This window comes from Planctomycetaceae bacterium (assembly GCA_041398785.1).
In the GTDB taxonomy this organism is placed as follows: domain Bacteria; phylum Planctomycetota; class Planctomycetia; order Planctomycetales; family Planctomycetaceae; genus JAWKUA01.
In genome coordinates, this window is sequence record JAWKUA010000002.1 from 115,343 (window position 1) to 501,950 (window position 386,608).

Below are 386,608 nucleotides of genomic sequence, written 5' to 3' on the forward strand. Positions count from 1 at the left end.
TGACAGAAATCCGCCAAACTCCGCCAGAGACTCCGTCGCCGGCTCAGCCGATGTCCCGCCGCCGGATTGAATTTCACGACTTCCGCCTGGACATTGACGACGCGCAGTTGCTGCGCGCAGGCAAGCGAGTCGCACTGACTCCCAAGGCCTTCGACGTACTGGCTCATCTGGTGAAGAACGCCGGACGACTCGTTTCAAAGGAGGAGTTGCTGAATTCTTTGTGGGACGATGTGCTGGTGTCCGATGCGTCGCTGGTTGTGTGCATCCGCGAAATTCGAAAGGCACTGGGTGACCAGGCCCGGTCGCCGCGGTTCATTGAGACCGCTCACCGGCGAGGTTACCGGTTCATCGCAGAAGTCAGTGAGTCGGGGGCCGTCGCTTCCAACGATCGGCCGGATTCCCGTTCCGCCGCAGCCGAAGCGCCGACGGCAGAAACCGACACTCGACAATCCGATACTACACGGCGCCTGTTGCCAGCAGCTTCCGAGTACGTCACGGCCGAACCGCTTCCGTCGCACGATGTCGTGGCGGCGAACTCGCGTCGTTCCACAATCGTTGGCCGCGACGAAGAGTTCGCGGAACTTGAGCAGGCGTTCCGGACTGCCGTCACCGGTCGTCGGCAAACGGTGTTCATTGCCGGAGAAGCGGGAGCCGGCAAGACGTCGCTGATCGCCGAATTCGTCGATCAGCACGCCGGAAAGTCCGTCCGGATCGCGGAAGGCCAGTGCTTTGAACAGTTCGGCGAATGCGAGCCCTATCTGCCGGTGCTCGAAGCGCTCATGCAACTCACACGGCACAGTGACGGTGCACAGGTGATCGATGCGATCGTGCGGCACGCTCCCACGTGGCTGGAACAGATGCCGTCGCTCCGGGATCGGCAGCCGACCAGCCACCCGACAAAGGAAGCACTTGGTTCCAGCGCGACACGAATGCTGCGGGAAATGGCGGAGACTCTGGAAGCACTCACAGCCGAAACGCCGCTGATTCTGGTCCTCGAAGATCTGCACTGGAGCGATTACTCGACGCTGGACCTGGTGTCCTGCCTGGCGCGGCGGCGGCAACCCGCGAAGCTGCTGTTGGTGGGAACCTATCGTCCCATCGAAATCATTCTGCGAAACCACGCGCTGAAGCCGGTGAAACAGGAACTGCTGACAAAGCAGATGTGTTCCGAAATCCCGCTGACGTCGATTTCCGTCGAAGCCGTGTCGGAATATCTGACGCGACGGTTTCCGGAACTTGACGCGACCAGGGAAATCGCGGCCCGCATCCATCAGCGAACCGACGGCCATCCGCTGTTTGTTGTTGAACTGGCCGGGTTTCTCGCCGCGCGCGACGCGCTGGTTCCTGAGAAAGCCGAATTGACCGGCGCGCCGCTGCCGGACACGATCCGGGCAATGATCGACACACAGATCGATCTCATCGATGACGCACAGCGAAGACTTCTGGAAGCCGGCAGTGTGGCGGGCGTGGAATTTTCCGCGGCGACAATTGCCCAGGTGCTGGAAACCGACATCGCAGCCACCGAAGACCAGCTTGATTCTCTGGTGGAACGGCAGCAGTTGCTGCAACCCGTCGACGACGAAGCGCAGGCGGGATCGCCGTCCGCGAAGTATCGGTTTCGACACGTGATGTACCAGGAATCGCTGTATCACCGCTTACCGGCGAGTCGCCGCGCGCGGCTGCATCGTCGGCTTGCGGAAAACCTGGAACGGCAGCACACCGAACCTCCGCCCGAACGGACTGCTGAACTGGCGACTCACTTCGAACGAGGCCATGTGCCGGATCGAGCCGTCCAATACCTTCGGATCGCGGCCGATCGAGCTGCGCGGCGCTTTGCGAACCGCGAAGCCGCCGAATATCTCAGCCGGGCCATCGACCTGACCGGGCGGGACAATGCACTCAGCAATCTGCGGTTGCCGCTGTTCGAACAGCGCGGGCTGATCCATCGGTCCGGCAACAACATCGCCGCCGCAGCGACGGACTTTGAAGCCATGGCCCGAGAAGCCCGGCGGCAGGGAAAGGTCACGGACCAGGCCAACGCTCAATTCTATCTGGCAAGCGTGTTCTCGTGGGTTGACCGCCAGAAATGTCTGGACGCGGCGGCGCGGGCAAATCGACTTGCCGAAGGACTCGACGACGAACTGCACCGCAAACACCTGCGGGGCTGGTCGGCGTATTGGAATCTGCTGTGGGAAGGCTGGACTCCGGAAGACGCCGCCGCATCGGCGGCCGCCGTCCTGTCAGCTCGCGAACACGGCAACCACGAACTGCTGTGCCTGCATCTGGGTCGAGCCACCTGTTTTCATCTGGTGCTTTCCGATTTCGACAGCGCCTGCAGCTCCGCCGAGGAAGCGATGCAGCTTGCAACAGAAATCGGTGATGCCTCGGAATTCCTGGTTTCAACGATCTTCCGGGCTTGGTCGTGCCTCTATGACGGACGCTGGTCGGAGATGTCTCGCCTGTTGTGGGATGGTCTGCAGATCGCGGAAACCAACGGCCATGACCGGTACGCCCTGTTGCTGCGGATGCAGATGGCTCAGTTGTGCAACGAGGCGGGCAACTTCAGTCACGCCGCTCAACTTGCCGAACGCTCGTTTCGCGAAGCGCGCCAACTGGATCTCGGTTACGGCCAGCTCGTCAGCCCGATACTTCTGGGCGTCGCGTACCTGGGCCAGCAGCGGGCCGACGAGGCTCTGAAGCTGTTCGAAGACATTGCCGCACGGCTGGAAAATGAACGGCTGCTGATGGACTGGATCTGGAAAATGCCGCTGCACTACGCGACCGCTCAGTGCCACCTGAAACTCGGCAACCTGGACGCCGCGCGCGAACTCGCGGCGAACCTTCAGCAGGCCGCGGCGTTCCCGCGCGGACTGACTCACGAAGCGCTGTCGCATCAACTGCTGTGCGAGGCTTCTCTTTGCGACGGCGACACCAGGGCAGCTCAGGCACACATCGCACCGGCACTGGACATCGTGCGCACGGCGCACCTGCCTTTGGCCGAATGGCGCGTACTGCAGACCGCCGCGGATGCTTTCCAGAAGAACAGCCGGCGTTCAACAGTGTTTGCAAAAGACAGCCGCAGCGCCTTCGCCAGGTTGATCAGCGGGCTGGATGAAACTCTGCCCGCCATCAGTGCGAACATCGCCGAACACCGCGCGCACGGCCTTTGATCGCTGTTACGATGTCGCAGAGACCGCGCAACCGAACCGGACGTGTCAGCACCGGCGGTGATCGTCCTCGCCTGCTACGTCAGCAGAGCCAGTTCGACGTTGAGCCCCGGGCCGAACCCCAGCAGCACGCACGGCAGTTCTGCCTGTTGTTGCCGCAACAGTTCCACAATGAACAGAATCGTCGGCGACGACATGTTGCCGCACCGCTGGAGGATTTCCACGGACGGTGCCAGGTGTTCGTCCGTCAGACGCAGAGCCTCCGCCACAGCCGCCAGGATTCGCGGCCCGCCCGGATGCACGGCCCAACTGGCGATGTCGTCGACAACCAGGCCGGCAGGCTGCAGAAAATCTCGCATGACGATTGGAAGTGTCCGCATGATGACTGCGGGCACTTCCGGTGACAGAGTCATTTCGAATCCGGCATCGCCGATTCTCCATGTCATCATGTCGGTTGTCTCAGGGATCAGAAACGAGCCGCTGGCCGTCAGCCGGCCCGGAACACGCTTCGTCACTTCGGCATCGGCGGACTGTTCGCAGCCGCGGCAGACAACGGCTGCGGCTCCATCGGCGAACAAGGAATTCGCCACCAGCTTCTGCGGATTCCAGCCATACTGATGGTGCAAAGAACAGAGTTCCACAGCACACACCAGAATCGTCGCGTTCCGGTCACCGGCGAATGCGGCTGCGATGCGCAGAGCGTTCAGTGATGCGTGGCAGCCCATGAATCCGACGTGCGTCCGGGCCGTCGCTGGCGGCAGTCCCAGCGCGTTGATCAGATGCAGATCCACACCCGGCGCGCTGAAACCGCTGCACGATGCGGTGATCAGGTGAGTTAACGCCGCCGGATCAATCCGCGATTGCTGCAGTGCCGCGGACGCCGCTCGGACAGCCAGATCTGGCGCTTCGGATTCGTAACGCCGCATGCGCTCCGCCGTACCGGGGCCGCGATCATCCGGATCGGCAGCGCTCCGATAGAAGCGTTCCGCTGTGGCTTCGCCGTCGTCAGAGGATTCCAGCAGGACACTGTGCCGGTAGCGAATTCCGGCACGCCGATACAGCGCTTCGACAACTGCTGCGGGATTGCCGCTGTCCGTGGCATCCGGATGCACACAAGTCGCAGCAAACATCGCTGCAGCCGACTGCGAGATCCGATGCGGCGGCAGGGCCGTGCCGAGTCCCAGAATTTGCAGTGATGTCATTCCCAGGTATCCGAAACGGAAGACGGCAGGTTGATTCGCCGCACAATGTGCTGAGGAATCGACGGCAGAGCACGACATGTCGTCATGACGGTGGGCAGCAGCCAGCCGCGATGCAGAATCATCGACAGCATGCGGCACCAGGTTTGATCGCGCCGCGCTGCGCGTCGACATATCGCTGACCAGCGCTGCTCCAGGGACGGCGACCAGTCGCTTCGATGTGCCCTGTCGGACAGCAGCGAGACAACATCCACGGCCGACTGAATCGCCCAGGCCATACCTTCACCGGTAAATGGTTCGACGTATCCCGTGGCGTCTCCCAGCAACAGAATCCGGAAGTCGGCACAGCGGCGAGCGGATCGTGTCAGCGGAATCGTGCCGCGAATATGTGCCTGTGACAGCAGTGCCGGAACCGGAACTCCTGCCGATCGCAGCAACTCTGCCAGGCAGTCGCGCGAAGAGCGCCCGTCGCGCAGCAGTTTCGGTTCCACGGCGGCCGCAAGATTCAACTGCCCCTGTTCTGTTTGAACGAGACCGACGTAGCCTCCGCGCCCAACCGCCATCAGAATTTCACCCGGCGGCAACCAGTCGTCAGCCGGCGTGCGATCAAAGCGCGCCCCGAGTCCGATGCGGGATCCCTGCCGCGGCATTGCGGAAAACTGCGGAAGGTGACGGACACTGGGATGGCCAAGTCCGTCGCACACCAACACAACCCTGGCAAGAATCTGCGACGAAACAGAAGGAAGCAACTGCCGCGGCATTTCGCCGGCGAAACTCACTGCAGCATTCTTCTGTAGTTCGACAACACGGAACACGCTGCGATCGATTCCCGAACGTTCAGATCGCATGAATCTCCCGTCAGCTTCGTGATCGTTCGACTCAACGGCGCTGGCATCCGCGCCGACGTCGGCGCCGACCGTGGCGGTGACTCCGTCGCAGAGTCGAACCCCCGCCTGCACCGCTTCCTGAGTCAGCCAGCCATCGAGCAGCGATCGTGAAACGGAAATTCCGGGCGGCATGTCGACACGCAGGTGACGCCGGCCACTGCGAATCATCAAATGGTCGGTGGACTCGCCGTTCAGCTGCTTCAGACCGTCTGCCAGCCCCAGTCGCTCCAGCAACTGCACTGCGCGAAAACTCAGGCATCCTCCGCAGACTTTGTGGCGCGGCAGTCGCTGCTTTTCCACCAGCAGAACCGACCAGCCGCGTCGCGCTGCCAGCAGTGACGCCACGGCTCCGGCAACGCCCGCGCCGATCACCACGACATCAAACGTCTCGCCGGACGCCGGCAGCGGCGCTGTCTTTGTGGCGGTTGGTTCAGACATGTGTTCTTCCGGCAGCGGCTTTCCACTTCAGCAGGAACCGCTGAGGCCAGTGGCGCTGAATCGTGGTGCCGTCCATGCCCGCCTGTTCGGCAATTCGAGTCGCTTCGTCACACGTAAACGCGCCTTCCACGGACATGGGACCATCTGCATGAACGACCGGAGATCGTGACAACAGCCGGCAACCCGCCCACGCAAGCCAGTACCCGATGCGCGATCGGCAAAGGTCGTCAACCAGCACCAGAGCCGTGGCGCTGTATTTCATGATCTGCATCAAATGCACGGCCTGCTGCTGATCGAGGTGATGCAGAAAGAGACTGCACATCACGACGTCATGCTGGTCGCCGGGCAGATCGCCTTCGAACACATTGCACTGATGGAACCGCACATTCCGGAGTCCGGCGTCCGACGCGCTTCGGCTGGCAACGGCCACTGCGGTGCTGCTGATGTCACAGCCATCGATCCGGACATCAATTCCGTGCAGACAAAATCGCCGGCCAAGACGCACGACAAGGTCGCCGCCTCCGGAAGCGATGTCGAGCACAGTAAGCTGCCGATGCTCGCAGACTGCGGCGGTCGTCGCCGGCAGCATGGCCGCCCACAGCACAGACTCAATTCGGCTGAACCAGTTGATTCGCCGCAGTCCGCGTAATGCCTGCTGGTGTGATCCAGGATCGATGGAAGGGTCATCCATCAGTTCATTTTGTCGAATCCGAATCGACAGGTCCGGCGTCATTCGTTTCTCCAGGTCGTCAGTTGTGCCGGTCGTTTCCGTCGGCGGCCAATGGTGACACATTTTCTGCCAGTCGCTGCGGCAATTGGTCGTCCGGCGCTCACGTTTTTCACAAACGGTCAACAGTTCGATCACACGGGAATGCCGCCTGGATTCGACGACGCACACTTGACCGAACGACCGCGAACAGCGTGCATGCATGCGACGCGCGCCAAATGACGTTTTTTTGCCGTCGACTTCATCGCACAAAGGCACATTGTGTGCCGGAACAGACCAAACTTGATGAGAATTCACTCATCTTGATACAACGAAAGTTTCATCTGTCCACGGATGAAACCGCTGGCTAATCTTCGCGCGGTCGGCGCGATTCTGACATGCCTGTTCACGCGAGAATCAGCGATATCAACCGTACGCGCCGGCACGCTATTTCCGCTCGAAAGGGAATTCCATGTGCTCACTTTCAATACCCGGAACAGTCCTTTGCACCACCGTCACGCTGTTGACGCTGGTCGTGGAATCGCCGGACAGCCGAAGCGCCGACAGCTCGCGTCCCGCAGCAACGAATGGTGCTTCGTCGGGCATCTCAATCACCGACAGCGGAACACGGCGGGCTTCCGCGACTGCCGTGAAGACATCGTCGGAACAGAGTCCTTCAAAGATCAGCCTTCAGGACGGCGAACCGACGCGGGCACCCGGTGAAGTCAGCACGCAGCACAGCCGTGTCTATGTGAAAGTCGGCAAGACCGGACTGGGCCACGATCACGGCGTGGAAGGACGGCTTCGCAGCGGAGTACTCCACCTGGGAGCCACCCAGGACGCGGGAGAATTCGTGTTCGACATGAGTACCTTCGACGCCGACGGCAATCGCGCTCGCGGGTTCGTCGGACTCGATGGAAGCACCGACACATCGACGCGACAGCAGGTCAACGAAAACATGCATGGGCCCGATGTGCTGAATATCCGCCGGTTTCCAACGGCCACCTACACGATCAAATCGGCAAAGCTGCTGGATCGCAACAGCCGGCGCGGCCTGCCGATGTATGAACTCAACGGTGAGTTCTCGCTGCACGGAACGTCACGCCCGCTGATGATCATCGTTGATGTCGAAACCAAAGACGGCATGTGTCACGTGCGAGGCAGCTTCAACATGCTGCAGACTCAGTTCGGCATCACTCCATTCAGCAAGGCGTTTGGCGCCGTGGGTGTTGCCGACAAACTGACAGTGTATGGGGATCTCTGGGTCGGTTCGGAATCAGCGACGGCTTCGCGCGGCACGTCGCGTCAATAAGAATTCGGTCCGGAGCAAAGCAGCTCGCGGCAGCAATCAGTTTCCTGCCAACGAAAGCCAGAAACGGAGTCGGTCACAGTGATTTCCTGTGCAGATATTCGCGGCGACGTCATTCGGCGTCACTACGACATTTCAACGCTGTTCTATCGGTTGCTTTGGGGACGTCATATTCACCACGGACTGTGGGAACAGGATGACACGTCGGCGCGAGTGACTCCGGCGCAGGCGGCTCAACAGTTGACTGAAGAGCTGGCGCGGCTGGTCGGCATTCAGGAAGCAGACCGAGTGATCGATGTCGGCTGCGGCATGGGAGGTTCGTCGATTCATCTGGCGCGGGCACATCGCTGCCAGGTCACAGGAATCACGATCAGTCCGTTCCAGCGACACTGGGCGACATGGTCCTCTCGGCTGGCGGGAACACGGCAGCGCACTCAGTTCCTGTGTCAGGACGCAGAACATGTCCGGCTGGCGGATCAGTCAGCCGATATCGTGTGGAGCATCGAGTGTACGGAGCACCTGTTCGGCAAACCGGAATTCTTCCGCCGCGCGGCCGGGTGGCTTCGTCCCGGAGGGCGGATGGCGATCTGTGCCTGGCTTGCCGCCGACGACCCGCTGACACGCTCGCAGGAACAACAGGTTTACGATGTGTGCGAAGGATTCTTCTGCCCGTCGCTGGGATCCGCGCAGGACTATTCGAACTGGATGACCGCAGCGGGACTGCAGATGAAGCATGTCGCGGACTGGACTGTGCGAGTTCGCCGCACGTGGGAAATCTGCCGTGACCGGATCAATCGTTTCGGAATTCGTCGCATGGCGTCATGGATCGACCCCGGACAAATCATCTTTCTCGATCGGTTTCAAACGCTGCTGGATGCTTACAACTCCGGCGCGATGAAGTATGGATGCTTCATTGCGGAGAAGCCTGAATGAGCAGTACGGCAATCGCCGACATTGCCTCGCATGAGTCGGGTGAAACAAAAGGTTTCGGTCACATCGCCACGGACGGTCGGCGTCTTGCAGGCCTGGCGTTCGGTGTCGGCACACAGGCCCTGTTTCTTGTCACCGTCGTCGGGCTGTGGTCTTTTCTGCGCTACGGCGTGGCCGGGGAACGGTCCGGCTGGCTGCTGACCGACATTCTTCTGGCGCTGCAGTTTGTCGTGCCGCACAGCATTCTGTTGCATCCGCGGACGCGGCGAGCGATGAAAGCCTGGGTCTCCGCCGAATTCCACGGGGCTGTGTTCTGTGTGGGTACCTGCCTTAGCCTGCTGTTGATCTTCCGCTGCTGGCGCGGTTCCGGAGACGTGTTGTGGGAATTCTCAGGCACCGCCGCGACGGCGATAGTGTGGGCATTCGGTCTGTCGTGGGCGGCCTTGCTGTACAGCATCAGTCTGACGGGACTGGGATACCAGACCGGCTGGACTCAATGGCTGTACTGGTATCGTCAACAGCGAATGCCGCGACGCGATTTTTATGCTCGCGGAGCGTATCGACTGCTGCGGCATCCCGTGTACCTCAGCTTTCTGGGACTGATCTGGTTTACTCCCGTGATGACCACGGATCATGCCGTGCTGACGGGACTCTGGAGCGTGTACATCGCCGTCGGAAGCGTGCTGAAGGACCGCAGGCTTCTCCATTATCTGGGCGCAGATTACGCTGATTACATGACTCGCGTGCCTGGTTACCCGCTGATTCCGTTTGGCCCGCTGTCACGACAGCGTTCTCCGGTCGGAACGTCCCGATGCAGCAACTGATTGCCCGCGCACGACTCGTCGCCCTGTACGTGATCCTGATCGCTCCGTTTGTCATCTGGGGAGCGATTCACGCTCTGGAATCCAGCAACAATTCGCCGATTGACTGGGTGGGACCGGAATTTCCCGAACGGCAGCACTACGACGCGTTTGTCGGCCTGTTTGGTCACGGTGACGCGGTGATCGCCAGTTGGCCCGGCTGCGTTGTGACGGACTCACGGCTGGACAAACTTATGTCCACGCTGCGGAATTCACGCGCGTTTCTGAATGCCGACGGTGTCAGTTCCTTCGAGTCGGTCGTCTGCGGACGCGAAGTTCTGCTGCAGATGTCTCGCCCGCAGACTTCCGGCGACTTCGCTCAGCAGCCGGCATCTCGCTCGGAAGACAGTCTCGACAACGAAGACAGCGCCGCGGGCTCCGGCGGCCTGGCGGAACGCAGACGGTTTCAGCCTCAGGAAGCGATCAAGCGGCTGCAGGGAACTCTGATTGGCGCTGACGGCGAGACGACGTGCGTGATCTGCACGTTTACTCCGGCAGGCCTGCGCGATCGAGCGGTCGTCGTCCACCGGATCCGACGAGCCATTGAGCTGGTGTGCGAGACTTCGGACGAGGACATTCACCTGGCCGGCCCGGTCATCGACGGACTCACCGTCGATGAAGCCAGCCACCGTTCGCTGACGCGCTACGCCGGACCGTCGGCGATCATCATTCTGGTTATCTGCTGGCTGTCGCTGAAGGATCCCATCGCCGCCGGCGTCGTGTTTCTGACCGCAGTGGCGTGCCAGTGTCTGATTCTGGCAGTGATTTACTTCAGCGGAGAACGGCTGAGTGCGCTGCTGATCATTCTGCCGCCGCTGGTGCAGGTTCTGGCGGTGTCCGGCGGCATTCATCTGATGAACTACTATCTGAACGCTCTGGAACACCTGGAGCCTCGACAGGCCGCCATCGATGCCTTTCACAAAGGCTGGCTTCCGAGCCTGCTGTCGCTGGGAACAACCGCGATGGGAACCGCTTCGCTGATGATCAGCGAACTGCGTCCGATCCGGCTGTTCGGAATCTACGGAACGGTCGGAATTCTGCTGGCGGCAGCGTCCGTGCTGACATTCATTCCATGCGCAATGATGCTGATCGGAAGACGGCGTTCCGACCGGCCGCGAGCATTGGACGAAATACCGTCCGGCGCGAAGACGTCGTCACCGTGGAGCCAACTGGCGGGAATTCTGACGGTCCGCAATACACCAATCGTCATCACACTGTGCGGCATCATGGTGGCGGCAGGGCTGGGGCTGCCGGACCTGAAGACATCCATCCGAATCGAAACGCTGTTTCCGCACGACAGCCGCATCATGCGGGACTACGCGTGGCTCGAAGAGCACCTTGGTGCCCTGGTCCCTATCGAAGTTCTGGTCCGTTTCGGCCCCAATGCTGAACTGAACGACCGTATGCGGATGGATATTCTTTGGCAGGTCAATGACGTGCTGGAACACCAGCCTCACATCCGATCAACCACTTCGGCGCTTACGTACCTGCCGCCGCTGCCGTCGATGAAATCCATACCCGCGACACTTCGCACCGGACTGCTGAACAGGGCAATTTTCTCCGCCAGGCCCGGGTTCGAACAACTGCACTGCCTGACGCACGACAATGGCGAAGAAATCTGGCGAATCACCGCTCACGTCGGTTCTCTTGATCCGCTCGACTATGGCCAGATCCTGTCCCGAATCACGCAGTCGATCAGAGTGGCCATGCGGGAATCACTTCAGGACGAACGCTGTGCCCTGACGATTGAAACGTCGGGGATCATGCCACTGGTGCATCAGATTCAGGGACAACTGCTGACCGACCTGTTCGCCAGCCTTCTTTCGGCTCTGCTGGTCATTACGATCACGATGACAATTGTGGAAGCCGGACTGCTGAACGGACTGCTGGCCATGGTGTCCAATCTTTTTCCGATTGTCACTGCGTTCGGCGTGATGGGCTGGCTGCAGCATCCCATGGACATCGGTTCGGTCATGACAGCCAGTGTCGCGCTGGGAATCGCCGTGGATGACACACTACATTTTCTGACATTCTTCCGCCGGGCTCTGGCGGTTCATGGCACGAGTCGGCTGCAGGCGGTCTGCCACGCCTATGACCACTGCGGCCGGGCGATGATTCAGACGTCGGTGTCCTGCGGCATGGGACTGCTGGTGTTCGCGCTCAGCGACTTTGTTCCGACCAGTCGCTTTGCGATTCTCATCGTCTGTCTGCTGGGACTGGCGCTGCTCGGCGATTTGCTGCTGTTGCCCGCGATCCTGCTGTCGCCGGCGGGCCGCTTCTTTGAGCCGTTGCGCGATTCAACACCAGCCAATGTTCCGCCGGAAAGTCCGGCCACCGCCGGTGTCCCGGGCTCGCAGCAAACTCACGATTTCGCAAGCCACAGTTCTACGCCCCGGGAGAACCAACCCGTCAGCGCGCAACTTCACTGATCGGCACGACTTTTCCTCGCCGGATTGACTCCTGAGCAGCCAGGCAAACGGCGACGTTCATTCTTGCGGATTCGCCGCTGTTCAGCGGTGTCGCTCCCGAGCGGCAGCAGTCGATGAAATGCGCGAGCTGCGCTTTGATGCCCCGGTCGACTCGACCGGACGCGTCGCGAAAACCCGCTTCGTCATCGGGATCCGCAACAAGCTCTTCGAAGTGTTCCGGCGGATCAAACCGACGGCAGCTCAGATGAATCGCCTGGTTCCTGGTATCAATGCGGCCATTGCTGCCCACCAGACCGATTTCACAGTCTCCGCCCGTCGGCGCGAACAGACAGATTTCCAGTGTCGCTCGCCGGCCGCCTTCGTACTCGACCAGGACCTGAGCATTATCCAGCAGCTCGCGATCCGTCAGCACATCGCGACCGCCGAACGCAGCGACTCGAACAGGCTTCGTCCCCAGAATCCAGTTGAACAGATCGAAGTGGTGACAGTTCTTTTCCAGCAGCAGACCACCCGTCAGCAGTTCACTCGAACGCCAGCCGGGGCGCATCGGGCCTCGATATTCGCGGCACCACATGATTCGCGGGTCGCCGACATCACCGTTGTCGACCAGCGATTTCATCCGCTGATACAGACGCTGAAACCGCATTTCATGCCCGATCTGCAGCACTCTACCGGCGGCCTTTGACGCGGCAATGATGGTGTCGCATTCGGCAATTGTCAGTCCCAGCGGTTTTTCACACAGAACATGTTTGCCGGCTTCGAACGCCGCAGTCGCAGCGGCGTGATGCTGATCGTTGGTCAGTGCGACAATGACCGCGTCGAGCGCGTCGAGCTTCAGAACATCGCGCCAGTCGTCGAATGTCAGCAGGTGATCACCGACAATCGCCTTTGCGGCGTCGCGGCTTCCGGCGCTGCGGCTACTGGCGGCAATGACATTCACATCCGGCAGCCGCAGCAGGTTCTTCAGATGAGCCTCGCGGCCGAACCAGCCGGCTCCCAGCAGGCCGATGTTGAGGGGGCTTACCGTTTTCAGTGTTCAGTTTTCCGGTAACAGGGAACAGGCGAGCCGCGCGACGTAAGTCCGCAGACTATGGAACCTGCGATTTGAGGCCCGTGGATTGAGGCCCGGGTATCCTCACGACGCCACCAGGCTTGCCAGGACGCTTCTTGTACCTTCGAAATGCCGACGTCCGTGCATCGCCACAAAGTTGTCAACCAGCGCGACGTCTCCGGACTGCCACGGGACGTCGAATGTGATTTCTTCCGCCATGGCAATCACCTGATCCATCGTCGCAGGGTCAAGCGGTGTGCCGTCGCCGAAGGTAATGGATTTCGACGGATCGTTGCGGGAATCCTTCCAGCCCCGGAACGCAGCGATGAGCTGATTGAAGAACGATGTCCGGCCGTTGGCCAGTTGTCTTACCGCCGGCAGTTTCGGCGTGGTGACTTTCAGGCAGCCGTTGTCCAGCCACTGCCAGGTATATCCCAGACTGCTCATGCGAGCTTCCGCGGCTTCGCGGCTGTCGGCCTTCCAGGTGCTCTGCCAACTGCGTCCCATGCCGGATGCCGCATCGTTTTCAGCGGGCATGACATGACTGTACAGCAATCCCCTGGCGGCGCAATCAGCGGCGAACTGCGGCAGTTCCCGCTGCATTCGTTCGAACAGCACGTCGCTGCGGCAGAGCGGAGTCGCTCCACCGCTGTCGGCCGCCTTTTCGCAAAAGAAAAACAACCTGGCGGGAAAGATCGGTGTCTGCGCCATCTCGTGGTGCAGAAAAATGTCCACGTGCGGCGGAGCTTCATTCGCCGTGAAGACTCGCGGCGTGCGAACTTTCCGCACGGCATTGGACAGCGAGTCTTCGTAGGCGAAGTTCGGGAAATCGAACGCCGCGATAAAGCGGTCAAAGTCGCTGTCGGAGGACAGCGGAAAACCGCGAAACAGGATGGCTCCGTGCTGAGTCGCCCGGCGGTCCAGGTCGTCGCGGTTGTCAGCAATCCATGCGGTCACGTCGTCCAGTGTCGCGTTCGGCGAATTGCAGCCGATCACCAGCGGAAACACCACGTCATCGTCGGTACGTTGTCCGGGGACGGATAGCTCGGCGACAGTCAGACACATGGGCGCGGGTTCGAACTTTACTCATAGATCGGCAGAAACGTGTTAAACGCCGCTTCCCCGAAGTGTCCCGGATCATTGAAGCGGCGATGCTGGTCCAGCGTGTTGATCAACTGCATCTGCTCTTCCGTCAGTTTGAAATCAAACAGGCTGATGTTTTCGATCATTCGCTCGCGGCGCGACGTCTTCGGAATCACGGCCGTTCCCCGCTGAACCCCCCAGCGCAGAACGACCTGAGCGGGCGTCCGGCCGATTTCCTCAGCAATCTCCAAAATCAGCGGGTTTGCCAGAACGGATTCAAACGTTTCGGCCATCCCCAGACTGAAATAACTCTGCGCTCCCAGCGGCGAAAATGCCGTGTACGCGATGACTTCCTGCTGGCAGTATCGCAGAAGTTTTTGCTGAGTCAGATACGGGTGAGTTTCCACCTGCAAAACAGTCGGACGAATCCTGGCATGCGACAGCAAATCGCGCAGCAGACTGGTGCCGAAGTTGCAGACTCCGATGTGCTTCACAACGCCTCGGTCGACCAGTTCTTCCATCGCGCCCCAGGTTTCGCTGATCGGAACATGAACCTCTTCGACTCGCGGATGTTCGGCTCGGGGATCGGTGAACCAGCCCGGCGGATAGTTACGATCGAAGGGCACGTACCGGGACGCCAGCGGGAAATGGATGAGATACAGGTCCAGGTATTCCAGGCCCAGATCATCCAGAGACTTTTCGCAGGCCGGACCAACGTGTTCCGCGGCGTGATACGTGTTCCACAGCTTTGACGTAACCCACAGGTCTTCGCGGTCACAGATTCCGTCGTCAATCGCCTGAGCAATTCCGTCGCCGACCTGAACCTCGTTGCCGTAGTCGCAGGCACAGTCAAGATGCCGGTATCCGACTTCGATCGCCGTCCGGGCGGTTTCGGCCGCCCGATCGTTTTCGACTTTCCAGAAACCGAAACCGACCTGGGGCAGTGCCGCACCCGAAGCCAGATGAAGAGATTCCATAATCGTCTTGCCGTTGAGTCTGAGGTCGTGCCGGAGAACAGAGTTTTCTGAGTCGGCAGCGTAACGGCATGACGTCGCGGCGTCGAACAATCGCGACGACCGGTTCCCGCGACTGCAGCGGCGGAACGGTCACTATGAAAACTGAGCGCCCGGTGCAGCGCCGATTCCGCCGTTATTCAGGCGGCGGGCCGATCGGTGGTTCGGGCGGTTCGCCGGCGAAGGGGCCGCCCGGAGCAGGGCCACCGGAGCCGTCGTTTGGACGCGGACCTTCATCCCACCGCGGCGCTCCGCGACCCCTGCGACCGCTGAATCCCGGGTCGTCGTTTCGCGACGGACGCCCGCCCCAAGGCCGCGACATTCGACGAATGTCCCTCATGCGGTCCTGGAAATCGTTCAGTTCGGCGGCCAGCTCATTGACAACTTCGCCACTGTCCGCGGACGTGACAATCGCCTGCTGCCGCAGCCGCTGCCGCGCATCGTCCGCATCCATGAACATCATTTCGTGCTGCTCGGCCACTGGCAGGCTGTCGAACACTGCCGCAAGACTGGTCGCCTCCGGCATGTGTTCTGACTTGAAGTCTTCACCGAGGTGATTGTTGGCGGCTTCAAGAAACGCGAAGACAACTCTGTTCGTCGACACAGCGATGGCGATGCGCTGCCACTCGACGTTGTCGTTCTCGGAACGTGAACGGCCGTCGTTGCCGCGCGACCCGCGACCGCCGCCCGGTCTGCTGCCAAACCGCAGGAAACTCTGCTGCATGTCGCTGCGAACAGCCTCGATTCGAGTCCGATGTTCCGAATCCACCAGCTCACTCAGCAGCGACTGCATGACGAACTGTCCGTCGACGCGAGGCTGCCTGGCCACCGGTTCGGTCCCGCCATTGTCAGGCGGCGGACCTGGCGGACCACCGCGCCTGGGCATCGCTTCCATCATCGCACTTGACAACCACAGCGAGCGAAACAGCAGCCGATCCGTTTCGCGGTCAAGCTTGCTCAGTTTCTGCTGCTGCAGCGGTTCAAGCCGATCTGCAGGAGCAACAGCATCCAGAAACCCCGCGTATTGCGAAACACTGAAGCGAATAACCCGGCTGTTCTTACCGTCGGAATCGGAAGTCGCGTCGCTGGACTGGCGGTCGCGGTCGGACGGGTCACGCTGGCGAAAATCCACCACGATTTCATCCGTCGCCTGTAACAGCATGTCGTTGTGATACTGCGACTGAATCGTCGTGACCCAGTCGTCGGGGGAAGTCTGTTTCAACTCCATCAACTCGTCTCGCGATGCCGGGTCAAGTGTAACCCACCAGGCGTAGAGCCGGTCGAGCTGTACCTTCAATTCGGCGTCGCGGGAGATTGCGTCGTGCAGCTTTGAAAATCGCTGACGATCCTCCGCCGGCATGTCGGCAAAAACCGTCGTCTGGCGCGAGCGGATCGAGTCCCTGTCTTCCGGCGTCAGGTGCTCGTACTCCTTCAGCGCAGCCTGCAACGCGTCATCGTCAACGGCCGACCAGCCCGCCAGCAGAATTCCCGCAAGAACTCCCAGCGCCAAAGCAGCCAGGGCTGCGCCGCGGTTTGCCAACCCGGTTGTTGTCATGGTCTGGGCTCCTCCCTCGAAGCGGGATTCTCCGGAAGCTGAAGCTGTCGCAGTGCTTCGACGTCCGGCAGGACTCGATACTGCGGATAGTTCTTCAGCAGATCAAGGTTTTCCAGAATGGCCCTGTCGGTCTCCGGAGACTGGCTATCCTGGAAACTCCGGCCAATCGTCAGCCCCAGCCAGGCACCCAGAACACCGGCCAGAAACCACGGGACCATTCCGGTCCGGCGGACGTTCCTGGAAATGGATTGCACCAGCGTGACGCGCGGCTCACTGGCGGACATGTGTTCGCGCGTTGCCGCCGTCGAAATGGAAACCATCGTCTTTTTCGCGAAGTGATCGCTGGCCGAAACTTCTTCCAGCGAATCCAGCAACTGCCAGGTTCGGTCCAGCGAATCGGCATACTCCCGTAGAGAAGCGTCCTTCAGCAGCCGCAACTCGACGGCACTCATGGCGGTATCGTCCAGTTCGGCATCCAGATACGAAACAACTTCCGTGAGTTGTTCGTCGAAGGGATCTTCTGAGTTGTCAATCCGGGGTTCGGACATGGCTGATGAGTCAGACGTAGCTGATTGTGTCAGACGTAGCTGATTGTGTCAGACGCAGCTGATGCGTCAGACGTATTTTTCCAGAGCTTCCTTCAGCTTTCCACGAGCCCGCGCCAGAAGCGATTTCACGGCAACCACATTCAGGTCCATGACTTCGCCGATGTCGTGGTAGCTCATCCCTTCAAACTTGTGCAGCAAAACGGCCATCTTCTGGCGTTCACCCAGATCATCAAGGGCATCGCGAACGACATCCTGCATCTCTTTGGAATCAAGCAGTCTGGCGGGCATAAGTGCCGATTTTTCCGGCAAAATATCGGCTTCGGCTCCGATTTCGTGCCCGCCGGAGTCTTTCGTCGAAAGCGAAACCTCGCGCCGCCGCGTTCTTCCCCGCTTCTGATTGCTGGCCAGATTGTGAGCGATCCGAAACAGCCAGGTCGAAAACCGCGCCGTCGGTTCGTAGCGTTCCCGAGCCTTAAACACCCGCATGAAAACGTCCTGCGCCAGGTCTTCGGCGACTGTCCGATCGTGCAGCATGTGGAAAAAGAAGCCGATCAGCCGATTCTGGTACCGCAGGACCAGCTCGCCGAAAGCAGCATCAACTTCAGACGGATTGCCTGTCGAAACCCGCAGCATGAGCTGCACGTCGGGATCGGCCAGATATTGGTTCGGAAGTGACTGAGAAACCAAGAGTTAGACTCGCGTTCAGCGGGCGCATGTACGGCAGCAGGCAATGTACGGGGATTGTAGACGCCCCGGCAACCGAGAGATATTCCGAATGACATGACGCCGTTCGACGTTCGACTCAGACGCATCGCTCGCGATACGGAACGCTGACGACATCAGAAAAACGCATTTTTGTTAACGCTGGGACCCGATTCGCGCATGCCGCCGGGCCGTCGACATCTCCTCTCCCCGTCATTCCCGCACCACCCCTCGTCATTCCCGCGAAGGCGGGAACCCAGCCCGTCCGCACCTCACCCCGTCAGTCCCGCGAAGGCGGGAACCCAGCCCGTCAGCACCACTCTCCCCGTCATTCCCGCGAAGGCGGGCACCCAGCCCGTCCGCACCGACCCCCCGTCATTCCCGCGAAGGCGGGAACCCAGCCCGTCCGCACCGACCCCCGTCATTCCCGTGGCATCCGATCTCCCGCCGACGTCCAGTCGCCGGAACATCGGCAGCAAACCCGCACAATTCTGCGTCGTCAGGGAACCGCACAAACCGGCAGCGGCGGCGCTGCGGCGGGTATGTCTGATCGGAAGTCCAGCCCCAGCAGGGCAGCGACGGTGGCAGCGACCTGTGACTGCGTCGCTCTTGCGATCGCCGCGGCGCCGGGATCCGTGTCCGGTCCAAGAACCGCGATCCAGATGCGTTCGCAATCCGGAACGTCTTCGCCGTGGTTCTTCCATTCGACGCGGTCCGGCCCGCGACCGTGGTCCGTGGTGATCACCAGCGATGTCTTGTCTCGGTACTGCGGCAGCGACTGAGCGGTCTCCCACAACCGGCGGATGTAGTCATCGTTGTGCCACGCCGCATCGAGATAAAGATCGTAGCGGCCGGCGTGAGCCCAGTCGTCGGTTTCACCCAGCGACACGTATAACACTCGCGGCCGCTGCTTCGTCAGGCACTCCTGCGCTCCGCGAAACGTGAAGTAGTCGTACCGGACGTTGTCCCAGTACTGAGGCAGCTCGCTGCCAATCTCGTCGAGTTCCCGCAGCACCGCGGAATTCTCTCCCGCGCCGGACGCCAGCGGTTCCCAGCCCGCATTCACCGAGATTCCGCTGCGTTCTTCGTTGATGATGAACGGGAAGACGTCCCAACTGCAGAACGCAGCCACGTGGCCGCGGAATGGCTCGCGACGGCTGAGCCACTCCAGCACGGTGACGTTCGGGTTATTGATCTTCGAATTGGAATCAATGCCCGGATCGACAACTCCGCACAGGATCTCGCTGTAGCCGGGGTACGAGAAGTTGAGCCGATTAGTGACAACAACTTCGCTGTCGTCTTCCGGATTGCCCAGCAGCGTTCCGTGCTTCGCGATGGTGTTCCACAGAAACGGCATCAGAACCTCCCGCCGTTCGGTCGCGGTCGGGCGTTCATAGCGGCGCTTCAGTCGAGGCAGGTCTTTGACCTTCCCGAAATCATCATTCATCATCGCTTCGTCGGCGCCGGCAAAGACTTCCTGCCACCGCAGGCCGTCCAGAGTGACAAGGATTACGTTCTCGGTCTTACGCGTGTCCGGCGCCGCAGCCTGTCCAGGCGCGGCAGCGGCCAGGATCGACGCGAAGACCAGCACGACCAAACTGCTTCGACGAATCTGAACAGACAGCGAATGCATCGTTGGGAAAACTCCGGAGTAACAGAAACAGGAAATCATCGTCGAAAGTGTCGTCAATATCTCTTCACGCGGATTGACCGCAGCGTCCGGTTTCGACTGCCTTTCACGGTGACGGTCGACGGCGTGGCATGAGTGACATGCGGATTCGGCCACTTTCACTCCGCCTTCCTTGCTGTCGCCAGGCGCGGATCGTCCAGGTTCAGGCGGTACATCACCTGGTTGTAGTCATATCGCGGCGTGGCCGTATCGGTGCCGGAAAATGTCCGGGTGTATGTTCCTTCGAAGTAGATCACGCGGCCGTTTTCTTCGTCGAAGATCGGATGATGCTTCGGATTATAGAACGAGTACTTGTCGTGAGTCACGATCCGTGCGGCTTGTTCCCACGGTCCTGTGATCGCATCTGATTCCGCATACCAGACGTCTCCCAGAGAGGAATGTTCGCCGAATGATTCCATGAAGATCATGATCCAGCAGTTGCGATAAGCGTTGAACGCCACAGAGCCGCGATGAGCCGTCACGGATCGGTCGCCGTTCGCATCCGTGAACCGAAAGAAACGTTCTTCCGGTTTCAGAAGTCCACTGGCCAGCAGTTGCTTTTCCAGCTTCTGATCGACGGCACGAGTTCCGCGCTTCCAGCCAACTCGCAGCGTTCCGTCGGCATCACGGTCGAGCTTCGCATCAGTGCCGCGTTCACCCGGAGCGAAACAGGTCCAAGCTTCATATTGATCGGGATTCAGCAGCGCGTCAGCCGTTGCCGGGACACGAACGACCGGATACGGATTGGCGAAATAAATATAATCCCTGCCATTTGGCTCACCTGACTTCGATGCCGGAAAAGCGTGCCCTTCCGGGACCAGCGGAAGTTCCGCGTCCAGCGTCAGCCGGTGTTCGAACTGTTTCGTATCGTCGTTGAATTCGACAATGCCGCGTTCATAGACATCCAGCGGCGGCCGGATCTTGACATACTTCGCAAACATTCTCTGACGATCGCCATCGCCGACCGTGACCAGCCCGTCGATCCACGTCGGCCCGTCCCCCGGCATGCGGCAGGTCTCCTTCGCGAAACCGTCATCGCCGACGAAGTAGTCCAGGTCGATTCCGTCGAAAACCGCCAGGCCGCCGTTTGCCGGCAGTTCGGACGTCGCTCCCGGGACATGAAAGTTGCCAAGGGGATATGAGCCTCGATTTGTGTCTCCCCAGAACCAGTAGACTCGCCCCTGAAACACGGCCGACATCACGCTGTCGGAACCCAGCACTCCGGCATTCAGCAGAGGATGCTTCAGCGGAACGTCATCGCCCAGCATGACACTGTCACGCTAGATGCCGGCTCCGGTAACGCGGTACAGTCGCTCAGCAACATTTGTCCGCTTGATCTTCAGCGTTGCCGAACCGCCGGGAACTGTTTTGACTCGAGTGCCGTGGTAACCAAAACCATCGGCTGGAAATTCGTAGCCGTGAGATGCCACATGAAAAAAGACCTGCTGGTTCATCAATCCGGCTCGTCGAAAGCAACAACGCCGGCCGAATCGGTGACGTACCGGATGTCGTTAACGGTCTTCAGTTCGACCAGCGGAACACCACGGCCGGTGGATTCGTCAATCACGCGAATCCGACAGTGTTCCGTTTCTCCAGCGCAGCAAACCCCGGCCGCCACCGAGAATTGCACGCAGACAACCACGGCGAAGAATCTGACCATGCCGGCATACATCAGCAGTCCTTCCAAAGAGAATTGGCCTGCCCAACCCCAGTATACCGTTTCTGACGTTCGGTCCCAGGTTTCTTGGATACTCGATCCCGTGTTCTTTTGCCAGTGACCGTATATCCTCGAAGCTCCGCTTCGCATCGGTGGGCGCCGGAACGGGCTGTCGCGAGGTCGGGAAGCAGAACTTCTGATTGGCGTTCCAAAGCTTGAGCTTCGGAACGAGATTGATCCTCGGTCCCGGGCTCCTGCCTGGGACCGCATATCCGCAAAGCTCCGCTTCGCATCGGTGGCGCCGGAACGGGCCGTCGTGAGGTCGTGGAAGCAGAGCTTCCGGAATAGGCGTTCCGAAGCTTGAGCTTCGGAACGAGAGAAATCTATGTGGCCGTGTCGCCCGCGATTCCGACTCGCGATTCGGCGTATCGCCTGGCCGCACCGGCCACGCGAGAGGCGGAAGTCATCACCTTCGCCGACAGCGAAAAACGGGATTGCACCCTATCGCTCTGAGTAACGTGACCGGATAAAATCGAGGAAAACTGTCCACGACAGAGTATCCGGAAACCGAGACCGTCCCCAGAGCACGTAATCGTTACTTTCCTTCCAATATAGAAGGCAGATGGATTCTGTAGCTCGAAAGCCGTCAAACGCATCCCATGTGATTTCTACCTGAGAATGATCCGCGCTTATCTTAATTCCGTTAGCATCAAGTTGAGATCTATCAGGATGCATGTCTTCTGGATTGCTGCGTAGCTGCCTCCTCAATCTGAATCTGCCATGGAGATAGGGAATCAATAATACCGCCGGCAAAAAAACGCATACAGCGAAGAGGATTCGGTTTGAAGCTTCCGCGGAGTATGGACGGGTGGAAACGGCAACCGCTACGAACGTTAAGACAAACACTGCGATAATTCCGATCGATAGCAACAGGCGGTATCGCCACGTCCTTGCAGCCAGTCGGCCTGCTTGCAGGTAATCAGCTTCCGTGAGATTACCGGACAGGATGATGAGTGGGAGGGGCTTCTGTTGGTCCACACTGGCCACTAGTGAGCTCCGTGTTCTTTGCCAGCCAATGTTAAAGGTCACCGGGCTGCGACGAGAGATTCTCAACTTCAGATCTGCCTGACTTCGCCGCTCCAGTGCACCGATTTATTCGTCGTGATTTGAAGCGTGGACGATCTGATTGCCGCTCTTCGGCTTGAAGCCGATCAAACCAGTGCATCAAGTGTTCCCCCCAGAGTCTGCGAGTAGGCGTTCGCGGACGGCATGCAATTCATCAAGAATCGGATTCTTTGTCGTCGTCATTGTCTCTGCCAAGAAACTCTGATGGCGTACAAATCAACAGTTGGCCGAATCCGTGGTTATCCAGAAGGCGATAAACACGGGACAACTCGTGGGCGTTTGCAAAGTGCCTGCAATTCAGTGTCAGCAGATATTGTACTCCCGCTACCGCCGCAGCGGCAACGTGAAGTGCGTCAGCAGCCACGCGTTTGCCAGCATCGGCTGTCCATCTCTTCCCCCGGCAAGCCGCGCGACGTCAGTCCGCGCTCACCGGCAGGCTGGCACTGTGGATCGTTGACAGCCGGTCAGAGCCGAGTTGGTTGTGTGTACCAGTGCGCTGAAGCAGCGGAACGCACTGGCATGGCCAGTGGCACACTTTCCGCACATCGACAGCGCCACCCCTCCGAACTTCGAGCGGCGATCACCCGACCGAATGCGGCGTGAGCATGTTTGCATCGGTGTCCAGAACGGCACACCAGCCATTAACGACTGCGTTCACGACGACCAGATACCGCTCACCTGACCGGAACTCGATTGGATCCAGTCCGGAAACCGGAATGTCGCCATGCCCGTTCGTGAGATACCACCTGTGGCAATGCCCCATCAGGAACACCTGATGGGGAAACCTGGCAAACACCTTTTTCACAGCAGCCATATTCCAGGGCGGTTCACCCGTGTAGTAATCACATGGGTCTGTCGCGTCCCAATGAGGCATCCCGTGGGAGAAATGAAAGCCACCAATCTCAAGCGATCCGCGAAACGTCCGGAAAAATCGCCTGATACCGACATCGAACCGCATCACGACGTCTGACGGATTCCCGACGCAAAAGCCCAGCTCGTGGTTTCCCCACACGCCTGCCGCGGCAACAGACTGAAGCAACCCAATTGCCTCATCCAGACGCTTTCCGTTCTCAAATACGTCACCGAGACACACAATTCGCTCAACACCAATGACTGCAAACAGGCCCAAAGCAGATGCCAGACGGTCAACGTCTTCGTGGATGTCACTGACAATACCAATCTTCATACAGTGACCATTGCCTTTCCGTTTGCGGCACAAAACACAGCGCGGCCACACTCGTCGCCTTTATGACACGATGTGCGTCGCGAGGAGGCATGCAACTCCGAGCCATCTCTCGCAGCTTGCCAGACCGCGTCGACCGATGTTGCCTTCCAGTGTGAACAAACCCTGGGCAGAATCCGACAGGTACAAGATTTCGGAACTCAATAACATTCACAGCCGGACGGCCAAGCCCGTGTGCCACTGGCTGTGCCAGTGTGCGTCAACGTCGACGGCCTGTGCCATGTCGAATTCCGCCACGGTCAAACCGGTTGACTCGCTCATCCGTCGCAAATCGGCATTCTTCGAATCACGCCCGACAGATCACCAGGCCACCGCGAGGAGCAGCACTCGATCGTCCCCGCTGAGTCACTGGCAGAGCCAGTGGCACACAATGCAACCTGTAGTCAGCACCACCCCGCCGCCCGGATGATGCCGGATTGCCCGCCGCCGACCGCTTCACCTGGCAGCGTCCCGGGCGTGCGAGTTCCTTACCGCTGCGCGGTGCCGTGAATTTCCGCCTCCCTTCTCAGGTCTCGCGCCTCCCGCCTGCTTCCCCGGGCTCCTTGAACATTGGATTTGAGCTTCGGCTCGACCAATGCGCGCTCAACGCACGCCGTCAATCAACGCTCCAGTCGCGATCCACCCGCCATCTACCAACGCCGCGAAGTCAAATCCTCATTTGTTATGCCGCTGAGAGGACCAGCGAGGACGATTCTAGCCGTTGTGATCGGATTCTGCATGCTGTTTTGTTGCTGATTGAGCAATGCGCCCAGCCCACCAACTTGCCGCTGCGACGACTGACACGCCTAAGCACCACCAAACGACGTGGGAAACAACAGCAGCCTGCGTCGCCACCTTGAACTTGAGACGTCCGTCCGAAAGGTATCCCGGAATGAACAGGAACATTCCAATCGCACCGTACATCAAAAAGATCGGGCCGCAGTACCACTCTTTACCGGCGCGGTAAGCGCCAGCCGGGAGGGCGAACATCAGTAAAAAGTCAAAAGCAACCAACCCGCCGGGAGGAGTTATCCGCGGCACGATCGATGTCCCCAAGAATACGATCACAAGAACAATGAACAACCACGCCAACGCGTGAAGAGGCCGAGAAGCAGCTTCTGCTTCATTTTCGGATGCCGGAGCGCTATACGGGTTGTCTTCCACCGGATTCTCAGCGGCAGTTGTGGCATAACGAATTGCGATCTATGCGGCGGCAGGGATTCTGACTCATAGATCGTGCGTTGAACTTTTCCGCTTCTTGGGCGGGGGACGGCGTCAGATGCAGATTGATCGCCCTTGCGAATTCGATGGCGTCACCGAATTCTTTGGGCAACTCATTTTACCACCAGGGGAATTGTCTGTCACGACCGAAGGTCGCTTGCAAAGAATACCAGTTCCTCCGGTTGCTGTGGTCGTCGGTGTGAGACCAGTTCCGCGGTCCCCACGACCACCGGCAAGCACCGAGCCGCGCAGCAGCGAAGAATTCGCTCGGCCGGAACGGGCGAAGAACGGCGGTTTCACGTTGTGCGGGAAACTGGTCATCCGGGACGGTCCCGAAATGTGTTCCATGCCGGACAGTCGGAGCCGGAAAAGATGTCCCGCCAACTCGTGCGGTGAACGCGTTCCATCAATTCCAGCTCGCCGTCACATGTTGGACAACGGCGTCGGCCGGATGCGGCGTCGGTCAGTTCCTGCGAAGCGTTCGGACTCAACGCGTCGCATTGTGCGCGGTCGTCGGCAGACGGCAGCAGGTCACGACATTCGGCCATATAACGCTGACAGTGATGGTTGCTCCAGCCGCCGTAGCAACGCGTCTTCGTGAAGCCCGGCGGGAGAATGTGCAGGCACCACCGGCGAACGAATTCGGCCCTTCCGGGGAATGGACGTGTTGCTTGAACAGCGTTTCAGGCCCGGCGGGCCGACACAACCTCAGCCGGTGGCGTCAGCCACCGGTCAGCGGATGTGTCGACCCTTCAGGTCTGCGACCGCGAAGACACCAGCTTCCGGAGCCTGTCGGCTCCGGCTGACGTTGTGCCTGCCCTCCGGGCATCAACAACCGGAAACGCGAGGTTGTCGGATCGCAACTGCAGATCCGGTCGAAGAATCTGTCGCATTGACGCCGAACATCCGTGAGCCTTCATCGACCGCTCCGTCAGCAGCGCCCCCATTTCCCGGATGAGCAGAAGAAGCTCCCTCTTCCACTTCGCGGGCGAAGTGACGATGCGTGGCGTCGGCGGGGAAGACGCACGCGAGTACACTCAAGCGATAATGGATGGGCCACAAATGGTTCTGCAACGCGCTCAAATCGTTTGAGCCCGCTACCGGATGGCTTGAGCGCGCGACATATTGGTTTGAGCGCGATACTCCATCGCTGGATTGGGTGCGGAAACGGAATTGTCACGTCTGTCGGTGGCTTCGGTGGTTTCAATCGCGAGGTTCCATTCTGCAGAACCTCGGGAAAACCCTGCGGCGCAGGATCGGCACAAGCCACTTCACCTGTGCGGTTTCGCCACAGAATATGTGTGTCGGGAAAATTGGGCAATGATTGAGGCGGCGGGTGTCAAAATGCATCGCAGCTTAACATCGCAGGCCCTGTTCCATGGGTTGACTGCATCTTTGCAGCAGTGGCATCCCTTCACACTGCCTGCGGCAAGACTGTCCGGGTTTCGTGGCCGGACATCTGTGGCTGGCATCGGGCGGGAAGTGTGCTGATGTGGGTTCCTTTTTGAAGGGAACAATCGTAATGGCAGTAAGAACGAAGGCGTTCCCCACCAAAGGCGGGGAATTGGGACCATTCGCCGGTCGCTTTGTGGATGCTCTGGAAACCTGGCCGGATGACTATCACGTCGGCTCCGCACGAACCGTGCGATTGAAGACGCTTGCGGCCGCCTATGACGAAAAGTATTCGGCTCACCTGGCCGCCCAGGATGCTGCCCGCGCCGCGACCAGTGAAAAGGACGCGGCTCAGGACGCTTTGCTGGAAGAGCTGAGTTCGATCTCGCGGCTGGTGAAGGGCAATGACGAAGTGACCAATGCGTCGCTGGAACGTCTGGGTCTGCAGCCTCGCAGCAACAGCCGCACCCCGGTGCCTCGGCCGAGCGAGTATCCTCTGGCCGATGTGATCAACACAGCGTGTCTGGAACATACGCTGACGATCATCAATCCGGAAAACGGCACTCGGCGCGCCAAGCCCTATGGCGTCGTTGGCTGCGAAATCTATGTGGCGGTGTCGCCCTCGATTCCGACTCGCGATTCGGCCTATCGTCTGGCCGCACTGGCCACGCGCGGGACGGAAGTAATCACTTTCGCCGACAGTGAAGGCGGCCAGCCGGCTCACTATCGCCTGCGCTGGATCAATACCCGGGGCGAAGCCGGACCATTCAGCCCTGTGTTCAGCGCGACGGTTCCGGCCGTTTGAGCCAGGGCAACAGTTTCTGGAACTCGATTCGACCGAAGGCTCGGCGCCCGCGATGGCTCCGGGCCTTTCCTGTTTTTGCTGAGCCGCACCCAGCGAACCAGCTTCGGCCGTTCCATCTCGCACAGCGCCGTTTGGCACTGGCACAGCCAGTGGCACGCAATGGAACGCGTCGCCAGCGCCACGCAGCCGCCCTTTCTGAGTACGCCTCAACCGTCCATGCCGGAGAAGTCGCCGGCACGACATTTTCACATCTCCTTATCAGCCTGCTGCAACACTCGATATCAGGCTTCGGGCGAAAAGCTACGCGAGCGGGAATCACACCCGCCTGTCAACAAACAATTTCCAGTTCGCTCGTTCACGGCTTGGTTCTGTCACGCGTCTCTGGGGCGTTTTCGTTTCGGATAAAATACGGGCCACCGAGTGAGCCATCTTCATGCGTATGAATCAATGTCCATTCATACGTTTCGGGAAACACGGCAAATTCTAATTCGTTGTACGCAGAAAGATCAATTACGGGACCTGCATACTCGTGGGCTGTGCATGGTCGATGATTTTTTGAAATTGGAAATGCGGTGATTCGTTCGGACAAAAAGAGCAAGATCAATTGGTCTTCCATCGTCGCGAGCCATTTATCGACGGCTTTCAGTCCGTGAATTTCACGCAGACCGCCTGACTGCCCGGCGAACACGGACGTCCAGCGCTTCATGACGGCAAACGACTCTTTTCGGGGAAGCTCCGTGAGCGTGACGCCATGGCCGCCGAGGTATCTGTGAAACTCCTCAAGCAGTTCGATGTCGATGTCTCCGCATGTGTGTTAGTGACAAAACGTTTCGGATAACGCGGCCGGGAGTTGACGTTGCCGAGCGAAGCGAGCCAGCCGGCCTATTCCGGCTCGCGTTCATCCGATGGTTCTGTGGCATTCGGGTGGCGACCGTAGTCTAGGTAAAGCGCAACAATCATGACGCACAGCATTGCAGCATACCACCAACCCACGTGCGTGCGAAATAGGATGCGGAAAAACGTGAGATCATCAACGTACAAATAGGAGCAGTAAAGCACGGCAACAAACATCAAGAAGGAAAACCAGACGATCGGTTTCCGTATGTCAGGTGAAGATCGATACGCCAAGCCAAAGGCGATCAACCCAGCAATCAGATTCGATATCGAGAATATGCGTAGGTCAGCGATCAAGGCGTTCAGGGTATTGTCGTAGAACGTCCGTATCTTGTTCTTGATTGAAGCGACCTTTTCGATCAGTGGGTTTGCGTTTGCCACCGGAGCATCGCGTAGCTGCTGCCGGGTCAGATCGGCAATGTAAGCGCCGGGATCGTTTTGATAGTCCGCAATTTCGTGGCGAATGGCAATCTCCTGGTCATCCGATAGGAGTTTTCTGACCAATGGTGAATCGAGTGCCTCGTCAGCCACTTCCACGACAGGCTTGGAATAGTCGAGCGTCTTCTCGGTTACAAAATCGCGAGCAAGAGAGTCAAGGTGCTGTCGTGCGACAAAAGTGTAAGCAAGGAAGCAGATGAAGAAAACGACGACGATCGAGTTGAGCGTTAATGTCGTTTTAGGCATGGATCGCCTCCGCCACAGAACGACGGGGTTCAGCGGGCGGGCGCGAAAGAGCAACCATGCGAAACCGCCCGATTCGCCCGCTCCGCTGCAACCCTTGGTTTGAGTTTCGGCTCGACGAACGCGCGATCAACGCACACCATCAATCAACGCTCCACACGCCATCCACCCTCAATCTCCGAACCCCGCGAAGTCAAATCTTCATTTGTTCTGTGCCGATTGTTTTTGGGGTCGTGCCATCTGTCTGCGGCCAAGCAAGAAAACAACTGCTAGCCCTGCGAGTGCTGCAGCGTTCGGTTCTGGAACAGGTGTAAACGTCACGGTATCAAAAGAGCCACCATCAGCATCCATCGACATCACGACGTATGCGATGTTCGGTGCAGCCAATTCGAGCAACATTCCGCCACCGCCACCTGGCGTGGGTCCGGTTGATGTTCCGAGTAAGAAATCATTTGCATCAAAGGCCTGAATAGTGCCGATTGTCGTTCCTCCATTGCTGTCGAACGCCAACGCGGAAAATGATGTGATATCTCTTGGAGACATGGACACTGGATCAATAAAGTCGAGGCGTACATTGAGTCAGGATCGAATGTCGACGATAGAGCCAACGCGTTTTGCACGCCGCCGTTCGCCAGAAAGGTCGATAGGAATGACGGCTCCGCGATTGCGATATCGGCAACCAAGAAAGCGTTGTCGAAAAGAACACCGAGTCCAGCGTAATGGCTCGGCTGCAATTCAAGGAGTCCTGTCTGTTGATTCACGAGCACATCATCGAAATCGACGATAACGTCGGCATTGGCGTATGGGATGGCGACGGAGCAAACGAGGCAGATGGCGATAGCAATGCGGCAGGGGGTGTCAACATGGGTTCTTCTCTCGCTAGATTTTCAAGGCACAGAACGACAGCCGTAACCGGGGCGGCCGCCAAGATACTCTGACTTCAAACCGGCTTGCTCGCCCGCTCGGTGCACGCCCCTGGCATGGCGTGTGCTTTATGGGGTGCAAGTCCCCTGTACGAGAATGGAGGTCTTGCTGCCTGATGGTACATCCGGACGACAGCATGAATCAAGTACGAGACGAGGGCAACTGCGGGGAGGTAACGAACCGTGGGGAGGAAGCCTGCGAGTGGTGCGTAAGTGTCGGCCTGTCTTTCGCCGCCGATCACACTCCGTCAAAGCTGCGAGGTTACGAACAGAAATCGGATACAAGGCCGGTGCGGACAGGTGAGTGAGCCCATCATCACGAAACCGTCTCCGTTCATCCGCATTGGTAAATCCGGAGCTTGTGCAGCGAAAGTCACACGTCTTATCCAGGGCGGAGAGGGGGGAGCGGAAGCCAAAACCACCGAATGGTGGGAGATCCGTCGTTCGTATCTGCCAAAGAGCTTGCTCAAAGGCAGAGCGGAAAGTGGTCAACACGTCTCGTGATCGACGGAAGTCAGCAGAGGTCGTAGTACTGTTTCGTCATATTCCACTGACGACAGGAAGGACTGAACTTTGAAGACAAGGATGAGCACTCGCTGATCTCGAACCGAGGGAGATGGTCTGCCCGGCAGATTGATCTCATGTCCGACCGAGCGAAGCGGTCGGCGGCCAGTGTCCTGCCAGCCTTTGAGGGCGTTTGTTGTGAACGTCTTTGTCTTCGGACAACTCGGACGCGGAGCTTGCGTCTCAGGGAAACCGCCTGATGCGGACCCGTTGTCAGGTGGTGGCCGCGGCCAGCAATGGCCGCGGCTCCCCGATTCGTGCGGCTCTTCATTTGTGTTGGCACTTACCAGAACGTGATCAAGGGATGTCGAACCATGAACGTTGATCACTCGGTAGTTCGGCGAGAAATCGTTCAATTACAGGATTGAGCTCAACCATGATTGCATCCACGTTCCACTCTTTTTGCCAGTTTGGTCAATTCGATTCGTTTCGTCGTGAGATGGGCGAGTGCTTTGTCGAGCCGGTCTTTTGGACACGATGTACGGCATGTCGACGGATGACGGTGTCCAGTTGGGGACGAAGTGACTGGCGACAATGTCATCGTTTCTGTGTTGTTCGTTCGCGAAGAAGTAACGCAGGACCCGTGCGTGGATGAGAAGGCATTCGATCAAGACAGATCCCGTCACGGACTTCTTCAGTTGAGATTCCTGTTCCAACGCGAGGCATGACGCTGCCAGGCGCGATGTTGCCCATATCAAGTTCGAGGTCGCAGAGTTTCTCGTACGTGTGGCGCAGCATCTGCACTTCGTATGTAACCTTCGCGGCTGATTCGGGAGTGCAGTGCATCGACATCTGGCGACTCTGAAACAAGCAATGAACTGTGTCGGCCGCAGAACGGCAAATATTTCAGCCGCCGTTTCGCTGGAATAAGGCGGTATTCGCGGCGTTCTTGCCGAGTGAGTGCAGTTTCCTGATTCTTCTTACGGGCTGCAAGACCCGGTGTGTGAGTTTCGAATACAGGCCTGACACCTACACGCGCGACCTTCGCTTCGGCAAGGGTCAAAATCCGGTGATGCTGGCTGATTTCAACATGCTGCTGGTCGACGGGTGTTTCAAACTGGATCGAACGGGGTTTGCTCGCTGATGTCAGCGGTGCCGGCTAAACAACGCGGGCTGTCGCAGGCTTCCGCCGGGACAGACACCGTGGAGAGATTTTTGATCCGTGGCCTCTGGAGCCTGTAGCCTGTCAGTTGGCGTCCCACCGGGGCAAGCCCGGTGGAAACGGGAAGGTTTGGTAACGGTGAGGCTCGATGTTGAGCCGATGGAGTGTCGGGCGCGGTTTGGCACACGCGGCTCGGCGGGAGCCTCGCCCTCCCGGTCTTTCGTCGCAGATCGGCATTTGTCGAGAAATGTCGCCGGTCAGTTGGCGTTCCACCGGGACGTGCCCGGTGGAAACGGGGACGTGCGGTGGAAAAGGGGGGAGTTCGGTGGAAACGAGGGCGTGCGGTGACAGCACGCGCGGGTCGGCGGGAGCCTGGCTCTCCCGGTCGTCGGTGGATCGACTTACAGTTGGCCGGCTGGGCGCTGACCGGTGCCCGGTATGCCTTCGTCGCCGAGTTCCTGCCGCATGCTATCGGCCAGCTTTGAAAGACGGGCGACAACGTCCGGATGGTCGCTGGCAACGTTGGTGGTTTCGCCGGCGTCGGCTTCCATATCGAACAGGGCCAGTCCGATTTCGGCCTGCGAATAGGCAACCGGCTTGCCTCCGGTACCTCCCGGGCGTCCGGACAGAGTTCGATACTGATGCGGGAAATGCAGCTTCCAGCGTCCGCTGCGCACGGCCTGCAGTTGTCGGCCATAATACAGAAAGTAGGCTTCCTGAGGGGACGAAGCACCGTCTTCGCCGGCCATCAGCGGCCAGATGTTTTTGCCGTCGATCGGATGAGCGGGCAGTTCGGCTCCAATCAAATGAGCGACTGTCGGCAGAATATCGATCGTCATGGCGGGAATATGGCATTCGGTTCCGGCGGGAATTTTCCCCGGCCACCACATGACGCAGCTTTCGCGACAGCCGCCGTCGAACATCGTGCCTTTGCCTTCTCGCAGCGGCCCCGCGCTGCCGGCGTGATCGCCATAGCTGAGCCAGGGGCCGTTGTCCGACGTGAAGATTACCAGCGTATCGTTCTGCAGGTCGTGTTTACGGATCGCGTCCAGAATCTGACCGACGGACCAGTCAACTTCCATCATCACGTCGGCAAAGAGCCCGGCGCCGCTTTTGCCTTTAAATTTGTCCGACACATAAAGCGGCACGTGAACCATGCTATGCGGCACGTACAGGAAGAACGGCTTGTCGTGGTTTTCATCGATAAACTGAACGGCGTGTTCGGTGTATTGGGTCGTCAGTTGTTCCTGGTCAGTTGCCGTCATTTGAGGATTGATGATTTCGTTGCCGTCGATGAGCGGCAGGTGCGGCCAGCGCTTCAGTCGTTCTTCCATCGACAGATGCAGAACCTCCGGATGATAGGGCCACATGTCGTTGCTGTACGGCAGGCCGAAGTAGTCGTCGAAGCCGTGCTGCAGCGGCAGAAACTTCCTGTGATGACCCAGATGCCATTTGCCGTAGCAGGCCGTCGCGTAGCCCTTTTGTTTGCAGATTTCGGCGATGGTGACTTCGTCTTCGTGAATACCGTGAGTCGCCGCAGGGCCGAGAGCTCCCAGAATGCCGACTCGCACGTTGTAGCAGCCGGTCAGCAGCCCGGCTCGCGATGCCGAACAGACGGCCTGAGTCACATAGAAGTCGGTGAACACGCGGCCTTCGTCAGCCATGCGATCGAGATTCGGAGTCGGGTACGCCGTCGCTCCGAACGGCCCGATGTCCGCGTATGCCATGTCGTCCATAAAGATGACGACAACGTTCGGCAGGCGTTCGGCAGCGGCGACCGACGAAGCGATGAAGAAGCAGAGCAGAGCAGTTGCAGGTCGGATCATGACGGTTTAACCCCGGCAAGGTGACGTCGAACAGCGTTCCTTCGTTCCACTGTACCGGCAGACCGCGGAGCCGCAACTGAACCGCAGTCACGCGGTACCTGACAGCGCAGGCGGATCGCGAGACGGACCGAAAGCGCTCTTTTCTCGTCGACCGAAAAGGCGTTTGTGCCTCGGACGGTCCGGCGCACCCGGCCGGTCGCTTCAGCGGGAAGAGATTCGTGCTTCATTCAGAACCCCTATCAAAACCTGCGAGAGCCGCGACGTTTGTGGTTGCGTTTCAGGCAAGAAGTGAGAAGGAGACGGGACATCCCGTCGACGCCGGCGCCGCCGCCTGAGACGCAACCACAAACGTCCCGAAGGGTTGCGACGACAGCAGCCGATCTGCCGCGTCATCACTCCTCGACGACATTTGTCGCCTCGTCATTCTCGTCCAACCTCGGGTTGGCGGATCAATGCGGTGCATCTCGACGACTGTCGTCACAACGCGGCCTCGGAGGTTTTGTTAGGGGTTCTTAGTTGATCGAGCAACTTCAGCAGCGTGGAACGAATTTTTTCTTCCGAATCGACGGCAAGATAACTGCTCTTGGCTCGCCAGGTTTCGTAGCCGCCGAATGCGTGCTGTTCGGCGGTGGGAAGATATCCGTTGTAGCCGTTGGCGAGTTCAATCGTAAACGTCGGCCTGAACGGACTGAGTTTCTTGATTGCCAGCCCGGTCTCCACGAACGTTTCGCAGGGACTTGTCACGATCGCCAGTTCGCCGATACGAAGCGCCTGAAGTCTGGCTTTGACCGTGTTGGGGTACTCCGCCAAATCCAGAGTTTCGTTGGCGTAGATCAGGCGCACGTCGCCATACGGTCCCGGTCCGGCCTGGTCGAGGAGCCTGGTCGCCCGGGCGATTTCGTCGGCCGTTGGTTTGCGGACACCAAGTTCGATTTCCGTTTCCACGGCCGTCAGCGTCACGTCGTCGCGATATTCAATCCGCTGCATCGCTCTGACCGCGGACTCGGCGACATCCGTGGCGACGAATCGAATCTGTTCGAACGGCGGCTTGCTTTGAACTCCGTCAAAGAAGTTGATGTTGTTGATGTCGCCGCTTGTGCCGTTCGACATGATGGCAACAAAGTCGGAATCGTTCGGGATGTTCAGCAGTCTGGCGATCTGCACGGCGAATTCGCCGAAGTAGTCCGCCGACAGTGCTCCGCCAGGGATGCCTCCGACGTAGTGAAGCGAGTAATTCGCCAGCAGAGCAATCGGGGTTCCTTCCGAATCGACGACGGAGATGATTGGAACCTCCGGGTCGGTCGGACCGGCCGGTTTCAGCAGACTGGAGTTGCCCGCCGGAGGATTCATGCGGACCTTATCGGTGCCATTGTCGAACGGATCCGCCAGCGAGAACCCCGATCGCATGTGCCAGCGTCGATTGAACACCTGATTCGGATTGTTACCAATCGCCCAGCCGATTTTCGCCGGCCGCAGCCTTCTGTGGGCTTCGATGATTCCGTCGGCGATCTTCGTCGTCAGGAATTCGCAGTATTCCGTTTCGACGTTGCTCTGAAAGGTCGGTGCCAGAGTGACTCCGCTGTGAGTGTGCGTGGCGGAACACAGAATGTTGGCCGCGGGGATGCCGGCTTCTCGTTCCACGATTGCCCTTGCGGCGTCGACGATGTCGCGCGGAATCATGCAGTGGTCACACACCGCGAACGCCAGCGTTGTCGTCCCGTCATCAAGCACCAGACAGCGAACGTTCAACGGATCATGAGCCGCATCCACCACTCGCGGCCCCATGCTTCCGGCCGATTCGACGGGAAACGTCTCGGGAGTAACATCGATCACGAAGGCTCCGGCACGGAATGTGGACTCGTCGGCGAACGCCGCCACGGGACTTAGTAGCGCCGCGGCAACAACGTTGAGAAAGCGACAGATCATGAGGAACGCTCCTGAGTCGGTTGGAAGTCTCATTCGGTTACATGCGAAGCAATCTTCGCAATCGATGCAAGTGACGAACGTCGAACGGATTTGTATTCGTCGTCGTTGCAGGCTTTCAGTGCTTTGATGGCATCAACGGCATCGGTACCAAATTCACCCAATGCCCATGCAGCCGTCTCACGGACGAAAACACGGTCGTCGTTCAGTGCGTCGACCAGCGCCGGCACACAGATTTCCGGCCGCGATCGGATTTGCCCAAGCAGATGCGCTGCTTCCGTGCGGACCACGTGATTGTCAGACTTCAGGTACGCTTTGATCTTTGGGACGGCGGGTTGCAAATGTGGAGCAAGAACGCTCAGTGCATTGATGGCATTAGCACTCCAGGTTTCTTCGTCCCTGTCGGCCGCTTCCAGGTCTGCGAACGCGATCTCCACAATTCGGACGGTCAATGCCGAGTCGCGATCGAAGCCGGCGTTAAGAATTTCGACAGCCATCGTGCCCCGCGCGCTATACATCGGCACCCTGCTGTACAGGTCAGGCAGAAAAGCCTCGATGCGCGATCCCAGAACATCGACAATCGTGTCCGGGGCCTGACGATAACACGGTGAATATTTATCCAGCGGCTCGATTTCGCCGCAACCATCAAGCACCTCGATACATTTGTTGTCGGACCGATCATGACACGCGATGGCCCAGGCGGCACTCTTTGCCATCGACGTCGGACGTCCGGATTCGGTTCTGTCATCCATGGCCGTCCGCATCGCGGCAAGGGAGCTTGCTCGCGGATGATCGAGTAACCCCAGGGCGCGCGCAGCCAATTCCCTGTCTGTCGGGACCCCACCGAATTGTCCGCGACTCGCATCAGAACTGCGGTTCGCGTCGGTCAGGATCTCGACAAGGAACGCCTCCGACGCGCTGCCAGGTTCCAGTCTGGCAATCGCACCTGCCAGCGCCACACACAGCCGATCACGTTTCCTCGGGAGCTTTTTTTCCAGTTGTTCGACGAAGAGTCGTTTGAGCAACGGCAGCGACATTTTCGACTTAATGGTCGCCAGGACGAACGCCAGATTCTCGACGACGAATGCATCATCTTCGTCAGTCGAGGCGCGTTCGAGAGCAGCGATGATTTCATGCTCAAATGGCGCGGCCTGGTGAGCGCGCAGGGCCAGTAGAGATGCCGCTTCATGGTTCACGCGACTTCCGAACGTCCCGGGTTCCCGCTCACGGTCGTTCAACGCGGCAACGAGCTGTGGGACGATCGTCGTTCCTTCGCGGTCGGCAATGCTAAGCTGCCGTAGCGCTTTCAGTCGCTGATAAGGGTCGGCGTTATCGAGGTCTGCCCTGAGAACAGGGATTACCTGATTGGCTCTTGAGTAGAGATCGGTCATCGCATATCCGGATTCATAACCGTATTGCGAGGTGCCATCGAGCGCCATCTCCGACAATGTCGCGAACGCAACGTCCGGCTCAATATCGTGGAGTACGAAGTATCTCAATAGCTCGACGTCTCGCGTCCACGCGGGCCACCGCAAAGGTTGCTTGCCAAGTTCGTGTTCGAGCGTTTCCTTAACAAGTCTGGGCTGCATGTAGAAGAACTCAAGAGTTGCAGCTTCCGGAATCGGGTTGTCGATTTCTGTGTCACCATCGGCGTTGATTCGATGACGCAACGCTTTTCGCACCGGCTCGATGCCCTCACCGCCCATGCTGGCGAAGACGTGGATGACTTCATCGACCATCGGAAATTCTTCCGATCCGTCGATCAGATAATTGAGCAGCACAGAACTCTGAGCGGACGCTTCCGGGCCGATTTCTGCGAGTCGGTGCAGTATTACCCCCGCACCGTCCCCATTCTTTTCTGCCGTCGAAAGAGCCTGAGCGAGCCGCTGTGCTTCCTCTTCGAATTCACCTGCGCAGGCGTTCGCATCCATCGCGGCAGTCAGCAGTACCAACGCACCTATCATCGTGGTGAGCCTTCGCGTTGCGTCCGGCACTCGGCAGACAATTGGCTCCGTGACTGCACTCATGAAATCACTCTGTGACTTTGGATCGGGTCGATCGGTTGAATGGTCGTGCCGCTCGCCGCAAGAATCTCCGCGTTCATCATAACGACAATCCGCCGCCGACAACGATCAGTCTTTGCTCAGGAGCCGCCCGTCATGCCGAATGAACAGAAAACCGTCATCCTGCTGGCTTCCGATCTGATGATGATCAGTTCCGTCGGCGGAGCGGCTGCCGCGAACGGCTTGAAGTTTCAGAGCTGCTCGACCGCGTCCGCGGCTACGGAAGCCTGTGCGGGAGCCGAGAACGTGCTGATGCTGATCGACCTGGGCACGCCGGGGTTGGATGTCAGGGAATTGGCCGATGCGCTGCCGCCGACCGTCGTTACTCATGCCGTCGCGTACGGGCCTCACGTTCATACGACGAAACTGCAGGCCGCTCGCGACGCGGGCATTGGAACCGTGCTGAGCCGCGGGCAGTTTTCGATGCAGGCTGGCCAGATCGTTGGGGCGTTCGCTGACAGGTGACGGGCGCTCAACCCGACCGCTGCCGATCTTGTTCCGCGATCATCTTCTCGGCTTCGTCAGGTGTGAGGTGTGCGATCTTGCCGTCGATCCAGACAACCACAGGCGTCGAGGTGGCTCGTGCACGCTCAATCACTGCCTTCGGCACTCGCTGCATCGCGATATCGACGTTGTCTGAACCTGATAGGCTGTTGCTGTTTGTGTAACTCATTCCGGACTGTCTGCCGCTTGCCTAATCGCACGAAACCGGTCGCCATCCACGAAACTGATCTGACCCTGCAGGCACATCGCAATCAGCCGGGGTGGCATAGAAGAGGAATCATACAGCCTCCACGTGTCGACGATTGAATGATATCGCCTGAAAAAGTTTTCGAGGCCTCTCACGTACCGACGCCGAATATCGGTTTCCGGAATCTGATGGCCACCTTGTTCGACTCGAACGCGGACACGACTGACGGCGATCTCAGCGCTCGGCAGGTAAAGAAAGTAGATTCGAACCTGATATCCCGCAGTCCTCCAAAGTGGAATCATGCGAAGGTAACTTCTTCCGGAAAGCGTGGTTTCAAAGGCGAATGTTGTTCTCTTTGCAACAAGTTCACGCATTCTTTCCAGCATCAGTGACCCGGCGCGCAGGTTCTGTTGATCGGGCGAATACGGCGACAAACCCGCGGCAATCAGGTCGGCGTTGAGAAATTCGAAACAATTCGCCAGGCTGGGAAGGTACTGTTCAGCAAACGTCGTTTTTCCTGCTCCGTTCGGCCCGGCGATGATGTGAATGGCGGGCCTGTCGTCCGGGCTCTGTGACTGAGGACTCACGTCACGCAGCTCGCTTGAGGTTGAAGCGGAAGAGCGGTGGCTTGTCATTCGTCGCACTTATCTGACATACGCCGCTTCACGTCCGCGAACCGAAGTGTCGACTCGGCCATTCTGGAACACGGTCTGGCCCATCACCCAGGTTCTGACGGGCCAGCCGGTCAGTTCCGTGCCGTGCCAGGGACTCCAGCCGCTTTTTGTCAGCTGATCTTCATTGCGAATGGTCTGCGTCTTGTTCAGATCGACAAGTACCAGGTCCGCATCGAAGCCTTCGGCGATGCGGCCTTTGTTGCGGATGTTCCAGACTCGCGCGGGCGCTTCGCTCATCCATTTCACAACCTGCGAAATCTTGCAGCGGCCGCGGTGGACTTCGTTCAGCAGAAGCGCCAGGGAATTCTCCACGGCCGGCAGGCCGGATGGTGATTTCGGGTACGGCTGATCCTTTTCCTCCATCGTGTGCGGAGCGTGGTCGGTGGCGATGACTTCGATTGTTCCGTCCAGCAAAGCGTCCCACAGTGCGGCGTTGTCAGCGGACGTCTTGATCGACGGATTCATCTGCACCAGCGAACCAAGACGGTCGTAGTCGTCGATGTTGAAGAACAAATGGTGCGGGCAGACTTCAGCGGTGATCAGGTCGCTGGTTGTTCGCAGGAAGTCAGCTTCCTGCGCCGTCGAAACGTGCAGAACGTGAAACCGGTGGTTGTGGCGTTCGGCCAATTCGACGGCTCGCTTCGTCGCGATCAGTGCGGCCGCGTGATCACGAATCCGGCTGTGGTCAGCGTACTTCGAGCCGCCGCCCAGTCGGTCGGCGTTGGCTTTCACAGTGGCTTCGTCTTCGCAGTGAGCACAAATCGACAGCGTGGTTTCCGCGAAGATTCGTTCCAGAGCTTCCTGCTGATCGACCAGCAGATTTCCCGTACTGGAACCGATGAAGATCTTGATGCCGGGAGTTCGCTTCGCGGCCTTCAGTTCGGCGACGTTATCGGGAGTCGCTCCGATGTAGAAACCGTAATTGACAACACACTTCGTCGCGGCCAGAGCCAGCTTGTCGTGCAGCGCGTCGACGGTGATTGTGGCCGGCTTCGTATTCGGCATTTCCAGAAACGTGGTGACTCCGCCCTTCGCGCAGGCGTGGCTGCCCGTGGCCAGATCTTCCTTGTGAGTCAGTCCCGGATCGCGGAAATGCACCTGGTCATCGATGATTCCGGGAATCAGGTACAGACCGGCCGCTTCCACGATTTCATCCGCCTGCGCTGTGGAAGGCGCATCGATCGAGGCAATCCGGTCGCCGTCAATCAGGACGCTCACCGGCTCGACACTGTCCGGAAGAACAACGGACGCGTTTCGGATCAGAGTCTTCATTTCCGGTCCGTCTGTTCTTTCGCTTCAGAATTCTTCGCCTTCTCGATTCGGCCGAACATATGTCCTCCGATCTGATCGTGATCCCAGGTACCGGCATAGCGGTCCTTGTGGAACAGCACGCGAGCGGAGAACTTTCCTTCCATCAGCGGAAACGTCTGGTCGGTCAGCGACACCATCGGAGTATCGCCCGCCCATTCCATGGGAACCGTGAACGGCAGTTTCTGGTCGAAGTTGCCGTATTTTACTCGGGCGTTGAACACCCACATGCCGTCGCTGACTTTGGTAACGCTTTCGATTTCATACCTTTCCGCCTTCGGCGCCTTGCCATCGGATTGTCCGTCGATCGTGAACGAACCGATCATGACAGTGTTCGCCATTCGTTCAGAAAACGCTTTTTCACGCGCGAGCTGTTCGGCATCGGGTTCATCGGCCAGGGTAACGGCACACGACGAAAGACAGATGGCAGTCAGCAGGATCGAGGATCTCATCACGGGATCTCCTGGAAAACGAGAAACGAGTTCAGCCATACCGAACCGGCACATAACCACGCAGATTTCGACGAGCAATCCTGTTCAGGCGGATGGCGCGAGCCCGACGTTTCCGTCACCCGCGACCGATCTGCCCGCCGGACACCTGCATGGCTGACGCGCCTTTGTCCGCGGCGACCGACATTGTAGCGACTCGATTCCATGAAAGTCCCCTCCTGGTCCCGACATGAGGCCTCTCACGCTGATCATTTCGCGCCGCGGCAAACGACGTCGCACTGACTGACGCAACGAATGACCGCCTGAGTTTGCTCGCGCTGGAGCCGCATCATCACACAACTTTCCGGCGGTCGTTGTCGGGACGCGATGCGGCGCAAATCGGGCGAGGTTCGGAATAACCGCCCGCCTATTGGCGAAGAAGTTCTGCCACGTCGACGGTCAGCTTTGGCAGCAACCGACCGCTGGCGTGTTCGCCAATTCGGAAGACTTTGACCTCGACGTAAGAGTTTCCTTCGAGCACCAGAACAGTCACGCATTCATCCTGCGGGTCGACGATCCAGTATTCAGAAACGCCGGCTTTGGCGTAGTCAGTGCGTTTGTCGTCGTAGTCACGCCGACGCGCTTCGTCTCCTTCGCTGACGATCTCGACCGCCAGGTCAATGTGAGCAGGATACTTTTCGTTGGGTGCGGGAGCGTTTTCCGGCGCGATGTACAGCAGATCGGGCTCTCGAATCGTGCCGGGGAAAAGTCGTGTCGGCAGGGGAGCGAACAGCACCGTCGAACCGCCGGGAGCAGCCTTTTCTACCAGTCCCAGCAGGAAACGCAGAATTCGCTGATGCTGAAGCGTTGGCATCGGGAGGATCTCCAGTCTTCCGTCAACGAGTTCCGCCATGCGGTTGGTGTGCAGTTCCAGGAAATCCGCTTCGTTCCAGCGTCCCTGAGGCGGCAGCAGAAATGCGGCTTCCCAGGCAGGTTCGCCGTTTGGGGACGGGATTTGAGGTGTGATGGTCGACATTCCGTGAGTCCTCGAAGGCCAATCGACAGCGTGCGCTCGGATTCGGTTACTTCCGTGGTTCCTGACTGTCCAATGTAACTGCGGAAACCGTGATTCGCCAGGAGTTGTTACGGAGACCGAATGCCTGCGGAAAATCGACATCTGCCGAGCGCGCTATGCGGTGCCGCACTCACGAGACCTCGGTGGAAATGGCGGGCGACAAGGGCGTGACGGGCTGCGAGAGGTCGGGCATCGTGAGTTTGTCTTCGTGCGTTGTGATCCCGAACGTGTGACCGTAAATCTGGTACAGCGTTGGCACCAGGACCAGCACCAGCACGGTGGCCAGCATCAGTCCAAAGCACAGACTGGTGGCCATAGGAATCACAAGCTGAGCCTGAAAGGATTTTTCGGTTAGAATCGGCAGCAGTCCGGCGATCGTTGTCAGCGAGGTCAGCAGCACGGGCCGAAAACGGCGCTGGCCGGCTTCCAGGACCGCCTGTTCCAGCGGCGTGCCTCCGCGAGTGCGCTGGTTGATGAAGTCGACCAGCACGATCGAGTCATTCACAACGACACCCGTCAGAGCGACCAGCCCGAGCATGCTGAACAGCGTCAGCGGCAGTCCCATGAAAAAGTGTCCCCAGATGGCACCCACCATTCCAAACGGGATGACGGCCATGACCACAAGCGGCTGGCCATAGGAATTGAATTCCACGGTCAGCAGTACGAACGTCGCCAGCAGCGCCACGGCCAGACCGGTTGCCAGGCTTCCCACCGATTCGATGTCCTGTTCCCGCTGACCTTCCCAGCGCACTCTCAGATGCGGATAGTTCTTCAGCAGAGTCGGCATGAACGAAGCCTGCAGTTCGTCGACGATCTCACTGGCCACGGCCTGTTGTTCGTCGACATCGGCAGAAATCGTGATGGACCGTCGCTGATCGATTCGGTTGATTTCCGAATAGCCGCGGCTGACGCTGACGTCAGCGAGTTCGGTGATCGGGCGCTGAATCCCGTCCCCGGCGTCAACACGGACATCGTCGAAATTGGCCAGCGACCGGCGGTCTTCTTCCGGATACCGCACCATCAGCTTGACTTCGTGCCGGCCCCGCTGAAGCCGCATGACTTCTTCGCCGTAGTAGGATGCTCGAACGGTACGAGCGATGCTGTCCAGCGGCACTCCCATCGATATCGCGTTTGGAGCTTCGCGAAGCTGCAGTTCCCACTTTCCCGGACGCGAATCGTCGGCCACGTCGAACACGCCGCGAAACTTCTGGAGTTCGCGCTTCGCATCTTCGATTGCCGCTTCCAGCTCGTCCATATGTTCGGCGGCGGCCAGCAGTTTGAATTCAATCGGCTTGCCTCCTGGACCACCGGAACGAGTTCCGAAGGTCAGCGTTTCCACACCGGGAATCGTGCCCACGGCTTCCCGCCACGCGTCCACGATGGCGTGACTGGTGACGGATCGTTCGGTGTTGTCGACCAGTTGCACCTGAACGCTGCCGGCGTGACTGCCTTCCGTGACGGCTCCTCCGGCTGCTCCCGGACCTCCGCCGCCGCTGACACGGCCGACAAGCCGGTGGACGACGGTCAACAGCGGCCTGCCGGTTTCGGCAATCTGGCGCCTGTTGATTTCCATGATGGCGTCTTCGACCTTCTTCGTCGCTTCGTCGGTGACGCGGCTGGGAGTTCCGTCCGGGAAGATCACGGTCGATGAAATCTCGGGAGCGTCCAGTTTGGGAAACAGCACGCGCGGCACTTTGCCGCTTGTCACCAGAGTCAGCGACAGCATCAGCAACGCCACGGCCGCACTAAGCGTAATGGCGGGATTGCGAACACAAAACCGCGATACCGGCACATAGATGCGGCTAATGAACAGGCTCAGGCAGCGATCCGTCAGCCGGTTCAGGCCGGCCGTCAGAAAGAAGGGCTTCTTCGAACCGTGAGCCAGGTGGCACGGCAGAATAAAGATGCTCTCAAACAGCGAAATCAGCAACATGGCAATCATGGCCACGGGAAGCACCGCGAAGAACTTGCCCATCACACCGGTCACGAAGAACATCGGCGTGAATGCAAACACGGTTGTCGCCACTGACGACACCACGGACGGTACAACCTGAGCCGTTCCGTCGATGGCCGCCTGAACGCAGGACTTCCCGTGCTGGCGGTGCGCGTAAATGTTTTCGCCGATCACGATGGCGTCATCGACCACGATTCCCAGAGCGATCAGAAATGCAAACAGCGACAGCATGTTCAGCGTCTGGTCGAACTGCCACAGCACCGCGCAGGCTCCCAGCACCGAAATTGGAATTCCCAGAGCCACCCAGAACGCAAGTCGAAACTCCAGAAACAGCGCCAGCACCAGGAACACCAGCACCAGTCCCTGAGCACCATTTCGCACCAGCAGATCCAGGCGGTCGCGGACATTGACAGAACTGTCGCCCCACGTGGTAAAGCTGTATCCCGGTGGAAGCTTCTCCGTCGCAACATACTTCTTCACGGCGTCAGCCATTGCGATCAGATCTTCGCGAGACGCGGCTTTGACTTCGATCGCCATGCCCGGCATGGAATTGATGCGACTGATCGAAGTTGTGTCGACGAATTCGTCCTGCACGGTACCCAGATCTTCAACCGTCAGCACAACACCGTCGCGCCGGGTGATCAGTGGAATCTGCGCGATATCGTCGCCCAGAACACGCTTGTTCTTGCCGCGCAGCAGATAAGTTTCGCCGCGATCACGAATGTTGCCGCCGGGAAGTTCCAGGTTTCTCATGCGAATTCGGCGAGCGACATCGGTAAGAGTCAGACCGTATTCGCGCAGCGTCTTTTCCGGAATCTCGACATCGATCTGGTACTTGCGTTCGCCGGCGATCTCGGCCACGGACACCTGAGGAATCTGCAGCAGGTCGTCTCGTACGCGTTCGGTCACTTCGCGCAGCTTCAGTTCCGAATCCGGTGCCTGGGAGTTTTCCTGGATCACGCCGACTCGAATCGCCGTGTTGCGAAACGTGACCTGCTGAACTTCCGGTTGTTCGGAAAGATCCGGAAAGCTGGGGATGCGATCGATTTCCGACTGCACTTCGTTCAGGACTTTTTGAACGCTGGGCACATCGGTTTTGACTTCGATGACGATGTTGCCGGCACCCTCCGCCGCGACCGATGTCACTTTCTTGATGCCGTCAACAGAACGGACGGCTTCTTCGATTTTCTGGCAGATGCCGTTTTCCACTTCTTCCGGACTGGCTCCGGGGTAGGGCACCGTGACCAGAATCATCTCCAGGTCAAACTGAGGAAACTCCTCGCGGCGCAGCGTGAAACCGGAAAACAGCCCCACAACAAGAATCGCCACCATGACGGTGTTCATGGCAGGAGTCTGACTGATGGCCCAGGCAACAACGCGTTTCATGAGTGCTTGCTTTTCGGATGGCTGGTTCGCGGGACAAGGCTGGAGAGCGCTGGTTGCGAATGGAACAGCACACTATTGGCCGGAGGCATCAGGCCGGTCGTTATCCTGATCTGAAGACTGCGGCGCGGAATCTTCAATCGGCTTGTGCGATTCGGCAGTCACGTGTTCGGACGTCTCCGCGGCAGGCGTTGCAGCGTCCGCGTCGTTCTCGGAAACTGCCATGCCATTCGCGACCGACGCCAGCGGAGAAACGATGACACGATCACCCGGCTGAAGTCCGGTGTCCGCTGATCTGACGACAGCGACATCGCCAATCGTTTCCGCGACTGACACGGAGAGGATTTCCAGCAGACCGTCTCGAACGGCCCACACGTGTCCCCCGGGACGCACAGCTTCCACCGGGATCTGCAGCAGCGGCACCGGAGAGGTCACAGGAATCCGAACGGTGACGAACATGCCGCTGACCAGCGCCGGCGGCGTGACAACAGGCCGACCACCGGCGGTATCGCTGAGCCGCACGTCCCGCGGATTTTCGACCAGTACGCGACAGGGAAAGGTGCGAGTATCGCGGTCCAGGCCCGATCCGCCCCAACGCGACAACACGCCGTCCCAGACCGCTTCGACTCCGTCCAGATCGTATGTGACTTCGCACCTGACATTCGGAATCTGCAGCAGGGATTCCGGAGATACTTCGTCGCCGGCCTGCTGCAGAATCCACTTCACTTCATTTGCCTGAAGGCTGCACTGGACCTCCATGCGACTGGAATCACTGATATGAACCAGATCGCTGCCGGACGTGACATAGTCGCCTTCTTCAACCAGGTCGTCGACGATTCGTCCGGTGATCGGTGCCGACACAATACAGCGTGCCAGATCGGCTTCGGCGCGCTTGAGTTGCGCGGCGGCGAGTTCCAGGGACGCGTGTTTCGACTTTCGCTCCTGAGTCAGTGTTCGTGTCTGGTTCTGCAGCGTCTGCAGCGCATTGCGGGCCGCCAGTTCCTGCCGCTGAGCCGTATCGAGTTCGCTTTCGGTGGTGGCTTTTCTTTCGAACGCCGTCCTGATGCGTTCCAACTGGTTTTTCTGAAGCTGCCATTCCTCCTTCGCAAGTTCGATCATCGACGCATTGTTTTCGAGATCGACGGCAATCATGTTGACATCTTCTTCGGCCTTTTGACGCTCGGCCGACAGGCGCTGAACGTCCAGGCGATAGTTGAGATCGTCGATGCGAAACAGCAAGTCGCCCTCGGAAACAATCGTTCCAGTGCGGGATGCCTCACTTTTTTCAACCACGCGACCACCGACTTCGGCTCCGACGGTGATGACTCGAAACGTCACCGCTTCGCCGTCGACATCCAGAATCAGCGGTTCGTTCCACGCCGTCACGCCGGCCGTCCGAACAGGAATTCCCTCGCCGGACTTCTCACCGGTGTTCTTCGGAACGTCAGGCTTCTGCCCGAACATCACAAAACCGCCGACTCCGACAGTCAGGATCAGAATCGCCCCGATGGCGTTGACCAGAATTCGCACGATGCAGGACTCCGAAGAGAGGTAACGTCTATTTTCAGCCGGTTGCGCGGCAAACCCGGACAAACGGTTCCGCTGGAATCGAAACACGGTGCTCAACCATGTCGCTCCCGCAGACGGCGGCTGTCCCGGCCGGACTCACGAATGCGAACACCGTTCGCTGAAACTCGCGACCGAATGATTTCACTTCAGCCCTCGCAGCAGCACATCGGCCACGTGAGCCACATAGTCTTCCTGACTCTGCCCGGTTGGATGCCGCCCGAGCATTTCCTGAATCATCGCCGGTCCGTGCAGAGCACTCAGCAGCATCATCGCCGTGGCTTTGTAATCCGCCTGTCGAATCAGCCCGCGCTGATGAGCACGTTCGAACCATTCGCTGATCACGCGAATGTCGCGCACCGGAGGAGGTTCGGTGAACCGTTTGGACAATTCGCGCAAATCGCACCCGGCAAAGCGGAGTACAGACATTCGTCGCACAATGTCCACAAAAAACACGGCCAGTTCGTTCAGGAATTCGACCAGCTGCTCCTGCATCGGCCGGTCATCCGGACCCGATTCGACAAGCCGTATCCAGCCGGGTGCCGTGCAGGGCAGCATCGCCGCCGTCATCAGATTCCGCTTGCTTCCAAACCGCTTGTACAACGCCTGAGGCGAAACACCCAGCCGCTCCGCGATCACTTCCGTGGCAACCGACGGCCCGTGGTCGAAGAAGCACTCGCGCGCACTCTCCAGAATTTCCTCATCAGAGATTGTCTGCGGCCGTCCCACGCTGCATCCTCATAGCACCAATCACCAACCGACAATTAGTTACCGAACAGTAACTAACTGGCGATGCGGTTCCAAGAGCCGACTTTTCGGTTTTCAGAGTTGGCAGGGTGTTCGCCGGATGGCAGCGATTTCGCGGGAAACAGCGACGCTCGCCCCAACGAACGGTGTTTGGTCCTCGCCGCCTGCGTTCACCGACGCGATGTCCGCGCCGCATGAATTCCCGATCTTTCAGGAGCCGCACGCATGTTGAAGTCTGCATTTTCCGCGAGTCGTATCAGCCTGTGCTGTCTTGCAGCCACGATCGTGGTTGCTGCGCAACCGCTTCGGGCGAATCCTGAACAGGCGATATCACGTAACAACACAGGTGATGGCGACAGCAACTCTTCCGACGAAAATTCCGACCCCGATTCCGTGACGGTCATCCCGGTCAGAAACCAGTCGGTTCAGGCAGTCTCGAAGACTCTCGGCAGGCTGTTCGAGGGCTCTGAGCTGATGATTGTCCCCGATATCGAGGCGAACATGCTGCTGGTTCGCGGCAGCAGCAGCGCCATCCGCCGAGCCGGTGAACTGATGCGAGTTCTCGACGCGACTCCCGCAACAGTCACGATCAATGTGAAAATTGCCGTCAGTGAACCTGACAATTCGGACGACAACGATGACTCGCACGCGACGCTGCTGGATGAGTTGCGATTCGCGACGCTGGATCAGCAGCGAACAACGCTGCAGTTTGGTCAACAGGTGTCCGTGGTTGCCGGAACAGTGCAGCGCGGCTTCGGTGGCGGCACCGTGCCCGGTCGTGAGCCGAGTCGAAACTACCAGCGGCAGCAGATCGGCACACTGATCAATGTGACTCCACGAATGGCCGGCGATGACGTCTTTCTGTCGCTCGAAGTGGAAAAATCCTGGATTGGAGCTTCGGCAGACAGTGACAGTGACGTGACTCCGCCGACTTTCACAACCACATTGAACACAACGCTGCACCTGCGCAAGGGGGAAGAACAGACGGCCAAAGCAGTCGTCTCCGGTGGGTCCGACACACCGCGCGAAGTCCTGATCACGGTGTCGGCCACGGCCGGTGAAAATCGTGGCCGCTCCAGGCAATACATCGTTCGGGACGCGTCCGGAATCGGACGCGGCGGTGCGGCAGATTCTCGCCCCGGCCGCGGAGGGTTCGGCGGACGAGGCGGATTCGGGGCAGGTCGCGGCGGACGCGGTGGATTCGGCGGACCGCCTCGCGATGCCTTCGGCGGTCGCGGCGGATTCGGCGGTGGCAGGCCGGTTCCCGATGAAGTTGCCGATCGCCTTTTCGAGCGATTTGATGGAAACCACGACGGCGTCATTGACTCCTCCGAATTGGCAGCCACACCGCCGCCATTCCGCACAGCGCTGGAAGCCGATGGCGATGATGAACCGAAAGAACTGACTCCTGAAATTTTCAGGGACAGGCTGAAGAACCTGCCGGGGCTCGGATCCGGCTCTCGTCGTCCTGAAAGTCCGCGCCGGCCATCACCCGATCGCGACGACGAAGAGGAAGATGGCGATGACGTCGGTGACGATGCCAATCGCCACGCCGGTGATCGTGACGACGAGTGATCTGTATTCGTTTGATACACGTGCGCCAGAGCAGCACTTGAACACGCCGGTCCGCAACAGGAGTGTCCGACCGGCGTGTTTGTCTAAGCGTGTCGTAAGGCGATCGGCAGAATTCGATTTTCCTGCAGGCCGCAGGGTGCGAGAAGTGCGGGAACGCCGCTGACTGCCAGGATAACGGGAATTCGCACGCAACCATTCGTGGTCAGCGGCGAAGATGGGGTACGCATCGCCATTATCGGTGTGAAGCCGCGGCCTCTGTTGTGCCGGCGCGAAATCCCCGTACGCCACGAATCCCGGAGAAACTCATGGCGCTGAAGCATCTCCACCTGGACGACTTTCATCAGATTATCGCTCTGCACAATCAGCAAAGCGGCATCCTGCAGACGATGAGGCAAAACGCGGCCAGTCACGCGGAAGCTCTGGCCGACTTCTTTCTCGTCGGCGCTTCAAAGACATCCACACGAATCACTACGGAAGCCTCGTTTCCGGCATATCCAGGGAGCGGGCATTTCACGCGGCAGGCATTCATCACAGCGCTGGGACAAATGGGACGTGGCGGCGGATCGTCCGTGTTCGATCCGTGGGAAGGCTGGTGGCGGGGGAAGTGGGCTGGAAAAACGGAGTACTCACACATCTGGGACGCGACAGTGCCTGTCGAAAGCCAGCACATTCAGCCGGTCACGCAGATCAGAGGAGCAGAATTCGCATGGAAGCGCGCAGCATCAGATTCCGGACGCGGAGCACTTGTGTCACAGGCTGACATTGCCATCAACGTCTGGAGCAGCAGCGTCGGTGTCACGGGCTGGGTGACCAAGAAGGCCGGAGACGGTAAGTCGCACCAGATGCCGCACATCGGTTTTCCTCTGAACCGAAACACACTGATCTGGATTGCTCGAGACGGCCAGAACGCAGCAAAGCACTTTATGTTCTTTGAATGGGTGGACCCGTCAAAGAAGATCTACGGCATCCACGGCCGCCCGTTCGAATTCGGCACCGCTCAGGCACCAGTCCTGAAAGTAAACGCCGGCAGCATCAACGGTCACTACGGCCAGTACAGCGGCGTTGACCCCGCTCAGGAGAAGCGAGCGCCATAGCTGCAGACCGCCGGGCACGGCGACCGCGGGTAAACGAACTGCTCGCAGAAACTGCACGATCGCCGCCGACTCGCTTCGGGACGCTGTTCGTCACAGTCGATGCTACAATCCTGCAAGTGCCGGATTCGGCAGAAGCGCCTTGTCGCACACCAAATGACATGACGCGCGAGTCAAGCAGACAAAGCCCCGCCCGGAGCGCGTCCGATGAAACTTCGCTATTCGTTCCTGGAAGACGACTACGTGGATTTCAATCGCTACCACTTCGCGCACTCACCCAGCGTCAGAAAACAGCGGTTCACTGCGACGATTGTGATCACACTGTCGGTGTTCGTGGCCTTCATGCTGCTGACGGCCAACGGTGAGCTCGGCGTTGCGACAAGGTTGGCAATCAGCCTGATCATCGCGGCGTTTGCCGTCCTCTACCTGCAGTTTGCGATGCGCAGAAATCACGTCAGACAGGTTCAGAATCTGCTGCGTGAAGGAAGCATGGACGGAGTCTATGGGCCACAGGAACTGGAAGTTGACGACGCCGGAATCAGAGTTCGTTCAAAGTGGCGCGACTCATTCGTTGCGTGGCCGGGAGTCCGGCGGATTGAGGATACCGACGAGTTTCTGATCATCTATGTCTCCGCCATCCAGGCTCACGTCATTCGCAGAAGCCGAATCGTCGAAGGCGACCCGGACAAGCTGGCGGCATTCGTCCGGAGCCACCTGGAGAATCACCAGTGGTAACCGGCAACAGGGTCACGGCTGCGGTATATCCATTCCCAGATTCTTTGCCAGGAAAGCCCACTGGTCGGCCACTTCTTCGATGATCTTGGCCGTTGGTTTTCCGGCACCGTGGCCGGCTCGCGTTTCGATCCGGATCAATGTCGGATTTGTTCCGGACTGGCAGGCCTGAAGCATCGCCGCGAACTTGAAGCTGTGGCCGGGGACGACTCGGTCGTCCGTATCGGCGGTCGTCACCAGAGTCGCCGGGTACTGTTTGCCGCCTTCCAGATTGTGGTACGGCGAATAGGCCTTCAGGGCTGCGAATTCTTCCGGATTGTCGGCGCTTCCGTAGTCGTCGACCCAGAATCGACCGGCGGTGAACTGATGGAACCGCAGCATGTCCATCACGCCCACGGCGGGCAGGCACGCGGCGTACAGGTCGGGTCGCTGAGTCATGCAGGCGCCGACCAGCAGGCCTCCGTTGCTTCCTCCCTGAATCGCCAGTTTTTCCTTCGACGTGTACTTGTTTTCAATCAGCCATTCCGCAGCGGCAATGAAGTCATCAAATACGTTTTGCTTGTTCTGCTTCGTGCCGGCTTTATGCCAGGGTTCTCCGTATTCGCCGCCGCCGCGCAGGTTTGGCATGGCAAAGACTCCGCCGAGTTCCATCCATGCCAGGCGGCTGACACTGAATCCCGGTGTAAGGGAGATATTGAATCCGCCGTAGCCGTACAGCAAAGTCGGGTTACTTCCATTCAGCTCGATTTCGCGGCGATGGCAGATGAACATCGGCACGCGCGTGCCGTCTTTGCTGGTGTAGAAAACCTGTTTTGTCACATAGTCATCGGGATTAAAGTCGACTGCGGCACGTCGCAGCAGTTTGCTTTCACCGGTCTTCAGATCGTAGCGGTAGGTGCTCGGCGGAGTGGCGAAACTGCTGAACGAATAGAACGTCTCCGTATGGTCGCGCTTACCGCCGAAGCCGCTGGCTGTACCAATTCCGGGGAACTCGACATCGCGGACAACAGTGCCGTCCATCGAATACAGCCGAACCTGGGTTCTGGCGTCCTTCAGGTAACGGCCGATGATCATGTCGCCGACGATATTAGCGCTGGTCAGTGTGTTTTCCGATTCCGGAACGATTTCCTTCCAGTGCCCGGGTTCCGGATGATTCAGATCGATGCCGATAATCCGACGAAGCGGAGCATCGCGGTTGGTTTGAAACAGCAGCGTGCTGCCGTCGCTGCCGACGAGTGTGTATTCGAAGTCGAAGTTGTCGATCAGTTCGTACGGTTCGCTGTCAGCCTGCTTCAGATTCTGCACGACGATTCGGTAACGATCGTCGGTGCCCTTCCAGACGGTCAGCACCAGATAGCTGCCGTCTTCCGTCACTTCGGCGCCGAATCCCCAGTCCGGGTTGTCGGGGCGTTCGTAGACCAGCCTGTCTTCTGACTGAGGCGTGCCGACAAGGTGATAGAAGACCTTCTGATTCAGGTTCAGCGACTGGAATTCCGCGCCTTCCTTCGGTTCATCGTAGCGGGAGTAGAAGAAGCCTTGGCTGTCGGGAGTCCATGCGATACCGCTGAACTTGATCCATTTCAGCTCATCGTCCAGCAGCGTCCGGGATGCGATTTCCATGACTCGCCATGTGCGCCAGTCGGAGCCGCCGTCCTGGATTCCGTAGGCCACATACTTGCCGTCGTCGCTGAATTCGGAACCGGCCAGCGCAATTGTGCCGTCGTCCGACCAGGTGTTGGGATCGATCAGAATTTCGGCTTCGGCGTCGAGATCCGACTGCATCCACAGCACGTCCTGATTCTGCAGTCCGTCATTGCGGAAGAAGTAGTAGCGGCCGCCTTCCTTTGACGGCGCGCTGAACTTTTCGTAGTCCCAGAGTTCCGTCAGGCGTTTTTCGATCGCGTCCCGGCCGGGCAGGTTCTTCAGGTAAGCAAACGTCAGCTTGTTCTGAACCTCCACCCACTCCGCGACTTCCTTCGATTCCCGGACGTCATCCTCCAGCCAGCGGTATGGATCAGTGACCTGTTGACCGTGGTAGTCGTCAACGTGATCAACAGTTTTCGTTTTGGGGTACACAAGATTCGGTTCCTGACCAGCGGCAAAACAGGAAAACAACACGGCCGCAGTGAACGAAAACATTGGTCGGTTCATGATCTTGCCAGTCTGATGTATGGGCACAATGGAGTTTGCACTTGCGGAACAGTGTCAGGCCCATTGCAGCGGGCACACTGCGGAAAAAAGCCGCATGACAGTTCGCCAACTGCTACTGCCCCTGCGAAGACTTTTCGAAGTCGCCGGCCATGACGATGACGAGTCGCTTCGGATCGATGTGCTTCCTGAGTGCGGCATTGACATCGTCGACAGTCAGTTCGCTCAGTGTCTGCTCGAAGGCTGCGGCATATCGCATCGTTCGATCGGTCAGAGCGTAAGTGGCCAGCGTCTGGGTCAGCAGATCGTCTTTGGTGCGGTCCAGTTGACGGTCCTGCAGCAGGGACGCCTTCTTGGTCTTTAGTTCGTCTTCGGTGACGCCGTCTTTCAGCAGCTTTTCAAGTTCCTTAGAGATCACTTCGTGCAGCCGATCGGCGTTTTCGGGATTCACGATGGCATAAACATAGAAGATCGTGCGTTCGTCGATGGGAGACGCCTGCAGTGATGACCCGACGCCGTACGACAGACCTTCGTCCTGCCGAACGCGATCTCCCAGGCGCGAAGACAGCGACCCGCCGCCCAGAATGTGGTTGCCCAGCAGCAGAGCGGGGTAGTCGGGATGACTGTCGCTCATCGGCATCGTCATCGCCGCGAAGTACATCGCCTGCGCTTTGTCAGGTGTGTTGATCTTCTGCAGTGACCCGTCGACCTCGAACGACTGACGCGAAATCCGTTCATACGGAGTCGCGGATCTCCAGTCGGCAAGGAAATCGTCGATCACCGGAACCGTGTCTTCCGGGTCGAAGTCCCCCACGATTGTCAATTCCCCGTTGTTCGCCTCCAGCAATGTCTGGTAGACGTCGCGCACGTCGTCGATCGTGACCTGCTTCAGCAGTTCCACGTCTTCTTCCAGACTGGTGACGTATCGCGGGTCGTCTCGTTCGTAGCGGGACAGTTTCTGCTGAACGGTGTTCGAAGCGATGGCGTTGGGACTGGTCAGCCGCTGTTCGGCGGACGCCAGCCGGGATTCACGCAGCAGTTCCAGTTCCTCATTCGGCAGCGAAGGCTTGCGCAGGATTTCGCCGACAAGGTTCAGGACCGGGCGCAGGTTGCCGCGTTTTGTTGTCAGCTCGACGGTAATGCGGCCCGGTTCGCCGGAGATACCCAGCTCGGCGCGATAGCGGTCCAGTTCCTGGCGGATCTGCTGGTGAGTCATGTTTTCCGTACCGCGATCCAGCAGCGACGGCAGCATGCGCGCCGCGGTAGCCTTGCCGGTCAGGGCTCGCAGATTGCCGTAACGCAGCGACAGCCGTACGTTGACCACTTCGCCGCGCGTCTTTTTCGGAAGCAGCGTGACTTTGATGTCGCCGTCGATCACGTCGCGGACCAGTCTTTCTTCGATTCCCATGGGCGACGCATCGAACGCTTCGCCGGCGGCAATTTGTTCGCGGCCTTCGTATTCGCCAATCATTTCTGTCAGGTTGGGCGTTTGCGGAATCTCACTTCGCGCGGGAGCTTCCGTCGGTTCGAACAATCCGGCCGTGCGGTTTGTGGATGACAGGTATTTTGCCGCCGCACGGTTGACGTCCTCGGCGGTAACCGCTTCCAGCCGGTCGCGATAAATGAAGAACAGGCGCCAGTCACCCTGAGCCGCCCAGTCGCTGAGTGCGATCGCGACGTCGCGGGAATTGGCCAGGTTCAGTTCCCACTGTTTCAGCAGTTCCTGTTTCGCGCGATCAACTTCTTCGTCCGTGATTGGCTTGTCCGGAATACGTTCGACGACGTCGATCATCGCCTGCAGCAGATCGGAAGCGCCGATCCCCTGAGCCGCCTGTGCCATAAACAATACGACTCCCGGATCATGCAGCGCGAACGTGAAACCAAACACGCTGGCCGCCTGCCGCTTCTTGACCAGTTCTTCGTAAAGCCGACCGGCCGGTTCACTGGACAGCACCGTCGCCAGCACATCGACGGCCGCAAACTCCGGGTGTGCTCCCGCGGGAATGTGATAGGTCAGTCCCGCCATCGGAACATCGCCGACTCGCCGCAGAATGACCAGCCGGTCTCCGTCCTGCGCCGGCTCTTCGGTATACGTGCGGTCCAGTTCGCGATCCGGCCGGGGAATCACGCCAAAGTACTTCTGCGCCAGTTCCAGAGCCTGCTGCGAATCAAACTTTCCCGCGACGATCAGCATGGCGTTGTCCGGCTGATAGAACCGCTGGTAAAAGCGTTTCAGGTTCGCCACGGGAACACGCTCGATGTCGGCTCGATTACCGATCGTGGACTTGCCGTAGTTGTGCCATTCATAGGCGGCCCCCATCATCCGCTGCATCATGATCCGCAGTGGGTTGTTCTCACCGCGTTCGAACTCATTGCGCACAACGGTCATTTCGGATGCCAGGTCTTCGCCCCGAATAAAGCTGTTGACCATGCGATCCGCTTCCAGGCGGATAGCGAACTCCAGATTGTCATCGCTGGCGGGCAGAGTTTCGTAGTAGTTGGTCCGGTCGAGCCATGTCGTTCCGTTGAAGTCAGCACCGCGTTCATTCAGGACTTTCGGAACCTCCGGATGATCGGGAGTTCCCTTGAAGACCATGTGTTCCAGCAGATGCGCCATTCCGGCTTCGCCATAACCTTCGTGCCGAGAACCGACAAATACCGTCAGGTTCACCGTGACCTTCGGCAGCGACTCATCGGGGAACAGCAGGATTCGCAGTCCGTTGTCGAGTCTGTATTCCGTGATCCCTTCAACGGATCGCACAACTTCGGGCATGGATTCATCCGCGGTGGCAAAAGAATGGAACAGAGTGCCGGAAAACAGCAGGCACAGCGTGGGCAGAAGTTTCATGGCACGTGTCCGGTCAGGGATGGAGGTGCGTCGGGTGTCTGGTGAGCAGCGGCCATCGTAGCAGCCCGGTGTCGATCGTAAAGGCGAGGGGTAACCACAGAATGGCAGGACTAAGGCAGCCGGCAGCGGACCATCGATCGACGACACTCGACGCGCAATGTCGCTGTCTTCCCGGTAAAGCACCGCCAGACGAAGAAAGCGCCTCTGCCGCGTTCGCCACATCCGCATGCCTCAGCGCATGAAAATGGGCACCGGCGTGATACCGGTGCCCGGAAGGAGACGATTCAGGAGGATCGTCAGGCGTGGGAAGGGAAGGGATGGAGAAGGGGAGTGAGGAGACGAGTGGGAGGGGAAGGGATCAACTTGGCTGAACCGTCGCTGCGGGACGGATGCAGCCGTGGACTCAGTTGTCAGACTTCTGCGTCAGGGAAACTCGTTCTGACAACAGCGATGTACCGGTCGCATCGCGATAGCCGGCACGTCGGCGAGCTTTCCAGCCGCTGGCCGAGACATTGTTTGAAGCCGGATTAGACGCTGCCGCCCGTGTCGACGGTGTGGGCCGGTAGGCAGCGGGAATCGTCAAAGGATCGGATTCGCGTTTGGTGGACGAGTCGAAGTTGAAGGGTTCCGGGTCTGACTGCCGCTGCTGAATTGACGGTGCCGGCTGCAGCGGAGTCTCGTAGCTGGAACGATGCACGTCGTCGGTACCGCTTTTGGCGCGATCAAAGCTGTCAACGGCGTCGTCGGCGCGGAACGGAGCCTGAGCGCTTCGGGGACGGTCAGAAATCGGATCGGGTTCCGGATTCAGGGCCGTCCGTGTGCTGTCAATGATGATTGGAGCGAACGCGGTCGAGGTTGTCCCGTAACCATAGCTGCCGTAGCCATAGGCCATGGACGTGCCGATCGGAACGGTGCGGTAAGCGGTCTGGGGCCGCATCACGGTGACCGTTTCCTCACGGTAGGCAAGCTCCTGAACGGGGATGCGTTCCAGCTTCTTTTCGGCCACCATCTTCGTTTCTGAAACCGTGACCTGCCGCGTCCCCTGAATGGCGACCTGCCGCGTGTATGGAACGGTGCAGGCCATCATCTGCGGCACGTATTGCCGCGACGTCGTGTAGTTCGGCTGGAACGCCGAGCGGAACGAATATCCCGTACGGCTCATCCAGCCGATCAGACCGGGCCGCGGATCGACCTGGCAGGGAGCACACTTCTGAACCGGCTGATACTGAGTCACCCAGCGACCCATGTCCCGGTTGACGGTGCGGTATTCCGTGACGTTCTGATACGACACGGTCGGCACTTCAACAACGCGCTGTTGCGTCACCGGTCGCATGACGGTGACTTCCTGTTCGCGGTACGCCGTCTTGTAGTACGGCACCTTGACAGTCTGCTGTTCACGCTGATACGTCGTGACAGGCACCGTCTGGTAGCACGTCTGAGCGACAGGCTGAATCGGGACACAGGATGCCATCGGGGCGGCGGCAACCGGTCCGCAACTGGAACAGCCGTCACCATAGTACTGAGCGAAAACCTGCGGCGAGTTCGCCGCGACAACCATCAGGACAACAACATAGAAACGTCTGATTAACATGAGATTCTTCCCTGAAAGCCGCTGGGGCGGTTGGATCGGGGCGACTGCCCCACGTCTGTTGACGATCAGCGTCTGATCGCTGGCGGCCCGAACGGAACCGGCTGTTCACGATGAACAGACCTGCCATGGGCGCAGACACCAATGCAAAGCAGGATGGCTGCGTTGAGAGGGTGAAACGACTGGAAACGTCGCAGGCGACCAGAGCATCCGGGAAGCGTTCGTCCGTGAACACACCGGCTGACTGCGAGACAGGATGGAAAGCGGAAACGCGAACTTGAGGATCGTTCGCAGTTTGTTTCGAGAGACTCAATGGCCGGCGGCCGCGAATCCTCAAAACAGGAGAATTGTGACGGGATCTGCAGTGCTGTGGCTGAAAGTGCCGGGTTACGCGCTGCGTGGAGCGGTGATGTAACCCAACCCAAAAAACGGGTCAAGGCCGGTTGAAGTTTCTGAAGCCAAACTTCGGCGTCCCCCAAAGTAAATGCGTCGCCCCATGACGCCGCGTGCGGGATTCCGGCAGAATCTGCGGTTCACGCGGCAGTCCGCGGAATCCTGCCGGAATGAAAACCCGCAACCGGCTCAGAACGCCATCGGATAGGATGACGGAGCATCTATCTCGACGCCCGGCGGCCCGTCGAAGTGCTCGTCGACAAAGCGATCCCACGATTCGCGAGTCTGCTTCGACACCAGCTTCGACATCTCCAGTTCGCATTTTTCGCAGACCATCAGCGGCGTCTGGCCCATGGCGTTCAACTGAGCGATGATGTCGTGCTCACGACACAGACCGGCAATGCTGTACCGGTGGCAATTCCGTCGTGCTGTCCCGCAGATGCCGCAGTGGTTCATGCAGCGATCCAGCAGTTGCTCCCCCGCCAGATCCTCGTCGTCGCTCTGTTCCTGAACCTCCGCGTTTTTCCGAAAGTGCGTGGCGAAGAATTCCGCGATATTCGCCTTCGTCTCTTCGGAGTACCCCTGCGTGAAGCGTTCACGGCAACGATTACACATCGCCATTTCGAAAACCGTTTCGCCGGCAACAAACCGCTTGTTGACGACAAAGACGCTGGATTCCAGCAGCGGCTGTTCGCAATCAATGCACTTCACGAACGGCAGATCGCTGTAAGCGGACCAGAACAGTTTCGGAATCGGAGCGAAGAAGACACCGGGAAAGGGCATGTTCGCCTCACAGGAAACAAGAGCTTTGTCGATTCGGAGGACACGGAATCGTCTGCGAATCCGTGACAGCGGTCCGTTCAGAATCCACAGAATCGTACTCCGGATGATGCACGGTTGCGAGACGGACGGAGACCGGAACAGCGCCGACGGCCCTCAAGGAAGTCGATCTCCTTGCTGCTGCGTCAGGGGCCGTCAGGTGTGGCAGCATAAAGCCAATGCCGATACCGGGTGCTGCACCGTTGGCCGATGAAGCCGGACGGGCTCTACCCGGACGGCAGCGATTTGCGGTTGCTGACCGGAGTTTCCGTTGCGACCGCCAGCAGTCGCCGGGATTCGTCTTCCGTCGCGTAGCACTGCTTTCTCAGCCGAACGCCCTTGACAAATCGCACGGATTCACGCGTCGCAGCCTGCAGCACAAACCACGATGCAGCCACGAAGCTGCACAGCGAAACGACTCCCAGAATCAGCCAGTTGCGCCACAGGAACCGTTGCAAATCCCGAATCTGCGACGCTGACATGCCGCGGCGAAGGAACTCCTGCTCGTGCTCCCGCCGCACCGATTCCAGTTCGCTGCGCGACCCTGTGGCCAGAGCATCCACCGCGTCGACCATCAGGTCCGCCGGCATCAGGTACGTGAAAATGCCCTGCAGAACCACAAACAGCAGTAACGTCATCAGTAGCAGCGGCACCAGCAGCGTGCCGGCGTAGTCGTACGTGGCGGAAAGCTCACGCTGCATTCTTCGACGAGACAGCGTGCCATCGTGCCGGCGGCAGTTTCCACGTGACGCCCGCCAGCACTCCCGCGGAATGCTGCCCACCAGAATCACTGTCGCAATTCCGATCCAGATTATCATCAACACGGCGGTCATGGTCGGCCCTGCTCGCGTGGAGGACGCAGGTTTCCCCCGTTGCGGAGGACAGTGAAAATCGCGAGGGACTTCAGCGTAACCAGCGAGCTGACTATTCGCAATTCCCAAGACGCCTGAACTGCTGTTCAGCCGCATTCAATGCCCAGCATCACCGAATTCAGACCGCTGCCAATTCCCAGCAAAGCCAGTCTTGTCCCGGCGGTCGGCGGTTGCTGTTCCAGTCCCATGGCCAGCGCCATCGGTAACGCCGCTGCGCCCGTGTTGCCGAATCGTTCGACCGTGGGAAAGTCCAGGTCCGGATCAAGCTGCAGCCTCTGCATCAGCAGATTTCGATGCTGTTTGCCGACCTGATGAGTGAAGACGCGGTCGACGTCGGCATTCGTCCAGTTCAGCGCCTGCTTTGCCTGTTCCCAGGTCCGTTCAGCCAGAGCGATCCCCGCGTGCAGCAGAGCTTCGGAATCCGTCTCCATCCGCGGACGGTCGTCCCCGTGAGTCCCCGCTTCGACGCCACCGGCGCACAGGTTGTGACCGGTGGTATCTGAAAGAAGAGCACCGCCAAGCAGCCGGTGTCCGGATCGGCTGAGGCTGCGATGGCACAGCACGATCGCCGCGGAGCCGGATCCAATCGTCAGCGAAGCGAATGCCGGCTTGATGCTTTGACGAGTCAGCCGGTTGTCCTTCAGAAGGCTGTCGATGGTTCCTTCGACCAGCCCGCGACCGGTTTCCGTACCAACGACGACTCCCGCCCGGATGCGGCCGAGTTCAATCTGATCGGCAATGATCAGCATGCCGTTCAGAATCCCCAGGCACGCGTTGCTGACGTCCATCACCAGCGCGCCGTCGGGCAGCCCCGCACCCGCGTGGACTCCGGCGGCGGTAGCGGGCTCCATCTGATCGCGACAGACGGAACCGTGAATCAGAGCCCCGAAGTGCCGCCGATCAATTCCCGACTGCTGTACGGCGCGAATAGCGGTCTGGACACTGATCCGGCCGGGAAGTGTGCCGGGATCAAAAAAGCGCCGTTCCTGGATTCCCGTCATCAGTTCCAGACGACCAAATGGCAGGCCAAGGCGTTCATAGACGGGAGCCAGCCGCTGCTCAATTTCGGCCGATGTCACGACATGCGGAGCCGCAGTCTGCACGGCCGCTTCAAGGCACACATGTTCGTAACGCATGAAATCGGTCTGATCGGTCACCAACAAAAAAGCACCTCGCGAAGAATGAGGTGCCGGGGAGTCTATCAGAATCCGGGAGCGCGTGAGCCGTTCAGGCACCGGCCGCGGTCAGCGTGTCGCTGGCTTCCAGCCTCTGGGAAAGCATCTGAATTTCATCCAGTATGCCGCTGCGGACTTCATCGTCGGTCGCGGATGGTTCACGCGTCTGCAACATGACGGAACGGCGGACAAATCGCAGTCCACGCAGCAGGACGTCTCGTTCGTGACTGGTCAGTTCAATGTTCAGGAGTTCATTCATGGCGTTTCAGATCCGAGGGAAATTCTGAGACGTCAGTGCCTCGTACTGGCAAAGGTGGCGGGCATTTCGGGAACCTCCTGCATACCGAAACGCGCGTTTGACGTGGAACAAGTGTAACCGCGAATCGGCGGTTCTCAAGCGGTGACTTTGCACAGCGGACCGACAACACAAACTTGCCGTCGGCATGAAGCGGTCAGCTTTGTCACGCGAAGAATTCCGACCGGCCCGCGCGTGCATTCGTCGAAATGACACTTCGGCACGACTTGCATTGAAGTTACTGCAGCGGGTTTAATCACGTGGACGCGGCCCGCAGACTTCCCGCGATAGGCGTCGGCCATGGCTTTGGGAATCTCCGCTTCCGCCAGCACAACGTGAGCCTGGTTTTCCTGCGTCAGGGCTCGCATTTCCTGTTCCTGAGCGACCGCCTGAGCACGTCGTTCCTCCGCCTTCGCGCGTGCGATCCGAACGTCGGCTTCCGCCTGATCCGCCTGCAGTCTCGCGCCCACGTTGTCGCCGACGTCGATATCGGCGATATCGATTGAAACGATCTCGTAGGCTGTATGCGAATCCAGGCCTTTGTTCAGCACGGTCCGGGCGATCAGCATCGGATTCGCCAGCACTTCCTTATGAGTTTCGCACGATCCGATCGCCGACACGATTCCTTCGCCCACGCGAGCAATCACGGTTTCTTCCGTCGCTCCGCCGATCAACTGGCCCAGGTTTGTGCGAACGGTCACGCGGGCTCGCGCCTTTAGCTGGATGCCGTCGCGAGCGACTCCGTCCAGCGTTGAACGACCGTGACGCGTCGCATCGGGACAGTCGATGACCTTGGTCTTCACACTGGTCTGGACCGCTTCCAGCACGTTGCGACCGGCCAGGTCGATGGCAGACGCCGTGTTCCAGTCCAGTTCGATGTTGGCTTTTTCCGCGGCGACCAGTGCTCGCACCACGATCGGCACGTTTCCGCCAGCCAGATAGTGAGATTCCAGATTGTTGGTGGTGACTCCCTTCAGACCCGCCTGGACGGCCATGATTCGGGCGTCCACGATCACATTCGGATTCACCTTTTTCAGCTTCATCACCACCATCTGCAGCGGCCCGATCACGGCACCCGACATGAACGCACGAAACCAGAGCGACGCCACGGAAGCGAACATGCCGAGAAAAATCAGCATGAAGAAGCCGAACACGACCAGAAACCCCAGCAACAGCATCATGCCGAAACCCGGATCTCCGGCGGCTGGTGCTTCCGCCTCAATCTGCGCCAGCAAAGTCACAGTTTCAAATGCCGTCATCATGATTTGCCTCTGGAAGAGTTCTCCAAATGAAGCACCCGCGATGCGGATGCCGTGCCGCAATTGTAAAGGCTGCCGTTCCCGATTCGCAACGCACGCAATGGATTGCACCAGTCGACCGACCGGCTACCATCACCCCTGACCGAAAAACGGTTCGGCAGCGATCATGCCGGACAATCTGCTTTACCGATCAACGGTGGCTCCGGCAAGCCGGATCACCGCAACTTTCAATTTCGTCCCAACCCGGAAAACGCAGTCTGATGAGTATCGAAGCACGCATTCAGGAACTCGGTTTGACACTGCCCGCGGCTCCGGCGGCGGCCGGCACTTATAGTCCGGTGGTAATCGTCGGCGGACTGGCATACGTCTCCGGTCAGGGGCCCGTCGGGACGGATGGAAAACTTCTGACAGGTCGAGTCGGCGCGGACCTGAGCGAAGCTGAAGGAATCGCAGCCGCTCGAACGGTCGGGCTGACGATGCTCGCCACGATCAAAGCGCAACTTGGCAGTCTTGACCGCGTCAAACGCATCATCAAAGTGCTGGGAATGGTCAACAGCACAGCCGATTTCCGGAATCACCCGAAGGTCATCAACGGGTTCAGTGATCTGATGGTCGAAATCTGGGGCGAAAACGGTCGTGCGGCGCGCAGCGCTGTCGGGATGGGTTCGCTGCCGGGAAACATTCCCGTTGAGATCGAAGCGATTCTGGAACTGGCGGAATAGACCGGGAACGCGGCGGCGAACTGTCGCCCCGGACCGCGTCAGCGCACGCCTGATCGGCGCCGCTAAAATCGATTGACGACGTTTGTCGGCGACCCGCTGCGCCAGGCTCGGATGTTTTCGACGCAGCCCAGCGTCAGCAGATCCAGACCTTCCGGAGTCTGGTCGGCGCTGTGAGGAGTCAGGACGACATTGTCGCATGACAGCAGCGGGTGGTCCGCGGCGATCGGTTCGGCGTCGTAAACATCGACGCCCGCCCCGAACAGCTCACCGCGCCGCAGTGCGGATGCCAGCGCTGCGGTGTCCACAATCGGTCCGCGAGCGGTATTGATCAGAATTCCGGTCGCTTTCATCTTTCGAAGTTCAGCGGCACCGATCAGGCCGCGAGTCTGGTCGCTCAGCCGCACATGCAGACTGACAACATCCGACGTCGACAGCAGCTCATCGAATTCCAGGAAGCGAAAGCCGAGCCGCTGCGATTTGGCGGCATCCGGATGAAACGACCAGGCAGCCGCCGTCATTCCGAAGGCCCGGCCCAGACGAATCATTTCGCAGCCGATGTTGCCGGTGCCGACGACACCGAGCTGCTTTCCGATCAGCGAAATCCCCAGGTCGCCCGACCATTCACCGCGCCGGAGCCGTTCAGTCATGGCCGCCATTCGTCGCGATACCGCCAGCATCAGCCCGAACGCATGTTCCGCCACAACGGTCGCCGTGCGTCCGGGAATGTTGCTGACGACAATCCCGTGCCGCGTCGCCGCGTCGATGTCGATCGAATCGTACCCGATGCCGCAGACGGCAATCATCTTCAGCTTCGGAAGTTCACCAAGCAGACGGCCGGACACCCTGACGGCGCTGCGGGAATTCAACAGCACGTCCGCATCCCGCAGCCGCCGCAGCATCTCGGAATCGTCATCCGGCCTGTCCGAAAACAGCCGGACGTCGGCGAATTCGCGAAGCCGGTCCAGGTACTTCGAACGACCCACCATCGGTGGATGATCGGCTGGAATGACGACGACGGGCGCACGCATGGAAACTCGGGCATTCGGTGCCGGCAGACAGCCGACTCGCGAGTTCAGGATTCTTCCCCGGCCGGCGCATCACCCGCATCGATGGCCGAGGCGTCCGCACAATTCGGCACCGGCTGATCCAGCGGATCGTCGATGGAATAGTAGACGCCGTCCGTCCGTCCCGGCGGTTCCTGGTAGTTCCATCGCCACAGTCGGTGCGGCTGCAGTTCATGCAGGATCGACTGGCAACCCGTCGAACAGAACAGAATCAGGCCAAGGCATAGCAGGCGTTTCATGGGAATCCTCCGTGGCATCGCCGAAGTCGCGAATCCGGATGCGCCGAATGTCACCGGATCGCTCCCTGTCGCTGGCAAAACGGCTTCGAATTCGGGACGATCTTCCGGCACGCGAGTTCACTGTCTTCGCGTAGCCTAGCTGCCGGCTGCCGCCGCCTGAACGCGAAACCCGGCCGCTGATTCCATCCGACGCGGGCCGGTGTCGCCCCGGTCACCTTCCTTCCGCAATTCCTGCCGAACACGGAGTCACAAATGCAGATCTTCGACAAAATCGGTTCGCTCCTTTGCGCCGCGGTGGTGCTGATCGTCAGCACCGGGTTGCTGCCGACGCCTGCCCGTGCCGAAGACGCCGCCGCGCCTCCGGCGATCCCCGCAAAAATCGACCTTCAGGACGGTGACACGCTGGTGTTTCTGGGAGACAGCATTACTCACCAGTTGCTTTACACGCAGTACGTCGAAGACTTTCTCTACACGCGTTTTCCCGATCGCCGCATCAACTTTCATAACGCCGGCATCGGCGGTGCTCAGGCCTGGGACGCGCTGCAGCGCATTCATCGCGACGTGCTGGATTACAAGCCGCGCTACGTGACAATTCTGCTGGGGATGAACGACGGTCGCTATCAGCCGTTCAATCCCGAAATCTTTCAGACGTACCATGATGACATGACGCAACTCATCATGGAGATTCGCGACGGCGGAGCGATCCCGATTCTGATGTCGCCGACGATGTTTGATGCGCGAGCGTCCTCGAAGGGCAACCGGCCTCGTGGCGCGGCGATGCTGGAACAGTACAACAGCGTGCTGGCGTACTATGGTCGGTGGCTGCAGGATCAGGCGATTGAAGGCGGCATGTCCTACGTCGATATGTTCAGCATGCTGAACGACCTGACTCTGGAACAGCGTGAAACCGACGCGGCGTTCACGATGATTCGCGACGGCGTCCATCCCGATCCGCCGGGGCAGCTCGTCATGGCGTTCGCAATGATTGAGGATCTCGGGCTGAGATCGCAGTTGTCAAATATCCGCATCGTGCCCAAGACCGGAGGCGACGGCCTGAACGCCACCGCGAAGGGCGGCAGCATCAGCAACCTGAAACGCACGAACGACGGACTGGAATTCGACTGGACTGCCGACAGCCTGCCGTGGGTCGTGCCGCCGGAAGCTCAATCCGGCGCGGACATGCTGAAGCTGGGTACCAGGGCCAGCCGTGAGGCTTTGGAAATACACGGTCTTGATCGCGGGAAGTACGAACTGTCCATCGATGGCACTGTCGTCGGCGCATGGCGCAACATTGCTCTCGAACACCACATCGAATTGCAGCAAAACGACCGGACTCCGCAGTATCAGCAGGCCATGCAGGTCGTGATGCGGAACAGGGATCGAAACACCGGCCCGCTGAAACGACTGCGTGACACCTGGGGCACGTTCCAGGGCTGGGCCAGAATGCAGCGGCAACTGGCAGCGAATCCCGACAACGCCGACGTCGTCAGGGACCTGACACCGAAGATCGAAGCCGCCGGCAAACGCCTGGAATCGCTGGAAGCCACCATCAAGGAAACGGAAGCCGAAGCCCGGAAGATCGAAAACGAAATCTACGAGCTGAATCAGCCTAAGACTCGGCACTACATCGTGAAACGCACGCAGCCATAGGCAGGCTCCGGTATTCGCGTCTAAACGGCGACCCACACGGTGCTGATTCGAAGGAATGCGTCGCCGGTGAACGCCGGACTCCATCGTGTCTGTCAGGAATTCAACGCTTCGGAGAGAGATGTGACTGGCAGCAACGCGGTGTCAGTCTCGTCGCAGTATCCCGAAACCCCGGCCACCATATCGATTGGAAATTATGAAGATGAAGTATCTCCTGCCACTGTCAATGCTGCTGCTGCTTCCGGCTGCCGCAACAGCCGCGGAAAACCCCGCGACCGCCATCGACACCATTCGGACCGCCGGCAGCGCGGGTGTCAGTTCCAGTGACACGCGCGCTGCGCTGGCATCACTGACAAAAAGCGGAAGTTCCAGCCTTCTGCCGATCCTGAACGCATTCGAAGGCTCGTCGGTGCTTGCGGGCAACTACCTTCGCAATGCCTTCGAAACGATTGCCGACGCAGAGTTGAAAGCAGGCCGCAGACTTCCCGAACAGGAAATTCTGGCATTCATCCGGACAGAGTCGCAGTCACCGTCGGCGCGGCGGCTGGCGTACGAATGGCTGCTGAAACAGAATCCTGACCTGGACACGGAATTGATTCCGCAGATGCTGCTGGACCCCGCCGCGGAGTTTCGCCGTGACGCCGTCGCGCTGCTGATTCAGCAGGCCGAATCCTCGGATCAGCCGGCCAAGGCGGTTGCTCTTTTTCGCAAAGCGCTGCAGGGTGCCGTCCACGACGATCAGGTGAAAAAGATCACCGAAGCACTGCGTGCCGCCGGAGAGCAGGTCAATCTGCAGAAGCATTTTGGATTCCTGACGGACTGGATGCTGATCGGCCCCTTCGACAACAAAGACATGAAGGGCTTCGCCGTTGCCTATCCTCCGGAAGAACAAGTCAAGCTCGACGCCCGCTACAAGGGACAACTGAGTGACGTTGCGTGGGAACCGCTCTCAACCGACGACGACTACGGTCTGATTGACATCGCCAAACAGCTCAGCAACTACAAGGGTTCCGTGATGTACGCGGCCACCGGCTTTGAAAGTGACCGGAAGCAATCCGTGGAGCTGCGACTGGGAACACCCAATGCCTGGAAATTGTGGGTCAACGGAAAGCTTGCGTTTGAGCGTGAGGAGTATCACCGCAGCACTCGCATGGATCAGTACAAAGTCCCCGTCGAACTGAATGCCGGAACAAACACGATCCTGGTCAAGGTCTGCCAGAACGAACAGACGGACGACTGGGCTCAGGTGTACCAGTTTCAACTGCGAGTCTGTGACAGCGCCGGTTCGGCGGTGTTGCCGAAACAGTGACGGGATGACAACAGGGAATCAATACCAGTAACCCGATGGGGGTTGCCGCCACGCGCGGGACGTGAGCCGCCGGGTTGTTCATACACTGTCGGCAGCGGTCGCACGTTTCCGGCTGGCTGCAACTTTGTGACATTGAAAGCTGACCGATGAAGTTCAGGATCAGAATGCTTGCCGTGACAATTGTGCTCTGCCCGGCGCTGGTGCAGTCGGCCTGCGCTGCGGACTGGCGGCAGTTTCGCGGTAACGATGCGAACTCCGTTGCCGTCGGCCAGGAACTGCCGACGGAACTGAGCGGCGAAACCATCGCGTGGAAGGCTGATCTTCCCGGTCGGGGTCTTTCCGCGCCGATCATCATCGGCGATCAGGTGATCCTGACGGCAAGTTCCGGATACGACCAGGACCGTCTGCATGTGCTGAGTTTCGATGCCGAAACCGGACACCAGCAGTGGGATCGTCAGTTCCAGGCCACCGGACGGACGGTCTGTCACGAAAAGACATCCGTCGCCGCGCCCACTCCGGCCAGTGACGGGACGCGGGTCTTTGCATTCTACAGCAGCAATGACCTGATCTGTGTCGACCTGAACGGCAACCTGCAGTGGTATCGCGGCCTGGGCAGTGAATATCCCAACGCCAGCAACAGCCTTGGAATGGCGTCGTCTGTGATCGTGATCGACGGCACGGTGATCGCTCAGGTGGAAAGCGATGCCGAAGCATTCGCGATCGGAGTCGATACTCAGTCCGGCGAAACGAAATGGAAGATTGACCGTCCCCGAAAGGCAAACTGGTCGTCACCCGCGATCCTGCCGGGCAGCGGTGACCAACCGTCGCTGGCGCTGCTGCAGTCGTCGGCCGGACTGGCCGCGGTCGATCCGGAATCCGGCACGGTCGTATGGAACTTCAACAAGGGTGCCTCCACCATGTCGTCGGCAACGGTTGCTGACGGACTGGTCATCATCCCGTCGAACGGTCTGACAACACTGCAGCCGGACGGTGCCGGCTTCAGCGAACTCTGGAACGCCGCGGACCTCAGCCCGTCGACGCACAGTCCGGTCGTCGCCGACGGAATGACGTTTACCGTCAACAGTGCCGGAGCGCTTTCCGCCGGAGACGCAGGGTCCGGTGAACGGCTCTGGCAGATGAGACTCCGGGGACCGTTCAGCGGCACTCCCCTGGCATCCAACGGTCACCTGTACTTCTTTAACGAATCGGGTCAGGCCATTGTCGTGAAGCCGACCCGGGAAGAGGGAGAAATCGTTTCACAGCTTGATCTGGAAGAAACGATCCTCAGCACTCCGGCCGCTGCGAACAACGCTCTGTACATCCGCAGCGACGGACATCTCTGGAAATTCGCAAAACCATAGGACGAAACTCGGTAGTTCAGATTCCCCATTTCATGCCAGCCGAATCCACGGGGATCCCGGGACCCCGAATCATCTTTCACAAACAACCGGCCGAACCAGTGGAGCTGATGAATCACCTTGCCATTCCTTTCGCGGTCGGACTCGGCGGATGTGTCGGAGCCGTCAGCCGATTCTACATCTCCGAATGGGTCAGCCGATCCGTTTCGCAGGGCCTGGCGTTTGTCGGCACGCTGTGCGTGAACCTGCTTGGCTGCTTCATCATAGGTGTTCTGGTAGCCGCCGCCGCTGCCAAAGCCAGGTGGATGACGCCTCTGATGGAACGCTGTCTGCTGACGGGCGTGCTGGGATCGCTGACGACGTTTTCCACGTTTTCACTGGAATCCGTCAACCTGGTGCGCACCGACCGCGCCGGCGCGGCAGTTTTGTACGCCGGAGTCAGTGTCGTCGCCGGTCTGACTCTGGTCTGGCTGGGAATGAGGATCGGTCAGCATCTCTTTGCGGCCGACGGCTGAAGTCGCGGAAAAACGTTCTGCGGTCCGGAACAATGGCCTGCCAACCTCCGGACACGGCAGCCTGTGAGGAATCGAGCGGCGGCGGACGCCCATTGGCACAATCTCGCAAGTCAACTTCCCATTGCCTGTGACCGAATCTTCTTCCGACCCGCACCACGCTGCCGGCAGCTTTCGCGAACTTCTGGCCGTGTCACTTCCGCTGATCATCAGCGCCGGGTCATTGTCGGTGATGAGCGCCGTCGATCGCATCATGCTGGCGGGATATTCCGTCGACGCTCTGGCGGCCGTGACACCGGCGTCGATGCTGCACTGGACCGTGATCTGCGTGCCGATGGGCATGATCCTGTATGCCAACACGTTCATCGCGCAGTTCGACGGAGCAGGGCGGCCCGGCCGCGTCGCCGCTTCCGTCTGGCAGGCCGTCTGGCTGGCGATCATTTCCGGTCTGTTGCTGACGCTGCTGACCCCGTTCACGCACGATGTGCTGTCGCTGACCGGTCATGCCGCGTCGGTCGTCCGTGAAGAATCGAGCTACTTCAATGTTCTGTGCCTGGGAAGTCTGGGCCTGCTGACGTCGGAAGCACTGGGAACCTTTTACAGCGGCCGACGACGAACGAACGTTGTGATGGCGGTAAATGTGCTGGGAGTCGTCATCAACTTCGCACTCGATTACGTCTTCATCTACGGCGTCGGTCCGTTTCCTCAGTTGGGAATCCGGGGAGCCGCGCTGGCAACGGTGCTGGCACGCGTCTCCGGAATCGTGGCGTACCTGATCCTCATCCGCCGAGAGAATCAACGCGCGAAGTTTCCGTTCCCGGAAACCTGGAAACCGGATTCGGGGCTGTTAAGGAAATTCCTGCGGTTCGGTCTTCCCAGCGGGTTGCACTATTTCGTCGACAACAGCGGATTCACCGCCTTCCTGCTGATCGTCGGCACGCTGAACGCTGATGCTTTGGCAGCGACGAATCTGGCGTTCAGCGTCAACGGGCTGATCTTTGTTCCGCTGCTGGGATTCGGCACGGCAGTGCAGACTCTGGTCGGCCACCACATCGGAGCCGGGCTGCAGCCCGCCGCAATCCGGACAACGTGGAACGCCGTTCGAATGGCGCTGGTCTGGACGGGCGGCGCCGGCGTGCTGCTGATTCTGTGTCCGGAAATGAGTCTGAAGCCGTTTCAGTTGTTCGCGCGGGACTCGTCGCCGGAGACGGAATCGCTGAAACAGATCCTGCCGACCGCCGTCCTGCTGCTGCAGTTTGTCGCCGTGTACTCGGTATTCGACGCTCTGGCGGTCGTCTTTTCGTCAGCCCTGCGCGGAGCCGGTGACACGCTGTTTCCCATGCTGCTGACAATGTTCAGCAGTTGGCTGGTGATGACGATTCCGGCATTGCTGGTTGTACAGTCCGAATCCGCCAGCATCACCAAACTGTGGCTGTGCTGCACGGCTCATATCACCACGATGGGTTCGGCCATGCTGCTGAGATTTCTATCCGGCCGCTGGAAGCATATCCAACTGATCGACACAGCCCAGGAACTGCCCTAATGATGTCGCCCTATCGCGAACTGTGGGATCTTGACCCGGAAGTCACGTATCTCAATCACGGCTCGTTTGGTCCGTCACCGATCGAAGTGCGAGCCGCCCGCGAAGCGTTCTCCCTTCAGGCGGAACGGCAGCCGATGAAATTCTTCTGTCAGCGGATGGAAGAACAGCTCACGCAGACAGCCGAAGCGCTGGCCGGATTCCTGAAGACCGATGCCGGCCGGCTGGTACTCATCGACAACGCGACGTTCGCCATGAACATCGTCGCCGAAAGTTTTTCGCTTTCCGAAGGAGATCAGGTACTGCTGACGGACCACGAATACGGAGCCGTTCGCAACATCTGGCAGCGTCGCTGCCGGCAGGTCGGAGCAAGTGTGGTGACGGCAAAACTGCCGTTTCCGCTCGACAACGACGGTATTCTGACCGCCATCGAAGGCTGCCTGACCGATCGAACAAAGCTGATTGTCGTCAGTCACATCACGTCACCCACCGCCGCAATTCTGCCGGTGACCGAAATCTGTCAGCGAGCACGGCACTCGGGAATTGCCGTCGCCATCGACGGACCACATGCCATCGCCATGCTGGACGTCTGCCCGGAAGACATCGGCTGCGACTTCTATTGCGGCAGCGGACACAAGTGGCTGTGCGCGTCGTTCGGCAGCGGGTTTTTGTGGGTGCATCCGAAACATCATTCGTCCGTTCGATGCCCGATTGAAAGCTGGGGAGGCTCCATCGCCGGACGACCGGCATCCTGGCAGGACCGAATCAACTGGCTGGGAACCCGCGACCCGGCACCGCTGCTTTCGATATCCGCTGCGATTGAATTCCTGCAGCGAATCGGGCTCGATGCGTTTCGCCGACACGCGAAATCGCTGGTGCTTGAAGCGCGCCGGCAACTGCTGGAACTCGATGGCGCGGGGCCGCTGTGTACTCCGAACCCCGAGAACGTCGTCAGCATGTGCAGCGTGGAACTGCCGCAACCGGCCGACTGGAAACCCGGCTTCCACGGCCATCCCGATCCGCTGCAGATCGAACTTCGCGACGTTCACCGCATCGAGATCCCCGTGGCGTCCTGGAACGGACGACGATTCCTGAGAATCTCCGCTCACCTGTATAACTCGTCGGATGACGTGACGCGGCTGATCGAAAGCCTGCAGTCCTGCAAACACCTCCGTTAGGCGGCCGCTTCGGCCGATGCCGTCTGCAATTCCCGCTGAGCTGCCGACCGAATGCAAAGTCGGCCGTTGTTGTGCTGTCTCCTGCGGTATACCAGACATCGCGCTGCGTTGCAGAATCTGCAGGCGATCTGACGACTCCGCTGGAATCAGGCGCTACGGCACGAGTGCACCGTTGACGAGAATTCGGCCGTTGGCACTTCCGACGAACGAGAATGGTGTTTCGATAAACGAGCCGCCACCCGGGTTCAGCAGAAAGACCAGGTTGTTGTTCAGGCCGGAAAGATTGATTGTTCCGGCAACGGCCCGGAAGCGAATCCCTTCCTCCGCCAGCGTTCCGACACCCAGGTCAAACAGACCGATCTGGTTGCCGCTGATATTGAACGCCGACGGCTGACTGACGGAATTGAAGATCATGCCGGCACCGCCATCACCGTTGAACGCCATCAGGTTGTTCGAAATGTCCATCAGCGTGTTGGCGGCCAGCCGGAATGTCATGCCGGTGCTGTCGAATCCGTCCATTTGAAACGCGTTGCCGGTGATGTTGGAGGATGACATTCCCAAAGTCTGCATCTGCAGGGCTGTCGCGTTGGGCTGCACGCTGACCACGCCGTTGCTGATGATGTCGGTCAGCAGTTCATCGGTGATGGAGAACGTCTGGATGTCCATCGCCGTCTCCGTTTCGTTGATGTCGAAACCATTCAGTTCAAAGTTGTTGTTGGCCAGCCGAACCCTGGCGGGACCGTTCCAGGCGAACTTGAAGCCCGTTTCTGACAGGTCCAGAGGATTGACGTCCAGCACATCGGTGACTGTCAGTGAACTGTCCTGAACGTTCACGTCAATGTGCGCGCCGACGGCAGAGGCCGTGTTCAGAATGTTCAGGATGTCGTCGGAGTTGTCGACAAACGTTGTCCGCTCGACATTGATGACGTACGGATTGTCGTAGTCAATGAACAGTGTAGTGTCCGGATCATTGGGCACTTCGGTGTAGGTCATCCGAATCGTTTCGCGGTCCAGATCTGCCCCTGCAACGGCCGGGTTGTTGTCACCGTTGTCATCAAACAGCGAATCCTGAATGTCCAGCAGAGTCAGATTCTGTCCATCGATCCCGCGGAAGTTGGAACGCGTCATGGAGACAAACAGCAGTTCCAGGAACTGATCGTCGGTTGTCGTAATTCCGCTGTTCAGGACGGTGATGCCGGTCTGGTTATCATCAAATGACACGGATTTCAGGCTGATCTGACCACCGTTCTCAAGCTGCGCGCCGGAGATGCCTGCGCCGGTAATGGCACCGCCCAGACCAAACGCGTTGGGAACCTGAGGGCCAACGTCGAACGTCTTCATCCCGGGACGATTCGTCTCCACCAGTCGCAGGCCGAAGTCCGGTGACCCGGTGCTGGTCAGCGTGTCGAGGTGGATGTTGATGCCGGACTGCTCGATGTCGACCGCGGCAGCAAGGTTGCTGTTGACGTTACCGGTACCCACGCGGATGCTCTCGTTGTTGAATCCAAAGAAGCCGACTCCGCCGTTGGACTGAATGTCCACATTGTTGAAGATCATTTGTGCCGGACCGTTCGTGCCGGCAACGTTATTGACCAGGTTGACGCCTGCTCCGCCGCCGGGGTTCCCCGTGGCGTTCAGGATCCCCAGCGATTCAAACAGCACCAGCGCTTCGGAATCCTGAATATCGACGGCGGCCGCGGTGGATCCCGACAGGTTGTCCACACCGGTGCCCTGCTGAAACGAGACAACGCCGTCGGAATTGAGAATCTGAATCCCTTCGGCTCCCCGCTGACTGATGCCCGTGCCGCCCGCGAAGACGGTCGAACCACTGTCGTTCAGAATCGCGATTCCCTGCGTTGCGGCGGAGACAATCGTTGTCAGTCCGTTGACGCTGAAACTGCTGCCATCCGCATTGCTGAGCAGTTCGATTCCGCGGCCCAGACTGCCGTTGATTGTCAGAGCCCGCGCGAACTGCACGGATCCGCCGGCAAGTGTACTGTCGACGCTGACGGCTGCAGCGGTTCCCGAAGCCGCGTTTCCTATCGTCACGTCCTGCGAGAATGTCACGTTGCCTTCAAGGTTATTGATGTCGATGCCAGCGCCGTTCGGGTTTGTGATGGACAGATTGTCAAACAGCGTACGGCCTGTGGTACCGGAAATCAGCACGGACGGTCCGGCGGCGTTGTTCACGACAGTTGCGTTCCGCAGTGAATTCCGGAACGCGTAATCTCCGGAACTGTTTGTAACGGAGATTCCCGTCCCCGTGCTGTCCTGAATGTTGGCGTTGTCAATCGTCGCATTGGATGCCGTATCACGGATCACAATGCCCGCTCCGCCCGTATCATTGATCGTGGAACGGAACATGTTCACAGACCCGGCCGTCATGTTTTCGATCAGCACCGCTTCCTGAGAAGTGTTCTCGATGTGGCCGAACGCAGGATCAAGCCCGACACTGGTGGAAGTAAAACCGATCACGCCCGTCCCTCCATTGACATGAAAGGCGGGCCCGGTCGCATTCGTGATGATGGTGTCCAGGATCGTTGTCGAATCCATCGTGTTTTGCAGCAGGATGCCGGCGCCTCCCGCGTTCTGAACCAGAACATCGCTGACCCTGGTCCCGCCGACTCCGTCGCTGAAGATGCCGTTGCCCCCCGGACCATCGATAATGAAACCGCCGAAGCTGCTGCCGTCACCCAGAGTCACCGCGTTGCCCGCGGAACCGGACAGCATCGGCCGCAACAGAATGGGATCAATCGCAGCCGTCGACAGCAACGGACCGAACGGAGCCGGCCCCAGCGTTGCCAGGTTAGACGCGAACGTCGGCGAATCCGGCAGGATCAGCGGATCACTGATTCCGTCGACCGTGATCTCGTTCATGACCTTACGATTGCCCGTCGCACCGGCAATCAGGCCTTCACCGAACAGATTCTGATTCGTCGCAAGCACGACGGTGTTATCCGGAGCCGCGGCAAACGTGCTTCCCGCATGGACGAACACCAGGTCGGCTCCCGGAACAGCCAGACCCGACGCCAGCGAATTCAGCGGATCTTCGACTGTTCCGATGAACGGGCCGCCCAGATCGTTGCTGTTGACATGCACGACGTTAAACGGCAATCCGGTCGCCGGATTGATCGCGATCAACGGTGCCGTAGCCACGTCCGAAGTGGAAGTAGCGATCGTCAGGTTGCGGCGAACCGGTTCGGCAAACCGCTGGATGGCCGATCGACGCGTGTGTTCCTGACTCTTGAAACCGCCGAAGTGGACAACCGCGTTGAAGGCAACGTTCGTGCTGAATTGAGAATCGTCCGTCACCTTCAGAGACAGTTCCAGCCAATCGGCGATGTCGGCCTGCAGGCGGGTGGAGAAGCCGGAAAACCCGGGGATGTTTTCACCCTGGTAGTAGTATCCGCCGCCGAACGCCCGAACGTCGAACTGTTCGGCGAGCTTGCCCGGCAACAGCACGCCGATTTCCGAATCGAATCCTTCCAGAGCCTCAGCGAACGAATTGATCTGGTTGAACGTGATGTTGTTCGCGACAAACGCGGCACTGGACTGGTCGATTCGAGAACCGACCATCTCCGATGTGTTTCCGAACGGCCGGTAATAGTTGCCGCGAGCTTCCCAGCGGTTTGCCAGAAGTTCTCCGCCGAATGTCCAGGACCGGAAATGAGCGCCCGTTGTCTGATCGCGATCGAAGTAACCGTAGCCGCCGACGACGATGTCCGGTCCCAGTAAGTAATGCCGGTATCCGGTACCGAAGCTCCACGCCAGGTCTCCGCCGTTGTCCATGACAATTCGGGAGTCGCCGAACAGATAGCTGTCTCCGGCGCTAAAGTACGGTGACAATTCCACGTGAGACACCGATTGCAGTCGGCCGACCGTGTTACCGGCGTCGTGACCGCCGCGGAATCTCATCCCGAATCCCCGACGGTTCTCGTCCATCGTTGAACTGGCCGAACCGGAAGAGGAACCCGAAAACGGCGTCCTGGAATACGTCATCCCGTCAAATTGCGCCTGCGCGCACGGCTGACTCAACAGGGATATGCTGCCACACAGCAGCAGCAGACAGGCACGTGACGTGACTCGCCAGGCGGTTCGAACGTTCGTCATGACGTTCCTCGAATCGAAGATGAGATTCGCGTACCGGCTGGCACGCTGATCTGCTGCGAACGGCATCATGCTGTTCCTGCATCAGATGTTGGTGAGACTGCTTTCGAAACAGACTGCCGAAAGGGTATTCCGCCGCGCTGTGCGGAGAATCCTCCCGCCAATTCCGTAATCAAGAGAGAGAGGCGGCGGTTTTAGCGGTGCCTGAGCCACGCAGCAACATGGCTTGGCGGGGGTGACCACCGGAAAATCTGAGCAGTTGGCAGCGGTCGTCGGAACTTCAGCCGAAAAAACAGGTTGCCGAAATCTGCTCGGCAAAATTCGCCTGAATGATGTTCACTGGCAGCCACTTTCAGATCTCAACAGGAAGTGAACACATGTTCATTTTGAACGCCACGGCGGCGGTGCGTCACGCGTGGTTCGATAAACCCCGATACGCGACCGACGGCGGGGCGACGCTTCCGCCGAGCCGTGTGTGCGGGAGGACGTCCGATGCGGCAGCGGCTCTGCAGGCGCCTCTCCTTCCCGGTTTTGCGCCTTTCCAATGATCGCGCAGGCGCGATTGACTCCCCCGTCCGGATGCCTCGCCAAAGCGATCCAGCAAAATTGGGATGACGAAGCACGGGGCCGACGTGCGACCCGCGGGGGCGGCAGCGAGCGGGACCACGGCCCGTTCCGCCTCGTCTTCGCCGGTTCTGAACCCATTCTACGAAGCGGCTGGTGGCGTGCGGCTCAGCCAGAACCAGATTCCGGCGGCCGTCCAGTGCAGCAAGACGATAGCCGCCAGCATCGCTCGAAAGGTCAGTTTCAGCGTCTTATGGCGAAAGTATTGCTGTCCCATCACGGCACCCGGCCAGCCGCCGCAAAGAGCCACCAGGTGGAGAGACTTCTCGGAAATCCGGGACTTGTCGCGTTCCGCACGAAGTTTGTCGTAGCCATACAGTCCGAACGCCGCAGCGCTGAGAATTGACGTCGTCCACACGTAGACGGTCGCGACGATTCCGGGAGCGAACGTCGAACTGGCGAGCGTCATCACAGAAACAACCACGCAGATCGTGAGCCACACCAGGGCCACACCGGTCCAGAGTTTTTGAAGCGTCTTCATCAGTGTCGGCCCCGGCGGCTGTGGTCTCAATCGTGCAAATCAGTGGCGTTTCGGCCAAGTGCGGCGAATCTTTGCCTGCCGGGCTGAGTTTCTACAATTCGGCGGCGAGATTCGCTACTCCGCTGCGAATCGCCGCTGGGACTTGATTTCTCCTGCCGCACGATGCGGTGTTTCTCCTGGATCCCCGGAATGTCCGCCATGTTCTCCTTTTTCCGTCGACGATCGTTTCTGTTGCTGGCGTGCGTCGCCGTGATCACCGCCACACTTTCCGGCACGGCAGGTCAGGTGCGGGCTCAATCGGACGATGAGAACAACCCGCTGGGAATTCGATCGGTCAAAACCGGCACCAAACCGCTTGTCGTCGCTTCACTGGCGAGCCTGAACCGCGCCAAAGAGAAGCTGGCCTATGTTTTCGACGCGGCGGGTGCTCCGGACACGCTGGACGCGATTCTGAGCCGCATCGAAGACAATGCCGGCGGGCTGGAAGGCATCGACTGGGATCGTCCGATCGGGATCATGGCCTATCTGGGCAGTGTCTTTCCTCCGGCGTTCGAATTTGTCGTTTTCATGCCCGTTGACGACATCGCCAGTTTTCAGCGCACGCTGGAACTCGGGACGGTAGTGATGGTCAATGTCCCGAACCAGGACGGTCGCTATGAACTGATTGGCCCTCAGCAAACGTCTCAGATGCGCATCGAACAGGGGTATGCCTTCATTCAGTTGCCGTTCTTCGAACCGGATCCGGCGTTCGATCGCGACCTTCCCGCGCCGGAAACTCTGGCCGCCGCGCTGGCGACACAGTTCGACGTGGCGATCACGCTGGACGTCGAAGCGGTTCCCAAAGCCACCCGCGATCTGATTCTGAATCTGCTGACCGCGACGATGTCGACTCAGATGCAGCAGCGTGACGACGAACCGGAAAGTCTGTACGAAATCCGGCGGTCGTGGATGCAGGGTGACATCGACGGCCTGAAGCTGCTGATGGATGAACTCAACCGGCTGACAATCGGCGTCAGGGTCTCGGCGGAGGAACGGTCGCTGAATCTGGACATGGTCTTCGAAGCGCCCGAAGGCACCAAACTGCTGCAGGAAATCTTCGAATCGACGGCGAAACCCAGCTACTTCACTCCGCTGCTGAGCGACGAATCGCCGGTCTCGCTGTCGATGTCGTCCATCCTCAGCAAACGGGACCGCGAACGCTATTCAGGAGTCTTCGAAGGTCTGAAACACGAGCTGGCGCGGCAGATTGACATCAACGGCCTGGGCGACGCACCGGAAGAAAACGGCCCGCTGAATTCCGGACTGTCCGCGCTGCAGAAAACGTTTATGGAGGGACACCTGGACCTTTTCGGTCAGTGCTATGCTGATTCCAGTGACAAGCTGGCGATTGTGGGAGCCTGGCGAGTCGAAGACGGTGACGCCATCGCGGCCGGACTGTTCGATCTGCTGCAGCGGGTCAAAGACCAGAAGGACATCGGCGACATTCAGACCGGCTACAACGAACACGCCGGCATTACATTCCACAGGATTGTGTTCAAGGGCACCGATCCGGCCCGCGACGAACTGTTCGGCAGAAACTCCGCCTTCATCTTCGGCGTGGGAACACGATCTGCCTGGGGCTGCGTTGGCGGCGATGATGCCTTCAGGACGCTCACCGGAGTCATGGATCAGCTTGCCGCCGCCTATGAATCGCCGCAGGAACGCCAGGCTCCGCCGTCATTTCGCCTGGTCGTCAACGTCAACCAGTTGCTTGAACTTCAACAGGGCGTCCGCACCGCTGTTGAAACGACTGCCGCCGATGAAGCAGCCGAAACCGGTGCCGAAGGGCAGGCGAGCGACACTGCCGGACAGGATCAGGGCCGGCCGAATCGCCTGAACAACCCGCGCGAGCGGTTTCGACAGCGCCGCGAACAGGCTGGAAAGCGGTTTCGCGAAACGATGGCCGAAGGCGGGGACCGTATCGAAGTTGACTTTCGCCTGATCGAAAACGGCGGTCGTACGCGGATCAAGCTGGGTGAGGCATTCGTTCGCTTCATCGGCCGGCAGGTCGCGTCCCGCTTTGGCGGCGAGAGTGACTGAGCGGTGCCGACCAGGAAGTGTCAGAACTCCGGTTCCGGTGGCGTAAACGTCAGATCCTGAATCGGTTTGTTGTGGCGAGTAAAGCGGCGTGTGAAATACCAGAACGGAATCCTCGCAAACCACAGCGCAAACGATTGAAGGTGCCGGGACTGAGCCTTCAGTTCCGACTCAAGCAGATCTTCAAACGGCACATCACCGGAATCCGGCGTGAGTCCTTCCGTCGAATAGATCCACTCAATCGCCGCACGGTGATGTTCCCACAGCACCGCTGCGTCACGGGATTCGAATGTCTGCACCCAGTTTCCCGGCATCGAAGGAAACAACTGTCCGTCGCGGCTTCCGCCAGTGGTCAGCGTTCGCTGTGACAGAATCGTGACCCAGTCCATCGACTGAGCTGCGCCCTGGACAAGATAGACGCAAAAGTAGGTGGCCTCACCGGGCCGAGCCCATGCGACAATTGTCGGTTCCATCGCCAGATGCCTGGCCCGAAACGCGCCGAGCGGCCTGATTCCCTGATCACGCAGCCATTGACCGTCAATTTCCAGCCGTGAACCCAGCGCCAGCTTCAGCGCCTTCTTCATCGACTCGGGCGAAAGCTCCTGCAGCTCAACCTTCGCAAACGACATCACGGGCATGGCACCGGCAACCGCAATCAGCGCCCAGAAAGCCACGCCAAGGCCTGCAAAAATCATCATCACTTCAAACATCGATCAAGCCTTCTCGCTGCTGTTCCGGGGACCAAAGCCTGGTTGCGCGGCTCCGGGAAAGAAAACACGGTTGCGCTCGGCACTCCACGAATCCTCATGCCGCATGAATCATTCTGCGCGCCGAAAATTGCTGTTGACAGTAAATGTCAACTCAATATGCTTCGCACCACTGACGCTGTTCGGCCCGATCGATCCGGGGAAGCGTCGCATCACTGCGTCCACGCGGCAAGGGAGTGTGCAAGATGACGACAATCGGACAGCGAATCCGCGAATTGCGAAAACAGCGAAATCTCACGCAGCGGGAACTGGCGGACCGCATCGGGATCAATTTCACCTACTTGAGCCGCGTGGAAAACGACCGGCTGGATGCCGATCAAACACCGCGCGAGGACACGCTGCAGAAGCTTGCGAAAGCACTGAACACCGACGCTGACGAACTGCTGTTGCTGGCTCGCCGGATCCCGGATTCGTTTCGGGATCGTATTCTGGCAAAGCCGGCTGTGTTCCGCCGAATCCTGAGCCTGTCGGACGACGCGCTGGCTGATCTGCTGGACAACGTGGAAAGCAGCGACGCTCGCCGGCGCGGGCGCTGATTCACACCGGTTTTCCGGCCTGAATTCACACATCGCACGTTTCGGCCGCCGACACCAGTTAGTGCCGACCGGAGGCAGGGAGCCACACTGACATGCGACGCTTTGATCTGACCAATCTGCGAACGCGGGAAATCGACGAAGTCACGGCACTGCGCATTCGGCAGTATGAAGCACTGTCCGGGACCACGGTGTCACTGCCTGTGCCCGTGGAAAACATCGTCGAACAGGTTCTGAAGCTTGACTTCGACTGGGTCGACATCGACGAACGTCCCGGTGAACAGATTCTTGCGGGACTGGTTCCCGAACAGCGACGCATCGTGCTCAACAGTCGTCACCTGGAACTGTTTCGAGCCAAGCCCGGACTGGAACGCAGCACAATCGGTCATGAAGCCGGGCACTGGGATATCGACATCGACCGCACAAGCCTGCATCACCCATTGCTGCCGGGATTCGAAATCCAGGACAGCGTCGTACGCCGTCAGGCAGCCGATCGGCGAGTCCTGGTGGAAGTGCTGAACCGCGCCGTTTACGACGAACGCTACTTCGATCTCTATCGCCAACTGACAGCCGGCGAAGATTCACCCGAAGTCAAAAGCGCGGTGGATCGCTATCAGTCGTCGCTGCTGATGCCCGCATGGCTGATCCGTGAAGCGGCTGCCGACATCGACGTCACCGACTGGAACCAACTTTATGAACTGGCGGACCGCTGCACGGTGACGATCTCCAATCTGGTGGTTCGCCTGCATCGGCTTCGGCTGATCTACATACCGGAAGGAACCAGGGACGTTTATCCGGGCCGGGATGCATTCCTTGGCCAGCGACACCTGTTTCCCTGACGACGGGAAGGTTTCCGGCAGTTTCGGACTGCGATGAGACGCCGGAATCCCGATCCGGCCGGTTACAGCAAGTCTTCGAATCCGCCTCCCCTTTTTTCGACTCCCTATTGACATTCACTATCAACATCAACTTTTCAAAGGACGGCAACATGCTGGTGCTTTCACGCAAAACTCAGGAACAGATTCTGATCCCCGGACTGGATATCGCCATCACCGTGTTGCAGGTCGGCGGCAATCGTGTGCAGCTGGGAATCGACGCGCCGCGACATATTCAGATTACCCGCCCGGAGACCCGTCAGCCGGCTGATGCCGTCAGCCTCGACGGGCGTCTGCGGCGGCGAGTGATGGCGGAAATTGCATAATGTCCGCACAAGAAAGACAACGGGGCGGCTTACGCGGCGCACGCCGGGTTCTGCGCGACAAACGCTGGGCGACGGGTCCGTCCAGGGGTATGCTATGAGCTGCGGGCGACCGAAATTCGCCGGTGCGCATCACATCGCAGTCTCAGAAAGTGACCGGAATGAGTGAAGGTGGATTTGGCACAGACCAGCTTTCCAAAGCGGCTCAGGATTGGTTCCGAAAAGGGAACGAAGCCATGGGTCGTCAGAACTGGGATTTTGCCGTCGAATGCTACGGCAACTCTGTGAAGATGAAACCCGACGTACTGCTCTACCGCCAGACTCGGCATGGCTGCCTTCGAAAGAAGTACGATGACAACGGCACCGGTGCCCGAATGGCCAGCGTGAAACTGATGGGGATTCGCGGTCGAGTCAAGAAGGCACGCATGAAGAAGGACTGGACGGCCGTCGATCAGGCAGCGGAAGAAGGTCTGCTGGTCAATCCCTGGGACGCTCAACTGTTCGCGGACATCGGAGAAGCGGCCGTCGAACAGGAACGCGGCGAAGTGGGTGCCTACGCATGGGAACAGGCAGTCAAGCTGGATATCAACAACATTCCGTACAACAAGGCGCTGGGCTTCGTTTTGCGGGAACGAGGCGAATACAAACGCGCCCGGGCGTGTTTCGAGCGGATCTATAAACTCGATCCGACTGACGGCGACGCTCGGTCCATGATGGGGCAGATCGACGCGGAATCCGTCATGGATCGCGGGAATTACGAAAAGGCGAAGAACACTCAGGATGTCAAAGTTGACAAGGAAGAACCCGTCAACGCGTACGAAGCGGACCGGCGCGCTCGAAAGGGCGGCAAGCCGGAAGCCGACGCTCCCGGCCAGTCCGTGGAACTCGACCTGCGCCACGCAATCCGCAAGGAGCCGGAAAACATCAACAACTATGTGAAACTGGCTCAACACTACCACAAGGCACGGCAGCTTCCGCAGGCACTGGAACAGTACGAAAAGGCTTTGGAGATTTCCGGCAACAGCACGGATATCCTGGAACTGAAGGAAGACGTCGAACTTGACATCGTCCGTGATCGGCTTGCCGACGCGACCGACCGGTTTCGCAAGAAGCCGGACAACGATCGCCTGAAACAAAAGGTGATCGAACTGCAGACGGAACTCCGGACCAGGGAACTCGAAGTCTTCGCGCCGCGCATCGAACGTCACCCGAACGACATGAAAATGCGTTTTGAGATGGCGGAGCGATATCGCAAGTCCAAGCAGTATTCGAAGGCAATTCCGCTGTACCAGCAGGCCAGCGCCGATTCACGACTGAAGGACGACGCGCTGGTCTGGCTGGGTGAATGCTTCATGATGGACGGAAAGCTGGATCTCGGCCGCCGGCAGTTTGAACGCGCCCTGGAGGGACTCAGCGCTCAGGACAAGCCGGACGCCTTCAAACGCGCGCACTACTGGCTGGGACGCGTTTACGAGAAGTCCGGCAAGACCGAACAGGCCGAGACTCACTATACGGAGATTCTGTCGGTCGACTACGAATACAAGGACGTTCTGCAGCGGCTGGAAAAACTGCAGGGAGGCGAAAGCGGCCTGGCAGCACCGGACGACGACGAAGACGTGTCCTGAATTCTGTCCGTGCGACGGCAACCGTCGACAGGACCGCTATTTCCGCAGTTCGTATTCCTTGATCTTGCGGTACAGAGTGCGTTCGCCGATTCCCAGCAGGCGGGCGGTTTCTTCGCGGTTGCCGTCGGTCAGTTCCAGCGCACGCTGAATGTAGTACTTGTCAACTTCTTCCAGCGGCCGGCCAATCAATGAATCGGCACCGGAGGGCCCGTGAGCTTCGCCGGCTGTCAAATCATCAGACACCAGCGGCGCGATTTCGGGCGGCAGACCGTCAACATCCAGCAGCCCGTCCGTGTCCATCACCAGCATGCTTTCGATGGTATTGCGCAACTGCCGGATGTTTCCCGGCCAGTGATAACTGAGCAGCGCCAGCCGCGCAGTTCGTGAGAAACCCTGCACTTCGCGACCGGTTCTCTTCGACAGGTCGCGCAGGAAATGCTCCATCAGCAGTGGAATGTCACCCGGACGATCCCGCAGCGGCGGCAGTTCGATATTTACGACATTCAGGCGGTAGTACAGATCCTCGCGAAACGTCCCTTCCTCAATCATCTTCTTCAGACTTGCGTTGGTGGCGGCGACCAGTCGAACATTGATGTCCATCTCGTCGTTGGCGCCCAGTCGCGTGACCTTGCGGTCTTCCAGAACTCTTAGCAGCTTGATTTTCGTGTCCATCGGCATTTCGCCGACTTCATCCAGAAACAGAGTTCCTCCGTTGGCGTATTCAAATTTGCCGACGCGGCGGCCCATCGCGCCAGTAAAAGCTCCCTGTTCATGGCCGAACAACTCGCTTTCCAGAATACTGTCCGGCAGCGCGGAGATATTCAGCGGAACGAACGGCTTGTTCTTTCGCGGACTGTTCTGGTGAATGGCCTTGGCGACGAGTTCCTTGCCCGTGCCGTTTTCTCCGCTGATCAGGACGGTGCTGTCCGTCGGAGCCACGTTTTTCAGGATTTCGATAATGCGATGCATCTGCGGGCTGTTGCCGATGACGCCTTCGAATCCAAATCGCTCTTCCAGCGATCGCCGAAGCTCCGCATTGCGCCGGATCAGACGCAGCCGCGCCGAGGCTTTTTCCACGGCTGACCGCAGTTCGTTGATGTCCAGCGGTTTCGTCAGGTACGTATACGCGCCGTGCTGCATGGCGGTGACCGCCGAAGCAATCGAACCGTGGCCCGTCAGAACGATGACTTCCGCGTCGGGCAGGTCGTCCTTGGCCTGCCGCAGGATATCCAGGCCTCCGACATCTCCCATCTGCAGGTCTGTCACGATGACGTCCCAGGATTCGCCGGAAATCATTTGCGAACCGCGTTCGCCGGATGACGCGACTTTGCATTCACAGTTGATGCGAGCCAGGCTGTCCGCCACCGCCTGCGCATGACTTTCGTCGTCGTCGACGACGAGTACTCGAATGGGGATCGTGGTCAGATCAGGTGCGTCGTTTTTCGCGTCGGTCATCAGCCGCCCCGGGCGGAAATCCGGGGTTCCGATTCCGGCAGCGCAATGGTGAACCGGGTGCCTCGCCCCGGTTCACTTTCGCAGCCGATGCTTCCCCCGTGAGCTTCAATAATTCGTCGCACAGTCGGAAGGCCCAGCCCGCTGCCGCCGGACCGCGTGGAGAAAAAGGCCTGAAACATCTTCTGTCGCGTGCGATCGTCCATGCCGCTGCCGGTGTCGATGACTTCCAGGACGGCATCGCCGTTGCGGCTCATCGTCAGAAACTCCAGTGTGCCGCCGTTCGGCATCGCCTGCAGCGCGTTGCGAGCCAGGTTAGACAGCACCTGGCGGATCAGTGACACATCGACCTGAACATCCGGCAGATTCGCATCCAGATGTGAGCGAAGTTCCACATGCTGATCGCGGGCCTGTGGCTGCAGAAAGGCAATGTAGTCGCGGACGATAGCGTTCAGGCTGGTGGTTTCCAGGTCCAGTTCTCCGGCCCGCGCGAACTGCAGGAAGGCATTCAGCACATCTTCCAGGTCGTGGCATTCACCCCGCAGCTTTTCGATCCGCGCCAGCATGCGCCGAGACTTCGCGGAATCCTCGTCGCGGAGGTCTTCCGACAGCAGTTCCAGGTGCATTCCGATTGTCGACAGCGGATTGCGAATCTCGTGGGCCAGCCCCCCGGCCAGGGTGGCCAGCTCCGTATTCTGCGCCTGCAGCCGCTGCCGTTCATCGTGAGCAAGCTCGGTTTCCACGATCATGGTCTCCGATTCGAACGGACCAGAAACAACCGTCCCCGCGGGGATCCCGCGAAGACGGCTGGTCGACGGCAGCGGGCAACTATTCGTCGTCTTCAAAATCGTCGTCGTCATCATCGTCACCACCGCCACCGGTTTCCGCCAAAACGGCCTTGCGAGACAGCTTGACGCGGTTCTGATCGTCCACGGCTATGACTTTGACTTCCAGGACGTCACCCATCCTGCAAACGTCGGTGACATTTTTCACGAAGCCATCCGACAGTTCACTGATGTGACACAAGCCATCCTTGCCGGGTGCAATTTCGATGAAGGCACCGAAATCCTTGATGGATGTCACACGGCCCTTGTAGATCCTGCCGACCTGAATGTCTTCCGTCAGGGCTTCGATGCGGGCCAGAGCAGCGTCCGCAGCCGCTCCGTTCGCTGCGGAAATCGTCACGGTGCCGTCTTCCGCAATGTCGATCTGAGCACCGGATTCCTCCTGAATGGCACGAATCGTCTTGCCTCCCGGACCGATCAGCAGGCCGATCTTCTCGGGATTGATCGACGTCTGTACCAGCTTGGGAGCGAACTCCGATACGGACTGCCGCGGCCTGCGAATCGCCGTCAGCATCTGACGCAGCAGTTCCTTGCGAGCTCGCAGTGCCTGTTCCAGCGTGTCGCGAATGATCGCCTCGCTGATCCCGTCGGTTTTCAGGTCGAGCTGAATGCCGGTCACACCCCGGCCCGTCCCCGCGACCTTGAAGTCCATGTCGCCGAAGTGATCTTCGTCACCCATGATGTCCGTCAGCAGAGTGTACCGGTCGCCTTCGTCAACCAGCCCGATGGAAATTCCGGCAACCGGCTGCTGAATCGGCACACCGGCGTCCATCAGGCTCAGCGTCGCACTGCAGACCGAGGCCATGGAACTGCTGCCGTTCGATTCCAGAATGTCTGAAATCACCCGAATGGTGTAGGGAAACTTGTCGGGCGCGGGAATGACGGGAGCGACCGAGCGTTCCGCCAGACACCCGTGCCCGATTTCGCGTCGGCCCGGTCCGCGGATCGGACGGCATTCACCCACAGAGAAGGATGGAAAATAATAGTGCAGCATGAACCGGTCGGACGTTTCTCCGAACAGTCCGTCGCCGCGCTGCTGGTCGCGAGTCGTTCCCAGAGCCACCGTAGCCAGTGACTGAGTCTCGCCGCGCGTGAACACAGCAGACCCGTGAACACGAGGCAGCTTTCCGACTTCGCAGGTCACCTGTCGCATTTCGTGAGACTTACGTCCATCCAGACGTGTGCCGGCCAGAATCAAATCCCGGACGACTCGCGATTCCAGCTTATAGAACGCACCGGCAAATTGACTTCGAGTCAGCCCGTCCGATGTTACTTCCGCTTCGGCAGGGAAGAACTTTTCCAGAAGCTCCGTTTTCAGGTCGCGGACCCGATCGGCGCGTTCGTGCTTCATCAGTGTCGCCTTCGCGTCTTTCAGTCGGGCGTAGGCTTCTGTCTTGAGGATCTCATCAAACGGGTTCGCTTCGGGTTCCGGCTGAGCAGCCGGTTCGACACCCATCTGCTTTGCCAGGTCCGTCTGCAGGTCACACAACTGCTGAATGTACTGATGGGCGTACATAATCGCGTCGCCCATTTCCTTTTCGGGCATCTGAGCGGCAAAGCCTTCGATCATCAGAATCGCCTTCTTTGATCCTGCGACGATCAGGTCCAGCTTGCTGTCGGCCATCTGCTGCACCGTGGGCATCAATACCAGTTCGCCGTCGACCAGCCCGAGTCGCACCGCGGCGATTGGTCCGCGAAACGGCATTCCGGAGACCATCAGCGCCGCACTGGCTCCGTTGATGCTCAGTACGTCGGGATCGTTCTCCCCATCGCTGGACATGACGTTGGACTGAATCTGCACCTCGTCCCGGAAACCCTTCGGGAACAGGGGACGGATGGGGCGGTCCGTCAGGCGGCACGTCAGGATTTCGCGCGTCGTCGGGCGGCCTTCCCGTTTGAGATACCCGCCGGCGAATTTTCCGGCCGCGGCCAGGCGCTCCCGGTAGTCGACGGTCAACGGGAAGAAGTCGACACCCGGACGTGAGGGTCCGGTCTGAGCGGCGACAAACACACTGGTTTCGCCAAACTGAATCATGACAGCGCCGCTGGCTTGCTTTGCCAGCTCACCGGAAGCCAGAGAAAGCGTACGGCCTCCGAATTCACAACTTACTTCAACTTTCTTCACGATCAGATCCTCACCCGGCATGGCCGGAGCAAAGACCGCTGAGGAAACGGTGGAAAACGAGACGGGGACTTCCTGCCGGACAGCAGCCTTCGGATGTCCTGCAGATTGTCACTTGCGCCTGATTTCCAGTTCCCAAATCGCAGATTCGAAAGTTCAGATATTCCGCACGAGCAGCAACTTTACGACATCAGGAAAGCAAGCCACGAACTTCCGCGGTTCGTGTGAGACACGTCTGGTTGGCGGTCCGCTGCGCCTGGAATCGACCAGGCAACACGCTGCGACAGCACTGGCAAATCAAACTCACTCAGACAATACGCCTGCAACTTCCGACAACTCAAAGTCGCCCCAGGTGGCGGCAATCCGCGACGAACCTGCGGCAGCAGTCAGGACAAAAAACGACACACAACAAAAAGTCAGATCACACGATCAAAGCAACATTCGGCAACAACATTCAGACGATCACAGTACTCGCGATCACAATTCTTGCGATCACCGTACACGCGATCACGATTCAGGCGTCACGGGCCTCAGACCCGATCTTTTCCGGCTTATCGACCGCAGTCCCGCCGACGAAGGCACCAACAAACAAGGCGTCGACGCCGGAAATCCCGCGTGCGACGCCTCTGCCGTTACTTGCGAATTCCAAGGCGAGTAATCATCTCCACATACTGTTCCGGAGACTTATGCTTCAGGTAGTCCAGCAGCCGTCGCCGACGCCCGACCATTGACAACAGACCGCGCCGCCCGGCGTGATCCTTCTTATGCATCCGAAGATGTTCGGTCAGCGTCTGAATCTGATGAGTCAGCACGGCGATTTGTACACGCGGCGACCCGGTATCATTCGCGGTTTGACCAAATTCCTTGATCAGCCCCCTCTTCACTTCCGGGGTAATTGACATATCAACGCCTTCATTGCTCCCGACACGGGAGTATCTGCCAACCGGCGGGGTCAACGGTCGCTGCCGCAGCAGCATCCAAAGCCCTGAAACGCCGATCCGGCCTGTTGCAAAAACTGAGGCTCAACCGCTGAGCCCGCGAAAGGAAAGACGCGGCATTGTATCGACGTGGTCCGGTCGATCAATCCTGAACGAAAATTGCCCTGAGTAAGCCGGCGAGCCGCCGAATGCGGTCCGGTAAGGCATCTATTCAGCATCGGTCCGCCGCACAACCAGCACCGGACAATGAGCGTGGCGAATGACCTGTTCCGCCACGGAACCCAGCAGCATCCGTTTGGCACCGTGATAACCGTGCGACGGAATCACGATCAGCCCGGCACTGATCCGGTCCGCGTACGAAGCAATTTCGTGTCCGGCGCGGCCTTCAAGAACGATCTGGTGTGCTTCGGACAGACCATGCTGCTGCACAAGATCACTCAGGTGCTGGCGGATCGACCTGATTGACTCGGCCCCGTGGGCGTCGCCGGTCAGTTCGATGGAGATGTGGTCCAGGTGCTTCGCCACGTGGACGACATAGAGCTGCGACAGATCCTCCACCGCGTCGGCCGCGACAGCCAGCGCCTTGGACGACATCGGAGAAAAGTCAACCGGTACAACGACGGGAGCTGTGGGCTTCCAGGGCATTACTTGACCTTTGTCGTCTGCATTCGCGAATTCCGGTCGGTGGTCCGGGCACGATGCGACGGTCCAAATCCGGTCACCCGCAGCAGTGTAATTTCCGGGTGACAATTCCACCGCACGGGGTCCTTCGAACCCACTCCCCGAGACACGTGAAATATCATGCCCCGATGTTCAAAAATCCCGCAGGAATAGCGAACACCATGACGGCTGGGCGAATACACCGGACCGACGACCGGAAGCTTGATCTGACCGCCGTGATTGTGACCCGCCAGCATCAGATCAAAGTCGTTCTGAATCGCAAAATCGCGCTCGTCCGGCGAATGGCTCACCAGAATTCTCAGCGACTCATTGCTGCGAGACGGGACAACCGGTGACGAACCCATCCACGGTCTTTCCGTACCGGCCAGCAGGACCGACGTTCCTCCCAGCAGACAGTGTTCCAACCGCCCCGCAAGACTCACCCAGCCGGTCTGCGAAATGGCCGCGCGGATGGCTTCGTGATCCTGCCGCCAGTCGTGATTTCCCAGCACAAAAAAACCGGGAGCCACCGCCGACAGCTTCGCAAAGAAATCGGTGGCCCATGACATCGTTGCCATGTCGTCCAGCAGGTCGCCGCTGAATAAGAATACGTCCGGCCGCATTTCACAAAGTCGTTCAGCCACGAAATCGAAGTAGCCGCGACCGGGACAACCGATGAGATGCATGTCGGAAAAATGAGCAATGTTCAGCGACGACATCGATTCCGCGGCGGACGTGCCGGACCTGCCTGATTCACGATTCCTGACGAGTGGCCGCGGCGTCGCCACGGCGAGATCGATGTGCTTCTCGTTGACTTCAAGGCGGCAAATTTCGTTTCCCGGAACGGCGACCAGGAATCGAGACCGGTTACCGCAGATCTCAGAACGCGAAGCATCCGTCGCCGCATCACGGCAAACGTCGATAAATCGAGATTCCTGCCGAACCAGCGCGCTGGGCGACCGGCGAAGCTGCCACCGCAGAATGCCAAGAACGAACGGTATTGTTCCCGCCATCGTCAGCACCAATAAGGCGCGGATCCAGTCAGGCTGCTGGTCAAACGTTCCTCCAGTCAGCAGGCCAGTCTTCCCGAACCCGCTTTTCCACAGTATCAGAATCGGGAACAGCACCACGCCGGCATCGTGCAGGGCTCGATACGCCGTTAATCGCCATTCCGGCAGCGCGCGGGAATGCTGGCGGTTGACCATTATGATCCACCAGGTCGCGTTGCCGACGACGGCCAACCCGAGAATTCCGATCCCGATCACGTGATTCATTGCCGAAGCTGTCCTGCTGCCTCTGGACCGTCCGTGGGGAGATGTATAAGCTTTGCCGGATACAAATCTGAAAATGCTCAACCGTTTTGCAGAGACGCTTTGTACAGGAGAATGTCATGAGAATCACCAGCACTATTTGCCTTCTAAGCCTGTTTTTCATTGGTTGCGGGACAGAATCCGGAGTGACAGTCTCGCAGACTTCGCAAGAGCAGCCTGTCGGCGTCGAATCCGGGGCCGGCGCTGAAATTCAACCGATCGCGGCAGCAAACAGCGATGGCGAATACACACCGGTCACGCTGGAAGTCCCGACGATGGAATGTCCGTTCGCATGTTACCCGACCGTCAAGGAGACTCTGGAAGAACAGCCAGGGGTCACGTCTGTGGAGTTGGTGCCGCAGAAGGAAGAAGGCGTCATTGACGACCGCCGCGTCATCGTGAACGTCAGCGAAGGCTTCAGTCTCGACGAGGCAGTCGCCGCTCTTTCGAAAGCCGGCTTCAAGAACGCGTCCGTGAAAAACTGATCAAGCCGAGTTACAAATCAAAATCTGATGCCCGGTACCTCGCCTGAGTTACCGGGCATTTTTTTGGCGTATTACCTGCAATCGATCGGACTACACGGCTTCCGGTACAACTTCCGGAATGATCTCACGCGGGCGGCCCCGGTCGCACACGACCGCGTCCGAGCGGTTCATCAGGTTGTGAAGGTTCCGCAGCACGTACCACCGTAGCGCCAGAACCAAAGACCCGTAGGCCGCGAGATTCGTGAGCACCACAAGCCACTCCGAATCCGGAAACCAGCTTCGCCGAAAGACCATGTGCAGTTCGTGGATCTCATTAAAGCAGGGGATAATCGCGGGACTCATGAAGCAGAAGATCGGAAAGTCGTCCGGATTCTTATCCATGGAAATCATGATCAGCGCGGCGATCAGTGCCGGCACAATGCACAGAGCAATGACCGTCAGCAGACTGCCCAGCATTGCCTTCATCTGCGACTGAAATCTCAGGCCGAACCAGACGGAAATCCACTTCACGAAGTGCATATAGACAAACGCCGTCGCGGCCGCTGCGAACAGAAACCGGGTGGCCGACATCGTGTGCGTCAACCAGGACACACCGGGTACTGCCGTCACCGGAGCCCGGGGAATATTGCTGAACACGGCGCGTGGCATAATTCCAATTTCGACCCAGTACTTCATCAGCCCGTTCGTGAATGCCAGATTCATGACTCCCGCCACGGCGATCGGGAACAGAAGCAGCCATGACAGGCGATTGACTCCGGCCAGCTTCTGACGGAGAAGATCGCGATTCCGAAGAGGCATCGTCAGCAGTGAATCCAGCGTCTGCTTTTCACGTTCGCCGGCGAATGACCGACAGCCGTACCCCATGACAATCAGCAATGCGATAATCAGCAGCCCGATGCTGACAATGGCGCTGATTTCCTCTGTCCGATACGGAATCCAACTACTGGCTGCAAACCAACACCACTGGACGAGTATTTGCAGCCCGACAAATCCCGCAACGGTGCTCCTTCGATGGATTATGGACCGCCGCCGTTCGCGCCACGCAACGGGATCGAGATCAGGGAGATCGGATTTCGACTCACGCTGCGCATCGTCGGGAATGAACCGATGCAGCGGATGCGCCAGCGGCAGGGACGCCAGCACTTTTTTCAGTGCCCGCTTTAGCACACGAATGGTATTCAGCAGCCACTTCTTCACGGGCAGCGGCTGACCGAAGCTGTAACGCACTAATCCCACACGTGCCACAACGATCGCGATCAGAGTCACGATATTGGCCGGAATCGTAAACAGCATCACCGTACCCGCATCTCTGCCAGCATCCAGCAACAGAGCCAGGGGATAGAACGCTGCCAGGAACAATTCGTTGTCCGGCAGACCGGAAAAGGGCCCGCGACCGATCAACACCGGCCATCCAAAGCTCAGCGTCAGCAACACACCGTACGTGGCCCAAAACGCGGCGAGGCTGCTTTCCAGGAGAGCCGAGCAGCAAACGGCGATCGCCGTGATGTGAATTGCAATAAACACCAGGATCAGCAGGCCGATTGCGGTCATTGAAAACGACACGCCTCCCATCAGGTAGGCAACACCCAAAAGCGGCGCCGCGACGACGATCAGCGACAGCATCGGCATGACTCGCGAGGCAATCTTTTCCAGCACGATGATTGCCGGCGTCAGCCGGGAAGTCAGCAACAGCCCGAGCGTTTGCTTTTCCTTCTCCGATGTAATCGACGAACAGGCCATCGCCGGAAGCAGGGCGTACAGCGCACTGGCCATAACGGCAAACAGAACTTCCGTCAGTTCACGACCGGATCCCATCATCCGCAGCGGACTTCGGATGCGATGTGCAAGGCTGGCGAACGTCACCAGAAAGAACAAAGCGAACACCGCCAGAACGGCGACGCGCAGAATGTACGTGCGGCGCCGCTGAGCCGCTTCGATCAGCTCACGCTTCAGCAGCGGCAGTTCAATTCGCGACACGAAATTCCAGACGGCCATCAATGTCCAACCTGTCCGCTGTGCGACGAAACCGTATGCCCGAACTGCAATTCAGCCGACGTACCGCACCAAATCAGGAGCGCTGTCCGGCTGACCTCCGCGAGTGATTCGGCGCGAATCAGAATTTGTTTGCCGGAATCACCGCTTTTCGACGCCCCAGGTGTCATCGCCGGCGCTGTCAGACGAATTCGCCGAAGCCAATAAGCGCGGGGAACGTGGTCCGTCCGATCGACGGAGGCCTTTGCTGAGTCCGCGGGAGTGCTATTTCGCGTTTTTTTCGGCGCGTTCCCGCAACTGAATCGCGAGTGTCTCCATGTGGTCGCGGTACTGCTGATCGAGGACTTCGAAGCGGACACCCGTGATTTCTTCCAGAGACGGTTCGTGCGACAGATCCTTCAGATTCGGACGGTAGACGGCGGACAGCAGTCTGACAAGATCGTCGCGGTAGCGTCCGTCGTCGTAGTGCATCAGGAAATGTGTGACACCGGATGCCTGCGAATACAACTGGGCAACGTTGGGATGGTTTTGGAAACTGTCCTTTCCCAGCGAGCAGAATTCCTGCAGCGGCAGATAGAACTTTGCTTCGGGAGTCGGAGCCAGCAAACGATGGATGGCGGCAACAAACCGGGGGTTCGCCGGGTCACCGACAGTCGCGCCGTTCTCATGAATCTGAAAGGATTCGAAATAGCAGGCCGGTCCTTCGATCACCCAGAAGTTCGAGTTCTCGCACAGAGTCCACGCCGTCGGGTTTCGGGAACCGAGCATTCTTGCCTTCAGGCGAGCCGCGGTTCGTCGATCATCCAGCGTATGGATGTCCAGGACCTGATGCGTCCCTTCGTGAAACAACGTGGTCAGATCTCCGCTGCGATAGAAATAGGACGTCTGGTTCGGTTCCCAATACAAGCCGTTGGTCACCAGGTTCGCTGGAATCTTGTCGCGCACGGCTTCGTTGTATTCGGATTGCAGAGCGTAGTAGTGAACGGTCATTCGCTGATCGTCATCAGACGCGCGGCGGCGCGGTGAAGCCTGTTCAAAGCGTTCTTCCAGCGCCTGAGGAGTGTCAAAGAAGGCGGCAAAGTGGGTCTGAACCCACGAATCGAACGTCTCCAGTTTCAGCGAAAGCTGTACGCCTTCTTCCCGGCTGGTATTGGTCTTTACCAGGAAGTGTTCGGATTCGATTTCCCACGCATCTCGAAAGTTGCGGCGCAGCTCGGCTTCCTTTTCGACGGAAACCCAGTTTCGGCCCCACGGCCGTTCGCCGTCCTCATAGCGCTGAAGATGTGCCTGCGGAATCCAGCCGAAGCGTGAATCGAACACATGCGGCCGGCTTCCGCTGCGCATGCGAGCTTCGAACGGCGACACCCATTCTCCCGCGTATGTCGGATCGTCCTGCCGGGAACGGTCACGAAAGGCCTGCTGTCCGAGGATCATTCGTGCGTGCCGGTGGTCCGGGTCAATTCGGATCACATCCTGGACCCATGCGTATGCCAGCGACGGCAGCTCCGCGCGCAGAGCAGCCCGGGCCAGCCGGTAGAAATCGGCCGCGTAATCCTCGCGGATGGCATGCAATCGTTCCCGCCAGAGTTTTTCTTCCGGCGGCAGCGCGGGATTCACGGGAAGCCGCATCATCCTGGGCAGAGATTCGGATTCCTGCGGACTGTCGGTCGTCAACTGAAGCGATATTGCCGTGACGTCCGCCGCGGCCTGAGTCTGCCCCCGATCGAAGCACTGCTGGCTGAGATTCGTCAGGTCGAACCGGAGATTCCGGAGGATCTCCTGATGCTGTTCCTGAAGCTGGCTGCGCCGCCGATCGACCGTGGAGTTCCGATCATCGTCCGCGGCTGCCACGACGCACGCTGTAACGGCGATGAACATCGCGACCACACCGATTGCCGAGCGACGCTGCATGCGCGGCAGGCAGAATCCCGGGACCACCACCGCTCTGACCGCAGCGCTGTTTTTCAGCGTGGACTTCACCAATGGACTCCCGAAACCCTCAATTCGGACACTTCTTTCCACCCAAGGATACCAGCCGCGTCGATTGCTCGAAACACGACTTCCCGCATCCGTCGCAACCTCACGCTGCGTTTGACATTGCAGAAACGGATTCTTACCGTCTGTCGCCGATCGGGCAGGGTTCTGTCCGCACTTGTTCCGGTATTCTTCAACGGACAGCTTTTGAGAAGTTAAGAGATAAGAGGTGAATTCATGGCTCGACCTGTGACTCTGTTTACCGGCCAGTGGGCAGACCTGCCACTCGAACAACTTTGCCGAAAAGCGAAGGAATTCGGCTACGACGGCCTGGAACTGGCCTGCTGGGGAGATCACTTTGAAGTCGACAAGGCCATGTCCGACGACAGTTATTGCCAGAAGAAGCGGGATCTGCTCGATAAGTTTGAACTGAAGCTGTTTTCGATTTCCAACCACCTTGTCGGGCAGGCCGTTCTGGACAACATCGACGCCCGGCACAAGGCGATTCTGCCGGGCTATGTCTGGGGCGACGGCAACCCGGCCGGCGTGAATGAACGGGCCATCGAGGAAATGAAGCAGACGGCCCGTGCTGCTCAGAAACTGGGAGTCAGCGTGGTGAATGGCTTCACCGGATCCAGCATCTGGCACATGGTCTACGATTTCCCGCCGATCCCGCGCAGCATGATCGACGCCGGTTACGAGCTGCTGGCGGAACGATGGAATCCGATTCTGGATGTGTTTCAGGAATGCGGCGTGAAGTTCGGCCTGGAAGTCCATCCCGGTGAGATCGCATTCGACATCTTTTCCGCCGAACGAACTCTGCAGGCTCTGAATCATCGCGAAGAGTTCGGCTTCAATTTTGATCCCAGCCACCTGATCTGGCAGGGAGTCGACCCGGTGGAATTCATTCGCTATTTCCCGGATCGCATCTATCACGTGCATATGAAGGATGCTTCGACGACTCTGAACGGCCGCAGCGGGATTCTTTCCAGCCACCTGTCGTTCGGTGACGCTCGCCGCGGCTGGGACTTCCGCAGCGTGGGACGCGGAGCGGTTCGGTTTGAAGAAATCATCCGAGCCCTGAACGCCGTCGGATACAACGGCCCGCTTTCTGTCGAATGGGAAGACAGCGGCATGGACCGCGAACACGGCGCCGCCGAAGCCGCTCAGTACTGCAAAAACGTCGACTTCGAACCATCCGGTCGAGCCTTCGACGCAGCGTTCGGCGATTAAACGTAATTGCGTTCAGTTTCTGCGCGAGCGTCACGCCTCGTTCCCCCTCGCCCGCGGAGCGGGAAAGGAAGATTTGTCTGCATCCGGCAGAAAAAACGGGTGGGCTGGCCGCCCGCAGCATGCGAGTTGCGCGGAAGACTTCCCCGCATCAAAGTGGTTGAACATCGTGTGGTGGCTGCACTGGGTTCCCGCCTGCGCGGGAATGACGGGGCGTGCCGGGTTCCTGCCTGCGCGGGAATGACGAGGGGAGCGGCTCAGGTTGGGCACTACTCGCACGCCGGGTTCTATGGCGTTGCGCCGTCATCCTGCGGGTACAGCACCAGGCGGTCGTGGCACAGCAGAATCAGGTCACCGCGACCGTCGCCGGTCACATCCGCCACCAGTCCTTCGCGCGGTTCCGTACCGCGGGAGTCGGATTCGGACACCAGCCGCTTTTCTTCGAAGACGCGGAAGTGCGTGGCCGGCTCAAGACCTCTGGATTCGTCGAACCGCAGAATTTCAACGCCGTCGAAACTTGTATCGATCGTCGTCAGGTCAATCGCGTTGTCGCCGTTGAGGTCGCCGGCAATGATATCGGCCGGGTACGCGTCATCGCGATCGGATTCCCAGGAAGCGATTTCTTCCAGTGTCGAATCGACTCGTCCGGAATACAGCACGCTGAACTGTTCATTCCCGAACAGCAGCAGATCATCCTTGTGATCGCCGTTCAGATCGGCGACGTGAACGGAAATCAGCCGCAGCGACCCGAGCTCCACTTCCTTCCACGGTCGGTACAAACCTGACGTTGATTTGAGAACTCGCAGCTTCCGGATTCCCGAATCCACCAGCACGATTTCGTTGCCGTCTTCGTTATCCAGATTCAGCGCGGCGACTCCTTCGATGCGAGCTTTCGATTCGCCGGCATTAAACTGATCGGCGACCTTCCAGCCTTCGTCACCGAATGTCATCGCCCGTGCGAAGGAATCCCGCGACACCAGCAGCGAGCTTCCGTCGACAAACAGCGAGCCTCCGGAAGAGGTCCCCAGATCCAGCGGACGGACGCCTTCAGCTTCCGTCAACGTATGCTCGTCACCGCTGAACAGAACTCGCAGACCGTCGCCGTTCGAGCCGTTGGGAATCAGCAGCAGGTCGTCCTGCTGATCACCGTTGACGTCCATCGACAGCAGATCGATGCCGCGGCTGCCCAGCGTTCCGGAAGGCAGACTCTGCGGCTCACGCAACCCGACGGGCTCCCACACGGAGTCTGAATTCACCTGGAACTGCTGCAGCCTGACTTCGGCCCGGTTACCGGAACCTTTCTTCGTCACGACTGCCAGGCGGTTTCCCAGGGCTTCGATGGCGGCCAGTTCGAATCCTGCTTCGGGCCGGGCCACCGCCTGTGGAAAGGTCAGCCGTCCGTTTTCGAAGCGGCTGACAGCGATGGCGGCTTCCTTTTCGCTCATCAGGATCACTTCATTCGAACCGTCGCCGTCGGCGTCCATGATAGCGACATCGGTCGCGCCCAGCAGGCCGGGGAAGATCTCCGCAGTGTCGAGTCCGTCGATTCCGTTCTGCCGATAGACCAGCACCTGAGCGTTCTCCGGATCGGTAACGACGGCGTCCGTCAGACCGTCGCCGTTGATGTCACCCACCGCGACGGCTCGACCGCGGCTGCTGGTTGCCTTGCCGATCCCGTATTGCACAAGCCGGGCGGGCAGTTCGTTGTTGTCCGTTGTCGACCGTTTCAGCTTCGAAACCAGAACCCGGCCGGTGCGGGCATCGATCGTCAGCACTTCCTTACCGGGCAGTTGATCGACGTCATGCAGAGTGACAGAACGGGGCTGCTGCAGATCGAAGCAGACTTCCGGCCCCAGCCGGCCGTCGGCCGTCTGCAGGCGAGCACACAGACCTCGCTCGGAACCTTCATTCGCCATGTAGCACATGTCGCTGCGGCCATCACCGTCGATGTCAGCCACCTGAATCATGCTAAGTTGTGGCGACGTGTTGATCAGATGTTCGGGAGCCTTCATCTTGCCTTCGTCGTCCTGGTAGACCACGTACGTGACCGACTCACCAAGGACGACGATATCGGCGCGCTTGTCGCCGTTCAGGTCACCTGCGGAAATCATCCAGGACGTCGGCGTCAGTTCGGGAAGCCGGATGGACCAGCGTTCGGTCCATTCTTCCTTGCCGGGTTCCGGCTGGTATTTCACGACAAGCTGATCCGGCACGCCGATGTACGCCACATCTTCGCGGCCGTCGCTGTTGAAGTCGGCGGTTGCCATTCCGGCGATGGGCTTGTCGACGGAGATCTGGCGAATATCGAACCGCCAGTCGGAGACCAGATCATTGACGTCGCTGCCCGATTTCCGGCTGGCCTGTTCGGCATCGGTCTGCTGCCGCAGCAATCGAATGCTGCTGGACCGATTATCAACCAGCAGGATGTCCGTCAGCCCGTCGCTGTCGAAATCTCCGGCGGCCAGGTTAAACGCCCGCTCATCCAGCTTGAACAGCTCGACGCCGGAAAACCCGTAGAACTGAGCCAGGTCATTGGACTTCTCAGAAAGCTCCTCGGCATGCGCCGCGCAGCTTCCGGAGTTCTCAATCGACACGATCGCGGCCGCAATCGATACGGCAATTAGCAGCAGCCGGGCGGCCTGCATTGGGGGAGTTCGATTTATCACGAGCAACGCCTTCCATGAAACGCGGGAAACCGCCGGACGAGTCGTCCGCGCGACCCGGTATTCTTGGAACGCGCCGCGCCGGATGCAAGCCGTCAAATCCGCCCGTCACTTGCCATTTCGATTGATCCGTCCGTAGGATGGCTGCGTTGACGTTCTGTCCTGTCGCAGTTCCCCACGGGAGAATCGGGCCGATGAGTAACGCTGCGGCGCCTTCGGGCAACACAGATCTGGCGGAAGAACAGATTCAGCATTTTGCGAATCGCGTCAGCGAAATTCGCGAGCAACTGCACCGCACCGTCGTCGGACAGGACGAAACGCTCGACCTGCTGCTGACGTGTGCCCTGACCGGTTCGCACGCATTGCTGGTCGGCGTTCCCGGGCTGGCGAAGACTTTGATGGTGAAGGCTCTGGCCGCCGCGTTTCACTGGAAGTTCGCGCGAGTTCAGTTCACGCCGGACCTGATGCCGTCCGACATCACCGGCTACGAACTGCTCGGAAGGCCCGCCGACGACGGGTCGCCCAGCCTGACGTTTCGCAAAGGCCCCGTGTTCGCGAACCTGGTGCTGGCCGACGAAATCAACCGGGCGGCGCCGAAGACACAGTCAGCGATGCTGGAAGCCATGGCCGAACGGCACGTTACCGTCGGCGGAGAAACGCATCTGCTGGAAGAACCCTTCATCGTCATCGCCACGCAGAATCCAATTGAACAGGAAGGCACATATCCGCTGCCCGAAGCGCAGCTCGACCGATTCATGATGGAAATTCAGATCGGTTATCCGGACCCGAAGCAGGAAGTTGAGATCGTGATGAAAACCGCCGGTCACGACACCCGACTTCCCGAGGCTGCATTCGACCGGGAAACATTTCTGAAGCTTCGCGAACTGGTTTCAGCCGTGCCAATTCCCGTCAGTGTGGCGGAGTTCGCGGTGCGGCTTTGCGGCGCCACGCGGTCCAACGAAGTTACGTCGTCACAGCTTGCCAGGGACTACCTTGCCTGGGGAGCCGGTCCGCGGGGATCGCAGAATCTGGTACTGGCGGCCAAAGCCAAAGCGCTGCTGCACGGCCGCACGGCTCCGACGGTCGACGATATCCGTTCACTGGCGTCTCCCGTTCTGCGCCATCGCATGGTGCTGAACCACCGCGCCATCGGCGACGGCGTCACCAGCGACACTATCATCGAACGCCTGCTGCAGGAAAGCACACGATGGTGAGCTAATCGGAAAAAAATGCCTTCCCGTGCATCTGCCGGGTAGCACAGCTTGCCGTTGAGGAAAGCTGTGCCGCGAAGCGGTCGGAAAACGCTTCTGAACCATACTGAAACTGACAACGAACGATTCCTGATTTCACTTCGCACAAGCCAGCTTTCCAACGGCTGCGCCGCACAACTTGCTGCACGCAGGATGTGGTACGCGATTGTTGAGTAACATGGCCATCACCTCCACCACCAGCCGTTTTCTCGATCTGCAGGCACTGTCGTCGCTGGAACGCATGCGGTTCACGACGAAGCACCGCATCGAAGGCACGTACAGCGGTCGGCATGCGTCGCGGCAAAAGGGCGGTGCCGGGGAGTTCGTCGATTACCGCGAATACTCTCCCGGCGAAGATCTGCGGCGGATGGACTGGAAAGTTTACGCCCGCACCGGCAAGTCGTACGTCCGGCTGTATCAGGACGAAACGAACCTGTCCTGCACTCTGGCGATCGATGCCAGCCGGTCGATGCTATTCGGGGCTGACGGCGACTCCACCACGCAGAATTCCAAGCTGGAGTACGCTCAATTCCTGGCCACCGGTTTTTCTCACGTCATCGCCGGCGCTCAGGATCATGTCGGAATCGCGGTGCTGGCCGATGATCTGCTCGAAGCCATCCCGCCCGGCGGCGCGCCGACTCATGTGGCTCGCGTGCAGGACGCGATCGCATCCATCGCAACCCGCGAATCGACCCGGCTGGCTCCCGGCCTGCGATCACTGTTCGAACGCACGAAATCGCGTGGCGTGCTGTTGGTCGTCAGCGACTTTCTGATCGACGACGCGGAAGACACGTTTGCCGTGCTGAGGCTGTTTCGCCATCGCCAGTTCGAAGTCATCCTGCTGCATCTGGTTCATCCGGACGAAGAGCGTCTGCCGGAAGGAGCCGCGTTTCGTTTCGAGGGACTGGAAGGTGAAGGCCGCGTCGATTGTTCTCCGGCGGATATTCGCACCGAGTACGAACGAGCGTTCGCCGACCATCTGTCCGTGATCCGCACGTTCGCGCTGGCGACAGGCTGTGACTATCGGCGAGTGTCGCTGTCACAGCCGTGGATTCAGGTGCTAAGTAGTTTTCTGGTGGAAAGGTCGGGGTGATTCGCGTCTGATGTTCGCCAACTCGTGGGCCATCCTGATCGGACTGACCGCGGCCGCCGCGCCGGTGATCGTCCACTGGCTGACAAAGCCGAAGCCGGTGCGCCTGCCGGTTTCGACGCTGCGATTCATTCGGGGAGCCGTCCAGCAGCGGCGAGCTCGATACCGCCTTCGTGATCTGCTGGTTCTGATGTTTCGCACGGCCGCAATTCTGCTGCTGGCATTTGCGATTGCCCGTCCGCTGCTGCATCGGCAGGCGACGGCATCGGCAACCGATACTGCTACTGCGAACGTGACTCGGATTGTGCTGCTGGACTGCAGCCAGAGCATGGCGGCTCGCGACGGCGGCATCGTGCGCTTCGAGCGGGCTCGGCCAATCGTTTCCAATCTGCTGAAGTATCAGCCATCGATGAAAGCCAATCTGCTTCTGTCCGCAGCGAGTCCTCAGCCGGTGTTCGACGGACCGACCACGAATCTGGGAGCACTCCGCGACGCGCTGTCCGACGCTGCGGTCCGGCCCGAACGGCTGCGAGTTCAGCAGGCTCTGAATCACATCGCCGAAATGTTCGACCAGACCGATGCGGATTCGCGGATCGAGCTGGTCATCGTCAGTGACTTCCAGCGTTCCAACTGGGCAACCGCCGACTTTTCCGTTCTGCCCGAATCGTGCCAGGTCGAACTGCAGTCCGTCGCATCCAGTGACGACGCGCCGAATCTGGCCGTTCTGGATCTGACGGTCGCCGGTCGTGCCGAAGCCGGCCACGACGCTGACGTGTCCGTTCGAATCGGCAACTACTCCGACACGCCGCGGCACGCACGAGTGGAAGTCACGTTGGGCAACGTCGTGATTCCGTTCGAAGGCCACTGTCCGGCGAAAACTCAGACCTCAATCGGCGGACGGGTTCCGATCGCGTCGGACGGCTGGCACATCGGTTCCGCAAGACTCATGTCGGCGGATGACGCCCTGCCGGCCGACGACGCCATTCCCGTCGCGATTCAGGCCTTTCCTCAGCCAAAGATTGCAGTGCTGACTCGAGACGACACCGACCGCGCCGGAACGACGGCCTACTTCGTCAAACGAGCGTTGTCTTCAACCGTTACCGGCAGCACAACCACGGGCGGAACGACGGATGCCGTGTTTACGGTCGACGCAGCCGACCCGGACGTTGAACTGCTGCGGCAGGCGGAGGTTGTCGTGGCGGCCCGGCCCGGACGCCTGACCGGCGATTCAATCACAGTGCTGACGGCCATGCTTCAGCGAGGTCACAGCGTGCTGTACATCGCCGCCGATCAGCTCGACGCCGCGAACCTGAGAGATCTCACCGGCGCGCTGGGGTCGTCCGTGCGGATGCCGGTCGAGTATCTGCCGCAGCCCGGTTCGCGAAGCGGAGTCCGGCGGTTTCTGACGGACGTCGATCGGCGACGTTCGCCGTTTGCGATTTTCGGCGATGAACTCGCGTCAGCGATCGGGTCGCTGGAATTCAGCGGTGGTCTCGTCACGCGATCGACGTCCGAAGGATTGCAGGATGACGTTCGAGCAACGCTGAATGATCAGTCGGCGTTCCTGACCGTGACATCCGTGGGACGCGGCCGGCTGGCCGTGATGAATGCGGACCTGGATCGGTCGAATCTTGCTCGCACGCCCGTGCTGGTGCCGCTGCTGGGGGAATTGATTTCGCAGGATCTGGGAATGTCCGCCGCGACTCCGGCCGCATTCCCCTGCGGCGAACCGCTCGCGCTGCAGCTTCCGATCGGCGAAGAAAACATCGACGCACTGACCGTCGTCGGGCCAACCGCTGACTTGCCGGAATCCGCGAAGGGCACGTTTTCACCGGTGCCCGCCGGGATCGTCTGGGAAATCACCAGCGCCGGGCCGGTCGGCGTCTACGAAGTCCGGTTGCATGGCCGCACTGTGGCGGCCGCAGTGACTTCCGTTCCCGTCGAAGAAGCGGACCTGCGCTCGTTGTCCGCCGACGTATTCGAAGGCCGCCTGTCCGGAGGGCGCACGCTGACGTACGCCGACGGTTCAATCGCCGACACTGATTCTCAGGATGACACCTGGGTCTGGCTGGCAGCACTGTGCGTGGGCTGCGTGCTGATGGAGATCCTGACGCTGAAGGTTTTTCAAACATGACGACTCGTTCCAGAGCTCCGGCATCGAACGAGTCGACGCTACTGATCCTGCCACCTCACCGGCACACGTCGCGCGGGGACGCGAATGTCCTGGACTGCCCGGATGTCGCTGACTTTTGAACCACTACTTCCCCCCATCGCCTGGGTCACGCTGGCTGTGCTGGCTGTGGCTTTGTGGGGGTGGTATGCGACAAGCCGACCGCAATCGTGCAGCCGCCGGACGTGGAGCGGCATTCTCATTCTGACAGCAGCCGGCATCGGTTGCGTGTTGCTGGTCTTGCTGAATCCCATCTGGCTGCGTCCGCTGCCGCCACCGGCCGGCAAGCCACTGCTGACGATTCTGGTTGACGAATCCGGCAGCATGGCAACCGTCGACGCAGACAGGCAGGCGACTCGATTTCAGGCAGCGGTTGCTGACGTTGAAGATGTCGCGGAGACCCTGGCGGAAAAGTTCGACGTGCGCATTCACACGTTCGCTGAAGAAATCCGTCCGGTCAGTGTCGAACAGGTCTCGGAAGCAGAGCCCGCCGGAACCGCAACCGACCTGGCGACTGCGCTGCTGGATTCGCTGGTCGGTGACCGGCCGCAGGGACAGGCGGTGCTGCTGATCAGCGACGGAATCCACAACGCCGGCGGCAGCGTCAGCCGGACACTCGAAGCTGCCGAAACCGCAAAGGCGTGGGACGCTCCTGTCTACACAAAAACGCTCGGCGGAAACGTGCAGGTCGACGATCTGGAGGTTCGTGTTCCCCGTTCGCAGGAGCTGGCCTTCGTCGGCCAGTCGGTACCGATTTCGGTGGAACTGAAACAGCACGGACGGATCGGCGATCGAGTCAGCGTGACACTGACCGATCCGAACGGTGAAACGTCCACGACTGAGGCACCGCTGAAACCGAACGGCTCGGCTCAGGCTTCGTTCCTCGTGACGCCGCCGGAAACCGGCCTGTTTCAGTATCAGGTCCGAGCCGAAACCCTGCCCGGCGAAGCGACGCCGGCCAACAACGCAACGACGCTTCAGGTGCGAGTCGTCGACGAACCGGTCAGGGCGCTGGTACTGGAAGGGAAACCGTACTGGGACGCCAAATTCCTGCTGCGAATGCTGACCGACGATCCGTCGCTGGAAGTCGACTGCCTGGTACGAATCTCAAGCGAACGATTTCTGTGGCGAAAGCTGCAGTTGGTGGACTCGGTCGGCGAACGAACGAACACAGCGGACGGTCAAAACGACGAAGCTCAAGTCGCAGACGGCGATTCCGAAGTCGGAGATCAGCCGCTGAAGTTTCAACGCACGGAAGACGTTGAGTTTTTGGATGACGCAAAATCCTTTCTGCGCGACGCCGACAAACTTCGTGAATACCAGATCCTGCTGCTGGGCCGAGAAGCGGAGTCGTATCTGAACGAAGCAGCCGTTGAGAACATTCGCGACTGGATCGCTCGCCACGGAGGTTCGCTGGTGTGTTACCGCGGCTCACCGGTCGCCGAGCCGGATCAGAAACTCGGCAGACTGCTGCCGGTGCGGTGGGCCGCCGGACGCGACTCGTCATCCAGTGAATCCCGCTTCCGCATCCAGGTCACCGAACGCGGTGACGACTTGAGCTGGCTGCGAATCGGCGGCTCGGAAGGGCTCAGCAAGCTTCCGTCACTGGCCGCTTCGGCCGCTACTGATTCTTTGAAGCCGCTGGCAGTCGTGCTCGGTCGCGGAGGAGGTTCGGACGAAGCCACGGCTCCCGTGCTGACCTATCAGCCGTACGGCACGGGCAGAGTTGTCGTGGTCGAAGGTTCCGGTATGTGGCGCTGGGCGTTTCTACCGCCGGAATACCGCGAGATGGATTCCGCCTACGGCACGCTGTGGCAAAGTCTGCTGCGATGGCTGATTTCCAGCGGCGGCCTGCTGCCCGGCGAAGATGTGGCTCTGCAGATGGACCGCGTCAGCTTTACGGAAGGAGAATCCGTTTCGGCCGTCGTGCTGCGTCGACCGGAACTTGACCGCGACAACCTGCCGCCCGTCGAACTGTTCGACGCGAACGGCAACCTGCTGCAGACCGTCACGCCGCTGCCTGTCGGCGAAGAACTGGGAGTCTACCAGGTGTTTCTGGGAGTGCTTCCGACCGGCCACTATGAAAGCCGGCTGGTTGTGGACGAACGCGGTGAGTCCGTGACAAAGTCCGTTCACTTCGACGTGCGGCCCGACCTGCGGGAACAACTGGAAGTGTCGGCTCGCCCGGACCTGATGCAGCGCATCGCCGAAATCAGCGGCGGAGACATCATCGACACCGGCGATCCGTCATCGATCGGCGATGCATTCGAAGAACACATCTCAAAAAGCCGGTCGATACAATATCAGCGAACGACCGCCTGGGATCGGTGGTGGGTTCTGACGGGCGTGTTGGTACTATGGACTGTGACGTGGGGACTGCGCCGGCGCACCGGACTGGTCTAGCGAAGGTCATCAAATGAGTATCGAAAGTCCAGAGTCACGGCGCATGGCACCAGTCTCCGCTGCCGTGCTTTCCCGATCGTGGCTTCGCATGAGCGGTGCGACGGCGGCAGCTCACCTGCGCGGACGAATCGAAGATCTGCGACGCAAACGATTGATGATCGGCGGTACGTCCGGACTGTGCTGGGGCATGGTGGCGTTTCTGGGAATGCTGCTTGCGTGGGTGTGGATCGACCTGGTGCTGAATCTGCCTCCGTCGCTGCGAGTCACCGCCTGGCTGGCAGCCTGCGCGACGCTGATTGTCGTGATCGTCGGAAATTACCGAAAAGCGAAAGCGTCCAGCGCAGACAGTGTGCTGGCTCGGCAGTTGGATTCCATTGTCCGGTCGGGAGGTCAAATTCAATCGGGGCTGGATTTGGCCTCGCGACCTTTGCCATCCGGCAGGCGTCCGAATCAGCCACGGCCCCAAAAAACGACAGCGGATGCAGAGCTGCGTCTCGCGGGAACAGCAGCGCTGACGTCTCAGCTTGCTGACATCGCCGTTCGCAGAGCAGCGCTGCTGGCGGACGGCGTTTTGCACGACGCGGTTGTCCCTGTGTCGCCGCTGCTGAAGGCTGTCGCGGCCGCGTGTGGCGCCGCGTTTGTGTTGTTTCTTGCGGTCATTATCGGACCGCGAATGGCGTGGACGGAAATCAAGCGGTTCTTCAATCCGTACGGCGATCATCCCGCCTGGTCACAATACGGCTTCGACGTGACGCCGGAATTCGCCAGTGTCCGCTACGGCGAAAGTCTCGAAATCGAAGCGACTGTGGCAGGTCCATCGGTTGAGCAGCTTGACCTGGTGCTGGTACCTCCGTCCGGTCTGCGTTCCGGAAGTCTCGACGATATCGAACCGCTGGATGTTCTGCCGATGTTTCCGGAATCGTCCGGTGCCTGGCACGCTTCGATCGCCAACATCACGGAACCGTTCGAATACTTCGTTCGAGTCCGCCGGGCGCGCAGTGCGGCGTTTCGCGTTGACGTGATTACGGTTCCGGAGATCAGCGACGTGCGAGTCGAAGTGATCTCGCCGCTGTACACCGGGATGGCACCGTTTCGAGGCTCCGTGCCGACTCAGGGAATTGAAGGGCTGCCGGGAACAGAAGTGACATTCACCGCGACCAGCAATCGTCCGCTGACCGGCGGCTTGCTGGACATTATCAGCGACGCCGGCACATCAACTTTGGTCAGGATGCTGCCAGAAGGTGCGCTGCTTCCGAACTCCGATCCCGCTGAAATACTTTCAACGGGATCACAGTCCGGTTATGCCGAAACGCACAGCGTCACCGGCAGCTTTGTGATCACCGACAATGGTCGAGTCGACCTGACTGTGATTGACGAAGCCGGACAGCAGTCTGCAGAAGCGTTTTCTGTTCCCGTGCGTCTGCTGCAGGACCAGTCGCCGATCGTTCGCTTGCTGCAGCCTCGTGCCGTCTCGTTTGCGACTCCCACCGCAATGCTGCCGGTCCAGGTCGCGGCCGAAGATGACTACGGATTGCGGCGATGTCAGCTTTTCCGCAGCCTGAACGATTCGCGTCACCTGCCGATGGATCTGCCGACACCGGAAGGCACGCCGCGTCGATTCCAGACGTCGACCATGCTGCCTCTGGCCGAATACGGACTGCAGCCCGGTGACGAAATCAAACTCTTCGCGCGAGTCGAAGACAACGATCCGAACGGCCCGGATGCTCCGATTGGAAAGGGTTCTGAATCCGGTATCGTCACGGTGCGCATCATTTCACAGGAAGACCTGGAGCGCGTCCAGCAGCAGAAGGCCGGCATGGAAATGATGATGTCGCGCTACCAGCAGGCTCAGCGCCGGCTGGAACGTCTGGCCGACGAAATGCGGCAGGTGAGGGAACAGCTTGAAGCCGCTCAGGCTGCGGATCCCGATTCTCCGCCGACCGAAGAACTCCGACAAGAACTGCAGCAGCTTGCCGAACAAATGCAGCAGGAAGCCGAAGCCATCCAGCAACTTGGCGACAAACCACTGCCGCTGGAACTCGACAAGCAGCTTGCTCCGCAGCTTCAGGAAATGGCCGAGCGCCTTCGCGAACTCGCCGAACAGGCGGCCGGCATGTCGGCCAACCCGAACTTCAATCCTCAGCAGGCCGCCGAACAGCTTCAGCAGATGATGGACGCGCTGCAGCGGGAACAGCAGCGACATCAGGACGAAGCTATGCAGCCGCTGCAGCAGCTTGCGCAGGTGCTGCCGCTGAAGCAGAACGAAGCGGAATTCACGCAACTGGTCCTGAAACAGCGGGAGCTTGCCGACCGGCTGAATTCTTTGAAAAACTCCGACGAAGCCAGCGACCCGGCCGAACGCGCACGGATGCGGGAACTGGAAGAAGAACAGCATCGCGTCCGCGAACAGCTCAGCGATTTGCTGGACCGCATCGAGGAAAACGCCAACAGCCTTCCCGACGATCCGAAGCTGGACAAGCTGCGACAGTCCGCGCTGGAATTTGCTCAGGCCGTGCGAGACAGCCAGGCCACCACCGAAATGGCCGACGCCGAAAGTTCCCTGACGGAATTCAACGGCGGCAACGGACACTTCCATTCCGAAAACGCGGCGCAGTTGCTTGAGCAGTTTCTCGGTCAGTGCCAGGCGATGGGCGGAGCGGCCGGTGAATCGCTTCCGCAGTTCAACCCGAGTCTGGGCAGCAGCATGGCGCAGACACTGAATCAGCTTGTTCCCGGCATGGGCAATGGAATGAGCGGCTCGGGTATGGGTCAGGCCGGCAGCGGAGGTTACAGTACGAATATGGCGACGATGAACAATGTCGGCATGTACGGCGGCCTGCCGGTGCTGGATCCGAGCAGTTCGTCATCGGGCGGCTCGGAAAGCGACATGGCCGCAGGAATCTTCAGCAGCCCGTTTGCCTCGGGACAGAACGAATCCGGCACCGGCTTCACGGCCAGTCAGACAAACCCGGCGTTCGGCGGAGCGGACTGGGGTGTTCCCATTCAATACCGCCGCCAGGCGGGCAGGTACCTGCAACAACTCGCGGAGGAACTGGAACAATGATCATCAAGTTACCACAACGATCGGCAGTGTTCGTTATTCCGGCGGTCATGCTGTGCCAGATCCTGCCCGCAACTCTTCGTGCGAAAGACACGGCGCCCGCCGTCGCTGCGATTCCCGGCGACAACGCGCCGACGGTCCCCGATCCGCAGCAGGTCGGCGGTGAAGCCGACAGCGTGGTTCAGGTGGCCAACCTGATCTATGCCGGAGTGAAAAGCAGCCAGTGTTTTTCCGACCACTTTCTGGCAGCCGCCGAACAGGATTCGGCAATCTCCACCAGTCGCCGGTTTCATGCGGTGAAACTCAGTTCCGACGAAGTCTTTAATCATCCGATGGTCATCATGACGGGCGAAGGCGAATTCACGCTGACCGATGCCGAACGGGAAAACCTGCGACAGTATCTGACTCGCGGCGGCTTTCTGCTGGCGTCGGCGGGATGTTCGTCGAAGGAATGGAACCGGTCGTTCCGGCGCGAGATGACGGCCATCTTTCCCGATCAGCCGACGACTCCGATCAGCTACGATCATCCTGTGTTCAATACGGTCCACCGGATCGATTCTCTGAAAGCGAAACACGGTGAACCGAAACCGCTGGAGGGAGTCACGCTGGACGGAAGGCTGGCCGTGATCTATTCGGAAGATGGTCTGAACGACACCGCCCACGCGCAGGGCTGCTGCTGCTGTGGCGGCAACGAAATCACCAACTGCATCGATGTGAACGTGAACATCCTGGCCTACGCGCTGCTGTTTTAAGGTTCGGCCGCGACCCGCGGGGAGCGTGAACGATGGCGGTTTCTGACGCAGCAAACGGCAATGCGGGCTTGAGCGCGTCGACCGCCTGCATCCATCCCGGTGCCACGACGTCTCTGCGCTTACCGCAACATGCAGTTCCGCATCAATCCGTTTTCGCTGGCGCCGCGCAACGCATCGTCGGCGCCGTAGTGTTGATGCTCACGATCTTCGGCTGCGATCCCCCGGCGACCGAACAACAGTCCGGCGATTCATCGACCAAACCGGTGCGCCCCGTCACCGTCATCGCCAGCGGTGATACTCACGGGTGGATCATGCCGTGCGGCTGCACGTCGAATCAGTCCGGCGGTCTGCTGCGGCGCGGAAGCTACGTGGATGAACGTCGAGAGTCCGGTGAAGTCATACTGGTCGACGTCGGTGGAGCGGCCGACGGCACCGCGCCGTATCAGCTCGAACGCTTTCGCGCTATCCTGAAGGGCGAACACTCAATGGAACTCGCGGCTCACAATCTGGGCGCCGCCGAGATCGCGTTCGGCGCGGAAGTGCTGCAACAGCTTTCTCAGGAAACCGGCATCACGTTTATTTCCGCCAATGCCCGTGACCACGCCGGTCAACTGCTGACCACGCCGTTCGTTCTGGCGGAGCAGGGCGGGCAGAAGATACTCATCACCGGAGTACTCTCACCTTCGTTCGCGGATCGCAACACGCAGGTCAGCGATCCTGCCGACGCGATTCTGGCTGTCGTCAATGACGTCGGTGCGGACCAGAACAGGCTGGTCGTGCTGGCCTATCTTCCGGTCGACGAACTGAGACAGCTTGCCGAAACGCTGCCCGAAGCCCACGTCATCATCGGCGGCCCGACGGGGCAGAGTCTGGCTCCTGAACAGATCGGTCCCGTGCTGCTGACATCAGCCACAAACAAAGGCAAGTTTCTGGCGGAAGTCACTTTTCCGGCGAAAGCCTCCGATCCTCCGGCCGCGAAGGTTGTCGAAATGTCGCCGCAGTGGTCCGATCACCCGGTTCAAAGACAAAATCTGACTGCGTTCCGACAGATCCTTGCCGAACGGGATTTCTCCGCCGACGAAAGCGGGCTCGTCGCGGCGCGGTTCGGGACGGATGGAGATCGGCATAGCGACGCGAATTCTCATGGCGGCCGGAATTCAAACGGCCACGCAAGTTTGAACGGCGACCTGAATCGGGAGGGCGAGGCTCCTGCCGAGCCAATGAACCGGGAGGGCGAGGCTCCTGCTAAGCCGCCTGGGCCGCGTGACTTTCCCCGCCGTAGCGGCTCGGGGGAAGCCTCTCGCTCCCTCGTCGGCAGGTCCGCAGAAGCCCCGCCGTTCCCGGAAGGAATCGCCAGCGGCCGATCACAGCGGATCTCCGGAACGGAATCCTGTCGCGACTGTCACGCCGAAAGCTGCGACGTCTGGGACGCCACCGGACACGCTCACGCATGGCAGCGCCTGCAGGACGAGGATGGAGCACACGTCGACCCGTTTTGTCAGAAGTGCCACACCACGGGCTACGGTCTGCCGGGCGGATTCCATTCGATGAAGCACAGCGTCGATCGAGTCAACGTCGGCTGCGAAAGCTGCCACGGCCCGTCGAAGGACCACGTCGCCGACAGCAATCGCCGCACACCGCTTGATGCCGTCGGTTCGTGTGTGCAATGCCACGACGAAGAAAACAGCCCGGAGTTTGAGTTCGGTGAATACTGGAAAAGGATCCGGCATGAATGAGCTTTCCTGTGTGAAGGCGAAACGTCGCAGGCAATTCGCGCAATGTCTTTCATCACCGCACCAGCGCGCGATTGCGATGGCGGGTTTGCCGTCTGCGTCCACTTCGGTCACGGCGGCACCGCGGAAATGCTCGCGCGGGTTTGCGATTTGTCACATCACGATCGCGCTGATCATCACCGGGATTGCTGCCCGCGTATTCGCCGACGAACAACTTTCTGACATGCCGTCAGTCTCCGAGGCGACTCACGAAATCGCCTGGCTGCATGCTCTCGACCGCGCTCAGGAACTGGGCCGCACACGGCGGGCTCCCGTGCTGGTTATCGCCGGCGCCGTCTGGTGCGGGCCATGCCGACTGCTCGAAGAAGAACTGAAACAGTCCGCCGTCCAGGACGAACTGCAGAACTGGGTCCCCGTTCATCTGGATGTCGACGACGATCCCGCTGCGGCAACGCAGCTTGCCGTGTCGTCGATTCCGGCACTGCGAATTCTCAGTCCCGATGGCCGACTGGTCGCGTCGCGTGAGGGATTTCTGGAAGCGGGAGAACTCGCGGCCTGGCTGCAGTCACAGTTCGCCGAAGCCACCGATGCCACCGGCGCCGATACCGCCGGCGGGCCGATGAATGCTCTGGCCGTGATCAACCTGATGAAGGACTTCCGCAGCCGCGAATCGTCCGTGCGGGAAGCTTCGATCAGCCGGCTGGCCGCTGTCCCGGAGAAAGCCGCCGCCGCCGTTGTGGCTGCCTTCGCTGACGGAAATCTGTCGGAACAGTTGGCCTGTATCGAACTATTGTCGCTGTGGAATGCTCCCGTCGACGACCTCGACCCGTGGATCCCCGCATCGCTGTCGGCGGACAAGCTGCAGCGCCTGGACGGCTGGCTCGGCGAACACAACTTCGAAGCATCGAATCGCTCCGAAGAGCTTTCCGCCGCACAGTTGATCGAAATCCGGCGGCTGCTGACCAACATGCTGACGGCCGATGCCACCAGTGCCGCGGCGATGCGAGAACAACTGGCTCGCATGGGCACAGTCACGCTGCCGCTGGTGCGCGCCGCTCTGGCTGAAGCGACGTCCGACGTCGAACGTTCGCGGCTGCTGGCGGCGAAGTATCGAATCGTCGCGACAGCCGATTTTCACGCGGGCTGGCCCGGCGGAATCGAACGCCTGGCGGCGATGGACTACGACACTCGCATCGCCGCGGCCGCAGAACTGAGCGAACGAGCGACTCGCCGGGACGAATCGCTGCTGCTGGAACTGTTCGGCGATCCGGTACCGCTGATCCGCGAAATGAGCCTGAAAGCCCTGAAGCGAGTCAGCGGAACGTCAGCCAGCGGCGCACTGGTTCGACTACTGGACGACCCCGATCCCAATGTTCGAGCGGCCGTGCTGAAGCAGTTGGCCGAATCACCCACTCCGCTACTGGTTTCAAGAATCGCGGAACACGCGTCGCGCGAAACGGATCCCGACATCGTGGTCCATGCCGTCCGATTCCTGCGCGAAGTCCCCAGTGCAAACGCCGCGGAGGCTCTGGTCGGTCTGTTTCGACACGCAAGCTGGCGAGTCCGCGCGGAAGCCGCCGATGGCGTCAACCAGATGCTCGAACGCAACAGTTCTGAGTTCAACACGCTGCGACCGGCGCTGGCAAAGGGGTTTCAGTCGCTGCTGGACGACGAAGACGGCTACGTCGTCGGTCAGGCAGTCGAAGGGCTGGCCAGTCTGAACAGCCACGCGTCGGTGGACCGTATGATCTCCGTCGCCGAACAGCGTCCGCAACTGGCACCAACCGTGATCGAAGCGCTGGGAGCGACTTTCTCTTCCCACGAAATGACATCACCGACGCTGCGCCAGTTCTGTCATCACGAACTGCCGTCGGTGCGAGCGGCTGCCATCGTGCAACTGATCCGGATTGAAAGGAAGAAAGCAGCCGACGAATTGACAGCAGCCCTGAACGACCCGGAGTCCGATGTCCGCATGGCTGCCATTGATGCGATCTTCGAACTGGCCATGGATCGGATCACGTCGCAACTGGACAACGCCGCCGATCCTGAGCCCGGTGGACTCGAATTCCACAGCCATGAAGGAACGGACGAACCGGTGTCAATTCTCAGCCGCGTGCGTTCCCGGATCGGCGATCTGTTTTCCTCAACGGAGGCGACAGGTCTCGCAGAACTGGAGCAGTCCCTGGAGCAGGAACTGGAAGGCTCTACGGTGGTGCGAACAATCAGTGACGCCGCGGGCGATACGGATGCCCTGTTGGAAAAGGAACGAACGGACTACCGCAATGGCGAATGGCTGTATGCTCGCGAATCAATGATTGCTGAGCTGCTGAACGCCGATAATCCCGAAGAACGGCTCGCCGCGGCACGCTACCTGTCCGTCGTTGGTCATCCCGCCGCGTTTGACGTGTTGCTGCAACTCGCGGATTCACGAAGTCACCTTGCAGGAGCCGCGCGGGCGTTTCCCGGACTGCTGCTGGCGGACAAGCTGCGGTTATTCGATCGCCTGGTGACGACGGCGGATGCCCGCAGCGATCTGGTGCTGGTCGCGGAATCTCTGGCGGATTCCCACGACAGCCGTGCCGCTTCGAAAATCTGGGATCTGCTGGCGAGTCAGGATGCCACGGCTCAGCTTGCCGCCGAACTGATGTTTCCCCTGCTTCAAACGTACACGTCGAAGCAATGGTATTCACTGTCGCAGCTTCCCGAATCGAAAGTTCAGTCAATCAAGGCGGCCTACACGCACATGGCGACGGAAGGTACTCGCTGGCAGCGTGTGACCGCACTGGCCCTGCTGGGTAAAGTGGATTCAGCACTGGCTGCACAGTCCGCGGAATCGCAGTTGGACGACGACACGCTTTCGGCCGACATGCAGGCCGACGCGCTAAGCGCACTGCTTGTCTATTCGGACGACGCTACCGCCAGTGCTCGGGCCGCCGACGTGCTGTCATCGAACAATTCCGGGACGGACGAAAACGATCTGCTCCGCGAAACGGCATTGCTGTATCTGGCCTACGGCACGGAAGGAGTCGCAACAATCGGTGGAGCGCTGAGGCTGGAGAAATCGTCGGATTCGCACACAGTTTCGTACAGCTACGGCGGTACTGACCAGCCGCTTCCGAAACCACTTGTCGCACATGTTCCGGACAGCATCGCCGCCGAACATGTGAAACCGTTCCTGACTGCAGATCATCCCGCCACAACGGCAGCAGCGGCCTACCTGCTGACGTTGCTGGGACAGCCGGATCACGTTCAGGCAACAATCGACGCGTTTATGCGAACACCGGACAACAAGGCAGCGCGTCGGCTTGCGGTGCGAGCGATCGCGGCAACGGATTCATCTCAGCATGTTCCGCTGCTGGCGAGGATTTACGAACAACTCAAGGCAGACCAGTACGCTCGGTATTATTCGGACATCGCCGAGTTCTACTGGACCATCCGCCCGATGACCGGCCCGGATGTGCTGGCGCTGCGAAAGCAAATTCGCGACGAACAAACCGCTGAAGTGCTTCGACGGCACATGCGGGAACAATGAATCGTAGTGCAGGCAGTTGTGTAGCGAATTCGAAGCCCGCAATTTGCCACACTCGTCAGTTGGACCAATAAGCATTTGGGAATTCTTCCGGAAACTCACTGATAACACGCTCACTAAAAAACATCGCCACGCTCGCAACTTTCGACGCCGGCGCGACACACCCGGCCTGATCGGCAGGATGTGAACCGGGAAAAAACATCAACAGGAAAGATCTTGTCGCATGAAACCCACCACGCTTCTTATCGCAATTCTGGGGCTGTTCTGCGGCGCGCCGGTCGCAACCGCTCAATACTCGTTCTCCGCATCGAGCGAACCGTTTGTCGGAACGGGCACCGCGACACTTAAACAAAAACCGGAACGCATGCGCGTGATCATTCCGCTCAGCGCCCAGGCGCAGACCGTGCGGGAAGCGGCAACAGCACTCCGGGAAAAGGCGGACTCCGCCGGACAACAGCTTGTCGTGATGGGAGCCGCCAGCGATTCACTTAATACCGGCAGGCTGAAGATCGATGAATCGGCGTCCGACACTCACCGAAAAATGCTGATGCAGATGAGAGGCATGATGGGCAGCTCGTTCGGCGGCCCTCCCGAAGCCACGGAGACGACGGAGGATTCCGAGCAGGAGATGGCAGCCATGGTGTCCGTCACGACCTCATTGACGGCCGACTTCATGCTGCAGGGCGATGATGACGTCGATCTGCTGGCGAAGTCCTTTGAACTGCAACAGGCAATCAAAGACGCGAAACTGAACGGAGAAGCGGGATCCGGACTGTCGCCCGAAGAGCAGGAACTGCTGGAAGAAGCGGCGATGTTCGGACAATCAGGCGAAGAGAACCCCGATCAGCCGGTGTTCATGTTCGTCGGTTCAATCGGCCGGGACGCACGCAGCAAGCTGATGAAGGAGGCGTTTCAGAAGGCTTCCGCGTCGGCCGCAGAACTCGCCGAAGCCACCGGCGCGAAACTCGGCCGGATGGCTTCCGTCCGTGAAAGCAGCGACATGGAACCGGACTGGGACAGCTTCAGTTCCGGACGCGGCTACGGCTATTCGTCATCGCTGTACCAGACACTGCAACAGGCAAAAGCCACACTGGACGAAGAAGAAGGGATGACGGCCATCGGCAGCAACCCGACGGAACTGGTCTTTTCCGTCACCCTGACCGCCGGCTTCGGCATCGAGGAATGAGGGGAAGTTGAGAGTTGAGAGTTGAGAGTCCAGAGACCAGAGACCAGAGACCAGAGACCAGAGACAGGAGACAGGAGACAGGAGACAGGAGACAGGAGTCCGAAGACAGAAGGAACCGGGCTGGTAAAATCCCCCACAACTCTCAACTCTCAACTCTGGACTCCCAACTCCCCCTCACATATTCGTTTTCGTGTCGCCGCCGGAACCTCCGGCGACTTTGGCAAGCGCGGCGCTTAGTTCCCGGTCGTGGCCGTGGTCGCGGCTGTAGATGCGGAAAATGATGAAGCTGGTGGGCAGGCTGCGAAACAGCTCATCATCGTCCAGTTCGAAGGAATTGCCGCTGGCCGGATCGAACCAGAAGTTCTGACCTCCCGCCGGTCGCCGGGCACTGGGCCGATGGTAGTGCTTCGCCACGTCGATCCGCATCGGAATGTCCTTCAGCGACGCCGGCAGGAACTCGCGCACGCGCTGTTCGACAAGGTCGGGCGCAGAAAAAATCGTCGTGCTTTCGGCCTGACCGCTGTGGAAATGCATCGTCCGCTCACAGGCCATGCGCCACATTTCGTCGCGGTTGATGATGGCTTTCCAGTGGCCGCCGAGTTCAGCAAGCTGCCGCTCACTGCTGTCGGCCCAGCGCGTCACGTCCACCAGAAACGACGTTTCCGTCAGTCCCTGATACTCGCGAAGGTGTTCCAGCGGATTACCCGGAAACAGCCGCTGCATCGTTTCGGCAAAGTAGTCTTCCAGAGCGATGTCGATACCGCGCACCGTGCGGTGAAAGTAAATCGTGCGAAACAGATTGGCCCGTGTTTCGATGAAGTTTATCAGTGTCGGCAGCCCTCGCGAATGAATCGTCAATCCCTGCTGAGTAAAGAAGCTGTAGTGAACCAGTCGTGAAATATCGAAGGCCTTCGTGTTGTAGCCGGACATGTAGGCGTCGCGCAGAACGAAATCCATGTTGTCGACCGTGTAGATTCCACTGAACAGCGATCGCAGCTTCTTCAGCCAGTCCGGATGGCCCTCTTCGTCTTCGGGCTTTCCGGCCGGCCGACGAATCAGCCACGCGACCTGCCGCGGATCAAGCTCTTCCAGCGGCTGCAGCCTGCCATTGGGATTGCGGCGAATGCGGCGAATGATGTCGCCCAGTTCGTGCTCAATGATGTGACCGCCGATGTCTTCGTGAGTCAGATCGAACTGTTCAAGATAGTGGTCATCGAAGAAGTGGCCGAACGGTCCGTGACCAACGTCGTGCAGCAGTCCCGCGATTCTGACCAGACTTTCCACGTAGGCCTTCGAGGGAGTCTTGCGGCAGGCGTCAACCAGCGATTCATACCATGCGGACGCCGTGACCGAACCAAGATGCATCACGCCCAGCACATGCTGAAACCGCATGTGTTCGGCCGACGGAAAGACCCACCACGCGGTCTGCAACTGATGAATCTGTCTCAGCCGCTGCACCCACGGATGATCGATCAGGTCCTGCTCGGCCGCTTCGTCCGCCTGCATGCCGACTCGCGAGATGAACGGGATGTAGCCGTGAATCGGATCGTGAGAAAGACTTTCAGTCGTGAAGTCGCGGACCATCGGGAAACCTGCTTCGCTGGAAGACGCCGTTCTGCCGGGAAAGCCAGGGATGATAGCGAAACGCACAGTGGCATTCGAAGCGGAGGATCATGCCTGCCGAAGCCGCGCCGGCGCGCACGTCTGAGTCGCGCGAACATCGCCGTCGCGTACCGACGGACTGCAAAGTGCGACGGCTGCCTACCGCAGGCCGAACAGCAGATCGGCCAGAAGCTGCAGCGGCGAGGCTTCTTCGGCGTCCATTCGCGGACAGCGAGGCGGCTGTGCGACGGTGGTGATTTCGCCTTCCGAAGTCACATGCAGCGCGGATGGCGCCACTTCGCGCCCTCCGGCGGATCGTTCGATGCGGGACAATTCGCCATGGTCCAGCCACAGAAAATGACACTGATCGCAGGAATCGATCACCACGTTACCGGGGCCGAAGTAGGGATGCGCCTCCATCAGCCTGTCGCAATTCGGACAACGAAGCTGCCGTTCGAATTCCCGCGGCTCGATCGGTCGCGGCGTTTCGCCTTCCAGCCCTTCGCGTCGTGAACGGCGTTCCCGCACAACGGTGCCAAACGCATCGTTTTTCAGCAGCATGCCGTAGCAACGGCCACAGTAAGCGACGTTGCGGTCTTCGATCTGCCCCTTCTTCAGAGGTTCATCGCAGCACGGACAGGCCACGCTGACGTCGTCCGAAAGTGGTGTAATGCGGTCGACCGACAGCGGGTTTTCCTGCGGAAATGCCAGAGACTGACAGAATCGGCATTGCATGTAGTCGCGACCGGGGACGGCTTCAACATTGCCGCCGCACTGGCGACAGGAAATCGTGGAACGCTGGGACGTGCTCATGGGACGGCTTACCGGAAAATGGAGACAGCGGTGTTCCGGCAAACTTAGCTTACGACCGCCACGACAAGGCGGACCACGGGTCGCAAACGCGCGAAACATGCGTTCCGAACATAACGATCGTACGGATTCCGGGCACCGGCGGCATCGGTCTCGCAGCCTGCGATTTTCGACCGCAGTCAGTTTGCTGCTTTCGCGGCGTCATGTTCCGGCGCGAGCGATGCCGGCGGTGCTGAACGCTGTGACGCCTGGTCATAGAGCACCGCGAGCGGAAGCAAAATGGATTCCAGCGTGTCCATGTATACGTCATCAGCAAGCTCGGACTTCCGGCTGCGAAGCGATTCCAGTTGTTGTTCCAGTTCGTCACGTCGCAGGCGTTCTTCCGCGGTCAGCAGGCGTTCTTCGGAACTTCGAACCAGATGCCATCGACGAGCCAGCCGGCCGTCGACCTTTTCCGGTTCCTTCACGTTATCTTTCACTCGCACGCCTTCGAACAGCTCCGCGCGGGATCCCTTCGCGTCGCCGCTATCCTCCAGCAATGAGTGTTCGGTCGCCAGGCGGCCTTCGGACTCATAGAACTCCGCGGTTCTGCGAGACGCGAACAGCCACGCTTCCAGCAGCGACGTTTGGCCGTCCCGATCGACATCTGCGTCCAGCCCGGCTATCGCTTCGGAAAGAAAACCGCCGAAACGCGCGAACTGAATCTCGTTGCCGTCCTTTGTGGCTGTCACGACCGCCCGGCCCGGTCCGCTGATTCCATTGATGAATGGTGAACTGCTCGACGAACAATCGATCACCGCGACCGGCCGGGTTGAAGTCGCCAGCAGCGCCGCGAGGTCTTCGGCGGCAAGATCCGGACCGTCCAGATTGAAGCGAGCTGTCCGGCCATCGAAAGTGCCATGCCCGATCAATACCAGCCAGAGCGGTTCGGTGGTCTCGATCGTCGACCATTCCGATAGCTTGCGGTTGAACTGCTGCAGATCATCCGGTTCGTCCTGAAGTCCGATGGCATGGTACCGGGCATCTCCGGCCGCGGCGGCGGTTTCCCAGCGATCGGCCCATTCACGGAACGCGGCCCCGTATTCGGCAGTACCGTTCGCTCCGACAACGACAAGGATGTGCTGGTGTTCCGTCGGAGCCTGTTCGTCACGAAGTTCGTCACCGACCGTCATCGGCGAACACAGGGCGAGCAACAACCCGATGATGGCCGCTTGAGCCGTCGCGAACACGGACTCGCGATTGTTCCCTCTCCCCTGGCAAGCACGACGGTTAGCGTGAGTTGCTGCCGGAGCCGCCGGGCTTTCGCCGCAGAGCCCGCGCCCCGCGCGGCTCTCAACTCTCAACTCTGGACTCTGGACTGTGAACTTTCGATTCTCGACTCTCATCACGGCATCCCCTGTCGGCGGCGAATCGTCCAGTCGGCCATAAAGCAGCAAACGGCGGCTGCAAAGACCCACCACTGATGCCAGACCGGCCACGACCAGATTTCCACGATGGGAGCGTCCGTGCTGGACAGGTCTTCAACGAACGACGGCAGTTCATCCGTTGTGATCACACGCCCGCCGGTTGCGTCCGCGATCCGCTGCAGAAACGCCCGATCAACGCCGACCGAAGCCATCTCTTCCTGATCCGGCTGGCTGGCCCAGCCCATGGTCGCAGCCAGTTTTTCCGGTTCAGGTTGCTCTTCGTGAATCAGTTCCGCCGTCACTTGTGCGACATAGGGTCCAGGGTCCAGCGCGCTGATGGTCACTTCATACCGGCCGATCGTCTCTACCGACGGTTCGCCGGCAAGTTCCATTTCTTCACCGCCGGGGCGCGTGACGCGAAATGTTACGGTCGCATCTTCCCGGTCTTCGAAATCGCGGTCCTTCACGTCCGCCACCAGTTTCCACATCCCCAGCCCTAGCGATGATTCCTTCACGGCGGAAACGTTCAGCCGCTTCGGCACATCCGCAACAAGGAAGCGAATCATCTGTCGACACGCGCGGGCGTAATCGCCAAGGTCTTCTTCCGGTTCGGATCCGGGAGCGAGTGGTGACGTGACACCACCGGGCTGGACGCGCTGTCGGATTCGGCGCAGCCCTTCGTGAAGCCGCCACCGCCAGAGGTCGCCGATGCACAGCGCAGCGGAACGTCCCCGCCCGAATCGCTGAACGACCAGGGCGGGCCATTCGACGCCGCTGGAATCGTGAACGGTGGCCATGATGACAGCTCCCGGTCGAATGAACGTCGCCGGGTTCAGCGTGTGAAAGCCGGGCATTTCGCCGAGTCGCTGTTCTTCCGCCGCTTCGTCTGAACGCAGTCGCACCCATGGTTGAAGCCAACCGTCACGCGTCAGACTCAGCCGCACAGGTTCGCCGGGAGTCGTTCCTTCGCGATGCAGATCAATCGGCAGCATCTCACCGACGGGCGTGCGATCGTATTCGCCGTTGCGGAAGGATTCCTGACCACCGGTCATCAGCAGTCCGCCTCCGCGTTTGCTGACGAATTCGTAGATCAACTGAAGCTGATCGGCCAGAAAGAACCCTGCTTCCATGTCGTCCAGAATGATGGCGTCATACTTGAACAGGTCTTCCGGTTTCTCAGGAAATCCGCTCAGCAGTTCTTCTTCGTCTTCCGTCCCGAGCCGGACCAGAACCGGTTCGTCATATTCTTCAGCCACTTCCTGTTCGGCTTCGTCAAAGCCCCGCAGCAGGGAATTGGACGACTCGTTCTCGCGACCGCGGAAATCGAACTTCGCTTCCTTCTTTGCAATCCGAATCAGACCGACCAGGTCCACCTGAGGATCCGTTTCCGTGGCACGGCGGAAGAACTTGAATTCCCAGTTCGGCCGCCCGCTGACATACAGTACTCGCCGCTTGTCGCTGCCCCGGTCGACAGCCACCAGCCGCTGATTGTTAACCGTCGTCGCTTCTTCCTGAACAGCGGTGCCGTCCGAATTCAACAGTTCCGCGTTCACTCGATAAAACACGGTCCCCGCATCCTCCGGGCGGACGCGGAACCGCAGCGGCGAATCATCGCCTGCATCCCGAGTCAATGTTTCCAGCGGCAGACCCTGGTCGTCGAGCAGCGTGGCCTGAATTTTCTGCCCGGACGCCAGCCCTGAGCACGCGACCTGAACCTGCAGCGTTACGGGAGCGTCATCGAAAGCCGTCTGAGCCACCGATACCGTGCCGACAGCGACGTCAGGCCGTGAACTTTCGTTCGATGGCACAACCGGAAACACGGGTGGCAGCCCCTGCAGATCATCCAGCGATTCCGCGAAATCGGTGGCATTGCCGTCAGTCAGCAGCAGAGTTCCCGCCAGCGGCTGATTGATGAATCGATCCTTCAACTGCCGCAATGCAGTCTGAAGATTGGATGCGGCTCCGTTGAATTCCGGCTGCCCGAACCGATCAACCCGCTCCAGCCGCTCGCTGACCAGATAGCGGCGAAGCTCGAAATCCTGATCGATGCGGTTCAGCCATCCGTTCGGTTCGGTCCGTTCGCCGGCTTCAAGCAATTCAGAGAACTCATCCGCGCGAGTCGTGTCTGCATCCGTCGCCACCAGTTGACTGCGGCTGACGTCAGCCAGAACCGCAAAGACGTTTGCTCCGCGGCGGGGACGAGCACTGCTCCACAGCGGGTTGACCAGACACGCCACGATCAACAGCCACCCGATGACTCGCAGCGATGTCGCAACACTGAGCGCCAGCCACTGCCGCCGGCTGACCCACAGTGCCAACAGCACACCGACGACACCGATTGCGACCGCCGGCAGCAGCCAGTTGTTGTCGCCGATGACCAGGCCGGCGAAGGTTGGGAGGCAAAGCACAGTCATTGAATCAGATGAGATGAAAAACAAACTTCTCTTTCGGGTACCACAGCTTGCCGTTCAGGAAAGCTGTGCCGCGAAGCGGTCTGAAAACTCTCCGGAGCCGTACTGACACTGATGAAGAACGATTCCTGATTTGTGTTCGAACAATGCAGATTCCCGGCAGCTGCGCCGCACAACTTGCCGGACGCAGGATGTGGTACCGAAGTTGATGATCTCATTCTTCAATCCGGCTCTGGCCGAGGAGTTCATAGTACCGCTGGACAAGTTCGTCGAATTCTTCGGGCACGGGTTCACGATCGATCGGCACCATCGATCGGTCGGATTCCATCCGCGCGAGTTCCTGTGTGATCCGTCGCTGCAAAACCTGCATTTCTTCGAGCAATTGTGACTTCACCAGATCCCATTGCGGTTCTGTTCCGTGTCGTCGAAATTCCGCCCGGATCGAGCGGGCTCGATCGCGCACCTGAGCGACTCGGTTCCGCAAATCGGGGTCTTCCAGCATTTCCTCGACGTCGCGCAGACCATCCGAGAAGTCGCGGAAGTCGTCGCCGGTCAGAGGCTGATAGCGAACATTTCCGTCGCCGCCTCCGCCGCCGGCATTGCCACCCCGACGACCGCCGTCCAATAGCGTCGATGATCGCTGGCCGCCGCGGCGCAGCGGAACCGGTTCATCAGACTCGGAGTCCTGGCCAGCAGATCCGCCCTGCTGGTTGCTGCCTGGTTCGCCACCGGACTGCGACTGGCCGGACTGATTTCGCCCGCCGCCCTGGCCTTGTTGCTGGCCGGACTGCTGGCCGGACTGCTGGCCTTGTTGAGACTGCTGTCCCTGCTGCTGGCCGGACTGGCCACTTTGTTGTGACTGCTGGTCTTGTTCTGACTGTTGACTTTGTTCTGACTGTTGATCGGACGCCTGGCCCTCACCCTGCCGGGGTTGTTGGCCGGGTTGTTGTTCGCTCGAAGACTGGCTGCTCTCTGCTCGCTGCTGTGAGTCGGAGGAGTCGTCCGGTTGTTGCTCGCTGGACGCCTGACGTCTGCCGGCTCCGCCCGGTCGCGGATCGGAGGACTGACCTCTGTCGGCGCGCCCAGGTTGCGGTTGTTGCTGGTCCGGGTTGGGGGACGGGAGGCGTTGAATGCCGCGGCGCTGCGTGCCGGGTTCGACGGGATCGGAGTCCCGTCGTACGTTGCCGCCGTCGCCGGGCTGCTGATCCGCGCTGGGATTTTCACCGGTGGCTTCGGCGATTTCCGACGACAGTTGTTCCGACAGGTTTTCGAGCTGTTCGCCGGCTCGGCGGAGAGATTCGGCTTCGCTGCCAAGCACCGCGTCGGCGGCACGTTCGATTCCTTCCCGCAGATCATCGATACCGCGGCGGGCGATCTGTTCGGCCTGCTGAGACTGATTCCACAGTCCGCGTCCCACCAGAATTTCCGTGGCTTCCAGAGCTTCTTCGGGTTTCTTTTCCCGCATGTCGCGGATCGTGTCATACAGCCGGCGTGACAGCAGTGGCTCACTGTTTTCAGCCTGTTCGATCAGTTGTTTGGACTGGTCGACGATGTGTTCCAGCCTGTCTCGCTGTTCGCTTACCTTCTGCTGCAGAGCGTCGCGGTCGCGACCTGACCTCAGAGAAGGCGGCTCGCCGGCGGACGGTTCCCGATCGGAGTCTTCTGATCGTTCTCCATCATCTCCGGCGATTTCGCGGGCGATCTGTTCCTGCTGTTCGGTAAGGTCTCGCGCCTGCTGTCGGAGGTCGCGCATCGCATCGCTGAACGCGGACGATGTCTGATTGCGGAAGTCTTCCTGAAGTTCTTCAAACTGCCGTTCGGCTCGCGTGCCTTCGGCGATTGCTTCCGCCAGTTTGCCTTCGTCCATCGCCTCGGACGCGCGCTGAACGTTGTTGCGAGCCTGTTCGATCTGCTGACGAGACTGCTGGTTCTGCTGTTGCTGCTGCGGTGACCCCTGATCCATCCGTTCCCGCAGTTCGTCGACGTCGCGCAGCATTTCCCGCTGTTCTTCACGAAGTCGTTTCAGTTCGCGTTCAATCTCCTCACGTTCTGCATCCGTCTGAGCGGCACGCAGTTCTGATTCCAGTTGCTTGAGTCGCTCGTTCAGCATCTCCTGGCGGCGAGCCAGCTCCTTCAGACGGTTCAGAATCTGAAGCTGCTCGCGCTGTTCAGCGGACTGTTCCTGTTGCTGCTGAGCCTGGCTTTCCGATTCGTAACGATTGCGGTCGTTATCCAGTTCCAGTTGGTTCAACTGCTGCTGCGACGCACTGTTTTGCTGTCCCTGTCCTCTTCCCTGCTGAGACTGCGATTGCTGCACCTGATGCTCGCGGGCTCTCAGCCGCAGCAGCCCCTGGTAGGCTCCCTGTTCGGCAAACAGTGCCGTCGGAAGCTGTTTTGAGGCTGTCGCCGAAGTCGTGCCGCTCAGCACTTCCGCTGCCCGTTGCATGTCCCGTTCGACTGCGGAGATGATCTGCGTCATCTGAGCATCGTCGGCTGCTTCCTTCAATTCGCTCAGTTGTTCGATCGCGGCCGTCTGAGATTCGGCAACAACGGCGATGTCCTGGTCGGTCTGTGTCTCCGGCTTACGGTCGCTCAGTGAACGCTGAATGTTCCAGGTCGCCAGCACAATTTCCCGCTGCAGTTCGATGAGTTTGTCGGCCGGACTTCCCTGTTGCTGCTGCTGTTGCTGTTGCTGCTGCGACTGACCCGATTGCTGTTCGGATTCGCGAAAGATCTCCTCGAACGGCCGGACTTCGGCGAACATCATGTCGCTGAAGGTACGCTGCTGCAGGCCGTCGGCACCGAATGTGTCGGCGTAGAAATAATAGGTGACCAGGTTGTCGGGTTCCGCGTTCAGTGTCTCCAGTGCAATCAAATGCCGCATGTCGACCTTGGAAGCAGCGGGCTGTTCGGGAGTTTGTTCCGACAGCGAAACGGTGACGGGATCGCTGCCGGTCAGTGCGTAGACGATGCCGTAGTCGATGACTCCGAAGTCGTCACTCGCTTCTGCTTCCACCTGAAATTCCTGCAGGGGAGACACGCTGGTGTCGCGGCCGGGGAACGTCACTTTCAGTTGTGCCGACTGATTGCGCGTGACGCGAATGGAAATCTGTTCTTCATCGGGCGCCGTCCGGCCGGCATCGTCTTCCAGATACACGGCCCAGGTGCGACTCTGATCGGCGGTCACTTCAGCGGACACGACATGCGGCTCAGTCGCTGAAGATGTCAGCGGCACGGCGGCTCCATCCGACGTCCGCAGTTCGGCGATAGCCACGGGTTTGTTGAGACTCAGCCGCAGTTGAATCAGAGATCCTTCAACAGCGGTGATCCGCAGAACGTCTTCGATGACCTGCGGATCGCGGCGCGTGTAGTCCGGCGGCGTGATTGTCGCGTCAGCCTGCTCCAGCCGCGGACGAACGAACGTGGAGACGCGATACCACGGAGAGGCGGGACGTGCATCATTGTTGCGGTTCGCCAGCGACGCGTGGTCGTCACCGAAAACCACTCGGTAAGCTCCGTCACCCGGAACACTGCTGACCCGGGCCGCAAACACGCCTTTGTCAACCGTCTGATCCATCACAAGCTGCTGAAGACCGGCAGTGGCGCTGATGTCGGCGGGCTGGTCGTCTGGAATCACAACCGGAGTTTCCTTTGGCTCAAATTCCAGTATTACGGCGGCCGGAATTGTCCGGGAGAACCGTGCGACAACCGTCAGAGCCGATCCGCGTTCGATCTCCACATCGCCGGGTTCCACGACGAACTCCGAATCGCCGACCACGATCGCGGCGGCTCGAGCGCCACCGGTCAGTGCATCTTTCGGTGAAGAATCCCGGCCCCAGCGGGCGGCCGCGACGACTCCCGACACGAGAAAACAAAACGACAGGGCGCTGAGCAACGACCAGCCCAGCAGCCGTCGGCGAGGAATGACGGCTCGCCAGTCAGAACGCCGCGCCCAGTCATCGGCGTCACTGAGCACCAATCCCGATAAGACGGACCGCCGCATTCGCGGATCTTCGTCGACTCGCACGGCCGTCAGCACGGCGTCCTGAAGTTCCGGGTGATGTTGTTCGACCAACTGAGCGGTCTCCAGCAGTGACGGCCACCGGGTGCGAATCCGCGTCAGCAGCGCACCGAGAATCGTGACTCCCAGGATGACAAACAGTTCCCAGCCGACCCAACTGTCCGTCACCGGCAGCAGTAGCGCGACAATGATCGCGGGCACCAGCAGCAGCAGCCAGCACAGCGCCTGGCGCCGCAGCACGCGCAGTTTAAACAGACGTTTCGCGACGGCGGTCAGGCTGCGTTCAAGGATTGTTCCGGTCATCGTTGGTTCCTGGTGCCATGGTTGCGAGAAGACTTTCTTCCCGTCGCGATTCGATGAATGCCGCGAGTATTGATTCGAGCATAAGACAACCCAGCCCGGCCAGCAGAAACCACCGCCACCATTTCTGACGTCGTTCCAGTTCCGACACGCTGAGTTGCCCCGGACTGATATTGTCGCCGGTTGTCTGGTCCGGGGCGACATCAGATTCCAGATTGTCCGATGTCACACCCAGCACCTGCAACTGGCCGGAAGGCAGTGCCTCAGTGCGAGATTCGGAAGGATCGAGCGCGGCGAGGACCGTTACGGCTGTCGACTCTCCGGTATCGGGGTGCATGCCGGTAATGACATAGCGCCCCGGTTCGGCAAGTTCGAACGCTCCCGCCTTCGTTGACGGGGCTGCCGGATTATCGGAAAGCGATGACGCATCTTCACCGGACGTCAGGTCCTCCGGGCCGACCGTCTCACCGCCCGGAAGCCGCATCGTCCACATGTTCGACGCCACCAGATCCGCCGGATGCACAGTGTCACCCACGGTCCGCGCCAATTCGTCAGATCGTCCGGGATCAGACATGGCCAGGACACTGGAAATCAGCGGCGGAAACCGCGTCGACAGCGCCCATTGACTGTCCTCGGGCTGCCAGCCGCTGGCCAGCAGAATCACTCTTCCGCCTCCGCTGACGGTGCTGACAATTGCAGGATCACCGGAATCGAATTTCGCCACGACGTTCCATGCACCGGGCTGGCGTTCATCAACGGGCAATCTCAGCCGGCGATATCGCCAGAAACGAATCGAAGAAAAGTCGGAGAACTTCGCGTCAGAAAACGCGGCGAACAGCGGACTTTCAAAATCCACCTGGCCGAACATGGCGTAGTCGGGCACATCGGCTTCCGCAACGGAAAGCTGGTCCGGCAGCACGGCAGATAATGTCCCCGCCATGTCCACTGACTTCAGTGCCACCAGCAGCACTCCGCCGCGACCAAGAAATTCCTGCAGCGATGAATTCAGCCCCACCGGCACGGAATCTGTGACAACCGCCAGCCGGACGTCCGGTGCTATCGGCAAGACAACGCCGTCATCGCGAACAATGTCTGTCAGCTCAACTCTCTGGTCAGTGATGCCGTCGAGTGCTCGCTGCAGATAATAGCCCATCGTTTCCGGATCATTGCGATCTGTCGAACCGATGATTGCAACTCTGATCACGGGATTCTGCGTGGTGGGCAGATCAACAAAGTTGTCAAACGGCTGCGGGTCGCCCACGAGTTCGACTCCCGCCACGACGCGCGCGGTCGCTTCGTCGGCCTTCGGCAACAGAACGGTTGATCTCTGGCCGGGATTCACGGTGACGGGAATCGGTTTTCCAACGGGTGCTTTGTTGTCGTCGTACGGCTGCAGCAGAAACTCTGTCGCTGCGGAATCGCCGGCACTGGTCAGCCGCACGCGAATGCGGTCGGTCCTGGAATCTTTGAACCAACTGATGCCGACGTTGCCGGGCTGCCTCGGATTGACGATTCTCAGGTCGAGTTGCACCGACGCCGGCCAGGAGGAATTCTGCAGAGCATCCAGTTCGCTCCCTTCCTGAAAGTCGGTAATCAGCACGAGTCGCCGCTTTCGTGCAGCGCTGCCGGGCTGGTTCTCCTGAGCCAGTTCGTCGGCAACCCGCCTGAGCGCTGCGGCCGTGTGTGTCGGCAGCCAGTCGGGCTGCCACGACGTCAGCACTTCATCGACCAGAGAGCTGCGCTCGCCGGCGGAGGCCTTTGCCCATTGCTGCGGGGAAATCCGCGACGTGAAGTTCTTCGAAAACTCGAAAACGCTCAGCAGGTCATCGTCGGAGAGTTCCGCAACGGTCTCCCGGACAATGCGCGCAACGCCGTCGCGAATTCCGTCACGACGCATGCTGGCGCTGCGATCGATCAGCAGCGCCACATGCTGAATGGCGTCGCTACCCGGCTCTTCCGTCACTGCCGTTCGGTGATACGGCCGCGCGAATGCCAGGCCGATAAGGACCAGCGCCAAAATCCTGAGCAGCATCAGCGGCCAGTGTTCGATGGTGGACCGCTTTGTCAGCTTCGGCCGTGCCGGTTTCAGAAACCTGACAACGCTGAACGGCATGTTCTGAGTCGGCGCGCGACGCAGCATGTGCAGCACGAACGGTACCGCCGCCGCTGCCAGACCGACTGCCGCAAAGATCGGAGCAAGGAAGTCCAATGGGATTGCCTAATCACAGATGCATGTTGCTGAACCAGGAACCCGGCACTCACGCGCGATCCGAACTGCCTGGGCGGCGCAACTGTCGGAAGACTGCAGCCGCCGCACCAAAGCGATTCTTCAAGTGTCGCCACTATCCATGTCGGCGTCGCCGCGCATGCAGGAACTCCACCAGAGCAGCTTCCAGCGGCTGGTTCGTGACCAGTTGCGTGAAGGACGCTCCCGATTTCTGACAGATATCCTGAACCTGCTGGTTGTGCCCGGCCATCCGTTCAATGAATGTCGCCGCTGCGTCACGGGGATCCGCATAGATCTTCTGATTCGATTCCAGATCTTCAAACAGGCGAGGCCCGTCGACGGCCAGGCTGAGTTCCACCGGGTCGAGTACCTGGAAGACAATCACTTCGTGCCCGCAGCCCCGCAACAGCTTGAGACCGGCTTCGAATTGTTCCACGGGAGCCAGCAGATCCGAAATCAGGACGACCAGGCCCATCTTGTTCAAACGCATGGCAGCGTGTTCGAGTGCCGATTCCGGATTGGTTTCCCTTCCGGACGTTGGTTCTTCCAGAGTCACCATGATCCGTCGAAGCTGACCCGGTCGATCGAGCGGGAATCACCAGCCGGACTCGTTCGTCAAACAGGCTGAGCCCGACGGCGTCTCCCTGCCGATTCAGCATCCACGCCAGCGCCGCGGCGATGGTGCGGGCGTAATTGTGCTTGGTGTACGACAGAGATCCGAACGACATCGATCGGCTGAAGTCCGTCACCAGATAGCATCGCAGATTGGTTTCGTCTTCGAACAACCGGATGTAACTGCGGTCGGTGCGAGCGAAAAGCTTCCAGTCCAGAAATCGAGGATCGTCGCCCTGCGTGTACTGACGATACTCGGAGAACTCGACACTGAATCCATGCCGCGGACTGCGATTCAGTCCGGTCCGAAACCCTTCGACGACAATCTTCGCTCGCAGTTCCAGTGACCGGATGCTCATCACAACCTTCGGGTCCATGAAGGTCGAGCCGGTGTGGGCAATGGTTTCAGTGGCCGGTGAGGTCATTTGACACCCCCGACTCGCGCGCCGCAGTCTCTGCGAATGTCCCCTCTCCCCCGAACGGCTCGCGCTATCGGCTTGCAAAACTTATCGGCATTCTCGCCAGCCGTTTGGGGGAGAGGTTCAGGGAGAGGGGGTCGCGTTGCCGCTGCATTTCGGATTGCGTGAACAACTGACTCGCAGTCGCTCAACACATCGTGATTCCAAAATCGAATAACCGCATATCCGAGTGATTCCAGGCATTGCTGCCGCCTGAGATCCTGTTCGACAACTACGTCGTGATGGTCGCCGTCAAGTTCAACAATCAGGAGTTTATCAAGGCACACGAAGTCAACGATGTACGAGTCGGTCGGGATTGGGGCGTCGCTTGCGGGGGAGAGGGGACAACTCCGCGCCTGCGACTCGAACCTTTCTTGTTCATCGCCAGGACGCAGGGAAGAATTCATGCCACCGCCTCCTGCTTCGGATGGGCCACCGACTTCAGCAATCTGTCGATGATAATTTCCGTTGTCACGCCTTCAGCCTCGGCGCGATAGTTCGGCAGAATGCGGTGTCGCATCACGGGCTTTGCGAGACGCTGAATGTCCTTTGCGGAAACATAAGGCCGTCCGTCCAGCAGAGCGGCCGCCTTGCCTCCCAGAACAAGGTACTGCCCGGCTCGCAGGCCGGCTCCCCAGGAAACCAGGTCATTGACAAAGCCGGGAGCGTCCTTTTGTCCCGGACGCGACGCGGCCGCAAGCCGGACGGCATAGCGTACCACTTCTTCGGCAATCGGAACTCTCTGAACAACCTGGTGGAACTCGCCGACCACCGCGCCTTCAAACAGAGACTGAATCCTGTGGGCTCGCTTCGACGTCGTCTGCTGAACGACGGCCACTTCCTCATCTTCCGGCAGATAATCGATCAGCACATTGAACATGAAGCGGTCGAGCTGTGCTTCCGGCAGCGGATAGGTGCCTTCCATTTCGATCGGGTTCTGAGTCGCCAGGACGAAGAACGGTTCTTCGAGTTCATAGCGAGTTCCTGCAGCGGTGACCTGGTGTTCCTGCATTGCCTCCAGCAGCGCGGACTGCGTCTTTGGCGGTGTGCGGTTGATTTCATCGGCCAGCAGCACGTTCGCAAAGATCGGACCGGGAATGAACCGCATGGCTCGGTGGCCGGCGTGGTCTTCTTCCAGAACTTCCGTGCCGGTGATGTCGGCGGGCATCAGGTCGGGCGTGAATTGAATCCGGTTGAACTTCAGGTCGAAGAGTTCGGCGATGGATTTGACCAGCAGCGTCTTCGCCAGTCCGGGTGCTCCCGTGATAAGACAGTTGCCGCCGGAAAGAAGGGCGATCAGCAACTGCTCAACAACGTCCTTCTGGCCGATGATGACCTTCGACAGCTCGTCATCGATCTGCCGACGAAGTGAGCGAAGCTGCTCAATCAGTTCGCGTTCGCGTTTGGCGGACAGTTCGGCGGGTGCCGCGGCGGTTTCGTCGGTCGTTTCATTCATAAGGTGGATTTCAATTTGTCGCCAGGTTTCACCGAAACTCGACATGCTGTCACAGATTGTTCGGCCGGAACCGGTGTGATTCCCGGCCGGATGCTGCGGTTTCGGCGAGACCGAACTGCACTCAGTGCGTCATCGCGTAGAACACGATGTTGATGCCGAGCGGATACGCCTTCTTTTCGCTGAATTCCTTGAAGTACCACGGATCTTCACCTTCTCGCTCCCAGCCGTCGCCGAGATCCGTGTTATGACAGATCATGGCCATCATGCGGCCGTTGTCGTCGAACAGACCCTTATAGTGGACTTCGCGAGTATCGTTTTCGTACCTGGATTCCCAGGTGATGATTTCGCCGTTTGGGCCGGGCCGAGCCCAGCCGATCGCCGGAATCTGCGGACGCTCCTTCAGATCATACACACAGTGGAAAACCGGGTGACTTAGCGGAAGTTCAACCGGCTCCCGATCCGGAAAGACGCGGCGGAGTTCGAAATAAAAGTTCCTCCACTCCGCTTCGCCCCAGAAGTCGTCCACCATCAGAAACCCGCCGTTCAGCAGATAGGATCGCAGAGCTTCGATTTCCGGCTCAGAAAAGCTCAAATCGCCGGGTTCGATCAGATAAACGAACGGAAAATCGAACAGCCTGGGATCCGTGAGTTCAATGATCAGGCCATCCGGGTTGACATGCATCGACGTCAGTTGCTGCAGCCGGTAGGAAAAATTCAGGTCGGCGTCGGGATAGTCCGTTGCCCATTTCCCCCAGCGACCGTAGGAGTTGTATTTGATCCGGACGAACGTGAAGACATCGTCCTTGAAGTTCTCATCGACCTTCCAGTCCGGAACTCCGCGTCGGTCGGGGCGCCCGTCGGGACCGAATTCCGGACCGCGCCGGTAGTAGCCGCGGCGTCCGTACTGAGCGATCGCGGCGGACGTCAGCACGACAATCAACGCTGCGACGATGACGGCAGTGAGTGGACGTTTCATGATCCGAGCCTGTTTCCGACGGAGCGGCGGAGTTTGAGACGCATGGTTGTCCCAAATCATACGAGCCGACGCCACTGCGAACAGTGTGCCGTTTCCGACGATTGCCTTTGCCGCAAAAAGTCGGCTCAATACGGCTTGCAATTTCTCGCGCCGCGTCGCCACGAACGATGCCAAAATCGGGTCCGTGTCGGTGACGAACCTGCGGAGTCCGGTCCCGGGCCGCGGCGCAACTTATGGGGCTGCGAGTCGCTGCAGCGGTCCGACTCCGACAGTTGTCGTCATCTGAATCGGATATTGCTGCAACAGCCGCTGCAGATCGTCAAGCGATACCGCCCGGACGGTGTGCAGATCGTCGGCGACCGATCGATACTCACCGCGGTAAACCCAGTTTCCGCCCAGCGATGACAACCGCCCCATCGGCCGTTCGCCGCGCAAGACGACTCGCGAAGCCACCTTGTTGCGGGCCTGCTCAAGTTCTTCCGCGGTGATGCCATGATCGTTGACTGCACCAAACACAGCCTTCATGCGAGCCAGGTTGGCTTCCACCTGTTCCGGCTGACAACTGAGGTACGACATCCACGTGCCGGCTCCGTCATATTCGTTGTAGCCAAGTTCCGCGGCCTCGGCGAAACCGGGATCCACGATATCCCAGAACAGCCGGCTGCCGGAATCGTCGCCGACCACAACCGCCAGCAGCTCCGCGGCAAAACGAAGATTGTCCCGTGAATCGGGAGCGGGGCCCATCTGCATCACGTGCTCCTGCACGCTGCTTTCGCGAGTGACCAGATGAGTTCTCGGTTGCGGATGCACCGGCGGCAGATCCCGCGACGCCCGACCTAGGGGAATACCTGCGCAGTGCTTCTCGACGATCCGAAGAAGTGTGTCGAAGTCCGTGTTCCCGGCAATGGCCAGAGTCATGTTGCCGGCGTGATAGTGGCTGCGGTGATAATCCCGCATCTGCTCGGATGTCAGAGCGGTGATGCTTTCGTTCGTCCCCAGAATGCTTTGTCCCAGCGGATGACCGGCAAAGTGAGTCGACATCACGTTGTCGTAAGCCGTGAAGGAAGGCTGGTCGTCGTACATTCCGATCTCTTCCAGAATAACGTTCTTCTCCATATCGAAGTCATCCTGGCGGAGTGAAGGAGTCATCAGCGCGGCCAGCAGCTCCATTGTGGTTTCCAGATACTCCGGCAGCACCGCGGCGTAGTAGGTTGTGACTTCTTCGCCGGTCGACGCGTTGTACTTCGCACCCACTTCGTCAAAGACGCGGTTCACATCATCGGCCGTGAAGCGGTCGTTTCCCTTGAACGCCATGTGTTCCAGAAAATGGCTGACACCGGATACCGCGGCCGTCTCGTCTCGCGAACCGGTCCGGACGAAAAAGCCCGCCGCGACGCTGTGAACGGCCGGCGTCAGTTCCGCGATGACCTGCAGGCCGTTGGCAAATTTGTGCTGATGGAACTTCATGAATCATGCTTCTCCTGCGGGACCGTCGACCAATTCTGCGCCTCGCGCACTTTGCTGACACAGGGAACTGCGACTGATGATGACACGTCACGCCACGGCAGCCGGGGCCTGCACGCACGCGGCATCAAGCGGCTGCGGGCCGATCGTGACAAGGGCCATCGTCGCCGGTGCATAGTCGATCGCAAAGTTTCGAACCTGTTCAGTCGTCAGGTCGTCGATCCGCTGGTGAATTTCGTTCAGCAGCATGACACGGCCAAGATGGAAGGTGTCTCGCGCCAGGGCACCGGAACGAGCCATCGTGGATTCCTGCTGCATAATCAGCGTACTCTTCGCGCGAGCCTTGCAGCGGCGCAGTTCGTCGTCGGACAGACCCTCGTGCAGGCGGCGGATTTCGGCGACGGTGACGTCCAGCGTTTCCTGAGCACGCTCATTTGTGGTGCCGGCGTAGGCAAACACCCGCGCTTCGTCCTTCAGCGTGTTGATCGAAGCGGACACGGCATAGCACAGACCTCGCTTCTCACGAACTTCCGTGAATAACCGCGAACTCATGCCGCCGCTCAGCACGCTGACGGCCGCCCAGCCTTCGAAGTAGCGGTCGTGAGAATACGGAACCGTCGGCCACGCCAGTCCAATGTGGGTCTGAGCCGAATCGTGCGGAATGTGGTAGGGCGACTCATGGATCGTGCCGCGAGTCAGGCTGGCAGCGACGCCGCGTTCCCAGTCACCAAACGCCGCCTGAACGGCGGTCAGCACTTCCACGGAATTCACGTTTCCCGCGATGCCAAGGATTGCGGAATTCGGGCGAACCAGCAGATCAAAATGCCGCTGCACGTCGACCAGCGCGATGTTGCTGATATCGTCCAGCGTCCCGTCCGATGCGTTGCTCCACGGCGCCGGATACGCGCACTTCCGCAGGTAACGGCCAAGCCGCTGCCGGGGCTCATCTTCTTCCGCCTGCAGACCCTGAACGACCAGTTCTCGCGCCGGCGGAAACTGCAGTTCGTCAAGGTGAGGCTGGCGGACCATCGAAGCGATCAGAGGAATCGCCTGCAGAATGCGGTCGGCCGTCGTCGCGGCGGAAAACGTGACGTGCAGCGTCCCCGATGACACGCTGCGCTGCAGCCCGAAGTTGTCCATCGCCGACGACAATTCGCGGGCCGACAATTCGCCGGCTCCGCGAGGAAACATCTCCGCCAGAATCGCGGCGACTCCCGATTTCCCCGGCGGGTCATACACGCTGCCGGCGGGCACCATCAGCGTCAGAGCGGCCGACTGCACATCGTTCATTTGCTGAACGACAAGTTCCAGCCCGTTCGACAGTTGGAACGTTTCGATATTGTCGCTGGTCATTGGATATCCGTATCTCGGCGGAAGTTCGCGGCGCGGCAGAGTAGCACGTCCCGCCGCTCAGGCAAGGCGCGGCACGCAATGCCCGGATTCTGCCGACGGAACGTGCTCGATGCAGCAACGGTCCGCGTTCCCGTTCGCTTCACCGTCCCGGATTCAATTCCGTCAGCCCGATGGTCGCACCGGAGACTTGGCGCAGACAGCAACATTCACGATGAATTCCGCGTGGAAGGAATCACTGTCCGGCAGGAAGATTGAAGTCGCCGCCGAGATTTCGCCAGATCGCGTGAACGTGATTCGCGGAATTCTGAGTGTTGTTGTACTCGATGATAAAGGTGCTGCCCTGAACAACGTAGTGGTGTGGTTCGTTGACTTCAGAACCACCCCACCAGCCGAAGCGGATGTCGTCCATGCCGGCTTGAGTAATCGCCGCCATCCGCTCTTTGACAACAGCGGCGGGCATGGCTTTGAGGTATTCCGCCAGCAGTTCCTTCAGCAGTTGCTGTTGCTCGGGCGTCATGTCGGCGTAACGAACGCCCTTCGCTTCGTCGATGACCGGCTGAGGAACGCCGCCTCCGCGAATGTCGCCGGGAGCTTCCTTCGAGAGCCAGATCTTCGACTGCTGATCCGCAGGAGCCGCCTTCAGGATCGACCGCGCAATGTTCTCGCGTTCGCCCAGAACGCGAAGAGCCCGGCCGGGACCGGCGTCAATCAGACCGGGGTTGGCTCCGAAGAATTCCGGAGTACTGCTGACAATCCTGCCTTCCTTCACACTGTAGTTCAGTGACAGATGGTGGCCTTCAAACCGCCAGCCCCAGACGTCGCTGCCGCCGGGCTTGCCGAAGATTGTGACGAAATACTTGTGAGGATGCCGATGCAGACGTCGTTCCGCTTCGTCGCCTCCTTCAAACAGATACAAAACTTCCTCCAGACTGCGGACCTGAAGTGTTTTTTCATATCCGGCAGCGGTCAGCCCGGATCGGACCAGATCACTGGCCGATTCCAGTGCCGCTCCTTCCAGATCCCACATCCCGATTCCCTTGCGGTCACGAGGAATGAAGTGCCAGTTGATGCGCTCCGGATCGTCATAGGCATACTCCGCCCGCAGCCGCTGGCTGTAGTCCAGCGATTCCAGAAACCGCTGAGCCGCCTGGGCCATCTGCAGCCCGGGCTGAGCGTCATCGGCGCAGGTCCGGTTCGCGAGAGCGGTGATCGCTGCGGCAACAAGTGAGACAACGACGGGAAGTCTTTTCATGGCGGGAAACTTTCGGTGGAAGCGTGGTGTGACGAATGATGACCGAGTGAAAGAAGTTCCGGATTCAACACCCGGAAGTTCCGTGTGGGATTTGAAGACGAATTCCGGCGTTCCCTCACCCCGGTGGCCAGGTCAGAGGCCGACCGCCCAGAATATGGATGTGCAGATGAAATACAGTCTGGCCGCCGTCGCGACCGGTGTTGATGACCGTCCGGTAGCCGTCGGTAATCTCCAGTTGCCTGGCAACGCGGGGCACGGTCATCATCAGGTGAGCCGCCAGGTCCCGGTCGCCGTCATCCAGCGAATCCAGCGATTCGAGCGGTTTCTTTGGAATCAGCAGGACGTGGGTCGGAGCCTGCGGCGAGACATCCCGAAACGCCAGGCACAGCTCATCTTCGTAAACGATGTCCGCGGGGATTTCGCGATTGATGATCTTCGAGAAAATGGTCACCGAACAGTCCCTCGCGCTCGAAACGGATGGCCTTCCCGGAGATCATCGCCGCCAGACCGGAAAACCGGCGGTCAGAGTAGCAGGCTGTTCGCAAAACTCCAGCGGAGAGCAGGGCGGGCCGGGTCATCCGCTGTCACTGACACCGTCCGGCGATTGGTTCCGGCGATCCATTCGAAAGCCTCACATTCATGACGCAACTTGCCGTCCAGGAACTCAAGAACGAACTGCGCCGGCAGGCGCATGCCAACCGGAACGCTCAGCCGAACAAGGACGAACTCAGCCGTCGCATCGTCGGAGCGTTCATGGCGCTGCCGGAGTACGCGACGGCTCGGACGGTGATGTTCTACGTCGACGTTCGCAGCGAAGTCCGCACTCGGCACGACCTGGAACTCGCGCTGCAGTCAGGGAAGAAGATCGTCGTTCCGTGGTGCAACGACGACGGCGAACTGGAACTGTTTCACCTTGTCAGCATGGACGAACTGGAAATCGGCATGTACTCCATCCTGGAACCGCGAAAGGACCTGCGGCATCTGCCGGAAAAGCAGGTGCCGGTCCAGGAACTGGATCTTATCATGGTGCCCGGTGTCGGCTTCGATATCCGCGGCGGCCGGATGGGACACGGCAAGGGCTACTACGACAAGCTGCTCGAACACGCGCGACCCGATACGCCGCTGATCGCACTGGCGTTTGAATGCCAGATGTTCGAAGAAATCCCGGTCGCCGGCCATGACGTCTTCATGGATAAGATTGTCACCGAAGAACGCGTCTATTCCTGCCGGGGCCGAAAGGGCTGAACGGAAACGGCTGATTCCATGCCCGTCGAAATCGAAGACACGTACGCGGAAGCCTTTCGCAGTCTTTTTTCCGAGTTCCTGATCACGGCTCGCGATCGGAAGTGGCTGGATCATGCGATCAGCGCCGCAACGGGGCACGCATCGTCGACAATCATGTGCGACTGCGAAGCCGGCCTGGATCGGTACGTCGGTCCCGGCGGTGACGAAAGCGTTCCGACTCCGGATGGTCGGCCGGGAGCGATCTGCCAGCTTCACGTACCGCGGTTCTGGAAGCATCGCGAATCCGCTCTTGAAAAGGCACTGCTGGCCCGTGTCAGCCAGAACGTTCTGACCTGCCCGACGACGCGATGCTTTGCTCCGAATGCTGCCGCGGACGATGCGAATTCGTTTCGGCTTGGCCGCAAGCTGGCGTATTTCGGCGACGGATTCGAAGAAACTCAGCAGCGATTCGGCCGCGAAATGTGGGTGGTGCCGACGATGGGCGGTGACTTCTGCATCGATCGTCGCTTCCCGTTTTTCGACGGCGTGATGGGCGGCAATCTGTGGTTTGTCGCGGACAGCGAAGGCGCCTCTCTGCTGGCCGCGGAGAAAGCCGTCGAAGCGTGCCAAGCAGTTCCGGGAGTGATCACGCCGTTTCCTGGCGGTGTCGCCGCCAGTGGTTCAAAGGCCGGCAGCCGCTACAGTTTTCTGTTCGCCAGTACGAACGATCCGTTCTGTCCCACGCTGGCCGGACGAAATGGCGTCACGACGCAACTGCCCTCCCATGCAAAAAGCGTTATGGAGCTGATTGTCAACGGACGCGATCTGAAGACAGTGTCAGAAGCGACTCAGGCAGCCATTACCGCAGCGTCGGACGTTGACGGGCTGCTGAAAATCACAGCCGGAAACTACGGCGGTCGACTTGGCAAAAGCTGGGTCTGGCTGCTGCCCGATCTGCATCGCGACGAGTCCGGATCGTCTCCATGAAGCCTGACGACAAGCTGTGCTATTGCTTTCACATCACCCAGCGCAAGGTGATGAACTTTGCCCGAATTCACCAACCGCGGGTTCCCAGTCAGCTAAGTGAATGCGGCGGCGCCGGTACCGGCTGCGGATGGTGTGTGCCATTTTTGAAACGATGCTTCGATGCAGCGAGGGCAGAGCAGGGTGACGTCGACATCGATCTGACGCCGGACCAGTATGCTCAAATGCGAGCCGACTACGTGCGTCGCGGTCAGGGCAGTCCGCCCCCCGGCGCGACTCCGCTTCCGTCAGATTCAGAATGATCTGCGCTTCGAAAGCGGACGATTGAATCGGTTCGGCGTGCCGTTTTCGGACACTTGGTGAAAATCGGCTGAAGGTCGATTTCATTTCGCGCGCGGGAAAGTTTCAATGTCATCGTTCGCGGGCCGATTCTGCCAGTCAGTTCGACACCCTTTCGCGCAAGGAGCAGTCACGTGGCACGAACCAGACGTCGATGCGCTGTTCGCAGCGAATTCCTGGAAACGCGACTCTATCTGTCGCGAGCCGGCCTGATCGGCGCGGATCGCGGTCCCAAAGTCGATGCCGGCGACAGCGGGCGACAGGATCAGGCGGTGGAAATCGTCGACCAGGACACCGATGCGGTCGATCAGGGTCGCGACACCGCAACCGCTGACACAGACCAGGCGGCGGAAGAAGTCGTGGTCGTCGACCCGGTTGTCGATCAGCCGACCGGTGAAGAACCTGCGCTGGACAGCGATCGGTTACGCGACGCCGAAGTCATTCTGCAGCGGCCTCAACAAACCGAACCGACCGGTCCGACACGAGACAGCGATCCGGCCGGCGACGCGGACGTCGGCCCGCGCGAACAGAACGTGCAGGACGGAACGGACGAAAGCGCTGAGGAAGTGGTTGTCGTCGTCAACGAACGTCGTCCTGCCGAACCCACCGTTGTGCAGGAAACGACGACGCCCGACACACGTGACGGCAGGAATCCCGCACGAGCGGTGCTTGATGAGGAGCTGTCCGTCGACGCCCCGAACACTGGCACAGCCGACGACAGTACAAATGCCACCGACACGCCTGTCACTGACGTCCGGCCGAACGATCGACAGGAGCCGCATGTCTCTGTCGTCGACATCACGGACAGTGTTCCGACAGACCGAACGGATCCGACAATTGCGCCGCCGCTGCCGCCAGGGACCACGGTTGCTCCCACAGTGATTGCGGACCCGGCGGAGATTGACGACTGGACGGAGCCAACGACGAATCCTCGCGAGGAAACACCTGTCGTGACGGTGCGGGAAACGGACCACATGGACACCCGCGACGAAACAGCGGACCCGGAAGTGCTGCCGCCGGACACGACGGACGAAGCTTCCAATGCCACCCCGACCGACACGCTCAACGATGACGACGCTTCCGAGAACTCAGATTCGGAACCTGCGGTGGAAACGGACGAACCGGCCGCAGCAACCGAGGGCGAAGCGGACGATGACTCTCAGGAATCGACGCCTCTGCCGATCGCACAGCCGGAAGTGGGCGAGCACAACACCGTCCTCGCCGATTCGCCGCGAGCTCAATGGCGGCCGGAATTGACGGCCTACGGCCCAACGTGGCATCCGGCAACGGACCGGCCTTCGCTGGATCTGACGCTCCGGATGTCGCAGCAGACGTTTTCCATCTCGTCGCCACAATTCATCGCGGAAGCGGAAGACGCGAATGTCGCCGTGTCGGACGCTGCGATGCTGGGAATCCTGCTGCTGGTTTTGAATCGCGCCCGGCGGCGATCGGTATCCGACAACGTGATCGCGTCGTCTGCTCCCTTCGAACCGTATGGTGATGGCGTGTCGACGACGCGCCGGCGCCGGCACCGTTTCGGCGGCAACAGCCGACTGCCGCTGCCTCGCAACGCCTTTCGGACGCTGACGGACGCCGTCGCATCGACGATACACGGTGAGCAGACAGCGCACCGTGAGGCCATCCCGTACGACGCCGTCTTTGCCGACGGAGCAACGATGGCGCTGTTGTACCGGAAGGACTTTGAAGCTCCGCGCGAACTGCAGGGATCAGGCTCGCTGGCAACATTCGTCGGCAGCATCCTTGCGGGCAGTGGATACGCGCTGCAGAGACTTGTTCAGCGCGTACGCATGTCGCGAGGCTTTCGACGCCGCCGCAGGACACCTCTGCGCCGCCCGGCAAAGCCACGGTACAGCGGTCCCACAATCTAACGAGCGGGCAGAGAGCGTATTTGGTACGACCGGCGCACGCTCGCGCCTTCGGCATCATTGCCGCGGAAGACTATCCTCCGCGTCAGTTGACGGCGGCTGGCCCAACGCGGCGCCGTCCAGCATTTCCAGATGACGAATAGCGTGCCGGCAGTTCCTGTCCAGCCGCAGGGCCGCGTTGAAATCTCTGCGAGCGTTCTCGGCGTCGTTCCGAGCGGCAAAGGCGGCTCCGCGATTGCTCAGTACGTCGGCCGATTCTCCCTGCAGCGTCATCGCCCGCGAGAAGGCGTCGATGGCTTGCTGAAAGTTCTTCAACCGAAATCGTGCGGCCCCCAGGTCGTTCCACAGCTCTGCGGAATCACCGTTCAGCAGGATCGCTCGCTGCAGAAGATCCGCCGCGGTCTGCGATTGACCGCTTTGCAGATTGGCGACGGCGATTGCGTGAATCAGCCGCGAACGCTGGTGCCGCAGCGACGTCGTGTCGGGCAGCAGACCCTCCGCCAGAATTTTCTGCGTCAGATCCGGCGTTGCGCTGACAATGTCAGAATCGGACAGCGTACGAACACTCCTGCTGACGTCGACCAGCCGCTGCTTTGTCCGATGGCGGTCGATTCCGGCAGTCACCAGCAATGCCATCGCGGTCAGCAACAGGATACCGGCCAGGCTTCGATGCCGCCGACACTGTCTTTTCAATCGTGAAATCGCCGGTTCCCCGGCGTGTTCCAGCGCGCGGCCGTGCAGCCAGCAGTTCAGATCGTCGACGACTTCCGCAGCCGAGGAATAACCGGCTGCGTTCTCGTCCGCCGCCGAGAGGCAACTCGCCACGATTTCCCGCAGCGAACCATCCACAGCCGCGGCACACTTCACGCGCTGCACGGCGCCTTGCCGCGTCGGCAGTGCCTCACGAGCCGCAGCGATGACCGAGGAACCCGTTTCCACAACGGGATACGGAAGTTCGCCGGTCAGCAATTCGAACAGGACGATCCCCAGCGAATAAAGATCTCCCGTAACGGCGGGCGACGGAACACTGTCACTTCCCGACGGACGCTGCGGACCTGTTCCGGACAATCGCAATAGTTGCGGCGCCGACATGTACGAAAGCGTTCCACCGGCGAAGGTCGGGTCGTCGGGCAGGTCGCCAGCCACGCTGAAGTCCGCCAGAACCGCGTTGCCGACATCGTCGATCAGAATGTTTTCCGGCTTCACATCACGGTGGTACACGCCCCGTGAGTGCGCATGCGTCAGCGCTTCTGCAACGTCGCGAACAATGCGGACGGCAAACTGTTCGAAGCTGTCACCGCTCGGCAGTCGGCTCAGACATGCCGAAGCATCCGCCCCTGTTGATTTCTGCGCAATTTGAACGACCGAACTCATCGCCGTGCGCGTCGATAGCCCGGACCGTGGCACGCCATGGATCGCGTTCAGCACTTCGGAAACGGACAATCCCGGCACGTGCTTTAGCACAATGACGCCGCCTCGATCGGATGCGAAGTAGTCAAGCGACCTGACGATGTGAGGATGAGACAGCCGGTTCAGCAATCGGTATTCCCGCGACGCGACTGTGTCCGCTGCGATCTTTAGCGCGACCTTCCCGTGCGAAGGCAGATGTTCCGCCAGCACAACGGTCCCGCTGCTGCCTCTGCCGAGCGAACGCAGGACGCGATACTCACCAACAATTTCGCCTTCAGGCACTAACATGGCTGAATTCAGAATGTTCTGCAGGCCGGACCGGGCAACACGTCATTCTTGCGTTCGCGGAACGCTGGTGTCGACCGCGCGGCTTCGGAATCCGCCTGCTACGGCTGTTGTGAATGCTCGCGAATCCGCGTCTCACGGCGGTTCATTCGGTGAAACGCGGACGAACCACAGGCGCGTCAAGTCACGTCACCGGAGTTTCCGGATTCGGCAATGCAGTCCCGCACCACCTGCTGCCTCAGAAGTTGAAACTGTCGTCGAACCTGGCGGATTTTCAGCGTCAGCTCACCGGCGGCGATAACCGCCGAGATCGAAAGCAGCCAGACCAGCCATCCCAGGTCGACAACTCTCAGCAGGTCGAAGATGACGGTCGTCGCCAGCGCCAGCACAATGGTCAACAGAATTCGCCGACGGCCGGTGAGGCGGCGCTTTGCTGTCATCCTGTCGTGCGAGGCAATCGCCTGCTCAATGGAATGCGCCGCCACGGTCCGAAATGAGGCCATGCTGTTGCGCATCTTCTCTCGGTCCAGAGTCGGCCGGACAACTCGCGCCGGCACAGCAGGATTTTCGGCGCTGGTCGTTTCCCCTGTGGGCGTCGCTGGCGCGGCGGCATTCGAGAGATTCGTTCCGGTGATTGCTGGCTTTGACACCGGCGCGGCTCGGCGATCGACCTCGGGCCAGGAGCTCTTCGAACGTTTCGGACCTGGATGCTCGACAGCTGTCACCGCCTCGCAATGGACCGTCTGCTCACGACTTCGCGAACGGCTGACAAGCTGCGACATGTAATTATCAACAAAGCTTCGCAGCTCTTCGTCAGTCGTGTTGTCGTATGTGGCGTCGAACGCAACCTCGACGTCCGCGCCGACCGGTTCTGCCGTTTCCGTCGTGTTCGGATCAGAATGAAGTTGGTGCCACGGTACTTCAGCAACCAGCGGCGAATTGTCGGCCGGCTCCTGCACGGATGGCGACGGCGAATCCGCCGAGAACGGTGTGCCAAACAACTCTGACAATTCTCGTCGCAGTCCCAGGACGTCCTCTCCCGATCCCTGCGTTTCCGGGTTTGCTGCTGCAGGTTCCGATGACTGGATTTCCTGCGCAGGCGGACATTCACCGGATGCTGCGAAGGTATCATCGACGTGGTGATTCGCGACTTCAGTTTCGGCCACGACAACAGCAGCCTGCGAATCCGGCGCGGTGCAATCACACTCGGTCGAAGCCGGCTGATGGACATCCATCGAGTCCGTGGCAGCGAACTCTCGCTCGGGACCGGCGGTCGTATTCGCAGCGGGTTGGCTGACGAGATCAGCAGACGTCGGCACCTCAGCAAATTCCGAGTCGCCGATCTCATGCCATGTGTCGACAGGATGACATGGCACGACGCGGAGCCTGGCCGAATCCGCATCAGCATTCTCGAAAGCGCGATGATTCGCCCTGCGTTCAGGCACGCCGCCGTCGAACACACATCGGGAACGCCTGGCCAAAGCGGCATGGATTGCGTCAGCAGCTTTCTGTTCGGATTGATTCTTTTTTCGACGGCGAAGTACCCTGGCGAGCACAACAGCCGTGACGACGAGCAACAGGCCAGCGACAGCGGTCAGCCAGACAGGCCATGCGGACGGATTCTCGTCCACGGGCGGCTGCATCGTCGTTGGTTCGTCGACCGAAACGGTCTTTGACGGGGACGATTCCTGAGCCGGCAGATCGACGGGAAGGTCAACGTCAGTCGCCATTCCATCGGCATCCACAACGCGAACGTGCAGCGTCACCGTCCGCGCGGAAATGTCAGGTCGTCCGCTGTCCTGCGTCAGGAGCAGTAATCCCGTCGAAGCGTCGAACTCCAGATTGCCGTCCGCCAGTTCATAGTTCACATCGACGGACAGCGGACCGCGATTCTCCGGGTCGGTGGCCGAGATATTTCCAATGACTGTTCGCTCACCGGCGATGGAGGGTTCTTCCGCAGGTTCGAATTGAATCACCGGAGCTTCATTTACGTCCGTGACTTCGACGACAACAACGGCTTCGGCGGCAAGGCCCTGCTGATCGGAAACGCGAACTCTCAGTTCATGAGACGGCTGAAGTTCATAGTCCAGCAAAGCCGAATCCCGAATGGTCAGACTTCCGTCGTCGCTGACGGCAAATGCGGAATCCGCGCTGCCGGACGTGATGGAAAACGTCAGTACGTCGTCGCGGTCAGCGTCGGTGGCTTCCAGCCTGGCGAATGGAACCGCGGAATCCGCGTTCTCCGGCACTTCGAAGTGCTGAGCCGCAATGACTGGCGGCTCGTTGACGTCGCTGACCCGAATCAACACTCGGATCGGGACTTCGTCGTACGTCAGTTCCTTCAGTCGCGATTCCCCGACTGCAGCTTCGCGCAGAGAGTTCCGAAACTCTTCAAACAAAGGTTCCGACGACGATCGGCGCTTTAGCGCGACAATTGTCAGGTCGATTTCGGAGCGCGATTCATGGTCGAAGACTGCACCTTGTGATGTCGTCAGCGCGCCGGTGATTTCGTCAAGATCAAACAGCCCGGCACCGGCATTTGTGGTCAGACGGAAGTGGTCCGCGTCCGGTGCAAGACTGCGAACCGAACCGATTCGGGTGCGCGGCTGGGCGTTTTCATCCAGTCGCAGAACCAGACTGCTGTCGTCGATCAGATCGGCGCTGGCAGATCCCAAGACTGCGTGCCCGCTATCGATGGCCTCGCGCTGCGAAGCGTTCACTTCGACGTGAGCCTGCGCAGCGGCATCGTCATCCGACACAGCGATGTTCGGAGTCAGCGTCGCCAGCACAGTGACGATCAGCAGCAGACTGCATGAGAATTGTGAACGCGGCAGAATCATGGAAGTCCTGAAGCACGACCGGCGGAAGTGCAGAACTGAACGGGCTGGCGAATTTCCTTCAGCGATTCTAGAGCCAGCGTCGTTCGAACACATCGAATCCTGATGAACGTCTGACGGCCGGTGATCGCCTATTCAGTTCAATTCGCCGAGACGGTCAAAGCCCTGTTGTCGCTACAACGCTAGTTCAAAGTTCGGGTCGGCTGTGACATGACCAAGGGCTTCGGATGCGAATTCGCAACAGTGGCCGCCGCAACTACCAGCCGATCCAAGCGCAGCGACGGTAGGAATCATGCGCGACTTCTGTGTTTCGCCAGCCAGGGCAGGGCAATAACCCGACCGCGGTTCTCCACGAGCAGAAATGCAGTCTCAGTGGAGTTGCAGGCGGCAGTCTCGGGAAAGCTCGGTCAGCAAAAACGCGAAGCATGTCGCGATCGCTGACGGCACAGACTACCTGGACGATCGGCGTCTCACCGCACGTCCCAGATTCGTCAGCCAGCGTCGTCACCGATTTCGATACGACTGCGGCAATGATGTCTGACCGGAAAGATTCATTCGAACGGAACTGCGCCGGTCTGTAGTGGTTTTCCGATTTGTGCTGGTGAACAAATCCACGCTTGCGTGATGAAAGCTACCGTCAGGAACGATGAAACCGTTAATGCGCATTTGAGGAGTTGGCACGGATGGCGGCGCAGAAGTACGTGCATTGCAACACTGGCATACCCGGACTGCGATGGTCGGTCGCATTGCTGATAACAGTCAGCCTGCTGTCGTCAGGATGCCGAACCGGACGCCATCATTCACATTCGCGACACCGTCACGGCTCGACGTACACGATGTCATCGGGCACTGCGGCCTACAGCATGCATGGCGGAACCGGGCGTGTTCGTCAGAATGCGCTGACACCCGCTCCGGAACCGTCCGGCGGCGGTACTGCAATGCCAACTCCCCCGGCGCCGGTACCGCCTGAAGAGCTGATGCTCGACAACGCGTCCTCGGCGCTGGCACCGTTGCAGTCAGATGACAGCGGCGAAGCGGAGTACAGCAGCGACCCGGCGGGAGGCGGAAGTGCGCCTGTGCGCGACAGCCATTCTCTGACGATGTCGCTGGGACCCGCCGGTTCGTCGGACTCGATCGACCTGGATTCTCAGTTCCTGCTGTTAAACGATGACGAAGTCGTCGAGGAACTTCGTGAACTTGGCGGGACCGTACAGTTCGACGGCGAAGCACTGACCGGCGTCGACCTGTCATTTACCCGCACCCGGGATGACCATCTGAAACGTCTGTCGCAATTCGACACGGTTCGAAATCTGAATCTGACGGGTACCGATGTTTCCGACGCGGGCATCGGCGAATTGTCTCGTATGCAGAGCCTGAAATCTCTGAAACTGCGCGGCACCGACGTTACAAATGCCGCGCTTCCCGTCGTCGGGCAAATTTCCGGTCTGCAGCTGCTGGACCTGTCGCGAACACGAATCGCCGACGCCGGTCTTGTTCACCTTCAGCAACTGGCCGGTCTGCGCTACCTGATGCTGAACGACACCCGCCTGTCCGATGAAGCGCTGCCGCATCTGAAGTCACTTGGAAAGCTTGACGGCCTGAGTCTGATTCACACACAGATCAGTCCCGACGGGCAGCAGGAACTGCAGCAGGCACTGCCTTCCTGCCTGATCGTCTTTGAAGCGGATGACGACGTGAGCCACACGGATGTCCCTGCGGAGTTTCGACCCGCCGCAACTGTCGCAGCATCGTCGTCTGTCAAACCGTTTCGTACGGTCGCTGCGACACGACTGGACCGGAAAGCGATTTCGAAAGTCAACCCGAAGCTGGCCCAGGTTGTGGAACTGGCGGAGAAGCAGCCGGAACTGGCGACTCATCTGTCGGCGGTCTACTCGGCTGACGGCGACTGGTCGTCGGCCATTCACGTATTGCAGGCAGCACTGGATGCAGCGCCGGAGAACCTGGAGATTCGCTATCAACTCGCAGTTGCATTCGCCAGGAGCGGCGATCTGGTGACCGCCGCGGAACAGTTCGAACGGTCCGTCGGAAAGGCGGCAGCCCACTACAATATCGGTGTTTTGCTGCAGGAACAGATGCTGGCCACTTGCGAAGCTCACCTGCAGCAATCTCTTGCCATCAATCCGAAACTCGAAGCCGCGCGGCTGCGTCTGAAAGAACTGAAACAGCACTCGGAACACACAGGGGTCCTGCCGGCCTCTGCGGTGATACCGTCTGATCCGTCGCTGCCGGTCATTCAGCCGCGAGAAGTCTACCGGGCGGTCGCTGTGGAGTAGAGAATTGCCGTGGCCCGGCCTGACTGCCGGGACACGATTCGTCGGCCATTCGCCGCGTTTTTCGACAGACTCTGGGAATTTCGGCAACCGACGGCTAATGTCCGGCGAGAATATCTGCTCTGATTGGCGATCGGTGCATGTGCAGTCCGGTCGCAGATGGCCAGAACGGGAGACGCGTGATGGGACAGCCTGCCGCCAGAATGATGGACCTCGTGCTGCAGCAGGCTCCGCACTGCCACGCCCCGATTCACCCGCCCGCGCCAACGCCAACACCGGTGCCGCATCCGGCACTCCCGCTGCAAATCCTGTCTCCGTGCGCTCCAACCGTGCTGATCGGAAACATGCCCGCTGCCCGGGTCACGGATATCACCAAGATCTGCACACTCATTCCCTGCGTGCCAGCCGGTCCCGGGTTGATTGCAAAAGGTTCCGGGACGGTCATGATCAGCAATCTTCCGGCGGCACGTGTCGGTGATATGACGTCACACCCGTCGTGTGTTGCTCCGATCCCCAGCCCAACCGGAACGATCCTGCCACCCGGCTGCCCGACCGTTCTGATCGGTGGATAGATCCATAGCCGGCGGACGGCGTGTCGTCGTTCCGCCGCCACAACGGCTGGATCGACCTGGTTCGACGCACCGGCGATCGCTGCAAATCGGCAAGTACAGGCGAAGGGCTCGACAACGGCAGCTTCCGAGAGCAAATCCGCGTGAAACTCCGACACTTCGAAGCACTTCAACCGGTCTGTCCCGTCTGCAGGTCAGACAACAGTTTCGACAACTCACGACTGACGATCGGCGCCGTCTGGAAATCCGACGATACCGCCATCTTCGAAGGTGTGCTGCTGTGCCCGAATACGGCCTGTCAGCGCGAGTTCCCGATCATCGACGGCATCCCGCTGATCATCCCGCACATCCGATCCTTCATCGAATCCGGAATTCTGCAGATCTTCGGTCGCGACGATCTTAGCGAGGCCACCGAAAGCATGCTGACCGACTGCTGTGGTCCGGGATCGGCTTTCGAATCCGTGCGTCAGCACGTCAGTTCGTACACCTGGGACCACTACGCGGAGTTCGACCCGGCGGACGTGCCCGGCGCCGACAAACCGGGCCTGGTCGTGAACCTGCTCGACCGATGTCTTGAGATGGCCGATTCGCCCGTGGGCGGCCCGGTGCTGGACCTGGGGTGCGGAGTCGGCAGAACGTCGTTCGCGATGGCGGAGCGGACCGGCGAACTTGTCGTCGGAGCAGACCTGCACTACGCGATGCTGCGCATTGCGTCGCGGGTTCTGAGTACCGGTCAGGTGCGGTACCCCAGGCGCCGCGTGGGAATCGTGTACGACCGCCGCGAGTTTCCGGTATCGTTCCCGCGCAGCGAAAACGTCGATTTCTGGGGCTGCGACGCCAATGCTCTTCCCTTTCGCGACGGCCAGTTTGCCACAACCGTCAGCCTGAACGTGCTGGACTGTTCCAACAGCCCCATGAACTTCCTGAAGTCGATTGAACGAGTGACGGCAACCGGCGGCCAGGCGATTCTTGCCTGTCCGTATGACTGGTCCGCAGGCGCGACGCCCATTGAAGCCTGGCTGGGCGGCCATTCGCAACGCAGCCCGACCGCGGGTGCCAGCGATGCGATGCTGCGGTCGATGCTGACACCGGGTTCGCCGATGCATTCGTTTCCGCGACTCAGTCTGGCCGCCGAACTGGATGACCTGCCGTGGCACGTGCGTCTGCATGACCGCAGCACGATGCATTACCGAACTCACGGACTTGTCATTCGGGTTTCCGATCCGCCACCGGCAGGCGCATCGTGAGCAGCCGCGACGCACGAACATCGGCGGGCTGAGCACAGCACCGGTCGGATCGGTTTGTGCCGCTATCCCGTTGCCGCGCACTGTCGCACTGACTGAGAAATGGCCTGGTCGCGTTCCGGCGAGCGTGGTCCGGCGTCGGACTTCAGCCACGACTGTTCACGCAGCAAAGTGAACCGATCGTAGTACTCGGCGATGTCCTCGCGGCTCAGCCCCGGCAGATTCAAGATGGACTCGCGGTGGTTTGCCGGCAGTTCCAGGAAGTTGTCGGGCAGATAGCCGTTCTCGCGGCAGACATGGAACAGCCGCGTTCCGGGGTAGGGATAGAAAACGAAGTAGCCGAAGTCATCCGGTCGAAGCTGCTCATGCAGCGCCAGCGTTTGTTCCAGGTCGTCGCGAGTTTCCGTGGGCAGCCCCAGCATGTAGTTGGCAGTGACGATCATGCCTTCGTCGCGCGACCAGCGAAAGGCGTCGATCATGCGTTCGTTCGTGATTGGCCGGTGCATGACTTCCCGACGGACTCGCAGGCTGCCGCTTTCGACGCCGAACACGATGTGCCGGCAACCGGCCTGAGCGAGTGAATGCAGCATCTCCGGCGTCACCGTGTCGACTCGGGCATGCACGGAAAACGGCGTCCCAAAACGTTCTGTGTGCGCTTCACAGAATTCCGAAACCCACGTCGGGAAAATCGTGAACGTATCGTCCAGAAAAATGACATAGTTCAGCGTTCCTTCTCTCTGAATCGTCGCAAGTTCATCCATGACACTGCCGACTGTTCTGCGTCGACCGTAGTTCTCGGTGCCATACAGATCGTGATACTGCCGAGCCGCGCAGTAAGTACACGGAAACGGACAGCCTCGCTGCGTTGCGATGTGAACAACGCCGTACTGTTCATCCAGCAGATCGCGAGCCTGAAACGGAAGTTCATCGAGAGACGCAATCGGCGGGCGCAGTTCAGGCCGCTTCCCTCCGGGGACCTGAATGTTGCGGATGTCATCGGTGGGTTTGCCGGTTTCCAGCTTCGTCACAAGCTCCAGCAGAGCGTCTTCACCTTCGCCCAGACAGACGTAGTCGAATCCCGGCTGTTCCAGCACGGCTTCCGGAGAAAACGTCGCATGAAGTCCGCCGGCGATCACCGGGACATCGATCTTTCTGCGAATCGCCGCAATCAGATCCCGAGCCCGCAGCCACTGTCGAGTCGTCAGTGAGAGGCCGATCAGTTGCGGATCGAGCGCTGCAATTCGCTCAACCAGCGCGTCGGCCGTTTGCTCCGGCGGAACGCGCAGACCCGTCACGTCATGCCCGTGAACCCGCAAATAGGCCGCCAGAAACGCCGGCCCCATGGAAGCCACGGCCCACGTTCGTTCCGTATCGATTTCCAGGAACAGCACTCTCATCGGCAGGCTCCCGAACGTCGTCCGATTTGGCGGAGGCGGAAGCAGGAATCCTGCGGCGTCATTTGCGGCGTCGCACACTTCCTTCCAGGGATGCCACTGGACGGCACTGCCAGTTTCGACGAAACACGGCGACAGTTACGCGGCGATTCTACTTTTCCGCAGCCGCCAGTGCTTTTTCGATGAAGTCCTCGTACTTCCCCGCCGCATCTTCCGGAGGCCCGTCGACGGCAACCAGCGTCAGAGCGCCGGAAATCGCCTGGCAGGGCAACTGTTCATCGGCCGGAATCGGCGGATGTCCTGGCGGCGCCGCGTTTCCGGCCCCCCAATAGGCCGCCTCCGCCAGCATTGCGGCCGGTCCCCTGTTTTCCAGCTTCGCGGAAGCGGCGAAGGCAGCGGCGGCCGTTTCTTCGGAAGGTTTCATGGCCCACTTGCCGGCGGCGTCCAGTGCGGAACGCTCCGAATCGGACAGCCTATCGTTCAGTGCAGTTTCCACACATCCGCAACTCCAGAGCAGGGCGGCCGGAGTGCCCATCGCCCGGCTCAGCACGCGCAGTGCGTCGGCGTACAGGCTCTTCTTTCGAAGTTCGCCAACGAATTGCTCGGCGGACTGCGTTTCGTTCAGCAGAGACTTCCCTTCGCTCGTCAGAGTCACACCGGCACAGACTTCCGCCGCAGCCGGAGCAAACGAAACCTGCAGGCGTTTCGCCGGCGCGGACGGCTTCCCGCTGCCCTGTTTCGCGGCAGCGCCGGAAGTGACCGCGAAGGTCGTCTGGCCGGCGACGATCTGGTCGCCATTCGCCACAATCGCTTCCGTGACCGGTTCACCGTTGACGAAAGTTCCGTTCGTGCTTTTCAGGTCCGTCAACAGCCCGCAGTCCGGCCGCCCTTCAATCAGAAAATGCTGAGTCGACATTCTCGGATCGTCAGGAACGCTGAAGTCGAGATCTTCTCCGCGGCCGACGCGAGCGGAACTGCCCGTGCGAAGTTCCAGAACCCTGCCGGATTCAGGTCCCGAGATGACCGTTAACGTGATGGGCATGGCAACATCTATTCGGCTGCCGACGACGTCGTCGCTGACGATTCACTTTTGCCGGATGATGAGGAATCTGACTTCGTCGATTCCTGCGACTTCTTTTCCGCGCTGGCACCCTTCTTGTAGGACTCACTGCGGTAGTCTGTTTGATAAAAGCCGGAGCCCTTGAAAATGATACCGCCGCCGGCACTGATAATGCGTTCGGCTTTCAATTTGCCGCACTCCGGACATTTCTTCGTCGGACTGGCGGAAATCGATTGAAACTCGTCCCACTGGTTTTCGCACGCTTTGCAGCGGTACTCGTACGTTGGCATAACCGTTGTTTTCCTTGTGGCGGGTCAGTCAGCGTCAGTTGACGCTGCATCATTGGTCGGGGGAGGAGCGCAGGCCACGATTACCTTGGCCGGTCTGATGACGCGATCATGAAGCTTGTATCCGGTTTCCACGACGTCCAGCACAGTCATCGGCGGATGCTCGGCGGATGGCACCTGAGTCAGCGCTTCGTGCAGGTTTGGGTCGAACGGCTGACCCTGCGGACGAATGGGTATCGCGGAATGAGCTTTCAGCACATCTTCGAACTGCTGGCTGACCATGTGGATGCCGTCCAGAAGATTCTGAAGATCGCCCGACTGTTCGGCAGCGCCGACGGCGCGTTTCAGGTTGTCCAGTCCCGGCAGCATGTCGCGGATAATGGGAATCGACTGGTACTTGCGAAACTCATCGACCTCACGCTGAGTACGGCGACGGAAGTTGTCAAGTTCCGCCTGAGCCCGCAGCGAACGGTCCCTGGCCTCGTCAGCTTCCTGCCGCAGTTTCTGCAGTTCGTCCGAATCGATTGCCGCGGCGGCGGACGCAACGGCCTCAGCAGTCACGTCGGCCCCCTGGCTGTCCGTGTCCGCTGCGGCGCCGTCGCCGGCTTCGGTATGTTTCTTTTCCCTGCTCATGGTAATCGCTGTCGGTGCTAAATGGTGTCACGGTACCGGAAGAGGAGTGATGACCTTCCCAAGCTGTTGCTGCGGACGCGAAGTTCGTTGTCCGGATTCCCGGTGGACCGACAACTGTGCAGGCCGAAATACCATCGATGCCCGCTCAGTGTGTCTGTCAGTCCAGGTCGATTAGTCGTCATCATCGCCGGCGAAAAACTCCCGGACCTGTGCAAAGAACGATTTGCGGTGCGGCATCACGTCCTTGTCTTCCAGTTCCGCCAGTTCCCGCAGCAATTCTTCCTGGCGCTGATTTAGTTTTCTCGGAACTTCGACCTGAAGTTCCACAAGCAGGTCGCCCGTTCGGCTGCCGCCTCGCGGATCCGGCATTCCCAGACCACGCAGTCGAACAACACTGCCCGGCTGTGTTCCCGAACTGACTTCCAGCGTCTGCCGGCCATTTAGCGTGGGAATCGGAATCTCCGCTCCCAGCGCCGCCTGAGTGTACGTGATGGGGACTCGGCATTTCAGATCCAGACCGTCGCGATTGAACAGCGGATGCGGCCGCACTTCGATATCGACAAACAGGTCACCTCGCGCTCCGCCTCTGGTGCCTGCTTCGCCCTCGCCGCGCAGACAAAGCTGCATTCCGGTGTCGATGCCCGCCGGTATGGAAACTTCGCGAACAACGTCCCTCATCGTCCGGCCGGTCCCGGAACAGTCGCCGCACGGATCCCTGATCGTTTCTCCTGCGCCCCGGCACGCCGGACAGGTCGTCTGAACACGGAAAAATCCCTGCGACTGAATCACCTGACCGTGTCCGCCGCACGTGCTGCACTTGACCTTTTCCGATCCGGGCCGGGCACCCGATCCGTGACACGTTTCGCATTCTTCGTGTCGTGAGATATGCAGTTCGCGGCGGCAGCCGGCAGCAGCCTCGGGCAGCTCGATCTGAACTGACGCCTGCAGCGAAGCGCCGCGCTGCGCGCCACCGCCACGGCGCCGACCGCCGCCGAACCCGAATCCCTCAAACAGATCTCCGAATGCTCCGAAGATGTCGTTCATGTCCTGGAAGCCGGCGCCGCCACCGCCGCCAGCCGCCCCGGAGACTCCCGCATGTCCAAAGCGATCGTAGCGAGACCGCTTACCGGGATCACTCAAAACGTCAAAAGCCTCGGCTGCCTCCTTGAACTTCACGACCGCTTCTTCGTCGCCCTGGTTGCGGTCCGGGTGGTATCTGAGAGCCAGCTTTCGGTAAGCCTTCTTGATGACGTCACCGGACGCGTCACGCGCTACCTCGAGCACTTCGTAGTAGTCACGCTGCGAAGTCATCATCTGTTCCCGTCGTGCCGAATGCCGATGCGATCTGTGTTCCGTCCGATCGCAGCCATTGTGGCATATTCAATCGTTCCGCTGCAAAAATCACGGAAGCATACGTCGTGGAAGCCCGGCTTTTTTTGAAAAGCCGGGCTTCCGGACCCGTTTCCGGGCGAGCCGCTTCAGTGAACCCGACATGCCTTCAACAGCCCCGACATCCGGCGCTGGCAGGTGAGAATTCGAAGAACGAAAGCGACTGCTAGCGGATCGCCCCTTCAACCTTCGGCTTGCTGGCGCCTCCGTCGGCATCGTCAGTGCGAGTCACCAGGACGGAAGTGGTCAACATCAGTCCGGCAATGGAGGCCGCCAGCGACAGGGCGCTGCGGACAACCTTCGCCGGATCCAGAATCCCGGCAGCCAGCATATCCACGAACTGGCCATTTGACGCGTCGAATCCCATCGCACCTTTCAACTGACGAACTTCGTCCGCAATGACCGCACCGTCCGCACCGCAGTTGCTGGCGATCTGCCGCAGCGGCGCTTCCAGAGCGCGGATGATGATGCCGACACCGATCGCTTCGTCACCGCTGGATTCCAGCTTCTGAACGGCCGTGATCGCTCGCAGCAAAGCCACACCGCCGCCGGGAAGAATGCCTTCTTCAACGGCAGCGCGGGTTGCGTGCAGGGCGTCTTCCATGCGAGCCTTCGTCTGCTTCATTTCCGCTTCGGTGGCCGCTCCCACGGAAATCACCGCCACGCCGCCCGTCAGTTTGGCCAGACGTTCCTGGAATTTCTCGCGGTCGTAGTCACTGTCGGTCTTTTCGATGTGATCACGGATCTGCTGAACACGAGTCTTGATGGCATCGTGGTCTCCGTTGCCTTCGATGATCGTGGTGCTGTCCTTTGTGACCTCAACGCGCCGCGCCGAACCAAGCTGAGCCAGTTGAACGGAATCCAGCTTGATGCCAAGGTCTTCGGAGATCAGCGTTCCTCCGGTCAGCGTGGCCATGTCTCCCAGCATCGCCTTTCGACGGTCGCCAAAGCCGGGCGCCTTCACGGCACAGACCTTCAGCACGCCGCGCAGCTTGTTGACAACCAGCGCGGTCAGCGCTTCGCTGTCGACATCCTCCGCGACCACCAGCAACTGCTTGCCGGACTGAGCAACCTTTTCCAGCAGCGGAACAAATTCACGCAGGTTCGAAATCTTCTTTTCGAACAGCAGAATCAGGCAGTCTTCCAGCACGGCCTTCATGTCTTCGGCACTGGTCACGAAGTAGGGAGAAATGTAGCCCTTGTCGAACTGCATCCCTTCCGCAAATTCCAGCGTCGTTTCGTTCGCCTTGCCTTCTTCAACGGTGATAACACCATCGCGACCGACGCGTTCCATCGCATTGGCGATCATATCCCCGATGGCTCGGTCGTTGTTCGCGGAGATCGCTCCCACCTGGGCAACCTGCTGCCGGGATTCAACCGGTCTGGCCTGCGATTCAATGCTGGCCAGTGCCGCTTCGACCGCCTTTTCAATGCCGCGCCGAACAACCGTCGGATTCGCTCCCAGAGAAATGCTGCGCAGGCCTTCGTCATAAATTGCCCTGGCCAGCACGGTCGCGGTGGTCGTTCCATCACCCGCCAGATCACTGGTCTTGCTGGCCACTTCATTGACCAGCTTGGCCCCCATGTGCTCGTACGGATCGTCAAGCTCAACCTCTTTGCTGACAGTCACACCGTCTTTCGTGACGACCGGGTTGCCGAAGCTTTTGTCGATAATCACATTGCGACCCGTTGGCCCCATCGTGACAGCGACCGCCTTTGCAAGTGTGTCGACACCGCGATGCAGCTTGATTCGAGCGCGGTCGTCAAACAGTAGTTGTTTAGCCATTTTCGTCCTCGGGAAGTTTTCAGATGTCAGTGTTCAGTTGTCTGTGTTCAGTGCCAGAATCGCGGATGGCGCCTCAATCGAGCACACGACGACGATTCAGCGGTGGCGGTCTCAGGTCAGTGCCGGCGTAAGTTTTCGACTGCTGCCGAAAACGGATGACCGACACTGAGTCCCCGGACTAGACGACCTTCGCCAGAATGTCGCTCTCGCGAAGAATCTTCACTTCCTCACCGTCGATTTCAATTTCCGTACCGCCGTACTTGCCGAACAGAACCTGATCGCCGACTTCAACGCTGATCGGGCTGCGCTGTCCACTGTCCAACAGACGTCCCGGCCCGACGGCCAGCACGGTCCCGCGCTGTGGCTTTTCCTTGGCGGCATCCGGCAGGACGATGCCGCCGGAAGTCTTTTCTTCTGCTTCGCCGGGACGAACTACGATTCGATCATCGAGAGGATTGACTTTCATCATTTGCTCCGTGGTGCTTCAAAGACTTGTCTGGATCTATGGAAAATGTCTGAACTGAATTGAACTTTGGGGCGGCGACTTACCCGCATGGCAGGTAACCGGCAGAGCCCGGCCACTGAACAACAACTGTGACCGCACCGACCATTGCAGTGACCACACTCGGCGAGCGATGGCCGCACCGCTGATTACATCATTCCGGGCATACCGCCCATCCCGCCGCCCATACCACCCATGCCTCCCATGCCTCCCATGTCGTGGTGGTGGTCGTCGTGGTGGTTGTCCTCTTCCTTTGCCGGCTCTTCGACGACAATGCAGTCTGTCGTCAGCAGCAGTGAAGCAACGCTGATGGCATTCTGCAGAGACGACCGAACAACCTTGGTTGGATCAACCACGCCAAACGCGAACATGTCGCCATACTGGTCATTCAGGGCATCGTAGCCGTGAGAAGCCTTCTTCTCCTTCTTGACGCGGTTCGCGACAACGGCACCATCCAATCCGGCGTTTTGAGCAATCATCCGCAGTGGCATTTCAAGAACGCCGCGAACCAGTTCCACGCCGTGCTCTTCGTCGCCCTTCAGCTTCATCTCATCAAGGATTCGGGCACACCGCAGCAATGCGACACCGCCGCCGGGCACGACCCCTTCTTCAATGGCAGCTCGCGTCGCATTCAACGCGTCATCGACCAGGTCCTTGCGTTCCTTCATTTCCGTTTCGGTGGCGGCTCCGACTTTGATTTGAGCCACGCCGCCAGCCAGCTTGGCCAGTCGTTCCTGCAGCTTTTCACGGTCGTACTCGCTGTCCGTCGATTCGATTTCACGCCGAATCTGCTCGGCGCGACCGGAAATGTCGCCCTTTTTTCCGGAACCTTCGATGATGACTGTCTTGTCGGAATCGATCCGGACTCGCTTGGCGCGACCCAGGTCTGAAAGCTGAATATTCTCCAGCTTGATCCCCAGATCCTTGAAGAACGCCTTCCCGCCGGTCAGCACGGCAATATCTTCCATCATCGCCTTGCGACGGTCTCCGTAGCCCGGTGCTTTGACGGCTGCCACCTGCAGAATACCGCGCATCTTGTTGACAACCAGTGTCGCCAGAGCTTCGCCTTCGACGTCTTCAGCGATGATCAGCAGCGGAGCACCGTCCTTTGACACTGCTTCCAGCAGCGGGACCAGTTGCTTGGCGTTTGAAATCTTCTCTTCGTGCAGCAGAATTCGGCAGTTGTCGAATACAACTTCCTGCTCATCCTGATTCGTTATGAAGTGCGGCGACAGGTAGCCTCGATCGAATTGCATTCCTTCGACCAGCTCGACTTCCGTGCTGACGTTGCGACCTTCCTCGACGGTGATGACTCCGTCTTTGCCGACCTTCATCAGAGCGTCGGCAAGAATCTTGCCAACTTCCGGGTCGTTATTTCCGGCGATTGCGGCGACGCGAGCAATCTGCTCCTTGTCGTTGGCCTTGACCACCCTGGACATCTTCGCGAGCTCTTCGACGACCGCCACGACGGCCTTTTGAGCACCGCGGCTGAGAGCCATCGCGTCGGCTCCCGCAGCGATGTACTTCAGCCCGGCACGGTAAAGCGCCTCAGCCAGGACTGTCGCGGTTGTCGTTCCGTCTCCGGCAACGTCGTTGGTCTTCGACGCCGCTTCCTTCACAAGCTGCACGCCGACATTCTCGTAGGGATCTTCCAGCTCAATATCTTCGGCAACCGTCACACCGTCCTTGGTCACCTTCGGGGCTCCCCAGCCCTTGTCCAGGACCGCATTTCGTCCTCGCGGCCCCAGCGTGCTGCTGACGGCCTGCGAAAGCTTCGAAACGCCGGACAGCAGACCCTTTCGAGCCTCTTCGTCAAACGTCAGTAACTTTGCCACGGTTTCTCCTCGGTCACGGTTTCTTTTTCTGGCGTGTCTGTCTGGCAGCAACCTGCCGTGACGGTCCCGCAGAGCAAACAACATGCCGGGCAGGAAACTGTGAGTGTAAGTCATTCAACAGTTGATACTTGCAGGCAGCCTGAGCTACGTGTCATGCGGGACTCAGGTCACACATCCGTCGTTTTGGCAGACGGCTGGCGGCTCTCGCCGGCAAGCTTCGAACAACGGACCTCGCGTCCGGTAACCATCCACCCGGACGCCGTCCTCAAATGATTTTGAGTGAGGCTGCGGACCACGGGACGCTGGCCCCGCCTTCCCTTCACGGAAACATCGGCGTCCTCGATTCTGCTCGCCGGCAGAATTTGCCAGCGTTGCCGACACCCACATCTCAAGCAGCACCGCTGACACGCGTGACCCTGCGACTCGCGGAGACTAAAATCCTGTCAAAGTAAGCAGGCTGAGTCGCTCAGGCAGTTCAACGGCCGCGCGACGTTTCGAAGAAAACTCAAACAGGACAGACAAACATGATTCGGCACATCGCATCGGCATTTCTGATCGCGGCGGCTCTCACGGGAACCGCTTCAGCACACGATCCGCTTTGGTTCGCCGGCGGCCCGCCAGCCTATGCATTCGGAGGCCAGACAGTCACGTATCAGTCGGTCAGCATCGCCCCGGCCGCGTATCCAGCGCCTGTTGTCGTTCAACAGCCGGCTTATGTCGTGCCGACCGCCGTTTCTGTCTATTCGTATCCGGTGGTTACTGCTTACCGCGGCCCGCTGGCGCCTGCTCCGGTCAGCGTCGTGACGTATAACCAGGTGTTCGCACCAACGGTTCCCGTCGCTGCCGCCTATTACGGCCCTGTCTATCGCAGGCCACACTTCCATCGGGTTCGGCCTCACGGCGTTGCCATCGGCATTGGCGTTTACTGATTCGTTCCGGAAACGCGCACTCTGCGGCATTGGGCAAGTCGAATCCTGCAAGCCGCGGACGTGAGTCTGCCGGCGGAGTGAAACCGTAAGGCCAGCGTTCGATCGTTTCTCAGATGCCTGCCGCCGAGCAAGAACACACGCCGATCGGCAGTGACCGGCAAATCGACGCCCCGGAGGGCATCTTGACCGTTGCGGCGCTCCGGCGGTACGCTGCCGGAGCACGCAGCGAGTCCAGGCAATTCACGGATGAACGCGATGAGAATCTTTTTTTCGGCCGGCGAACCAAGCGGCGATCAGCACGCTGCCCATTTGATTCAGGAACTGCGGTCGCGGCGAAGTGACTTTGCGGCGGAAGGTTTTGGCGGTCCGGAAATGCGGAAGCAGGGCTGTTCGCTGCTGTTTGAACTGACACAACTGGCCGTCATGGGATTCCTGCGAGTCGTCCCGCTGTTGGCGAAGTTCCGTCGACTGGTTCGGCAGGCGGAAGCTCACTTCGACCAGTCGCCGCCGGATGCCGTCGTGCTGATCGATTTTCCCGGCTTTAACTGGTGGATCGCCCGAGCCGCCAGGCGACGCGGCATTCCGGTCTACTACTATCTTCCGCCGCAGTTGTGGGCCTGGGCGGGCTGGCGAATTCGCCGCGTTCGCAAGTGGGTCGATCACGTTATTTGCGCGCTGCCGTTTGAATACGACTGGTACCGGTCGCGCGGCGTGAAGACGACGTGGGTCGGACATCCGTTCTTCGACGAAGTGGCGGCCAGAACTCTGGACAAGCCGTTGATGCGGCAGTTTCAAAGTGCCGATTCTCAGCAAACTCCCACAGTCGTCATCGGACTGTTGCCGGGGTCCCGCAATCACGAAGTTGATCGCAACTGGCCGCTGATGCTGGAGGTCGTGAAGACGGTGTCTGGTTCCGTCGACGGCATCCGCTGGATCGTCGCGAACTACCGGCCGGAGCACTCCGTCACCTGCCGGAACCTGCAGCAGCAGGCCGGCCTGCCGGAGACGATTGATATCCAATACGTCGCCGGAAAAACCTCAGAAATCATCGAAGCGGCTGATTGCTGCCTGATGGTCAGCGGATCCGTCAGCCTGGAACTGCTGGCTCGCAGGACCCCCGGAGTCGTCCTGTATCGCGGCCACCGGATCGGGCTGATCGCGTCCTGGTTTTTGATGAAGTGTCGCTTCATCACGCTTGTCAACCTGATCGCCGACCGGGAAGTCATGCCGGAGTTCATTTCTGTCGGTGATCCGACACGCGACATTCGCAGCATGGCCGGCCACCTGGTGAACTGGTGCCGAAACCGCGACGAACTTCAGCACAAAGCCGACGAAATGGCGGCGCTGGCCGACCGGGCCGCGATCACCGGAGCAACCGGACGAGTCGCCGACCTGCTGGAACGCGAACTTGCGACCGGCAACGGAACACTGCCGGCAACGGCCGAAGCGGCATAGTAGTCGGGGTTCTCCACCCGTCCCGTCATTACCGCGCAGGCGGGAACCCAGTGTGTGCGGCTTGGTTCCCGCCTGCGCGGGAATGACGGGACGAGCTGTGGCACGGCCGGAGGTGATGCCCTGCAATCGGCAATCATCACTCGGAAGTCTACAATGGCACGATGCATCAGCTTATCCGAGCCTCCGCCGGCAGCGGCAAGACGTTCAAGCTGTCGAATCATTTTCTGAAGCAGTTGTTTCTCGGCAACGCTCCGGAAACGATTCTGGCCACGACGTTCACGCGCAAGGCGGCCGGTGAAATTCTGGGACGCGTCCTGATGCGACTTGCCGGCGCCGCTCAGGATTCCGCTGCCGCGGCGGAACTGGCAGAGCAACTGAAGCCCGCCGATGTCACTCAGGCCAGGTCCCGGCAACTTCTGGCAGGCGTGACCGCGGAACTGCATCGCGTCCGAGTCTGCACGCTGGACAGCTTCTTTCAGCAGGTCGCGCGAAGCCTGACTCTGGAACTGGGCCTGCCGCCGGGATGGAGCATCGTCGACGACGCGACCGACCGCGACCTTCGCCAGCAGGCAATCGACGCGGTGCTTTCGCAACACGTGCCGAAGGACGCTCAGCGGTTGATGCAGATGCTGGCGAAAGGTCGCAGCAAGCGCAGTGTCCGCGATCTCATCAACGATACAGTCGAGAATTTCTACGACCTCTTTCTGCAGACAGACCAGGATGCCTGGCAGCGCATTCCCAAACTTCCGCGACTCACCGGGCAGGAACTTCAGCAGACGATCGCAGACCTGCAGGAATGCGAACTTCCCGATCGCAAAAATTCCGCCGACACGCGAGCTGCCGACATCGCACGATTCGAATCAGGCGACATGGAAAAGTTCCTGACGACCGGATTTGCGAAGTCCGTCTTCGAGGGACACTGCACCTACTACAAGAAGCCCCTGCCGGAAAGCCTCGTCGAATCCTGCCGCAAGCTGGTCTCGCACGCGAAGGCTGAACTGCTGGACGCGCTCCGCCAGCAGACAATTGCCACGTATCGCCTGATCGAACGATTTGACCGCGAATACGCTCGGCTGCGATCCGAACACGGCTGGCTGGGATTCAACGACGTCACGCGCACGCTCGCCCGTTCCCACCGAGCGGCCGACGGAGACCGCATGAATTTCCGGCTCGACAGTTCGATCCGGCATCTGCTGCTGGACGAGTTTCAGGACACGTCGCCCGATCAGTGGAGTGTCCTGAAACGCCTGGCACTGAATATCGCCGAACGCTCGACGCCGGATGAAACCAAAGGCAGCTTCTTCTGCGTGGGCGATCCGAAACAGGCGATCTATGGCTGGCGCGGCGGTGTGGCTGAGATTCTGGATTCCGTGGAACGCACAATCCCCGACATCGCAGCCACGTCGCAGGACGAAAGTCGCCGATCTTCCACCGCGGTCATTAACACGGTCAACCGCGTGTTTCGCCACATCGACAGGCACGCCGGCCTGGACGACTACGAAGGAGCCTGCCGCGACTGGTCAAGTGCGTTCCCGGAACACTCGACTGTCCACACGGATCGGCCAGGCTTCGTTCAGTTGCGAACGTCGCCGAAGTTCGAAGGCGACAACGCCGACGAACGCCGCGAACCATATTTCGAATGGGTGGCGCAGCAGGTCAGGGAACTGCATCAACAGGCTCCGGGCGCGGAGATCGGCGTCCTGACAGTCAGAAACGCAACCGTCGCGCGGCTGGTTCACAAATTGACGCTGATGGGAGTTCCGGCCAGTGAGGAAGGCGGCACGGCTCCCGTCGACAGCCCCGCCGTGCTGGCCGTGTTTTCGCTGCTGCACCTGGCCGGACATCCCGGCTGTGAGGTGTCCCGGTTTCATGTCGCCACCTCACCGCTCGCGGACTTGGCAGGACTGCACACCTGGAACGACGACACAGAAGCAGCCGAATCGGCAGCGCGCATTCGAGCCCGTCTGATGGACGACGGGTACGGCCGCACTCTGCAGTGGATTTCCAATACCGTTCGACCCGTGTGCAGTCAGAGGGACCTGCTGCGGCTGAAACAGATCGTTGCTGAAGGCTGGAAGTTCGACCAATCACCGTCGCTGAGCCCGACGGAATTCGTCCGTCTGCTGGAAGGCAGCCGGCTGAGCAAAGCCGAACCGGCTCCGGTGCGAGTGATGACGATTCACCAAAGCAAGGGCCTGGAATTTGATGTCGTCGTGCTGCCGGAACTGGATGGCGCAAGAGATCTGTTTCGTTCGCCGAAGGCTGCGGTCGGCGGACCGGGAGGCGACGCGCCGCCGGACAGCGTTTGCCTGTGGCGAAAAAAGGAGCTGCGCCCGCTGCTGCCCGAAGCTCTGCGGCGGGCATTTGAACAGACGACCGAACGAGACGTCCGCGAAGCACTGTGCAAGCTTTACGTCGCGCTCACGCGAGCCGTCCACGCGCTGCACATGCTGGTACCGCCGGTCGAAAAGGGAAAGTCGCCCAAAACTTTCGCGGGGCTGCTGCTGGCGGCTTTGTGCGATGACGATTCGGATGGTGAAAATGAAGTCCTTTACGAAACCGGCGACGAATTCTGGTTCAACAACAACCCGAAATTCGGGCAGCCGCGACCGCATGACGCGATCCGGCCCGATCCCGCGCTCGCGGCGCCGAAGATCAGGCTTCAACCGATGCCCGGCGGCCGAATTCGCGGGCTGCGACGCGAGGCTCCTTCGAAACACGAACCGGATCGGCTGTACATCAGCTCGCGTTCCGGCAAGTCCGACGGAATTCCTGAAGAATCCGGCTGGCAGCGACCCGATGCCGCAGATTCCCGGACGACCGCGATCGATCCACGGACGAAAGGCACGTTGTTTCACGCATGGTTCGAAGCAATTCTGTGGCTGGACGAAGCGACGCTGCCCGAAGACGGCGCCTGGTACGCAATCGCCGAATCGAATGGCATCGACAAAGCCACGACCGACCTGCTGCTACCGGACTTCCTGCGAATTTTGAAACAGTCCGAAGTGCGACAGACTCTGAGCCGTTCCGCCGCATTAGCGCGAGCACCATTCGCCGAACTGTCGGGCGGGATCCGCGGCGGACAGTACGAATTGAGCGTTGAGAACGAACGCTCGTTTGTCTTCCGCCGCAGCGGAGCCATCGTTCAGGGCACGATTGATCGCCTGGTGCTTCTCAGCAAGAACGGCAGGCCCGCTGCCGCAGAAATCATCGACTTCAAGACAGACCGACTGTTCGGTGACTCCGCCATCTGGGCCGCCGACAGAATCGCACACTACGGCCCGCAGCTTGACGTCTATCGCGAAGCAGTCGCTCATTGCTTCCGCGTCGATCCGGACGCCATCGTTTCTCGACTGCTGTTGCTTGAGGCCGACGTTCTGGCAACAACGAATGTCCATTCCGCGCGGTAAGAGCGGCGGTCCGATCATTCGGCAGCCAAAAAGCACCGAAGCACGCTGCATTCCGCCCACTGGCAGTCGGGCCGTGTCGCTTGCCGCCCGGCGCAGTGACTCTCGGAACGACGATTCACCATCAACGGACGCGGCAGATTCTGACGCACTGCGCAGGAAAAAAGGCTCGCCAACCGACAGACGATTGACGAGCCCTGATCTATTAAGCGAGGCCGACGGGACTTGAACCCGCAACCTCCGGATCGACAGTCCGGCGCTCTAACCAATTGAGCTACGGCCCCCTGCTTGGGGTGGGGAACAGTATCACCGCGAAACTGCGGAATCAAGTATTCCGCAGACCAATTCTTCGACCGACGGTCAGGAACTGCGGGGAGTTGCGGTCAGTTCATTCCTTCGGCGGACGACGCGGCCCCCGGCGTCGCTGTCCGCCGCGACCACCGCCGGAACCTCGGCTACCGCTGCGGCGTTCAGCGTGGTCGGCACCGGGAGACCGGATCTGCAGATAGCTGATGGCCTCTTCCCACGACGAAACGCCTTCGAATTCGGGTGCCACTCCCGTCGCTCGACGCGCTCCGGCAGGTGCCGACGCCGCTTCATCTTCATCCTGTGGCGAAGATGATCGCCGTCGTCCGGCCGGTTCTGCATCCGCCGGCGCCGATTGTTCCCGCTGCGGCCTGCGGCGACGTGAGGAACGCCGCCTTCCAGGACGTTCAACTTCGTCTTCGACAGCTTCGGAATCGCCCGCATCGGCCACCAGTTCATCGTCATCGTCGTCCCAGGTGTCTTCCGCTTCGACGACAACGGGTTTCGGTCGAGAACGTCCGCGGCGTCCTCCGCGAGACCGGCGGCGCGGTCGTTCGTCATCGTCTTCTTCGTCTTCGTCGGAAGATTCTGCCGCCGGAGCCGTTCGATCCGCCCCGGGCCGCTTGCGCGGAGGCGGCACCGTCCGGCTGCGGGCCGGCGCGACGCTGACAAAGTCCTCGTCGTCCTCTTCGAACAGGATTTCGGACAGAACATCCTCATCTTCTTCGTCTTCGTCGATTCCCTCAACCGACGAAGTTGCCGCGGGAACGGACGATTCCTCAGCAACGTCTTCACGGTCCCGGCGACGACCGCGGCCGCGCCGGCCACGACGACCCCGCTTGCGCCGCGGCTGAACATCAGCGTCCTGAAGTTCTTCCGCTTCGTCCTCGTCAGCAACCGCCCGGACATCAACGACGTCGTCCTCGTCTTCGTCTTCCTCGTCGTCGTCAAATCCAGCAGCGACTTTTTCGTCGGCGGCAGGGGGCGCTTTGCCGGATGGTGCCTCGTCGTCCCAGACCCACTGATCCAGTTCGTCCCAGTAGGCTTCGTCGTCGGCGGCAGCAACCTTTACGGGCGCAGACTCCTTCTTTCCTGTCGATTTCGAAGCGGAGTCCTGTTTCGACGCTGCGGGGCGAACCGCTGGTGGTTCTTCTGCTTCGTCGTCGTCTTCCGCTTCGTCGTCGAAGTCAAATACGATATCGATGTCTTCGTCGTCATCGTCATCGTCGTCGTCGAAATCGTCTTCCACGACAGGCCGAGCCGGTTCGGACTTTTTAGCCGCCTCAGAATGTGATCGCTGCACCGGCTTTTCTTCGGCCCGCGCCACAGGAACGGCTCGCCCGGACTCGGCGACGTCGGCGTCCTCTTCATCGTCCTCGTCGGAGAACAGAATCAGGTCGTCGTCGATTTCGTCGGCATAAGCTTCCGCCGAATAATCCGGCTGCCGGCGGTCGTCGCGATCAAACTCGACGTCATCATCGCCGGACGCCGCTGCCGCCGCAGGCTCAGCGGGCGTCAGCCCAAGCAGACTGTCGACGGATGAACTCCCGTCATCGTAGTCATCGAACAGCAGTTCATCGCCAACCGCTTCCGGCTTGCTGAAGTCGATGCCGAACAGCTTCCTGGCCAATTCGTCGGAATTGTCCGCGGAATCCTGAGGTTCGTTTTGCTCTGCCGGGTTCGTCATGAAAGTCGTTTCTGAGTGGTCTGCCGATTCAAAAAAACGGCCGTTTTCGTTGGGGACGGCCGGATTGCTTCGAGAGGCTCTCCGGTCACTTGTGGCCGCATGATACTTGCCGGATTTTGCATTGGCCAGACTCCGATGCTCCCGGATTCGCAGTTCCCGGCCCTGACTCACACATCGTCCTGCGGATGCGATCTCCCCCGGAGGCAGCGCCAGGGCAGTTGCGCCCCACGCTCCCCGCCCGGCCGAAGGCCATCAGGAGCGTCGAATTAGCGAAGCAAGTTCGGAGAAGGGCGGCTCCGCGTTCGCCACTCTGCGTTGTCAGAAACACCGGTTGCGCGTTCGGCCCTCTCCCTCGCATCGCTCCGCTCGCTCGACCTCTCCCTGCCGCTGCGCTGGGAGAGGTGAGTGCGCGGACGCCGGGAGACGCGGATCCGCTAAAGCTGCGATGGCGAATCAGTCCGGGTCCGATTGATCGCCGTCGGGCGTGTCGTCGTAATCAAAGGTAACGTTTCGAACCTCAAATCCAATCGCAATCTGCCGCTTCTGCGGGTCCATTCTCAGAGCGTGGTAGTTGAGTGTCCGGCCGAGATCTTCCTCGGCGAACAGTTCTTCACCGGTTCTGGCGTCCAGCACTCGTGCTGCATAGTGTGCAGTGGGTGCATCGCTTCCGTCCGGCAGTTTGTCGCTGGGACGCTTCAAAAGGACAAGCAGCGGCGCGGCGGGTGTGAACGGAGGCTGCTGGCCCGGCGTCAGAATTCGAAGGAGTTCATGATCGGTGCGTCTTGACCACAGGAGCGATTTTCCGCCACCGTCGATCGCGTAAATCCAGCCATTAATCGGATTCGTGTCGGAAATCGGATTCAGATCGTACGACGGGTCATCCACGCTTTCGGTCAGCACCAGCAGCCGTTCGTGGCATGGCCGAAGATAGAGTGCTCGACATGCGGGAGCATCCGGAACAGTCAGGTCCGACACCGTTTCTCCGGATTCGGCATCGAAGATTCTCAGACGATTGCTTTCCGACAGCACCGCCACCATGCCGCCTGCGATATTGGAAAAGCAGGAGTCCGCCGGCAGCGTCACTTGCCAGACCGTGGAGTTATCGGCCAGGCTGAATAACTCGAGACTGGACTTCTCCGAGGTCAGCCGAAACAGCAGACAGCGTCCTTCAGAAACTGCGATTCGCCAGTAGGTATCCGTGCCGGGCTCTATTTCGAAGTCGGCGATGGACGAATTTGAGTTTTCGTTCGCTTCGGTCCACCAGTCGGGCAGCGGGACTCGCCGAGTCACTGACCCGTCAAGCATGTCGCGCACTTCGATCTGTCCGGACAGTTCAGAAATCAGGCACAGTTCCTGTTCGGTTCCCGTAAGCGTGCAGTCGCCCGGAAGCCCGTCGACCTGCCACGCGCGCCTGCCCGTCAGCGGATCGACGACGCGAAGCTGCCGTCCGCTGTAAAGAGGCAGGCCGTTTGTCGTCAGCGGACCAACCGGGAACAAACCGGCCGGCTGGATGTCGTACTGTTCGGTTCGCTGCCAGGCGTCGTCAAATCCCTGGCGGTCCGTGGCCCGTTCCAGTTCGGTGGAAAGATTCAATTCCCAGAGCACGGTCGGCGGCGACTCGCCACTGGCCGTGGAACAGTCCAGCACAAACAACATGTGCTGCAGCTTCACGGCCAGCAAATGTCCGCAGGCCAGCAGATAACGTTCGGACACCGTGTTGTACGACTGAAAATAGCGACGTGCCTGATCGTTGAAAACGATCTGCGGCTCGAACTGCCACCTCAGACGTCCCACTTCGTCGTACGCCTGGACGCTGTTTTCTGCCACCGGCTGCACGAACGCCCAGCCGGGAAATGCACCAGCCGATCCGAACAGCGGAAGATTTCTTCCGGCCGCTCCGATTCGCGGATCGCGCCCGGCGACGGCAGTCCGCGCAGGCGACTCCGTGACGCGCGGCCGGCCGTTCCAGGGTCTGTGTTCCTCCGCAAGGTCGTCGGCATAATCATCGCGCCATTCCGCTGCGGCGGTGCGTGTCGCTTGATCGTACGGAAGCCGCAGACGCCGCAGCACCGATCCCGATTCGGGACGATCGGCTGCGGGACGTATGCGTTCTGCGCCGCCGCGGCTTTGTTCGAAAAGTGTCCGGACCGAATGCAGCATCCCGTTTTGGCGCCAGAGATCCAGCAGACTGACAACGGCCCGCCGCGCCGCGATGCTGTCACCGGAATCGATGCTGTCCGCCAGCAGGTGAGTTCTGACCAGCAGCGCTGTTTCCGCCGGAAGCGTTTCCTGTTCGTGAGCGAACACAGGAGCGATGGCCGGCGCCAGACCGGTCTGCAGGCAGATCTGACACCACCAATAGGTTTCCGCCGGCGACGACGCATTCCGGATTCGCTGTCGCAGCGGTTCCGTCAGCGCATTCACCAGTGCCGCGCGAAGTTCAGCACCGACGGGCTTCGATCGGTCGCTGTGTCGTGCGATCACCTGATGGATGACCTTCGCGACTCGACGATCCGCCTGACAGATGATCGGACCGGTGGCGACGTCGCGATCCCGCGCGACGTACGCATCGTCGAACTGCTGAAGTATGTGTTCTGCGAGTTCCCCGATCGGCAGACCGGACTGTTCCAGCAATCCCTGAGCCGCCGTGTCGCGCAGCCAGTCCAACTGCCGCCGAGTCCGATTGATCTGCTGCCACTGAGCCGGCAGCACGGCCGCATCGACGGGGTTCATGCCCAGCATTGACTGCACCAGCGCCGCCACCTGTTCCTTCGGCGGCGAACTTTCGGCAATCAACTGCCGGACCCGAGGAACCTTTTCGGCGTTGCCGCGGTAGTCCAGCCGAAGCGACTCCAGCAGCGTGTCGATTAACAACTGGCGTTCCGCGTCGTGGTCTGTCCCGGGACTCGGCGGTGTCGATCCGGCCAGCGCATCGGCAAGAACATTCTCCGCCTGGTTCACATTCTGCTGCAGCAGCAGCTCGCGAGCCGCCAGCAGCGGCGTGGACGCAGCTTCGTCAGGAATCGCGAACCGCCGCACGTCTCTTAATGACTGCGAAAAGAGATCGCCGTCCACGCCCAGCAGGTTTCCGGGAAGAGCTTCGCCGCCAAGCGACTGCGTCAGCAGCCGGCGGCCCGATTCAATGTCGATGGATTCAATCGCCGGCGCCGACGTGGGAACTTGAATGATCCGGCCGTTGGTGGCTGCCTGGCCGCAGACGATGTCGCCGTCAAGTTCCGTTCGCCAGAGCGAGGCACCGTCTTCCAGCCGAATGGCCTCCGCGCCCGTGGGACCGGTCAGCACGATCGTGTTCTCCGTGACCGCAGCGATTGCCCGCATCGCGCCGCGAGGCCGCGTCCAGAGTTCCATTCCGGAATGCAGATCCAGGCAGATCAGCCGATCCGAATCTCGCGGAGTCAGCAGAATCCGTTCAGCGGCGATCCGCGGCAGGGAATCCAGCCAGCCGGCAATCTGGTCCGCCATCATGGAATCGCGCTGATTGATCGCGTTTCCGATCACCGGAAAGACGCCCAGCTCGGGCATGGCGACGTTGCCGCGATAGCGATACACCCACCGGACTGAATGATCTTCCGCAGACACCGCGATCACTCGCTCATCGCAGGTACTGCAGATCAGCAGGCCCTGAGCGAACGACGGAATGACACCGCTGTACTTCCGCAGCGGATGCACTTCCAGATCGAACTGCGGAATGGACAGCAACTGCGACTGCACCGGCCGCAGATCCAGTTCACCCGGCGGCTGTCCAGCCACCTGTCCGGGGCGGGGTTTTGCCTGCAGCTGCAGCAGATAGATCCCCTGATCATTCTCGGACAGCACATAAATTCGTTCGCCCATCACCAGCGGAGCGCCGAGAAAGTACATTCCCGCCAGAGGATTGACGGGGCCGCCGTCGCCGCCGTTCAGGCTGCCTCCCGCCTGGCCGCGCAGTCTTCCGGTTGCCAGTTCGTAAGCTCGCAGATAGTTCACCGGATGCGTCTGCCCGGCGCTCGAACGGTTGTCCGGATCAATCTGCAGCGTCGCGGCCGTGACTTCTTCGACCGCGAAGACGAACGTTCCGTCGGTTGTCAACTGCCCGCCGGCGTTGGCTCGCGCCCAGTGATTAAACAACTGCGGCCCCAGCAACAGGGCACGGCGCTGCTGGTCCGAATCGCTGGCCGGTCCCAGCCGGCGCAGGTGATTGGCCAGCGCGGTTAGTTGCCGATCGACCAGGCCGGATTCCCACACCAGCTCTCCCGTATGACGGTTGCGGGCATGAATGTTGGTCACCGCCCGGTACACGATCAGGTCATCCGTCGCGATCGGCACCGCCGTGGACGCGATGCTGTTGCCCTCCGCCAGCTCGCGCATCGCGATCGTCCTGACCTGTGCGGAAGCCGCTTCCAGCAACGGGTTCAGTTCATCGGTCATTTCGCACGAATACGCTGACGCCGACCAGGCAGAAGTCAGCTCCGCCGGACCTGCGGAATGCACCTGAGTGCGACGGTAGTTGCCAAACGACTGCTGCCAGGTTTCGGGCCGGACGCGGCGCGGCGACTTCAGCTGTCCGGCCAGCCAGTCTCTCAGGTCGGTACCGGCGACCGGGCGCGGAATGGCCTGATATCCGGCGACGAACTTCTCGGTGGAATCAGATCGCAGCAGGTGCCGCAGCGAGTCAACGGCTTCCTCTTCCAGCCCGGCCAGCCACCAGTACCTGATCAGATCCCACTGCAGCCGATTGCGATCGTTCGCACCGCTCGACAGCCTTTGCAAACGACCGGTTTCCAGGGCCGCTTCCAGAAATTCTCCCCGGCTGACGTATAGTCCGATCAGCGTTCGGGCCGCCTGACTTGCGGCTGCCGTGTATTGAAATCGGATCACGGCTTCCTGCAGCATTCCGGGATCTCCGGTGGCCATCGCCTGCTGAAGCTGAGTCGTCGCGGTTGGTTGCTGCTGAGCGGAATACTGCTGCCGAAACGCTTCGGGAGCCGTTCGCCAGAGTTCTTCCAGCTTCGCTCGCGCTCCCGCGAGAACTTCGTGCTGACCGGGCCGAAGTTCCTCCGTCGCCGATGCGTTCAGGCTAAGCAGGAGGTCTTCGCCGCGACTGACTTCGGCCCAGGCGGCATCGAAGGCATCCGCCGCCTGCAGCCAGTTGCTGTCTGATATCAGTTGCTGCGTCGCCTGCATCAACTGAATGATCTGCCTCCGCTGACGATCCTCCGCGACGTCTTCCGCGGGCTGAGCGACAGCGCACGCAGCTCGCGCGGAAAGCAGAATGCACGCAATAATCAGCAACCTGCGTCGTCTGGTCATGAACATGGATCAGCGAAGTGGGAAAGGCCGGCGTCAAAGCGTCGGCAACCTGAATCGGCCTTTAATTGTCGCAGAGCTGGTTCGGGACGTCCACGAATTCCAGGAATCCCGCGGTCGCCATGAAAAATCAGCGACGACCGCGTCGGCTACCGTTTTCGACCAATTCGTGTCATTCTTCCGAAAGTCCGTGCGTTCGATTCCGCGCCGCCGACGTTAGCCTTCGCCCGAATGGGATTGTGTCCGTTTGACGCAGGCCGGCGGCGAAACCTGAGCACGCGGCATACACGGGTCGCAGCCGGGTCAGTGTGTGCCGCGCCGAGTCGCACGACGAACGACGTCAGGACACACCGGTCGCAGCAACCGTTTGCTGTCGAAGAGTGCGGAGCAACCCTCGCGGAGGATCTCATGAACATCGTGAAACTGCTGTCGCTGCTGGCCGCCATGTCTCCGGTTTCCACTGTCATCGCGGACCCGCTCGTCACGCCGGAATGGATCTGGCACAGCCTGGATCGCTCCGTCGCACAAGAGTGTTCCGTTCAGCGAACCTTCGATCTGCCGGAACCGGTGGCTCAGGCAACTCTGCGGTTCGCCGCGGACTTCTGCCGCTGCCGCGTTTTCCTGAACGGCGAACTTCTGGCCGACGTCGATGACTTCGGTCCGTGGCCGGAAATTGATGTCACCAGCGAACTGCGATCCGGCTCGAATACTCTGCAACTGTCCGCCGCTGCGTCCGTTGACAACAGCCCGACAGCTGTTGCTCTGGAACTGGCGGTGACGCTGGTCAGCGGAAAGCAGATCCATGTTCTGACCGGACCGGATTGGGAACTGGCCCCTTCGGATGACGCGCCGGCATCGGCATCACGAACCGTCGCGGCGTTCGGTCACGTCGATCCGCACCTGTGGGCTCCCGCCGCGCGAGTGACTTCGTTTGATGACTACACGCAGTGGATGCAGGCGGGCGAATCAGGAAATGGCGGCGACACGGTCCGCTTCTCCGTCAGCCCCGGCTTTGAAATCCGCCGCATCAGAACGGCCGCCGCGGATGAAGGATCGTGGGTCAGCATGGCGTTTGATCCGCAGGGACGCCTGACGATCGCTCGCGAAGACAAGGGTCTGCTGAGGATGACGCTTTCGCCCGACGGCACAGCGGTGGACCGCGTCGACACAATCAACGACTCGCTGCTGGAATGTCGCGGGCTGCTGTATGCGTACGACAGCCTGTATGCCAACGCCAACAATTCAAAGGGACTGTATCGGCTGACCGACACGAACGGCGACGATCAGTTCGACGACGTCAAACTGCTGCGCGAATTTCCCGGCGGCGTCGGACACGGACGTAACGATCTGGCTCTCGGCCCCGACGGAATGATCTACAGCATTCATGGCGACAGCGTGGACGTGCCGCGCGACAACATCCTTGACCGCACGTCGCCGCTGCGGGCCGATCGAATCAAGCAGGAAACCATCGAAGGCCACGTCATTCGCACCGACCGCGACGGACAGCATTGGGAACTTGTCTGCACGGGTCTTCGCAACCCGTACGGCATCGACTTCAACGCGGACGGCGAACTATTTACCTACGACGCCGACGCGGAATTCGACATGGGTGCGCCGTGGTATCGGCCGACACGAATCGATCATCTGGTGTCCGGAGCGGACTTCGGCTGGCGCGGACGAACGGGAAACTGGCCACCGTACACCGCTGACCACGCGGACAACTCGCTTCCCGCCGCGGATGTCGGCAAGGGGTCACCGACATCCGTTGTGTCAGGCCGACACGGGAATTTCCCCGCGCCGTGGAACGACGCGATGTTCGCTCTCGACTGGGCCTATGGCAGAATTCTGGCGTGCCACCTGCAGCCTCGCGGAGCCGGCTACGTGTGCCGCGCCGAAACATTCGTGCAGGGACGGCCGTTCAACGTTACCGACCTGACGTTCGGCCCGGATGGTTTCATGTACGTCATCACCGGCGGTCGCAAGACCCAATCTGCTCTGTATTCGATTCGATACACGGGGCCGGTGTCCGAACCAGTCGCGAAGACTCGTCAACAGTCAGAACGGTCGCAGTACTCGAAGCAGCAGCGGACCATTGCCGCGCAACTGGCGAAGTTTCACGGCCGAAAGGATCCTCTGGCGATAAAAACCGCGTGGCCATATCTCGGCAGCAGCGATCCAACACTGCGTCACGCGGCCCAGGTCGCCATCGAACATCAGCCGGAACCGGAATGGTTCCAACAGGCAATCAATGAGCAGCGTCCGGAATTCGCCGCGACATCACTGATGATGCTCGCCCGCAACGGTGAGCGAGGCATGAAGGCACCGATTCTGCACCGACTCAGCACCATTCCGCCACATTCGCTGTCCACGTACCAGCAACTGTCGCTGCTGTTTGCGTACTCGCTGTGCCTGACCAATTCTCCCGACCACGAAAAGCTTTACAAGCGCGCAAGCGATCACCTGTTGACGTGGTTTCCCGCAAAGGCGAAGGCGTACGGCCCGACCGGAGCCGGTGTCGGAGCAGGGGAAGGCGTCAATCGGCTGCTGGCGGAACTTCTGTTGCTGCGATTGGAATCGACGGATGCCGTGTCGCCCGCCGTCAATCTGCTGCGCGGCGCGGTGGCTCAGGAAGATCGCCTGTTCTATCTGTTCGTCCTGCGCCATTCAAAAGCCGGCTGGTCCATCGGACAGCCGCCGTGACTACTTCGAGATCCTGGCAGACCTTGACCGTTCTGCCTTCAGCGGCGAAGGGATGCCTGATTTTCTGCGGCAGATTCGCGATGAAGCCACGGCGACGCTCAGCACCGCCGAACGGGAGGTCCTTGGTGACCTGCTGCAACCGGGTTCGCAGAATGAACCTGCGGCACTGACCGTCGAACGGCCGTTTGTCCGCAAGTGGACTCTGGATGAACTGACTGACGAAATCACCGGCACGAGTCATCAACCGGACACGGAACACGGTCGCCGGCTGTTTTCCGAAGCACTGTGCTTGTCATGCCATCGCATGAACGGCTCCGGAGCTGTCGTTGGCCCGGACCTGACATCGGTTGCTAATCGTTTCGGGCGCCGTGACCTGTTGACGTCGATCGTGTCACCGTCCAGCGTCGTCGCGGAAAAGTACCGCAACATGCAGGTGGTAACGACCAGCGGCAAAGTGATCTCCGGCCGAATTCTGACGGGCGGCGACTATCGTTCGACAACGCTGCGAATCGCCACGGACCCGCTGCGGCCATCGCAGTTGGTCGAAATCACCAAAGCGGAGATCGAAAGCTATGAACCATCGCAAACCTCACCCATGCCCGAAGGTCTTCTGAATACGCTTTCCGCCAGGGACGTGATGGATCTGCTGGCGTTTTTGCAATCTGCGGGAAGATGATCGCCTGCGTGGCGGCGGGCGGCCAGCACCTACCGATTGCCTCGTTCGAACAGCCCGATCCAGTCGCGCCGGCTGTGCAGGACGGTTGACACTTCAATCCCGTCCGGAATTTCGTAGTAGCAAATCACGTAGTTCTGGGCTGGCCGCTTGGCGGGAAAGATTCGAAGCCCGGGTCGCAGGTCGTCGCGCAACGATCCGCTTCCATGGTTCCTTGCGAGGTTTCGGATGCTTCCCAAGAGAGCATCAAGCACTTTGTCCGCCGCGGCTGGGTTCTGCCGGGCAATCCAATCGGCAATTGCCTCAAGGTCGTCGTCAGCCTGTCGCGAGAGTCGATACCTGCTCATAGCGGCCCGCCGGTGGCATTCGATTCGCGAGGAGCAAGCGACGGCGTCGAACGTCCGTGGCACCAGTCACGAATCGTGCGAATCACGAATCGAATCCTGTGCCCGGGATTTCAAATCATCCAATCGCTGCCGCAGCGTATCATCGTCGTACTCGGTAAAGTCTCCGGCATCAAGCTGGCGACGGCCGGTATCGATCCGCTCCAGAACATCCGATCGGCGGCGCAGAAGTTCCACCGCGGCATTAAGGGCGGACTGACGGTCAGGAAACACACCGTTCGCGATCTGAGTCTGGATGAAGTTCTCGTTGAGTTGTGAAATCTCGGTTTTCATGCCCTGCAATCTACAGCCTTCTACGCCGAACTGGCAACGCCTCTCCGTTGGATTCGCCGGAATCAGATTCGTCACCGCATTTGTTCACAACATTCGGGCCACCGTCGCCATAACTGCAACGACCGGGGCGACCCAGCCGATGCCGGCCAGCAGCAGCATTCCGACTGGGGAATCCTCTTCTGACTGGATCGTCGTGAAGCGTGTCAGTTCATCAAGACGAACAGGCCGCAATCCTTCGGCGAAACGGTGCGCGCAAAAGGCCGCGTGATTCGACCAGGAGCGGCTGACCGACTTTTCCGTCACGTTCGTCTGATAAAGCTGACACCTGCTGTTGTAGCTGGCGGAGTTCTCGCCAACACCGTTCGACGTACGTTGTGTCGATCCGTCTTCGAAGAACGTATAGTACCGCAGGCTGATTCCGGTGGGATACACCAGCGTTGTTCCGTCCGCCGAACGCATCAGCGGATGAAACCAGCACACTTTTCCAAAGGCGTTCACGCTTTGAATTTCACGGCCGAGCAGTCCGAAAACCACAGCCAGCGGAAGCAGGAAAACCGAGTGCGTGGTGGCGACGATTCCTTCGAACTCAAAGCCTTCGCATCGCAGTTCGTCCAGTTTGCTGCGGTATCGCGTGAACAGCTTTTCCTGAATCCGGTCATCGGCAATAACGTCGCAGGAGGTCAGCATGACTGGTTGCTCGCGGTGATCGGGAATCGAATCCGCCCGGTGAAAGATAGCCCGGAATCGCTCTTTCTCAGCGACCGAATCTCCCTCTGCAGACCTCAGCAACTGCGATTGGCTGCGATCAGATTCCGGACAGGCGGGACAATCGGTGCGATCGTGCGAACATCATTCACCGCTGCTCGAACGAGCTGTTTCGGTGGCTCGCCACGCTGCCTGGTATTCCCGAAAGCCATCGCGCGCGGCGGGCGGGGCGTCGCGCACAGCCTCGCGAGTTGCCGCGTCGGTCAGCGAACCACTGGCCTTCCTGAAGAAATCCGCAGCATGGGCAGCGACGGCGGAATCGTAGCCGGACAGCGACGACAGCAACTTCGACAGATCGCCTTCCGAAGCTTCCCACAATCGCCGTGCGTATTCGCGAGCCGCGGTCTTTTTTCCATCGCCGTCGCAGTCAAGCCAGAGTGCTCCGCTGCAGCCGATCACATGCGCTCGCCAGACGGGCGACGTCGGCTGATACGCCTTCGCAGTCTTCCAGTACGGCTTATCGATGCCGGGGCCGAAAGCGGTCGCGACCAGATGAACATCGTGCGCCGGTCGCGGAATCGTCCAGCGCCCCTCCCACTTGATCCCTGTCGGCGGAGTTGTCGCCGATGTATCGTCGCCTGTCCGGACCGGAATCTCCTGTTCACGAATCAGCCGGCCGTTCGCATACAACTCCACTCGATCCGCTGTCACCCAATGCGGACCGGAAACCTTCACGTCGACATTCACGGTATCGCCGCCAACGCCCGCCAGGTCTCCCGAACCGGCACCGTTGATACGGATTTCGGACAGCAGGCCGTAGCTGACCATGACACGTCCGCGCGTAAGACTTTCCATGGCCTCGTCCACGTCAATGCTGCCGGGATCGCTGTCATCGCAGCGAATGCATACGTGCGACCCTGCCCGACGAAATGCCGGCCGACGTCGTGCGAATCACTGGCCCCGATCGGCGTGACAGATGCACCGCGATTCAGCAGAGACATCCAGTCGTGAAACAACTGCATGACATCCGTCTGCGTTGCTCCAGAATTGATGACTTCCATCGCATTGAATCCCGCGGGCCAGCCGTCCAGAGATTCCGCCACCACGCTGTTGAATCGCTTCGGACCGAACGGCCGTACTCCGCTGTGAAGATCGCGAGCGTGATTCAGCACGATCACAGGAGCACTGGTTTCGCGGTCGATTTCGCAGAAGATCGCTTCCCAGTCGGTCAGCCGGTGATCGGGAACACCGGCTTCCGCGGACACCGGAAAAATGTTGAAGTGACCAACCGGCGTTGTGACTTCATTGCCGATCACGGGTGTGAAGTACTGCCTGACACCGATCTCGCGAGCAAGCGGATCGTGATCGATCTGCACGTTGTGATCCGTGGCGATCGGCAGTTCAATGCCTTCGGCGGCGATCGTCACCATGCGTTCCTGAACGGTCGCGTCTCCGTGTCCCGAATGAGTCAGCGAATGTACGTGCGTGTCGCAGGCCACGTACCCGTCGGTGGGAACTTCGCGGCGAATCGTCAACGTCTTCGGCAGAGTCTCGCCCTCTCGAACCGTCACAGCGAATGTGGCCAGCGAGTACTCAAAACCACGCCCGGCGTAGACCGTGTACGCTCCCGCTGGCACGCCGAATTTCGCCGTTCCGGTCGCGGTGAAAACGATGCCGGGCCGAACAGCCAGTTGCGGATCGGCCGGCGCGGCGACAGACTGCAGTGCTCCGCTTTCGGTCACGATCGTGATGCGAGCCGGCAACGGTTTACCGCTGTCGGCGTCCAGAACCGTCACGTCGATCGTGCCCGCTGATAGCACCTCGCTGACCGGCCGAGGCGTCAGCGCGATTTCGCCGACGCGAATGTCGTCCGGCGTCGAATGCCCGTTTCCGGGAGCTGCGATGACCAGTTCGTTCTTCCCAGCGCGAAGAGTTCCGGCACTGACGGCGAAGCACACGGTCATGTCGTTTTCGTCACGATGCAGCTTGCCGACTTCCGTGTCGTTCAGCCGAACGGACCAGTCCTGCTTCACGTCCTGCTGCCTCAGACTCAGTGTCCATTCGGTTTCGTTGGCCGCTGAGTCAAACGGAATCTGCAGCCGCTGTCCGTCCGGCGTTTCGGGAAACTCATCCACGCGCGGCCCGTCGGAGCGCGCAGATGCTGCGTGCGCGGTTGGGGTGAACTGGTGGCGGATCCGCGGCATGCACTGGCGGCACCGCGAGCAGAAATGCGTCAGGAAGGCGATGACGAGTCTTTTTGAATTTAGCTGCAGCATGCGGATCACAGAAAGACAATTCACTTTGTGGCCTGATGGACCTCAGTCAATTTAGACGAGCGTACTCGAAAAAAATCCTTCTACTATCACTTCCCTGATGTCGTCTTTGAAGATCTGGGCGAGACTTGCTGAGTACTGCCGCTTCGTACTTTGCGACAATCGATTTCCCCCAAACAGGGATCCATTTCTTTTGAACTCGCTCGTAGATGCGGAACCTGCAAAGTATGTGACGAAGGCGGCGAGCATCATCGGTACGCTCGAATGATACGCCGCGAAGCCCGCAACGCTTGCCCCACCGCACAGATATCCCTACGGGAGCGCCGGACGTCTCAATTGCATTCGAAGCTCTGGCGTAGGCGATCAGATATTGCTCTTCGTCAGTGAAAATTGGCAATGACATCGAAAGCTTTCACCAATTGGTACGCCAGACTTTTCACCCGAGCCGCCAGCGCCGCGAATCGAGCTGCACGATCTCTTCCGTGAACTGGTTAATGAGTTTGCGCATTGAACGCAGTGTTAATTCGCGGACTTGTTCGTCCAGGCAGTTGTCCTGCTTTTCTTTCATAAGCCGCTCCAGTGTGCGGGAGCTGGCAATCGTGTTTTCGCGCTGTCGGTAATTCTCTATCCCCATAGTCGTATCTCCACCATTCCCTTTCGGACGCAGTCGCGGTCAGTCGCGAATGGATTTCAGGCCCGGCGGGCCTGTAGGTACCGACAGCCGGAGCCTCTCGGCTCCGGCTGACATTAAATTTCGCCCTCCGGCATCGTCCAGCGTCGCAGGATGAACTCGGCGCAGGTATCCGTTTCTTCATTGAACGCTGGAATCATCGTGCCGCTTTCCTTCAACGGGTGTCGCTGCCCGGGAGTCGCAGCGCTCACAGTGACCATTAGTCATTGGTTGCCGCAACCTCATGCCCTGTCAGCAAGTGCTGTCGCGAGTCGCCTGGTAAATCTGTTCCGGCGATTCATAGGAATACGCGCCCGCATCACCATGCAGGCCAGCCGGGCCGACTTCGTAGTTCGGCAGGGAACCACTGAAAATCCCGTGCGGGATTTCCGTCGCCGCCACCTGATGGCGAGTGAGACAGTCGAATTGATCCCTCCGGACGAAACATCTGCACGAATGCCATGCCGCGGCTGACTCCATAGTACCACGGTTCGGCGTAGACGAACCGCGATCGATTGAAGACCAGCGTCAGTGGAAAACCTTTGTCGTGAGCGAACTGCCGGTCGTCGCGCGCAGCAACGTGAGTCGACAGGACGCCGTGTTCCGGTGTCACACCGCGAACCCATTGCGATGCGGAATCTTCGCCGGCGGCGTGACCTGGAAAGTGAATGTCCAGCGACTCCGGCTGGTGGATGTAGCTGGCCCAGAACAATCCGACGCCGTTGCGAAACGTTCTTAAGCGCGAGGAACGCATTCCGTGCTGTCATCTCGATCGTGCCATCGTCCAGCATCCGGTATCGCAGCACGCTTTCGAGTTCCCATGTTGGCGCTGGAGCCTGGTACAGTTCGACGGTGTGAGCATCAATCACGCGAAGTTCCATTGGAGCTTTTCTCCGTCTGAACAGAATGTCGCGATCCTGATTTGTCCCGTCGTGAATGTGTTCGAAGTTGAGTCCCGCGTAGCTGGGCACGAACAGATTGTCGCCGCGTTTGACGTGTGTTCACCTCAGCGAGGCAACTCCGCTGTATCCCGCTCGATGGCCCGCCAGGACGTCGTCATCCACCGCTCGGTTGTCAACGATGACCGCTGTCACGTCGCTTCGAGCCAAAACGTGATACCCGGTTTTCGGCACCGTGTACGGAAATTGGTGGAATCGCCGAGCGTTGTCGTTGAATTGTCCGCCGCTCCGATTGCGTGACCGCTCGCGTGCTTCGTGATGAACTCGACGATGGGCGTCGAATCTTCCAGTCCGTGCGGATGGTAGCCGATTCCCGGCTTGGCAATGAGTTCGATGGATCCGCCGAGTTCGCGATAACGATCCGCGATGATGCCCGTGTTCGTCCCACGGCACAACGTCGTCCGCGTCGCCGTAAACGTGGAGCAGCGGCACGCCGGCTTCGGCCAGCGGTTTCAGGTTGTCCACCGGATTACCGTCGTAGGCCATCGCTTCGGCTTCGTCGCGAAAGCCGTAGGTTTCCATGACAAGCTGCCAGTCTCGCGGGCTGCCCTTTCCTTTTCCTTTGCCGCCGGGCCAGCTCTTGAAGTCGCACACCGGAGCGTCGCCATAGATGCACGCGACTTTGCCCGGATTCGAGATCGCCCAGTTGTAACAGTACAGCCCGCCGCGACTCAGGCCGACCGAGCGCGGCCTTCTTTGCGAAGCTACCTCTGCGTCAGTTCATCGTAGAACGCGTTCCAGTGTTCCACCGCGCGTGGACTTCCCAGCATATCGGGGACAATTATGTAGACGACGTGAAATCCCCCGGCCCAGCAGAGCGATGTCCGGTGTCGGCTTGTGACCGAAGAATTCGCCGTGCCAGACCCATGGTCTTCCCGGAGCCACGGCGTCTTCGCCGCAACGACTCAGCACCGGCCGGCCATCCACTTCGAAGTCATAACGAACGTAGCCGTGCCAGTCGCTTTGTTCGCCGCAGTCAGGCGGCTCTGATGCGTGCATAGCGCTCATTGTGACTGCCGCGAACACACAGGCGATTCCGAGGAACAAACATCGCGGCAGCAGTCGTCGTCTCATTTCTTTCCCCGTCGATGTGAATGATCTGTTTTGCATCGGTAGTATCACGGGACAGAACGCGACTTCGAAAGCCGCCGTGAATTCACTCCGTTCTTACAGCGAGAACAGCACCATGCACATCCTTTTCCGTCTTCTCGCCGTCCTGCCGTTACTGTGTTTTCGACCACCAAGTCGCCAGCGCCGCAGCGGCTGCGAGTTCTGTCGTACAACATTCATCACGCCGAAGGTGTTGACGGGTGAAGCTGAATCTGCAAGCGCATCGCCGACGTCATTCTGTCCGCAAAGCCAGATCTGGTTGCTCTGCAGGAAGCCGACAACAACGCGACTCGCACCGGTTCCGTCGATCAGCCGGCCGGAGCTGGCCCGGCTCACGGACATGCACGTTGTGTTCGGAGCCAACATCGAACTGCAGGGCGGTCACTACGGCAACGCGGTGCTGTCGCGGTTTCCAGTCGCAGGCCACAGAAATCATCTGCTGCCAAATCTCGACAACGGCGAACAGCGCGGCGTGCTGATCGCGGAAATCGAACTTCCGGGGCAGCCGCAGCCGTTGCGATTTATGGCCACGCACTCAGATCATCGCCGAGCCGACGCAGAACGAATCGCGTCCGCGGAGGCGATCAACGCACTCGCGATCGAACATCCCGAAACAGCGACTCTGCTGGCCGGCGATCTGAACGACACGCCAGACAGTGAAATCCTGCGAACGTTTGGACAGCAATGGGCCAGCGTGAATCAGCAGCCTTTGCCGACAATTCCTGTCGGCGAACCATAGCGCCAGATTGACTTCATCCTGCATCGCCCGGCGGAACGCTGGAACGTCGTCGACACGCAGGTTCTTGACGAAGCTGTCGCGTCCGATCATCGAGCCATCTTCGCGGAACTGGAACTTAGCCGTCAGCGCTGTTCTGCGTCGGTCGCAGATTCGCGAAGCCGCAAAGGCGCTGAGTTTGCTGAACGAAGCGGCGGCGGGTTCCGCTCGCCACCGGGAATGCTTCACCTGCCACAGTCAGGCGCTTCCCGTGTTCGCGATGAATGAAGCTCGTCGGAGAGGCATTCGCATCGACGAAGAAAACTTCGCTCGCCAGATCAAGCATACACACGCACATCTCGAACGCGGCCGCGAAAGTTACAAAGCCGGCAAAGGTCAGGGCGGAGGTGTGGACACGGCCGGGTACGCTCTGTGGACGCTGGAAGACGGTGACGTCGCGCCCGACGACACCTCGGCGGCCGTTATTCAGTGGCTGCTGACAAAGCAACAGGACGACGGTCGCTGGAAGACCACCAGCAACCGGCCTCCGTCCGAAAGCAGCGACTTCACCGCCACGTATCTGGCTTTGCGAGCATTGACAGTGTTTGGAAACGATGCACAACGCGACGAGATCGATGCGGCGATTGCGTCCGTGGCCGCATGGCTGAAGCAAGCAAAACCCGTCGACACAGAAGAACGCGTCTTCCGACTGCTCGCTCTGACGTACGTTGACGATGAAGGAACCGATACGGCAGCCGCAGCTGAGGAACTCGCGAAGTCCCGGCACGAAAGCGGCGGCTGGTCGCAGTTGGAAACCATGGAACCGGATGCCTACGCCACCGGCACCGCGCTGTACGCTCTGCGTGAAGCCGGCATGAAAACGTCTGACGCTGTCTGGCAGCGCGGCTTGAGTTTTCTGCTGACGACGCAGCTCGAAGATGGATCGTGGTACGTGAAAAGCCGCAGCAAGCCGTTTCAGACTTACTTCGAAACGGGCTTTCCGCACGGCACCGACCAGTTCATTTCCACAACGGCAACCGGCTGGGCAACGCTGGCATTGTTGAGCACGTTGCCCGAAGCGACGGCTGAACCGTATGAAATTCTGCCCGGCACGAAAGCCATCAAATGGCCGGAAGAAGACCTGTCGGGCCGTATGATGGACGGAGCACACCGGTTCGTTGAGGCGCAAATTGAAGCGGCAAACCGCGATCGTCGCAGCCGGGAAAACACCGCGTCAGCGGATGAGCTGCGAGCCGAGTTGAAGACGATTCTCGGTGTCGTCGAAGAGCGTCACCCACCGCGGATGGAACGCTTCGGCACGACCGATGATCCCGCCGTCGTTGCCGAAACGGATCGCTACCGCATCACCCAGGTGCGCTGGCCGGTGCTCGGACGAATCTTCGGCGAAGGTTTGCTGATCGAACAGAAAGGCGACGCGGTCGGCGACATCGTTCTGGTGCCGGACGCAGACCAGTCGCCCGAAGAACTCTGCGGACTGCTGCCGCTGGATGGTGCGAAACGCCCGACGGCACTGCCGTTTGCGCACAAAGGATTCAACGTCCTGATTCCGTCGATCGTCAGTCGCGAGAAGCTGCCCACAAACGACGATCGAATGCAGCGAGCGGACTTCACCGACCGTGAATGGATTTACCGCCAGGCCTTTCACATGGGCCGGCACGTGATCGGCTACGACATTCAGCGAGTTCTCGCCGGCATCGACTGGCTGGAATCGCGCAGCACGATGCGGGAGGGCGACGCACCCGCCGAGCCGGAGAATCGGGAGGGCGAGGCTCCCGCCGAGCCGCAGCGACGGAGTGCGTCCAGCGATCACGCGGCTCGGCCGGAGCCTCGCCCTCCCACGGACACACCGGAATACCGGACCACAATGATCGGCATCGCGGGTTACGGCGAAGGCGGCCTGATCGCGCTGCACGCGGCCGCGATCGATCCGCGCATCGACGCAGCTCTGGTCAGTGGCTACTTCACCGACAGCGATTTTTGGTCCGAACCGATCTACCGAAACGTCTGGTCGCGACTGAAACACTTCGGCAACGCCGACGTCGCATCGCTGATCGGTCCCCGAACGCTGGTCATCGAATACAGCGAATTTCCGACCGTCACGGGCCACAAGGGCGATGTGACGACACCGCCGTTCAGCAACGTGAAGGCGGAATTCGACCGGATTCGCGGCGACCACGCGACGCTGGAGTCCGGCGCAGACAATTCACCGACGCAACCGTTCAGCAACGACGCTCTGGGGAAATTTGCCGTGGCGCTCGGAGTTGAAACGTTTGCGGCCGACCCGTCGGAACCGGTCCCGGCGACCGGCGCGGACGCCGCGCGTTCACGAGCAAACGACCGCCGTCAGCGAATCCGCCAGGAACTGGAAGATCACGTTCAGACACTCGTGCGAGCGTCCGAACACGTCCGTGATGACTTCTTTCTTTACGGTGCCATGCCGGAGTTTCGGGAAAGCCGCTGGACGACGGAGAAAACTCACGCGACCTACGACGCGGACGAATTCATCGCAGCCGCGAAGCCATTCCGCGAGAAGTTCGCTACGGAAGGGATGGGAAGATTCGACGAAGCACTGCTCCCGCCCAACGCGCGCACTCGCAAGGTTGCCGAAACTGATTCATGGACCGCCTACGACGTTGTGCTGGATGTCCATGACGACCTGTTTGCGTGGGGTGTTCTGGTCGTGCCGAAGGACCTTCAGCCCGGCGAAGAGCGACCCGTCGTTGTCTGCCAGCACGGGCGTAACGGAGTTCCTCGCGACACGATCGACGGTGGCAATTCCGCCTACAACAACTTCGCCGCGGAACTGGCCGGACGCGGTTTCATCACGTTCGCTCCGCACAATCTGTATCGCGGCGAAGACCGCTACCGCTGGCTCGATCGTAAAGCGAACACGTTCGGCTGCAGTCTGTTTTCATTCATCATCGCTCAGCACGATCAGATTCTGAACTGGCTGGATTCGCTGCCGTTCGTCGACGGCAACCGCATCGCTTTTTACGGTCTGAGCTACGGTGGCGAAACGGCCGTGCGAGTTCCCACGATTCTGGAAAAGTATTGCCTCTCGATTTGCTCAGGCGACTTCAACCAGTGGACTCGCAAAGTTGCGGCGACCGATCAGCCGTTCAGTTTCATGAACACGATCGAATGGGAAATGCCGTACTGGAATCTGGGTCACACGTTCGACTACGCGGAGATGACGTACCTGATGTTCCCGCGTCCGTTCATGGTCGAACGAGGCCACCACGACCGAGTGGGGCGCGACCAGTGGGTGGCACACGAATTCGCCAAAGTCCGCTGGCTGTACGCTCAGTTTGGAATGAGCGACCGCGTCGCCATCGAATTTTTCCAGGGCGGCCACAGCATCCACGGCGAAGGCACGTTCGAATTCCTGCACAAGCATCTGGACTGGCGGATGAAGTGATGTCGCGGCGTGCCTTGTCAGGTCGCGCGTCGAAGGGCGCTCGCCCTGGTTTTCCGCACGGACGAACCGGGGCCAGCGCCCTGCGGCTTGCACGGAGACCTTCATCTGCCGCGCGCCTGACGTGGCATATTGACGACGGTGTCGATCGCGCGCGGGGGACGTGCGATTGGCTGGAGTTTGCCAGCTCCCGTCGTTAGCTTTGCCCGTGACCCGGAATCGCGAAGTGCTGATCGGTCGCGTGCACGGCAGTGAACGGTCCTGTGTCCGAATCGACCGTGTGAAAGGGCACATTTCGGACGATGGAAAGCGGAAGATCGAACGTGCGTGTGAATAGTCTCTTCAGTCCGGCAATCGTTGCGGCGCTGGTGATCGTCGCTGCGGCATCTGCGCCGGCGTCGCACGCTCAGGATACCGCAGGTTCGGGCGATTCTGTCATTCAGCGGCCACGACCGGCGGGAATTCGGAGGTTTCGGCCGGGCCGGTGGGGGATCGCAGGCGTTGAGGTCGTCAACCGTCGTGACACGCCGACGGAAGTCGTTTCCGGGCTTTACGTCGATGGCGATTCCATGTCGCAGTTTTCACGTCGCATCCGCGTTCCGGCGGGTTCACGACGCACGACCTGGATTCCTCTTCACGTTCCGGAAGACGCGCCGGCGGACATTCAGATACGACGCTTTCTTCGCAGCGATGCCGAAGGTGTCCGCGCTCTGATTCGGTCAGCCGACGAGACATTGTTCGAAGCCGAAACACTGACCGTGGTGAAGCCACCGATTACAGTCATTGTCGACGACTGGCATACGGACGACGAAGCGTCGCTGGAAAAGACGAAGGAACTTGCCGTCACAATGAGACTCAGCGGCCGCTACACGCGAGTCGTGACGGAAGTTGATGCCGATGACATCCCGGCTTTCAGCGAAGGGCTGGATGCGGTGGACCACATCGTGTTGGCCGGAAACCAGATCGCGGACTCTCCGACGGGACTGGCGACGATCCGCGCGTGGCTGCACAACGGCGGGCGGCTGTGGATTCTGCTGGATCAGGTGGATCTGCGCACCGTGGATCTGCTGCTGGGCGACGCCGTCGAGATTGCCGAAGTCGACCGTGTGCGACTTACCGACGTGCAATTTCAAAACGTCCTGAAGAATCAGCCGTCCGGCGAGCTGCAGTCGCATGACGATCCCGTCGAATTTGTCCGCGTGGTTGCCCCGAACGTCGAAGTCACGCACGAAGTCGACGGCTGGCCGGCGGCATTCCGGCAGCATGTCGGCCACGGCCGCATCATGTTCACGACGTTGTCCGCCTACGCCTGGATGAGACCTCGCCGTGCCGACGAATGGGTCGCCGACATGGAACGCAACGGCACATTCATCGCCGTTCAGGCTCTGGATGAAGTCACGGATTATCTGACTCGCCCGCTGGCTCCGGAACCGCTTTCGCCGGAAGACTTCGAACCACTGCTGTCGAGCCATATCGGCTACCACATTCCCCATCGGGCCGCAGTTCTGACGATCCTGGCAGCTTTCTGGGCGGGACTGCTGTTCGCGGGATTCCGGCTGCTTCGATCGGCGCGACTGGAACGTCTGGCGATTGCCGGGCCGATGATGGCCCTTGTCGCGGCGGCACCGCTCGTGTTCCTGGGACAACGAGCACGCAGCGCGGTTCCTCCCGCGGTCGCAACGGCGGAGTTCGCCTGCGTCGGACCGGGCAGCGATTCTGTTCACAGCCTTGGCATGGCGGCGATGTTCTTTCCGGAACCGACAGATGTTGACAGTACGGCGGACGACGGCCGACTGCTTTCCCTGCGGCGCGAGAAGCTGGAAGGTTCCGTCCGGCAAACGATGTGGACCGATCTGGATCGCTGGCAGTGGAACAACCTGACGCTGCCGTCCGGACTGCATTTCGCGGCGACGCGGCAGCATCGAAATCTGACCACACCGCTGCGTGCCACAGCCGCGTTCGGCCCGGACGGAATTCGCGGGACGCTGCAGTCGGGACCATATTCCGATCCGACCGATGTGGTGATTGCGACGACCACTCAGCACGCTCTGGCCGTGCACTCGGATCAGCATGGCGGATTTTCTGCCGGTGCCGACGACCTGCGCGAACCGGGAACCTATCTCGTCGGCGGACTGCTCAGCGATGAACGGCGACAGCATCAGGCGATCTATCGGAAGTTGCTGCTGCCGGGACTTGACTGGAAATATCCGGATCGTCCGATGCTGCTGGCGTGGACTCGACCGTCGGATTCCGGCCTCACGTTTGCCGACGGTATCGAACGGTCGCAATCCGCGCTGCTGGCGATTCCGCTGGAATTGCAGCCGACACCGCCGGGCACGGATGTATTCATTCCGTCACCGTTTCTGCCGTTCGAAACAGTTGCCACCGCCGACGGAACGAAGTCCACTGCATTCGACGATCGGACCGGCCAGTGGCAAAAGACATCCTACCCGACCGTCACAATGCTTCGGTTTGCTTTGCCGCCAACTGTACTTCCGCTGAATCTGAATGGCGGAAAACTGTTCTTCAGCATTCGCGCGCCGCAGCGGACCGTCACACTGTCTTCCGGATCGGCAACGGATCCCATGGTTCTCCGGTCGCTGAACAGTCCGGTCGGTTCGTACGAACTCGAGATCGACAGCGAAGACGCGCTGCGAATCTCAGAGGACGGCGCACTGCACGTCCAACTGGATGTCAGTGAACTGCAACTGCAGGAATCCGAAGACATCGACCTGCAGGAAATCGACCGCTCCTGGACGCTTGATTACATCCGGCTGGAACTTCACGGTAGCTTGCTGGATCACTGACCCGCGGACTGGCATCCGGGGGTTGGGTGGGGCGCCGAGTTGAACAGTTGCTGTTGAACGCTCAGACTTCCTGACGATTCAGTGGCTTCCGCACAACTTCCGAAGCAAATTCAACTGACGAACCATTTCGCAGCGGATAAATCGACGTGAACGAACCAGTTGTTGTCGCGGAATCACTTACGAAGCAATACGGCGAATTCACAGCGCTGGACAGTTTGTCGCTGCAGGTGCATCGCGGCCAGATTCTGGGATTCATCGGGCCGAACGGCGCGGGCAAGACGACAACGATCAATATCCTGGTCGGCCTGTCTCGCCCGACAAGCGGCTCCGCGCGGATTGCCGGCGCGGACTGCGCGACGGATTCTCGCCGGATCAAGCGGCTGGTCGGCTACATGCCCGACACGTTTGGTGCGTATGAAAATATGCGAGTCCGCGAATACCTGGATTTCTTCGGAGCCGCCTATGGCATCAAACGTCCCGAGCGGCGCAAGCGCATCGCTGAGGTGCTGGAAATCACGAACGCCGCGTGGATGCAGGACCGCTTCGTCGACGCACTCAGTCACGGCATGAAACAGCGGATCGGGATCGCTCGCACGATGCTGCACGACCCGGAGGTTCTGATTCTGGACGAACCTGCCAACGGCCTGGATCCCGCCGCTCGAATTGAAATGCGCGAAATCCTGCTGCGGCTGGCGAAGGCCGGAAAGACGCTGATCGTGACCAGCCACATTCTTCCCGAACTGGCCAGAATCTGTGACATGGTGGCCATCATTACTCACGGCAAACTGCGAGCGTTCGGCACCGTTGATGAAATCATGAAAACGGTCAATCAGAAACGCATGATTGAAGTGCAGCTCAGCCATGCCGGGCAGTTGCCGGAAGCCGCGAAGCTTGTCAGCCGCTGCGTTGACCAGCCCGGCGACGTCGCGCCCTCCGAAGCGGAAATGATTGTCCGCTTCCGGACAAGCCGCACCGAAGACGAACTGGGTTCGCTGCTGGAACAGATGATCTCGGCAGGAATCCGTGTGACTCAGTTCCGGGAGATTCCGGCGGATCTGGAAGACGCGTTCCTTTCCGTCACCGGCACGTCCACCACCGGCACGTCCGGCAACGGCGATTCCGGCAAGAGCGCGAATCCGGCTGACGCGACAGCGACCGCAATACTGCGGGACAAATCGGTCACTGCGGGGAAAGCAACGTGAACGCAATTCTGGACAGAGAACTGCTGAGCCTGCTGCGTTCACGACGGGCGTTTGCGATTCAGGCGGGCGTCGCTCTGGTCTGCGGACTGCTGATCATCCTGCGCTGGCCCGCGGGGGCTCGCGCTGACATCGCCGGAGAACGTTCGCGCGAAGTCTTCACGCTGTTCGGCTACGGACTTCTGGCATGCATGGTTCTGCTGGTACCCGTGTTTCCCGCGGCGAACATCGTTCGGGAACGGCAGCAAAAGACATTGTTGCTGCTGCTGCATTCGCCGCTGAGCCCGGTCACGATCTACTTTGGCAAACTGGCGGCGACGCTGGGATTCGTGCTGATTCTCATGGCGCTGAGCGTTCCGGCGGCCGCAGCGTGTCACGCGATGGGCGGCGTTTCGCTGTTCAGCGGCCTTGCGATGCTGTACGGCGTGCTGACGGTTGTGGCCATTCAGTACGCTGCGCAGGGACTGTTCATCAGCAGTCGCGCACGATCAACCGATGCGGCGCTGCGAGTCACCTACTTCAGCGTGCTGCTGGTGTGCGGCGGCGTGCTGGTACCGCACCAGTTTCTGCAGGGAACAGAAAGTCCGCTGGCTTCCATCGCCGCGAAACTGCGATTCGTGTCGCCGCTGCCGGCCGTGATGGAAGTGCTGGGTCACGCTGACGCGGGGTCATACGGACTGCAGAGTGGTTCCGGAGCGCCCGGGTTCTATGTGATCAGCGCTGTGATTTCGATCGCCGTTTTCGCTGCGGCCACGATCCGCAGGCTCAGTCATCGAATCTTCGACCAGGCGCGATCGCAGGGCGTCATCACCGACGAACGCTCCGGCCTGCAGAAACTGGTCCGTCGGCTGATCTTTTTGGTCGACCCGCAGCGTCGGAAGTCCGAGATCGGTCCGCTGACAAATCCGGTCATGGTGAAGGAATTCCGCTGTCGGCAGTTCGGACGTCTGCACTGGCTGCTGCGTCTGATTGCCGGCTGCGCGATGGTGTCGCTGGTGCTGACGTACGCGACGACGCTTGGATCAGCCGACTGGGGCGTGGAGACGATCGGCGGCATCATCGTCGTCATGCAGGTCGCTCTGATCGTGCTGATCACACCCGGCCTGGCGGGAGGACTCATCAGCAGCGAACACGAAAGCGGAAGCTGGAAACTGCTGCGAATGACACCACTCACCGCCGGCGTCATCCTGCGCGGCAAACTGCTGAGCGTCACAGGCACGATGATCCTGATCCTGTGCGGAACGCTGCCGGGCTATCTGGTGATGATGCGCATCAATCCGCTGGTCACGGAGCAGGTCCGGCAGGTCGTCATCTGCCTGGTGCTGACAGCAGTTTTCGCCATCCTGTTAAGCGCCACGGTCAGCAGTTTCTGCCAGCGGTCGGCTCCCGCAACAGTCACTTCCTACATTCTGCTGATGCTGGTGTGCCTGGGACCCATGCTGATCTGGCTTGGACGCGACGCTCCCTTCGGACATGCCACAGTGAACGCCGCTTTGACGATCAACCCGCTGGCCGCGGCGCTGAGCGTGATCCGGACGCCGGGATTCTCGGCGTATCAGCTTGTTCCGCAGAACTGGTGGATCATGGGCGTATCGTCACTGGTCCTTCTGGCCGTGCTGATGATTCGCATTCGTATTTTGCTTCGTCCCGATTGACGCAGCGGCAAATTTGTCTGCGACAACCGTTGTCTTCCCTGCAGGTCGGTGTCCGTTGATTGCGAAAATTCCGGAATTCATTTCAAAACCCGCCCGAGCGGCCGTGCCGGCCATTGCCGCGCTGCTGGCACTCTGCGCGGAAAGTGTTCCTGCGGGTGTGCCTCAGTTGCCTTCAATCATGGACCATGATCCGGAACTGCCGCGGCAGCACATCGTGCGGCATGTACCGGCACACTGGAAACAGCTTTGGCGAGAAGCTCTGGCCGGACAGGAGGAGGACCTGCGTCGCGAAGCCGCAGCTGCGGTTCTTCGTGAACATCAGCGCGGCTGCCCGGACGTGGACGACATGGGCCCGGACTTGCTGAACGCACTTTCGCTGTCGTCGCATTCCGCTGTTCGACAGACGATTGCCGAAGCGCTGATCGAACTGGACTTTCGAGAAGCCGCCGGCGCGCTGTCCGAACTCGCTGCGGCTGGCGGCACCGCGGAGTCGCTGCTGGTGGAACCGGCGCTGGGGAGCTGGGGCTACAATCCGATCAATGACGTCTGGCTCACCCGGCTGAACGATGCACGCTCCGCAACGCCGCAGCGCCTGATGCTGGCGATCGAAGGCGTCCTCGCAACCGGCGACGTCCGCGCGGGTGACGCGCTGCGGCTGCTGGCACTGGATCGCGGAAACACGGCGGCGGTGCGTCTGGCGGCGGCGCAGTCGCTGGGCCGGTTGCGATCCGACGGTCTGACCGGCGACGCCAGGCTGATGGCCGAAAGTTCGGTCGGGCGAGGCATCGTTGATCGGCTCGTCGCCGCGAATCTGTTGCTGACACACAGCAGCGACGACGCTCGCGAGCTGATGCTGCAACTGGCCGTGGATGATCAGCCGGCCGTCGCAGCGATTGTCCTGCGCAGGCTGCTGGAGCTTGAACCGCGGCATCTTCGACCGCTCGTTCCGCGGTTGCTGGAAAGCCGCGACGCCGTCGTTCGTCAACTGGCGGCCCGGTCTCTGGTGGAACGGCCGGACAATGACACTATCGGGACACTCGGCAGGTTGCTGGATGACAGCCACCCCGATGTTCGCAACTATGTCCGCGAATCGCTGCTTTCGCTGGCCGGTCAGCCGGAATTCGACGCGGCTGTTCGCGACGAAGCGATGGCCGTTTTGACTTCGCAAAGCTGGCGAGGTCTGGAGCAGGCCGCTCGGCTGCTCGGTGAACTCGACCACAAGCCCGGTGCCGAAAGGCTTGTGGGGCTGCTGAACTTCGAACGTGCGGAGGTTCACGTAACGGCAGCCTGGTCGCTGAGTCAGCTTGCCGTTCGTGACACACTGCCCGGCATGGCGCAGTTCGCAACTTCCATCACCGACCGTTTTCCGGCGGACCCCGGCGACGGCGACCGCGAACCGCTGAGCCGCGGACACGACGCGTGCCTGTCTCATCTGTTTCAGGCGTTTGGAATGATGAAGTATTCACAGCCGGAACCGGTGCTGCTGAAATTTGTTCCTCGCCGCTACGACCTTGGACCGCGATCCCGCGGGGCGGCGATCTGGGCACTGGGACGGCTGCACGAAGACGATCCGCAGCCGGAACTGATGAAGCTTCTGGGGCAGCGAGTCGCCGACGACGGAGAGATCCCGTATCCGGAACCCGTCGAAGTCCGCGCCAACGCCGCCACCAGCCTTGGCCGCATGAAGGCGGCGGCGGCCATGCGAGCGCTGCGGCACGTGTATGGCAAAGATCCGCCGGGCGAACGCATCCGCGAGGCCTGCGGCTGGGCGATTGAACAGATCACCGGCGAAGATCTGCCGGAACTCGAAACGCGGCTGGTGTCTCCGCCCGATGCGTTCCTGCGTCCGATCGATCCCTGAGCCGCCGCGATTGTCAGGCCAGCAGTTCTTCAATGACGGCACCATGGTCGACCAGCCGCGTCGGGCGGTTTCCCCGGTCCGGAATCGTTGTTTCCGGTGCGATGCCTTTCAGGTGATACATCGTCGCCAGGATGTCTTCGGGGCTGACCGGACGATTCGCGACGAATGATCCGATGCTGTCCGTCGCTCCGACGACCGTTCCGCCGCGAATTCCGGCTCCGGCCAGCATCACGCTGTAGGCCTTCGACCAGTGATCCCGACCGCCGCCGCGGTCCATGTTGTTGATCTTCGGCGTCCGCCCGTGCTCCGTCAGACACAGCACCAGCGTTTCGTCCAGCATCCCGCGATCGTCCATATCCGTCAGCAGGCTGCTGACTCCCGCGTCGAACCCCGGCAGCAGTTCATTTCCCAGACGTTTGAAGTGATTGAAGTGCGTGTCCCAGGCCGTGTTGACGACTTTGTATTCGTCCCAGAAAACTGAGACCAGACGGCACCCGGCTTCCAGCAACCGCCTCGCGGTCAGTGCCGACTGGCCGAACAGATTCATGCCGTACTTTTCTCGAACCGACATGGGCTCCCGTCCGACATCCAGCGCATCATGAAGTTTGCTCGACGTCATCAGGGAATAAGCCATGCCCGCAAAGCGATCGAGACTTCGGCCGGCCATCTGTTCGCTCAGATGCCGGCGCTGGTCGTCAAGCTGATGCAGCAGACTTCGTCGGCGGTCCAGACGATCCAGCGTCAGGCCGTCGCGAAGCTGTGCGTCTTTCGAAATTCGCAACCGGCTTTCCGGAGTGATGCCCAAAAACGGATCGGCAACTTCCACATCCCTTAACTGATTGAAGAATGAAACTCGCGGCACTGACCGGGTGGCCTTCCCGTCGAATTCCGTCCAGACCGGGTTGTAGCCGTGGCCCAGAAACGAACCGTACGGTCCCGCTCGCCGCGAAAACGGTGCAAAGTTGCTGAACTGCCAGGGAAGCCCGATGTTTCGCGGCAGTTCCGGCCGTTCGCCCGTGCCGTCCCGGTCGGCAAGGTAATCCAGAACGCTGCCGAAGAACGGTCGGTGCCGTGTGTCGAACGGGTTTGTCTCACTGGAAAAATCGACGGCCGGGAATCCCGACAGCGTATACAGATTCGAATGATTGTTGTGGTCGTGAGTCATCGACCGGATGAGTGCCATCTTACCCGTCAGGCCGGACAGCTTCGGCAGCATTTCACAGATGAACGTGCCGGGGACCGCGGTGGGAATCGCACTCCACTGGCCCCGGATTCCTTCCGGCGCGTCGGGTTTCGGATCCCATGTTTCAAAGTGCGAAGCCGCGCCCTGCAGATACAGCAACAGGATATTCTTCGCCCGACCGAACGTCCGGTTGATTGAACCTTCTGCGGCTGACGCCGATTCCAGACGCAGAAGTTCGGGAAGAGTCAGGGCTCCGCCGGCAAGCGCACCGACCTGCATCGCGTCGCGACGACCGCACACAGGACCGAACGGGTTTGACGATCCGAGAATTCTGAGCATCGCATCGCTTCCTGAACACAAGTGTCCGCAACTGATTATGCCGCAACGGATGATCCGGGGTCAATGTGCCGCTGTGCGGTGCCGCGTGCCCCACCAGGCGCGGGCCCGTTCACCGACGCTTGCCGGGCTGCTGACCCGTCACCATAATCGAACGCCGTGAAAGATACCCCGCAACACACCGAATCTGTTTCTCTGTCGGACAGCAGGGCTGAGGACATCCGGACGTGGATCGTGACTGAGCTGGCAGGGGAACTGAATATTCCGCCCGAATCGATTCTTCCCGATCAAACGCTGCTGTCGCTCGGCATTGATTCGATCCGTGTTGTTGCGTTTGTGGCAAAGCTGGAAGAGCGCTGTGGAATTCGTTTTTCCGAAAACCCGCTGGACGATCACCCGACAATCACCGCGCTTTCGCAGCATGTCGCGAACCTGATGGGCGGCGCGGCCTGAAAGTCACGATGCCATCGACATGCCGCCCGCCAGGAATCCCGTGACGCATGTCGGCCAGCGACACTGACTCCCGATTTTCCTCAGCCGGCAGTGGCGGGCGCATTGGGCGCTTCGCGCTGCTGCTGACGGAACTCGTGCTGATCGCGGCCGTCGTCCATCTGTTCCGAATTGAAGAACGCCGTCACCTGCTTCCGGTGCTGTGCGCTTCAATCGCCGGGTTTTCCATCCACAGCTGGCTGCCGGTGACACAGCGGCTGCGGTTCTTTGCACTGCTTTCCGTGTCAATCGTGGTGCTGGTTCCCGGAATCGACGGCGGCGTCCGGACACTGGTCCTCGGCGGCTGCCTGATAGGGACCTTCTATCTGCCGATCAGTCGTATTCAGAAGGGATGCGTCCTTGCCGCGGCGACGATGGTTCTGGCCTTGGCAAGAGTCCGGTTTCCGATGCCGTTCTGGCCGATACTCGGTTCGATGTTCATGTTCCGGCTGTTGCTGTTTTTTGTTGAACAGCGAAACCAGTCCGTCAGACCTTCGCCTGCGTCGGTCGTTTCGTATTTCTTTATGCTGCCGAACGTCTGTTTTCCACTGTTTCCCGTTGTCGACTACCGGACGTTTCGTGACACATATTACGACTCCGACGAATGGGAAATTTACCAGCGCGGCGTCCGATGGATCGTCCGCGGGATGATTCATTTGGTGCTGTACCGGTTCGTCAAAGCGAATCTGATTCCGGAACCTCACGAACTGCACGACGTGCGTCGCATCGCGGTTTTCATGGCGACGAACTACGCGCTGTACCTGCAGGTTTCCGGTCAGTTTCACCTGATCACCGGCCTGCTGCATCTGTTCGGCTTCAATCTTCCGCGAACGCATCATCTATACTTCCTGGCATCGAGCTTCAGCGACATCTGGAGAAGGATCAACATCTACTGGAAGGACTTCATGACGAAAGTGTTCTTCTTTCCGGCGTTCTTCGCGGTGCGCCGGCGCGGTTGGTCCGTCAGAGCGGCGATCGTCGTGAGCGTCCTGTGCGTGTTTGTCGCCACCTGGCTGCTGCATTCCTGGCAGACGTTCTGGCTGCGCGGCCGATTTCCGGTGACGATCAACGATGCCTTTCTGTGGCTGGGTGTCGGCTGTTGTGTGGCGGTCAACGCACTGTTCGATGCTCAGCGCGGCGTCGAACGGAATCAATCCGGCTGGCTTGCGGCGGTCAGCGTTTCGTGGCGAACCGTCGGCATGTTCGTTCTGGTCAGCCTGTTCTGGGCCTGCTGGACGAGACCCGGATTTCTGTCAACGATCATCGAAGCCGCTGACCGGCCGGACTTCAGCAACGGACTGGTCGTGGTGGCGCTCTGGCTGCTGGCCGCTGTCGCTGTCATGACGGCTGTGAGAGTCGTCGGACAGCGACTGTGGCGATTTCCGTCGCCATGGCCGGCATTGAGCTTCCGGGATTCTGCCCGGCTGCACATCTCAGGTTTGGCAGTGGTTCTGGTGCTGGCGTCGCCGTGGTTCAGCAGACTGCTGAGTCCCGAAGTCGCGCGGACATTGGCCGACTTTCGAACGGACGCGGCCGCACAGGAATCCGCGCGCGGGCAACTGATGAGTTACTACGAAGATCTGAACGAAGCGGAGACTCAGGCGGGACCGCTGATTCGTGCCTTTTCGCCACAGGACGAAACTCGCCGCGCGCAGGCCCGCGGCTTCGAACAGGTTTCCCGCGCGACCGATGAGTACCAGGAAGTTGAACTCGTGCCGGGAATCTCAACGGAACTGGATGGTGCCGCGTTTTCCGTCAATCAGTTCGGAATGCGGGACCGCGATTCGATCACGCTGCACAAACCTGTCGACACAGGGCGAATCGCGATGGTTGGTTCCAGCATCGTCATGGGCTACGGCGTGGCAGACGACGAAGTTTTCACGCGGGTCTTTGAAGAAGAACTGAATTCGACCGGGCGATTCGGCAGCCGGCGGGTGGAAGTTTTGAACTTCGGAGTCGGCAGGCAGTGGGCGATTCATCGACTGGTACGCGTCCGGAGAAAAGTGGTCGCCTTCGAACCGGACGCGATGTACTACGTCGCTCATCAGGACGAATTCAACGAACTGACCGGCCATGCGTCCAGGCTGATTGCCGCCGGACGGGAGCTGCCTTCCGGACATCTGCAGCACGTCGCCGTCAATGCCCGCGTTTCGTCCGACATGCCCGCGGGAGCGATTCAGAGCCGCCTGCTTCCCTTCACTACGGACCTGCTCGCCGCGGCGTATCGCTCAATCGTCGAAGAATGCGGCAGCCGCGGCATCGTGCCGGTCTGGGTGTACATTCCGATGCCGGGCTCGCTGGCGGAAGATCCCGGTGACCAACTGACGGAACTGGCCGAAGACGCCGGCTTTGTCGTTTGTCGACTTTCCGACTGGACGAACGGCGAAGACATCGACGGGCTGTTCCGATCGACCGACGAACATCACCCGATCGCGAAGGGACACCGGCTGATCGCCGAAGCTCTGGCGAAAATGGCGGAGACTATTCCCGCAATGCTGCCCGATCGGTAAACGCCCGAATTTCGCACGCAGTTCTGTTGGAACAACCGAACCCCGGGTTCGCCGAAAAATCAGAGTCCGGCGCGTGCGTCAAGGGAGCATTCAGATGTCGACTTTGGGCTGTTTTTTGAACGGAGCGGGTGTGTCAGGATTGGCGATCTGCCTGGAACCCAGCCGGGCGGCACCGGCTTTCGTTGCCGAGGAACCCTTGAGTTTGAGTTCGGTGATGCAGTGAACGTCGGTCAGCCTGTCCAGCCCCGCGTCTGTCACTGCCGTCTCGGTGACATCCAGAACGACCATCTTCTGAAAGACCCCGCCGTCGGCGAGCTGACTGAGTTGATCGTCAGTGATCGTCGACTTGCTGAGCACAAGCTGAAAGACGGCATCCTTCGCCGCGACTTCGGTAATGGATTCGATCAGGTCGTCGGAAATCTCAGCCCCGGACAGATCAACCAGCCAGCCGGTCATTTCGAAGCCGAACATCCGTTTCCCTTCCTTTGAGGCGGTTCCTCCGGCTTCGGCAATGAGATCGCTGAATCCCTGCTGCTTCTGCTTCGCCAGCTCATATTCACTGGGACCGTAGTAGCTTCCGCCGCAACCGGCCATGACGGGCAGGGCAAGGATCGACAGCATCGTGATCCGGAAGGCCGTCGCCGACGACAAACGCATCTGTTCACAAAACATTTCAATTCCACCAATCAGGGAACGCAGATCAGAAGGCGCGGTGTCACCACGTTTCGCGGCGAGGCGTCATTTCGATCCGCTGGTGAATGTGTGAGCCGAAGGAGAGCAATTTCGCCGACTGGCAGCCGTCAGAATTCGCCGATGACATTCCCGTCCTGAATGGAACCCAGGCTGTGGTAGATGCCCTTGTCGTTTCCTCCGCTGGGGTCATCGTCCCATTCCACGTTTTCGCTGATGAAACGAACAGACCCGTCCGCCAGCAGAAACTGAGCACCTCCCGTGTGTTCGCTGCTGAATGCGATCAGCGGATCGTCAACGGCGGTGGTGCTGGACTGATCGCTGAACTTGCCGGAGTTCATCTTGAATTCCGTCTTGCCGACAAGACACCAGACGTTGGTAATGCCGTCGCAGGTCAGTTCCTGGCCGGCCCAGACACCGGCCCAGTGTCCCCGTTTGCTGCCCCGTTCTCCGACGATGATCGTGTTTGACGTTCCGTCGGTAATATCGCGCAGCCCGATTTTCCGGTTGTTACCGCTGTCGAAAACACCGTCATTGTCACGGTTGCCGTTGCAGCCCATGTAGTTGGATTTCGCAAACATGACTGTCTCGGGCAGAATCATGCCGACACATAACCCGCCGCCGCTTTTCTGCAGGAACGGCCGGTTTCGATTGATCGATTCCTCCGGATCGCTGGGACAAATGAACGCCGGCAGGCCGGTCACCAGCATCTTGCGCCGCACGGGATCGTTGGCAGCCTGTTCGAAAGTATCCGGCCCCACGTTCAGTGCGTTCCAAAGGGGCGCCTGATCCAGGAAGGGCATGATCATCACCGACCAGGCCCACTGGGAATTGATATTGCCGCCCGGCGACTTGTCCAGGTAGCTGGCCGCGGGAAACAGGCCATGCACATCATGATAATTGTGCAGCGCCAGACCCATCTGCTTCAGATTATTCCTGCACTGAGTGCGGCGCGCCGCTTCGCGCGCCTGCTGCACGGCCGGGAGCAACAGAGCAATCAGGATCGCGATAATCGCGATCACCACCAGCAACTCTATCAGCGTGAAACCACGGCGAGTTTGTGTTGCTCGAAACATGGAACAGTCTCCATCGACGAAGGGAGAGGAACGGAGTGAAAAGGATGATCGACGGCTACACAGCCCGGAATCGGCCGACGAAGTGTGCGGCAGACAGGCCCGAGCCTGAATATCAAAGATACCGTAGTCCGCACGGGCGGTCCAATACCAGGAATTGCGGAATCCGCGACACCTGCTGCTTGCCGGCGATACCGCTATTGTCCTCCAGCCGGCTCCGAGTTCTGACGGAACAGCGATTCCAGCGTGCCGGCCGAGTACAAATTCCGCAGTTCGACGCGTTTGAGTTTCCCGCTGCTTGTCCGGGGAATAGACGCAGGCCGCAGCAGCAGGATGTCGGCCGGACTGATTCCGAACCCTTCCGTCACCAGGTGCCGCAGCTTCGACATGACAGATTCGGGACTGCTGAGATTGACGGCCGTTCGCCGCAATTCCGCGGCAATGACAAGCGATTCCTGGCCGTCCACGTCCACACCAAATGCGGCGATGCCGCCGGGTTCGACAGTATCGTGAGCCTGACTAATGTGTTGTTCAATGTCATCCGGATACAGGTTTCTGCCGCGAACGATGATGATTTCCCTGGTTCTTCCGGTAACGAACAACTGCCCTGCGGAAACAAAACCCAGGTCTCCCGTCCGCAGATACCGCTGCGATGTTCCGCCCGGCGTCAAGGCGCGCAACACTGCTTCACTGGCCGCCGAATCATGAAAGCAGCCATCCGTCACGGATGCACCGCTGAGAAAGATTTCACCGACATGTTCGTCATCCAGCGGACACAGCGAAACCGAATCCAGAATCATCACGCGGCAGCCGTCGATCGTGCTTCCACTGCCGACCAGACGAATCGTGTCGGCATCTGACTTCGGGGGTAACACCAGGTTGTCGCCCAGCGCGGAAACGCTGACGCTGCGAATGACGGGATCGCTTTCCGCGGGCCCTCCCGTCGCCAGCAGAGTCGCTTCGCCCAGTCCGTAGCAGGGAAAAAATGCCGACTTCCGAAAACCGGCGGCGGCGAACTTTTCGCTGAACCGATGCAGTGTCTGTTCACGAATTCGTTCGGCACCGATGTAGGCAACTCTCCACGAGGACAGATCGATGTTCCCGATTTCGTCAGCCCCGCATTTTTCGAAGCACAGCCGATAGGCAAAGTCAGGCCCGCCGCAGATGCCGGCTTGATGCTCGGAAATCAGCCGAAGCCACATCGCCGGATTCAGTACAAAATCTTCCGGCTGCAGGCACCACGTTGTGTTTCTCGTGAACAGTGTTTCCAGGTAGCTGCCGACGAGTCCCATGTCGTGGTAGTGCGGCAGCCAGGTGACGCCGATGTCGCCGCCGGTTCGAATTCCCATTGCGCGGCGGATCATTTCCGCATTCGCCAGCAGATTATCGTGAGACACCTGCACACCTTTCGGTCGCGCGGTCGAACCGGACGTGTACTGCAGAAACGCCGTCTCGGAACCTCGCGACGCTTCGATCGCCGCGCAACCCGGATTGCCTCGCCAGTCGTCCGGTGTAATCACCCGCAGACCATCGAACCAGGGATGCCGGTCTGCCCGGCGCTGCAGCAGATCAGCCGTCCTGCTGTCGGTCATCAGAACCGCCGGCGAGCAGTCGCGGCAGACCTGCCGGAGCATTTCGCTGCTGCGGTTCAGATTGGGAATGTTCACGGGAACCGCGATCACGCCATGAGCAAGGCAGCCGAAGAACGCTTCCCAGAACGCTGAGCCGGTCGGAAACATCAGCACAGCACGATCGCCCCGACGCGCATGAAGCGCCAGCACATAAGCCGCCGCGCGCGCGTGTGACGCCAGATCGCCATACGTCAGTGTCTCAGCCGGGCGCGATCGCGTTTCCGGAAAAACAAACAGCCGCTTGTCCGGCGACTGAGCGGCAGCTTCTTCCAGAATCGTACTGAATGATGGCATGAAAATCGGTCAAAGCCGCAGCGCGGCACGCTGCGCAGGGCAGCTGGTCATTCCCGCGGCATCGCCGGCGAATGCGATCTCATCCACATCTCCCTGCTTCCATGTTGCCGCCGCCTTCGCGCGAAGTCGGATTAGATTACGCCAGCAGTCCTTCCACGACTCGCCCGTGAACGTCGGTCAGACGGAAGTCCCGGCCGGAATGGCGATAGGTCAGGCGAGTGTGGTCGATTCCCATCAGGTGCAGCATCGTGGCGTGCAGGTCGTGGACATGCACGCGGTCTTCGACGGCATGAAGTCCCAGTTCGTCCGTGTTGCCGAACATGGTGCCGGGCTTCACACCGCCTCCGGCAAGAAACATGCTGAAGCCGGTGTTGTGGTGATCCCGGCCGGCCTTTGTTTTGTCGTCGTCCTTGCCGATTTCGGAATACGGCGTGCGGCCGAATTCTCCGCCCCAGACGACCAGCGTATCTTCCAGCAGACCTCGCTGCTTTAAATCTCGAATCAGCGCCGCCGAAGCGCGGTCACTGTCGGCACAAAGTCGTTGGTGAGACTTGTTGTTGTTGGAATGCGTGTCCCAGGGCTGCTTGTTTTTCGAATCGACGTAATACACCTGAACGTACCGCACGCCGCGTTCGACCAGGCGGCGAGCCAGCAGGCAGCTTTGGCCGAACAATGTGTCGCCGTAGGACGATCGAGTCGACTGCGTTTCCTGCTGAACATCGAACGCGTCTTCGGCACTGCGCTGCATCCGAAACGCCAGTTCCATCGAATTGATCTGTGCTTCCAGGGGCTGTTCGTTCTGGCGCTGTTCGGCGTGTCGGCGATTCAGTAGCTGCAGCAGGTCAAGCTGTTTGCGCTGCTGTTCGCGAGTCAGCAGCGGGTTGCGAATGTTGGCGACCAGCTTGTCGACGGCCAGGTCATTGGTGTCGACGGAGACTCCCTGGTTCTCGCCGGGCAGGAAGCTGTTGGACCACAGGTGCGGGCCGACGACCGGAATTCCCGGTGAGAGTGCGACAAACGACGGCAGGTTTCGGTTCTCCGCGCCCAGACCGTAGGACACCCACGAACCGATGCTGGGACGCACCGGCTGCTGGTGGCCGGAATGCATCAACAGCAGACCGGGTTCGTGATTGGGAACGTCGGTGTGCATGGAACGCACGACGCACAGTTCATCCGCCAGCGTGCTCAGGTTCGGCAGCAGCTCACTCATCACAACGCCGCTGTCTCCGTGTGGCCGAAACCGAAACGGTGACGGCATGAATCCCGCCGTTTTGGTGACGCGATCCTTCTTCTTTTCGGGAGGCAGACCTTCGTGAGTCTTCAGGGCGGGCTTCGGGTCGAACGTATCGACGTGCGACGGTCCGCCATTCATGAACAGAAAAATCACCCGTTTGGCTCGCGCGGCATAGTGCGGCTGCTGCGTCGGCTGCGACTCGGCGGCCAGCAGTCCCCGAGCCGCCAGCCAGCCGAAACCGGCCCCGGCCGACTGCAGCATCGAGCGCCGGCTGACGTGCGACGTTGCGAGTTCACGAATCCCTGAGGCAATCTTTGTGGTGGGTCTGTTCATGATGACTCCGCGTGGTTTGTCGTCCGCGATTGCGTTTTTGTCGGAGTTGTGGGGAGGGTTTTAATCCAGCCACCAGAATTCGTTGCTGACCAGCAGCGAATGTGCCAGTTGCTGCAGTCCGTCGTCCGGGCGTTCCGTGAGGAATTCAGCGGCGGCGCTGCGTTCTTCGGTATCAGGCTGTCGCTGCAGTGCAAGTTCAAACGCGGCGTCGACGAAGGCGGCAGCATTCGCGTCCCCGGCTCGCTGCCGGATTCGTTCCGCAAAGACTTCCGCCTGCTTCTGCATGAACGGGCTGTTCAGCAGAAACAGCTTCTGCAGCGGAGTATTCGTTTCAACACGTTTCGCCGCGTGGACATTGGCATCGGGGAAGTCGAATCTCGCCAGCAGGGGATTCAACTGAAAGCGGCTGATTTCGGAATACACCGTGCGACGAGTCGCCTCGGGGTCATCGGCCCTGACGGAAGTTCCGCCGATCGTTTCATCCAGCCGACCGGTGACCTGCAGGACTGCGTCGCGCCAGGCTTCGACCGAAAGTCGTCGCCGCGGGATTCGCCACAGCAGGGCATTCTGAGCGTCGGACTGCAGCGCGGCGTCGCTGATGTCGGACGATTTCTGGTATGTTTGTGAAAGGACGATCTGCCGGTGCAGCCACTTCAGACTCCAGCCGTTCTGCATGAACCGAAACGCCAGATCGTCCAGCAGTTCCGGGTGAGTCGGCGGTTCGCCGAGCTGACCGAAGTTGCTGGGAGTGCCGACGATGCCGCGTCCGAAATACTGCCGCCAGATGCGATTGACGATCACGCGCGCAGTCAGCGGATTCGCCGGATCGGTGATGGCTTCCGCCAGTCCGGTTCGTCCGCTATCGCCTTCAAACGTGCGCCGGTCGCCGGGAAACGCCACGGTCAGGAAACCACGCGGCACAACGTCGCCCTTATTGTTGACGTTGCCGCGAATCATCACATTCAGATCCTGAGGCTTGCCGTCGCGGACGACGTGCATGGCTTCTCCGGGATCCTTCGCCGTGCCGTCGTCATTGGCTTCCTTGCCGTCCATCGCCTTATTGAACATGTCGGTTCCGGCGAAGATTCCCGCCAGAGCGTAGTAGTCTTCCGTGGGGATCGGATCGTATTTGTGATCGTGGCACCGGGCGCAGGCGACCGTCAGGCCCTGCAGTCCTCGAGCCACCACGTCGACACGATCTTCCAGTTCTTCGGCCATCACTTCCGGATCGCCGCGGTTGTAGTATTTCGGCCCCAGCCCGATAAAGCCCAGTGCCGCCTGCGATTCCGAATCGTCGGCGGCGATCAAGTCCGCGGCCAGTTGCAGCGACACAAACCGGTCGTACGGCATGTCGTCGTTGAGAGAATTGATGACCCAGTCACGGTATAGCCATGCGTTCGGATAGAACAGCGCCTTGTTGTCGCCGACGATATGTGCCTGATCTTCGGCAAAGCGAGCCACATCCATCCAGACGCGAGCCCAGCGTTCGCCATACCGCGGCGAATCCAGCAGCCGGTCCACCAGCATTTCGACGGTGATCCCGGAATCTTCGGCAGCGAATTCACGCACCTGTTCGAACGTCGGCGGCAGACCGATCAGATCGAACGACAAGCGCCGGATGAGTGCCTCGCGGCTGGCGGACGCATTCGGAGATATCCCCGCCTCGGCCAGTCGCCGGCGCACGAGAATATCGATGCGAGCCGAATCGGCGACTTTGGCTTCATCCAGTTCCGTCGATCTTCGCGGAGGCTGGAAGGACCAGAACTGCCGTCCCTGTTCAATGTCGATTTCCTTCGCGCTGGTGGCGGCGGGAGAATCGTCGGAAGTGCGAGGATCGAAGGCTCCGGCGGCAACCCACGCTTCGAAGTCATGAATCACACTGTCCGGCAGCTTCGCATCGGGCGGCATTTCGAATCCGTCGTAGCGGAGCGCCGACAACAGCAGGCTGTCCGCGGGCTTGTCAGCATCAATCGCCGGACCGCTGTCGCCGCCGGTCCGCAGTGACTTCTTCGTGTCCAGCCGCAGTCCTCCCTGCAGCGTTTCCGATTCGGCCGAATGGCACTGGTAACAATGTTCCACCAGCACCGGGCGGATTTTCGATTCAAAGAAGCGAGCCGCGTCATCGGTATTCTGAGCCGAATCCTGCGCCGTCGAAGGACGGGCCGAACCGGCGAGAATCAGAGCGCAGGCAACAAGCACGTGGGATAGTCGTTTCATGGTGTCCACGCATCAGGCAGGAAGATGGTTGCGGGAACCTGGGAGGGATCAATCACGTCCGTCAGTCTACCAAAGATATCCGCGGAATGCTCGCGCAGATTGGCTCCCGCGGATCATCGCGATGCTGCTTCGCTGGACGTGCCGAGGTGCGCCGGGCCATAGTGTGTCGTGCTTGTTCGAGCCCGATGATCCCGCCGACTCAATTCCGGAAAGACCGCCATGAACCCTCACGCCGCCGATCGTTCACGTTCCGATCTGACACGCCGAACGTTTGTTCTGGGAACAGCGGCGCTGAGTGCGTCCGCGGCAATGGGTGCGCCAGCGCAGGACAAGCCGGTCCCGATCATTGATACTCACATCCATCTGTTCGACGGCTCGCGTCCCCAGGGAGCCCCGTACGTCGGGCCGGGCGGAGATTCGCCGACGATTTCTCTTCCGGATGACTATCGCCGGCTGGCTGTTCCGCTGGGAATCTCGGGAGCCATCAAGGTCGAAGCCAGCCCGTGGGTCGAAGACAACCTTTGGGCGCTGCAGGTCATGCAGCCCGATGACATGATGCTGGGACTGGTCGGCAACCTTCGTCCGGAGTCTCCCGACTTTCCGGAGCTGCTGATTCGGCACGCAAAGAACCCGCTGTTCCGCGGCATTCGTCACGGCAACCTGTGGGGCTATGACCTGACGAAGATGGTCAGCAATGATGACTTCATAAAGGGCATGCGACTGTTGTCAGAAACCGACCTGTCGCTGGACATCGCTAATCCGACGGTGCCGCTTCTGGAAGCTGTGATGAAAGTAAATGACAGCGTGCCCGATCTGCGAATCATCATCGACCACCTGCCGGGGCTGGAACCGACTCCTGCAACTCAGGCCGCCTATGACAAGGCCATGGCCGAACTGCATCGCCGAAAAAACATCTTTGTCAAACTGTCGGCCGTGATTCATCGCATTGACGGCAAGATCGTGAAGGATCCGGATGTACATCGACCGCGGCTGGACCGGCTGATTGATGTGTTCGGAGACGACCGGATCATCTTCGGCAGCGACTGGCCGAACAGCGACGGCGTCGCTCCGCTGGATCAGATCGTCGGCATCGTCAAAGCCTACTTCGCCGACAAGCCGCGCGAGCTTCAGGAAAAGTACTTCTGGAAGAACTCCGTGAAAGCCTACAAGTGGAAACCCCGCGCCGCGAATCAGCCGCGCGAGGCGTAGTGAGTGGTTTGCTCCGGGCCTGCCGTGATGCGGCAGGCCCGGCGCATGAACAGGTCGCTTCGCTGCCGCTCGGGTCAGACCAGACGGCCGCGTCGCCGGCGACACACCAGTTTTCCGAATCGGGCGGAATCGACAGATGCAGTATCGGCGCATGGGACGAACCGGGCTGAAGGTTTCCGAGTTTTGTCTGGGGACCATGACGTTTGGTCACGGCACCAGCGAGCACGATGCCGAACGCATTGTTCGCGAGGCTCTGGACGCCGGAGTCAATTTCTTCGACACCGCGAATGCCTACAGCGACGGGCAGTCGGAAATCATGCTCGGAAAAGCGCTGCAGGGTCACCGCGACCAGGCCGTCGTGGCCACGAAGTTCTTCAATCCCATGGGCACAGGACCAAACGATTCCGGGATGTCCCGTCGTCACATCATGCGCGCGATCGACGACAGCCTGAAGCGGCTGCGGATGGAGTATGTGGACCTGTACTACATCCATCATGTCGACGTGCAGACGCCGATCGAAGAAGCTCTGCGGGCGATTGACGACTTAATTCATCAGGGAAAAGTGTGCTATGCCGCGTGCAGCAACTACCCCGCGTGGCGATTGTCCGAAGCGCTGTGGACCAGCGAACGGCACGGCCTGCATCGCATCGAGTGTTATCAGCCGCAGTACAGTTTGGTGGTCCGTGACATCGAACAGGAAATCCTGCCGCTGTGCCGCCACACCGATCTGGGAGTCGTGTGCTGGGGACCGCTGGCGGGCGGATTTCTTTCCGGCAAGTATGCTCCCGGAAGCCGGCGGCTTGAAGGCACGCGTTCGGCTGAAGGCTGGGTGTTTTCCGAGAGCTGGTTCGCGGCCAGCGCCGATCAGACACTCGAAACGGTGCTGCGCATCGCGCGGGAGCTGGGACGTTCGCCGGCTCAGGTCGCTCTTCGCTGGGTACTTGACCGGCCGGGAATCACGGCGGCGATTGCCGGCGCCAGAACCATCGAACAATGGCGCGACAACCTGGGTTGTGTCGGATGGTCGCTGCCGGAGGAGGCGATGCGGGAACTGACCGCCGTGTCTGCGCTGCCGGACCGCTATCCCGAATCCATCGAAAAGTCGATGCATCTGCGGCGCGACAATGCGGTCCGCTCGCCGACCCGATGAATTTCCGGAAACGGTCGCGCAACGATGAGTTCGCTTCCAGGGTTCTGGTTCATCAGGTCCAGTGGCACAGCGATTCGATATGCGCCGCGGAACCGTCACGCAGCCAGCCGTCAAGCTGCGCGGGATCCTTCAACTGCTGTCCGCGCAAAGTCGGCACGGCAAGGAATGCGCAGCGAACGTCGGGCAGTGCCGACATGTCTCCCCACAGTTTTTCGAACTGCGAAACCGGATAGACGTCTTCCTGTCCGTGGCCCCAGCGCTTCTTGACGTCTTTCAATGTGATGTAGGTCGGCATGCGGCGGCCGATGTCCCGGATCGCTGCATCGATCTTGGCCGAATCTCCCAGATCAGCGCGAGTCAGGCCAAACCGCTGCAGCAACCGGTCGATGCTGATCCATGACGTGGCGGAGTTGTACCACGTCAGAAAGAACTCATCTTCTTCGCGCGGCATCGCCAGTCCTTCGACAAGCCGCACTCGGCCGTCGACGCGCGCGAGTCCGCCGCCGCGATCCTCCAGCCGTCGCGTGATGACTTCGAATGACAAATCCGCATCCGCTTCGATGTGCATCCCCAGAATCGCCGGGTCCAGGCAGGCTCCCAGCGTGTCGATGTTGTGCAGCATCAGGTACTTCAACTGCGGCCGTTCTTCCAGAACCGACTTCAGCGTACCGTTCCTCAGCAGGTTGGGAATCTCGTACCAGTGGCCGACCGGATGCAGGCACTGCGACGGCAGGTTGTCCGTGTAGTCGGCCGCTTCGCCGCAGGTTCGTGCCCAGTTGATCAGCGCCGCGCGCAGACTGGCGCGGACCTTTTCCTTTTGTTCGTCCAGAATCTGCTGAGCCAGCTCTTCCCAGGCAAACTGCAGATCCCGAACGGTGGGAATCATTCGCAGACCGACCGCCAGGCCCCGCGAAATTCGGATGTGCCCCGCGTCGGCGCGGCGAGCGACCGCGCGGCGAATCGGATCTTCCGTCAGGTATCCGGTCGTCACAATGTGCAGGGGTGCGACGCCAAACTGTTCGCCGGTGAACCGGGATTTCGCGAAGTGAATGTCCAGGAATGACCGAAACTCACCGCCCAGCCGGCAGAACGGATTCAGCGCCTTGACCACGCCGGCGCCCTGAGTCCAGCGGCTGCCGACTCCGGCCGCCAGCGTCACGACACCGACTTCTCCGCGGGACAGGGCATCACGGCCCGCGGCGACGGCGCTGGACGGAATCTGTTCGCGAGCATCGACGACGTCTCCCGCGCGGACGTCTTCTATCGTGGCGGAAGGATGCAGGCGATTCTGAGCCAGCCCCAGCCGGCCGGCGCGCAGGTCTTCCCGAATCTGTTCATGCGCAATGGAATCGAATCCGTTCGTTTTCAGGATGTCATCCAGCGACTCGGAACTTCTGTCTTCGTGCGTCGTGGAGGGCAGGATTCGCTGCAGAAGCTGCGAAGCAAGTCCGGCGGAACCGTTCTGAATCCGGCACACATCGCCGACGCGCTGCAGTTCCGTTCGAACCATCGGGCTCAGCGTTGAGACACCGCGGCGCAGCCAGCCGGGGACCATCAGAGCGTGATAGCCGACGGGCATGCCGCCATCGGTCCGCAGGTCCGCGCTGGTGCCGCTGTCGTTGATTTCAAAATCGTACACGACCGGGTCCATGGCGAACGGAACACTGCTCTGCATTTCCCGTTTGACGTCCAGCATCGTCCGCTGCAGCCAGTCCTGAGCCTGCTCGCGGATGGCGGGCTCAAAGATGAACCCCATTCCGCCGCCGGCCATTCCGCCCAGCATCCAGAAACCGTGAAAGCGGTTGCCAAACTGTCGCCGACATTCATCGATCAGACGTTCCGTGTACGCGTTGGTACACCATGGAATGATCGCCTGCAGCGGCTGGTGGAAGTTTTCGTCGGTGGCTCGCCCGATGGCCGCAATGTCGCCGTCCTTCAATGCCTGAACAGCTCGGTCGAGAAGTTCGATCGCACGGCCGCGCGCCCTCCATTCAGCGGAACTGCGCAGCAGGTATTTTTCCGTCACCATCTCCAGAATCGGTCCGACGTTCTGAGCCATGCCGCCGTGGACCAGAACCAGACTGTCCTGCAGCCTGCGGCGTGATTCCGTCGAAACCTCATCACGGCTGAACACATGGTGCTGCGGCATCAGCCGTCCGCGACTGACGCCCCATTCGGGATCTCCATCAGCGGACATGCAGCCTTCAATCAGCTTGATGCCCGGCCAGATTCCTCCCGAATCCTGCCAGCCGCCGCCGGAGCCTCCCAGCCATTCGCCAAGGATCGCGCGGGCCGCCACGATGCGCCGATCGTCTTCGTCCAGCGGACCTGTCAGCGACGACACCTGACTGGTGGCTCGCATGCAGATCGAAATCAATGATCCCAGCAGGTTCGTCGAAACGGCCAGCCGCGAGCCCTTCGGGATATCGTTGACGCGGCTGACGATTTCCAGGCCCAGTCCCGGCCCGATCATCCGCGACAGGACTTCCGAAATCCGTCCGCCGCAGCCTTCCATTCCCGGCGGGACAATTCCCGAAGCGATCACCGCCGCTTTCAGCAGTCCCAGATAATCCCGGGCGAAGTCAAAGACCTCGTTGATGTCACGAATATCCACCACGGAATCCAGGTCGATACTCACCAGCCGCAGCACCGGCTCATCAATGACGCGCAGACTGCAGTCGATGGGTGGTTCCGGCGCCGCATGACGTCCGCGAACCGCCAGGTTCACGGACGCGTTGATCACGCGGGCTCCTTCCGGAAAATCCATTCCCAGAAAGAAAATGTCACTCCAGCCGCTGTGAGTAAAGTCCATCCGGACCGCCGTGTGTTCGCGCAGAACCGGATAGCCCGCGGCACCAGGCCGTTTCAGTTCCGGACGAATCTTCAGTGGAATGTCGGCCGGATGACCGGTGCGAAACATCCACTGATTTCCGCGAACCGACCGAACACTGCGGCGAACCTGGTCAGCCAGAGTCTGAAACGCCAGCCGATGAAACGACTCCGCCAGAGCACTGCTGACCGTGACGGACGGCCCGTCCAGCCGCTGCGTCGCCTGAAACAGATCGATCGCTTCGGGAAACCGGCGGTTCAGCAGAAACTCGTAACCTTCGTATGGAATGCGGCCGGTCTCGCGCCCCTTCAGCAGCGGCGGAAGCTGAAACCGGTGGATGGCATACAAGAAAAACAGTGCCCGAACTCGTTCGTACAGATTCGGCGACTGACGACGAAACGCATCCAGGTGACCACATTCCCGCAGCAGTTCATCGGCGGACAATCCGGCGCACGCCGATTCCAGCGCCGTGTGCCGCAGCGGAGTTTCATTCGTCGTGATGATTTCGATCAGTGGAGACATGCGGGGTCGTTCGTATCTTCGCCGGAATGCGACTGAACTTCGGAATCGCGGGACTTCGCGGGCTTTTGCCGGAGGCCGGTTCCGGCAACATTCGTCAGCCGGACTGGGCCTCGCTGAGCAGCCGTATGAGTTCCGTCAACAGCAGGTCGCGATCGTCTCCGGAAAGCGTGAGCGCCAGTTGAGCCTTCAGCAATCCGTAACGTTCGCTGATGTTGTATCGCGACCCGTTGATCACCAGAGCCAGGTACCGTTCCGACTGCAGCAGTTGATTCAGCGAACTGCTCAGGTCGATGGATTCTCCGGGGTCGGCACTCGCCAGTCTCCGTTCGAGCAGCTCAAACACGCGAGCCGTCAGCACATGCATCCCGAACATGCACAGGTAATATCCGGCGCGCTGGCCGGCCACGATCAGTTTCTGTTCGGCGACGGTCGGTGTCGGCTTTTCAATCACGGTGCTGACTTCGTACAAGTGCTGCGCCTGAGCCAGCGGGACGCCTCCCACCGCGCCGAACTGCGTGACTTCGTTTTCCCGCGTCGGCTGAATGGCGGACACCGCGCATTCGTAATGGTCTGCGGCATCGATCAACTGACGCACGCAACTGTTTTCACAGCGACTCAGGAACAGATGGTCCGACACCAGATGCAGACAGGCTTCGCCGTCGACGAACGACCTTGCCCGCAGCAGAGCGTCACCGTAACCGCGAGGATTGTCCTGTTCGAAAAACACGATGCGGCCGGAATGCGGCCCGGCCGCCGAAACGTAGTGTTCCGCCTGCCCCGGCCTGATGATCAGCGCGACGTCATCAATGCCCGCTTCGATGACTTCGTCCAGCATGTACCGCAGCGCTGTCCGGACTTCGCCGCGCCGGTCCACCAGCGTCTGCAGAGGCAATCGTGCGTGATTCTCGCCGGCGGCCGTAATAATCGCCTTGCGGATTTTCATGAACCGAGGATCCTATGGTGAATGTGGCAGTCAGCCGAAGAACCGTGCTTGTACGCCGATCACGCGGACTTTTCCAGAAATCTTCGCCGGCCTGTGTCCGGAATCGGCAGCTACCGCAGACTCCGGCCCGGATTATTCCGGGAACGGCGATGAATCGTGACCCGGCTAAGAAAAACCACGTCCGTCCTTCCTTCGTCCTTCCTTCCAGCGTGTGCCCCATGAAGAAACTTCGAAACGTTGAATTGGTGTTGGTCGTCGCGGCCCTTTCGCTTTGCGTCACTTCAGCCTTCGTGGGTTCTGCTGCTGCCGATGAGCCGCAGCAGGGTGACGTGAGGAATCTGAATCTCGGCGGTGACGTGAGTCTGGAACTGGTCTTCATCCCGCCGGGACCATTCCAAATGGGCAGCACGGCGGAAGAGAAAGCGTGGGCGACGGGTATTGAAGGTGGTGCTCAGCCGGGAACGGAGCGTGAACAGTACGAGGGCGAACCGCGTCCGATGCGCGTGGGCCAAGGATTCTGGATGGGACGCACAGAAGTGACGCGCGGCCAGTTTCGGCAGTTCATCGAAGATTCCGGTTACGTCACCGACGCCGAACAGCCGGGCGGGATGACTCAGGTGTTTGATCACGAATGGGACCGGTACTACCGCGGCACATCAATCGTGCATCCGTGGAAGTCGGTGTCTGACAAAAGCTGGCGGGATCCCGGCTTCGGCATTCCGATGCAGGACGATTTTCCCGTCGTCTGTGTCAGTTATCAGGACATGAAAGCCTTCTGTCGCTGGTTGACCGATCGGGAACGCAAAGCGGGGCGTCTGGCGGATGACCTGGAAATTCGGCTGCCCACCGAAGCCGAATGGGCTTATGCCTGCCGCGGTGGAAGTCGGGAAAGCCATTACTTCTGGTGGGGCAACGATCTGATGGAAGGCAAGGGCCGGTTCAACATCTCGGCCGTCGATTTTCTGCCGGGGCGAGACACCGTCTGGCCGCTGGCGAATGCTCCGTGGAGCGACGGTTATGCGTTCCTGTCGCCGGTCGATCACTACGGCGAACGCGGTCGCAACGGCTTCGGACTGGCCGACATGTGCGGCGGCGTCTGGGAATTCGTTCTCGACGACTTCGACCCCACCGGCGGACACGAAGAAGTGCATTATCTGGACAGGGAACAACTCACCGTCTCGCGCCCGGTGTGTCGCGGCGGCAACTACTTCGACGTTCCCGGCAACGCCCGCTGCGCCGTTCGTCTGGGCATCGCGAGCATCACGTACTCCGATTCCCGAGACGGCTTTCGCATCTGTCTCGGCAAAGAACGCAGGACCGTGCCGGTTCCGCGGACGCCGTAGAATTCCTGGATCGGGGCTGCGACGACGGGCTCGAATTTCCGCAAACCACCTGGCGGCACTGCAGTTGACTCCTGTTGGTCTCAGCGTCAGTTGTGGTACTCTGCCAGTCGGCGGGACTTCAATTTCTGCCCGATTCACAGACTTCTGCATCGACACGAAATCTCATGGCGAGTTCCGATCCTGAAATCAAGCACACTGCGGCGCCGGATCTGACTCTGGCCTGTGGCACAGACGGTCCCGTGACTCTTTCGAGCCTTTGGGAAGCGCAGCCGGTGGTGCTGATTTTCGTCCGGCATCTGGGCTGACCACTCTGTCGCAGGCACGTGGTCGACGTGCGGGATAACTACGGCAGATTTCAGAATGCCGGCGGTCGTGTGGCGGTGGTTTCGATGGCCGAGCCGAAACAAGCATCCGCCTTTCGGGCTCAGTTCGAACTGCCGTTTCCGCTGCTGGAAGACCCCGAACGAATCGCCTACCGCGCGTTCGGACTGAAACGCGGCGGGCTGGCCGACGTGGCTGGCCCCGAAGTCTGGAAAGCCGGATTCAGCGCGCTTGTGAATAGCGGTGCGGGGATCCCCCGAGGCGACGCGCTTCAGCTTGGAGGCGTGTTTATCATCGACACGGCGGGGCAGATCCGATACGCCCACCGTTCCACGCATTCGGCTGATGTGCCTGGCATCGATGAGTTGATCGCTGTACTTGAGTCGCTTTGAAACCTTCTGCCTGAGTCTGCCGGAATCGGGACGTGTGCTGCCTGGCCAGCGGCAGATGAGTTGTTACCTGCCAGCGAGCCGCAGTTGTGTTCGCAGAGAACCGGGGCCTGCGTCTTGCGCTTCCACCGCCGGCGGGTAGATTCGCATCTGCCGCACGTCTTTCGTATCACACGGCCCGACGCGCTATCGGCAGCGTGCCTCATCGTCCTGACCCGGCTCGGCAGCGATCATGACTGCCGAAGCACGGGGGCGCAGTATTCGTAGAGTCCGGTTTCCCGCAGTTCGGCTTCGACGTCGTCTCGCGTTGGCGCGTTGAGCGAATGCACAACGTCCTGAAGCAGCAACTCGGCAAACTTATTGCGAGCACGAAACAGCACCTGCCGCACCCAGTTGGCAGTCACTTCTCTTCCCAGAACGTCGGACAGCCGTTTCGCGAGTTCCGCCGAACGCAGGTCTGCATTCTGCGACCGGAACTGCAGCACGTCGAACAGCGGAAGTTCGGTCTCCCGCTGTGCCTTGAGTGCCGACCAGGCGCGGTTCAGCAGTTCCTGTTTCCATGAATCCACGAACTGCTGTTCGGGACTGTCAGCGGCAGCTGCGTCGACCGGAAGCGCTTCTTCGTCAGGCAGTTTGACGGGCCGATTCCTGCCCTTGCGATGATGATCGCGAACAAGATTCAGAACGGCGGTCTTCACGAACTTGCGAAAACGTCCCCGCTGCGGGTCCGCCGTTCGGAAGTCGCCGCGCGTGAACTTCAGCGCGAAATCCTGAGTCAGGTCGTCGGCGACCGCAGCATCCTTCACGACAGCCAGCAGGTAGCGATAGACGGCTCCCCGGTAACGTCGCAGCAGCTTTTCTCGCGCGGCGGCGACGGCGTTCGTTCCCAGCTTGGCGTCGTGAACGATCGACCACGACGTCTGAATGCTGCTCAGGTGCTGGTCGAATGTCTGCGAGTTGAATGCGGTCACGGCTGGCAGCCTCCCGAATTTCGTCGTTCGCAGATCGTACCAGGATTTTCGCTCATTGGGGACGCAGTTGTCGGCGGGCACGTCACAGAAGTGCCATTCAGCGCCACCGACAAGTCCCGCGGACAAATCGTTTCAAAGCAGCGTCTGAAAGATTTCTCAACTTTTCTTGAAATCTGATTAACAGAACGGCGGCAGGCCCGTACCCGGTGTGTGAAGCGACGAGCTTCAGCAATCCTGTCTCAACCGAATGACTGAAAGGACGACGCAATGTTCCGACTGCAGAACCGACAAAATCGCCGACGACGATCGAACGCCCGAGTCAGCAGCATGGCAGCGGAAGTGCTGGAGTTTCGCGACATGAAGACCGGAATCGTCGCCGTGGCCGCCGAAGGAGCTCTGGCGGTTGAACAGCAGCCGACAGCGCAGCCGGCAGCGACTTCGGACTCCGACGTCGCCCGGCTGCAGGGGCCTTCCGTGAGCACCGACGCGGCGACGCTGAGCGCACCATCGGATCTCATACTGGCGGCCGCAGCGATCTCGCAGACAACGACCGTCGACGGGGCCGCCGTGGTCGGGACCGAAGCCGGTGCGATCGACGCCGGCGGCGCCACTTTGATCCTCCCGGGAAGTAGCGAAGCGGGTTCGTCGGACGGTGAAGCGACGCCGCGGTTCCCGGAAGTCTCGGAGTACGACCAGGAACAGGCGGCAGAAGGATTTCTGATTGGCTTGTTCCGGTACGCGGCCGCCGATGGGTTTGCGAAGCACGCCGAGTTCGATTCACCGGCAACCCCCGAGAGCACACCGAGCCAGACTTCGACTCCGGCGTCGGGGCAGGACGCACCTGCCGAATCTTCAGCAGGCAGCGATGAATCAGAATCCGACGAGACCGACTTTGGACAAGCCGATCCGTCGGACCTCAGGAGGTATTACTCTGAGTACCGCCAGGGCATCGAAGGTAGCTTCTTCGACGAAGCAATTCTGTAAGTCGTATCGACGTCGAAAAGAAGCTTCATCAATCCGGTAACATCGTCAAGTCGCCGGCCTGCTGTCATTCGCAGGCCGGCGATTTGCATTCCATCGGCCGGAAGATTTCCCATGCACTGCGCCTTGCCTGGTGTCAACACATTCAGCGCAAGCCCATTGGAACGCAATTGCGTGCAACGGGAGGTCGACGAGCCTGGCCGGCCTGCATGTTTAGCGACCGGGCTGAGCTTTCGGACGAAGCCCGGAGTTTCGCTCGTAACTCGCTCCGGCCTCCGTCACCCACTAAAACTTGGCTGACATGGCACGAAATCTCAGGTCTCTTCGCGTCGCGCAACAGCCATGAAGATCTCCAACTTTGAACTGCTGAGTCAGGTGCGAGTCAGCCCGGCCGGCGTGCGGTATCGGGTGACTACCGCTGCGCACTCCGGCGAACTGGAATTGCAGCTTCTCAGGCGCACGGCTGACAGCGGCGTGTTGTGGGATCACCTGATGCGGCGGATTCGTCGAGTCCGGCTGGTCGATCATCCGTGCGTTGTGCCGATCGTTGAGCTGAACACGGATCACGATCCTCCATTTCTTGTCGTCCGCTGCGGCGCAGACGGCAGCCGTCCCGGAGCGGTGATTGAACGACCGCTGCAGAGTTTTGCCGAGTCCGTTCGCAAAGCCTGCCAACTGGCGGACGCGCTTGCGACCGCTCATCGTGTGGGCGTCGCACACGGAATGCTTTCGGCCGACAACGCGATTGCCGAAGTCGACGGAAATATCCGAATCGATCTGACGGCATTCATCCCCACGGTGGATGCGCCGTCGGCGGAATTCAGTTCGGACATCCTTGCCTGCGGTCAGTTGCTTCGAAAGTGGTTCAGCGAAGCGCAGCCGGACGTCAGCCATGCAACAGACGCCAGGGCTCGCGACGCCGCTTCGTCAGGTGCTTCAGCCGATCTGCTGGAGTTCATCGACCGCATGACCGATGACGATGCATCGCGCCGGCCGCGCATGTCGGAAGTGGCTGAACGGCTTGAGCACGAAGCCGAATGCCTTTTCGGTGACACCGCCGCGGCTCCGCCGTGCGCCGAGGGCACAGTCCCGACGGCGATGCGATCGACGGGCACAGACACCTTCGTCCCGGCCGCCGCCGCTGTTGGTCGTGAGCCGGAAGTGGGTGATCGACTGGGCCGCTTTCGTCTGCTGGAACTCCTTGGGCGCGGAGGAATGGGTTCCGTGTTTCGCGCTCAGGATGAAGCGGACGGAACTCCGGTTGCCGTCAAGATCATTCGCCCCGACATCGCTCGCCGCCCCGATGCTCTCGCACGCTTCCGTCGCGAAGCACGTGTTCTGGAACAGCTCAACAATCCCTTCGTCACCAATCTGCTGGAATTCAACGAAGACGGGGGCGTGCCGTATCTGGTCATGGAATTTGTCGCGGGTCGCTCGCTGCAGCGTGAGCTGAAGGAACGCGGGAAGCTTCCGGAAACCACGGCGGCGGCGATCATGGCCGACGTCTGCCGCGCGCTGCGCGATGCTCATCGGCGAGGCATCGTGCACCGCGATATCAAACCGGACAACATTCTGCTGCAGGACGTCGAACCGTCGGAACAGCCGTCCTGGCGAGTGAAGCTATCCGACTTTGGAATCGCGCGGCGACAGGAAGACGTCGACGCCACCCGGCTGACGCAGATCGGAAGCGCGATCGGGACGCCGCTGTACATGGCGCCCGAGCAGAATGAAGACGGTGCGTCGGCGGATGCTCGCAGCGACGTGTATTCCGTCGGAGCAACACTGTTCCATCTGCTGGCCGGACGTCCGCCGTTTGCGGCCCGGTCGATGGCTTCGCTGATCCGAATGCACGCCGAAGAACCACCGCCGTACCTGAAGACACTCGACGAACAGCTTTCCGACAGCATCTGCAACGTTGTCGATCGCAGTCTGGCAAAGCAGCCGGATCAGCGGTTCGCCAGCGCCGGCGAACTGCTGAAAGCGCTCGAATCTTTCCTGAGCGGTGATGCCGCCGGCGAGCAGCAGCATCCACCGAGTCCGGCCGGTCCGACCGACAACGTCATGACGTATCACTGGACGTGGAACCTGGCCGCGTCGCCGGAAGAACTCTGGCCATACGTTTCCAACACCGACCGATTCAACCGTGCGGTCGGCCTGCCGGTCGTCCGCTACACCGACACGCAGGATGACCGCGGACGTGCCAGACGGCTCGGCGAGTTCTCGCGGTTTGGCATGAAGATCGAATGGCACGAACGACCGTTTGAATGGGTTGAACCGCGCCGCTTCGGCGTCTTCCGCGAATACTCGCGAGGACCGTTTCGCTGGATCACCAGTGTCGTCGAACTGAACGCTCACGGCACAGGAACGCGACTGTCACAGACGATTCGCATTTGTCCTTCGGGAATCGTCGGGCGAATGCTGGCAGCTTTGGAAATCGGTATTCGCGCTCCCGGAAAGATCGCCGCCGTGTACCAGCGGATCGATCAGGCAGTCGCAGGCAAGGGAGTGTATTCCGTCGCCAGCCAGGCATTCGAACCGGCGGCATCGCTGACTCGAGCCCAGTGGCGACGCCTGGAAGCTCGCCTGCAGCAGCTTCGCGACGCCGGAGTGTCGTCGTCCACCGTTCATGAATTCGGAGACTACCTGACCGAAGCCTCGCCGCAGGAAGTCGCCCGCATTCGCCCTGTCGCGCTGGCTCGCGGAATGAAAGTCGACGAAGACGAACTGCTGTCTGCGTGTCTGCACGGAACTCACGGCGGACTGCTGACGCTGGCGTGGGATGTGCTGTGTCCCGTCTGCCGCATTTCGGCCGGTGTCCGCGACACGCTGCAGGCGGTTCGAGATCACGAGTTCTGTCCGGCCTGTGATCTGCAGTTTGAAGTCGATCCCGCGCGTTCCATCGAACTTGTGTTTCGAGTTGACGAATCGATCCGTCCGGTCGAGGTCCGCACGTACTGCATCGGAGGCCCCGCACATCTGCCGCACGTGGCCGCCCAACTGACGCTTCATGCCAACGAACGCCTGTCGCTGACAGTGAACCTTCCCGCCGGAACATACGCCATCCGCGGTCCGGGCACGGAGGCCGCGGACCACATCGATGTTTTCACGGGAGCACCCGCGGATGCAGGCACATGGCGACGATCACAGCACGGCCGCAACCCGCGCATGGAACTAAAGCCCGCAGTTCAGTCGCTGACTCTGCACAACGATCAGGCCGACGAAGCCATCGTAAGAATCGAACGCACCGCGCTTCGCGATGACGCGGTGCTGGCGGCTCAGGTGCTGACAATGCCGCTGTTCAGACAGTTGTTTCCCACTGAAGTGTTCTCACCCGACGCACTGTGCACCATCAAAGACATCACCGTCCTGGCAATGTCGTCGAGAAACACAGGGGATTGCCATGCCATCGCGGAGATCGTTACCGACAACAACGGCGTGGTGTTCGACGCACCGACCGGAGAACTGACCGCTGTGTTCCACGAACCGGTCGCAGCCGTTCGCACAGCGATTTCATGGACCCGCAATCGCAGCACGGCCGCGGATGACCAGTCGCGAATCGCGATTCACCGCGCTCCGGCGGCGATCCGCTCCGACGCAGGCAGACTGCACTACCAGGGCGAAGCCGTCGGCACGGCAACGCTCCTTTCACAGCAGGCCGAACCGGGAACACCGCTCATCACCGGACCCGTCACATCAGAACCGGACGTTGCCGCACTGATCGCTGAACACTCGCTGCAACTGGATGTCGCACCAGCGGAACTTTCCGATCGCCCGGAGCTCCTCATCCACCTCCTGCACAGCGCATGGGAGCGGGTGAAGCGATGACGTGATATCGATGTCGGTATGCGAAATCCCATTGCCGGTACGCAGCATCCCGGACAATGGGGTGGCAGCGATCGGCGCAAAGAGTGAATTGACCGGCCAGGAATGAATCGGCTGCGCAAGAGCCCGCGTCGCTACCGGCCTGGAACGCCGCGGACTTGGTGCGCCGGTGGAGATGTCACGCACATCAGACGGCCGCCCCGGCGTCGCGCTCAGTATTGGCGTCGAGGCCGGTGGTTCAATCGACCCCGGGGGTTTTTTATCGGTCGCCGTCACATTCGCCGCGTGGCTCAGTTCAGGTACTTGCCGCGGATGTTCTTGAATTCTGCCCACATCGGTTTGCCGGCGTGCAGTTGCAGGGCCAGGACTCCGTCGGTCAAAGCTTTCTCCGGGCTGTCGGTGAAGTCCAGAATGAGCCGGCCGTTCATGTAGTGCTGGATGTGGTTGCCGCGGGCGATGATGATCACGTCGTTCCAGTCGTCGAGTCTGAACAGCTTCGTGAATTCCTCGGGCGTGATCAGCGGTTCTTCGTCGACAACCAGCTTGTCGCCTTCCCACCGGCCTTTTTCTCCCACCATGATGATTCGCCCGCGACCACCCGTCGCACCGCCTTCGTCATAGATGAATCCGGAGATGTCCGGGAAGTCGACTTCGTTGCGGACTTCGTGCTGGTAGCCTCGCACGACCCACTTGTTACGTACGTCGCCGTCCGTGATGTGCTTCGAGCGGTACTGAATACCGGAGTTGTTTGTCGCGTTGCAGCGAAACGACAAGCGCAGTTCGAAGTCGGTTGTTCGGGCATCCTGAAAGATCAGAAACGTGTTGCCGTCGGCTTTGTTGTCTTCAGTTGTTTCGCCGCGAATGACGCCGTCTTTGACGGACCACAGCCGCGGATCGCCGTCCCAGCCGTCCAGATTTCGGCCGTTGAAAAGCTGGTGCATGTCGGATTCCGGCGGAGCCTTGATGTCCTCGCCCATCGCGGACGCCAGGAAAACAAGGGATACGGCAGGCAGCAGAAAGCAGCGGTGCATGAGATTCGCCTTTTTGTGAACTGATGGTGTTGGCCGGTTGAACGGGTGACGAGCGGCACAGTCTAACAATCGACACGAAATGATCGAAGGCACCGCGGCGATTGAGTACGCTGTGCAGAGCTGTTCTGTTTCCAATCCCGCCATGTGAGTCATCGTGATGCCCGTGAGCTGTCGCGTCTTCCTAACGTTCGTCACAGGCATCGCTCTGTGCATTCGCGCCTCTGCGCACGCCGCCGAGTCTGCAGTTCCGTTCGAAATGCCTGAACGAGGCATCTGTGCTCATCGCGGAGCCAGTGACACTCATCCGGAAAACACGCTGGCCGCATTTCGCGAAGCCATCATGCTGGGCGCGACGATGATCGAATTCGATGTCGCGCTGACGAAGGATGGTCATCTGGTGCTGATGCACGATGCGACAGTCGACCGCACGACTGACGGGAAGGGGGCGGTCGCCGATCTGACGCTGGACGACATCCGCGGGCTCGACGCCGGCCGCTGGAAGGACGACAGGTTCAAAGGCGAACGTGTGCCAACGCTGGAGGAAGCATTGGAAATGATGCCGGACAACGTCTGGCTGAATGTTCATCTGAAGGGAGGCGCCGACCTTGCCAAAAAGACCGTGATGGCGATCGTCGACGCCGGAAGACTTCACCAGTGCTTTCTCGCCTGCAGCCGGGAAGAGGCGAAAGCCGCCCGAGAAGTAGCGCAGGAGATTCTGATCTGCAACATGGACCGCCAGGGAAATTCACAGCAGTATGTCGATGAAACAATCGCCGCCGGAGCACACTTCATCCAGCTTTACGGCGGTGAATCAGTCGACTCGGCGCACACGAGGCAGCTTCGTGACGCCGGAGTTCGCATCAACTACTGCTGTGCCAACGAGGCGGAGAAGGTCAGGGCCCTGTTTGAGGCCGGTGTCGAATTCCCGCTGGTCGACAAGTTGAACGAAATGCTGCAGACGGCGGATGACCTCGGCATTGAAAGACTGACTCCCGTCTATCGCTCACATTCCCCTGAGAATGGAACGAAGGCAGGACCAAGGTTCGACAACGGCGAGGCTCAGATCGTGCCTGAGTTTGAGGACTCCGAACAATGGATTCACCATGATCTGTGGGTCGAAGCGGAATTCGATACGGACGGCGACGGTCGGCCGGATCGTATGCACGTCAGCGTCACTCGCCAGCGTCAGACCGACACGGAAGGACTGAAGGTTCCCGTGGTCTATATCTCAAGTCCCTATTATTCCGGCACGGCGTCTGAGACTCGCGATTTCTTCTGGGATCCGCGTCAGGAACTGGGGACGAAACCAGCTGTTCACAGCGATCCACCGTCAATCGCCCGTCAAAGCCGACGACTCGTCATTTCACGATCGCACTGGAACGACTGGGTTCCCCGCGGCTTTGCTGTCGTCCATTCGGCGTCGCCGGGAACGGGGCTTTCACAGGGCTGCCCGACGATCGGCGGCGACAACGAGTCGTTGGCTCCCAAAGCCGTTATCGACTGGCTGAATGGCCGTGCCGCCGGCTACACAACTCCACACGGCAACAGACGCGTCACCGCTGACTGGTGTACCGGAAAGGTGGGCATGACAGGAACGTCCTATAACGGCACGATTCCACTCGCCGCTGCCACAACGGGCGTCGACGGCCTGGAAGCCATTATTCCCGTGGCACCCAATACGTCGTACTACCACTACTATCGGTCGCACGGCCTTGTGCGCCATCCCGGAGGTTACACGGGAGAAGACGTTGATGTACTGTATAACTACATCAACAGTGGCGACCCGGACCATCGGGAGTATTGCAATTGCCACGTGCGCGATCAGGAAATGGCGGAGGGTTTCGATCGCGAGAGCGGCGACTACAACAGCTTCTGGGCCAGCCGGGACTATCTGAACGATCTTGCCCCGATGAAGGCTCCCATGCTGATGGCTCACGCCTTCAATGACTGGAACGTCATGCCGGAACACAGCGTGCGGATTTACAAAGCGGTTCAGGCAAAGGGAATTCCCGTTCAGTGCTATTTCCATCAGGGCGGTCACGGCGGACCACCACCCTTGTCAATGATGAACCGCTGGTTCACGCGGTACCTTTATGGCATTGAAAACGGTGTGGAGCGGGATCCCAAAGCCTGGATTGTCCGGGAAAGTGATGATCGCCTGAAACCAACTTCCTATGCCGACTATCCGAATCCCCAGGCGACACCGGTGACGCTGCATCCGCGTTCCGGCGGAGTTCGACAGGGGAGGCTGAGCACGGAAGTCGTGTCGGGGCAGGGGACCGAGACGCTCACGGACAACTTCTCATTCAGCGGCTCGACTCTGGCTCAGGCGGACTGGACCGATCATCGACTGTTGTACGTCACGGAACCGCTGAAGCAGCCGCTGCATCTTTCGGGAACCGCAAAAATTTCCGTGCGCCTGTCGTGTGACAAGCCGGCCGCGAATCTGTCTGTGTGGCTGGTCTCGTTGCCGTGGTCTCAGAAGCCGGACGCACCGGTGCATGAAAATATCATCTCGAGAGGCTGGGCCGATCCGCAAAACCACTCATCACTAACAGACGGACAGCCATTGGTCCCGGGCCGGTTCTATGACGTGACGTTCGATTTGCAGCCGGACGACCAGATGATTCCTGCGGAAAAACAAATTGCACTGATGATCTTTTCCACAGACCGCGACTTTACATTGTGGCCCGCGCCGGGAACAAAGCTGACGATCGATCTGGATGCGACGCAGTTGACGCTTCCTGTCGTCGGTGGACGCGAAGCATTTGAGCGGTCCATGCAATAGCCGGGGCGACCTGAACAATCATTGCCCCGTTCCGATCAGAACCGGAGCCTCTGATGAAGCATACACTGATTTTGACTCAGTCCGCCGCCTTTGCGCTGGGAATCCTGCTTGTTCTTCCGGGCACCATCGCGTCGGCTCGGGGCGGCGACTCGCCAAATGTCATCCTGCTGATGGGGGACGATCATGGCTGGGACGAAACCGGCTACAATGGTCATCCGTATTTGAAGACACCCGTCCTGGATGAAATGGCGGCATCCGGTCTGAGACTGGACCGGTTCTATTCGGCGCACCCCACGTGTTCCCCGACTCGCGGCAGTGTCATCACCGGACGTCATCCGAATCGCTATGGCACATTCGCCCCCAACTGGTCGATTCGGCCCGAAGAAGTCAGCATCGCCCAGATTCTCAGCAAAGCCGGCTACAGCTGTGGGCATTTCGGGAAATGGCATCTCGGTCCGGTCAGGGCAGATTCGCCGACAAATCCGGGAGCAATGGGATTTGACGACTGGCTTTCTCACGACAATTTCTTCGAACTCCATCCCTGGTTGTCGCGCCGGGGAGAAATGCCGAAGCAATTTCGCGGCGAAAGCTCGGAGATATTGGTCGAGAACGCCATTCGGTTCATCGAGTCGGCACACGACCACCAACAACCTTTCTTCGTTGTCGTCTGGTTTGGTTCGCCGCACGAACCCTACAGCGGCGTCGATAACGATCTCGCGCTGTATGACGATTTGCCGGAAGCTCTGCATCAGCGAACTGTGCGTCTGACATCAAACGAAACGGGAGCACCGGTTGAACGTCCGCTGGCCGACGTCCTGCAGGAACGATACGCGGAAATCACTGCGATGGACCGCTCCATCGGCCGGTTACGCACGTGGCTCAGCGGACGAAACCTGCGAGACAATACACTGCTCTGGTATTGCGGCGACAACGGCACGTCAGGCGACGGAATCGTGACCTCTCCATTCCGAGGCCAGAAGGCCACAATGTATGAAGGCGGCATCCGGGTTCCCGGCATCATCGAATGGCCGGCGCGGATATCATCGCCCGTGGTTTCTGACGTCAGTGCCGTAACCAGCGATATCCTGCCGACGCTGTGTGACGTAACGGACCAGCCGCTGCCCGACCGGCCTTTGGACGGGATCAGTCTGAAGCCGCTGATCGAAGGCAGCATGACGAAACGCCCCGGTCCGATTTGCTTCTGGAGCTTCGACGACGGACGGGAATCCCGCGGCCAACCGTGGATCGATCCGGATCTGCAGCAGGGCACAACACCGCTGGTGAAACTCATGGACGGTCGACCGACACGATCGTTCCGCAACTTACATCATCCCGAAATCGACGAACGCGACTTCAACGGCGCACGCGCTATCCTGCACGACGGTTACAAGCTGGTTGTTGGCAACAGCGCCGGACGTGACGCCGGACTGGAACTGTTCGATTTGAAAAGCGATCCCTCAGAGAAGAGCAATGTCATCAAATCTCATCCGGAGATCGCTGCGGATCTGCAACAGCAACTTCGCGATTGGCAACAGTCCGTGCTCACCAGTCTGACCGGAGCTGACTATCATTAGTGCTGCCACCGGAGGCATGACGTTAGCGCATTCAGTTAAGGGCAGGTACGTTTTGGCAGTCTACAAATCAAGCTGGTCCTCCGCACTGACCCTGGCATTGAGTGTCAGCCTCGTATCGCCTGTCGTGGGTGAAGGCCAGACTGCCGAGTCCGCGGGTACCGGTCTGAACCAACTGACCGAACAGTTCAACACAACCGTGCAGCCATTTCTGGCGAATCACTGCATCGACTGCCACGGCGCGGACGATCCGCAGGCGAAGTTGGATCTCAGCCGGTTTCGCACTGTGAACTCCGTTTCGGAAGCTCATCAGACCTGGCAGGAAATCATCGAGCGACTTGAAGCAGACGAAATGCCGCCGGCGGAAATTGATCACCGGCCGACTTCGGAACAGCGGCGCGAGATCATCGACTGGATCACGGCGGCTCGCGAATTCGAAGCCGCACGACATGCGGGTGATCCGGGTCTTGTTCTGGCCCGCAGGCTCAGCAACGCCGAATACAACTACACCATCCGGGATCTGACCGGTGTCGACATCCGACCGACGGCCACGTTTCCCGTTGACCCGGCCAATGAAGCAGGGTTTGACAATTCCGGTGAATCGCTGGCGCTTTCGCCCGGGCTGTTGAACAAGTATCTGGAAGCGGCGCGGCACGTCGTCGAACATCTGGTGCTCAAGCCGGACGGCATTGCCTTCGCCCCGCATCCGGTGGTGACCGACACTGACCGCGACAAATACTGCGTGAAGCGGATTGTTGAATTCTACCTGCGGCAGCCGGTGGACTATGCGGCCTATTTTCGCGCGGCGTGGCAGTATCGGCATCGAGCAGCCCACGGACGAGCGGATGCGTCACTTGATGACCTTGCCGCCGCCAATCAGATCAGCAGTAAGTACCTGTCGATTGTCTGGTCGCTATTGAACGATGCGGAGAATTCTGTCGGCCCGGTCGCAAAGCTGCAGGCGATGTTTCGGGATTTGCCTTCCGACTCAACTCAGACCGACACCATTCAGAGCGGTTGCGAACGAATGCGGGACTTCGTGACGGTGCTGCGAGGCAAGCTTGTGCCGAAGTTTGACAATCTGCGAATCGAAGGCGTCCATGTGGGTTCGCAGCCGTTTGTGCTGTGGAAGAACCGGCAGTATGCGGCTCACCGCCGGTCATTCGATCCGGCAGTATTGGTTGCCCGGTCGGATGCCCCGGACGACGATGCCTCCGAAGAAACCGCCACTGTCGATGCAGACCTGTTGATTCCCGCCGGTGATGGCGAACGTGCTCGTCACGAAGCTGCCTTCGCGAAGTTCTGCCGAGTATTTCCGGATGCCTTCTTTATCTCGGAACGAGGCCGTGACTACGTAAAGGAATCCGAAAAGCAGCAGGGAGAAAAGGGCCGTCTGCTGAGCGCCGGCTTCCACAGCATGATGGGTTACTTCCGCGACGACGGTCCCCTGTACGACATGGTCCTGAACGAATCGCAGCGGCAGGAACTGGATTCACTCTGGCGTGAGCTGGATTTTGTCGCGTCGGCACCGATGCGGCAGTATGTCGGATTTCTGTGGTTTGAACGAACGGATTCACGATTCATGCGCGATCCGCAATTCGATTTCGCCCGCGCGGAGGATCGCGAGGCACAATCGGCGGAGATGATTCAGAAGCTGGCCGAAGTGTATCTGGCGAAGGCGGAGGCCAACGGCGGCGAACCGGTCGCGATGGAGGCGATTGCTCATTACTTTCGTGAGATCAATGAACAAATCCGCTGGGTCGAAAACGCCCGACTGGCCGCGGAGCCGTCGCACCTGCAGGCCGTTCAGGACTTCGCCGAACGGGCGTATCGCCGGCCACTGTCGTCTGAGGAACGCGATGAACTGGTCGCATTCTATCGTACTCTGCGCGGAGACGACGGGTTGACTCACGAAGAGGCCATTCAGGACGCGATCGTGTCGATCCTGGTTTCGCCGCATTTCAGTTATCGACTCGATCTCGGTCGTCCTGATTCGGAAGTGCTGTCTTCCGCAAACGGTCGTCGGCAGTTGACCGCCTATGAACTTGCGAGCCGCCTGAGCTACTTCCTGTGGTCCAGCATGCCGGACGAAACACTGCTGCAAGCGGCGGCCAGCGGAAAACTGCACGATGCTGAAACTCTGCTCGAACAGACTCAGCGAATGCTGCGTGACGATCGCGTGCGAGGCCTGGCGACGGAGTTCGGCGGCAACTGGCTCGATTTTCGGCGATTCGAAGAACACAACAGCGTGGATCGCGAACGGTTCCCGGAATTCACCGACGAGCTGCGGCAGGCGATGTTTGAAGAGCCCATCCGATTCTTCGTCGATGTCGCGCAGAATGATCGATCGGTGCTGGACTTCCTGAACGCCGATCACACGTTCGTCAACGACGTGCTGGCCCGGCACTACGGCATTCCCGTGCCGGAAGAAGTGGCAGCGGACGACTGGGACCGCATCGACAACGCGGCACAGTACAGTCGCGGAGGACTGCTGCCGATGTCGGTGTTCCTGACGAAGAACGCGCCCGGTCTGCGGACCAGCCCCGTCAAACGCGGCTATTGGGTTGTGCGACGTCTGCTGGGCGAGCGCATTCCACCGCCGCCGCCAAACGTTCCGGAACTGCCGAATGACGAATCCCGGCTGGGAGACCTCACGCTGCGCGAAGCCCTCGCTCAGCATCGTGACAACAAGAGCTGTGCCGGCTGCCACGAACGGATTGATTCCGTCGGCCTGGTCTTCGAGGGATTCGGTCCGGTCGGAGAACGCCGCGACGTGGATCTCGGCGGCCGTCCCGTTGACACGGCTGCGACTCTGCCCGGCGGCATCGACGCGGCGGATGTCGGTGATCTGCAAACGTACCTCGTCGAACAGCGGCGCGATGATTTCCTCGATAACCTGTGCCGCAAGTTGTTATCGTATGCCCTTGGACGAAGCCTGATCCTTTCGGACGAACTGCTGATCCGCGACATGCGCAGCCGGCTGGAATCCGATGACTTCCGGTTCGGCAGCCTGATCGAATCCATCGTGACCAGTCCGCAGTTTCTGAACAAACGCAACGACTCTTCAACGCCGGAGTGAATCATGACCAGCGACATTCCGAATCGCCCGCGCCGTGTCGGACGCCGCACTGTTCTTCGCGGTGCCGGTGTCGCCGTGTCTCTGCCCTGGCTGGACTCGGTTCCGGTGTGGGGGCTGGAAACCTCGGCCGTTGACGGATCCGACGGGTTTCCTCAGCGCTTCGCCGTGCAGTTCATGGCATGTGGAGTTCACCCCGATCACTGGTGGGCGAAGGGTATTGGATCGGAGATGGAACTCAGCCCCAGCCTGACTCCGCTGGAGCCGCTTCGGGAAAAGCTGAATGTGATCCAGGGACTCTTCAATAAGAACGCGACCGGGGTTGGCATTCATCCCGGCCAGACCGGAAACATCCTGTCCGGAGCCGCACTGCAAAAGGGTGCGGAACTTCGCGGCGGCATCAGCGTCGATCAGGTTCTGGCGAATCACCTCGGGCAGGACACCGCTCAGCCCAGCATGGTCCTGGGATGCGAACAACCGATTACCGGCTATCACGAAACGAACTTTTCGATGGCCTACAGTTCGCACATTTCGTGGCAGAACGCGACGTCGCCCGTGCCGATGGAAGTCTATCCTTCGCTGGCGTTTGACAGCCTGTTCGACAACCGCGGCAGTCGCCGCAACAAAAGCGTGCTGGATCGCGTCCGCGAACACGCCGCCAGTCTCAGCCGCCAGGCCGGTTCCAGCGACCGCGCCAAGCTCGACGAATACCTGACCAGCGTTCGAGAAGTTGAAAAACGGATTGACCGCCAGCGCGACGAACAGAACAAAACCATCGAACGTGCTCGCGAGCAGGGACAACCCGTCGCCACAATGCCGCGACCCGATAACGGATTGCCCGAAGACATCCGCGAACACATGCAGCTGATGTGCGACATCATTGCGATGGCCTTTCAGACGGACAAGACACGCTTCGCGACGCTGTTGCTGTGTCGGGACATTTCCGGACTGTTCTATCCGTTCCTTGATGTCCGCAACGCTCACCATTCCGCTTCGCACAACGATCGATCCGAAGACTGGGAACGAGTGACGCGGTACTACTGCAGCCAGTTGGCGTATCTAGCCGGCCGGCTGGACGCGATGTCGGAAGGCGATCGCACCGTGCTGGACAATTCGTGTCTGCTGTTCGTCAACAACATGTGGTCCGGCAGCAAACACGATTCGACGAAAGTGCCGCTGCTGACCGTCGGCGGACTTGGTGGCACTCTCGAAACCGGCCGCGTGCTGGACTACACCGAAGCGGGTGACGACAACCGCAAACTCTGCAGCCTGTACCTGACGCTCATGAATCGCATGGGCCTGAAGACCGAACGATTCGGTGACGCCGAAACTCAACTGGCGAATCTGTAGCGGCCGATCGCTATCAAGTCGGAGGTTTCCGTGAAGTCAAAGAAGAGTCCGTTTCCGGGCATGGACCCGTATCTCGAATCCAAGTGGCGTGAAGTCCATGCCAGGCTGATCGTCTATGCTGCTAACGAGATCAACCAGCACCTTCCTGACGACCTGCAGGCCAACATCGAAGAAAGCCTCGCCGTTTACGCCGAAGGTGAACACGCGCGGTCCATTATCCCCGACATTCATGTTGCCGAGGAGCCCTCGTTCCGAACCGGGACGCCCGTCGAAAGCCATGCGGGCAGCAGCCAGGCGACCGTCGCCGCCCCGATACTGCTGAAGCGACCGCCGCATGCGACCCGCCATCTGGAAATCACAACCGCGGACGGGAAGGTCGTCACCGCGATCGAATTCCTGAGTCCCTGGAACAAAGTTGGCTCGCGAAATCGCGAACAGTACACGCGCAAGCAGCTCGGTTACCTCGATGCCGGAGTCAACCTGGTGGAAATCGACCTCGTGCGACAGGGAGCGTATGTGCTGGCGGCCCCGCTGGAAGAAATCCTGGAAGACCAGAGGACGCCCTACATGGTCTGCGTCAGCCGCGGAATCGATCCGTTCCAGGTCGAGTTGTACCGTGCTCCGCTTCAGGAACGGCTGCCGAATATTCCGATTCCACTGCGGCCCGACGAACGCGACCTCGTGCTGGAGCTTCAGCCGCTGATTGACGCCTGTTACCGCGACGGACGCTACTACCGCTTTGACTATTCCGTTCCGCCTGCGGCCAGATTTAACGAGTCTGATTCAGCGTGGATCGCAGCGATTTTGAAGGAACGTGACCGCAGCATCTGACCCTGACGCGCCGCCGCATCATCTCAGTGTCACTGTCGCGAGCCGGTTGCTCAAACACGGAACGGTTTGCCACAAGCCTTGTTCCGGCAGCGTAGCTCATATCGTTTTCCGAGGAATCTGCCATGCTGGGAAAGTCTGCGTTGGATCTCTGCCGTTGTGCGGCCATGGCCGCGGTTCTGTCCGCGACGATGAATGCGACAAAAAGCGCCGGTGACCAGATCACGGAAAACTGCATCGTTGAATACGGACCGGTCAACGGCGCTGTCATTCGATCAAACGGTCAGCAGCTTGCGGTGTATGGCTGGGACGACGGCCCGGTCGACCGGCTGCTGCTGACCCACGGTCGCCGCGACGTTGTGTGGCGAATGAAGGGCGCCGCGGAAACGGCCTCGGTCACGGCACCGGTTCGCGAAAGATACTTGCTCGAAAGCGGCCCGGAGTTCTGGGCGGCATTTCCGACTGCGAAGTTTCACGACTACGCTCAGCAGTCGACAAAGATCCCCGATCATCGAATTACCGTCGATCACTGGGTCGGAGATGGCGACACAATCGAATGGAATGGGCTCGTTTTTCAGGTGCTGGAAACTCCGGGCTACACGCGCGGGTCGACGACGTACGTCGTGGAACTTGACGGGAAGCGCATCGGCTTCACGGGCGACCTGATCTACGGCGACGGTCGGATACCGGATCTGTACAGTTTTCAGGACGCGATCCCGGACGCACAGATTCGCGGCTACCACGGTTACGGAGCCCGTCTGGCAGATCTGGTCACCAGTCTCGATCGGATCGTCGAAGCCAGGCTGGACATCATCGTTCCGGCGCGAGGCCCGGTGATCCAGAACCCGGAGGAATCTGCCCGTCGGCTGAAGCAGCGAGTCCAGGCCGTTTACCGCAATTACCTATCGACAAATGCGCTGCACTGGTATTTCCGCGAAGATCGCATGAAGTTGTGCGGCGAACGAGTGCTTGGAAAGGGTGCTGACATTGAACTGATGCCGTACTCGCGGCACGAGAAAACGCCTGACTGGATCTTTCAGAACTCAACCAGCCGGCTGCTGCTGTCAGAAAACCGCCGGGGCTTCCTGCTGGACTGCGGCTACCAGCGCGTCATCGATGCGGTTCAGGAACTGATCGATCAGGAAGTCATTGAGAAAGTCGACGGGATCTTCGTCACACATTTTCACGACGATCACACGGACATGGTTCAGGCCGCCGCCGAAAAATTCGACTGCCCGGTTTACGCCACGCCGGAATACGCTGACGTCCTGGAAAATCCTGACGCGTACCACCTGCCGGCTCTGACCGCGAATCCGATTCGTCACGTTCAGCGCATGACAAACGGCCAGTCGATGAAATGGAACGAGTTCGAACTGACGTTCCATTACTTCCCCGGCCAGACGTGGTATCACGGTGCGCTGCATGTCCGCAAGCCCGATGAACGACCCGTGTTTTTTATCGGCGATGCGTTCGCCCCGTCAGGTTTCGACGATTACTGCGTGCAGAACCGAAACCTGCTGCACGATGACGAAGGATACCTGCTGTGCCTGAAGAAGATTCACGACGCCGGAGACTGCTGGCTGGTGAACGAACACATCGAATACGTATTCGACTTTTCTGATGATGAACTGAGTTATCTCGAACAGCGCTATCGCGAACGTCGCAACATGCTGGCGGAACTTTTTCCCTGGGACGACCCGAACTACGGCGTCGATGAACAGTGGGCCGTCATGTATCCGCGGGGCGTAAGAACCAAAACGGGCGACACTTTCAGACTGCAGGTACGGATCACGAACCATTCTCCGGTCGTGCGACAGTTTCGCGTCACGCCTGCGGTGCCCGGCGGGCTGACTCTGATGTCCGGTGAAGAATCCGTCACGCTGCAACCGCATGAGTCGGGTGCCGCGACTGTGCTGTTGCGCGCCGACGCGGCAAACGAAACACCGCACGTCGTCACAGCGGATATCGAAAGCGACGGCATGTCGTTCAGACGCTGGGCGGACGCACAGATCACGGTTGAACCATGATTGCTGCCACGCGCCGCGCAGGGCTGATCGGTGCCACGTCGCTGCTGATGATCGCGTTGTCCGGGAATGCCGCCGCACACCCGATTTCCATCACACAGACCTCCGTGTACCTCACGCGCACGCACGCAACCGCGCGCATCGATGTGCTTCTGGAAGATCTGTTCCTGTTTCATCAACTGGCGCCCAACAGCGAAGACGTGCTGGAACGCGGTGTGATCGAACGCGGCATCGAACTGCACAGGCAATTCCTGCAGGACAGATTCGAAATCACAGACGCCCGAGGCACGCGATACGTACCACAGTCTGTCAACGCAGTCGCTGCGGATGTGCCTCAGAACGGCGTGCCGCTTCCCGAGCTGATGGCTCACCAACTGACGTTTGAACTTCAGTTTACGTTCGCAGCGGCACCAGACGTCCTGACTTTCACGCAGCGGTTCACCGATGAAGCTGCTGTCCTGCCGTCGGAGATGAAGCTGCGAGTCACTCAGGAAAACGCCGGAGCACCGTTCGAACACACACTGCTGCCGCACAATCCCTGGTCGCTGCGCATCAACTGGGACAATCCACCGCTTTCACCCGAAGCTTCGAATCAGGAACGTGAAGACTGGGCGGCGCGCGAACGGCAGTCGCTGCTGGGAATCACCAGCTTCAGCGGCGTCTATTCGTTCCTGTACGTCGAAGACTTCGAAGTGCGCCACGAGATCCTGATCCCGGTGCTGACCCTGGCTGGCGAAGTTGCCATGCCGGACGACAGCAGCGCGATCCTTGACATCGACGAACAGACTTCGCTGCGCCAGAGCATTGCGCAGTACTTCGCTGCGGGGAATCCGCTTGGCATCGATGATCGTGAGTCTCGGCCCGCGGTTCAGCGGTGCGAGATCTTCGGACTGAACCTGACCGACTTCGCGCAGCCGACGGAACCTGGCCCGATTCCGCTGGCGAACGCGCGAGCGGGCATCATCCTGATTTATCGCACCGCGTCGCCGCCGAAACGTCTGCGGTTGACCTGGGACCGATTCCATGACGGCCTGCTTGGCGTTTCGACGGCCGTCATCGCCGGAGATCAAGTCAGTCGCCACAAGCTTGGGCGGCTCGGAAACCGCAACGTACTCAACTGGGAACGCCCGCCAGATGCCACCGACCCCGCGCCGCTGCAGCCGGTTGTCGTTCGGCCGATCGAAATTCCGGAAACACACATCCCCTGGCTCAGCGGTACGATCTCGGTGGTCTGTATTGGCGTCGGCCTCATCGCGATCGCTCGCCGCAGCATTCCAGTCGCGGCATTTGCGATTTGCCTGCTGGCAGGGTCGGTTCTGACATGGCCCGGTCCATTCTGTCTGATATCCGTGCCGTCCCCGAACCTTCAGAAACTGACCGACGACGAAGCCATTCGGATCTTCCGTCAGGTCCACCGGAACACGTATCGTTCGTTCAACCGTCGCGACGAAGAATCCGTCTACGATGCGCTTGCGTTAAGCGTTGACGGAAGGCTGCTGGAAACAATCTACATCGAAACTCGCCGCAGCCTGGCGATGGAAGAGCAGGGCGGACCGTCGGCTCGAATCGACGATGTCGAACTGGTCAGCGTCCGACGAAACGGAGAAGGATCGCACAAACCGTCTGAGTTCGAAGTATCCTGCCGCTGGAATCTTGCCGGAACGATCGAACACTGGGGCCACATCCACCGTCGCAGAAACCAATTCGACGCCGACTTCGTTGTGACCTGCGCCGATGGTGCCTGGAAACTGACGGAAATAGAGCTTCGGAACGAACGGCACCTGGATACGAAGGTGACGATCCGAAGCGGAACACCTGCAGCCCGGTAAGGTGCCGAATTCTTACCAGGTGCTGCCTGACACCGCGACTGAGTTCGCCCCGCGCCGATGGCGGGCCTGCCATGGCAAGATGACTCCGGGGTTCTCCGCGGCCATGCCACGGCACCATGACCGGTCCGTCCGACCCGATCGCAGCGGTCATCACGGATTTGACGGAGCCGGCTCTTCACGTTCGCGAATGCGTTCGGGGGTGTCCGGAACCTGTTCGATCAGTTGATTGACAGTTCCCGGTTGCTTCTTCAGCGTGAAGGCGTCGTAGAGTTCGCCGACAGCGGTTCGTGCTTCGAACCGCAACTGGTCGCCGGACACGTGGATGATCTGATAAAGCTGCGTGTTTTCAGCCTGGCGTTTCATGAAGGGATGACGCTGCAGCTTGTACATTTTCGGGCCACTGACCGAAACGACATACACCGTGCCGGTCTTTGGTTCACGCGTGTTGGTTCCCGTCGGGACGTTACTTTCCGCGGTATCCTGTGGGACCAGCGGTGTTTCCAGGCCGGTACGTCCATAAGTGTGATCGTGGCCCTGCAGCACAAGATCGACGTGATACTTGTCGAAGACGGGCTTCCACAGGTTCCGCAGTTTTTCATTATCCCGGTCGGCTCCGGTGGAGTAGATCGGATGATGAAACGTGCAGACGACCCAGCGACACTCATTCTTCGCAAGCAGTTCGTCCAGCCATTGCGCCTGTTCCTGCTGCTGTTCGTTGCTGTTCAGCCCGACGACCCGCACTCCCTGATAAACCAGTGTGTAGCAGGTTTCTTCCAGACCGCGCGGTCCGTGCTGCGGCAGAGCAAATGTCGGACGCCAGTGATGGGACAGTCGCCGGGTATCATCAGCGGCTTTTGCCTGTTCGTGATTTCCCGGCACCGGGACGCTGGGGATCATGGCATTCAGCCAGGCTCCCGCACCAAACCATTCACCCCATTCCGCATCCGATTCAGCGCGATTGACGAGATCTCCGGCATGTACAAAAAACGCGGCTTTCGGGGCATCGCTGTAGGCTTCCCGGATGACTCGCGACCACATGGACTTCAGATCGTTCTGGGCGTCTCCGAAATAGATGAATGAGAACGGCTCCGGCTGGTCACTGGCCGTTGTGAAGTGAAACCATTCACTGAAGTTGACTCCGTCGCCGACGCGATAGGCGTACTTTGTGCGGGGGTGCAGATCCCGGAATTCGACGGTGTGGTAGTGGGCGGTGCTGAGGTCCGTCAGCAGTGCCTGCGAAGAGGCGGTGATTGTCTCGGCGGTCAGCGGAAAACCCGGACCGGCGTCAGCAATGGCAATCTGTGCGACCGCGGACGTGACTTCGGTGGACGTTCGCCACGTGACGGCCTGAGTCGTTGCCGGATCGGACGTCCATGTCAGCACGATCCTGTCCGGCAGTACGGTCGGCCGATAGACCTGTCGCGCATCTGCCGCAGTTGGTCCGTGAGAATGCTCCACCGTGTCGTCATGGCCGAACACAGGTGCGACAGACGTACTCAGCAGCGCCGTCGCAATGATCGCAACGCTGCCGATAGCCTGCAGGCGTATGGTACGAATCATGTTTCGTCCTTTAACACAGACCACTCGATCGGACCCCTGTGTGTTGCAAGGGCAAACAACTCTCTGTCGAGCAGTTTCGCTGTCGACACCTGCCTCACGAATCAGGAACGTCGGTCGGCAGCGAGCGAAACGTCAGGGGCAGGGCGATAACCGTATGGCACACCGCGGGCCGCGCCGAATTGAACCCGGAGCGCCGGCAGGAATCTATCCCACCAGTTCCTGAACGGCATCCAGAATGCCATCCGAATCAATGCCCTGGTATCCCATTTGTTGCCACAATCCGCCCGAACCTTCGCGGTTCGTGCCGATGTTGTTGTAGCGGCCCCGGAAGCCGCGCTTCAGCAGTTCGGTACCGAATCGCGACCCAAGGCCGGTGTTGACATTGAAGGACTCAGCCACCAGAACGGCCGGAGACTTCGCCAGTTTCGACATCATTTCTTCGTCGTACACATTCAGCGTGGCCTTGCAGATGAGTCCGACATCTGGGCCTTTTTCCTTCAGCCGGATTACGGCGTCGAGAGCCCGGTACGTGGTCTCACCAAACGTCACGATGTAGCCGGCCGTGCCTTCGCGAATAACCTCGTCCTTGCCGGGGGCAAATTCGTAGTCGTTTCCAAAGATCCGCTGACCGCTTTCGTCCAGCAGGTCGGGTACTCCGGAACGCGTGGAAAAAATGAACCGCAGACCGGGGTCACGGAAGATCCGGTTCAGGCACGCTCGAAACTGGTGCTGATCAGCCGGGAAATACAGTCGCGTCGAATCTTTGCCGCCGTCGGGCAGACCGTTGGCCGCGAACATGTTGTTCAGACCGAAGTGACATGTGTTGTCCGCCATGTCGTCGCATCCCGCGTGGCTGAAATGCGCCAGCACGCTGGCCTGGTTCAGCCGAGCCATCGTGATTTCGGAAACGACCATTTCCAGAAACGCCGAAAATGTCGCGAACACACCCTGCCTGCCGGTTTCGTATCCGAAGCCCGCTGCCGCAGAAAAATTGCCGCGCTCCATGATGCCGCCGCGCACAAAGACTTCCGGATGAGCGGAACGCACATGATTCAGGCCACAGCTTCCTTCCAGGTCGCTGTCGAAAACGCGAACGGTTTCGATCCGTTTCTGTTCGGGAATGGCGTCAAGGATTTCGTTCAGAATCCTGCCGAACAAATCACGGTTCTTGCCGATACTCTTCGGGTCCGATCCCTGATACGAAGGCCCGCCAGGTCCCTTGCTGACGGACTTCAGATATTCGACGGCGTCGGACTGACCGCGAGCAGTCAGGTAATCAACGGCCAGACTGGCCTTGATAACGTCATGACCGTGAGCACTGCCTTCCAGACCCTGGATTCCGGGGCACATCCTGCGGCGGTTCATCAGGGCGATTGGACCGTCCGTCGTCACGGCTTCGCACATGCGAGCGTACAGAGAATCCAGGTCTTCGCCGTCACCGGAATTCACCTGCAGGCCGTGCCCTTCCAGCGTTTTCGACACGCAGAATCCCCGAAGATAATCCGACGGATGCCCGGCGATGGTCACGTCATTGTCATCAATCAGCAGTTTGACGTTCAGCTTCTGAGCCACCGCCAGACGCGCGGCTTCTGCATCGTTGCCTTCCATCTGAGAACCGTCAGACCCCAGCATGAACACGACTTTGTCGGGGTTGGCAATCGCGACGCCGTTGACGAACGGCCACATATGGCCCAGCCGCCCGCTGGAAAACTTCACACCCGGTGTGAACCCGCGTTCCGGATGTCCGGGCAGGTGTGAGAGGTACTCGCGATAGTGATAAAGCCGTTCGACATCCATCTCTCCATTAAGCACCGACATCAGATACTGCGTGGCCACTCGGTGACCGGCTTCATCAAAAAAGACCGGAAGAACGTTCGGACGTCCACCGTTCTTGGCATGTTCCATGAAGCCATGCAGAATCAGAACCTCCGGCACCGTGTCGTAGGGTCCGCCTGTGTGTCGCCCAGCCCCTTTGCGTCGGCGATTGCGGTGAAAAAGATGATCGCGTCTCGGCACAGTTGGATGTTGCCCCGCAATTGTTCACGCTGCACAGCGGTCAGCTTCGGCTGCGACGGATCGAGCGGTACGACCTTGTATTCATGCAGTGGAATGGGAAACTGTGTGGCGATGGACATCGGCTGCTCCGGGATTGCTGGTTTTTTTGAGGCCGACAGTATGAAGCTCACGGCGCGAATTGCAACGCCGTCAGCGCAGCAGCCGATTTTCAGGAATATGCGTTTTTCACATCATGTGAACCCGGGATTCGTCAATGTCCACTTCAAAAGTCACCGTCGTCATCTGCCAGGCTCAGGGACGAAATCCTGCGAAACGCCGGCTGGAAGAAGAAATCGCAACCGCGCTGATGATGCAGCCGGGAGTCGATGTGTCGCTGGTTCCGCACCTGTATGACATGTCCGGCGACCATTCCGGCATGCTGTTTCTGAGATCCGTTCCAGGCAACCTGATCGTGCTGGGCTGGCTTTACGAACGAGCCCTGCGCTGGACGCTGGACCGCAGCGGAGTTCGGGGACACGAAGGACTGACGCTGCTGAAAGGCGAAGAGGACGACGATTCCGATGCTGAACCGACGCCGTCAAACGGCATCGGCAGCGTCGATATTCCGCAGCGAAAGCTGTACTGCATTGACCTGCGGGTCTCCGAGGATGCGGACGAATACGTGCGGGAAGTCCGGCGGATCGCCGATGAAAATTCCGTACAGACGGTGGATCTGATGAGCTGGATCGGGGGATCGCCGGAACAGAGTCTCCTTCAGCGCTATCTTCAGCCGGAACGAATCCTGGAGGCTCGCAGAGCTTCCGACAGCGGCCAGGCCACCGTCGCCGACAGAGAAACACTGCCCGAGGATACTCGTCGCCGATGGTACCCCGTCATTGACTACAGTCGCTGCACCAACTGCATGGAGTGCATCGATTTCTGCCTGTTCGGTGTGTATGGAGTCGACCAACTGGACCGCATTCTGGTTGAGGAGCAGGACAACTGCAAAAAGGGCTGCCCAGCGTGTAGCCGAGTCTGTCCGGAAAACGCCATCATCTTTCCGCACCACAAGACACCGGTCATTGCTGGTGCCGACGGGGAAGTCGGCGGCATCAAGATTGACCTGTCAAAACTGTTCGGCGGGGACGATGGTTTGTCCGCGATCGAAATGGCGGTGAAAGAACGCGACACGGAACTCATTCTGGACGGTCGAAAGGCCGTCGGGGATTCCGTCGGGCTGCGAAAACGCGATCGCGATGAGATCGATGACCTGATGGACGAACTGGAAGCTCTGGAGATGTAACGCGCATCAAAAAGCCCGCCACGCCGGAATGCGCGTCGGGCTTTCAGAATTTGCAGCGTCCGATGGCACCGCCAGTCACGCGAATGACGGCGGGCGCGTTCAATTGTCGCCGGGCAGCGCAAACGGATCGGTGACAATCGGCTTTTCAACCATGCCGGAACGAATCAGGCTGACCGGAACGTTGCGTCGGACGACCCGACCGTTTTCCACGACGCGGATCCGCTGCAGGTTCTTCTTGAACTTCCGTCGAGTGATGCCTGTGGTCTTGCGTCCGTTTCCGCCCAGATACTTGGCCTTACCGCGTTCGCAGAGATTGTTGCCTCGACCGGGCTTCAAATCGCCGTAGAGTTCCAGCAGTTTTGCGCGCTTCAGGCGTTTGTTTTTCTTGAGGGTACTCATGTCACTAAGTTCTTCTGCGTGGACGACTTAGCGTCGTCGTCGATAAATCTCAGGCCGTCGCCGCTGACAGTGCCATTCAGGCGGGGCGGAAGAATAGCCGGTTCGCGCCGGGAGTTCAATTCAGATGTCGACTCGCGGCGCGCCGGTGCCGGATTATTCATGCCGCAGAGCTTCGATCGGGTCGAGCCGTGCCGCGGAACGAGCAGGGTACATGCCAAAGATCACGCCGATTCCCACGGAGATGAAGAATGCCAGCGGCAGACTGGCGGGAACCGGCTCGGGATTCATATCCGCGAACATCTGCCCGAGTTCATTGCCGGCCTGACCGCCGTCAAAAATGAATCGGCTGACGATTGCCTGGATTCCCTTGAAGGCCATGGGCGTCGCCAGCCCCAGAAGAATTCCAATGATCCCACCGGTGCCGGACAGCACAATTGTCTCGGTCAGAAACTGCACAGTGATATCATGCCGCTTGGCCCCCAGGGCTCGCCGGATACCGATTTCCCGAGTGCGTTCCGTGACGGTCGCCAGCATGATGTTCATGATGCCGATGCCGCCGACGATCAGACTGATTGCCGCGATCGACCCCAGCACCACGTTAAAGATGTCTCGAATCTGTTCGGCCTGTTTCAGCAGTTCCAGCGGAACGACGACGGAATAGTCGCGGTCGTCCTTGTGGTTTCGCTTCAGGCTTTCGCGGATCACGGCGGCCGTTTCGACAACTTTTTCCTGCGAAGCCACTCGCAGCGTGATCTGGCTCAACTCCCAATACTCGGAGCTGAACGATCCGGTCGTGCGGTCAATGTTCAGGTCCCCCATACGGACACGCATCGTGTCCAGCGGGATATAGATGTCATTCCGGTAATCCTGACCGGACATGCTGCCGCCGATGGCCGCACTGGCTTCGCGCGGCATTGTCACGCCCACGACAGTGTACAGCTTGTCGCCGACGCGAACGGACTGGCCAACGGGATCCTCGTACCTGAAAAGTTCCTGGGACGTCCCGGCCGCCAGCACAGCGACGTTTGCCTTGTCCTCGCAGTCCTTGTCGCTGATGAAACGTCCCTGCGCCATCTCCAGATGATTGATGTCCAGATAGTCGGCCGTGCAGCCCACAATGCGACAGTTCATTTCATGGGGACCGTGTCGCGACGACTTCGTCATTTCACGAATGGGGATCGCCTGGTCAATCGTCGGGATGGTGCCGGCCAGCAGGTCAAAGTCCCGGTGCAGCAGCCCATAACGCAGGACGAATCCGCCGCCGGCCGTATTGGTGCTGGTTTCTTTCGGAGGCTTCACACTGCGGACGATGATGTTGGTCGCACCCAGCTTTAGAACCTGATCCTGAGCCTGCTGGCTGGCTCCCTTCCCGATGGCCAGCATGGCAATCACCGAGAACACACCGAAGACAATGCCCAGCATCGTCAGCCCCGACCGCAGCTTGTGCAGCAGCAGGCTCTTCATCGCAAGCTGGATTGTACGAATCAGGTTCAGCATTGGTGTAGCAGACTGGAAAGAGAACGCATTTCCGAAAACCCCGCCAGGATTCCGTCAGGATACCCGTGATTCCGTGGACTATGCCGAAGACGACAGAGGCGCCGCCGGGAGTCGCGCGACTTCAGTGTCTGGCTGTCCGTATCATTTCCAGCGGCGAAAGTATCCGCAAAGCTCAGCCCTCTAGCCCGGAAAGATCCCTTCTCCGGCGACGACTCCGTCCCGCATGAAGATCCGTCGCTTGGCCAGTTCAGCGACCTGAGGTTCGTGAGTGACCATGATGATTGTTCTGCCTTCCGCATTAAGCTGAAGCAGAATCTCCATAATTTCCTTTTCAGTCGCGGAATCCAGATTTCCAGTGGGTTCGTCGGCCAGGATGATCTCCGGGTCGTTGACGAGCGCCCGGGCGATTGCCACACGCTGCTGCTGGCCGCCGGACAACTGAAACGGCCGATGGTCCAGCCGATCACCGAGCCCCACCAGGCTCGCCAGTTCTTCAATTCTCTGCCGATCCTTCGCGGACAGCGCCGGGTATCCGGATCGATAGTGCAGCGGCACTTCGATGTTTTCCACAACCGTGTACTGAGCGATCAGGTTATAGGATTGAAAAATGAACCCGATCATCTCGTTTCGGATGGAAGACAATTCGTCGTCCGTCATCGTCGACACTCCGCGTCCGCCGATGATGTACTCACCGTGAGTGGGACGGTCCAGCGCACCCAGAAGATTCAGCAGCGTGCTTTTGCCGCTTCCGGACGACCCCATGATGGCAACAAAGTCTCCCTTCGGAAACTTGATCGAAACGCCGTTCAGGGCCTTAACGACCACGGTGCCCAGGTCGTAATGCTTCTGGATGTTGACAACCTCAGCAGCCAGACCCGTGTCAACTTCGGATGAAGGCATCGTTTTTGCGATCATGGAACTGTTGACACTCTCGACGATTAGTGAATCACAGAAGAACCGACGATGATGCAGCGCAGGATCAGCGGTTGCGGTTTGCGAAAGACGTCTTCAATTCCTCCAGCGTAACCTTTCCGTCGCCGTTGGCATCGATCGTATCGAAGTTGCCCCGCATGTCGCTTTCGTCTTTGGTGATCGCTCCGTCTTTGTTCGCGTCAATGCGTTCGAACATGCTGTCGGGGCTGAAGCCGCCACCGCCACCTGGTCCACCACCTGGACCTCCGCCACCGCCTGGTCCGCCACGACCGGGGCCACCGGCTCCGGGTCCGCCACCTTCCGCTCTCGGTCCGCCAGGTCCGCCACCGGGAGGTCCTCCGGCGCCCGGGGCCGCCACAGGCCGCTGTCCGGACAGATCGGGCATCTGCGTACGAGGCCGATTGGCTTCCATTTCGCTGGTCAATCGCTGGGTCAGGTCGTTGATTTCCTTCGAGAAATGCGTGCGGGGATTCATGATGACCGATTCCCCTTCAGCAACTCCGTCCAGCACTTCCATGAACTCATCGTTGGCGTCGCCGATGCGGATGTCTCGCCGTTCCGCCTTGCCGTTCACAACCACGTAAGCGAAGAACTTGTCAGCGATCGCCAGAACAGCCTGCACCGGGATCTGCAGAACATCTTCTTTGCGATCATCAATGATGATCACCACTTCGGCGTTCATTCCCGGCTTCAGCTTCTTGACCAGATCCTTGCTGTCGGTGATTTCCACCTCGGCCTGGTATTCCTTCAGGTCCGTGTTCGGCCAGTTACCGGGAGCCGGAACGGACGAGACCGACTTCAGAATCCCGTGATACTGATCTGCCGGCAGAGCATCGATCCCGATTTCGACAGGCTGACCGATTCTCACGCGGCTGATGCGCGATTCGTGGATGCGAGCATCAATTTTCATGTTTTCGACGTCGGGCAGGTTGATAACGGCCTGGCGTTCGCGAACAGAAGCACCTTCTTCAATTACGACCGGTTCGCCGCGACCACTTTTCTGTGATGCGTAAACAACTTCGCCGGACTGCGGGGCGACCAGTCGGGACGCCTTGATCTGGCGAATTAGCCGGTCCAGCTTTTCGGTTTCCACTTCCAGCGTCAGCTTGGCGGCGTCATAGTCGGCATTCATCTGAGCCATCGCCGCTTCGCCTTCCAGAATGACTCGCTCCGTTTCCAGTCGCTTGTCTTTGGAAAGCTGTTCCAGTTCCGCCACGGTTCGCTCTTTGGTGAACACCTTCAGAACATTCAGTTCACCCTGCTTGACGTCCAGAAGGATCTGCTTCTGCTGCAGAGCGATTCGCTTCGATTCGACTTCGTTGACGTTCTTGTAGCCGCGGCGAGCCTGGTCGCGGACGTTTTCCAGGTCTTCCCGGGCCATCGCGACCTGTTCTTCCAACTGTTTAATATCGCCCAGAATCGTGTTTTCAGCCTGAACATATTCACCGTTGTCGGCGACGTACTTGGTCAGGTCCAGGTCCGCCAGTTTTTCCGCGAGTTGTGCGGCGGCCAGTAGACCCCGATTGGTTGATTCCTGAATTTCCCGCGCTTTGTCGGCTTTCTGCAGTGCGGCGTCGGCCGTTGTCACTGCGATTTGCTGCTGCCGTTCTTCGCTGACCAGTGTCGACGAATCCAGTTCACAGACGACGTCACCGGCGAGGTAGTCGCCCTTGCGGACCTTTCCCCGATCGGCAACCAGCAGTTCCGTGAACGGCCCCATCGTAATGGAGTAGGTCTTTTCCTTTCCGTCCGGGGAACGCACCAGCACCGTCTTTTCGGATTCTGAATCGGCATCGACGAATTCGACGACGCCCTCAAATTCGGCAACGACAGGCTCATTCACACGGCTGCCTTCCGGCACGAGTGAGATAATCGTCGTTGTACCTTCCACGCTGTTGCTCAGCGTTGCATTGCGAAGGCTGTCGACCGTGCCGTTTTCCGTGATCGTGATCCGAAACGGCCCTTTCTCGGCCCGGTGAACAATGAACTTCGAGTTCACCTCACCGGAACCGCCGCCGAAGAATCCAACGATCTTCGACCGGGACGAAGGCAGTGCCATTGCCCCGATAACGATGGCAACGACGAGCAACACGATGACTTTGACGAGTGTCTGGCCGGAGCGACGGGGCGCAGTGGATGCAGGTCTACGCATCAGCGGGTTCCTCGGGTGGTTGAGGGGCGAGAATCGGCAGATCGTCGGCGGGGTTTGCAGGCCTGGAAGGATCTTCAACGTCATCTACGGGAGGAACATCTTCCACTGCGGGAAGATTTTCATCTGCCGAAAAGCCGTCCTGATAGAACGGATCCATCCAGACTCCGCGGGGATCGATCTCCATGATACCCATATCCAGAAAGATGTTAAGCCGGTTTGTCTCGTAACTGACCCAGTCACTGACAAGTGAGTTCTGTGCCCGCAGAATTGACTGCAACGCGTTCAGGAGGTTAAAGGCACCGCCCTGACCGCCTCCACCGCCGCCGCCTCCACCGCCGCCGCCACCGACACCGCCGGCAGCACCACCGCCGCCGCCGCCCTGAGCACCCGCGGCTGCTCCGCTGGCCGCGGCAGTCAGCGACGCGTTGTCATAAAGTCGCGCCGCGTTTCGGACAGTCATGCGATCCGTTCTCAACCGTACACGTGCGACTTCCATAGCTCGGTAGTCGCTGCGAATGTCGTTTTTCACCTGGTCTTCGATCGCCATATATGTTCGTCGTGCCCGCTGGTAGGCGACCAGCGACGAAGTGTAGGCGTTGCGTTCATTGATCTGGTCGATCGGTGCCGTCCACTGCACTCCGGCCCTTAAGCTGGACCTGTTGCCGCGGAAATCGAATGGCTCCTGGCTCAGAAGCGGGTTCTGAGTCGTGGCGTTAAACACGACGTTCAGGTCGGATTCAAGCTGATTCGCCTGAATTTCCACCACGCGGCGCGCGTCCATGACGGCAGCCCGTGCATTCATCAGGTCGTGACGATTCTCCAGTCCGATGCGCACCGCCTCGGCCATCGCCGTTTTCGGATCCGGCGGCTCGGTCTGACCTGGCAGGATGAACTGGTTCAGAGCAATCACTTCGACTCGAAGGTTGACCTGGATCACCTGCAGCCCCGTCGACACTGTCAGAAGTTCTTCGCGCAGGCCGAGAACTGCGTTCCGAATCTCGGACGTCAGGTCGGCCAGCGTCCGATTTTCCGGCGGCTTCTGAGTTCCCAGACGTGTCAGACTGTTCCATCCGGCGGGAAGCTCCGACGTCGAGATCTTGCCGTCGCCGTTCATGTCAAGCTGTTCGAGGAATTCCTTTTCAGTCACAGGCTCCATGGCGGAAACCAGCAGATCGAGTTGCTCCGAGGCAACCTGGAAGTAGCGTGCGTTCAATTGATACAGCCGATAATCCTCGCTGACGTTTCTGATCAGCAGGGTCCGCTCATCCTCCGCGGCGAATGTGCGCTGTCCCGGATTTGTCGCCGACCAGTCCTCTTCCGTCGCCGCCAGAAGCTGGCGAACCGGAAGGAAGTCAGCAGCAACCTGCTTGATTCCATCCTCTTCCAACTGATCGCGGAGATCCTTCAGGCGATTCACGTAGTCGCGCAGCAATCCGTAATCGGGAGCGGCCGCTTCGACGGTAATGACGTCATCCTGCGGCGGAATCAGGTTTGCTCCAAAATCCTTCGCCAGTGTGCGGAAATTGTTTTGCGCCAAGCGCAGGCCGTCATCGATCAGCGTGAACTGATCCAGCAGCTTGCGGTCAAGCGACAGCGTAATATTCGGCGGCAGCCCCACTGTCATCTTGAAGTTGTCCAGCACGTTGTTCAGGACGACGTAGGCGCTGGCGACGGCGTTCTGCTGGCTGTTTCTCTGATCGATCAGCTGAGCGATCGTCAGACTGACAACCTGGGCCTGTTTGGATCGAATAATCTGCTGCGCCGCCGTGTTGAAGTCCACATCTTCGGTCAGTGATTCCAGCCGCTCAGCCTGCTCATCAGTCAGTTGCCCCGTCCACTTCAGGAATCCGTCACGGAACGACAGGTGATCAGCCAGATCATCGGGAATCTCAAATCCTTCCGGCAGCGCATCCAGCGGTTCGGAGACGATACTGGGAACGCGGTTGTCGATCGCCTGCTGGGCTTCGATCTGCTCTTCGATCTGTCGAATGTTGTTCTCGTTGTTGACGATCGTCTGTTGCTGTTGCAGCAGGTTTAGGTAGGCCGTCGTGATGTTGGTGAACAGGATTTGGCGGAATCGAGCCAGCGTGCGGGCCTGGTACAGAACATTTCGTTCCGCCTGAGTCAGCGCCGCCAGGACGACTTTCCGCCCGGCCTGAAACAACAGCGGCTGAATCGCGTTGAAGCTCAGAGTAGAAGCGGTGTTGCTGCCGCCGCCGGTGCCGAACAGCCACAGCGTGCTGTTTGTGATTTCGACGGCCAACTGGGCTCCGCTGGGAAGCAACTGGCTGATGCCAAAGTTGCTGTTCAGCGTTCCGTTGGTGTTTGCGGCTCCGAATGTGGAAACGCCCGTGTAGCCGACTCCCGGTTCCCGCCCGGCGCTGTTCAGATAGCGGACGCCGAACTGAAATCGCTCGAACGTCAACTGCAGCGCTGCCAGATACAGGTCCTCGATCGCCGTTTGGTACTCACGGCTGTGGATGTAGGAAAGTTCCAGCGTGTCCTGCAGCGTGGCATTTTCAATCACAACCTGGTCGTGACTGATCTGAGGCTGGCCGTTCGCGGCCATAACTCCGAACGGTTCCAGCCACTGCGGATTTTCAACGCTCAAGGCAGTGCCGAACTTGTGCCAGCTCTTGTAGCCGCGTTTGCCGTCCACGCAGTGCATGAATTCATGAGCGGCCGGATCGTCCGGCGGCAGCGGCTCACAATCCGGATCGTACGGGTCGAAGAATCGACTGCGGGAATCCGGGGTGATGTCGATTCGAGGCAACTGCCAGTGCGGGTCGGTCAGCTTTTGAGCGGTCGCCCGGTAGGTATCCTTGTTGGCCTGCTGTCGCCAGAAGCGTCGCGAACAACCGGTCAGATCTCCCGTCACCATGGCGGCGATCAGCAAATAGACGAGCGGGCGAGACAATCTGCTGCGTGGCGAGAATCGGGGCATCGTGCGTCTCCGTCGATCCGTTGATCGTTCTTCCTGACCGGACGTGGTAGTGATTGCAGGCAGATCTGTCCGACCTGCGGCTTTTGCCGGCAAATCGGATCAGTGGAATCGTGTTAATGGAATTGACAGTCTCGATTTCGACGAACGAGCAATCGCTACTCGAAGCAGAACCGCACGGCGCGTCAGCTTTCACACGGCCGCGACAATCGTTGCGAACCATCCCCTGCAACTGAGACGACCCGCACGTCTGATAGCGCCGGCATAACCCCACCGGCCGGTATTTTCCGGAAAACCCGAAAGCGGCAGCCGACGTCGAATACAGACCCATCTTGCTCCGCGGACAGCACTTCCGGTAAAACGTCGCGCAGAATCTGCCTGTTTTCAACGCCCGTCGACGGCGAAGTCGACTGAATGGAGTCTGTGTGGCATGGAAGCCCTCAAGTTCCGCATCAAAACAGCATTGCCGGCCGGCATCGTTCGGCTGTTGGAAGGAACGCTGCTGGCTGTTGTGCTGGGGCAGATCCTGGCCGTATGGGTCTCAACCTGCGGAACATCGCCGTCCGCGACCCTGGCCGCTTTTGCCGCGGCTGGTCTGAGCGGCTTCGCATGCCGCCGCATGACCGGACGACTGCGGGCACCACACCGTTCCCCGGTGCGGACGATCGCGCTTTGCGCAATCGTTTGCGGACTGTCGTGGGGACTTCCGGATTTGACGGAACGCCTGTTGTCGCTGGGTGCGGCGATTGCGATTCCTGGCGGTGAGTTTTCCGGATATCCGGCATTTCTCGTTTCGGCAATCGCCGCCGTCGGACTGTTTATCGCCGCCGCCACACTGACGCGTCCGCCGGAAGGTGAGGAGTCGTCTACGGCCTTTCTGCTGGGCCACGGGATCGGATTCACGGCCGTCATTTCGCATGCCGCCTGGTCGACGCCGATCTCAGCAACGGTTGTCTCCGTCGCCGTTCTTTGCGTGGGAATTCGACTGCTCACCGGCGAATCGTCAGCCCGTCAACCGGCGTCAGCGACCGCGCGGCGGATCGGTATGGCCGAAATGGGAGCGATCGGATCAGGACTGCTGCTGGTCGCTTCATTCCGGCTGCTGACGCTGCTGATGCCGGGTCACGCAAATCTGATGATCGTTGCCGCCGCGGAACTTAGTTGGCTGCTGGCACTGGCATCGCTGCCGGTGATGCAGCGTCTGGTTCCAACGCGGCTCCGGAGTTCCCTGAGCATCGTCTTGCTGGGCTGCGTTCCTCTGGCATTTCCCTGGTTGCTGAATCTGAACTTTCAACTGACGGCGTTAACCGACTCGGTCTGGCGACTGACGCTGGCTCGTTCGGCCCAACTGGCGATCCTGTCGTGGCTGGCCATTTCCGCCGCGAACACCGCCGGGACTGCCGTTCTGTCTCCGATGCGCCGAATTCCGTGGATCTGCGGCGGGTGCGTACTGGCTCTGCTGCTGATCAGTGCCGGCGTTTCCAGCCAGGGACTTCTGGCCGGCGGCCTGGTCGTCGTTGGGATTCCGCTGCTGGCCTGGATTCTGACTTGGAGGAATCTCCCGGCACCATCGACCGTTCACGACGCAATCGAAACGCTGGCACTGCCACGGCTGCGCGGACGACGGTTCTGCGGCGATTCGCGATGCCCCTCGGCGCCGCCGCGTCCGTTGCGCTCGCGGTACTGACGCCGCTGGATCAGGCTGCTCCAGCGAGGCTTCTGTTCAGCAGCCGATCGTTTCAGGCGCTGCGGCTGGGTATGGATCGTGACCTGATTCCCGCCGCCGATTCGGCCCGACTGCTGAGTTCCACTGAAACAACAGCCGGCGTGCTGAGTGTCTGGAGCCTGGCGGGGAACCTGGTGGAACTGCGACGAAACGGACTTCCCTGCGGCATTGTCAGTACCGATACGCTGACAACGCCGCAGCCCGTTCCAGAAGTCGCCACGGCCGTGCTGGGGCTGACCATCCATCCTTCGCCGGGCAGTGCCCTGATACTCGGAGACGACGCCGGACTGAATCTGCGAACGTGTTGTGACTTCCCCGTTCACACGATCGTTGCGGTGCGTGAGGACCCCGCCGCCACGGCCTTTGCCAGCCAATTTGTCTGGCCGGCACTGCCGATCATGCCCGGTCAGGACGATCGCGTCCGGTTCCTGAACGGTCCGGCGGCATTGGCCATGCGACGACACAGTGACCAGCGATTTGACGTCGTGATTACCGGCACGGCCAATCCGTTTTCGAAGGCGTCCCAGCCACAATTGACTCAGGATTTCTATCGATCCGTCGCCGCGCGCCTGACGACGGACGGTGTGCTGAGCCAGAGATTTCAGCAATACGATCTGGGAGCCGAGCCGCTGGTCACGCTGCTCTCAACGGCGTCGACGGTGTTCTCAAAGGTCGCCGCAATCCAGGTGGCTCCCGGCGAAATTGTCCTGGTGGCGACCAACTCGCAAACACCGCTGCTGGACGCCGGATTCCTGGCACGACTTGAAAAAGACCACGTTCGCCGCGAACTGGGACGAAGCGGCTGGGACTGGGCACAACTGGCGGGCCTGCCGATCATCGACGCTCAGGATCCGATTGGACTGTTCGATCACGAGACTCCGCGGCCTCCCGTCCGAAGCGGCAGCGGTCAGTTTGTGTTTGGACTCCCGTGGGACGCGGAACGCTGGGGAGACAAAGCCGGCGAACTCCGAGACATGTTCGCTCCTCATCAGATGCGGATCGCGGAAGCCACACCCGGCGGACCGCAGCACGACGAGTTTCGACGCCGGATCAGTGCTGTGGCTCAGCAGTCGGAGATCCTTGCGAACTTTCCGGATCAGCCGTGGCCGTACCGGAATTCGCTCAAGATGGAGATGCTCCGCAACCCGCGGCCACCCCGGGAAATCGTTCGCGACGGCCAGATTCGTCAGGTTCCCGATCCGGCCGACGAATTCCGCAAGAACTATTTCATTGCACTCGGCGAGGCCCTGAGTTCGGTCGGCCAGAAGCAGGGTGTCACCGAGGCGATGGCTGCCATCAATCGGTTCACGCTGCAATACGAACCGCTGATTTCGCACTTCGCGCACCACGAGCTGGTCAGGCTGCATGAGCTTGCCAGCCACCCGGCTCCCGATGAGGAACTCGCTCACCGGCTGCACACGGTGTATTTCCACGAACCCGGTGACCATTCCGTCCGGCACATCGCCGCCGCGATTGACTCGCTGCTGCAGGCTCCGGATCAGTCGCTCACTCCGGGACAGCGCTTCGACCATCTGAATGCGATGCTGCAGGAACTCATTCAGCGATGGCAGACACGGACGCAATACGAACCGAAGTCCGCAGTCGTCGTGCAGAACGACGTCGACAACTGCGTACAGGCCGCCAATCGTGCTCTGGACGAACTCGAACACCTGGCGACCGAAGTCGGCGTTTCGCGGACCGAGTTCCTGGCGCGACGCCGATACGTCAACAGCTTTCTGATCTCGCCGCTGCGAAACTATCGCGATGAAATCGTGTCGCACCGCATCAAGGCCAGCTACTCCGATCTTGCATCAGATGCCGATGCCGGTGAGACGACTGTTGGTCCCGGCGAGCTGCCTCTATTGATGAACCCTGCCGACGTGTCAACAAACTGAACTCACGGCCGACCGGCTGTGAATCGTCCGCCTTCTCGCTCCTGATCCGCCCGCAACAGAGAATGCCGATGCGAATTCCCGGCGATGAGTGGATTTCGGACTGGAACGCGGCGGCGGACCGCGAGAGATCGCTGTGCGTGGCGTGGCTGATGAATCCCGGCGACCCGCCTCGCCAAAACGTCCGGCTCACGGTCTGCGGCACTCTGGTTTCCGAGACCACCGGTGTGGCGGACGATGAACAATCCGACGTGATTCCCTGCGTCCTGATTCCGCGGCTGATGAACGCACACACGCACCTGGAGTTTTCAGACCTCCGGAAGCCTCTGCAACCGGCGGAACCGTTCACGGACTGGATCCGGGCCGTCATTCACTACCGACGCGACCACGCACCGGACGGTGTCAGCGGCATCCGCCGTGGACTGGGGGAATGCGCCCGGAACGGCACGTCGTTCGTCGGTGAGATCACAACGACGGCAGAATCGGAAGCCGCTTATCATTCGGAAGCCGGCGTCGACGTGCTCAGCTTTCGGGAACTGATTGGATTTCTGCCGGAACAGATTGATTCGCAGCTAGCCGCTGCCTCAGCACACCTGGCGAAGGACGCGGAGCCTGGCATTTCGCGAGGTCTGAGTCCCCACGCACCGTACAGCGTCCATCCGGACTTGTTCGCCGCCGCAGTTGAACTCGCCGCACTGCATGACGTTCCCGTTGCGATGCACCTGGCGGAAACTCGGGATGAACTGCAACTGCTGCAAAACGGCACCGGGCGATTCGTCGACTTTCTCAGGGAACTGGGAATCTGGCGACCCGATGTCATCGCAGCGGATTCAGCACCGCTGCGATACCTGGAAAAGCTGTCGCACCTGCGCGCGAGTCTGGTGGTTCACGGCAACCATCTGAGCGACAACGAACTTCGGTTTCTTTGCCGAAATCCACACGTGGCGACGGTGTACTGCCCGCGAACACACGGCTATTTCGGCCACACGCTTCATCCCTGGAAGAAGCTCGTGGCCGGCGGAGCCACCGTGCTGATCGGCACCGACAGCCGCGCTTCCAATCCGGATCTGAGTCTCTGGAAGGAACTGCAGCATCTGGCGCGACTGCCGGACACGCTTCCCTGGCCGCGACTGCTGCAACTGGCCACCACAGTTCCGTCCGCAGCGCTTCAACGGAATCACCAGCCGCTGCGCGCCGGCAATCCGGCGGACGGAGTCCTGATCGCCTGTGAAGCGGATTCCGAGGGGCAATTGAACTCCGCTCTGGCTGAGCCATCTTCGCAGCCGATCGCTGTGTTGTGTCACGGCACGCTGACGTCGTCGGCATGAAACACGTTGATTCAGAAATCTCGCGATGCGATCGCCTGGCAGCCGCCTTTGATCGGACTTCCGCAGGCTGGTAGTCTTCGCGGAAAATCCACGTTCAGGACGGCAAAGCGATCATCATGAAGACAGCCATCGTTACCGGAGCAGGCTCGGGCATCGGGCGAGCCGTTTCGCTCGCGTTCCTGGCCGAAGGATACCGTGTCGTACTTGCCGGCCGTCGACAGGATGCACTTCAGGAAACCGCCGAGCTGGCGGGTGATGCCGCTGGCTCCGCTGTCGTGGTTCCGACCGATGTCCGCGACGCGTCGTTTGTTGCCCGTCTCTTCGACACCGTCGCGGAACGTTTCGGACGGTTGGATGTTCTGTTCAACAACGCGGGTGTCGGAGCACCGGCCGTAGAGCTCACGGAACTGACCCTGGAACAGTGGCAGGCAGTGGTCGACGTGAATCTGACCGGCATGTTCCTGTGTACTCAGCACGCGTTCCGCATGATGAAGGAACAGCGGCCGCAGGGCGGACGGATCATCAACAACGGATCGATCTCCGCCGACAGACCACGGCCGAATTCGGCACCGTATACCGCCACGAAACACGCTGTCACAGGACTGTCCAAGTCGACTCAACTGGACGGACGGAAATACAATATCGCCTGCAGCCAGATCGACATCGGCAACGCCGCCACGACGCTGACTGAGAAAATGAAGGACGGAGTTCCGCAGGCAGACGGATCGGTTGCCGTCGAACCCACGATGAGTGCGGTCGACGTTGCCAGAGCCGTCGTCTACATGGCAGGACTGCCGCTGTCAGCCAACGTTCCGTTCATGACCGTGATGGCAACGACAATGCCGCTGATCGGACGCGGATAGGAGTCTCGGAGTGTCAGAGCTGCCCGCGAAAGGATCTGAACGTCAATTCTACCGCGTAACGTTTCCCGTCGTGGAACGACCGTGGTTTCAGATCGACGGACGCAGGTACGAAGTCATCGACGTGTCGGAATACGGTGTGAAGTTCCTCCATTCCAACTCCGAGAGTTTCTCACCAGGCAGGGCAGTGCAGGGCACAATTCTCTTCCACGACGGAACCAGCAGCGCCGTTTCAGGCAACGTCCTGCGAACTCTGAACCTGCGCCATGTCAGCGAATGCATCGTTCAACTGACAACGGGTGTCCCGCTGAGTCAGATCACCGCACAGCAAAGGTATCTGAAGCAGAAGTTCCCCGGCAGAAAGCAGTGACGCTCAGGCAAAGGACGCCGAGTGGCTCGATTTCAGGGCTCCTGCTTGGGAACGCCTCGTCTGCGATGTCCCGCTCGCTTCGCCGCGCTCTGCCAGGCACCGGTTGCGTATCCGGATCCATCGAATCGCGCCCGACAAACGACTGGCCTGCGATTGTCCGATCAGTGCTGCACGACCTTCTTCAGCACGACAACGGCTCCGGCAAGGATGATCGCGTTGGGAACCCACATCGACCACCACGGTTCGATCGTGCCGGTCTTCGAAAGATTCCCCATCAGAAACATCACGGGATAATAAACCAGCAGGATCGGCAGAAAACACATGATGAAGCTGGTAATGAACTGGCGGCGAGCCTGATACACAGCAAACGGACCTCCCAGCAGCGTAAAGAACAGGCAACTGCCCGCCATCGCAAAGCGGCCATGGATCTCCGTTCGAATCCGGCGCTGCATAAACGTCTGAGACCGCTCCTGCGTTGCGAAAGACTCAAGCTGCTGCCCCATCAACTGTTCGAAGTCACCCGTCATCAGCAGCATGGCTGCCTGCTGCCGCTGTTGTTGCCGGCTGGTCAGAATGTCGTCAAATAACTTTTCAAGTTCTTCGCGAAGCGTCGTCACGGTCATGTGCCGGGCACTCACGCGGCCAAGTTCTTCCTTCATGTCGAACGTGTGCTCGTACTCTTCCCAGCTACCGCCGATATCCCGGCCGGGAATGCTCAGATTCGCGTGCAGCATCCTGATCCGGCCCTTGCGGTTCTTTACATCGAAGCCGATTTCCGCGGCTCTGGCCGTCACCGTGATCTGCTGGTGATCTCTGTTGCGGTAGCGAAACGTCGGTTCGATCAGAATCCGATCCCGAACGTCGTGAACTGTGATCGAAAAGCCGTCTTCCGGATCGCTGATGTAGTGCTGAGACGCCAGCATATCCAGGAAGATGTCCTCCATCGCCTGAGTCACCACGCGTTCGATGTTCGTGACGGCCCACGGAATTGCGTTGTTGGTCAGCCCGAACGATGCCAGCGTCAGAACCGCTCCCAGCAGGAACGCCGGAGCCAGCAGTCGAATCGGATTGACTCCCGCCGCCTTGGCCGCCGTGATTTCCAGATCTCCGGCCAGCCGCCCGTAAACGACGGTCACGGCCAGCAGCAGCGTCGCGGGAATCGTAAACGGCAGCATACTGGGAACGACATACGGCGCAATCTGAATGATCTGCAGCGGCCCCAGACCGCGTTCCGTCGCCTCCCGCAGCAGCCCGACAAAGACCAGCATCACCGTTAGTGCGATCACCAGCAGGCTGAACACGCGCAGCAATTCAGCCAGAATGTACCGCTGCAGCAGCTTCATGCGTCGCCGCCTCCGTGCACCAACGAAAATCCTCCTGCAAAAATGCCGGTTTTTCGGCGTCTCGCATTGCCAACGACCGCAGATTACGTGCCCTGACCGATGCCAACAACATCAGTTTTGTGCCGCAAACCGCCGGTCGCTGGCCGTCCGCCGGACTTCGGATTTACCTGATCCGGGCATCGCTGTTATTTTCCGGACTGCATACGACGTCGATTCCACGGATGGAAAGCATGCCGGATATGATCACTACAAAGTCGCTCACCGCTGCCTGCCTGCTGTTCGCGGGATTCCTGATTGGCTGCGACCATTCGGATTCAGACGCCTCGACATCCGCCGACGCTGACAGCGCCTTGCTGGACGAACTTCTGGGAAGCCCGGACACAGCATCTGAATCCGGCAGCGAAACGGCAGGAAAACCCAACCCGGCAACTCCCGTCACACTCACCGCGCGGGGAGAACGGCTGGAGCTTCGGTTGCAGCCCGGCGACCGGTTTCCGCTGATTAAGACGATCGAACAGACCCTGATCCAGAAGTCGGAAGCCTATCCGGCGATGGCTCGCACCAGACTGGAACTCAGCATGGCGATCGACGTGCGCGAAGTCCGGCCCGACGCGATCCTGATGTCGGTCAGCTATTCACGCATCGGGTATTCGCACGACATCAATGGTCAGCGGATCGTCTTCGATTCCGACACGCATCAGGGCCGGGTTCCGGACGACGTGATTCCCTACGCCGGGATGGTCGGCAACGGCTTTTCATTCTGGCTGGGCCGGGACAACAGGATCCGCGAACTTGTGGATTACGATGCCTTTCTGGAACGCTGCGTCCGGCATGTGCCGATTGAACGGCGACAGTCGCTGCTGGCCGAAATCTCGACGCGATTCGGCGACGACGGAGTTGCCAATTTCGTGGACGACACCATCGGCCTGCTGCCGTACAACACCGACGTCGACGCGGACTCCGCAACGCGGGTCGTCACCGGCGACGTGTGGACTCGCGAACGCCGACTCATGCAGCCCGTGCCCATTTACCTGACTTCCACCTATCGGCTCGTGTCGCTCGACGATGACACCGCCGAAATCGATATCACCGGCCGAATCGCGTCGGGAGAAACCTATCGTGACGTTAACTCCCAACAGAAGTCGGGAGTCAGGATTCTTGGCGGTCAGAGCATCGGAAGCTGCATCGTCGACCGGGCGACAGGACTTCCGCTGGAACTGAACCGCACACGCTTCCTGAACATGGAAGTCACCACGGAAGACAACGAACGCGTCACGCAGGACAAGCAGATCGTGACCACCATCCGCGCGTTCCCGCAGGCAAGAGGCCCCGTCGTGCAGAATGCGCAGCCGGCAGACAGCCGCCAAATGTCCGGCTCACAGCCAGCGACACCGGGCCAGCCGATTTCCTCAGTGCGACTCGGGACCGAAATCCAGCCGGTGTCGGCGGCCGACGTATCCGGCCAATCGCAGAACGCCACCGCGATCCCGACGACTTCCGACGGCACCGCACAAGCTGTCTACCCGCAGTAAATCCGCTCGCCGAACGCAACCGTTTGGCCTGCGTGATCGCGTGATGACGGTCGAATGGCGTAGTTGCCGTCTGTCTCGGCGCGATTGAGCTGCGGTTCAGAACACGACCATCACCCACGCGGAGAGCAGGCCAGGAGGCGCCGAAACGTTTGGAATTGCCTGGGGTCGTTTGGTACCATCAGCGTTCCCGCCTTACCGCTTCCGCGTTCCCGCATCGCTGGGGACAAACCCCTGCCGCGTGTTTCATCCATGACCGGTTTTCGAATCATCCTGGCTGCACTGCCGGTTTTGGCGTTTCATGCCGCAGTGAGCGCCGCGGAACCAGTCGATTTCGTGAACGACCTGCAGCCGGTGCTGACGAAGTTCGGATGCAATTCCGGACCATGCCACGGGAAAGCCAGAGGGCAGGGAGGGTTTCAGCTTTCCCTGCTGGGCTTTGATCCGGATGCTGACTACGAAGCAATCGTTAAGGAAGGACGAGGTCGGCGGATATTCCCGGCGTCCCCGGAACAAAGCCTGTTCGTCCTGAAGCCGGTTGCTGCGACACCTCACGGCGGAGGCCGCCGGTTTGAAGTCGGCAGTCCCGAACATGAACTCTTCCTGAACTGGGTCCGACAGGGATCACCGCGACAGATCACCGATGCGGCGAAACTGACTTCGATCACCGTCGAACCGACTTCCGCCGTGATGGCGACCGGCGACACCGTTTCCCTTGTCGTCACCGGTCATTACGACGACGGCAGCACGCGGGATGTGACGCGGCTGACGTCGTTTCAGTCGAACGAAGCTCCGATTGCATCCGTTGACGATTCCGGTCTGACAACGGCCGGCATCGTCACAGGCGAAGCAGCCGTCATGGCGCGCTACATGTACCAGATGGCCGTCTGCACAGTCACGGTGCCCCTGCCGGGCGACGTCCCCGCCGACGTTTACGCCCGCCTGCCGCGAAACAACTTCATCGACGATCATGTCTGGAACAAACTGGAAACGCTGAGAATCACGCCCTCCGAAACGTGCGAAGATCATACGTTTCTGCGTCGAGCCACCACGGACATCTGCGGACGCATTCCGACTCCGGACGAAGTGACAGCGTTCCTGGCCGACGAATCCCCGGACAAGCGTCCGAAGCTTGTCGACCGGCTGCTGGAAGAACCTGACTTCGCAGATCACTGGGCCAACAAATGGGTCGACCTGCTGCGGCCGAATCCGTACCGAGTCGGCATCAAGGCCGTTCTGAATTACGACGACTGGATCCGTCGGTCGTTTCATGAACGAAAGCCGTGGGACCAGTTCGTCCGGGAACTCATCACGGCCGAAGGCAGCACGTTTCGTAACGGGGCGGTCACGATGTTCCGCGATCGGCGTTCACCCGACGAACTGACGACGCTGGTCAGCCAATTATTCATCGGCGTGCGTCTGGAGTGTGCAAAGTGCCATCACCATCCGTTTGAAGTCTGGGGCCAGGACGACTTTTACAGCTTCGCGGCGTACTTCGCGAAACTGGATCGCAAGGGTACGGGCGTGTCGCCGCCGATTTCAGGTTCCGAAGAGTTTTTCTTCGCCGGATCGAAGGGCAGCGTAAAACATCCTCTGACGAATCAGGTGATGACGCCGCGTCCGCTGTTCGGTGAAGCCGCTGCACCTGACGCCGTCGACGATCCGCGCGAGGTGCTGGCCGACTGGATCACCTCACCGCAGAATCATCTGTTCGCGCAGGTCATGGCCAATCGCGTCTGGGCGGACATGATGGGGCGCGGCCTGGTCGACCCCGTCGATGACTTCCGTGCCACGAATCCTCCCGCGAATGCGCCGCTGCTGGAAGATCTGGGTAATGCCTTTCGCGACTCAGGATTTTCGCTCACGGAGCTGATTCGCGTCATTGCCAATTCGCACGTCTATCAGCTCAGTTCGCTGCCCGGCGAACGCAACATCGCCGACACGCGGAACTATTCCCGCCATTACCGGCATCGGCTGCGAGCGGAAGTGCTGCTGGACGGCGTCGCACAGGTGACCGGCATTCCGCAGGAATTCGATGCCATGCCGCCGGAATCGACGGCCAAACAAATCTGGACGCACCGCACGGCGTCGCTGTTTCTGGACACCTTCGGACGCCCCGACCCGAATCAGGATCCGCCCTGCGAACGCACCACGGATTCCACCGTCGTTCAACGGCTGCATCTGATGAACAGCGAACAACTTCACGGCCAGATCTCCAGCGATGCGTGCCGAGCCGCAAAGCTGGCGGAATCAGAAGAGTCACCCGACGAAATCACCGTCTTTCTGTATCATCTCATCTACGGACGAAACCCGACCGACGACGAACGGAACACCTGCGTCTGTCTGTTTGAAGCCGATGGTGCCAATCGACGCAACGTGATCGAAGACCTGATGTGGGCAATGTTGAATACTCCGGAGTTCGTGATTCAGGACTAGCATGTTTAACCGCGACCCTTGGGGAGCGCTTTGCTCACGGCGTTACACGACTACAGAAAACTCTCAGCGAAATTCACCGAGTTGCAAGGATCAAGAGCCTGGGACCGAACGCATCCGCTAAAGCACCGCGCTCGCCAGGGCTCGCGGTTAAACTGGAGAGTACTCCTATGAAACCTAACAACTGCCAGGGCATCTCCCGCCGAGACAGCATCGCGCTCGGAATCGGTTCCCTGTTCGGCTCCGGACTTGTCGGTAGCCTGCGGGCTCGGGGCGAATCGGAACGACACGGCGCGGGTCCGAAGCGCGTGGCGGAACGCTGCATCCTGATCTGGATGGATGGCGGACCCACGCACTTCGAAACGTTTGACCCGAAACCGGATGCCCCGGCGGAATATCGCGGCGAGTTCACTCACATCGATACGGCAGTTCCCGGTGTCGTGTTTTCGGAACACATGACGAAGCTGGCCGCGTCGCTGAACGACTTCGCCATGATCCGCTCCATTCGTCACGACCAGGGCAATCACGGAGCCGGCAATCACTACATGATGACGGGAGCACCGCCGCGAATTCCGGTGGGATGCGGTGCGTTCGTCAGCTTTCATCCCAGCCTGGGCTCCGTGGTCGCAAAGGAACTCGGAAAGGAAAACGGGCTGCCGCCGTACTTCAGTATGCCGCAGATGTCCCGGTCCGGCGGGCCGAACTTTCTGGGAGCACGCTACGCTCCGTTTGTCGTACCCGATGATCCGAACAGCGGCAGCTTCCGGGTTCGCGACGTGGCGCTGCCGAAAAGCCTGACCGAAGCGAGATTCGATTCGCGCACCGATCTGCGGTCATCCATTGATCGCATGGTCCGCCTGAACCACGAAGCGGCGGCCGATCCCGTTGCCGGAGTCGACGAGTACTATCGTCAGGGCTATGACCTGGTGACGTCGCCGAAAGCGCAGGAAGCATTCGACATCGGCCGCGAACCGGACGACGTGCGGGAACGTTACGGTCGCGACTCTTTCGGCCAGCGCTGCCTGCTCGCTCGCCGACTGATTGAAGGCGGAGTTCCCTTCGTCACTGTCTACGACGGCGGCTGGGATCACCATCGCGACATCTTCAACGCGTTGCGAAAGCGGCTGCCGAAGTGGGACAATTCCGTCGCTACGCTGATTCAGGATTTGAAGGAACGCGGGCTGCTGGATTCCACGCTGGTTGTTGCGCTGGGTGAGTTTGGCCGAACACCGAAGATTTCGACGCTCAGCGGCGAAAGTACGCCGGGCCGCGATCACTGGGCCAACGCAATGTCCGTCCTGATGGCCGGCGGAGGAACGCCGGGCGGAACCGTCGTCGGTGCCACGGATCGAAAGGGCTTCTCCGCCATCGACCGCGTTCTGTCACCGGAGAATTTTGTGTCCACAATCTATCACAAGCTGGGCATCGATCCGGGCAAGGTGCTTTACACGCCGGAAGGCCGACCGACGCATCTGGTCAGCGATCCGACGGTCATCAGCGAACTTGTGTAACGACAACGCGACGTCACTCCCGCGTCCCCGTCATTCCCGCGCAGGCGGGAACCCAGCAAGCAGATCCCTCCGTCATTCCCGCGCAGGCGGGAACCCAGCGAGCGCATCCCACCCGTCATTCCCGCGCACGCGGGAACCCAGCATCCGGCGCACTGGGTTCCCACATGCGCGGGCATGACGGAGTGGTGCATGCTGCGAAAGCAGACTATTCACTCAGTCGGTGCAGCAGCTTCCAGTCGCTTCAGCAGCAGCTTCACGCGGGACTGTTCCGGATTTTCGGGATCATCAGCGACGCGCAGCGATTCCACCGCCGCATCGGTGTGGCCCATCCGCAATTGCGTCATTGCCTGGTTCATTTGAGCCGGGAAACGCCACTTGCCGTCCGGGTACGAACGCAGGTAATTGCTCAGCGTGGTTGCGGCCGCACTGTCTTCGTGACGGTTGATCTGCACAATGGCCGTCCAGTACAGGGTGTCGCCCGTTGCGCTTTGATTAACCTCCCGAATCATGGGGGGAAACGGAATCTGAATGATTTCCGGTCCCGCATATCCCTGGCGCCGGGCCTCGTCCGGAACGCGGACGAGCAGTTGTTCCTGAGTACTGGCGATGCGAATCTGCTGCAATTGCTGGATCAGATCGAGATCGTTGCTGCCGGAAATCTGAAGAATGCGTGTCTGCTTCAGTCGGCCGGATGGCTTTCCAAATCGCTCTTCCGTGCTGCGACTGGGCAGCGTCCGTTCGAATTCCTCAATCAGGCGGGCTTCCATCAACTCCTTCTTCTCGTCGTCACTCAACTGCTCCGGGATGCTGGTCAGTTCTTCCCCGCTTTGCACGGACGTTTCCGTATCCCGCTCAAACGGTGCTTCGAACGGGCGCATCAGGTCGGTGTATTCAGCGAGCTGGTCTTCTGTCAGAGACCCGGACGCGGCCGACCGTTCATCCGGGTACTGCCAGATGGAAATCTGGTCGGCCGTAAAGAATCCCTCGCCGCGACCGGAAATGCGTTCCACCAGAGGTCGAATTTCTGAAGTCCCGCCTGTCAGCTCTTCAAACAGAATCGCGGAATCTTCCGCCGCCAGGTGTTCCTGAAGGACGAGCATTCGGGGAGCAAATGCCGATGTCTGGGCGACAATCTGGACCTGAAGATTCTTCCAGCGTTCGCTGTCAACCAGCCGCTCCAGACCGGCGGGCGTCTGCAGGATCGCGTCGATTCCGTCACTATCGACGGACGGAACGGCTGTGCCTGTGGCCGCGTCAAACAACAGGACGCTGTCGTCGATCATCGCCGCAATCAGCCAGTCGGCCGATTCGACCACGTCGGCCGGATCCTGTGAAGCGGGATCGCCGGAGGGACGCAGGATGGCGGCATCAATCTGCCGCTGCCGCAGCAGTTCGGCAAAGATCCACGCGCGGTCTTCGGCGGTACCGCGACCCGTCAGCAGAACGTCAAACAATCCCAGCGGCACGCGTTTCTCGTCGGCGGCTATCAGGCTGACGTTACCGGCCAGCCACTGAAAGATCCCCGCGACGCGAGCCGCCTCCGTGCGCGAATCGGACGGCAGTGTCACATCGATCTGTTCCGTCAGCGCGTCCGAAAGTGTTCGCAACAGCAGCGCGTCGCGAACGTAAACGGCATCGCTGGGTGTATATCGACCGGCCGTCACCTGCCGCCTGGAATCCGGGTCCAGCATCGCCAGAGTCTTTTCGCCGACGGTCATCGCACTGACTTCATCCGCAGTGCAGGAAGCCAGCCATGCATTCAATCCGTTCACCGCACGATCGCGGCGAGTCAATGTGTCGAAGTTCTCAGGCTGCAGACGCCGAATCGCGCTGGACAGCTTCTTGCGGCATTTTTCCGCTTCCGTTTCCTGCCCGGCCGCTGAGGCAGTTGCAGCGGACTCCGACGGAGACTCCTCCGTCGCGCCGTCGCACCCGACAAACAGCATGGACACAAACAGCAGCGATGGCAGCACTCTGTGAACTGAACAACTCACGTTGACCTCGTCTGAGCATCTGACTCTTCAAACCCGATCACAGCGGCCCGCAGCATGGATAGCTGACTCAGCAACGTCTCCAGGCTGCTTAACTCCACCATGTTTGGACCGTCACTGGCAGCGTTGTCGGGATCCGGATGAGTTTCCAGGAACACCGCATCTGCTCCGGCCGCCACAGCCGCGCGAGCCAGTGTCGGAACCATCTCCCGCTGTCCTCCCGTCGTGGCGCCGCCCGGAAGCTGAACGCTGTGAGTCGCATCGTACACCACCGGCACGCCGAACGATTTCATGATCGGAATGCAGCGAAAATCGTTCACCAGCCGACCGTAGCCAAACGTCGTCCCGCGTTCCGTCAGCATGATGCTGCGCAGACCACGATCCTCACACTTGCGTACGGCGTGGACGACGTCTTCGGGGGCGACAAACTGCGGTTTCTTGACATTCACGCAGATATTCCGAGCCACCGCCGCATCCGCCGCCGCGACGATCAGGTCCGTCTGCCGAGCCAGAAACGCGGGAATCTGCAGAATGGAACAGACTTCGGCACACGGAGCCGCCTGAGCCGCTTCGTGGATGTCGGTCGTGGTCGGCAGGCCGGTCGCCTGAGTCACCTTCTCCAGCATCCGCAACCCGTCTTCCAGACCCGGCCCGCGGTAACTGTTCACGCTGGTGCGGTTGGCCTTGTCGAAGCTGGACTTAAACACAATCTGCCAGCCCAGCCGATTCCGCAGCCCCGCCAGATGCTCGGCCACCCGCATAACCATCGACTCAGATTCCATCACACACGGCCCGGCGATGAACAACAGCGGCTGGCCCGTGCCGACGCGGTAGTTCCTGATTTCAACAAACCGTTTTTCCATCACCGACGTACTCTATTGAGATCGCTGTTGTTTTTCGCAGCATTCGGAGGACCGCCAAATGGAACCAAGTGCAGGCACACCAGGCTTCTCTGAGATCCCTGTGGCGTCTGATCTTCGCCGATTCCCGCCTGCACGCAACTCTGTACAAAGTACCGAAGCCTGCGGGTTCCTTGGTTTTCAGTTTGCCATGACCCAGGTGGGCGCGGGCGCGGCAGTCGATCCGATTCCAAGATCCCTTCGGATCGTTTTCCGGAGCGCGCTCACCGCGGCCTGGATACTTTTCGGCATAGCGATGCTTCTCCCAATACGTGCTGATGCACAATTCGTTCCAGGCGCAGTCGGATACCTCGGCACCCTCCTCTTGTTCTGGATCCCATGCGTCTTTCCGTTCGCGTGCTGCAATCTGCTGATGGTTTCCACACCGTTCGTCGGACTTGAGTACTTCTTTTCGAATCGAGCCGGCGGATTCTATGCCGTCTTTCTGACAGTCTGCACCGTGTGGGTAACGCCACATGCATACTGGATACTGCATCCGATCGGAGCCGGTGGCGTCTGCTGGGTCATTAGCTTCCACTTCGCAAGCGGTGCATTCCTCGCGCCATTCCTGTACCGGCGATACTTCTGCTATTCGTGACGCGTCGACCGGAAACAGGACGTCGGGCAGCTCCGAATCCTTCTTGGGGCTTCGGCACACAGGTTCCAGTACAGGTGTCACCCAGCGAGCTTCCTCGGCAAGTGGGTTAACGCGGCATCTGTGACAGGCCGACCCGCACGGCGGTCCGCTGGCCAATGCTCGTGAAGTCCAGCAGCCGAATGCCGGCACGAATGGACTGTGCTTCCGCTCGGGCGTTGACGCTCGACAGAATTCGGTTGATTGCGTCCACGTCCTCGTCGCTGATCCAGCCCCCCATGAGAATCTCAATGGCGCGGGGCGCAGTACGCCGGTTCTGGTCAGGCTTTCGACGTCGAAGGAGATTCCGAACGAGGAACAATTCGGCACGTTGTCGCGAGTCTGCGGAACCACGGAGACCACGCCGTCGTGGAAGCAGACCGCTCGGACGACGACCGCCGGGGATCCATGCACTCATTCAACCTTGTCAACGTTCACGGGACAGTCTGGGTCGCCGACGCGCAGCCATCGCATCCTTACTGGGACGACGACGTTACTTCATACATCCGCGAACAGGAGTTCCTGCCTCACTTCGTGTACTACCGGAATCGCTATCAAGCGATTCTCGTAAATCTTCCGCAGTAGCGACACGCATCCAAACGCAGCCCGTTTGATGGCCTGCCTGCAGGCGACTGCAACTCGACGTCGCAGATTTGCTCTGCCGTTTCGTAGGCTGAGCACATCAGCTTCAGACTTCTCAGGGCGTCGAATGCCTTAGCTGCAGAGGATCCGGTATTCGTCAGACCGGACAGCAGATTGCGTTTGCGATCAACTGTGTTGGAATCAATCTCATCGTTCGTTCGGCCCGGTCGTACTACGGCGGCGTGAATTGTTCGGATCCGTTTCAGTTCGCGTTACATCTGGCAGCGAGACGTCTCTCTCGTCGAAGCCATCTGATTCCGTCAACTTGGGTCGATGAACTCGGTATTGTGTGGACAGTCCGGGCCAGTCTATACACGCACAGCTTCTGCGTCGGCACCAAGTTCGGCAGCATACCGTTGCCGCACGAGTTCGTGCCTGTTCCGCGATGAAGGCATCGTTTGCAACCCGAATCACGTAATGGAACTCAGGGAATCTGCATTACCACCGTATCCGATACCGCGGCCACTCGACATCGCATCGAGATCCTGTTCGCGGATCCTGTAGTTCCAACGTTACGGCCGTCGCGTTGCCAAACTGCTTGTGGTCCGGACGAAGTCCCGACACCGTTCTCCAAGACTGAAAGTCGGATTCACCAGTAAACACGACTTCCGCTCCGTTGGCCCGTACCGCCAGCAATACCTTACCAATCACCTTTTGTAGCCGAACCCTGTCAACAAGTTGCCTTGCATCACCTCCTACATCGCGAATGCACACCTCACCTTCAATCATCTCCGTCACCAAACCGATTGAATAGCCGCGGGCAAGTCCACCCCGGAAATCGGATAGGACGTCAGGCCCGAAGTACCGCGCGTTTGGATCGACTTGCACGAGCAGCGTGTTCAGGAAGCGAGAAAACAGCGCTTCGATCGACATGTCTGTCACGCGGGCGCACGCTCCTTGGTATCTGGCGGATAACTTTTCACGCGTCATCGCAGGATCAAACCCGGCAATCTTCTCCATGACCAGTTGGAGCTTGATCTTTTTTCGCCAGCGCTCGGCAAGTTCATCGTTCGTCGATGCAAAACCGGCGTATTTTCGCTCGACAGATTCATCCAACGTAAAATCGTGCGGTTCCCCGAGCCAGTGAGTGGCCAGTGCTGTCGCTTCCACGATTCGCTGTTTCAGTCGCTGATGGACTTTCTCCGCGAACTCAAACTGAATGTCGTCCGCGTCGGCATCGTTGTTCCATTCCTTGAACTCTTCGAAATCTGCCGCAAGAAAGTAGTGCTTTTTGGGGTCCAGAGATTCGACAAAACGCAGTCGCCAGGGTGACCGCAGAACGGCTGCCACTCGCTCGGGCTCGACAAACACGGACGGCAGCTTGTCTTTCGTGAACTTAATAACGAAGTCCACGTCTTTGCGGTTAAACGCGTTCTGTTCGTCTTCACAGAATACAGTCCTGCAAGACGAGAAGAGTATCGCGATGAATGAAAGCAGAACTTTGTGATTCACCGTTACAATTCTCCGTGAGTGAGTTCTTCTGAGATCAGCCACGTTCCAATGTGGCCATTCGGAAAGTTTACACACGCACCGCTTCCGCGCCGGCGCCAAGTTGGGCCGCGTACCTTCGCCTCACCGGCTCCACGTGTTCCGCAACAAACGCGTCGACCTGCTGGGGTGCTCGGCCGATGTATTTTCTTGCGTCCAGTGTGCTTTCCAGGTCAACGTTCGCGAACGCTTCGTCGGTTCTCAATCGGCTGATCAAATCGTTCGGCAGACCCTGTTGTTTGACTTCCGCGGCGGCGGCCTGGCTGTGGAGGCGGATGCGTTCGTGGAGGTCCTGACGGTCGCCTCCGGAGCGGACTCCGGCCATCAGGATTTCTTCCGTCGCCATGAACGGCAGTTCCTCGTTCAGGTGCTTTTCGATCGTCTTCGGATAGACCACGAGGCCGTCCGTGATGTTGTGGTACAGGATCAGGCAGGCGTCGATCGCCAGGAACGCCTGAGGCAGCGCCAACCGACGGATCGCGCTGTCGTCCAGCGTGCGTTCCATCCACTGAGTCGCCATCGTCGCGTCCGCGCCGGCCTGCAGACTCATCGCGAAACGCGCCAGAGCACACATGCGTTCGCTGCGCATCGGGTTGCGTTTGTAGGCCATCGCCGACGAACCGATCTGCTTCTTTTCGAACGGTTCTTCCAGTTCCTTGCGATGCTGCAGAATACGAATGTCGCTGCCGGCTTTGTGACAAGACTGGCCGATGCCGTTCAGAGTCGCCATCACCTGCGAATCCACTTTGCGCGAATATGTCTGGCCGGTGACAGCGTGGCGAATCGTGAAGCCCATCTTCTCGGTGACCAGTCGATCGAGCTGCTCGACCTTTTCGTGATCGCCGTCGAACAGGCTGAGGAACGTCGCCTGAGTTCCCGTGGTTCCCTTGACGCCTCGGAAACGCAGCGTGTCGATGCGATGTTCGAGTTCTTCCAGGTCCAGCAACAGATCCCAGCACCACAGCGTTGCTCGCTTGCCCACGGTTGTTGGCTGAGCGGGCTGCAGATGCGTGAAGCCGAGACAGGGCAGGTCACGGTACTCGGCGGCAAACTTCGCCAGCAGGTCAATCACCTGCACCAGTCGCCGCCTGGTCAGCAGCAGGCTTTCCTTGATCTGCACGAGTTCCGAATTGTCCGTCACGTAGCAGCTTGTGGCTCCCAGATGAATATCCTTGCGAGCCTTCGGGCACTGATCTCCCCAGGCATGCACGTGAGCCATCACATCGTGCCGCAGTTCTCGTTCGTAGCGGTTTGCGGCGTCGAAGTCGATGTCGTCGACGGTGGCTTTCATCTCGGCAAGCTGCTCGTCGGTGATGTGCAGGCCGAGTTCCTGCTGAGCTTCCGCCAGCGCAATCCACAACCGACGCCAGGTGGTATGCTTCTTCTGAGCCGACCAGATCGCGGCCATTTCGCGCGAGGCGTAGCGGGTGATCAACGGGTTTTCGTAGATGTCGTGCGGCAACGTAGATGCTTTCAATGATGAATCATTTTCAAAATGTCGAACCGCGAGCCCCTGCGATTCTGTGCGGCGAAACGGTTCGCCGGTCTCAGTCTCGACCGCGTTTGTCGTCATGGAAGATCTGTTGCGGAGCCTCCACTGGCAGGGCGTTCCAGGGCGGAACTCTGGAACGAGGCTGACAAGGCCAGACGGGCGCGCCAAACTGCGTTTGCCAATCACGTTTCGGCCACGGGGCGTCTTCGCCAGGTTTGAGTTGTAGTATCGCGGATCGTCGGTCACTTCGGCACTCAGCCAGTCCGGTTTCTCGAACGGCTGCTCTTCGTTCTCAAGTTCGATTTCCGCGACGACCAGACCGGCGTTGTCGCCGAGAAACCGGTCCACTTCCCAGCGAGATTCCCCTGCCATCACGATGGCTCGCTGCTTTTCAATCAGCGGTTTTCGGCAGAGCGTGTTGAGCATCTCGTTCGCTTCGTCGAGCGGAATCTCGTACTCATATTCCGATCGAGTGGCACCGACGGTCGGCCCTTTCACGGCGAGCCAGCCTTTTCGTCCGTCGGAGCGGACTCGGACGGAAAGCTGTTCCGACGAATGCAGATAGCCCTGTCGGTACATGGTGAATTCGGCGGATTCCCATGAACCCGGTTCGACGAGGAATTTGCGTTCGATTTCGAGTGGCATCGAGGTTCTCCCCTGTGATGAGTCAGGATGTTTAACCGCGAGCCCAGGCGAGCGCTCCGCTCATGCGGTTTCGGATTCTGATGCATGTGTTCGGCTGTTCCGAGGGCTACGGGCGCCACAAGGTTAGTTCGCAATTAAGTTACCATTAGCCGGAACAGTCCGGTTGGCTCCGGGTGCTAACGCCTCCGGCTGATGAACGAATCGGTTTAAAACATGAATGCGGTTAAACATGAATGCAGCTATCGCTTCAGCCGACCAACAATTTCTTCAACGATTCGATCCGCCGGTACGCGGTCCTGCTGCAGTGAGTCACGATCGCGGACGGTCACGGTTCCGTCGGTCATGGTGTCGCCATCGACCGTGATGCAGTACGGCGTGCCGATTTCGTCCTGACGACGGTAGCGGCGACCGATGGCTCCCTGCTGGTCGAACTGGCAGCTCAGACCGGCGGCCTTGAGTGCTCCGAAGATCTCCGCCGCTTTTTCGGGCATGCCTTCCTTCTTGATCAGCGGGAACACGGCCGCTTTGACGGGGGCCAGCCGGGGATGAAACTTCAGCACGACGCGTTCCTGCATCTCGCCTTTTTCGTCGGGCTGCTGATCCTCGTGATAGGCTTCGCAGATGAATGCCAGCGTCGCGCGGTCGGCGCCCGCGGACGGTTCAATGACGTGCGGTGTAAAGCGTTCGCGCGACTGGTCGTCGAAGTAAGTCAGATCTTTGCCGCTGCCGCGATACTTCGGCTGACCGTGTTCGTTCTTTTCGACTTCCAGTTCGCCGGCTGCGTTTTTCGTCAGCTTGCCTTCCATGTGAGAACGCAGGTCGAAGTCGCCTCGGTGAGCCACGCCTTCCAGTTCGCCGAATTCGCCTTCGTCGAGAAACGGAAACGCGTATTCGATATCGGCCGTACCGACGGAATAATGAGCCAGTTCGTCCTGATGATGATCTCGCAGAATCAACCGCTCCTTCGCCACACCCAGACCCAGATACCAGTTGTAGCGCCGGTCGCGCCAATAGGTGTACCATTCGCGGGACTGGTCCGGATGGCAGAAGAATTCGATCTCCATCTGTTCGAATTCGCGTGACCGGAATGTGAAGTTGCGCGGCGTGATTTCATTGCGGAAGCTTTTTCCGACCTGACAGATGCCAAACGGCAGCTTGACGCGACTGCTGTCCACGACGTTCTTGAAGTTGACGAAGATACCCTGAGCGGTTTCGGGGCGAAGGAATGCCCGATCGTTTTCACCACCAAGCGCCCGATCGTGGTGGGCATCATCAGATTGAATTCGCGAGGTTCGGTCAGCGTTCCGGCTTTAGTGGCACCGGGTCCGACAACGTTTGGATATTCGGACAAAGTCGACTTTATCGAGCGTCGTCGCGTCGCCGTCCCACTGCAGTTTGTCGGCGTACTTTTTTCTTCTTGCCGAACGCTCGCAGCGCCTGTTCTGCCAGATCTTCGTCGAAGTTCTCGGCGGTCGAACAACCATCAACTCTGGATAGCTCGGCGTAGCGGGGCCGTCCTGTTTGACGGTTTCCCGTCAAACGACACCCAGCGGCCGCGAACCTGATCCAGTCGATGACGACCGCGAGTTTCGCGGCAATCCACCATCATGTCATGAAACAAATCGTAGTGTCCGGAGCATTTCCAGACCTGCGGGTGCATCACGATGGCCGTTTCCAGGCCAACCATCTGAAACGCACACGGTGCGCCGTTGGGCGTCAGCAGTTCGTTGTGAGCGGCCACCATGTCGTGGTACCACACGTCGCGGACACGTTGCGTTTGAGTTCCGTGCCCAGCGGACCGTAATCCCAGAAGCCATTCTGACCGCCGTAGATTTCCGAATCCTGAAAGATGAAACCCCGCCGCTTGCAGAGAGCGACGATCTTTTCCATGGAACGTGTCATTGAGTTGCCTTCATAGCGGTGAAGGGCGGGATTGTAGAGACGCTGCGGAACCACGCAAACCGGTGGTGTGACGCGTTATTCCCGCCGACTCAGGAACCTGGTGCTGATCTCGTCATTCCCGCGCAGTCGGGAACCCAGGGAGGCGGGCTGGGTTCCCGCCGGCGCGGGAATGACGGAGGTGTGGGTGCTCACTGGGTTCCCGCCGGCGCGGGAATGACGGGGGTGCGGGTGCTCGCTGGGTTCCCGCCGGCGCGGGAATGACGGGGGTGTGGGTAGTGGAAATGTGGCAGCAGGTTTGTGAACATGTTTCGCGACCAGTCATTTCCCTCACGATCTGCCGGAGCCATCACACCGTGCGAGCGAATCCTTCAGTTTCCGCCTGCGTGCTTACGCTGTTGACACTCGTTTCATCACCGACGTTCGTTCCCGCGCAGGACGACAAACGAACTCCGGACACGGCAGTCGCGGGACTCGATGTCGCCAGCGACCTGCAGGTCACGCTGATCGCGTCTGAACCGATGCTGCTGAGTCCGTCCAACATAGACGTCGACCATCTGGGACGAATCTGGGTTTGCGAAGTTGTCAACTATCGGCGATTCGCCAATGCCGACAATCCGGATCGCGAAGAAGGCGACCGCATCCTGATTCTGGAGGATACGAACGGCGACGGACTGATGGACCGCGAAACGACGTTCTACCAGGGCCGGGACATCGATTCGGCTCACGGAGTCTGCGTGCTGGGGAACCGCGTGATCGTGTCGGCCGGCGAAAACGTGTTCAACTTCTATGACGACGACGGCGACCTGAAGGCCGATCGCAAAGAAGTGATGTTCACCGGCATCCAGGGAGTTCAACACGATCACGGCATTCATAGTTTCACCTTTGGCCTGGACGGTCGGCTGTACTTTAACTTCGGCAACAGCGGCAATGAACTGCATCGCCCGGACGGCAGCCTGGTCGTCGACGTCGCCGGCAATGAAGTCTACGCCAACCGGCAGCCGTATCAGGAAGGAATGGCCTTCCGCTGCGAGCTGGATGGTTCGAAGGTCGACACGCTTGGCTGGAATTTCCGCAACAACTGGGAACTGACGGTGGACAGTTTCGGCACCGTCTGGCAGTCCGACAACGACGACGACGGCAACCAGGGCGTTCGCATCAACTATGTGATGGAATACGGCAACTACGGCTACAAGGACGAACTGACGGGAGCCGGCTGGCGGGAACCTCGCACGGGCTGGGAAGACACGATCCCCGAACGGCACTGGCACCTGAACGATCCGGGAGTCGTGCCGAACCTGCTGCAAACCGGCGCGGGTTCTCCGACAGGGATTGTGATTTACGAGTCCGACCTGCTGCCGGAACGTTTCCGCAACCAATTGATCCACTGCGACGCCGGACCAAACATCGTTCGAAGCTATGCAGTGAAAGACGACGGAGCCGGCTATTCGGCAACGATCAACGACATTCTGGTCGGCACGCGAGACCAGTGGTTTCGGCCATCGGACGTGTGTGTTGCTCCGGATGGTTCGCTGATCATCGCCGACTGGTACGACCCCGGTGTGGGCGGCCACCGTCAGGGCGACGTCGATCGCGGCCGGCTGTTCCGGGTGGCCCCGCCGGGCAGCATGTACAGCGTTCCGAAATCCGACTTCAGCACCGTCGACGGAGCCGTCGCGGCTCTGAAGAGTCCTAACGCTGCAACTCGCTATCTGGCATTCACCGCGCTCCGCAACTTTGACGCTGAAGCCGAATCGGCTTTGACGGAAATGTTCGCCAACGATCCCAACCCGCGGTTTCGCGCGCGGGCGCTGTGGTTGCTGGGAATGCTGGACGGGAAAGGTCAGCAATACGTTGACAAGGCAATCGCCGATGATAACCCGGACATCCGCATCGCCGGAATCCGGCTGGCTCGGCGTCTGGAACTTGATGTCGCGCCGATCGTCGAAAAGCTTGCCAACCATAAATCGCCGCAGGTTCGTCGCGAATGTGCCATTGCGTTGCGTTTGAGTAAGTCCGAACGGAAGCCCGAACTTTGGGGGATGCTCGCTCTTAGAATACCCGTGAACGATCGCTGGTATCTGGAAGCTCTGGGAATCGCGGCGGACGGTGACTGGGACGCATGCCTGGCGGCATACAGGGAAGCCCGGCGCAAACACACGACGGCGGAAACTTCCGACGAACAGGCTGCCCGACTGATTTGGCGCAGCCGCGGTTCGAATTCCGCTTCTGCCATCGCCGACGAAATCCTTGCTCGCGCAGCCGACGGTGACACGGATGATTTGTCAAAGCTGAAGGTCGCAGCATTCTTCCGAGCGCTGGACTTCGAATCACAACCGGCGGTCGCAGCTGCGGTTGCTTCACTGATTACGCCGGCGAGCCTGAAGAAGCTCGATTCCGAAATCGAACCATTCGTGATCGCAGAATCGCTGCAGCGTCTGGGAACAACAGACCTGTCGTCCAACGCGGCGGCCGCCGAAGCTCTCGACTTGACACTGAGTAAGCTTCAGGGCACACCGACGTTCATCCAGCTGGTCGAACGCTTTGATCTGAAGGAGCGATACCCTGCTGTGCTGAGACTGGCTCAGCAGAATCCGAATGAACAGATCGGCGTCGAAGCGATCCGGTCATTGCTGCGACGTCAGCAGTGGACTCTGTTAACCATTGCGATGACAAGTAAGGACACGGAATCCGCGATCGCGACGGCTCAGGCAATGGGCAATTCGTTCGACGGAGCGATCGAAGGTCCGCTGCTGGCGGTCGTCACGGATGATTCGGTTGACATCGATGTGCGGCGGGAAGCCGTGCGCGCCGCGTCGAAGGTCAACAATGGAGTCAACAGACTCGTGCAACTGGTAGAAAGCAAAGAGCTGTCTGAAAACCTGACTCAGGCCGTGGCCGCCGCACTGCATTCCGGACCGACTCGCGAGGCGCGCGCTGCGGCAAATCGCCTGTTCCCGCTGCCGCCCGTCAAGGAAGGAGAACCTCTGCCGCCGATCAGCGAACTTGCCAAACTGAAAGGCAACGCGCAAAACGGGCGGCTCTTGTTCAACACCGAAGCCACCTGCCACAAGTGTCACATCGTGGGAAAACTGGGCCGCGAGATCGGACCGAACCTTTCGGAAATCGGCAGCAAGCTCAGCCGCGAAGCGATGTTCGAATCAATCATCTATCCCAGCGCCGGCATCAGCCACAACTACGAATCGTGGACTCTGGTGCTTGCATCGGGAACAACGGTCACCGGCCTGCTGAACAGCGAAACCGACGACAGCATCAGCATCAAATCCGACGATGGTCTTGTGCGTGAATTCAAGATGGATGATGTCGACGAAAAGATCAAACAGACGGTTTCGCTGATGCCCGCTGACCTGCAGAAGGTGATGAGTGTCCAGGACATGGTCGACGTGGTCGAATACATGCTGACCCTGAAGAAGAAGGAATAGAAGCGTTTTGTTCGACGGGACTCCGATCCCGTCGACTGTGCAGCGACGGGATCGGAGTCCCATCGTACAGACACTTTGCTCGTTCCCTGTCCGTCGATCTTCCCGTTATGACTCGACTGATCCCTGCTTTCGGCCTGCTGGTCATGATTCTACTGGCATGGCTGATGAGCAGTCATAAGCGGCGGTTTCCGTGGCGAGTCGCCTTTGGCGGAATTTTTCTGCAGGTCTTCTTCGCCTCCCTGATTCTCAAGACCGACGCCGGAGAAGCCGTGTTTCAGGCCGTCGGCGATTTCTTCACCGGCATTCTGGGATACGTCGACAAAGGATCGGCATTTCTGTTCGACGTGTTTCCTCGGGAAAGCGATCCGGAACCGCTGCCCGCCCAATACACGCTGTGGCGATCGTTTGCGTTCGGCATCCTTCCGACGATCGTCTTCTTTTCGGCTCTGATGTCCGTGCTGTATCACGTGGGACTGATGCAGTTGGTGGTGCAGGGGATGGCGTGGGTCATGAGAAAGACGCTGGGGACGTCCGGAGCCGAAACGTTGTCCGCCGCGGCCAACGTGTTTGTCGGTCAGACGGAAGCGCCGCTGGTGATTCGTCCGTATATAGCCGGAATGACGATGTCGGAACTGAACGTCGTGATGGTCGGCGGGTTCGCGACAATCGCCGGCGGTGTTTTTGCCGCGTATATCGGCATGGGAATCGACGCGGGCCACCTGCTGACGGCGTCCGTGATTTCCGCGCCTGCGGCGCTGATGATCGCCAAGATCATGCAGCCGGAAACCGAAGAATCCGCCACGTCCGGCGGCGCACGAATCACGGCCGAATCGGGCTGCGTGAACGTCCTGGAAGCCGCGGCGGAAGGCACAGCTTCCGGACTGAAACTGGCGCTGAATGTCGGAGCGATGCTGCTGGTCTTTGTGGCGTTTGTAGCGATGGTCAACGCGTTTGTCGGCTGGTGCGGACACCGCGTCGCGTTTTGGCTGCACTACCAACCGGCGGAAGAGTGGTCGCTGGAAGTCGCGTTTGGCAACGTCTTCGCTCCGTTCGCCTGGCTGATGGGAATTCCATGGGACGAATGCCGCCGGGCCGGCGCGATTCTGGGCACTCGCACCGTCATCAATGAGTTTCTGGCGTACGCACAGCTTGCCGGAGAACGGGAAGAACTCAGCCTGAGGACGTATGTGATTACAACGTACGCCTTGTGCGGTTTCGCAAACTTCAGTTCCATCGGCATTCAGCTCGGCGGCATTGGAGGAATCGCTCCGGAACGCCGTTCGGATCTCGCCAGGCTGGGCCTGCGAGCCATGCTGGGCGGCACGCTGGCCACATTCATGACGGCGTGCGTCGCAGGGGTTCTGCTCAGCGATGCAGATCTGGAGCAGCGCGAGATTCAGTCGTCGGTCAGTGTCTCCGAAACTGACAACCGCTGAGCGTTGACCCGAACGAAGCGAAGTGTGGCCTATGCGGGAATTCACTCCATGGAGTCCGACCGCTGGCAAAAGACAGCGAACGCCGCGCTCAACCGCGTTCCAGAGACACCTCGCGACAATTGTCGGCCAGACGTTTCGACCGGCATAACTCGCAGGCGCGGACTCGTCGGGCGGCTTCTCAGCGTGGCATTTCGTAAACGGCGCTCCGCGCTGCCAATTCGCGACGTAGCGTTTTTTCAGACGTTCGATCGAACATCGACGGCATTCCGTCCGTTGACAGAAATCACCCCGTGCCCTGGAACTGAGCGATGCTGGACCAGCTCACCAATCTGCTGACAAGCCGAAACTCCCGCCGGAAAGCCACGCTGGCGATGGCCCGCATTATCAGCCAGTACGATATCGTCGTGATGCCGTATGAAACCGGAGTGTCAGTGGAACGTCGATCGCACGACGAACGCCACGCCGCCTTCGGTGTCTGGCTGATCGCGTGCGATCCGGGGATGAATCACAGCGACATCGACTTCTCCTCCGCCGTTCCCGCCGTCACGCATGATCTGCGCAGCGAAGGTTTCGGCGTGCTGACGCCGCTGAATCTGGACGACACCTGCTTTGTCGTGGCTGTCCCCGACGGGAAGGATGCCTGGCGGTTCTTCCAGACAAAGGTCTGCCACAAGACCCTGAAGGACGGCGGCTGGTATCACGTCGGACTGCATCTGAAGGGCATCGTAGAAACCGAGCCTGACCAGTCAGCCGCGTTCCGTGAACACATCCGGGATGTGCAGGCCGCTGCGGCAAAGTAAAGCCGACCAAAGCCGGCCAGGACTGCCTACGTGGCTTTGAAGTAGTCCACGGCGTTGCGGAACATCCGCAGTCCGTGCCCTTCGCCGCGCATCCCGTTTCGCGTCCACTGAGGATGCTGAGTGGCAAACAGAAATCGCTCGGGATGAGGCATCAGGCCCAGCACTCGACCGCTGCCATCTGACAGGCCGGCGATATTCGCCAGCGAGCCCGCCGGATTATCAACCTCCGGAAGTACGTCCAGCGCCGTCGGATCTGCACCCTCAGCAACCTGCGTTGCGGCGGCGTCCGACCAATAGCAAAGTGCGATCGAACCCTGCTGCCGCAGTTCCTCCAGCACGGAACCTTCCGTCACGGCGACGCGGCCTTCAGCGTGAGCAATCGGCACCTCAATCTCATCGATGCCCTTCAGAAACACACTATTGGCGGACGTGACCTTCAGCCGGACCCAGCGATCGACATAGCGTCCGCTGTTGTTCCATGTCAGCGTGATCCGGTTTTCGTAAAGCTGGTCGTCACCGGCTTCGATCCCGTGACGCATCAGCAGGCCGGCCTTCAGAATCACCTGAAAGCCGTTGCAGATTCCCAGCACGAGTTTGTCACCGGTCAGGAATTCCTTCATCGCATCGTTGAGCTGTCCCCGCAGTTGTCGGGAAAAAATGACTCCCGCCCCGATGTCATCCCCGTAGCTGAAACCTCCGGGCACGCACAGAATCTGGAAGTCTCGCAGAAGATCGGGGTTCTCCAGCAGCCGAAACAAGTGGACTCGCTGCGGGGCACCACCGGCCAGTTCGAAGGCGTGAGCCGTTTCGACGTCGCAGTTGGTTCCGGGGGCACGCAGAATACAAACACGCGGTGATGACATTTCGTCCGTTCTTTACACAGAGCAGGGCGTCGGTGAGCGGGAGTTTTAGCAAGCCGCGTCGCCGCGTTCACGCCTCACGGCTGCTCTTCTGCGCCGGCATCGGTATTGCCGTCATTCCCGCGCAGGGTGAGGACTCGGTGTCGCGGCTGAGTTTTCGCCTGCGCGGGAATGACGAGCAGAAAGGTCGCCCGGCCTGTGCCGGATAACTGTTGCGAATCGATCGCCGGTGAGCGAAGCGGTCGCTGGAGGCGCGGTTAGACATGGTCCGCCGCTATTCACTCGACGCGGCTATTCACTTAACGCCGCTATTCACTTAACGCCGCTATTCACTTAACAGAGTCTTCATCGCTGCCATCAGCACTTCTTCAACTGCCGGGCCGACGCGAGAGGCTCCCGGACTGGTTTCGTAGCCGCCCTGAGAATAGGCGATCTGTGTGCCGATATATCCCGGGCCGTATTCGCCGTACGCAGCCATCGCCACAAAGGCGTCTGGTGCCATTGCCTGAGCCGCCAACTGGTATTCCACAAACAGCTCGCCGGGAAGGTGCAGAATTCGGGCGTCGCCGACCGTCAGCAAACTGACCGTAATCCTTTTTCCGGCGTTTGTCCGTTGCAGCCAGGCAAGGTGTTTGGCGGCGGTCAAACGGTCGGGCACGCTGGCGGAAGCGTCGCCGAGCACTGCGCGGAGCGGCCCTTCCACCAGGTGGTCGCCGAGAGGCAGGCTCACGTCCGCGGTCTTCCAGCCAAGATCGTCCGCCGTAACGGGACGTTTGCGGAGACTTTCCCAGGCTCGCCTCATGCCGTCGGCGACTTTGTCAGCCAGAACCTGGCGGTTTTCCGTTGAGCCATCATTCCATTTTCCTGCGCCGATGTTTCCGCCGGCTCCGTTGAAGTGAATGTGAGGCACGCTGGTTTCTTCCTGAAGCGCGTTGCGAGCCATGCCGGGAAAGTCCGGATTCGCCTGGCCGGTTCGATAGTAGCTTTGCGGATGAGTGGCGTAGTACGTCAGCGCCGCCAGAGTCGTATCGCCGTTGTGGAACGTCACAAGCTTCAACATCGGGTCGATGGTGCCGACCGGCATGGCACGCACTTCGGGATCTCTGCAGGCCGTGTAGCGAGTCACCTTGACCCTGCCGTCGTCGCCGAGAATCCGCCGGTTCGACGCGACTTCGCGGACTTCCGCCCGTCCAGTACCCACATGAGTCACCGGCGACGCGCGATCGATTGCGGCAGTTACAGCGTCGGCCGCCCTCACCATCACGCTGCGCAGGAATCGTTCGTCATAGGACACTCCCGCGTAACCGGCTTCCGCCAGAATTCGCTCGGCGGAAAAGTCGCAGCGCGGCGCGTCGTGCTGGTGCAGCGCATGCACCGAAACGCGGTCTGCGGTCGTGCCGGCCGCCGTCGCCAGCCGTTCCCGAAACTCGTCGTGAGCTTCGTTGGCCACTCCCAGCCAGTCGATCGCGCACAGCACCACCGGCTGTCCGTTTCCGATGAAGATGATCCCGCGGCAACTGAGCGGGCTGCTGACTTCCTTCGTGGGATCGTATGCCAGCGGACTGCCGACCGGAGGCGAGGCGTCGACGTCGAACGTGGCGATTTGAAGTTCCTCGGCGGAAAGAACCGACGCGGCAACGAAAACGGTAAAGACAGCGAAGAAGGCAAGGCGTATTTGCATGGCGGTCGTTCTCTGCGAAAGGATGTTTCACTTCCAACGGAGCACCGTTTCTTCACACTCCGCCGCGGCTGCCTGGTGTGGCATGCGAAGTCAAAGCCGTTGGTGAGAGACAGATAGCGTCAACGAAATCGGCTGAGCTTGCAAGTTCGCAGCGGTTGCCACACAGTGCCGTAATGCCATCGTCACCTGGTCTCGCGGAGCCGAAGCATCTGTTTTGCGTCGACGGAATCGGATACATATCGCGGTTCGCGCCTGGTGGCATGATCAAATGTCGCGTCTCGGGCTGACGCGGCTGACTTCGATGACCTGCCCGGATTTCGTCGAGTTTCCGCAGTGCTTGGCCGCATCATTCTTGCATTTATCCTGGTTCCGCTGATCGAGCTGGTGCTGCTCAGCCAGCTTTACGACCGCACCAACCTTCTGACAACGTTAGCGGTTGTGATTGGAACCGGATTCGTGGGAGCCCAGTTGGCTCGCAGGCAGGGACTGAAGGTCTGGCGGACCATTCAGCTTCAGGTCGCCGCCGGCAAGGCTCCTTCGCGGGAAATCCTTGACGGTGTGATGATTCTTGTTGCGGGAGCCTTTCTGCTGACTCCCGGTATCCTGACTGATTGCGTGGGTTTTCTGCTGCTGATCCCGCAGACTCGACGGATCGTCGCCCGTCGGCTGACTCGCTGGTTTCAGGACAACACCGTCGGAAAGTTCAGGGCTGCCACCTGGACTTCCGTTGAACAGCCACCGGGCAAACCTCCTTCCTTTAATAACGAAGTACCCTCGGTGCGCGTTGTCGATCCGAACAGCGGGCGCCTGCAGACCACGCCGGAACAGGATTCATGACGCGTTTGATCGCCGCGATTCTGCTGTCACTGTATGTTTCACCCGTCGTCGCGCAGCAGCCGCGAGTTTACCGCGACACCGTCGAACCGCACTGGTTCCGCGATAACACGCGGTTCTGGTATCGAGTCGACGTCAGCGCACGTCAGCATGGTTTTGTGGTAGTCGATGCGGCGGCCGGCACGAGGCAGAACGCCTTCGATCACAAGCGGGTTGCGGCCGCGATGAGCAATGCGCTGGGCACGGACGTCCGCGCGGATGCACTGCCGATCGATTCACTGGAGTTTGCGGATGACAGCGAAGAACTCGTGCTGGCCGGCGAAGGCCGGACATGGCAGTTCGATTCGAAGACCGGGGAGCTGACCCTTGCCAGCCAGGACGAAGACACGACCGCGTCATCGCGGCTGTTTCTTCCCGAGCAGCGTTCCCATGATCGCGGACCGGACACGGAATTCGCCATCATCAACGAACTCAGTCACGACGTCGAACTGATCTGGATTGAAGGCAGTGGCGAGCACCATTCGTACGGAATGATCGCCCCCGGCAAAACCAGGCGGCAGCATACATTCGTCGGACATGCATGGCTGCTGAAAAGCAGCGACGGCAGCAAGCTGGCAGCGTTCGTCGCGCGGCGAAACAACCCGGACCTGAAGCTGAACGACGCCGCACTGGCAAACGTCCGACGCGGTAATGAATCGGATGGCACTCGCGGTCGACGACCCAACCGTGATGTCGATCAGGAAAACGTGTCACCGGATGGAAAGTGGAAGGCCTTCGTACAGGACCACGATCTCTGGCTGAAATCGACCGACGACGCCGTCGCACCTGTGCGGCTGTCACAGAATGCTTCCGGAAGCAACACGTTTCAGAAAGACGCTTCCCGCAAACGATCGCTGGAACTGCAGTATTCCCAGGACGACGAACCGGTCACGGCGGCCGATGTCCGCTGGTCACCGGATTCGAAGTTCGTGCTGGCGTTTCAGACGGTTCCGGTCGAAGAGCGCCGAGTCTACTACGTCGAATCCGCGCCGGACGATCAGCTGCAGCCGAAGCTGCATTCGTATCCCTATACCAGGCCGGGCGATCCGATTCCGATTTCAAAACCGCGGCTGTTCTGCATCGGTCAGCAACAGGAGATCCCGATCTCTGACGACTTGTTCCCCAACCCGTGGCAGTTGCGGTTCTTAAGCTGGAGCCACGACGGAGGCCGCTGCTTCCTGCTTTACAACGAACGCGGCCACCAGACGCTGCGAGTGCTGGAGATCAACTGCAGCGACGGTCACGTGCGGGCGGTCATCGACGAACACAGCGACACGTTCATCCATTATTCCGCGAGCGGAAAGTTCGAACTGGAATGGCTGCCGGATGACCAGTTGCTGTGGGCCAGCGAACGTTCCGGCTGGAATCACCTGTACCGATACGACATCAAATCCGGCGATGTCGTCAACGCCGTGACGTCGGGTGACTGGAACGTCCGCCGGATTGAACACATCGATCGCGAGAAGCAACAACTCTGGTTCTACTCCGTCGGAATTCGCACCGATCAGGATCCGTATCACGAACACTTCTGCCGCGTAAACTTTGACGGAAGCGGCCTGACGATTCTGACCGAAGGCGACGGAACTCACGAAATCGCCTGGTCACCTGATCGGAAGTACTTCATTGATCGCTACTCGCGAGTCGACCTGCCGCCGATTCATGAACTTCGCCGAAGTGACACCGGAGCCCTGGTCTGCCTGCTGGAAGAAGCCGACGCCGATGAAATCCTGAACGATCGGGGTTCGTTGCCGGAACGCTTCGTCGCCAAAGGTCGCGACGGACAGACCGATATCTGGGGTATCATTCACCGGCCGCGCGACTTCGATCCGGAAAAACGCTATCCCGTGATCGAAAACATCTACGCCGGTCCTCACGACCATCACGTGCCGAAGGAATTTCAGCCGCGGTATCATCACCAGCATCAGATCGCCGACCGGGGCTTCATCGTTGTGCAGATCGACGGCATGGGAACCGCCTGGCGATCAAAAGCGTTCCACGACGTTTGTTACAAGAACCTTCGAGACGCCGGCTTTCCGGATCGCATTGCATGGCTGAAAGCCGCCGCGCAGAAGTTTCCGGAAATGGATCTTTCGCAGGTCGGAATTTATGGCGGTTCCGCAGGAGGACAGAACGCCATGGCGGCGCTGCTTTGGCACGGTACGTTCTACAAAGCCGCCGTGGCCGACTGCGGCTGTCACGACAATCGCATGGACAAGATCTGGTGGAACGAACAATGGATGGGCTGGCCGGTCGACGACAGCTACGCTCAGAATTCGAACACTCAGAATGCTCACCGCCTGACCGGTCACCTGATGCTGGTCGTTGGTGAAGCGGACCGCAACGTCGACCCGGCCACGACGACACAGGTTGCTCACGCGCTGGTAAAGGCTGACAAGGACTTTGACTTTGTGCTCGTTCCGGGGGCCGGCCACGGAGCCTGCGAAACTCCGTGGGCCGCGCGGCGTCGCGCGGACTTTTTCGTCCGGCATCTGCAGCAGGACTCCAACGAATGAATGCCCGCCGATCTGCGCCCGCGTGAGTTTGGCACCTGGGAAGTACCTGGGAAAAAGCCATACCGGGACGCGACCAGCCAGGGGCAGGCGGCGGTCGTCCCGGAGCTGAAATACTCCCCAAATTGCCAAAGTACCGTTTGACGACCCAGTTCTCCGACCTATGTTTTCGGTGTTCAGGGCATGTCGCCTGCACAGTGACGCTGCAGTCACGGCCGGCCAACCACTGAACATACAATCAGACATGCATCGCAGACATTGCGAATAGCAGCGCGTTAAGGAAAGCTGGGAGCTTTGAGGGGACCTTATCGCGCTGCTTTTTTGCGCGCGGACGTTCAGCGGCAGTGGCGTGGGATCCGAGCGTTTTTCCTCGCCGACTGCGACTCCGCGACTCCGCGGCACTGTCGGAAAACTGCGAAGAATTTTCCGATTGTTCTGATTCCTCGCTTCAGGAAGTCTGTACGGACTGCCGATCTTATTCGTACCGGTGCCGCGCGCGGACTTTCGATTTCGCGCCGCCGATTCCTCAACCCCTGCTGCTTTGTGCTCCTGCCGCTTCCGGACATGTTTGATGTCAGGTTCCCCCGCGTTTCACACTGGGCGTTTGCTGCTGGCGTTTTCGACGCTGGTTTGCGTGGTGCTTTGCGCCGCGTTGTGGTGGAAATCGAGTATCCGCGCGGAACCACAGACGGCGGCTCAGCACGCCGACGATTCTGAATCGACGCTCGCAGTGACAGGCGATACGCAGTCGCGCGAATCACATTCCGCTGCGTTGCCGGAAACGGATCACTCGCCGACGTCGAAATCACCACCACACTATGCATCGGCTGACGGCAGCGAATTTCCCGGCCAGCGGCGCGAAGGACACAGCACCAATCAAAACACGTCACACAACAGCCCGCGCGGCACCTCACGCGACAGGGACGCGTCCTTCGGAGCGTTGGCGGAATTCTCTCCGTCGCCGGCTCTGTCATCGGAAACTGATCCTTCGGAAACGGATGATCCGTTTGATCCGTTCGGCCAGGGCGTGCCGTCCGATCACAGCGGTTCCCGTCTGCAGCTCGCCATGTCGACTGACGCGTTCGGAGCGGACTTCGTGTCGGATTCCATTGCGGTGGAAAACCTGGAAAGCGACGCACAGCGGCACGACTTACCGGTCACCCAGCCCGCATCGATCACGGTTCACGTAGACAATGCGGCGCTTGTGTCAGAGATGGCCAGCCTGGTCGAGCGATTCGAAGATGCTCTGGCCGCGGATCGATCGCAGGCAATCGATGCCGATCGCCAGGCGCGACAACTGAAAGAGCAGGAAGCTGAATTCCGCCGCGAACAGCAGGAGCACCGGCAGGACGAACAGATCGCACGAATCGCCGGTGAACTGGATGACCTGAACCAGACAATGGACACATTTCGCAACGACACAACAAAGGTCATGGCGGACCTGATGGCCAGAGTCACGGAGAACAACGAACGTCAATTTCGTTTCAATTCACTCCTGGAGCAGTTGACTCGGCAGCGGACGACCGGCGGCTATATCTGGCTGTCACCTCATGCGCCCGCATGGCAAAGCCGGATGTGGTGGCCTTCGGGGAACCTGGAAACCTCCACGGGACCGATCACACAACAGTTCACCCAACACACCGCGTACACACAATCTCAACAGCCGGCGGGCCGAGTCTGGATTCGCAACCTGTCGCTGCCCGCGACGTGGCAAACCGGTGCGTCGTACGACGAATCGGCCACCGCGACGTGGCATGTGGTGGAATCGACCGAACCGTTGCAGGCGCCCGCTGCTCCGGATTCGGACTGGATTCTGGAACTGCCGCCGCCCGTTGCCAGTCCGCCGCAGATCACGGTGCAGCAGTTTGAGGTCGAGCCCGCGCCGGCGATCGACACAGCGTCCTTTGTTGAGACCACTCCTGAAGTCACGGAACAACTGTGGGCACCAGCTGCGGTGGATGTGTCGACTCCACCGCCGCTTGAGCCGCCGCAAAGCCGCACGAACTATGTTCTGGAAGACGTCAATTGGCCGGCGACGCCGTCCGCGCGGCCGTTCGCTGAGGAAGCTCCCCGCCGTCGCGACGTGGAAATCAAGCCGGTCGTCTTTGAACACACCTATGAGTTCTCGCAGACGGCCGCCCTTCCGGGGCTTCCGGTACTGCAAAAACCCTGTTGCCAGACAGCTGCCGCAACACGCTGCGAATCGTGCCGGCAGCAGTCACGGGTGACGCGGACCGCATATCAGACATCGCAGGGAGGGAAATTGGCGGTCCCGAACCGCGCCTCAACCAACAACCCGCGCCAGGTCCGTGTTGCCAGTCATGAAGAGCCGAGTTCCGGTCCCGGCCCGCGGCAGCACGGCGTGCAATCGACGCGAGGCAATCCCTGGATTCCTCACTTCCAGGCGCCGGCATGGACCGGGCGGATTCCGGAATCCCGGCCGGTCAGGGCAATACGCGAGTCGAAGATACTGAACCGCGTGACATCCGTCTTCCGGCAGACTCCTTCCGATCCGATCATCGAATAACGCCGCACCATCGGCGTCACCGCTTCGGGACACGCTGAGTCGACCGCGTTCGGACAAGCCCGCGTGAGTCAACACAACGGTGAAACGGGAACCGGCGCCGCAGTCAGCCTCCGGTCAGAGGTCAGACATCTGCTTCGTAAGAGCTGCCGCAGCCGTTCCTGGCGTTATTTGGGATAGCCGGACGGCCCGATGCGGATCGTCGACGAGCGAGCGATTGCTGCTTCCGGTATGCCAGGCTGGTTTGAGTCCGCCGCCGCGATGCCCTATCGTTCCGGTTCAGTATTCCCGGCGGTCCAATGGCGCGAAAATCACGGTAGCCCATGCAAACAACTCCTGTCACGCCGCAACAGTTTCGGAAGTCCGTCCTTGCCGTCCCGCCGCTGGCTCGCGATGCGAATTTCGGGATCTGCCGGGATAACAATGCGGCGATCATTCAGCATATCGAAGGCGGCGGCGTGTCGATGCTGCTGTACGGCGGCAACGCAAACCTCTATCACGCCCGGCTCAGCGAGTATGCGGCGCTGCTGGATATGCTGCAGGAACTGGCCGCGGCGAATTCTCTGGTAATTCCCTCAGTCGGCCCGGCCTATGGAACGATGATGGACCAGGCTGATCTGCTGAAATCCCGCGACTTTCCAACGGCGATGGTTCTGCCGACGAAAGCCGTCATGACCGAACCCGGACTGATGACCGGCTTCCGGCATTTCGTCGAAGCGATTGGCCGACCGGCGGTTCTGTACATCAAGGAAGAAGGTTACATCAGTCCCGAAGGCGCTGCGGAGCTGATGGACGACGGCCTGGTGTCATTCATCAAATACGCGATCGTGAGAAATGATCCGTCCGACGACGAATTTCTGCAACGGCTGGTCGATCGCGTGGACCCGGAGAAGGTCTGCAGCGGCATCGGAGAACAGCCGGCTTTGGTGCATCTGAAGCAGTTCGGCTGCGTGGGTTTCACGTCAGGGTGCGTGTGCGTGAATCCCGCTTTGTCGCAGAAGATGCTGGCGGCGATCGTCGACAGGAACTACGACGAGGCGGAATCGATCCGCAGGAAGTTTCAGCCGCTGGAAAACCTGCGGAACGAAATCCATCCGATTCGAGTCCTCCACGAAGCTTTGCGGTTGTGCGAAATCGCCGACACCGGCCCGCACCTGCCTTTGCTGTCGGGCCTGCCCAACTCCGCTCAGCCACAGGTCCGCGCCGCGGCGACGGAACTGCTACAGTTGCGGTAGCGCATCGCACTTCAGGGTGCTGCCGCGAAGCAGGTTGCTATTCGATGCCCAGCAGCGGCTTGACCAGCAGGAAAGTGCCGGCCGTCAGCACGGGAACTCCCAGCAGATTCAGCAGCAATCCGTGACGGGCCATCTCGCCGATGCGAACCTGGCCGGAGCCAAAGATGATGGCGTTGGGCGGCGTGGCAATCGGCAGCATAAACGCACAGCTTGTGGCCAGCGTCGCGGGAATCATCAGCAGCCGGGGGTCGATGCCGAGCGGTCCGCACATTGCCAGCAGTGAAGCCAGCAGCGTGTTGATCGTGGCAACGTTGCTCGTGACTTCCGTCAGAAACGTCATCAGCAGGCAGGTGACAGCGACGACCAGCCATGCCGACTGGCCTTCAAGTGGTTCCTTCAGGGCGTTCGCCAGCCAACCGGCAAGGCCGGTGACATCGTTGGAAAACGCTCCGGCAAGGGCGAAGCCACCGCCAAACAGCAACACGATATCCCAGGGAAGCTTTGTCGCAGTGGCCCAGTCCATCAGCGGCACGCGTCGTCCGTTCGAACTGCGCGTGCCTGAGGGGATGAAGAACAGCAGCACGGCCAGACCAACGGCGACTGTGGAATCGTTGACGAAATCTTTGGCTGACGCTGGTACAAGCGAAGCGGACATGCCAAGCCACTCGAACCAGCCCGGCAGAATTTCCGACCAGCCGGGCAGGACCTGCACTTCGTCAAGCTTCAGTGGTTTTCGCAGAATCCACAGGGCGGCTGTTGTCGCGAATACAAGCAGCATTCGGGATTCCGCCGCGGAGATCTTCCCCAGGTCTGACTTTCGCTTTCGCAACTGACTTCTGAGAGTTTCGTCATGCTGTGTTGCGGAAGGTAGCTTCCATGTCAGCACCAGCCAGGTGACGGCCAGGTAGACGATTCCGATCGGCAGGCAGGCCAGCATCCATTCTGCGACTGACAGCGGGACGGCGTCCGGTATTTCTTCGGCATAGATTCTCGCCGCCACCACGTTGGTTGGAGTTCCGACAAGCGTCGTTAGTCCGCCGATGCTTGCCGAATAGGCGATCCCCAGAAGCACTGGTACCGCCAGGGCGGAGTCCTCAGGCCGCGTTCCGCCGGCGGGCAGCGCAGCACGTTCCTCTTCCATCGTGCGCAGCAGTGCCAGCGCGATGGGCAACATCAGCAGTGTTGTGGCCGTGTTGCTGATCCACATCGACAGTCCCGCAGTAGCCAGCATAAAGCCCAGCACCAGTTGCCGCGGCCTGGCCCCGATGAAGGACACGATGTTGAGGGCAATGCGCCGATGCAGATTCCACCGCTCAATACCCAAAGCGATGATGAATCCGCCGAGATACAGAAACACGTTGTCATTGATGAATGCCTGACTTGTTTCCGCCGCGGACTGGATGCCGAGCGCAGGAAACAGCACCAGCGGAAGCAGGCTGGTCGCGGCCAGCGGCACGACCTGCGTCACCCACAATCCGGCCATCAGGAACGTGACCGCGATCAGTCTGTGGGCTTCCGGCTGCATCCCTTCCGGAGTCGGCATTGCGAAGATTGCCAGGAATCCGATCAGCAGCGCGAGCATGATCGTCCGGTGCCACGGGTTCGAGTTGAAGTCAGGCGAATCGACGCTGGCCATTTGTCGGAGGCGTTTCAGTTCGAGCAATGGACCTGCACGTGTCTATCCGGTGACGGGAAACTGCCATGGCTGCCGGTAGTCGACGGTGAAGAGCAGCCGGTTTGCTTCATCGCTGTTCTCAACCCGTTCGGCATCGGCATTCCATGTCAGCGGCTGCTGCATTCTGTGAGACACGTACGCAAGGTGGCCGGGCACAACGGATCGGTGGGCCACGTCAGCCGGCGCAATGCATTCGCTCCGGCTGCGGACACATTCGAGAAAGTTGCCGGTGTGATCGTTCGACACGTAAACGGTTTCGCTGCCGGGGCGAAAACCCTTCTGCAGCCAGCGATCGTCGGACGCTTCAATCTTGCCCCGATCGACGTACACCCAGCCGTCAGTACCGATCAGCTTCAGGCCCGACCGATTTCGCGACGAAACGGACGAGGTAATGCCGCCTGGGTACTCACAGCGAATCGTGTAGTCGCGCGGAGTGTCGTAGATGCTGGTGTCCGGAAACTTCCAGTCGACGGCTTCCACCAGCGTCGGCCCGGATCGTTCGACGTTGATCGCCCAGTGAGCGATGTCGTTGTGGTGGCCGATCCAGTCCATCAGAACTCCGCCGCCAAACGCCGAATGGCCTCGCCACCAGCGATGATGGCGAGCACGCATGTAGGGCAGCTTCGGTGCCGGACCACACCACAGATCGTAGTCCAGATGCTCCGGCGGAGACTGGACTTCGACGGATCCCTGCGGCTTGTCGTATCCCGGCGGCAGGCCGACTTCGAACGACTGCATCTGCCCGAGAACTCCGTTGCGAGCCAGTTCTACGGCATGGCGGAACAGGCGGTCCGAACGCTGTTGCGACCCGGTCTGGAAGACAGCATTCTGTCTGGCAACTTCGGCCGCGACGAGCTGTCCCTCGCGAAACAGGTGTGTTACCGGCTTTTCACAGTAAACATCCCTGCCGGATTGCAGAGCCTCAAGGCAACACAGCGCGTGCCAGTGATCAGGCGTCGCGACGACGACGGCGTCAATGTCATCACGACCACAAAGCTCACGGTAGTCGGCGGTAACCTGTACGCCGATCGCCGGCGTTCCCGACTTTGCGTCCGCATAGGCAGCTTCCACTTTCTGCCGAGCGGGCTCGCGGCCGTACGCTGTTCCGCGGCCCCATTTTCCGTCACGAAAATGTCGCGAATCAACGTCGCACAGGGCAACGACGCGGCACCGCGCGTCACTCAGAAACGCGTCAAGCAAATTGAAGCCACGCGATCCCAGGCCGACGATGCCCAGCGTGATTTGTTCGGACGGCGGTACAAAAGCGAAAGTCCGGCGACCGGAAAACAGAACACCAGCCGCACCAAATGTAAAGGCACGGCGAGAGACTTTGATACGGCGTACCGTAGCTGACATCGCAGGCTCCGGGCGGCGGGAGAATCGGGGGCGTCAGAATTCCGCCCCGGCAGTTTCCGCGCTCCGGTGATGTTTCGCAAGGCAGCCGCGGCTATCGATGATTGCGTCGGCGCAGCAAAAAGGGCGACCGGCTGTTGCTGCCGGTCGCCCCAGTGAGTCTCTGATTGTGAGCGCTGATTGCGGGTTTCTGATCGAATGCCGTGAGTTCAGGTCATGGGCCGACAGACACGCCGCCGCCATTTCCGCCGCCGGCTGCCGAGCCAAGTCGCGGCACAGGAGTCGACTGGTTGTAAAGATCGTTGATGATCTTCACTTCGCTGGCCGGGCGGCTGTATTCGTTTGCGTTACGGAGAGCCACGGGAATCACTTCCATGCCACCTGTCAATTCGGCGATCGCCAATTCAACATTCTGAACTCTCAGCCTGTCGATGTTGCCATTCTGAGTGGACTGCACGAAGACTGTTCGGCGGGGATTCGGTGTGACGCCGACAATCTGCTGCAGGTGCAGCCGTCCGGGAACGGTCAGCATCTGGTCGTTCTCGTTGAAATGGCGACTGTACAGAGTCGTTTCTTCCTGCCATCCCTTGGCGACCTGCGTTTCGATGAAATCTTTCACGGACTGCCGGTCCTGGCAAACATAGGGAAGCGGCCAGTACGTGGCGGAGTGATAGGTGTGAGTGAACTGCTGCGGTTCACAGTCAGGGCGCGGTCGAACGGGCCAGACCTTTCCCTTGTAGCACTTCTGTCGCACGCCGGGAGGCAGCATTGCCTTTTCGTTCCACCATTGATCGGACCCCGGTGTGGCGGTCGTGTACTTGTCGTGCCGCTCGAACAGGGTGAATCCGGTTGAACAGCCGGACAGCAGAGCCGTCAGCAGCAGGGCGGGAATAACTGGGCCGATCTTCCTCATGGCCTGTTCCGTCAATGAAAGCAGTTTCGGCGGATAGCGAATTCGCCCGAATAGCGGGTGCGTCGCAGGCACCTCACCGGTCAGAAGCGACTTCCTGTCAAAAGCAACATGACCTGCGGGCATCCCGGCCGGCGGTCAGCGCTTACTTCGTGTCTTCATCTTCGGTCTTTCCGCACAACCCGGTTTCAGACATTCGAAAGGTTTGCCGATGAAGCCTGGTCTGCGAGATTTGGCTTCCTGAGAATCGTCGCAGATTACCCAGGCGGACCACGAACCGAACCGATGACTGACGCGGCCAAAACCGGTCAGGCCTGCGCAAAGCGCCAAACCCGCAGGCTTTCCACGACTGGCAGCGTCGACAGCAGGGCTGCTCCGGCGCTAAACTTCCGCACCGTGATTCGCGCTCACATGTGCTGCAATTGCGTCGCTGACCGTCGTGGCAGATCGAAATGCCACGCGACGGCTGGCGGACCACGTTGTGGAACTATCGAAACGGCCAGCCATGATCTTCCTGCTCGATAACTACGATTCCTTCACTTACAACCTTGTGCAGCGCATCGGCGAAATCGACCCGTCGGCGGAGATCCGCGTCGAACGCAACGACCAGATCACGCTCGATGAAATTGACGACCTGCAGCCGGAACGAATCATTATCTCACCGGGACCGTGTACTCCCGCTGAGGCCGGACTGTCGCGGGATGTCGTTCGGCATTTTGGGCCGAAACTGCCGGTCCTGGGCGTTTGCCTGGGACACCAGTGCCTGGCGGAAGTCTTCGGGGCGAAAGTGGTTCGTGCAGATCGACTGATGCACGGAAAAACATCACCGATTCACCACACCGGAAAGGGCGTTTTTGCGAACCTTCCCGACCCGTTCACGGCCACTCGCTATCACAGCCTGATCGTGCCGAAGTCAACGGTTCCGGACTGCCTTGAGGTCACCGCCTGGGTTGATGACGAGGGACAGCAATTCGAAGTGATGGGGCTTCAGCACCGCGACTTTCCCGTCCACGGCGTTCAGTTCCACCCGGAAAGCTTTCTGACCGAACGAGGCTACGACCTGCTGCGCAACTTTCTCAACATCCGCTGAAAATTGCGTTGTTGCGGCTGGCCCTGAGGCGACGGAACCGATTCCCGCACACTTCCAACACAGCCGGCAGGGGCAGGCAACGGCTGCAGGAGCGGGCACAACCTGCAGGGGTCGGCGGAGTCACCGCCAAGAGCGACGGCGGCCAGCTATAGCTCGACCTGATGGACTTCAATCAGCGTGTTGAGCTTCGTGATCTGCAGCACTTCCTGAACGTCATCGGAGGGATTGAACACCTGGACTGTCGGATGCAGGCCCTCAATGTTGCGAAGCGACACCAGCAATCCCAGCATTCCGCTGGGAACAATGCGAACGCCGGTCAGATCGAACGCAACGGTCTTCGAACCGTTGGCAATCAGCAGGTCAGTGATCGCAGCCCGGTAGTGGGCGGCATTGAATTCGGGCGGCACGTCGTCGCCGCCAAACCCCAGAACCGTCGTGGGACCGACGCTGTAGACTTTCAGCAATCCGTCCTCCGTCAGGGCGTACTGATTCGGCAGCGGTGTGACGGATTCCGTTCCTCCGTTTTCACCCGATTCCGAATCCTGTTTGCTGTCGTTCATGAGTAGCTCTTCGCGAGTTTCAGTAGCCAGGCAGGCGGCACGTCGCCGCGACAATCAGTGGTGCCGCGTCAGTGTAACGAGTCGGCCCGGCGTTTGGAAAAGTCCCCGTTGGAAATCCGGACGGAACACTTCTTGCGCCGCGGAGTGAATCCACGAGCGCTGATCGGCGGACGTTTTTTGCACCAGCGACCTGCGATCGGCCGGGAGCACACGTTCGTTTCTCGAACAAGACAACAGACGCCGAAGCCGGGACCTGATCCCGTAACAGACCCACTTTGAATGCGCAGCGCTCCGCATACCTCCGTGCGTATCAGGTTCCGCCGGCGCATCTCAGCGACGATCCTGGTCTGACACAAGTCGCACCACCGCCGTGCCGCTGTTCAGGCCGATTCCGGGCAGTTCCATCTGAAACGTGCCGTCCAGAATCATGCCAACCGTTTGATCGCTGAATACGTCACGTGCTTCCGTCGCCTGATACGGAAGTCCATCCATCACCACGCTGAGCAACTGCGCCCGGCTTGTCTGGTTCACCAGAACGACGCAGCCGTTCCGGAATTCCCGTCGTGCTGGCGGATTCCCGGCAACAGGCCTGCCAAGAATCGAAAGCGCCGGCCCGATGAAACCGGCAGGAACCGTCGGCCCAGAGGCTTCCATTCCACCGCAGGCAAACCCGGCAACCGAGACCCCGCCGCCAAAACCACGAATCAAGCAAAGGAAAACGCCTCTCCGTCACAACGACGCCACGGGCTGTCGGGCTTTCCGGCTTCGTCCAAACGTCCTTTACTTATCCCGGCACGAACACTAGATTTCCACCGTCGACGGGATCGAACCCGAATTCCGCCGGCATCAACCACTACCCCGTGGTGTAATTGGTAGCACGACAGGTTCTGGCTCTGTTAGTTGGGGTTCGAGTCCCTGCGGGGTAATCTGAGACTGTTCCGTCGTCGGTCGCGGGCAGTCTTTTTTGTTGCGCGGAACTGCGGAGGATTTTGGGCGTGTTTCCGCTGCGAGACAACATACCGTCCAGCCGTGTGCCGGTGGTCAACTATGGGTTGATTGCCTGTTGCGCACTCGTGTTTTTTCTGCAGATGGGCGACCCCGGCGGAGAACTCATTCAGAAGTTCGGCATGATTCCGCTACGCGTGAGTCATCCGGATGAATCGATCACCGTTGAAATGCCGCAGCGGGTTTCGACGCCGCTCGGCCCGCAGATCGTCACCGTTCAGGAACCCCTTCCCGCGCCGGCTTTCAGGCCGTGGACCACGCTGCTGAGTTGCGTGTTTCTGCACGGCAGCCTGATGCACCTGATCGGAAACATGTGGTTTCTGTATATCTTCGGGGACAATGTGGAGGACCGGCTGGGTTCCTCAGGCTATCTGGTATTCTTCCTTGGCTGCGGCATTGCTGCCAGTTTTGCTCACTATGCGCTGGAACCGGATTCGCCGGTGCCGACGATCGGAGCGAGCGGTGCGGTCGCGGGAGTGATGGGAGCCTACATGGTGCTGTATCCCCACGGGCAGGTGCTGACTCTGGTGCCGATCTTTTTCTTTCTGCAGTTCCTGGTGATTCCGGCTCCTGTGTTTCTGGGAATCTGGTTTGTGCTGCAACTGGTACAGGGCACATTTTCGATGGGGAATACTCAGGCTGCCGGAGTCGCCTGGTGGGCTCATGTCGGAGGCTTCGCGGCGGGAGCTGCAGTGGCTCTGCTGCTGGGTCGGCGCCCGGAGCAGACCGCCCGCGCGCGGGTGCAGGTGATCGATCCGAATCGGCGCACGCGCATTTTTCGCCGGTAGGCACGGCCAGCGATCTGTTTTTCGTGTTCCGGTTTTTTGCTGCGCTGATCCGGACGGAAAACTGAACGCAGCTAACGGAAAACGGGCAACTTTTCCCGCTGTTCCGACGAATCTGATTCGGGGAACAGTATGACTCTGACAGACTATCAGGTTCGGCTTGAGCAGTTCGGCGGTCCCATGGATCTGCTGCTGTATCTGGTCCGCCGCCACGAGCTGGATATCTGCGAAATCTCACTGGCGAAAGTCACGGCCGACTTTCAGCAGTATCTGCAGGTTCTGCAGTTGCTCGACCTGGATCTCATCGGAGACTTCATCGTCGTTGCCAGCACACTGCTGGAAATCAAGAGCCGCGAAGTCCTTCCGCGAGTCGACGATGATCCGGACAACGATGACGAATCGGTGCTTGATACCGGCGGGGATCTGATCGGCAAGTTGCTGGAATACAAGAAGTTCAAGAACGCGGCGAAGCTGCTGGACGAACGAGCGTCCGAATGGCTGGAACGCTATCCCCGACTGAGCGACGATCGACCTGACGTGAAGCGCGATCGCGGATCTGACCGGATTCGCGAAGTCGAACTGTGGGATCTTGTCTGCGCTCTGGCCAGAATTGTGCGGATGCCGGATGTCGAACGGGAAACCAGCATTCGGATGGATGAAACTCCGATCGGCGTGTTTCAGGACCGCATTCGGCGCCGCCTGCAGTCGGAACCTCGCGTGTCGTTCAGCTCGTTCTTCGAAGGCGAAAAGCTGCAGTCGCGGATTGTGGGCATCTTTCAGGCGATTCTGGAGCTGATACGGCACGAACACTTTCGGGCTGAGCAGCCGCAGAAATTCGGCGAAATCTGGATTCTGCCGCCAGCGTCAGCGTGATCCGAACGGCCGGCGCGGCTTGCGCTGCAGCGATTCCCGGACGAAGTGAGGAGTGCCGACATCCGGAGATTCGAGAGGACGGAAATTGCGGGGCACCGTGACGACGCCGTTTTCCGAAATGGTGAATCCATTGCGGGCGTCTTCCGCGGGGTCGTAGCCGATCCGCATTCCTTCCGGAATCACGACGGATTTGTCAATGATGGCTTTTCGGACCTTCGCATACCGTCCCACGTTCACTCCGTCGTAAAGAATTGAATCGCGGACTTCGGCATAACTGTTGATGCGGACTTCCGGTCCCAGAATGCAGCGTTCCACTGTACCACCGGACACGATGGTTCCGGCGCAGACCAGGCTGTCCATCGCGTGCCCGATCCGCGGCTGGTCCGGCGACAGATCGTTGAAGACAAACTTTGGCGGCGGAAGCGGGGGCTGAAAAGACCGGAACGGCCAGTCGCGGTCGTAAAGGTTCAGTTCCGGATCAACGGACACCAGATCCATGTTGGCGTCGTAGTAGGAATCGATCGTTCCCACGTCTTTCCAGTACGCGGCACCGCCAGTTCTGGAATTCCGAAACGGCCATGCCTGTACCACATGGTCGTTGATAATTGACGGGATGATGTTTTTGCCGAAGTCCCGTGAGCTTCCCGGCTGATTGGCATCGTGACACAGGTGTTCGAACAGGAATTCCGTCCGAAACAGATAAATACCCATCGACGCCAGGCAGGTGGAGGGATCTCCCGGCAGAGGATCCGGATCGTGCGGCTTCTCGCGAAAGTCGATGACTCGCCTGGAATCATCGATTTGCATCACGCCGAATCGATAACCTTCTTCGACTGGCACCGGCAGGCAGGCGATCGTGCAATCCGCTTCCGACTGCAGATGGTCGGCAATGAACGTGGCGTAATTCATGCGGTAGATGTGGTCACCGCTGAGAATCAGCACATGTTTGGGGCGGATCTTTTCGATCGTGTAGATGTTCTGGTAAATCGCGTCGGCCGTGCCGAGATACCAGTTTTCATCGACTCGCTGTTCCGGCGGTCGAACAGCGACAAATTCTCCCAGTTCCGCTGAAAGAAAATGCCAGCCGCGTTCAATGTGGCGTTCCAGACTGGCGGCCTTGTACTGCGTGACCACCAGGATCTGCCGCAAACCGCTGTTGATGCAGTTGGAAAGCGTGAAGTCAATAATGCGGAAGCACCCGCCGAACGGGACGGCTGGCTTACTGCGATCCCGCGTCAGAGGCTCCAGCCGCGAACCTTTTCCACCGGCAAGCACGACAGCAAGTACACTGCTCATGGCGAACTCCGTTCCCTCGTGCGAAGTCAGTTTGGCACGTAGGTTTCTCCGTCTGTGTTATACCCGTTCATCCGGAATTCGTCGAATGACCCGCCGGCCGCCGAGCGACGATACTTCGGGTTCTGCCCTGCACGCGCGCAAACACGATCACGCGCGGGGGACCGCTGCCGGCTGGAAGCCTGCGCCGCAGTGAGTTCGCGTCCACTGTCACGCGCCGGCACTTGATCTCATACTCCATTGCCGGACATGACTGCAGATAACGCCGCAGGTCGCGAATCCTGCCGCTCAGTACCTGTTCGACTTCGAACGGCCTCGCGAAGGGCGTTTCCACGATTTGGCATCCTGTCAGGTACTCGTCCGCAGCGTCCAGCCGCTGCAGGCTCAGCTTCTCCGCGACGACATCCAGCAGGCCGGAACGCACAACCGCCGGATCGGGATCGAACAGCCACGTTCCAACCTCAGCAACGGCAGGACACCACGCAGACAGAGGGTCCGCGGCGATCGTGTCTCCGGCAGGCAGCACCGTCGCGCGAAAGGGATGTTCGGAAGTCAGACTGCCGAACCAGACAGTCGCTTCCCGGCACTCACCGTTCAGGCTGACCAGTTCGATTTCGCAACCGGGAAACTTCTGCATGAAGTTGCTGGCCGGGCCGAGCTTGATTGCTCCGCCTTTGGCAGTCCTTGTGAGCTGCTGCATCCATGCCAGATCAGGACAGTATTGCTCCAGCCGCTTCACTGGACGATCACGACCGGAACGCCGGTCCGGATCGAGGTGCACGAGAAATCCCGCAATGTTCAGACTTCGAACGTCTGCGGCGATGGTCTGAACTTCGGCTGACGGGTTCCAGATTTCAAGATTCCACCGGCAGCGCTGCAACATGGCGGGATCGAAATCCACCGCCGTGACCGGGCCACGTTCCGCAAGAGCCGCCGTATCGCAGCCGATGCCGCAACACAGATCAAGGACTTGTTCGCCCACCGGAAAACGGCGAGCCTTGTGCCTGGCGACGTCCCAGGCGGTTGCCTGTTCCAGGCCAACACGCGTCAGCCACAGCTCTTCGGATTCCGGCAGCAATCCATGCGCCTTCGCACGAGCGTCCGCGACCGACAGTGCGGCTCGCACCAGGTTTTCGTCAAACTGACTGCGCAGTGATTGCTGCAGCGAAAGTTCCGACCCTGACGATTGGCGTATCGCGTCGAAGAGTTCTGGCGTTGCTCGCAGGCGCTGCAGAAGCGGAATGTCTGTCGCGTCTCCCACAGCTCATGCCTTCCGCAGCAGCGCCTGATAGGCTCCGTCGCCGAGTTTGCCGGGGAGATAGACGCGCTGCTCGATGAGCGTCAGCCCGTTGACAGCGGCCAGCACGTCGCGAATCAGATCTGTGGTTTCCTCCGGTTCGATGCTGCACGTTGAATAGACGATGCGGCCTCCGGGCTTCACGCGGTCAAACGCTGTCAGCAGCAGCCGCGTTTGCAGAATCACGAGTTCGGGAAGATCAGCCTCGCGAAATCTCCAGCGAGCTTCAGGTCTGCGCGAGAGGACTCCTGTGTTGGAGCAGGGAACGTCGACCAGCGCAGCGTCGAAGTCGGTGCCGGGAATGTTGCCGCCGTCTCGCTGGATCAGTGCGGGCACGACCGACGTGAGCCCCAGTCGATCGACGTTTTCGGTCACACGCGCCAGCCGCGTTTCATTGACGTCGCAGGCGATGATCGTCGCTGAGTTGTCGCTCAGTTCCGCCAAATGGCAACTCTTGCCGCCGGGAGCCGCGCACAGGTCCAAAATGCGTTCGCCGGGCTTTGGATTCAGCAGGAAGCCGGCCTTCATCGCCGAAGTGTCCTGCACCGACCACAGCCCGTCGGCGAAACCCGGAAGCGTGTCGACTCGTGATGCATGACGGATGCGCAGCGCGTTCAGCATTTCCCCCGGCGACACGTCAACTCCCGCATAGCTGAGCATCTGCTGCACATCGACCGTCGAAGAACGCAGCGGGTTGATTCGAATCGTGACCTGCGGAGGGTCGATGCTGTGGAAACATGCTGTCAGCAGGTCCGGCAGTTCAAAACGAGCAGCCCATCGCTTGGTCAGCGAATTCGGCAGCGAGAACGCTTCGCCGATGTAGTCCGCGAGCCGCGTTTGCGGATCAGGGAAAACATCCGACGCCAGCCGGCGGAACTCGCCATTGGACAGTGGAACAAGGTCGGCAGCAAAACGCACATGGTCCCGAGAGTCGCTCGTTCCCGGGCTCTGCCCCGGAACGCTCTGCCTGAAAGGCTCTGCCTGCTGTTGTACGGTCCGAGGCGGAGGCTCGGACCGAGGCACAAGCAGCCGGGCGATATTTCTCAATACGCCGTTTGCAAAACCCGTCCAGCGGCTGCGTTGAAGCTGCTTCGCCAGTTCGACGGTCGTGTCCACGGCAGCGTGATCCGGCGTGCGAGCAAACACAAGCTGGTACGTTCCCAGTTGCAGCAGCCGCCACAGATCCGTTTCGACGTCCTGTCGTGGTCGCGAAATCTGAGACTGCAGCAACGCATCGATCGTTCGCCGTCGCCGGACGACGCCGGAAGCCAGGTCAACGGCCAGCGCCCGTTCCTGGCTGCTGAGCCGATGCCGATTGTCCAGCGACGCGAAAATGTCTGTCAGGAATCGGCCCGTGCGCTCGTATTCTTCCAGAACGAGCCACGCCAGTAGTCGGCCGGAAGTGATTTCGGAGACGGTGATCGTCTCCGGATTATCGTCCTTTGACTGGCGCGACCACTTCGAGCGGCGATTGCCGTGAGGACGACGGTACTTCGATTTCCCGCCGCTCATTTGCGTGCCTCGCGACACAAGGCGTCGAGATCTTCGAAGTAATTCGGATACGTCTTGGCCGTACATCCGGGGTCGAGAATTCGAATGCCTGCGGCCTTCAATCCCAAAAGAGAAAAACTCATCGCCATCCGGTGATCGTCGTAGGTTGAGACGTCGGCCGGCTGCGGCTGGCCGGGATGAATCGTGAGTCCATCGTCGAACTCGTCGGCCTTGATTCCCGCTCGGCGAAGCTCATTGACAACCGCGGAAACGCGATCCGTTTCCTTATGACGCATGTGTTCGACGTTACGGATCCTTGTCGGCGAATCGGCGAATACCGCGGCAACCGCCAACGTCTGAGCGGTGTCACTGATCTGATTCATGTCGATGTCAATGCCGTGCAGCGGCCTGCCGATCACAGTGACGGAATTTTCCGCCCAGCGCACTTCGCAACCCATCTGTTGCAGTGCATCGACAAAATGGATGTCGCCCTGCAATGCGTTCCTTGACAGGCCGGTCACCGTGACTTCGCCACCCGTCACCGCCGCGACGGCGAAGAAGTAGCTGGCCGCGGAAGCATCCGGTTCGATTTCATACCGGCGGCCCGTGTACGACTGCGGTTCGATGAGAAACGACGACAGATCGGGCGGGTGAGCGACTTCGACACCGAACGACCTCATCATTTCCACGGTCATTGTGACATATGGTTTTGAGACCAGATCGCCGTCGACCGTCAGTTCAATTGGTTCCGCCGCCGCCGGAGCACTCATCAGCAGACTGCTGAGAAACTGACTGGAAATGTCGCCTCGAATCAGCGCCGTTCCGCCGCTGAGCCGCCCCAGCGATCCGTCGACGATTACCGGCGGGCATTCACTTCCCGCGTGCTCACATTCAACGAACGCTCCCAGCAGATTCAGCGTGTGTACGAGATCGCCGATCGGGCGCTGCCGCATGCGTTCGACACCGTCCAGACGATAGCGACCCGTTCCCAACGCACACAACGATGTCAGGAATCGAATGCTGGTGCCACTGTTTTCCAGCCAGAGATCGGCACTTTGAAGGTCGCGTGGATTTCCGGCGTTTGATTCTCCGATGTCGCTATGGGAGGGCGAAGCTCCTGCTGAGCCGCGAGGCAAATTGGAGGCCGTGGGTGGCAGCGGCTCGGCGGGAGCCTCGCCCTCCCGAAATACGCCTCTCTTCGACCGATCTCGCTTCAGCTTCCCTCCGCAGCCAACGACTTCGCATGTGGCCGCGTCCGCATCGTGAGTGACACTCAGCCCCAGCCGCTGCAGACTTTCGAGCATGACTCGCGTGTCCTGGCTGTCCAACACTCCGGTCAGCGTGGACGTGCCCTGCGCCAGAGCCGCCAGAATCAGAGCGCGATTAGTGATGCTCTTCGATCCCGGCGGGCGAATCGTGCCGACGACAGGGCGCGCTACGGGGACAATGCAGAGAGCCTCGTTCATCAGATCCCCAGCACACTGTTGAGTCCCGCGCAACGACGCCACGCCGACAACTGTCCCAGATGCAGCATCGCGTGGGTCGTCATCAAATGTGTCAGCAGATCGCCTGTTGTCGGAAACTGGTCCGGAAAGAATGGTGTCTGATTCGGCTGCAGCAAAGTGGTTTCGGGGTCAGCCGCTTCGAGCAGATCCAGCAATCGGTCGTACGTCCGAGTCACCATCGCCAGCAGGTCAGCCTTCGACGGATACTTCGAACGATCATCGACGGGAGTTGATCCCGGCCCGAACATCGCCATCCAGGCTTCATCGGTGGCCATATCTTCGCCGAGTAGCTGTGCTCCGAGATCGGCCGCCAGAGCCACATGCCCGACGATCCAGGCCGGGTGGTTCATGCCCGGATGCGGCAGGTTGGTCATCTGAGCATCATCGATGTCAGCAAGCAACAGCTCACAATACCTGCGAGTGAAGTGAAACGCGGTGATGACACTTTTCATGGCGGAGTTCGTGTTGGATCGGTCTAAATTTGCGGCTGCCCGGGAATCAGCTTGTCCAGGATTCCGTTCACGAAGCCGGGCGAATTCTGTCCGCCGAATTCGCGAGCCACTTCGATGGCTTCGTCCAGCACCACGGGCACCGGAGTACCCATGTGGTGCATTTCGTAGATCGCCAGCCGCAGTACGTTGCGATCGGTCGGCGCCATCCGATCCAGCCGCCAGTTCTGAGCGACCGAGACAATCATATCGTCAAGCTGATCGCGCACTTCCCGCACACCTCGAAACAGATCCCACGCGAAATCGACGAGTTCGTCCTTCCTGAGTTGCTCGGTGATCTCCTCCTGAATCCGCCGCACATCGGCATCGGGATTCTGGTCAATCAGATACAGCATCTGCAGGGCAACTCTTCGAGCATCAGAACGGCGAGGCATGGGATCACATTGAGAAAGAACAGAGTCAGCAAATCGCGGGCGGAACTGTACGACAGACACTGAGTGAATAGAAGGGAAGAGACGGCCGTCCGTCGCGAGCAGACGTCCACCGCGCGGCTGCTCAGTACACTTCGTCGTGGCTTCCCACTGTCAACAAGAGAATCGCTTCTGATTCCTCGGACTCAAAGAAATCCTCGGATCGTAGCCTCCGCTGCACGCCCAGGCATTTGCCATTCAACTTGTGTGTTTTCAGCCGAGGATTGAATGCGTCAACGGACAAGAGTAACAGCGTGGCCTCAAGTTGATCGGCCGCATGAGCACGCCTCTTCATGTAACGCCGTGCCGCACGAATGAAGGCCGTACTGCGGGAAAGTTCACGATTCACCGCGAACCTCATTCATGATCTCGCGCACTGACGCTGAAAGTGCAGGCCTCTTTTCGAATTCGGCACGCGCAACGGCCACACCCTGAACAATCGCTTCCCGGTGCTTTTCCGCGATTCGCCGTCTCAGGATGTCAATCAAAGTCTCCTGCTCATCGACCGACAGGTTGTCAGCGGCATCAACGATCTCTGAAAAACTTGTCATGGTCTGTTTGCTTTCAAATCGCGAGCCACAGAAAACGGCGCGCCCTGCGCTGCTGCATGCGTAGATTCACACTTTCACTGTTAAATCAATCTTCCAATCAATCCAAATCAGACGAATCAGGAGAGTCACAGACCCGAGGACCGCGCCCCACAGCAACGGACGACACCAGGCCTTCTGGCCTGGACTGCACGAACCTTCCGCTGCCAATGCAGCGAATGCAAACCCAATCACTGCGGACCAAACCATGAATCGGGGTGAACCTGGACCGGACAGGATGATTGCCAGGATTAAAGGCATTGAGTGGCCTACAAGAAAGCCGATCCCCGCCAGCGTTAACGTCGCAGCGACGCGAATCGCACACCGAATGCCTCTCCGGAGGCTTGAGTCAGGAACCCGCCCGGCTCGGCTCCACCTGATTAACTTGTAGAGCAGCGAATCCCCAAAAACCAGAACACTCGGGTACACCCACCCCAGCCAGAGAAGGAAGTGAGTATCCACAAAGCTCTTCATCGGTGAACGAAACTCATCAAACACAACGCCGCGATCCACAAGGCGGTACGCCAGTTCTGCGACGACACCGGGAACCGAAAGTAAAATCACCCATGTCGAAACGTGACCGGCTGGCAATGGCTGGTCAGCAGATTCCGGCATTTGGATTCCTTTCAGATTTGAACGACCACTTTGCCACTGCGGGAGAGCAGGGCGGACGTGTTGTGTGCAGCCCGATTGCATCTAACCGGGCCAGTTGCCGGCACCATACTTCTCGACGAGATACGCGACGCCCGCAATTGCCGCGATTGCGGCCGCGACGGCTCCACCCACGAACGGGCTTCTGTTCCGCCTTCGTGCAAGGAGGCCGCCTATCGGACCAACAATGATACCGATAATGAACGAGCGAGTCGTCGCACCACCAAATCCGTCAACAGCGAATTTGATCTGCGGAACGGAATAGACACCAACGATCACTCCTGTCACAAGCGCTACCGCCAACCCAGAGCAAAGTCCGAGCAGAGCGCTGTTTCGCCAGGCGGGAGGTTGACCGGGCGTTCGTCTGCCGTTGTCGTTCATGACGTTTCACATCACTATTCAATTCGCGGCGTCGACAAATTCGTCAACCGTGAGACCGGCAGAGCGAATCAAACTCCGGAGCGTTCCATTGGCAACTTCGTTGTGACGTGGAACAGACAGAGTCGCTGGCTGATTCTCACGGACCAAAATCATGTGGCTGCCGCTCTGATGGGCTTGCACCCAGCCGAATGACTCGAACACCTTCAAAACCACAAGCTCTCGCCCAATCATCGCGGGCAACCGGTCCATCAGGTAGCGACCTCCACCTGATGTGCATCGATCGTCAGTGGCATTCCTCGTTCCTCTCTCACCTTCAGGCACGCCTCGATCGGTTCTTTGATACTCGCGAGTGCCGCATCCTTTGACTCGCCTTGCTAACACAACCGGGAATTGAGGGGCATTCGACGACCCAGACCCCGTTTTCATCACGGTCAATTGCCACAGTGAACTTCATCGGGGACTTGTCCGATTGTGACCGACTGCTGTCAGTGTGACTGACGGCTTTCAGTTGGCGATCAATCGATCGTATTCGGCGTGGTTCCCGATCCAAAACCAAAGAAGGCCGTCGTCGACCTCAACAGCCAAAGCCCGGAAGTCGCGGCCCACGCGAGCGGATCGGAAACGGCTGACCTTCTTGAAATGCAGCGATGGATGTGACTCGTCCGCCTTCAGCAACGCGAAGTTCTTGTCCGCGAGTTCTTGAACCGATTCGGGCAAGGCGTGGTAGCAGTCCCAGAACGCGGATGTTGCATGGTGATTCATAGCGGCTTCGTGCGTCCCGCCCGATGTTCCGCGACGGCGGATTCTGCAAGCCGATCGAGCCGTCCGTGATTTGCGTCGTTCTCAATCTGCCGGTCCCATTGCTCCGAATCAAATTCATGGAACCAGTCACGAAAACGAGCGAGTTCATCCGGCGGCAAACGCGCCACCGATCGTTCAAGTTCGTTGAGGGTCATTGCATTGCCCGATCGAGAAAAACACTGTCAAAAATGAAAGGGGCTGTCACAATTCGCGGACGGTACCCGCCGCCGTCACACGGTCTTTCAGTTCCTGCACAAACGGCACGAATCTGTCTGAATCCGGCCGGGTCCGACAGATCAGAACGCGATGGTCTCGAAGCTCAGTTGGGAACAAAAGCCATTCTTCCCTTCGATAGACTATTGCGACACCCAGCATCCCGAGCCCGCCTGTGACCAAGACAATCGACGCCATCAGCTCGGGATAATCCGGCGAACCGTCAATGATCCAGAACACGCCTGCCAGAATAGCGGCGGCCCCGAAAAACAGGATGATCCAGCACAGGCGGGGAATGCATGTCATCGTGGTCGGATGCAATGCAATTGCTGTGTAAGGAGTCTCGGTGACCCAGCGAGTGCCGCCGTGCCGCATTTCGAACTTCACTGCGGATTCCGTCAGTTCGACCGTTCCACTGCATTCCAGCGTCCGAAATCGATATCTGATTGTCTCCATCCGACTCCTCGCACGCAGTTCACCCAATCTGTTTCAGCAGATTCACCATCTCAATCGCTGCCAGGGCGGCTTCGGTGCCTTTGTTACCGACTTTGCCGCCGGCTCGGTCCAGGGCCTGGTCCATGCTCTCGCAGGTGATGATGCCAAAGGTCACGGGGACGCCGGTTTCCTGAGTGATCCTCATGATCCCCGCCGCGACCTGGCTGTTGATGTATTCGTGGTGTGAGGTTGCTCCCTGAATGACAGCTCCCACGCAGATGACGGCCGAGTATTTGCCGCTCGCCGCGAGTTTGGAGGCTGCCAGCGGGATTTCGTATGAGCCGGGTACCCAGACAACATCCACTTTGTCGTCATCACCGCCCAGCCGTGTGATGGTGCCGAGTGCTCCGTCGACGAGTTTCGACGTGATCAGGTCGTTGAAACGAGAAACCACGATGGCAAACGTGGCGTCGGTGGCAGTCAGGATGCCTTGAATTGTGTTGGCCATGGAATTTCGAAATGGGAAGACAGAGATTTCAGCGGCAGGCTGGAACCACGGAGGCACAGAGAACACAGTGTCCCGGACGGACAAAGCCTCTGTGTTCTCCGCGCCTCCGTGGTTCCATTCTGTAATTCAAAAAGGGACCTGTTGTGGCTGCGCGTGACTTCAATCCAGATTCATCGACAACAGAAATTCTTCATTACTTTTCGTGCGTTTCATGCGGTTAACAAGCAGTTCCATCGCTTCCACCGGATTCATGTCGTTCAGCACGCGGCGCAGGACCCAGGCGAGCTTCAGTTCATCTTCGTTCATCAGCAGTTCTTCGCGGCGAGTACCCGATCGATTGACGTCGATCGCCGGCCAGATGCGCTTTTCGACCAGACGCCGGTCGAGATGCAGTTCTGTGTTTCCGGTACCCTTGAATTCCTCGAAGATGACTTCGTCCATCCGGCTGCCGGTATCGACAAGAGCTGTGGCGATGATCGTCAGACTGCCGCCTTCTTCGACGCAGCGAGCCGCGCCGAAGAAGCGCTTCGGGTGCTGGAGCGCTCCCGCGTCGACTCCGCCGGAAAGCGTCTTGCCGGAGTTGGGGATCTCCGTGTTCCATGCTCGGGCGAGACGCGTGATGGAATCCAGGAAGATGATGACATCGTGGCCGTATTCGACCATGCGTTTGGCTTTTTCGATCACCATTTCCGACACCTGAATGTGCCGAGCCGTAGGTTCATCGAACGTGCTGCTGACGACTTCGCAATTGTCGCCCTTCAGCTTGCGCTCCATGTCGGTGACTTCTTCCGGGCGCTCGTCGATCAGCAACACGATCACGTAGGCGTCCGGATGATTCCTGAGAACGGCGCTGGCCATTTGCTGCAGCAGGACTGTCTTGCCGGCCCGCGGCGGCGACACAATCAGGCCGCGCTGTCCCAGGCCGATCGGAGCAATCAGATCGACGACTCGCGTGCTGATGTGTTCGGCATTGTCGGCCAGCCGCAGCCGTTTTTCCGGGTGCAGCGGTGTGAGGTCGTCGAAGAAGACTTTGGCGGTCAGCAGGTTTGGATCCTGACCGTTGATGGCTTCGACTCGCAGCAGGGCGAAGTACCGTTCGTTCTCCTTCGGCGGACGAATCTGGCCCGCCACGGTGGCTCCGGTACGCAGCCCGAAGCGGCGAATCTGGCTGGGGCTGACGTAGATATCGTCTGGGCAGGGCAGGTAGTGGTAGTCCGGGCTGCGCAGAAAACCGAATCCGTCCGGCAGGATTTCCAGCGTCCCTTCGCCAAACATCAGGCCGCTGAGTCGCGTGCGTTCCTTAAGAATTCTGAAGATCAGATCCTGCTTCTTCAGCCCATTGTATTCCGTCAGTTTTTCCTGCTTCGCGATCTCCAACAGTTCCTTCATGGACATCCGCTGCAGATCGGCGATGTTGAAGTCAGCGACTTTTGACGGCGAAAAAGCCTCGGGAACCTCGTCTTCGTCAATTCTCGCGGAATGACGTTCGTCGGTGCGGCGTGAAATGCTGGCGGAAGCGGACAGTTCCTGGGCGGGTTTTGTGGATCGGTTCATGGCCGCGACGGGCCTCCGTGGAGAAGGGAAGTGTTAGACCTGAGGAATTTGAGAAAGGCAGAAAAACGAAGGGAAAAAATTTGAGTGCCGGTAATGTGCGGGCCGGAACCTCGAAACGTTGCTGGCGGTCGCGAGATTCTCGGAACATCGAACGATGTTCCTGATGAGTTCGGGTGTGGCAACGCGTTCGGCTGATGGAAATCTGTGCGTCGTTCGGTCCTTTCTGTTGCGTACGCGGTTGTCACCTGGTCCTTTCAGCCACGCTGGGAGACGCGATCCCGCATCGGGCTTAAGGATTGCCGGCGTCTTTTCCGTCAACGATTTTCCGAAGTATCCTTGTCAGTTCGTCGGCCGCTGATTTGATCGACTCCGAATTATCGACGACGTAGTCCGCCGCCTGTTTTTTTTTCTCAATGCTGAATTGCGTCGCTTCACGGCGGCGAAGTTCGTCCGGCGGCCAGTTTCGATTTCGCATGACTCGTTCCCTGCGAACCTGTTCCGGCGCGTCGATGAAAATCAGGATGTCGCACACGGAATCCCAGCCGGCTTCCAGCAGGAGTGCCGCGTCAAGTATGACGACGTCCACATCCGGCGGCGTCGTTCGAATTCCGGCTTTGATCTCCTGTCGGATTCCGGGATGCAGAAGAGCTTCCAGGTCACGTTTGGCGGTCTTATGTTCGTCGGTGGCTCCAAAAACTCTGTCAGCCAGTGCGGAACGGCAAATCTTACCTTTCTCGTCAGCAATTTCTTTTCCAAAGCGTTCCAGAATGGCGGCGACAATGACGGGATCGGACAGCAGTTCGTGGCCGATTCGATCGGCATCGAGAATGCGAATCTTCAGCCCCTCGACTCGCTTCACAACGGATGATTTTCCCGAACCGATACCGCCCAGGATACCGACGACCGGCGCGGAAGAAGAACGACGACGTGAAATACCGGAAGACAATTTTGACCGGCGGGGAATGAAGTCAGTTGAGAAGAAACACGGATCTCGCGGTGGCGAGCTGAGGACTGGATCTGAACGACGCAAGAGGCGGGGGCACGGACTGGACCGAGGATCACGTTCCGCTTTCCGTAATGAACCGCGTCACTCGTAAGAATCATGTTGTGCAATGGCATCTCGGAAGTCAAACGGTAGACTTCGCCGAAACCTCGATTTGCAGAACGTGGCACATGAAATCGGGGATTCGCGTTGCCAGCGAATCCTGAGTTTTATAGCCGTGTTTCGCCGGGACCGAAGCGTCCATCCCGCGTCGCCGGAACCGACAGGTCCCTGAGTTTCCTCCTGCTTTTTGAAAGGGTCGCCACCGAACCGGAGAATCCTGGCTGGGGGGACACTAATCAGCCGGAAGGGGCATTCGGCCGCAGAATCGTTCGCGAGCAGGTTCCCGCTCCGTCGCTGCACGACACGGGTTGACGGCACGCCTTCATTTCCGGCGCGGGAAATCTCAATGGAAGACTCATCAATGAACTCCGAACTTATCGCCAGAATCGATCAGGCCGCCGCTGAAGGACATCTGAAAGCGGACGCTCCCGCCAATGTCAAAGACTGGCTGTCAAAGGACTGCGTCGCCGCGTATCACAGCCGAATTGCTGAACTGATCGAAGCGGCGGACTGGGACACGCTGAATGAGTTGTTCTGGACATCAATCCCTTTCGGCACCGGCGGGCGCCGCGGGCCGATGGGAGAAATGGGGCCGGCAACAATCAACGACCGGACGATTGCGGAGTCCGCACACGGGCTGGCCGCGTACCTGCGCGAATCCGGTGTCACGGAAGGCGGTTCAGCAGTGGTGACGTGCGACACCCGGAACAACTCGATGCACTTCGCCCGGCTGACCGCAACAACGCTGGCGGCACACGGTCTACGGGTTTATCTGTTCACATCGCACCGGGCCACACCGGAACTGTCATTCGCCGTCCGACGGCTGGGATGCAGTGTCGGAGTGATGATTTCCGCGTCGCATAATCCGCCGGCGGACAACGGATTCAAAGCCTACTGGTCGAACGGTGCCCAGGTCATTCCACCACACGACAAGGGCATCATCCGGCAGGTCGAACAGGCCGGCGACATCCCGTCGATCGACTACGACGACGCGGTTCGCGACGGAAAAATCGAACTCATCGGCAACGAAATCGACAACGCCTATATCGACGAAGTGGCCATCCTGAGCAAGTCCGCAAGCCGCGATATCAGTGCGGTGTTCACTCCGCTGCACGGTGTCGGAGAAACGTCGGTCTTCAAAGTCATCCAGCGTCTGGGCTTCGACAGCGTTGAGATCTTCGAAGATCAGCGCCGGGCGGACGGCAATTTTCCCAACGTCCCGAAGCATCTGCCGAACCCCGAACTGACTGAAGTTTTCGATCCGGCAATCAAGTGGATCAACGAAACCAACCACAGCGCCGAACTGGTGCTGGCCTCCGATCCGGATGCTGACCGGCTGGGAGTCATGGCTCGCGCCGCCGACGGAAATTTCCGCTATCTGACGGGCAATCAGGTCGGAGCACTCATCACCGATTACCTGCTGCGCAAGCGCAAAGACGCCGGAACATTCAGTCCCGAAGATTATGTGGTCGAGACACTCGTGACGACGCCGCTGACGAAAGCGATCGCCGAAGGCCACGGTGCTCAGTCAGTCAGCGAACTGCTGGTCGGGTTCAAGTACATCGCGCAGACGATGGAAGAACGCGGCACGGATCACTTTGTCTTCGGCACGGAAGAATCGATCGGCTTTCTGGCGGGTGCCTACTGCCGCGACAAGGATGCTGCGATCGCCGCGATGTATATTCTGGAACTTGCCGCGGAACTGAAGGCCGAAGGACGGACGCTGCTGGATCAGCTCGACAGCCTGTACTGCCGTCACGGTTACCATTGCGAAGGTCAGAAATCCATCTATGCCACAGGGCCGACCGGGAAGTCAAAGATCGACGCCCTGATGCAGACACTGCGCCAAAAGCCGCCGGCTCAGTTTGGCCCGATTCGGTTTGTCGAGGTTGCTGACTACAAGACAGGCCGCCGCAGCAATATTCCCGGCGGTGAACTGCTCGGCCCGATTGAAAATCCTCGAGGCGATCTGCTGATCTACAAGTCGGCCTCCGACCAGCCTGTCCGCGTTCAGATCGCGGGCCGGCCATCCGGCACGGAACCGAAGATCAAATTCTACTTCTTCTGCCAGTCAGACCTGCCCGGAGGCAAAGACCTGAACCAGGCGAAAGGCGCCGGCGACAGCGTCATGAAGGAAGTACAGACGGCTCTGGGCAACTGGGCGGAAGCACAGATGTCGGATTCGTGAAGTTCGCGGTTGATGATCGCCAGCCTTCGTGTGTCTGAACAGACATTGCTGCGAACGGCACCAATCCGGACGGTCGCTCCGCCCGAGGTACCTGCGAAAATCCGGCGACGGATGCCTTGCAGGTCGAGTCGCGCCGGATGGCTACTGTCCTGCCCATCGTAAATTGATGTTTGCCACTGGCTGTGCCAGTGCCCTGGGCTCCGGAAAACACTGGCACAGCCGGTGGCACACGACCCACCGATCCACGCCTGACAATGCACTACGACGCTGCGCTGAAACTCACACTTCCGACTCCCGGACAGACCGGGCATTCCTCGACAGCGACCGTGTACTGATTGAAGCAGCGCGGGCACCAGCAGACAGCGTCGGCGTCCTGATCGTCCGGCCGTGCCAGTGCTTCGGTATCGATGCCAACTGAATGAAGTGACTCCGCCAGCGCGTCGGCCAGCATGTCTCGCGCCTGCACCAGAGAATCGCGGACGGCGGGGCTTTCGTTCGCCGCGGCCCGTTCAGAATTCACGGGGTGCCGCAGTTCCGCGAGGCACCTGCGGGCGAGAGACGTCAGCCGGTCTCGCGGCATGACGGCGGCGGCAACCGCCAGCGGATGTTCGTCACCCAAAGCATCCAGGCTAAGGCGATCTGACGCACGCACGGCGTACAGGGGAGACACGCACGAGAAGAGCAGGTCCTTCCAGCGATTCGACGATTTGTTCGGGTACATCCTTCGACTGCATCGCCATGCTGCGATGACTGTGGCCAGCCAGATCAGAAATGTCACGATCAAATAACGCCACAACGCTCCCCAGCCGTCGCGGGCGAAGTAGTACAGAATCAACCCCGCCCCGAAAATCCAGACCAGCAGCATCAACTGCAATTGCTGCAGGATGCTCAGTCGTTCGCGAAGCACGTGAATCCGACGCGAGGCGCGATTGATGTCGGTGTAACGCTGCAGGTGAGCATCCACCAACTGCCGCGGCGCCGTGGATTCGGAAAGTCGCCTGACCAGTCGCGCGCGCTGTTCGGCGGCGCGATTGCCGCCGGCCTCCACCGTGTGCCGCCCCAACGCCAGACGCCGACCGTCACGGCACACCGACCTCGCGTCGGTTGAATCAAACGGAATGTGGTGCCACGTTCCGTCCGGCAATTCGACGAACAGTCCGGCGTCACTCAGCAGGCTGTTCGGCGGGTGACAGACCAGTGTCGTTGATGTCGGCACCAGACTAAGAAGGTGCAGACGGCTGCGGTCATTTCCCAGGACATCCGGTGCCCCCGCCGGTCGCATTCGGCGGGGGACTCCTGTCAAAACCTGGCAGCGCGACGGCAGCCACAGGACGCATTCGCTGAGATAGATCACCGCCAGGACAAGAAACAGGATCTCGACGTCAGTCACAGGCGACGCTACGCCTCGCTTCGTCGGCCGGTCAGGAATCTCCAGACACCGCTGCACAGGGCGATGAAGCCAATCACGATGACCTTGATGAACTTCCCGAGCTTTGCCAGCAGGCCCATTTTTGATGCCGCGACCAGACCTCCGCCGGCAATCAGTGCGGTCAATCCGTATTCCGCAACCTTGTCACCGGCACTGAACTCCCCATACCGGTGACCGGGCTTGTAATCAAATCCGTTGAGAATCGAGTTGGTCGCGTCGACGGCTTCCTGCATCTGCGATTCTTCGGCAACCACCAGAACGTTCATGACGCCGCGGCGTCCGAGCAGTCTCATGCTGTAGTTCGCGCTGACAGCGCCGCTGTCGTCCCGAACTCGAAACGCCCAGACCAGATGGTTGGTGGTTTCGTCGTACCGGGGCTCGACAATCCAACTGTCCATGTGGATCGGACTCCAGCCCTGCGACGTGCGATAGGAATTTGAAGCCTCCGTGGCTTCCCTCATCGATTCGAAGATGGCGTCTGCGTCCAGCGAGGCCTTCTCGTCGTCCTTGACGTATCCGACGTCATCGAACGAGAACATCGTCGCCCAGTCGCGGGATTCGGGCATCAGCGTGGCCAGCGTGCTGTCGGGCGGGTTTTCCGTGAGTTGGTTCCAGATCTGCGACCCGGCCTGTCCCGTCAATTGATAGCCCTCGGGAACCTGGACCGTTGCGTTCGTACCGATGTCCGCCTGCGAAGGACCGGTGGTCCACTGGATTTGAGCATAAAGCTCAACCAGCCGGCGCGTCTCGGGATCGAGCTCCGATAAATCAATGTCGGATAACTCCGCGTTCTGATCCTGGGCGGACACGGTTGTGAAACCAACCATTGAAGACACCAGCCCGGCGGCGATCAGCACTGCAGCCGCGCGGAAAAACGTGCCGGGACGGAGTCCGGATTTATGGAGGTTAACGCTGGTCCGCATTGTGTGCCTTTCCGCGTGCTGAGACGGTTTGAATCAACCCCGTGTGACGGAGGCTGACGCCCATAGGAAACGTGGAAGAAGCATGGGCCGAAATGTGACGGTTGTCCAGCGATAATACGTCAGCGTCACAAATCCGCCGCATCCAGTGCCGGGCGGGTGCCCAGCCGGGCAGGGCGGTGCAGAAGCGTTCGTGCAGACAGATCGTCGGCATCAGGCGTGACAGGTCGCCTGCACGGGTCGGAAACCAGCAGTTGCAGGCCGTCGATGCAGGATTTCCAGAGCCGCCAGTCGATAGGCTTCCGCCATTGTGGGGAAGTTGAAAATTGTGCCCGCGAAAGCGTCGATCGGGATGTTTCCCAGCATTGCCAACTGGCCGGGATGAATCAGTTCCGACGCGGTATCTCCGGCGATCTGAATTCCCAGAAGCTGCCGACCGGCACCGTCCGCGACGAGTTTCAGCAGTCCGCCATCGGAAGCCATGATGTGAGCTCGCGCAAGCCGGTCGAAGGGAACCGTGCCTACAATCGCCGCGCCATGACGTTCGATGGCCTGCTTTTCGGACAAACCGATCATCGCCATTTCCGGAATCGTGTAGATCCCGGTCGGAATCAGATCCGCTGTTGCGCAGTGGGATTCGTTCAATGCGTGGCAGACGGCTCGCCGTCCCTGTTCCATGGATGTGGACGCCAGCGCCGGCGGACCGATGGCGTCGCCGACGGCATAGATGTTCGGAACCGATGTCTGGCAGAATTCGTTGACGTCCAGCAGTTCGCGGTCATTCGCCCGCAGGCCGGCGTTTTCGATCTGCAGGGAATCCAGGTTGGCAATTCGTCCCATTGCAGCCAGAGCTTTGTCGGCGCGGATCACTTCACCGGAATCCAGCGAGACTTCCACCTGGCTGACACCGTCCCAGACAACCGACCGCACGCCGCAGCCTCCGCGAAACCTGCCTCCGTTGGCCTGAAAGCGACTCAAAAACACGGCCACCAGGTCAGCGTCGAGAAACCCCAGCGGAGCGGGCCACTTGTCGATCATCACGACCTTCACGCCCAGTGCGGCAAACGTCGACGCGTACTCACACGCGATGACTCCGCTGCCCAGAACCGCGATCGACTGCGGCAGATACGTCATGGACAGAATGGAGTCGCTGTCCAGAATGTTTTCGTGATCGACGGCGATGTGCGACGCCGTTCGCGGCCGCGAACCCGTGGCGATTACGACCTTATCGGCAAGGACAGCCCAGGAACGCCCGTCGACGCTTTCAATCTTCACTTCGTCGGCGGCAACAAACGATCCCCGGCCGTAGGCACGCTCAACACCCGCCATTTCCAGACAGCACTCGGTGGCATCCTGGTGAGCGTTCACGACCTGCTCAAGCCGCGTCATCAGGCTGGCGATGCTGAGGTGGCAGTCCTGGGAAATGTTGTAGACGTTTCCGCTGCGGCGGCGGAAAGCTGTCAGCGTGACGGCTGTTTCCCGCAGAGTCTTGCTGGGAATCGTTCCGTACTGGACACATGCGCCGCCGACTCGCTTTTCGCGTTCGATGATCAGCACGCGGGCGCCGCGGCGGCCGGCTTCGACGGCAGCATTCTGGCCGGCCGGACCGCTGCCTATGACGACGACATCATAATGATTGCTGGCTGCGATCATGCGGCGGACTCCACCCAGTCAAGGATCTCGTGGGCCTTTTCGCAAATCCCCGCGATTTGCTCCGGATACAGATTCAGCACCGCAATCATCGGGTGCTGAAGCACATCCGTATCCGCGGCCAGCGTGCCTTCCAGTGTGTGCAGCGAAAGTTGGATGGCCAGATTGACAATCCGGGAATTCTCGCCGCAGGTTTCTGATTCCATCGGTGAGTTCTGATGCAGTACGGCTTCCGATAGTCGAGCGGGAAGGTCCCATTCCCGGATCAGCCGCGCGGCCAGAGGGATGCGGTGTTCTTCAGCGGCCTGCAGCAGTGTGTCGTCGTCGGCCGTGAATTGTTTGTCACGCCGACGGTCCGACAACTCCTGAAGCAGCACGGGGCGCCCGACGTCGTGCAACAGTCCGCTCATGAATGCCTCTTCCACGTTCAGCCGGCGGACGCGTGCGATTTCCTGCGCGAACGCGGCGGTCGCCAGCGAATGCCGGAAGGAATGCCGAACGACGTCTTCAAAGCCGGCCACGTCGAAGACGCGAGTCTGACAGTGGATCAGCACGACGATTTCCCGCACGCGCAGCAATCCCAGCCGAGCCAGCGCCTGCTGGATGGACGAGACGGTCTGTCCGCCGGAGTACCGCGTGGAGTTTGCGATCCGCAGCAGGTGTCCGGCCAGTGACTGGTCGCGCCGGATCAGGTCCACAAGATCGCGCGGTTCGCAGTCAATGTCATTCGTCAGTTGCAGCAGCTTTGCCGCGACCTCCGGCAGCACCGGAAGATCCACGTCGTCGGAATACAGGATGGATCGCACGGCTTCGTCGAGTGCTGCCGACGGGCCTGCAGCGGGCGCAGCGGATGTCGCGGTCATCGGTCGCCTTCCTTTGGTTCCGGAAGTCCGATAGCGAAGAGTACGCGCGTGAGCGCGCACAGAAACGACTTCCTCTGGCCATCATCGACCAGTCCTGCAGACACCTGAGACGGCGTTGCCGATTCACATTGCGGGTGCGGGTATTGCCGAATCCGTCGTGCCGTGTTCAACGGTTATCCGGACACCGCTGCGGGCGATTGCGTCAGCGATGCCGCCGCCAAGACTGGGTGATTCTACGACTGCCGCTTCACCAGCAGCGTCACATCGACGCGCGGACGGATCAGTTTCGCATCGAGAAAATCTGCGATCCATCGCCACGTCGTTGCGCTGTAAAAGCAGACATGCGTCGGATCTGCCTTGTAGTACCAGTCCGGAAACTGCGACGGTTGCGGCAGCGGCTGCGTCATGACGCCCAGCACGCCGCCGGGACGCAGGCAGGACCAAAGACGCTGAAATTCGCGGCCGGGCGAATGCAGATGTTCGGCGACTTCGGATGCCGTAATGAAGTCGCAGGTTCTGCTCAGCGCACTGCGGTCGTCGTTGTAGAACTTGTCGTAGTTCGTCACGCGATGTCCGAGTTCGCCAAACATCACGGACAAAGCGGGGCCGGGACCGCAGCCGAAGTCGAGTCCTTCGCTGTTCGGAGGCAGTACGTCCCGCATCGGCCGCAGCAGACGACTGAGAAATTCGCGGTATTGAGGATCGTCCGGCGAATTCCGGTGATGATCGTAGTGAGCCTTCTCATCAGCTTCGGAAAGAAAGAACTGCGGAGGCACAAAGACCAGTCGGCAGATTCCGCACTGCAGGTACTCACGCTTCGAGTCGCGGTGAAACGGAACGGCGTCGTCGCTGCTACACAGCGGGCACGGCGGCTGTATTTCGGTTTCGTCAGGCGTGCTTAGCGGCCGCATGGCGTCGAGTGGTCCCGATGGCGGCCCGGCGAATCGTCACGAAGAGCTGCCCGCCACGATCGCGCGTTCGTCCTGAACCATCGAATACAGGTGATTGGGAATTTCAAATCCGTCGGCCTGTTCCATCTGCTGCTGATCGACGATCCGGCACAGTTCGTCCAGATCGATGGCACTGCACCGGCTGTCGACTCGAATCAGCTCCGCGATTCCCGTCGGACACTGCATCAGTTGATCCGGAAGCAGAGCCGACATCGTGACCGGAAACAGCTTGAAGAACTCCATCTCCGGCCGGCCGAGCGTTGTCTTGAGCGAATGATGATAGAACAGAGCACACACCAGATCATCAGGGAAATGCCATTTCTGCGCGACCAGCGCGGCGGCAGCAGCGTGATTCCAGCCGAAGGTTTCCTGCTCCCAGTCGACCATGTCGCGTCCGGACTTCGCTTCGTATTCCATGAACATGATGTAGTCGGAATCGAACTGATTGGTCATCGCCGGCAGCATGAAGTCCTGCAGCAGTCCGCCCATGAACGCCAGTCCCGAATCCAGTTTCAGGTGTGCGGCCGTCGCGCGCGCAAACAGACCGCGCTGCAGCGATTCGTTCCAGAAGTTGCGGTGGTTCAGCAGTCGTGACTCCATTGCCGCGGTGGCAGCCTTGACTCCGGCCGCGATCAGATAGGTCTTGGCTGCGTTGAGCCCGATGTGGGAGATCGCCTGAGCCACGCTGCGGATGGGATTCTTGAGGCCGAAATTCGCGGAGTTCACGTATTTCAGAATCTCGAACGTCAGCCCTGGGCAGGTTTCGACGATCGCCGCCAGCTCCGGCACTTCGACATTCGGATCGGACGCTCGATCCGCGAACTGTGTGACCGCCTGCGGCAGAGCCGGAATTTCGATGTCGTCGGGAAATTCCAGGGACGCCAATTCATCCAGCGCCGCGGATCGCAGCTGAGTCCAGTTCAGCGTCTCGAGCGCGCTGGTCGACGTTTCAGAAGACGTTGTCATGTCGCTATTCGAGTCTTGAGCTGAAAGACGGCTGAGGCAATGGTCTGCCGTCCGGATCCGCCGTGGAATCTGTCCGCCAGCCTGTTTCATCGATCGCGATGCCGAAGACTTGCGGGAAATCGCGCGAAGGCAGTTTTTTTCACCGACGAAACCAGCCCCGGCGAATCTCGCACAACAGTTTTCCGATTTCCCGGCGATGCCCCGCCAAAATGCAAGCTAACGTTGGCCAGACCGATGATGTCAGGTGATGTCATTCGACAGCAATGCGCGACAACCTCGGTGGTGAGTTCTTCCGATTCCCCTTCAGGATTCGCAGCGATGATGCAGACACAATCAGCCGGTAGTTCCGGCACCAGCACGTCCGGCAGCGGTCGGGATTTCTACCGGATTTTCTATGAGTGGCCGGTCAGTATTGAACGCAAGGGCGTTTTGATCACTTCCTTCGGCGAATCCGTGCCGTTCGTCGATTTCATGCTTTGCGGAAGTCTGATGCTGGTTGATCGCGGCGTACCGGATACCGCCGGTGCCCGTCGAATCATGCTGGAGATCGACTGCATCAAAGCCGTCAAGATCACCGACCCGATCGAAATGCCGCGTTTCACGGCGATGGGCTTCCAGGGACGAGTGGATCGCCGAAAGCCGGCAGCGATGCCCGTTCCGGCACAACGCTGATCAGCAGTCCGGGAAATCACCACGGTACGCGACAGGCCGGCCGCAAACGCCTACGATGGCGCAGTCCTGATTCGCCGTCGAGACATGATTTTTCGACTTCTGTCGCAATAAATTCCGGCAGCCAGCGTATGACGGTGAATCGTTCCTGATTCCCGACATCCATCGATTGCCAGCAGCCATGAATGCCACCTCTGCGATCGACCCGGCGTGGGCATGGTCTGAATTTGTTCCGTCCGAAACTTCCGAATGGAATCTGCAGGCGGCGGCTCACCTGTATCGTCGAGCCGGCTTTGCGGCGACGCGGCAGCAACTGAACGAAGCGGTTGCCGCCGGACTGGGCGCCGTCGTCGACGCCATGCTGAATGATGCCGCCGAGCCGCCACAATACGCCGCCGAAATTGAATCGCTGGCACAGGCCGGTCTGGCCACCGGAGACGTCCGGAAACTGTCCGCCTGGTGGACGTATCGTCTGCTGACGACTCCCGCGCAACTGACGGAGAAATTGACGCTGTTCTGGCACGGTCACTTCGCGACCAGCGCCGCTAAAGTGGACGACGCCCGGCTGATGCTGGCGCAGAACAATCTGCTGCGACAACACGCGCTGGGTGACTTCCGGAAACTGCTGCTGGAAATTTCCCGCGACCCGGCCATGCTGATCTACCTGGATTCGGCCTCCAATCGAAAGGCACATCCGAACGAAAATTACGCTCGCGAAATCATGGAGCTGTTCAGTCTCGGGGAAGGGCACTATTCGGAAAACGACATCCGGGAACTCGCGCGCTGCTTCACGGGCTGGGAAATCAAACGCGAGAAGTTCCGTTTCAACCGCTATCAGCACGATACCGGCACCAAGTCGTTTCTCGGCCGGAAGGGTGAATTTGGCGGTGAAGAAGGTGTCGCCATTGTCGCGGATCAGGAATCGGCACCTCTGTTCATCGTCGGCAAACTGGTCAGCTTTCTTGTGTTCGACGAACCGGTGCCGCAGGCTGAATTGCTCCAGCCGCTGGCAGATGAATTCCGGGACAACGGAATGCGGGTCGGTCCGATTGTTCGCCGCATTCTCACCAGCCGGCTGTTCTTCTCGGAACACGCCATCGGGCGAAAAGTGAGGTCACCGGTCGAATTCGCCGTCGGCTTTCTGCGGGCCCTGGAAGGCTCCACGAATTCTGTGGAGCTTGCAGAAGCCATGGACAGTCTCGGCCAGGGACTGTTCTATCCACCGAGCGTCAAGGGCTGGGACGGCGGCCGCACGTGGATCAACTCGTCAACACTGCTGGGACGGTCCAACCTGATTCACGATCTGCTGACCAGCGAAAAGACGCGGTTCGGAAAGGGGTCGCTGGCTGACTACCTTGCCGCTCAGAATGTCACGTCGGCCCGAGACGTCATTGACTGGTTTGAAACCTCGTTGTTCGCCATTCCGATCCCCTCCGCCGCGCGGGACCGCATCGCGAAGATTCACCAGTCACACGATGGCGACCAGGAAAGCCGCCTGAACGAAACCGTCCATGCCCTGTGTTCGCTTCCGGAATTTCAACTGGGATAATTTCAGCCGCGACCGGGACTGGTCGCCGCCGTTGGCCCGCGGTGCCCGATATTCCGGACACACGACAAGGAACCTCCGAGATGACTCATTCCACACGACGCGACTTCCTTCGCAGCACAGCCGCGGCTTCGGCCGTGTTGACGTTCACCGGCACCGCTCCCGGGTTCCTGCAGCAGGCCGCGGCACAGGGAAAAAGCCAGGAACGCATTCTGGTTGTTGTCGAAATGGCGGGTGGCAATGACGGATTGAATACGATCGTGCCGTTTGGTCACGATCAATATCGCAAACTGCGGCCGGAACTTGCGATCGCCAGAGAAGACGTGCTGTCGATTGACGATGAGCTGGGGTTTCACCCGTCGCTGCAGGGTTTCGCCGAACTGCTGGATGCCGGTCGGCTGGCAGTCGTGCAGGGCGTCGGATATCCCGATCCGAACCAGTCGCACTTTGAATCGATGGACATCTGGCACACCTGCCAGCGCAAGAACGAAAACCGCATCGACGGCTGGCTGGGTCGATGCCTGGAGTTGAATGCCGGCGCGTCACAGCAGGATCCCGCGGGACTGCATCTGGGCAGCGACAAGCAGCCGTTCGCGCTGATGTCTCGCAACATTCGAGTCCCGTCGATTCGAACGCTGGACCAGTTCAAACTCAAATCCGACGACGATCAGTTCCGCGCCGCCGTCCGCGAACTTGCTGATGCTCGCCGGGATGCCGGCAACGATCTGCTGGGATTTGTGCAGACCAGTACCAGCTCCGCCATCGCCGCCAGCGAACGCATTGAAGCCGCGGGAATGCAGGACAAGCCGTCCGGAGAATATCCGGACTCGGATCTCAGCCGGAAACTGCAAACCGTTGCCCGCTTGATTCGTTCCGGCCTGAAAACAACCGTCTATTACGTTCAGATCGACGGTTTCGACACGCATGCCAATCAGCCGGCGGCGCACTCGTCGCTGCTGAAGAAGGTCGGCGAATCGGTCGCGGCATTCGTCACGGACATGGTCGCCTGCGGTGAAGGCGATCGCGTGCTGGTGATGTGCTTCAGCGAATTCGGTCGGCGCGTTCAGGAAAACGCCAGCGAAGGCACGGATCACGGCACCGCGGGTCCGATGTTCCTTGTGGGAACAAAACTCAAAGCCGGACTTATCGGTGCCCACCCCAGCCTGGACGATCTGCGAAACGGCGACCTGAAGCATCACACGGATTTCCGCAGCGTGTACGCGGCGGTACTGGAAAACTGGCTGGGCTGTGAGTCGAGAACGGTGTTGAAGGGTCACTTCGATCCGGTCGACGTGCTACAGGCGAACGCGTAGCCGCGTGCCGACGACGTAGCTTCCGGGATTCCCGGTTGCCGATAAGATGCGGGAGACCCAATGGAAAGCTCCGCGTCGTCCGCAGATCATCGTTCGAACTGAACGCTCATGCCCCAGTCAACACTGCCCGATATCAGAGCCGTCGTATTTGACCTGGACGGCCTGATGCTGAACACGGAAGACATTTTCGACCAGGCCGGGAAGCAGCTTCTGGCTCGGCGCGGCATGGAGATGACTCCCGAGATTCACCACGCGATGCTCGGACGCCGCCCGGCCGAAGCGATCGAAGCCATGAAGCGGCTGACGGGGATTACCGATTCCAACGAGTCGCTGTTCACGGAAACACGACAGCTCTTTGCTGCGATCGCTGAAACGTCGCTGGCGATGATGCCGGGACTGATCGAACTGCTCGACCAGATCGACGGCGCCGGTCATCCCAAAGCCGTGGCCACGTCCTCACCGCGAGACTATATGACCAGCATGCTGCAGCGGTTTGAATTGCTGAGCCGTTTTCGCTTCACGCTGACGGCGGAAGACGTCACTCACGGCAAGCCGCACCCGGAAATCTATCTGACTGCGGCGGAAATGCTGAAGGTTTCGCCGGCAAACATGCTGGTGCTGGAAGACAGCGAAACCGGCACCAGAGCCGCCGCCGCTGCGGGAGCCTTTGTCGTGTCCGTTCCGAATCGACACACTGCGGTTGGTGACTTCAGCATGGCTTCCATGCAGGCGGCCAGCCTGGCCGACGCCGCGCTGGGGGCTCTGTTCGCCCGCTGAATCGCGTCGCCGAACAGCTCCCGACCGGAGAGCACCGCTGTCAGTCTTCGTCGTCGAAGATCAGCAGATCATCGTCATCGATCGAAATGATTTCGTCATCAGCCGGACCAACAGGCTTCGCGCGGCCGGAGCGTCCCGGACGGATGACCTCGACTTCGTCCAGAATTTCGAGATCGTCGTCGTCGACAATGACGATGTCGTCGACGATCTCCACGATCTCCACTTCCGCCGATGACGCTTCGTCGAGGACTTCGACTTCATCGCCGAAATCCAGATCGTGAATCACGTCGACGTCGGCAATCGCTTCCAGTTCCTCAACGGATACGGCAACGCCTGCATCGTCGGAGTCCATCAGCGGACCATCATCCAGATCGATGATCTCGTCATCCAGAACTTCGATAATTTCATCGTCGTCGACCGGCGTCCGGCCGGCAGCGGATCCCTCAGTTTCGTCAATCAGCACAACGCGGCGCGGCGCGTCCGCATCCTGTACTGCCGGCGAATCGGCTGAGACCACCGGCTTCCTGGACTCAATCTTTGCGTTGGGGTGAAACAGAAACTCAACGTCACCGATCGAAAGCTTGTCGCCGCCGGTCAGGAGTGCTTCCTGAGTCACGCGTTTTCCGTTCAGCCAGACGCCGTTCATACTGCCCAGGTCGCGAACGAAGTAGCGGTCGTCCGCCTGCACCAGACAGCAGTGCTTGCGGGAAATCTTCTGGCTGTGAGTAATCACCGCGTCGCAATCGGCGCTGCGGCCGACCAGCACCACCGCGCGATCGACGGGGATCAGCTTGCCCTTACCGGTTGGCTGCAGAACGGCCACCATTTTCGTTATTCTTTCGATTTGTCAGGGCAAGCTGGCGCAACACATAAGCGACGGTCCGGCGATCTTCCCGCGGCCCGCTGGTCGGTCGCGGGCTGAATCAATGACCGGGAACCATTCAGTATTCATTCGCATCTGCATTGAATCATCGGATTTCCGGCGATTCCACGAGAAGTTCTCTCAAGAAAATGAGTCTGTTCGCCGCAACTGAAGAACAAAATCGTCAAAGTGCGCGCCCCCTGGCGGCACGGATGAGGCCACAGACGCTGGACGAATTCGTCGGCCAGCGCCACATGCTGGAATCCGGCCGGCTGCTGCGAAGAATGCTGGACGCCGACCGGCTGGGATCACTGATTTTCTTTGGTCCGCCCGGTACCGGAAAAACGTCGCTGGCTGAGCTGATCGCCAAACACACGCGACGCCGCTTTCGCCGACTGAACGCCACCATGGCCGGCGTTAAGGAAGTTCGCGAAATCCTGAGCGAAGCCGAACGCGAGCTATCCGTAAACGGCAGGCAGTCTGTGGTTTTCATCGACGAACTGCATCGGTTCAGCCGTTCTCAACAGGACATCCTGCTGCCTGACGTCGAAAGCGGCACGATCTCGCTGATCGGAGCAACCACGGCAAACCCGTTTTTCTCGCTGGTGGCGCCGCTGCTCAGCCGAAGCCAGATCTTCGAATTTCAGGAACTCCGGAAGGAAGATCTGCTGGATCTGATGGAACGGGCACTCCGCAATACGGAGCGGGGACTGGGATCTCTGAACGTCACGGTTTCCGACGACGCCATGCAGTTCATCGCGGAACTCAGCGACGGCGACGCCCGGCGGGCACTTTCAGCTCTGGAAATCGCTGTGCTGTCGGTTGCAGAAACCACAAGACACGTCGACACCGACGTCGCTCGCGAATCCATGCAGAAACGAGTCGTACGATTTGATCCCACCGGAGACGATCACTACGACGTGGCCAGTGCGTTCATCAAGAGCATCCGCGGCAGCGATCCCCAGGCAGCGCTTTACTGGCTGGCTCGCCAACTGGAATCCGGCGAAGACCCGCGGTTCATCGGTCGCCGGCTGGTAATTGCGGCGTCGGAAGATATCGGAAACGCCGACCCGCAGGCGCTGCTGATTGCGACCGCCGCTTTTCGCGCGACGGAAACCATTGGAATGCCTGAGTGCCGGATCAATCTTTCTCAGGCAACGACGTATCTGGCATGTGCTCCGAAATCAAACGCGGCCTACACCGCCATCGATGCGGCCCTGGAAGATGTCCGCAATCACAGCATTCTGCCGGTGCCAATGCATCTCCGCGACGGACATTACCAGGGTTCCGCCAGACTCGGCCACGGCCAGGGGTATCAGTATCCTCACAACGAAGCGGATGGCTGGATCGCGCAGGACTATCTTGGCGTCGAAAAGGAATACTACGTGCCCACGGACCGCGGACACGAAGCGGTCTTCCGCAAAAGGCTGGACGAATTGAAGCAGCGCCGCGAACAGCACGGATCGACGTAACGCCAATCTGCTGCCATCCGGTAGCGCCGATGGAAGTGCACAGCGGTCCGATTCTCAACGTCGCGGATTTCGGCCGTGACGAGCTGACGCAACGTGCAACGACACCGTTTCTTCTGTCAACCGCAGATCGCCGCTGCCGGGAGGATTCCGGAGACTAGCCGGCTCGGGTAGTGATGCGACTCGCCAATCAGGTGTTCGAATGCTACGGTATTCAGTGTTCTCGCTATGGAGTTCGGCCGGGGCGTCTGCTTCGCGGAAACCGACGGACCCGGAATCTCGTTTCAAGGAGGAACTGATGCGAGTCAAGAGCAAACCCAAGGCGGACCCGCCGCGTCGCGCGACGTTGCTGCAGGAGCTATCGCGTGCGATTGCGTCGGACGTCGACTGCGAAGTGACACCGTGGACGGTGCGGCTGACGGGAAGAGTGTCGTCGTGGCACGACAAACAGGTCGCCAGCGAAGTTGCCAGACGTTTGTTTCCTGAACAGCGGATCGACAACCAGCTTGTCGTGACGGTTCCGAAATAGCGAACCGCTGTCGACGGAACTTATGCCGCTTTCCGAATCACCGGCTGACTTGCGTACCAGGCCAGCATGCCCGAAATCCTCCCCAGACGCTCGTGCTCCGACCATCGCTTCAGCGCCCGCCCCGTCAGCGCTGCCAGTGATTTGGGCACCGCCAGACCCAGCGTCCTGCGGAACTCAATTCGCTGCCCGATCGGCTGTTTTTCGAATCCCAGCCCCAGCTTGAAATGATCGAGTGGCTCCATTCCCTCCAGCAGCGACTGAAAGCCGATCGACACTTCGCTGACGTCGCCGCGTTCCATCGCATGTTTCAGAAACGAATACAGCATTGCGTTATTCGGATAGTGCTTCAGCGTGCTGCGATCGGACCGGACGATGCAGATATTCTCGACGGCCCCGATTCGGAATGAAATCAGGTACGAAGCCAGCATGCCATCATGCCACGCACCCCACGCGGTCGCCGCGGGACACCGGTCGGCGGCCGAGTAGTAGTCGCGCCAGTAGCGTTCAAAGTCGCCGGGAATGCTCCGTTGCTGGCGAAGCAGCGTCTCGCGATTGAGCCGCAATCCGTCGTCGGCCAGTTGTGAGAATTCCAGCCGTCCATACTGACACTGTTCCAGACCACGCCGCGTCTGATTGCGGGCCTTGCTGGTTTGCGACGCCAGGTCATAGTCCCTGTCACGAACGACCAGACGGTAGCTGGACACGCCTTCGGACACGCGGCAGCAGTAGCGAGCCGCCAGTCCCCTGCTTCCCAGGACAGTTCCGAAATCCACCGCTGCCGGGTTCAACTGCGTCTCGAATGGAAAGCACGTGTAGACGTGTGGCTTCACATCGAACCAATGCACTCCCGCGGCTTCATGAACCATGTGGCCGATGCGTTGCAGAAACTCGGCGTAGTGTTGAGCGTCCATGCGTCTTCGTCCGTGCCTGTTCGTCCGTGGTCTCTGAAGCGAATTCAGGCGGAAATCTGACACATCCCGGTTCGCAGGGCCAGAGGGATTGCACGCTTCGGCAGATACTGCCGATTCCGGCGGCAGCGCGACAAATTGCCGGCGCGGGTTGTACTCGCGTAGATCATCTCTGACAATTTCTCACCATGATCTGCTTTCCCGATCCTTTATTCGGAGCCAGCCTGATGTCTCGAAATTCGCTGCTTTTCTATGCATTCGCATTCCTGATCGCCGCCGCCTTCTCCGCTGAAGGTCGGGCTCAGACGCGAGAGGAGAAGGTTCGCGAAGATCGCCGCCGAGTCGAAGCGGACGGATTCTGGATCTACAACGACCTGCCCAAAGCGTTCGCCGAAGCGGAACGCACGGGCAAGCCGATCGTCGTCGGCCTGCGCTGCATTCCGTGCGAAGAATGCGTCAAGCTTGATGACGAACTGGTCGACACCGACCCGGCCATTCGTCCGCTGCTGGAACAGTTCGTCTGTGTGCGAGTCGTCGCGACCAACGGTCTGGACCTGTCGCTGTTTCAGTACGACACGGACCAGTCCTTCGCGATGTTCATGCTGAACGCCGACCGCACGATCTATGGCCGCTTCGGGACACGGTCGCATCGCACCGAATGGCTCGGCGATGTGTCGCTGAAGGGACTCGCCGTCGCTCTGGAGAAAGCTCTGGAACTGCACAGGAACTACCCGACCAACAAACAGGCTCTGGCGGGCAAGACCGGTCAGCCGCTGGAATTTGCCAGCCCGGAACTCTTCCCGTCTCTCAAGGACAAGTTCACGGACTCTCTCAACTACGAAGGCGAAGTCGTCAAGAGCTGCATTCACTGCCACCAGATCGGCGACGCCCGGCGGGACTTCTATCGCCAGAAGGGTCAGCCGATTCCCGAGAAGCTGCTGTATTCGTACCCGCATCCAAAAGTCGTGGGCCTGACGATGGATCCGCAAAAGGCAGCGACAGTCAAGGCCGTTGAACCTGGTTCCGCCGCCGACGACGCCGGAATCAAGGCAGGGGATGAAATTACGTCGCTGGCCGGCCAACCGCTGATCTCCGTCGCCGACGTCCAGTGGGTGCTGCACAATACTGATCCGTCCGGCGGACAGATCGCCGCATCAATTCTTCGCGAGAGCGAGTCAATTGACGTGGTCCTGAATCTGGAAGACGGCTGGCGACGAGCAGACGATATTTCCTGGCGAGTCTCGTCGTGGGGCCTGCGACGCATGTCGACCGGTGGCCTGAAACTTGCCGAGCTTCCGGCAAACGAACGCCGTCAATTGAAGATTGCCGACGATCACATGGCACTGAAGGTTGAGCACGTCGGTCAGTATGGTGCTCACGCCGCGGCGAAAAATGCCGGCTTTGAAAAGGGCGACGTCATCGTTCAGTTCGACGGCCACCGCGACCTGTTGCGAGACGGCGACGTGCTGGCTTATGGCGTGACGCAACGCAAACCGGGAGACAAAGTGCCCGTGACCGTCCTGCGAAACGGCAGCGAGAAAACACTGCAACTGCCAATGCAGGAATAAAAGACAGCGTAGCCGTGGCCGCACCGGAGTCGCAGTTGCCGTTACTGGTCATCGTCGGTGTCTGCCGCGGGCGAAGCCACTCTCGCACGCCCAAGCTCACGAGACAACTCGCTGAGTTCCGCACAGATTTCCAGTCTCCGCGTCACGGCTTCGCGCGACATGTCCGTGCTGATTCCACGACTGAGCCGCTTTGCTTCCTCTGGATCAATTGGTGTTTCGGTCGACATCGAATCCCAGTTCCTCAAGGTCAGCAAGGTCGCGAAGCCGACCTGCCATGCGTTTCATCTTCGCCAGTCCGTCACGCGAAACAACCCAGACCGTCCGCGAATCCAGCTCCAGTTCTATGCGGCTCTCCCAGACGTCGTTCAGAACAGGCGTGATCAGCAACAGGTCCAGCGTCAGGAATTCGGATCCCATCGGCTTCGAGATCCGGAACACCTTCCGAACGTCTTGTGTTCCTGTCCCAAAAGGAATGATCCCCGCCGGAACCGTGAAACCGATTTCCTGCAGCGCCGTTTCCGCACGGGCCAAATCGTCCTCCTGAATGATCACGTCCAAATCACGTGTCGCTCGCGGAAAGCCGTGTATCGCCACGGCGATGCCACCACAGACGGCGTACTTGACGGTGGCGGACTCCAAAGCGTCAAGGACGGCGAACAGTTCTTTCTTGAGATTCATGGCGTGTCTTCGACCATCCTCAATGTCGGCAATTCCCATCGATTCTCTCGCTGCAACAAGCCCGATACACTCCGACTCGACTTCACCGGCACACGGCATCACGGACAAACCTTTCACAGCGCGGAGAACCGAATGGCGACGCGGATACTAAGTATTTCCGGACTGCGAGGCATCATCGGCGACGGACTGGACCCGCTGTACGCTGCCGAATTCGCGGCCGCCATGGGCACCATGTTCAGCGGAGGAAAAGTCGTCGTCGCGCGAGACGGACGATCCACCGGACCCATGATCTATCACGCAGTCGTCTCCGGATTACTGGCGACCGGCTGTGAAGTCGTCGACGCGGGAATCTGCACGACTCCGACCTGCGGTGTTCTGGTCAGGCATTTGGACGCCGCCGGCGGAATTCAAATTACGGCCAGCCACAATCCCATTGAATGGAACGGACTGAAGCCGTTTGCTCCCGATGGCAGCGTCTTCAATCGTGACCTGGGACAGCAACTGATACAGGTTCTGGAGGCGGTTCCCGAAGACGGTTCCGGCGGAATTCAGTGGAAGGACTGGTCCGGCATCGGGTCGGTGACTTCGCTGGAAGATCCGGCCGGGCCGCATCTTGACAAGGTGCTGTCACTCGTCGATGCGGACGCGATTCGCCGACGACGGTTCAAAGTGGTGCTCGATTGCAATCACGGCAGCGGAGCCACCTGCGGGCCGCGCCTGCTGAAGGAACTCGGATGCGAAGTGACGGTGCTGGGCGGCACGCCGGACGGAAAGTTCGAACACATTCCGGAACCCGTGGAAAAAAATCTCGGGGATCTTTGCGCTGCCGTCAGCAGCCATCGCGCCGACGCGGGCTTCGCTCAGGATCCCGATGCCGATCGGCTGGCCATCGTCGACAACACGGGCCGGTTTATCGGTGAAGAACTGACTCTGGCACTTGCCGCGGACTACGTTCTGGCCAGGCGCAAGGGTCCGTTCGTCGTCAATGGTTCGACAAGCCGAATCACAGCCGACATTGCGGAAAAACACGGCTGCCATTTTCACCGTTCGTTCGTGGGGGAAGCTCACGTCTGCGCGAAAATGCGAGCCGTTCAGGCCGTGCTCGGCGGCGAAGGCAATGGCGGCGTGATCGAACCGAGAGTCGGCTACGTTCGGGACAGTCTGGTGTCGATGGCCTACGTGCTGGCCGGACTTGTCGAACGCGGCGACACGCTGGACGCCTGGGCCGATTCGCTGCCGTTTTACACGATCGTCAAGGACAAGCTGGAATGCCCTCGCGAATCCGTCGCCGCAGCGTGCGACGCGCTGCGGCGGAAGTTCAAAGACGCGGAGGCCCGCGAAGGAGATGGTCTGAGACTGGATTGGGCGGATCGGTGGGTGCAGGTGCGAGCCAGCAACACGGAACCCATCCTGCGAGTCATCGCGGAAGCTCCGGAAACCGCCGACGCCGAACAATTGTGCCAGCAGGCGATGGATGTGGTGCAGCAGGCCGTCGGTTGACGGATCGTAATTCGCTGGCCATGCGGCTGAACCATTTTTCAGACGGCTTCCAGCGAATTGCATCGCCCGCGACGTACAACAGGGAAGACCTTCCGCGTCAGTCGCTTTCAGGAACGGAAAATCGCTATGCAACACGCCTACGTCGACCGCTTTGTCAGCCTGCTTGATCCCGAAGCGAACACGCTGCTGAACGTTACCGTGGACGATGCCATCGAGCGGCTGGGATCGGGCGATGTCGCGAAGCTGCGTCAGATCGACGGCCAGTTTGCTCTGGTCCATCGCAACGGACATATCATCCGCATGGCTCGATCGATCGGGCGACCAATGCGATACTTTCTGGCGAAGCAGGTCGCCGGGCCGTGCCTGATCGTCGCCGAACGCATCGATGAGATCGCAGGTTGGCTGAAGAACGAAGGGCTCGACGATCAGTTTCATCCGTCGTACACGCGAATGGTCCCGGCTCATCACATCGTCGAAATCGCCCTGGTCGGCTGCCCGGATCCCAACCCGACCTACACGCGGTTTTTTGATCCGCAGCCGAATCAACTGCCGTCGGATCTCGACAGGATCGGTTACGAGTACATCGTTGCGTTGCAAAAGGAACTGTACCTGTGGCTGGACCAGATTCCCGTCAGTGAACCGATCGGCGTCATGTTCAGCGGCGGCATCGACAGCGGAGCCGTCTTCTGTGCCACATACGACTGCCTGCGCAAGCGAGGTGAATCGCCCGCGCGACTAAAGGCGTTCACGCTTTCGATCGACGAATCCGGCCGCGATGCCGAACAGGCTCACCGGTTTCTCAGCGATCTGGATCTCAGTCTGTTCCTTGAAGTTGTCGATGTTCCGGCGACCGCCGTTGACTATCGCGAAGCCGTCCGGCTGATCGAAGACTACAAACCGCTGGACGTTCAGGCAGCCGCGATGGGGCTGGCTCTGTGCCGCGAAATCCGCAACCGATATCCCGACTGGAAGTACCTGCTCGATGGCGACGGTGGCGACGAAAACCTGAAGGATTATCCCATCGAAGAAAACAGTGAACTGACAATCCGCAGCGTTCTCAATAACCAGATGCTGTACCACGAAGGCTGGGGAGTCCACGCCGTGAAACATTCTCTGACGTACAGCGGCTTCAGAGCCGTGAATCTGACGTACAGCGCGGTGCCGAACAGAGCCGCGGGCACGTTCGCCGTGTCGCGGGCACCGGCTCGAAAATTCGGTTTCCGACGGCTTGGCAGCCCGTTCGCCGTTCGACAAACGTCATCGAAGTCGCAGAGGGCATCCACGAGCGTTCATCGACCTGACCGACTGGCAGCACGACAAACTGTCCTGCACATCGCCTAAAGGGCGAAATCTAAAGCGTCCGCCGCGGCATCGAACAACTCACGGGCCTGACGATGCCCGTCTACGAAAAACGCCGCTTCCAGCACGGAGCGACTGTGGACGAAAAGTTCGCCACACTGTTCCCACCGGACGAAAGCAGCTACCGCGAAGCGTTTTCTGAATTGTTTACGTGGTAGAGAACACATCTCGTGTACGTTTCGAGATGCATCGCAGTCGGATGGCCGGCTCGCATCACGGTGATTCGATCAAGTAACGGTGCGGGGGCCGAACCAGCGAAACAACGGCCGCATCACGGTCGACGATCAGTGCAAACAGTTCAATGATGTCGCGACCGAGGATGCTGATATCAAGCGATTCCAGTTGCGTGAACGCGGCATACTCACCACGGAAGACTGCCGCCTGGCCGTCATCGCGAAACAGGCGGATTTCCGTTGGCACTCTCACGGACTCGACGACACCGCCCACACCGCCCAGACGGTGATCCGGCGTGTCTGCATCAAAACCCAGCACCTCAAGGATGGCTCCACTGAAGACCGTGCAATCGGCTCCGGTATCGACAAGGAACGAACGCGCGGATACCCAGCCACCCTGAACGTTCAGCACTTCCGCTCGGATGATCGGCCTTATGAATGCGTCATCGCATTCAAACCATTCGCCGTCAACTCGCATAGATCCGGGAGACTTTCTCTTTCGGAATGTAATGTACGAAGCGCCCCTCATCATGGGGATGCACGGCGGCAGCCATCGCAACCGCTTCGCTTGCTGTGTCCGCCACGAAAAGCTGTTCTCCGGAAACACAGATGCACTTGCCGCGATGGACCGGAAAGATCTCCGAAGCATGTGCCTGCAGCCAGGCCGCGTTCCGATCGGATTGCTCACGGCGGATTCTCGCCGCAGCCAGTTCTGATGGATCGCACGTTGGATTCATGACAATTCTGTTCTGCCGATTGTCCATTTTCGCTTCTTTCAGACTGGACCGCGTCGTTCTCGTCCCATTCTGTTCTGTCCCGCGCTAAAAAGCCATTCCCGCCGCTGGAAATGATCAGTCCCGACAGCACAACGTCAGCACGCCAGCGCCATCAGGCGTTCTTCCAGTTCGGCGATGATTTCGGCGACGGACCTGCCGCGGCAGGAGCTCGGCAGGTTGACGGCTTCGTCTGACTCCACCCACGCCAGGACTCGCTTTTCGGCGGCGACAACCGTACTGTGATCCCGACCGCCGAAGTAGGCTCCGATTTCGCGGTAAGCCAGCTTTGTCAGCTTGCGGGCGATGTACATGGCCAGAGATCGCGGGCACGCGACCGCACGACGACGAGACTTGCTGCGCAGATCGGCTGCCGTCAGACCGAAGGCGTCACAAATGACTTTTTCGACGTCGTTGATCCGCACCAGTCTGCGGCATTCGCGTTCCATGTCTCCCAGAATCTCGCGGGCCCGGGCGACGGTGATCTTTCTTCCCGTGAGTTCAAAGTGACTGTGCAGGCAGTTCAGAGCCCCCTGGATCTCCCGAACGTTTTTCTGGCACCTGCGAGCGACAAAGTCCAGAGCTTCCTGAGTAAAGCTGCCGGTCATCGGAAGGGCCAGCGACCGAGTCATATTCCGCCGCGTGTCTTCGCAGGGCGCTTCAATCCGGCAGACCAGACCGCTCATGAAACGCGTCGTCAGTTCTTCACGATGTTTTGTCAGCAATCGCGGATGACGGTCGCCGGAAACAACTAATTGGCCGCCGTGATCGATGACCTGCACGATCGTGTGCAGGAATTCTTCCTGCGTCGCCTTCTTGCTGTCCAGAAATTCGATGTTGTCGATCAGCAGCACATCGACGTCGCGAAACCTCTGTCGAAACGACGGTACTGTTCTGGCCGCCAGCGCCTGCATGAAGTAATTCGTGAAACCTTCGCTGGTCAGGTAGATCATTCGCAGATTTGGTTTCGTCCTGCGGATCTCGGAATAGATGCCTTCCAGCAGGTGCGTCTTGCCGACTCCCGTGGATCCATGGACGTACAGCGGGTTGAATCGTTCGCCTGGTGCCTGCACCACCTGTCGAGCGGCCAGCAGCGCTAATTCGTTGCATTGTCCGGGAACAAATGTCGTCAGCGACTGAAAACGACGGCGTCCTCTTGCGGGAACAGAGAGCGGCTGCGGCCCGGACGCCGATGGAGTTCCGTTGCGCGGCGAAGAACGCTGTGGTTCCGGGGCATTCGGAAGACAACGTTCTTCCGACGCGGCGGAACCTTGGCCCCGGCACGACGACGGCGGATCATCGTGCCCATTCGATTTCGCCGTTTCCGATCCACACGGGATCTGGCCGGGAACGGACTGATCCTTCAGCTTCGGATCCACCACGATTTCGAAGGACGCGGATGGTCCCAGCAACTGCGACGCGGCATGGTTCAGTTGCCTGCGAAACCGCTTCATCAGCCAGTTGCTGGTAAACGGATTCGGCGCGTAAATGAGCAGCATGTTGTCGGCCACTTCAAACCGCAGACGGCCGCTGAACCAATGCCGGAAATTCTGTTCACCGATACAGTCCCGGATCATCGAGTCAATGCGACTCGCGTCATTTTCAGGCAGCTCGCGCGGACTCTGTCCGTGGTGACTGGGCTGCGTCATGCGACCCCTCCGTCATGACTCCGCGCAGCATCGAACCGGGCCGTGTTAGTGCAGCGAAAAGCAGCGGCACTCCGTCGCCTGATCGTCGGGGCATCGGCGGACAATGCATCGTCCGACAGAATTGCCCGAACTCAGAGAGGTGGCAGTAAGATGCTCAGGGAGCCTGATTTGGCTTGGACCTCGCGACGAAGGTGCAGAGTCAACGTCACGAGATGGCTTACTCACTCAACGGCGGCGATGTTACCTGCGGATGCGGGGCTGTCAAATGTCCGCGCTTCATTTATTCTTCATGTCGCAGACCCGCGAACCGAACTGCGTATGATGCTTTGACTTCGAGTTTTTCAGTGAAAGATGGCGGCCGCAAACTTGCGAAATCCGCCGCAATTCGTCTCTGCGGAAACGACGTCCGGACAGGTGCCTTTGTGACGAGAATTAACGTTGTCTTCTCCATCGGAGCACTGCATGGCGGCGGTTCGGAACGACAAATCCTGCTGGCGCTGCGGCATCTGAACCGAAAGGAATTCGCCCCGATACTGTACCTGATTTACCGGCACGGACCGCTACTCGATCAGGTGCCGGATGACGTGCCAATCGCTGTCTTTGCAGAACGCTGCAAGGCGCCGACGCTATACTGGCCGGGCGGCATGCATCGGCAGCGCGTCAGCGACATGGCGAAGTTTCTGAAGGAAGTTCGCGCCGACGTCTGCTACGACCGTACGTTCCTGATGACACTGATCGCGGCCGACGCGGCTCAGCGCGCGGGAGTTCCGAATGTGTCAACGGTTGTCACGGATCCGGAACTGGGATTCGCACCGGTCGCCGGACGATTTCAGCTCATCAAGAAGCGGCGATTGCGACGACTGTATGGCAATTCTTCGAAAGTCATGGCTGTATCAAATGGAGCCGCGCGGTCGGCGGAACGCTTTTACGGCCTGAAACCCGACAGCGTGCAGACTCTGTACAACGGCGTGGACGTCGGCGCGCTGCAGGCTGCGGCGGATTCCGATGTCGACGATCCCTGGTGGACCGCTGCCGGTGACGGCCGACCTGTGTTCCGGATCGTCTCCGCGGGACGGCTGAACCGGGAGAAGGGATTTCACCTGCTGATCGATGCAGTTCGGCAACTGCAACAGCAAAAGCCAACGATCGATTTTCGGCTGGCGATTCTGGGTGACGGGCCTGACGGGCGACAGCACCTGGAACAACAGACCGCCGCGCTGGACCTGAGCAACACCGTGCATCTGCCCGGATTTCGCACGGACGCCGCGGCATGGTATGCCAGCGCGGATCTGTACGTGCTGTCCAGCCTCCTGGAAGGCATGCCCAATGTGCTGCTGGAGGCAATGGCTGTTCAAACGCCGGTACTGGCCACGGACTGCCCTTCCGGACCGGCCGAGATTCTGGACAATGGAACCTGCGGCCTGCTGTGCGAACCCGGCAGCGCCACGGCACTGTCGCAGGGGATTCATGCGATTCTGCAGGATCCGAAAAACGCGGCGATGCGGTCGGAAAGGGCGGCGCTTCGCGTGAAGGAGTGCTTTTCAGTGCAGTCGGCAGTATCACGTCTGCAGACCATTCTGGCGGATTGCTCGCACACATTTCGGACGCGACAGAAAGCGCGTTGACGCTGTATCCGACACCGTCAAAAATTCTTCAACGTGTGGCATCCGGACAGAGGGCAAGAGCATGATTCTCGCTATCCCGGCACAGAAAACCGATCTCCCATTGCCTTCGACACCAGCCAGCGGCGGCGCTGCGGATGATTTTCCCGAATCTCCCTGCGTGAAGCTTGTGTGGAACGAGTGAGTACTGCCGTCCGTACCGCGTAGCGGATCACTGCCGTGTGATCCGTCTTATCGACTGCCTGGCTCACTGAGGAACTTGCCGTGAATCCGATGCATCAAAGAAGGCGAATGAACGCCGCCGGTCGCCACAACCTGTGGCTTGCAATCGCTGTTGTCATGGCAATGTGCGGAACATCAGCGTTCGCTCAGCCGCGGCGGTCGAGTGGCAACGATCGGTATGCCGCGGCCCGCGACGCGATGGTTCGGTTTGTGATCGAAGCCGAAGGGATCGATAACCAGGCCGTTGTGAATGCGATGCGGACGGTGCCGCGGCATGAATTCGTCATCGCTTCTCTAAGGCATCGGGCCTACACCGATTGCTCACTGGCGATCGGCTCGAAGCAGACAATTTCCGCTCCGTACATCGTCGCCTATATGACGCAGACGATTGATCCTCAGCCGGACGACAGGGTGCTGGAAATCGGAACCGGAAGCGGATACCAGGCGGCGGTTCTGGCAGAAATCGTCAAGGAGGTCTATTCCGTCGAAATCGTACCGGCGCTGGCAAAGTCGGCGAAAAAACGGCTGGAGGAACTCGGATACAACAACGTATTCGTGCGTGAAGGTGACGGATTTCAAGGATGGAAGGAACACGCGCCGTTCGACAAGATCATCGTCACGTGCTCACCGGAAAACATCCCCGAACCGCTGATCGAGCAACTGAAGGACGGCGGCCTGATGATGATTCCGATCGGCGAACGCTACCAGCAGTCGTTCTACCTGCTGAAGAAAGTCGACGGCAAACTGGAACGCGAACGGCTCGTGTCGACGCTGTTCGTTCCGATGACCGGCGAATCCGAAGAACGCAGGCGTGTGAAGCCCGACCCGCAGCATCCGGTCATCGTCAACGGCAGCTTCGAACTGGACTCCAACGATGACGATCGCGTTGACGGCTGGCACTATCAGCGACATGTCACGATGAATTCCGAAGACCCGATCGACGGATCCCGCTGTCTGCGGTTTGAAAACGCAACTCCCGGTGAACTGTCGCAGGCGCTGCAGGGCAGCGCGATCGACGGCCGGGCAATCGGAGCTCTGGACTGTGCGGTCTGGGCGAGACTCCGCGATGTCGTGCCGGGCCCCGGCAACAGCGACCAGGCAGCCGTTGTGGTACATTTCTATGATGTGATTCGGCGCGAGGTCGGCGACGCACTGGTCGTTACCTGGCGCGGAACCGAAAACTGGCAGGAGGCCCGGTCAAGAATCCTGGTTCCGCCGGATGCAAAGGAAATGGTGATTCGAGTCGGCCTGAACGGCGCGACGGGGACACTTGACGTGGACGATCTCAGAATCGCGCCGGTGGCCAGATGACTCTTCGACGCCGCATCATCGGCTGCTGCGAAACACACCCTGTTCCATTCAATGCCGGCTCCATGAAACACACTTTCACCGCTGTTCTAATGCTGTTGCTGGTTCCCGCTTCGGGCGCGGCCGGCGCGTCGCCGTTCGCTGCTCAGCAGGAAGCCGGCGATGACATCCGACAGGCCGTGGCGAAGGTGTCTCCCGCGGTCGTGCGAATTCGAGTGCTGGGCACGGCCGAGACGGATCGCGCGGGAGCGATTTCTTCGCGTGTCACGACGGGCGTTGTCGTATCCGCTGACGGCGAGATCCTGACGAGTGCGTTCGGATTGACGGAAAAACCGGCCGCGATTTTCGTTGAGGATTCGGTCGGGCAGAGGACATCCGCGAAAGTCGTCGCCACCGATTCGCTGCGGAAACTGGTCCTGCTGAAATGTCCGGATGCCGGCTTTCAGCCGCCGGAGTTTTCCGAATCAGTCCCGAGCGTCGGAGCCTGGGCGATTGCCGTCGGACGGTTTTACTCCGCCGATCATCCGTCGGCATCGCTGGGAATCATTAGCGCGACGGGAAGAATTCACGGTCTGGCGATTCAGACGGATGCGAAAGTTTCTCCCGTGAACTATGGCGGTCCGCTGATTGACCTGCAGGGGCGGGTAACAGGGATTCTGGTCCCGCTGTCGCCGCAGGATTCCGATACGGGAGTCGAAGCCGGCGTTGAGTGGTATGACTCCGGCATCGGGTTCGCCATCCCTGCGACAGACGCACTGGCAGCGGCCGAAAAACTGCGGTCCGGCCAAAACCAAAAACGCGGCGTGCTGGGCATCGGACTTTCGACTCGCAACCCGCTGGCATCGAAAGTTGAAGTGTCCACCGTGCATCCGGGTTCGGCCGCCGATGAAGCCGGGATCCGGAAGGGAGACCGTATCGTCGCGGCCGCAGGAAGTCAGATTGAACGCTTCGGTGTCTTCGAAGCCATCATCCGCAGCCGCTACGCCGGAGAGAGCCTGCCACTGACGATCGATCGCGACGGAACGACGCGGGACGTCACGGTGACGCTCGGCGACCGGCTGCCGCCGATCGATCGCGGCTGGCTGGGAATCGTCGCGCATTCGCCAGCGTCATCGCAGAAGGATTCCGCAGACGGCATTACGGTTTCAGTCATGCCGAATTCACCCGCGGCCGCGGCCGGAATGCCTGTCCATTGCGTCGTCCTGGCGATCGACGATGAGCCCACGCAGGACGTACCTGCGTTTCTTCAGATTTCCCGAACATTTCGTGCCGGCGCAGGCGTTACCGTGCGGTATCGAGTTGCGGCCGATGCGACTGATTCCAAACACGTCAATATCACGCTTTCCGGACTGCCAGGTGACATACCGAAGCTTACGCCGGCCGAAATTCACGGCCTGCTGACGTCCGAAGATTCCAGTTCGCAGGCTTCCGCGCCGTGGGCGCAGTCAAAACTTGACCTGGGTGATACCGGCACCGGCTGGATGTTTGCGCCAACGGTGCCGGCAAAAGCCGTTGATAACGCGGCGACGGAACCAGGGTTGTCGTTCGGCATCGTGATGCTGTTGTCGGCAGGCGGTGAACCGGAGGAAACCGTTCTTCGGCAGTGGCGCGAAGCGTGCGAACTTCACCGGCTGATCCTTGCGGTGCCGCGGAACGCGGAGCAGCGCGAACTCTCCCGCGAAGATTCGGGACTGGTCACGGAAGCGATTTCCAGGATCACGGATGCCTATTCGCTGGATCGTGACCGCATCATTCTGGTGGCGGAAGAACCGCAGGCGGAACTGGCCGCTCAACTGCTGCTGAATCCACGACTGGCATCTCTGAACGCCGCCGCGTTCTTAAGCGGCTGGCCGCGGATTGGTGCGTCGGCCTCTGAACTGCTGCAGCAGAAATCCGCGTCGATTCTGCTGGTTGAACCGCGGCAGATCGATCGCGAACGAGCGGCGCTGCGGTCGCTTGCCATGCGGGAACTGCGCGATTCCGGCGCAAGAGTCAGCACGATCGGTACGGTCGTCGCGGACGAAGCGGATTCGCCGGCGTCACGGATTTCGGACTGGGCGCTGATGCAAAAGGCTCGATAGCCTTCGTGGGCGTTGTGGTCCAGCGACGGTCATTCATCTGCCCGCAAAGAGCATCCATGGAGTACGTTCACACGATCATTCTCGGCCTGATCCAGGGCGTGGCCGAATTTCTGCCGATCAGTTCATCCGGCCACCTGGTCATTGCGGGAGCCCTGCTGGACAGCTACAGCACAACGTCGCTTCCGAAGGAAGGTGCTTTGCTGGAGATTGCGCTGCACTTCGGCACTCTGCTGTCCATTCTGGTCGTATATCGCAACGACCTGTGGCAGGTTCTGAAGGATTTCCGAACGCTGGCGATGATTGTGATCGCCACGATTCCGGTCGGTTTTGCAGGACTGCTGCTGAAGGATCACGTCGACGAGATCTTCTCGAAACCGCTGCTGGCGGGAGTCGCTCTGCTGTTCACAGCCGCGTTTTTGCTGATCGGGAAGTGGCTGCAGAACCGAAAGGCAGCGGTGGACAGGATGAGCACCGGATCGGCGATTGCGATTGGCTTGTTTCAGGCCGTCGCCATCATTCCCGGGATCTCCCGTTCCGGAAGCACGATCGCGGCAGGTCTGGCCTGCGGACTGAAGCGGGCCGACGCGGCACGGTTTTCATTCCTGATTGCGATTCCGGCGATCGGCGGAGCATCTGTTGTCAAAATGAAGGATTTCGTGACCGGCGAAGCAACGCTGGGCGGAAACCTGTGGCCCGTCGTCGCAGGAACCGTCGTCGCATTCGTTGTGGGAATCGTTGCCCTGAAGTGGCTGATTCGACTCGTCGTCGCCGACCGGCTGCACTGGTTTGCGATGTACTGCATCATCGCCGGCCTGGCAACGATTGCCTGGCAATTGAGCATCGGCGGAACGTAGCACTCCCGGCACGCACCGGAAGCCACCCGGTGTTGTCAGACGGCGTTTGCGGCGATCTGAGAATCTCCGTTTGCTGAGTCGCGCGAAATCACAGTGCTGGCCTCAGCGGACGCTGTCGGAAGCTGGTCTTTCGTCCGTCGGCCGAGAAACACGGTAACCGCGAGCGCGGCGAGTGAAAGCAGCGTGATTCCTTCAAGCGGACGCAGAACGCGGCGCACATGAAAGCGCACGCGGCCGGAGGTCGCTACCTGCCAACCGGAAGTATTCTCCGTCGAGCCGACAGGTTCCGCCTGCAGTGTCTGCTCCGAAGCCGACGATCGGTCGCTGCTTTCGAGATGGCTGATGTTGAAACCCGCGAACTCCAGCGGCGGCAGTTGCAGCGGCAACGATGTAGTGTCCGCAGCGCCTGACTTCGCCCCGGATTCCACAAACGACAGCCCTTCGCTGATTCGCTCTCGCAGCGCGGTACTCATGTCGCCGGAACTCAGCAGTCCGGCCGCCGGATCGCGCTCAACCCGCGTATCACTGTCGCTTTCAAATCGTACGAAGTCCTGCTGAACGGCATTCTTCATGCGCAGTCGCGGCAGGTCCGTCGAATGCCACAACAGCGATTCACGTGCGCCTCCAGTCATCCAATAGACATCCACTTTCGCCACGGACTGCTGTGCCGGCACCGGAATCCGCAGGGTGTTCCCCACAAGCGGCAATGCCCGGCCGTCGACAAAGACCTGTTCCACCAGCAGCGGTTCCGGAACGGAGATTTCGATGGCTGATGTTTCGGGACCGGAAAACGCCAGCATCTCCGTCCGACCGCTGATTGCCGACGCGTCAGTCAGGTCAATCTGAGTTGCAGCGATGGCATACAAGGCCGAATCCGTCGGCTGGCTGGAATTCGATTGCGCGGCCGCTGCGACCGGTCGGAACTGTGCGTCTCTCCGGAAAGAATCAAATGTCACCGGCACATGCGCCGGGTGAGTTTCCGGAATTGAAAGACCTGCCGCTCTCATCGCCGCAGTGATACGCATCAACGCGGTTGTGTCGGTTTCGTTTTCGCTGATTCCGGCAGAAGGTTCCGCAAAATCCAAAGCTTCGCGGAGCACGATATTGACGTCAGACTCAAATGTCGGAAGACGGCAGCTCACCAGTCCCGTCGCATCGCGCTGCAGTGGGACATTCGGAATCACCAGCATCGCGGCGTCCGCTTCGTCCGACAGCGACGAACCTGTGAAGGCCGTCCGAACCGCCAGGACACCGTCGCTGATGCTGACAGTTTGCGCGACGCCCTGCTGGACAAGCACGGGTTCACGGGCCGGCAGCCCGGGCGCAGGCAGGCGAATCAGCGTTGGCTCGTAGTCTCTGAGATCGGTCAGTCGCATCACGACATGAGCCACCGGCGGCGATGTCGTCCCGATTCCCGCTTGAATGACGAAGATCTCGGCCGTGGGATGTTCCACCAGCTCCATACGCAGTGACAGCGGCTTGTCTTCCTGAATGACCGTCATTCGAATTGGAGCCACAGTCAGCGGAGTATCTTCGATCAGAATCGGAGAATCCGGCACGGCCCCGGCAAGGTCACTGATGTAGGCTCGAGTGGATGGCTCCGCATTCAGCAGCAGCGAATACTCCAGAATCTCCGCATCCGGCAGATCGATCACCGGCAGAGTGACGGGTTCCGTTCCGTTGACCGGTATCGTCCCGCTGACCGTAATTCGAACCGTGCCGCGAGTCGCTTCCCGAAACGTGATGCTAAGAATGCCGCCGGAAAGGCTGTAGGACTGCAGTCGCCGCGTATCGGCAGCGGTGGCCATCACGGAATTCAACTGCAGGTTGCCTTCCAGCCGGACGTTCTGCCGAAAGATCGGAGCACCGGTGACTTCAATTTCGCAGCGGCAGTTCCAGGCAATTCCATTTGCTGTGACGGTTGCCTGCTGAGTCAGTCGTGCTTCCCGCGTCACGGTTTGTTCCGCGAGTTCGACCTGAATGCTGCCGGGAGCGGATGACACATCGAACGTCCGGTCGGACACACGCAGGCCGGCGGACACTCTGGCCGCTTCAGACACCGGAAAATCATTCAGGCTGAATCCGTCAGACGTTACGCGACGCAGCACGAACGGTGAGACGGTGCGAACCGCGAGCACCGCTTTGCCGCAGCGCTGACCACAGACGTCAGCAAGTTGATTCACGTCCACCGCGTGATTCAGAGCCGGCGACTGCTGAGCCGAAGTCAGGGCAATGGAAAACGCGAGCTGCGTGCGTTCTGAATCTTCGTTTCGAATCAGAATCTGATCGCCGGCACTGCTCCACGGCAGACTGACGCCGTCCTGGTCGCGAACACCGGTCACCAGGAAACCTGACGGCAGCCCGACGCGGATGGTTTCCGGTAGTGTCCGCGATGTTCCGATCAGGTAGTTGCCGTTGACTCGGGTCTGGTGCGGCGTGACCTCGGCCACACAAGTCAGTTCCGCGCTGTCCAGGACATCGGTCGCCGCATCCTGCGGCTGATTCCGGTGCAGCGTCAGGTTCACGGACGTCGCACCGCTCACGACTGGAAAACGCAGCTCGGTTTCCGTGGTCCGTTCTGCAGAATGGACTTCATGCGATCGCAGGGTCGCGCTGTTGAATGCGTGCGCCGTGTCGGAAATCGCGATTCGCGTCTCCGGTGACGGCGCCAGAGGGAGCGAGAATCGAACGACGGACTCCGATTGATGAAGCCTGACACGAATCTCGTATTCGACGTCGTGTGAAACCCAGCCGGACTCCCCGCGGGGGCCGCGGCTGGCGATTTCGTCGTCGGGATTTCGTGTTCCGTCCAGCGGGCGGGGAATCAGCGATGTATCTGTCGAAATCGGCAGGGAAGCCTGTCCCGCAGAATTCAACCGGGGAAACGCGCGGACTCCGTCGACAAGCGATTCGGTGAGCGTCGCGGTGTCCAGCGGAATAGGCAGGTTCGCGGATCGCAGACTGCGCGGCCGAACGACTGCGGCATGAATTCGTGCCAGAGCGGCACCGGTGTCATCCACCATAACGCTCACCGATTGTTGCGAGACGCAGACGGAATCCGCAGCCGCCGATCCGGCAAGGTCGCCATGATCCCGCAGCAGTTTTCGCGGCACATATAGAATCGGAAAATTCTCATCCGCGAACTCCGGCACCAGGATGTCGGTCGACGCTGACTGAAAACCACCAGGCACTGCCGGAGCCGGTGTCTCGTCTCCAACAGCAGACGCAGCACAAATGCAGCAAAGAAAGATGGCTGACCGAACCGCCGCGGTTCCGGCAACTTCCTTCAACAGTGGAATATTGGGCGCACCCAACCGGGAGACCACAGCATGGAGGACCGAAGCCAGGGCAGCCAGGCTGAACCACACGGCGATTGCGTCGAGGAAGATCTGCGGCAGCGGCGGAAGCAGCGATCGCACGGCGATCACGGCGATGAGCAGCAGCAACAGTCGCCGGCGACCTGCACGCGACAACAACTGAAGCCACAGAATCAGACACGCAGCGACTACGGTTCCGAGGGCCGTCGCCTGTCCGCGAAGCCGTGGTCCGAAGAACGTCAGCGTGGCGGAACCCGCACCCGGCCCCGCCGGAATCAGCGTACACAGCGTCGCGTTCTGTTCCGCCTGAAGCATCCATCGCGACTGAAAGCCCGGACAAAACGCCGGCACGGAATCCAGTTCCGTCGGGAGATTTCGCTTCAGCAGTGACTCAGAATTGCGGCGTCCTGCAGACACTGTCTGCAGCACGGAATGATCAGCGACATGCGACGAACCACGATGTACGGTGCTGTCGGCGGGGACCAGAATTCGTCGGCGAATGAACCCTTCGGGAAGGTCGCGAAGAGCCAGGGGGGTTGAGTCGATCACCATTCCCGCAAGCAGCGATTGCCTGCGTTCCGTCACCCAATGCAACTGCACTTCCACAGTCCCGTCCTGTTCGGGCACCAGAAGGTAATGCCAGTCGCTATCGCGTTTCACCAGAGCAGGGCGGCCGTTGACAGCGGCGGAAAGATCGGCCATGTCGGTCATCTGAAATTCGAAGCGGCCATTCCCCGGCACAGTTGTCACTTCAAGAATTGCCAGGTTCTCAAGTCGCACGATGCCGGAAACTTCCTCCACGATCGACAAGACGCTTCCTGAAACTTGAGGGCTTCGTCGGTCGATGGACGCGGACTCGGTGCCGGCGTCACGCAACGGAACAGCAGCGGCTCCTGCCGAATTCGCCGTCGCGACGGAGCCTGTCGTTTCGCCCGGCGGCACTGCGATGATGGATTCGCCGCCGGAAATGACGTCCGATGGCGCGCTATTGCCGTCTTCCGCGGGAACTGTACCCGCGGTCGCTGACCACTGCTGCAGGTACGCGCTGGTTTCCGACATCACTCCGTCGGGTAACCACGACAGTTCTTCGAACAGCTCGGATTTCGACGGAACCGGCCTGAACTGCGACGCGGGAAACCGGGACAGCATCGTCGTGCCGGAAGCGGTATAGACAATTCGTCCGCGGCGATAGTCCGTATTGGTCAGCCGCGGTATCGACACGGGAGCGACTGCGGAGATTGTCGTCGACTGCAGTTGCACAACGATTCGGGCGTCGGCATCGGGTGTGACCGGAGACCTGAGATGAATCAGCAGCTCCGTCGTGCCGCTCGCGTCCGCGGACTGAACAGCTTCAAAGAACAGCGGCAGATTCGAACGGATCTCACGAACGTCCGTCGGTTGCCAGTTGACCGGCAGCTTCCAGCTCAGTTCGGCGGCAGAACCTGTTAGCGCTCGGACTCGCGCGAAGGCCCGGACACTGCTGCGATCCTGATCGGCCGCGAATTGAAACAGGACATCATGCTGCAGCAGCGGCCGTGCGTGATCCAAAGTCACCGCCGCCTGAGCACGCGTCTCATACTGAAACAACTGCAACACCTGACTGCCGTCACTGGAAAAACTGACGTCCTGCTGTTGCGCCCCTGACAGCTTCAGATCGCGAACAGTCAGAAAGGAAGGCACGGAAAGCTGGGCGGTGGACTGCACAACGTCGACGCTGACCGGCGTTCCATTCAGCGGATCCCGAAACGTCAGCGGAACCAGCATCGGTAATTCCGTCGGTTCACCTGTCCGCATCTCCGAACGCCCGTGGAGCGTCACCGTTGAACTCCGCGTCGGCTGGACGATCGGAACCGCAACCACGGCCGGTACCTCGCTGACCTGCTTCAGATTCAGGCTGGTTCCGTCATCGAGAACGGCTTCCACGACGCGACACGGCGGGGATACTTCAAACTGATATTCACCCTTCTGGAGCTGTTCGGCCGCGCGAACGGTCCAGACGGAGGAAACGGTTTCGCCGGAGCAGGTGAACTCCGATCTTAATGAAAGCGCTGTACCGCGCTGCGCTGCGCGGGTGGCGGCCGGCGGGGAACAAATCAGAGTCAGCTCGTCGTGGTTCTTCGGGTACAGCAGCCAGTGCCATTCCGCAGCAGTTTCAGCGGGCCGTGTGATCAGTGCGTTCGGACTCGTCACGCGCACTCCGGGAGCGGTCCGCAATTGAAATGAGGAGAGCAGTGCGTTTGGCAACTGAAGGTCGAACCGTGTTTCTGTCTGTTCCGCGCGTCCCTGAAGTTCCCAGCTTCCTTCCAGCACGCCTGATTCCGGGTATGCGAGTACCGCCAGTTCCCCGGTTGGCCTGGCCGCGAGGCTGACACGATCCCCGGCGGACTGCAGATTCATTCGCTGCAAATTGGTGCGGCCCAGTGCGAACGCGGAACCGGCGGATGGCTGTGTCTCCCGGAATTCGAACCGAAGCCGGCCTTCAGTCAGCACTTTCCCGTCCAGTCTTGCCGAATACTCGGCGACTTCGATCGGCGGTGAACGGGGTACCGCCGGATGATGTGTCGGATCCTGCAGTCGCTTCACAAGCTCAGCGAACGACTGTCGCGACAGCGGCACATAGGCCCCCGAACTGACAGCCGCGGAAAGTTCTTCCAGTGACGCCGACTCAATGTTGAAGCGGCCGGGCTCCGGCGACGTCGGATCATCGGCACCGAACGCAGCAACGGTCGACGCCAGACACAGACCGGCGAAGAACAGCAGAAATAACGTCGCCCGCGCAGCCGTCATCGTGCCGAAGCGCAGTGGCGGGCCGAATCGGTCAACCACGCCGGAAGCGCTCGGCACCAAATGCCTGCTACGTTGTGTCAGGAAGTCAGAAATTGCAAATGCACCTCAAATAAACGCGAACCCTGCTGACGTCACAGCGAATTGCCGGTGGCAGTGGCACCCGTCGCAGTCGGAAACTGCTTCGGTCGCACGACTCCGGCGGAGGATCCCGACTGCTGACTTCCGCGTTCGATCACAAAGATCGTGCTTTGATCCGGTCGTCGCGCCGTGAACGCAGATGGCTGTGATCCCGCTGCAAAGTAGCGCTGAATCGCGGCCGCGAATGCTCCCAGCAGAATTCCTGCCAAACACAACCAGTAGACGGACGAGTATTCAGCGGGAATGAGCACATACGTGACAACCAGCACAGCGACGGACACAACGACCAGGGTTGTTGCCGGTATCTGCTGCAGGCGCAGGAATATCGCAAACGCACTGATTGCCAGGACGCACAGGACAAGCAACACGGCCCGGGTTGACACTCGCAGGAACTCACCGTCGCGCCGATCGGTCACTCCGACCAGCAGGAGAGACCCGCCGGAGCCGTTCAGCTCTTCAGCCAGTTCCATTCGGACGGCGTCGCGAACTGAAGCATCGTGCGCTGCCAGCACAGGGGTCAGTGAATCCTCGTTCGTCACGGCAAGGCTTAGCGGCAGTCCGGAAGACCCCGGAACTTGCATCCACCCGAAGTCGTTGCGACGCGGAATCAGACTCTCATCGGTACCGGGACGAATCAGCCAGATGCGGCCGAATACATCACTTGCCGAGGAGACCATTGGCAGCAAAGGCCGCACTTCTGCAATCAAGCCGTGACCGTCTTCCAGTTTCTGCCGCACACGAAGTCCGACTAAAGTGGCTTCCGATTTCGCCGCCAGGGTGTCGCGGTGAGGAATATGAACCCGCCAGAGCCCGCCTTCGCCGGTGATGTTCGCCGACACTGCCGTCGTCGCGGTTCTCGCCGACTCGCGCGGACCTGGTTCCCGGGTGTCGCCGTTTCCCGAGATGGCGACGGCTTCCACCGGATCACCATTCACGGTCGCGCGGACAACTTCACACCCCGCCGGCACGTTGAAAATGACGGTTGTCGGATAGGAGCCATACACCGCCCGAGTCACAGTCGTGGCGTAGTCGCCGTTGATCGATGTACGGATCACGGTGAATTGAGGCACGGAACGCCCCGCATCCGCCAGCGAACTGAGCAGAGTCACAGGTACGTCCGCGACGGCTGAGTGACTGCGCCACGCGGCCGCAAACCGAGGCGAATAGACCGGAATCCAATTGGGCACAGAGTTCATCTGAAAGACGTTCAGCAGGTCCGTTCCCACGGTGATCTCCTGCACCGGCAACGTCGACAGCACCAGTGGAATGTCGACGGATTGCGGCTGCGGACCGGATTCCGACATCTCAGGAGTCCAGTTGTAATCCACGTCAATCAGCAGCTCTCCCCGCTTTTGCACGGGTAGCTGGAAGACACTTTCGCGAGTGGACGTTCCGGTCGCGGCAAGTGTGCCCGGTTGTCCGTGAAGGCGGACCGTTGGAATAACACGGTCCGGAACCACCAGACGAATTTCGTCCAGGTCGCGGTGATGAACCTGAAACAGAAGTTCTTCATGCACGTGAATTCCGCCGACACCGATTCCCTGCCGCAATTCGACGACCGCCGACGCGCGGACTTCCGGCTGCTGTGACGTCAGCCGGGCCCGAACTCGCGATCCCGATTCCTCGACCAGTCGTGCCGTGACAGGCTGAACATTGGCGCGGACATCGCCGGGTTGCCGACTGACCGGCACGGAAGAAAACTCCGAGATCCCGTCCGGCTTCGTCAGACGAATGGACCAGGAGTCGGATTCCACAAGAGTCACAATTGTTGCGTGGCCCGTCGATGCCACCACGTCGGGCAGAAAGAACTCGCCGGTCCGGCCTTCAGTCACTGTCGGGCGAGGAACCGTCTGAGAGCTCGTGTTCACGTCTGCTTCGCCCTGCGGCAGAAATGTCGACAGACTGCGAAATGCCCGAAGTTCGACCAGGAACTGTCCTGTCTGGCGATCGGGGAAGACGAGCTGAATCAGATCCGGCGTGTCATTCGTGAGTTTGACGGGCAGCGGAGTTGTACCATCGTCGGTTGTCAGCACCGGACTTCCCGGCCAGATCTGCCAGCCATCAGCGGTGAAGTCCTTCCAGTTCACGGTGATTTCGTTCAGCGATCCGTGGATCACGTTGACGGGGTACCGTGCCGTCAGCAGCACGTTGTTGTTGTTTTCTTCGGTCGAGATTTCGATTTGCGGTTCGACGGCGAAGAATGCTTCAATCTCGCTGACTCGCAGGTCGATTCGCGATTCCGACGACAGCAGCTGGTAGGCCGTCGCAGCCGTCTTGGTGTCGGTCAGGCCTTCAACACGTTTGCGACGGGCTTCGTTCAGAGTCGCCGCATCCGGTTCGACGAGCACGCCCTGCGGAATCAGAATATCGACGTTGCCGGATTCGTTGCGGACTCGATCAATGTCCGGAAGTGACAGGGACACAACCTGCGGGAAATCGGTCTTCGAAAGTTCCAGATCGTATTTCAGCGACACGGTGCCTCGCACCGGCTCCGAGAACCGGACCACAACGTCAAGAGGCTCGCTGTCATCTGCGTCAGCCGGCCGAACGGATGTGAACGAGCGAACGATGGACGATCCTTCGATGCCGTCGCCGATAATCGAGACGGGTGTGAACAGCGGAGGAAGACGGACGGTCAGGCTGTCGACGCTTCCCCCGGAAACCTCAATCTTCTGAAGACAGGACAACGACGCCGGCACGGTCCGCAGGTCCAGCGTCATCTGAGCAGGTGTGGATGCCTGTACCAGCAACTGTTCGGTGGAGTCCGCCGGCTGAGGTTTCCACGTCAATTCCGTCTCACCGGCCATACCCCATAACTCGATGCTTGTGCGCGAGGCCTGCGTATCACGGGTGACTCGCGGCGGAAGAGTTCCCCCGCCGGTCACTTCGTCGACAAGCTCGCTGATCTGCATCACCAGATGCGATTGAGCGGCCTTCGGACACGTAAACCGGATGCGAGGCCGGCCGGTCGGTGTATTTCGAACCTGACCGATCAGCTCGACAGACAGCTCATGAATCCCCCTGCCGAAAAGCCACCATTCCTTTCGATTTGAAACGTCCGCGTTGAAAAAGGCAGCCTGTCCCGGCAGGTCCTGCGTCTGCGGCAGACCCGCAACCTGCATGTCTCCGAAACCGACAGGAACGCGAACCCATTCGTTTTCCGCGATCACGGTGACGGACAGTTTCACGTTCAGCCGAAACAGGTCGCGTTCGACACGCCCCGAAAGATTGACTTCGGAAATCGTGAACAGCGGCACCTGGTTCTGCAGCTGTACTCGCTGCAGCAAATCCTGAAGAGCCCCGGCGTCGAATCCCAGGCGATCCAGCGGGATGAGTTCGCCGGATTCGGTCCGCAGCATCAGAGCCGGCTTGTTGACCGCAGCTGATTTGTTCGCAGCACCAGCATCGACAGCTGCACCAGTCACAGCGGAGTCACCGGTCGCGGTGGTCTCAGAACCTCTGGTGTCGACCGCTCCGGGGACCGAAGCTTCGTCGCCGGCATCCTGAGCAACGGCTGCAGCAATCGTCGGAAGGAAAACCGTCAGCACCAATGCCGCGCTGGACAGCAGTCGGAGAATCCCGGCGGAACGGCAGTTTCGATTGCTGACAGACATGGCCGTTTTCGCAGACAGGTGACACCGCAAGCGGGTCACAATGAGGCATTCCGACTCGCGGGATGATAAAGAGCGAAAAGCATCGGCTTTCACCGTGGCCAGTGAAGCACCTGGTGGACGCGGACGGTTGCGGGTGCGTTTCGATTGCGGATCCCGAAAATCTTACGACGCCGACGCCGGTGAGTGAAGCGGCGAGTTGTGTGGAGGATCTTCAATTCAGGATAGCGGCAACATCTTTCTGGATTGTCACACTGCATGCGGCCAGCAGGCTGGGAACGAAGATATCGAAGGGACCGCCCGAAAGGCTTGTGACGGTTCCACCGGCTTCCGTCACCAGCAGAACACCGGCCGCGACGTCCCACGGCTTCAGACTTGTCGACCAGAAAACATCCACGCGACCGCAGGCGACACTGGCAAGGTTGAGCGCGGCGGAGCCCGTTCGCTGTACGGTCTGCAAATGATTCATGGCCTTCAGAAAACGCCGGACGGCGGGATCAGTGTCCGTCGCGCCCACCGGCAGGCTGGCCATGCCCATGGTTCTTTGCAGCTCCGTTTCGCCGGTGGTCTGAATGGCGGTTCCGTTCAGCCAGGCGCCGTGACTGGCAATGGCGGTGAACGTTTCGCTGCGATTCGGATCATGAATCACACCGACCAGCGGCACGGACCCCCGGCAAAGGCCGATGGAAACCGCGTAGTAGGGAAACCCGTGAACGTAATTGGAGGTTCCGTCCAGCGGATCGATGATCCACTGCAGATCGGACGTGCCCGGATCGGATTGCAGCCCTTCTTCGCCCAGAAAGCCGTGGTCGGGAAACTCCGCCGCAATCAGGTCATGGATCACTTTCTGAGATGCCTCATCGGCTTCCGTCACAAGATCCGCGCGACCCTTTTCCCGCACGGAAAACCTTCCCGCCCAGTCCAGCAGGACTTTGCCACCGGCGATCGCCGCCGTTTCCGCAAGCTCAAGAAACCGCTGAAGTTCGCGGCGATCAGGAACTGACATGTGCTGACTGCCACTGTTCATCTGAAAAAATGCTTCCCGCGAAGAAAGTTCACGCGCCGCGGCGACGAAGCCGAAATCTGTGACGGTGCCGTCGGCTCACTCGAAACCGGATCTCGGCTGCCCGGCACAGATCGGCTGCAAGAAAATCTGTCGCACCGGTCCGGCGTCCGATTTTGACTGCTGAACGGATTCTTTCGACTGAGGACAGAAACACAACCGCGCCAATCAGCGATGGTGCGGAAATTCCATCGGCGGGACGTCGCGGGATTCAATACTTGAGTCGCAGTTCCGACAAGCCGGCTTCCCCGATGCTTTATCAGTGACACCATGTTGACCGATCCAAATCTCCACAAATCCGTCTTTCTGTTCGCCGTCGTACTGTTCACCGCCATCACGGCCTGGACCGACACGCGCTGGCGGCGAATTCCGAACAAGATCACTCTTCCGATGTGGATCGCCGGCTGGCTCTATCAGGGCCTGTTCTTCAAGCTGGCGGGGCTGCTGGACGGGTTGTACGGCTTTGGAATCGGATTCGGGTTGTTCTTCGTGCTGTGGATGGTTGGTTCCGCAGGCGGCGGCGACGTGAAACTGATGGGAGCACTCAGCGTCTGGCTCGGTCCCGGACTGACTCTGAAGGTTCTGCTGTGCAGCCTGATATTCGTTGTGCTGGGAACATTCGTTGTGGTCGTCAGCAGCGTCTTCAGTAACGGCTGGAAGCGAACTCGCAGCCGCTTTTCCGCGGCAGCGGCGGACAGCAAGGCAGTCAGCAAGCGCGCGGAGACAATCGCTCAGCGCCAGAAGCGCCGCGTCATGGCGTTTGCGGTACCCGTCGCGCTGGCGACGTGGAGCGTGTTACTGATATTCCAGAACGAGTGGTTGCACCGCGGCCTGCTGAATTCCTAGATTCGCGGTGTCGTATTGTCGAATCCTGAAAACGCAGCAGCACGGCAACTTTGCGGCGTCCCGGGGAATGACGATGAAATTGACGAACGGCCACCAGCGAGCACACATCCGAATCGGGCAAAGTGATCGCTCACGACTTGGCGCCATCCTGTCAATGGAACTGGTCCTGGTGCTGCCGATCTTCATGGTGCTGCTGTTCGCTGTGGTGGAATTTTCGCTGCTGGCATCCGCCAGAAACCGGATGTCCGACGCTGCCCGCTGCGGCGTCCGCGAGCTGTGCATCAATGACGAATCCCCCGACCTGATTCGCCAGGAACTTACAAAGCGACTGGGCCCGAAGCTCAGCCAGGGCATTGTGATCGATGTCCGGGCAGCAGCCAGAGCCGGTGAGGTGGCCAATGTCCGCGTCACAGTGCCGATGAAGAACGCGACACCCGATCTGCTGTGGCTGACGGGCTTCTCCGTTCAGAACCGGTTTCTGACTGCCGAAGCACCCATGGTTCGTGAACATGACAACCTGCAGACCGGCCTGCAACGGTTGTAGCAGGCGGTCACAGAATAGTTGAGTTGCGTTTCCCGGATGTCGTTAAGGAAACGCAGAAGCGCGGTTTTTGCTGAAGCGCGCTGCAGGGATGAACTTCTGTCTCATGGACGGTCCACTCAGGAATGCGATTCGGACGCTCAAGATGACGTCCGCGTTTTGAAAAGAACGTCATCGCTGTATTGGATTCAGGTTCAGGAGAACTGTTGTGAAGCTCACTCCCTGGCTTTTGACCGTCGCCGCGTTTGTCATCGTTGCCGCACTGGCGGCGGGTTTCTTCGTGAAGAAGCTGTGGGCCGCTCAGCCGGAACCGGTTGCTGTTGAAACCCGGCAGCAGGTTCCCATGGCGGTGACCGATATTCGGCCCGGCACGGTCGTGCAGCGTCAGCATCTGGGACTGGGACCGGCCGCCCGGGAAGAAGTCAATCAGCACCGCGACACGATTCTGTCGATTGATACGCTGGTGGGACGCATCGCCCGCGAAGCGATTCCCGCTGCCGTGCCGCTGCGAGCATCCTACTTCTATCCGGCCGGTGAAGGCCCGGAACTGACGGTTTCCAATCCGGACATGCGTGCTGTGGCCGTCAATGTTCAGGATGAAACCGAAATGGTCAGCGGCCTGATCAAGCCAGGCAACCATGTCGACGTCTTCATGACCGTCGATCGTCAGCCGACAACCGGCGGTCGAGTCCGGGGCTCCGGCGGAATGCTGCTGAAGCTGTTCGACGGCGTCAAAGTGCTGGCCATCGACGGACGCTACACGCCGTCACAGAATTCCAATCGCGAACAGAACAACGTCGTGCTGGAACTGACTCAGCGACAGCAGGAAATCATGGTTCTGGCCAAGAGCAAGGGGGAGATCTCCCTGACGTTCAACCCCAACGGCCCCGGCAATGGCGGCGTCAGCGTTGAATCGTCGCGTCAGAATCGTGTCACGCTGGACGAACTGCTGGGAATTGAAGACACCGACGATTCGCCGTTCGTCACTGAACAGTTCCGCGATGGCGGCCGCGCTGACGCCTTTTACGATGAAGATGGCCGCCCCGTTCGCCGCAACGGTGACGTGCAGGGCGGAGGCACGCAGTTGCAGAACACCGGTTCCTACGGCGGGTGGAGCACGACGTCGAACAATCAGGACGCCGTCAACATGGGTAATGATCGTACAGCAGACTCCCGGTCCATGGCCCTTGGCATGTGATTTCCGGACGGTCTGAGCCGAATGCTGCCGTCCGATTCCTGAGTGCCTGGAATCGGTGGTGCCTGACCGGCTGCTGATAAGTCGTGTCGGTAATGCCGAAGGCATGGACTTCACCTGAATCCATGCCGGTCCTGGAAAGTTCCCGACACCTGTTTCCCTGCTCAGTTCAGGAACAACGGCAAAGCCAGCGGCACATCGCGCCCTGGCTTTTTCGTTTTCCGCCTTCGGTGTCGCAATCATGATTTCACGATTGACTCGCCCTTGTGCCGCAGACCGGCAGGCTCGACGGGGATCTCTGAGCGTTCTCAGCGTGTTCGCCATTGTGGCGTGCGGCGTTTGCGTTGCTCTGGTGGTGAATAGCAGCTATCTGTCGGTCGTTCGGTCGGAGGCACAGCAGTGTTCCGAAGCGGCGGCGCTGGCTGGCTGCCGAAGCCTGCTCTGCGATCAGATGTTGTGCCGGAACCAGCAACCGTTCGAGACCGAAGGTCGAATCGTCCAGTGCCGCCACACAGCAATTGAGGTGGCCAGCCTGTATCGCGCGGGAACGCGTCTTCCGATCCTGACGGAAAACGACATCACTGTCAGCCACCCCGGTACCTCCGGCGATTCCGGCAGCCAGGCGATGTCGCAGCAGCCCGGCGTTCCCGGCTTCGTCGAAGTCACGCTCAACAACAGCGCAACGCCGGATGCCTCCGGTCGATTATTTCTAAGCGGAATCACCGGAGTCGCGCGAGGCCAGGTTGTCGCCCGCGCAACAGCCGTGATGGAAAACCGGATTGCCGGATTCACCGCGCGATCCGGAAATGCGGTTCCGCTGGCTCCGTTTGCCGTGCCCGATGATTCCCGCCGGATTCAATCCGGCTGCTGGTCGGTGGACATTGAGCTGAATAAGGGAGCCGACAATTTTGCATGGTCAGAATCAAGCCAACGTGTCGAACGCGGCGGTGACCGATTGCCGGAGACGACACTGACGCTGGCGTTCGGCAGTTCGACACCGGCACCAGGGCGATTGCTGCCCGTCTATGTTGCGTCAACAGGGGCTGCGTCGCAGCCGCTTGTCACACAACTGCAGTCCGGCCTGTCGGCACAGCATCTTCAGTCACTTCCGAATTCCATGCTGACGTTTCCTGCCAGCGGAAGGGCCGCTACAGACGACGCGTCGTCCGCCAGCCAGGTCGCCGCTGCTTTTGAGACAATGATTGGCAGCGTCCGGATCTTTCCGGCAGCCGACACCGCACAAAACAGCAGCGTGACCGCCGAAAACAATGAAGCGGACTCCGGCAGCGCTGCTGCAACGCCGGCGACGGCAAGTGGCGTCCCGCTGACTCGCGCGGTCGCTGCTCGCATCATGAACGTCCGCCGAGGCAGCAGCAACGATGTGCAGATCACGCTGCAGCCCGCCGTTATCAGCACCGCCACCGCAGTGGTCGGCAACACCGCCTCCGCCACGCCGCCGAATCCCTACATCTGGAAAATTGTGCTGGCGAAATAGCGGTTCCGCACTGCGATTCACGCTGCTTCCACCGCCCGAATTCCCGTGAAGGCCGCGACTTCGCTGCCGTCGAAGGAAGCGAACGGCGGAAAGACCGGCAGACTCCCGCGGGCTCGCCATTGAACGGCTGCCGATTGTGCCGTCTCGCGGCAATAGTTGCGTGAAGACGACTGCGCCAGGCGCTGCAGACAGTTTCAATCTCAGTCCCTCCGCACTCGATAACCAGAACACGGGATTCCCCCAAGCGGATCGAAGTCCGGCATTCTCAAAGACTCCAGGAACTACCGATGGTCACTGCCTCCCGTTCTGTACTCAGCTCGCCGCGCGACTTCCAGCGACTGAAGACAAGTCTGCATCGACAGATGGTGGACGTGATTGATTTCTCCCGCGCGGAGTCGCTGAACGAAAATGAACTGCGGCAGCAGCTGAAGGGCCTGGCGGAGTACCTCTGTTCGCGCCAGGACGTCAACCTGACCGGCCAGCAGCGTGAATCCATGGTCAGCGAGATCATGGATGAGATCTATGGCTTCGGTCCGCTCGAACCGCTGATGCTCGACGACGAAATCACCGACGTGCTGGTCAACGGCCCGGACCGAGTGCTGGTGGAACGCAATGGCCGGCTGGAATCCACCGACGTCAAATTCGCTGACGAACAGCACCTGCTGCAGCTCATTCACCGCCTTGTTGGTCGAGCGGGACGTCGCATCGACGAATCGAATCCCATCGTGGACGCGCGCCTGCCGGACGGTTCACGATTCAACGCCGTCATCCGGCCGCTGGCACTTGCCGGACCCACGGTTTCCATTCGCCGGTTCGGAAAGCACCGCCTGACGATCGAGGACATGATTCAATACGGCTCGCTGGCTCCCGCGATGGCCGATTTTCTGATTCTGGCCGTGCGCGGACGCATGAACCTGATCCTCAGCGGAGGAACCGGTGCCGGCAAGACAACTCTGCTGAACTGTATCAGCCGCTTCATTCCGGAATCGCAGCGAGTCGTGACCATCGAAGAAACGGCCGAACTGCTGCTGCAGCAAAAAGACGTCATTCCACTGGAAACACGCCTGCCGAACATGGAAGGCAAGGGTGCCGTGACTCAGCGCGATCTGCTGAGAAACGCTCTGCGAATGCGGCCAGACCGAATCATCGTCGGTGAATCCCGCGGCAGCGAAGTGCTGGACATGCTGCAGGCCATGAACACCGGCCACGACGGTTCCATGAGCACCGTACACGCCAACAATACCCGCGAGACTCTGGACCGGCTGGAACTGATGGTTGCCCTGTCCGGTTCGGAACTGCCTGCGCAGATCGCGCGGCAGTACATCGCCAACGCCCTGGACATCATCATTCACGTCACCCGGCTGCATACGGGAGAACGTCGCGTAACGCGAATTTCCGAGGTCGCCGGAATCAAGAACGGTGAATACCAGGTGGAAGACCTGTTCGTCTATCGGCTGACCGGCGAAAAGGACGGCCACGCCGTCGGCGCCTTCTATGCCACCGGACACGAACCGCTGGCCCTGCGACGTCTGGCCCTGACCGGAATCGACGTGGAACAATACAAGCCGCTGTTCGCACCCCGCGAACTGTCCATGAAACCAGCCAACTGACCCGCGAAACAATCCTCCCGACCGGGGCAGGGCACGCGTCGAATCGCCGGCGGTCAGAAATTTCCGCGGCCCTGAACGCGCGACCGCCGGCTGCTCCCGCCGGTCCGGGTTACGACAATTTCAGAATCAGAGTCCGACGACTCGGAGTCATCAACACATGCTCGCACAAGCTCAGGCCCATCGACCGATGCCCGCGCGACCGGCCTTTCGCGGCATCCTGAAAGAAGATGTCCGCTACGCCGTCGGCAACGAAAACAGCACCTCCGACGCCGTCAACGGCTGGTTCGACCGGCTGATGCTGCAGTCCGGAATCGAAACCGCGCCGTCGGTCTGGCTGTCACTGTGTGTCGTCAGCGGACTCGCCTTCGGCGGCACCATGTTTCTGGTCACGGAGCAGTTTCTGCTGACGGCGTTCGCTGCCATCGCGGGCATGGCGCTGCCGCTGGGCATCGCTATGCTGATGCGTTCGCGGCGTCAGAAACAGATCATGGAACAATTACCCGCCGCCGCCGAAGAACTGGCGCGTGCTGCCAGAACCGGCCGTAACGTGGAAAACTCGTTTCTCGCCGTGGCCGCCGATACTCCGGCACCACTCGGCAGTGAACTGCGACTTGCCGCGCGACGCACCGAAATGGGCATCGACCTGGCCAGCGCCGTTCGTGATCTTCCGGAACGCACCGGAGTCAGCACACTGACAATGCTGACGTCCGCCATCGGAGTCCACCAGGACACCGGCGGAGACCTGGTCAGCGTGCTGGAACGCATGGCGACATCCGTCCGCGACCGGCTGCATTTCAATCGACGCCTGCGGGCCGCAACAATCGCCAGCCGCCTGGGAGCCACCATGATGCTGGTCATTCCGCCGGCCGTCGTCGCCTTCTATCTGTTTCGAGATCCGAACTACCTGCAAAACCTGATGGCATCGTATTGGGGAAGACTGTCCCTGTTTCTCGCAATCGGACTGCAGATCATCGGTGCGACGCTGGTCTATCGAATCCTGCGAAACAGCGGACGGTTCTGATTCCGAATCCTATATCGAAAAAACGGCCAGGATTGGTCTTCCACCGAATACCAAACCGCGGCATGACAGACCCGCAGCCCGACACGCACAGGGCGAAGTCTGCCGACAAGTTCATCAACTGAATGCCGCAGCCTGGCCGGACGAATACTGCTGCCAGCCGGAGATCTGAACATGTACACGTGGATCATTATCGCCGTTGCCGCAATCGCCGGCTGCATGGCTCTGTTTCGAATCGCTCTCCGAGGCAAAGAGAATTCGGGTGAAGCCTTTCGCCGTCGGAAAGGCGTCCCGTCCGTTTTCGGTACCGACAGCGATTCCGCGGCGGATGCGAACGTGGCATCTGCGCCGCTGATGAACATCGCTGCCGAAGACCGGCATGCGACCGCAAGTCCGGTGCAGACTCCGACGGCTGCCGCCGCACAGGGCTCCCCCACAGTCGCGCGCGTTTCCGGAAATTCCACCTGGGGCGACCGAAAACTGTTCTCCGGTTTCCGAGGTATCCTGAACGATGACGGAAACGGCCTGGCGTCGATCGAACCCGAACAACTGCCGATGAACGAAGATCAGATGGTCTTCGGTTCACTCACGCCCGGCCTGGCGGAACTTCTCCCGGAAACAAAAGCCCGCCGGGAAACTCAGCGTCAGAACCTGCTGGCCGCCGGCTTCCAGTCGCGAGCTGCCTGGATCAACCTGAACGCTATTCGATTTTCGCTCGTGTTCCTGTCGATCGTCGTCGTGCTGATCTGGCTGAACATGGCTCCGCCCGCGCTGGAACCCTGGCTGATGGCCGCACTCATTGCAGCTCCGCTGCTGGCATGGGCTGTGCCGCCGCTTTGGGTCAGCGCAAAAGCCGCCGATCGCAGAATCGATATCGAACGAGGTCTGCCGGACGTCATGGACATGCTGAACATGGGTGTCAGCCAGGGACTGACCGTTCCGTCAGCACTGCGTCGAGTCGGCCATGAACTCAGCTCCTCACAGCCGGCCCTGGCTTCCGAACTGAAGATGGTCAATCAGCAGACAGCCGTCGGTTCACTCAGCCAGGCACTGAAGAACTTTGCGAAGCGCATTGATTCGCCCGAAGTTAGCTCGTTCACATCACTGCTGATTCAGTCCGAAGCGACCGGTACCAGCGTGACGCGAGCGCTCAGCGAATACAGCGACAGCATGCGGAATTCGCTGCGGGAACGAGCGGACTCGCGAGCCAACGCGGCTTCCTTCAAGCTGCTGTTTCCCGTCGCGCTGTGCCTGATGCCGTCCGTGTTCCTGTTTCTGCTGGGACCAGCCATCGTCAACGTCAATGACTTCCTGGACAACACGGCCAACCAGTTGATGAACGATCGCAGCGACGCCCTGGATTCGCTGGACGTTCAGCCATATTCCCGCAACGGCAGCATCTGACCGCCCCTTCGACAGCACGCAGGCTCCCCCGGCCACAACAGGACCGCGCGCACAAGCGCCGGAGTCACGAACGCCGCGTGGCAGCAGATTCGGCGCACTCGCGCTGACGGGAATGCCAACCGCATCTGCTGGTTTACGGAATCACGGCGTTCGTGCGATTGCCCGTTAATGAGCAGCTGAGCCAACTCTGGCAATCGATCCTGAAGGTGTGGCGGCAAGCGACAGTTGCACCGCGATTCAGAACGCGAATGAAAAGGCGCTGCCTGTTTCAAACTCGACATCTGCCCGCCGCTTTTCGACAATCCACCCGCGGGCACAATCACGCGGAAATGCGGGCGTGTCGTGAGCCATCTCCCAGGCTGGTCGATCCAACCACTGCCCGTGCTGCGTGACGTCGATCTGTGTGCGTACCACACGGTTCCACTTTGGTCTGGGGAAAGCACGATGAGGCGGCAGACAAGTCCCGTTGAATGTCCCGGCTTCAGTCGTCCAGTCAAGTGGGAGTGTCGCCTGAAGGCAGCGCTGCGATCGGCACTTTTCACACTGGCGCTGTTTTGGAACCTTGTGGCACCGGTCGCTGCCGCCGACTCGAAGATTGAGATCACTGCCAGTGTGAGACAGCCGGTTCATCCGGCGTTGATCCGCAACGAACACAGCCCGCTGATGCGCGTCGTGATCGACATCGCGGAGGCGCAGGACGTGACGTTTCACGGACTGACGGTTTCGCTGGCCGGCACGGACGACCTCAGCGATCTTGAGTCGCTCGCTCTATACTTCACACAGGACCAGGATTCGTTTTCCGCTGCGAATCCCGTGGGCGGACCTCAGCCCCCCGCGGATACGATCACATTCCCCGGCGAGCACCCGCTGCGGCCGGGCCGGAATGTCTTCTGGGTGTCCTGCCGGCTCAGGGATTCGGCCCGCCTGCAGCACCAGATCGTCGCGTTATGCACTTCGATCGCAACGTCGGCCGGCGATGTCACACCGCGAAACGACGCGGCCAATTCAAAGCATCGCATCGGCATTGCTCTCCGCAGGCACAACGACGACGGTGTTCACACTTACCGCATCCCCGCACTCACGACGACGACGAAGGGCACGTTGCTCTGCGTGTACGACATGCGGCGACGCATGGGCCGTGATCTGCAGGAAGACATCGACATCGGCCTCAGTCGCAGCACGGACGGCGGCGCGACCTGGGAACCGGTCCGCGTCATCATGGACATGGGTGAGTACGGCGGCCTGCCACAGGAACAAAACGGCTGCAGCGATCCGGGAATCATCGTTGATCAACAAACGGGTGAGATCTTTTGCTTTGCCGTCTGGATGAACGGCAAGCCCGGCAAGCACCAATGGAACGACGACGGCTCGGAGCCCGGCTTCGATATCGGCAGGGCCGCTCAGTTCATGATGGTTCATTCGAAGGACGACGGACTCACATGGTCGCAGCCGGAAAATCTCACGCGGAAACTGAAGGACGAGTCGTGGTGGTTGTTTGCTCCGTCGCCGCAGTCGGGATTTTGCCTGCCCGACGGAACACTGGTCATGCCCGTCGAGGGCCGCAGCGGTCGGGAGCCTTCGGCGACGTTCGCGACACTGATGATCAGCCGCGATCATGGCCAAACCTGGAACGTCGGCAATCCGGGCATCACCAGCGGCAACGAATGCCAGGCCGCGCTGCTGGGAGACGGTTCAATCATGCTTAACGTACGCAATGATCAAGAACGATTCCGGGCGGTCGCCGTGACGAAGGATCTCGGGCAGACATGGCGGGAACACCCCACCAGCCGCAACACACTGATCGAACCGAACTGCAATGGAAGTCTCCTGCGGTTCGACTACGATCGCAAAGGTCAGCAGCAACACGTGCTGCTGTTTGCAAATCCGCATTCCCGGGAAGGCCGCACGCATCACACGGTGCAGGTCAGCTTTGACGATGGAATGACCTGGCCCGATTCGCATCACTGGCTGCTGGATGAAGGCCGCGGCGCCGGCTATCCAAGTCTCACGCGCGTTGACGGCGAGCACGTCGGAATCGTCTATGAGGGCAGCCAGTCGCACCTGGTGTTTGAGAAGCTGGCGATCGTCGATCTGCTCGATCCGACGCGCCGATCCCGAAAGCCAAACCCTTTGACAGCGCCGCCGCATTCACTGCCGCCAGGGAACCGAAACCCGTGACCAGTTGAAACCACCCAGCGAGAAGCAGGCACGAGCCCGTGCCGAACGATCGAAAAAAAACAGTACCCCCGGCGAGATTCGAACTCACGACCTTCGGTTTAGGAAACCGACGCTCTATCCTGCTGAGCTACGGGGGCTGGTTGGTGGCTTGTGGCGTCTTGTGTTGAAGTGCTCGATTGGCGGGTTTGGTGCCAGCGTTCGGCGACGCGGAAAAAGCAAGTGTCCGCCATTGTCCGCAGTGACACGATATCAGGAAATCACGTTGATGCCACTGCCTCCATACGTCGAAATCACGCTCCGTGCGGTCCAGCGGGCATAGGCCTGCAGGCCGGCCGATCCGAATTGATGCCTTGCGCGTGACATGCCGGTTTGCGTTCTCCGTCGGCCTGGAATTCAGAATTCTCTGCTGCCGGGAGGCGCTGCTGATTCCTGATGCTGTCGCATCGCTCGATCCGTCCCGGTACTGTTGACAACAAAGTGTGGAGCGGAGCCGGGGTCGAGAAAATTCTCATAACCACGGAAACTTGCGATCAGGGGTTTTTCGATCACGATCTGGACGCTGGCGGTTGTCACTATGTAAAAGGAAGGTTCCGCGCTCCCGTTCGATCCTTCCTTCCCGCAATTCCTCTGACGATGTTCCGAATCCAACTGTACATTTTGATTGCGGTGCTGTGTCCCGTCTGGCAGAGCACAGTCGGGGCAGACGATGAAGGTCCCGGTGGCGTCGGACAGGTCGACTTCGAAACAGATGTCCGCCCGCTGCTGCGAGCGAAGTGCTTTGCCTGTCATGGTGAGGAAGCTCAGGAAAGTCATCTTCGGCTCGATCGCAGAGCGTCAATGCTGCGAGGCGGCGATTCCGGAGAGCCGGCGATCGCGCCTGGAAACAGTGACAAAAGTCACCTGGTTCAGTTGGTCAGCGAGTCGCAACCGGGCAGGCTGATGCCGCCGGATGAATCAGATCGGCTGAATTCCGGCGAAATCGATGTGCTGCGGCGATGGATTGATCAGGGAGCGCCGTGGCCGGGTACCGACGGCGCGGTGAATGAGGAACCGCTGACATCGGATCACTGGTCGTTTCAGCCGGTCGGTCACATTCAGCCACCCTCCGTCGACGATCTGCGGGACGGCAGCACGTGGGTCGCGAACGGAATCGACGCGTTTGTGCTGCGAAAGCTGGCCGAACATTCGCTGGCGCCGAATCCACAAGCCCGCCGGGCGGAACTGATCCGGCGGGTGTCGCTGGACATGCTGGGACTCCCGCCGTCACCCGAGGAAGTCCGGGAGTTCGTCAGTGGCGACGGCAACGCATACAGTGCGCTCGTGGAAGATGTCCTGGCGGATCCGCGGTACGGCGAACGCTGGGCTCGCTATTGGCTGGATTTGGTGAGATTCGCGGAAACAAACGGCTTTGAGACCAATCGCGAACGTCCCAACGCGTGGCCTTACCGCGACTACGTCATTCGTGCTCTGAACGAAGACAAGCCGTACGATGACTTCTTAAGAGAGCAGATCGCCGGAGATGCGCTGGGAGTTCCCGTGGCAACCAGCTATCTGGTCGCAGGACCGTACGATCTGGTTAAGAGTCCGGACATCAATCTGACGCTGATGCAGCGCCAGAACGAACTTGACGACATGATCAACACCACGGGCACCGCCTTTTTGGGACTCACGCTCGGCTGCGCGCGGTGCCACAATCACAAGTTCGATCCGATTCGCCAGACGGATTACTACTCTCTGCAGGCTGTATTTGCCGGTGTTGAGCACGGTGATCGCACTCTTCCGCTGACAGCGAAGCAGCAGACGGAACTGGAAGAGATCGATCGCACGCTCGTTCGTTTGCGGGATCAGCTCAGGCCATTCGCGAAGGACAAAGGCCTCATTCGTGAGTCTGTGAATTCTGAACGCAACGAAGAACTGTTCGAGCCTCGCAGCGTACGCTTCGTCCGGTTCACGATCGAAGCGACAAATTCGTCGGAACCGTGCATCGACGAACTCGAGATCTTCAGCGGAGCAAACAACGTTGCGCTGGCGTCGACGGGCGCGACAGCAACGTGTTCGAGCGCTCTGCCCGGATACGAGATTCACAAACTGGAACATGTCAATGACGGACTGTTCGGGAATGCTCACAGTTGGATTTCGAACGAAGCCGGCCGCGGATGGATCGCGATTGAACTTCCTGAACCAACGGTCATTGACCGCATCGTGTGGGCCAGAGACCGTGAAGGCCGATTTCGTGACCGCGTCGCGACTCGTTATGTGATTGAGGCCGCGGTCGAACCGGGAGAATGGACAACGCTCTCATCGTCAGCAGACCGCGTCCCGTTCACTGACGGCACACCTGCAAAGCCGGAATACGATTTCGAAAAATTTCCCGAAGCGCGAGCGCTGGCCGAGCAGGTTCAGGAACTTGAGGATCGGAAGAGCGATCTGAATGATTCGATGACGGTGTACGCCGGCACGTTTCGGCAGCCCGGCCCGACTCACCGCCTGTTTCGCGGCGAACCCATGGAACAGCGAGAACAGGTCACCCCAGGAACCGTCGCCGCACTGGGATCACTGAACCTGACGGAAGCGACGCTGGAACAACAGCGCCGTCTGGCTCTGGCCGAATGGATTGCTTCCCCCCAAAACCCACTCACCGCAAGAGTGATCGCGAATCGGGTCTGGCAGTTTCATTTCGGCAGGGGACTCGTCGCGACGCCCAGTGATTTCGGCGCCGCCGGAGTACCGCCGACTCATCCGGAACTGCTCGACTGGCTGGCCCGCGAACTCATGGACAACAACTGGTCGCTCAAACATCTGCATCGACTCATCCTGAATTCCGCGACTTACGGACAAAGCAGTCTGCCGCGAGCCGAGGCACTTCAGGTGGATGCAGCAACGCAGTGGTGGTGGCGGTTTCCTCCCCGCCGGCTGGAGGCGGAGCCGATTCGGGACAGCATTCTGTCTGTCACCGGCGTTCTCGACAGCCGCATGTTCGGACCAGGATTCAGCGGATTTGAAGTCGAGCTGGAGAATGTTCGGCACTACTTTCCGAAGAAGAGCTACGGGCCGGATGACTGGCGGCGCATGATCTATATGACAAAGGTGAGGCTGGAACGGGAGTCCGTGTTTGGAGTCTTCGATTGCCCCGATGCGGCGACTTCAGTGCCGGATCGAAGCCGTTCAACGACACCGTTGCAGGCTCTGAATTTGTTTAACAGCCAGTTCATGCTGCAGCAGTCGGAATTGCTGGCGCAGCGTCTGCGGCGCGAATGCGGCGATGATCGGGACGACCAGGTCACTCGCGCGTATTGGCTGTGCTATGGCCGAAGTCCGGAGGCGGCCGAACTGTCGGACGCCGGGGCGTTCGCCGACGCACACGGTATGAACGCGTTTTGCCGGGCAATGCTGAACAGCAACGAATTTGTTTTTCTGCAATAGAGGCTTGTGATGCAGCCGCGTTCGGACGAAATAACCGGTCGTCATCTGCTGAATCGTCGAGGCTTTCTTGACCACTCCGCAACGGCACTCAGCGGCATGGCACTCGCGATGATGCTCGGGGAACAGGGCCTGCTGAAAGCGGACGACGGAAAGCTCGCCACCGTCAGCGGGCGTGCTCCGATTCGTCCGGATATCGATCCGGCACACCCGTTTGCTTCGCGGCAGCCGCATTTTCCGGCGGCCGCAAAGCGAGTTTTGGTGATCTTCTGTTCGGGAGCCTGCAGCCACGTCGACACATTCGACTTCAAGCCGGAACTGATTGCGCGGCACGGCCAGCCGCTGCCCGGCGCAGACAGCCTGATCACGTTTCAGGGAGAGCAGGGCAATGTCACTCGCAGCCCGTGGTCGTTTCAGCCGCGGGGTGAATGCGGAAAGATGATTTCGGATCTGGTGCCGCACCTGGGTTCACTGGCCGACGACATTTGCTTTCTGCATTCTCTGAAGGGAAAGACAAACACGCACGGGCCGGGCGAAAACTATATGTCCACCGGCTTCACGCTCGACGGCTTTCCCAGCATCGGCGCCTGGTCGACGTATGCCCTCGGCACGGAAAACGAAAATCTTCCCGCGTACGTGGCGATTCCGGATCCGCGCGGGACACCGCAGAATTCGGTCAACAACTGGGGACCGGGATTCCTGCCGGCCGCGTTTCAGGGCACCGACTTCAATACGTCGCTGCCCATCCGCAACCTCGCGCGGCCAGATTCCGTTTCGGAAGCAACGGACACCGGAACCCGTGATTTCCTGAAACGCCTGAACGATCGGCACCTGGAACGATTTCCCGGCGACACCGAACTTGCCGCACGGATTTCCAGCTACGAACTCGCGGCACGGATGCAGCTTAGCATTCCGGAAATCCGCGATCTGTCGACCGAATCCGCGTCGACGCTGGCGATGTACGGCGCCGACGATACCGAGAACTCACTCAAGGCGGCGTTCGCAAAAAACTGCATTCTCGCACGGCGACTGCTGGAACGGGGCGTTCGCTTCGTTCAGCTCTTCAACGGCGCCTATCAGACCGGCGGTGAAGGAGTCAGCAACTGGGACGGACACAAGGTCATTGAACAGCAATACAGCATTCACGGCCCGGTGCTGGATCAGCCCGCGGCAGCTTTGGTCCGCGATCTTCAGCAGCGAGGCCTGTTGAAAGATACGCTGGTCGTCTGGTGTACGGAATTCGGCCGGATGCCCACGTTTCAGAAGGGTGCCAGCGGGCGCGATCACAATCCGGAAGGGTTCACCTGCTGGCTGGCGGGCGCCGGCGTGAAGACTCCGTTCAGTTACGGAGCGACCGACGACTTCGGATACAAAGCCGTCGACAATATCGTCACGGTTCATGACTTCCATGCCACGATTCTGCACCTGCTGGGACTCGACCACGAGCGTCTGACGTTCTACTACAACGGCCTCGAACGACGCCTGACCGACGTCGAAGGCAATGCCGTGAAGGACATCCTGCTGTAGAGGCTGGCTCATTGCGTCACCCCGGGAGCCCAGGACCTTGACGGCAGAATTGCAAACTGCCTGTCCCCTTTCATTCGGCACGCTTGTAAGAGGACACGCACCGAAAGGAAGATCGCCGGACGTCTGTTGTCGTGGCAATTTGCGCCCGAAGCCAGCCCCGTTTCCGCAGTCTCATTGAACAGCCCGAGCTATTGGCGTCTGCCGCACGCCTTACGCCCTGCGGGACAGGCGAATTCGTTTTCGTGCGGCGTCGACCTCCAGCACCGTGACCGTGACGATGTCACCCACCGAGACCACTTTCGCCGGATCGCTGATGAAGTGATTGGCCAGTTGAGAGATGTGAACCAGGCCGTCCTGGTGGACTCCGATGTCGACGAAGGCTCCGAAGTGAGTCACGTTGGTCACAACACCTTCCAGCTTCATGCCTTCACTCAGATCGCTGATTTCGTGGATCCCTTCCGCGAATTGAGCGGCGCGGAATTCGGCTCGCGGGTCGCGGCCGGGTTTTGCGAGTTCGGCCAGAATGTCGCGGATCGTGAAGTCACCGGCGGACGAATCAACGAAGTCCTCCGGTCGCAGCTTTGACACCACAGCTGCGTTACCGACCAGATCTCTTGTCGACATCTGCAGCGCGGCGGCGATGCGGTCGACCGCGGGATAGCTTTCCGGATGAACGGCGGAGTTGTCCAGCGGCTGCCGTCCGTCGCGAATTCTGAGGAATCCCGCGCATTGCAGAAACGACTTTGCGCCCAATTTCGGAACGTTCAACAGGTCCTCCCGGCTGTCGAAGCGGCCGCAGGAATCGCGGTATTCCACAATTCGTTTGGCCAGTGCAGGCCCGATTCCGGCCACGAAGGACAACAGCGACGGACTGGCCGTGTTGACGTCGACACCGACCGCGTTGACGCACGATTCAACTTCGCGGTTCAGCGCCTTCTGCAACTGAGTCTGATTGACATCGTGCTGGTACTGGCCAACTCCAATGGCCTTCGGATCGATCTTGACGAGTTCGGCCAGAGGGTCCTGCAGGCGGTGAGCGATGCTGATTGCGCCGCGAACGGTGACATCCAGATCGGGGTATTCGGCGACGGCAAGCTCGCTGGCCGAGTACACGGAGGCTCCGGCTTCGCTGACAACAACTTTCGTCACCTGCAGATCGTGCTGACGAATCAGTGCGGTGACAAAGGCGTCAGTTTCCCGCGACGCGGTACCGTTTCCGATCGCAATCAGTTTGATGTTGTGCTGCGTGATCAGGTCCAGCAGAGTCTGCCCGGCACCGGCAACATCGTTCCGCGGCGGAGTCGGATAAACCGTTGTGCCGGTGAGATACTTTCCTGTGTCGTCCACGACCGCAACTTTGCAGCCGGTGCGAAAACCGGGATCCAGTCCCATGGTCACTCGCGGCCCGGCGGGAGCGGCCAGCAGAAGTTCGCGGATATTTCTGGCAAACACGCGAATGGCGTCGTCGTCGGACTTTTCCTTCAGGTTCTGCATGACAGCGGATTCGGCCGCGGGCAGCAGCAGCCGCCGGTAGCAGTCTTCGACAGTGTCGACGAGAGCCCGGACAAACTCGAAATTGAGGTTGCGGATCAGGCGCTGCCGCAATTTGTCGAGCACAAAGTCGTCGTCGATCGCGAGACTGGTTCGCAGAACGCCTTCCGCTTCACCGCGTTTCATGGCAAGAAACCGATGCGACGGAATTCTGTCGATGCGTTCGGTGTGATTGAAGTAGACGTCGAACTTGCCGACGGCGGCGCTGCGCTGTTCGCCCGCTTCGAGCGAGGAAGTACCAGCGCCGGTTGAAGCCGATCGCTTTCCGCGTTTGGCTCTCGAAACGATCTCGCCGCGTTCGGCTCGCTGCAGCATCCAGGCTCGCAGGTCGGCGTCTTCGGACCACGTTTCAGCCACAATATCGCAGGCTCCGGCGAGTGCGGCCGCCGTGTCGGGAACGTCGCGTGACGGATCGACGAAGCGCTGCAGGAACGAGTCCGCAGGCTGTTGCAGTCGCTGCTGCCGCAGCAGGACGTCCGCCAGCGGCTGAAGTCCTCGTTCGCGGGCGATGGATGCCCGCGTCCGGCGTTTGGGTTTGTAAGGCAGGTACAGGTCTTCCAGCCGCTGCCGCTGGTCACAGTCGAGAATCTGCCGCATCAGTGAATCGGTGAGCTGCCCCTGTTCGTCGATTGATCGCAGAACCGTCGCCTTTCGATCAGCCAGTTCACGCGCTTTGGTGACAGCGTCATCGATCACTCGCAACGCGACTTCGTCGAGCCCGCGAGTGGCCTCCTTCCGATAACGGGCGATGAACGGGATGGTATTGCCGTCGGCCAGCAGTTCGATCGCCCTGACAACCTGATGAGCAGAAACGCTTAGCTGCGCGGCAATGTTTGACGCGACGGTGGTGAGTTCGAAGACGTCGTCTTTGGAGGGTGTCGACGACATGTCGGTTCCGTTGGTAACTCACGACGGTAGACAGAAAAGCGCACTCTAACGCACCGATGGCCGATATGCAGAGGGCCGCGCAGAAACACAATTTGCAAAACTCCGGTTTCCGCCGCGCCTCCGCGTTCTCTGTGATCAAGTCACGCCGGCGTGCGCGGACCGGTTTCCCGCCTGCGCGGGAATGACGGGGAGATTGTCGCGGATTCGTCCGCGGTTACGCCATGATCGGCTCCACCAATTCACCATGCACGTCCGTTAGCCGGAAACGACGGCCCTGATATCGATAGGTCAACTGTTCGTGATCGATGCCGAGCAGGTGCAGCATCGTGGCGTGCAGGTCGTGAACGGAAACCGGATCGGTCGCAATGTTGTAGCACCATTCATCGGTTTCGCCGAAGCTCATACCCGGCCTGACGCCTCCTCCGGCGAGCCACATTGTGAAGCACCGGGGATGGTGGTCGCGGCCGAAGTTTTCCGTCAGATGACCCTGGCAGTAGTTCGTGCGACCGAATTCACCGCCCCAGACCACCAGCGTATCTTCCAGCAGACCTCGCTGCTTCAAATCGGCGATCAGCGCCGCCGCCGGCTGATCGGTTTCACGGCACTGCGTTCGAATGCCGCCGGGCAATCCGCCGTGCTGATCCCAGCCCGGGTGGTACAACTGAACAAAGCGAACACCGCGTTCGCACAGCCGCCGTGCAAGCAGGCAATTGGCCGCAAATGTGCCGGGCCGGCGAGCATCGTCGCCATAGCGTTCGAAAATGTGATCGGGCTCGGACGACAGGTCCGTCACTTCGGGAATCGACGTCTGCATTCGAAACGCCAGTTCGTGCTGAGCGATTTGAGTTTCAATTGCCGGATCAATGGCGTCTCGTTCCTGATGCTGGTGCAGAGCCTTCAGTGTGTCCAGCATGCGTCGTTTTGCGATTCCGTCGATCCCGTTCGGGTTGTTGACGTACAGCACGGGTTCAGTTCCCGCTCGAAAGCGGACGCCTTCGTGCTTCGACGGCAGGAACCCGCTTCCCCACAGGCGCGAGACCAGCGGCTGGCCGCCTTTGTCCCTTGTGACCATCACCACAAATGCCGGCAGATTCTGGTTCTCGGTGCCGAGACCATAGTCCAGCCAGGCTCCCATGCTGGGTCGGCCGGCGAACTGGGAACCGGTCTGCATGAAGGTAACTCCGGGACCGTGGTTGATCGCCGGTGTATGCATCGATTTCACGAAACATAACTCGTCAGCGATCTCCGCCGTGTGTGGCAGAATCTCACTCAGCCAGGCTCCGCTGTCGCCGTACTGCGCGAACTTGAACGGCGAACCGACGACGGGCAGAGTCGCCTGGTTACCGCTCATCGACGTCAGCCGTTGTCCCATGCGAACTTCGGACGGAAGCTCGGTGCCGTGCTTTTCATTCAGCAGCGGCTTGTAGTCGAACAGATCCATCTGCGACGGCCCGCCGCTTTGAAATAGCCAGATGACTCGCTTGGCCTTCGCGGTCAAGTGCGAAACGGCGGCACCAGCCTGACTGGACGCCAGCATTTCCGCTATCGCCAGTCCGCCAAGTCCCATGCCGAACTGCCGCAGAATGTGGCGTCGTGAAAGTCCGGCGGTGGGGGTGAAGCCGGTGCAACGGAGCAGGTTCGGGAAATTCATTGAAACACTTTCCGAGTTGTCTCACACGACAAGAACCAGCAACAACCTCACCACGTCATTATCTTCTCATCATACAGCCATCGTACGCGAACAGCGTATTGGCCACGCTGGTCCACGCGGCGAGAGCCACACTGTCTTCGGACTGCGCGACGGCTTCACCGACGGCCAGGTACGCTTTCGCGGCATCCTGATTGTCCGCGAAGTGTCGTTGCTGCTGTTCGAACAAAGCGAGCAGTGAGTCGCGTTCGGTATCGTCCGGATGCCGTGCCGTCAGCCGTCGGAACATGTCGTCGACGATCGCGGCTTCATCGTTTCCGTGCTGCCGGATCAGCCGATCGGCAAGTATTCGTGCGGCCTCAATGAACTGCGGACTGTTGATGACAACCAGCGACTGCAGCGGCGACGACGTCCGTTCTCGGCGCATCCGGCAGACTTCCCGTTTGGCCGCATCCAGCGTCGTCATCATCGGCGCGGGAGCGGTCTGCTTCCAATAGGTATACAGGCTGCGGCGATGCAAGCCAGCGCCGGTATCCGGCGTTGACGGCTTGAAGGCCGCTTCCAGCTCATAGGGTTTCGCCGGTGGACCGCCGATCTGGTTGTGTAGCAGCCCGCTGACGGCCAGCGCGTTGTCGCGCAGCATTTCGGCGGGAAGGCGGTACACGGGTGCTCGTGAAAGCCACAGGTTGTCGGGGTCGATACGGCGGTTTTCGGCAGTTGCGGCGCTGGACTGTCGATAGGTCGACGACATCATGATCTGCTTCAACAGCCGCTTGACGTCCCAGCCGTTCTCGCGGAAATCAGCGGCCAGCCAGTCGAGCAGCAGCGGATGCGTCGGGTTGGCTCCCTGGCTGCCGAAGTCCTCCGGAGTGCGAACCAGTCCATTTCCGAAACACAGTTGCCAGTAGCGATTCACGGCAACTCGCGCGGTAAGCGGATGCTGCGGCGACGTCAGCCACCTTGCGAAACCCAGGCGGTTGTTCGGTGCTCCGCCGGGCAGCGGAGGCAGCGACGCGGGCACATTTGCGGTGACGGGTTCTCCATGAGCGTCATAGGCTCCGCGAGTCAGCAGGAATGCCGGCCGCGGTTCAGGAAGTTCCCGCATCACCATGATTTCTTCGAACGAATCCTGCAGCCGGCACAGCGCTTCGCGGCGGGACTGAAGTTCCGCACGCAGTTCGTCCGGACGATGGATCTGTGAATCGGCTGCGCTGTTGCCTGCTGGTTCCCCGGGCGCTGAAGCCAGGCCGTCATACAGAGTCGCCAGTTCGGCTTTCGTGAGTTCTCGATCGAAGACGCGGAAATCGTCAACCATCCCTCCGGCGAGACCCATGTCGCGGAAGCGTTCTCCGATCGTGATTGTGTCACCGCCTCCGCCGGTGATGTTCTTGTAAAGGTTGTCTCGCACAACCTGAATCGGGGCGGGCTCGCCGTTGACCCACAGATGCAGACCATTGGCTCGGCTGGAACCGTCCCACGTCATTGAAACGTGAGTCCAGGTGTTCAGTGGCAGCTTGTCGGCGGCCTGCACCCGGATCGCATTGCCGGGGTAAAAGTGAATGAGTGCCGCACTCAGACGACCGCCTTCAATCAGCAGCTCGTATCCTCGACTGCCGGCGTCGGTCCATGCCCGGGAACGATGAAACACGACGGCTCGTTCGTAATCCTTCGGAACATTCAGCCACAGCGAAACGGAGAACGGCTGCCAACGCGGGAAGTTGCCGACGCCGGTATCGATGCCGTGGTCGCCGGTCAGCTTCACGACTTTTCCACCGCGAGCAGCGTCCGTCACGGACTTGTTCTCACCGACGGCCCCGTCTTCGAAATCCAGATGAGCAAGCTGGTTGGGGAGCGATGCCGCGATGGCGTGTCCTCCGGTGTGGTTGTCACCTTCGCCCGTCGACGAAGGCACCGACCGGAGATAGTCCACCAGCCTGCGTTCCGCTTCTTCGACGGCCGCCGTCGCTTCCGCGAGATGCCGTTCCTGCTCGTCCGTTGTCAGCCGCAGCGTTGGAGTCGGGATCGCGTCGGTGAAGTACGAATACAACCCGGCCTCATCGATGTTGTTGAAGTAGGAGAACAGTTGATAGTACTCGCGCTGCGTGATCGGGTCGTACTTGTGATCGTGGCAGCGGCAGCATTCCATTGTCAGCCCGAGAAAGGCCGTACCGACTGTCTGAGTCCGATCGGCCACGTATTCGACGCGAAACTCTTCCGGCACGCTGCCGCCTTCGACCTTTTGACCGTGCAGGCGGTTGAAGGTGGTTGCCAGGATCTGTTCCTTTGTTGGATTCGGCAGCAGGTCACCGGCCAGTTGTTCGGTGATGAAGTCGTCGAACGGCAGGTTGCGATTGAATGCGCCGATCACCCAGTCTCGCCACGGCCAGACAAAGCGGTCGCGGTCCACCTGATAGCCATAGGTGTCGCTGTACCGGGCGACGTCCAGCCATTCGGTCGCCATGCGTTCTCCGTAGGAGTCCGACGCAAGCAGACGGTCGATGACACGTTCGTACGCGTTGTCGGAATCGTCGGCCAGAAAGGCATCGATCTCCTCGATGGTCGGCGGCAGCCCCGTCAGGTCGAATGTTGCTCGCCGAATGATCGCCTCGCGCGCCGCCGGATCATTGGGCGACAACCCGGCCTGATCGCAGCGGGCAGCGATGAAAAAATCGATTGGATTCGAACACCATGCCGGGTTCTTAACAACCGGAATCTGTGGAGCGACGATCGGGCTGAACGACCAGTGCTGCGACAGCTTCGCTCCTTCCCGGACCCAGCGAGCAATCAGTTCCTTTTCGTCCGCGGAAAGTGACAGTTTCGACCCCGAGGGCGGCATCATGTCGTCGGCATCGTTCGACATGATCCGCTGCACAAGCCGACTACTCGCGACGTTTCCGGGCACAACTGCGCGGGCATCGGGGTCGGATTCCAGCGGGGCGACGATGCCCTCCGGAAGATCCAGCCGCAGGCCCGCCTGGCGGTTTTCGGTGTCAGGACCGTGGCACACAAAGCATCGGTCGGAAAGCAACGGCTTGATCTGGGAGGCGTAGTCGACCGGCTCGTCGGCCGCCGAACCGGCCAATGGACGCATCAGCAATCCCGTCAAGACGACGACGGTATGCCACGACGGGAAGCGATTCGAGATCCGGAAAGGGAAGTGACGCATAGCGAGTTCCCGGCGGCTGGGAAGGCGGGCAGGAGAGAGCGGATGTTGATGCCGTTCTATTCAGAAATCCTACCAGTTCGGCCAGGCGATCGCATCAGTTTCGCAGTCGCAGGAATGGATGAACCGGCGCAGATGGCGTTCGACGGTTATCCGACCGCCGGACGGCTGGTCGTCAGCGACGAATCACTGCCGTCCGCGTCTGCAACCTTGCACAGGAAGTCCGGGACGTACAGGAAATCCCGGGACGGCAGGCGTCACCCGTAGCGGACGTATCGGATTTCGTTTACGGAATGCGAGCATCTTCCGTTCCGGCGATACGTTGTCTTTGACCGGTCTGCAGCAGATTCCTAGAATCCCGCGTTTTCCCGTCTCAAAAATCTCTCCGGTACAGAGGTCTCCATCCGGGCTGCCGGCCCGTTTGCGTGAGTGCCGAACATATCGTTTTGCCAACTCTGGCACGGAGTTACGTTCATGAACCAATTCAGTTCGCTGGCCCACGAATTCTACGTCAACATGCATCTCAACACGGAGATGCCTCTTCCCAACGCTCGTGAAACTTTGCTGGACTTTTTTGGACGCGTGCAGAAGTCCTATCCCACGATGCGGAACTTCTACACGCGTGAAAACGGCGACTTTGTGCTGGAAGAAGACAAGGATCAGCCGCAACACCGCTGGATTTCGATGGAATCGCGGCGAATCTGCAGCGGCTGCGTGAATCCCACGGACATGGACGCCGTGGAAGCTCAACACCGGCTGATCCTGGAACTCGTCCCGTACATGCTGACCGTAAGTCCTTTGGACTGCGAAGCTTTGGACTACATGATGGGCTTCGACTTCGCCTACCGAGGCAACCACGATGCGCTTGTTGCAAAAGCTTTGGGCACGACAGCGGCGTTCGACGGTCTGCTGGAAGTTGAGGGGGCGTCCGTCCTGAATTTTGAGCCATCGCTGACCATCGGGCTCGACGAATCCTGCCGCCTGCAGGCCAGACTGCTGATCGAAACTCGCACCAACGCCTACCATGTCCGGCGCAACGATTTTCCGGAAGACCTGATCAGCGTTTACTTTACGGTCAGACAATACGGCAGCATGGAACACGATGCGTCGTTCGCCGATCGCCTGACGCAGTTGCGAGCGAAAGCTGAGGAACTCATGGAAAAGTTCGTGATCGAGGACGTCCTGCTGCCGCTGGGCCAGGCGATTTCCGCTTCGTAGGCGGGTGAACGATTTCGCAGGCTGAATTTACAGACATCGCAGGTGCGGCGCGGTCACGCTGAGCTGTGTAGTCAGCCGATTCCAACCGCGCCATCGGCGCTATTGAAACGTCGTCGGCTTTGGCTCATCAGCCATGCGAAACGAAGGAGCGTCATCCAGTTCCGACGTGATGTGCAGCATCTCCGGGGCAGGCTGAACGGTCGCGTCGCGAATCAGCCCCGCATCGTGCAGGCACACGTAGGACAGAAACACCAACAGTCCGAGTGCCAGACCGTTTGGCCACGCTTCCGGGCCAAAGAACTTCAGTGCGCTGCCGGCGGAGTTCTTGAGTTTCACGCGAACTCCATCCCACTGGACGCTATACATTTCGTCCAGAATCAGGTGCGACAGGAACCCGATTCCCACGCCGACGCCCATCAGCAATCGCACTCGACGGTCTTCACTGTGGTAAAACAGGTAGGTCAGTTCCCCTGCGATCAGCAGCGCGGGAATGCTGTGAAACATGCCTCGATGGACGGTCAGCTTCGACAAAATCGCGGCTCCGCCATAGCGAACGCCGCCATAGAGCAGCAATGCGAACAGCATCTGTCTGTCGCCGGAAACGCCCAGAGTACTCGTGTGCTGCAGCAACAACAGCGGAGCAAAGGCCGCAGTGACTCCGAAAAGTTCTCGAATCGGTCGTCCGGTTTCGGAATCCAGATCGGGCAGCATTCCGGCAACCCATGTCAGGATCGCGGCGATGGCGGCCTGAACGGCGGTGAAGCCAAGCAGGAAGATGGCTGCGAAGGCATATCCGATGCCCAGCATTCCGCTGACGCTGACATGTTCTCGATAGCCAGCCAAGTTGACGCGATCCTTCGCGAAAATCGTAGGTTTTGGGAACGAGGCGACACCGCGTCGGCGCCCGGACACACAGCCAGGAACGGCTCTGCGCATCCTTGCCGGCTCAGGCGCTCTGACGCTCGAAAACTCCGCTGCCCGGCTGGCCTCGCACCGGGCGGTACCAATTCCAGTCGCCGGCAGTATCGTCCTGGCGAGACTCAGCTACACTCAGCGTTCTCTCACAGGAATGCGGACGGACTGCGGGAGAGTGTAATTCAGGGGCTTTCCGGCGGATAGAGCGACCGCCGGCCGGACAGAACTCATGGCGACGCCGGATCGCTATAACTTCGACGTCGTGGTCGTCGGTGCCGGGCATGCCGGCACCGAAGCGGCTTTGGCGGCTGCGCGGCTGGGAGCCAGCACGGCTCTGCTGACCATGAGCTGTGACACTGTCGGCCAGATGAGCTGCAACCCGGCCATCGGCGGCGTCGCGAAGGGTCAGATCGTCCGCGAAATCGATGCGCTGGGCGGCGAAATGGGCCGCGTGATCGACGAAACCGGCATCCAGTTCCGCATGCTGAACAGCGGCAAGGGGCCGGCGATGCGAAGCCCGCGAGCTCAGGCCGACAAGAAAGCCTATCAATTCGCGATGAAGCTGCGCGTGGAACAGCAGGCGAACCTGAGCCTCCGTCAGGAACTCGTTGAGGGCATTGAAACTGCAGACGGCCGCGTCACCGGTGTTCACGTCGCAGGATCCGGCGTCTACCGCGCGAAGGCTGTGATTCTGACGACCGGCACCTTTCTGAAGGCCGTGATGCACACCGGCGAATCGAAAAGCGAAGGCGGCCGCGCGGGAGAAAAGGCGGCTCACGGAATCTCCGGCGCGCTGACGAACCTGGGATTCGAACTGCAGCGATTCAAGACGGGAACGCCCGCTCGAATCAACGGAAGGACGATCGACTTCTCGCGGTGCGAAGTTCAGCCGGGAGACAACAGTCCACAGCCGTTTTCATTTCTCACCGAGCGAATCGAACAGCCGCAGATGGACTGTCACTTGACGGTGACAACGCCTGAAGTGCATGCCGTGATTCGAGCAAGCCTGCACCGGGCTCCGATGTACACCGGCCAGATCGAATCAACCGGTCCGCGGTATTGTCCGTCGATCGAAGACAAGGTCGTCAGGTTCGCGGACAAGACGTCTCACCAGATCTTTCTGGAACCGGAAGGCCGCAACACTCTGGAATACTACTGCAACGGCATTTCCACCAGCCTGCCGCGAGACGTGCAGGATCACATGATTCACCTGATTCCGGGATTGGAAAACGCGGACATCATGCGATTTGGCTACGCCGTGGAATACGACTTCGCTCCGCCGACGCAGCTTCGCGCCACGATGGAAACGCGGCGAATTGAAGGGCTGTACTTCGCCGGACAGATCAACGGCACAACGGGCTATGAAGAAGCGGCAGGGCAGGGACTGCTGGCGGGAATCAATGCCGCACGGAAAATCGCCGGGCAGCCGGAATTTGTGCTGGAACGCAGCCAGGCGTATCTTGGCGTGCTGATCGACGACCTCGTCACTAAAGGCGTCGACGAACCCTACCGAATGTTCACTTCTCGGGCGGAGTATCGGCTTCTGCTGCGCCAGGATAACGCCGACCGTCGACTGACTCCGCTGGGAATCCGACTGGGAACCGTCACCGCCGATCGCCGCCGTCAGTTTGAAGAATACGAACAGCAGCTCCAGCGAGCCACAACGGCAATCCGCAGTCAGCGCCATCAGGGAAGCACTCTGGAAGAATGGCTGCGGAGACCGGAGGTGACGTGGCAGCAACTGGAAGAAATGCAGCCAACACTTCGCAGCCTGAACATCTGCGATCGCGCAAAAGCGCAGGTCGAAATTGAGACGCAATACGCCGGCTACATTCGACGGCAGGAATCTGACATCGTTCGAATGTCCAGGGTCGACAACGTCCGAATTCCGGACACGTTCGACTATGCAGCGGTACCGCAACTGCGTCACGAAGCCAGGGAAAAGCTGGGTCGCCTGAAGCCGACGACGGTCGGACAGGCCAGCCGGGTCAGCGGAATCACACCAGCAGACATTGCCGTGCTGATGATCTACCTGAAGCCCTCCACAACGGCGTGACCGTCGCCGTGTCGATCCGCGAGGCAATGCCCTGTGCCAACGCATGATCCGGGTGACCGACGACCTGGCGCGGTCGGATTTCCAGGATTTCCGTGTCAAAGTTTCGGTATCTTTTGCAGACTTGCTAAGAAGGGCAATATACGATGTCCAACTGCCGTTGACCGTCTTACCCGATTAGATACAATCGGTCGTGTTGAGGAATGGCAGAGCCGGGGGAACCGTCGACGGCAAGCCGGTTTGGCGAGCTTCGATGGTTTGAAGGCAAAAACTGCAATGGCGCTGTGTTTGCCCAGGGTGTTTGGGCCATTCAGCGCCCGGAAACCCGGTTTCTCTGATTCCGTCGACACACGGACGGTGTCCGACGCGGTCGGACGATGAAACGCTGCCTGACGGCAGATCATCGCTCTTCACAGAATGGATGTGTGACGCATGAAAACAGTCTTTACGACGGGTGAAGCTGCCAAGATCTGTAAGGTCAGCCAGCAAACCATCATCCGCTGCTTTGATTCCGGTCAGCTAAAGGGATTTCGAGTCCCCGGTTCCCGATTCCGCCGAATTCCGCGGGATGTCCTTTACAAGTTCATGAAGGACAACGGCATTCCGACGGACGCTCTGGAAAGCGGTAAACGAAAAGCCCTGATCGTCGACGACGACGAGCAGCTTGTGGAACTGATCACGGACGCTCTGGAGGCCGATGGCCGCTTCGAAGTACGAACGGCGAACAACGGCTTCGACGCAGGAATGATGGTTAAGGAGTACCATCCCGATATCATCGTTCTTGACGTGATGCTTCCTGACATCAACGGCAAGGAAGTCTGCCAGCGAGTCCGAAGTGATCCGGCACTGGATGACGTCCGAATCATCTGCATCAGCGGAATGGTGGAACAGGACAAGATCCAGGATCTGCGGGATTCCGGAGCCGATCAATTCCTGCAGAAGCCATTCGAAGTCGATCAGTTGATTGACCGCATCTGCCGTTTGCTGGATATCGAACAACTGGCGACGTAGTCCTCGAGCGGGGGACGTCGTTGCAACGCGGCGACTCGTCGCCGCTTTTCTTTTCACGGAAATCGGCAAGATTCGAACGAATCGAACGCGATACTGAACGGTCGCACTCCAAGACATCGCCGGTTCCTGGCCGGGGGATCAATGGTCGGTGTTCCGGTCGTCCGGAAAGCGGGTCACAACCACGCATGTCGCTCTGATTCATGAACAACAGCGGTTACTTTCGAGTGACCGCTGTTTTTGTTTCGATACGGCCAGCATGACAGAAAACTCTTCCGAGCATGACACCGTTGACGACTGGACAGACGACATTCTTCGGGCGATTGTCGGGCAACCGTCCCCGGAGGATTCGGCCATGGCTTGTGCAGCAGCCTGGCTGACATGTGCTCGCGCCGAATCCGCCGCCGTGATTGTGTTTCTCAGCGAAACCGAATGCATCGTGGCTCACGGTTTTCGCGACGACAGCCACGAAATCGAAGTGTCCGTTGGCCAGGAGCGAAAGTCCGTTCTGTCGCTTCTGGATGACCATTCCATCCTGGCACTTGCATCGCGCGTGGGAATCGACCGCCCGGATTTTCTGCTGCGGATGCCCGATCGGCTTGCGGCCGTCGCTGTCAGTTTTTCGGGAAACGAATCTGATTCGAACCAGGACGAGCTGACTGCGCTGGTCACGTCGGTCACGCAGCGCATTCTGGCCAGCACGACGCAGCGACAGTGTCTGTTCGCGGAACCGCGACACATGGAGGCGATGGCGGAATTCAGCGCCGGGGCCGGGCATGAGATCAACAATCCGCTGGGCAGCATCATCGGACAGACTCAACTGCTGCTCAAAAAAACTGACGGGGCCGACTACCGCGAAGCGCTGGAAACGATCGGAGCCCAGGCATGGCGAATTCGAGACATGATCGGCGACAGCATGCTGTTCGCTCGTCCGCCGGTACCACAATTCCAGCGCAGTGATGTCTGTGAGATCGTGAAGGAAGCCAGCGATCAGGTCAGGACAAACCATGGTCTGCAGGACGGTGAACTACGGCTGGAGCTTCCGGCATCGCCCATCATGGCGAACGTCGACGTTCATCAGGTTTCCGTGCTGACTTCGCATCTGCTGCGCAATTCGGTTGTCGCAACCGAGGGTGTCGAACCCGGACGCCGGATCACGGTAGCGCTGAATTCGGGTGACCAGCATGCATTCCGTCTGACCGTGGACGACAACGGTTCAGGAGTCACCGACGACAAGACCCGCCGGCATTTGTTCGATCCGTTTTACTCGGGCCGCCAGGCGGGGCGAGGATTGGGGTTCGGCTTGTGTCTTTGCTGGCAGATTGTTCGCCGCCACCACGGATTGCTGCTGCAACAGAACCTTGAACGGCAGGGTTGCCGATTCCTTGCGGGAATCCCTCTGTCGTCACGATAATCGACCGGCGCGGCGGTGTCACTTTTTTCGGTGCCGGCCGGCAACTCGGCTGATGAAAGACCGTTGGTTCGCGTTCCGCTGTTTGCTAGGATAAATGCGTTCAGTTGTGGTGCGATACCACTTGCGATTCCCTCCGCTTTGCACCTGCCTTCCGCTGCTTCAGAGCATTTCCGGCCGCTTTCGGTAACGACCTGATGGCCCCCATCCGCTGCATCCGATGTCGCCGATCGTCAGCCTGCATCGTCTTCCTTGCGACGGCGACGCTGCTGACGGGCACGACCGTGCTGGCCGGCGACGCCACTGATTCCGTCAGCTTCGCCAACGACGTCGTGCCGGTCCTGACCAAGGCCGGCTGCAATGCCGGGATCTGTCATGCCAAAGCCGGCGGCGGACAGAACGGGTTTCAGCTTTCTCTGCTGGGTTTCGAGCCGCGGGAAGACTATGACAGTCTGGTCAAGGAAGGCCGCGGCCGCCGCCTGTTTCCGGCCGATCCGAAGCGTAGTCTGGTTCTGCAAAAAGCGTCAGGCAGTACGCCGCATGGCGGTGGTTCGCGACTGCCGAAAGACTCCGCGGGTTATCAGCAGATTCTGAAATGGATCGAACATGGCGCGCCGTTCGATACGACGGCTCCGGTGGAACTCAGCTCCGTTCAGGTGGAACCGGCGCGCGGCGTCGTTGCGATGAACAGCCGGCAGCAGTTGCGTTCCACCGCGACATATTCCGACGGCAGTATTCGTGACATCACTGATCTGGCGCTGTACGAATCCAATGACGAAGCGATGGCTGAGGTTTCCGAATCCGGCCTGGTCACCGTCAGCGATATTCCCGGCAGAGTATCGGTGATGCTGCGTTATCAGGGGAAAACGGCCGTCTTCAGCGCCGCAGTTCCGCTCGGAGCTGCCGTTGACGACCTGCCTTCCGAAGCCAGCTTCATAGACGAACACGTTTTTGCGAATCTGAAGCAGATCGGCATTCCGACATCACCCGTCTGCGACGACGCGACGTTTCTGCGCCGCGTGACGCTTGATATCGCCGGACGGCTGCCGACGCTGGACGAAACGACCCAGTTCCTGGCCAGCTCCGACGCTGACAAGCGCGAACAGTTGGTCGACGCGCTGCTGCGCAGTCCGGGCTATGCGGACTACTTCGCCAACAAATGGACGTCGCTGCTGAAGAATCGACGCGACGACGCCAGCGACATTGTTTCCAACTTCGCGTTTCACGCGTGGATTCGAGACAGTCTGCTGGCAAATGTTCCCTACGACCAGATGGTGCGGCAACTGCTTGCCGCGACCGGAACCGTCGTCGGCAATCCTCCGGTGGCGTGGTACAAGCGAGTCAAAGAACCGAAGCAGCAGCTTGAAGACGTCGCTCAGTTGTTTCTGGGCGTCCGCATGCAGTGTGCTCAGTGCCATCATCATCCGTTCGAACGCTGGAGCCAGGACGATTACTACAGCTTCGCGGCGTTCTTCAGCCAGGTCGGACGCAAGCCCACGGATACGCGCGGCGAGGATCTGATCTTCCACAAGCGAGGCGTCGCGACCTCAAAGAACGTGAAGACGGGCGAAGACCTGTTGCCCGCAGCGTTTGGAGATGATGTCGGCACGATCGCTCCCGATGAAGACCCGCGACTGCGGCTGGCGGACTGGATGAGTTCCCCGGAAAACCCGTTCTTTGCGAAGGCACTCGTCAATCGTTACTGGAAGCACTTTTTCGGTCGCGGCCTGATTGAACCGGAAGATGACATTCGCGACACGAATCCGCCGTCAAACCCGGAACTGCTGGCGGCTCTGGAGCAGCACTTCATCAGCAGCGGCTTTGACCTGAAGGAACTGGTCCGCGTGATTGCCACGTCGAGTGCCTATCAGTTGAGTTCCGTGCCGAACGAACACAACCTGGTCGATCGACAGAACTACTCCCGCTTCTATCCGCGGCGCCTTCAGGCGGAAGTCCTGCTCGACGCGATCAACGACCTGACCGGTGCGACCACCAGCTTTCCCAACCTGCCTGCCGGCACGCGAGCCATCGCACTTCCGGACAACAGCTACAACAAAGCATCCGCGTTTCTGCAGGTCTTCGGTCGCCCGGACAGCCAAAGCGTCTGTGAATGCGAACGCGTGCAGTCGTCCAGCCTCGCTCAAAGCCTGCACCTGATCAATTCCTCCGAAATCAGAAACAAACTCGCGACGGCCGACGGACGAGCCGACCGACTCGCGAAAGGCGACCGTCCATCAGAAGAAAAGATCACGGAACTCTATCTGCTCGCGCTTTCGCGCCCGCCGCGTCCTGACGAACTTCAAACGGCGACAGACTATCTGAACGAACCCATCACCAACGCCGAAGGACAGCCGATCGATTCGGCTGCGGCGGCTAAGACGAATTTTCAGGATCTGATCTGGGCATTGATGAACACAAAGGAGTTCCTGTTCAACCACTGACTGAATTCCTGCGGCCCGCCCGCAATTGCCGGAACGTACACGTTTTGGGGCCGTGTCCTCAGAAATCTGATAAGCGAATACCAAACCGATGACTCGCAACCTTCTGACTGTTTTCTGCGCCGCGGCAATGCTGCATTCGCTGCTGCTTGTGCCGTGTGCATTCGGGCAGGCAGTTTGCCTGCCGGCTCCGCGGCTGCTGACTACGAAGCCAATGGGAGGACAGGCGGGATCCACCGTTAACGTCACGATTACCGGCGACAACCTTGAAGACGCGGACGAACTTCGGTTTTCGCACCCCGGCATCACGGCAACTGCCAGGCTGGATGAATCCGGCCAGCCGGTGCCCAGAGAGTACGTTGTTGCGATCGCTGATGACTGTCCGGCCGGTGTTCACGAAGCGCGCGTGATGACGAAACTGGGGCTTTCGTCGTCGCGGGTCTTCAGTGTAGGAGTGCTGCCGGAGACCGCTCAGGCCGGACCGAACACGTCCGTTGAAACCGCGATGCCACTGGAAGCCGGTGTCCTCTGCAATGCCGCCATGACCAGCCGTTCCGTCGATCACTACTCGTTCGCAGCGTCGGCGGGTCAGAGAATTGTCGTGGATTGCGCCGCGAAGGGCATTGACTCAAAGCTGCAGCCGGTGCTGATTCTGGCCGACGCAAACGGCAACGACCTGCTGGCCGAACGCCGTGGCGGCGTGCTGGACTTCACCGCTCCCGACGACGCCACTTACATCGTGAAGGTTCACGACCTGACGTTCAACGGCGGGCCGGAATACTTCTATCGTCTCGTCATTCGAACCGCGGCGGAAGGCGATTTCGTCAGCCGGCTGCCTTCGACGGCCGCGGTGAATTCCTTTTCCTGGCCGCCGACCGGGCTGACGGATGACGCAGTGATCGGCGAAGCGGAGCCCAATAACGTCGGCGGCGACGCTCAAGCGATTTCGCTGCCGTGCGACATCACAGGCAGCTTCTTTCCCGCAGCGGACGTCGATGTCTTTGAATTCAATGCTACAAAGGGCGACGTCTGGTGGGTGGAAGTGGCCTCGGAGCGGCTGGGGCGCAACACCGATCCGTCTATCGTGGTCCAGCACGTCGGCGAAGATGAGACCGGCGAAAAGCTGACTGACATTGCGGAACTGACAGACATTCCCAGTCCGGTCAAAGTGTCCAGCAACGGCTATGCGTATGACGGTCCGCCATACAACGCCGGGTCGTCCGACATCATCGCGAAAGTCGAAATCCCGCAGGATGGACGTTACCGCCTGCAGCTCACGGATTTGTTCGGCGGAACTCGCAGTGATCCCGGCAATGTGTATCGGCTGATCATTCGACGTGCGGCGCCCGACTTCGCGCTGGTTGCGTGGGCAATGCACATGGAACTGCGAAACGGTGACCGCAACGCACTTTCGAAACCTCTGGCGCTGCGTAACGGAGCGACGATGCCGCTGGAAGTTGTCGTGGTGCGCCGTGACGGGTTCGATGGTGAGATTGAACTTGCGATGGAGAACCTTCCCGACGGTGTCACGGCGACGGGTTTGAGGATCCCGGCAGGCCAGTCGCGCGGCATCATGCTGCTGACCGCCGATCAGAATGCGCCGCGCGGTCTGACCAGCGCGTCGTTTTTCGGACGTGCGACCATCGCCGGAGAAGTCGTGACTCGCCCCTGCCGGCTGACATCGATGGCATGGCCGGTTCCGGATTCGTGGAGCGAAATTCCCAGTCCCCGACTGCTGGCCGACGTTCCGGTGTCGGTCAGCGGGACGGAGTTCGCTCCGATCTCGATCGCGGCCGCTGATGGCAAAGTGTGGGAAGCAGCAGCCGGAACGAAACTTGCCATTCCGCTGGTTCACACGCGGCGCTGCGAGTTTTCGGGAGCGAACATCAGTCTGAAGACTTTCGGTCCGGGGTTTGAACGCAATCCCGCCTTCGATGCACCGCTGACTGCGGACGCATCGCAGGTCGAGTTTGACCTTGCCGCTCTGAAGACTCCGCCCGGCGAATATGTTGTCGCCTTTTATGGCAGCGCCGTGGCAAAATACCGTGCTCAGCCGGACGCCGAACCGAAGGACATCGTTGACATCGTTGTGTCGGCACCCATCAAAATCCGGATCACATCGCCAGAGGAAGAGGGCCAGAAATGAATCATCCGTTTAACGCGTCATCAAATCGCTGCTGCCCGGGGCCGAACAGTCGTCGCGGGTTCATGAGAATGGGGCTTGCCGGCTTCGCGTCGCTGAGTCTGCCGGGAATGCTGCGGCTGCGAGCGGAAAGTCCGGCTGCGACCGACCGCGAAAAAACAGCCGTGATTATGGTCTGGAAGCCGGGCGGCTGCTCACACATCGATACGTACGACCCCAAGCCGAACGCGGGCAGCGAATACCGCGGCCCGTTTGACATCATTCCGACCAAAGTGCCGGGAATGCACTTCACGGAACTGCTGCCGCTGCAGGCCAAAATCGCTGACAAGTTCACGGTCCTGAGATCCATGCGCCAGACAGCCGGCGGTCACCCGGCCGGTTCCATGCAGATGCTGTCCGGCGACCCCGATACACGCGACAAGCCCAAACCGAAACTTCCGGACTGGATGTCGGTGACCAACTATCTGCGATCGCAGGCAGGGCCTCGAACCAATCCGCTGCCGCTGTATGTCGGCGTTGATCCTCCGACCGAATACAACGGACCGGCGTATCTGGGAGAAGCCTACTCCCCGTTTGCCGTGACGGGTGATCCCAACCAGCCGAACTTCAGTGTGCCGAACATCGGGCTGTCGGACCAGAATGAAGTCCGTCACCTGTCGCGGCGTTCGTCGCTGCGGCAGAACCTGGACACTCTGGAACGCGCCTTCGACCAGGCTCGTGAACTTCAGGCACTCGACGAATTCGAATCTCAGGCGATGACGCTGTTGACGAATCCGAAAACAAAGGAAGCATTCGATCTGACAAAGGAAGACGATCGGACGCGCGACCGCTACGGCCGCAATACCTGGGGACAGCAACTGCTGCTGGCTCGACGACTGGTCGAAGCCGGAGTCGAAGTTTTGACAAGCAGCCTGCGCGGTCCGCTGTGTGGTCGAGTTCAGAACTGGGACGATCACGCCGTCAATCACCACATCTTTGACGCCTTCGGTTTCGAGCACAGGCCTACGACCAGGCGGTTTCGGCACTGATCGAAGACATCTACGAACGCGGTCTGGACAAACGCGTGCTGGTTGTCGTCACGGGAGAATTCGGCAGAACGCCAAAGATCGAACATCAGCCGAGCACCGGTGCGGGCAACGCGAGTGCTCCTGCCGGTACGAAGCAGCCCGGCCGCGACCACTGGCCGCGCGCGTTTTCCAACATCTGGGCCGGCGGAGGCATCGAACCGGGCCGCTGTCTGGGAGCCACTGACAAGCGCGGCGAGGATGTTGTGGAACACATCTGCAGTGCCGGTGATTTTCTCGCGACGATCTACCATCACCTGGGGATTGATTCGTCCAGAGTCTTCATTCGGGACTTCAACGGCCGACCAACGCCCATCGTCGATCACGGCAGACCGATTCCGGACTCATCGGCTGATTTCCCGGTACGCAACAACTTCTGAAGTCCTGTCAGACAAGTCGAATCCATGACGCATCCAGCCTCTGCACGCCATTCGTTTCTGATCACCGCATTCGTCGCTGCCAGCGCCGCGGTGTTTGTCAGTGAAAATCTGCAGGCTCAGACCGGTGATCAAAGTCGTCCACTGATGGCCTATGTCGGAACGTTCAGCGCGCCGCTGAAAGACACTCTTCCGACGCAGGTGGACCTGCCGCCGGGAAACGGACGCGGCATTCATCTGTTTCAAGTCAATCGCACGACGGGAGCTCTGACGGCGGCCGGAATTGTCGAAATGGGCACCAGTCCCAGCTGTCTGGCACTGAACAAAGCGGGTGACCGCATCTATTCCGCCAATGAAACCGACCGTGCCGGAGACAACCATGAAGGCACCGTCAGCGCGTTTTCCATCGACCGAACGGACGGATCGCTGACGCTGCTGAACACGGTCCGTTCCGGCGGAGCAGGGCCGACATACGTTAGTATCCATCCGTCGGGGCGATTTCTGCTGGTGGCGAATTACTTCGGAGGTTCCATCGCCGTGCTGCCGATCGCGCCCGATGGCAGGCTGAAGGACGCGTCAGACGTCAGGCTTGATGAAGGCGAAATCGGCCCGACAAAGGCCACCAACGCACCTCCCGGCAGCTTCGCCATCAGTGGCCACGACCGCACGCACGCTCACATGATTGAAGCCGATCCTTCCGGTCGGTTCGTTCTGCACGTCGATCTGGCGCTGGACAGGATTCTGGTCTGGAAGTTTGACGATCGCAGCGGAACGCTGTCGCCGGCTGATAAGCACTCGGTTGCACTGCCGCCCGGCGACGGCCCAAGACATTTCTACTTTCATCCGAACGGCAAGTGGTTCTATTCCATCCAGGAAGAAGGATCGACCATTGCTGTGTTTGACTACGATGCAACCAGTGGCGGACTCAGTCAGCGGCAGACGATTTCGACGCTGCCGCCGGGGTTCGAGGGCAGCAATTTCTGTTCGGAAATCCTGGTGTCCGCCGACGGAAAGTTCCTGTATGCCGGCAATCGCCTGCACGACAGCATCGGTATTTTTTCCATCGGCGCTGACGGAACGCTGACGTTTCTGGAAGAAGAATGGACGCGGGGAGACTATCCCCGCAGCTTCAATTTCGACCCCACGGGGCAGTTTCTCTATTCCTGCAATCAGCGAGCCGACCACGTTGCCGTGTTCCGGGTGAACCGGCAAACCGGCAGCCTGAAGTTCACCGGCCAGTACGCGTCGGTGGGCAATCCATCCATCATCGTGTTTCAGGAACTGGATGAAGCGAAGTAACGCCGGTCAGCGAACCGGGGCGGATCGGTGTTCGGATCGGGCCGATGGATGACACACCAAAGAGCCTGCTGGAACGACTGCGGGAACGGCCGGACGACGGGTCCTGGTCTCGGCTGGTGAGTCTGTACACACCGTTTCTGCAGCGAGTGGTAACGTCGCAGGGAGTGCCCGCTCAGGACTGCGATGATCTGCTGCAGGACGTGTTTTCTGTGCTGTCAGCCGAACTGTCGCGTTTCGACCACAACGGCAACCGTGGCGCGTTTCGGCTCTGGCTGCGAACAATTCTGACCAACCGCGTGCGCCGGTACTTCCGCAGCAGTCTGCGAACAAAGACTCAGTTCGGAACGACCGACAGCACTGACATCACGCAGATCCGCGATCCGGAAGACGACCTGGTTCGGATGTGGGACGAGGAATACAACCAATGGGTCACCTGCCGGCTGATTGAACTCATTGAACCGGAGTTCTCGATTTCCACCTGGCGGGCATTTCACCGGCAGGTGCTCGACGGGGCTCGCGCGAAGCAGACAGCCGACGAACTGGGTTTGACCGTCAACGCCGTCCTGATTGCCAAATCGCGAGTTCTGCGCCGGCTGCGTCAGGAAATGGAGGGTCTGACGGACTGACCGGCAATTCACGGAAAACACCGGAGATTGCTGAAAGGATTCTGCACACTCGGTGCTGTGACTGATGGGTGCGTTGACGGAATTTGGTTTCTGTTCCTGATGTCCTGCAGCCGCAAAGTCCCGTCGGCCGGACCGCAAGAAAGAGACGCCAACGTGAGTACAGACTTTCCACAAACTGCGGTATCCGGTCCGGATCAGCACCCGGAAGACGCGATGCTGGCGGATTTCGCTGTCGGACGGCTTGACGAAGCAACCTCCCGCAGAATTGAAATGCACCTGGCATCCTGCGAAGAATGCTGCACCCGGGTGGAGAGCTGCGCCGGACTGGATGACACACTGGTCGAATGTGTGCGCCAGCACGCGGGGGCGAACGTTCCGGCCGCCGTGCCTCTGCGCGTTCATGCCGGGTACGAGCTGCTGGACGAGGTCGGGCAGGGCGGCATGGCGGTCGTCTATCGAGCCCGGCAGGTTGCGCTGGGACGCATCGTCGCGCTGAAGCAGATCCGTTCGGGAGTCCACGCGACAGCGGATGAACTGATTCGTTTTCGACGCGAAGTCAATGCTGTCGCCCGGCTGAATCATCCGGCCATCGTGCAGGTGTTTGATTCCGGCGAACAGGATGGTCAGCCGTACCTGGCCATGGAATTCATGAACGGCGGAACATTGGCGGATCGCATCGAAGCGTCACCGCTGGAAGGCCGCCAGACGGCCAGGCTGATCGCTCATCTGGCCGACGGCGTGGAAAGCGCTCATGCAAACGGGATCATCCACCGTGACCTGAAACCGGGAAACGTGCTGTTTCGCAATGCATACGATGACCCGACGGCGGTTGACATCCTGGACGGCGAACCAAAGATCGCGGACTTTGGCCTGGCCCGCGCGGATTACGATCACAACCGCACCGAAACCGGTATCGCCCTGGGAACTCCCGGCTACATGGCTCCGGAACAGATCACCGGCGGGACGTCGGTCGCGGCAGCCGCGGACGTGTACGGACTGGGAGCCGTCCTGTACCAGTGCATCACCGGTCGTCAGCCGTTTCAGGGTGCGACGATTCTGGAGACTCTGCGTCAGGTCCGCGAAGACAGCCCGGTGGCTCCGTCGGCGCTGCAGCCGCGCTGCCCGCGTGATCTGGAAACGATCTGCCTGAAATGCCTGAACAAGGAACCCGCCGCGCGATATGCATCGGCCGCCGCGCTGCGGGATGATGTGCAGCGGTTCATTCTGGGGCAGGCGATTCACGCGCGTCGGGCTTCGGTCGCGGAACGAGCCTGGAAGTGGTGCCGACGTCGACCGGCCATTGCGGCGCTGGTTGCGGTTGTCGTGATGGCACTGGTAGGGTCCTCCGTCGCGGGCTGGGTCGTCAGCGGCGTTCTCCGCAACAGTCTTCGCGACCGGACAGCCGCGCAGAAGAAAGCCGAAACCAGTCTGCAGCACGCGCGGGATACGTGGAACTCGAATCTCTGGGATCTGGCTGTTGGAACGCTGGCGGACGTACCGGATTCCGGACCTCAGCGCCGTGAACTGATGGAACTGGCGGTCAGGCAATACGAAGAACTGTTCGATGACGGCGATTCCGGCGACGAATCAACTCGTCACGCCTACAACCGGCTGCTGATGTCGCTGGGCAATGTCTTGTCCGACCTGAACGCGTCGGCGGACGCAGACGCCACCTTCGAAAAGGGAATCCGGCTGGCCGATCAGCTTGCCGCGGAATTTCCGGACAAGCCCGAGTACCAGTTTCAGACAGCCGAAACGCGAACAAACTTCGGAGCGCACCTGATTCGATTGACGCGATGGCAGGAAGCGCGGGACGCCCTGCTTCCTGCTCAGGAAATCCTGGAACGGCTCGTTGCTGAATCAGAGAACCCGCTTCAGTGGCTGAGCTACCTGTCGACCAACAGCGGTTTTCTGTCGACAGCTTCCGGACGACTCCTGCTGCCGGACGACGCGATACGGTTTCGAACACGCGCGCTGGACACAGCGCGGCAGGTCCAGGAATCGCACCCGACCGATCCGGTCGTCAGAAAGCATCTGGCAACGATCTTCCACAACAACGGACTTGCCGCGGTCGACGTGCCGGAAGCGCTGGAACTGATCGGACAGTCGGTAGAAATTCTGGAGTCGCTGGTGCATGAGCACCCGGAGTCACGAGTGGACCGCGGCGCGCTGGCCAATGTGCTGATCTCGCTGAGCAACATGCAGTCGTCCACGGACTTCGAGGCGGCATTGGTCAGCATCGACCGGGCTCGAGAGCTTTGTCGCCAGCTCACCGCTCAGTTTCCCGCGTCGGTCGACTGGCGGCTGGAATCGGCGAGAGCCGACTATAACGCGGCTGTGATTCGGCTGGGCCAGGGACGCGACGAAGAGATGGTGGAACTGCTGCAGAGTTCGCGGGACTTGTACCGGCAGATCATCAATGAGGATCGCGGCGACGACCGCATTCAGGCTTCCTGCGCAGCCACGCTGAATCTGTTGGGACTGTGTCTGACTTCCACGATGGACCTTTCCGGCGCGGAAGCCACATATCGTGAAGCACTGCAAATCGGCGAAGAACAGCTCGCTCGACATCCCGGCGAACTCGACCACCAGGAAGTGATCGCGTCGACGTCCGTGAATCTCGCCGAATTGCTGCGGCAGACCGGCCGAGCACAGGAAGCGTTGTCAGTGGCCGACCGCGCTGTCGAATTCGCGGAAGAGATCTACTCGAAGCAGGTCGAACCCGTCGATGCGAAAACGGCGCTCGTTCCGGCTCACGGTTGCCGGGCATATGCCCTGCAGGCTCTCGGACGGCATTCCGACGCCATTGCCGACTGGGACCGC

General features: G+C 59.9%; 274 protein-coding genes, 3 tRNA genes and 1 pseudogene (1 of these 278 only partly in view). 124 read left to right on the forward strand and 154 right to left on the reverse strand.

Going from position 1 to position 386,608, the window contains the following annotated elements; translation table 11 throughout:
• Positions 1–3,170, forward strand: the 3' portion of a protein-coding gene (locus tag R3C19_02650) for an AAA family ATPase (GenBank protein MEZ6059240.1). It extends 1 nt beyond the left edge of the window; only the last 3,170 of its 3,171 coding nucleotides appear in the window; only part of the start codon is in view: it crosses the left edge, with 2 bases visible at positions 1–2; it ends in the stop codon at positions 3,168–3,170.
• Between the two features lie 74 nt (positions 3,171–3,244).
• On the opposite strand, the gene R3C19_02655 is transcribed toward R3C19_02650, so the two are convergent.
• Genes R3C19_02655 through R3C19_02665 form a run of 3 tightly spaced genes read right to left on the reverse strand, consistent with a single transcriptional unit; the run spans position 3,245 to position 6,424 of the window.
• Complete coding sequence (locus tag R3C19_02655; protein ID MEZ6059241.1) at positions 3,245–4,369, reverse strand: type III polyketide synthase; 1,125 nt, start codon at positions 4,367–4,369, stop codon at positions 3,245–3,247.
• Positions 4,366–5,691 (reverse strand): NAD(P)/FAD-dependent oxidoreductase, encoded by a 1,326-nt coding sequence (locus R3C19_02660; protein ID MEZ6059242.1) that lies wholly within the window; start codon positions 5,689–5,691, stop codon positions 4,366–4,368. The genes R3C19_02655 and R3C19_02660 overlap by 4 nt, the downstream gene beginning before the upstream one ends.
• Positions 5,684–6,424, reverse strand: coding sequence for a methyltransferase domain-containing protein (locus R3C19_02665; protein ID MEZ6059243.1), 741 nt, complete (start codon positions 6,422–6,424; stop codon positions 5,684–5,686). Before R3C19_02665 ends, R3C19_02660 begins: the two co-directional genes overlap by 8 nt.
• A gap of 445 nt (positions 6,425–6,869) precedes the next feature.
• On the opposite strand from R3C19_02665, the gene R3C19_02670 reads away from it, so the two are divergent.
• The 4 genes from R3C19_02670 (at position 6,870) to R3C19_02685 (ending at position 11,925) form a co-directional block, all read left to right on the forward strand.
• The gene (locus R3C19_02670; protein ID MEZ6059244.1) at positions 6,870–7,709 is read left to right on the forward strand and encodes a YceI family protein; all 840 of its coding nucleotides are present in this window, start codon (positions 6,870–6,872) and stop codon (positions 7,707–7,709) included.
• A gap of 78 nt (positions 7,710–7,787) precedes the next feature.
• Positions 7,788–8,639: a class I SAM-dependent methyltransferase gene (locus R3C19_02675; GenBank protein ID MEZ6059245.1), complete on the forward strand. Its 852-nt coding sequence runs from the start codon at positions 7,788–7,790 to the stop codon at positions 8,637–8,639.
• Positions 8,636–9,460: a hypothetical protein gene (locus tag R3C19_02680; protein ID MEZ6059246.1), complete on the forward strand. Its 825-nt coding sequence runs from the start codon at positions 8,636–8,638 to the stop codon at positions 9,458–9,460. Before R3C19_02675 ends, R3C19_02680 begins: the two co-directional genes overlap by 4 nt.
• Complete coding sequence (locus tag R3C19_02685) at positions 9,448–11,925, forward strand: MMPL family transporter (GenBank protein MEZ6059247.1); 2,478 nt, start codon at positions 9,448–9,450, stop codon at positions 11,923–11,925. The genes R3C19_02680 and R3C19_02685 overlap by 13 nt, the downstream gene beginning before the upstream one ends.
• On the opposite strand, the gene R3C19_02690 is transcribed toward R3C19_02685, so the two are convergent.
• The 12 genes from R3C19_02690 to R3C19_02745 form a co-directional block, all read right to left on the reverse strand.
• On the reverse strand, positions 11,906–12,958 hold the full coding sequence (locus R3C19_02690; protein MEZ6059248.1) for a Gfo/Idh/MocA family oxidoreductase: 1,053 nt from the start codon (positions 12,956–12,958) through the stop codon (positions 11,906–11,908). The genes R3C19_02685 and R3C19_02690 overlap by 20 nt on opposite strands.
• 102 nt (positions 12,959–13,060) lie before the next feature.
• On the reverse strand, positions 13,061–14,041 hold the full coding sequence (locus R3C19_02695) for a TauD/TfdA family dioxygenase (GenBank protein MEZ6059249.1): 981 nt from the start codon (positions 14,039–14,041) through the stop codon (positions 13,061–13,063).
• Between the two features lie 17 nt (positions 14,042–14,058).
• A complete protein-coding gene (locus R3C19_02700; protein ID MEZ6059250.1) occupies positions 14,059–15,036 on the reverse strand; it encodes an aldo/keto reductase in 978 nt (325 codons plus the stop codon).
• A gap of 172 nt (positions 15,037–15,208) precedes the next feature.
• On the reverse strand, positions 15,209–16,627 hold the full coding sequence (locus R3C19_02705; protein ID MEZ6059251.1) for a hypothetical protein: 1,419 nt from the start codon (positions 16,625–16,627) through the stop codon (positions 15,209–15,211).
• On the reverse strand, positions 16,624–17,175 hold the full coding sequence (locus tag R3C19_02710; protein ID MEZ6059252.1) for a hypothetical protein: 552 nt from the start codon (positions 17,173–17,175) through the stop codon (positions 16,624–16,626). The genes R3C19_02705 and R3C19_02710 overlap by 4 nt, the downstream gene beginning before the upstream one ends.
• 66 nt (positions 17,176–17,241) lie before the next feature.
• On the reverse strand, positions 17,242–17,862 hold the full coding sequence (locus tag R3C19_02715) for a sigma-70 family RNA polymerase sigma factor (GenBank protein MEZ6059253.1): 621 nt from the start codon (positions 17,860–17,862) through the stop codon (positions 17,242–17,244).
• A gap of 514 nt (positions 17,863–18,376) precedes the next feature.
• On the reverse strand, positions 18,377–19,510 hold the full coding sequence (locus tag R3C19_02720; GenBank protein MEZ6059254.1) for a hypothetical protein: 1,134 nt from the start codon (positions 19,508–19,510) through the stop codon (positions 18,377–18,379).
• Between the two features lie 155 nt (positions 19,511–19,665).
• Entirely contained in the window at positions 19,666–20,814 is a 1,149-nt protein-coding gene (locus tag R3C19_02725; GenBank protein ID MEZ6059255.1) for a hypothetical protein, read from the reverse strand.
• Between the two features lie 12 nt (positions 20,815–20,826).
• The gene (locus R3C19_02730) at positions 20,827–21,000 is read right to left on the reverse strand and encodes a hypothetical protein (protein MEZ6059256.1); all 174 of its coding nucleotides are present in this window, start codon (positions 20,998–21,000) and stop codon (positions 20,827–20,829) included.
• Entirely contained in the window at positions 21,000–21,218 is a 219-nt protein-coding gene (locus tag R3C19_02735; GenBank protein MEZ6059257.1) for a hypothetical protein, read from the reverse strand. Before R3C19_02735 ends, R3C19_02730 begins: the two co-directional genes overlap by 1 nt.
• A 1,690-nt stretch (positions 21,219–22,908) precedes the next feature.
• Positions 22,909–23,514 carry a metallophosphoesterase family protein gene (locus R3C19_02740; protein MEZ6059258.1) on the reverse strand — a complete coding sequence of 202 codons (606 nt, stop codon included), beginning with the start codon at positions 23,512–23,514 and terminating at the stop codon, positions 22,909–22,911.
• 750 nt (positions 23,515–24,264) lie between these two features.
• Entirely contained in the window at positions 24,265–24,714 is a 450-nt protein-coding gene (locus tag R3C19_02745; GenBank protein ID MEZ6059259.1) for a hypothetical protein, read from the reverse strand.
• A 1,579-nt stretch (positions 24,715–26,293) separates the two neighbouring features.
• Here R3C19_02745 and R3C19_02750 point away from each other — a divergent pair.
• Positions 26,294–26,968, forward strand: a complete 675-nt coding sequence (locus R3C19_02750) for a hypothetical protein (GenBank protein MEZ6059260.1) — start codon at positions 26,294–26,296, stop codon at positions 26,966–26,968.
• Between the two features lie 355 nt (positions 26,969–27,323).
• Here R3C19_02750 and R3C19_02755 read toward each other — a convergent pair whose 3' ends face one another.
• The 6 genes from R3C19_02755 to R3C19_02780 form a co-directional block, all read right to left on the reverse strand.
• The gene (locus tag R3C19_02755) at positions 27,324–27,674 is read right to left on the reverse strand and encodes a hypothetical protein (protein MEZ6059261.1); all 351 of its coding nucleotides are present in this window, start codon (positions 27,672–27,674) and stop codon (positions 27,324–27,326) included.
• A 176-nt stretch (positions 27,675–27,850) separates the two neighbouring features.
• On the reverse strand, positions 27,851–28,546 hold the full coding sequence (locus tag R3C19_02760; protein ID MEZ6059262.1) for a hypothetical protein: 696 nt from the start codon (positions 28,544–28,546) through the stop codon (positions 27,851–27,853).
• Between the two features lie 198 nt (positions 28,547–28,744).
• Positions 28,745–29,086, reverse strand: a complete 342-nt coding sequence (locus R3C19_02765) for a hypothetical protein (GenBank protein ID MEZ6059263.1) — start codon at positions 29,084–29,086, stop codon at positions 28,745–28,747.
• 2,447 nt (positions 29,087–31,533) lie between these two features.
• Positions 31,534–32,958, reverse strand: a complete 1,425-nt coding sequence (locus tag R3C19_02770; GenBank protein ID MEZ6059264.1) for a sulfatase — start codon at positions 32,956–32,958, stop codon at positions 31,534–31,536.
• A 477-nt stretch (positions 32,959–33,435) separates the two neighbouring features.
• Positions 33,436–34,884, reverse strand: coding sequence for a hypothetical protein (locus R3C19_02775; GenBank protein MEZ6059265.1), 1,449 nt, complete (start codon positions 34,882–34,884; stop codon positions 33,436–33,438).
• A gap of 29 nt (positions 34,885–34,913) precedes the next feature.
• Positions 34,914–36,908 carry a HEAT repeat domain-containing protein gene (locus R3C19_02780; protein ID MEZ6059266.1) on the reverse strand — a complete coding sequence of 665 codons (1,995 nt, stop codon included), beginning with the start codon at positions 36,906–36,908 and terminating at the stop codon, positions 34,914–34,916.
• A 132-nt stretch (positions 36,909–37,040) separates the two neighbouring features.
• On the opposite strand from R3C19_02780, the gene R3C19_02785 reads away from it, so the two are divergent.
• A complete protein-coding gene (locus R3C19_02785; GenBank protein ID MEZ6059267.1) occupies positions 37,041–37,409 on the forward strand; it encodes a hypothetical protein in 369 nt (122 codons plus the stop codon).
• Positions 37,410–37,416: 7 nt separating this feature from the next.
• On the opposite strand, the gene R3C19_02790 is transcribed toward R3C19_02785, so the two are convergent.
• From R3C19_02790 to R3C19_02825, 8 genes are all read right to left on the reverse strand, one after another.
• Positions 37,417–37,617 (reverse strand): hypothetical protein, encoded by a 201-nt coding sequence (locus tag R3C19_02790; protein ID MEZ6059268.1) that lies wholly within the window; start codon positions 37,615–37,617, stop codon positions 37,417–37,419.
• Positions 37,614–38,270: a zeta toxin family protein gene (locus R3C19_02795; protein MEZ6059269.1), complete on the reverse strand. Its 657-nt coding sequence runs from the start codon at positions 38,268–38,270 to the stop codon at positions 37,614–37,616. The genes R3C19_02790 and R3C19_02795 overlap by 4 nt, the downstream gene beginning before the upstream one ends.
• A gap of 9 nt (positions 38,271–38,279) precedes the next feature.
• On the reverse strand, positions 38,280–39,581 hold the full coding sequence (locus tag R3C19_02800) for a dihydroorotase (protein ID MEZ6059270.1): 1,302 nt from the start codon (positions 39,579–39,581) through the stop codon (positions 38,280–38,282).
• Entirely contained in the window at positions 39,578–40,069 is a 492-nt protein-coding gene (locus R3C19_02805; GenBank protein MEZ6059271.1) for a hypothetical protein, read from the reverse strand. The genes R3C19_02800 and R3C19_02805 overlap by 4 nt, the downstream gene beginning before the upstream one ends.
• A 403-nt stretch (positions 40,070–40,472) precedes the next feature.
• The gene (locus R3C19_02810) at positions 40,473–41,081 is read right to left on the reverse strand and encodes a Uma2 family endonuclease (protein MEZ6059272.1); all 609 of its coding nucleotides are present in this window, start codon (positions 41,079–41,081) and stop codon (positions 40,473–40,475) included.
• Between the two features lie 169 nt (positions 41,082–41,250).
• Positions 41,251–44,460: an efflux RND transporter permease subunit gene (locus R3C19_02815; GenBank protein MEZ6059273.1), complete on the reverse strand. Its 3,210-nt coding sequence runs from the start codon at positions 44,458–44,460 to the stop codon at positions 41,251–41,253.
• A 72-nt stretch (positions 44,461–44,532) separates the two neighbouring features.
• The gene (locus R3C19_02820; GenBank protein MEZ6059274.1) at positions 44,533–45,987 is read right to left on the reverse strand and encodes an HlyD family efflux transporter periplasmic adaptor subunit; all 1,455 of its coding nucleotides are present in this window, start codon (positions 45,985–45,987) and stop codon (positions 44,533–44,535) included.
• A gap of 180 nt (positions 45,988–46,167) precedes the next feature.
• Positions 46,168–46,752 carry a TetR/AcrR family transcriptional regulator gene (locus tag R3C19_02825; protein ID MEZ6059275.1) on the reverse strand — a complete coding sequence of 195 codons (585 nt, stop codon included), beginning with the start codon at positions 46,750–46,752 and terminating at the stop codon, positions 46,168–46,170.
• A gap of 243 nt (positions 46,753–46,995) precedes the next feature.
• Between R3C19_02825 and R3C19_02830 the strand changes: the two genes are divergently transcribed.
• From R3C19_02830 to R3C19_02840, 3 genes are all read left to right on the forward strand, one after another.
• Positions 46,996–48,345 (forward strand): secretin N-terminal domain-containing protein, encoded by a 1,350-nt coding sequence (locus R3C19_02830; GenBank protein MEZ6059276.1) that lies wholly within the window; start codon positions 46,996–46,998, stop codon positions 48,343–48,345.
• A 305-nt stretch (positions 48,346–48,650) separates the two neighbouring features.
• Positions 48,651–49,439 carry a hypothetical protein gene (locus tag R3C19_02835; GenBank protein MEZ6059277.1) on the forward strand — a complete coding sequence of 263 codons (789 nt, stop codon included), beginning with the start codon at positions 48,651–48,653 and terminating at the stop codon, positions 49,437–49,439.
• Positions 49,440–49,643: 204 nt separating this feature from the next.
• On the forward strand, positions 49,644–50,171 hold the full coding sequence (locus R3C19_02840) for a YcxB family protein (protein MEZ6059278.1): 528 nt from the start codon (positions 49,644–49,646) through the stop codon (positions 50,169–50,171).
• Between the two features lie 12 nt (positions 50,172–50,183).
• Here the strand turns inward: R3C19_02840 and R3C19_02845 are convergent, their stop codons facing one another.
• From R3C19_02845 to floA, 8 genes are all read right to left on the reverse strand, one after another.
• A complete protein-coding gene (locus R3C19_02845) occupies positions 50,184–52,319 on the reverse strand; it encodes a prolyl oligopeptidase family serine peptidase (GenBank protein MEZ6059279.1) in 2,136 nt (711 codons plus the stop codon).
• Positions 52,320–52,431: 112 nt separating this feature from the next.
• On the reverse strand, positions 52,432–55,164 hold the full coding sequence (locus R3C19_02850) for a pitrilysin family protein (GenBank protein MEZ6059280.1): 2,733 nt from the start codon (positions 55,162–55,164) through the stop codon (positions 52,432–52,434).
• A gap of 403 nt (positions 55,165–55,567) precedes the next feature.
• Positions 55,568–56,755 (reverse strand): hypothetical protein, encoded by a 1,188-nt coding sequence (locus R3C19_02855; GenBank protein MEZ6059281.1) that lies wholly within the window; start codon positions 56,753–56,755, stop codon positions 55,568–55,570.
• 579 nt (positions 56,756–57,334) lie between these two features.
• On the reverse strand, positions 57,335–57,928 hold the full coding sequence (locus tag R3C19_02860) for a hypothetical protein (GenBank protein MEZ6059282.1): 594 nt from the start codon (positions 57,926–57,928) through the stop codon (positions 57,335–57,337).
• Positions 57,929–58,191: 263 nt separating this feature from the next.
• On the reverse strand, positions 58,192–58,782 hold the full coding sequence (locus tag R3C19_02865) for a hypothetical protein (protein MEZ6059283.1): 591 nt from the start codon (positions 58,780–58,782) through the stop codon (positions 58,192–58,194).
• Between the two features lie 140 nt (positions 58,783–58,922).
• The gene (locus R3C19_02870) at positions 58,923–59,972 is read right to left on the reverse strand and encodes a 3-oxoacyl-ACP synthase III (protein ID MEZ6059284.1); all 1,050 of its coding nucleotides are present in this window, start codon (positions 59,970–59,972) and stop codon (positions 58,923–58,925) included.
• Between the two features lie 91 nt (positions 59,973–60,063).
• The gene (locus tag R3C19_02875; protein MEZ6059285.1) at positions 60,064–60,270 is read right to left on the reverse strand and encodes a hypothetical protein; all 207 of its coding nucleotides are present in this window, start codon (positions 60,268–60,270) and stop codon (positions 60,064–60,066) included.
• Between the two features lie 134 nt (positions 60,271–60,404).
• Positions 60,405–61,487 (reverse strand): flotillin-like protein FloA, encoded by a 1,083-nt coding sequence (gene floA, locus R3C19_02880; protein MEZ6059286.1) that lies wholly within the window; start codon positions 61,485–61,487, stop codon positions 60,405–60,407.
• 338 nt (positions 61,488–61,825) lie between these two features.
• Between floA and R3C19_02885 the strand changes: the two genes are divergently transcribed.
• Positions 61,826–62,287 carry a RidA family protein gene (locus tag R3C19_02885; GenBank protein MEZ6059287.1) on the forward strand — a complete coding sequence of 154 codons (462 nt, stop codon included), beginning with the start codon at positions 61,826–61,828 and terminating at the stop codon, positions 62,285–62,287.
• Positions 62,288–62,349: 62 nt separating this feature from the next.
• Here R3C19_02885 and R3C19_02890 read toward each other — a convergent pair whose 3' ends face one another.
• Together R3C19_02890 and R3C19_02895 are read right to left on the reverse strand one after the other, a co-directional pair.
• Positions 62,350–63,315: a 2-hydroxyacid dehydrogenase gene (locus R3C19_02890; protein ID MEZ6059288.1), complete on the reverse strand. Its 966-nt coding sequence runs from the start codon at positions 63,313–63,315 to the stop codon at positions 62,350–62,352.
• 44 nt (positions 63,316–63,359) lie between these two features.
• The gene (locus R3C19_02895; GenBank protein ID MEZ6059289.1) at positions 63,360–63,590 is read right to left on the reverse strand and encodes a hypothetical protein; all 231 of its coding nucleotides are present in this window, start codon (positions 63,588–63,590) and stop codon (positions 63,360–63,362) included.
• Between the two features lie 252 nt (positions 63,591–63,842).
• Here R3C19_02895 and R3C19_02900 point away from each other — a divergent pair, with 252 nt between their 5' ends.
• The 6 genes from R3C19_02900 to R3C19_02925 all read left to right on the forward strand — a co-directional run bounded on the left by R3C19_02900 (position 63,843) and on the right by R3C19_02925 (position 71,134).
• Positions 63,843–65,240, forward strand: coding sequence for an SGNH/GDSL hydrolase family protein (locus R3C19_02900; protein ID MEZ6059290.1), 1,398 nt, complete (start codon positions 63,843–63,845; stop codon positions 65,238–65,240).
• Between the two features lie 199 nt (positions 65,241–65,439).
• Positions 65,440–66,546: a hypothetical protein gene (locus R3C19_02905; protein ID MEZ6059291.1), complete on the forward strand. Its 1,107-nt coding sequence runs from the start codon at positions 65,440–65,442 to the stop codon at positions 66,544–66,546.
• 146 nt (positions 66,547–66,692) lie between these two features.
• Positions 66,693–67,907, forward strand: coding sequence for a PQQ-binding-like beta-propeller repeat protein (locus tag R3C19_02910; GenBank protein ID MEZ6059292.1), 1,215 nt, complete (start codon positions 66,693–66,695; stop codon positions 67,905–67,907).
• 32 nt (positions 67,908–67,939) lie between these two features.
• Positions 67,940–68,419, forward strand: a complete 480-nt coding sequence (crcB, locus tag R3C19_02915) for a fluoride efflux transporter CrcB (GenBank protein MEZ6059293.1) — start codon at positions 67,940–67,942, stop codon at positions 68,417–68,419.
• A 127-nt stretch (positions 68,420–68,546) separates the two neighbouring features.
• Positions 68,547–69,959 (forward strand): MATE family efflux transporter, encoded by a 1,413-nt coding sequence (locus tag R3C19_02920; protein ID MEZ6059294.1) that lies wholly within the window; start codon positions 68,547–68,549, stop codon positions 69,957–69,959.
• A complete protein-coding gene (locus tag R3C19_02925; GenBank protein MEZ6059295.1) occupies positions 69,959–71,134 on the forward strand; it encodes an aminotransferase class V-fold PLP-dependent enzyme in 1,176 nt (391 codons plus the stop codon). The genes R3C19_02920 and R3C19_02925 overlap by 1 nt, the downstream gene beginning before the upstream one ends.
• 153 nt (positions 71,135–71,287) lie before the next feature.
• Here the strand turns inward: R3C19_02925 and R3C19_02930 are convergent, their stop codons facing one another.
• Both R3C19_02930 and R3C19_02935 read right to left on the reverse strand, forming a co-directional pair.
• Positions 71,288–75,244, reverse strand: coding sequence for a right-handed parallel beta-helix repeat-containing protein (locus tag R3C19_02930; GenBank protein ID MEZ6059296.1), 3,957 nt, complete (start codon positions 75,242–75,244; stop codon positions 71,288–71,290).
• A gap of 703 nt (positions 75,245–75,947) precedes the next feature.
• Complete coding sequence (locus R3C19_02935) at positions 75,948–76,346, reverse strand: DUF1294 domain-containing protein (GenBank protein ID MEZ6059297.1); 399 nt, start codon at positions 76,344–76,346, stop codon at positions 75,948–75,950.
• 198 nt (positions 76,347–76,544) lie between these two features.
• Here R3C19_02935 and R3C19_02940 point away from each other — a divergent pair, with 198 nt between their 5' ends.
• Positions 76,545–78,425 (forward strand): hypothetical protein, encoded by a 1,881-nt coding sequence (locus tag R3C19_02940; protein MEZ6059298.1) that lies wholly within the window; start codon positions 76,545–76,547, stop codon positions 78,423–78,425.
• A 20-nt stretch (positions 78,426–78,445) separates the two neighbouring features.
• Here R3C19_02940 and R3C19_02945 read toward each other — a convergent pair whose 3' ends face one another.
• Positions 78,446–79,132: a hypothetical protein gene (locus tag R3C19_02945; protein ID MEZ6059299.1), complete on the reverse strand. Its 687-nt coding sequence runs from the start codon at positions 79,130–79,132 to the stop codon at positions 78,446–78,448.
• Positions 79,133–79,374: 242 nt separating this feature from the next.
• Here R3C19_02945 and R3C19_02950 point away from each other — a divergent pair, with 242 nt between their 5' ends.
• The 4 genes from R3C19_02950 (at position 79,375) to R3C19_02965 (ending at position 82,545) form a co-directional block, all read left to right on the forward strand.
• Positions 79,375–79,725 (forward strand): helix-turn-helix transcriptional regulator, encoded by a 351-nt coding sequence (locus R3C19_02950; protein ID MEZ6059300.1) that lies wholly within the window; start codon positions 79,375–79,377, stop codon positions 79,723–79,725.
• A 92-nt stretch (positions 79,726–79,817) separates the two neighbouring features.
• Complete coding sequence (locus R3C19_02955; protein ID MEZ6059301.1) at positions 79,818–80,561, forward strand: hypothetical protein; 744 nt, start codon at positions 79,818–79,820, stop codon at positions 80,559–80,561.
• A gap of 149 nt (positions 80,562–80,710) precedes the next feature.
• Complete coding sequence (locus tag R3C19_02960) at positions 80,711–80,923, forward strand: carbon storage regulator (protein MEZ6059302.1); 213 nt, start codon at positions 80,711–80,713, stop codon at positions 80,921–80,923.
• Between the two features lie 158 nt (positions 80,924–81,081).
• Positions 81,082–82,545, forward strand: a complete 1,464-nt coding sequence (locus tag R3C19_02965) for a tetratricopeptide repeat protein (GenBank protein ID MEZ6059303.1) — start codon at positions 81,082–81,084, stop codon at positions 82,543–82,545.
• A gap of 36 nt (positions 82,546–82,581) precedes the next feature.
• On the opposite strand, the gene R3C19_02970 is transcribed toward R3C19_02965, so the two are convergent.
• From R3C19_02970 to R3C19_02995, 6 genes are all read right to left on the reverse strand, one after another.
• Positions 82,582–84,000, reverse strand: a complete 1,419-nt coding sequence (locus R3C19_02970) for a sigma-54 dependent transcriptional regulator (GenBank protein MEZ6059304.1) — start codon at positions 83,998–84,000, stop codon at positions 82,582–82,584.
• Positions 84,000–84,740 carry an ATP-binding protein gene (locus tag R3C19_02975; protein ID MEZ6059305.1) on the reverse strand — a complete coding sequence of 247 codons (741 nt, stop codon included), beginning with the start codon at positions 84,738–84,740 and terminating at the stop codon, positions 84,000–84,002. The genes R3C19_02970 and R3C19_02975 overlap by 1 nt, the downstream gene beginning before the upstream one ends.
• An 85-nt stretch (positions 84,741–84,825) precedes the next feature.
• On the reverse strand, positions 84,826–86,967 hold the full coding sequence (gene pnp / locus R3C19_02980; protein MEZ6059306.1) for a polyribonucleotide nucleotidyltransferase: 2,142 nt from the start codon (positions 86,965–86,967) through the stop codon (positions 84,826–84,828).
• 629 nt (positions 86,968–87,596) lie between these two features.
• Positions 87,597–87,866: a 30S ribosomal protein S15 gene (gene rpsO / locus R3C19_02985; protein MEZ6059307.1), complete on the reverse strand. Its 270-nt coding sequence runs from the start codon at positions 87,864–87,866 to the stop codon at positions 87,597–87,599.
• Between the two features lie 243 nt (positions 87,867–88,109).
• On the reverse strand, positions 88,110–88,547 hold the full coding sequence (locus R3C19_02990) for a universal stress protein (protein MEZ6059308.1): 438 nt from the start codon (positions 88,545–88,547) through the stop codon (positions 88,110–88,112).
• Positions 88,547–89,836 (reverse strand): metallophosphoesterase, encoded by a 1,290-nt coding sequence (locus tag R3C19_02995; protein ID MEZ6059309.1) that lies wholly within the window; start codon positions 89,834–89,836, stop codon positions 88,547–88,549. Before R3C19_02995 ends, R3C19_02990 begins: the two co-directional genes overlap by 1 nt.
• Before the next feature lie 116 nt (positions 89,837–89,952).
• On the opposite strand from R3C19_02995, the gene R3C19_03000 reads away from it, so the two are divergent.
• Positions 89,953–90,357: a hypothetical protein gene (locus tag R3C19_03000; GenBank protein ID MEZ6059310.1), complete on the forward strand. Its 405-nt coding sequence runs from the start codon at positions 89,953–89,955 to the stop codon at positions 90,355–90,357.
• Positions 90,358–90,447: 90 nt separating this feature from the next.
• Here R3C19_03000 and R3C19_03005 read toward each other — a convergent pair whose 3' ends face one another.
• Positions 90,448–92,352, reverse strand: coding sequence for an ABC transporter permease subunit (locus tag R3C19_03005; GenBank protein ID MEZ6059311.1), 1,905 nt, complete (start codon positions 92,350–92,352; stop codon positions 90,448–90,450).
• A 261-nt stretch (positions 92,353–92,613) separates the two neighbouring features.
• Positions 92,614–94,329 carry a hypothetical protein gene (locus tag R3C19_03010; GenBank protein MEZ6059312.1) on the reverse strand — a complete coding sequence of 572 codons (1,716 nt, stop codon included), beginning with the start codon at positions 94,327–94,329 and terminating at the stop codon, positions 92,614–92,616.
• Between the two features lie 231 nt (positions 94,330–94,560).
• Here R3C19_03010 and R3C19_03015 point away from each other — a divergent pair, with 231 nt between their 5' ends.
• Positions 94,561–95,556, forward strand: a complete 996-nt coding sequence (locus R3C19_03015) for a sugar phosphate isomerase/epimerase (protein ID MEZ6059313.1) — start codon at positions 94,561–94,563, stop codon at positions 95,554–95,556.
• A gap of 284 nt (positions 95,557–95,840) precedes the next feature.
• Here the strand turns inward: R3C19_03015 and R3C19_03020 are convergent, their stop codons facing one another.
• On the reverse strand, positions 95,841–98,219 hold the full coding sequence (locus tag R3C19_03020) for a VCBS repeat-containing protein (GenBank protein ID MEZ6059314.1): 2,379 nt from the start codon (positions 98,217–98,219) through the stop codon (positions 95,841–95,843).
• 191 nt (positions 98,220–98,410) lie between these two features.
• Here R3C19_03020 and R3C19_03025 point away from each other — a divergent pair, with 191 nt between their 5' ends.
• The 9 genes from R3C19_03025 to R3C19_03065 all read left to right on the forward strand — a co-directional run bounded on the left by R3C19_03025 (position 98,411) and on the right by R3C19_03065 (position 115,390).
• Positions 98,411–99,430, forward strand: coding sequence for a MoxR family ATPase (locus R3C19_03025; protein MEZ6059315.1), 1,020 nt, complete (start codon positions 98,411–98,413; stop codon positions 99,428–99,430).
• Between the two features lie 214 nt (positions 99,431–99,644).
• Entirely contained in the window at positions 99,645–100,559 is a 915-nt protein-coding gene (locus R3C19_03030) for a DUF58 domain-containing protein (protein ID MEZ6059316.1), read from the forward strand.
• A gap of 10 nt (positions 100,560–100,569) precedes the next feature.
• A complete protein-coding gene (locus R3C19_03035) occupies positions 100,570–102,690 on the forward strand; it encodes a BatA and WFA domain-containing protein (protein ID MEZ6059317.1) in 2,121 nt (706 codons plus the stop codon).
• Positions 102,691–102,792: 102 nt separating this feature from the next.
• Positions 102,793–105,129 carry a hypothetical protein gene (locus tag R3C19_03040; protein ID MEZ6059318.1) on the forward strand — a complete coding sequence of 779 codons (2,337 nt, stop codon included), beginning with the start codon at positions 102,793–102,795 and terminating at the stop codon, positions 105,127–105,129.
• A gap of 43 nt (positions 105,130–105,172) precedes the next feature.
• Complete coding sequence (locus tag R3C19_03045) at positions 105,173–108,193, forward strand: DUF4175 family protein (GenBank protein MEZ6059319.1); 3,021 nt, start codon at positions 105,173–105,175, stop codon at positions 108,191–108,193.
• Positions 108,190–108,942 carry a DUF4159 domain-containing protein gene (locus R3C19_03050; GenBank protein ID MEZ6059320.1) on the forward strand — a complete coding sequence of 251 codons (753 nt, stop codon included), beginning with the start codon at positions 108,190–108,192 and terminating at the stop codon, positions 108,940–108,942. Before R3C19_03045 ends, R3C19_03050 begins: the two co-directional genes overlap by 4 nt.
• A 194-nt stretch (positions 108,943–109,136) precedes the next feature.
• On the forward strand, positions 109,137–110,678 hold the full coding sequence (locus tag R3C19_03055) for a multiheme c-type cytochrome (protein ID MEZ6059321.1): 1,542 nt from the start codon (positions 109,137–109,139) through the stop codon (positions 110,676–110,678).
• Positions 110,671–114,207, forward strand: coding sequence for a HEAT repeat domain-containing protein (locus R3C19_03060; protein MEZ6059322.1), 3,537 nt, complete (start codon positions 110,671–110,673; stop codon positions 114,205–114,207). The genes R3C19_03055 and R3C19_03060 overlap by 8 nt, the downstream gene beginning before the upstream one ends.
• A 220-nt stretch (positions 114,208–114,427) precedes the next feature.
• Positions 114,428–115,390: an SIMPL domain-containing protein gene (locus R3C19_03065; protein ID MEZ6059323.1), complete on the forward strand. Its 963-nt coding sequence runs from the start codon at positions 114,428–114,430 to the stop codon at positions 115,388–115,390.
• A 174-nt stretch (positions 115,391–115,564) separates the two neighbouring features.
• Here R3C19_03065 and R3C19_03070 read toward each other — a convergent pair whose 3' ends face one another.
• The 13 genes from R3C19_03070 to R3C19_03130 form a co-directional block, all read right to left on the reverse strand.
• The gene (locus R3C19_03070) at positions 115,565–116,974 is read right to left on the reverse strand and encodes an HD domain-containing protein (GenBank protein ID MEZ6059324.1); all 1,410 of its coding nucleotides are present in this window, start codon (positions 116,972–116,974) and stop codon (positions 115,565–115,567) included.
• Between the two features lie 177 nt (positions 116,975–117,151).
• The gene (locus R3C19_03075) at positions 117,152–117,805 is read right to left on the reverse strand and encodes a zf-TFIIB domain-containing protein (GenBank protein ID MEZ6059325.1); all 654 of its coding nucleotides are present in this window, start codon (positions 117,803–117,805) and stop codon (positions 117,152–117,154) included.
• Between the two features lie 176 nt (positions 117,806–117,981).
• The gene (locus R3C19_03080) at positions 117,982–119,031 is read right to left on the reverse strand and encodes a hypothetical protein (GenBank protein MEZ6059326.1); all 1,050 of its coding nucleotides are present in this window, start codon (positions 119,029–119,031) and stop codon (positions 117,982–117,984) included.
• Between the two features lie 155 nt (positions 119,032–119,186).
• Positions 119,187–121,622: a glutamine amidotransferase gene (locus R3C19_03085; protein ID MEZ6059327.1), complete on the reverse strand. Its 2,436-nt coding sequence runs from the start codon at positions 121,620–121,622 to the stop codon at positions 119,187–119,189.
• Between the two features lie 211 nt (positions 121,623–121,833).
• The gene (locus tag R3C19_03090) at positions 121,834–125,943 is read right to left on the reverse strand and encodes a DUF4175 family protein (protein MEZ6059328.1); all 4,110 of its coding nucleotides are present in this window, start codon (positions 125,941–125,943) and stop codon (positions 121,834–121,836) included.
• On the reverse strand, positions 125,924–128,149 hold the full coding sequence (locus R3C19_03095) for a BatA domain-containing protein (protein ID MEZ6059329.1): 2,226 nt from the start codon (positions 128,147–128,149) through the stop codon (positions 125,924–125,926). The genes R3C19_03090 and R3C19_03095 overlap by 20 nt, the downstream gene beginning before the upstream one ends.
• A gap of 133 nt (positions 128,150–128,282) precedes the next feature.
• The gene (locus R3C19_03100) at positions 128,283–128,726 is read right to left on the reverse strand and encodes a hypothetical protein (GenBank protein MEZ6059330.1); all 444 of its coding nucleotides are present in this window, start codon (positions 128,724–128,726) and stop codon (positions 128,283–128,285) included.
• A 914-nt stretch (positions 128,727–129,640) separates the two neighbouring features.
• The gene (locus tag R3C19_03105; GenBank protein ID MEZ6059331.1) at positions 129,641–130,693 is read right to left on the reverse strand and encodes an AAA family ATPase; all 1,053 of its coding nucleotides are present in this window, start codon (positions 130,691–130,693) and stop codon (positions 129,641–129,643) included.
• Between the two features lie 121 nt (positions 130,694–130,814).
• Positions 130,815–131,669, reverse strand: a complete 855-nt coding sequence (locus R3C19_03110) for a DUF4159 domain-containing protein (protein ID MEZ6059332.1) — start codon at positions 131,667–131,669, stop codon at positions 130,815–130,817.
• 231 nt (positions 131,670–131,900) lie between these two features.
• The gene (locus tag R3C19_03115; GenBank protein ID MEZ6059333.1) at positions 131,901–133,136 is read right to left on the reverse strand and encodes a pitrilysin family protein; all 1,236 of its coding nucleotides are present in this window, start codon (positions 133,134–133,136) and stop codon (positions 131,901–131,903) included.
• Between the two features lie 87 nt (positions 133,137–133,223).
• Entirely contained in the window at positions 133,224–134,486 is a 1,263-nt protein-coding gene (locus R3C19_03120; protein MEZ6059334.1) for a pitrilysin family protein, read from the reverse strand.
• A gap of 232 nt (positions 134,487–134,718) precedes the next feature.
• Positions 134,719–135,738, reverse strand: coding sequence for a DUF3500 domain-containing protein (locus R3C19_03125; GenBank protein ID MEZ6059335.1), 1,020 nt, complete (start codon positions 135,736–135,738; stop codon positions 134,719–134,721).
• Positions 135,739–135,853: 115 nt separating this feature from the next.
• A complete protein-coding gene (locus tag R3C19_03130; protein ID MEZ6059336.1) occupies positions 135,854–136,189 on the reverse strand; it encodes a histidine triad nucleotide-binding protein in 336 nt (111 codons plus the stop codon).
• A gap of 188 nt (positions 136,190–136,377) precedes the next feature.
• Here R3C19_03130 and R3C19_03135 point away from each other — a divergent pair, with 188 nt between their 5' ends.
• The 4 genes from R3C19_03135 (at position 136,378) to R3C19_03150 (ending at position 140,174) form a co-directional block, all read left to right on the forward strand.
• Positions 136,378–136,983 carry a 5-formyltetrahydrofolate cyclo-ligase gene (locus R3C19_03135; protein ID MEZ6059337.1) on the forward strand — a complete coding sequence of 202 codons (606 nt, stop codon included), beginning with the start codon at positions 136,378–136,380 and terminating at the stop codon, positions 136,981–136,983.
• 18 nt (positions 136,984–137,001) lie between these two features.
• Positions 137,002–137,949: a formylmethanofuran--tetrahydromethanopterin N-formyltransferase gene (gene fhcD / locus R3C19_03140; GenBank protein ID MEZ6059338.1), complete on the forward strand. Its 948-nt coding sequence runs from the start codon at positions 137,002–137,004 to the stop codon at positions 137,947–137,949.
• Complete coding sequence (locus tag R3C19_03145; GenBank protein MEZ6059339.1) at positions 137,946–138,248, forward strand: (2Fe-2S)-binding protein; 303 nt, start codon at positions 137,946–137,948, stop codon at positions 138,246–138,248. The genes fhcD and R3C19_03145 overlap by 4 nt, the downstream gene beginning before the upstream one ends.
• A 171-nt stretch (positions 138,249–138,419) precedes the next feature.
• Positions 138,420–140,174, forward strand: a complete 1,755-nt coding sequence (locus R3C19_03150; GenBank protein MEZ6059340.1) for a hypothetical protein — start codon at positions 138,420–138,422, stop codon at positions 140,172–140,174.
• A 54-nt stretch (positions 140,175–140,228) separates the two neighbouring features.
• On the opposite strand, the gene R3C19_03155 is transcribed toward R3C19_03150, so the two are convergent.
• Positions 140,229–141,869, reverse strand: coding sequence for a protein kinase (locus R3C19_03155; protein ID MEZ6059341.1), 1,641 nt, complete (start codon positions 141,867–141,869; stop codon positions 140,229–140,231).
• Positions 141,870–142,045: 176 nt separating this feature from the next.
• The gene (locus R3C19_03160; GenBank protein MEZ6059342.1) at positions 142,046–144,706 is read right to left on the reverse strand and encodes a cadherin repeat domain-containing protein; all 2,661 of its coding nucleotides are present in this window, start codon (positions 144,704–144,706) and stop codon (positions 142,046–142,048) included.
• Between the two features lie 833 nt (positions 144,707–145,539).
• On the opposite strand from R3C19_03160, the gene R3C19_03165 reads away from it, so the two are divergent.
• The 3 genes from R3C19_03165 to R3C19_03175 all read left to right on the forward strand — a co-directional run bounded on the left by R3C19_03165 (position 145,540) and on the right by R3C19_03175 (position 148,810).
• Positions 145,540–146,997, forward strand: a complete 1,458-nt coding sequence (locus R3C19_03165) for a hypothetical protein (protein MEZ6059343.1) — start codon at positions 145,540–145,542, stop codon at positions 146,995–146,997.
• A 179-nt stretch (positions 146,998–147,176) separates the two neighbouring features.
• The gene (locus tag R3C19_03170; GenBank protein MEZ6059344.1) at positions 147,177–147,566 is read left to right on the forward strand and encodes a PAAR domain-containing protein; all 390 of its coding nucleotides are present in this window, start codon (positions 147,177–147,179) and stop codon (positions 147,564–147,566) included.
• A gap of 140 nt (positions 147,567–147,706) precedes the next feature.
• Positions 147,707–148,810, forward strand: coding sequence for a methyltransferase domain-containing protein (locus R3C19_03175; GenBank protein ID MEZ6059345.1), 1,104 nt, complete (start codon positions 147,707–147,709; stop codon positions 148,808–148,810).
• A 62-nt stretch (positions 148,811–148,872) separates the two neighbouring features.
• Here the strand turns inward: R3C19_03175 and R3C19_03180 are convergent, their stop codons facing one another.
• The 8 genes from R3C19_03180 to groL (R3C19_03215) all read right to left on the reverse strand — a co-directional run bounded on the left by R3C19_03180 (position 148,873) and on the right by groL (R3C19_03215) (position 157,693).
• The gene (locus tag R3C19_03180) at positions 148,873–150,204 is read right to left on the reverse strand and encodes a radical SAM protein (protein MEZ6059346.1); all 1,332 of its coding nucleotides are present in this window, start codon (positions 150,202–150,204) and stop codon (positions 148,873–148,875) included.
• Positions 150,205–150,352: 148 nt separating this feature from the next.
• Positions 150,353–151,243, reverse strand: coding sequence for an FHA domain-containing protein (locus R3C19_03185; GenBank protein ID MEZ6059347.1), 891 nt, complete (start codon positions 151,241–151,243; stop codon positions 150,353–150,355).
• Between the two features lie 8 nt (positions 151,244–151,251).
• Entirely contained in the window at positions 151,252–151,551 is a 300-nt protein-coding gene (locus R3C19_03190) for a zinc ribbon domain-containing protein (protein MEZ6059348.1), read from the reverse strand.
• A 24-nt stretch (positions 151,552–151,575) separates the two neighbouring features.
• Positions 151,576–152,181: a nucleotide exchange factor GrpE gene (gene grpE / locus R3C19_03195; protein ID MEZ6059349.1), complete on the reverse strand. Its 606-nt coding sequence runs from the start codon at positions 152,179–152,181 to the stop codon at positions 151,576–151,578.
• Between the two features lie 171 nt (positions 152,182–152,352).
• A complete protein-coding gene (dnaJ, locus tag R3C19_03200; protein ID MEZ6059350.1) occupies positions 152,353–153,495 on the reverse strand; it encodes a molecular chaperone DnaJ in 1,143 nt (380 codons plus the stop codon).
• Positions 153,496–153,736: 241 nt separating this feature from the next.
• Positions 153,737–155,356, reverse strand: coding sequence for a chaperonin GroEL (gene groL / locus R3C19_03205; protein MEZ6059351.1), 1,620 nt, complete (start codon positions 155,354–155,356; stop codon positions 153,737–153,739).
• A gap of 178 nt (positions 155,357–155,534) precedes the next feature.
• Positions 155,535–155,822 (reverse strand): co-chaperone GroES, encoded by a 288-nt coding sequence (gene groES / locus R3C19_03210; GenBank protein MEZ6059352.1) that lies wholly within the window; start codon positions 155,820–155,822, stop codon positions 155,535–155,537.
• 185 nt (positions 155,823–156,007) lie between these two features.
• Positions 156,008–157,693 carry a chaperonin GroEL gene (gene groL / locus R3C19_03215; GenBank protein MEZ6059353.1) on the reverse strand — a complete coding sequence of 562 codons (1,686 nt, stop codon included), beginning with the start codon at positions 157,691–157,693 and terminating at the stop codon, positions 156,008–156,010.
• A 524-nt stretch (positions 157,694–158,217) separates the two neighbouring features.
• On the opposite strand from groL (R3C19_03215), the gene R3C19_03220 reads away from it, so the two are divergent.
• From R3C19_03220 to R3C19_03230, 3 genes are all read left to right on the forward strand, one after another.
• A complete protein-coding gene (locus R3C19_03220; GenBank protein MEZ6059354.1) occupies positions 158,218–158,622 on the forward strand; it encodes a hypothetical protein in 405 nt (134 codons plus the stop codon).
• Between the two features lie 255 nt (positions 158,623–158,877).
• A complete protein-coding gene (locus R3C19_03225) occupies positions 158,878–160,077 on the forward strand; it encodes a lipid-A-disaccharide synthase (protein ID MEZ6059355.1) in 1,200 nt (399 codons plus the stop codon).
• A 161-nt stretch (positions 160,078–160,238) separates the two neighbouring features.
• A complete protein-coding gene (locus R3C19_03230; protein MEZ6059356.1) occupies positions 160,239–163,487 on the forward strand; it encodes a UvrD-helicase domain-containing protein in 3,249 nt (1,082 codons plus the stop codon).
• Positions 163,488–163,694: 207 nt separating this feature from the next.
• On the opposite strand, the gene R3C19_03235 is transcribed toward R3C19_03230, so the two are convergent.
• From R3C19_03235 to R3C19_03245, 3 genes are all read right to left on the reverse strand, one after another.
• A tRNA-Asp gene (locus R3C19_03235) sits at positions 163,695–163,768 on the reverse strand.
• A 104-nt stretch (positions 163,769–163,872) separates the two neighbouring features.
• Positions 163,873–165,477: a hypothetical protein gene (locus tag R3C19_03240; protein ID MEZ6059357.1), complete on the reverse strand. Its 1,605-nt coding sequence runs from the start codon at positions 165,475–165,477 to the stop codon at positions 163,873–163,875.
• A gap of 453 nt (positions 165,478–165,930) precedes the next feature.
• A complete protein-coding gene (locus R3C19_03245; protein MEZ6059358.1) occupies positions 165,931–170,787 on the reverse strand; it encodes a PQQ-binding-like beta-propeller repeat protein in 4,857 nt (1,618 codons plus the stop codon).
• A gap of 405 nt (positions 170,788–171,192) precedes the next feature.
• Between R3C19_03245 and R3C19_03250 the strand changes: the two genes are divergently transcribed.
• Complete coding sequence (locus R3C19_03250; protein ID MEZ6059359.1) at positions 171,193–173,484, forward strand: hypothetical protein; 2,292 nt, start codon at positions 171,193–171,195, stop codon at positions 173,482–173,484.
• A gap of 52 nt (positions 173,485–173,536) precedes the next feature.
• Positions 173,537–174,160 (forward strand): c-type cytochrome, encoded by a 624-nt coding sequence (locus R3C19_03255; protein MEZ6059360.1) that lies wholly within the window; start codon positions 173,537–173,539, stop codon positions 174,158–174,160.
• Positions 174,161–174,189: 29 nt separating this feature from the next.
• Here the strand turns inward: R3C19_03255 and R3C19_03260 are convergent, their stop codons facing one another.
• The 9 genes from R3C19_03260 to R3C19_03300 all read right to left on the reverse strand — a co-directional run bounded on the left by R3C19_03260 (position 174,190) and on the right by R3C19_03300 (position 180,515).
• The gene (locus tag R3C19_03260; protein MEZ6059361.1) at positions 174,190–174,504 is read right to left on the reverse strand and encodes a type II toxin-antitoxin system RelE/ParE family toxin; all 315 of its coding nucleotides are present in this window, start codon (positions 174,502–174,504) and stop codon (positions 174,190–174,192) included.
• Positions 174,505–174,570: 66 nt separating this feature from the next.
• A complete protein-coding gene (locus R3C19_03265) occupies positions 174,571–174,834 on the reverse strand; it encodes a hypothetical protein (GenBank protein ID MEZ6059362.1) in 264 nt (87 codons plus the stop codon).
• Positions 174,835–174,918: 84 nt separating this feature from the next.
• Positions 174,919–175,521 (reverse strand): hypothetical protein, encoded by a 603-nt coding sequence (locus R3C19_03270; GenBank protein ID MEZ6059363.1) that lies wholly within the window; start codon positions 175,519–175,521, stop codon positions 174,919–174,921.
• A gap of 162 nt (positions 175,522–175,683) precedes the next feature.
• On the reverse strand, positions 175,684–176,367 hold the full coding sequence (locus R3C19_03275) for a hypothetical protein (GenBank protein MEZ6059364.1): 684 nt from the start codon (positions 176,365–176,367) through the stop codon (positions 175,684–175,686).
• Positions 176,283–177,674, reverse strand: a complete 1,392-nt coding sequence (locus R3C19_03280) for a hypothetical protein (GenBank protein MEZ6059365.1) — start codon at positions 177,672–177,674, stop codon at positions 176,283–176,285. Before R3C19_03280 ends, R3C19_03275 begins: the two co-directional genes overlap by 85 nt.
• Positions 177,675–178,248: 574 nt before the next feature.
• The gene (locus R3C19_03285; GenBank protein ID MEZ6059366.1) at positions 178,249–178,446 is read right to left on the reverse strand and encodes a hypothetical protein; all 198 of its coding nucleotides are present in this window, start codon (positions 178,444–178,446) and stop codon (positions 178,249–178,251) included.
• Positions 178,447–178,801: 355 nt separating this feature from the next.
• Positions 178,802–179,236 carry a hypothetical protein gene (locus R3C19_03290; protein MEZ6059367.1) on the reverse strand — a complete coding sequence of 145 codons (435 nt, stop codon included), beginning with the start codon at positions 179,234–179,236 and terminating at the stop codon, positions 178,802–178,804.
• 247 nt (positions 179,237–179,483) lie between these two features.
• Positions 179,484–180,035 carry a hypothetical protein gene (locus R3C19_03295; GenBank protein MEZ6059368.1) on the reverse strand — a complete coding sequence of 184 codons (552 nt, stop codon included), beginning with the start codon at positions 180,033–180,035 and terminating at the stop codon, positions 179,484–179,486.
• Positions 180,036–180,161: 126 nt separating this feature from the next.
• Positions 180,162–180,515, reverse strand: coding sequence for a hypothetical protein (locus R3C19_03300; protein MEZ6059369.1), 354 nt, complete (start codon positions 180,513–180,515; stop codon positions 180,162–180,164).
• A gap of 376 nt (positions 180,516–180,891) precedes the next feature.
• On the opposite strand from R3C19_03300, the gene R3C19_03305 reads away from it, so the two are divergent.
• From R3C19_03305 to R3C19_03330, 6 genes are all read left to right on the forward strand, one after another.
• Entirely contained in the window at positions 180,892–181,290 is a 399-nt protein-coding gene (locus R3C19_03305; GenBank protein MEZ6059370.1) for an endonuclease/exonuclease/phosphatase family protein, read from the forward strand.
• Positions 181,291–181,354: 64 nt separating this feature from the next.
• Positions 181,355–184,705, forward strand: coding sequence for a prenyltransferase/squalene oxidase repeat-containing protein (locus tag R3C19_03310; protein ID MEZ6059371.1), 3,351 nt, complete (start codon positions 181,355–181,357; stop codon positions 184,703–184,705).
• 326 nt (positions 184,706–185,031) lie between these two features.
• Complete coding sequence (locus tag R3C19_03315) at positions 185,032–187,509, forward strand: hypothetical protein (GenBank protein MEZ6059372.1); 2,478 nt, start codon at positions 185,032–185,034, stop codon at positions 187,507–187,509.
• A gap of 146 nt (positions 187,510–187,655) precedes the next feature.
• Positions 187,656–188,711, forward strand: coding sequence for an ABC transporter ATP-binding protein (locus R3C19_03320; protein ID MEZ6059373.1), 1,056 nt, complete (start codon positions 187,656–187,658; stop codon positions 188,709–188,711).
• Positions 188,708–190,363, forward strand: coding sequence for an ABC transporter permease (locus R3C19_03325; protein ID MEZ6059374.1), 1,656 nt, complete (start codon positions 188,708–188,710; stop codon positions 190,361–190,363). Before R3C19_03320 ends, R3C19_03325 begins: the two co-directional genes overlap by 4 nt.
• A 55-nt stretch (positions 190,364–190,418) precedes the next feature.
• The gene (locus R3C19_03330) at positions 190,419–192,224 is read left to right on the forward strand and encodes a HEAT repeat domain-containing protein (protein ID MEZ6059375.1); all 1,806 of its coding nucleotides are present in this window, start codon (positions 190,419–190,421) and stop codon (positions 192,222–192,224) included.
• Between the two features lie 13 nt (positions 192,225–192,237).
• Here R3C19_03330 and R3C19_03335 read toward each other — a convergent pair whose 3' ends face one another.
• Positions 192,238–193,746 carry a DUF1501 domain-containing protein gene (locus R3C19_03335; GenBank protein MEZ6059376.1) on the reverse strand — a complete coding sequence of 503 codons (1,509 nt, stop codon included), beginning with the start codon at positions 193,744–193,746 and terminating at the stop codon, positions 192,238–192,240.
• A 231-nt stretch (positions 193,747–193,977) separates the two neighbouring features.
• Between R3C19_03335 and R3C19_03340 the strand changes: the two genes are divergently transcribed.
• Both R3C19_03340 and R3C19_03345 read left to right on the forward strand, forming a co-directional pair.
• Positions 193,978–194,196 carry an acyl carrier protein gene (locus tag R3C19_03340; GenBank protein MEZ6059377.1) on the forward strand — a complete coding sequence of 73 codons (219 nt, stop codon included), beginning with the start codon at positions 193,978–193,980 and terminating at the stop codon, positions 194,194–194,196.
• 47 nt (positions 194,197–194,243) lie between these two features.
• The gene (locus tag R3C19_03345) at positions 194,244–196,742 is read left to right on the forward strand and encodes a hypothetical protein (GenBank protein ID MEZ6059378.1); all 2,499 of its coding nucleotides are present in this window, start codon (positions 194,244–194,246) and stop codon (positions 196,740–196,742) included.
• A gap of 90 nt (positions 196,743–196,832) precedes the next feature.
• Here R3C19_03345 and R3C19_03350 read toward each other — a convergent pair whose 3' ends face one another.
• The 5 genes from R3C19_03350 to R3C19_03370 form a co-directional block, all read right to left on the reverse strand.
• Positions 196,833–197,414, reverse strand: a complete 582-nt coding sequence (locus tag R3C19_03350; protein ID MEZ6059379.1) for a hypothetical protein — start codon at positions 197,412–197,414, stop codon at positions 196,833–196,835.
• A 128-nt stretch (positions 197,415–197,542) separates the two neighbouring features.
• Positions 197,543–198,508: a DUF1559 domain-containing protein gene (locus R3C19_03355; GenBank protein MEZ6059380.1), complete on the reverse strand. Its 966-nt coding sequence runs from the start codon at positions 198,506–198,508 to the stop codon at positions 197,543–197,545.
• Between the two features lie 194 nt (positions 198,509–198,702).
• Positions 198,703–200,430: a fatty acyl-AMP ligase gene (locus R3C19_03360; GenBank protein MEZ6059381.1), complete on the reverse strand. Its 1,728-nt coding sequence runs from the start codon at positions 200,428–200,430 to the stop codon at positions 198,703–198,705.
• Positions 200,431–200,566: 136 nt separating this feature from the next.
• Entirely contained in the window at positions 200,567–201,997 is a 1,431-nt protein-coding gene (locus tag R3C19_03365; protein ID MEZ6059382.1) for a DUF1501 domain-containing protein, read from the reverse strand.
• A gap of 60 nt (positions 201,998–202,057) precedes the next feature.
• Positions 202,058–204,214 carry a PSD1 and planctomycete cytochrome C domain-containing protein gene (locus R3C19_03370; protein ID MEZ6059383.1) on the reverse strand — a complete coding sequence of 719 codons (2,157 nt, stop codon included), beginning with the start codon at positions 204,212–204,214 and terminating at the stop codon, positions 202,058–202,060.
• A 219-nt stretch (positions 204,215–204,433) separates the two neighbouring features.
• Here R3C19_03370 and R3C19_03375 point away from each other — a divergent pair, with 219 nt between their 5' ends.
• Both R3C19_03375 and R3C19_03380 read left to right on the forward strand, forming a co-directional pair.
• Complete coding sequence (locus R3C19_03375) at positions 204,434–205,423, forward strand: amidohydrolase family protein (protein MEZ6059384.1); 990 nt, start codon at positions 204,434–204,436, stop codon at positions 205,421–205,423.
• Between the two features lie 136 nt (positions 205,424–205,559).
• Positions 205,560–206,573, forward strand: coding sequence for an aldo/keto reductase (locus R3C19_03380; GenBank protein ID MEZ6059385.1), 1,014 nt, complete (start codon positions 205,560–205,562; stop codon positions 206,571–206,573).
• Positions 206,574–206,625: 52 nt separating this feature from the next.
• Here the strand turns inward: R3C19_03380 and R3C19_03385 are convergent, their stop codons facing one another.
• Entirely contained in the window at positions 206,626–209,925 is a 3,300-nt protein-coding gene (locus R3C19_03385; GenBank protein ID MEZ6059386.1) for a UTP--glucose-1-phosphate uridylyltransferase, read from the reverse strand.
• 94 nt (positions 209,926–210,019) lie between these two features.
• On the reverse strand, positions 210,020–210,868 hold the full coding sequence (locus R3C19_03390; protein MEZ6059387.1) for a hypothetical protein: 849 nt from the start codon (positions 210,866–210,868) through the stop codon (positions 210,020–210,022).
• Between the two features lie 218 nt (positions 210,869–211,086).
• Between R3C19_03390 and R3C19_03395 the strand changes: the two genes are divergently transcribed.
• The 3 genes and pseudogenes from R3C19_03395 to R3C19_03405 all read left to right on the forward strand — a co-directional run bounded on the left by R3C19_03395 (position 211,087) and on the right by R3C19_03405 (position 212,924).
• Entirely contained in the window at positions 211,087–212,211 is a 1,125-nt protein-coding gene (locus tag R3C19_03395) for an SUMF1/EgtB/PvdO family nonheme iron enzyme (GenBank protein ID MEZ6059388.1), read from the forward strand.
• A gap of 164 nt (positions 212,212–212,375) precedes the next feature.
• On the forward strand, positions 212,376–212,516 hold the full coding sequence (locus tag R3C19_03400; protein MEZ6059389.1) for a hypothetical protein: 141 nt from the start codon (positions 212,376–212,378) through the stop codon (positions 212,514–212,516).
• A 12-nt stretch (positions 212,517–212,528) separates the two neighbouring features.
• Positions 212,529–212,924 (forward strand): annotated as a pseudogene (locus R3C19_03405) (AhpC/TSA family protein).
• A 227-nt stretch (positions 212,925–213,151) separates the two neighbouring features.
• Here R3C19_03405 and R3C19_03410 read toward each other — a convergent pair.
• Complete coding sequence (locus tag R3C19_03410; protein MEZ6059390.1) at positions 213,152–213,892, reverse strand: sigma-70 family RNA polymerase sigma factor; 741 nt, start codon at positions 213,890–213,892, stop codon at positions 213,152–213,154.
• A 267-nt stretch (positions 213,893–214,159) separates the two neighbouring features.
• On the opposite strand from R3C19_03410, the gene R3C19_03415 reads away from it, so the two are divergent.
• Together R3C19_03415 and R3C19_03420 are read left to right on the forward strand one after the other, a co-directional pair.
• Positions 214,160–214,876 (forward strand): hypothetical protein, encoded by a 717-nt coding sequence (locus R3C19_03415; protein MEZ6059391.1) that lies wholly within the window; start codon positions 214,160–214,162, stop codon positions 214,874–214,876.
• 339 nt (positions 214,877–215,215) lie between these two features.
• A complete protein-coding gene (locus tag R3C19_03420) occupies positions 215,216–218,698 on the forward strand; it encodes a protein kinase (protein MEZ6059392.1) in 3,483 nt (1,160 codons plus the stop codon).
• Positions 218,699–218,985: 287 nt separating this feature from the next.
• Here R3C19_03420 and R3C19_03425 read toward each other — a convergent pair whose 3' ends face one another.
• Positions 218,986–219,726, reverse strand: coding sequence for a DUF1080 domain-containing protein (locus tag R3C19_03425; GenBank protein ID MEZ6059393.1), 741 nt, complete (start codon positions 219,724–219,726; stop codon positions 218,986–218,988).
• Positions 219,727–219,982: 256 nt separating this feature from the next.
• On the opposite strand from R3C19_03425, the gene R3C19_03430 reads away from it, so the two are divergent.
• From R3C19_03430 to R3C19_03460, 7 genes are all read left to right on the forward strand, one after another.
• Positions 219,983–222,514 (forward strand): Xaa-Pro dipeptidyl-peptidase, encoded by a 2,532-nt coding sequence (locus R3C19_03430; protein MEZ6059394.1) that lies wholly within the window; start codon positions 219,983–219,985, stop codon positions 222,512–222,514.
• Positions 222,515–222,567: 53 nt separating this feature from the next.
• Positions 222,568–224,088 (forward strand): sulfatase-like hydrolase/transferase, encoded by a 1,521-nt coding sequence (locus R3C19_03435; protein ID MEZ6059395.1) that lies wholly within the window; start codon positions 222,568–222,570, stop codon positions 224,086–224,088.
• 52 nt (positions 224,089–224,140) lie between these two features.
• Positions 224,141–227,164: a DUF1592 domain-containing protein gene (locus R3C19_03440; protein MEZ6059396.1), complete on the forward strand. Its 3,024-nt coding sequence runs from the start codon at positions 224,141–224,143 to the stop codon at positions 227,162–227,164.
• Positions 227,165–227,167: 3 nt separating this feature from the next.
• On the forward strand, positions 227,168–228,511 hold the full coding sequence (locus tag R3C19_03445) for a DUF1552 domain-containing protein (protein MEZ6059397.1): 1,344 nt from the start codon (positions 227,168–227,170) through the stop codon (positions 228,509–228,511).
• Positions 228,512–228,541: 30 nt separating this feature from the next.
• Positions 228,542–229,342: a DUF4058 family protein gene (locus R3C19_03450; protein MEZ6059398.1), complete on the forward strand. Its 801-nt coding sequence runs from the start codon at positions 228,542–228,544 to the stop codon at positions 229,340–229,342.
• Positions 229,343–229,464: 122 nt separating this feature from the next.
• Positions 229,465–231,366 carry an MBL fold metallo-hydrolase gene (locus R3C19_03455; protein MEZ6059399.1) on the forward strand — a complete coding sequence of 634 codons (1,902 nt, stop codon included), beginning with the start codon at positions 229,465–229,467 and terminating at the stop codon, positions 231,364–231,366.
• Positions 231,363–233,192: a hypothetical protein gene (locus tag R3C19_03460; protein MEZ6059400.1), complete on the forward strand. Its 1,830-nt coding sequence runs from the start codon at positions 231,363–231,365 to the stop codon at positions 233,190–233,192. The genes R3C19_03455 and R3C19_03460 overlap by 4 nt, the downstream gene beginning before the upstream one ends.
• Positions 233,193–233,342: 150 nt before the next feature.
• On the opposite strand, the gene R3C19_03465 is transcribed toward R3C19_03460, so the two are convergent.
• From R3C19_03465 to R3C19_03475, 3 genes are all read right to left on the reverse strand, one after another.
• On the reverse strand, positions 233,343–234,752 hold the full coding sequence (locus R3C19_03465) for a metallophosphoesterase family protein (GenBank protein ID MEZ6059401.1): 1,410 nt from the start codon (positions 234,750–234,752) through the stop codon (positions 233,343–233,345).
• Between the two features lie 204 nt (positions 234,753–234,956).
• On the reverse strand, positions 234,957–236,657 hold the full coding sequence (locus tag R3C19_03470) for a transketolase C-terminal domain-containing protein (protein ID MEZ6059402.1): 1,701 nt from the start codon (positions 236,655–236,657) through the stop codon (positions 234,957–234,959).
• A gap of 14 nt (positions 236,658–236,671) precedes the next feature.
• Positions 236,672–236,887, reverse strand: a complete 216-nt coding sequence (locus R3C19_03475) for a hypothetical protein (GenBank protein MEZ6059403.1) — start codon at positions 236,885–236,887, stop codon at positions 236,672–236,674.
• A 134-nt stretch (positions 236,888–237,021) separates the two neighbouring features.
• On the opposite strand from R3C19_03475, the gene R3C19_03480 reads away from it, so the two are divergent.
• Positions 237,022–238,050, forward strand: coding sequence for a ferredoxin family protein (locus R3C19_03480; protein MEZ6059404.1), 1,029 nt, complete (start codon positions 237,022–237,024; stop codon positions 238,048–238,050).
• A 99-nt stretch (positions 238,051–238,149) separates the two neighbouring features.
• Here the strand turns inward: R3C19_03480 and R3C19_03485 are convergent, their stop codons facing one another.
• From R3C19_03485 to R3C19_03505, 5 genes are all read right to left on the reverse strand, one after another.
• Positions 238,150–238,449 (reverse strand): L28 family ribosomal protein, encoded by a 300-nt coding sequence (locus R3C19_03485; protein MEZ6059405.1) that lies wholly within the window; start codon positions 238,447–238,449, stop codon positions 238,150–238,152.
• A 153-nt stretch (positions 238,450–238,602) separates the two neighbouring features.
• Positions 238,603–239,946, reverse strand: a complete 1,344-nt coding sequence (locus R3C19_03490; GenBank protein MEZ6059406.1) for an ABC transporter permease — start codon at positions 239,944–239,946, stop codon at positions 238,603–238,605.
• Positions 239,947–240,126: 180 nt separating this feature from the next.
• The gene (locus R3C19_03495; GenBank protein ID MEZ6059407.1) at positions 240,127–240,846 is read right to left on the reverse strand and encodes an ABC transporter ATP-binding protein; all 720 of its coding nucleotides are present in this window, start codon (positions 240,844–240,846) and stop codon (positions 240,127–240,129) included.
• Positions 240,847–240,925: 79 nt separating this feature from the next.
• Positions 240,926–243,031 carry an HlyD family efflux transporter periplasmic adaptor subunit gene (locus R3C19_03500; GenBank protein ID MEZ6059408.1) on the reverse strand — a complete coding sequence of 702 codons (2,106 nt, stop codon included), beginning with the start codon at positions 243,029–243,031 and terminating at the stop codon, positions 240,926–240,928.
• Positions 243,024–245,975 (reverse strand): hypothetical protein, encoded by a 2,952-nt coding sequence (locus R3C19_03505; GenBank protein MEZ6059409.1) that lies wholly within the window; start codon positions 245,973–245,975, stop codon positions 243,024–243,026. Before R3C19_03505 ends, R3C19_03500 begins: the two co-directional genes overlap by 8 nt.
• A gap of 427 nt (positions 245,976–246,402) precedes the next feature.
• On the opposite strand from R3C19_03505, the gene R3C19_03510 reads away from it, so the two are divergent.
• The 5 genes from R3C19_03510 (at position 246,403) to R3C19_03530 (ending at position 252,148) form a co-directional block, all read left to right on the forward strand.
• On the forward strand, positions 246,403–247,659 hold the full coding sequence (locus tag R3C19_03510; protein ID MEZ6059410.1) for a hypothetical protein: 1,257 nt from the start codon (positions 246,403–246,405) through the stop codon (positions 247,657–247,659).
• Positions 247,617–249,593, forward strand: coding sequence for a hypothetical protein (locus R3C19_03515; GenBank protein MEZ6059411.1), 1,977 nt, complete (start codon positions 247,617–247,619; stop codon positions 249,591–249,593). Before R3C19_03510 ends, R3C19_03515 begins: the two co-directional genes overlap by 43 nt.
• A 68-nt stretch (positions 249,594–249,661) precedes the next feature.
• Complete coding sequence (locus tag R3C19_03520) at positions 249,662–250,918, forward strand: amidohydrolase family protein (protein MEZ6059412.1); 1,257 nt, start codon at positions 249,662–249,664, stop codon at positions 250,916–250,918.
• Between the two features lie 116 nt (positions 250,919–251,034).
• Positions 251,035–251,781, forward strand: a complete 747-nt coding sequence (locus tag R3C19_03525) for an SDR family oxidoreductase (GenBank protein MEZ6059413.1) — start codon at positions 251,035–251,037, stop codon at positions 251,779–251,781.
• A gap of 10 nt (positions 251,782–251,791) precedes the next feature.
• Positions 251,792–252,148 carry a hypothetical protein gene (locus R3C19_03530; GenBank protein MEZ6059414.1) on the forward strand — a complete coding sequence of 119 codons (357 nt, stop codon included), beginning with the start codon at positions 251,792–251,794 and terminating at the stop codon, positions 252,146–252,148.
• A 161-nt stretch (positions 252,149–252,309) separates the two neighbouring features.
• On the opposite strand, the gene R3C19_03535 is transcribed toward R3C19_03530, so the two are convergent.
• Positions 252,310–253,491, reverse strand: coding sequence for an LptF/LptG family permease (locus R3C19_03535; protein MEZ6059415.1), 1,182 nt, complete (start codon positions 253,489–253,491; stop codon positions 252,310–252,312).
• A 239-nt stretch (positions 253,492–253,730) separates the two neighbouring features.
• Here R3C19_03535 and R3C19_03540 point away from each other — a divergent pair, with 239 nt between their 5' ends.
• From R3C19_03540 to R3C19_03550, 3 genes are all read left to right on the forward strand, one after another.
• Positions 253,731–255,023: a DUF6263 family protein gene (locus R3C19_03540; protein MEZ6059416.1), complete on the forward strand. Its 1,293-nt coding sequence runs from the start codon at positions 253,731–253,733 to the stop codon at positions 255,021–255,023.
• 249 nt (positions 255,024–255,272) lie between these two features.
• Positions 255,273–257,456, forward strand: coding sequence for a DUF1549 domain-containing protein (locus R3C19_03545; protein MEZ6059417.1), 2,184 nt, complete (start codon positions 255,273–255,275; stop codon positions 257,454–257,456).
• Positions 257,457–257,623: 167 nt separating this feature from the next.
• Positions 257,624–258,964 carry a DUF1501 domain-containing protein gene (locus tag R3C19_03550; protein MEZ6059418.1) on the forward strand — a complete coding sequence of 447 codons (1,341 nt, stop codon included), beginning with the start codon at positions 257,624–257,626 and terminating at the stop codon, positions 258,962–258,964.
• Positions 258,965–259,173: 209 nt separating this feature from the next.
• Here R3C19_03550 and R3C19_03555 read toward each other — a convergent pair whose 3' ends face one another.
• Genes R3C19_03555 through R3C19_03570 form a run of 4 tightly spaced genes read right to left on the reverse strand, consistent with a single transcriptional unit; the run spans position 259,174 to position 262,729 of the window.
• Positions 259,174–260,958 carry a hypothetical protein gene (locus tag R3C19_03555; protein MEZ6059419.1) on the reverse strand — a complete coding sequence of 595 codons (1,785 nt, stop codon included), beginning with the start codon at positions 260,956–260,958 and terminating at the stop codon, positions 259,174–259,176.
• A complete protein-coding gene (kdsA, locus tag R3C19_03560; GenBank protein MEZ6059420.1) occupies positions 260,955–261,818 on the reverse strand; it encodes a 3-deoxy-8-phosphooctulonate synthase in 864 nt (287 codons plus the stop codon). The genes R3C19_03555 and kdsA overlap by 4 nt, the downstream gene beginning before the upstream one ends.
• The gene (locus R3C19_03565) at positions 261,799–262,533 is read right to left on the reverse strand and encodes a hypothetical protein (protein ID MEZ6059421.1); all 735 of its coding nucleotides are present in this window, start codon (positions 262,531–262,533) and stop codon (positions 261,799–261,801) included. The genes kdsA and R3C19_03565 overlap by 20 nt, the downstream gene beginning before the upstream one ends.
• 25 nt (positions 262,534–262,558) lie before the next feature.
• Positions 262,559–262,729, reverse strand: coding sequence for a hypothetical protein (locus R3C19_03570; GenBank protein ID MEZ6059422.1), 171 nt, complete (start codon positions 262,727–262,729; stop codon positions 262,559–262,561).
• Between the two features lie 128 nt (positions 262,730–262,857).
• On the opposite strand from R3C19_03570, the gene R3C19_03575 reads away from it, so the two are divergent.
• The gene (locus R3C19_03575; protein ID MEZ6059423.1) at positions 262,858–263,073 is read left to right on the forward strand and encodes a hypothetical protein; all 216 of its coding nucleotides are present in this window, start codon (positions 262,858–262,860) and stop codon (positions 263,071–263,073) included.
• Positions 263,074–263,568: 495 nt separating this feature from the next.
• On the opposite strand, the gene R3C19_03580 is transcribed toward R3C19_03575, so the two are convergent.
• The 5 genes from R3C19_03580 to R3C19_03600 form a co-directional block, all read right to left on the reverse strand.
• The gene (locus R3C19_03580) at positions 263,569–264,582 is read right to left on the reverse strand and encodes a hypothetical protein (protein ID MEZ6059424.1); all 1,014 of its coding nucleotides are present in this window, start codon (positions 264,580–264,582) and stop codon (positions 263,569–263,571) included.
• Between the two features lie 67 nt (positions 264,583–264,649).
• Positions 264,650–266,755, reverse strand: a complete 2,106-nt coding sequence (purB, locus tag R3C19_03585) for an adenylosuccinate lyase (protein MEZ6059425.1) — start codon at positions 266,753–266,755, stop codon at positions 264,650–264,652.
• A 239-nt stretch (positions 266,756–266,994) separates the two neighbouring features.
• Positions 266,995–268,038 (reverse strand): glycine--tRNA ligase, encoded by a 1,044-nt coding sequence (locus R3C19_03590; protein ID MEZ6059426.1) that lies wholly within the window; start codon positions 268,036–268,038, stop codon positions 266,995–266,997.
• A 200-nt stretch (positions 268,039–268,238) separates the two neighbouring features.
• On the reverse strand, positions 268,239–268,499 hold the full coding sequence (locus tag R3C19_03595) for a hypothetical protein (GenBank protein ID MEZ6059427.1): 261 nt from the start codon (positions 268,497–268,499) through the stop codon (positions 268,239–268,241).
• Complete coding sequence (locus R3C19_03600) at positions 268,472–268,657, reverse strand: hypothetical protein (GenBank protein MEZ6059428.1); 186 nt, start codon at positions 268,655–268,657, stop codon at positions 268,472–268,474. The genes R3C19_03595 and R3C19_03600 overlap by 28 nt, the downstream gene beginning before the upstream one ends.
• 383 nt (positions 268,658–269,040) lie before the next feature.
• Between R3C19_03600 and R3C19_03605 the strand changes: the two genes are divergently transcribed.
• From R3C19_03605 to R3C19_03615, 3 genes are all read left to right on the forward strand, one after another.
• Entirely contained in the window at positions 269,041–272,097 is a 3,057-nt protein-coding gene (locus tag R3C19_03605; protein ID MEZ6059429.1) for a c-type cytochrome, read from the forward strand.
• Positions 272,098–272,204: 107 nt separating this feature from the next.
• Positions 272,205–273,533 carry a NupC/NupG family nucleoside CNT transporter gene (locus R3C19_03610; protein MEZ6059430.1) on the forward strand — a complete coding sequence of 443 codons (1,329 nt, stop codon included), beginning with the start codon at positions 272,205–272,207 and terminating at the stop codon, positions 273,531–273,533.
• A 308-nt stretch (positions 273,534–273,841) separates the two neighbouring features.
• A complete protein-coding gene (locus tag R3C19_03615) occupies positions 273,842–274,333 on the forward strand; it encodes a hypothetical protein (protein MEZ6059431.1) in 492 nt (163 codons plus the stop codon).
• 26 nt (positions 274,334–274,359) lie between these two features.
• Here R3C19_03615 and R3C19_03620 read toward each other — a convergent pair whose 3' ends face one another.
• Positions 274,360–275,196, reverse strand: coding sequence for a phosphoribosylformylglycinamidine synthase subunit PurQ (locus R3C19_03620; protein ID MEZ6059432.1), 837 nt, complete (start codon positions 275,194–275,196; stop codon positions 274,360–274,362).
• 322 nt (positions 275,197–275,518) lie between these two features.
• The gene (locus R3C19_03625) at positions 275,519–276,874 is read right to left on the reverse strand and encodes a hypothetical protein (GenBank protein ID MEZ6059433.1); all 1,356 of its coding nucleotides are present in this window, start codon (positions 276,872–276,874) and stop codon (positions 275,519–275,521) included.
• Positions 276,875–277,207: 333 nt separating this feature from the next.
• Here R3C19_03625 and R3C19_03630 point away from each other — a divergent pair, with 333 nt between their 5' ends.
• The 4 genes from R3C19_03630 to R3C19_03645 all read left to right on the forward strand — a co-directional run bounded on the left by R3C19_03630 (position 277,208) and on the right by R3C19_03645 (position 284,016).
• Positions 277,208–277,711: an FxsA family protein gene (locus tag R3C19_03630; GenBank protein MEZ6059434.1), complete on the forward strand. Its 504-nt coding sequence runs from the start codon at positions 277,208–277,210 to the stop codon at positions 277,709–277,711.
• Positions 277,708–280,260, forward strand: a complete 2,553-nt coding sequence (locus R3C19_03635) for a prolyl oligopeptidase family serine peptidase (protein ID MEZ6059435.1) — start codon at positions 277,708–277,710, stop codon at positions 280,258–280,260. Before R3C19_03630 ends, R3C19_03635 begins: the two co-directional genes overlap by 4 nt.
• Before the next feature lie 568 nt (positions 280,261–280,828).
• Entirely contained in the window at positions 280,829–282,784 is a 1,956-nt protein-coding gene (locus R3C19_03640; protein ID MEZ6059436.1) for a hypothetical protein, read from the forward strand.
• A 320-nt stretch (positions 282,785–283,104) separates the two neighbouring features.
• Entirely contained in the window at positions 283,105–284,016 is a 912-nt protein-coding gene (locus tag R3C19_03645; protein ID MEZ6059437.1) for a hypothetical protein, read from the forward strand.
• A gap of 37 nt (positions 284,017–284,053) precedes the next feature.
• On the opposite strand, the gene R3C19_03650 is transcribed toward R3C19_03645, so the two are convergent.
• The 3 genes from R3C19_03650 to R3C19_03660 all read right to left on the reverse strand — a co-directional run bounded on the left by R3C19_03650 (position 284,054) and on the right by R3C19_03660 (position 287,957).
• Positions 284,054–285,652 carry an SLC13 family permease gene (locus R3C19_03650; protein MEZ6059438.1) on the reverse strand — a complete coding sequence of 533 codons (1,599 nt, stop codon included), beginning with the start codon at positions 285,650–285,652 and terminating at the stop codon, positions 284,054–284,056.
• A gap of 42 nt (positions 285,653–285,694) precedes the next feature.
• A complete protein-coding gene (locus R3C19_03655; protein MEZ6059439.1) occupies positions 285,695–287,047 on the reverse strand; it encodes a Gfo/Idh/MocA family oxidoreductase in 1,353 nt (450 codons plus the stop codon).
• A gap of 211 nt (positions 287,048–287,258) precedes the next feature.
• Positions 287,259–287,957: a hypothetical protein gene (locus R3C19_03660; GenBank protein MEZ6059440.1), complete on the reverse strand. Its 699-nt coding sequence runs from the start codon at positions 287,955–287,957 to the stop codon at positions 287,259–287,261.
• A 502-nt stretch (positions 287,958–288,459) separates the two neighbouring features.
• Between R3C19_03660 and R3C19_03665 the strand changes: the two genes are divergently transcribed.
• Positions 288,460–289,044, forward strand: coding sequence for an aminodeoxychorismate/anthranilate synthase component II (locus R3C19_03665; protein MEZ6059441.1), 585 nt, complete (start codon positions 288,460–288,462; stop codon positions 289,042–289,044).
• 146 nt (positions 289,045–289,190) lie between these two features.
• Here the strand turns inward: R3C19_03665 and R3C19_03670 are convergent, their stop codons facing one another.
• A complete protein-coding gene (locus tag R3C19_03670) occupies positions 289,191–289,604 on the reverse strand; it encodes an STAS domain-containing protein (protein MEZ6059442.1) in 414 nt (137 codons plus the stop codon).
• Between the two features lie 330 nt (positions 289,605–289,934).
• Positions 289,935–290,135: a hypothetical protein gene (locus R3C19_03675; GenBank protein ID MEZ6059443.1), complete on the reverse strand. Its 201-nt coding sequence runs from the start codon at positions 290,133–290,135 to the stop codon at positions 289,935–289,937.
• 323 nt (positions 290,136–290,458) lie between these two features.
• On the opposite strand from R3C19_03675, the gene R3C19_03680 reads away from it, so the two are divergent.
• From R3C19_03680 to R3C19_03690, 3 genes are all read left to right on the forward strand, one after another.
• Positions 290,459–290,530, forward strand: a tRNA-Gln gene (locus R3C19_03680).
• Positions 290,531–290,599: 69 nt separating this feature from the next.
• On the forward strand, positions 290,600–291,397 hold the full coding sequence (locus R3C19_03685; GenBank protein MEZ6059444.1) for a rhomboid family intramembrane serine protease: 798 nt from the start codon (positions 290,600–290,602) through the stop codon (positions 291,395–291,397).
• Between the two features lie 129 nt (positions 291,398–291,526).
• Positions 291,527–292,267 (forward strand): segregation/condensation protein A, encoded by a 741-nt coding sequence (locus R3C19_03690; protein ID MEZ6059445.1) that lies wholly within the window; start codon positions 291,527–291,529, stop codon positions 292,265–292,267.
• On the opposite strand, the gene glgC is transcribed toward R3C19_03690, so the two are convergent.
• From glgC to coaE, 13 genes are all read right to left on the reverse strand, one after another.
• Positions 292,259–293,563: a glucose-1-phosphate adenylyltransferase gene (glgC, locus tag R3C19_03695; protein ID MEZ6059446.1), complete on the reverse strand. Its 1,305-nt coding sequence runs from the start codon at positions 293,561–293,563 to the stop codon at positions 292,259–292,261. The two genes, R3C19_03690 and glgC, sit on opposite strands and share 9 nt — an antisense overlap.
• Before the next feature lie 67 nt (positions 293,564–293,630).
• Entirely contained in the window at positions 293,631–294,821 is a 1,191-nt protein-coding gene (locus R3C19_03700) for a class I SAM-dependent methyltransferase (protein ID MEZ6059447.1), read from the reverse strand.
• A 3-nt stretch (positions 294,822–294,824) separates the two neighbouring features.
• Positions 294,825–296,369: a transcription antitermination factor NusB gene (locus tag R3C19_03705; GenBank protein MEZ6059448.1), complete on the reverse strand. Its 1,545-nt coding sequence runs from the start codon at positions 296,367–296,369 to the stop codon at positions 294,825–294,827.
• Positions 296,366–297,814 (reverse strand): 3-phosphoshikimate 1-carboxyvinyltransferase, encoded by a 1,449-nt coding sequence (gene aroA / locus R3C19_03710; GenBank protein ID MEZ6059449.1) that lies wholly within the window; start codon positions 297,812–297,814, stop codon positions 296,366–296,368. Before aroA ends, R3C19_03705 begins: the two co-directional genes overlap by 4 nt.
• Positions 297,814–298,305: a DinB family protein gene (locus R3C19_03715; protein MEZ6059450.1), complete on the reverse strand. Its 492-nt coding sequence runs from the start codon at positions 298,303–298,305 to the stop codon at positions 297,814–297,816. The genes aroA and R3C19_03715 overlap by 1 nt, the downstream gene beginning before the upstream one ends.
• Positions 298,306–298,328: 23 nt before the next feature.
• Positions 298,329–298,736, reverse strand: coding sequence for a transcription antitermination factor NusB (gene nusB / locus R3C19_03720; GenBank protein MEZ6059451.1), 408 nt, complete (start codon positions 298,734–298,736; stop codon positions 298,329–298,331).
• A 374-nt stretch (positions 298,737–299,110) separates the two neighbouring features.
• Positions 299,111–299,323 carry a hypothetical protein gene (locus R3C19_03725; protein MEZ6059452.1) on the reverse strand — a complete coding sequence of 71 codons (213 nt, stop codon included), beginning with the start codon at positions 299,321–299,323 and terminating at the stop codon, positions 299,111–299,113.
• Positions 299,324–299,389: 66 nt separating this feature from the next.
• Positions 299,390–299,974 carry a hypothetical protein gene (locus R3C19_03730; protein ID MEZ6059453.1) on the reverse strand — a complete coding sequence of 195 codons (585 nt, stop codon included), beginning with the start codon at positions 299,972–299,974 and terminating at the stop codon, positions 299,390–299,392.
• A gap of 1,175 nt (positions 299,975–301,149) precedes the next feature.
• Positions 301,150–301,347: a hypothetical protein gene (locus tag R3C19_03735; protein ID MEZ6059454.1), complete on the reverse strand. Its 198-nt coding sequence runs from the start codon at positions 301,345–301,347 to the stop codon at positions 301,150–301,152.
• Positions 301,348–301,393: 46 nt separating this feature from the next.
• A complete protein-coding gene (locus R3C19_03740) occupies positions 301,394–301,861 on the reverse strand; it encodes a hypothetical protein (GenBank protein ID MEZ6059455.1) in 468 nt (155 codons plus the stop codon).
• Positions 301,862–301,880: 19 nt separating this feature from the next.
• Positions 301,881–302,348, reverse strand: a complete 468-nt coding sequence (gene ribE, locus R3C19_03745) for a 6,7-dimethyl-8-ribityllumazine synthase (GenBank protein MEZ6059456.1) — start codon at positions 302,346–302,348, stop codon at positions 301,881–301,883.
• Positions 302,349–302,507: 159 nt separating this feature from the next.
• Positions 302,508–303,902 (reverse strand): transcription termination factor Rho, encoded by a 1,395-nt coding sequence (rho, locus tag R3C19_03750; GenBank protein MEZ6059457.1) that lies wholly within the window; start codon positions 303,900–303,902, stop codon positions 302,508–302,510.
• 289 nt (positions 303,903–304,191) lie between these two features.
• Entirely contained in the window at positions 304,192–304,932 is a 741-nt protein-coding gene (gene coaE / locus R3C19_03755; protein ID MEZ6059458.1) for a dephospho-CoA kinase, read from the reverse strand.
• Between the two features lie 436 nt (positions 304,933–305,368).
• Between coaE and R3C19_03760 the strand changes: the two genes are divergently transcribed.
• The gene (locus R3C19_03760) at positions 305,369–307,195 is read left to right on the forward strand and encodes a phospho-sugar mutase (protein MEZ6059459.1); all 1,827 of its coding nucleotides are present in this window, start codon (positions 305,369–305,371) and stop codon (positions 307,193–307,195) included.
• Between the two features lie 259 nt (positions 307,196–307,454).
• Here the strand turns inward: R3C19_03760 and R3C19_03765 are convergent, their stop codons facing one another.
• From R3C19_03765 to R3C19_03790, 6 genes are all read right to left on the reverse strand, one after another.
• A complete protein-coding gene (locus R3C19_03765; protein MEZ6059460.1) occupies positions 307,455–308,585 on the reverse strand; it encodes a hypothetical protein in 1,131 nt (376 codons plus the stop codon).
• Between the two features lie 8 nt (positions 308,586–308,593).
• On the reverse strand, positions 308,594–309,547 hold the full coding sequence (locus R3C19_03770) for a DUF2167 domain-containing protein (protein MEZ6059461.1): 954 nt from the start codon (positions 309,545–309,547) through the stop codon (positions 308,594–308,596).
• A 210-nt stretch (positions 309,548–309,757) separates the two neighbouring features.
• Positions 309,758–311,197: a Si-specific NAD(P)(+) transhydrogenase gene (gene sthA, locus R3C19_03775; GenBank protein ID MEZ6059462.1), complete on the reverse strand. Its 1,440-nt coding sequence runs from the start codon at positions 311,195–311,197 to the stop codon at positions 309,758–309,760.
• Positions 311,194–312,057: an HDOD domain-containing protein gene (locus tag R3C19_03780; protein ID MEZ6059463.1), complete on the reverse strand. Its 864-nt coding sequence runs from the start codon at positions 312,055–312,057 to the stop codon at positions 311,194–311,196. The genes sthA and R3C19_03780 overlap by 4 nt, the downstream gene beginning before the upstream one ends.
• A gap of 233 nt (positions 312,058–312,290) precedes the next feature.
• Positions 312,291–312,968, reverse strand: coding sequence for a class I SAM-dependent methyltransferase (locus tag R3C19_03785; GenBank protein MEZ6059464.1), 678 nt, complete (start codon positions 312,966–312,968; stop codon positions 312,291–312,293).
• Positions 312,969–313,004: 36 nt separating this feature from the next.
• Entirely contained in the window at positions 313,005–313,973 is a 969-nt protein-coding gene (locus R3C19_03790; GenBank protein MEZ6059465.1) for an HDOD domain-containing protein, read from the reverse strand.
• A gap of 318 nt (positions 313,974–314,291) precedes the next feature.
• Here R3C19_03790 and R3C19_03795 point away from each other — a divergent pair, with 318 nt between their 5' ends.
• From R3C19_03795 to R3C19_03810, 4 genes are all read left to right on the forward strand, one after another.
• Positions 314,292–314,645 (forward strand): hypothetical protein, encoded by a 354-nt coding sequence (locus R3C19_03795; protein MEZ6059466.1) that lies wholly within the window; start codon positions 314,292–314,294, stop codon positions 314,643–314,645.
• A 178-nt stretch (positions 314,646–314,823) separates the two neighbouring features.
• Positions 314,824–316,191, forward strand: coding sequence for a DUF1800 domain-containing protein (locus R3C19_03800; GenBank protein MEZ6059467.1), 1,368 nt, complete (start codon positions 314,824–314,826; stop codon positions 316,189–316,191).
• An 80-nt stretch (positions 316,192–316,271) separates the two neighbouring features.
• A complete protein-coding gene (locus tag R3C19_03805; GenBank protein ID MEZ6059468.1) occupies positions 316,272–317,501 on the forward strand; it encodes a DUF1501 domain-containing protein in 1,230 nt (409 codons plus the stop codon).
• Positions 317,502–317,609: 108 nt separating this feature from the next.
• Positions 317,610–318,278 (forward strand): HAD family phosphatase, encoded by a 669-nt coding sequence (locus tag R3C19_03810; GenBank protein ID MEZ6059469.1) that lies wholly within the window; start codon positions 317,610–317,612, stop codon positions 318,276–318,278.
• A gap of 40 nt (positions 318,279–318,318) precedes the next feature.
• On the opposite strand, the gene R3C19_03815 is transcribed toward R3C19_03810, so the two are convergent.
• Positions 318,319–319,104 (reverse strand): FHA domain-containing protein, encoded by a 786-nt coding sequence (locus tag R3C19_03815; protein MEZ6059470.1) that lies wholly within the window; start codon positions 319,102–319,104, stop codon positions 318,319–318,321.
• Between the two features lie 248 nt (positions 319,105–319,352).
• On the opposite strand from R3C19_03815, the gene R3C19_03820 reads away from it, so the two are divergent.
• Positions 319,353–320,612, forward strand: coding sequence for a replication-associated recombination protein A (locus tag R3C19_03820; GenBank protein MEZ6059471.1), 1,260 nt, complete (start codon positions 319,353–319,355; stop codon positions 320,610–320,612).
• 295 nt (positions 320,613–320,907) lie between these two features.
• The gene (locus R3C19_03825; GenBank protein MEZ6059472.1) at positions 320,908–321,138 is read left to right on the forward strand and encodes a hypothetical protein; all 231 of its coding nucleotides are present in this window, start codon (positions 320,908–320,910) and stop codon (positions 321,136–321,138) included.
• Positions 321,139–321,158: 20 nt separating this feature from the next.
• Here R3C19_03825 and R3C19_03830 read toward each other — a convergent pair whose 3' ends face one another.
• Positions 321,159–322,049 (reverse strand): GNAT family N-acetyltransferase, encoded by an 891-nt coding sequence (locus R3C19_03830; protein MEZ6059473.1) that lies wholly within the window; start codon positions 322,047–322,049, stop codon positions 321,159–321,161.
• Positions 322,050–322,273: 224 nt separating this feature from the next.
• Here R3C19_03830 and R3C19_03835 point away from each other — a divergent pair, with 224 nt between their 5' ends.
• Positions 322,274–323,614 carry a Trx7/PDZ domain-containing (seleno)protein gene (locus R3C19_03835; protein ID MEZ6059474.1) on the forward strand — a complete coding sequence of 447 codons (1,341 nt, stop codon included), beginning with the start codon at positions 322,274–322,276 and terminating at the stop codon, positions 323,612–323,614.
• A gap of 204 nt (positions 323,615–323,818) precedes the next feature.
• Here R3C19_03835 and R3C19_03840 read toward each other — a convergent pair whose 3' ends face one another.
• Complete coding sequence (locus R3C19_03840; protein ID MEZ6059475.1) at positions 323,819–324,292, reverse strand: hypothetical protein; 474 nt, start codon at positions 324,290–324,292, stop codon at positions 323,819–323,821.
• A gap of 132 nt (positions 324,293–324,424) precedes the next feature.
• Between R3C19_03840 and glmM the strand changes: the two genes are divergently transcribed.
• From glmM to R3C19_03855, 3 genes are all read left to right on the forward strand, one after another.
• Entirely contained in the window at positions 324,425–325,792 is a 1,368-nt protein-coding gene (gene glmM, locus R3C19_03845; protein ID MEZ6059476.1) for a phosphoglucosamine mutase, read from the forward strand.
• 126 nt (positions 325,793–325,918) lie between these two features.
• Positions 325,919–327,133, forward strand: a complete 1,215-nt coding sequence (locus R3C19_03850) for an asparagine synthase-related protein (protein ID MEZ6059477.1) — start codon at positions 325,919–325,921, stop codon at positions 327,131–327,133.
• A 53-nt stretch (positions 327,134–327,186) separates the two neighbouring features.
• Positions 327,187–327,309, forward strand: coding sequence for a hypothetical protein (locus R3C19_03855; protein MEZ6059478.1), 123 nt, complete (start codon positions 327,187–327,189; stop codon positions 327,307–327,309).
• A gap of 55 nt (positions 327,310–327,364) precedes the next feature.
• On the opposite strand, the gene R3C19_03860 is transcribed toward R3C19_03855, so the two are convergent.
• The 3 genes from R3C19_03860 to dnaA form a co-directional block, all read right to left on the reverse strand.
• Positions 327,365–327,802: a hypothetical protein gene (locus R3C19_03860; GenBank protein MEZ6059479.1), complete on the reverse strand. Its 438-nt coding sequence runs from the start codon at positions 327,800–327,802 to the stop codon at positions 327,365–327,367.
• Positions 327,792–328,061 carry a hypothetical protein gene (locus tag R3C19_03865; protein ID MEZ6059480.1) on the reverse strand — a complete coding sequence of 90 codons (270 nt, stop codon included), beginning with the start codon at positions 328,059–328,061 and terminating at the stop codon, positions 327,792–327,794. The genes R3C19_03860 and R3C19_03865 overlap by 11 nt, the downstream gene beginning before the upstream one ends.
• Positions 328,062–328,195: 134 nt before the next feature.
• Positions 328,196–329,746 (reverse strand): chromosomal replication initiator protein DnaA, encoded by a 1,551-nt coding sequence (gene dnaA / locus R3C19_03870; GenBank protein MEZ6059481.1) that lies wholly within the window; start codon positions 329,744–329,746, stop codon positions 328,196–328,198.
• Between the two features lie 422 nt (positions 329,747–330,168).
• Between dnaA and R3C19_03875 the strand changes: the two genes are divergently transcribed.
• From R3C19_03875 to R3C19_03890, 4 genes are all read left to right on the forward strand, one after another.
• Entirely contained in the window at positions 330,169–331,371 is a 1,203-nt protein-coding gene (locus R3C19_03875) for a glycosyltransferase (protein MEZ6059482.1), read from the forward strand.
• A 288-nt stretch (positions 331,372–331,659) separates the two neighbouring features.
• Positions 331,660–332,901, forward strand: a complete 1,242-nt coding sequence (locus tag R3C19_03880) for a protein-L-isoaspartate(D-aspartate) O-methyltransferase (GenBank protein MEZ6059483.1) — start codon at positions 331,660–331,662, stop codon at positions 332,899–332,901.
• Positions 332,902–332,963: 62 nt separating this feature from the next.
• Positions 332,964–334,979 (forward strand): PDZ domain-containing protein, encoded by a 2,016-nt coding sequence (locus R3C19_03885; protein ID MEZ6059484.1) that lies wholly within the window; start codon positions 332,964–332,966, stop codon positions 334,977–334,979.
• 56 nt (positions 334,980–335,035) lie between these two features.
• Positions 335,036–335,833: an undecaprenyl-diphosphate phosphatase gene (locus R3C19_03890; protein MEZ6059485.1), complete on the forward strand. Its 798-nt coding sequence runs from the start codon at positions 335,036–335,038 to the stop codon at positions 335,831–335,833.
• Between the two features lie 35 nt (positions 335,834–335,868).
• Here the strand turns inward: R3C19_03890 and R3C19_03895 are convergent, their stop codons facing one another.
• The 3 genes from R3C19_03895 to R3C19_03905 form a co-directional block, all read right to left on the reverse strand.
• Complete coding sequence (locus R3C19_03895) at positions 335,869–341,994, reverse strand: hypothetical protein (protein MEZ6059486.1); 6,126 nt, start codon at positions 341,992–341,994, stop codon at positions 335,869–335,871.
• A gap of 74 nt (positions 341,995–342,068) precedes the next feature.
• Entirely contained in the window at positions 342,069–345,689 is a 3,621-nt protein-coding gene (locus tag R3C19_03900; GenBank protein MEZ6059487.1) for a hypothetical protein, read from the reverse strand.
• A gap of 211 nt (positions 345,690–345,900) precedes the next feature.
• Entirely contained in the window at positions 345,901–346,692 is a 792-nt protein-coding gene (locus R3C19_03905) for an inositol monophosphatase family protein (GenBank protein ID MEZ6059488.1), read from the reverse strand.
• 327 nt (positions 346,693–347,019) lie between these two features.
• Here R3C19_03905 and R3C19_03910 point away from each other — a divergent pair, with 327 nt between their 5' ends.
• The 8 genes from R3C19_03910 to R3C19_03945 all read left to right on the forward strand — a co-directional run bounded on the left by R3C19_03910 (position 347,020) and on the right by R3C19_03945 (position 357,036).
• On the forward strand, positions 347,020–347,595 hold the full coding sequence (locus R3C19_03910) for an A24 family peptidase (protein MEZ6059489.1): 576 nt from the start codon (positions 347,020–347,022) through the stop codon (positions 347,593–347,595).
• A 73-nt stretch (positions 347,596–347,668) separates the two neighbouring features.
• A complete protein-coding gene (locus R3C19_03915) occupies positions 347,669–348,139 on the forward strand; it encodes a pilus assembly protein (protein MEZ6059490.1) in 471 nt (156 codons plus the stop codon).
• Positions 348,140–348,344: 205 nt separating this feature from the next.
• Positions 348,345–349,334, forward strand: a complete 990-nt coding sequence (gene cpaB, locus R3C19_03920) for a Flp pilus assembly protein CpaB (protein ID MEZ6059491.1) — start codon at positions 348,345–348,347, stop codon at positions 349,332–349,334.
• A gap of 238 nt (positions 349,335–349,572) precedes the next feature.
• A complete protein-coding gene (locus tag R3C19_03925) occupies positions 349,573–350,826 on the forward strand; it encodes a hypothetical protein (GenBank protein ID MEZ6059492.1) in 1,254 nt (417 codons plus the stop codon).
• A 287-nt stretch (positions 350,827–351,113) separates the two neighbouring features.
• Entirely contained in the window at positions 351,114–352,436 is a 1,323-nt protein-coding gene (locus tag R3C19_03930; GenBank protein ID MEZ6059493.1) for a CpaF family protein, read from the forward strand.
• 157 nt (positions 352,437–352,593) lie between these two features.
• The gene (locus tag R3C19_03935) at positions 352,594–353,457 is read left to right on the forward strand and encodes a type II secretion system F family protein (protein MEZ6059494.1); all 864 of its coding nucleotides are present in this window, start codon (positions 352,594–352,596) and stop codon (positions 353,455–353,457) included.
• A 171-nt stretch (positions 353,458–353,628) separates the two neighbouring features.
• Positions 353,629–354,858, forward strand: a complete 1,230-nt coding sequence (locus tag R3C19_03940) for a type II secretion system F family protein (protein MEZ6059495.1) — start codon at positions 353,629–353,631, stop codon at positions 354,856–354,858.
• Positions 354,859–355,302: 444 nt separating this feature from the next.
• Positions 355,303–357,036: a sialidase family protein gene (locus R3C19_03945; protein ID MEZ6059496.1), complete on the forward strand. Its 1,734-nt coding sequence runs from the start codon at positions 355,303–355,305 to the stop codon at positions 357,034–357,036.
• 63 nt (positions 357,037–357,099) lie between these two features.
• On the opposite strand, the gene R3C19_03950 is transcribed toward R3C19_03945, so the two are convergent.
• Positions 357,100–357,173, reverse strand: a tRNA-Arg gene (locus tag R3C19_03950).
• Between the two features lie 496 nt (positions 357,174–357,669).
• Here R3C19_03950 and R3C19_03955 point away from each other — a divergent pair.
• Positions 357,670–360,459, forward strand: coding sequence for a PSD1 and planctomycete cytochrome C domain-containing protein (locus R3C19_03955; protein ID MEZ6059497.1), 2,790 nt, complete (start codon positions 357,670–357,672; stop codon positions 360,457–360,459).
• 9 nt (positions 360,460–360,468) lie between these two features.
• A complete protein-coding gene (locus tag R3C19_03960; protein ID MEZ6059498.1) occupies positions 360,469–361,983 on the forward strand; it encodes a DUF1501 domain-containing protein in 1,515 nt (504 codons plus the stop codon).
• Between the two features lie 210 nt (positions 361,984–362,193).
• On the opposite strand, the gene R3C19_03965 is transcribed toward R3C19_03960, so the two are convergent.
• The 3 genes from R3C19_03965 to R3C19_03975 all read right to left on the reverse strand — a co-directional run bounded on the left by R3C19_03965 (position 362,194) and on the right by R3C19_03975 (position 369,236).
• Complete coding sequence (locus R3C19_03965; GenBank protein MEZ6059499.1) at positions 362,194–364,422, reverse strand: Tex family protein; 2,229 nt, start codon at positions 364,420–364,422, stop codon at positions 362,194–362,196.
• A 214-nt stretch (positions 364,423–364,636) separates the two neighbouring features.
• Positions 364,637–366,073 carry a DUF1501 domain-containing protein gene (locus R3C19_03970; GenBank protein ID MEZ6059500.1) on the reverse strand — a complete coding sequence of 479 codons (1,437 nt, stop codon included), beginning with the start codon at positions 366,071–366,073 and terminating at the stop codon, positions 364,637–364,639.
• Positions 366,074–366,131: 58 nt separating this feature from the next.
• Positions 366,132–369,236 (reverse strand): DUF1553 domain-containing protein, encoded by a 3,105-nt coding sequence (locus R3C19_03975; GenBank protein MEZ6059501.1) that lies wholly within the window; start codon positions 369,234–369,236, stop codon positions 366,132–366,134.
• A gap of 471 nt (positions 369,237–369,707) precedes the next feature.
• On the opposite strand from R3C19_03975, the gene R3C19_03980 reads away from it, so the two are divergent.
• Entirely contained in the window at positions 369,708–370,451 is a 744-nt protein-coding gene (locus R3C19_03980; protein ID MEZ6059502.1) for a hypothetical protein, read from the forward strand.
• A gap of 99 nt (positions 370,452–370,550) precedes the next feature.
• Here the strand turns inward: R3C19_03980 and R3C19_03985 are convergent, their stop codons facing one another.
• On the reverse strand, positions 370,551–371,294 hold the full coding sequence (locus tag R3C19_03985) for a metal-dependent hydrolase (GenBank protein ID MEZ6059503.1): 744 nt from the start codon (positions 371,292–371,294) through the stop codon (positions 370,551–370,553).
• Positions 371,295–371,595: 301 nt separating this feature from the next.
• Here R3C19_03985 and mnmG point away from each other — a divergent pair, with 301 nt between their 5' ends.
• The 10 genes from mnmG to R3C19_04035 form a co-directional block, all read left to right on the forward strand.
• Positions 371,596–373,422, forward strand: a complete 1,827-nt coding sequence (mnmG, locus tag R3C19_03990) for a tRNA uridine-5-carboxymethylaminomethyl(34) synthesis enzyme MnmG (GenBank protein MEZ6059504.1) — start codon at positions 371,596–371,598, stop codon at positions 373,420–373,422.
• Between the two features lie 429 nt (positions 373,423–373,851).
• A complete protein-coding gene (locus R3C19_03995; GenBank protein MEZ6059505.1) occupies positions 373,852–374,430 on the forward strand; it encodes a response regulator in 579 nt (192 codons plus the stop codon).
• Between the two features lie 352 nt (positions 374,431–374,782).
• The gene (locus tag R3C19_04000) at positions 374,783–375,841 is read left to right on the forward strand and encodes a HAMP domain-containing sensor histidine kinase (protein ID MEZ6059506.1); all 1,059 of its coding nucleotides are present in this window, start codon (positions 374,783–374,785) and stop codon (positions 375,839–375,841) included.
• 194 nt (positions 375,842–376,035) lie between these two features.
• Positions 376,036–378,279 (forward strand): DUF1553 domain-containing protein, encoded by a 2,244-nt coding sequence (locus R3C19_04005; GenBank protein ID MEZ6059507.1) that lies wholly within the window; start codon positions 376,036–376,038, stop codon positions 378,277–378,279.
• A gap of 88 nt (positions 378,280–378,367) precedes the next feature.
• Complete coding sequence (locus tag R3C19_04010; protein ID MEZ6059508.1) at positions 378,368–380,422, forward strand: PPC domain-containing protein; 2,055 nt, start codon at positions 378,368–378,370, stop codon at positions 380,420–380,422.
• Positions 380,419–381,447: a DUF1501 domain-containing protein gene (locus tag R3C19_04015; protein MEZ6059509.1), complete on the forward strand. Its 1,029-nt coding sequence runs from the start codon at positions 380,419–380,421 to the stop codon at positions 381,445–381,447. Before R3C19_04010 ends, R3C19_04015 begins: the two co-directional genes overlap by 4 nt.
• A 23-nt stretch (positions 381,448–381,470) precedes the next feature.
• Complete coding sequence (locus tag R3C19_04020) at positions 381,471–381,863, forward strand: DUF1501 domain-containing protein (GenBank protein ID MEZ6059510.1); 393 nt, start codon at positions 381,471–381,473, stop codon at positions 381,861–381,863.
• Between the two features lie 24 nt (positions 381,864–381,887).
• Positions 381,888–383,159 carry a lactonase family protein gene (locus R3C19_04025; GenBank protein MEZ6059511.1) on the forward strand — a complete coding sequence of 424 codons (1,272 nt, stop codon included), beginning with the start codon at positions 381,888–381,890 and terminating at the stop codon, positions 383,157–383,159.
• Between the two features lie 44 nt (positions 383,160–383,203).
• A complete protein-coding gene (locus tag R3C19_04030) occupies positions 383,204–383,785 on the forward strand; it encodes a sigma-70 family RNA polymerase sigma factor (protein MEZ6059512.1) in 582 nt (193 codons plus the stop codon).
• Between the two features lie 153 nt (positions 383,786–383,938).
• Positions 383,939–386,608: protein kinase (locus tag R3C19_04035; protein MEZ6059513.1), on the forward strand; the 2,670-nt coding region annotated here is incomplete at its 3' end.

What these genes read in the sequence shown, in the direction of transcription:
- R3C19_02655 (MEZ6059241.1), bottom strand. Translation starts at nt 4,369, where the DNA reads ATGACATCACTGCAAATTCTGGGACTCGGCACGGCCCTGCCGCCGCAT.
- R3C19_02660 (MEZ6059242.1), bottom strand. Translation starts at nt 5,691, where the DNA reads ATGTCTGAACCAACCGCCACAAAGACAGCGCCGCTGCCGGCGTCCGGC.
- R3C19_02665 (MEZ6059243.1), bottom strand. Translation starts at nt 6,424, where the DNA reads ATGACGCCGGACCTGTCGATTCGGATTCGACAAAATGAACTGATGGAT.
- R3C19_02670 (MEZ6059244.1), top strand. Translation starts at nt 6,870, where the DNA reads ATGTGCTCACTTTCAATACCCGGAACAGTCCTTTGCACCACCGTCACG.
- R3C19_02680 (MEZ6059246.1), top strand. Translation starts at nt 8,636, where the DNA reads ATGAGCAGTACGGCAATCGCCGACATTGCCTCGCATGAGTCGGGTGAA.
- R3C19_02685 (MEZ6059247.1), top strand. Translation starts at nt 9,448, where the DNA reads ATGCAGCAACTGATTGCCCGCGCACGACTCGTCGCCCTGTACGTGATC.
- R3C19_02695 (MEZ6059249.1), bottom strand. Translation starts at nt 14,041, where the DNA reads ATGTGTCTGACTGTCGCCGAGCTATCCGTCCCCGGACAACGTACCGAC.
- R3C19_02700 (MEZ6059250.1), bottom strand. Translation starts at nt 15,036, where the DNA reads ATGGAATCTCTTCATCTGGCTTCGGGTGCGGCACTGCCCCAGGTCGGT.
- R3C19_02705 (MEZ6059251.1), bottom strand. Translation starts at nt 16,627, where the DNA reads ATGACAACAACCGGGTTGGCAAACCGCGGCGCAGCCCTGGCTGCTTTG.
- R3C19_02710 (MEZ6059252.1), bottom strand. Translation starts at nt 17,175, where the DNA reads ATGTCCGAACCCCGGATTGACAACTCAGAAGATCCCTTCGACGAACAA.
- R3C19_02720 (MEZ6059254.1), bottom strand. Translation starts at nt 19,510, where the DNA reads ATGCATTCGCTGTCTGTTCAGATTCGTCGAAGCAGTTTGGTCGTGCTG.
- R3C19_02725 (MEZ6059255.1), bottom strand. Translation starts at nt 20,814, where the DNA reads ATGCTGGGCGATGACGTTCCGCTGAAGCATCCTCTGCTGAATGCCGGA.
- R3C19_02730 (MEZ6059256.1), bottom strand. Translation starts at nt 21,000, where the DNA reads ATGAACCAGCAGGTCTTTTTTCATGTGGCATCTCACGGCTACGAATTT.
- R3C19_02735 (MEZ6059257.1), bottom strand. Translation starts at nt 21,218, where the DNA reads ATGTATGCCGGCATGGTCAGATTCTTCGCCGTGGTTGTCTGCGTGCAA.
- R3C19_02740 (MEZ6059258.1), bottom strand. Translation starts at nt 23,514, where the DNA reads ATGAAGATTGGTATTGTCAGTGACATCCACGAAGACGTTGACCGTCTG.
- R3C19_02750 (MEZ6059260.1), top strand. Translation starts at nt 26,294, where the DNA reads ATGGCAGTAAGAACGAAGGCGTTCCCCACCAAAGGCGGGGAATTGGGA.
- R3C19_02755 (MEZ6059261.1), bottom strand. Translation starts at nt 27,674, where the DNA reads ATGAAGCGCTGGACGTCCGTGTTCGCCGGGCAGTCAGGCGGTCTGCGT.
- R3C19_02760 (MEZ6059262.1), bottom strand. Translation starts at nt 28,546, where the DNA reads ATGCCTAAAACGACATTAACGCTCAACTCGATCGTCGTCGTTTTCTTC.
- R3C19_02765 (MEZ6059263.1), bottom strand. Translation starts at nt 29,086, where the DNA reads ATGTCTCCAAGAGATATCACATCATTTTCCGCGTTGGCGTTCGACAGC.
- R3C19_02770 (MEZ6059264.1), bottom strand. Translation starts at nt 32,958, where the DNA reads ATGATCCGACCTGCAACTGCTCTGCTCTGCTTCTTCATCGCTTCGTCG.
- R3C19_02775 (MEZ6059265.1), bottom strand. Translation starts at nt 34,884, where the DNA reads ATGATCTGTCGCTTTCTCAACGTTGTTGCCGCGGCGCTACTAAGTCCC.
- R3C19_02780 (MEZ6059266.1), bottom strand. Translation starts at nt 36,908, where the DNA reads ATGAGTGCAGTCACGGAGCCAATTGTCTGCCGAGTGCCGGACGCAACG.
- R3C19_02785 (MEZ6059267.1), top strand. Translation starts at nt 37,041, where the DNA reads ATGCCGAATGAACAGAAAACCGTCATCCTGCTGGCTTCCGATCTGATG.
- R3C19_02790 (MEZ6059268.1), bottom strand. Translation starts at nt 37,617, where the DNA reads ATGAGTTACACAAACAGCAACAGCCTATCAGGTTCAGACAACGTCGAT.
- R3C19_02795 (MEZ6059269.1), bottom strand. Translation starts at nt 38,270, where the DNA reads ATGACAAGCCACCGCTCTTCCGCTTCAACCTCAAGCGAGCTGCGTGAC.
- R3C19_02800 (MEZ6059270.1), bottom strand. Translation starts at nt 39,581, where the DNA reads ATGAAGACTCTGATCCGAAACGCGTCCGTTGTTCTTCCGGACAGTGTC.
- R3C19_02805 (MEZ6059271.1), bottom strand. Translation starts at nt 40,069, where the DNA reads ATGAGATCCTCGATCCTGCTGACTGCCATCTGTCTTTCGTCGTGTGCC.
- R3C19_02810 (MEZ6059272.1), bottom strand. Translation starts at nt 41,081, where the DNA reads ATGTCGACCATCACACCTCAAATCCCGTCCCCAAACGGCGAACCTGCC.
- R3C19_02815 (MEZ6059273.1), bottom strand. Translation starts at nt 44,460, where the DNA reads ATGAAACGCGTTGTTGCCTGGGCCATCAGTCAGACTCCTGCCATGAAC.
- R3C19_02830 (MEZ6059276.1), top strand. Translation starts at nt 46,996, where the DNA reads ATGTTGAAGTCTGCATTTTCCGCGAGTCGTATCAGCCTGTGCTGTCTT.
- R3C19_02835 (MEZ6059277.1), top strand. Translation starts at nt 48,651, where the DNA reads ATGGCGCTGAAGCATCTCCACCTGGACGACTTTCATCAGATTATCGCT.
- R3C19_02840 (MEZ6059278.1), top strand. Translation starts at nt 49,644, where the DNA reads ATGAAACTTCGCTATTCGTTCCTGGAAGACGACTACGTGGATTTCAAT.
- R3C19_02845 (MEZ6059279.1), bottom strand. Translation starts at nt 52,319, where the DNA reads ATGAACCGACCAATGTTTTCGTTCACTGCGGCCGTGTTGTTTTCCTGT.
- R3C19_02850 (MEZ6059280.1), bottom strand. Translation starts at nt 55,164, where the DNA reads ATGAAACTTCTGCCCACGCTGTGCCTGCTGTTTTCCGGCACTCTGTTC.
- R3C19_02855 (MEZ6059281.1), bottom strand. Translation starts at nt 56,755, where the DNA reads ATGTTAATCAGACGTTTCTATGTTGTTGTCCTGATGGTTGTCGCGGCG.
- R3C19_02860 (MEZ6059282.1), bottom strand. Translation starts at nt 57,928, where the DNA reads ATGCCCTTTCCCGGTGTCTTCTTCGCTCCGATTCCGAAACTGTTCTGG.
- R3C19_02865 (MEZ6059283.1), bottom strand. Translation starts at nt 58,782, where the DNA reads ATGATAATCTGGATCGGAATTGCGACAGTGATTCTGGTGGGCAGCATT.
- R3C19_02870 (MEZ6059284.1), bottom strand. Translation starts at nt 59,972, where the DNA reads ATGCGTTACGAACATGTGTGCCTTGAAGCGGCCGTGCAGACTGCGGCT.
- R3C19_02875 (MEZ6059285.1), bottom strand. Translation starts at nt 60,270, where the DNA reads ATGAATGAACTCCTGAACATTGAACTGACCAGTCACGAACGAGACGTC.
- floA (MEZ6059286.1), bottom strand. Translation starts at nt 61,487, where the DNA reads ATGATGCTGTTGCTGGGGTTTCTGGTCGTGTTCGGCTTCTTCATGCTG.
- R3C19_02885 (MEZ6059287.1), top strand. Translation starts at nt 61,826, where the DNA reads ATGAGTATCGAAGCACGCATTCAGGAACTCGGTTTGACACTGCCCGCG.
- R3C19_02890 (MEZ6059288.1), bottom strand. Translation starts at nt 63,315, where the DNA reads ATGCGTGCGCCCGTCGTCGTCATTCCAGCCGATCATCCACCGATGGTG.
- R3C19_02895 (MEZ6059289.1), bottom strand. Translation starts at nt 63,590, where the DNA reads ATGAAACGCCTGCTATGCCTTGGCCTGATTCTGTTCTGTTCGACGGGT.
- R3C19_02900 (MEZ6059290.1), top strand. Translation starts at nt 63,843, where the DNA reads ATGCAGATCTTCGACAAAATCGGTTCGCTCCTTTGCGCCGCGGTGGTG.
- R3C19_02905 (MEZ6059291.1), top strand. Translation starts at nt 65,440, where the DNA reads ATGAAGTATCTCCTGCCACTGTCAATGCTGCTGCTGCTTCCGGCTGCC.
- R3C19_02910 (MEZ6059292.1), top strand. Translation starts at nt 66,693, where the DNA reads ATGAAGTTCAGGATCAGAATGCTTGCCGTGACAATTGTGCTCTGCCCG.
- crcB (MEZ6059293.1), top strand. Translation starts at nt 67,940, where the DNA reads ATGCCAGCCGAATCCACGGGGATCCCGGGACCCCGAATCATCTTTCAC.
- R3C19_02925 (MEZ6059295.1), top strand. Translation starts at nt 69,959, where the DNA reads ATGATGTCGCCCTATCGCGAACTGTGGGATCTTGACCCGGAAGTCACG.
- R3C19_02930 (MEZ6059296.1), bottom strand. Translation starts at nt 75,244, where the DNA reads ATGACGAACGTTCGAACCGCCTGGCGAGTCACGTCACGTGCCTGTCTG.
- R3C19_02935 (MEZ6059297.1), bottom strand. Translation starts at nt 76,346, where the DNA reads ATGAAGACGCTTCAAAAACTCTGGACCGGTGTGGCCCTGGTGTGGCTC.
- R3C19_02940 (MEZ6059298.1), top strand. Translation starts at nt 76,545, where the DNA reads ATGTTCTCCTTTTTCCGTCGACGATCGTTTCTGTTGCTGGCGTGCGTC.
- R3C19_02945 (MEZ6059299.1), bottom strand. Translation starts at nt 79,132, where the DNA reads ATGTTTGAAGTGATGATGATTTTTGCAGGCCTTGGCGTGGCTTTCTGG.
- R3C19_02950 (MEZ6059300.1), top strand. Translation starts at nt 79,375, where the DNA reads ATGACGACAATCGGACAGCGAATCCGCGAATTGCGAAAACAGCGAAAT.
- R3C19_02955 (MEZ6059301.1), top strand. Translation starts at nt 79,818, where the DNA reads ATGCGACGCTTTGATCTGACCAATCTGCGAACGCGGGAAATCGACGAA.
- R3C19_02960 (MEZ6059302.1), top strand. Translation starts at nt 80,711, where the DNA reads ATGCTGGTGCTTTCACGCAAAACTCAGGAACAGATTCTGATCCCCGGA.
- R3C19_02965 (MEZ6059303.1), top strand. Translation starts at nt 81,082, where the DNA reads ATGAGTGAAGGTGGATTTGGCACAGACCAGCTTTCCAAAGCGGCTCAG.
- R3C19_02970 (MEZ6059304.1), bottom strand. Translation starts at nt 84,000, where the DNA reads ATGACCGACGCGAAAAACGACGCACCTGATCTGACCACGATCCCCATT.
- rpsO (MEZ6059307.1), bottom strand. Translation starts at nt 87,866, where the DNA reads ATGTCAATTACCCCGGAAGTGAAGAGGGGGCTGATCAAGGAATTTGGT.
- R3C19_02990 (MEZ6059308.1), bottom strand. Translation starts at nt 88,547, where the DNA reads ATGCCCTGGAAGCCCACAGCTCCCGTCGTTGTACCGGTTGACTTTTCT.
- R3C19_02995 (MEZ6059309.1), bottom strand. Translation starts at nt 89,836, where the DNA reads ATGAATCACGTGATCGGGATCGGAATTCTCGGGTTGGCCGTCGTCGGC.
- R3C19_03000 (MEZ6059310.1), top strand. Translation starts at nt 89,953, where the DNA reads ATGAGAATCACCAGCACTATTTGCCTTCTAAGCCTGTTTTTCATTGGT.
- R3C19_03005 (MEZ6059311.1), bottom strand. Translation starts at nt 92,352, where the DNA reads ATGGCCGTCTGGAATTTCGTGTCGCGAATTGAACTGCCGCTGCTGAAG.
- R3C19_03015 (MEZ6059313.1), top strand. Translation starts at nt 94,561, where the DNA reads ATGGCTCGACCTGTGACTCTGTTTACCGGCCAGTGGGCAGACCTGCCA.
- R3C19_03025 (MEZ6059315.1), top strand. Translation starts at nt 98,411, where the DNA reads ATGAGTAACGCTGCGGCGCCTTCGGGCAACACAGATCTGGCGGAAGAA.
- R3C19_03030 (MEZ6059316.1), top strand. Translation starts at nt 99,645, where the DNA reads ATGGCCATCACCTCCACCACCAGCCGTTTTCTCGATCTGCAGGCACTG.
- R3C19_03035 (MEZ6059317.1), top strand. Translation starts at nt 100,570, where the DNA reads ATGTTCGCCAACTCGTGGGCCATCCTGATCGGACTGACCGCGGCCGCC.
- R3C19_03040 (MEZ6059318.1), top strand. Translation starts at nt 102,793, where the DNA reads ATGTCGCTGACTTTTGAACCACTACTTCCCCCCATCGCCTGGGTCACG.
- R3C19_03045 (MEZ6059319.1), top strand. Translation starts at nt 105,173, where the DNA reads ATGGCACCAGTCTCCGCTGCCGTGCTTTCCCGATCGTGGCTTCGCATG.
- R3C19_03050 (MEZ6059320.1), top strand. Translation starts at nt 108,190, where the DNA reads ATGATCATCAAGTTACCACAACGATCGGCAGTGTTCGTTATTCCGGCG.
- R3C19_03055 (MEZ6059321.1), top strand. Translation starts at nt 109,137, where the DNA reads ATGCTCACGATCTTCGGCTGCGATCCCCCGGCGACCGAACAACAGTCC.
- R3C19_03060 (MEZ6059322.1), top strand. Translation starts at nt 110,671, where the DNA reads ATGAATGAGCTTTCCTGTGTGAAGGCGAAACGTCGCAGGCAATTCGCG.
- R3C19_03065 (MEZ6059323.1), top strand. Translation starts at nt 114,428, where the DNA reads ATGAAACCCACCACGCTTCTTATCGCAATTCTGGGGCTGTTCTGCGGC.
- R3C19_03070 (MEZ6059324.1), bottom strand. Translation starts at nt 116,974, where the DNA reads ATGGTCCGCGACTTCACGACTGAAAGTCTTTCTCACGATCCGATTCAC.
- R3C19_03075 (MEZ6059325.1), bottom strand. Translation starts at nt 117,805, where the DNA reads ATGAGCACGTCCCAGCGTTCCACGATTTCCTGTCGCCAGTGCGGCGGC.
- R3C19_03085 (MEZ6059327.1), bottom strand. Translation starts at nt 121,622, where the DNA reads ATGACTGTGCTTTGCCTCCCAACCTTCGCCGGCCTGGTCATCGGCGAC.
- R3C19_03090 (MEZ6059328.1), bottom strand. Translation starts at nt 125,943, where the DNA reads ATGACCGGAACAATCCTTGAACGCAGCCTGACCGCCGTCGCGAAACGT.
- R3C19_03100 (MEZ6059330.1), bottom strand. Translation starts at nt 128,726, where the DNA reads ATGGTGACTCTGGAAGAACCAACGTCCGGAAGGGAAACCAATCCGGAA.
- R3C19_03105 (MEZ6059331.1), bottom strand. Translation starts at nt 130,693, where the DNA reads ATGAATGAAACGACCGACGAAACCGCCGCGGCACCCGCCGAACTGTCC.
- R3C19_03110 (MEZ6059332.1), bottom strand. Translation starts at nt 131,669, where the DNA reads ATGAAACGTCCACTCACTGCCGTCATCGTCGCAGCGTTGATTGTCGTG.
- R3C19_03115 (MEZ6059333.1), bottom strand. Translation starts at nt 133,136, where the DNA reads ATGAAGTTCCATCAGCACAAATTTGCCAACGGCCTGCAGGTCATCGCG.
- R3C19_03120 (MEZ6059334.1), bottom strand. Translation starts at nt 134,486, where the DNA reads ATGACCAGCGACAATATCGAAACGTTCCAACTGTCGAACGGGCTGGAA.
- R3C19_03125 (MEZ6059335.1), bottom strand. Translation starts at nt 135,738, where the DNA reads ATGAAAAGACTTCCCGTCGTTGTCTCACTTGTTGCCGCAGCGATCACC.
- R3C19_03135 (MEZ6059337.1), top strand. Translation starts at nt 136,378, where the DNA reads ATGACGCAACTTGCCGTCCAGGAACTCAAGAACGAACTGCGCCGGCAG.
- fhcD (MEZ6059338.1), top strand. Translation starts at nt 137,002, where the DNA reads ATGCCCGTCGAAATCGAAGACACGTACGCGGAAGCCTTTCGCAGTCTT.
- R3C19_03145 (MEZ6059339.1), top strand. Translation starts at nt 137,946, where the DNA reads ATGAAGCCTGACGACAAGCTGTGCTATTGCTTTCACATCACCCAGCGC.
- R3C19_03155 (MEZ6059341.1), bottom strand. Translation starts at nt 141,869, where the DNA reads ATGTTAGTGCCTGAAGGCGAAATTGTTGGTGAGTATCGCGTCCTGCGT.
- R3C19_03160 (MEZ6059342.1), bottom strand. Translation starts at nt 144,706, where the DNA reads ATGATTCTGCCGCGTTCACAATTCTCATGCAGTCTGCTGCTGATCGTC.
- R3C19_03165 (MEZ6059343.1), top strand. Translation starts at nt 145,540, where the DNA reads ATGTCATCGGGCACTGCGGCCTACAGCATGCATGGCGGAACCGGGCGT.
- R3C19_03170 (MEZ6059344.1), top strand. Translation starts at nt 147,177, where the DNA reads ATGGGACAGCCTGCCGCCAGAATGATGGACCTCGTGCTGCAGCAGGCT.
- R3C19_03180 (MEZ6059346.1), bottom strand. Translation starts at nt 150,204, where the DNA reads ATGAGAGTGCTGTTCCTGGAAATCGATACGGAACGAACGTGGGCCGTG.
- R3C19_03185 (MEZ6059347.1), bottom strand. Translation starts at nt 151,243, where the DNA reads ATGCCCATCACGTTAACGGTCATCTCGGGACCTGAATCCGGCAGGGTT.
- R3C19_03190 (MEZ6059348.1), bottom strand. Translation starts at nt 151,551, where the DNA reads ATGCCAACGTACGAGTACCGCTGCAAAGCGTGCGAAAACCAGTGGGAC.
- grpE (MEZ6059349.1), bottom strand. Translation starts at nt 152,181, where the DNA reads ATGAGCAGGGAAAAGAAACATACCGAAGCCGGCGACGGCGCCGCAGCG.
- dnaJ (MEZ6059350.1), bottom strand. Translation starts at nt 153,495, where the DNA reads ATGATGACTTCGCAGCGTGACTACTACGAAGTGCTCGAGGTAGCGCGT.
- groL (MEZ6059351.1), bottom strand. Translation starts at nt 155,356, where the DNA reads ATGGCTAAACAACTACTGTTTGACGACCGCGCTCGAATCAAGCTGCAT.
- groES (MEZ6059352.1), bottom strand. Translation starts at nt 155,822, where the DNA reads ATGAAAGTCAATCCTCTCGATGATCGAATCGTAGTTCGTCCCGGCGAA.
- R3C19_03220 (MEZ6059354.1), top strand. Translation starts at nt 158,218, where the DNA reads ATGATTCGGCACATCGCATCGGCATTTCTGATCGCGGCGGCTCTCACG.
- R3C19_03225 (MEZ6059355.1), top strand. Translation starts at nt 158,878, where the DNA reads ATGAGAATCTTTTTTTCGGCCGGCGAACCAAGCGGCGATCAGCACGCT.
- R3C19_03230 (MEZ6059356.1), top strand. Translation starts at nt 160,239, where the DNA reads ATGCATCAGCTTATCCGAGCCTCCGCCGGCAGCGGCAAGACGTTCAAG.
- R3C19_03240 (MEZ6059357.1), bottom strand. Translation starts at nt 165,477, where the DNA reads ATGACGAACCCGGCAGAGCAAAACGAACCTCAGGATTCCGCGGACAAT.
- R3C19_03245 (MEZ6059358.1), bottom strand. Translation starts at nt 170,787, where the DNA reads ATGACCAGACGACGCAGGTTGCTGATTATTGCGTGCATTCTGCTTTCC.
- R3C19_03250 (MEZ6059359.1), top strand. Translation starts at nt 171,193, where the DNA reads ATGAACATCGTGAAACTGCTGTCGCTGCTGGCCGCCATGTCTCCGGTT.
- R3C19_03255 (MEZ6059360.1), top strand. Translation starts at nt 173,537, where the DNA reads ATGCCTGATTTTCTGCGGCAGATTCGCGATGAAGCCACGGCGACGCTC.
- R3C19_03260 (MEZ6059361.1), bottom strand. Translation starts at nt 174,504, where the DNA reads ATGAGCAGGTATCGACTCTCGCGACAGGCTGACGACGACCTTGAGGCA.
- R3C19_03265 (MEZ6059362.1), bottom strand. Translation starts at nt 174,834, where the DNA reads ATGAAAACCGAGATTTCACAACTCAACGAGAACTTCATCCAGACTCAG.
- R3C19_03270 (MEZ6059363.1), bottom strand. Translation starts at nt 175,521, where the DNA reads ATGCTGACCTCCTGCGACGTTATTGCCGATGACCGGATTCAGGAAAAG.
- R3C19_03275 (MEZ6059364.1), bottom strand. Translation starts at nt 176,367, where the DNA reads ATGGTCAGCTACGGCCTGCTGTCCGAAATCCGTATCAACGGTGCCGGT.
- R3C19_03285 (MEZ6059366.1), bottom strand. Translation starts at nt 178,446, where the DNA reads ATGGGGATAGAGAATTACCGACAGCGCGAAAACACGATTGCCAGCTCC.
- R3C19_03290 (MEZ6059367.1), bottom strand. Translation starts at nt 179,236, where the DNA reads ATGCGTTCCTCGCGCTTAAGAACGTTTCGCAACGGCGTCGGATTGTTC.
- R3C19_03300 (MEZ6059369.1), bottom strand. Translation starts at nt 180,515, where the DNA reads ATGAGACGACGACTGCTGCCGCGATGTTTGTTCCTCGGAATCGCCTGT.
- R3C19_03305 (MEZ6059370.1), top strand. Translation starts at nt 180,892, where the DNA reads ATGCACGTTGTGTTCGGAGCCAACATCGAACTGCAGGGCGGTCACTAC.
- R3C19_03335 (MEZ6059376.1), bottom strand. Translation starts at nt 193,746, where the DNA reads ATGCTCAGAATTCTCGGATCGTCAAACCCGTTCGGTCCTGTGTGCGGT.
- R3C19_03345 (MEZ6059378.1), top strand. Translation starts at nt 194,244, where the DNA reads ATGTCGGCCAGCGACACTGACTCCCGATTTTCCTCAGCCGGCAGTGGC.
- R3C19_03350 (MEZ6059379.1), bottom strand. Translation starts at nt 197,414, where the DNA reads ATGTTTTGTGAACAGATGCGTTTGTCGTCGGCGACGGCCTTCCGGATC.
- R3C19_03355 (MEZ6059380.1), bottom strand. Translation starts at nt 198,508, where the DNA reads ATGTTTCGAGCAACACAAACTCGCCGTGGTTTCACGCTGATAGAGTTG.
- R3C19_03360 (MEZ6059381.1), bottom strand. Translation starts at nt 200,430, where the DNA reads ATGCCATCATTCAGTACGATTCTGGAAGAAGCTGCCGCTCAGTCGCCG.
- R3C19_03365 (MEZ6059382.1), bottom strand. Translation starts at nt 201,997, where the DNA reads ATGAACAGACCCACCACAAAGATTGCCTCAGGGATTCGTGAACTCGCA.
- R3C19_03370 (MEZ6059383.1), bottom strand. Translation starts at nt 204,214, where the DNA reads ATGAAACGACTATCCCACGTGCTTGTTGCCTGCGCTCTGATTCTCGCC.
- R3C19_03375 (MEZ6059384.1), top strand. Translation starts at nt 204,434, where the DNA reads ATGAACCCTCACGCCGCCGATCGTTCACGTTCCGATCTGACACGCCGA.
- R3C19_03380 (MEZ6059385.1), top strand. Translation starts at nt 205,560, where the DNA reads ATGCAGTATCGGCGCATGGGACGAACCGGGCTGAAGGTTTCCGAGTTT.
- R3C19_03385 (MEZ6059386.1), bottom strand. Translation starts at nt 209,925, where the DNA reads ATGTCTCCACTGATCGAAATCATCACGACGAATGAAACTCCGCTGCGG.
- R3C19_03390 (MEZ6059387.1), bottom strand. Translation starts at nt 210,868, where the DNA reads ATGAAAATCCGCAAGGCGATTATTACGGCCGCCGGCGAGAATCACGCA.
- R3C19_03395 (MEZ6059388.1), top strand. Translation starts at nt 211,087, where the DNA reads ATGAAGAAACTTCGAAACGTTGAATTGGTGTTGGTCGTCGCGGCCCTT.
- R3C19_03400 (MEZ6059389.1), top strand. Translation starts at nt 212,376, where the DNA reads ATGGCGAGTTCCGATCCTGAAATCAAGCACACTGCGGCGCCGGATCTG.
- R3C19_03415 (MEZ6059391.1), top strand. Translation starts at nt 214,160, where the DNA reads ATGTTCCGACTGCAGAACCGACAAAATCGCCGACGACGATCGAACGCC.
- R3C19_03420 (MEZ6059392.1), top strand. Translation starts at nt 215,216, where the DNA reads ATGAAGATCTCCAACTTTGAACTGCTGAGTCAGGTGCGAGTCAGCCCG.
- R3C19_03425 (MEZ6059393.1), bottom strand. Translation starts at nt 219,726, where the DNA reads ATGCACCGCTGCTTTCTGCTGCCTGCCGTATCCCTTGTTTTCCTGGCG.
- R3C19_03430 (MEZ6059394.1), top strand. Translation starts at nt 219,983, where the DNA reads ATGCCTGAACGAGGCATCTGTGCTCATCGCGGAGCCAGTGACACTCAT.
- R3C19_03435 (MEZ6059395.1), top strand. Translation starts at nt 222,568, where the DNA reads ATGAAGCATACACTGATTTTGACTCAGTCCGCCGCCTTTGCGCTGGGA.
- R3C19_03445 (MEZ6059397.1), top strand. Translation starts at nt 227,168, where the DNA reads ATGACCAGCGACATTCCGAATCGCCCGCGCCGTGTCGGACGCCGCACT.
- R3C19_03455 (MEZ6059399.1), top strand. Translation starts at nt 229,465, where the DNA reads ATGCTGGGAAAGTCTGCGTTGGATCTCTGCCGTTGTGCGGCCATGGCC.
- R3C19_03460 (MEZ6059400.1), top strand. Translation starts at nt 231,363, where the DNA reads ATGATTGCTGCCACGCGCCGCGCAGGGCTGATCGGTGCCACGTCGCTG.
- R3C19_03465 (MEZ6059401.1), bottom strand. Translation starts at nt 234,752, where the DNA reads ATGATTCGTACCATACGCCTGCAGGCTATCGGCAGCGTTGCGATCATT.
- R3C19_03470 (MEZ6059402.1), bottom strand. Translation starts at nt 236,657, where the DNA reads ATGGAACATGCCAAGAACGGTGGACGTCCGAACGTTCTTCCGGTCTTT.
- R3C19_03475 (MEZ6059403.1), bottom strand. Translation starts at nt 236,887, where the DNA reads ATGTCCATCGCCACACAGTTTCCCATTCCACTGCATGAATACAAGGTC.
- R3C19_03480 (MEZ6059404.1), top strand. Translation starts at nt 237,022, where the DNA reads ATGTCCACTTCAAAAGTCACCGTCGTCATCTGCCAGGCTCAGGGACGA.
- R3C19_03485 (MEZ6059405.1), bottom strand. Translation starts at nt 238,449, where the DNA reads ATGAGTACCCTCAAGAAAAACAAACGCCTGAAGCGCGCAAAACTGCTG.
- R3C19_03490 (MEZ6059406.1), bottom strand. Translation starts at nt 239,946, where the DNA reads ATGCTGAACCTGATTCGTACAATCCAGCTTGCGATGAAGAGCCTGCTG.
- R3C19_03495 (MEZ6059407.1), bottom strand. Translation starts at nt 240,846, where the DNA reads ATGCCTTCATCCGAAGTTGACACGGGTCTGGCTGCTGAGGTTGTCAAC.
- R3C19_03500 (MEZ6059408.1), bottom strand. Translation starts at nt 243,031, where the DNA reads ATGCGTAGACCTGCATCCACTGCGCCCCGTCGCTCCGGCCAGACACTC.
- R3C19_03505 (MEZ6059409.1), bottom strand. Translation starts at nt 245,975, where the DNA reads ATGCCCCGATTCTCGCCACGCAGCAGATTGTCTCGCCCGCTCGTCTAT.
- R3C19_03510 (MEZ6059410.1), top strand. Translation starts at nt 246,403, where the DNA reads ATGGAAGCCCTCAAGTTCCGCATCAAAACAGCATTGCCGGCCGGCATC.
- R3C19_03515 (MEZ6059411.1), top strand. Translation starts at nt 247,617, where the DNA reads ATGCCCCTCGGCGCCGCCGCGTCCGTTGCGCTCGCGGTACTGACGCCG.
- R3C19_03520 (MEZ6059412.1), top strand. Translation starts at nt 249,662, where the DNA reads ATGCGAATTCCCGGCGATGAGTGGATTTCGGACTGGAACGCGGCGGCG.
- R3C19_03525 (MEZ6059413.1), top strand. Translation starts at nt 251,035, where the DNA reads ATGAAGACAGCCATCGTTACCGGAGCAGGCTCGGGCATCGGGCGAGCC.
- R3C19_03535 (MEZ6059415.1), bottom strand. Translation starts at nt 253,491, where the DNA reads ATGAAGCTGCTGCAGCGGTACATTCTGGCTGAATTGCTGCGCGTGTTC.
- R3C19_03540 (MEZ6059416.1), top strand. Translation starts at nt 253,731, where the DNA reads ATGATCACTACAAAGTCGCTCACCGCTGCCTGCCTGCTGTTCGCGGGA.
- R3C19_03545 (MEZ6059417.1), top strand. Translation starts at nt 255,273, where the DNA reads ATGACCGGTTTTCGAATCATCCTGGCTGCACTGCCGGTTTTGGCGTTT.
- R3C19_03550 (MEZ6059418.1), top strand. Translation starts at nt 257,624, where the DNA reads ATGAAACCTAACAACTGCCAGGGCATCTCCCGCCGAGACAGCATCGCG.
- kdsA (MEZ6059420.1), bottom strand. Translation starts at nt 261,818, where the DNA reads ATGGAAAAACGGTTTGTTGAAATCAGGAACTACCGCGTCGGCACGGGC.
- R3C19_03570 (MEZ6059422.1), bottom strand. Translation starts at nt 262,729, where the DNA reads ATGGGGGGCTGGATCAGCGACGAGGACGTGGACGCAATCAACCGAATT.
- purB (MEZ6059425.1), bottom strand. Translation starts at nt 266,755, where the DNA reads ATGCCACTCGAAATCGAACGCAAATTCCTCGTCGAACCGGGTTCATGG.
- R3C19_03595 (MEZ6059427.1), bottom strand. Translation starts at nt 268,499, where the DNA reads ATGGTGGCCGCTCACAACGAACTGCTGACGCCCAACGGCGCACCGTGT.
- R3C19_03600 (MEZ6059428.1), bottom strand. Translation starts at nt 268,657, where the DNA reads ATGACACGTTCCATGGAAAAGATCGTCGCTCTCTGCAAGCGGCGGGGT.
- R3C19_03610 (MEZ6059430.1), top strand. Translation starts at nt 272,205, where the DNA reads ATGACTCGACTGATCCCTGCTTTCGGCCTGCTGGTCATGATTCTACTG.
- R3C19_03615 (MEZ6059431.1), top strand. Translation starts at nt 273,842, where the DNA reads ATGCTGGACCAGCTCACCAATCTGCTGACAAGCCGAAACTCCCGCCGG.
- R3C19_03620 (MEZ6059432.1), bottom strand. Translation starts at nt 275,196, where the DNA reads ATGTCATCACCGCGTGTTTGTATTCTGCGTGCCCCCGGAACCAACTGC.
- R3C19_03625 (MEZ6059433.1), bottom strand. Translation starts at nt 276,874, where the DNA reads ATGCAAATACGCCTTGCCTTCTTCGCTGTCTTTACCGTTTTCGTTGCC.
- R3C19_03635 (MEZ6059435.1), top strand. Translation starts at nt 277,708, where the DNA reads ATGACGCGTTTGATCGCCGCGATTCTGCTGTCACTGTATGTTTCACCC.
- R3C19_03640 (MEZ6059436.1), top strand. Translation starts at nt 280,829, where the DNA reads ATGTCAGGTTCCCCCGCGTTTCACACTGGGCGTTTGCTGCTGGCGTTT.
- R3C19_03645 (MEZ6059437.1), top strand. Translation starts at nt 283,105, where the DNA reads ATGCAAACAACTCCTGTCACGCCGCAACAGTTTCGGAAGTCCGTCCTT.
- R3C19_03650 (MEZ6059438.1), bottom strand. Translation starts at nt 285,652, where the DNA reads ATGGCCAGCGTCGATTCGCCTGACTTCAACTCGAACCCGTGGCACCGG.
- R3C19_03655 (MEZ6059439.1), bottom strand. Translation starts at nt 287,047, where the DNA reads ATGTCAGCTACGGTACGCCGTATCAAAGTCTCTCGCCGTGCCTTTACA.
- R3C19_03660 (MEZ6059440.1), bottom strand. Translation starts at nt 287,957, where the DNA reads ATGAGGAAGATCGGCCCAGTTATTCCCGCCCTGCTGCTGACGGCTCTG.
- R3C19_03665 (MEZ6059441.1), top strand. Translation starts at nt 288,460, where the DNA reads ATGATCTTCCTGCTCGATAACTACGATTCCTTCACTTACAACCTTGTG.
- R3C19_03670 (MEZ6059442.1), bottom strand. Translation starts at nt 289,604, where the DNA reads ATGAACGACAGCAAACAGGATTCGGAATCGGGTGAAAACGGAGGAACG.
- R3C19_03690 (MEZ6059445.1), top strand. Translation starts at nt 291,527, where the DNA reads ATGACTCTGACAGACTATCAGGTTCGGCTTGAGCAGTTCGGCGGTCCC.
- glgC (MEZ6059446.1), bottom strand. Translation starts at nt 293,563, where the DNA reads ATGAGCAGTGTACTTGCTGTCGTGCTTGCCGGTGGAAAAGGTTCGCGG.
- R3C19_03705 (MEZ6059448.1), bottom strand. Translation starts at nt 296,369, where the DNA reads ATGAGCGGCGGGAAATCGAAGTACCGTCGTCCTCACGGCAATCGCCGC.
- aroA (MEZ6059449.1), bottom strand. Translation starts at nt 297,814, where the DNA reads ATGAACGAGGCTCTCTGCATTGTCCCCGTAGCGCGCCCTGTCGTCGGC.
- R3C19_03715 (MEZ6059450.1), bottom strand. Translation starts at nt 298,305, where the DNA reads ATGAAAAGTGTCATCACCGCGTTTCACTTCACTCGCAGGTATTGTGAG.
- nusB (MEZ6059451.1), bottom strand. Translation starts at nt 298,736, where the DNA reads ATGCCTCGCCGTTCTGATGCTCGAAGAGTTGCCCTGCAGATGCTGTAT.
- R3C19_03725 (MEZ6059452.1), bottom strand. Translation starts at nt 299,323, where the DNA reads ATGACAAGTTTTTCAGAGATCGTTGATGCCGCTGACAACCTGTCGGTC.
- R3C19_03730 (MEZ6059453.1), bottom strand. Translation starts at nt 299,974, where the DNA reads ATGCCGGAATCTGCTGACCAGCCATTGCCAGCCGGTCACGTTTCGACA.
- R3C19_03735 (MEZ6059454.1), bottom strand. Translation starts at nt 301,347, where the DNA reads ATGACCCTCAACGAACTTGAACGATCGGTGGCGCGTTTGCCGCCGGAT.
- R3C19_03740 (MEZ6059455.1), bottom strand. Translation starts at nt 301,861, where the DNA reads ATGGAGACAATCAGATATCGATTTCGGACGCTGGAATGCAGTGGAACG.
- ribE (MEZ6059456.1), bottom strand. Translation starts at nt 302,348, where the DNA reads ATGGCCAACACAATTCAAGGCATCCTGACTGCCACCGACGCCACGTTT.
- rho (MEZ6059457.1), bottom strand. Translation starts at nt 303,902, where the DNA reads ATGAACCGATCCACAAAACCCGCCCAGGAACTGTCCGCTTCCGCCAGC.
- R3C19_03760 (MEZ6059459.1), top strand. Translation starts at nt 305,369, where the DNA reads ATGAACTCCGAACTTATCGCCAGAATCGATCAGGCCGCCGCTGAAGGA.
- R3C19_03770 (MEZ6059461.1), bottom strand. Translation starts at nt 309,547, where the DNA reads ATGCGGACCAGCGTTAACCTCCATAAATCCGGACTCCGTCCCGGCACG.
- sthA (MEZ6059462.1), bottom strand. Translation starts at nt 311,197, where the DNA reads ATGATCGCAGCCAGCAATCATTATGATGTCGTCGTCATAGGCAGCGGT.
- R3C19_03780 (MEZ6059463.1), bottom strand. Translation starts at nt 312,057, where the DNA reads ATGACCGCGACATCCGCTGCGCCCGCTGCAGGCCCGTCGGCAGCACTC.
- R3C19_03785 (MEZ6059464.1), bottom strand. Translation starts at nt 312,968, where the DNA reads ATGCGGCCGCTAAGCACGCCTGACGAAACCGAAATACAGCCGCCGTGC.
- R3C19_03790 (MEZ6059465.1), bottom strand. Translation starts at nt 313,973, where the DNA reads ATGACAACGTCTTCTGAAACGTCGACCAGCGCGCTCGAGACGCTGAAC.
- R3C19_03795 (MEZ6059466.1), top strand. Translation starts at nt 314,292, where the DNA reads ATGATGCAGACACAATCAGCCGGTAGTTCCGGCACCAGCACGTCCGGC.
- R3C19_03800 (MEZ6059467.1), top strand. Translation starts at nt 314,824, where the DNA reads ATGAATGCCACCTCTGCGATCGACCCGGCGTGGGCATGGTCTGAATTT.
- R3C19_03805 (MEZ6059468.1), top strand. Translation starts at nt 316,272, where the DNA reads ATGACTCATTCCACACGACGCGACTTCCTTCGCAGCACAGCCGCGGCT.
- R3C19_03810 (MEZ6059469.1), top strand. Translation starts at nt 317,610, where the DNA reads ATGCCCCAGTCAACACTGCCCGATATCAGAGCCGTCGTATTTGACCTG.
- R3C19_03815 (MEZ6059470.1), bottom strand. Translation starts at nt 319,104, where the DNA reads ATGGTGGCCGTTCTGCAGCCAACCGGTAAGGGCAAGCTGATCCCCGTC.
- R3C19_03820 (MEZ6059471.1), top strand. Translation starts at nt 319,353, where the DNA reads ATGAGGCCACAGACGCTGGACGAATTCGTCGGCCAGCGCCACATGCTG.
- R3C19_03825 (MEZ6059472.1), top strand. Translation starts at nt 320,908, where the DNA reads ATGCGAGTCAAGAGCAAACCCAAGGCGGACCCGCCGCGTCGCGCGACG.
- R3C19_03830 (MEZ6059473.1), bottom strand. Translation starts at nt 322,049, where the DNA reads ATGGACGCTCAACACTACGCCGAGTTTCTGCAACGCATCGGCCACATG.
- R3C19_03835 (MEZ6059474.1), top strand. Translation starts at nt 322,274, where the DNA reads ATGTCTCGAAATTCGCTGCTTTTCTATGCATTCGCATTCCTGATCGCC.
- R3C19_03840 (MEZ6059475.1), bottom strand. Translation starts at nt 324,292, where the DNA reads ATGAATCTCAAGAAAGAACTGTTCGCCGTCCTTGACGCTTTGGAGTCC.
- glmM (MEZ6059476.1), top strand. Translation starts at nt 324,425, where the DNA reads ATGGCGACGCGGATACTAAGTATTTCCGGACTGCGAGGCATCATCGGC.
- R3C19_03850 (MEZ6059477.1), top strand. Translation starts at nt 325,919, where the DNA reads ATGCAACACGCCTACGTCGACCGCTTTGTCAGCCTGCTTGATCCCGAA.
- R3C19_03855 (MEZ6059478.1), top strand. Translation starts at nt 327,187, where the DNA reads ATGCCCGTCTACGAAAAACGCCGCTTCCAGCACGGAGCGACTGTGGAC.
- R3C19_03860 (MEZ6059479.1), bottom strand. Translation starts at nt 327,802, where the DNA reads ATGCGAGTTGACGGCGAATGGTTTGAATGCGATGACGCATTCATAAGG.
- R3C19_03865 (MEZ6059480.1), bottom strand. Translation starts at nt 328,061, where the DNA reads ATGAATCCAACGTGCGATCCATCAGAACTGGCTGCGGCGAGAATCCGC.
- dnaA (MEZ6059481.1), bottom strand. Translation starts at nt 329,746, where the DNA reads ATGACGCAGCCCAGTCACCACGGACAGAGTCCGCGCGAGCTGCCTGAA.
- R3C19_03880 (MEZ6059483.1), top strand. Translation starts at nt 331,660, where the DNA reads ATGAACGCCGCCGGTCGCCACAACCTGTGGCTTGCAATCGCTGTTGTC.
- R3C19_03885 (MEZ6059484.1), top strand. Translation starts at nt 332,964, where the DNA reads ATGAAACACACTTTCACCGCTGTTCTAATGCTGTTGCTGGTTCCCGCT.
- R3C19_03890 (MEZ6059485.1), top strand. Translation starts at nt 335,036, where the DNA reads ATGGAGTACGTTCACACGATCATTCTCGGCCTGATCCAGGGCGTGGCC.
- R3C19_03900 (MEZ6059487.1), bottom strand. Translation starts at nt 345,689, where the DNA reads ATGTCTGTCAGCAATCGAAACTGCCGTTCCGCCGGGATTCTCCGACTG.
- R3C19_03905 (MEZ6059488.1), bottom strand. Translation starts at nt 346,692, where the DNA reads ATGTCAGTTCCTGATCGCCGCGAACTTCAGCGGTTTCTTGAGCTTGCG.
- R3C19_03910 (MEZ6059489.1), top strand. Translation starts at nt 347,020, where the DNA reads ATGTTGACCGATCCAAATCTCCACAAATCCGTCTTTCTGTTCGCCGTC.
- R3C19_03915 (MEZ6059490.1), top strand. Translation starts at nt 347,669, where the DNA reads ATGAAATTGACGAACGGCCACCAGCGAGCACACATCCGAATCGGGCAA.
- R3C19_03925 (MEZ6059492.1), top strand. Translation starts at nt 349,573, where the DNA reads ATGATTTCACGATTGACTCGCCCTTGTGCCGCAGACCGGCAGGCTCGA.
- R3C19_03930 (MEZ6059493.1), top strand. Translation starts at nt 351,114, where the DNA reads ATGGTCACTGCCTCCCGTTCTGTACTCAGCTCGCCGCGCGACTTCCAG.
- R3C19_03935 (MEZ6059494.1), top strand. Translation starts at nt 352,594, where the DNA reads ATGCTCGCACAAGCTCAGGCCCATCGACCGATGCCCGCGCGACCGGCC.
- R3C19_03940 (MEZ6059495.1), top strand. Translation starts at nt 353,629, where the DNA reads ATGTACACGTGGATCATTATCGCCGTTGCCGCAATCGCCGGCTGCATG.
- R3C19_03945 (MEZ6059496.1), top strand. Translation starts at nt 355,303, where the DNA reads ATGAGGCGGCAGACAAGTCCCGTTGAATGTCCCGGCTTCAGTCGTCCA.
- R3C19_03955 (MEZ6059497.1), top strand. Translation starts at nt 357,670, where the DNA reads ATGTTCCGAATCCAACTGTACATTTTGATTGCGGTGCTGTGTCCCGTC.
- R3C19_03960 (MEZ6059498.1), top strand. Translation starts at nt 360,469, where the DNA reads ATGCAGCCGCGTTCGGACGAAATAACCGGTCGTCATCTGCTGAATCGT.
- R3C19_03965 (MEZ6059499.1), bottom strand. Translation starts at nt 364,422, where the DNA reads ATGTCGTCGACACCCTCCAAAGACGACGTCTTCGAACTCACCACCGTC.
- R3C19_03970 (MEZ6059500.1), bottom strand. Translation starts at nt 366,073, where the DNA reads ATGAATTTCCCGAACCTGCTCCGTTGCACCGGCTTCACCCCCACCGCC.
- R3C19_03975 (MEZ6059501.1), bottom strand. Translation starts at nt 369,236, where the DNA reads ATGCGTCACTTCCCTTTCCGGATCTCGAATCGCTTCCCGTCGTGGCAT.
- R3C19_03980 (MEZ6059502.1), top strand. Translation starts at nt 369,708, where the DNA reads ATGAACCAATTCAGTTCGCTGGCCCACGAATTCTACGTCAACATGCAT.
- mnmG (MEZ6059504.1), top strand. Translation starts at nt 371,596, where the DNA reads ATGGCGACGCCGGATCGCTATAACTTCGACGTCGTGGTCGTCGGTGCC.
- R3C19_03995 (MEZ6059505.1), top strand. Translation starts at nt 373,852, where the DNA reads ATGAAAACAGTCTTTACGACGGGTGAAGCTGCCAAGATCTGTAAGGTC.
- R3C19_04000 (MEZ6059506.1), top strand. Translation starts at nt 374,783, where the DNA reads ATGGCTTGTGCAGCAGCCTGGCTGACATGTGCTCGCGCCGAATCCGCC.
- R3C19_04005 (MEZ6059507.1), top strand. Translation starts at nt 376,036, where the DNA reads ATGGCCCCCATCCGCTGCATCCGATGTCGCCGATCGTCAGCCTGCATC.
- R3C19_04010 (MEZ6059508.1), top strand. Translation starts at nt 378,368, where the DNA reads ATGACTCGCAACCTTCTGACTGTTTTCTGCGCCGCGGCAATGCTGCAT.
- R3C19_04015 (MEZ6059509.1), top strand. Translation starts at nt 380,419, where the DNA reads ATGAATCATCCGTTTAACGCGTCATCAAATCGCTGCTGCCCGGGGCCG.
- R3C19_04025 (MEZ6059511.1), top strand. Translation starts at nt 381,888, where the DNA reads ATGACGCATCCAGCCTCTGCACGCCATTCGTTTCTGATCACCGCATTC.
- R3C19_04030 (MEZ6059512.1), top strand. Translation starts at nt 383,204, where the DNA reads ATGGATGACACACCAAAGAGCCTGCTGGAACGACTGCGGGAACGGCCG.